Raw genomic sequence first — 461,373 nt, forward strand, 5'->3', positions numbered from 1 at the left:
CGCGTGGCCCTGGCGATCAACGTCGGCACCGCGCCCCTGGCGTTCCTGATCGGCGCCAACAGCCTCGGCAGCCTGATCTTCCCCGGCATCGCCTTGAACAACCAGCCGCAGCTGTTGCTCGGCGCGGCCTGCACCGCCCTGCTGGCGCTGCTGCTCGACGGCCTGGTGACACTGGCCAGCCGCCTCTGGCTGGAACGCGGTCTGCGACCGTCATAAGCCGGCTGGAAAAAGGAAATCGTTTATGAAGAAGTTGAGCTTGATACTGGGCTGTGTCCTGCTGTTCGCAGGGTTCGCCCAAGCCGCTGAAAAACCGCTGATCCGCCTCGGCGCCCGGGTATTCACCGAGCAGACACTGCTGGCGGAAATCACCGCGCAATACCTGCGCAGCAAAGGCTACGACGCGCAGATCACCGGCGGCCTGGGCAGCAACCTGGCCCGCAGCGCCCATGAAACCGGACAATTGGACCTGCTGTGGGAATACACCGGCGTGTCGCTGGTGGCCTACAACCACGTCACGGAAAAACTCGACAGCGCCCAGTCCTACGCCCGGGTGAAAGAACTCGACGCCAAAAAAGGCCTGGCCTGGCTGGCACCGTCGAAATTCAGCAACACCTACGCCTTGGCGCTGCCGGAAAAAGTCGCGCAGCAATATCCGCAAATCAATTCCATCAGCCAATTGAACACGGTGTTGCGGGCCGAAGCCGATGACAATCATCTGGTGGCCCTGGACACCGAGTTCGCCAACCGTTCCGACGGCCTGGCGGGCATGGTGGAGCAGTACGGCATGAACCTGACCCGCAAGAATATCCGGCAGATGGACGCGGGCCTGGTCTACACCGCCCTGCGCAACAGCCAGGTGTTCGCCGGTCTGGTGTACACCACCGACGGCCGGCTGAACGCGTTCAAGCTGAAGTTGCTGGAAGACGACAAGCATTACTTCCCCGACTACACCGCCGCGCCGGTGGTGCGCCAGGCGTTCCTCGACGCGCACCCGCAACTGGCCGCGCAACTCAAGCCCCTGGCCGAGTTGTTCGACGATGAAACCATGCGCCAGCTCAACGCCCGCGTGGACGTCAACCATGAAAGCCCCTCCGCCGTTGCCGCCGATTTCCTGCGCCAACATTCGCTGCTCTCAACCCAATGACCTGGAGGAAAAGCCATGGATTTTCTTGACGCCTTTTCCCATCTGGACTGGCCGCTGGTGCTGCACCTGACCTGGCAGCACATCACCCTGGTGGGCATCGCCGTGACCCTGGCGATTGTCGTCGGCGTGCCCCTGGGCATCTTCATGACCCGCTTCCCGGCGCTCGCCGGCCCCTTGCAGGCCAGCGCCACGGTGCTGCTGACGATTCCGTCGATCGCGCTGTTCGGCCTGTTGTTGCCGTTCTATTCCAAGTTCGGCCAGGGCCTGGGGCCGATGCCGGCGATCACCGCGGTGTTTCTCTATTCGTTGTTGCCGATCATGCGCAACACCTACCTGGCCTTGACCGGCGTCGAACCGGGCATCCGTGAAGCCGCCCGCGGCATCGGCATGACCTTCGCCCAGCGCCTGCGCATGGTCGAACTGCCCATCGCCGTGCCGGTGATCCTGGCCGGCGTGCGCACCGCCGTGGTCATGAACATCGGCGTCATGACCATCGCCGCCACCATCGGCGCCGGTGGCCTGGGCGTGCTCATCCTCGCTTCCATCAGCCGCAGCGACATGTCGATGCTGATCGTCGGCGCCGTGCTGGTCAGTCTCCTGGCCATCTTCGCCGACCTGCTTCTGCAATGGCTGCAACGCTCGCTGACCCCAAAAGGACTATTGAAATGATCGAACTTCAAAACCTCAGCAAAACCTTCAAGAGCAACGGCAAGGACGTCAAGGCCGTCGACTCGGTGAACCTGATCGTCAACGAAGGCGAGATCTGCGTGTTCCTCGGGCCGTCGGGCTGTGGCAAAAGCACCACGCTGAAGATGATCAATCGCCTGATCCCGCCCACCTCGGGCAAGGTATTGATCAACGGCGAAGACACCACCGACCTGGACGAAGTGACCTTGCGCCGCAACATCGGCTACGTGATCCAGCAGATCGGCCTGTTCCCGAACATGACCATCGAGGAAAACATCACCGTGGTCCCGCGCCTGCTGGGCTGGGACAAGCAGAAGTGCCACGACCGTGCCCGCGAACTGATGAGCATGATCAAGCTCGAGCCCAAGCAGTACCTGCATCGCTACCCTCGCGAGCTGTCGGGTGGCCAGCAGCAACGGATCGGCGTGATCCGGGCCCTGGCGGCCGATGCGCCACTGTTGCTGATGGACGAACCGTTCGGCGCGGTGGACCCGATCAACCGCGAGATGATCCAGAACGAGTTCTTCGAGATGCAACGGGCGTTGAACAAGACCGTGATCATGGTCAGCCACGACATCGACGAGGCGATCAAGCTGGGGGACAAGATTGCGATCTTCCGCGCCGGCAAGCTGGTCCAGTGCGATCACCCGGACACGTTGCTGGCGCATCCGGCCGACGAGTTCGTCAGCAGTTTCGTCGGCCAGGACAGCACGCTCAAGCGCCTGTTGCTGGTCAAGGCCGAAGACGCCGCCGACAACGCGCCGTCGGTCAGCCCGGAAACGCCGGTGAATGAGGCGCTGGAGCTGATGGACGAACATGACCGTCGCTACGTGGTGGTGACCTGTGCCGAGAACAAGGCCCTGGGCTATGTGCGACGGCGCGACCTGTACCGTCAGACCGGCACGTGCGGACAATACCTGCGGGAATTCAACGCCACCGCGGCCTACGACGAACACCTGCGGATCCTGCTGTCGCGCATGTACGAGTTCAACCGCTCGTGGCTGCCGGTGATGGACGCCGAGCGGGTGTTCCTCGGGGAAGTGACCCAGGAATCCATCGCCGAGTACCTGAGTTCCGGGAAATCCCGTGGGGGCAAGACCAGCATCGTTTCGCCGGCGGAGATTGCGCAGGCCTGATCGCCCCAACGAACCCTGTGGGAGCCGAGCTTGCTCGCGATAGCGGTGGGTCAGTTGGCGGTAGTGCTGGCTGTGCCGCCGCTATCGCGAGCAAGCTCGGCTCCCACAGTTTCCGGGGCGGTCACCAAAATGGTGTTTCTCCCCGAAACGCCCCGATTATCCATCCAGCGGGAACATCAATCTGTCACGCAGGTCGGTTACATCATGAGCTGTCGCGGGCCGCACGACGGATGTGTGCAAAAACGCGACATTTTTAGTTGATCTCAGGCCCCTCACGCCCTAAAGTTCGCGCCGAACGTCCATGCTGGAAACGATCCATCCGGCTCAAGTACTGACGACGAGACAGCAAGGCCAAGGGAATCATGTATCCCATGGCCTTTTTGCTTTCGGCGACATGCCTTGGGAAGTAGGCGAACCAAAGTGGGGATACGGAGGACGTTCACGAGGGCTGCTTGCCCTCACACCCATTGATCCTGATGTTTGCCAGTAGGAGTCCCAAGTATGTCGATCCAGGTCGAAGATTATTTCGCGCGCGAAACTTTCCAGAAAATGAAAGCGTTCGCCGACAAGCAGGAAACCCCGTTCGTGGTGATCGACACCGCGATGATCTCCCAGGCCTATGACGACCTGCGCGCCGGTTTCGAATTCGCCAAGGTCTACTACGCCGTCAAGGCCAACCCGGCGGTGGAAATCATCGACCTGCTCAAGGACAAAGGCTCGAACTTCGACATCGCCTCGATCTACGAGCTGGATAAAGTCATGAGCCGTGGCGTGGGCCCGGACCAGATCAGCTACGGCAACACCATCAAGAAATCCCGCGACATTCGCTACTTCTACGAGAAGGGCGTGCGCCTGTACGCCACCGACTCCGAAGCCGACCTGCGCAACATCGCCAAGGCCGCGCCGGGTTCGAAGGTTTATGTGCGGATCCTCACCGAAGGCTCGACCACCGCTGACTGGCCGTTGTCGCGCAAGTTCGGCTGCCAGACCGACATGGCCATGGACCTGCTGATCCTGGCCCGCGACCTGGGCCTGGTGCCGTACGGCATTTCGTTCCACGTCGGCTCGCAACAGCGCGACATCAGCGTCTGGGACGCGGCCATCGCCAAGGTCAAGGTGATCTTCGAGCGTCTGAAGGAAGAAGACGGCATCGTCTTGAAGCTGATCAACATGGGTGGCGGCTTCCCGGCCAACTACATCACCCGCACCAACAGCCTGGACACCTACGCCGAGGAAATCATCCGCTTCCTCAAGGAAGACTTCGGCGACGACCTGCCGGAAATCATCCTGGAGCCGGGCCGTTCGTTGATCGCCAACGCCGGTATCCTGGTCAGCGAAGTGGTGTTGGTGGCGCGTAAGTCCCGTACCGCTGTCGAGCGTTGGGTGTACACGGATGTGGGCAAGTTCTCTGGCCTGATCGAAACCATGGACGAAGCCATCAAGTTCCCGATCTGGACCGAGAAGAAAGGCGAGATGGAAGAAGTGGTCATCGCCGGGCCGACCTGCGACAGCGCCGACATCATGTATGAAAACTACAAGTACGGTCTGCCGTTGAACCTGGCCATTGGCGATCGCCTGTACTGGTTGTCGACCGGGGCCTATACCACCAGCTATAGCGCGGTGGAATTCAACGGCTTTCCGCCGCTGAAATCGTTTTACGTGTAATGCGTCCGGGCGCTTGAACGTCCATCGTTCCAGCCCTGTCGCGTAATAGAAAACGGCGTTTTTCCAGAAATGGAAAGCGCCGTTTTTTTGTTTTTGTTCTCGATGAAACCGCGTTTCCCCTGTGGGAGCGAGCTTGCTCGCGATAGCAGTGAATCAGCCGACAGTGATGTGGCTGACAGGCCGCTATCGCGAGCAAGCTCGCTCCCACAGGATTTTGTCGCTCACCTCATCACTGATCGGCACCTTTTAGGTGTGTTTATGAATGCTTCTCGATAACACACGGCATAATGCGCACCGTGATGAACAGTAATAGATGAACAAGGCGGGCGACGTGTTGAAGAAAACCCTGTTCCAGTTGCACTGGTTTTTCGGCATCAGTGCCGGGCTGGTCCTGGCGTTGATGGGCGTTACCGGGGCAGTGGTGTCGTTTCAGGATGAAATCCTGCGGGCCTTGAACCCGCAGGTGCTGACGGTCGAGAAGCAACCGGCCGGTGTGTTGCCGCCCGCCGAACTGGTGGAGCAGATCGAAGCCGCCTCCGGCAAGACCGTCGCCCTGCTCTGGGTCGAGACCGACAGCGGCAACGCCGCGCGGGTGATCTTCGCGGCGCCGCCCGGGGAAAAACGTGATGCCATGCGCTATTTCGACCCCTACACCGCACAGTTCATGGGTGAGGTGACCGGCCAGGATTTCTTTGGCCTGATGCTCAGGCTGCACCGCGTCTTGACCCTGGATGACGTGGGCCGGCAAATCACCGGGGCCTGCACGCTGATCCTGGTGTTCTTTTGTCTGTCCGGGCTGTACCTGCGTTGGCCGCGCCAATGGAAAAGCTGGCGCGCCTGGCTGACCCTCGACTGGGGGAAAAAAGGTCGCAGCTTCAATTGGGACCTGCACTCGGTGGCGGGTACCTGGTGCCTGGTGTTCTATCTGCTGGCGGCACTGACCGGCCTGACCTGGTCCTACGACTGGTACAACAAAGGCGTGACCCGCCTGCTTTCCGACGCGCCGGAAGAGGAACGGGTGCGCAATCGTGGCCCGGCACCCAGCGGCCCACTGCCCGTGGCCGATTACCGGGCCATGTGGAGCAGCATCTACAGCGCCGCAGGCCCCGGCCTGTCCGCCTACAACGTGCGCATGCCGCCCGTGGCCGGGCAGCCGGCGACCGTGTTCTACCTGCTGAAAAACTCACCTCACGACCGGGCGCTGAACCAGCTCATCCTCGACCCGGCCACCGGCGTCATCAGCCGGCATAGCCGCTACAGCGACAAGAGCCTCAAGGCGCAGTTGCTGACCAGTGTCTATGCCCTGCATATCGGCAGCTACTTCGGCCTGGTCGGGCGGATCCTGGTGACCGTCGCCGCGCTGACCATGCCGCTGTTCTTCATCACCGGCTGGTTGCTGTACCTGGACCGCCGCCGCAAGAAACGCCAGGCCAGAAACGCCCGTCAGGCCCTGAGCGCCAACCCGACCGATGCGCCGGCCTGGCTGATCGGTTTCGCCAGCCAAAGCGGTTTCGCCGAGCGACTGGCCTGGCAGACTGCCGGCCAACTCCAGGCCGCCGGCTTGCCGGTGAAGGTCCAGCCATTGGCCGGTGTTAGCGAGCAGGACCTGAACATCGCCACCCACGCGCTGTTTGTGGTCAGCACTTTTGGCGACGGCGAAGGACCGGACAGTGCCCGCGGCTTCGAACGCAAGGTGCTGGGCCAGGCCTTGAGCCTGGAGCGCTTGCAGTATTCGGTGCTCGGCCTGGGCGACCGGCAATATGAACACTTCTGCGGTTTCGCCCGGCGCCTGCACGCCTGGCTGGCGGAGCACGGCGGCAAGACCCTGTTCGCGCCGGTGGAAGTCGACAGCGGCGACCCTTACGCCCTGCGTCACTGGCAACAACAACTGGCCGAACTGACCGGACAGGCGCCTGCCGACACCTGGCAGGCCCCCAGTTTTGAAAACTGGACCCTCAGCCAACGCACCCTGCTCAACCCCGACAGTAGCGGCTCGGGCGTGTACCTGCTGGGCCTCACCGCCCCCGGGCCGAGCAGTTGGCTGGCCGGTGACCTGGTGGAAATCCTGCCGCGCAATGACCTCTGGGCCATCGAGCATTTCCTCGATGGTCTCGGCCTGTCCGGCCAGGCGCGCGTGCAAGTCGACGGCCTGTCCCAGAGCCTCAATCAGGCCCTGGCGACCCGCCAGTTGCCGGAAAACCGCGCCCACCTGGTCGGCCTGCATGCCCAGGCGCTGGTGGAGGCACTGGCACCGCTGGCGATGCGCGAATACTCCATCGCCTCGATCCCGGCCGACGGCGTGCTGGAGCTGATCGTGCGCCAGGAACGTCACATCGACGGCAGCCTCGGCGTCGGCTCCGGCTGGCTGACCGAACACGCACCACTGGGCAGCGCCATCAGCCTGCGGCTGCGCCGCAACAGCAGCTTCCATCTGCCGCCCCAGGGCGTGCCGATGATCCTGCTGGGCAACGGCACCGGCCTGGCGGGCCTGCGCAGCCTGCTCAAGGCACGCGTCACCGAGGGCATGCAGCGCAACTGGCTGCTGTTTGGCGAGCGCAACCGCGAACACGATTTCCACTGCCGCGATGAGTTGCAGGAATGGGTGACCTCCGGCGACCTGGAACGCCTGGACCTGGCCTTCTCCCGGGATCAGAAGCAGAAAATCTACGTCCAGGACCGTCTGCTGGAATCGGCCGCGCTGCTCAAGCAATGGGTGGCCGACGGCGCGGCGATCTATGTCTGCGGCAGCTTGCAGGGCATGGCATCCGGGGTGGATCACGTGCTCAACAACGTGCTGGGGCGCGAGGAAGTGGAGCGACTGATCGAGCAGGGGCGGTATCGGCGGGATGTCTACTGATCCTGACCGCAACATCAACCCTGTGGGAGCGAGCTTGCTCGCGATAGCGGATCTTCAGTCAACACTTCATTGACTGACACACTGCTATCGCGAGCAAGCTCGCTCCCACATTGGTTTTGTGGCGGACTTTAGATTCACACGGGCTGCAACTTCTTCTCGAACACCGCCACCCCTTCCAGATCCCGCAACACCACGCTCATCTCCCCGCTCGGCCCATCGATGTTCACCTCGCCAAAGAATTGATACCCGGCGAACGGCGAGGTGTTCTGGGCCGGGGGCGCTTTCTGGAACACCACCTCCGGGCCGAAGGTCTTGTCCAGGGCGTTGGGCCCGAAGCTGCCGGCGTTCAATGGCCCGGCGACGAACTCCCAGAACGGTTCGAAATCCTGGAACGCGGCGTATTCGGGGTGGTAGTGATGGGCGGCGCAATAGTGGACGTCGGCGGTGAGCCAGACGTAGTTGCGCACCTGATGCTTGCGCAGGTAACCCAACAGTTCGGCGATTTCCAGTTCACGCCCCTGGGCCGCGCCCGGGTCACCGTTGGCGACCGCTTCCCAACGCGGCACGCCGGGGCTGACCTCGCCATCCGGCACACCCAGGCCAATGGGCATGTCGGCGGCGATGACTTTCCACTGGGCGCGGGATTGCTTCAACTCGCGCTTGAGCCAATTCAATTGCTCACGCCCCAGGAACGGTTTGGCCGCGCCGAGGTTGGCGTCGTTGGCTTCGCGGTAACTGCGCATGTCCAGCACGAACACATCCAGCAGCGGCCCGTAACCGAGCTTGCGGTAGATCCGCCCGCCGCCGTCGGCCTTTTGCCGGCGCATCGGTGCGTATTCCAGCCAGGCCTGTCGCGCGCGCCCCACCAGGCTGTGGATATCCTTGGTCTGGTAACGCTCGTCCAGTTGCTTGCCCGGCGACCAGTTGTTGACCACCTCATGGTCGTCCCACTGCCAGATCTGTGGCACTTCGGCATTGAAGCGGCGTACGTTTTCGTCCATCAGGTTGTAGCGATAGTTGCCGCGATACTCATCCAGGGTTTCGGCGACCTTGCTCTTGGCGTCGGTGGTGAGATTACGCCAGATGCGCCCACCCTCGGCAGTGATTTGCGCCGGCACCGGGCCGTCGGCGTAGATGGTGTCGCCGCTGTGGATAAAGAAATCCGGCAGGCGCAGGCGCATGGCTTCGTAGATGCGCATGCCGCCGATGTCCGGGTTGATCCCGAAACCCTGGCCAACGGTGTCGCCACTCCAGACAAAACGGATGTTGCGCTTGAACTGCGGCACGCTGCGCAGGTGGCCGAGCCAGGGTTCGCTGGCAACCCCGCTTTGGGCGTCTTCGAAGTGCACACGGTAGAAAATCGCCTGGTCACGGGGCAGCCCGGTGAGTTCGACCCGGGCGGTGAAATCACTGCGGGCGTCGGCCATGGGCGAGACGAAGCGACGGGGATTGGCTAACTTGCTGCGGGTGTCCCACTCCACCACCATCCGCGCCGGACGGTCGCTGCGGCTCCAGATCATCGCCCGGTCGCCCTGCAAGTCGCCAGACTGCACACCGTCGGTGAGCACCGGACGATCCTTGACCGAAGCCATCACCGCCGGCGCCAGCCCCGGCAACAACAACCCCGCCCCCACGGCTTGCATCACCCGACGACGGCCCAGGTCGAATTCGCTCATGGTGTTCTCCCTTGAAATGGGAAAACTTAAGCATGGCTGTGTGAAGTGGGTGTGACAGGAATTTCATGCACGCCCAAAACCACTGTGGGAGCGAGCTTGCTCGCGATGGCGGAGTGTCAGGCAACCCAGTTGTCGACTGATACACCGCTATCGCGAGCAAGCTCGCTCCCACAGAGGGATTTCATTGCTTCAAAGAAGCGATCAGGCCTTGGCCGGCTCCAACGCCATCTCCACCACCTCAGGCCGCTTGAGCAGCGCGTACGCCACCGCCGTCAGCAGGCTCCCCGCCACGATCGCCAGCAAGTACAACAACGCATGGTTGATGGCGTTGGGGATCAGCATCACGAACAGGCCGCCGTGGGGGGCCATGAGCTTGCAGCCGAAGTACATCGACAGCGCACCGGTCAGCGCACCGCCGGCGATACTCGCCGGGATCACCCGCAGCGGATCCTTGGCCGCGAACGGGATCGCGCCTTCGGAGATGAAGCACAGTCCCAGCACCAGTGCCGCTTTACCGGCCTCGCGCTCGGTCTGGGCAAATTTGCGCCGGGCGATGAACGTGGCGATGCCCAGGCCAATGGGCGGCACCATGCCGGCAGCCATGGCCGCGGCCATCGGTGCATAACTCTGCGAAGCCAGCAGCCCCACCGAAAACGCATAGGCGGCCTTGTTGATCGGTCCGCCGAGGTCGACGCACATCATCGCCCCCAGCAGCACCCCCAACAGGATCGCGTTGGTGGTGCCCATGCTGTCGAGGAAGTGGGTCAAGGCTTCGAGCATGCCCGCCACCGGTTTGCCGACGATGTAGATCATCACCAGGCCGGTGAACAGGCTCGCCAGCAGCGGGATGATCAGGATCGGCTTGAGCGCTTCCAGGCTCTGGGGCAAACGCGCGTAGCGGCTGATCGCCTTGGCCGCGTAACCGGCCAGGAAACCGGCGATGATCCCGCCAATGAAACCGGCGCCCAGGGTACTCGCCAGCATCCCGCCGATCATGCCGGGCGCCAGGCCTGGCCGGTCGGCGATGGAATAGGCGATGTAGCCGGCCAGCAACGGCACCATCAACTTGAACGCGGTCTCGCCGCCGATCTGCATCAGCGCGGCCGCCAGGGTTCCAGGCTCCTTGAAGGCCTCGATGCCGAACACGAACGACAAGGCGATCATCAAACCACCGGCCACCACCATCGGCAGCATGAACGACACGCCCGTCAGCAGGTGCTTGTAGGCGCCGGTCTTCTCCGACTTGGCCGGGGCGCTCGCGCCGCTCGACGCACTTTCCTGGCGAGCTTCGACCAGCGCTTTGTTCAGCGTCGCTTCGGCCTGTTTCAAGGCGATGCCCGTGCCGCAACGGTAGATCTTCTTGCCGGCAAACCGCTCGGTGGCGACTTCAATGTCGGTCGCCAGCAGCACCACGTCCGCTTCGGCGATGGCCTCGGCGCTCAACGGGTTGCGCGCCCCCACCGAACCCTGGGTTTCCACTTGCAGGTCATAGCCAAGCTTCGTCGCCGCCTGCTGCAAGGCCTCGGCGGCCATGAAGGTATGGGCAACGCCTGTTGGGCATGCGGTGATGGCGACCAGCCGCGGGGCACGCTCGGCCGACGCCGCCGGCACTTGCGCGGACGCGTCTGCCTCGCCCAGAACCTCAGCCTCTACGGCGCCACGACGCAGCACCGCATCAACGTCCTGGAGGGCCAGGGCCGGTGTGCTGCGGAACACCCGCTTGCCGACGAACCGCGACAGGTCCACCGGGCCGCTGGCGACCAGCAACACCCACTCCGCCGCTTCAAGAGTCGCCGCCGACAACTGGCGTTCCGGATGGGCCGCGTCATGGACCTCGACGCTGGTGCTCCAACCCTGGCGCTGCGCCGCGGCGTCCAGCAGGCGGGCGCACAACACACTGGTAACCATGCCGTTCGGGCAGGCCGTCACAATGGCTAGTTTCATTCTTGCGAACCCTCTTATTGTTCTGTCAGGGGGCGCACGCGCACGCCCTGTTCAAGCGACGCCAGCAACGCGGTGTCGTGGATGCCAAAACCGATCTGCGTGACCGCCATGGCGGCGATGGCCGTGGCAGTGCGCAGTGTCTGTTCCGGGGTGTCGGCGCTGAGCAGGCCATGGAGCATGCCCGCCAGCAGCGAGTCCCCGGCCCCGACGGTGCTGGCGACGCTGACCTTGGGCGGCGAGGCATGCAGCGCCGCACCGACACTGAACCAGTTCACGCCATCGGCACCGTGGGAAATCACCACATGCTCGATACCCTGGGCATGCAGGCGCTGCGCCGCTTGCGCCTGAGCCGTTTCGCTCACCACCTCGCACCCCAGCGCATCGGCCAGTTCTTCGGTGTTCGGCTTGATCAGCCACGGCCCCGCCGCCAGGGCAACGCGCAAGGCTTCGCCACTGGTGTCGAGGGCCACGTTAAGACCGAGTGCCTTCATGCGTGCGATCAATGCCTGCAACCACTGCGGGCTGACGCCCCGGGGCAAGCTGCCCGCCACCACGACCACGTCGTGGCCGGGGGCGATCTGCTCCAATCGCGCCAGCAAGGCCTGCTGTGCGGCGGCATCGACCATCGGGCCCGGCCCGTTGAGGTCAGTGATGCGACCGTCCTGCTCGGCCAGCTTGATATTGCTGCGGGTCTCGCCGGGGACACGGATAAAGGCGTCGACAAAACCCCGTTGGGCGAACAGCGTCTCGAACACCTGGGCATTGTCTTCACCCAGAAAGCCACTGACCGTCAGCGTATGACCCAGATCGGCCAACACCTGGGCCACGTTCACGCCCTTGCCTGCGGCGTGGGCATGCATGGCGTCGCTGCGGTTGACCTGGCCCGGCTCCAGGCGCGCCAACTCTACCGTGAGGTCGAGCGCCGGGTTGAGGGTCAGGGTTAGAATCTTCGCCATTACAGCGCCTCCACTAATGCGCGCACGTCATCGGCGCTGCCCACGGCCAAGGCCGCTTGGGCCAGGGTTTGTACTTGCGCCAGGCTCAGTTCGCGAACCCGCGCCTTGACCTCGGCAATGCTACGGGCCGAGACACTCAGCTCGTCCACGCCCAGGCCCACCAGCACCGGCACCGCCAGCGGATCGGCCGCCAATTCGCCACACACACCGACCCATTTGCCATGGGCATGGGCGGCGCGCACGGTGATGTCGATCAGTTGCAGCACCGCCGGGTGCAAGCCATCGGCCTGGGCCGAAAGGGTCGGATGCCCCCGGTCGATGGCCAGGGTGTATTGCGTCAGGTCATTGGTGCCGACGCTGAAGAAGTCGACTTCCTTGGCCAGCACGGGCGCGAGCAACGCGGCGGACGGCACTTCGATCATGATCCCCAGTTGCAGGTCCGCCACCGGGATTTCCAGGCGCAGACGCTCGGTCATGGCCCGGGCCTGGCGCCACTCATCGACGCTGCCCACCATCGGGAACATGATCCGCAGTGGACGGCTGTCCGCCGAGCGCAGCAAGGCCCGCAATTGCGCTTCCATGACTTGCGGGCGCTGCAAAGTCAGGCGAATGCCCCGCACGCCGAGGAACGGGTTTTCTTCTTTCGCGATCGGCCAGTACGGCAGCGGCTTGTCGCCGCCCACATCGAGGGTACGCACCACCAGCGGCCGCCCGGCCAGGCCATCGAGCACCTTGCGGTATTCGGCTTCCTGGGTCGCTTCGTCCGGCGCCTGGCTGTGGGCCATGAAAATCAGTTCGGTGCGCAACAGGCCAATGCCTTCGGCGCCCTGCTCCACCGCGCTGGCGACGCCGGCGCTTTCACCAATATTGGCGAACACTTCCACGGCATGCCCGTCACGGGTCAGCGCCGGTTCGTGGCGCTGCTCGGCCGCGACCTTGAGACGCTGTTCGCGGGTATCGCGCTCTTCCTTGGCGCGCTGCAACGTAGCGGCGTCAGGGTCGACGTGCAGGCGACCGCGCTGGCCATCCAGCAGCAAGGACGTACCCGGCGCCAGCAACAATACCGCCGCACCAGCGCCCACCAGCGCCGGAATGCCCAGGGCGCGGGCGACGATGGCGCTGTGGGCGGTGGCGCCGCCACGGGCGGTGAGAATCCCCGCCACACGGGTCGGGTCCAGGCGGGCCACGTCGGACGGGCCGACTTCGTCCATCACCAGGATGTAGGGTTGATCGGGCTCGTTAGGGGTTTCGACGCCACACAGTTGCGCCAGCACCCGACGGCCGACGTCTCGCAGATCGGCGGCCCGTTCGGCCAGCAAGGCATCCTGCAAGGCTTCCTGCTCTTTGGCGGCGGCTTCGATCACCCCCATCCACGCCGCTTGCGCACTCTCGCCCAGCTTCAAGCGGGTATCGACTTCGTCGGTCAGTTCCGGGTCGTCGAGCATTTCCTGGTGGGTGATGAAGATTTCGCGGATGGCCTTGGCCTTGGCGCGTTCGATCAGGCCTTGGATATCACTGCGCACCTGGTTCAAGGCGTTCTGCAGGCGCTCGCGCTCGATGGCCGCCGATTCACCGCGCAGCGGATAGTCGATGGCCTGCAATACCTGGATGTGAGCCGGGCCGATGGCGATGCCCGGGGCGGCGGCGACGGCCTGGATCAGGCTGCCGGATTCGGGCGCCAGCATGACGGTCGCGACCTCGGCCATCACGGTTTCCCGTGGTGCACTCGGTGGCGGCAGCGGTTCGACCTCTTCGCCCAGGCCTTCTTCGATGGCGGCCAGCAGTGCCGGCAACGCGTCGTTGGCAATGCTCGGTTCGGCGATGAACTCCAAGACCTGGCCGCGACGGGCGCCCAGGCTCAGCAGTTTGCTCAAGCTCTTGGCCGACACGGCGCTGTCCTGGCCGTCGACAATGCGCACACGGATTTCGCCGTCGAAGCTTTTCGCCAACTGGGCGAGGATCTTCGCCGGGCGTGCATGCAGGCCATGGGCGTTGGCCAGGCCGATGCGCGCGCTGGGCCAGTCGGCGGGCAATTCGCCGCCGAGCACTTCCAACACCTTGCGGCTGCTGGTGGCGCGGCCCAATTCGTGGCCGCGGCCCTCGATCAGCAAGGCACAGAGCCTTTCCAGCAAGGCCTGGTGGGCCTCGCCGAGGCTGGCGAGGCAGAACAGTCCGCTCAGCGGTTGGCCCAGGTAACGGATGGGTTTGTCCGGGGTGACGAACGCCAGGCCCGGGCGCTTGACGGTCTGCTCGCTGTGCAACCACCACAAGCCATCGCCCAGGGGCAGCGCATCGACTTGCTGCAACACACCGGCAAAGCCGTTGCTCACGCAGTCGGCCTGGCGCAACAGGCGGGCGCCACGCCATACCAACTCTTCAAAATCGTCAGCCGACACACCGAGGCCGATCATCTGGGCATCCAGGGCCAGTTCCTGCGGCGCGCCTTGCAGCAGCTTCAGCAGCGCTTCGGCAGAACCGGCGCGGCGCAAGGCCTGGCCCAGGTCCGTCTCGCCGAGGGCGCGGGTCAGCAGTTGCAGCAGGCGCAGGTGTTCGTCGGACTTGGCGGCGATGCCGATGGCCAGGTAGACAATCTGACCATCGCCCCAGTCCACGCCTTCGGGGAATTGCAGCAGGCGCACGCCGGTGGAGTAGACCAGGTCGCGGGTCTGCGGGGTGCCGTGGGGGATGGCAATACCTTGGCCAAGAAAGGTCGAACCCTGGGCTTCACGGGCCTGCAAGCCAGCGAGGTAACCCTCGGCTACCAGGCCATCGGCCACCAGTTTGTCGGCGAGCAGTTGCAGTGCAGCGTCTTTATCCACAGCCGTCTGCGCCATGGATATCTGCTCTAGAGTGAGCTCGAGCATGCTTTCTCCTTTTTGGCGTCCGGTTGGCGCCAGGTATTGTTTTGAATGAATCAGCTTAGCGTTACAGGACGGCTTTTGGCGGTATCGCGGCAGCACCGCCAAAAATCCTGCTAGCCTTGAAAATACGCTTGCTGAAACGTTTAATCTAGAAAGATTGGCACGTTACTCGATAATCTCTCATCGTTGAAGTGCAACTTGTCGTAAGCGCTTGGGCGGTAACCGTCAGCTTGAATCGGGTAGGATGGCCCTTATCCTCGGGGCTAACTCGAAAAAACAAGGAAAACCGGGTTGAAACTCAGTGATATTGCTCAATTGGCCGGTGTGTCTGTAACCACCGCCAGCTATGTCATCAATGGCAAGGCCGAACAGCAACGCATCAGCAGCGCCACCGTCGAACGGGTGCGGGCGGTGGTCGAGGAACACGGCTTCACGCCCAACCCCCAGGCCGCCGGGCTGCGCAGCCGGCACACCCGCACCCTGGGCTTCATCCTGCCAGACCTGGAAAACCCCAGTTACGCACGCATCGCCAAGTTGCTGGAACAAGGCGCACGGGCACGGGGCTATCAGTTGCTGATCGCCAGCTCCGACGATGCACCCGACAGTGAGCGGCAACTGTTGCAACTGTTCCGCGCCCGGCGCTGCGATGCGCTGATCGTCGCCAGCTGCCTGCCGGCCGGCGACGACAGCTACCAGCAGTTGCAGGCCAAGGGCATACCGATCATCGCCATCGACCGGGTGATGGAACCGGCGCATTTCTGCTCGGTAATCAGCGACGACCGCCAGGCCAGCCTGCACCTGACGCGCAGCCTGCTGGAGACCCACCCTCGGCAAATCGCCTTGATCGGCGCCCGTCCCGAATTGAGCATCAGCCAGGAACGGGCCGCAGGTTTTCGCGAAGCCTTGGCCGGGTTCGAGGGCCAGGTGTTGATCGAGCATGGCGAGTCGTTCAGCCGTGAATGCGGCCGGCAGTTGATGGATGAAATGCTCGCGCGCCTGGGGCATCTGCCTGATGCATTGATCACGACGTCCTATGTGCTGCTGCAAGGGGTGTTCGACGCCCTGCATGATTTCCCGCTCAAGTCGCGGCCATTACGCCTGGGCACGTTTGGTGACACGCAGTTGCTGGATTTCCTGCCGCTGCCGGTCAATGCCATGTCCCAACAACATCAGTTGATCGCCGACAAGGCCCTGGAACTGGCCCTGGCGGCCATCGAAAACGATGACTACCAGCCTGGCGTGCAGGCCATCGCGCGGACGTTCAAGCAGCGGATCCACCAGGGCTGACGTTTTCTCAGGATTGATGCATGGAGTTGATCGACACCCACACCCACCTGGACTTCCCGGACTTTGACGCGGACCGCCCGGCGCTGCTGGCCGAAAGCCGCGCCTTGGGCGTGCGGCAAATGGTGGTGCTGGGCGTGTACCGGGACAACTGGCAGCGGGTCTGGGACCTGGTGCAAAGCGACCCGGACCTGCATGCCGCCCTGGGCCTGCACCCGGTGTACCTCGACCAGCATCGACCCGACGACGTGGCGTTGTTGCGCGACTGGCTGAGCCGCCTGGCCGGGCACCGGCAATTGTGTGCAGTGGGCGAGATCGGCCTGGACTATTACATCGAGACCCTGGACCGTGACCGCCAGCAAGCGCTGTTCGAAACGCAGTTGGAACTGGCCGTGGAGTTCGAACTGCCGGCACTGATCCACGTGCGCCGCAGCCATGCCGCCGTGATCGCGACCCTCAAGCGCATCAGCCCCACCCGGGCGGGGATCATCCATGCCTTCGCCGGCAGTTTTGAAGAGGCCCGCGAATACCTCAAGCTCGGCTTCAAACTCGGCCTCGGCGGTGCGGCGACCTGGCCTCAGGCCCTGCGCATGCACCGGGTGCTGGCGAAACTGCCGCTGGATGCGGTGGTGCTGGAAACCGACTCACCGGACATGGCCCCGGCGATGTTCCCGGGGCAGCGCAACAGCCCGGCGCACTTGCCGGCGATTTGCGAGGCACTGGCCGGGATCATGGCGGTGACGCCCGAGCGACTGGCCGAGGCCAGCACCGCCAACGCCCGCGATTTGTTCAACTGGTAAAAACCCTGTGGGAGCGAGCTTGCTCGCGATAGCGGTGTATCAGTCGAAAAACAGCTTGCCTGACACTCCGCTATCGCGAGCAAGCTCGCTCCCACAATGGTCTACACCCGAAACGCATTGATCAGTTGCTTGAGCTGCACCACCTGGGCAGACAGCTCACGGCTGGCGTTTTCGGTCTGGTGCGCGCCTTCGGCCGTGCGTTCGCCGGCGCGGTTGATCTCGACGATGTTCTGGTCGATGTCATGGGCCACGGCCGTCTGCTGCTCCACGGCGGCGGCGATCTGCTGGTTCTGGTCGACGATCATGCCGACCGCACCGAGGATATTTTCCAGGGCCTGTTGGACCTGTTCCGATTGACCGACCGTGCCGCTGGCCATCTCATGACTGGTGCCCATCGCCTTGACGGCGGCACCAACACCGCCGTGCAGGCGGGTGATCATCGCTTCGATTTCTTCGGTCGATTGCTGGGTCCGCTTGGCCAGGGTCCGCACTTCATCGGCCACCACCGCAAACCCCCGACCCTGTTCACCGGCACGGGCGGCTTCGATGGCGGCATTGAGGGCCAGCAGATTGGTCTGCTCGGCGATGCTCTTGATCACATCCAGCACGCGGCTGATGGCCTGGCTGTCGGTCGCCAGTTGGTTGATCACCTGCACCGACTGATCGATCTCACTGGCCAAGCGGGCGATGCTGCCCTGCTGCGACTCCACCAGCCCGCGCCCGCTGAGGGTCTCGTCGTTCACGCTGTGGGCACTGCTCACGGCAGCGGCGGCACTGCGAGCCACTTCCTGGGCCGTGGCCGACATCTGGTTCATCGCCGTGGCCACCAGTTCGATCTGGCTGCGCTGGCCGGCGACGGCCTGGTTGCTCTGGGCCGATACCGTTTCCACCTGCCCGGCCTGGCGTTCGACTTCCGCGACGGTGCGGCCGACCTGTTCGATCAGGTCATGGATCTTCGCCACCGTACCGTTGAACACTTCACCCAATTCGCCCAGTTCATCCTTGCTGCGCGCCACGAAATTGACCGTCATGTCCCCCGCCGCCACTTTGTCCATCATCTGGCCCAAGTGCTGGAGGGTGGTGCGGGTCGACGCGTAGAAGCCGGCGTACAGGTAAAAAATCAACAGGAACACCGCCACCAGCGCCACGGCTTGCAGCACCATATGGCTACGATTCTGCTCAAGCCGCTGCTGCAACTGCACACCGAGAAAACCCTGGGTCGCTTCGTTCAGCCGATACGTCTGCTCCATCAGGCCGCTGACCTGCTCGAAGAACGCCGGCCACGGTGCATCGAGGGTGTCGGCCATCACCACTTGCTCCTCGATCAGCTCCGACGCTTTCTTGAGGCTGCTCTTGCTACCGTCGGCCTGAGCGCCAAGGGTTTGCCCGGCGGCCACGCTGGAGCCGAGGGCGTCCTGCAGTTTCAGGTCGTACTCGCCCTGGAGCTTTTCGATCTGCGCCAGCAACTCGTCGAAGCGGGTGCTCGATGCCGAATTGAGAAACCCCAGCCCCAACGAGGACGCGCCCAGCGCCCGGCCATCGCCAAGGATCTGGGTGACCTTGGGGGTGGTACCGATGATCAGTTCGCTGAGTTGGCGGATGTCGCTCTGGTTGTCGCGGCTCAGCCCCGCCTGGCTGGCGATGATCTGGCTGAACATCTGGGCGCTGTTGAGCAACTTGCCGATCAGCGCACTTTTGCTCTGCAGGGAGTTTTCCGCCTGCTGGGCCTTGAAAGCAGCGATCATCTCATCGCGCTTGGCCTCGAAGGCACTGACCTGCTCGGGCTCGATGGCCATGGCGGTCATGCCTTGCAGGCGCGTGAGGACCTGTTGTTCCAGGCTGCCGATCTTCGCTTCGACATCACCAGCCTTGCCGGACTGGCCCAGGCTGGCGTTGATCTGCACCAGGTTGTTGAGGGTTTCCAGGTCCCGGCGCAGGGCCAGGCTGCTGCCCAGCAGGTCGAGGCTTTGCAGCTCCACTTGGGTGCCCTGGAATTCCCGATAGGAATCACGCACCAGAAAGAAGTTGGTCACCAGCATGGGTAGCAGGAACAGCACGCTGATCAGGCTGAACTTCATGCCGAAGCTCAGGCGGTTCATCAGCGCGACGGCGGGCCAGAGCAAACTCTTCACAAGGAAGCCTCCCGGTAGTGTTCTTATTGTTATGAGCTCGCGCACGGAGACAGCAGAAAGCCACTATTCGGGCGCTGTCCCTGTATAGCCTAAATCGGCGGGGAGATTTGTAACTTAAGGTTAACGAGAAGGCCTGACACGGTTCAGCTGTGGTGAGGGGATTTATCTGTAGGAGCAGGGCTTTGTGGGCAAGGCTTTGTGGGAGCAAGGCTTGCCCGCGATAAGCGATGCGGTCTTTCCGAAATCACGGCGCCCGCATCGCGGGCAAGCCTTGCTCCCACAGAATCCCTCGCCACAAGGAAATGTGTTGGTTGTTCTCAGGCCAACACCGTCCACAACGCAAACCCGGCATACCAGAGCACCGCCGCACGCAGCAGCAATTCCCACAGGCGATCCAAGCTATTGATGCCATCCGGCCCGGCGACGGGCCTGGGGATTTCTCCAGCCACCAGGCCGACCTTGTCGATGAGATCGGCGGCGCTGATGTTCCAGTTCAACAACTCATGCAGCATGACCCGGCTGACCGCGACAAAATTGCCCACCAGGGCGAAGCTTGCCGCCAGCAACCGCACCGGCACCCAGTCGAAGGCATGGCGCATTTGCGCGGCCCGCTCGGCCACGCCGGGGTTCTGGCTGTGCTCGGCGGCCAGCGCCAGCAGTCGATAGCTCAAGGCCGCGACCGGGCCCAACAGGAAGTACCAGAAAATCACCGCGAAAAAGCTCTGGTAGGCCTGCCACAACAAATGCCCCTGGACCCGCTCCAGCAATTGCTCACCGTCATCGGCCTCAATGTCCAGGTCGCGCTTGGCCACATGGGCTGCCGCTTGCAGGTCCTCACGACGCCAGGCGTCACGAAACGGCCCGAGGGCAGCCAGCAGATCGCCGCGCCCCAGGCTGTAAATCACCACCAGCAAATGCACCGGCAGCGCCAGCAGACCATAGGCCACTGGCTCCAGCACCCACAAAAGCAGCGCCAGCAGGGCCACCGGCAGCAGGACCATTACCGTCAGCACCAGCCAAGGTCGGTTGACCCACCGTGGGCTCGCCTCGAGCTTGTTCAGCTCGAGCAGCCAACCACCGTCGCGCTGGACCCGCTGGCGCAAGGCCGAGAATTTCTCGATCCAGACGGCCAGCAGCAACACCAGAAAACTCATTGTCCTTCCCCTTCTGTCAGGGCCGCGCGATAGCGCACCCAGTCGAATGCCGGTCCCGGATCGGTCTTGCGCCCCGGTGCGATGTCGCTGTGCCCGCAGATACGCTGCACAGTGATCGCCCTGAACGCCGCTTGCAACTGCCGGGTCAGGTCCACCAATGCGACATATTGCGCGTCGGTGAACGGCAGATCATCCGTGCCCTCAAGCTCGATGCCCAGGGAAAAATCGTTACAGGTCTCGCGCCCCTCGAAGCACGAGACGCCCGCATGCCACGCACGGTCCAGACAAGAGACAAATTGGGTCACGGCGCCGTCACGCTCGATCAGAAAATGCGCAGAAACCCGCAGGTCGGCGATACCGGCAAAGTAGGGATGTTCCGTGACATCCAGACGATTCTGGAAGAATTCCTGCACCTTGCCGGTGGCGAATTGTGCCGGGGGCAGACTGATGTTGTGGATCACCAGCAGGGAGATTTCGCCCTCGGGGCGCCCATTGAAGTTGGGCGATGGGCAATGACGCACCCCCTCGCACCAACCGCTCGCGGAGTCCAACTGCATACAGGTTCCTTCGGTGACGACGGTGAATGCCGTCAGTATGCCGTGATCGGACCGGACTGCGCGATCACTTGCCGCGATTGAGCTGGCGCAGATTGCCCAGCACCGACTCCAGCGCCCGGTCGAACAACAGGGTGTCGTCCAACAGCCGCGCCGCGCCGCGACGAAACTCCAGGGCCAGGCTGGTGCGGCTGTGCTCCAGCACCTTGAGGCCGGTGCGATTGACGAAAACGTATTTGCCGGTGGCCTCGATGATCGCCGCCAGCTTGCAACGCAGGGTATTGTCATCGTCCTCCTGGAACTCGACCCAGCTCCCCAGGTGCAACTGATCGACTTGCAGCAGGCCGACATCATCCGCCGGCAAATGCACCGCCACGCTCTCCACCGCCGTTTTTTGCGGAGGGCGCAGGACGATTTTTTCCAGCACCTCGACCATCGCCGGCGAATCGAACGGCGGGGCCTGTTCCGTTGCCTGGCCCGTGCGTTCGAGCGCCTGCACATGCAGGACTTCCAGCTCACTGAAAAACTCGCTGGTGGCGAACGGATCGAACGCCGAACGGCTCAGGCCGTCACGCAGGGCCTTGAGCAGCTCGGGCACCATTGCCAGCAAACGCAGGCCGGCGTCGGGCTCGTCGTGAGGCTGGACGCTCCAGATCAATTGCTCCAGGGTCAGGACGTCGGCCTGCCACTCGGCGGAATACTTGCCATGCTTGAAGCAGGTCAGCAGCAACACCTGGCTCCAGGCGTGTTGCACGAACTCCACCACCGCTTGCGGCAAGACTTTGCCCAGCATCACCTGGTTCAGCGCCCCTTCGACGCGCTGTCGCGCCAGTTCGGCCTTGGCCCGGCCCTCTTCGGCGTCACGGATACGCTGCTCAAGCAACTCGCTGCGGCGCCGCTCGTCACTGGTGAAGGCCAGGAAATCGGCCAGCAGCTCGGAGAAAATCGCCGGGTCATCGACGAAATCATTCAACAAGCGCTGCACGACTTGTTCGATGCGCAGATACAGGCTGTCGCGCTGATGGTCGTCGCAATCGCCCCAGCCCATGGCAGCGGCGGCGATTTCGTTCAGCAGCCGCCGGGCCGGATGATTGCCGCGGCTGAAGAAGCTCTTGTCCTGCACCGCGACCTTGAGCATCGGGATCTGCAGGCGACCGATCAGGGCCTTGAAGGAGTCCGGGAGGTTATGGTCGTCGAGGATGAATTCGAACATCATCGAGATCAGGTTGATCACGTCTTCATCGGCGCCTTCGACCACCCGGGACTTGCCACTCCTGACGCTGACCCGGGTCAACAGTTGTTCGAGCTGGCTACGCAGGTCGAATTCATCCTGCACGGCAGGCGCTGGGACGTACTGCTGCAAATGCGAGAGCAACCGCAGCAGGTCACGGGTCGAGATCGGCTGGGGCGACGCGCTGGCTTCCAGGGTCGGCGCCACACTGCCACGCACTTGCATCAACAGCTTCTGCAAGGCGGCGAACACTTCCTGCACGCTGTCATCGACCTCGGCATCGCTGGGCTTGGCAGCGATTTCGGCGCTGGGCCTGGGGTTATCCTCGGAACGATCCGACGCCCGGCGCGCCGGGGTCACCTTGAGCTCCGGCAAGATGCCCGTGGCGGCCAGCAACTGATTGGCCTCGGTATAGAGCTGGTCGCACTCGCTGAGCACATAACGCTCGAAGAGCTTGAGCAGGATCAGCTTGACCTTGATGCCCACGCCCAGGTTACGCCCGGCCTGCAGGAACTTCTCGCACAGCAGTGCCGGGCTCAGGGGGTTGTACTGGTTGGCCAGCGGTCGGTCCAACAGCACACCGAGCCGGGCCGTCAGTTGCTCCAGCGACACGCCATCGCGCCTGAGCACCCGAGTGACCATGGCCTCGACCGCCAGATGACGTTCCAGCTCATCGTGGGAGCGCTGGGTCTGGCCGTCCGGCGCCAGGGCGGGCGCCAAGCTGGCGTGGGTCAGGTCGTACTGGGCCAGGCTGACGAAGGTCTCGAAAAACTGCTCGATGAATTCCCGCTCGATGCTTTTGCGCTTCAGGCGCAGGTCCCGCATGGCCTCGAAGTACAGGTTCTGCTCGACGTCGTCGCGCGCCCGGTCGGCCATTTCAAACAAGGTGTCGTCGGCGTTATCGAACAGCCCCTGCAAGCCCAGGCGCAACTGTTGGGCGGCCTTGTCGCGAACCTGAAGCAGAATCACAGGCAGGCGGGCGAGCGGCGAGCGATTCGCCTGATCGGTAGGCACCTTGTGTAAAGGCACTACATTCCCGTCGTTGTGCATCCTGGCCTCCTGAAACGGTTTTCGGTTCGCAACGTCAAAGCTATGACGTCAATCGAAAGGCGGATTATCAGGTAAAACAACCCTGTCGTACCAGCAGACTCTGTGATCCAGCTCGAAATACGGCGCAATAAGTGACCGGGAAAATGAGGAAATGTTGCGAGGACGCGACCAAATGCAGGTTTCGACACCCTATAATCGGGCCACTTTGTTTGTGGAGCCCGTTATGCCGAATCTACGCCTCGCCGATCTGACCGCCGAAATCGAAGCCAACGTGCGCCGTGCGTTGCTTGAAGACATCGGCAGCGGCGACATCACCGCGCAACTGATCCCCGCCGAACGCCTGGCCAAGGCCACCATCATCACCCGCGACGCGGCGATCATCAGCGGCACGGCCTGGGTCGATGCCGTGTTCCGGCAACTGGATCCGCGTGTCGCGGTGCATTGGCAAGTGCACGACGGCGACCGGGTCAGCCCCGATCAGGCGCTGTTCCACCTGGAGGGCCCGGCCCGCTCGCTGCTGACCGGCGAACGCAGCGCCCTGAACTTCCTGCAAATGCTCTCGGGCGTCGCCACGCGGGCCCGTTACCTGGCCGACTTTGTCGCCGGGACCCAGGTCAAGCTGCTGGACACCCGCAAGACCCTGCCCGGCCTGCGCCTGGCCCAGAAGTACGCGGTCACCTGCGGTGGCTGCCATAACCACCGCATCGGCCTGTACGACGCTTTCCTGATCAAGGAAAACCACATCGCCGCCTGCGGCGGGATCGCCCAGGCCATCGCGGCCGCCCACAAGATCGCACCGGGCAAACCGGTGGAAATCGAAGTGGAAAGCCTGGCGGAGTTGAACGAAGCGCTGGCGGCCAACGCCGACATCATCATGCTCGACGAACTGAGCCTGGACGACATGCGTGAGGCTGTGCGCCTCAATGGCGGCAAGGCGAAGCTGGAAGCCAGCGGCGGGATCAACGAAAGCACGTTGCGCCCGATTGCCGAGACCGGGGTGGACTACATCTCGATCGGCGCGATGACCAAGGATGTGAAGGCAGTGGATCTGTCGATGCGCTTGAGCCTCTGACAACGAAAAACGCCAGCCTTGAAAGGCTGGCGTTTTTTTCAGACCACCAGATTGTTCATCTCGCAGTACTCATCCCATTCCACACCCAGCACCTCGGCCGCTTCCTTGTGCAACGCAAGGCGCTGCACCTCGAACTCCTCAGGCGTGCTGGTGTACTTGAGCGTCAACTCCCAGGGTTGCAGCCCCTGGGCTTCAGCCTCGTCCTCGAACGCCCATTGGATCTGGTCCTTTTGATCGTCGGCAGACAAGTCCTTGATCTCTTCCAGCAACTGGGGCGCATCCAGCACGTACTTCTTCAGCGCTTCTTCGTGCCTGGCTTCCTGGGTCAATTCTTTAACAGTCATGGCGTTCTCGTTGATCGGGGGAATGGAAGATGGATCTGGATCATCAAGGATCTCTCTGACGCAAAAAACCGTGTGAAGCCCGGTTTATCTGGCCTTCAGAACCATTCGGGGATCATCTGAAAACTGCTGGGCGATGCACATGCAGGCAACGAATATAGGATGTTTTGCCGACGATTTACACGGTTCTTTACATCTATCCCACAAAAAAACCATGCGCCCGAGAAACCAGGGGAGCTTGGGAACATCTGTCAAAATAACCAGTCATAGCCATGTGCCATGCCGGCATTTCACAAGGAACCCCAGTGATGCGCAGCTTTTCGAAACGCTCGTCGATCCAACTTGTCACCGCGACTTTGCTGCTTGGTAGCCTGACCTTGACTGACGTGACTCAAGCGGCGGTTGAAGTCTCCTCCGATGGGCCGTCTGACAACGATGCCATTCCCGCCCTTCACTATGACCAGTTCGATAAGTACAAGCTCGTCAAGACCGATGTCAGCGCCAGCGTCCTGGAAAGCCTGCCGAAAACCGTGAAAAGTAATGCTGACGAACTGGAAAACCAAAAGCGCACCCTCAGCGAGCAAGCCCGTCAGATCGAAGAACTCAAGCGCAACAGCGGCTCCAGCTCCACCTCCAGCAGCAAGGAGATTGACGAGCTCAAGCGCACCGTCAAGGAACAGGAACGCGACCTGAACGACCTTGGCAAGCAAGTGGAAGAACTCAAGCGCAATAGCGGCTCCAGTTCGAGTTCGAGCAACAGCGAGATTTCGTCCCTGAAACGGGAACTCAGCGATCAGGATCGAGAGATGGACCAGCTCAAACGCACGGTCGAGGAACTGAGCAGGAAGGTGAAATAACGAGGGGGAAATCTTGCCCGAGACAGGAATCGAACCTGCGACCTTCGCGTTACGAGTGCGCTGCTCTACCGACTGAGCTACACGGGCGGTGGCTAAAACTAGCACCGTCTCCCGTGGCCAGGCAACCTGCCTGGCAGGGATTTTCGTCACACAGCAAAACGCCCCGAACCAGTCGGGGCGTTTGCTTGTTCAGCGGTCAGGCGATGGGGCGATTAAACGCCCGATGCCTTGGCTGCTGCGACGTCCTTGATGGACAGCTTGATACGGCCGCGGTTGTCCACGTCCAGTACCAGCACTTCCACTTCCTGGCCTTCTTTCAGGATGTCGGTCACTTTCTCGACGCGAGCATCGCTCAGCATGGAGATGTGAACCAGGCCGTCCTTGCCCGGCAGGATGTTGACGAACGCGCCGAAGTCGACGATGCGTTCAACCTTGCCGACGTAGATCTTGCCGATCTCGGCTTCCGCGGTGATCCCCAGGACGCGCTGGCGTGCTGCTTCTGCCGCTTCCTTGGTTTCGCCGAAGATCTTGATCGAACCGTCGTCTTCGATGTCGATCGAAGCCTTGGTTTCTTCACAGATCGCACGGATGGTCGCGCCGCCTTTACCGATGACATCACGGATTTTGTCGGTGTCGATTTTCATCGCGATCATGGTCGGAGCATTTTCCGACAGCTCGGTACGGGACTGACCGATGATCTGGTTCATCTGGCCGAGGATGTTCAGGCGCGCTTCCAGGGCTTGGCCCAGGGCGATTTCCATGATCTCTTCGGTGATGCCCTTGATCTTGATGTCCATCTGCAGTGCGGTGACGCCCTTGGCGGTACCGGCCACTTTGAAGTCCATGTCGCCCAGGTGGTCTTCGTCACCCAGGATGTCGGTCAGGACGGCGAATTTCTCGCCTTCTTTCACCAGACCCATGGCGATACCGGCAACCGGTGCCTTCATCGGCACACCAGCGTCCATCAGGGCCAGGGAAGCGCCGCAGACCGAAGCCATGGAGCTCGAGCCGTTGGACTCGGTGATTTCCGATACCACACGAATGGTGTACGGGAACACGTCAGCGGCTGGCAGCATGGCCTGGACCGAACGACGGGCCAGACGGCCGTGACCGATTTCGCGGCGACCGGCGCCACCCATGCGACCACACTCGCCCACCGAGAACGGCGGGAAGTTGTAGTGCAGCATGAACGGGTCTTTCTTTTCGCCTTCCAGGGTGTCCAGCAGTTGCGCGTCACGGGCGGTGCCCAGCGTGGCAACGACCAGGGCCTGGGTTTCGCCACGGGTGAACAGTGCCGAACCGTGGGTCTTTGGCAGGACGCCGACTTCGATGTTCAGCGGACGTACGGTGCGGGTGTCGCGACCGTCGATACGCGGCTTGCCGTTAACGATGTTTTCGCGAACGGTGCGGTATTCGATTTCACCGAAAGCCGCTTTCACTTCAGCGGAAGACGGCTGGCCTTCTTCACCGGACAGCTTGGCAACGACCTGGTCTTTCAGCTCGCCCAGGCGTGCATAACGGTCGGCCTTGACGGTGATGGTGTAGGCCTGGGAGATCGCCTCGCCGAACTCGGCACGGATCGCGCCCAGCAGCTCGGTGGCTTCGGCTTGCGGAGCCCAGGTCCAGGTTGGCTTGGCGGCTTCGGCAGCCAGTTCCTTGACGGCGTTGATCACCACCTGGAACTCGTCGTGGGCGAACAGCACGGCGCCCAGCATCTGGTCTTCGGTCAGCTCTTTGGCTTCGGATTCAACCATCAGCACCGCTTCGGAAGTACCGGCCACGACCATGTCCAGGCTCGAAGCCTTCAACTGCTCGTAGGTCGGGTTCAGCAGGTAGCCGGTGCTTTCGTGGAACGCGACGCGGGCAGCGCCGATCGGGCCATCGAAAGGAATGCCGGAGATGGCCAGGGCAGCCGAGGTACCGATCATCGCAGCGATGTCCGGATCGGTTTTCTTGCTGGTGGACACGACGGTGCAGACAACCTGCACTTCGTTCATGAAGCCTTCTGGAAACAGCGGACGGATCGGACGGTCGATCAGTCGGGAAGTCAGGGTTTCTTTCTCGGAAGGACGGCCTTCGCGCTTGAAGAAACCGCCAGGGATCTTACCGGCAGCGTAAGTCTTTTCCTGGTAGTGGACAGACAGAGGGAAAAAGCCCTTGCCTGGATCGGCTTGCTTGGCACCGACAACGGTCACCAATACGCTGACGTCGTCGTCAACGGTGACCAGCACTGCGCCGGAGGCCTGACGGGCGATACGGCCAGTCTCGAGGGTAACGGTCGACTGACCGAACTGGAATTTTTTGATTACCGGGTTCACGGTGTCCTACCTTCTTTGTGGCTCTTGGGGAACTTGTCTTCTTGCGAAATTCTTGGGCAATGACGGGAATCGGCCCGACGCCTGTCCAGGGTAAAACGTGTATCCAGATAAAACTTGAGGCTGGGAGCCTGCCATGCGCCAGCGGGAAACCCACTGACGCACGACAGACCACCAACCTCTAGCGCAATCGCTTATTAGCGACGCAGACCCAGGCGAGCGATCAGAGCGCTGTAACGGCTCACGTCCTTGCCTTTCAGGTAGTCCAGCAGCTTACGACGCTGGTTTACCATGCGGATCAGACCACGACGGGAGTGGTGATCCTTACCGTTGGCCTTGAAGTGACCTTGCAGTTTGTTGATGTTGGCGGTCAGCAGTGCAACTTGCACTTCTGGCGAACCAGTGTCACCAACAGCTTGCTGGTAGTCAGCTACGATTTGAGCTTTTTCTTGAACGTCGAGAGCCATGAGGCAATCCTTTTAGTCAGGAAACTGTTCCGAGGAAACAGCTTCAACAGGCCAGGGACAAATCCCTGTATCTATAAATGAGTAGTGACCGTGCCTGTTAACAGCCACACTCGCCAACCTGCTGTTACGCAGGCTGGTTCCGGTCATTCCGACCGAATCAGTCGACGCGGCGCAATGCGCCCGTCTTCGCTCACTTCACCGATACCGATGAAACGACCGTTGTGATCCTGTACCCGGACCATGCCGAACTTCGGCGCATCCGGGGCGCGTACCGGCTGGCCGTTGAGCCAGTAGAACGCACTGTGTTCCGAGAACTGCAAGAGCGGCCAATCCAGCAACCCGCTGTCCGATGGCATCAGGAAACGGTCGACCGCTTCGTTGCCGCCTTCGGCATGCACCGCTTCGAGCTCTTCCAGCGTGACCGTCTGGGCCAACGTGAAAGGCCCGGCCTGGGTCCGTCGCAATTCTGCCACGTACGCGCCACAGCCGAGCTGCTCGCCGATATCCTCCACCAGGGTCCGGATATAGGTGCCCTTGCTGCAATCCACGGCCAGCCGCGCAGTATTACCGTCAAAGGCCAGCAATTCCAAGCGCGCAATAGTAACAGAACGCGGTTCGCGCTCCACTACTTCGCCTGCACGGGCCAGTTTATACAACGGCTGCCCATCACGCTTCAAAGCGGAGTACATCGGCGGTATCTGGCTGATTTGCCCGCGAAAACCCGGCAAGACCGCTTCGATATCCGCCTGACCAACGGTCACCGGGCGCTCCAGCAAAACCTCACCTTCGGCATCCGCCGTGGTGGTGGTCTTGCCCAGTTGCGCCAGGGTTTCATAACCCTTGTCGGAATCGAGCAGGTACTGGGAGAACTTGGTCGCCTCGCCAAAGCACAGCGGCAGCACGCCGGTGGCCAGCGGATCGAGGCTACCGGTGTGCCCGGCCTTTTCAGCATTGAGCAGCCAGCGAACCTTCTGCAACGCCGCGTTGGAGGTGAACCCCAGCGGCTTGTCGAGCAGGATGATACCGCTGACGTTACGACGGATACGTTTGACCTGAGCCACCGATTACTCCTTGGTGTCTTCGGGGTCAGCCGCAACCGGGTGCTGGCTGTCTTGCGCCACGGCGCGCTCGATCAGTGCCGACAGATGCGCACCCCGTGCGACGCTTTCGTCGTAGTGGAAGTGCAACTGTGGGACGCTGCGCAGCTTCATCTCCCGGGCCAGCTGCATACGCAGGAAGCCGGCGGCCGAGTTGAGCACCTTGATGCTCTGGGCGATTTCTTCGGCGCTGTCCTGCCCCATCACGGTGATGAAGATCTTGGCGTGACCGACGTCACGGCTGACTTCCACTGCGGTGATGGTGACCAGGCCGACGCGCGGGTCTTTGACTTCGCGACGGATCAGCTGGGCCAGCTCGCGCTGCATCTGATCGCCGATTCGTTGGGTACGGCTGTATTCTTTTGCCATGTCTTGTTACCTGTTACTGCCCCACGGTGAAACCCGCGAGGTCTGAAAGCGGCAAACGCCCGGCCTGGCAAAAGCCAGACCGGGCGTTGCGTTTAGAGTCCGCCAGCCAGGCAGTGCATGTTCATGCGGCTGCCCGGTGCGGCTCTTGAAGTGCGCGAGTTAGAGGCTGCGAGCAACCTGGACCTTCTCGAAGACTTCGATCTTGTCGCCGACCTTGACGTCGTTGTAGCTCTTGACGCCAATACCGCATTCCATGCCGGCACGTACTTCGGAAGCGTCATCCTTGAAGCGGCGCAGGGATTCCAGCTCGCCTTCGAAGATCACGATGTCTTCACGCAGTACACGGATCGGACGGTTACGGTGAACGACACCCTCGATCACCATGCAACCGGCGATGGCGCCAAACTTCGGCGAACGGAACACGTCGCGAACTTCGGCCACGCCCAGGATGTTCTCCCGCACGTCGCTGCCCAACATACCGGTCAACGCTTTCTTGACGTCTTCGATGATGTCGTAGATCACGTTGTAGTAACGCATATCCAGGCCTTCCTGCTCGACGATCTTGCGAGCGCCGGCATCGGCACGCACGTTGAAGCCGAACAGTACAGCGTTGGAAGCCAGTGCCAGGTTGGCGTCGGACTCGGTGATACCACCGACACCGCCGCCGACCACACGCACTTGCACTTCGTCGTTACCCAGGCCATTCAAGGCGCCGTTCAACGCTTCGAGCGAACCACGGACGTCGGATTTGAGGACGATGTTGAGCGTCTTCTTCTCTTCCTGGCCCATGTTCTCGAAGATGTTTTCCAGCTTGCCGGCGTGAGCACGAGCCAGTTTGACTTCGCGGAACTTGCCTTGACGGAACAGAGCCACTTCACGGGCTTTCTTCTCGTCAGCCACAACGCTCATCTCGTCGCCAGCATCCGGGGTGCCGTCCAGGCCGAGGATCTCGACCGGGATAGCCGGACCGGCTTCCTTGATGGACTTGCCGTTCTCGTCGAGCATGGCACGCACGCGGCCATAGTTCGAGCCGACCAGCACCATGTCGCCTTGACGCAAGGTACCGTCCTGGACCAGGACGGTCGCAACCGGGCCACGGCCCTTGTCGAGACGGGATTCAACAACCACACCACGGCCAGGAGCCGAAGGTGTAGCGGTGAGTTCCAGAACCTCGGCTTGCAACAGAACGGCTTCGAGCAGTTCGTCAACGCCGGTACCCATCTTCGCCGAGACCGGAACGAATGGAGTGTCGCCACCCCACTCTTCGGAGGTCACGCCGTGGACCGACAGTTCGCTGCGGATGCGATCGAGATCGGCGCCCGGCTTGTCGATCTTGTTCACTGCAACCACCAGCGGCACACCAGCTGCCTGGGCATGCTGAACGGCTTCGATGGTTTGCGGCATGACGCCGTCGTCCGCCGCAACCACCAGGATCACGATGTCGGTCGCCTTGGCACCACGGGCACGCATCGCGGTAAACGCGGCGTGACCCGGGGTGTCGAGGAACGTCACCATGCCGCGGTCGGTTTCAACGTGGTAGGCGCCGATGTGCTGGGTAATACCGCCAGCCTCACCTGCTGCTACCTTCGCACGACGGATATAGTCGAGCAGGGAGGTTTTACCGTGGTCAACGTGGCCCATTACGGTCACGACCGGTGCACGGGAAACCGCCTCACCTTCAAACTTCAGCGACTCGGCCAGGGAATCTTCCAGGGCGGTGTCGCTGACCAGGGTCACTTTGTGGCCCAGCTCTTCAGCAACCAGTTGGGCAGTTTCCTGGTCCAGTACCTGGTTGATGGTGGCTGGCGTACCCAGCTTGAACATGAACTTGATGATTTCAGCAGCCTTGACCGACATCTGCTGGGCCAGATCGCCCACAGTGATGGTCTCGCCGATCTTCACTTCACGCACGACTGGGCCGGTAGGGCTCTGGAAACCGTGGGCGTTGCGTTTCTTCAGCTTGGCCTTGCCGCGACCGCCGCGACGGAAGCCATCGCTTTCCTCGTCGGTGGTACGTGGCGCAACACGAGGTGCTGGTGCCTTTTCCTTGACCGACGCACGGTGAGGCGCGTTCTTGCGCTCGCCATCGCCACTGCCACGACGGTTGTCGTCGGCACGTGGTTTGTCCGGACGACGCTGTTCATCGCGCTTGCGAGTATCGGCTGGAGCCGGCGCCGGTGCCACGACTGGTGCGGCTTCGCGCACAGGTTCGGCGACCGGGGCAACAGCCTCGACGGCTTCTACCGGAGCGGTTTGCGCAGCAGCAGGCTGGCGGCGCGCTTCTTCTTCGGCGCGACGCTTGGCTTCTTCTTCAGCCTTCTGACGAGCAGCATTTTCTACTGCGCGACGTTCTTCCTGTTCGCGTTTGCGCTCGGCTTCGATTTCTTCCGGGCTGCGTTGTACGAAGACTTTCTTCTTGCGTACTTCAACGCTGATGCTTTTGCTACCGGCAACACGCAGGGTGCTGGTGGTTTTACGCTGCAGAGTGATCTTGCGCGGTTCTTCCACTTTAGCCTTGTGACTGCTCTTCAAGTGAGTCAGCAGGGACTGCTTCTCACTGTCGGTCACATGTTCCTCGGCGGCGGTGTGCGGCAGACCTGCCTCACGCATCTGCTGCAACAGGCGCTCTACCGGTGTTTTGACCTCATCGGCCAGTTGTTTCACCGTGACTTGCGTCATGCACTTCTCTCCTCAGGCCGCGCCTAATTACTCGAACCAGTGGGCTCGGGCGGCCATGATCAACTTGCCGGCACGATCATCGTCAATGCCGTCGATGTCGAGCAGATCGTCAATAGACTGCTCGGCCAGGTCTTCGCGGGTAATTACGCCGCGCACCGCCAGTTCCATCGCCAAATCCTTGTCCATGCCCTCAAGCGAGAGCAGGTCTTCGGCCGGATGGGCGTCTGCCAGCTTTTCCTCAGTAGCGATGGCTTTGGTCAACAAACGATCCTTGGCCCGAGCGCGAAGCTCGTTGACGATTTCCTCGTCAAAGCCGTCGATGTTGAGCATTTCCTCCACCGGTACGTAGGCAATCTCTTCCAGGCTGGTAAAGCCTTCATCCACCAGCACCTGCGCCAGCTCTTCATCGACTTCAAGCTCTTCGATGAAGTTGCGCAGGATGTCGCCGGTTTCAGCTTGCTGTTTAGCCTGGATGTCCGATTCGGTCATCACGTTCAGGGTCCAGCCAGTCAATTGGCTGGCCAGACGCACGTTCTGACCACCGCGACCGATGGCCTGAGCCAGATTGTCTGCGCCAACGGCGATGTCCATGGCGTGGGCATCTTCGTCGACGATAATTGCCGCCACTTCAGCAGGCGACATGGCATTGATCACGAACTGAGCCGGGTTGTCGTCCCACAGGACGATGTCCACGCGCTCGCCGCCCAACTCGCCGGATACGGCCTGGACACGCGAACCACGCATGCCGATGCAGGCACCTTGCGGGTCGATGCGCTTGTCCTTGGAGCGGACCGCGATCTTGGCACGCGAACCCGGATCACGGGAGGCGGCCATGACTTCGATCAGGCCTTCAGCAATTTCCGGCACTTCGATGCGGAACAACTCGATCAGCATTTCCGGCGCTGTACGCGACAGGATCAGCTGCGGGCCCCGGTTCTCGGTGCGGATTTCCTTGAGCAGCGCACGCAAACGCACGCCAACCCGGAAAGTTTCGCGAGAGATGATGTCTTCGCGAGCCAGCAACGCTTCGGCGTTGTTGCCCAGGTCGACGATCACGTTGTCGCGGGTCACTTTTTTCACGGTGCCGGAGATGATTTCCCCCAGGCGCTCGCGATAAGCGTCGACCACTTGCGCACGCTCGGCTTCGCGAACTTTCTGCACGATGACCTGCTTGGCAGTCTGTGCAGCGATGCGACCGAACTCAATGGATTCGATTTTTTCTTCGACGACATCACCAACCTTGGCGCCCGGGTGCGTTTCTGCAACCTTGCTTGGCCAGGTTTCGATAGCCGGATCGTCCAGGTCGGCTTCCTCGACGACCGTCCAGCGACGGAAAGTCTCGTAGGCACCCGTGTGGCGATTGATCTCCACACGCAAATCAACTTCGTCTTCGAACCGCTTCTTGGTAGCAGTGGCCAGAGCCAGCTCCAGCGCTTCAAAAATAACGTTAGCCGGTACGCCCTTTTCATTGGATACCGACTCAACAACCAGCAGTACTTCTTTGCTCATCGTACGCCTCGCCTTTCGCAAGCCATTGGATCCGCGGGATCCGCAGTATCTGGCACGTATCAGTCAAAACTGGGAATAATGTTGGCCTTGTCGATCATATCGATCGGCAACAGGAACTCATGGTCATCTACCTGCACCACGACGTCCTGCTCTTCTACACCGCGCAGAAGGCCTTGGAAGTTGCGTCGACCCTCGAAAGGCGAGCGCAGCTTGATCTTCACTTGTTCACCGGCAAACAAAGCGAACTGTTCAAGTGTGAACAGGGGGCGCTCCATGCCAGGCGAGGAAACTTCAAGGGTGTATTCGGAGGTGATTGGATCTTCGACATCCAGTACACCGCTGATCTGACGGCTGACGATGGCGCAATCATCCACCAACACGCCGCCTTCCTTATCGATATAAACGCGCAACAGTGAGTGGCGACCTTGAGCCGAAAACTCAATACCCCAGCATTCATAGCCAAGGGCCACGACCACCGGGGCCAACAAGGCCTGCAACTGTTCTAGCTTGCTCGACACCTGAACCCCCTCGTGCATGTTTGTGCATGCTGTGCAAATAAAAAAAAATGGGCGAATCGCCCATCCCTGAAACGCCGTCGAATAGCGGCGTTATAAAGTGTCCAGCTAACAAAAAGCCCCTTGGAAGGGGCCCCTGAAACTGGTTGCGGGAGCCGGATTTGAACCGACGACCTTCGGGTTATGAGCCCGACGAGCTACCAGACTGCTCCATCCCGCGACAAAGCTGGGGCGGAAGTATACGACCGATCCCTTACAGGGTCAATGTAACCCTTCCACCTACAAGAAAGCCCGCAATCGCGGGCTCTCCTGATAATTGGTACCGAGAAGGGGACTCGAACCCCTACACCCTATGGGCACAACCACCTCAAGGTTGCGTGTCTACCAATTCCACCACCTCGGCAATACAGCGTTTGAAACCTTCTTACTTCTGCTCTTGAGCTGGAGGCACGTCAGTCGCCGGGTTGGCCGACTTTTGCTCTTGAAGCACCGGGACATCATCAGAAGCCGGTTGTTGCTTAGGCGCTTCCAGTACCGCTGGGTTTGGCAAACCTACTTGAGTCAGCTCGTGAGCTTTCTCTTTAGCAAAGTAACCTAACCCTAAGCTGGTCATGAAGAAACCGGCGGCAAGTATAGCAGTAAACTTACTAAGAAAGGTAGAGGAACCTTGGCTTCCGAACACAGTATTTGAAGCACCTGCACCGAAAGACGCACCAGCATCCGCACCTTTACCCTGCTGCAGCAATACGAGAGCAACTACGCCCAGTGCACCCAGCAGATGAAAAACGACTACGACTGTTTCCAGCATTTTTTCAGTTTCCCGCGGCGCGACAGATCGCACCGAACTCATCTGCATTCAGGGACGCTCCACCAATGAGCCCCCCATCGATATCCGGCATGCCGAACAGTTCGGCCGCATTGGCCGCCTTCACGCTGCCGCCGTATAGAAGCCGCACACCTCGTGCCACTTCAGAATTCTCTTCCGCCAACTGCGCGCGGATGGCTGCGTGCACATCCTGCGCCTGTTGCGGCGAAGCCGTCAGCCCGGTACCAATGGCCCAGACCGGCTCGTAGGCAATGACTGCCTTTGCAAAAGCACCAACACCCAGGTCTTCGATGATGCTGCCGAGCTGACGCCCGACAACTTCAAGGGTCTTGCCGGCTTCACGCTGCGCGAGGGTTTCCCCTACGCACAACACCGGAATCAGACCACAGGCCTGGGCCGCAGCAAACTTGCGGATCAAGGTCTTGTCCTGCTCGCCCATGATCTGGCGACGCTCGGAATGTCCAACCAGGACCAGGGAGCAACCTGCATCCACCAACTGACTCGGTGCAATCTCACCGGTCAACGCACCTTGCATGGATTCCACCGCAGAGTTCTGCGCGCCGACCGAAATCGACTTGCCTTTCAAGCCATCAATCACTTGATTGATATACAAGCAAGGCGGGAATACCGCGACATCAACACCGCTTGGCAAGGCCAGATGACGAAGGCCATTGATCAGCTCAGCGACGCTGGCGCGGGTACCGTGCATCTTCCAGTTACCAGCTACCATAGGGCGACGCATGCTGTACCTCGTCGGTCAAAGTGGGCGCAGATGTTACCCAACCGATTCATGACTGGCAAGCCGAATTCAGGCAGAAACTTCAGTAACCAGTTTTGCCAGCTCTTCGGCATAACCGCGAACTTGCGCTTCGTCCTCGCCTTCGACCATGACACGCACCAAAGGCTCTGTACCGGACTTGCGCAACAACACGCGACCACGCCCCGCCATCGCCTCTGTCACACGCTCGCTGGCCTGCTTGACCTTCGCATGTTCGAGAGGGTTCACACCGCCACCAAAACGCACGTTGATCAACACTTGCGGGCATTTACGCAATGCCTGGCGAGACTGTGCAAGCCCTTCGTTGCGCGCCTTGAGCGCCATCAGCACCTGCAGGGCCGCAATGATCGCATCACCGGTGGTGGTATGGTCGAAGCACACGATGTGGCCGGAGTTCTCGCCCCCGATCACCCAGTTGCGCTCCAGCAACTCCGAGATCACGTAGCGGTCGCCCACGTTGGCACGCACGAACGGGATATCCAGGTCCGCCAGGGCCAGTTCAAGCCCGAGGTTGCTCATCAACGTGCCGACCACGCCGCCCTGCAGCTTGCCGCGCCCATGCAGGTCACGAGCGATGATGAACAGCAATTCGTCACCATCGACGACCGTACCGGTGTGATCGACCATCAGCACCCGATCACCGTCGCCATCGAAGGCGATGCCGAGATCGGCCTGCTCGGCCAGCACTGCAGCCTGCAACGCCTCGGTATGGGTGGAACCACAGTTGTGGTTGATGTTCAGGCCATTGGGCTGGGCGGAAAGCACCACCACGTCGGCACCCAACTCGCGAAAGACGCTCGGCGCGACTTTATAGGTGGCGCCGTGAGCACAATCGACAACAATTTTCAGGCCAGAAAAGCTCGTACCGGTCGGCACGCTGCCTTTGCAGAATTCGATGTAGCGACCCGATGCATCGTTGATCCGCGACACCTTGCCGATCTTGCTCGACTCGACCACGGTCATCGGCGTGTCCAGCAGCTCCTCGATCATCAGCTCGATATCATCCGGCAACTTGGTACCCTGGCCGGAGAAGAACTTGATGCCGTTGTCATCATGGGGGTTGTGCGAGGCACTGATCACGATGCCTGCCTGGGCCTGGAACGTACGGGTCAGGTAGGCAATGGCCGGCGTCGGCATCGGGCCCAGCAGCATCACATCGGCACCCGCCGACGTCAGGCCGGCCTCGAGCGCCGATTCGAACATGTAGCCGGAAATTCGCGTGTCCTTGCCGACCAGCACCTTGCAGGCGCCCATCTTGCGGAACGCCATGCCTGCCGCCCAGCCGAGCTTGAGCATGAAATCAGGGGTAATAGGGTATTCGCCGACCCGACCACGAATACCGTCGGTGCCAAAGTATTTCTTGCTCATAAGTGCTCCGTCATTCTTATTCGGCTGAATCCACAGCTGCGATCATCCGCACGACATCCATCGTTTCGGCTACATCGTGCACGCGCAATATGCGTGCACCTTTGGCAAGGGCCAAGGCCGCAAGGGCGAGACCACCATACAGGCGCTCTCCCACCGGCCGCCCCAGGGCATTGCCTATCATGCTCTTTCGCGAAACCCCAACCAACAGGGGCCGCCCCAGGGCGTGCAAGGCTTCCATATGTTTGAACAGGCTCAGGTTGTGCGCCAATGTCTTGGCAAAGCCGAACCCGGGATCAAGGATGATCCGCTCGGCGGGAATGCCCACGGCAGCACATTGGTCCAGACGCGCCACCAGGAACTCACCCACCTCCCTGGTCACATCATCATAGTGCGGGTCGTTCTGCATGGTCCCCGGCTCGCCGAGCATATGCATCAGGCATACTGGCAATCCGGTGGCCGCCGCGGCATCCAGGGCACCATCGCGTTGCAAGGACCGAACATCATTGATCAGGCCCGCCCCCAGTCGCGCAGTCTCGCGCATGACCGCAGGCGTGGACGTATCGACCGAGATAATGACATCGAGTTCGCGATGGATGCGCTCGACAATCGGCGCCACCCGCTCCAGCTCTTCGGTGGGCGAGACCGACCGCGCACCTGGCCGGGTCGATTCCCCCCCCACATCAATCAGCGTTGCGCCAGCGGCCACCATGGCCTCGGCATGCCGCAGCGCGGCATCGAGCTGGCTGAATCGACCACCATCGGAAAAGGAATCAGGCGTGACATTGAGAATACCCATGACATGTGCATGGGCCAAATCAAGAACCCGGTTGCCGCAAGGCAACCGGGTCGAGGACTGAACAGAAGTCATTTCAAGCCTTAGACATCAGCGGCCGGACCGCCAATCGGTGTTTCCGGACGCTCACCCTGTACCGCCGGAGGTGTACCGGAAGTACCGGTACCACCGCCCGACCAGTCACGAGGCTCGCGAGGTTCGCGACCTGCCATGATGTCGTCGATCTGCTCGGCATCGATGGTTTCGTACTTCATCAGGGCATCGGCCATGGCATCGAGCTTGTCACGGTTGTCCGTGAGGATCTGCCGGGCAGTGCCGTAGCACTGGTCGATGATGCTGCGCACCTCGGAATCGATCAGCTTGGCCGTCTCGCCGGAGAAGCTTGCATGCTGGCCACCGCCACCACGACCGAGGAACACTTCCCCTTCTTCTTCGGCATACATCAGCGGCCCCAGCTTCTCGGACAGGCCCCACTTGGTGACCATGTTCCGAGCGATCTGACTGGCACGCATGATGTCGTTGGATGCCCCAGTGGTCACACCGTCGAAGCCCAACGTCATCTCTTCAGCGATACGACCGCCGTACAACGAACAGATCTGACTGATCAATGCACGCTTGGACAGGCTGTAGCGATCCTCTTCCGGCAGGAACATGGTCACGCCCAGGGCACGACCGCGCGGGATGATCGAGACCTTGTAGACCGGATCATGCTCGGGCACGACACGACCAACGATCGCGTGACCCGCCTCGTGATACGCGGTGTTCTGCTTTTCTTTCTCCGACATGACCATGGATTTGCGCTCCGCGCCCATCATGATCTTGTCCTTGGCCAGCTCGAATTCCTTCATTTCCACGACGCGCTTGCCGGTACGAGCGGCGAACAACGACGCTTCGTTGACCAGGTTCGCCAGGTCGGCACCGGAAAAGCCCGGCGTGCCACGCGCGATGACGGCCGGAGCGACGTCGTCACCCATCGGCACCTTGCGCATATGGACCTTGAGGATCTGCTCGCGACCACGAATGTCCGGCAGCCCCACCACGACCTGGCGGTCGAAACGACCTGGACGCAACAGCGCAGGGTCGAGCACGTCAGGACGGTTGGTGGCGGCGATCACGATGATGCCGTCGTTCATTTCGAAACCGTCCATCTCGACCAGCAACTGGTTGAGGGTCTGTTCGCGCTCGTCGTGACCGCCACCCATGCCGGCGCCACGATGGCGACCAACGGCGTCGATTTCGTCGATGAAGATGATGCACGGCGCGTGTTTCTTGGCCTGTTCGAACATGTCGCGGACACGACTGGCGCCCACGCCGACGAACATTTCGACGAAGTCGGAACCGGAAATCGTGAAGAACGGCACCTTGGCTTCACCGGCAATCGCCTTGGCCAGCAAGGTTTTACCGGTACCTGGCGGGCCGACCATCAGCACGCCGCGTGGAATACGACCGCCCAGGCGCTGGAACTTGCCCGGATCGCGCAGGAACTCGACCAGTTCGCCCACTTCTTCCTTGGCTTCGTCGCAACCTGCGACGTCGGCCAGGGTGGTTTTCACCTGGTCCTCGGAAAGTAGCCGGGCCTTGCTCTTGCCAAAGCTCATCGGCCCGCCCTTGCCACCGCCGCCGCCCTGCATCTGGCGCATGAAGAACATGAACACGGCGATGATCACCAGGATCGGGAAGCTGGCCACCAGGAGCTGGGTCCAGATGCTTTGCTGCTCAGGCTGCTTGCCTTCGACCACGACGTGGTTGTCCACCAGGTCGCCAATCAGGCCATTGTCCTGGATTGCCGGACGAATGGTCTTGAAGCTGTCGCCGTCGGTGCGCTTGCCGGTAATCACATAGCCATCAACGGCTACGCGCTCGACCTTGCCATCCTTGACCTGCTGGATGAAGTCGGAATAGTTGAGGGTCTGCGGCTCGTTAGGACTGGAGAAGTTGTTCATCACGGTCACCAGGACAGCGGCGATGATCAACCACAGGATCAGATTCTTTGCCATATCGTTCAATTAACTACCCTCTGAAGCAAGCTCCGCTACTGGCGCGCGCTTCGCATGATATTCACCGGCCTAACTTACTACATTACCTACGACTCTGGCAGGCGCCGTCTGTAACCCTTTGTGAAACTTTGACCGCATAATTTTGGTTACGCGGCTTTTTCAATGCGAGACAAAAAAAACTATCGCCCTGCTCAAAGACGCTCATCACTGGCCGCGCCTTCAACACCGCGAAACCCCCGCGCCAGCAGATACTGCTCGCGAGAACGGTCACGGGACGACAATGGCTTGCGCATCTGCACCTTGTCGAACAGCTTGCGGATGCCCTTGTGGTATTCGTCGAAGCCTTCACCCTGGAAGACCTTGATCAGAAAATCACCGCCTGGACGCAGAACCCGCCCCGCAAGATCCAGGGCCAGCTCGCTGAGGAACATGGCACGAGGCATGTCGACAGCCGCTAATCCACTCATATTGGGGGCCATATCGGAAATCACAAGGTCAACTTGTGTATTTCCGACGGCTTCCAGGATTTTCGCCAGTACGGCGTCTTCCGTGAAATCGCCCTGGATAAAGGTCACATCAGGGATGCTGTCCATTTCCAGGATGTCGGAAGCGATCAAGCGGCCCTGACCACCAATCAGACGACTGGTAACCTGGGACCAGCCGCCCGGCGCCGCACCGAGGTCGATCACGGTCATGCCTGGACGGATCAGGCGATCCTTTTCCTGGATCTCCAGCAATTTATAGCTGGCACGAGAGCGATAGCCGTCTTTTTGCGCCATTTTGACGTACGGATCGTTGAAATGCTCTCTGAGCCAGTTCTGGCTAGTCTTGGAACGGGCCACGGGCCACCTCTAAAAATAAAACGGGTCGTGATTAAGTGGGCGGTCCCGGACTTGCTCGGGTAAACTGGCCGCCGCTTTTTACAAGATCAGACGCAGGGGTCAGATTATGCCGCTCACTCAAGAGCAGAAGAAACAATACAAATCCATTGGCCACCATCTGAAACCGGTTTTGACTGTGGCTGACAACGGTTTGACTGAAGGTGTACTCGCCGAACTGGAACGCGCCCTGGGCGATCACGAGCTGATCAAGATCAAGCTCAACATCCTCGATCGCGAAGCCCGCCTGGCTGCCGTTGCCGAGCTGTGCAAGACCGGCAAGGCAGACCTGGTGCAGGTCATCGGCAAGATGGCGCTGATTTATCGCAAGAACTTCAGCGTCAACAAGCAACTGTCGAACGTTCACCGCTTCAAGTGATGCCAAAGGGTCAAGGGTGTGCTTCGCACACCCTGCCGCTCCACCCCGGAACCGGCTGCAAGACCAGTACCAGACCGGAAAAACCCAGCACCAGGTAACTGAATACCTGCCACTGGCTCGCATCCGGCCAGCCGAAATGCACGGCAAAGAACATCCCGCACGCATACAACGACATGAGCAGCAATTGCCCACGAATGTCGCGCCATAGACTGGCAAGGCCTTCGGCCTGAACCAGCACCAAAGCCTGAAACATCACGCACGCCGCGGAAAAACCCACCAGCAGCGCCGTCAGCATGCCTGCGATTTCATCGATGAGCAGCGGTGCCAGGCCCACTCGACCCAGCACCGGCAGCAAACCGATGTGCAGCAACCAGACGCCGCCCACCCACAACATCTGGGTGAGCTGCCAGATCATGGCACCCGCTCGCAGCGGGCGCCTTCGTTCAGATGTGACGGACTTCGACAATCTCATACTCGATGACACCACCCGGTGTCTTCACCGCCACCACATCGCCCTCTTCCTTGGCAATCAAGGCACGAGCAATGGGTGAACCGACGGAAATCTTGCCGAGCTTGATGTCTGCCTCGTCCTCGCCAACGATCTGGTAAGTCACGCTTTCATCAGTCTCGACGTTGGCGATTTCCACCGTGGTGCCGAAAATCACTTTGCCGGTATGTGGAATCGTCGTGACATCGATGATCACCGCATTCTGCATGCGGCCTTCGATGTCACGGACACGCGCCTCGACCATCCCCTGCTCCTCTCGGGCAGCGTGGTATTCGGCGTTTTCCTTGAGATCGCCCAGCTCACGCGCTTCACCGATAGCCTGGCTCAAGCGCGGGCGCTCGACCTTGGTCAGGAAAGCGTGTTCTTCTTCCAGGGCCTTCGCGCCCTGAACAGTCATCGGGTACTTGGTTATGCTCATGCCTTCAATCCTGCATGTAGATCCTGCAAGCGACGTACGGTCTTCTCGGGACCGAACTTGAGCGCTTCGCAGATCGCTTCGCCTGCCGCAATGGTCGTGGTGCAGTAGATCTTGTGCTGCAGCGCATTGCGACGAATGGAGTAGGAATCGGCGATCGATTGACGACCTTCGGTGGTGTTGATGATCAGCGTGACTTCGTCATTCTTGATCATGTCGACCACGTGCGGACGCCCCTCGGTCACCTTGTTCACGCGGCGCACTTTCAGGCCAGCGGCTTCGATCAGCCTGGCCGTACCGGCAGTGGCGACCACTTCGAAGCCCAAGTTGATCAGATCACGGGCCACGCCTGCAACCAGTGGCTTGTCGTCATCACGCACGCTGATGAACGCCGTGCCGCCAGTCGGCAACACTTCGCTGGCGCCCATCTGGGCCTTGGCGAATGCCTCACCGAAGGTATCGCCCACGCCCATCACTTCACCGGTGGACTTCATTTCCGGGCCGAGGATCGGGTCCACGCCAGGGAACTTGGCGAACGGGAACACCGCCTCTTTCACGCTGTAGAAGTTCGGAATGATTTCTTTGGTGAAGTTCAGCTCTTTCAGGGTCTTGCCGGCCATGACTCGCGCCGCGATCATCGCCAGGGAAACGCCGATGCACTTGGAGACGAACGGCACGGTCCGGGAAGCGCGCGGGTTGACTTCGATGACGTAGATGTCTTCGCCCTGCAGGGCCAATTGCACGTTCATCAGGCCGATGACGCCCAGCTCCAGGGCCATTTTCTTGACCTGCTCGCGCATCTCGTCCTGGATGTGCGCCGGCAACGAGTAAGGCGGCAGCGAACAGGCGGAGTCACCGGAGTGAACACCGGCCTGCTCGATGTGCTGCATGATCGCGCCGATCACCACATCCTTGCCGTCGCTGACCGCATCCACGTCCATTTCGATGGCGCAGTTGAGGAAGTGATCCAGCAGCACCGGGCTGTCGTTGGACACCTGGACCGCTTCGCGCAGGTAGCGCTTGAGTTCGTCTTCCTGATAGACGATTTCCATCGCACGGCCGCCCAGAACATAGGACGGACGCACCACCAGCGGGTAACCGATCTTGGCGGCGGCACGAATCGCTTCGTCTTCGCTGCGCACGGTGGCGTTTGGCGGCTGACGCAGGTTCAGGCGCTCGACCATCTGCTGGAAGCGCTCACGGTCTTCAGCGCGGTCGATCGCATCCGGGCTGGTACCGATGATCGGCACGCCAGCGGCTTCCAGGGCACGGGCCAGTTTCAACGGGGTCTGGCCGCCGTACTGGACGATCACGCCTTTTGGCTTCTCGACGCGGACGATTTCCAGCACGTCTTCCAGGGTCACTGGCTCGAAGTACAGGCGATCGGAGGTGTCGTAGTCGGTGGACACGGTTTCCGGGTTGCAGTTGACCATGATGGTCTCGTAACCGTCGTCGCGCAGGGCCAGTGCCGCGTGTACGCAGCAGTAGTCGAACTCGATGCCCTGGCCGATCCGGTTAGGACCGCCGCCCAGGATCATGATCTTGTCCCGGGTCGATGGCGCGGCTTCGCACTCTTCTTCGTACGTGGAGTACAGGTAGGCGGTATCGGTGGCGAACTCGGCCGCGCAGGTGTCGACGCGCTTGTAGACCGGGAACACTTCCAGCTTGTGGCGGTGGGCGCGCAGGCTCTTCTCGGTCACACCCAGCAGCTTGGCCAGGCGCATGTCGGAGAAACCTTTGCGCTTGAGGCGGAACATCGTGTCGCGATCGATGCTGGACATGCCCAGCGTCTTGACCTTCTCTTCTTCCTTGATCAGATCTTCGATCTGTACCAGGAACCAAGGGTCGATCATGTTCATGCCGAAGATCTGCTCGACGGTCAGGCCGGCGCGGAAGGCATCGGCCACGTACCAGATGCGCTCGGCACCCGGCACGGTCAGCTCGCGCTTGAGCACGCTCATGCTTTCCGGGTCGTTCAGATCCAGCTTCGGATCGAGGCCACAGACGCCCACTTCCAGGCCGCGCAGGGCTTTCTGCAGGGACTCCTGGAAGGTGCGGCCGATGGCCATGACTTCACCGACCGACTTCATCTGGGTGGTCAGGCGGGCATCGGCCTTGGCGAACTTCTCGAAGGCGAAGCGTGGCAGCTTGGTCACGACGTAGTCGATGGACGGTTCGAAGGACGCCGGGGTCTTGCCGCCGGTGATGTCGTTCGACAGCTCGTCCAGGGTGTAGCCCACGGCCAGCTTGGCCGCGACCTTGGCAATCGGGAAACCGGTGGCCTTGGACGCCAGGGCCGACGAACGGGAGACCCGCGGGTTCATCTCGATGACCACCATGCGACCGGTGTTCGGGCAGATGCCGAACTGGACGTTGGAGCCGCCGGTTTCCACGCCGATCTCGCGCAGTACCGCCAGGGAGGCGTTACGCAGGATCTGGTATTCCTTGTCGGTCAGGGTCTGGGCCGGTGCGACGGTGATCGAGTCGCCGGTGTGCACGCCCATCGGGTCGAAGTTCTCGATGGAGCAGACGATGATGCAGTTGTCCTTTTTGTCGCGGACAACTTCCATTTCGTATTCTTTCCAGCCGATCAGGGATTCGTCGATCAGCAGTTCCTTGGTCGGCGACAAGTCGAGACCACGGGCGCAGATTTCTTCGAATTCTTCACGGTTGTAGGCGATGCCACCACCGGTGCCGCCCATGGTGAAGGACGGACGGATGATGCATGGGAAGCCGAGGCGTTCCAGGACGGCGTTGGCCTCTTCCATGCTGTGGGCGATGCCCGAGCGCGGGCAGTCCAGGCCGATGGATTTCATCGCCTTGTCGAAGCGCGAACGGTCTTCGGCCTTGTCGATGGTATCGGCGTTGGCGCCGATCATTTCCACACCGAACTTCTCCAGGACGCCTTCGCGTTCCAGGTCCAGGGCGCAGTTCAGCGCGGTCTGGCCGCCCATGGTCGGCAGCAGCGCGTCCGGGCGCTCCTTCTCGATGATCTTGGCAACGGTCTGCCACTTGATCGGCTCGATGTAGGTGGCGTCGGCCATGGCCGGGTCGGTCATGATGGTGGCCGGGTTGGAGTTCACCAGGATGACGCGGTAGCCCTCTTCGCGCAGGGCCTTACAGGCCTGGGCGCCGGAGTAGTCGAATTCGCAGGCCTGGCCGATCACGATCGGGCCAGCGCCGAGAATCAGGATGCTTTTTATGTCTGTACGTTTTGGCATGGGTTTGTCACTCAAATCCGCAGGTCAGTCGGCTAGGCCGTCGAACAATCTTTGAAGCGCCCGAAGGGGCCGCCGCATTCGGGGCCGCCCTCGGGCTTCACGCGGTCAGCGTCGCTTGGCCATCTCGTTGATGAAGCGATCGAACAGCGGCGCCACATCGTTCGGGCCCGGGCTCGCTTCAGGGTGGCCCTGGAAGCTGAACGCGCTCTTGTCGGTACGCTCGATACCTTGCAGCGTGCCGTCGAACAGCGACTTGTGAATCGCACGCACGTTGGCCGGCAGGGTCGCCTCATCCACCGCAAAACCGTGGTTCTGGCTGGTGATCATCACCACGCCGGTATCCAGGTCCTGCACCGGGTGGTTGGCACCGTGGTGGCCGTGGCCCATTTTCAAGGTCTTGGCGCCAGAAGCGAGGGCCAGCAACTGGTGACCGAGGCAGATACCGAACACCGGGATCTCGGTTTCCAGCACGTCCTTGATCGCCTGGATCGCGTAGTCGCAAGGCTCCGGGTCACCCGGGCCGTTGGACAGGAACACGCCATCAGGCTTGAGGGCCAGGACATCGGCGGCCGGGGTCTGGGCCGGTACCACGGTGACGCGGCAGCCACGCTCGACCAGCATGCGCAGGATGTTCAGCTTGACGCCGTAGTCGTACGCCACCACGTGGTAGGGCAGCTCGGAAGCCTCGATCGTCGCGTGACTGTCGGTCTTCAGGTCCCAGACCGTGGAGCGCCATTCGTACTGTTTCTGGGTGCTGACGACTTTCGCCAGGTCCATGCCCTTGAGGCCAGGGAAGCCCTGGGCCGCGGCAATGGCGGCTTCTTCGGAAATGTTATCGCCAGCCATGATGCAGCCGTTCTGCGCGCCTTTTTCCCGAAGGATGCGGGTCAGGCGGCGCGTGTCGATACCGGCGATCGCCACGACGTTGTTGGCTTTCAGGTAATCGGACAAGGACATCGTGTTACGCCAGTTGCTCGCTACCAGCGGCAAGTCACGGATGACCAGGCCGGCGGACCAGACACGATCGGACTCGGCGTCTTCCGGCGTGGTGCCGGTGTTGCCGATGTGCGGGTAAGTCAGGGTAACGATTTGCTGGGCGTAGGAAGGATCGGTAAGAATTTCCTGATAGCCGGTCATTGCGGTGTTAAACACCACCTCACCAACGGTCTGACCGTCGGCTCCAATGGCTTCGCCGCGAAAAATGCTGCCATCAGCAAGGGCGAGTATGGCTGGCTTAGTCAAGAAGACCTCCCGTAAATAAAGCCTGAAAGGGCGATCGCAGGTTGTAAAAAAGCGGAGTGACGTATGGACACGTCACCCCGCTTGTTCACTGAATTATTCTGCGCGCTTTTAGTGGACACACTAAAGCTGTAGCTTACAGAAAAAGGCTTTTTTGGTCCACCGCTAATGAGCCTTAAAGGCAGGGGAATGCGACAGGCCGTCGCGAAGCGGTGTAAAACGGGGCGCAGTATAACCTGAACCCCGCCTTCAATGGCATCAACGCAGGTCGAGAACGTCCTGCATGTCGTACAAGCCAGGCTCGCGGCCATCCAGCCACAGCGCGGCACGTACAGCGCCCTTGGCGAAGGTCATCCGGCTGGATGCCTTGTGGGTGATCTCCAGGCGCTCGCCTTCAGTGGCGAACAATACCGTGTGATCACCTACCACATCACCACCGCGCACAGTGGCGAAACCGATGGTGTCGCGCTCGCGAGCACCGGTATGCCCTTCACGCCCATATACGGCGACTTTCTGCAGATCACGCCCCAGCGCATCGGCAATCACTTCACCCATGCGCAAGGCCGTTCCCGAAGGTGCGTCGATCTTGTGCCGGTGATGCGCCTCGATGATTTCGATATCGGCATCATCACCCAAGACCCGGGCCGCCATGTCCAGCAGCTTCAGCGACAGGTTCACGCCCACGCTGAAGTTCGCCGCGAACACGATTGCGATGTCGTTGCCCGCCTCGGCCAGCAGTTGCTTTTGCGCAGCATCCAGCCCCGTGGTGCCAATCACCATGGCCTTGCCATGCTTGCGGCAGATCGCGAGGTTTTTCAACATCACGTCCGGCAGGGTGAAGTCGATCAGCACATCGAACTCGTCCAGCACCTTCTCCAGGCCGCCGGACATCGGCACACCGATACGCCCCAGCGAAGCCAGCTCGCCAGCATCGGCGCCCACCAGCGTACTGTCGGGCCGCACGATGGCCGCTGTCAGGCCGGAGAGCGGCGAGCGCTGCTGCACCGCCTCGACCAGTGCCTTGCCCATGCGCCCCGCAGCGCCCATCACAGCTATACGTCGCATGCGAACTCCTTACAGGTCGCCGAAGAAGCGCTTGACGCCTTCGAACCAACCGGTGGTTTTCGGCGAGTGACTGTTGTCATCCGCCAGCGTGCCGCGGAACTCTTCCAACAATTCACGCTGACGCCGACTCAGGTTGACCGGCGTCTCCACCGCCACACGGCACATCAGGTCACCCGCACCACCGCCGCGCACCGGCGCGACGCCTTTGCCACGAATCCGGAACTGCTTGCCGGTCTGCGTGCCCTCGGGAATTTTCAGCTTGACGCGACCGTCGAGGGTCGGGATCTCGAGCTCGCCACCCAAGGCCGCGTCGACGAAGCTGATCGGCACTTCGCAGAACAGGTGCTTGCCGTCGCGCTGGAAAATCGCATGCTCGCGCACGTTGATGACCACATACAGGTCGCCAGTCGGACCACCCTGGGCACCCGCCTCGCCTTCGCCGGACAGGCGAATGCGGTCACCGGTGTCGACACCGGCCGGCACTTTGACCGACAGCGTCTTGTACTCTTCGACACGCCCTTCGCCATGGCAGGAGTCGCACGGGTCGGAAATGATCTTGCCTTGGCCATGGCAACGCGGGCAGGTCTGCTGGACCGAGAAGAAGCCCTGCTGCATGCGAACCTGGCCGATGCCGCCGCAAGTCGGGCAGGTCACGGGCGAGGAGCCCTTCTTTGCACCCGAGCCATCGCACGGCTTGCAGTTGACCAATGTCGGCACACGGATATTGACGGTGGTACCGCGTACCGCTTCTTCCAGGTTCAGCTCCAAGGTGTAGCGCAAGTCGCTGCCGCGCTGGGCGCCACCACGGGCACCGCCACGTCCACCACCGAAGAAATCGCTGAACACGTCGCCGAAAATATCGGAGAAGTTCTGGCCGCCAAAACCGGCACCGCCGCCGCCCATGCTCGGGTCGACACCGGCATGCCCGTACTGGTCGTAGGCCGCGCGCTTGCTGGAATCGGACAGAACCTCGTAAGCCTCGTTGGCTTCCTTGAACATCTCTTCCGACGCTTTATCGCCGGGATTACGGTCCGGGTGGTGCTTCATCGCCAGGCGACGGTAGGCCTTTTTCAGCTCTGCCTCGCTGGCCCCCCGCTCGACACCCAATACTTCGTAAAAATCACGCTTCGCCATTAGTCTTTGCACTCTTATAGGACGTCCGGCAAACCTCTCCTGAACCTTGCCAAACTCGTTGAGCCCCAATACAGGCCCGGACCCAACTCACGTCAATTCAACGATCCTGGTCTTTAAATATTTCAGCCAGGGCCCCGGCCAAAACGCAGTGCTCATTGCCGGAAAGCAGGAGCATTCCCGAACGCACCGCCAACATCCGAACACTGTCGCATGCTGTAAAAATTCCCTAGCTCCAGACACGCCAACGCGGGAGCAAGCCCCCGCGCGGCGACATCCTACCAGCCACCGCACAAATGCAGTCAACCGGCCGACCAACAAGCAGTTACTTGTGGTCTTTCACTTCTTCGAACTCGGCGTCCACGACGTCGTCGGCTTTTTCGGCCGATTCGCCCTGGGCAGCCGCGCCTTCAGCGGGCTGAGCCTGCTCGGCGTACATCTTCTGAGCCACTGGCGCGGAGACCTTGGACAGCTCTTCGATCTTCGCCTCGATGGCCGCCTTGTCGTCGCCTTTTACAGCGGCTTCCAGGGCAACCACGGCCGCTTCGATGGCGGTTTTCTCTTCCGCGGTCACTTTCTCGCCAGCATCAGCGATCATCTTGCGGGTCGAGTGCACCAGGGCATCGCCCTGGTTACGGGCACTGGCCAGCTCTTCGAACTTGCGGTCTTCCTCGGCGTTGACTTCAGCATCGCGAACCATCTGCTGAATTTCTTCCTCGGACAGGCCGGAGTTGGCCTTGATCACGATCGACTGAGTCTTGCCAGTGGCCTTGTCTTTCGCGCCGACGTGCAGGATGCCGTTGGCGTCGATGTCGAAGGTCACTTCGATTTGTGGCACGCCACGTGGTGCTGGTGGAATCTCGGCCAAGTCGAACTTGCCCAGGGATTTGTTCTGGGCAGCCTGCTTGCGCTCACCCTGCAGCACGTGGATGGTCACGGCGCCCTGGTTGTCGTCAGCCGTCGAGAACACCTGGGATTTCTTGGTAGGAATCGTGGTGTTTTTCTCGATCAGCGCGGTCATCACGCCGCCCATGGTTTCGATACCCAGGGTCAGCGGGCTGACGTCGAGCAGCAGAACGTCCTTCACGTCACCGGCCAGAACAGCGCCCTGGATGGCAGCGCCCATGGCAACGGCTTCGTCCGGGTTCACGTCCTTGCGGGCTTCTTTGCCGAAGAAGTCGGTCACGAGCTTCTGAACCAGCGGCATACGGGTCTGGCCGCCCACCAGGATCACGTCGTTGATCGAACCAACGTCGATACCGGCGTCTTTCATGGCGATACGGCAAGGTTCGATGGTGCGCTGAACCAGGTCTTCCACCAGCGCTTCGAGCTTGGCGCGGGAGATTTTTACGTTCAGGTGCTTAGGACCGGTGGCGTCTGCGGTGATGTACGGCAGGTTCACGTCGGTCGACTGGCTCGAGGACAGTTCGATCTTGGCTTTTTCAGCGGCTTCTTTCAGGCGCTGCATGGCCAGCGGGTCACCCTTGAGGTTCATGCCGCTTTCTTTCTTGAACTCGTCGACGAGGTAGTCGATCAGGCGGATGTCGAAGTCTTCACCACCGAGGAACGTGTCACCGTTGGTGGCCAGTACTTCGAACTGGTGCTCGCCGTCGACTTCAGCGATCTCGATCACGGAGACGTCGAAGGTACCGCCACCCAGGTCGTAGACGATCACGGTGTGATCGCCCTTGGCCTTGTCCATACCGTAGGCCAGAGCGGCCGCGGTCGGTTCGTTGATGATACGTTTTACGTCCAGGCCCGCGATGCGGCCGGCGTCTTTGGTCGCCTGGCGCTGGCTGTCGTTGAAATAGGCTGGAACCGTGATGACCGCCTCGGTCACCGCTTCGCCGAGGTAGTCTTCGGCGGTTTTCTTCATTTTCTTGAGGATTTCAGCCGAGATCTGTGGCGGTGCCATTTTCTGGCCGTTCACTTCAACCCAGGCGTCGCCGTTGTCAGCCTTGGCGATTTTGTAAGGCACCATCTTGATGTCTTTCTGAACGACTTCTTCGTCGAACTTGCGACCGATCAGACGCTTCACCGCGTACAGGGTGTTATGCGGATTGGTCACTGCCTGACGCTTGGCCGACTGGCCAACCAGAATTTCGCCATCATTGGCGTACGCGATGATCGACGGCGTGGTACGCGCGCCTTCAGCGTTTTCAATAACCTTGGCCTTGCCGTTTTCCAGCACGGAGACGCACGAGTTGGTGGTCCCCAGGTCGATACCGATAATCTTGCCCATGTTAACTCTCCCGGAACTTGGATTTGGTTGCCGCAGCAGTGGTGGCTAACTGCGGTAGCACTTAAACGCTTGACTTATAGATGGGGCCGCTGCGCCCGATTTCAAGCCTGCTCATCAATAGAAGGCGAAACCGGTGCCGGCGCCTTGCTGACCACGACCATGGCCGGGCGCAGCAGACGGCCGTTAAGCAGATAGCCCTTCTGGAAAACCTTCAAGACACTGTTTGGCTCGACGTCGGCACTTTCCTGCATCGCCATGGCCTGGTGATGTTCGGCGTTGAAGGGCTCGCCATGAGGATCAAGGGCTTCGAGCTGATAACGCTTGAGGGTGTCCTGGAACATTTTCAGGGTCAGCTCGATGCCTTCACGCATCGGACGGATGTTTTCGTCGTCCGGGTTGGACAGCTCCAGGCCGCGCTCCAGGCTGTCGATGATCGGCAGCAGGTCGCCGGCAAAACGCTCCAGGGCGAATTTATGGGCCTTTTCTACATCTTGCTCGGCGCGACGGCGGACATTCTGCAGGTCGGCGGCTACACGCAACGCCTGATCCTGCGCACCGGCCAGTTGCTCCTCGAGCACTTGTACACGTGCCGCCAGGTCTTCACCGGAATCCTGGGAAGCCTGATTGGCGTCTAGATTTTGCGTGTCCTGCGTCTGTTCGTCAGCCATAGAGATTTCTCCTTTCAACTTCGTCCGCGAGCTCGACTCGCGCTTCTGCCCCGGTATATGGGGCCGGGTTTTCCAGCTTCAAGGGCCAACTGACGAATTAACCTTACAAAAAGCAGCTGCATAATCATTCCTCGCGGCGCTAAGAAAATCACTTTCCCAAGCAAATCGAGCTAAGCGCGGGCATTGTCAGGCCGAAACAAAACACTGTATAAATAACCAGACCTAAAGCCTGGGAGCGGCCTTATGCTGGTGCACCTGTCCGTACACAACTACGCCATCGTCGAACATCTCGACCTCGAACTCGATCGAGGCATGAGCGTGATCACCGGTGAAACCGGCGCGGGCAAGTCGATCATGCTCGACGCCCTGGGCCTGACGCTGGGTGACCGCGCCGACAGCGGCGTGGTGCGCCCCGGAGCGGACAAGGCCGACATCCTGGCGACGTTCGACCTGGTCGACATCCCCGAGGCCTGCGCCTGGCTGGCCGAACGCGACCTGGACACCGAAGGCCTGTGCATCCTGCGCCGGGTCATCACCGCCGAAGGCCGCTCCCGAGGCTACATCAACGGCACGCCCTGCCCCCTGGGCGATCTCAAGGCCCTCGGCGAACTGCTGATCGACATCCACAGCCAGCATGAACACCAATCCCTGCTCAAGACCGATACCCATCGTCGCCTGCTGGATGAATACGCCGGCGCCACCGACCTGGCCCGGCAAGTCCAACTGGCCGCCCAACGCTGGCGCCAGACTCGGCAGGAACTCGACCGCCTTTCCAACTCCGGCGACGAACAGCGTGCCCGTCACCAGCTATTGAGCTACCAGCTCGAAGAACTGGAGAACCTGTCCCTGGGCGAAAATGAACTGGAAGAACTGGAGCAGGAACACAAGAACCTGACCAACGCCGAAACCCTGCTGGGCATCTGCCGACAGGTGGTCGAACAATGCAGCGAGAGTGATTCGGGCAATGTGCTCAATGCCCTGACAGCGAGCCTGAACCGACTCTCCAGCGTGAACAATTCGGTGGGTTCCCTGAACGAAGCGACCAACCTGCTGACGAGCGCGCAGATCCAGGTCGAGGAAGCCGTTGGGGAACTGAACCGTTTCCTCGATCATTTCGATGCCGACCCGGCGCGCCTGCAGTACCTGGAAGAGCGCCTGGACACCATCTATACGCTGGCACGCAAGCACCGCATCCAGCCAACCGACGTTGCCGAACTCCAGCAGCGCCTGCTGGAAGAACTGGAAACCCTGAACGCCAACGATGAATCCATCGAGCGCCTGGGGGACGAACTGGCTTCTTATGCCCGTCATTACCAGGAAAAGGCCAAGGAGCTCAGTGAACTGCGGCGCCAGGCCGCGACAGGGCTGGCCAGTGCCGTGGAGCAGGAGATCCAGCGCCTGGGCATGCCGGGTGGACGCTTCACCATCGAGTTGCGCCCCAACGCCGGTGACGAGCTCCAACCCAATGGATTGGAACAGGTGGAACTGCTGGTCAGCGCCAACCCCGGGCAACCGCTCAAGGGCCTGGCCAAAGTCGCCTCCGGCGGTGAGTTGTCGCGAATCAGCCTGGCTATCCAGGTCATCACCGCGCAGACCTCTCGGGTGCCAACACTGGTATTCGACGAAGTGGACGTGGGCATCGGTGGTCCAACCGCGGAAATTGTCGGCCAGTTGCTGCGCCGACTGGGGGAACGCGGCCAGGTGCTGACCGTCACTCACCTGCCCCAGGTCGCCGCCCAGGGACACCAGCATTTATTCGTGCACAAAGTGCGTGGCGAGGACGCGACTCGCACCGCCGTGTCCAAACTCAACAAAAACGAGCGAGTGGAGGAGGTGGCGCGAATGCTCGGGGGTATCGACCTCACCAAGGAATCCCTGGCCCACGCGAAAAAAATGGTCGTTACCGCCAAAATCTGAGAGCGACAGAAAGCACGAAGGCGACCCTGGGGTCGCCTTCGTTCGTTTCGCGAACCTCAAGTCCGCGCGACATGCTTACTTTTTCTTGCGTACGTACAGCACAAGATTGTGATCAACCATCTCGAAACCATACTTGTCGACGATTGCTTTCTGCAGCCGCTCGATTTCTTCGTCGAAGAATTCGATGACTTCACTGGTCTCGACGTTGACCATATGGTCGTGATGCTTGCCATCGTCCAGTTCGAAGACCGCATGGCCTCCGTCGAAGTTGTGTCGCACCACAAGGCCAGCTGCCTCGAACTGGGTCAGAACACGGTAAACCGTGGCCAGACCGACGTCCTCGCCAGCCTCCATAAGCGCCTTGTAGACATCCTCGGCACTCATGTGGCGTTGCTCTGCGGAATCGAGCATTTGTAGAATCTTGACCCGTGGCAGGGTCACTTTGAGGCCGGCTTTGCGTAGTTCGCTATTTTCAACCATGGTCAGCTTTCTCGCGATGCTGCTTCGCAGCTTCTCTTAATGCGGGTATGATCGGCGTTTACGTTGTCCCAGCCAAGATAGTGGAAGTCGCCCACCGATGCAAAACACCAAGCTCTTGCTAACCAGTTTCACCTTTGTGGGACTGCTCGCACTCGCCGGTTGTTCATTCCCCGGGGTTTACAAAATCGACATCCAGCAGGGCAATGTCGTCACGCAGGACATGATAGACCAGTTACGCCCGGGAATGACCCGCCGGCAAGTACGGTTTATCATGGGTAACCCTCTGCTGACCGACACGTTCCATGCCGATCGCTGGGATTATCTGTACAGCTTGCAGCCTGGCGGCGGTGAGCGCCAACAGGAACGCATCAGCGTTATCTTCAGTCCTGACGACCAACTTGTCAGCTTGTCGGGCGATTTCATGCCTGGCGTGAGCCGCGACGAGGCCATCATGGGCAAGGACAGCGGCACCACCGTGACCGATCCGACCCAGAACGCCGAACAGCCGAAACCGGAAAAACCGGTCAAGCCAGGTTCGTTGCTGGACCAGATCCAGAAGGACGTGGACAAAGTCGAGACCGTACCGGTCCCGACACCAGAGCCGCTGGACACCTCGCCGCAATAAATTGCGACATGAAAAAACCCGGCATGCCGGGTTTTTTATTGCCTGCCATTCAAGCCAGGTTATTGCTCCGATTGTCGCGCCTGGGCAGCCTTGGCCGCGCGCAGGCGACGAATTTCCTTCGGATCAGCCAACAAAGGTCGATAAATCTCCAATCGATCCGCCGCTTGCACCACTTGATTAGCCGGATCGGCAACCACCTTGCCAAAAATCCCCACCGGGCACGTCGCCAGGTCCAGCTCCGGGAATGCATCGGCAATCCCCGAGCCCAGCAGTGCCGCGCGAACACTGGTGCCTTCCTGCACCATGCACGTGCGCAAGACCTGGCGGTCCACCGCGGCATACACCACTTCTATCTCAATCAACGCTTGAGCTCTGCATTCTGCTTGGCCCGCTGGCAGAACGCGTCAACCAGCGTATTGGCGGCCTGATTGAACAGCGGCCCCAACGTCGCTCGCACCAGCGGGCCGGCGTAGTCGAACGACAGGTCCAGGCTGATCTTGCAGGCCTTCTCACCCAACGGCTTGAACACCCAGACGCCGTGGAGCTGGTTGAAGGGCCCCTCTTCCAGGTTCATTTCGATGGACTGCCCCGGCACCAGCGTATTACGCGTGACGAAGCGCTGGCTCAAGCCACTCTTGGCAATGTTGAGGCTGGCGCGCATCTGGGTTTCGGAGCTTTCCAGCACCTCGGCGGATGAGCACCACGGCAAGAACTCCGGGTAGCTCGCCACGTCGTTGACCAGGTCATACAGCGCCTGCGCCGGGTAGGGCAGCAAGGCCGAGCGTTGAATATGTGTCGTCATGTAAGCGTCACTTCCACAGCTGGGCGGCAAACACTACGAGAATGCCGATGGGCGCCACATAGCGCATCAAGAACAGGCTCAAGGCAAACAATACCGGGCTGCGCAGCGACAGTTCATCACGCACCGCATCGCGCCCCATGACCCATCCTGCAAACACCACGAAACACAAACCACCCAATGGCAGCATGATCCGAGATGTGAAGAAATCAATCACGCCGAAGAAATCCAGCCCTCCGGTCGCCCCCCACTGATAGAGATGGAACAGCCCGCCTTCGTTCACGAAAAACTTCGCTTGCTTCCATATATTGAAGGAAAACACCGTACCCAGGCCGACAAACCAGCAAGTGAAAGCCAGCCAGAACGTCACCCAGGCGCGGCTGATGCGGGTCCGCTCGACCAAGTAAGCCACCATGGGTTCCAACAGGGAAATGGCCGAACTCCAGGCCGCGATGGCCACCAGCACAAAAAACACCACGCCCATCACTTGGCCGAAAGCCATGCTGCCGAAGGCGAAGGGCAGGCTGACAAACATCAACCCCGGCCCCTCACTGGGGTTCAGGCCTGCGGCGAACACAATCGGAAACAATGCCACACCCGCCAGCAGCGACACGAAAGTGTCCAGCAGCGCGACGCCAAAGACGGTTCGGGTCAGGGAGGCGTTCTTGGGCATGTAGGCGCCGTAGATCATGATCGAACCGACCCCGACGCTCAGGGAGAAAAACGCATGTCCCATGGCCGGCAGCAGGCCGTCCAGGACTTTCTCCGGCTGGAAGTCGAACATGAAATGCACGCCTTCCATGAAATGCCCGGTGGTCATGCTGTAGCCCAGCAGCACCAGGATCATCACGAACAGCAACGGCATCATGATCCGCAGGCTGCGCTCGAGTCCGGCCACCACGCCCCGGGCAATCACCACCGCCGAGAGGACCATGAAGATCGTGTGCCAAAGGGTCAGCCTCCAGGGATCGGCGATCACATTGCCGAAGTAGGCGCCCACCTGATCCGGCGTGGCCCCTTGGAAATCCCCACGCCCCATGTCGATGATGTAGTCCAGGGACCAGCCACCGACCACGCTATAGAAAGACAGGATCAACAGCGCCGTGATCATCCCGGCGAAGGCGCCCCACGACCACTTGGTCGAGTGTCCCGCCTCCACCGCCAGTACCTTCAGGGCATTGGCCGGGCTTTGCCGGGCCCGACGCCCGATCAGAGTCTCGGCCAGCATCACCGGTGCGCCGATCAGCGCGATGCACGCCAGGAACATCAATACGAAGGCGCCGCCACCGTAGACGCCGACCATGTACGGAAACTTCCAGATACTACCCAGCCCCACGGCAGAACCGGTCGCCGCGAGTATGAAGACCCAGCGGCTAGCCCAACTGCCGTGGACAGAAACCTTGTCTGTCGACATCGTGATCACGCCCAAGCGTTCAAAAAAGAGGCCGCATTGTCCGGGATTCACTCAACGTGCTCAAGCACGCAGGTTCACCGTAGCCGACACGCCCGCAACTGCCTATAATGCCGCCCCTATGGCTAAACAGAAGAAACACCCCACAGGGACCATCGCGCAAAATAAAAAGGCGCGACACGATTACTTCATCGAACAGCGTTTCGAGGCTGGCATGGTCCTGGCCGGCTGGGAAGTAAAGAGCTTGCGTGCCGGCAAGGCGCAACTGGTCGACAGCTACGTGCTGCTCAAGGACGGCGAGGCCTGGCTGCTGGGCAGTCATATCACGCCGCTGACCACCGCCAGCACCCACGTGATTGCCGACCCGGTGCGCTCGCGCAAGCTGCTGCTCAACAAGCGCGAGCTGGAAAAGCTCTTCGCCTCCGTGCAGCAGAAGGGCTACACCTGCGTCTGCACGTCGTTGTACTGGAGCAAGCACCTGATCAAGTGCGAAATTGCCCTGGGCAAGGGCAAGAAGGAGTACGACAAGCGCGATACCGAACGCGAACGCGACGCCGGCCGCGAGCTGCAGCGTGCGGTGCGCAACAAGGGCAAGGAAGACTGATTCTTTCGTCCTTGGGACCGCTATCGCGAGCAAGCTCGCTCCCACAGGATCACGGCGATACGCAAACCCTGCGTTCACCGAAGATCCAATTGTGGGAGCGAGCTTGCTCGCGATGGCGTCGACTCATTCAACATTGATGGGTCAGACCGACCGCTTTCGCGAGCAAGCTCGCTCCCACAGGATCGCGGCGATACGCAAACCCTGCGTTCACCAAAGATCCAATTGTGGGAGCGAGCTTGCTCGCGATGGCGTCGACTCATTCAACATTGATGGGTCAGACTGACCGCATTCGCGAGCAAGCTCGCTCCCACAGGCTTCGCAAGCACGCTCACATCCCCTTGCGCCGCTCCGCCCGCGCCACCCGCTGCACTTCCTGGCGCACCTCCTCCAAGACTTCCTGCACATACAAGATATGTCGGCTGGACACTTCCCGCGCCTGTTCGGCATGCCCTTCCATAATGGCCTGGTACAACTCCCGATGCTGGCTGATCAGCATGTCGCGGGTTTCACTGCGCTGCTTGTACATGCCGCCGATGTTGGTGACGACGTTGCGCTTGAGCAGGTCGAACAAGCCCCGAATGGTGTGCAGCAAGACTGCGTTATGACTGGCCTCGGCGATCGCCAGATGGAACCGGGCATCTGCCGCGCCCTCCTCCGCCCGGCTGACCTCGTCGTGGCGCGAGTAACAATCCTGCAGCTCGCCGAAGGCTGCCGTCAGCCGCTCGCGATCCACATCCGTGGCCCGTTGTGCCGCGTAGTACGCACAGGACGCCTCCAGGGTGTGACGGAACTCCAGCAAGTCACGTTGCGCTTCGGGATTGCTTTCCAGCAGTTGCAGCAGCGGATCGCTGAATGTCGAGCCCAGTGACTCGACGACATAGTTACCGCCGCCCTGGCGACTGACGAGCAAGCCCTTGGCGGCCAGTTTCTGGATCGCCTCGCGCAACGAAGGACGTGACACGCCGAACTGTTCGGCCAGGGTCCGTTCGGCCGGCAGGCGCTCGCCGGACTTCAGCGTGCCCTCAAGGATCATGCCTTCAAGCCGCTCGACAATATCGTCAGACAAACGGCGCTGACGAATCTGATCAAACCCCATAACTCAATTCTCCACGATCCCGACGGCTCGCCGGGCTCTCTATTCTGGCCCATCCGGGCCGTACCTACACCCACCAAAAGCCATTTGTTCGAACGGATCAGATGCCCTCTGCACCGCTTATTCGACGAAAGTTTCAGGGCGGCAAATTGACACACGACAACCAAGGCTTTTACCCTAGCCAACAGCGCTTGTAAATTGGTATTACCAATTAACCAAATCCGCTGATCAGTGCCTGACCAACAACAATTAGGGGCCCACCCATGATGCAAACCTGGCAACAGCTCTACAGCCCGCTCGGCAGCCTCGGCTTGTCCGCACTCGCGGCCGTTATTCCCATCGTATTTTTCTTCCTGGCCTTGGCGGTGTTTCGCCTCAAGGGCCATGTGGCCGGCAGCATCACCTTGGCCCTGGCGATTGCCGTGGCGATTTTCGCGTTCAACATGCCCGCCGACATGGCCTTCGCCGCCGCCGGCTATGGCTTTGCCTACGGCCTGTGGCCCATCGCCTGGATCATCGTCGCCGCGGTGTTTCTCTACAAACTGACCGTCAAGAGCGGCCAGTTCGAGGTGATTCGCAGCTCGGTGCTGTCGATTACCGATGACCAACGCCTGCAAGTGCTGTTGATCGGTTTCTGCTTCGGCGCATTCCTGGAAGGTGCCGCCGGCTTCGGCGCACCGGTGGCGATCACCGCCGCGCTGCTGGTCGGCCTGGGCTTCAACCCCCTGTACGCCGCGGGCCTGTGCCTGATCGCCAACACGGCCCCGGTGGCGTTCGGCGCCCTGGGCATTCCGATCATCGTGGCCGGCCAGGTCACCGGAATCGATGCCTTCAAGATCGGCGCCATGACCGGTCGCCAACTGCCCCTGTTGTCGCTGTTCGTACCGTTCTGGCTGGTGTTCATGATGGACGGCCTGCGCGGCGTGCGGGAAACCTGGCCAGCAGCGCTGGTGGCCGGCTTGAGTTTCGCCATCACCCAGTACTTCACCTCCAACTTCATCGGCCCGGAACTGCCGGACATCACCTCGGCCCTGGCCAGCCTGATTTCCCTGACCCTGTTCCTGAAAGTCTGGCAGCCCAAGCGCACCGCCGGCGCCCAGATTGCCGGGGCGACGTCCAGCGCAACGGTCACCGCCAGCGTCGGCGGTTTCGGCCAGCCGCGCAGCACCGTGGCTTCGCCCTACAGCCTGGGGGAAATCATCAAGGCCTGGTCGCCGTTCCTGATCCTGACCGTGCTGGTGACGATCTGGACCCTCAAGCCGTTCAAGGCCATGTTCGCCGCGGGCGGCTCGATGTACGGCTGGGTGTTCAACTTCGCCATCCCGCACCTGGACCAGATGGTGATCAAGGTCGCCCCCATCGTGATCAACCCCACCGCCATCCCGGCTGTGTTCAAGCTTGATCCGATTTCCGCCACCGGCACGGCGATTTTCTTCTCCGCACTGATCTCGATGCTGGTACTGAAGATCAACATCAAAACTGGTCTTACCACTTTTAAAGAGACGCTTTTCGAACTGCGCTGGCCGATCCTGTCCATCGGCATGGTGCTGGCCTTCGCCTTCGTCACCAACTACTCGGGCATGTCGTCGACCATGGCCCTGGTGTTGGCCGGCACGGGCGCAGCGTTCCCGTTCTTCTCGCCGTTCCTGGGTTGGCTGGGCGTGTTCCTGACCGGTTCCGATACCTCGTCCAACGCGCTGTTCAGCTCGTTGCAAGCCACCACCGCGCACCAGATCGGCGTCAACGACACCTTGCTGGTAGCGGCGAACACCAGCGGCGGCGTGACCGGCAAGATGATTTCGCCACAATCGATCGCGGTGGCCTGCGCGGCGACCGGGCTGGTGGGCAAGGAATCGGATCTGTTCCGTTTCACCCTCAAACACAGCCTATTCTTTGCAACGATTGTCGGCCTGATCACGTTGGCCCAGGCCTACTGGTTTACCGGCATGCTGGTTCATTAAGTCCTACACGCGATACTGGAAAAACCGACGCCGAACCGTGATTCGGCGTCTGCTATTCACAACCGGGTCTGCAAGGCTGCTGAAAGATTTCCTGGCTATATTCAGCAGCCTCAGCGGACGGATAACCGGGACCACCCGGAGACACGCCTGATGAGCGAGCTTTTTTACAACGCCGTACCGAACGCGACCCGTGTCGCCCCGCCCTTGCCCGAACCTCGGCAATACCCCAGCGAGAAGCCGCGTCGGGTCTACCTGTTCGGCACATGCGTGGTGGACCTGTTCTATCCCGAAGCCGGGATGGATGCGATTCATCTGCTGGAACGCGAAGGGATCCGGGTGGACTACCCGCAAGGGCAAAGTTGCTGCGGACAACCGGCCTACACCTCGGGGTACACCGAGCAGGCGCGGACGGTGGCACGGGCGCAACTGGCCCTGTTTGCCGAAGACTATCCGGTGGTGGTGCCCTCGGGTTCCTGCGCCGGCATGTTGCGCGAGCATTACGCCGACCTGTTCAAGGACGAGCCGGAGACCCTCAAACAGGTGCAGGCCCTGGCGGCCCGGACCTATGAACTGGCCGAGTTCCTGCTGTTGGTCTGCAAGGTGCAGTTGAACGACAGCGGCGAGCCGGTGAAGGTCGCGCTGCATACGTCTTGCTCGGCACGGCGTGAGATGAATACCCACTTGCACGGCCGCGCGTTGTTGGCGCAGTTGCGTAATGTGGAGCGAGTCGAACACAGCCACGAAAGCGAGTGCTGTGGGTTTGGTGGGACGTTCAGTGTTCGCATGCCGGATATTTCCGGCGCGATGGTGGCCGACAAGACCCGGGCGCTGAAGGAATCCGGCGCACATCAGGTCCTCAGCGCCGACTGCGGTTGCTTGATGAACATCAACGGCGCATTGGAAAAACAGCAGGAGGCGTTGCGCGGCAAGCACCTGGCAAGCTTCCTCTGGCAGCGTACCGGAGGTGCCGCATGAGCACGCCGACGCTGATCCCCACCGTTGAAGTACCGGTTGAGGCGCAGGAAGATTTTCGCGCCCGGGCCCACAAGGCCCTGGACGACACGCAACTGCGAAACAACTTTCGCAGCGCGATGGATTCACTGATGACCAAGCGGGCAGCGTCCTTCAGCGATGCCCACGAAAGAGAACACCTGCGGGTGCTGGGCAATGCCGTCCGCGCCCGTGCGCTATCCAAGCTGCCCGACCTGCTCGAGCAACTGGAAACCAACCTGACCCGCAACGGTGTGAACGTGCACTGGGCGGAGACGGTGGACGAAGCCAATGGCATCGTCCTCTCGATCATCCGCGCTCACGAGGCGCGGCAAGTGATCAAGGGCAAATCGATGGTCAGCGAAGAGATGGAGATGAACCATTTCCTCGAGGCTCGGGACATTGAATGTCTCGAATCCGACATGGGGGAATACATCGTCCAGCTCGACCACGAGAAGCCTTCACACATCATTATGCCGGCGATCCACAAGAATGCCGGTCAGGTCGCGTCCTTGTTCCACGACAAACTCGGCGTGGAGTACACCAAGGACGTCGACCAACTCATTCAGATCGGTCGCAAGGTATTGCGGCAGAAATTCTTCGAAGCCGACATCGGCGTCTCCGGCGTCAACTTCGCCGTCGCCGAAACCGGCACGCTGCTGCTGGTGGAAAACGAAGGCAATGGGCGGATGTCCACCACCGTGCCGCCGGTGCACATCGCCGTGACCGGTATTGAAAAGGTGGTGGAGAACCTGCGCGATGTCGTGCCACTGCTCTCGCTGCTGACCCGCTCGGCCCTCGGCCAGCCCATCACGACCTACGTCAACATGATCTCCGGGCCACGCAAGGCCGATGAGCTGGACGGTCCCCAGGAAGTCCACCTGGTCCTGCTCGATAACGGCCGCAGCCAGGCGTTTGCCGACAGCGAACTGCGCCAGACGCTGAACTGCATTCGCTGCGGCGCCTGTATGAATCATTGCCCGGTCTATACCCGAATCGGCGGCCATGCCTACGGCGAGGTGTACCCGGGGCCTATCGGAAAAATCATCACGCCGCACATGGTCGGCCTGGCCAAGGTGCCGGACCACCCGAGCGCCTCTTCGCTGTGCGGCGCCTGCGGTGAAGTGTGTCCGGTGAAGATTCCGATCCCCGCGCTGCTGCGGCGGCTGCGGGAAGAAAACGTCAAGGCGCCGGACAGCCCGAACCAGGTGATGCGCGGCCAGGGCAGCAAATACTCGCCCAAGGAGCGTTTCATCTGGAATGCCTGGGCCTGGCTCAACAGCTCGCCGCGGCTGTACCGACTGTTCGGGTTCCTCGCCACGCGCCTGCGCGCCCTGACACCGAAAAACCTCGGCCCATGGACCCAGAACCACAGCGCCCCCCAACCCGCCGCCCGCTCATTGCATGACCTGGCTCGCGAACACCTGAATCAGCAGGGAGGCCGCCGATGAGCGCCAAGAACAATATCCTCGCCAAGCTGCGTAAAAGCCTGACGGGCACCACGCCGGTTGCCGACAATTTCGATGTCGAACTGGTGACGCAAACCTATCGCTATGCGCCCGAGGAACGTATCCCGCAATTGCGCAAGCTGATGGAGGCGGTACACACGGAAATCCATCTGACTTCCGAGGAAGGCTGGCCGGCCCTGCTCGCGCAATTACTGCGCGACCGTCAATTGCCGAGCCTGCTCATCGCCCCGACCACCGCACACGGGAAAAAAATCGCACAGTTCTGGGTGAACAATCCGGACCTGCCAACTCTCAAGGCTTACGACCGACCGATAGAAGAATGGAAAGCCGAGTTGTTCAACGACACCCCGGCCAGCCTCACGGGAACCCTCGGCGCTATTGCCGCCACCGGCAGCCTGATTCTGTGGCCAACGCGGGAAGAGCCACGGCTGATGAGCCTGGTGCCACCGGTGCATTTCGCCCTGCTCAAGGCCAGCGAGATCCGCGACAACTTTTATGAAGTGCAACAGGAATTCGAGTGGGCCCAAGGCATGCCCACCAATGCCCTGCTGGTGTCCGGCCCGTCGAAAACCGCCGACATCGAACAAGTCCTGGCCTATGGCGCCCATGGTCCGAAGGATCTGGTGGTCTTGATTCTGGAGGACCAATGACCCTTCCGGCCCCTTTCCTGCGCGACGTCCAACAGCTGATCCCACAGAAGCGACGTTTCGACGATCCCTTGTCGACCTTGGCCTTCGGCACCGACGCCAGTTTCTATCGGCTGATTCCGAAACTGGTGGTACGCGTCGAGTCCGAAGATGAAGTGATTGCCCTGCTGAAACTGGCCCAACGGGACCAGGTCCCTGTCACGTTCCGCGCCGCCGGCACCAGCCTGTCCGGCCAAGCCATCAGCGACTCGGTACTGATTGTGCTGGGGGATAACTGGAACGGTCGCGAGATTCGCGAACAAGGCACGCAGATTCGTTTGCAGCCCGGCGTGATCGGCGCCCAGGCCAACGCCTGGCTGGCTCCGTTCGGGCGCAAGATCGGCCCTGATCCGGCGTCGATCAACGCCTGCAAGATCGGCGGCATCGTCGCCAATAACGCCAGCGGCATGTGCTGCGGCACCGCGCAGAACACCTATCACACCCTGGCCGGCATCCGCCTGGTACTGGCCGATGGCACACGCCTGGACACCGAAGACGACAACAGCGTGGCGGCTTTTCGTACAAGCCATGGCGAACTGTTGGAACGCCTAGCCACCCTCGGTCGCGAAACCCGCGCCAACACCGAATTGGCCGCTCGAATTCGCCACAAATACCGTCTGAAAAATACCACCGGCCTGTCACTCAATGCCCTGGTGGATTTCGACGAGCCTGTGGATATCTTGAGCCACCTGTTGGTGGGCTCCGAAGGCACCCTCGGCTTCATCAGTGCGGTGACCTACAACACCGTCATCGACCATCCGAACAAGGCTTCGGCGCTGATCGTATTCCCGGATGTGGAAACCTGCTGCAACGCCGTCACCGTGCTGAAAAGCCAGCCGGTATCGGCCGTGGAACTGCTGGACCGCCGCAGCCTGCGCTCGGTGCAGGACAAACCGGGCATGCCGGACTTCGTACAGCATCTGTCGATAAATGCCTGCGCCCTGCTGATCGAATCCCGCGCGGCTTCATCGTCGTTACTACAGGAACAGCTGGCCCGGATCATGACCTCCCTGGCCGGCTTCCCGGTGGAAAAACAGGTCGACTTTACCGAAGACCCACGGGAAAACGCCCGGCTCTGGGCGATCCGCAAAGACACCTTTCCAGCCGTGGGGGCGGTACGCAAAACCGGGACCACGGTGATCATCGAAGACGTGACCTTTCCGGTGGAGCAACTGGCCCTCGGCGTGAACCGCCTGATCGAGTTGTTCGACAAACATCACTACGACGAAGCGATCCTTTTCGGACACGCGCTGGAAGGCAATCTGCACTTCGTCTTCACCCAGGGCTTCAACAGCGCCGAAGAAGTCGCACGCTACCAGGCGTTCATGGATGACGTGGCGCACTTGGTGGCCGTGGAATTCGGCGGCTCGCTGAAAGCCGAACACGGCACCGGGCGCAACATGGCGCCGTTCGTCGAGCTGGAATGGGGCAGTGATGCCTACCAGTTGATGTGGCAGCTCAAACGACTGCTCGACCCCAATGGCATCCTCAACCCGGACGTGGTGCTCAGCGAAGATCCGCAGATCCACCTCAAGCACCTCAAACCGCTGCCGGCCGCCGATGAGATCGTGGACAAGTGCATCGAATGCGGCTTCTGCGAGCCGGTGTGCCCGTCCAAAGACCTGACCTTGAGCCCGCGCCAGCGCATCGTCATCTGGCGGGACATCCAGGCGAAAAAACGCGCCGGCACGGACACCACCGAACTGGAACGTGCCTACCAATACCAGGGCATCGACACCTGCGCCGCCACGGGCCTGTGTGCGCAACGTTGCCCGGTAGGCATCAATACCGGCGAGCTGGTGAAAAAACTGCGCAGCCGCGACGCGACGAAGACGAAAACCGCCAACTGGATTGAAGGAAATTTCGCCACCACGCTGCAAGGCGCACGCTTTGCCCTGCACGTCGCCAACGGTGCGCGCATGCTGCTGGGCGCCCCCCGCCTGGCGAAACTGTCGGCTTCGTTGACGCGACTGTCCAAAGGCCAGGTCCCACAGTGGACCAACGCCATGCCGCAGCCGGAAAAGGCCATCCGTTTCAGCCCCACCGTGTCGGACGAACGCCCGCGCGTGGTGTACCTGGCGGCTTGCGTGTCGCGGGTCATGGGCCCGACGGCGGCGGACAAGGAGCAGATGTCGCTGTACGACAAAACCCGCAGCCTGCTGGAAAAGGCCGGCTACCAGGTGGTCTTTCCAGACAATGTGGACAGCCTCTGCTGCGGCCAACCCTTTGCTTCCAAAGGCTACACAGAACAGGCCGAGCACAAGCGCCAGGAACTGATCGGTGCCTTGCTGCATGCCAGTCGCGGCGGGCTCGACCCCATCTACTGCGACACCAGCCCCTGCACGCTACGGTTGGTCCAGGACCTTGGTGACGTGCGCCTGGACCTGTACGACCCGGTGCGCTTCATCCGTACCCATTTGATGGAGCGTCTCGACTTCATCCCCCAGGAGGCGCCCATCGCCGTGCACGTCACCTGCAGCACGCAGCACCTCGGCGAAAGCCAGGCGCTGATCGACCTGGCGCGCAAATGCAGTAAAAACGTGGTCATCCCCGAAGGCATACATTGCTGCGGTTTCGCCGGCGACAAGGGCTTCACCACACCCGAGCTGAACGCCCACTCGCTGCGAACCCTCAAGGACGCGGTTCAATACTGCACCGAGGGCATTTCCACCAGCCGTACGTGTGAGATCGGTCTGACGCGTCATAGCGAAATCGACTACCACGGATTGGTGTATCTGGTGGACCGGGTGACACGCTCCAAAACCGCCACCATGGAAGGAGGGTCTCCGGTATCAGTTAAAAAATCGAATTCCTGCGATTCGTTGTAGTCACTTGAATAGGCCCGGTTCCGCTGGGCCATCTACCGACTCGGCCCGGCCGCGACTGTCCAGCGGCACCGAGACCATACGTTTAAGGAGATACACATGAAGCGCACCGCACTTGCTGGCTTGTTCATTTCCGCTGCGATGTTGGCCTCTCCGGTGTTTGCAGGGAGCCAGGATGACCTTTGCAAAATCAATCTGCAAAAGATCAGCGACGCCAAAGTCAGCACCGAGCAAATGAGCGAAGGTCTGAAGACCGACATCGACGCCACCGTTGGACAAGCCAAGGCTGAGCATGCCAAAGGCACCAAAGAAGGCACCGAAAATTGCATCTCGTTGACCAATCAGGCCATCCAGAAGCTACAGAACAACACCAAAGGCGGCCAGTGACACCGCAGTTGGCCAACCTTCGGGTTGGCCTCAGACGCGGATTGGCGTACACTGCACATGCCTGCCGCTCCAACAGCTTCATGGAGCGACAGGTTCGGGGCCGTTTAGGATTCGACGCCGGTTGCGAAACTTTAGGTGCATGCCGAGTTGGTAACAGAACTCGTAAATCCACTGTTGCAACTTCTATAGTTGCCAATGACGAAAACTACGGCCAGGAATTCGCTATCGCTGCGTAAGCAGCCTTAGATCCTGAGCTTCTGGTACCTTCGGGTCCAGCAATCATTAGGGGATGTCCGTAAACCCAAAGTGATTGTCATATAGAACGGAATCGCCGTGCAGTACGTTGTGGACGAAGCGGCTAAAACTTACACAACTCGCCCAAAGCACCCTGCCCGTCGGGTCGCTGAGGGTTAACTTAATAGACACGGCTACGCATGTAGTACCGACAGCAGAGTACTGGCGGACGGGGGTTCAAATCCCCCCGGCTCCACCACTTCAACATCTAAAGACGTCCACGGACGTCTTTTTTTGTGCCTGAAACCCAGTAAATACGGGGCTTTCAGCGCCATCGAGCTCCATAGCACTTCACGCAGATCCATTTTGACATGTATTCCAAGACGTACTTCCAGGCACTGAGATGAGTGACTGCAAAACTCTACTCTGCCAACCGCATCCGCAACCGGCTTCGATGAGATAAGCCTGCTTGCAAGGCAAATGCAACTATCACGGTAGATGGCGCGGAAAAGCTGCTCAGGCCGCCGCCGGAAAACATCAACGCAAGACCCAATGCGGTGGCGCCAAACCAGGCCGTCAAGCCCACCGGGTTAAACGCGGCCACCCGCTCGAGCGCTGCCACGTCACTGCGTCCGTAGACAATCTGCGCCAACGCCACACCCACCCAGGCCACCACGAAAATCCCCTGATAGGCCAATGCCTTGAGGATGTAGGCAAACACGTCCGCGAGCATCAAACCGTAGACGATCACCCCCACCGCCACTGCCCACATCAGGTATGAACCGCGAAGGCCAAATCGACCGAAGAACGCCTGCATGTTCAGGGTCGCCAAGTAATAGTTGGCGGTGTTGATCCGGGTTTGCGTGGCCCAGACAAACAGCAATCCCCACAGGCCCATCAACTGCAAAATCGCCATCACCACCGAGACTTCGTTCAGCGCGCCTTCGTGGGGGATGCTGCTGACCAGATAAATGCCCGCCGCGCCGTTGAGCAGAAACGTCACCGCGTAGAACGGCATGCCGAAGTTCCAGCGACCGTGGTACTCGGCGTCTTCAGGTTTGCCGAAGCGCGCATAGTCGAAGGTGAACAGCATCAACACCCAGACGCCCATGTAGGCGACAAAACAATCCCACCAGCCGAATGCACTAGGCGTTGCCGGGCCGAACTCCAGCCATTGCGGCTGGTAGCCATAACGGCTGATCGATAGGCCCACCGCCACCAGCAAACCACCGAGGTACACCGGCAGCAATACGCCGTTGAGCTTGTCCAGCCAGTGCTGCACGCTGCCCAGGATCATTGGCACGCTGTAGAGCACTACTGCCAATGCCGCCAGCGGATAGACCAGTTCCGGGTACAGGTGATTGAGCGCGACGGCGATCACCGAACCTTCGAACACCGCGTAATAGATCGCGGTCGAGAAGAAAATCAACGTCGCCAGGCTCGCTCCGGTGCTGCCGAACAACAGCCGTGAAAACAACGCCACCGACAAACCGCTGCGAACCGCAAAGCGGCTTAGCACGCTGTTGACCAGTCCATAACTGATCACCGACAGGACCATGCCGATCAGCGCATTGCGCGCACCGAACGACAACGCCAATGAAGCACCCACCACGATGTAAAACATTGCACTGCATACCGCCCACCAGGCCATGGTCAGGGACAGTCGACCCATGCGCGCTTCGGTGGGAACAGGATGATGCGCCGGGTCTTGCCCGGTTTGACTCGATTGCGATAAAGCAGCCATATGCGTGAACTCCAAAACCAATCAAAGGTTGAAGCGCGGGCAGCCGTCACCGCACCGAAGTGCGGCGTTGGCGTACCGTTTGGCATGGCCCGCGCTAGACGGCGGGCAGAATCAGGAAGGGAACAGCTTGCTCAGGCAGCTGAGCTTTTTCTTATAGGAACGTCGCGCTTGCAGCGCCTCTTCGAGGGTTACCGCGACAAAGCGGGCCTTCTGGTTGGGTTGCATCTGGCCGATCAAATCGAGGTCGGCGCTGATCACCGTGCCAATCATCGCGTAGCCGCCACCGGACACCGCATCACGGTGCAGCACGATGGGTTCGAGCCCGGCGGGCACCTGGATCGAGCCAATCGGGTAGCAACTGTCGACGATGTTCGACGGATCGGAACCGGCGCCAAACGGCTGCTCCCGGGGCTGAAAGCTCAGCGCGCTGCCGCCCTTGAAGCGATAGCCGATGCGGTCGGCCTCCGAGCCGACCGTCCACGGCTCGGCGAAAAAGCTCTTCGCCGCCGCTTCGGTCAAGCGGTGGTAGTACAAACCGGGCACCACCCGCAGGGTGATTTCGCCACCCAATGATTGCCGTAACGCCATGGGCAAACTGGCCCCGGCGCGGCTTTTGCCACTGGCGATGCCTATCGGCAATTCGTCGCCTGCAATCAGGCGTCGCCCCTGAAAGCCACCGAGCGCGCCGAGCGCATAGGTGGAGCGACTGCCGAGCACCACCGGCACATCAATGCCGCCGGCTACCGCCACATAAGCGCGGGCACCCGCCTTGGGAAAGTCAAAGCGCAGCACTTGTCCGGCCTTCACGGTGAACGCGGTGTCGTGGTGCATTTCCACGCCATCGACCCGTGGCGTCATGTGCGCGCCGCTGACCGCCACCAATGCATCCTCCTGAAACTCCAACTCAGGCCCGAGCAGCGTGCATTCCAGCGCCGCCAGACCTGCCGGGTTGCCGACCAATTGATTGGCCGCGCTCAAGGCGTATTGATCAAGCGCGCCGGACGGCGGAATGCCCAAGTGGTAATACCCTTCGCGGCCCAGGTCTTGTACCGAAGTGGCGAGGCCGGGTTTGAGGACCTTGATCATGCCAACACCTCCTGCAACGACTTGGGATAGCCAACGGGATCGGCGAGGAACGCGTCCAGCGAAAACTCCACCGGCCGAATCCGCAGATCAAAGCAACCGGCTTCCACGTCAGCCACCGCGTGGTCGTAGGCTTCACGGTCCATCGGTTTGAACTGCACGATGTCGCCTGGACGGAAAAACACCATGTGTTCTTTCAGGTACGCGAGGTTCTGTTGCGGGTCGTAGATCGGCGCGGGGGTGACGCCAAACATCTGATAACCGCCGGCGCCACGCACCGAGTAAATGCAACCAAAGCAACCGCCGTGACCAAGGGTCAATTTCGGTGTGTCGGTACGCGGGCGCAGGTACTTGGGCACCTGCAACTGGCGCTCGTGCTCGACCATCTGGAACATGAACGGCAGCCCGGCAACGAAGCCAACCATCGAGACAAACCACGGCGCGCCACTGTGGGCCGCGATGAATGCATCGACGTCGGCCAGACCGTTGATTCGTGCGGCGTATTCCAGGTCCGTGGCGCTCGGGTCTTGATGGCGATCGCGAAAACGCATCAGGGTTTCGTGGGTCCAGGGATCGTTGTAGAGCACCGGAATCTCGATAATCCGCGTCTGCAACGTGCGTTCGGCAACGGCCCCGGCCTCGGCGATTTTTACCGCTTCGAGCAAGGTATGAGGGGCGATGCGATCCGGGTCGAAACGAATCTGGAATGACGCGTTGGCCAGGCAGATATCGAGCACGCCATCCAGCGCCAGCTGTTCCACGGCGCGGGTGACGGCCAAGCCTTTGAAGAACGCGTCCAGGGACATGCTGTCGCTGACTTCGGCAAACAAGTGCTCATCGGCGCCAAAGCTGTAGCGGATGGGAGTACTCATGCTTCACCTCCGCTGCGGCGCTCGGCCAGCCAGGTTTCCAGAGTGCCGGTGTGAAAGTCGGCGCTGTGCAGCCACGGTTGCTCGAGCAATTCACCGTGCAACGCCAAGGTGTTGGCCATGCCGGTGAGCGTGGTGTGCGCCACCGCCATTCGCGCTCGGGCCAGGGCTTCGGCGCGATCCGCACCGTGAATAATCAGTTTGGCCAGCAGCGAGTCATAGTACGGTGGCACACGGTAGCCTTGATACAGATGCGTATCGACACGAATGCCCGCGCCGTTCGGCCAGATCAGTTCCTCGACCAGGCCTGGACTCGGGAAGAAATCTCGCGCCGGGTCCTCAGCGTTCAGGCGCATTTGCAGGGCGGCGCCGTTGAGTCGGATGTCACTTTGCTTGAAGCCCAGCGGCTCGCCGCCAGCGATGCGCAACATGGACTGGACCAGGTCGATGCCGGTGATCAGTTCGCTGACCGGATGCTCCACCTGAATCCGCGTGTTCATCTCGATAAAGAAGAACTCGCCAGTGGCGTCGTCATACAGGTATTCCAGCGTGCCGGCACCCTTGTAGCCCAACGATTCGGTCAGGCGCACGGCGCTTTCGCAGAGGGTTTTCCGTTGCTGCTGGCTGAGGACTGGCGACGGCGCTTCTTCGAAGATTTTCTGCCGGCGCCGTTGCAGCGAACACTCGCGCTCAAACAAATGCACCGCGTGCTGACCGTCGCCCAACACCTGCACTTCAATATGCCGAGCCCGGCTGATAAATCGCTCCAGGTACACAGCGCCATTGCCAAACGCCGCTTGGGCTTCGCGCTGGGACCGGGGAAATTCTTCGCTCAGTTGCTCAGCGTTTTCCGCCAGCCGAATACCGCGCCCGCCGCCACCGGCCGAAGCTTTGATCAACAACGGGAAGCCAACGGATTGAGCAGCCTGCAGCGCCGACTCGACGTCGAACAGTTCACCCGGCGAACCCGGCACCACCGGCACGCCAGCGGCTTGTGCGGTACGCCGTGCCTCGGCTTTATCACCCATGCGCCGGATCGTCTCCGCGCTCGGGCCGACGAATATGGCGCCGGCAGCCACCACCGCTTCGGCGAAATCGGCGTTCTCCGACAGAAAGCCGTAACCGGGATGCACCGCGTTGGCGCCCGTGGCTTTCAAGGCGCCGAGCAAGGCCTCGACGTTCAGGTAACTTTTGTCGGCACGGGCCGGGCCAAGAATGTGCACCTCATCGGCCATGCGCGCGGCCTGGGAATCGACGTCCGCCTCGCTGCACGCAGCAACGGTGGGAATGCCCAGTTCTTTGGCGGCGCGGATAATCCGCACGGCGATCTCGCCACGGTTGGCGACCAGCAGTTTATGAATGGCTTGGGTCATGATCGCCCCCTCACTCGGCGTCGAGTGTTGCGACGACTTGACCCGGCTCCACCGGATCACCGTCTTCCACCAAGAAGGCACTGAGGCGACCAGCCGTCCCGGCGGTCAGTTCGGAGAACTGCTTCATGACCTCGATCAGGCCAATGACCGTGTCGGCGCTGACCTGCGCGCCGACCTCGACGAAGTTCGCCGATTCCGGAGAGGCTTTACGGTAGAAGGTCCCCGGCAATGGGGTGATTACAGTGTGTTCAGCCATGTCTGTTCCTCTTGGAATAGTTATAGAAAGGCAGGCAAAAAGTGAATCGGTGGGCAAACCCTGGCGTCTGTGGGCCAGGTGTTTTCGTTCGGTCTCAGCGCGGTGCTCGGACCTCTATGCCCGCGCCACCCAGCGCATGACGGGTGGCTTCGACCAACGCCAGGGCGCCCGGCGTGTCGCTGTGCAAACAGATGGAATCGAATTCGATCGCCAGGTCTTCGCCCTCGACGGTGCGCACCACGCCTTGTTGGCAAGCACGCAGTACTCGCTCGGCGACGTGGGCCGGGTCGTAAGCCCGCACGTTACGGGTGAAGACGATGGAGCCGCTGAGGTCGTATTCGCGATCGGCGTAGAACTCGCGGATCACCGGTTGGCCGAGTTCCGTGGCGACCCGCCAGATCACCGATTCGGGCATGCAATACAACAGCAACTCCGGCTCCAGGCGCTGGAGGTTTTCCACCAGTAAACGGGCGGCCTCTTCGTCTCGGGCCAGGTGCATGTAGAGCGCGCCGTGGGGTTTGATGTGTTGCAGGGCCACGCCTTGAACCCGGGCGAGTTCACGCAGGGCGCCCAACTGATAGAGCATGTCGTCGACCAGTTCCTGGGCCGGCGCATTGATGTGCCGACGGCCAAAACCAACCAGGTCGCGAAACCCCGGATGCGCGCCGATAGCCACGCCCAGGCGCTTGGCCTGCTCGACGGTGCGGCGCATGGTGCCAGGGTCGCCGGCATGAAAACCGGTGGCGATGTTGGCCGAACTGATAAAGCCCATCAGCTCATTGTCGACGCCATCGCCGATGGTCCAGGGACCAAAGCCTTCGCCCATGTCCGAGTTGAAGTCTACTGCCTGCATGACGCTTGCTCCCGACGCTTGTGACTTCGTGAAGGCCAAGTTAGATTCCTCCCTACCCCCTTGGGAAGATCTATTATCAGATAGGCCATCTTCTGAAAAACAGATACAGCGTCGCCCGGAGTGCTCATGTCCTTGACCCTGCGCCAAGTCCGCTATTTCGTCGCCACCGCCGAGATCGGGCAAATCTCTCAAGCCGCGATTCATCTGAATATTTCCCAGTCGGCGGTGACCACGGCGATCAAGGAACTGGAAGGCATCCTTGGCACGCTGTTGTTCCAGCGCTCGGCCCAGGGCATGAGCCTGACTGACGCCGGGCGGCACTTTTTGAATCGGGCCTACGTGATTTTGCGCAGCGTCGATGACGCGTTGAACAGCCCGTTGCCGGACATCCGCGCCAGCGGCGTGTTGCGCCTGGCGGCGAGCTACACAGTGATCGGTTATTTCCTCCCGCACCATTTGCAGCGCCTGGAACACTGGCATCCGGACGTGGCCATTGAAGTCCATGAACAGGAACGGCAAGCCATTGAACAAGGCTTGTTGGAAGGTCGTTTCGATATGGCCGTGGTGCTCACCGCCAACCTCACGCACCCGGACATCGTTTCAGAGATTCTCTTCAACTCCGAACGGCGGTTATGGCTGCCCAGCCACCATCCGTTGTGCGAACGCTCGGCGGTCAGCCTCGCCGACGTCGCGAAAGAACCCTACATCCTGCTGACCGTCGACGAAGCCGAACAAAGCGCCATGCGCTATTGGGAACATGCGCATCAACAGCCAAACGTGCGGGTGCGTACCAGTTCAGTCGAAGCGGTGCGCAGCATGGTCGCCAATGGCAGCGGCGTGGCAATCCTCTCGGACTTGGTGCACCGCCCCTGGTCATTGGAAGGAAAGCGCATCGAAACCCTGACAGTCACCGATAAGGTGACGCCGATGAGTGTCGGACTGGCGTGGCATCGCGAGCGCGAATTCAGCCCGGCGATGCAGGCGTTTCGTAACTATTTCCACGATGCATTTTTGGCGCCGCAACAGCTGTCTGCGCGACGCTGAAAACAGCGAAAACCATGCCTTTTTTTATGGGGTTATGATGGGCGTTCAGGGCCATTTCCGGCCCGTTGTGACGGGAGGTTTTTGGTCGTTTTCTGCCCGTCACGAATGATCGGTGTGGGGGCATCAAAGCTTTTTACTTTGAAGCCAGTGATCAATGGCAACAACGAGTTCTGACTTGCACTCCACTGGCAGCCAATGCACGCCCGCCGACACGCATGATTGTTCACGATAGGTAAAGACGACCTGTTGAAAGGCACCGATCACCCGTGCTTTTTTATAGCTGGACAGTATCAACGCTGGCGCGCCCCACCACCGCTCCTAATGCGACGAAACATAAATGGACGGCCCGGCAGGCGCAGGCAAAGCATAAGTCGCCTTCATCCATTCAATCTCCGCCTGAGGCGTTCGCCCAAACAGGCGCTTGAACTCGCGGCTGAATTGCGAGGCGCTTTCGTAGCCGACGTTGAACGCCGCCGTCGAGGCGCTCATGGTATTGCGCAGCATCAGTAGTCGCGCCTGGTGCAGGCGCGTCGATTTCAAGTACTGCATGGGCGTGGAGTCCGTCACGCTGCGAAAGTGCAGGTGAAAGTTGGGGATGCTCATGTTGGCTTCGTGGGCGAGTGTTTCGACGTCCAGATGCTCGTGGTAGCAGCTGTGGATCTTGCGTATCGCCCGGGTGATCTTGCCAAAGTGCCCCTGGCGGCTGAGCGCGGCGCGCATCGAGCCGCCCTGCTCGCCGGTCAGGATCCGGTAGTAGATTTCCCGTATCAGCGAAGGTCCCAGGATCTGCCCTTCGCCCGGGCGACTCATGGCCTCCAGAAAACGCAGCGTCGAGGTGCGCAGCAAGTCGTCCATGGGCGAGGCGTACATGCCTTTGGGCTGTGCATCGCTGGGGCCCAGGGTTTCGTCCACTTGCAACATCAACTCGCTGGCCAGTTGCAGGTCCAGGCGCATGTAGACCGCCAGCATCGGTTCCGCGGCGCTGGCGTCGGTCTCCATGGTGAAGGGAACCGGGACAGACACCACCAGATAATGCTGGGCGTCATAGACATAAACGTCGTCGCCCAGATAGCCACGCTTGCGCCCCTGGCACAGGATCACGATGCCGGGCTCATACAACACCGGCGTGCGCGTCAGCGGTCGGTTCGAACGCAGAAAACGGATGTCTTCCAGCGCGCTGAGGTTGTAGCCCTCTACCGGTGCGAGCTTTTCCATCAACCGCACCATGCGCGCGGTGCAGGCATCAACCTGGGTCATTGACGTGCCTCTTGCTCGTCCTTCAATCGTCCGTCGAACGGCTCAGCGCTTCCCATTGATCGATCTCCCTGGCGACACGGCTCAGCTTGTCGCGCACCAGGCTGAGGGCATCACTGCCCAGCAGCAAGTGGGCCGGCGGTGTCGGGCTGTCGATCAGTTGCAACATCGCTTGGGCCGCCTTCTGTGGGTTACCCGGCTGCTTGCCGCTTTTTTCTTCCCGCGCCTTGCGTATCGGGTCGAAACTGGCGTCGTAGTCGGCAATGCTTCGCGGGGTGCGTTGCATCGAACGTCCCGCCCAGTCGGTGCGAAACGAGCCCGGTGCCACGGCGGTCACGAAGATGTTGAACGGCAGCAATTCCTTGCTCAGCGTATCGGAGATACCTTCCAGCGCAAACTTGCTCGCGCAGTAGAAGGAAATGCCCGGCATGGTGATGGTGCCGCCCATGGAGGTGATGTTGAGGATATGCCCGGCGCGGCGCTCGCGGAAATAGGGCACGAAGGCCTTGGTCACCGCCACCGCGCCGAACACGTTGACGTCGAACTGGCGACGCATCTCTTGCAACGGTGACTCTTCGAAGATGCCCTCATGGCCATAGCCGGCATTGTTGACCAGTACGTCGACCGGGCCGTGGCTGGCTTGTGTGGCGGCGACCACGCTGTCGATCCGCTCGAAGTCAGTGACATCCAGGAGCACGCCATGAGCCTGATCCGGGGACAGTGCCTCGAAGGCCTGCAACGCCGCGTCACTGCGCACGGTGCCGATCACCCGATGGCCCACCGCAAGCGCTTCCCGCGCCAGGGCATTGCCCAGGCCGCTGCTGACGCCGGTGATGAATAGGGTTTTTCTGCTGCTCATGGCGAGCCTCCAATAAGGTGGGAACGAGGCCATGCTATCGACGCAGAACCTCGGCACCTATGCCGGTTTGCCTTGCAGCATTGCCTATTCCTATCAGGACTCGTATACCAGGGCCCGTCTCGCGCATCGGCTCCCACACATTTGCACTGACGTCAGCCGCCTGAATATAATGCGATTCATTATCAATTATGTATGTTTCCGGGATGCTGATGCGCAGCAACGACACACTGGGCAATGCCGACCTCACCCTGCTCTATCGCAGCCACCATTCCTGGTTGCACAGTTGGCTGAGCCGGCGCATCGGCTGTCACGAAAGCGCGGCGGACCTGGCGCAGGACACGTTTGTCCGTCTGCTCAAATCGCGTCAATTGAGCCCCTTGCGCGAACCCCGGGCTTATCTGAGCAGCATCGCCCGTGGGCTGATGATCGATCGGTATCGCCGTCGCGAACTCGAACGCGCCTACTTCGAGAGCCTCGCGCTGCTCCCTCCACAAGCGGCCCCCTCTGAAGAAGAACGCTTGCTGATTCTTGATAGCCTCGAGCGCATAGACCGCCTGCTCGACCTGCTCAAACCGAGGGTTCGCGAGGCTTTTCTACTCGCCCAGCTCGACGGCCTGACCTGCCTGCAAATAGCCGAAAAATTGTGCGTTTCCCGCTCTACGGTTGAACGCGACCTGGCCAAGGCCCTGCAACACTGCTATCGCTTGCGTTATGCCGAACAGTGAAGCGCAAGCGCTGGATCCGGCGGTGGTCGACCAGGCGATCCACTGGCTGGTGCGTCTGCGCTTCAATCCTGCCGATGAGCAAACCCAGCGCAGTTTCGAGCACTGGCTGCAGCAGCGGGCGGAGCATCGGTTAGCGTGGCAGCGCGTGGAAGCGCTTGGCGATGACTTCGCGGGCGTTCCACCGGATTTGGCTCGGCACACCCTCAAGGGCGCCCGCTCAGGCATCCATCGGCGCCAAAGCCTCAAGCTACTGGGTGCATTGGCCACCTTGGGTGGCGCGGCCTGGCTGGGCCGCGACTACACGCCGCTGCCGGCCATGCTTGCCCAACAGCACAGCAAGACCGGCGAACAAAAGCGCTTCCAACTCGATGACGGCAGCCTTATCCAGCTCAACAGCGACAGTGCAGTCGACAGCTATTTCAACCCACAGCGACGCCTGATCGTTCTGCGGCGCGGCGAAATCATCGTCAATACCGGCCCGGACGCAGGCTCGGCTCAACCGCGCCCGTTCTGGGTACAAACCCGCGACGGCCTCATACGCACCCTGAATGCCCGGTTCCTGGCATACGAGCGGGACGACGGGACGCTCATCGCGGTGCAGGGCGGCGCCGTCACGGTGTTTCCTGGGTCCAGTCAAACCCTTGCGGTCAGCGACACCGTCCAGGCCGGCAACCAGCGGCTGTTCACCTCGGATGGCGTTCGTGAGTTCAAGGATAACGGCCTGGATGTATGGAGCTGGAGTGACGGGGTGATCAGCGCACGCAATATGCGCCTCGGTGATTTCATCGGGGCCTTGTCGCGCTATCGCCCGGGCCTGTTGCGCTGCGCCGAAGAGGTCTCGGGCCTGCGGGTTTCCGGCACCTTTCAGCTCGCCGACACCGATCAGGTGCTGGCATTGGTTGCGCAGTCACTGCACCTGCGGATCGATTATCGAACCCAATACTGGGTGACGTTGAACGCCGCCAGCTAACAGTTTTCCTCGCCATACATCAACCTCAAATAAAAATGAGGTGATTTCTCATTCTCGTTCGGCATGTAAGAAAAGGCCGACCTACAGGCCGATCTGCCGATCCCCTTTTACGGAGCGAGTTAATGAGTGCGTCCCCGTTTCCCCAGCGTCATCTACTGAGTCGTGCCATACACGGTGCGGTCTTCGGCGTCATCGTCAGCAGCTACGCGCTACCCACCCTGGCGCAGCCCTCGACTGTTGAGCAGACCCACCCGGTGCACCAGTGGAACATTCCCGCCGGGCCCCTGGCACCGGCGCTTGACCGCTTTGCCCGCGAAGCGGGTATCAGTCTTTCCTTCGACGCTTCAAGCGTAGCGAACCGCAATACCCGGGGCGTGAGCGGCACACTCGATACACCCGAAGCCCTGTCGTCGTTGTTGCAGGGGAGCGACATGGCGATACAGCAGCAAGGCCCGAACGCTTACTTGCTGACGCCGCAAACCAAAGCAGACAGCGAACTCGAGGACTATCGCCTCGCGCCCATCCTCGTCAACGCCAAGGCCAGGATCGATGGCACCGAAGACGCCAACTCGGTGGTCGCCCAGGAACTCTGGGTCGGCGGTAAGGTGGCCACCAGCATCCTCAATACGCCCGCCTCGGTTTCCGTGGTGACCGACAAGGAAATGAAGCAACGCAGCGTGAGCACGACCGAAGAACTGCTGCAATACACGCCGGGGGTCATTACCGACTATTACGGCACTGACGACCGCAACGATTACTTCCAGATCCGCGGCTTCCAGGCCACGACCTATCGGGACGGCCTGACCCTGGGTTCGATGCGCGGTGTGCGCGAAGAACCTTTCGCCTATGAGCGCGTCGAGGTGATACGCGGCGCCAACTCGACGCTGTTCGGCCCGGCCGACCCGGGCGGCTCGGTGAACTTTGTCAGCAAGAAGCCACGCTTCGACAAGTTCGGCCAGGGCTACGTCACCTACGGTTCTTTCGACCATGTCGAAACCGGCATCGATGTCGGGGACTCGTTGAACGAGGACAAAACCGTGGCCGGTCGCTTTACGGCAAAGATGCAAGACAGCGATCGCGAGTACGACCACTCACGGGATGACAACAAATTCCTGATGGGCGGCCTGACCTGGTCACCCACGGATTTCACCTCGGCCTCGGTGATCGTGGACTATCTGAAAACCCAGAGCTCGCCCAACAGCGGCGGTTACCCGCTGGACAAGGAATACGACCGTGACAAGTTCTACGGCGAGCCCAGCTACAATTTCCACGATGTCGAACGCACCAACATCAGCGGCACCTTCAGCCATGATTTCGACAATGGCTTCGTGTTGCGCAGCAACCTGCGCTACAGCGAACTGACCGATGATTTCGGCTATGTGTTCCTCAGCGACTCCCCTACCCGCACCGGCACCACGGTCCCGCGTTACATCTTTGGCACTGACAGCGACGCCGAGCAACTGAACGGCAACTTGATGCTGCAATACGATGCCCGCTTCGAAAACATCGACAGCAGTACGTTGGTAGGCGTGGAGTACGGCGATTCTTCGACCGAGGAACGCTCCGTGTATGCCACGACAGGCTCCATCGACCTGGCCAACCCCGTGTTCACGGGTGTACCCAGCGGCGTAGCGCCCTATAGCAACGACAAGCTCGACACGAAAACCAAGGCCGTGTTCCTGCAGCAGAACCTGTCCTTCTATGAGCGCTTTATCGTCACCGCCGGTGTGCGCAACGACTCGCTGGATCTGTCCAGTACCGACATCAACAACGTAAAAGCGTCGGATAACTTCTCCGAAACGTCCTATCGCGGCGCGCTGACCTATATCGTCAACGACGAAGTGTCCACCTACGTCAGCATGGTCGAGTCGGTCTCGCCACCCACCGTCGGCGTTGTCCCCAAGACCGGCAGGCAATATGAAGTGGGCGTGAAATATGCGCCCATCGGTATGGACGCGCTGTTCTCGGCGGCCGTCTACGACCTGACCCAGGAAAATGTCAGCATCGCCGTCGTACTGCCCAGCGGTGTCATCGAGCAGCAAACCGTTGGCGAATCACGGGTACGCGGCCTGGACCTGGAAGCCAAGGCTGAGCTGACCCCCAACCTGAGCCTGGTGGGTGGCTACTCCTACATGGAGTCCGAAGTGTTGCGCGGTACTTTGTACGACGGCAGTTCACTCAAAGGAAATGAGTTCGCCACCGCCCCCAAACACTCCGCGTCGCTGTGGAGCTATTACAACATCCCCGACACCGATGTCAGCGTTGGCCTGGGTGCACGTTATGTGGGCTCCTATTACTTCGACGCAGCCAACACCGGCACCAGCGATGGCACGACGCTCTTCGATGCGGCCTTCAACTACAAACTCTTCAAAGGCACTGACCTGGCGATTAACGTCAGTAACCTGCTGGATGAGCAGCACGTGGTGGGCTCGGGGACCGCGAACTACTACAACCCGGGCCGCGAAGTGACCGCGAAGTTAAGTTACAACTGGTGAAGAGCTAGTCGCTCACGATGGGGCTCGGCTTGATGCGAGTCAGTCATCGAACGGCGTAAACCCGTGGGAGCACAACTTGCTCCCACGGGTTTGAATCTACAGAGCAAGACTGCGGCGAGCATCAAATACCCGGGCCGCTGACGCGAGCCGGCAACCTGGCCAGCCGATCCCAACCCTCGGCACTGATCCCGGAACAGTTTAGCAACGCCAATGTGTGCAGCGGCAGTTGCTCCAACACCGGCACTGCGGCTGAGGTAATCCGCGATTCCCCGGGATCTGCCGAGATCGTCAGATCACTCAACGGTAGCCGAGCAAGGTGGGCCACTCCGGCGTCGGTGAGCCAAGGGCTGTCATACAAACCCAGGCGCTGCAACGGCAGATCGCGCAGGCAGGCCAGGTCGGCATCGCGCAGATCCAGGCCGCTTATTTCAAGTTGCTCCAACGGCAAGCCCAACTCGACGAGCTTGCGCAGAACCTTGCCATCCACGCCGCAACAGAAGCTGAGACTCAGCCGCTTCAGTGGCAGGCCAGCGAGTTGCTTCAACGCTTTCCAAGTGATGTCGTTCAATGAAAGGTCCAGGGACTCCAACTCCAAACCACGCAGATCACTCAACGTATCTGCATCGATGCCTTGCACATCGGAGAGCCCCAGACGCTTGAGTGGAAACCCGTGCAGCACATCGAGCCGCTCAATTGTTTGACGTGAAGATTTGAGATTCAGGTCAGCGAGTGGCATGCCTTCCAATATCTCAAGGTCGTCCTCGCAAACATACGAAGAGGGAAGCGAAAGCCGTTCGATGGGCAGACCCGCAAGGGCGTGCAGCGTGGCGTCTGTTGCGTAACATTGATCCAGGCTCAGGGAGCGCAATGCGCTCAGGCCGGAGAGCCATGCAGGGTCCTTCAGGATTGCGCTGCTCCAACCGAGGGACAATTGCTCAAGGGGGTGACTGCCTAAGTGCGCCATCCCACGGGACGTCAGCTCGCCGACGCGTTCCAGCGTGAGTGACCGCAACTTGAGGTTTGACAGCCCGAGAAGGCCATCATCGGTGACGTCATCGCAACGGTTCAACGACAACTCCTGCAGCGGACTATTGCCGAGGTGTTGAAGGAATTTGTCGTCGAAGTCTTCGCCGTAGGTGCTTAACGTCAGCCGGCGCAGCCGTTCGAGGGAAGGCAGGCTGGTGGCGTTATCGTCGCGGGAGAATCCGCTGATTTCCAGGTTCTCGAGAGCGAGGTCTGGGAAGCGTTGCCATACACTTTGATCGCAGCTGAAACGTGGGCTGTTGAGCACCAACGTGCGCAAGGGCAGCCCCGCCAGGGCATCGCACCACGCCGGCTCGGCGTTATCCAACTCCAGATGATCCACCGGCAGGTTGCGAAGCTGCGCCAGCAATGGTCCAGGGCGGTTGGCATGTGCCGTGGTGTTCAACTGAGCAATCACGACGTTAGCGGCCGGATCGCACAGGCCTGCGGCGAGGCGTACGCCGTCCAATGAAACCTCGGCGGTGTCGAGCAGATCGCGGTAAAGCGCGGCACGTGTGACGATGTCATCGGGGTGGGTGGCGAGCTGGGTGGTCAGCGCGTTGCGGGTGGGGTTGTGCACGGTTTGTGAGTCCGAAGTGGGCGAGCGCTGGGCAGGCTGCGAAAGAGAAAAGTGGCCATAAGGGAAGCACAAAAAAGAGCCTTGCTGAAGAGGATGTTGAGACGGAAAACGAGGTACCCCGGCCTTGTTCCGAATTACAGATTTCTAGCAGAAGATCAACGACGGCGCCCCTCAGGACAACTCACCCACCTAAAGGCTGTACAAATCCCCTGTGGCGAGGGAGCTTGCTCCCGCGGGGCTGCGCAGCAGCCCCCCTCTATGAACGCTCCGCCCCCAAACGGAAGCAAACACCTCGCCGCCGCCGACAGCCCAACCCCACGTAACGAATACCACCACAGACAGGCTAAACGTCCTACATCAAGCTCGGAAAGCGGCGTCTTGTAGCACCCGGACAAGGCGGCCTATATTCCGTCGTAGTCCTAATGGCGACTCGGGTTTGGCGACTCGATTAACGAGGTAGCTCCTTTCAATTGAATGAGGTACTACCGATGAAACGATACATGCCCATCACCGGCATCGATTGCATCCCCGCCACCCTGCTCATCGACACCGAAGCCCCGCTCGACGTCCTCTTCGAAACCGCCGACTACCACATCCGCACCGTGACTCAACTGCTGGAAAACATCGCGTTCCGTTCGGAAATCAGCTCCGACACGCTGGTGCTCTCCGACCTTTGCAAAATGCTGACGATATCGCTGCGCGATGGGTGTGATGTGATGGATGTGATTGGGAGGCGGTTGCGGGCGCAGGCGGCTGAGTAAATGAAAACGGGCGACCTTTGGGGTCGCCCGTTTCACGATCCGTTAGAGACACTGCCACTGCTGTCATCGATGATGTGGTGAAGGACTGGAAGCGCTGGGGAGTCAATCTGCTAGGTTGCTCGGTAACCCAATGCCACCCATTTAAGCGGGGTAGCATTGGTTTTATTTGTGGCCATAACGTAGTCCATCTGCTGCGATGAGCTGTGGCGCAGTTCGTCAAGAACTGCGCCAAAATCTCCTCAAACAGCGCCAACACAACCATGCCTTCGCCACGACCGGAATCGATCACGGTTCCCAAGACCTCGGCACCCCGATCAAAAAAAGGGGACACTCTGCATCTCATAAAATAAATCTGTCCCCTTTCCCTTCCTGCATATCGCTTTCGGTTCAAGAGAGCGGGATTTTTCCACTCACAAAAGAGACACGTCTCACAGGTCGTGTCGAAAAAAACAACAAAAACGACGTCTCAGATCCCTCAGGAACAGACCACGGTTCAAAGAAGGGCTGTCACTTCTTCGTGGAAAAACGTGGCCTATCCCTTGTCAGTTTTCAGCTTCTATCTAGGGTCGACGACATCCAGTGCCCGGTTTGCCAATAGCTGACTCAGCTCGATCAACTGTTGCAGCCCTAATGCAACATGCCGTCGAGAATCCTCCAGGTCGAACGCCAAATCGCCAGCCATGGCATTGGCGGAAGCCAAGGTTTCGCTGAGATTTGCCAACAAGCTTTCAGCATCGACGCCCTCCACGACTGTGAACAACTGGTCCGGAGGCAGCTTCTTGTCGGGCTGGGCGGGCTTGGGGTTCAGATAGGAATCGATGACACGTTCGGCGTTGGCGTCGGCGGCGATGTCCAGATGCAGTGGTGGAACGGGTGGGTCTGGGATGAGTTTGTCCATATGGACCTCCTAACGTCAGTCGGATCCGCCACTGTTCGCGACTAAACGAAGTGGGGTGGCGGCTGTGCGCAGGTTAGTCGACCGGGACGTTAGGAAACCGGCGCACCCGAAAGTGCCCTGCGCACAGCTACCATAAAATCAGCGACAACACTGTAGCCTGACTTCAAGGAGAACCTTGCGCCTAACGAATACCGAGCGACTAAACCCGACCGCTGGATTGGCAGCGGTGGACAAAGACTAGGCACCGAAATCAGCAGGCGCAAGGGACTGGAATTTTCTAGGAAATGTCCTGCAAGTCAATGGGGAATATTCGCTCCGTCGATTCCTACGACAAGCCCGTTTGACCATTCCACAGCGAAACAAATTGCGTATAGTCCCGCCCGCCGCCCTTACGGCAATCAGTTTTGGCAGCCCACAATCTCTGAAGGAGCATGAGTTTTGTACAAGAAATTTACAGCGATCGTTTTGCTGCTATTGAGCGGCTGTTCACTGCATCCGCATACCAAGGACGAGCTGCTGAACACTGGAAAAACCGGCCCCGAATACTGTCTGACGCAAGAGCGGGCAGTGGTGGAAGAACGGGTACAAGGCTACCTGAACCACTGCTTTCACCCGCAAGTGACCGAACTCACGACCGGTGGGACACTCGTCAATACCATCCAATTGAAAGTCGACAGCAATGCCGAAAGAAGCGACATGGTGCTATGGGCGCCGACAATCTACGGCAGCCAGTTCTATATGAACGTGATCGTCTCGGAAAAGAACCCCGCCTGCAAAACCACCATGACTGCCGTGGCTTCAGGCTGGGCCTTCGAGCGAAATTTTCCGAAGATCCTGGAAAGCGCGAATGGAGGAGACCCGTGGTGCCCGCTGTAAACTCTTAGTACGCGAACCCGGGACACCCAAGGCACGACAGGAAGAAAAAGAAGCGGACAGCAAAATAAACCTGCCCATGGCGAGCGATCACAGTCCGGCTTTTGTGGCGAGGGGATTTAGCGAAACGTCGCACCGCCCCGCTGGGCTGCGCAGCAGCCCTAGAGCAGTAAACTCAAATCTTCCTGACACACCGAGTTTGATCGTTCCCACGCCCTGCGTGGGAATGCATCCCGTGACGCTCTGCGTCACCTCCCAGAAGCGGAACGCGGAGCGTCCCTGGCGACATTCCCACGCAGGAGCGTGGGAACGATCGAATAAATCCCCCTTTTCGAAATCCCCTCGCCACAATGAAGTTATTGGACCGCCTGCCTGGCTGATTCGGAAGGCGTCGTTGTGACAGCCGGCTCTATAACTTTCGCGGAACGCCCTGTCTCGACATCGCGAACTTCGTAATACCACCACTTCATCGAAGAAACGCCATAAAGCCCATAGGTACGGCCACCAACCAAATCCACGGTCATTTCAATTGGACGTGTGTATTCGGTTCCAATGGCGCGCTTAACGGAAAGTTTATGCCTTCCTGCACCGAGTCGATACTCGGTTTGACGGGCTAGCCAATATAACGATGTATCGTCATCGATTTTGTCTATAGACAAACTCTTGTCGAACTGCCGAATTGTCGCGACCTCGTCCCAGGGCCTCCCTTCTGCGCTTTTATGCTCGTAATGAATGCATCCGGTCAGCGTGAAGCAAAACAACATCACTGCGATAAAACGTAAAACGATATCGTGACGCATCAATGGGCCTCCAAGGCGCGCTTTTATTTCGATCCAGCAAAACAATGGGAAAAGTGTACAGATTTATTTTATAAACCGAGCAAAACCAACAAATCTGCCCCTCTGCGTTTCACAAAATAAATCTGAGAATCATCTGCCCCCTCCACCAAGCAGTTCTTTCGTTTTTCTATCCATAACAATTCTAAAGAAACTCTTTAATGCAACAACACACTTATTTGCTCCGACAAACCAACCGATATAAATCCCCGTTCACCGTCATCAAACTCACCCACCTTCTTAAAAAGCAGACCTTGCTTTTCAGATAGCAAATAATGAAAACTCAAATCTTCCTCTACATCCCCCGACCATCCCCTATCAAGAGCAACTCGAACATCAAACCCCTTAGGGAGCGCTGCCACATATGAACAACGCTCTGTCTCAAGCACACTAGCGACGGTTTCAATAGACAGCTTCGACAGGCGCAACGCACCAAAAAACTTAATTTTTCCTTCCGCCTCGACAATGTACTCTTGCGAGTTACTGCCACCAACAACCTCATACCCCCTAAACTTCAATGCCCCCCACAATTTTCGATGGCGGACAATCCGTGTATCTGGCTGCCATGCCGAACTACCTAAAAAAAACCACAGATCGTAATCAGGAAATTTTTTCTCAATTAGATCATACAAATAACTTAATACTGAGGATACGGAATCGCTTGACGCCCCGGCAGTCAAAAAGCTTGCCACCGAGAGCTCCCCGCCCCCTCGCTTCCCCGCACAGCGAATGTTAAACACCTCATTATTTACTAACAAATCAGGCGCACTCGTAACTTTAATATCAGTAGTCATAATGATTTCCGATTTCATCATTAAAGTGGGAGCCGCGATTTTGAGGATTCCCAACACCAAAGTCATGACCTCCCGCATCATCTCGGACTCTTACCGTTTTGGTACCACAGCAAAAAAGGGGACTAGCAAAAAAGGGGACAGATTTATTTTAGAACACCGAGCAAGCCAATAAACCCACCCCCTCTGACCTCATAAAATAAATCTGTCCCCTTTTCGCACAGATCCGCTGCATCTTGCTGAGCCGGAGTGTTTTTTTCCGCCATACGTAGAACCTGCAATATGTACATCTCCCGGCCCCTCTACAGCAGTAGAGTTTTGGTAGAGGAAAAAAGGGGGATTTATTTTAGAAACCGAGCAAGCCAATGAATCGACTCTCTCTGTACCTTATAAAATAAATCCCCTTTTCGCGACACTGTGCATTTGAACATCAGTAATTAAACTTCGTTTTCACCTCACCCTCACGTCGATAGGATATTGAAAAAGAAAGCCATTCTTCACCTCGCGCCTTGCCCTCTGCCTTCAATTCCTTTATCAACCTATATAGTTTGGAGCTATTAAAATCAGTATCAGCATCGGTTACTTCAACACCATCCTTCTCAACAGTCAGCACCGACTCCATGTACCCTTCACCCACCTCAACCTCATAACAGAAAGAGTCATAACCCAAAACTATTCCAGAATCAATTAAAGAAAATATTTCCTTCACAATTTCTAAATCTTTAGTAACCATTACTCACCTCTGGAATTTTACCAGCTTCATTTTCAAAGGAGACCGTTCGAGTTTTACCATCGATAGTATAGGTCAACTCCATAGTATCCGGCCTTATCGAATCTGAATTTTCACGCTTAAATTTTATAGTCGTAGACCCTATAGTTCTCGACGGATCACTCAACGCCTCACGCATTCTATTCTCATAATAAACTTTATATGCCGAACTGTTAAAGTTTCTATCTTGAGGAAACAAATTATAACCATGGAAAAGGGGACGGATTTATTTATCAAACCAAGCCAGTAAGTCCACATTCTCTGCGCATCACAAAATAAATCCGTCCCCTTTTCGCCTCTTCGCCTCTTGATTTCTTCGACACTTTACCCTTCTACACTCTCAACATAAATCCCGTATGCACTTTTCATATAATGACAATATTCATCTCCAGCGCGAATTAAAACACCCTGCTCCCACCAATGCCCCCCTTCAAGCATAGAGACGCCTGACTGCAGTAAACACTTAAATTTTTCATCAAGGCGGAACACCTCCGAAAAAAGATGTGCTAATTCATCAGCATTGGAGATCCTTGGATCGCTCAGCAATTCCTCTATTAACCCCCTCACCCGAATCTCATTTCTATATTCAGAATAGTCCCAATCATATCCCTCCTGACATTCCTCAATAAAAAACTGCCATTTATTAACCAAAGACATCAAGGTTTCATTACCAAAACCAAGTTTGGTCAAAACTGCTGAGCAAAGCTCAAAAATATTTTCATTTTTCACAACTGATCCTTGAAGTATTTTAGCCGTGCGGCGGCGTCGCCATCAGGTCTAAAGAAAGTATTTATCTTTCCATTTCGCATAACACCAAAATATCCAGTTGATGGTTCAAATCTAAGAACAGAGCCATCTGCTCGAATGCCCTGATGAATGCCGGCCCGGGTAGATGGAGCCCAAAAAGACCGCGCAGCACTGACATACGAATCATACGAAATAAACTCAGGCATATCGGCACCATCTGGCTTCACCACAGCTTTTCCGTTTTTGCCCAATATTACACCTTGCGAATGTTTGGCATAATGTTCAAATGCTTTTCGACTATTTGCGAAATCAGGCAATAGCTGAAGTGCATTAGCCCCCTCATTTTGGATTGCTCCTCCACCTACTGCCGCAGGAGGTACAACTCGTTCTGTTTCTTTTACGCCGATGCTAGTACTGCCCCTTCCCAGGGAGCCGATCTTTGGAATCCCAAGGCTCGCAGCATTCATGGCTCCAACGACGATATTGCCGATGCCATTCCATGTATCACCGTCGTAGACTTGGCCCGCGCCGTGGCCTGCCTGGAGTACACCATTGGCCGCAGCGGCGACCCGAATCGTAGTGCCGAGATTACCGGTGAGAAAATAGAGAGCTGGTGACCCCACGTCACTCATCGCCTGCATTTCGCGATTGATGCGCAGGTAACCTTGAGCATCGCGATACAACATTTCGCTGGAGCTCTGGTCTCTGGACCAAAAGATATTGGCAACCGACACACCATCCTGAGCTCTCAAGCCATCGGCGTAAGCAATTCGCTCCTGTGTAGTACCACCTGCAAACGGGTAATCCCGATAAGGAACCGGTCCGTTCTTAAGCAAGTTGTCGATGCTGGTCTGAGCTGCCTCGTTCCCATACTTGAGGCTTTGCTCATAGCCGTACACCTGAAGGTAGGCGGCCAACTCGGTTTTTTCTGAGGACGACAGTGACTTGGGATCGGTGTGAAAACGCTCCAACAGCCCATCGCTACGTTGGTCTGCGCCTTGGAGCACCATCATTTTTTTGGCGGCATCCAGGCTCTTGGTTTCCTCATACTCCTTGAGAGCTCTGTCTCGCTCTGCTTGGGAGTGATTGCCCAAGAAGTTGTAACGCGTGCCATTTTCAGCCACTTGCGCCGCAACTTCGAGATCCCCATTCGAGGCTGCGGCGCCAAGTACGCCGACGACCTTCGAAAGTGCGACCAGATTCTCTTGAGCCCGAACGTATTCAGCTGTACCAGGTTCCAGATGCGAGGGCAGTAGCGTATCCCCCAGCAAGCCGATCAGAACCTCGTTTGCCCCGCCCGCTATTGCCCCTGTACGGAAGTCTCCTCCCATGACTTCAGCCATCAATCCGCCCAAGGCCGAATGAAGGAGAATTTTCTCCAGGCCACCTTCGGTTAGCGGTAGGTCACCTATTTTTCCTGCGCCGTATGCGCCCCCAATGCTTGCCGCCGTTCCGACCAATGAAGTTGCAAAATTATCTTTGAAGCTGCCCCCGTACACGGCTGTTTTAATCGCAGCATCCGCGGCCACTTTCGTAGCCACCGTCCTCACGCTCTCGGCGTTGAACCCAACCGTGCTAGCGTCATAACCAAGCCCTTGTGTAACCCCGGCCGTAGCCATCGAGACGGCATACCCTTTCAGGCTGTCCTTGGAAGTAACGTCCTTGGCAATCGCGCCGAGATTGCCCCGGTTATCGATGGTGCTGACCGTCGCCTTGGTCGCGACACTGATGGCTCCAGCCTGAAGCATGGTATTCATGCCAGCCATCATCGGCCCCATCACGGCCGCGAGGGCAATGGCAATGATCAACTGCGAAGCCGGCCCCAAGCCCGACGTGTTGTATTTGAAGGACTCGTGGATTTCCTTCACTTGCCGCCAGTCGACGTCACCGCGCCGCTCGGCTTCCTTGATCCAAGCCAGTTGCGGATCGGCTTTTACCATCGCGTCGATGGTCTGGCTAACCGTTTGCTGATCGACGTGCTTGATATCGATCTTCAGGCCTTCGACTGCCTTGATGGTGATATTGCCCGCCGCCACCATCTGCGTCTGACGCAAGGTTTCATCGGTATTACCCTTGCCCTTGGCGGAGTTCCAGAACGCATTGTTATTGGTCTTGGTATGGCTTTCGTCGTGCAGATCCTTTACGCCTTCGAAGACGATGGCGCCGCCACTGTCCAGTATCAGATCCTTTCCACTTTGCAGCTTGGCGACTTGGTAGCGCTGGTCATCGCCACTCTTGAGCACCAGGTTGCCTCCCGTCTGGATCTGGCTGCCGACATGGGTGATTTGTGTCACCTCATCGCGCCGCATCTTCAAACTGCCCCAACCGCCCTTCTTTTTCATGTCATACAGCGAGTAATCACGATTCTGCTCAGCCAGCAGACTCAACTGCTTACCCGCCACCAAGTAGGCTTCATTACCCGCCGCAATCTTGCTCGCAACCATCAACAGATCATTGCGTGCACCAACCCTTACATCACCTCCAGCCGTGAGCGTGGTCGCCTGCTGCGAGACATGGTCTTCTTCCTTGTTGATCTTCTTGCCGCTGCGCTTGTAGCGGTATTCGCTGGAGTCCTGGTTAGCCGCCGAGATCAGGGCGACATCGTTGCCGCTCAGGTTGATGTCGCCTTTGGCCCCGAGATGGCTGGCGACCACGGTCAGGTTGTTGCCAGCAGTGGCATTCAGGTCGCCGCCTGCCTGCACTTCACTGGCATGCTGTACGGTCTGGCTCTGCTCCCAGAAGTGACGTTTGTCCTTACGCATCGAGCCGCTTTCTTCGCGGGCCGCGGAGATGACGATGTCTTTTCCTGCGCGCAAATCAACGTCATTGCCCGCCGTAATGGCGCCGCCCACGTTCAATAGATCGCCGGCTGCCTGAACGCTGACGTTGTTGCCGGCCTCGATGCGCGCCGCATTGTCGACCACCGAGGTTTTCGAACTGAAACCGTTGCCACTGTTCTCGATCGTGGTAATGGTCCGGTCATTGCGGATGTCACCGGTCAACGTCGACAGCTCGACATCCTTGCCCTTGAGGATGCCGCCTTGCATGTTGACCAGGTCTTTGCCGGCGACCAGCTTGAGCCGCTCGCCCGCCTCGGCCAGGCGCGTGTTGAGCAGATTGTTCCCTGCCGCCGCCGAGAGATTCTCGCTGGCACGCAGCGTCCCGGCGTTCTTCAGGTCGGTGCCCGCAATCAGAGTGAGGTTCTTGCCCTGGATCAGCGCACCATCGGCCGTCAGCCGGTTGTTGGCCTGTGCCAGGTAGAGCACCGGCACCAAGACATGTTGACCATTGACGACCTGATCTTCCATCCAGACGATATCGTGGGTCAGTGCGGCGACTTGCTGCGAAGTCAGGGTCACGCCAACGGCCAGGTCCAGAACATCCTTGCTGGCGATGGCGTTGTTCATCAGGTACTTGAACATGCCTTCATCGCTGCTCTGTCCGGCAATGAAACGCTGCCCAGTGCGGGCCAGCACCGCTTGCTGAATCAGGCGTTGCTCGTACAAGCCATCGCCCAGGCGCTTCCAGCTGGTGTCGGGGTCATAACCCAGATTGCCCAACAGGTAGTCCGAGCTCATGAACTGCTTGAGGTCGGTCAGCGCAGGGTTGGTTTCAATCAGATATTTGGGGCCGGTGATAACCCGGCTTGCATCCGAGCCCTGCACAGTGGCCCGGCTCTGGTCGTGGCTGTCTTGCGCTGCGGCCGCGCTGTCGACGACACGGAACAAGCCATTTTCGCCCGTCGGCAGGGTGAACCCGGGCATGGTGGTCGGGTTGACTTGTTGTTGGGCCAGATCAGGCGGCAGCTGCGGGTTGAGCACCACAACCGCTGGCTGTGCGGCGTTGGCAACCTCGGTTGCCGCTGATTTTGCCGTACCCGCCAGGGGTGCCTGGAACTGCACGACACTGCTGTTCGCCAACTGCTGCGTAGCCTGGATGCTGATGTTGCCGCCCGACTGAACAACCGCCGGTGCCAGCGACTCCCCTGGCGTCACGATCGTGATATCACCGACCTGACGGAAGCTGTTGAGCGCGTCGACGGGGACTTGTTTCGGGTTGCCCTGGGCGTTGTAGGGGACGATGAACCTGCCCCGGAAACGCTCGTCGGTTCCGTCGGTGACCCTGCCGGTGTTCCAGGTCCGCGTTCTGACGCTGGTGCCGGAAGCGGCGCCAATGTTGGCAAAATTGTCTGCCGTGATCTGCAGGTCGGCAGCCGAGGCCATCACGCTGTATTGGTTGGTCACCGCAGAGCCATCAACGGTCAGCTTCGCCCCACTCATCAGGGTGGCACTGGCCGAGTCTTCAAGCACTACGCTCTGGTACGTTTCATTGGCTATGTAGTCGACGTTGTGATAATCGCCGCCGCAGTCATAGCATTTGACACTGATGGAGCCTGACACCAGCTCATCGGTGGTGGTAAAGACGTCCTTGCGATTGATCAGGGTGTCGCTGCGCAGCGACATGTCCTTTGCCGACTCCAGGGTGCCGGAGATGTTCTCCAGCAGCACGCTGCGAGCGACGCCATCTCGTGCCGCGACATTAAGTGCCCCCAGGCTGTAGACGTCCGCGCGATAGTTGGTGAAGCGGTTGAAACGCAGGGCCATGTCCGCGCCGCTGAAGATCAGGCCGCGATCGTTACGGGCCTCGTTGGCAACCAGTTCGACGGTGTCGGCGCCACCCAGCGTGCCTGTATTGACCAGGCTCGTGGCGGCGAGGGAGAACTTGCCGCCGCCGGTGATCCGTCCGGCATTGTTCAATGCACCGAGACTGGTGACGGTGGTAGCGCCACCGCCAGCCAGGCGCGAACCGCTGGATAGGTCGAGGCTGGCGGCGCTCAAATCGAATTTATTGACACCACTGACACGGCTGTTTTCGGTACCGACATAAGCGCCGGTCAGTTGCAGATCCAAATCAGCGTCGCTGCTGATGGTACCCGCGTTGTTCCAGGTACCGCCCGTGGCCAGCAAGCTTTGCACCGCGATCAACTTGCCGGTGCTGGTCTGATTGAGCTGGCCCACCTTCAGGTTCAGGACATTGGCTTGGATATCCGAGCTGTTGTCCCAACGCGCTGCGTCGACAGCCAGGGTGCCCGAGGTCATCAGGCTACCGCCGATGTTGCTGAACCTGGCGAGGTCCACAGCTAAAGTGCCGGTGCCCACATGACGAACGTTGCCGCCAGCATTCTTGAATGCTGCCATCTGCAAGGACAGGTCCTGGGTGGCCGCTTCAATGACGCCGCTCTGGTTGTCCAGCAGTTGCTCAACCGTGAGGGTCGCGGCACCCAACTTGCCTACAGAGCGCAACTTGCCGCCCTGGTTGTCAATCGACGCGGCGCCGATCAGCAGGCCATTGGCGCCCTCCACCAAGCCGTCCTGGTTGGTCAGTGCGCCGGTAAGACCGAAATCGATAGTGTCCGCCGCAATCCGTCCGCCGCTGTTATCCAAGTCATGGGCACGTACCGTCAGAGCCTGTTTGGCAAGCACTGCGCCGCTGCGGTTTTCGAGTGTGGCAGTAGTGATTTCAGCGGTCCCGGACAAGGCCGACACCTGCCCGCCATTGTTGAGCACTGCTTGCTCTGCACCGACTTTGACGGACTGCGCCTGGATCAATCCGGCATCGCCGCCTAAGGTGAGCGACTTGCCGTTGTTCAGGACCTTGTCGAGGGTGGTTTTCAGCCAGCCATCGACACTTGCCAAGACCCCACCACGGTTATCGAGGCTGCTCGCCTCGACATCCACATTCCCGGCCTGGGTGATGACACTGCCATCCTGGTTGACGAGATCGCCAGTGATATCGACTATCAGGTCTCCCTGGCTGAGCAGACTGCCATTGGCGTTATCGACAGCACCACCGCCGATCGTCAGTCCCTGCTCGGTGCTGATAATCGCCTTGCCGGTATTGAACAGCTGTTGGTGAGCCGTCAGGCTCATGGCCTTGACCGAGGCGATATAGCCATCGTCGCTGTTGCGGATGCTGTCTGCGGTCAGGGTCAATTGCCCCTGGCTAACCAACTTGCCGTTCTGTTGATTGAAGCTTTTCAGGGTCGCAACGAGATCACCCTGGCTGGTGATTTGACCTCCACTATTTTCAGCATTGCCGCCCCCAAGGGTTAGTGCAGCGTCGGACGCAATTTTGCCGCCGCTGTTATCCAAGGTTTTCGCTTCGAGCTTCAGGAGGTTGTTACTGCTGATGACGCCTGCGCTGTTTTTTAGCGTCCCGGCGACCAGGGTCTGCTCGCCGTCGCTGGCAATGATCCCTTTATCACGGTTATCCAACGTTCCAGTGGCCAGCGCTTGAATTTTGCCTTGGCTAACCAGCGTGCCGGCACGGTTGTCGATGGCCTTGCTGTCGAGCGTCAGGGTCTTGCCGGCGGAAAAAGTGCCGCCGCGATTGTCGAGGGTCTGCGTGGTCGCGGCTTTCAGGTCATGACTGGCGATGACGCTCTGCCCGCGGTTGTCGATATTCGCCGCAGTCAGCACCACGTCGCCAATCTGGTTGCGGGTGTTATCGACGTTGACACCCGCTTCGATGATGCCAAGGTTGTTGAGCTGGCCGTCAGTGGTCAGCGTTACATTCTCGCGCGCGGCGATGGCTTGTCGGTTGCTGAGGGTGCCCTGGGTCGTCGCCTGGACACGGCTACCGGCATAGATCGTCCCTTGGGCGTCCAGGCTCTGAGCCTTGATCTCGACGGCGCCTGCCGCCGTGGTCTGCGCCAAACTCAAATGCCCATTGGCATCCAGCTGAATATCCCCCCCACTGGCGACCATCTTGCCGTCCAGCTTCACCCCGACTCCGGCCTCGGTACCCACCAGCTTGATCGCCCCGGCGTACATACCACCCAAGGCCGAGGAATCGATGGCCAATTCGGGTTTGGCACTGCCGTCGTCGGCCCGGGCAGTGGCATTCAGGGTGCCTGCGTTGACGTCATTGCGCCCGGCCACGATGGTCAGGTTTTTTGCCTGAATCTCAGCGTTGATCCTGGCGCTGCGAGTGATGATTTCGAAGCGGTCGACGTTGTTCGCGTTCAGGCCTGCGCCTTCGATGGCGACGCTGCCCTGGTCCACCTGATAGCGACCCACTTGGCCGTTTTCGATGATCGGCTTGCCCGTGGTCAGGGTCGCCTTTGGGGTATTGATGAAACCGCAGCCATTACAGCTGATGCCGTAGGGGTTGGCGACGATGACGTGGGCCGACTGCCCTGCCACTTCGGTGTAGCCGCGCAATTGGCTGGGGTTGCCGCCGTTGACTTCGTTGAGGATGGTGGTGGCGGCCGTGCCCTGGAGGTTCGGGTTGCCGAGGATGATCCCGCCCAGTTGCGTGGCCTGGGCCGGGTTGGTGGCGTTGTTGAGGATCACGCCGTTGCTGCCGACGTTGTAGTCCTTGAACTGGTTGTGAGACAGCCCGCTGCCGTTGGGCTTGGCGATGTTGACCACCGGCACGCCGTTGCCGGCCTGGCCGAGGCTGGTGCCCGGGGCGCTGACCACGATGCCGTCGGCCTGGGCCCACATCGGTTGCCAGAACATGACGTTGGCCAGCAGGAACGCCAGGCCACGCTTGGGCATGCCCCAGAAGGCGTCGCGGGTTTTCAGGGCAGCAGAAGGCTGGCGGGCCAGGAAGGCGTGTTGGCGGTCGTCCATGATCAGGTCTCGTTACAGCAGCGTTAAATAGATACATCCAAGCGGAAGTAGATCGGCGCTTCGCGCTCGGTCAGGGCATCCGGACGTTCCAGGGAATGGGCGAAGGTGACGCTGGCGTTCAGGTGCTCACCGCGGGCGAACAGCTCCAGCGAGTTGCTCGACATGCGCCCGTGCTCGCTACCGTTGTAGCGATTACCGCGAATCACGCCCTGGTCATAGCCGAGGCTGGTGCCATATTCGGCAAACACCGGGCGCAGCCACTCCATGGTCACCGGGCGGCTCCAGCGCAGGTCGTTGCGCCAGTAGCCGCCGCTGTCCCCGGACAGCGTCTGGTCCTTGTAGCCGCGAACCGACGACAGGCCACCCAGGCTCATACGCTGGGGGCTGAACAGCACGTCCTCGCTGCGCTGGCCGGTCATCAGGCTGCTGAAGCTGAAGGACTCGCCCCCCAGCATGAAAGGCTGCAAATAGCTGAGGGTGGCGGTGTACTTGCGATAACGCGCATCCGGCAGCCCAGGCCCCGGCTCATGATCGCCCTGGGCATCGAGGGCGCCGATACCTTGTTGCAGGCCCAGGTCGAGGTTGACGAAGGCATTGCCGATCCGCCGGCCATGGTTGATGCCGAACTGCGCCTCGCTGATGCGGTTGCTGCTTTCGGCAAGCTTGCTGTCTTCGATGAAGTTGTTGGTGCGCAGGTACGAAAGGCCGGTGTTGAGTGAAGTCTTGCTCACGGCATCGCGATGGACCACTCGCTCCAGGCGCACCTGATGGTTCTGGCTGTCGCCACTCTGCTTGAAATTGAAGCCGTTGGCCTGGCCCAACGCCCGGTACTCGCTCTCGCTGTAGGTGTAGCTCAGGTTCCACCAGCCAAACGGCAGGTTGTAATAGAGCATGCCATTGCGTGAGGTTTTCTGATGGTCGCTGACGGCATCGTGGCCGCCGCGCAAGGCCAGTTGGTCAGCCAGGCCCAATGGGCTGTCCCAATCCAGGGAAGCGCCCCATTGCTGCTCGCCGGTGCTTTTCTGCCCATCGTTATGCCGTGACAGGCCGGCGCGCCAGGGTTTCTGCGGGGTGTTGTTGACCCGCACTTCGCTGCCACCGATGTTTTGCCCGGGGGTCAGCTCCATTTGCGCACGGTTGGACGGCAAACGGTTCAGTTGATCGACCATCTGCTCCATCTCCCGCAGGTTGAGCAGATCGCCGGTTTTGCCGGGAAACGCCATCGCCAACTCACGATCCGACAGCTGGCTGTTCTCGGCACCTTTCAGACCTTCCAGGCGGCCCTCGACGACCAGCACTTGCAGGTGACCACTGGACAGGTCCTGTTGCGGCAAATAGGCGCGACTGGTGACCAGGCCCTTCTCCAGGTAGTGGTCGGTAATGACCTTGAGCAACTGGTTAAGCTGCGGCACGCCCAGGCACTGGTTGAGGAAAGGTTTGAGCAGGCGTTGGCGCTCGCCCTCGGACAACGCATCGGCGCCCTTGAGCTCGATGGTCTTGATCGGGAAGCAACGGGTATCGGCAGGTGCGGTGGGCTGGGCCGGCTTCGCGTCCTTGCCGGGCAGGTCCTTGAGTTCTTCCAGGCGCCGACGCTGCTCTTCGAGCAGACGGTCCTGGCGCTCACGAATCAGGTCCGTGTCACCGGGGGTTGGCGCAGCATAAGCAAGTGTTAGCGGAGACAGGCACAGCAAAGCCAGGCACGACCTCGCCCACAGGGCGGGTGAGAACATGTTCGATCCCTCGATACAGAAATGACAGCAAGCTCGTGAGCGGACGAAGAGCCGAATGCCGGCTTACCCCCATGAAACACCCACGTTGCTGATGCGCAAAACCACGCGCACACCAGACCCTGCATATCGCTTTCGGTTCAAGAGAGCGGGAATTTTCCATTCAAAAAAGAGACGCGTCTCACAGGACGCGTCGAAAAACACAACACAAAACGACAGCTCGGATTGCGCAGACGCCTACAGACACTCATCCAGGAAACTCACCACGGTTCCCATGCAAGCCATCCGCTCCTCGATATGGGGCATATGGCTGGAGTGTTCGAACAACGCCCAGCGAATGTCGGGAACATGATCCACATAGGGTTTGACCACCAACGGCGTCGCTTCATCGTATCGGCCTGAAATCAGCAGGGTCGGCACGCTGATCCGAGGCAAGCGATCGGTGATGGACCAGTCCTTCATGCTGCCGATCACATGGAATTCGGTGGGGCCATTCATGGCGTGGTAAACGGTAGGATCGGCATCGATCTGGGCAAAGGTACGGGCGACTTCATCGGGCCAGGGCGTGACACGGCAGACATGACGGTCGTAGAAAACCCGAGCGGCCTCAAAATACTCGGTAGACGTCAAGGTTCCAGCCCGCTCGTGCTTGAGCAGTGTTTGCTGCACCTCAATGGGTAGAAGCTGGCGCAAGCGATTGACTTCCAGGAGCCACGTGGACATGTCCGCCGGGGAGTTGGCGATAATCAACGCGCGCAAGCCCGCGGGCTGGAGCACCGCATGTTCGCTGGCCAACATGCCGCCCCAGGATTGCCCCAACAGTGCGTAATTGTCGCGAATGCCCAGATGATCCAGCAGGTTCTCCAACTCATCGAGAAAGAGCGCCACGTTCCAGAACGAGGGGTCTTTTTCCGGAAGATGGGTGGAACGCCCATTGCCCAGTTGGTCGTAATGAATCACCGGATAGCCACTGTTGGCAACATCCTTGAAGGCATCGACATAATCGTGTGTACAGCCCGGGCCGCCATGCAGGATCAGCAGCGGCGTACGGCCACTGCTGAAGTCGCCAGTGATGCGATACCAGGTCTGATACGGACCAAAAGGCGCAAAGCCTTCGTGCGTTACGGGAAGATCCATTTCGTGCCGCTCCCTAGAAATACTGCGGAACACGATACCGGGGACTGGACGGCGGAATAACTAGAGAAACAGATAGGTTTTTACCCGATTTCAGCTATCGAGCAACCGATAGTGCACCGCCCTGACCACCGCCTGGACCCGATTCCTGGCGCCGAGCTTGTGCATTGCAGAAGTCAGGTGGAGGGTGATGGTGGCCAAGGAACGATTCAGTTGCCTGGCGATGTCCGCCGCCGTCAACCCTTCAGCGGCTAATCTCAAGCACTCACGCTCGCGTTTGGTCAGGCGAACCGGGCATGCGCGGGCTTCCTTGCCGAGCAGCGGAAAAGCCGCCTCTTGCAGGGCATGGGAAATCAGGCTGAAGTCGCCCAGCGTTTGCCGCACATCCTGCAGGGTGCTCCCCTTCGTATCGGTGCGCAGCCCGGTCAATGTCGCAAAGCCACCTTTGGGCAAATGCATCGGCACCGTCACGCCACAGGTCATGCGCGAATCCTGCAGGTAGCTCACGACCGGTGCATGACTCTGGCCGATGAACGGCTGCAGCACCGTGTCGGCCTCCGGTCGATAGGACCAGACAAAAGGAGATATGGCATTGATTGCCAGATGCTGGACGGGGTCGATCTGGTAATAACCTTCTTCACACCAGAGCGAGTGCCAATCACGGGGGGTATTGCGCAACTTCAGCACAGCCGGGGTAATCAGTGCCCCATCATGATCCAGCGGCACCGGACTGTAGTCGTACACCAAGGCATCAAAGCCTAGCGCCTGGACCATCCCCAGGGTGTTATCCATCTGTTCGTCCAGGCTCCTGCCAGACAAAAGACGGGTATTGAAGTCAGACAGCTTGGCCTGCATCCATTCAGCTCCCTTATTAATTTCAATCCTGAAATCGTGCAAGTAGAATGCCACGCCTGAGCGAGGGAATGCCAGAGATCAAACCTATAAGAATTGCTAGCTTATGGGCGCGTAGCTTCCTCGGTAAGGTTTAGCCAACGGGCGCACCTGAGCAGGAGAGCAATGATGTGGCGTGAGATCGAGCCAGACCAGCGGTACGACGTGGAAGTCGATGGTCATCGTCTGGTGGCCTATGGCTTTGGCGACGGCGACGACGTGCTGTTGTGCCTCAATGGCGGGCCGGGATTGCCTTGCGATTATCTGCGTGACAGCCATGGCTGGCTCAAGGAAAAGGGCTTGCGGGTCATCGCTTTCGATCAGTTGGGGACCGGCGCCTCGGCCAGGCCTACTGACGAATCCCTGTGGGACATCACCCGCTATGTGGCGGAGGTAGAGACCGTCCGCCAAGCCCTCGACCTGGGCAAAGTGCACCTGCTGGGGCACTCCTGGGGTGGCTGGCTGGCGATCGAGTACGCCATTCATCACCCTCAATCGCTGAAAACCCTGATCCTGGAAAATACCGCCGGCGATATTCCTCATCTGTCCCTGGAGCTGGGGCGTCTGCGGGCTGCCCTGGGCAGTGAGACCGTCGCGATGATGCAGCGCCATGAAGCCTTGGGCACCCTGGATCATCCGCAATACCAGGCGGCCATCACCCTGCTCAACTACCGCCATGTCTGCCGTCTGGACGAGTGGCCAGCACCGGTGACACGTTCCCTGGGCGACTGGAACATGGGGCCTTACATGACCATGCAGGGCCCCAACGAATTTCTCTATACCGGCAATCTCAAGGACTGGAATCGCATCGAGCAGATGGCCGGCTTCGAAATGCCTGTGCTGATCACCACCGGTCAACATGATGAACTGACGCCAGCCTGTGCGATGCGCATGAAAATGGCGCTCAAGGATGTACAACTGAATGTGTTCCCCAACAGCAGCCACATGCCGTTCTACGAAGAGCCCCAAGCCTACTTCCCAGTCCTGCTGGACTTTCTGCACCGCCATCGGAACTAGCCCATGAACCTGGCGCGCTACCGTTTCATACTGTCGCGCCCGCTACAGCTATTGCCGGTGCTGTTTGGCATCAGCATGATCACCTTTGTGCTCGTGCGCTCGATCCCCGGGGACCCCGCCAGGGCGCTGCTGGGCTCGCGCAGCACGCCGGAGGCGCTGATCAGGATTCGTGCCCAGTACGGTCTCGACCAGCCCTTGTGGATGCAGTACTTCTACTTTCTCAAGAACCTGCTCAAAGGCGATCTCGGCCAATCGCTGCTCTACAAAGTCGATGCCTTGCAACTGATCAGTACCCGCATTGAACCAACCCTGTTCCTGGTGCTCGGCAGCGTACTGCTGGCGCTGCTGATTGCCGTGCCACTGGCCACGGTAGCGGCACGCAACAAGAGCGGTTGGCAGGATCATCTGATTCGCCTGTTCACCACGGCAGGGCTCGGCATGCCGGCGTTCTGGCTCGGCATCATGTTGATCCTGCTGCTCAGTGTGCAGTTGGGACTGTTCCCGGTCTCAGGCTATGGACGTACAGGGTGGGACAAACTGCATCACATGGTTTTGCCGTGCCTGACCATTGCCTTGGCACTCTCCGCCGTTCTGGTGCGCAACCTGCGCGCGAGCATGCTCATGGAGCTACAAGCCGATCATGCCACCGCCGCACGGGCCCGGGGCTTGTCCGAGCGGGCGATATTTCGCCGGCATGTGCTGCCCAACTCCCTGGTACCGGCGGTCAACCTGCTGGCGGTAAATATCGGCTGGTTGATCAGCGGCACGGTGGTCATCGAAAGTCTGTTTGCCATTCCCGGCATCGGTCAATTGCTGGTACGCGGCATCTTTACCCGCGACTACATGGTGGTCCAAGGCGTGGCCATGGTGCTGGCCCTCGCCACCGTCACGGTCAATTTCCTCGCCGATGTGCTGACCGTGATGATTGATCCGCGGGTGAACATGCGATGAGCGGCCAGACCCTCAGTCCCACCTGGCGTCTTGCGCTGCGCTTCGGCTTGCGCAACGGTCGCCTGGCCACCGTGCTAGGCCTGGCGATCCTGTTTGGCTGGCTGTTGCTCGCCCTCTTGGCACCCTGGGTCGCGCCCTTCGATCCGATTGCCCAGAACACCGATATTCGCCTGCTGGGGCCGAGCCTGGCCCATCCGTTCGGCACGGACAATTTCGGTCGCGACGTTCTTTCCCGAGTGATCTGGGGTGCGCGCATCGACTTGCAGATTTCCGTGATCGGAGTGGTTTTCCCGTTCTTGATCGGCACTTGCGTCGGCGCCTTGGCCGGCTATATCGGTGGCCGCTTCGACACGATCTGCATGCGCCTGATCGATATTATCCTGGCCTTCCCCTTCCTGGTGCTGATGTTGGCAATCATGGCCATCCTCGGCCCCGGCCTGAGCAGCTTTTATATTGCGATGGCCCTGGTGGGCTGGGTGTCCTATGCACGGCTGATCCGTTCGCAGATCCTGGTGCTCAAGCAAAGCGATTTCGCCTTGGCGGCCAAAAGCCTGGGCTTCGGCCATGGACGCATTCTGTTTCGGCACCTGTTGCCCAATGCCATGTTCGGTTCGATCGTGTTTTCCATGTCCGACGCGGTGCTGGTACTGCTCAATGGGGCGGCGGTCAGCTATCTCGGCCTGGGGGTTCAGCCACCCACCGCCGAGTGGGGCACGATGGTCGCCGAAGGCCAGAGCTTTATCACCAACGCCTGGTGGATCTGCACCTTCCCGGGACTGGCGATCGTCACCTTGGCCATGGGCTTCAGTCTGCTGGCCGACGGTGTCGCCGAGCACCTCGGAGAACGCCCATGAGCACACCGGTGTTGCACGTCGAGGACCTCAGCGTGATCGCCGGCCACGGTGAGGACGAGGTCACGCTGGTGGATCGCGTGTCATTTGACTTGGCCGAAGGCGAAATCCTCGGTCTGGTGGGTGAAAGCGGCTCAGGCAAGACGATGGCCTGCCGGGCCTTGATGCGCTTGCTGCCCTCTGCAAACCTGCGGGTCCAAGGCAAGGCCGTGCGCCTTGCCGGCAAGGACCTGCTGACACTGGATGAAGCCGACATGCGGGGCATACGGGGTCGGCGGCTAGGGATGATTTTTCAGAATCCCGGCAGTCATCTTGACCCGTTGATGCGTATTGGCGAACAGATCGGCGAGGGCATACGCCTGCATCAGGGGGCGTCCAAGCGTGAAGCACGGGCGAAGGCCATTGATGTGTTACGCCAGGTGGGCATTCCCGATCCGCTAACGCGGGTCGACAGTTTTCCCCATGAGTTTTCCGGTGGCATGCGTCAACGCGCCATGATCGCCGTGGCATTGGGTTGCAACCCCCAGGTGCTGATCGCCGATGAGCCGACCACTGCCCTGGATGTCACGGTACAGGCACAGATCCTGCGCCTGCTCCTGGATTTGCGCGACCAACGTGGGCTGTCAATCATCATGATCACCCACGACCTGGGGATCGTCGCCCAGACCTGTGATTCCATCGCGGTGATGTACGCCGGTCGGCTCTGCGAACACGGCAACAAGCTTGATCTGCTGGCTCACCCACGACATCCCTATACGGCGGCCCTGATCGACTGCCAACCGGCTACCAGCGCCGGCCATGCCATGCTCAGAACCATCGCCGGCCAGCCGCCTCTGCTGGATGCGCTGCCCACCGGTTGCCGCTTCAATCCTCGCTGCCTTCAACAGGGCAGCCAGTGCACGCGGCTGTTGCCACAGATGCAAGTCACGACAGAGGCACACCGAGTTGCCTGCCATTACCCGCAGCCTGTGGAAGCTTCGTCATGACCCTGTTGCACGTGAAAGATCTGCAGGTGCGCTTTGCCGCCCCTGGCAGTGGTCCGTTCGGAATCAACAGGCAATGGGTGAAAGCCGTCAACGGAGTGTCGCTGAGTCTGGCCGCCGGAGAGGTGCTTGGGTTGGTGGGGGAGTCGGGCAGCGGCAAGAGCACCCTGGGTCGGGCCATCTTGCGCCTCACTGAGGTCAGCGCCGGACAAATCCTGTTCGATGGCGTGGATATGGCTCAAGGCAAGCGTATCGACATCGAGCGACTGCGCCACGAAACCGCGATGATTTTCCAGGATCCTTATACCGCCCTCAATCCACGGATGAGCATTGGCGACACTCTGGCTGAAGTGCTGCGCGTGCGCTGTGCGATCCCTGCATCGCTGATTCGCCAGCGGGTCGATGAACTGCTGAACCTGGTCGGCCTGCGACCGGAGCTGGCCCACCGCAAACCGGGTTCGTTGAGTGGCGGTCAATGCCAACGTGTGGGGATCGCTCGGGCACTGGCCATCGAGCCACGGTTGATCATCGCCGATGAATGCGTGGCCGCGCTGGACGTTTCCATCCAGGGACAGATCATCAACCTGCTGCTGGAGCTGCGACAGCGCATGAACCTGGCGATTCTGTTCATCGCTCACGACCTGGCGATCGTTCGGCGGCTCTGTGATCGGGTCGCCGTGATGTACCTCGGCGAGATCGTCGAGCAAGGGCCCACGGAGACCGTGTTCAGCAGCCCGCGGCATCCTTATACCGTCGCGTTGATCCAGTCCATTCCACACATCGACCCGACTCGACCGTTGCTGAGCGCCCCCCTGCCTGGCGAGCCACCCAGCCCCCTGAACCTTCCATCCGGCTGCGTTTTTCACCCGCGCTGCCGGTATGCACAACCCATCTGCGCGAAAACGCCGCCCCCCAGCCATGACATCAATGGACATCGTTATAGCTGTGTGCTCGGAGAGCCATTGCTCTAAAAAACATTCATCAATAGGGAGTTTGACCATGCGATCGAAACACTTGAAGTTGCTGACCGCCGCGACGTTGACCGTTTGCACACTGGCGGCCGGTGTCGCCCAGGCAGCAGGCGTGCTGACCATCGGTTGCCGTGAAGAAAGTACGACGTTCGACCCGATCAAAAGCGCGCAGAACCGTGATAACTGGGTGTTCTCCAATGTCTACGACGTATTGGTGCGCGTCGACAATACCGGCACCCAGCTGGTACCGGGGCTGGCCGAAAGCTGGCAGGTTTCCGACGATGGCATGACCTATACCTTCAAACTACGCTCGGCCAAGTTCTCCGACGGCTCAGCGATTACCGCCAGCGATGCAGCGTTCAGTCTGTTGCGAATCCGCGACAACAAAGGGTCGTTGTGGAGCGACTCCTACAAGATTATCGACAAGGCCCAGGCAACCGACCCGCAGACACTGGTGGTGACACTCACGAGCCCTTCAGTGCCCTTCCTCGCGCAGCTGGCGTTACCCAACGTCTCCATCCTGTCGCAAAAGGCCATGGAGAAAATGGGTGAGGAAGCCTATGCCCAGGACCCCGTCGCCTCTGGCGCCTTTATCGTCAAGGAGTGGCTACGCGGTGATCGCGTAGTGCTGGAAAAGAACCCCCACTTCTGGCAGGCCGACAAGGTGAGCCTGGATGGCGTGGAATGGATCTCCATCCCGGATGACAATACGCGAATGTTGAAGGTACAGGCCGGTGAACTGGATTCGGCGATCTTCGTGCCCTTCTCGCGCGTCGAAACCCTGAAGAAAGATCCCAACCTGGTCGTACACATGGATCCCTCCACCCGTGAGGATCATCTGCTGATCAACCATGAGCACGGCCTGCTGGGCAAGCCTGAAGTACGTCAGGCCCTGGACCTTGCGATCAACAAGAAATCCCTGGTCGATACCGTGACCTTCGGCCATGGCCAGGTGGCTTATTCCTACATTCCTAAAGGAGCGCTTTATCACAATGCCGATAATCTGCAGCGCCCGTACGACCCGGAAAAAGCCAAAAAAATGCTGGCCGATGCAGGCGCTTCAGGCCTGAAGCTCAACTATGTGGTCAATGCGGGCAATGAAGCCGACGAGCAGATCGCCGTGCTGGTCCAGCAACAGCTCGCAGCAGTCGGCGTGACAGCCACCTTGCAGAAAGTCGACCCAACCCAGAGTTGGCAAATGCTGATCGACGGCGACTACGATCTGTCCGTGATGTACTGGACCAACGACATCCTCGACCCGGACCAGAAGACCACCTTCGTGCTGGGACATGACACCAACATGAATTACATGACCCGCTACAAGAACGACAAGGTCAAGGATCTGGTCGCGGCCGCGCGGGTAGAAGTGGACCCGACCAAGCGCAAGCAGATGTATACCGACCTTCAGGCAATCGCCAAGCAGGACGTCAACTGGATCGATCTCTACTACAGCCCGTACATCAATATTTCGCGCAAGAACATCGAGCACTTCCAACAAAACCCACTGGGACGCTTCTCTCTTGAGGAAACAGTGAAGCGCTAGCGAGCAGTGGCAACGCCTTGATCACGAATCGAGGCTTGCCACTTGATGGCCGAGCAACATCGGCCGCTCCCCGGTCATCTCACACAGCAGCGCTGTGACGGCGTTCCCTTCAACCGTGCCATGCTCTTGCAGAAAGCCCGCCACGGCGCTGACCGCCGGCCAGTAACGGTGCACCAGGCAACTGCAACGAGCGATGGCCTGGGCTTGGGCGTCGAGCAGCTTGCGCGGTGGCAGCAGGCTGATCAGCTCGTGCCCCCGGTCCAGGTCACCCCGGCCGCTGCCCCTGAACAGCCGGTCGGACCTTCGGTGCCGGTAGACCGCTTCGGCCACAGGCCCGGCGAAGCAATGGAGCAGGTCACGCTCGATAGCATCGATCATCGAGGGCAGGTATTCAGCGATCCCCGGCGCGTCGAAGGCCGGGCGCGAAACAAGGTAGTCGGCTTCGACCAAGCCTTCTGCGTACTGCGGGTTGCCGCGCAGGTCGAACAGCGGCCCCGCCCAGGCTTCGACCTTGGTACGCACGGTGATGCGCTTTATCGGTAGGCCATTCCACCAAAAGGCCAGGGCATGACCGGCTTCGTGGAAGGCCGTGCTGCGCGGGCATTTGTTCATGATGGGGTCCGTCACGGCAGGCGCCGTTCATATCATCTGCCTCACCGCCGGGCGCCGATAAAAGATTATCCCTATCGACCGTTAATACTGCGCCTATTAGCTATCTGGCAAAGGAGGACTAGCCTGAATTCAGGCTGGTGTAATCCGGCCCGTGAAACCTGACAAGAGATACGAAGCGTTCAGAAACGTACTGGGCTTGCCGTGGGCCACCGTACTGGCAATTAGATGTTGCCGCGTAGCCAAACATGATCAGTTGAGCGAACTGTGAGCCCTGCGCCCTGTGTCATTTATTTCGCCTGTCGCTATTCGAAGCCCGCCGGGCTGGATAGCTGGATGAATACGACCAAAGGTAGCTTCTCATGGCAAACGAATCGAAATGCCCGTTCAATCACGCCGCTGGCGGTGGCACGACGAACCGCGACTGGTGGCCGAACCAACTGAATCTGAAGATCCTGCACCAGCACTCCTCGCTGTCCGACCCAATGGGCGAGGATTTCAACTATGCCGAAGCGTTCAAGCGCCTGGACTTCCAGGCCTTGAAACAAGACCTGAATGCGCTGATGACCGACTCGCAAGACTGGTGGCCGGCGGACTTCGGCCACTATGGGCCGCTCTTTGTCCGCATGGCTTGGCACAGTGCAGGCACCTACCGCACCGGTGATGGGCGCGGTGGGGCGGGTTCCGGCCAGCAGCGGTTTGCACCGCTCAACAGCTGGCCCGACAACGTCAGCCTCGACAAGGCGCGTCGGCTGCTGTGGCCGATCAAGCAGAAGTATGGTCGCAACATCTCCTGGGCCGACCTGATCGTCCTCACTGGCAACGTCGCGCTGGAGTCCATGGGCTTCAAGACCTTCGGCTTTTCCGGTGGTCGTGCCGATGTCTGGGAGCCGGATGAAGACGTCTACTGGGGTTCCGAAAACAAATGGCTGGGGGGCGATGTCCGCTATGGCAAGCCCGACAAAGCCGCCATGCAGGATCCCGGCGAGGGCCAATTGGTGGCCGAACCTGGCAACGAAGAAAGCCGAACTGACGAAGGACGCAACCTGGAGAACCCACTGGCCGCCGTGCAGATGGGGCTGATCTACGTCAACCCGGAAGGCCCCGAGGGCCAGCCGGACCCGGTCGCCGCCGGGCTGGATATTCGCGAAACCTTCGCCCGCATGGCGATGGACGACGAAGAAACCGTGGCACTGATTGCCGGCGGCCACGCCTTCGGCAAGACCCACGGCGCCGGGCCTGCGGACAATGTCGGTGCCGAGCCCGAAGCCGCTGGCCTGGAGCTGCAAGGCCTGGGCTGGAAGAGCACCTTCGGCACCGGCAAGGGGCCCGACACCATCACCAGTGGCCTGGAAGTCACCTGGACCACCACGCCCACCCGCTGGAGCAACAATTACCTGGAGAACCTGTTCGGCTTCGAATGGGAACTGACCAAGAGCCCGGCAGGCGCGCATCAATGGACACCGAAAAACGGCGCAGGCGCGGGCATCATCCCCGATGCCCACGACCCGGCCAAACGGCGTAACCCAACGATGCTGACCACCGACCTGGCCCTGCGCTTCGACCCGATCTACGAAAAAATCTCCCGGCGTTTCCTGGAAAACCCGGAGCAGTTGTCCGACGCCTTTGCCCGCGCCTGGTTCAAGCTGATCCACCGTGACATGGGCCCGCTCTCACGCTACCTCGGCCCGGAACTGCCCAACGAAGAACTGCTGTGGCAAGACCCTATCCCGGCGGTCGACCATCCGCTGGTCAACGACAGCGACATCGCTGCCCTCAAAGGCAAGCTGCTGGCCGCGGGCCTCACGGTTTCACAGCTGGTGTCCACGGCGTGGGCCGCGGCTTCCACCTTCCGTGGTTCCGACAAACGCGGCGGTGCCAACGGTGGCCGCCTGCGCCTGGCCCCGCAGAAGGATTGGCCAGCCAACCAGCCAGAACAACTGGCCCAAGTGCTGGCGACCCTGGAAAAGGTTCGGAGCGAGTTCAATACGGCCCAAGCCGACGGCAAGAAAATCTCCCTGGCGGACCTGATCGTGCTGGCCGGCAGCGCCGGTATTGAACAGGCCGCGAAAAATGCCGGGCTCAGCGTGACGGTACCCTTCACGCCAGGACGCATGGACGCGAGCCAGGAGCAGACGGACGTCGAGTCGTTCGGTTTTCTCGAGCCCATTGCCGATGGTTTTCGCAACTACCTCAAGGGCCGGTACCGCGTGTCCGCCGAGGCGCTGCTGATCGACAAGGCACAACTGCTGACCCTCAGTGCCCCGCAAATGACGGCACTGATTGGCGGCCTGCGGGTACTGGATACCAACGTCGGCCACACTGCGCACGGTGTCTTTACTCAACGGCCAGGAACGTTGACCAACGACTTTTTCGTCAACCTGCTCGACATGGGCGTGGAATGGAAAGCCCTTTCCGACACCCAGGAAACCTTCGAGGCCCGCGACCGCAAGACCGGCCAGGTCAAATGGACCGGCACGCGCGTCGATCTGGTCTTCGGCTCCAACGCGCAGCTGCGGGCCCTGGCCGAAGTCTATGCCAGCCCGGATGCCCAGGAGCAGTTCGTCAAGGACTTCATCGCGGCGTGGGTCAAGGTGATGAACCTGGATCGGTTCGATCTGCGGTGAGAAGCGTCCAAGCCCATGAGGTCGTGCAAGGACGCGGCCTCATGAACTTTTCTTCACACCACGCCTGCGTGTGATTGGGTAAAGTCCCCTCGCTCATTCAAGAAACTAAGGTTTTAGCCCGCGCTCCCAGCGGGCTTTTTTTTGCCTGGAATTCAGCGAAACCGCGATATCCGGAAAAAATCTTTCAGATCCAGCCCCCGCCGCCGATAAAGCCCTGCACACGTTTTTGCTGGCTCTTAACAACAACAATCTTCCAGCGTACTGACGATCAAGCAGCACAACGTTCCTGGAGGAATTTGATGAATAGCTGGTTTGGCAACATTAGCGTCAACATGAAATTGGGCCTGGGCTTCGGCCTGGTGCTGGTCCTGACCTGCCTGCTGGCCCTGACCAGTTGGACCAGCCTGGGCGGTCTGATCCAGCGCAGCAACTGGATGAGCGACATCACTCAGCTCAACGCCGGCCTGACCAAACTGCGCGTCACCCGCCTGCAATACATGCTGACCAATGGCGACGAAACCGCCGCACAAAATGTGCAGACCACCCTCGATGGTTTCGTGGCGCAACAGAACACTCTGCTCAGCAGCTTCAAGAGCCCGGAAAACGTCAAGCTGCTCAAGGAGCAGAGCGCGGTCATCAGTGCCTATCAGGTCTCCCTGAACAAAATGCGCAGCGCCTACCGCACCGGCAACAGCGCCCGCGACGCCATGGGCGCGAACGCCGAGGTCGCCTACAAGCTGATCGAGGCCATCGACGCCGACGTGCGGCACATGGCCCTCAGCGATGAACGTTTCGCCCAGTTCCAGGCCATCACCGAGGCCAAGCAGGCCTTCATGCTGGCCCGCTATGAAGTGCGCGGCTATACCGCCAACAGCAACGCCGACACCGAACGCAAGGCCATCGCTCAGCTGGACGCCGCCATCGCTTCGCTCAAGCCTTTGAATGAACATTTCTCCAGCAGCCGCCAGGATGAACTGCGGCAATTGGAAAACGCCCTGACCCAATACCGCAGCGCCGTGCAGGCCTTCAAGCTGGCCACCGCCGATGTGGTCCAGGCCCGCAAGGAAATGACCGACCAGGGCACGACCATCGTGACCTTGAGCGAGCAGCTGTACCAGATCCAACTCGACCGCCGCGACGCTGAAAGCGCCCAGGCCCGCACCCTGCAACTGGTCAGCACCTTGCTGGCGTTGCTGATGGGCGTCATTGCCGCCGTGATCATCACGCGCCAGATCACCGGCCCGCTGCGCGATACCCTGGCCGTGGTCGAACGCATTGCCAGTGGCGACCTGTCGCAGAACGTCATCGTCACCCGCCGTGACGAGCTGGGCGTGCTGCAACAAGGCATCGCACGCATGGGCGTGACCCTGCGCGACCTGATCAGCGGCATCCGCGATGGCGTGACCCAGATCGCCAGCGCCGCCGAAGAGTTGTCCGCCGTGACCGAGCAGACCAGCGCCGGGGTCAACAGCCAGAAAGTCGAGACCGACCAGGTCGCGACCGCCATGCACGAGATGACCGCCACGGTCCAGGAAGTCGCGCGCAACGCCGAAGAAGCCTCCCAGGCAGCCGCCGCCGCGGATGGCGAAGCCCGCGCCGGCGACAAGGTGGTCAGCGAAGCCATCGCCCAGATCGAACGCCTGGCCAGCGAAGTGGTGCGTTCCACCGACGCCATGACCGTGCTGCAACAGGAAAGCGACAAGATCGGCAGCGTCATGGACGTGATCAAGGCCGTGGCCGAGCAGACCAACCTGTTGGCGCTCAACGCCGCCATCGAAGCGGCCCGCGCCGGTGAAGCCGGGCGTGGTTTCGCCGTGGTGGCCGACGAAGTCCGCGGCCTGGCCCAGCGCACGCAGAAATCCACCGAGGAAATCGAAGGCCTGGTGGCCGGCCTGCAGAACGGTACCCAGCAAGTGGCCGCCGTGATGAACAACAGCCGCAGCCTCACCGACAGCAGCGTGGCCCTGACGCGCAAGGCTGGGGAATCCCTGGGAAACATCACCCGCACGGTGTCGAACATCCAGTCGATGAACCAGCAGATCGCCGCCGCTGCCGAGCAGCAAAGCGCCGTGGCCGAGGAGATCAGCCGCAGCATCATCAACGTGCGCGACGTGTCAGAACAGACCGCCGCCGCCAGCGAAGAAACCGCCGCTTCCAGCGTGGAACTGGCGCGGCTGGGCAATCAATTGCAGATGATGGTCAGCCACTTCAGGGTTTGATCATGGACAACGCCCGGTTCCGATGGAATACGGGCGTTATGTATGAAGCCCCCTTCAAGCGTTCCAGGGGTTGATGACGTCAACCCCTGGAAACTCGAAGTCCCTGGTATTGCGGGTTGCAATTAGCGCCCCGTGAGTACGGCAAATAGCGGCAATCTGTGCATCAGCCATGCCGGCCGTCCTCCCCTTCGCCTCGCATGACGCAACGAGGGTCGCGTACTCAACCGCCGCATGGGCATCGAAAGGCAGGATCCGGCCAGCAAAATCCTCTTCGAACATTGCCATTGCATGGGCTTCAAGCCTTTGCTTGCGCTTGCCGGAAGGCAGCCGGGCGACACCATGAAGAATTTCCGCCACGGTAACAGCGCAAATGACCAGTTCCATTGCAGGCTGCAAATCAACCCAGGCCAGGACACTGGCGTTCGGCTCTGCACGCATGAACTCTGAAATCACGTTGGTATCGAGCACTATCATTCAGATAAATCCGCCGCATTGGCCTTTTCGTCACGCGCAGGCAGATCCAGTTCCACACCGCCCAGGGCACTGAATCTGTTTCGAATGCGACTCCCCAATCCACCTTCAGGACTCACTCTTGCCAAGGCACGCCCTAAAATCAGCCGGGCCTCTTCCTCCATGGAGTGGCCGTTATGGGCTGCCGCGATACGCAGTTGTTCCTTTATCTGATCGTCCAGGTTTCGAATAGTGAGGCTGGCCATAAAACACCTGCAATCAATGAAATCATTGATTGCAAGCTAGTTTAAAGCGCTCAACTTGTCTAGCGGCCACTCACCCGTCAGCCCCCAGGGACCACCGGGAATCAAAAACCGCCCCACGCATCGCCCTTTCGTACACATCTTCCCCTGACGTCCTACCGTTTTTTTCTGCGTGCTCCTGTACGGTTTTCTCCCGAAACGCACATTCCGTTCGAACAGGAGATAGACCCCACATGGACGTTAGCAACGACTCGCTGTTGCACCGGCTCGTCGCCTTCCCTGCCGGCAAGAAAACTTCAGAAACCAAATTCAGAACAGCCCTACAGCACATGGGTGTGACGTCGGTGTTCGACATCGTGCGCATGGACAAAGCGCAGTTCGCCCTCGAACTCGCCAAGCACAGCGACGCGGATGCCGGGCGGGTGTATGACAGCGCTGTGAGCTATGCCGGACAAATCAGCCGCCTGTACCAGGAGCACCGCGTGTCACCCAGGAAGGACACCCAGCCAAGTTTCCGGTACAGCCTGGATTCGGATACAACGCCAGCGTCCGCCGGCTATCAGGCACTCTTCGAAGAAAACTGGGATCAGTTCTGCGACGAAGGCGACATCGCCGCCATCGACTCACCCGTGGCGTATCTGCGAGCCCTGTATCTGTTCGCCCGGCAATTGGAGCAGCTACCGGCCCCTGTACAAGCGGCCAGGATCACCTTGGAGGAACGGCGCCCGGACCTCGGCAAGCTGATGCTCGATCGACAGAGCGCCTTCGCCACGCGCCCGATGCTCGACATCGTCAACGACACCCTGCGCAGCAACATCGCGGTGCACCTGGCCAGTACCGACAGGGCCAAGACCGTCCAGCAGGTGCTGGCCAGCGAGCACTATCCCTTCTCGCTGCCCTATGACCTGCATCACCACCAATGCCTGCTTGGCTTGGGCGCAGGCAAACCCGTGCTGGGCGAGCTGAACTATCGGATCAGCCTGCAATTGCCATTTTCACGAGGCCCTTCGGCGTACGGTCGCGTCACGACGTCTCATGTCGATGCCCAAAAGCTGTTGTCCGGTCTCAGCCCGGAACAACAGAACCTGCTGCTCGCGCCAAGCGCTTCAAGCGCCAAGCCTGACGCGCTGAAGAAAAGCTATGGCACCCAGGACATCACACGCCTGGATCAGCTCGATTTTTTCCAGGAACGCACCGGGCTGACGACGGACCAGGTGGAACAATTCCTGGCGCAAGGCCGCTACAGCCCTCGCAGCTCGATCAACAACCCGGACGCCATGCAGAGCGTTTATGGCGCCAGCTACATCAACGGGTCGGAGCGGACGGACGCCCTGCGCATCAAAACCCAAGGGGCGTCGCGCGTCTTCCTGCACTATTCCGATGAACGTTTCGATCGTCTCCAGCGCATGATCCGCCTGCATCGCTGGACCGGTATCCCCGTGGCCGAACTGGACACACTGATCATCAATGCCCTGCGATCCGAGGGGAGCGACACACTCAGCGCCAACACGTTGCGCACCCTTGGCGTCTACCGGTACCTGAACCAACGTCATGGCATCGCGCCTGAAGAATTTGCTTCTTTGTTGCACGACATGCCGATTGGAGCCTGCGGGGAACGAGTCCCGTTGTTCGATCAGGTGTTCAATCGCACCCGCTTGCTTGAAAACCCCGTGTGGCAATACCCCAAGAAGCGCTTGGCCGTCACCGACCTGCAAACCTTCAGCTACTTGAGTGCCGGCCTCGGATTGCCCATGACTCAGGACGCGTTGCTATTGCTTGCGCAACAGAGCGAACAATACCTGCTGGGGTTGGAACACGACCTGCCTACGGTTTCATCCCTCTACCGCCAGGCCCGCATCGCCCGGATGCTGGGCCTATCGCCGCTGGCGTGCACCGAGCTGGCCCGGCTACTGGGAGGGGACGATTACGGCAAGGCGCTGGTGACCGGGCGACTGTCTCCCCCGGCATCCTCGGCACCCGACATTCTCGACGTGCTGATGGCCTTGGATTGGGCCGTCGACTGGCTCAGGCAAAACGGGCTCGATGTGCTGCAGTGGTGTCGTCTGTTCGCTGAACCAGAAGCGGGCTTGCCACTGAACCAGAACCAGGAACAACGCCTGGCGAGACTTCGAGAGGACACCGAGCACGTCCCTCAGCACCTGGTTGAAACCCTCCTGCATGACATGGCCGACCTTTCCAGCGAGCTCGTTCCCCACGTGATGCAAATGGCCGGTACCGATGCCGAGGCGCTTGTCGCGGCCATCAAGGCTGCCCCGGGCATCATGCCGCAGGCGCTGGCAAAGGTACTGCGCACCGCCGAGGCTTGCCAACACCTGCACCTGAGCAGCAGCACGCTGAACGCCTTGATGGAAAACCCGACTTGGCTGGCCCCGAACACTTCCAGAGCCCTCACCCCGCAAACGCTGTATCTGCTCGAGCGTTTCAGCCATTGCGCCCGTCACCAGGCGCAATCCGAACAAAACCTGCTGCACTATCTGCACGTCGCCAACCAGGACGGCCAACAGGCGGAAAAAGAAGCCAACAGCCTGCTGGCCAGCCTCCTGAACTGGAACAGCGAAGAAGTGCAACGCCTCACGGCGCAATTGGAACCGCGACGCGCAACGTCAATGGAAGCGCTGGACTGGGTCATCCGCTGCCAGGCGTGCTGCGTCAGCACAGGGCTGTCGGCAGAGCTGCTGCTCAAGGCAACCGCACTGAACCCCCAAAGCCCTGCTTCGGATTGGAAAACCGTCGGCGAAGCGCTGATCGCGGCCAGCCATTGACCACCCCACTTCAATATTCAAGGATCGAATATGACCGTTGCCCTAAACAAGCAGCTCGATGAAAGTCTGCGCGATGCCCTGCTGGCGCTTTACCTGAACAAGGTTGCACCCGAGCAGACCCCGACGAAAACCCGCCAGCTCAAGACAGCTCGTGACCTCTACGAATACTGGCTGCTCGATGTGCTGGTCAGCCAGGACGTACCCACCACGCCCGTGGCCTGCGCCATTGCCAGCCTGCAGCAGTACATCAACCGCATCCTGATGAACCTGGAGCCGGGTTACGACCCGGCCAGTATCGGCGCCGAGCGTTTGAAAACATGGCGCGATGAGATGCACCAGTACCCCACCTGGGCCGCCCATCAAAAATTGCTGTACTTCCCCGCGACTTATCTCGACCCCGCCCTGAGGGCTGATAAAAGCGAGAACTTCCGGCAACTGGAAAACGAGCTCAGCCAGAACCAGATTCAACCCGATGCCGTTCAAACGGCGGTCATGGCCTACCTGACCCGCTTCGAAGAAGTCGCCAACCTGAACATTCTCAACGGCTACATCGACGGCTCGGACTTTGCCAACAGTACCTATTACTTCATCGCCAAATCCCGCTCCGAAAACAGCTACTTCTGGCGCTCGTTGAACATGGCCCAGCGTCCGTTCGACGGCCCCCCTGCGCCACCACCGGCCATCGCACCCAAGCGGGACCAGCCGGATCCGTACGCTTGGTCGGACTGGGAAAAAGCCGACGTGCCGATTCCCGAGAATGCGGCCGAGCACTCGATTCGGCCGGTCTGGTTCAACAATCGGCTGTTCGTGACCTGGGCCGAATGCATCCACCAGGATCCCTCCGCCAACGCCCCTTCGCAGACCAATACCACGCCATCGGGCAAGACTCACCCGCTCTTGCGCTTGAGCTATTGCTTCAAGAAACAGGACGGCAACTGGAGCACTCCGCGGGTGGCCTTGCAAGGCTATTGCGAGGATGGGGCGCTTGGCAGCAAGGACGTGAACGCAATCAAGGCGTTGATACGCACCGTTGCGGTACGGCACAGCAACGGTTCGCAGGACGTCCTGTTTCTGGCCCTGTATGGTTATGAATCCCTGGTAGCGTCGGGCGTCACCACCGACAACAACCTCGTCTTCAACAGAACGACTTGCATCGACAAACACCTCAGCCTTGAATCGGTTCGCTCGGCGGACTCCGCCACCGAGAAAGCATTCCTGGACGCTGCCGTCCAGCGCATCCAAGCCAAAACCTCCACAGACCTCGAACTCGTGGAAGCCATCCCGCCCAGCGACATGCCCCCTACCATGTCGGATTTCGGACGCGCCCATCGCGATCGGATCAAACTCCGCTACACCAGGCACGGGACCAGGATCACGCTGCACATGACGGCAAACATCGGCACCATCAGCGTAGATTCCGGGCAATACCTGCAGCGCGACAGAATGCGCGTGAGGATGAACAACTCCTCCACTTATGAACCTCACCTCCAATTGAGTTTGATACTCCCTGGCAAAAGCCTGCCGCGAACCCCCTATATGAAGCTTCTTGGAGGTTCGAGCTTTTATCTCATCTCCCCCCCGGCCTCTCTCGACCGAAGCTTCACGCTGTCCTTCAGGCACACGCCTGACATACTGAGAGACAGTGAACACTCGCCCGCCATCACGCTATCCGGCCATACCAGCCTTGAAGGTAAATTCGTTTCCACGGATGCCGTAAGGCGAATGATCGAGGTGAGCCGACGCAGGAATGGAAGCTCCACCATCACCGGCTCGGAAACCATTACCCTGCAAGCGGAGCACGCCAAACCTTTTGACGTGGGGCTCCTCGCCGTTCTCTGCGATGAACCGCTGGACAGGCAATATGTCGTCTTCCGGCAACCACCCACCTTAGCGGACCGGCCCCTGACCTACGAAGACCTGACCGTCGTGGCCGAGTCCATACCCGCGGAGCACCTGGCGCAGTCCTTTGATTTCGAGTGGCCCGGTAACGATCCCGGTCACGACGGCACCACCCTCCTTCTCGGGGTGGCGTTCGTCCATCCCCTCGAACCGGCAACGAAGCTCTATTCCGTCCTCAAGGCTATTACGCTGAAGCTCCCTTTAAAGCGCCAGCAACCTCCGACTATTACCCACGTCACGACACCCGGCCTGGGAACCACCCAATTCATCGACTTCGCCAAGTCCGCTATCGAAACCAGTGACGCCTCCAGCCGACTTCGCCCACCCATCCGATTGAACACGGTATTCGCCACCGAACTGATCCGCCGTACCGAAAACAGTCTGGATGAACTGTTCGACTGGACGACGCAACACCTGCAGGAACCCGCGATGCCCGGTGACTTGGCCAACGGCATGGATTTCCATGGCGCCTATGGCCGTTACTTCACCGAGTTGTTCCTCTATCTACCCTGGCTGGTCGCCTATCGTTTGAATGCTGAACAGCACCAAGAGGAGGCCGAGCGCTGGCTGCGCTATACCTTCGACCCGGGTCGCGACAGGAAGGCCTTTTGGCGGAGCGTGCCGCTGATCGACAACAGCATGCCATCGTATTCGCATCAGGCGCCCCATGATCCGCACCAGATTGCCCTCAGTCATCCCGTGCACTTTCGCAAGGCCCTGTACTTCCTGTACCTCGATATCCTGATCAACCGAGGCGATGCCGCGTACCGCGAGATGACCCCTGACGGGCTCAGCGAGGCAAAGCTGTGGTACGTGCGCGTGCTGGACCTGCTGGGTCCACGCCCGGTCGTCCAACCGGCGGATCCCTGGACTGCCATCAGCTTGAAAGCGCTGAGCGACACCGCCGATGACAGCCTGCGCACCTTCGAATACGCCGTGACCGGCTTGACCGGTAATCACACACTGGCCCTTCGCGAAGGCAGCTCGCGGCCGACCCTGCCGGCGATCGACAGCCCGTATTTGCATTTGCCATTCAATCCGCAACTGCTCAAGTGCTGGGATCTCGCTGAAAGTCGCCTGTACAACCTGCGGCATAACCTCGACATGGCCGGCAAGCCGCTGCATTTGCCGATCATCGCGGCGCCGCTGGACCCGCGAGCGCTCTCCAGCGCCAACGCCCTGAGTCTCTCGGACAGCCCGTCGACAGGCCTGCCGAGCGTCACCATTCCCCACTATCGTTTCACCGTCATGCACAGCCACGCCCAGAACGCCGTGGAAAGCCTCAGCCAATTCGGCACCCTGCTGCTGTCGCTGATCGAGCGCAAGGAACAGGCCCAGTTGCAGGAGCTGCAACAACAGCAAGCCTGGGACCTGGCAAAAATCTCCGTCGACCTGCAACGCCAGGCCTTGATCATCGATCAGCGCAATCGCCAGGCCTTGCTGGCCAGCAAGGCGATTGTCCAGGGCCGGATCAATCACTACCAGCAATTGCTGGACAACGGTATCAGTGGCGCCGAAACCCTGGCCTGCCAGTTGTACTTGAACAGCGGTGCCTCCGAGCTCTCGGCATCGGACGCCCAGATCACGGCTGGCGGCCTGATGATGGCTCCGAACATCTTTGGTTTCAGCAATGGCGGCATTCGCTGGGAAGGTGCCATGCACGCGGCTACCGCACTCGCCCAAGGCGCCGCCATCGACGATCGTACGGCGGCGGCTCATCTCGATCGCACGGCACAGTTCGATCGTCGCGGGGAGGAATGGACCCTGATTCGTGACCAGGCACAACTGGAACTGGCCCAGATCGACGCACAACTGGCGCAATTCACCGAGCAGGAAACCGCCACTCGCCTGCAACTGCGGCTGGCCGAATCGACCCTGGGCCAAGCCAAGGTCCACTACGACTTCCTCAGCAAACGCTTTACCAAGGTACAACTGTATCAATGGCTGAACAGCCAGTTGGCCGCACTGTATCGCCAGGCCTACGACGCGACATTGAGCCTGTGCCTGGCCGCCGAAGCCTGTTGGCAGTATGAAATCGCCGACTTCGACACACGCTTCATTCAACCTGGCGCCTGGCATGCAACCTATCGCGGGCTTGGCGCTGGCGAGCGGCTGAAGATGAACCTGTTGAAGATGCACGCCGGGTACCTGCAACGTCACGAGCGGGAGCTGGAGATCCGCAAGACAATATCCTTGCGACAACTCAAGGGCAAAACCGCTGCCAGCTCTCTCAACAAGGAGTGGGCGCAGTTGCACGCCGACCTGAAACAGGGCGGATGCGAGTTCGAGCTGACCCATCAATTGTTCGAAGACGACTACAAGGGCCAGCGACATTACCTGCGGCGCATCAAAACCATCAGCGTGACCCTGCCCACCGTCGTCGGGCCCTATGAAAACATTCGAGCCACGCTGACCCAGACCGCCAGCACCGTGTTCCTGTCGCCGGGCGATCAAGGACGGGCCATGGAGAGCTGGCGCGCCAACCAGCAGATCGCCCTGTCGACGGGTGTCGACGACAACGGTCTGTTCACCCTGAACTTCAACGATGATCGCTACCTGCCGTTCGAATACACCGGCGCGATTTCCAAGTGGCAGTTGACCTTCCCGAACCCCGAGGCCCAAAAAGACCTGCTGGAGTCGCTGACCGACGTCATCGTGCACGTGAGCTATACCGCCAGGGTCGGTGGAGGTGTGCAATGAATGAACACGCCCCGCTGCCTGTCACCGCACCGTCCCTGCCCAAGGGGGGCGGTGCCATTCAAAGCATCGGCAAAGGATGGAGCCCCGTCGGCGCCCACGGTACGGCCTCCTATGGGATTGCCCTGCCCATTTCGCCAGGACGCGGCTTTGCGCCACCCTTGACCCTGAGCTATCTCAGCTCGCTCGGTAACGGTGTGTTCGGCATCGGCTGGGGATTGTCGTTACCCAGCGTGGCGCGACGCACCAGCAAGGGTGTACCGGCGTATACCGAAGATGACGAGTTCGTCGGCCCCAGCGAAGTGGCGTGGCTAGCCGAGCGCGATTCACAAGGTGTCATCGCCGCCACCTACATCGACCACTACAACGGTCTGGACCTGGGCACGCGCTATACCGTCACCCAATACTTTCCCAGGATCGAAAGCCACTTCGACCGAATCGAGCATTGGTCCTCGCAAGGCGATGAGGCCGGTTTCTGGCTGGTGCACGGTGCCGACGGCAGCCTCCACCTGTTTGGCAAGCACCCGTCAGCACGGCGCGCCGATCCCCAGGACACGAGCCGTATCGGCGAATGGCTGCTGGAGGAGAGCCTGAACGCTCACGGCGAGCACATCCTCTACCAGTACAAGACAGACACCACGGCCCAACGCTATTTGAGCCAGGTCAGCTATGGCAATTTCGAGGCCGATGCACACCTTTACGGGTGGACAGCGGATCGGCTCGCGAACGTGCAATGGCATTTCGAACTGGTGTTCGACTACGGCGAACGGACCACCGCCTACGCAGGAAAACCGTCTTACGAAGGCCAGCAGTGGCAAGCCCGTGGCGATGCATTTTCCAGCTTCGCCTACGGTTTTGAGTTGCGCACCGAACGGCTGTGTCGCCAGGTCCTGATGTTTCACCGCTTTCCCGAGGAGTTGGGCACCGCCCCCGTCCTGGTGCGGCGCCTGCTGCTGGATTATCACCAGACATCTCTGGGTTACCCGCTCCTTAGCGCCGCCCATGACCAGGCGTTCGGAGAAGGTGAAGCCGCCGAAAGCCGACCGCCCGTCGAATTCAGCTACAGCGCCTTCCAGCTTGCGCCTGAACCCCGTGCCTGGCGGCGTTTCCAGGACATGCCGGGGCTCAACGATGATCGTGCCTATCAACTGGTGGACCTGTACGGCGAGGGACTGCCGGGGGTGCTGCATCGAACCGACAACGGCTGGCATTACCGCGAGCCCGTGCGGGCCAATACCAAAGGCAACGACGTGACCTACGGGCCGTGGCGAACGCTGCCCCACATCCCGGCGACCGACACGGCCACACCAGTACACCAGGCCCTGAGCGACCTCACGGGAGATGGTCGTTTGGATTGGCTCGTCGCCCATCCGCAAGTGAGCGGCTTTTTCGCCCTCGATGCCGAACGAAGCTGGTCGGGCTTTGCCACGTTCAATGCACTTGCGCCAGAGTTTTTCAGCCCCCAAGGGCAGTTGGCCGACCTGATGGGCGCCGGGCTCGGCGATCTGGCGGTGATCGGCCCGCGCAGTGTTCGCCTGTACGCCAACCAGCGGGAACACGGCTTTTCGCCTCCCGTGGAAGTCCCTCGCGAGGAAAACGAAGACGCCCTGCCCCTATTCAGTGCCTCAGCCGGCGAACTGGTGGCTTTCAGCGATGTACTGGGCAGCGGCCAGCAGCATCTGGTGCGCATTCGTCACAACGAAGTGAAGTGCTGGCCCAACCTCGGCCGAGGGCGTTTCGGCAACGCCAGGGTGCTGGACTTCCCCGGGCTGGCCTACGACAGCTTCGACGCCGCGCGTATCCGCCTGGCGGACCTGGATGGCTCCGGCGCTGCGGACCTGATCTATCTGCAAGCGGACCAGGCGTTGATTTTCATGAACCGCAGCGGCCATGGTTTCAGCCCCGCGGTTGCCCTGCCCTGGCCGGAAGGCCTGCGCTACGATCCTCTGTGCCAGGTCAGCATCGCCGACCTGCAAGGGCTCGGTTGTTCCAGCCTGATCCTGAGCGCGCCGCACATGACGCCGCGGCATTGGCGCTACGACTTCGTCAGCGCCAAACCGTACCTGCTCACCGGCATCCACAACAACATGGGCGCCGACCAGCGCATCCGCTACCGCAGCTCGGCCCAGGAGTGGCTGGATGAAAAACTGCAGCGGATGACGGACGGCAAGCCCCTCACCTGTCGCTTGCCCTTGGCCCTGCACCTGGTTTGCGCCCAGACCCAAGTGGATGAAATAACCGGCAATCGACTGACCCAGGCATTCTCCTATCGCCAGGGTTACTACGACGGCATCGAACGTGAGTTTCGGGGCTTTGGCCTGTTACTGCAAACCGACACTGAAGCGAGCCCCGGCGACACAGACGTCCAGGCCTTCACCGCCACCTGCCTGAAAAAGACCTGGTTTCATACCGGGCGAAGGGTGAACCTGCCACGCAATGGCTACAGCCGGGCAGACAAGCAAGCCGTGCCGCTGGGCAAGGCCTTGCTGTGCCACTGTCCGCCCGAGTCTCTGCCGGATCGCATCATCGCCTCGCCAGATGCGGCGACCGAACTGGAAATGTCCCGCGCCCTGTGTGGCCGGGTACTGCGCAGCGAGGTCTTCGGCATCGACAGACAGCTGAAAACCACCCGCCTGTATTCGGTGGAGGAAAACCGTTATGGGCTACGCCTGCTGCAAGCACCCGACAGCGTTCGCCGGCAGGCCCGAATGTTGCCCCTGCTGCTGGAGTCCATCCGCTACCAGTACGAAGGCATTGTCGATGACCCGCAATGCCGGCACACCCTGAACCTGCAACACGACCGGTACGGCGCACTGACCCACAGCGTGGACATCCACTACGCCCGACGAAAAACCGCCAGCGACACACCACTGTTCAGCGACACCGACCCGCAACAGTGGTGGCGCGATGCGCATGACCCGGCGCAGCAGCTCTACTACCTGAACGAAACCCGTGCCGAATTCATCCACTTGCAGGCGCCCCAGCAATGGCGACTCGGCCTGCCTTATCGCCAGCGCACCCAGGCGTTGCAACGCCCCAAGCGCCCTGAAGACGAGGGGTTGAGCCCACGGGACCTGTCGTTCGAAACGCTCAGCGAACTCACGAAACAAACCGCCTGGAAAACCCAAGGCGTGCTGACCGGCCTGTCCGTGCAGCGCTACAGACACGCGTCGAGCGCAGCGACCCTGCCGGACGGCGTCGCCGATTTTCAGGCCCTGGTCGATCATCTGGAAAGCGCCGAGCTGGATGAAACGGCCTTGGGCGCCTTCCAATTACTGCCACAGGACAGCCGCCCCAAAGGAAAACTATTGGAGCGAATGGGTTATCACCGAATGAGCGATTTTCTTCTCGACACCGCGCCGGAGAAAAAACTCTGGTCCGTCAAAAGCGCTTTCACCACCTACGCGCCATTGGCGGGCTTCTACAAAACCAGGACCGTACAACCGAGCGAAAGCCAAGGCGTGTGCGAGATAGGCCATGACCCATACGCTTGTCTTGTCACCACCTTCAAACTGCCCGACGGCTGCACCACCCAGGCGTTCTACGATTACCGTTCACTCCAGCCCCTGCGCATCATCGACCCCAACGGTAACGTACAAGAAGGCCTGTTCGATGCGTTCGGCCAAGTATTGGCGACCTCTTTCCATGGTGACGAGCATCACAAACCCGTGGGTTTCAAGCCGCTCGCACAGTTCAAACGGCCACCGTTCAGCAGCCCCGCGGCCGCCATCAGCCAAAGCGGGGACGCCCTGCAAGACGCCGCCATGACCCTCTATTACGCGCCCTTCAGTTGGATGGGGCGTGTATCGAAGGTTGCCCGGGCGGACACCGACTGGCTGGCACGTTGCGTGGGTAACGGCGACCTGCTGTCCAGCGGCCATATCCGCGCATCGGCCCGAGCCCGCCTGGCGGAGCTTCAGACACCCTCCGCCGACGACCTCAAGCTGAAACACGAAATCGCAGCCGCGCCCCGTGAACCGATACACATCGCCACGCTGGTCGCCGACCGCTTCCCGGATGACCCCCGAAGACAAATCCGCATCGCCGTCAGTGGCTTCGATGGCTTCGGACGAACCCTGCAAAGCAAGCAACTCGTCGAACCGGGCCAGGCTTACGTCGTCGACGCCAAGGGCGACCTGACACTGACGGATGGAAAGCCCAAGGAGCAGATCGCAACCAGGCGCTGGCGTGTCAGTGAACGGGTGGAATACAACAGCAAGGGCCTGGCGGTGCGTATCTACCGTCCATATTTCGCCGACCGGCACAGCCACATCAACGATGCGTCCTTGCGCCAGTCCGGGCATTTCGACCAACACTTCTACGACCCACTCGGACGCCCCAGCTACGTGTTGCTCGCCAGGCAAAATGGCCTCGCCTATCTGCGCCGCCATACACGCCATCCCTGGTACACCGTGGACGAGGACGAGAATGACACGCTGCAGGAAGTCCTGTCCGAACACGCCGCCACGGCCGGAGGTGGCGCATGAACGCACGCCTTCATCACAAGACACCCACGATCAATGCCTTCGACGGTCGTGGCCTGCCCGTGCGGCAAATCGCTTACTACCGGCGCGACGCCCAGGCCCCCTCCCAGGCGCGCATTGCCCAGCAAGACTATGACGCGGCGGGACGAGCGGTGGCGCAGCGTGATCCTCGACTGTTTGCCATGGCGACCGGCGGGGCGAACCTGCGGACGGTCTTCAGTTTGTCCGGCAAGACGCTGTTGCTCGACAGTATCGATGCCGGCTGGCGCGTGTACCTGCCTGGCGATGCCGGGCAGCTATCGCACTGCTGGGATCAGCGGGGCTCCTATTGGCGAACCACCTACGACACGCAACTGCGCATGACGGCCGTCCATGAGCAAGCGGCAGGCGACGTGCCGCGCAGGGTCGAATGCCGGCACTACGGCGACAGTTCGCCGGAGTCCGCGGTGCATAACCGCTGCGGTGCGCTGATCCGTCACGATGACAGCGCCGGCACCCTGCTGATCCACGGCTATGGGCTTTGCGCCAAACCTCTCAGCCAGACCAGGCACCTGCTGGCCACCGCCGAACGCCTGGACTGGCCAGCGCAGGAGGTAGATCGCGATCGCTTGCTGGAACAGGGGAACGGCTACACCACGAACTGGCGCTACGACGCCCTCGCCGAGCTTATCCAGCAGACCGATGCCGCCCAGCACCAGCAGCGCTACTCGTTCGATGTCGCCGGTCAACTCAAGTCCGTGGGCCTGCAGATAAGCAACACGGCGACCGAAAAAGTCATCATGAGCGCTCTGGTCTATAACGCGTCCGGCCAGATCGAGTCCCAGACGGCTGGCAACGGGGTCGTCAGTCGCGCCGTGTACGATCCGGCCAACGGTAGACTGACCGCCCTGCGCACGTCACGGGCGGCCAGCACCTTGCAGGATCTGCGCTACACCTACGACCCGGTGGGCAACGTGACGCATCTCGAGGACAAGGCTCAACCGGTGCAGTTTGGCAGTAACCAGCGGGTCGAAGCCGCCAGCACATTCACCTACGACAGCCTTTACCAATTGATCAGCGCGACGGGCCGCGAGGCCGCCGGATTGACCAGGCCCCCGGACCTTCCAGCCCTCGGCAAAACACCCATCGACCCGAGTCAGCTGTTCAACTTCACCGAACATTACGAGTACGACGCCGGCGGCAATCTGATTGAGTTGCGCCATCGTCGCGACGGCAACCACTACACCCGGACCCTGAACGTGGCCGCCGCGAGCAATCGCCTGCGCGCCTGGAATAAAGGCCAATCGACGCCCGACGTGGCAGTGGACTTCGATGCCAACGGCAACCAGCAGGCGCTTTCCCCAGGCCAGGCGCTGACATGGAACCTGCGCAACCAGCTCGACGGCGTGGTGTTGGTGCGGCGTGAAAACGCTGCCGATGACATCGAGCGCTATCGCTACGACAGCGGCGGTCAACGAGTACGCAAGCTCCAGACAACCCTGGGCGCAACACGGGTTCACACTCGGGAAGTCCGTTATCTGCCGGGCCTCGAGATTCGCACGCGCGATAATGAACGCCTGGAAGTCATCACCCTGCAAGCCGGTCGCTACAACGTGCGCTACCTGCACTGGACCGAAGGCCGACCGTCCGGTATCGCCGCCAACCCGATACGCTATGGCCTTGGCGACCACCTGGGCTCCAGCTCACTGGAACTCGACGACCAGGGCGGCCTGATCAGCCAGGAAAGCTACCTGCCCTATGGAGGAACCGCTTGGCAGGCCTCCCGCTCGGCCGTGGAAGCCGACTACCGGACCCTTCGCTACTGCGGCAAGGAACGCGATGCCAGTGGCCTGTATTATTACGGGCAGCGGTACTACGCGCCGTGGTTGCAACGCTGGATCAGCCCCGACCCGGCAGGGGCGGTCGATGGCTTGAACCTGTATGCCATGGTGGGAAACAACCCCCTCAGGTTTGTCGACCGTCAAGGGTGGATGAAGGAGGATTTCATCCAATGGATGAAAGAGGATGGCCACGCCCGTTCCCTGAAAATGATGCAGCCGCCACCGACGAAACAAGCTAAAAAACGTGCCGGCACTCATCAGGAAGGCCCTCCAGACCCCGACGCCAGCCCCAGTTTCAGCAAAACCAAACGCAAGGAGCTGGTCGTTCACTCCCATGGCTTGGTCGATGGCTTGGGCGTGGGCCTCAACGAGTTCTACAACCTCACCGGGCCTAAATCCGGCCCGGAGGGATACCGCGGCGTAGACAAGGCGTATGACGTTACCGCCGAAAGCGAGAAGTTCTACCTGAACTTCGGAAGCTACAGGATCGGCAATACCCACGATTACCTGGCCGACTTGGCCGAACGATACAGCGCGACGAAAAACGATCCGATCCATAAAATCGAACTGGATCTTGACGAGTTAAAGAGCGAGCCGACGCTGAGCAGGACCGTCGAGGACGTCCATGAACTGCAGCAATACACCCAGAACCTCATTGCCAGGCACATTGAACAATCCAATAGCATCATCCCCATACGCACCGGGGGACCAGGGGCTCATGGAGAAGTCCGCCTGATCAACTCGGTCGTTGCGCTCTACCCGGGTCAAGCTGAAATGAAGCTGTCGAACACGCAACTGTTCACCCACAAAATAACCGGCGTGGACGAACCGAAACCTTTCATTGCCTGCTTCAATTGCAGCGGCATTATCCCGGAAAGCGTCAGTATCCAGACGGGGCGCCACGCTATGGACTATGGGAAATACAACGAGCATGTCTTGGCTATCAATCGTGCTCCGCGCCCTGGTCTCAGTTCCTGACTGCACCTGGCCAACTCAAACCCGCTCGGATCCTGCCAGGCCTGGGGGATCCGAGCGGGGGCGCCTCTCAGACAGTGATCGCATTGGTAAACACCAACCGATTCCCAAACGGATCGACCACCGTCATGTCCTGGCTCCCCCAGGGCATGGCCTGGATCTGGGGGTGGGCGTAGCGATACGCCTTGTCCTGCAATTGCTGTTGGAAGGCTTCCAGCTCATCGGTCTCGATCCGCAGGGCCGAGCCCGGCGTGCAATCGCCATGGTGCTCGCTCAGGTGCAACACGCAGTCGCCACGGGAGACCTGCAAGTACAACGGGAAGTTGTCACCGAAGCGATGTTGCCAGTCGACGGTAAAGCCCAGGAAGTCGACATAAAACGCCAACGCCTTGGTTTCATCGAAGATCCGCAGAATCGGGGTGGTTTTACCGAAGCTCATGGGTTGCTCCCTGGCTGAAAAGACCCAGTTTAGTGGGTTGACCCCAATGCTTCGGCCTTGGGTCCGGCTTCTTTAGTGTCGCAGTGCCATTATTGTGACGCCAATTTACACAATATCAGCCGCTTACACGCCATTCGCCGGACCAAACCCCTGGCGCAAGTCGCCCTCCCGCGCCAGGAATCGCCCTTCCCGGCGCCCGTTTGCCTGCCCATCGCGGTAGCTCAAGACACCATTGACCCACACGCCATCAATCCCTTCGGCAGCCCGTTGCGGCTGGTTGAAATCGGCCACGTCGCGAATGGTGTGTGGGTTGAACAGCACCAGGTCCGCCCAATGGCCTTCAGCGATTTCACCTCGGCCCTTCAAGCCGAAGCGTGCCGCCGACAGACCGGTCATCTTGTGCACGGCGGTGTGCAACGCAAACAGCCCGACGTCACGACTGAAATGGCCCAGCACTCGTGGGAATGCACCCCACAAGCGCGGATGAGGAAACGGGTCTTCGGGCAATCCGTCGGAGCCGACCATGGACAGCGGATGGGCGAGGATTCTACGGACGTCGCCTTCGTCCATGCCGTAGTACACCGCACCGGCCGGTTGCAGGCGCCGCGCCGCTTCCAACAGCGACACCTCCCATTCGCGGGCGATGTCGGTCAGATCACGCCCGCCCATTGACGGGTGCGGTGTCGACCAGGTGATGGTGATGCGATGGGCATCGGTCACTTGCTTGAGATCCAGGGTCGAGGAGCTGGCCGCGTAGGGATAGCAGTCGCAACCGACCGGATGGGTTTTCGCCGCGTGCTCCAACGCCGCGAGCACCTGCGGGCTTCGCCCCCAATTACCGGCCCCGGCACACTTGAGGTGGGAAATGATCACCGGGCTCTGCGCATGACGACCGATCTGGAACGCCTCGTCCATGGCCTCCAACACCGGCTCGAATTCGCTGCGCAGGTGGGTGGTGTAGACCGCGCCGAATGCACTCAACTCCTCGGTCAGTTGCATGACTTCGTCGGTGGACGCCGAAAATGCGTTGGCATAGGCCAGGCCGGTGGACAAACCCAGTGCACCGGCCTCCAGGCTTTCGCGCAATTGCCGACGCATGGCAGCGATTTCTCCCACCGAGGCAGTGCGCAACAAATCATCCATATGATTGCTGCGCAACGCCGTGTGCCCAACCAATGCGGCCACGTTGACCGCCGGTTTAGCCTCCTCTACCGCCCCCCGATAATCCCCGAAGCGTGGGTAGGCGAAGGCCTGGGCCGTGCCGAGCAGGTTCATCGGGTCCGGCGGATCGCCCCGCAGGCTCACCGGCGAAGCGCTGATGCCGCAGTTGCCGACGATCACTGTGGTCACGCCCTGGCTGAGCTTGGGCAGCATCTGCGGTTGGCGAATCACCACCGTGTCGTCGTGGGTGTGCACATCGATGAACCCCGGCGCCAGCACACGGCCGGCGGCGTCGATGTCTTCCAAGGCCCGGGCATCTCCCAGCTCGCCGATGCGTTCGATGCGACCGGCGCGAATGCCGACGTCGGCGTGGTAACCGGGGCTGTCGCTGCCGTCGATGACCAGCGCATTGCGAATAAGCGTGTCGTACAGCATGTCAGTCTCCCAGCGGCAAGTGATCGTCGCCGCCGCGGTAATCGTCCAGGGCGAGTTTGACCCGCCGCAGGCGCTCTTGATTGTCTTCAGGATGGGCCAGCGCCAGCTCGGTGGCGAGCACGTCGATGGCCAGCAGCATGCCGTAGCGCGCCGCCGTGGGTTTGTAGATGAACGAGGTTTCGGCACCTTGCAGAGGCAGCACGCAGTCGGCCAGTTGGGCCAGTGGCGAGTCGGCGCGGGTGACGGCCAGGATCGCCGCGCCGTAGCTGCGGGCCAACTCAACGGCACTCAACAGCTCCGGCGTGATACCGGTCAGTGAACAGGCGATGACCAGATGCTGGTCGCTCAGCGAAGTGGCGGTGATGCGCATCATCACCGGGTCGCGACAGGCGGCAATCGGGTAGCCGAAACGCACCAGCCGCACCTGCAATTCCTCGCCGCACAGTGCCGACCAGCCACCGAGGCCGAACGCATGGATCATCCGTGCCTTGCCGATCATCCGCACGGCATCGCCGAACCGTGACTCTTCGAATGCTGACAGATGCTGGCGCAGAGTCGCTTCGATATCGCCGACGATCTGTCCATAAAATGCCGATTGCTCCGACGCCCCGGGGGGGTCGAGGAAACGGCTGCCGACACCGCTGGCCTGGGCCAGTTGCAGGCGCAAGTCCCGCAGGTCGCGGCAACCGACGGTACGGGCGAAGCGCGACAGGGTAGCGCTGCTGACTTCCGCCCGTTGGGCCAGTTCATCGAGGCTGGCGGAGGCGGCAAAGCCGACGTCTTCGAGCATCAGCCGGGCGACTCTTCCTTCGCCGGCGCTGAAGGAGTCCTGGCGGGAACGGATCTGGTAGAGGATGTCCATGGCGGCTCCTGTTGGGGTGCGTTGCGCTCAAAGCAAGCGCGAAAGCCCGAGGGTCAAGGCGAACGCGACCACGGAAATCAGCGTTTCGAGCACCGTCCAGGTCTTGAAGGTTTGCGTGACGGTCATATTGAAGTATTCCTTGATCAGCCAGAAGCCGCCGTCGTTGACGTGGGAAAAGATAACCGACCCGGCGCCAGTCGCCAGCACCAGCAGTTCGGGGTGGGGATAACCCAGGCCAATCGCCACGGGCGCGACGATGCCCGAGGCCGTGGTCATCGCCACCGTGGCCGATCCGGTGGCAACCCGCATCAGTGCGGCGAACAGCCAACCCATCACCAGCGGCGATAACTGGAACTCCTGGGCCAGGCCGACGATCTGCTGCGTGACCCCGGCGTCCACCAGGATCCGGTTCAAACCACCGCCGGCGCCCACCAGCAAGGTGATGCTGGCGGTCGGTGCCAGGCATTCGTTGGTGAACTTGAGGATCGATTCGCGGTTGAAGCCCTGGGCCAGGCCGAGGGTCCAGAAGCTGAGAACGGTCGCCAGCAACAAGGCGATCACCGAGTTGCCGATGAACAGCAGGAACTGGTTGAAACCGCTGCCCGGGGTGGAGATCAGGTTGGCCCAGCCGCCGATCAACATCAGGATCACCGGCAGCAGAATGGTCCCCAGGGTCACGCCGAAACCCGGCAGCCTGGCACGCGGCTCGCGGTCGAGGAATTGTCGCTCCAGCGGGTTCTCGGCCGGTAGTTGGATGCGCGGCACGATGAATTTGGCGTACAACGGGCCGGCGATGATCGCGGTGGGAATGCCGATCAGGATCGCGTACAGCAAGGTCTGGCCCACCGAGGCCTGGAACGCCTGCACCGCCAGCATCGCCGCCGGATGGGGCGGCACCAGGGCATGGACCACCGAAAGCCCGGCGACCATCGGCAGCCCCACCATCAGGATCGACACACCCACACGCCGGGCGATGGTGAAGGCGATGGGCACCAGCAGCACAAAGCCGACTTCGAAGAACAACGGCAAGCCCACCAGGAAGGCAATGCACACCATTGCCCAGTGGGCGTTACGCTCGCCGAAGCGTTCGATCAGCGTCTGCGCCATCCGCTCCGCCCCACCGGACTCGGCCATCATCTTGCCGAGCATCGTGCCCAAGGCCACCACCAGCGCAATGTGCCCCAGCGTCTTGCCGACACCCGCTTCGTACGCCCCCACCACACTCGACGGCGGCATCCCGGCCAGCAACGCCAGGCCAATGGAGACCAGGGTAATCACGATGAACGGATTGAGCCGATAACGGGCGATCAGAACGATCAGCGCAATGATGGCGATGGCCGCGTAGACCAGTAGCCAATAACCGAAAGCAGGGGCCATGCGTTACTCCTCGAATGGGGTCACGTCGATGTGTTGTGAAACTCATAAATCATTTCGACGATGAATCTTCAAACCCACTGAAAGTAATTTTCGCCCACAGGAAAGAAATGTCGCTGACGGACATCGCGATGCAGCCGCTATGAAAATCCGGCGCCGGACTTTCATACAGAACCATTCTCTTGTGCTGAGGGGATTTATCCCCTCAGCACAGACGGCTGGCCGCCCCGCGCTCAATTCCGTACCATCCGCACCTGTTTTTGCACCACTCCCCGGCAGCCGACGCTCCACCGGCGCCCAGTCAGGTAAATCATGAAATCAGCCCGTCTTCGCGCCGACACCCTCGCCGGCCTCACCACCTCTTTCGCCTTGCTCCCCGAGTGCATCGCCTTCGCCCTGGTGGCCCACCTCAACCCGCTGATGGGGTTGTACGGTGCCTTCATCCTCTGCACCCTCACTGCCCTGTTCGGCGGACGGCCCGGGATGGTTTCGGGCGCGGCGGGGTCGATGGCCGTGGTGATCGTCGCGCTGGTGGTGCAACACGGCGTGCAGTACCTGTTGGCGACCGTGCTGCTGGGCGGGCTGATCATGATGGCGTTCGGGTTGTTGCGCCTGGGCAAGCTGGTGCGCATGGTGCCGCACCCGGTGATGCTCGGCTTCGTCAACGGCCTGGCGATCGTCATTGCCCTGGCCCAGCTGGAACACTTCAAGAATGGCGAGGCCTGGCTGAGCGGCCCGCCGCTGTACCTGATGGCCGGCCTGGTGGCGCTGACCATGGCCATCGTCTACCTGCTGCCGCGCCTGACCCGTAGCGTGCCGCCGGCGCTGGTGGCCATCCTCGGTGTTGGCCTGGCGGTCGACCTGCTCGGCCTGCCGACCCGAACGCTGGGCGATATGGCCCACATCGCCGGCGGCTTGCCGACCTTTGCCCTGCCGGACATTCCCTGGAACCTGGAGACCCTGCAGATCGTCGCACCCTATGCGGTCATCATGGCGATGGTCGGTTTGCTGGAAACCTTGCTGACCTTGAACCTGACCGATGAAATCACCGAGAGCCGCGGCTATCCGGACCGTGAGTGCGTGGCGTTGGGCGCGGCCAACATGGCCTCCGGCTTGCTCGGCGGCATGGGCGGTTGCGCCATGATCGGCCAGACGATGATCAACCTCAGCTCGGGCGGACGCGGACGGTTGTCGGGCGTGGTGGCCGGGGTGATGGTGTTGCTGTTCGTGTTGTTCCTGTCGCCGCTGATCGAGCGCATCCCGCTGGCGGCACTGGTGGGCGTGATGTTCGTGGTGTCCCAGCAGACATTCGCCTGGGCCTCGTTGCGGGTAGTCAACAAAGTGCCGGCCAACGATGTGCTGGTCATCATCGCGGTGACGGTGATCACGGTGTTCACCGACCTGGCCGTGGCCGTGCTCTGCGGGATTATCATCGCGGCGCTCAACTTCGCCTGGCAACAAGCCCGGGAACTGTACGCCGACACCCACGAGGAAGCGGACGGCAGCAAGCTTTATCGCTTGCACGGCACGTTGTTCTTCGCCTCGTCGACGCCGTTCCTCAACCAGTTCGACCCGGCCAACGACCCGGCCCTGGTGACCCTCGATTGCCGTCACTTGCGCTTCGTCGACTACTCGGCCGTCGCCGCACTCAAGACCCTGCGCGAGCGCTACAGCAAAGCGGGCAAGCACCTGCGGGTGTTTCACCTGTCCGAGCGTTGCAAACAAATGCTCAAGCGTGCGGGCGTGCAGCACGACTGAAGCAACACCCAACAAAAACCTGTGGGAGCGAGCTTGCTCGCGATAGCGGTGGGTCAGCCAACTTCAGTACTGACTGACCCGGCGCCATCGCGAGCAAGCTCGCTCCCACAAGGGGGCTTATTCTGCTGGCACTACCGATGTCACTCACACCATCTCATCGAGAATCCACTCCACCACCGACGTCCGCTTCGGCGTCCAGCCCAGCAGCTCACGGGCGTTCGTGCCTCGCACACGGCTGTTGGAGCCCAGGCCATAGTTGGCCATTTCGTAGCCCCATTCGGCCTCGGCTTCGGCCAGCGGCCAATCTTGCGGCTCGCCCAGCTTCAGCGCCCGGGCCATGGCTGTGGTCATGTCGATGAACGAGGCCTCGCCGCTTTCAACGAAATAGAACGTGCCGGGTACGTTACGGGTCAGGGCCAGTTTGTACAGCTCGACCACGTCTTCGATGTGCACGTTGGACCAGATGTTCTGCCCCGGCCCCACATGCCGCACCACCCCACTTTTACGCGCCTGCTTGAGCAGCCGTGGCAACTGCACACTGTCACGCTTGACCCCCAGGCTGTGGCCGTAGATCAAGGTGTTGCAGATCACCGCCGAGTTCACGCCTTGCTGGGCGGCGTCCAGGACAAGATTGTCGATGGCGACACGGGCCGCTTTGTCGACAGTGGGTGGCGGCAGATGGCCTTCCCGGTAGATGTCATCGCTGTGACGACCACCGGACGCATCGCCGACAATGCTCGAACCGCTGGTGTGCAGCAGCACTTTGTTCGAGCCTTCGAGCCCCTTGATCAGGGCTTCGACCGCACCCCGATGATCGCTGCTGGCGGCGTTGATCACGGCGTCGGCGGCACGGGCCTGCTCGGTGAGCAGCGCGCTGTCCTCGAGGGTGCCAATGACCGGCTCGATGCCCAGCGCAGTGAGTTCGCTCGCCTGTTCGGCACTGCGCACCAGACCGCGAACCTGATGCCCGGCGCGTACCAGGCCGGTGGCGATGGAACCGCCGATAAAACCGGCAGCACCGGTGATGAATACGTTCATGGATAACTCCTTGGCAACCTGAGTGATGGGACGAGTATCGAGGACTGGTCCTTGCCGAAACAGTCCACATTGCCCAAATCACTCTTGCCTTGAAGTCACGAATCAGCCCTTGAAATCCCGCGCGGCGTAGTCGGCGAGCTTGCCCTGGATGAAGTCCAGGAAGCACTGGATCCGCAGGGCCAATTGCGAGTTGCGGTAGTACACCGCATTGATCGGCTGGCGGTATCCGCTGTTGGCATCGGCCAGCAGCACCTTCAGCCGACCGGCCTGGATGTCTTCGCGGGTCATGAAGTCTGACAGGCAGGCGATGCCCTGCCCTTGCAGCGCCAGGTGCCGCACGGTCTCGCCGCTGGACGCGCTGATGGCGGGCTGGATCGGCCAGCGATCACCGTGCGGGTGGCGCAGCGGCCATTGATTGAGCCCCTCGTTCTGGGCAAAACCCAGCAACGCATGCTCCGCCAGTTCGGCGACGCTGGTGGGTGTGCCGTGCCGCTTCAAATAGGCCGGGCTGGCGAGGATGTGCAACGGGCTGCAGCCCAGGGCGCGGGCGTGGAGCGTCGAATCGGTGAGGGTGCCGATGCGGATGGCGATGTCGGTGCTTTGCTCCAGCAGGTCGATGATCAGGTCGTTGCTGTTGAGTTCGAGCTGGATATCCGGGTAAAGCCTGCGGAACTCTTCAATGTGCGGGACGATGGCGTGCAGCATGAACGGCGAGGCCGCATTGATCCGCAAGCGTCCCGCGGGATTTTTCTGGCGAGACGACAGGCGCTCTTCCAGTTCATCCATCTGGTCGAGGATGCCTTTGGCTTGTTCGAAGAAATACTTGCCTTCCTCGGTCAGGTCCATGCGCCGCGTGGTGCGGTTGATCAGCGTGGTGTCGAGCTTGGCCTCCAGCCGCGACAGCGTGCGGCTGACCGCCGATGGCGTCTGCCCGACCTGTTCGGCGGCGGCAGAAATCGATCCGCACTCAATCACGCAGACGAAAATCTGCAACTCGTCGGATCTGGCTTTCACGGGTGTCCTCTCATGACATGCAACTCAATGTGACAGGGCTTGCCACAGATGCATGATTGCCTGCAGGTAGGTCCCGATAGTAGCCGGATTACCGCGAAAGGCCGAACACCTCGATCAAATGCCGCTCATACCGCGCCACATCCTCTTCGATGTTCGGACGCTTCATCACGTCCACGCACAGGAAGGTCGGCAGGCCGGTCATGCCGAGGAACTGATTGGCTTTGTGGAACGGGAAGTACACCGCGTCCACGCCCTTGGCTTCGAAGAAGTCGGTCGGGTCGTCGAAGGCTTGCTGCGGGGCGTTCCAGGTCAGGGACAACATGTACTGCTTGCCTTGGATCAGGCCGCCGCTGCCATATTTCTGCGAGGCATCGGAACGGGTCCGACCGTCGCTGGCATAGAGGCTGCCGTGGCCTTCGGTGAAGACTTCGTCGATGTATTTCTTCACGGTCCACGGTGCGCCCATCCACCAGCCTGGCATCTGGTAAATGATCACGTCGGCCCAGAGGAACTTGGCGACTTCCTCCTGGACGTCGTAGCCGCCGTCGATAAAGGTGGTTTTCACATCGAAACCGCCATGGTCCAACACGCTGAGCGCCGTGTCATGGAGGGTGGCGTTGTAGCGACCGTCGGAATGGGCGAATTGTTTGCCGCCGTTGAGCAACAGGACTTTTTTCATGGGGAGCCTCATCGGGTTCCACGGCGTGGGCCGTTGGAGGGCCGCTGCATGGAAAGGTTGAAAATGATGGCGGCAGAGTACCGACGAGCTTCACGCGGAATAAGCACCACAACGGCAAAACTGATTTGACCTATACGCAAGAATGGAAGGCCGATTGTTGCCGTAAGCTCCGACACCTCTTTTACTTCAGGAGCCATCTCGATGAGCGAACTGCACGGTTTCATCCTGCATGCCAAGACCCGCCCGGAAAAAGCCGAAGCCTTCGAAGCGCTGTTTCGCGCCTACGTCGAGCCAAGCCGTGCCGAGCCCGGTTGCATCGAATACCACATGCTGCGGGACCAGCAGGATCCAACGCTGTTTATCTTCTATGAGATCTGGGCCTCCCAGGCGCATCTGGAGGTGCACTCGAACCTGCCGCACATGCGGCAATTCTTCGAGCAACGCATGGACTATCTGGAGCGCGACTTCGACATCCGCCGCGTCGACATGCTCAGCCCGTCCTCGGCTAGCCGCTGATCAGCAAATGGCCGCCGAGCACGCCGAGGCCGATGAAAAATGCCCGTTTGAACAACACGGCGCTGATCCGCTGGCGCAACCATTGCCCCAGCCACATCCCCAGCAGCGCCGGTGCCAGCGCCAGTAACGAAGCGCTCAATTCGCCGCCGCCCAGTTCGCCGCGCCACAACAGGCCGGCGGCCAGGGCCAGAGTAGAAACGGTGAATGACAGGCCCAGGGCTTGCACCAATTCATCCTTGCTCAAGCCCAGCGCTTGCAGATAGGGCACCGCCGGAATGACGAACACACCGGTGGCGGAGGTGATGAGGCCGGTCAGCAGCCCACAAAGCGGAGCGATCCACGATTCGGCACCGGGACCGACCCGCAGCGTCGGCAGCAACAGCCCGCTCAACGCATACAGCAACAACGCCCCGCCCAAGGCCCGCACCACCCAAGCCCCACCCGTCATACCGATCCACAGCGTACCGAGCCCGGTGCCCATGAAAATCGCCAGCAGCAGCGGCCACAGGCGCCGGATCAGGGCTTGCAGATGACCGCCAAACGCCAGTTGCCAGAGATTGGTCAGGGTCGCCGGGATAATCAGCAACGCCGCAGCCTGCGCCGGAGCCATAGCCAGCCCGAGCAAACCCATGGAGATGGTCGGCAGCCCCAGGCCGATCACACCCTTGATGGTGCCGGCCAGCAGGAAGGTGGCGATGACCAGCAGGGAAAGGGCCAGGCCGAGATTTTGATAGAAAGCGATGAGTGTGTTCATGGACGTATCGTGCACCCCGGGACTTGGCTTGAAAATCTGCCATATACTGAGGGTGCCTCTCTTGTGGCAAGAGGCTGTTCATTCGCTGATGCTGCCGACGCTATCGCGAGCAAGCTCGCTCCCACAGGGGGATTGCATTTCAAACTGTGGGAGCGAGCTTGCTCGCGACGGCGATGTACCAGACACCAGACAAACCCGGCACAGGATCACCCGCCCATGCACTTCGACCTCACCGACCTGCGCCTCTACCTGAACATCCTCGACACCGGCAACATCACCGCCGGTGCGGCCCGCAGCCATTTGTCCCTGGCCGCGGCCAGTGCGCGGGTCCGGGCCATGGAAGCCTCCCTGGGCATCGACCTGCTTGAGCGCGGACGGCGTGGCGTAACCCCAACGCCGGCTGGCAGGGCCCTGGCCGAGCACGCCCGAGTCCTGTTGCAACAGGCCGAACGCCTGCAACAGGACCTGGCCGAATACGCCAAGGGCGTCAAAGGCCGGGTGCGATTGTTGTGCAACACCAGCGCCATGACCGAGTACCTGCCCGAACTGCTGGCCGGTTTTCTCAAGACCCATCCCAACCTCGACATCGACCTGCAGGAATTACCCAGCTCACGGATCACCCATGCGCTGCGCCAGGGCGCGGCGGACCTGGGGATCGTTTCCGACGCGGTGGACACCCACGGCCTTCAGGCCTGGCCGTTTCGCGACGATCCACTGGTCTTGATCCTACCGACCGGGCACCCACTGGCTGACGGTCGAGCCGTGCGTTTCAGCGAGACCCTCAGCCACGACTATGTCGGCCTGAACGCCTCCAGTGCCCTGGCGATTCACCTGGAAGAACAGGCCCTGCACATCGGCTCGCGCATGCAAATCCGCATTCGCGCCGATGGTTTCGACGGCATGATTCGCATGGTGGCCCATGGTGCAGGCATTGCCATCGTGCCGAAGGCGGCCATCGACCGGCGCCCGCCCGAGCCTTCGTATCACTGCGTCCCGCTGCAAGAGGCCTGGACCCACCGGGCGCTGCTGCTGTGCGCCCGCCACTTCGACGGTTTGCCGGCCTACGCCACGGCCCTGGCTCGACATCTGGCCGATTGATGCGCGCTTCTGGATAGCTCGATGTCGACCACAGGCATCTATCCGCCCAGGCCACGCGTTAGGGTGCCTGTTCTCTTCCGCCCCTTTCGGAGTTCACATGACCGCCCCCATCACCGTCCTGCGCGACACCCATCCGCTGCCCGTACTCGATGCCTGCAAATGGGAAAAACTCGAAGGCGACCCGCACACCGTCAACCTCAACGCCTACACCAGCGAAGACGGCAGCAAGATCATGGGCACCTGGATCTGCACACCCGGCAAATGGTATGTGGAATACGTGAAGTGGGAGTACTGCCATTTCCAGGAAGGCTACTGCATCATCACCCCAGAGGGCCTGGAGCCGATCCATCTGCGCGCCGGTGACATCTTCGTCATCGAGCCAGGCATGAAAGGCACGTGGGAAGTGGTCGAGACCGTGCGCAAATACTTCGTCTTCGCCTGACGAACGCGCTTGACCGATACGCTGTGCTCAAAGGCGCGCCTGGAGCACAGCGCAGCATGACCGCCCGCTATGCCGTCACGTCGACGGTGCTGATTTTACCGCTGCGATACGCCTCGAATATCTGATGCAGGCTCGATCGGGCATCGCCTTTCGCAGTGAAAATGCCGCCACACCCCCGATTGGCCGCCGCATAACTTTCATCCTCCATCAATATCTGGTGCGCCTGCTTCAGGTTCCAGAACGGCACGCCGGCAAACAGGTGGTGCGTCAGATGATAGTTATCGCCATGCATACCGATAAACAACCGCTCGACCGGCGTGGGGAAACGATTGCGCGTCAACTGCACCTCATCCTGGTACACCCCGAACATGCCGAAGTGCTCGGAAATCTCGGAGAGCCAGCCAATCACCTGGAACACCGTGAAGTAAGGAACCAACCAGAACAGGACATAAGCCCACGGGCCGACAAAGTAATTGAAGAGCAACAACATGGCGCCATGAACCGCCAGAAGCTTCAAGCCCTGTAACGGATTGGCCAGGATGTCCCCCGCCCGGTTCTTGACCAGATAAAGGAAGTACTTGTAGGTGTTGACCAGCGTCACGCTCCTGAACAAATGACGGAACAGGAAGTCCAGACGGTCCTGAGCCTCGTACAAACCCGACTCGATGTAGAAACGATGATCGGGATCCTTCAGCTTGTCGCCCAGATGGTGGTGGTGCATCTGCACATGGGATCGACGATAGGCTTCATAGTCCTGGAAGATGGGGTAGGCCAACAAATACTCACCGACCCATTTGTTAAGCGCCTTGCTTTGAGCCAACGTCATATGCGCCGCTTCGTGCAAAAGCGAGGCAAGTGCCCGCTGCCGAGAGCCAATGAACAACAATGCCAGCGGATAAAGCGCGTTATAGCGATTGGCTAGAAATATCGCCGAGACAATGATCAGAAGATCCGCACCCAGGGCAACCAGCCAGTGCCAATTGTCTTTTTTGTACAAAGGCCGCAGACGCAGCCTGAGTGCAGCAGAAGGATTAAACCTGTTCACATCGTTCATCGGAATTCCCTTTCGTAACTCGAAGTGATGAATACAGGCGCGAAACGCCTGCGCAACCTTGATTACTTCCCCGGACAAAACAATTAATGCAGTACCACTGCCGCAGACGGTCACCTGCCAGGCACACGACGCACATTCCATTGCGACAAACCGCACGATATAGACTTTTTATTTACAGGCTATTGATTGCCTCATTGGTCATTTACAACTCGGTCAGTACCGCGATGAACTCATCCACGTCTTGAGCGTTGTTCCTCCCATTGATGGAAACGCGCACAAAACGCTCATGCCCCTGCGCCAACATGAAGTACGGCGTATGCGATGCATATCCCGGCCAAGCGTTGATACCTCGGGCCCGCAGATAACTGACGAGTTCTGTCGCCGAACGACGCTCATGGGTGAACGCGATGATGCCCTGATGGTGAGTGCCCGGAGCAATCAAGTTGACACCGGGGGTCTCTGCCAGACGCCGGAACAGCACTCGATAGAGCTCGGACTCCGCCCCGTAGGCGCTCGACAGGCGCTCTTTGATCGCCTGGTTCAAACCCACTACGGCCGCGTTGTTACGCTCGGCATATTCAAAACAGCGGGCATCTCCCACCCCTCGCGTGACGACGCCGCTGACATCGACCGTGGCCCGGCCCAGGTCAGTGAAACGAGGCTGCGCGGTGGCCAGGAAACGCTCGGACAGGTAGGCAAACCCTGTTCCCCTTGGCCCACACAGGAACTTTCTGCCGGCAGCCGTCAACACATCGCAGCCGGCGGCGCCCACGTCCAGCGCCAGCATGCCCGCCGATTGACAGGCATCGACAAAGTACCAGGCCGAGTAGTCGCGCAGGATATCGCCCACCGCCTCGATGTCATTCACGATGCCACAGCAAGAAGGGACATGGACGATCGAGACCAACTTGACCTCGGCGCTCATGTGCCGGGCCAGCCATTGCAGGTCGAGGTTGCCATCGGCCAGCAGCGGCATCACTTCAACCACTACCCCATGCAGGCGCTGCAATGTTGCAAGTGCGATCAGGTTGCCCGCGTATTCGTAGGGCGTGACCAGAACACGTGCGCCTTCAGACCAGGTCAATGCCTCCAGTGCGGTCACCCAAGCCTTGGTCGCCCCATCGAAAAGCGCCACGTTACGCGCATCGGTGCCCAGCAGCCGGGCAATGTTTTCATAGACCTCAACGTCCAGCACAGAGGCGTAATTCAATTCGGTTTCATAAGCCCCCGACTCGAACTCGTCCTGCAGATAACGTTGCATCAGCTTCAGCGTCTCGGCAGACATCAGCCCCGAACCCGCCGTATTGAAGTGAATCATCAATCACCTCTCGCGCCTTGAACCCAGGAAATAAAACAGACTGGCCACGACCACGCACATGGATAACAGGTAGAACACCGCCCAAGGTGCAAAGAGCGACAGGGCAACACCGCATAGCACCGGCCCCAGCGCGGCCCCCAGGTTGGACAGGTTTTGCGCACCGTAGTAAACGCCGCGCATATCCTCCGGGGCGATGTAATCGATGAACAGGTATTCCACCGGGATAATGATGATTTCACCCACGGTAAAAACGATCATGGCCAATACCCAGGCCAGCGGAGTCTGTGCGTAACAAAACCCCATCAGGCCCACCACGAAAAACAACATGCCCAGCATCAACATCCGGAACAGATTGTTCTGGTTGATCCTGGAGCCGACCAGGTATTGCAAACCGATCACCACACACGCATTGGTGGTGACCAGATAGTTGATGATCTTGTAGGTGTTCTCCGGCGTGCTGGTCACGATCAGGTATTGCGACAAATAGGCCGTGAACTGACCGAACACGACAGCACTGAGAACGCCTCCGATCGTAAAACACACCAGCTTGTAGTTACGCACCAAATGGACCAGCACGCGGGCAAAATCACGATTTGGCCGCTCTACGCCTTCTCCACGAGGAAGCCGTGCCCCCAGCCCGCTGTACAACACGACAAAAGCCACCCCGATCAAGGCCGAGACCGCAAACGGCAGGCCGGGACTGATTTTCGCGCACAGCACACCCAGGAAAGGGCCGATGGCATAACCGACGTTGGTCAGCGTGTACTTCATGGAAAACACGCTCGCCCGCTTGTCCACCGTCACCAGGAAACCTATGCCTGATTTCACCGCGATGTCGATCACCGCATAGGCGAGGTTGACCACCACGATAGCGATGATGAACGGCACCAGGCTGGCCACCTGATAAGCCACGGCAAACGCCAGGGCAAACAGCGTGGCGGCACCGAGCAGGATCCGGTAGTTGGAAAACCGGTCCACCAGAAAACCGCCGTAGACCCCCAGGATGGAGCTGACGATCAGCGCGCCGCCCACCACAAGACCGATATCGGTGACCCCCAGGCCAAAGGCCTGGGAGAAATAAACCACCAGATAAGGCAAGGCCAGGGCCCGGGCAACGGTCAGGATGAACGTCGCCGACAGCAGCAGAACCACGGGCCGGGTATACACCTTGAATCCACCCTGCACCGCCAGCTCTCCCGACACGTCTTTCATGACAACATTTCCCTGTACACGCCGGGTTCGTCCTCGCGCAGCAACTCGATGCTCTTCTGAATGGCTGCACGGTCACGGTCGAGAATGAACACGTGGCCCGGGCAGTTCTCCAGGGAAACGGTTTCCTTGAGCGCCCCTTCGTCCTGAATCTTGATGCTGTGTACGCCCGGGATCGCTTTCCACCGGGCGAGGTCCGGCGCACGCTTGATGGGCCCGGCCTGTCGAGCGATCAGGAACACGCAGCTGGAATGGAAATAAAGCTTGTTTCTCGGGCGCTGCCGGTAATCGAGAAAGGCCTGGGGGTTGATCAACGAATCGATCCACAGGCTCAACTGGTTATGCCCCAAGGCCCGGGTATAGGCCGACAGGTCGATGCCGCCCGGCATGCGTGCCGCGGTTTCAAGCAACACCGGTTCGTCGTCGACAATCATCAGTTCGCTGTGACCGACACCCTGCTGGATACCCAGTGCATCGAGCACGGAAAAAATGTATTGCGACAGGCGACGGTAGACGTCGACATTGTCCACCGGGCACATCAGCTGGTTGTAGTCGTGCACGGGCGAATCGCCAATCCGAGTGCGGTACACCCGGATGATTTCGCTGACATAGTGCTGGCCGTCGACACTCACGGTATTGACGCAGTATTCGATGTCCACGTCCGTGGATTTGCTCGCCGACAACTCCGAGTTGAAATCCGAATTGTCCAGATACTGCTGGACCAGGATTTCCTCGTTGCTTTCAAGGAACAGGTTCTGGCTCGACTTGATGACCTCGAAGGCCTGTTCGACTTCGCTTTCCTGCGTACAGATATGAATATTGTCGGATCCGGCACTTTTGATCGGCTTCAACACCACCGGCAGGATGCGTTGTTCTTTTACCCACTCCAGAATCGCTGCCAGCGAATCCGACTTGAAATGCTTGATCGAGCGCACACCCGCCCGCTGCAAGGCTTCATGCATTTCGAACTTGTCGCGCCAGCGAACAGCGTGCGCCGGATCATTGTGGCGAGGAACATCGAACAGGCCCGCCAGATGCGCAGCCAACTCAACGCCAAACTCGCAGCCGGCCAGCACGAACTGCACCGAGTAATCGGACAATGCCTGCTGCAGCTCGGCGTCAGAGTGATAGAGAACGTCCTGGATAAAGTCGGCCGGCCGGAGCCAGGACTTGTAGAAGGCGTTGACATTGGCGGTGGAACGCACGTGCACGCATTCGAATCCACGGGAAATAAAGGCGGGCGCGATGAGGCTGCCGATCGAATAGGCATCCACGATCAGCACAATGTTTTTCTTATAGATCACTTGATCGTCTCCGGGGCACGGCTGAGTTCGCGGACGGTAGCCTTGATAATCCCGGCGGCTTTATGAATATCGTCGCGGCTGATGTTGAGATGCGGCATGAAGCGCATTTCCCTGGCGTTATAAGGCAAGCCCCCCACCCCTTTCTGACGCAGAAGAGCGGCGAACTGCACCGGCGCGACACCCAGCGCGGAAATGTCCAGGGTGACCATGTTCGTGCCCTTGTAGCGCGCAGGCGCCTCGTCGATGTCATTGAGCAACTGGTGCAGCAACGCCGCGTGCTCATGGTCGTCGGCCAACCGCTCGACGTGGTTTTGCATCGCATAAAGCCCGGCCGCCGCCATCATGCCGGCCTGGTGCAAATCACCACCGAACCATTTGCGGTATTTTTTGGCACGCAGTATCAGTTCTTGCGACCCCACCATGATCGAACCGATCGGCGCCCCCAATCCCTTGGACAGGCACATGGACAGCAGATCAGCGTTGTCGGTGTATGAAGTCACATCGATGCCGGAGGCAATCGACGCATGGAGAATGCGTGCGCCATCGAGATAACGATAGGCACCGATATCCTTGGCGTAAGCAAAGACATCGTTCATTTGTTGCAGCGGAAAGATGTCCCCGCCTTTGCAGCCGAGGGTGTTTTCGATCACCACCACCCGCGGCAAGGCATAGTTCTGACTCCAGCGGCATTTGGAGGCGTGGAGTTTTTCCAGGTCAGCGACGTCGAACAGGCCGTTGTCGTGGTTGGACAGCGAAAAGTTGACCCCTGAAAAAGCCGACGTCGAGGCCGACTCATAGAAATTGATGTGGTACGAAGCGTCGAGGAATATCTCGTCGCCCGGGTTCGTCAGTGCCTTGATCGCCAACTGGTTGCTCAAGGTGCCGCCCGAGGTGAACAGCGCCGCTTCCTTCTGGAAGTAATTGGCGCAGTACTCCTCCAGTGCCCGCACCGTCGGGTCTTCACCGAAGCAGTCATCACCCACTTCAGCCTGATAAATCGCCTTGCGCATGCCTTCCGTTGGCTTGGTTACCGTGTCGCTTCTCAGATCGATAAACATAAATTGCTCCGTTAGTAACCTGCGCCAAAGACGATGCGAGAGGGATCGTAGAAGTCAGCGAGGGATTCCAGGACGTTTTCAGGCGACTCGGCGAGTCGATGCAGAAAATGCAGGTACCAGCTGTCGCCATAAACCGCCGCGATACGACAGGCCAGCCCGGCCTCCTTGGCTTTACGCAACGTCTCGGGTTGCACACCGTGGAGCATTTCCAGTTCCTGGATCTGCGAGTGGTAACCCTGCTCGAAAATGCGCTTGATCAGGTTGGGGTCCTGCGTCGCGCAACTGACCGCGATGTTGGCCTCGAGAAGTTCGGCGAGTAATGTCAAATAGCGCTCATCCAGTTCTGTACCACGGGGGAGGGCTATTTCACGCGCTTCGTTATATACACCTTTAACCAATCGAATCTTACGACCATACCCAATGATTGCGGGTAAATCATCAAGCGTTCTATGCAAGTGTGCCTGTACTGTTAGACCAATATTGGAATGATCGGGCGCCAGCTGGGAATACACTTCGAGGATCTTATCGACCGCCGAAGAATGCTCCATGCTAATCATCACGGAAATATTATGTTCTGCGGCAGCAGACAGGATAGTGGCGGCGTTGCGATAGGCCGTTTCCTGGGAAATGAGCATGCCCACGGCACTTAGATCAAACCCCAATTGCGGCGTTAGTCCGGCCTTGGCGAACGTCTGGATAGACTTCAGGTATTCATCGACGAAGGCCTGCACCACGCGCGGATCATGGTTCTCCTCGCCGACATACTCCACGCCGAGTCGATAGCCTTTGTCGTGGAGTAATTGGAGTTTTCCAGCGAGCTCTTCTCGATCGGAAGAGACGATATAGCGGTGGGCTGCTTGCTCGAATAATTTGAAGAACAACGAGTCTTTGCTGAAGGCGTCACGACATTCTTGATTGAGCGCCAACTTTTTAAGGGCAGCAGATATAAGTACGCACGTATCCTGCGAAGGCATGGGTATCGCTCCTTGATAATGATTGCTCGTCCTGAGCGCCGAGTATTGTGCAACGATTTTTTTCTGTCAAGGCTCCATAACTATAACAACTCGTTATCACTCACAACGTTTCATATATATGAAACCACAGACACTCAAGACAATTTCATACTAACTATCGTTTATTACAGCTTCACGGCAAATCTCGCCCAGCCAGCTTATTTCCCAGGCCAGCGAGGCGGGCGGCTTGAACAGGAGATTGTGTGGCGAGGGAGCTTGCTCCCTCGCCCATTGCACGCTTATTGCGGCTTGCGATAGCTGTTAACAATCGCCGAAAAATCCTTGCCGCCCTCGCCCCGCTGGCTCATCGCCTGGTACAACTGCTGCGCCACCGCCCCCAGCACCACCGGCTGATGGGCCTGCCGCGCGGCTTCGGTCGCCAGGCCAAGGTCCTTGAGCATCAGGTCGGCGCCAAAGCCACCCGTGTAGCCACGGGACGCCGGCGCCGTTTCGATCACGCCCGGCCACGGGTTGTAGGTGTCCGAACTCCAGCAACGCCCCGTCGAGCTGTTGATGATCCCGGCCAGCACTTGGGTGTCGATCCCCAAGGCATCGCCCAGCGCCATGGCCTCGCTGACGCCCACCATGGAAATGCCCAGCAGCAGGTTGTTGCAGATCTTGGCGATCTGCCCGGTGCCGACTTCGCCACAGTGCACGATGTTACGGCCCATTTGCGCCAACACCGGTTGCAAGGTGGCGAACAACTCAGCCGTGGCGCCGACCATGAAAGTCAACGTACCCGCTGCCGCACCGCCGGTGCCGCCCGAAACGGGCGCATCGGCCATCGCCACCCCTTGTTTCGCAGCGGCAGCCGCTACGTCGCGAGCGGTCTGTGGATCGATGGTGCTGCAATCCACCGCCGGCGTGCCAGCGGCGATACCGGCCAGCACACCGTCCTCACCCAGCCAGACGCTACGCACATGGGCGGCGGCCGGCAGCATGGTGATCACCAGCGCAGCGCCCTGGGCCGCGTCGCGAGGCGAGGCACTGACGGTGCCGCCCAATGCCGCCAGCTCGGCCAGCACCGTCTGGTTCAGGTCGAACAGGTTCAGCGAATGGCCGGCCTTGAGCAGGTTGCGCGCCATGGGGGCGCCCATGTTGCCCAGGCCGATAAATGCGATGTTCATGTCCGGCTCCTTAACGCAAATTGATGGTGGTGTTCACACCGTCATTGACGCTGTCATCATCGAACCAGCGCGCGGTCACGGTCTTGGTCTGAGTGTAGAACTGCACCACTTGTTTGCCGTACGGGCCGAGGTCGCCGAGTTTCGAACCACGGGAACCGGTGAAGCTGAAGAACGGCACCGGCACCGGGATCGGGATGTTGATGCCCACCTGGCCAACGTCGATTTCGCTCTGGAATTTGCGCGCCGCCGCACCGCTCTGGGTGAACAGGCCGGTGCCGTTGCCGAATGGGTTGGCGTTGACCAGGGCAATCGCCTGATCCAGGGTGTCGACTTCCAGCACCACCAGCACTGGGCCGAAGATTTCCTCGGTGTAGATGCGCATCTCGGTGGTCACGCCGGAAAACAGGGTCGGACCGACAAAATTGCCCTGCTCGAAGCCCGGCACGCTGATGCCACGGCCATCGAGCTCCAGCTTCGCGCCTTCCTTCACGCCGCTCTCGATCAACTCGAGAATCCGCGCCTTGGCCCGCTTGGAAATCACCGGACCAACGTCGGTGCCCGGCTCACTGCCGGCGTTGACCTTGAGCTTCTGCGCCAGGGCCTTGAGCTCCGGCAACCATTGTTTGGCCGCGCCCACCAGCACCACCACGGAGGTGGCCATGCAGCGCTGGCCAGCCGCGCCAAAACCGGCGCCGACCAGGGCGTTGAGAGTCTGCTCACGATTGGCATCGGGCAACACCACCGCGTGGTTCTTGGCCCCCATCATCGACTGCACGCGCTTGCCATGGCGACCCGCCAGGTCATACACGTGGGTGCCGACCGCCGTCGAACCGACGAAGGAAACCGCCTTGATGTCCTTGTGGGTGCAGAGCGCATCCACCACGTCCTTGCCGCCGTGCACCACGTTGAGCACACCCGCCGGCACGCCGGCCTCGATGGCCAGTTCCACCAGCAGCATGGTCGACAGCGGATCCTGTTCCGACGGCTTGAGCACAAAGGTGTTGCCGCAGGCGATGGCCATCGGGAACATCCACAGCGGAATCATCGCCGGGAAGTTGAACGGCGTAATGCCCGCGCACACCCCGATCGGTTGGCGCAGCGTGTAGGTGTCCACGCCACCGGCGACGTTCTCGGCAAACTCGCCCATCTGCAGGGTGCCGATGGAACAGGCGTGCTCGACCACTTCCAGGCCGCGGAAAATATCGCCCTCGGCGTCAGCGATGGTCTTGCCCTGTTCGGCGCTGAGCACCGCGGCGATGCGCTTGGAATGTTCGCGGATCAACGCCTGGAGCTTGAGCATGATGCGCATCCGCGCACCGATGGGCGTCAGTTTCCAGGTCTGGAACGCACGCTGGGCAGCGGCGATGGCGGCATCGACTTCCGACGCCGTCGCGAATGGAACCTTCGCCAACACCTGTTGGGTAGCCGGGTTGACGATGTCGTGCCATTCGCTGGATTGGGATTCAACCCATTCGCCATCGATCAACAGTCTGACGGTTTGCAGGGCGGTGTCGCTGGGCGTAAGGGAAACGTTCATGCTGGCCTCCGGGATTGTTCTTATAGAGAGCGCTGGTTCAGCAAAGACCAAGGTGCATGGGGCACGCATGGTGATGAGACGGTTTTTGGAGTATAGATGTGCAAACTTCTAATAAGAATGCACATAAAAGCCGGTCCATCATGCAAAAAAACATCACCTCCCTGGGGTCGCTGAATTGGGACGACCTCAAGTTTTTCCTCGAAGTGGCCCGCACCCGCAAGGCCAGCACGGCCGCCAAGCGCCTGGCCGTCGACTACACCACGGTGTCGCGACGCATCAGCTCGCTGGAAGCCTCGCTGGGCACGCTGCTGTTCGAGAAATCCCGGACCAACGGTTTTGTCCTGACAGCTGAAGGCCAGCGCCTGCTGGGGTACGCCGAATCGATCGAAAGCACCCTGCACATGGCCTGCGAACAGGTCTCAGGCTCTGGCGTGGCGCTGTCCGGTCATGTACGCATGGGCTGCACCGAAGGCTTCGGCAGCTTCTTCATCACCCCGCAACTGAGCCATTTCGTCGACGCCTACCCGGCCATTTCGGTGGACATCCTGCCGCTGCCGCACTTCATCAGTCTTTCCAAGCGCGAAGCCGACATCGTCATCGCCCTCGAACGCCCCGAACATGGCCCCTATGTGTGCTGCAAATTGTGCGACTACCGGCTGCAGCTCTATGCCACCCAGCCCTACCTGGACAATCACCCACCGATCCAGCGCCCGGCCGACCTGGGCAAGCATTCGTTCATCAGCTACGTGGATGACCTGGCGTTCAGTTCCGAATTGCTCTACCTGGCCAACGTCCTGCCCGGTGCCAACGCCCACCTGCGCAGCACCAGCGTGATCGCGCAATTCGTGGCCGCGCAGCAAGGGCGCTCGCTGGCGATCCTGCCCTGCTTCCTCGCCGCCCAGGACCCACGGCTATTGCCGGTGCTGCCGGAGGAAATCACCGTCACCCGGCAGTTCTGGATGTACTGCCGGGAAGACCTGCGCAAGCTCAAACGAATTACGTTGTTGTGGGATTACATCCGCGAGGTGACTGAACAGAATCAACCATTGTTGATGGGTGATAGCCGGGAGATGGTGTTCGCCGATTAACAACCCTTCAAGGAATCGGATAACAGCATCATAACTAGGTCAGACCTTTGCCAATGGTTTCTATCAGCGGTTGGTAGGCAACTTGTAACGTCGAGAGGCACTCACAGACACCGAAACGGACCAACTTTCAGAGGCTTGCGCGGGCGCGATAAGGATCCATGCGGACAAGGCGATAAGTTTCAGATACGAGGGCCTACGGGGGGGGCTACGCACGTATGCGTAAGTGTGAGGTGGTCATTTAGATTTTTTCTGCCAGATTCTCTAAGGCTCCCCGACGCCCTGCATAATTTCGACCATACTCAGACTTTTGTCGCTGAGGGTTCTAATCGTGAGCTGGGACGACGTATTCAGGTTGGTCACTGCCGCAGTTGCATCAGTCGGAACTGCTGGTATTCTTTTTATGGGTCTGTCGTCGTGGTTAGGGAAAATTTGGGCGAGTCGAATACTGGAGAACGAAAAGCACCGACTCGCTACGGCGCTTGAGGCGACCAAACGAGACCTCGACATTATCAAAGAGACCACGCTTCGTTTCCAGAACGACAAGATACTGATTTACCGGACAGTTATCGAAACAGTGGCGCGGCTCCTCGCAGCGCTTGACTCCCATGAAAGCGGAAGATTGGTAACTGCCGAAGCTGGGGCTCGCTACGATGAGTTTAACGAGCAACGGATAAGGATGTATGGGTATCTCGCCATGCTTGCGCCACAATCTGTTATGGACGCTCAAGATGACCTCATCGACCACCTGCTAAAAATCACCAATGGAAAGGCTGAATATGAGTGGGTCAAAATCCGTGAGAAAGCCCTTGTGATGCTCAATGCCGTCCGTGCGGATATTGGAATAAATGACACTCCAATAGCGTATCACGGTGACCTTTGACACTTCTCTGTGCACGGGTCAAGCCACTCTGCTCTTTGATTCAAGACCCGCTAGCATGACTATTGCGGCAGCCGTTAAGTGCAACCCATAAGCGACAATCTCTGGCTCGACAGTCCTAACCGTCTCCCCTTGTCCATGCCCCCCATTCTTATTCCGCAACGTAGGTATGCCGCTGGTGAGTACGTTGACCAAGGCTTGGAGTTGGGCTTCGTTGTACGCGGGCATGAGTTCAGCATCCCTACACGCCAAGATCAACTTCGAAGCAGTATCGCCAGCACCATAGGGTTTTCCGTTGGCGGTCAGTATGATCTTCATGGTGCTTTCAAAGGCCTTGAGCGCATCGACCAATGCCTCTTCGTAGTTGCCATGACGATAGTGCTCATATGCCCCCAGAAACTCATCGCGGGCACCTTCGAACCCCTCAGCATTGAGGAATCCAATGGCAGGCTTCACGACTTCTGAATGAAGAAGCTGTGCGTCTATACGAAGGATCTTTCCGTCGATTAACTCATACCCTAACCCTGCTTCTTTAAATCTTTCGTTCAACTCAGCTAAACATTCATCGACACGCTCATCGGAGTTATGGACCCCCATATAGTCTGGAGATCTCGCCATGCTATTCCCCAGTACACAAGACAATTCGATGGCATCAAGGCATCTTTCGACATCTAGCTCTTGAAGCAGAAAATCATGCAGTTCTGAGAAATAGTCTTGATGATGAATTTTACACAAGCCTCGCTGACCATACTCCCTCCTCAGGACCTTCACGATATCCTCGTATACCTCTCGTGGTCGATAACTCCGATGGTAGTCGTCCATATCGCCCAAAAGCTCTTGAATGATATAAGTCAGCTGAACTCGAAAGGTGCTGGGAAAGCTGTCATACGTGTAGACATCGCTCACCTCACCACGTAACCGCCTTTGACGTTTAGAGTACAAATCGATTACAGCCATAATTCACCCAAGTCGGTTCTGATTAAAATGACAATCATAGCCTCAGCACGATCACCCAGCACAGCCCAAGTAGAATGCAGACTAGCCCATTCACAAAATAGAATAGAAACTTCCAATAATAGGATCAGAGATCCATATCTAGATAACTCAAACCACGGAGACCATCAAGCGGCAGGCATACTTCTTCGGTCCCCATTGAGCGGCGAAAGTCTCAGACACTTCATACCATCTACCGGCAGGATGTCCTGATCCATGATGGGCCCCCATGCAAGAACACTCGCAATGCAATCCTTGGGCATTCCAGCAGGCTGGGGCACATATTTGATGCTCCCGATGGACCTGGATCACATAGACCTTTTTGAACCGACTTATCAGACGCCTCACAGAGTCCTCGAACCAAGCGGTGGGCACCTGCCAAGCTTTGAACTGCGTGCTCCACTCGGGCTTGTTTCGGTTGGTGTTTCGAAGCCAAGCAAAATTATCTAAGGCGTAAGGCATCTTGATAAGAAGCGGAAGCTTTTCCCGTTTCATGACAGTGGGGATCTCATTCTGACGCCATATATCAATGATTCTCGTGTCATTTTTTGTCATCAGATATGCCTGTAAAGAGCCGCCCATAAACTCGCTGGTGGATGCACCTGGGCAACTGGTACTACCTCAACACCTATAAACAGCGTGCCTCGCTCGGTTGACCCACGAGGATATCCAGCTCAATGCCCGTCAAAGGGATGCTACGACAAGCCATCCCTCTCGGACCATTTATGACCCGGTGTAACCATTACGCTGAGCATTCGCAACGCAATCAGTCCGATTCACATAGCCTTGCGACGAAGCCCCAACAATACGACCATTCGGAGCAGTGCGATTCCAACGCCATTCGCCGCTGTTGTCTTTGTAGATGTCCCACTTATCCATAAAACGACTACCTTTCAGGGATGGTTAGAAAGCGCCAACTTCTTCCACATAAGGAGAGACATCATGACCCGCAGCGAAGAGTTCGCTACGAACCCATAAGATGGGATCCAAACTGGTCTTTTTCAAGGGCGATTTGCCACTATCTCAATACCGCTCGTCGGGCTACCGCCCAACGTACAAGTCATCCGCTCTGCCTCCGGCGCAACGCCATATGGCCATACGTGAACGACGCAGACAAATGCCTAAGGTTAGCTCAGCGTTCTTTAAAGACTTAAGGGCCCAGCCGGAAACTCCAGAATCTGAACAGATCAACCATTGTTGATGGGTGATAGCCGGGAGATGGTGTTCGCCGACTAATCGGCGATGACCACGATGGCGACGCGGCGGTTTTCGGTGCGGCCGCTGGGTGTGTCGTTGGAGGCGACCGGGTTGCTGCTGCCCAGGCCGCGCAGCTGGACGTTTTCTTCGCGCATGCCAACGCTTGTCAGCACCTTGCTCACGCTGGCAGCCCGGCGCATCGACAGTTGTTCGTTGTAAGCCTGGGAGCCCGAGGCGTCGGTATGACCATCGACGCGTACGCGCTCGATGCCCGCGCCCAGCAACGCCTTGCCGATGCGCTCGACGATTTCGGTACTGGCCGGGTTGAGATTTTCCATATCGCTGCCGAACAACACCTTGCCCGACAAACCGAAGGCCCAGCCATCGTCGGTCAATTCGAAGCCTTGTTGCTTGAGTACGGCAATTTGCGCCGGGGTCAGGCCTTTCGGCGGTGCCGTCTGGCAACCACTCAGCGCCAGGATGGCAAGCAAGAACAGCGCCGCGAACCAGCGCAGGGAAAATTGAGGGTATGAACGCACGAGTCAGCTCCTGGTTTGAAAATCAGCGACGGAGTGATCCGACCCCGCCGTATGTTGACCGCCTCGAGCGAGGCGTTTGGCTTGGTACATTGCCGCGTCGGCGGCATGGAGCAAGGTGCCCGGTGTGTCACCATGATCCGGGTAGACGGCAATGCCGATACTGAGGGAGGTCAGTACGGAGGCGTTGCCGGGCAATTGAATCGGCATTTCCATGCTGGCGATGATTTTTTCAGCGATCCGCTCGGCATCCTCGGCCTTGTGCAGGGGCGCCAGCAGCACGGCGAATTCATCGCCCCCCAGGCGCGCGACCAAGTCATCCTCGCGCAACTGGGCCCGGACCCGGGTCGCCACGGCCGTCAGCACCGCATCACCGGCGGCGTGACCGAAGTTGTCATTGATGCCCTTGAACCGGTCGCTGTCCAGGTACAGCACGGCCACTTGCTCGTTGAGCTTGCCGGCATTGCGCAAGGCGCGAATCAGTCGGCCTTCGAAAAACGCCCGGTTCGGCAAACCGGTCAGGCTGTCGTGGCTGGCCTGGTGCGCCAGGGTTTCGTTTTCGCTTTGCAGGTGGGTCTGCCAGGACTCCAGTTCATCGAGCAATGCGTTGAAGTCATTGGCCAGGTTATCCAGTTCAGCAATGGCGGCCGGTGGCACGCGTCGGTCCAGGGCTCGCTCGCTGCGTGCCGCGTGGGCCACCTCGGCCAGGCTGCGCAGCGGCCCGATGATCGCACGCAACTGGCGCCGCGCCAGATAAAGCGCCACCCAGGCACTGACCGCCGTGCACAGGATGATCCCCGCCAGGCCGCTGAGCAAAAAGCGCAACAGGCTACCGCCATGCCCTGCCAACACGATACGGCCGATGTTCTGCCCTTGATGAACGATCGGCAGGCTGATGGGTTTTTCCAGGAAGGCCTTGGCAATGTGTACTTCCAGTTCCGACAACAGGCCGGTTTGCGGTCGCTGCCAGCGCGCCAACAGACGGCCATGTTCATTCAACACCTGGGCATCGGCGACTTCCTCGGTGGAGGCGATCAAGGCCAGTGCTTCGGTGGCCGCAGCCGAATCATCGAAGACCACGGCCGCTTCCACGGTGTAATTGATCGAACGGGCGATCAAATGCAGGTTGTGATCGGCGTAGACCCGCAATGCCAGCAGGCCGAGCAAGGTCAAGGAAGCACTGGCCATGGTGATGGCCACCAGCGCGACGATCAGATGGCCACGACCGATGACCGAGCCCAGGGTGGGACGGACCCTTGGTTTGCGCTGTTTCATGGCGTCGCCGGCCTGCGACGGGAAAGCTGCAGCACACTTGGATGGATGCGCACACCACTGCGCGCCACAGAGTCGAGGTTGACCTCGAAAGACACTTGTTCATCGCCGACTCGCAGACAGAACAGGCTCCCCACGGTGCACTGGTCGCCGCCTTCGCTGATGCTCAGCACTGGCTTGCCGATCAAGGACGCAAACAAACGGGTGTGCTCATCGTTGGTCAGCCTGCCGACGTAGACCGCGTTGCAGGCGGTGGCGATATCAGGATGATCGGCCAGCAGCCGCTGCACCGTCACCGGCCGCCCCGTGGCCTGGGTGGTGCCCTTGACCAGATCGTCGGTGTATTGGGTAGGCCCGACGATGCACAGCTGCAGTTGGGTAGGCTCCACGGGCCAACGGGCGTAGCTGAGAATGCCCAATACCACCTGGGTCACCGCTTCGGCCCGCTGCTCGGCCTGGGTCGGGGTGACTTGCTCCTGGGCCATCGCGACAGGCAGCAGCAGACACAAAAGGCCGGCCAGCAGAAAATGCCCCCGCCCCTTGCTGCGCACTGCCTCCCGTACAGGCACTTTCATGGAGAATCTCTTGATCCAGACGATAAGTGCCGGAACGATAGCACAGTGCCCAAAAGCCAGCGAGGCCGCGTGTTACGTAGACTTCGGAGCGAAACAGGCAAAATTGCCGTGGGGCATGAACCATTAAAAGCTGATGATTCAGTCAGCCGGCTCCAACTCCAGCATCAACCCGCTCAAGCGCTTGACCTTGCGCCGGACCGCCTCCTCGAAAATGCCCACTCGCGGTTCGATCAGACTGAACCATTGCTTGCCCCGGGTAATGGCGGTGTATACCAGTTCCTTGGTCAAGACCGGGTTGAGCGCATCCGGAAGGATCAACGCGGTATGGGTGAATTCCGAACCCTGGGATTTGTGCACCGTCATGGCATACACGGTTTCCACGTCATTGAGTCGGCTGGGCAGGACGAAACGCACACCGCCCTGGCCGTCATTACGCGGGAAAGCGACCCGCAGGACCTGTTTGCCGGCATCGGGCCCGTCACGCTCGGGCAGCTTGAGGGCAATGCCGATATCGCCATTCATCAACCCCAGCCCATAGTCATTACGGGTCATCAGTACCGGGCGTCCTTCGTACCACTGGTGATCGCTATCGATAAGGCGAGCCTTGAGCAATGCCGCGGTGATCCGTTGGTTCAACCCTTCAACGCCCCACGGGCCTTTACGCACCGCGCAAAGCAATTGGAATTCGTCGAAGGCCGCCAGTACCTCCCGAGCCCACTCGGCCCAACAACCGTCTTCCAAGGGACGAGAAATGGCCGGGCGACGCTGCCGCAACAGGCTCAGGTAATGCCGATACCCCTGGGGCCCTTCTGGCTTGCCGTCGAGCAGCAGCTTTTCCAGCTTGGTGTCGTGCTCACTCGCCAGTTTCAGGGAGGACAGATCGGCATATTGCCCTTGCTCCAGCAACTGACGGGCTTTTTCAGGCTGTTGCTGGTTGACCCAGCGAGCCAGTTGACCGATCCCACTGCCTTCGCCGAAGCGTCGGGAATGCCTGAGCATCACCACTTGCTGCGCCAGGGGATGAGTGCCGTCGAGGTCTTGCCGCAGGTCACTGGCCGCCAGGTTCTCACCACTGACCGACTCAAGCCAGGCTCGGGTCCGGGGGCTGTACCAACCGTCCTCGGCGTCTCGACACAAATCCCCCAGCACCGCACCGGCCTCTACAGAAGCCAGCTGGTCCTTGTCCCCTAGCAACACCAACCGTGCATGGGCCGGCAGTGCATCCAGCAGATTGGCCATCATCTCCAGGTCGATCATCGACGCCTCATCGACCACCAGCACATCCAGCGGCAAGCGATTGCCGGCATGGTGACGAAAATGCCGGGTGCCGGGACGGCTGCCCAGCAAACGATGGACTGTCGTGACGTCGCACGGAATGCGTTCGCGCACAGCCTCATCCACGTCCAGGGTCCGGACCTGCTGGCTGATGGACTCGGTCAGGCGCGCCGCCGCCTTGCCGGTGGGCGCAGCCAGGCGAATCCGCAGCGGCTTCCCGGCCTCGACAGCCGGAGCCTGCAACAACGCCAGCAGGCGCACAACGGTGGTGGTCTTGCCGGTCCCCGGGCCGCCGGTCACGATACTGAAGGCCCCGCGAGTCGCCAGCGCGCAGGCCAGCTTCTGCCAATCGATCGGGGCGTTGGCATCGGCCGGTCCGAACAGCCCGTCCAAACGCTCGCGCAGGTCACCAGGCGCCGCTTCATGGTCAATCAGCCGTTGGCGCAACGCCTCGTCGATCCGTCGTTCATAACCCCAGTAGCGGCGCAGATAAAGACGCTTGCCAGACAGCACCAACGGACGTTGCTGCGCCTCTTCGCTCTCATCCGCAGCCAGGGCCACCAGACGACTGGCCGCCAGGGCCTTGCACCAATGGGTGCCGTCCAGTGTCTGCAATATTTGCGAGGGCAACAGCATCACGCCTGGCTGAAGGTCGCCCTCGGGGGGCAGCGACAGGGCGAAGTCCGGCTCCTTGAGGGTCTCGAACACATCCAGGCAAACATGCCCGTGGCCCAGTTGGTGACTGGTCAGCGCAGCGGCGAGCAGGACCAAGGGATCATCGTCCGGCGCCAGTTCATGGAGGAACGCCACGAATGCCTTGTCCAGGGCGCGCAACCAGCCGCGCTCGACCCAGCGCGTCAGTAACAACAGCAGGTCCTGGGCACGGCTCAAGGGGGCCAGGTCAACCGGGCTCTCGTCGTCGGACGCCTTGGGCAGCAGGTCGGCAAAGGAACGACTCATAGCAGTTCTCCCTGTACCCACGCCGGCTCGGCCTTGGGTTCGGGCGCGCCCTGGAACAGCCGATCCAGTTGTTCGATCAAGGCCCGTGGCGGCTTGGTGAAATACACGCCCTGGCTGGTCGAGCGGGTGCCGCGAAGGAACAGGTAGAGCGCGCCGCCGACATGCCGGTCGTAGTCGTAATCGGGGAGCCGCGCCTTGAGCTGGCGATGCAGGGCCAACAGGTACAGCACGTATTGCAGGTCGTAGCGATGGTCCAGGATCGACTGTTCCATGGCCTGTACGGTGTAGGCCATGTCATCGACACCCAGCCAGTTGGATTTGTAATCGGCCACGTAATACCGACCGTCGTGCTCGAACGTCAAATCGATGAAGCCCTTGAACATGCCGTTGAGCAGCACCGGTTCCGCCGCGACACGGGCCACACCACCATGGGTGAACCGGCAAACCAGTTGATCAAGCTTTTGCACATCGACCTTGTGGCTGGCGAACCAGAACTCCATCTCGACCTGGAACCGGGTCAGTTGTTCGAGCACCACCGGCGCCTGGTCGTTGCCGACGGGCATGGGCATTTTGATCAGGTGCTGCAGCCAGTCGCTCAATGTGATGATCCAACCTTTCCAGCCTCGGCGATTGCAGCGTCGGGCAATGGCATCCTCGATATCCGTCGGCGCAGATGAAAAACCTTCCCCGGCGGCCCACTCCAAGAGGCCATGAAGGAAAGTGCCGGGACCTGGGCCACGGGGAAAACGGTGGATATCGCCACCGAGGGCGATGGTCTCCCTGGGAGCGTCCGGGTCCAGTCGCTCATCGTCGAACAACTTCTGGGCTTGCGGATTCTCTGGCGCGGTATCGCTGCCTTCGCTCAGGCTTTCGCCGATGCGCAAGGCGCTGTAAGACGCGATCCACCAATTTTCGCTGGCTTTTCGCAAGGGCACCAAGGGTTCGAGCAACACAGCGTCATTGCGCGGCGGCCGGTAGCGCTCGTCGGTGGCTTCGGGCACTGGCTGGCAACTCACCGCGACACTGCCTTGTTGCAGGTCTTCCAGCCAACGCCTCAGCTCCACCGACTCGGCCAACGGCACGCCGCCGCCCAACAGATAACCCAGCGCGGACACATGCAGGATCGAGCTGTTGTTGTTGCCCCGCTTGAGGTCCGCCACACCCAGCCAGCAGGCATGTTGTGCACGGGTCAGTGCCACGTAGAGCAGCCGCAGGTCCTCGGCCAGACGCTCGTCATCGGCCTTGGCGATCAGTTCGGCGGTGGGCTTGAGGCTGATCTGCGCCTTGTTGGCCTCATCGTGGTAATGCAACGGCAATCGACTGCCATCCACCGGTTTCGTCGAACAGATGAAGGGCAAGAAAACCAACGGATATTCAAGCCCCTTGGACTTGTGGATCGTGACCACCTTGACCAACTGCTCATCGCTTTCCAGGCGCAGGATCTGCTCTTCCCCCGCCTGTCCGGACAAAGCCAGGTGCTCGGACAAATGCCGGATCAAGGCTTGTTCGCCATCCAGTTCACCGGCGGCCTGCTGCAACAGTTCGCAAAGGTGCAGCAAGTTGGTCAGCACCCGCTCGCCATCGCTACGTGCCATCAAGGCCTGGGGCAGTTCGAAATCATGCAGCAGGCGGCGCAACATCGGCAGCACGCCCTGGCTGCGCCAGACCGAACGATAACCACGAAACTGCATGACCCGGGCTTCCCAAGCCAGCTCATCCTGATTGAGGCGCTCCAGCTCCGTCAGCGGCAGGTTCAACGTGATGCTGGCCAGCGCTGCCCGTAGCGGTCGCTCCACATCCGGCTCGGCGCAGGCCTTGAGCCAGGTCAGCAAATCCCGCGCCTCTTGCGATGCGAAGACCGAATCCTTATCGGACAGATAGACACTGCGCACGTCCCGCGCGGACAACTCGCCTCGCACGGCCTGCGCTTCTTTACCGTCGCGCACCAGGATGGCGATATCCGCCGGGCGCAACCCGCGCAGCGTTTCGCCATCGACCGTGAAACCGTCGCGTCCCGACTGGCCACCGTTGAGCAATGCCGTGATCTCACTGGCGCAGGCGGCCGCCATGGCTTGCCGGTACATCGCACCGGAAAGCGGCTGCTCCGACGGCAGGTGCCAGATATTCAGCGCCGCAACGGCCTGCCCTGCCACCTGCAAGGACTCCTTGCGCCCCTGGGACTCAACGGACAGGAACGGCACCGGGTTCTCACCCGAAGGTTCACGGAACAGAAAGGCACCGCGGCCCTTCGGACGGGACTCGGCCTTCTGGAAGACATGGTTTACCGCACCCACCATGGCATGGCTGGAACGGAAATTCGTGCCCAGCGTATGCAACCGGCCGGCGGTGGCCTGGCGAGCACGCAGGTAGGTGTAGATGTCGGCACCGCGAAAAGCGTAGATCGCCTGCTTAGGATCGCCGATCAGGAAAAGTCCGGTCTCAGTGTCGTTGTCTTCGATGCGGTAGATGCTTTCGAAGATCCGGTATTGAACCGGGTCGGTGTCCTGGAACTCATCGATCAGCGCCACCGGAAACTGCTCGCGGATCAGGCTCGCCAGACGCTCGCCACCGTCGGCCTGCAGCGCCGCGTCGAGACGCAGCAGCATGTCGTCGAAGCCCATTTCGGCGCGGCGACGTTTCTCGGCTTCGAAACGCGCCCCGACCCATTGCGCGGCATGCTGCAACACGGCGGCATCTGGCGTGGGCAACGCATCCAGGCTGGCCTTGAGACCGGCCATGGCGTCCAGCCCGGGATGGCTGGGCACTTCACCTTTCCAGGCTTCGGCCATGCCTTCGGGGGTCAGGCGCGTGAACCCGGTGCCGATGTCCAACAACTCAAGACTTTCGTCATCGACCCAGGCGGTGATTTTCTGAAACCACGGTTCGAAGTAACGCGCCTGCATCTTGCGCCCATCGACGGACTTGCTGGCGACGCCTTGCTGGCAGATCTCCAGCAGTTCCACGGCCCACTGTCGCCATGGCGCCTTGAGATCGAGCAAGGCAGCACTGCGCTCCTGCAGGGAGGCCGCGATGAGTTCGGCAGGCTCAAGCCCGTCACCGTCGTCACGCTCGCTGGAAAACAACCCCCTCACCCGTGGCAACAGCGCAGCCGGCCCTCCCCAATGGGTACGCACCCAATTCAGCGCCTCGCCTTGCATCGAATAGCAGAACAGCCGCCAGTAATCGCGCAAGACCTCGCCCAGCAATTCGCTGTGGTCAGTTTCCAGGGTCTGGGTAAACAGGCTGCCGCTGTCGAAGGCATGCTCACGCAACATGCGCTGGCACCAGCTATGGATGGTCGAGACGGCCGCTTCGTCCATCCACTGGGCGGCGATGTCCAGCCGGTTCGCGCAGCCAGGCCATTGCTCGGCACTGAATTCATCGCGCAATGCAGCGATCAGTGAATCCGGGGCTGGAATCTCGTCGCGAAAGAAGCGTGCGGCTTCGGCCAGACGGGTACGAATTCGTTCACGTAACTCCTTGGTGGCAGCGTCCGTAAAGGTCACCACCAGGATTTGCGGCGGAAGCAGTTCGCGGCCAAAACCGGACACCGAACCGCCATGCCCCAGCACCAGACGCAGGTACAGCGCCGAAATGGTGAAGGTCTTGCCGGTACCGGCGCTGGCCTCGATCAGTTGGCTGCCTCGTAGCGGAAAAGCCAGGGCCAAAGGTGTCTGCCGACTCATGAACGGGCCTCCTCGCCGGCCGATGAACGCCATGGGGCTTCGAGCAAGGGCCGATAAAGCGCATCGCACCAGTCGGGGAATGTTTCATCAGCCATCAAGGCCGTGAAATCCGGAAACTGTCGAGCCAAGGCCGGGTTCTCCCGCCGTTCGCCTTCAAACGTCTGTCCATCGCCCTCATAGGCTTTGCGCGCCGCGGCTTCGGCCTTGAGTGGATCACTCTGGCCCAGCCAGGCGAAAGCCGTCTTCACCGCGATCGGCAGCGGCTGGCGCATACCGGTCTGCCAAGCCTGCAGCATGTCGCCCAACAACCTTCGTGCGACAGGCTCTTCGAAAGGTGCCAACAGCAAGCTGTCATCACTGGCCACCAGCGCTGTCGTCAACGACAAGCCGTTAGCGCAGGCCACGAGATGGTTGACCCAGGGCCGTATCAGGCGATGCCACTTGCGGGTCTTGGTGGAGCCGATGTTATTGGGTATGGCCGTGATGGCGAGGACCGCACCATCGGCGCGCTGGTGCAGGCCACTGAGCCATCCTTCGACACTCACGCCCTGCAAGTGCAGGCTGACAGGCACGGCACTGGTCAGCGGTGTGGGCCATAACGCCAGAAGCTGTTGGTAACGCTGGAGCAGATCCGGCAAGGGCTCGATCAACTCACGCTGCATGCACTCTCCGAACCCGGCCATCGGTAACAGGCCGCTGTTCTGGAGTCTCTGGGCGTGGGCGGCCAGGGCCAGATCTGGCTGGTCCAGGCGTACCAGCGCAGCCTCGAGCAGGCTGTCACTCAGGGTGTAGCGTTGCAGCGCATCGAGCACGAAAGGTTCGTCATCGGCCAGAGGCGCCTCGATGGCTTCGAAGAATACTTTCAGCCGCTGGCTGAAAAAATGGCGGACGGGATTGCGCAGGAAGTCCTGCAACTGACCGAGGCCCAAGGGTTCTTCCTGGACGTAAGGTGCCAGCACCTGGATTTTGTCAGTGTGATCGGAGGTGTCGTGGAGCATTCGCCATTCGCTGGCGTAACTGAACAGCTCGTCACCCTGATGGAAATAACGCGCACTGAACGGTTGCAGCGGATGCTCCTGGGTCAGGGCATCGAGAAGACTCTTGCTGTCATCGGCCAACCGCCAGCCACTGGCGAGATGATCACGCAGTTGGCCGATCAATACCGATGCCGGTCGCTCACTGTTGTCGCGGATGCTGCGCCCCACCCAACTGACGTACAGCTTTTCCCGGGCCGAAAGCAGCGCTTCCAACAACAGGTAGCGGTCATCCTCACGGCGGGAACGATCGCCCGGACGATAATCGCCGCCCATCAGATCGAAGTCCAAGGGTGGCTGGGCTCGCGGGTAATCACCGTCATTCATTCCCAGCAGGCACACCAGCTTGAAGGGGATCGCGCGCATTGGCATCAAGGTACAGAAGTTGACGGCTCCGGCCAGGAAGCGTTGGGACAGTCGCCCCTGATCCAGCCCGGCCAGCCATGCTTCACGTACCACCGTCAGCGGCAATTCATCGTGTAGCCCCACCGACTCACAGGTTTCCAGCCAGGTTTCACGCAAGTCTTCGAGTTGGGCCAGCAAATAGTCGTCATGTTCGTTGCTCGCCTGGAAAAACAGCTGCATCAGGTCGTGCAGGCGCGAACCCCATTGCTGCGGCGATGCCGGCTGGGTGAGTTCCTGATGAGCGACTTCCAGGGCATCCAGCAACGCAACCAGCGGACCGATCAATGCCGCATCCAGGCCGCCGATCTCGTCATAGGGCTCGATGCCGTCATAGGCCTGCGAACTGCCGACAGCGTACCCCAGCAACATGCGACGCAAGCCGAAACGCCAGCTGTTCTGCTCAAGCTCCGCAGGCAGCCCCAGCCCGGCACGGTGTTCGGCGCTCATCCCCCAGCGGATCCCCGCCCCTTCGATCCAGCGGTGCAATGTCGGCAGGTCGGCCTCATCGATGCCAAACCGTTCGCGCAACGCCGGGACATCCAGCAGATCGAGGATTTCGCTGACCGGGAAACGACTGTCCGGCAGCTTGAGCAAATGCTCGACGGCAATCAGCAATGGATCACGTCCACGCTGGCCCTGGTCAGTCAGCGTGAATGGAATGAAACGAGGGTCGCTCCGGTCGAGCTGACCGAACACCGCGCGAATGTGCGGCGCATAACTGTCGATGTCCGGGACCATGACGATGATATCCCGTGGGCGCAGGGTCGGATCCGCACTGAAGTGGGCCAGCAACTGGTCATGGAGAATCTCGACTTCACGCTGGGCGCCGTGGGCCACATGAAAGCGGATCGAGCCATCTCGCTCCGTATCGACGACAGGCCAGTGCTCCCGGGTTTCGTTCAGGGGGCGTAGCTCCAGGATGTCATCCTGCAACTGACTGAGCAGGGTCGTAGGGGTCCCATCCGTAAACAGGTCGATTCGCCCATCGCGAAATACCGCGCGGTAGCTGTTGGGGTCGTCGTAGCTGTCGAGCAGGTTGATATAGTCGCGCCCCTGCTTGCCCCAGGCAGCCAATAACGGATGGGCATGTTGATGCAGGGTTTGCGGATCGAGGACGGCGGGCATGCCGGTCTTGCGAGCCTGACGCTTGTATTGGTGGCGCAGCAGATCCTTGTCGGCGACGATATCCGCCCAATGATGACGACACGGGTTATGCACGCAGAGCAGAACCTGGCTGAACCGGGAAAGACCGGCAAGCGCCTCGAGGACTTGGGCAGGCAACGAAGAAATACCGAATACGATGACCCGCGCCGGCAAGCCTTTCGGAGCGACTTCCAGGTTGTTGATACGCTCGATGTAGCGCTGGTGGACGCCGGCACGGCTTTGCGCCATGCCTTGTTCACCCACATCCAGCAACAAGGCACGCCACAGTTCCGCTTGCCAGCAATTCGCCGGCGAGAGCGGCTTGATTTCGCCTCGGACATTTCGTGTCTGGTGTCGACCTTCAGCCCAATCCTCGAGCCAGTCGGCCCGGTACACTTGGTACTGGTCGAACAGATCGGCAAGGCGCTCGGACAGTTGATAGCGCTTGCGCAGGTCGGTGTCGTGGGTAAGGAATCGTCGCAAAGGTTCGAAATGAGGCTGCTCGATCAACTGCGGCAACAGGCGCATCAGGCGCCAGGTCAGCGGAGCCTTGTCCAATAGGGACTTGGCCGGAATCTCGTCACGTCCCAGGACTGTTCGATACAGCTGCCACATGAAGCTGCCCGGCAATTGCACATCAATGGCCGCCGCAATACCGCAGCCGCCGGAATCATCATCTTCCGGGTCTTCAGCCAGTGCGAGCTTGAGCCATTGGGCAATGCCGTTGCTTTGTACCAGGGCGATTTCATTTTCAAGGGGAGCCAGCGGGTAGCGCCGCATCAAGCTGATCACCAGGCTGCGCAACTCATCAAGGCGATTCCCGTGAACCACCATGAAAGCTGGGCTAAGGGACGTTGCGTCCGGCATGAAAGGCATCCTTGAAAATGCAAAAGCTAGGGCAGAACCTTAGCACTGTCGGGGGGCTGTGACAGCCGGGAGCTGTCCGAGCGTGTCGTAAGAACTTTCCTGCGGGCAAAACAAAACCCCTACCTGCATCAGCAGATAGGGGTTTCGGAATTTAATCTTGACGATGACCTACTCTCACATGGGGAAACCCCACACTACCATCGGCGATGCATCGTTTCACTTCTGAGTTCGGGATGGGATCAGGTGGTTCCAATGCTCTATGGTCGTCAAGAAATTCGGTAGCCAGCGCGTGCCTTGCGGTCACGTTCCAGCGAATGGGTATGCGATAGTTTGTGTGTTGCAATCGAGCGTCGCGAACTTTCGGTTCGTTTCGTCTTCACACACCGCAATCTGGTTCTCGTTCGCCCTGGGGCTTGGAGTTTACAAATTGCTTGGGTGTTATATGGTCAAGCCTCACGGGCAATTAGTACAGGTTAGCTCAACGCCTCACAGCGCTTACACACCCTGCCTATCAACGTCGTAGTCTTCGACGGCCCTTCAGGGGACTCAAGGTCCCAGTGAGATCTCATCTTGAGGCAAGTTTCCCGCTTAGATGCTTTCAGCGGTTATCTTTTCCGAACATAGCTACCCGGCAATGCCACTGGCGTGACAACCGGAACACCAGAGGTTCGTCCACTCCGGTCCTCTCGTACTAGGAGCAGCCCCTCTCAAATCTCAAACGTCCACGGCAGATAGGGACCGAACTGTCTCACGACGTTCTAAACCCAGCTCGCGTACCACTTTAAATGGCGAACAGCCATACCCTTGGGACCGGCTTCAGCCCCAGGATGTGATGAGCCGACATCGAGGTGCCAAACACCGCCGTCGATATGAACTCTTGGGCGGTATCAGCCTGTTATCCCCGGAGTACCTTTTATCCGTTGAGCGATGGCCCTTCCATACAGAACCACCGGATCACTAAGACCTACTTTCGTACCTGCTCGACGTGTCTGTCTCGCAGTCAAGCGCGCTTTTGCCTTTATACTCTACGACCGATTTCCGACCGGTCTGAGCGCACCTTCGTACTCCTCCGTTACTCTTTAGGAGGAGACCGCCCCAGTCAAACTACCCACCATACACTGTCCTCGATCCGGATAACGGACCTGAGTTAGAACCTCAAAGTTGCCAGGGTGGTATTTCAAGGATGGCTCCACGCGAACTGGCGTCCACGCTTCAAAGCCTCCCACCTATCCTACACAAGCAAATTCAAAGTCCAGTGCAAAGCTATAGTAAAGGTTCACGGGGTCTTTCCGTCTAGCCGCGGATACACTGCATCTTCACAGCGATTTCAATTTCACTGAGTCTCGGGTGGAGACAGCGCCGCCATCGTTACGCCATTCGTGCAGGTCGGAACTTACCCGACAAGGAATTTCGCTACCTTAGGACCGTTATAGTTACGGCCGCCGTTTACCGGGGCTTCGATCAAGAGCTTCGCGTTAGCTAACCCCATCAATTAACCTTCCGGCACCGGGCAGGCGTCACACCCTATACGTCCACTTTCGTGTTTGCAGAGTGCTGTGTTTTTAATAAACAGTCGCAGCGGCCTGGTATCTTCGACCGGCGTGGGCTTACGCAGCAAGTGCTTCACCCTCACCGGCGCACCTTCTCCCGAAGTTACGGTGCCATTTTGCCTAGTTCCTTCACCCGAGTTCTCTCAAGCGCCTTGGTATTCTCTACCCAACCACCTGTGTCGGTTTGGGGTACGGTTCCTGGTTACCTGAAGCTTAGAAGCTTTTCTTGGAAGCATGGCATCAACCACTTCGTCACCCAAAGGGTAACTCGTCATCAGCTCTCGGCCTTAGAATCCCGGATTTACCTAAGATTCCAGCCTACCACCTTAAACTTGGACAACCAACGCCAAGCTGGCCTAGCCTTCTCCGTCCCTCCATCGCAATAACCAGAAGTACAGGAATATTAACCTGTTTTCCATCGACTACGCTTTTCAGCCTCGCCTTAGGGACCGACTAACCCTGCGTCGATTAACGTTGCGCAGGAAACCTTGGTCTTTCGGCGTGGGTGTTTTTCACACCCATTGTCGTTACTCATGTCAGCATTCGCACTTCTGATACCTCCAGCAAGCTTCTCAACTCACCTTCACAGGCTTACAGAACGCTCCTCTACCGCATCACTTACGTGATACCCGTAGCTTCGGTGTATGGTTTGAGCCCCGTTACATCTTCCGCGCAGGCCGACTCGACTAGTGAGCTATTACGCTTTCTTTAAAGGGTGGCTGCTTCTAAGCCAACCTCCTAGCTGTCTAAGCCTTCCCACATCGTTTCCCACTTAACCATAACTTTGGGACCTTAGCTGACGGTCTGGGTTGTTTCCCTTTTCACGACGGACGTTAGCACCCGCCGTGTGTCTCCCATGCTCGGCACTTGTAGGTATTCGGAGTTTGCATCGGTTTGGTAAGTCGGGATGACCCCCTAGCCGAAACAGTGCTCTACCCCCTACAGTGATACATGAGGCGCTACCTAAATAGCTTTCGAGGAGAACCAGCTATCTCCGAGCTTGATTAGCCTTTCACTCCGATCCACAGGTCATCCGCTAACTTTTCAACGGTAGTCGGTTCGGTCCTCCAGTCAGTGTTACCTAACCTTCAACCTGCCCATGGATAGATCGCCCGGTTTCGGGTCTATTCCCAGCGACTAGACGCCCTATTAAGACTCGCTTTCGCTACGCCTCCCCTATTCGGTTAAGCTCGCCACTGAAAATAAGTCGCTGACCCATTATACAAAAGGTACGCAGTCACCCAACAAAGTGGGCTCCCACTGCTTGTACGCATACGGTTTCAGGATCTATTTCACTCCCCTCTCCGGGGTTCTTTTCGCCTTTCCCTCACGGTACTAGTTCACTATCGGTCAGTCAGTAGTATTTAGCCTTGGAGGATGGTCCCCCCATATTCAGACAAAGTTTCTCGTGCTCCGTCCTACTCGATTTCACTTCTAAGATCCTTTCGCGTACAGGGCTATCACCCACTATGGCCGCACTTTCCAGAGCGTTCCGCTAAAATCAAAGAAGCTTAAGGGCTAGTCCCCGTTCGCTCGCCACTACTAAGGGAATCTCGGTTGATTTCTTTTCCTCAGGGTACTTAGATGTTTCAGTTCCCCTGGTTCGCCTCTTGCACCTATGTATTCAGTACAAGATAACCATCTTATGATGGCTGGGTTCCCCCATTCAGACATCTCCGGATCACAGTCTGTTTGCCGACTCCCCGAAGCTTTTCGCAGGCTACCACGTCTTTCATCGCCTCTGACTGCCAAGGCATCCACCGTATGCGCTTCTTCACTTGACCATATAACCCCAAGCAATCTGGTTATACTGTGAAGACGACATTCGCCGAAAATTCGATCTTGCTCAAAGAGCAACTCACAAATTTTACCTTAGCCTGATCCGTTACCAGTGAAAGTAACGTTCAGTCTATCTTTCTATCACATACCCAAATTTTTAAAGAACGATCTAATCAAAAGACTAGAAATCAACATTCACCATCACCTTGATGGAATGCTCATTTCTAAGCTTTCAGAAGCAGTTTATGGTGGAGCCAAGCGGGATCGAACCGCTGACCTCCTGCGTGCAAGGCAGGCGCTCTCCCAGCTGAGCTATGGCCCCATTACAAAATTGGTGGGTCTGGGCAGATTCGAACTGCCGACCTCACCCTTATCAGGGGTGCGCTCTAACCAACTGAGCTACAGACCCAATTTCGAGCTTGTAACTGTTAGCTGTGAGCTATCAGCTTGGAGCTTAAAGCTGCTTCTATCGTCTTCTTCAATGAATCAAGCAATTCGTGTGGGAGCTCATGGAGCAGCTGCGGTCGTCGATTAAGGAGGTGATCCAGCCGCAGGTTCCCCTACGGCTACCTTGTTACGACTTCACCCCAGTCATGAATCACACCGTGGTAACCGTCCCCCCGAAGGTTAGACTAGCTACTTCTGGTGCAACCCACTCCCATGGTGTGACGGGCGGTGTGTACAAGGCCCGGGAACGTATTCACCGCGACATTCTGATTCGCGATTACTAGCGATTCCGACTTCACGCAGTCGAGTTGCAGACTGCGATCCGGACTACGATCGGTTTTGTGGGATTAGCTCCACCTCGCGGCTTGGCAACCCTCTGTACCGACCATTGTAGCACGTGTGTAGCCCAGGCCGTAAGGGCCATGATGACTTGACGTCATCCCCACCTTCCTCCGGTTTGTCACCGGCAGTCTCCTTAGAGTGCCCACCATAACGTGCTGGTAACTAAGGACAAGGGTTGCGCTCGTTACGGGACTTAACCCAACATCTCACGACACGAGCTGACGACAGCCATGCAGCACCTGTCTCAATGTTCCCGAAGGCACCAATCCATCTCTGGAAAGTTCATTGGATGTCAAGGCCTGGTAAGGTTCTTCGCGTTGCTTCGAATTAAACCACATGCTCCACCGCTTGTGCGGGCCCCCGTCAATTCATTTGAGTTTTAACCTTGCGGCCGTACTCCCCAGGCGGTCAACTTAATGCGTTAGCTGCGCCACTAAGAGCTCAAGGCTCCCAACGGCTAGTTGACATCGTTTACGGCGTGGACTACCAGGGTATCTAATCCTGTTTGCTCCCCACGCTTTCGCACCTCAGTGTCAGTATCAGTCCAGGTGGTCGCCTTCGCCACTGGTGTTCCTTCCTATATCTACGCATTTCACCGCTACACAGGAAATTCCACCACCCTCTACCATACTCTAGCTCGACAGTTTTGAATGCAGTTCCCAGGTTGAGCCCGGGGCTTTCACATCCAACTTAACGAACCACCTACGCGCGCTTTACGCCCAGTAATTCCGATTAACGCTTGCACCCTCTGTATTACCGCGGCTGCTGGCACAGAGTTAGCCGGTGCTTATTCTGTCGGTAACGTCAAAACACTAACGTATTAGGTTAATGCCCTTCCTCCCAACTTAAAGTGCTTTACAATCCGAAGACCTTCTTCACACACGCGGCATGGCTGGATCAGGCTTTCGCCCATTGTCCAATATTCCCCACTGCTGCCTCCCGTAGGAGTCTGGACCGTGTCTCAGTTCCAGTGTGACTGATCATCCTCTCAGACCAGTTACGGATCGTCGCCTTGGTGAGCCATTACCTCACCAACTAGCTAATCCGACCTAGGCTCATCTGATAGCGCAAGGCCCGAAGGTCCCCTGCTTTCTCCCGTAGGACGTATGCGGTATTAGCGTCCGTTTCCGAGCGTTATCCCCCACTACCAGGCAGATTCCTAGGCATTACTCACCCGTCCGCCGCTCTCAAGAGGTGCAAGCACCTCTCTACCGCTCGACTTGCATGTGTTAGGCCTGCCGCCAGCGTTCAATCTGAGCCATGATCAAACTCTTCAGTTCAAACATCTTTGGGTTTTGAGAAAACCCTAAACTTGGCTCAGCAATCGTTGGTTACATCTTTGATTTCTCGCGGAGTAACTTGTGATGCTGATAATCTGTTGACTAGCAGTCTGACTCCACAAGCACCCACACGAATTGCTTGATTCAGTTGTTAAAGAGCGGTTGGCTGAGTCTTTCGTCTCAACCGAGGCGCGCATTCTACAGCGCCCCGTGTACCTGTCAAGCGGTTATTTTCAGAAGTTTTCAAAGTTTCCTTTTCAACTTCAACCACTTGCGCTTCCGATCTCTCGTTAGCGGGAGGCGAATTCTACAGCGTTACTCGCTGCTGTCAACACCTCTTTTTCACCGCTTTCGACCGAGAAGATCGAACCGCATATAGAGTCAAACAACACCACTCTATCTGCTCCTTCCGAGCCTCGATGAACTGAAGCCCCGCACTTTCGAAACCTACTTAACTCGTTGAATCTCAAGGAGTTTTCCGTTTCGACTGCGCCGGAAGTGGGGCGAATTATAGACTTCCAGAATCTGCCGTCAACACCTATTTTCACAATTCTGTCACATCAGTCAAAAAGCCCCGTAAATACAGAGGCCGGCGCCAAGGGCGCCGGCCTCTTCACTGACTGACTACAAGCTGGGGAACGCGAACTGTGAAGCCTCATGGCTAGCACGCTGCGGCCAGCGCTGGGTAATCGCCTTGCGACGGGTATAGAAACGTACGCCGTCCGGGCCATAGGCGTGCAGGTCGCCGAACAGCGAACGCTTCCAACCGCCAAAGCTGTGATAGGCCACAGGCACGGGCAATGGAACGTTGACGCCCACCATGCCGACTTCGATCTCGTCGCAGAACAACCGCGCCGCTTCGCCATCGCGGGTGAAGATGCAGGTACCGTTGCCATACTCGTGATCATTGATCAGTTGCATCGCCTCTTCCAGGCTGTTGACCCGGACGATACACAGCACCGGCCCAAAGATCTCTTCCTTATAGATGCGCATCTCGGGGGTCACACGATCGAACAGGCAGCCACCGAGGAAGAAGCCCTCCTCATGCCCAGCCACACTCAAGCCGCGACCATCGACAATCAGCGAGGCACCCGCCGTCACACCTTCTTCTATATAGCCACTGACCTTGTCCCGGTGCTGACCGGTCACCAACGGCCCCATGTCCAGCCCGCAAGACGTGCCGGCGCCGATCTTCAGCGCCTTGATCTGCGGCACCAGCTTGGACACCAGTGCATCCGCCACCTGGTCGCCGACACACACCGCCACCGAAATCGCCATGCAACGCTCGCCGCACGAACCGTACGCCGCGCCCATCAGCGCGCTGACGGCATTGTCCAAGTCGGCATCCGGCATCAGCACCGCATGGTTCTTCGCCCCGCCCAGTGCCTGGACGCGTTTGCCACGTCGAGTGCCCTCGGCATAGATGTATTCGGCAATCGGCGTCGAACCGACAAAACTCAGCGCCTTCACTTCCGGCGCTTCGATCAGCGCGTCCACCGCGGCCTTGTCGCCATGGACCACGCTCAAGACGCCCTTGGGCAAACCGGCTTCCAACAGCAACTGGGCGATCAGCAACGTCGAACTCGGGTCGCGCTCGGACGGTTTGAGAATGAAGCAGTTACCGCAGACGATCGCCAGCGGATACATCCACAACGGAACCATCGCCGGGAAGTTGAACGGTGTGATGCCCGCCACCACGCCCAAGGGTTGAAAGTCTGACCAGGCGTCGATGTTCGGTCCTACGTTACGGCTGTATTCGCCTTTCAGGATTTCTGGCGCTGCACAGGCAAACTCGACGTTCTCGATACCGCGCTTGAGTTCACCGGCCGCGTCTTCCAAGGTCTTGCCGTGTTCTTCGCTGATCAACTGGGCGATGCGCGCCTCGTTTTGCTCCAGCAATTGCTTGAAACGGAACATGACCTGCGCACGCTTGGCCGCCGGCGTATTGCGCCAGGCCGGGAAAGCCGCCTTGGCGGCGTCGATAGCCTGCTGGATGGTCGCGCGATCAGCCAACGGCACCTTATGGATGGCCTGGCCAGTGGACGGGTTGAACACATCGGCGGTGCGAGCACTGTCGCTCAGCCGTTCGCCATTGATCAAATGCGGGATGAGGCTCATGGGGGACTCCGGAATTATCCACAGGCGCCCGTGACCGGACGCCCGTTATCGAAAGCTATAGAGAGGGACGCATCAGTCGAGCTTGTTCAGCACTTCACCGACGGCGTCGAACAGGCGATCCAGGTCCTGCGGCTTGCTGTTGAACGTAGGCCCGAATTGCAGGGTGTCGCCGCCGAACCGCACATAGAACCCGGCTTTCCACAACGCCATGCCGGCCTCGAACGGACGCACGATGGCATCGCCATCGCGCCCGGCGATCTGGATCGCGCCGGCCAGGCCATAGTTGCGAATGTCGATGACGTTCTTCGCGCCCTTCAAACCGTGCAGCGCATTCTCGAAATGCGGGGCGATCTCGGCCACGCTCTGCACCAGGTTTTCCTTTTGCAGCAGGTCCAGCGCCGCCAGGCCAGCCGCGCAAGCCACCGGGTGCGCCGAATAGGTGTAGCCGTGGGGGAACTCCACCGCGTACTCAGGCGTCGGCTGGTTCATGAACGTCTGGTAGATCTCGCTGCTGGCAATCACCGCGCCCATGGGGATCGCGCCATTGGTGACTTGCTTGGCGATGCACATCAGGTCCGGGGTTACGCCAAAGCTGTCGGCACCGAACATCGAACCGGTGCGACCGAAACCGGTGATCACTTCGTCGAACACCAAGAGAATGCTGTGCTGGTCGCAGATTTCCCGCAGGCGCTTGAGGTACCCCTCAGGCGGCACCAGCACGCCGGCCGAGCCAGCCATGGGTTCGACGAACACTGCGGCAATGTTGGATGCATCGTGCAGTTCGATCAGTTTCAGCAGCTCATCGGCCAAGGCGATGCCACCCTCTTTCGGCATGCCACGGGAATAGGCGTTGCTGGCCAGCAAGGTGTGGGGCAAGTGATCGACATCCATCATCGCCTGGCCGAACAACTTGCGGTTGCCGCTGACGCCGCCGAGGCTGGTGCCGGCGATGTTCACCCCGTGATAGCCACGGGCACGGCCGATCATCTTGGTCTTGGTCGCCTGGCCCTTGAGACGCCAGTAGGCGCGGACCATCTTCACCGCGGTATCGGCGCACTCGGAGCCGGAATCGGTGAAGAACACGTGATTGAGATTGCCCGGGGTCAGGCTGGTGATTTTCTCCGCCAACTGGAACGACAGCGGATGACCGTACTGGAACCCCGGCGAGTAATCGAGGGTGCCCAGTTGCTTGGCGACCGCCTCCTGGATTTCCTTGCGGGTGTGCCCGGCGCCGCATGTCCACAGCCCCGACAGCGAGTCGTACACCTTGCGCCCCTTGTCATCCACCAACCAACTGCCTTCGGCGGCGACGATCAGGCGCGGATCGCGCTGGAAATTACGGTTGGCGGTGTAAGGCATCCAGTGGGCATCGAGCTTGAGCTGGCTGGCCAGGGAACCGGCAGCGTGTTCGGGCATGTTCATCGACAAAAACCTCGCAGGTCATAAGCGACAGGGAATCGAAAGCGTTCTTGCAGCTAAGTTGCCACGGCGATAAAGTCGATGAAATGCAACTTTTGTAACCTTCAGTCGGCGGATCACTAAACTATGAGCGCGCGTCGTCCCGATCCACTGGCCCAGGTCAGCGACTTTGATATTCGCCTGCTGCGCATTTTCCGCAGCGTCGTGGAATGTGGTGGGTTTTCCGCCGCGGAAACGGTGCTGGGCATCGGCCGCTCGGCCATCAGCCAGCAGATGAGCGATCTCGAACAACGCCTCGGTTTGCGTCTGTGCCAACGCGGGCGCGCAGGGTTTTCCCTGACCGAGGAAGGCCGCGAGGTGTATCAGTCGGCGTTGCAGCTATTGAGCGCACTGGAAAGTTTTCGCACTGAGGTCAACGGCCTGCACCAGCACTTGCGCGGCGAGTTGACCATTGGCCTGACCGACAATCTGGTCACCCTGCCCCACATGCGCATCACCCACGCCCTGGCGCAATTGAAAGAGCGCGGGCCCGACGTGCAGATCCAGATTCGCATGATCGCCCCCAACGAAGTCGAGCAAGGCGTGCTCGACGGGCGCTTGCATGTCGGCGTGGTCCCCCAGGCCAGTGCCCTGTCCGGGCTGGAATATCAACCGCTGTACAGCGAGCGGTCGCTGCTGTACTGCGCGGTCGGGCATCCGCTGTTTTATGTCGATGACCAACAGCTTGAAGACACTCGCCTCAACAGCCAGGACGCCATCGCCCCCACGTTCCGTCTGCCGGCCGAGATCCAGGCCCACTACCAGGCGCTCAATTGCACCGCGAGTGCATCGGACCGCGAAGGCATGGCGTTCCTGATTCTCACCGGGCGCTACATCGGTTACCTGCCTGATCACTACGCCAACCTCTGGGTCCAGCAAGGTCGGTTGCGGGCCTTGAAACCCGCGGCACGGTTCTATGACTTGAGCCTGGCGTCGGTGACGCGCAAAGGTCGCCGGCCTCATCTGGTGCTGGAGAGTTTCCTCGAGAGCCTGGCGGCAACCCGCTGATCCCATTTGCCCCTTGTGGGAGCGAGCTTGCTCGCGATAGCGATAGGTCATCCACATCACCATTGACTGACTAACCGCTATCGCGAGCAAGCTCGCTCCCACATTGGTCGAGGTTGGCCTGGTCATCGGCGGAGGTCTTTTTAGTGTGATGGCACTTGTCGGATTGATGCCGGTGCGCTATCAACGCATTTGCTTGCCCACAGACCAGCCCGGAAACGCCCATGACCTTTGAAGTCCCAGCCCACAGTGGCAAGCCCACCAGTCGCATTCGTCAAAAGAACGAAGAGACGATCCTCAAGGCTGCCGAAGATGAATTCGCTCGCCACGGGTTCAAAGGTACCAGCATGAATGCCATCGCCCTCAAGGCTGGGCTGCCCAAGGCGAACCTGCATTATTACTTCACCAATAAACTCGGCTTGTACGTGGCGGTGTTGAGCAACATCATCGAATTGTGGGATAGCACCTTCAATACCCTCACCGCCGAGGATGATCCGGCCGAAGCCTTGACCCGCTATATCCGCGCCAAAATGGAGTTCTCTCGTCGCCAGCCCCAGGCATCGCGGTTGTTTGCCATGGAAGTGATCAGCGGTGGCGAATGCCTGACCGAGTATTTCAACCAGGATTATCGCGCCTGGTTCAATGGTCGTGCGGCCGTGTTCCAAGCCTGGATCGACGCCGGCAAGATGGACCCGATCGATCCGGTGCACCTTATTTTCCTGTTGTGGGGCAGCACCCAGCATTACGCCGACTTCGCCACCCAGATCTGTCGCGTGACCGGTCGCAGCAAGTTGACCAAGCAGGACATGATCGACGCGGGTGACAACCTGATCCGCATCATTCTCAAGGGCTGCGGCCTGACACCCACTCTTTAAGATCGCCATGCCCTTTACCCTTGCCGGTTTTTGCGAGTACCGCGAAGAAATTCGCAAAAGCCGCTTCATCACCTTCGCCGCGCCCATCACCAGCCCCGCCGATGCCCAAGCGTTCATCGAGCAGCACAGCGACCTGGATGCCACGCACAATTGCTGGGCCTGGAAACTCGGCGACCAGTACCGCAGCAACGACGATGGCGAACCAGGTGGCACCGCCGGGCGGCCGATCCTGGCCGCGATCGAAGCCCAGGCCTGCGATCAAGTCGTGGTGCTGGTGATTCGCTGGTACGGCGGAATTCAACTGGGCACGGGTGGACTCGCCCGGGCTTACGGCGGCGGTGCGAACAAATGCCTGCAAAACGCCGAAAAAATCGAACTGATCAGCCGTGTGCCGCTGCACTGTAGCTGCGGGTTCGCCGAACTGCCCCTGGTGAAACTGCGCGTCGCCGAGTGCGGCGGGCTGGTGAATGAAGAACGCTTCACCGCCAATGGCGTAGACCTGCAATTGGCCGTGGGTGAAGCTCACATCGAAACCTTGCAAGCGCAACTGGCCGGCCTGAGCCGTGGCCGGATCCTGTTGGAGCGTTGAGTTCGCAGGCTTGCAACCTTCCAGGGCATCGCGCAATCGTTCAACTTGCCCACATCCACTGTGCACCCGACTGTGGATAACCTGAGCACATTCCTCTGTAACCCTTCTGTCATGCGGGTTTCAGAGGGTTGCTCATTTTTCGTCCAAAGTCCTGCCCAATCGACAAATCCATCTGCAAAACAAGTGCTTGCAGGGGGTTATCACCTTTAGAAGAAAGCCTCGCAGTGCTTATGCCCGACTGTCCAGCTTGCGCACAATAACTGTGGAGCAACCTGTGGATAACCCGTTCATGGCTCCTCCCGCCCCAAGAAGGTCACGGCTCGCGGTCGTTTGTTCAATTTTTAACCACCCATTTCAGGGCAAACCGATGCCTGCATAAAACGTGCGCGCTCCAACCCGGTGCAGAATTTTCCTGTTGCAGGTCTCCAGCCTTATGCAGAAGGCCTTGGTGACAGGGCCAAGGTATTTTCCTGACCTTATGGCCAGGAAATTGCTTTATCCACAGGCATTCCTGTCCATCGGCCCGAACCTGTCATGTCCAACCCCGACTCCATCGCGCGCCTGCAACTGCGCAAGATCAGCAAACGCTACCCCGGTTGCCTGGCCAACGACGCCATCGACCTGAGCATCCAGCCCGGCGAAATCCACGCCCTGCTCGGCGAAAACGGTGCGGGCAAAAGCACCCTGATGAAGATTATCTACGGTGTCACCCCTGCCGATTCGGGTGAAGTGATCTGGCAAGGCCAGCGCGTCAACCTGCGTAACCCGGCCCAGGCCCGCAGCCTGGGCATCGGCATGGTGTTCCAGCATTTCTCGCTGTTCGAAACCCTCACCGTTGCGCAGAACATTGCCCTGGCAATGGGCGCTACGGCCGGTTCGCCAGCACAGCTGGAACCCCGGATTCGCGAAGTGTCCCGACGCTACGGCATGGCGCTGGAACCGCAGCGGCTGGTTCACAGCCTGTCGATTGGCGAGCGCCAGCGGGTAGAGATCATTCGCTGCCTGATGCAGGACATTCGTTTGTTGATTCTTGATGAGCCGACCTCGGTGCTCACGCCCGTGGAAGCCGAAGAGTTGTTCGTGACCCTGCGTCGCCTGGCGAGCGAGGGCTGCAGCATTTTGTTTATCAGCCACAAGCTCGGAGAAGTGCGAGCCTTGTGCCACAGCGCCACGGTGCTGCGGGGCGGGCGGGTTTCGGGGCATTGCACCCCGGCGCACTGCTCGGACCGGGAGCTGGCACAACTGATGGTCGGCGAAGCGGCCGGGCTGATCACGGACTACCCCAAGGTCAGCGCAGACAAAGCCTTCCTGCAAATCAATAAGCTGTCCTGGCACAACCCGGACCCATTCGGCTGCTCGCTGAGGGACATTGATCTTGAAGTCTGCAGCGGCGAAATCGTCGGCATCGCCGGGGTGGCGGGCAACGGCCAGGACGAATGGCTGGCGTTGCTCAGCGGAGAAACGCAGCTGCCCCGCCAGCATGGCGAAACGATCCGATTCGCCGGGCAACCCGTCGCGCACCTGCGCCCCGATGCCCGTCGTCGACTCGGCCTGGCATTTGTCCCCGCCGAACGCTTGGGCCACGGCGCTGTGCCGCAATTGAGCCTGGCAGATAACGCCTTGCTCAGCGCTTTCCAACAGGGCCTGGTCAGTCATGGGCTGATTCGACGCCGCCAGGTCGAACACCTGGCCGAGGAAATCATCCGTCGCTTTGGCGTAAAGACACCTGACACCCGAACCCCGGCACGCAGCCTTTCGGGAGGCAATTTGCAGAAATTCATTCTTGGCCGGGAAATCCTCCAACAGCCAAAACTGCTGGTGGCCGCGCACCCGACCTGGGGCGTGGACGTCGGGGCCGCGGCGACCATCCATCGCGCCCTGATCGCCCTGCGCGATGCGGGCGCGGCCATTCTGGTGATCTCCGAAGACCTCGACGAACTGTTCCAGATCAGCGACCGCCTCGGCGCCTTGTGCGGCGGGCGCCTGTCAGCCTTGCGCCCCACAGGCGAGACCCGGCTCAGCGACGTCGGCGGCTGGATGGCCGGCCAGTTCGACGCCCCTCAATCCCCTGCCCCCGCACCGGTATAACGGAGTTCCACATGCTGCTTTCTCTCGAACCCCGCGGCCAGCAATCGCGCCCGATGCTCTGGTGCTCGCCGCTACTGGCCGCCGTGTTGACCCTGGGCTGCGGCTCGCTGCTGTTCATCACCCTGGGGCATGACCCGTTGCAAACGCTGTACACCCTGTTGATCGCCCCGATCAGCGACCTGTACGGCGTGTCCGAGTGGCTGGTCAAGACCTTGCCGATCCTGCTCTGCGCCCTCGGTCTGGCAGTGGCCTATCAGGCGCGGATCTGGAACATCGGCGCCGAAGGCCAACTGCTGCTGGGCGCCCTGGCCGGCAGTGCCTTGGCAGTGAACATCATCGGCGTGCAAAGCCGCTGGGCATTGGTGCTGATCCTGCTGACCGGCACCCTGGCAGGGGCGGCTTGGGCCGGACTCACGGCGTGGCTGCGCACGCGTTTCAATGCCAACGAAATCCTGACCAGCATCATGCTCAATTACATCGCCCTGAACCTGCTGCTGTTTTGCGTTCACGGGCCGTTGAAAGACCCGGCGGGTTTCAACTTCCCGGAGTCGGCGATGTTCGGCGAGGCCAGTCGCCTGCCATTGCTGCTGGAGGATGGCCGGGTCCATGCCGGGCTGTACTTCGCCCTGCTGGCCTTGGTGGCGGTGTGGGTCTTGCTGCAGAAAAGCTTCGTCGGTTTTCAGATCAAGGTGCTGGGCCTCGACGCCCGCGCCGCCGGTTTCGCCGGCTTTCGCCAGAAGCCGCTGGTGTGGCTGGCGCTGTTGATCAGCGGTGCGCTGGCCGGGCTGGCCGGCGTCTGCGAAGTGACCGGGCCGATCGGCCAACTGGTGCCGCAGGTGTCGCCGGGCTACGGCTATGCGGCGATTACCGTGGCATTCCTGGGACGGCTCAATCCCATCGGCATTCTGTTTGCCAGCCTGTTGATGGCGTTGCTGTACATCGGCGGCGAGAGCGCGCAGATGTCGTTGAACCTGCCCCAGGCGATTACCCAGTTGTTCCAGGGGATGATGCTGTTTTTCCTGTTGGCCTGCGACGTGCTGATCCTCTACCGGCCACGCCTGAACCTGCGCTGGACCCGGCGCGCCCGAAGCACTGCGGTACAGGCAGGAGCCCTGTGATGGATATCGACCTGTTGAGCAATATTTTCTACGCCATGGTCCGCTGCGGCACACCCCTGCTGCTGGTGGCCCTGGGTGAATTGGTCTGCGAAAAAAGCGGCGTCCTCAACCTGGGCCAGGAAGGCATGATGCTGTTCGGCGCGGTGATCGGTTTTATCGTCGCGTTCAACAGCGGCAACCTCTGGCTCGGCGTGCTGCTGGCGATGGCTGCCGGGATGCTGTTGTCGGCATTGTTCGCGCTGGTGGCACTGGTGTTCAACGCCAATCAGGTGGCCACCGGGCTGGCGCTGACGATTTTCGGGGTGGGCCTGTCGAGTTTTGTCGGCGCGGCCTGGGTCGGCAAACCGCTGGCGGGATTCGAGCCGCTGGCTATTCCCTACCTGAGTGACATCCCCTTGATAGGACGGATGCTGTTTGCCCAGGATCTCCTGGTTTACCTGTCCTTCGCACTGTTTGCGCTGGTGGCGTGGGTGCTCATGAAAAGCCGCACCGGATTGATCATCCAGGCCGTTGGCGAGAACCCCGATGCCGCCAGCGCCATGGGCCTGCCGGTGTTGCGGGTGCGGACCCTGGCGGTATTGTTTGGCGGTGCCATGGCCGGGTTGGCCGGCGCCTATCTGTCGTTGGCCTACACGCCGATGTGGGCCGAGAACATGAGCGCCGGCCGTGGCTGGATCGCCCTGGCCCTGGTGGTATTCGCCAGTTGGCGAGTGTGGCGCCTGCTGTTGGGTGCCTACCTGTTCGGCCTCGCCAGCATCCTGCACCTGGTGGCCCAGGGCTTGGGGCTGGCGATTCCATCGAGTCTGCTGGCGATGCTGCCCTACGCCGCGACCATCGTAGTGCTGGTGCTGCTGTCCCGGGATGCCGTGCGCACCCGGCTGTATGCGCCGGTGTCACTGGGGCAGCCTTGGCAGGCGGGGCATTGAGATAGACCGCGGCGCACCTATCGCGAGCAAGCTCGCTCCCACACTAGCCCAGGTGAACACTGAGCTCAGGTTTGACTCAGGCCCCCTGTGGGAGCGAGCTTGCTCGCGATGAGGCCCGAACAGGCAACACCTGAACCACGCCCCACACCACCTCCAGAAACAGGAAAACCCACAACACCGCACTGGCCCCATGAAGCAGCGCATACAACTGCCAGGCCGCAAACAGAAACCGCCCCGCCGCGTCATACCGTCCGTACAGCGGTTGCGGATCACGAATCCGCAGCACCGCCCACACGCAGACAATCGAGCCCAGCAAATTCACCATCAGCATATGTGCCGGCGCAAACGGCGGCAGTTCTCCAGGCAGGTCAAATAGCTGAGTCAGGCTCATCAACACACCATGCAACGCCGCAAAGCTCCACGGCGTGGCCAGCACGGCCGACACGATAAGGTCGTACCAGGCGCTGCCGCGCACCACCTGGCGATATTGCATCGAACTCCACATACACGTTGCTCCAGATAATTGGGGAGCGAAAAGGCTAAAGCCTGGGGTATGCTCCAAGGTCAAGCCCTCCGGAGTTGTCCATGCGTATCGGTGAATTAGCCCAAGCCTGCGCCGTCAGTCGAGACACGTTGCGCTTCTACGAACAGCGGGGCCTGATCGCGGCAACGCGCAGTGCCAATGGCTATCGCGACTACCCCGCCGACGTGGTCCAACTGGTGCTCTATATCAAGACCGCCCAGCGCCTGGGCTTTACCCTGGGCGAGATCGGCGCCAGCGTCGCCGCCCTGTGGAACGCCCCCGACCCCGACTGCGCGGTAACGCAATTGCTGCAAGACAAACTGAACCTGATCGAAACCCGCATGACCGAACTCGACGCGTTACGCCACGAGCTGAAACAACGGCTCGGGCAACGTTGTCCATTAAACCCGTGACCTTTTTCTTTCAAGGATGCCTCTCATGACTTCGGCAAGAAACGCATTGATCATCGGCGCCTCCCGGGGCCTGGGCCTCGGTCTGGTGAAGACGCTGCTCAGCGATGGCTGGAACGTGACCGCCACCGTGCGCAACCCGCAGAACGCAGAAGCTTTGAAGGCGCTGGGCCCGGTGCGCATTGAAAAACTCGACATGGACGACCAGCAAGCCGTCATCGCACTGAGCCAGCAGCTCAAGGGCGAGACCTTCGACCTGCTGTTCGTCAATGCCGGCGTCAAAGGCCCGGACAACCAGAACCCAGGCGGCGCGACGCTGGCGGAAGTCGGCCAGTTGTTCTTCACCAACGCCGTGGCGCCGATCAACCTGGCCCAGCGCTTCGTCGGCCAGATCCGCGACGGCAGCGGCGTGCTGGCGTTCATGAGTTCGGTGCTGGGCAGCGTGACCATGCCCGACGCGCCGGAACTGGCGCTGTACAAGGCCAGCAAGGCGGCGCTCAATTCCATGACCAACAGCTTCGTCAGCCAACTGGGCGAGCAGGCATTGACCGTGCTGTCGCTGCACCCGGGTTGGGTCAAGACGGACATGGGCGGTGAAGGGGCGGACATCGATGTCGAGACCAGTACCCGCGGGCTGATCGACCAGGTCAATGCCTTCGCCGGCAAGGGTGGGCATCACTTCGTCAACTACAAGGGCGAAACGATTCCCTGGTAACCCCATCTTTCCTCTGTGGGAGCGAGCTTGCTCGCGATGGTGGCCTTACATCCAACATGGATGTCGACTGATCTACCGCTATCGCGAGCAAGCTCGCTCCCACAGGGTTCTCGGCCTGACACTGGATCTGCGCCCGGCAACCTGAGTAAACTCCACCCTCGCCCACCCAACGGGCGACCCTGGATCAGCAGACAGGGCATCACTGAGCTGGCTAACCTGAACCCACTTTCAGAGGAGCCGGCCACCATGCCTGCGACCCGTACCTGGTTAAAAAATCCCCTCGCCATTTTCACCGCCAACGACCTCGATGCCCGTGGCGGTCTCGTCCTGCAGGACGATGTGATCGTCGAACTGCTGAGCGCCGGCCAACAACCCGCCCAGCCCTGCGACCACATCTTCGACGCGCGCGAGCATGTGATCCTGCCGGGGTTGATCAACACCCATCATCACTTCTACCAGACCCTGACCCGCGCCTGGGCGCCAGTGGTGAACCAGCCGTTGTTCCCGTGGCTGAAGACCCTCTATCCGGTGTGGGCGCGGCTGACCCCGGAAAAACTCGCCCTGGCGAGCAAAGTGGCCTTGGCCGAATTGCTGCTGTCGGGCTGCACCACGGCGGCCGACCACCATTACCTGTTCCCCCAAGGCCTGGAACAGGCCATCGACATGCAAGTGCAAAGTGTCCGTGAGCTGGGCATGCGCGCGATGCTGACCCGCGGTTCCATGAGCCTGGGCGAGGCCGACGGAGGCTTGCCGCCGCAGCAGACCGTGCAGCAGGGCGAGGTGATTCTCGCCGACAGCCAGCGCTTGATCGCCGAGTACCACGAGCGCGGTGACGGCGCCCGGATCCAGATTGCCCTGGCGCCCTGCTCACCGTTTTCGGTCACGCCCGAGATCATGCAAGCCAGCGCCGAGCTGGCGGAGCGACTCGATGTACGCCTGCACACGCACCTGGCCGAGACTCTCGATGAAGAGGCCTTCTGCCTGCAACGCTTCGGCCTGCGCACCGTGGATTACCTGGACAGCGTCGGCTGGCTCGGCCCGCGCACCTGGCTGGCCCACGGCATTCATTTCAACCCGGATGAAATCGCTCGTCTCGGTGCCGCTGGCACCGGCATTTGCCATTGCCCCAGTTCCAACATGCGCCTGGCCTCTGGCATCTGCCCGACCCTGGAGCTCACCGCCGCTGGCGCCCCCATAGGCCTGGGGGTAGACGGCTCGGCGTCCAACGATGCCTCGAACATGATCCTCGAAACCCGCCAGGCGTTGTACATCCAGCGTCTGCGCTATGGCGCGCAAGCGATCACGCCAGAACGCGTACTGGGCTGGGCGACCCGTGGCTCGGCGCAACTGCTCGGGCGCAGCGATATCGGCGAACTGGCCGTGGGCAAGCAGGCCGACCTGGCGCTGTTCAAGCTCGATGAACTGCGTTTCTCCGGCAGCCACGACCCGATCTCGGCCCTATTGCTGTGCGGTGCGGACCGGGCGGATCGGGTGATGATCGGTGGGCAATGGCGAGTGATCGACGGGCAGGTCGAGGGGTTGGATTTGAAGGGGCTGATTGCCGATCACAGCCAGGCGGCGCGGGAATTGATCGCCGGCGCCTGATCCAACCCAAATCCCCTGTGGGAGCGAGCTTGCTCGCGATAGCGCCAGATCAGTCAACATTGATGTTGAATGGCTGGCCGCCATCGCGAGCAAGCTCGCTCCCACAATGGATGCTGTATTGGGCCTAGAGGCCCAGCAGGGACAACATGATAAACGTCGCGAACAACACAAAGTGGGTCATGCCTTCGATGGCATTGGTTTCACCATCATTGAGGTTGATCGCGCTAACGATCAGGGTGATGAAGATCATCACCGTCTGCACCGGGGTCATGGCCATCTGGAAGGGCTGGCCGGTGTAGAGGGCCATGGCCTCCATCACCGGTACGGTGAGGATCACGGTGGACAGCGAAGCGCCCAATGCAATGTTCACCACCGACTGCATGCGGTTCGCCAGGGCGGCGCGCAGGGCGGTGAGGATTTCCGGTGCGGCGGAGATCGCGGCCACCAGGATCGCCGTGACCACCGGCGGTGCGCCCGAGCCTTCCAGGCCCAGGTCGAGGGCCTTGGACATGACTTCGGCGAGGGCGCCGATCACCACCACGCCAAACACCAGTGCGCCGATGGAAAGCGTCAGGCTGATGGGTTCCGGCTCGTTTTCCACCGGCTCTTTCTTGCGGCGTTTTTCCGGGTAGCTATAGCTGAAGAAATAACTGTGGGGCCCGACCTGCATGCGCAGGAACAGGGTGTACAGCACGATCATCGCGCCGATGGTGAAGGCCGAATACATTTTCCAGTTCTGCTGGGGAATGAACTCCGGCACCACCATCGACACGCCCATGGCCGTAAGAATCATCACGCTGTAGGTGCGCGCCGAATCGTCGTTGTAGGCCTGCTCGCCATGCTTGATCCCGCCCATCAGCGCCGCCAGCCCGAGGATGCCGTTGATGTCGAGCATCACCGCCGAGTAGATCGTGTCCCGCACCAGGGTCGACGACGCTTCGTTGCTCATCATGATCGCCAGGATCACCACTTCCACCAGCACCGCCGACAGGGTCAGGATCATCGTGCCGTAGGGATCACCGACCTTTTCCGCCAACAGCTCGGCGTGATGGGCCACGCGCATGGAGGCGGCGACAATGAAGCCGATCAGCACCAGGCCGCCGATCAATGCCACCCCTTGCCCGTTGCCCAGCAACCAGTGCTCTAGCGGATAGGCCATACAGGCGGCGACCAGCGCCAGCAACAGCAGTTTTTCTTGCTTGATCAGCGTGAGCATCGCGGGCCTGTCACTGTGAGCGGGGTCATGAGTTACTGACTGTAGGGGGCGGCGAACGTTTCGTTCGGTGTGATGCACCAGAGGGTGGCGTTTGCAGGCAGGGCGCACCTTTATTGTTCTCAAGGGCCTCATCGCGGGCAAGCCTTGCTCCCACAAGTGCGCCCGCGATACCTGTAGGAGCAAGCCTTGCTCCCACAAGTGCGCCGCGATACCTGTGGGAGCAAGGCTTGCCCGCGATGGCGGCATCAAGACGTCGAACATTTGTTGTCTTGTTGGTCAGCATTTTGCATTGATGCTGCACAGCCAACCTCACAACAAAATGGAGTTCGAGTTCATGCACAAACGCCCCTTGAAGCAGTTGCTTTGCGCCGTCGTCGCAGCCGTCGGCCTGGGCGCCGGCCTGAATGCCAGTGCCGCCGACCCGCTGAAGGTCGGCTTCGTCTACATCGGCCCGATCGGCGACCACGGCTGGACCTATCAGCATGAACAAGGACGCAAGGAGCTGGCGGCGAAATTCGGTGAGCGGATCACCACCAACTACGTGGAAAACGTGCCGGAGGGGGCCGACGCCGAGCGGGTGATCCGCAACATGGCCAAGGACCAATACGACCTGATCTTCACCACCTCCTTCGGCTACATGAACCCGACGCTGAAAGTCGCCAAGCAGTTCCCCAAGGTGATCTTCGAACACGCCACCGGCTACAAGCAGGACAAGAACTTGGGCACGTACCTGGCCCGCACCTACGAAGGCCGCTACGTCGGCGGTTTCCTCGCGGCCAAGATGACCAAGACCAAGAAGATCGGCTACGTCGCCTCCTTCCCGATCCCGGAAGTCATCCGCGACATCAACGCCATCCAACTGGCCCTGAACAAATACAACCCCGGTACCGAGATCAAGGTGGTGTGGGTCAACTCCTGGTTCGACCCGGGCAAGGAAGCCGACGCCGCCAACGCGCTGATCGACCAGGGCGTGGACGTGGTCTTCCAGCACACCGACAGCCCGGCGCCGATCCAGGCCGCCGAACGACGCGGCGTCTATGCGGTGGGCTACGCTTCGGACATGGCTCACTTCGGACCCAAGGCGGTGCTGACGTCCATCGTCAACGACTGGGGCCCGCATTACATCCAGGCGACCCAGAGCGTGCTCGACCACAACTGGAAATCCCAGGATTACTGGGGCGGCCTGAAGGAGGGCACGGTGAAGCTGCCAATCAGCGACCTGGTGCCGGCAGCGGTCAAGGGCGAAGCCGAGCAGATCATCGCCGACATCGAGAGCGGCGCCTTCCACCCGTTCACCGGCCCGATCAAGGACCAGGCCGGCGTCGAGAAAATCCCCGCGGGCGCGAGCGCCAGCAACGCGGAACTGGCGTCGATGAATTACTACGTCGAAGGCATGAAGGCCGAGATTCCCAAATAGCTCCCAAACCCACCTCAATACCTTTTGTGGGAGCGAGCTTGCTCGCGATTACGGACCGACATTCAATATCTGTATTGGCTGGCCCACCGCGATCGCGAGCAAGCTCGCTCCCACATGGGGCTCCTATTTCAAGTCAGGACAGCCGCATGAACAGCCTGCCCATCATCGACATCAGCCCGCTCTACGGCGATGAACCCGACGCCTGGCAAGCCGTCGCCGGGCAAATCGACCGCGCCTGCCGCCAGTGGGGCTTTTTCTACATCAAGGGCCACCCCATCAGCCCGGCGCGCATCGCCGAGGTGCTGGGCAATGCTCAACGCTTCTTCGCCCTGCCCGTCGAAGAAAAGCTCAAGATCGACATCACCCAGACCCGTCACCATCGCGGCTACGGCGCCGTCGCCACGGAACAACTGGACCCGACCAAGCCCAGCGACCTGAAGGAAACCTTCGACATGGGCCTGCATTTGCCGGCCGATCACCCCGAGGTGCTGGCGGAAAAACCCCTGCGCGGCCCCAACCGACACCCCGACCTGAGCGGTTGGGCAACCCTGATGGAGCAGCATTACCGTGACATGCAGGCGCTTGCGCAAACCCTGCTGCGGGCAATGACCCTGGCCCTGGGCATCGAACGGGACTTTTTCGATACGCGCTTCAACGAGCCGGTGAGCGTGCTGCGCCTGATCCATTACCCACCCCGCGATGCCGCCAGTTGCGCCGAACAGCAAGGTGCCGGCGCTCATACCGATTACGGTTGCATCACCCTGCTCTACCAGGACGCCGCCGGCGGCCTGCAAGTGCGCAACGTCAACGGCCTGTGGATCGACGCGCCGCCTATCGACGGTACCTTCGTGGTCAACCTCGGCGACATGATGGCGCGCTGGAGTAACGACCGTTACCTGTCCACGCCGCATCGGGTGATCAGCCCGCTGGGAGTGGACCGTTATTCGATGCCATTCTTTGCCGAGCCGCACCCCGATACGCTGATCCAATGCCTGCCCGGTTGCCAGGATGACGCCCACCCGCCAAAGTACCCGACCACCACCTGCGCCGAATTCCTGCTCTCGCGCTTCGCCGACACCTATGCTTACCGACGGGAGCCCCACGCCGTGTAGTGGATCAGCCGGTCAGGTTTTACCCGACAGGGCAGCCAGCCCCCTGTAGAATGCCCGCCATCGCTTCGCTGATGAGAAAAGACCATGTACGACTGGCTGAACGCCCTGCCCAAGGCTGAACTGCACCTGCACCTGGAAGGCTCCCTGGAACCCGAGCTGCTGTTCGCCCTGGCCGAACGCAACAAGATCGCTCTGCCATGGAACGACGTCGACACCCTGCGCAAGGCCTATGCCTTCAACAACCTCCAGGAATTCCTCGACCTGTATTACCAGGGTGCCGATGTGCTGCGCACCTCCCAGGATTTCTACGACCTGACCTGGGCCTACCTGTTGCGCTGCAAGGCGCAGAACGTGATCCACACCGAACCGTTCTTCGACCCGCAAACCCACACAGACCGTGGCATCCCGTTCGAAGTGGTGCTCAACGGCATCGCCGCCGCCCTCAAGGACGGTGAGCAGCAACTGGGCATCACCAGCGGCCTGATCCTGAGTTTCCTGCGCCACCTGAGTGAAGAACAAGCCGAGAAAACCCTCGACCAGGCGCTGCCGTTCCGCGAGGCCTTCGTAGCCGTGGGCCTGGACAGTTCGGAGATGGGCCATCCACCGAGCAAGTTCCAGCGAGTCTTCGACCGCGCGCGCAACGAAGGCTTCCTGACCGTCGCCCACGCCGGCGAAGAGGGCCCGCCCGAGTACATCTGGGAAGCCCTGGACCTGCTGAAGATCCAGCGTATCGACCATGGCGTGCGAGCCATCGAAGATGAGCGACTGATGCAGCGGATCATCGACGAGCAGATTCCATTGACCGTATGCCCACTGTCCAACACCAAGCTGTGCGTGTTCGACGACATGTCGCAGCACAACATCCTCGACATGCTCGAACGCGGAGTGAAGGTGACGGTGAACTCCGATGACCCGGCCTACTTCGGCGGCTACGTCACCGAAAACTTCCATGCCCTGCACACCCACCTGGGCATGACCCAGGACCAGGCCAAGCGCCTGGCACAGAACAGCCTGGATGCGCGGCTAGTAAAACCTTAGGCCAGACAATCAACCCTGTGGGAGCGAGCTTGCTCGCGATGGCGGTACATCAGTCGACATCAATGTTGAATGCCGGACCGCTATCGCGAGCAAGCTCGCTCCCACAGTTTTTTTATCGCCTGCAAATCCACGGTTGGACACAGATCCAATTGTGGGAGCGAGCTTGCTCGCGATGGCGGTGCATCAGTCGACATCGATGTTGCATGCCGGACCGCTATCGCGAGCAAGCTCGCTCCCACAAGGGGGATTGTGTTTAGTCGGCAGCGGTCGCTTCACTCAACTCCTCCAGCGTCTTGCCCCGGGTTTCCATCCCGAACACCCAGACCACCCCCGCCGCCACGGCGAAGCACAACGCACCCAGGGCGAATACGCCACCCTGGCCGGTGATGGGAAACACCAGCCCGGTCACCAGCGGGCCAAGCAGCGAACCGATACGACCCACCGCCGAAGCGAAGCCCGAACCCGTGGCCCGCGCCGAGGTGGGGTACAGCTCCGGCGTGTAGGTGTAGAGCACCGCCCACATACCAAACAGGAAAAACTGCATCAGCAACCCGGTGCCGATCAACAGGCCGACGTTGCCGCCAAACACCGCGCTCTGTCCATACAGAAACGCCATCACCCCGCCGCCCAGCAAGGTGATGATGCACACCGGCTTGCGCCCCCAACGCTCCACCAGCCAGGCCGCCATCAGGAAGCCGGGAATCCCGCCCAGGGAAATCAGCACGGTGTAATACACCGACTGGGTCACGGCGAACCCCGACTGCTGCAACAACGCGCTGAGCCAGGACGTCAGGCCATAAAAACCGAGCAAGGCAAAGAACCAGACGCTCCAGATCATCATCGTGCGCTGGCGATACAGCGGCGACCAGATCTGCGCCAGGGCCGAAAAGAAATTGCCCGGTGTGCTCTCGACCCTCGGCAGGCGGATCGGCTCCGGCAGCTCACGCCGTCCCAGTGAAGCCCGGACCTTGTCTTCGATTCGCTTGAGCACCGCGTCCGCTTCATCGCCCCGTCCGGCCTGCTCCAGCCAGCGCGGCGACTCGGGAATGAAGAAGCGAATCGCCAGGACAAACACCGCCGGCACCGCCAGCACCAGGAAGATGTCGCGCCAGCCGATCACCGGCAGCAGAAAATACGACAGCACCCCCGCCGCCACGAAACCCAGCGGCCAGAAGCCGTCCATCAAGGCGATGTAGCGCCCTCGACGCTTGGCCGGGATCAACTCCGAGAGCATCGACTGGGCAATCGGAAACTCCATGCCCATGCCGATCCCCAGCAGGATACGAAACAGCGTCAAGGTCTCGACGTCCTGGGCGGTGGAGCACAGGTAACTGGCGATGCCCCACAACACGATGCTCCACTGGAACACCGGCTTGCGCCCGAAACGATCGGCCAGCATGCCCGACAGCGACGCACCCAGCACCATGCCGAAAAAGCTGGAGCTGGCGAGCAGACCGGCCTGGGCAGTGCTCAGACCGAACTCGGCTTTGATCGAGCCCAGCAGGAACGTCATCATCGCCAGGTCCATGGAGTCGAAGAAAAACGCCAGGGCGATGATGATGAAAATCACCCGGTGATACCCGCTGATGGGCAACCGCTCCAGGCGTTCCGCCGCGCTGTAACCGTGAGTGTCCATGCTGCCGTCTCCCCAATCCGAAAAATTCCCCGGACCGAGTGTGCGCGAACCTTGCAGGCGGCTATTGCTGAATACGACCTGTCGACAGCCCTGAGCGACGCGCCAGGCGAGTTCCCTAGAGCGCCATCTCTACGGCATCCTGCCGGGCGAACCGGTGGATTTCCTGCTGGCCGAGCGTCGTCACCTGCAAGGCCCGCGAATCGTTGGGCAAAGTCAGCCAACCCGACTGCATGAACAGTTGCAGCACCGCTGCCCCCAGTGCGCCACCCAGATGCGGACGACGCTCGCTCCAGTCCGGGCAAGGGCAGGCGACACGGGCGTTGCGATGGGCCAGGGCCTGGATGAACAGGCCACGCTCGGCCAGTTGATTGGCGCCCTTGTGCGTGACGATCACCCGTTGTTCGAACTGCTCGATCCACCCTGCGTCGAGCAGGCGCTGGTAGAGATCGGCCGCCAGGGTTCCCCCCAAGTGATCGTCGCACAGCCTGGCCCGCATCAACGAAGCGGGGGCCGACGGGGCCTTGGTCGGCATGACCCGGCGCTTGAAGACATCCGGAATCTGCCGGGGCGTACTGACCAGGGTCGCGCTGGCCAGCGCTTCGACGGCCGCGCCGATTTCAGGCGCGGCCAGGCGGAAAAACCGCTTGCGACCCCGGGCTTCGACTTTCAACAGGCCGCCGGCGGACAAGCGCCCCAGATGCGCATTGGCCGAGGACGGCGACAACCCGGCGAGCAACGCCAACTCTTCGGCCTGGCGGGCCGTGCCGTCCATCAAGGCCCACATCATTGCGCTGCGCTTGGGGTCAGCCAGCAGCGTGGCGATCTGGCTGATGCAAGGTGCATGTTCCATGTATTCACTCCCTGTTGAATCATTCGTCTACTGCTCTGGCGCAGGCGGTCGTTAGTATAAGCGCGACAATCGAGCTTTCCTGTCCTCCGGAAACCTTTGGAGGCGATTGTTCATGAGGGAAAAGTCTCTATTTGCGCGCGACTAATGGCCGGCCCCCGTTGGGAGTGGAAATCGAGTCGTCAACTCACCGCAGCGAGCCTGGAGCATGTCCCGCAGAAGATTGATGGGTTTGCTCAATTGCGCCCGGTGGGCACACAGCAGATTGAGGGGCGCGCGTTCGCATTGCAGGTGCGGCAAGAGGATTTTCAAGCGCCCGGCCAGCACGTCGGTGGACACATCCAGCCACGATTTATAGGCGATCCCGGCCCCCGCCACCGCCCAGCGGCGCACCACGTCGGCGTCGTCACTGAAACGGTCGCCACTGACGGTGAGGCTCACCTCCCGCTTGCCGTCATGAAAAGCCCATCGGTCATGGACCCGGCTGCCCAGCATGTACAACAGGCAGTTGTGTTGGGCCAGTTGTTCCAGTTGATGAGGTTCGCCCTGGCGAGCCAGATAATCCGGTGACGCGCACAGCACTCGATGGTTGTCCGGGGCGACAGGCAAGGCCACCAGGCTCGAATCTTCCGGCTCGCCATAACGCAGGGCGATGTCCACCGGCTGCTTGAACAGGTCGGCGATGCGATCGCCCAGTAGCAGTCGCACCGTCAGCCCGGGATGCTCGCGCTGGAACGCATCCAGCCAGGGCAACAGCAGGTTGCGTCCCAGGTCCGACGGCGCGGACAACTGCAACACCCCGCTGACCTGGTCCTGGCCGCTGGTCAACAAGCGCCGGCCTTCGTCAAGGCTGCTCAGTGCGGCCCGGGCATATTCGAGAAAACCCTCGCCTTCGGCCGTCAGGCGCAAGCTGCGGGTAGAGCGGGCCAACAGCCGGGCGCCGAGGTGCTGCTCGATCCGTTTCAACGCGGCACTGGCCACCGCCGCCGACAGGTCCATGACCCTGGCCGCGGCCGAAAGACTGCCCAGGTCCGCTGCCCGGACAAACAATTGCAAGTCATCGAAGCGAAGCATCACGCGCCCATTATCAAAAAAGTATTGAAAGAGCCTGTTGTTTTAGCCGGTTTTATCTCGACTATAAATAGCTAAACATGGACTTCATCGAAACTCACCTCACGGAGCCGCTTCATGAAAGCCATTGCCTACTACCACTCGCTACCCATCACCGACCCACAATCGCTCCAGGACATCGAGCTGCCGGAACCCGTCGCCGGTCCCCGGGACCTGCTGGTGGAGGTCAAGGCCATTTCGGTCAACCCGGTGGACACCAAGGTCCGCCAGAACGTCCAGCCCGAAGATGGCGTCGCCAAGGTGCTGGGCTGGGACGTGGCCGGCGTGGTCAAGGCGGTGGGCAGCGAAGTCACGCTGTTCAAAACCGGGGACAAGGTGTTCTACGCCGGTTCCATCGCCCGGGCCGGTGGCAACAGCGAATTGCACGTAGTGGATGAACGCATTGTCGGCCACATGCCCAAGACCCTCGGTTTCGCCGACTCGGCAGCGCTGCCATTGACGGCCATCACCGCCTGGGAATTGTTGTTCGAGCGCCTGCACATCCAGGAAGGCCAGGACAACCAGGACCAGAGCCTGTTGATCGTCGGTGCCGCCGGCGGCGTGGGGTCGATCCTGACGCAACTGGCCAGCCAACTCACCGGACTGAAGGTGATTGGCACCGCGTCCCGCGCGCAAACCCAGGAATGGGTGCGCAACCTGGGTGCCGACCTGGTGATCGACCACAGCCGCCCCTTGAGCGAAGCATTGAAGGAAGCAGGCCAGCCCCAGGTGACTCACGTCGCCAGCTTGACCCAGACCGACCAGCACCTGGACCAACTGGTCGAAGCCCTCGCCCCCCAGGGCAAACTGGCACTGATCGACGATCCCAAGGCGCTGGACGTGACCAAGCTCAAGCGCAAGAGCCTGTCGTTGCATTGGGAATTCATGTACACCCGCTCGCTGTTCGAAACGGCCGACATGCTTGAACAACACAAACTGCTCAACCGCGTGGCCGCGCTGATCGACGCCGGCACACTGAAGACCACGGTGGGCGAGCATTTCGGCACCATCAACGCCGAGAACCTGCGCCGGGCCCACGCCTTGCTGGAAAGCGGCCAGTCCAAGGGCAAGATTGTGCTTGAAGGCTTCTGACCCAAGACAGACACGATGATGGCCTGGCGCTTGTGGGAGCACAGCTTGCTCGCGATGGAGGCGCCGCGGTTCTCTATAAAACCGCGTCACCCTTTCTCGCGAGCAAGCTTTGCTCCCACAAAACCCATGCCGTCAGTCCGAGAATTGACCGTTGTCACAACTCCGATCGTATTCGGGTCTACACTCGAGGCCTTTGCAACGTAATCTTTTCGTGAGGAGGTCAGCAATGAAGATCCTGATAAAAGAAGTGGCAAAAAACCAATGGCAAGTGCGTCTTGACCGGCACGTCGTCACCTTCCGTACCGAGGCCGAAGCCCAGGCTTTCGCCACAACCTTGCAGGCGCGGATCCTCGCGCCCCATCATTTCCCCGAACAGCAGCAGCGCGCGGCCGGCTGAGTCAGCCCTCGCGACTGGCCTGGGCCAATGCCCGGGCATTTTGCAGGCGACGAGTCAGCATCGCCGCGCTCACCACCAACAGCCCGCAAAGGCTGATGACCAGCGCCATTGGCACGGCGGTGCCGTTATGCAGCGCCGCCACCAACGCGGCTGCCCCGGCGGCGACGGAAAACTGCAGGCATCCCAACATCGCCGAAGCACTGCCGGCCCGGGCGCCCTGCCCGTTCATGGCGCAGGCCGAGGCATTGGGCAGGATGCAACCCAAGCTGGCGATGCAGATAAACAGTGGAACCAGCAGCGGCCACAACTGCGCAGGTTGCAATGAACTGACGGCCAGCAGGCTCAGCCCCGCGCCCAGGTAGACCCATACCGCGCGGCTCAGCAGGAACGCCGGGCCGCGCTTGGACAGCAGCCGGGCGTTGACCTGGGCGACCAGGATGAAGCCCGCCGCGTTGGTGCCGAACAGCCAACCGAAATGTTCAGCCGGTACACCATAGAGCTTGATGAAGACAAAAGGCGAACCGGCGATGTAGGCAAACATCCCGGCGATAGCGATGCCCCCCGTCAGCGCATGGCCGAGGTAGACGGAATCGGTCAATAACCGACCGTACTGGCGCAAGGCGCCCGACAAGGGTTGTCGAGGGACATGATCCGGCAGGCTTTCCGGCAGCCACAGGGCCACGGCCGTCGACGCCAGCGCACTGAACACGGTCAGGGCAATGAAGATCGATTGCCAGCCATGCAGGTTCACCAACAGCCCACCGAGCATCGGCGCGAGAATCGGCGCCAGGCCCATCACCAGCATCAGTTGCGAAAACACCTTGGCCGAACCCACCGCGTCGCATTTGTCGCTGACCACCGCCCGGGAAATCACCATCCCGGCGCATCCGCCCAAGGCCTGGACGAAGCGGGCACCGATCAGCCATTCGAGGTTCGGCGCATAGGCGCAGGCCAGGGACGCCAGGGTGAACAAGCCGACGCCCGTCAGCAGCGGGATGCGCCGCCCGAAGCGATCCGCCACCGGCCCATAGGCCAGTTGCCCGATGGACAAGCCGAGGAAATAGGCCGCCAGGGTCAACTGGATGTGTTTTTCGTCAGTACCGAAGGCGGTGGCCATCGCCGGAAAGGCGGGCAGGTAGAAGTCGATCGCCAAGGGACCGAAAGCGCTCAAGGCGCCAAGAATCAGAATGGTGCGAAAGTTCATCGGGCGTCCAGCTCAGGCGTCGTTCGACAGCCCGACAGTCTAGCCGTGCCGGGCGCTCTTGAACATTCCGATAGGTCGCTAACGATTAAAAAACTTCAGGCGGGGCTGACCTCATAGCCTTCTTCCTTGATGACCGCGAGCACGGCATCGGCCGCCAATGAGCTCTGGACCCGGACGGTCTTGGCACCCAGGTCGACTTGCACGTCCGCCGCCGGATCCTTGGCCTGGACAGCCTGGGTGATGGCCTTGACGCAGTGACCGCAGGACATGCCCTGAACATTGAATGTTTGCATGAGATGACTCCTTGGGATTGAGGTTGCCGCCAGTCTCAAGCTTGCCATCATGGCAAGGTCAAGTTCTGACAAAAACTGCCGGGCTGGCAATCGGCGTCGCCCTCAGCCAAGCTGCACACATCAAGGATTTCACACCGGAGGTTCAGCCATGCGCTGGTCAGCGTTCAGCCTGTTTTGCATGCTCGGTTTTTCAGCGATGGCGCCCCAGGCCTCGGCCGTCGGCGAAGACTATGGCGTGTTGATCATTTCCCGTGAGCGCCTGGAAGTGGCGACCAGTTGCGAAATCGGCATCTACATCCAGGATCAACTCTCGGCCAGGCTGTTCCAGGAGCAGAGCACCTCGTTCAACCTGCCGCCGGGCCAGTTTTCCTTGCGCCTGAAATTGCTGCCGGGACAGGCGCCGGGTTGCAACCCGGGCATGCTCGCGCCAGGGTCGCAGAACATCACCCTCAAGGCCGGTGACATCTTGAAGTTCCGCATCGCCATGAACGAACAAGGTATGTACCTCAAGCAGGCTGGGCTCGGTTACTGACACGCCACTTGCCCCGGTGGGCAAGCTTTGTGGGAGCAAAGCTTGCTCGCGATCCAGGCGCCGCGGTCACTCAAGAGACTGCAGTGCTTTCATCGCGGGCAAGCCTTGCTCCCACAGAGCCAGATCCCATATCAGGGAGCGGCAACCCTTTTTGGATTGGCGCTTGACCTTGCCAGCATGGCAAGGTTGATCCTGTAGTCATTCACTACAGGGAGCGTGACCGATGTCCGAATCCACCACATTCGATCTACCCATTGCCGGCATGACCTGCGCCAGCTGCGCCGGGCGGGTCGAGCGAGCCTTGAGCAAAGTCGCCGGTGCCAGCGCCGTCAGCGTCAACCTGGCGACGGAACTGGCGCGTGTCCAGGCCCCCGAAGGCAGCCTGCCGGCCTTGAAGCAGGCCGTCGAACAGGCAGGCTATAGCGTTCCCGTGCACACCCTGGAACTGAACATCGAAGGCATGACCTGCGCCTCCTGTGTCGGCCGGGTCGAACGGGCCTTGGGCAAGGTCGACGGTGTGAACAGCGTCAGTGTCAACCTGGCCAACGAGCGGGCTCACCTCGAACTGCTCGGCCAGGTGGATGCGCAAACCCTGATCGATGCGCTCAAGCGCGCCGGCTATGACGCCACGGTCTGGCAGGCCGAGCAGGTCGCCGACACGCAGAACAACCGTCTGAACCGTGAACGCCTGGCCCTGGTGCTGGCGATTCTGCTGTCGGTGCCGTTGGTACTGCCCATGGTGCTACAGCCATTCGGTGTGCATTGGATGCTCCCGGCCTGGGTGCAGTTCGCCCTGGCGACGCCGGTGCAGTTCATCTTCGGTGCGCGTTTCTACGTCGCCGCCTTCAAGGCCGTGCGGGCCGGTGCCGGGAACATGGACCTGCTGGTGGCCCTGGGCACCAGCGCTGGCTACGGCTTGAGCCTGTATGAATGGGCGATCGCCCGTCCCGGCAGCATGCCGCACTTGTATTTCGAGGCTTCGGCCGTCGTGATCGCCCTGGTGTTGCTCGGTAAATACCTGGAAAGCCGCGCCAAGCACCAGACCGCCAGCGCCATCCGCGCCCTCGAAGCCTTGCGCCCGGAACGGGCGATCCAGGTGATCGATGGCCAGGAGCGGGACGTTGCCATCAGCGCCCTGCGCTTGAATGACCTGGTGCTGGTCAAGCCCGGCGAACGCTTCCCGGTGGACGGCGAAGTGCTGGAAGGCCAGAGCCACGCCGACGAAGCGCTGATCAGCGGCGAAAGCCTGCCGGTGCCCAAGCAGCCCGGGGACAAGGTCACCGGCGGCGCCATCAATGGCGAAGGCCGGTTGCTGGTCCGCACGCAAGCCCTGGGCACCGAAACCGTCCTGGCGCGCATCATTCGCCTGGTGGAAGACGCCCAGGCCGCCAAGGCACCGATCCAGAAACTGGTGGATAAAGTCAGCCAGGTCTTCGTACCGGTGGTGCTGGTACTGGCCCTGGCGACGCTCATCGGTTGGTGGCTGTACGGTGCGCCACTGGAAACCGCGCTGATCAACGCCGTCGCCGTGCTGGTGATCGCCTGCCCCTGCGCCCTGGGCCTGGCGACGCCCACGGCGATCATGGCTGGCACCGGCGTGGCGGCGCGCCACGGGATTCTGATCAAGGATGCCGAAGCCCTGGAACGCGCCCATGAAGTCACGACCGTGGTGTTCGACAAGACCGGCACCCTGACCTCCGGCACCCCGCGTATCGCCCACTTGACCGCCCTGGACGGGGATGAAGACGCGCTGCTGAAAATGGCCGGCGCACTGCAGCGCGGCAGCGAACACCCGCTCGCCAAAGCCGTACTGGACGCCTGCACCGAGCGCGGCCTGGATGTGCCGGATGTCAGCGACAGCCAGTCCCTGGCCGGACGCGGCATTGCCGGCAGCCTCGCCGGGCAACGCCTGGCCCTGGGCAATCGCCGTCTGCTGGACGAACTGGGCCTGAACCCCGGAACGCTGGCCGAATCCGCACAGGCTTGGGAAGCCGAAGGCCGTACGTTGTCCTGGCTGCTCGAACAAGGCGCGACGCCGCGGGTGCTGGGCCTGTTCGCCTTCGGTGACACCCTCAAGCCCGGCGCTCTCGCCGCCGTACAGGCCTTGAATGAACAGCACATCGCCAGCCATCTGCTCACCGGCGACAACCAAGGCAGCGCCCGGGTGGTGGCCCAGGCGCTGGAGATTTCCAATGTCCATGCCGAGGTACTGCCAGCGGATAAATCCGCCATCGTCCAACAATTGAAGCGCCACTCGGTGGTGGCGATGGTCGGCGACGGCATCAACGACGCCCCGGCCCTGGCCGCCGCCGACATTGGCATCGCCATGGGCGGTGGCACCGACGTGGCGATGCATGCCGCGGGCATCACCCTCATGCGTGGCGATCCGCGACTGGTACCGGCGGCGCTGGACATCAGCCGCAAGACCTACGCCAAGATCCGCCAGAACCTGTTCTGGGCGTTCGTCTATAACTTGATCGGCATCCCCCTGGCGGCGTTCGGCTTGCTCAACCCGGTGCTGGCCGGCGCGGCCATGGCCCTGTCGAGCGTCAGCGTGGTGAGCAATGCGTTACTGTTGAAGTTCTGGACACCCAAGCAGTTGGAGGACAAGCGATGAACATCGGCCAAGCGGCCCGCCAGAGCGGCCTGAGCGCGAAGATGATCCGCTATTACGAATCCATCGGCCTGCTCAAGGCCGCCCATCGCACCGACAGCGGCTACCGGGTCTACGGCGCCGATGACCTGCACACCCTGGCGTTCATCAAGCGCTCCCGCGACTTGGGGTTTTCCCTGGAAGAGGTCGGCAAATTGCTCACTCTCTGGCAAGACCGCCAACGCGCCAGCGCCGACGTCAAGGCCCTCGCCCGGCAACACATCGATGAGCTGAACCAGAAAATCCGCGAACTGGCCGAACTGCGCGACACCTTGCAAGACCTGGTAGAGCACTGCCACGGCGACCACCGTCCGGATTGCCCGATCCTCAAGGAACTGGCGTCGGGGTGCTGCAAGAATTGATGCCCACAAAGACCGGCGGTGGACATCAATGCTGTAAACAGCCGAAGCAAAACGGTGGGAGCGAGCTTGCTCGCGATGACGGCGGCACATTCAACATCGATGCAAGCGGCCCCACCGCTATCGCGAGCAAGCTCGCTCCCACACAGGAGGCCTGCGGTGGATAGAGGATTTTGCAGTGCCCACAAAAAACCCGGCCATAGGCCGGGTTTCTGTTCAGCCGATCATTGCATCCACGGCGGTGGCGGTTCTTCGGTCTTGCCGGGTGGGGCATCGTCGGCGGCGCGAACGGCCTGACGGCGTTCTTCATCCAGGCGGGCGGCCTCGATTTCACGCATGATCCCGCCGACATCCGCCAGTTCTTCCGGTTCGTCGAACTCGCCGGTCAGCACGCTGGCCGGGTGCAGGGTGCCCGCTTCGTACAGCGCCCACATTTCCTTCGCGTACTTGGTGCGCTTGAGTTCCGGGGCAAACCGGCCGAAGTAGGACGCCATGTTGCCCACGTCCCGCTCCAGCATGCTGAAGGCATGGTTGTTACCCGCCGCATCCACGGCTTGCGGCAGGTCAATGATCACCGGCCCCGTCGGCGTCAGCAGCACGTTGAACTCCGACAGGTCACCGTGCACCAGGCCGGTACACAGCATCAACACGATCTGGGAAATCAGATAGGCGTGATACTCACGGGCCTGGTCCGGCTCCAGCACCACATCGTTCAGGCGCGGCGCCGCATCCCCGTACTCGTCGGCCACCAGCTCCATCAGCAGCACGCCTTCAAGGAAGTCGTACGGCTTGGGCACGCGCACACCCGCGCTTGCCAGGCGGAACAATGCCGCCACTTCGGCATTCTGCCAGGCGTCCTCGGTTTCCTTGCGCCCGAACTTCGAGCCCTTGGCCATGGCCCGGGCCTGACGGCTGTTGCGCACCTTGCGGCCTTCCTGATACTCGGCCGCCTGACGAAAACTTCGCTTGTTCGCCTCCTTGTAGACCTTCGCGCAACGTAGCTCGTTGCCGCAGCGCACCACATAAACAGCTGCTTCTTTACCACTCATGAGTGGGCGCAGCACCTCGTCGACCAGACCGTCCTCGATCAGGGGTTCAATGCGTTTTGGAGTCTTCATCAGCTTTTATTGTGGGTCCTTTATTACCAAACACGCGAATGACAGTCGTTATACGGCAATCCATCCTCCACGGGGAGGGGTTGCCGACCTATGAACCTGTGATGCACACAATGTGCCGGATCAATCGACGGCGTCGAATCATAGCCGAGACCGGCGCTGGCGTTGGCAACTCAATACCCAGGTATTTGCGACAAGAGCTGACAGTCATGTCCACCGCCAGCCGTAGGCAAGTGCGCCGGCTCAATGCTTGAACAACTCCCCCGGTGTATACCCGAACATCCCCTTGAACGCGGCAATGAATGCGGACGTTGAATCATACCCACACGACAACGCGGCGCTGGTGACGCTGTCCCCTTTCTCCAAGGAGCCCAGGGACGATAACAAGCGCATGCGCTGGCGCCAGGCACGAAAGCTCAGGCCGGTCTCACGCTGGAACAGACGCATCAGGGTTTTTTCCGACGTGCCCAGACGTTCAGACCAGGCTTGCAAGGTGACGTTCTGTTCAGGCTGTTCGATCAATTCGTTACACAGCGCCAGCAAGCGGGCATGTCGCGGCAGCGGCAGGGAAAATCCCACTTCCGGCAACGTCGCCAACTGGTCCAGCAACACCTGCACCAGCCGTTCTTCCTGGGTATCGCCTTGGGGATAATCGACCGGCAACTGACAGAATACCTTGATCAACTCACGGGCCAGTGGCGTGACTTCCAGCACCCGACAGCGCTCATCGGCCCAGGGGCAGGCGTGACGATGGACATACAGGCTGCGCATTTCCGCCCGGGTGGAGGTCACCACCTGATGTTCCAGGTCGGCCGGGATCCAGATGCCCCGTTGTGGTGGGGCGAAGAAACTGCCGGCGGCGGTGTGTACGCCGAGAACGCCGCTGATGGCGTAGGAAAATTGCACCCAGTCATGACGATGGGCTTGCGTCCAGGAACCGGCGTTCAAGCTTTCGACGCGGGCATACAGCGGCCTCGGCAATTGCGCCAGGTCGGGGATACGTCGTTCCAGCTGCTGGTGTCCGTTAGGCGGCATTGATTGGCCTTATGTCGCAAGACGACTGATGAGGACGACGTTAGGCTAAGTCGACTTTTCTTACAACATGCGGTGCCCTATGCATATCTTCAGACACCTCAAACGCATGATGACCGACTGGTTCCTGTGCGGCATGGTGCTCGCCACGCTGCTGGCGTACTTCTTTCCCACCTTCGGCGCCACGGGCGGTGCCATGCATGCCGAATGGGTGGTCAACATCGGCATCTTCGTGGTGTTCTTCCTGCACGGGGTCAACCTGTCCGGCGAGCAGATCCGCCACGGTCTGAAGAACATCCGGCTGCACGTGATGGTGCAGGCTTTCACCTTTGGCGTATTTCCGTTGCTCTGGCTGCTCAGCAACTGGCTGCTGGGCAGCCATGTGCCGGCGCTGCTGATGCTGGGGTTCTTCTACCTGTGCGCCCTGCCCTCGACGATTTCTTCCTCGGTGGCCCTGACTGGCAGTGCAAAAGGTAACGTGCCGGCGGCGATTCTCAACGCGAGCCTGTCCAGCGTGCTGGGCATTTTCCTGACACCGTTGCTGGTCAGTTTCGTGGTCGGCAGCGGCGCCGGTGGCATCGACCTGGGTTCAACCTTGCTTGACCTGTGCATGATGTTGCTGCTGCCGCTGGTGCTGGGGCAGTTCCTGCGACGTTGGCTGGCCGGCTTTTTCGGTCGGTACAAACGCTACACCAGCGTCATCGACAAGCTGGTGATCCTGCTGCTGGTCTACGCGGCCTTCTGCAACTCGATGGTGTCCGGCATCTGGCGCCAGCAAGGCAACGGCGTGTTGCTCAGCGCAGTGGTGGGCAGTGCCGTGCTGCTGGCAATCATCCTGTGGGCGACCACCCGCACCGCCCGCGCCCTGAAATTCAACAACGCCGATGAAGTCGCCGCGGTGTTCTGCGCCAGCAAGAAATCCCTCGCCGCCGGGGTGCCGATGGCGGCGTTGATTTTCGGCAACCATCCCGGCCTGGGGCTGATTCTGTTGCCGATCATGATCTACCACCCGCTGCAGTTGATCGTCTGCTCGATCCTGGCCGAGCACTACGCCAACCAGCACAAGGCACTGGCGTCCCGCCAGGAGGGCGCCGTCGTCAACGCTCGATAATCGCCGTCACACCCTGGCCGGCGGCGGCGCAGATGGAAATCAACCCGCGACCTCGCCCGGCGGCGTCCAGCAACTTGGCGAGGTTGGCGACAATGCGCCCGCCCGTGGCGGCAAACGGATGCCCGGCGGCCAGGGAACTGCCCTTCACGTTCAACCGACCGCGGTCAATGGACCCCAGCGGCGCGTCGAGGCCCAGGCGGGTCTTGCAATAGTCCGGGTCTTCCCAGGCCTTCAGCGTGCACAACACTTGGGCGGCGAACGCTTCGTGGATCTCGAAGTAATCGAAGTCCTGCAAGGTCAGGCCGTTGCGCGCCAGCAACCGCGGCACGGCGTAGACCGGGGCCATCAGCAACCCTTCGGCGCCATTGACGAAATCCACCGCTGCCGTTTCACCGTCGCGCAGGTATGCCAGGATCGGCAGGCCCCGGGCCTTGGCCCATTCTTCGCTGCCCAGCAGCACCAACGAGGCGCCGTCGGTCAGTGGCGTGGAGTTGCCCGCCGTCATCGTGCCCTTGGCACTTTTTTCGAAGGCCGGCTTGAGGGAGGCGAGTTTCTCCAGGGTCAGGTCCGGGCGCAGGTTGTTGTCCCGGGTCAGGCCGAGAAACGGGGTCATCAAGTCGTTCTGCCAACCTTCGGCGTAGGACGCGGCCATTTTCTGATGGCTTTCCAGGGCCAACTGGTCTTGGGCCTCCCGGGGGATCTGCCAGGTCTGGGCCATCAATTCACAGTGCTCGCCCATGCTCAGGCCGGTGCGCGGTTCGTTGATACGCGGCAAGTCCGGCATCAGGTGCTGGGGGCGCAATTGCAGGAATACTTTGATTTTCTCAGCGGTGGTCTTGGCGCGATTGGCTTGCAGCAAGATCCTGCGCAACCCTTCATTGACCGCGATTGGCGCATCCGACGTGGTGTCGACGCCGCCGGCAATGGCGCTGTCGATCTGGCCCAGGGCGATCTTGTTGGCCACCAGCAGCACCGTCTCCAGCCCGGTGCCACAGGCCTGCTGTACGTCATAGGCAGGCGTCATCGGTGACAGCCGCGAACCGAGCACGCATTCGCGGGTCAGGTTCGTATCCCGGGAGTGCTTGAGCACCGCCCCGGCAGCCACTTCGCCGATGTGCAAGCCATGCAGGTTGTAGCGTTCGATCAGCCCCTCGAGGGCGGCCGTCAACATCGCCTGGTTGCTGGCGGTGGCATAGGGCCCGTTGGAGCGGGCGAAGGGAATGCGGTTACCACCGATGATCGCGACGCGGCGTAGTTGTGTCATGAAGAACTCCCCTGTAGGTCTGATGCACTAAGAAAACTCAACCGCCCCCCTGTGGGAGCAAAGCTGAACTGGTCAACTAATTTTGGACACCAGTTACGGTTTCATGCTGCCAGTTTCTCCATAGCTACCGGCGACCGGTAGTCGTTGTAGCTATGGAGTCTGACGTTGTTGTAACGCATCACATAACGCTGCACATCCACGCGGGCTTCATGCTCCGAGCTGTAGCCATCTTCTGGCACCCACTCTGACTTCAGGCTCCCAAAGAAACGCTCCATCGGGGCGTTGTCCCAGCACTCACCTTTGCGACTCATGCTTTGCAGGAGTCCATGCTTGCGCATTTCATTCCTGAATTTGTGGCTGGTGTATTGGCAGCCTTGATCGGAATGAAACAGCACCTCTTTTGGGCAACCTCGCAATTGCACCGCCATTCGCAACGCTTCGCAGGTCAGCGAGGCATCGGAAATCATTGAAAACGACCAGCCCACGATCCGGCGAGCAAACAGATCCAGCACCGCCGCGAAATACATCCAGCGCTTGCCGACCTTGATGTACGTCACATCGCCACACCACACCTGGTTGATCGCCGTGACATCAAACTTGCGCTTGAGCACGTGCGGCGCCACCAACGCTTCCACGCCGGAAGATTTGTACTTGTGCCGCCGGCGCTGACGACTGGCAACACCGGCTTCGCGCATCAAGCTGCGAGCCATATGCCGCCCGACACGATGTCCCTTTGCTTGCAGCTCCTTGGAAAGGGTGCGAGACCCCGCGGATGCTCTGGACTCCTTGTGATGCTCGACCAGCACGGCTTTAAGTTTCTCCCGCTCGGGCTTCACTTTGCCTTGGCGCTGACGCCAGGCGTAAAAGCTGCTGCGGTTGACTCCAAACGCCCGACAGCAATTGTTAACGCCGTACTGCTCGTCCAGCTCATTGATCAACGAGAATGATCTTTGGAGTCCAAAAGCAGGAGAGCACTGGCCTTTTTTAGGATTTCAATGTCCAGGTCTTTTTGCCTGAGCAACGCTTTGAGCTGCTGAATTTCACGCTGATCAGCGGTAATCGCCTTGGCGCCCACCGGGGTCGAACCCAAGCGTTCCTTGCGAACCTGATCGACCCAGCGGCGAAGCGCCGTGGGCCCAATATCCAGGCTGGCGCAGACTTCGGGAACCGACTGTCCCTCGTCCAGCACCATGCTGGCCGCCTTGAGTTTGAACTCACTGGAGTAAGATTTACGCATAACCAAAACACCTCAGATTTGGGCGCCATCATAGCGCCCGATTGAAGTGTCCAAAATCATTAGGCCAGTTCAAGCTTGCTCGCGATGCAGACACCGCGTTTTTCAGGTAGGTCGCGTCATCGTTCATCGCGAGCAAGCTTTGCTCCCACAGGGGTTCGGTGCCCTGGACAACGCGCTCCCGCTCAAGCTTAGGCTTTATCTCGCCGATCGAACGACTGATTGCCAATCATGGTCCACACTTGGAACCTCATCAGCCGGAGTGTGTTCCATGTCTGACCGTTATATCGACTTCGCCAATTCGCCCATTGGCCGGCGCATGGTCGGGTCCCTCGGCCTGCCATCGCCGGTACGCCTGGAACGCTGGCAGGCCGGGCGGCTACGGCCGATCGAAGGCGCCCTGCTGCTGGGCGGCGGGCCGTTGACCGAACAGATCGGCACGTTCGCCAAGCGCCTGACCGACACCATTTTCATCTACGGCGGCGAACCAACCGTGGCCACCGAGTGGATCCCCGGCCATGGCCCGAAAATCAAGGCAGTGGTGTACGACGCCAGCCATTTGGTGCAGACCGACCAGCTCAAGCAGTTGCGGGAATTTTTCCAGCCGCTGATGAAGAACCTCGACCACAGCGCCCATGTCGTCATCCTCGGGCGCGCGCCGCAAAGCCTTGGCGATCCATTCGCCGCCAGTGCCCAGCGGGCGTTGGAAGGTTTCAGCCGCTCCCTGGCCAAAGAGCTGCGCCACGGCGGGACGCTGCAACTGCTGTATGTCGGCGACGGTGCCGAAACCCAGTTGGAAGGTGCGCTGCGGTTTTTCCTGTCGCCCAAGAGTGCCTTCATTTCCGGGCAGGTCATTCGCCTCGACGCCTGTGGCACCCAGGTCCATGACTGGACGCGACCGCTTACGGGGCTCAAGGCACTGGTCACTGGCGCGGCCCGCGGGATCGGCGCCTCCATCGCCGAAACCCTGGCCCGCGATGGCGCCGACGTGATCCTGCTCGACGTCCCCCAGGCCAAGACCGACCTCGACGCCCTGGCGGCGCGTTTGAGCGGGCGCAGCGTCACGCTGGATATCTGCGCCGAAGATGCCCCCGCCCAGCTGATCGAGCACCTGCCCGACGGCGTCGACATCGTGGTGCACAACGCCGGCATCACCCGGGACAAGACCCTCGCCAACATGACCCCGGAATTCTGGGACGCCGTGTTGGCCGTCAACCTCAACGCCCCGCAAGTGCTGACCAAGGCCCTGCTCGACAGCGGCACTCTGCGCGACAATGGCCGGGTCGTTCTGCTGGCCTCCATCAGCGGCATTGCCGGCAACCGTGGGCAGACCAACTATGCGGCGAGCAAGGCCGGGCTGATCGGCCTGGCCCAGGCCTGGGCGCCGCTGCTGCAATCTCGGGGCATCAGCATCAACGCCGTGGCGCCGGGGTTCATTGAAACCCGCATGACCGCCGAGATCCCCTTCGCCTTGCGCGAGGCCGGGCGGCGCATGAGTTCCCTCGGCCAGGGCGGCTTGCCTCAAGATGTCGCCGAAGCCGTGGCCTGGCTCGCGCAGCCGGGCACGGGCGCCGTGACCGGGCAGGCCCTGCGGGTATGCGGGCAAAGCCTTTTGGGAGCATGACCATGACGATCCAATGGCATGAGGTCAGCAGCCCGCCATCCATGTCCGGGCTCTATTCAAAAGCGGCGACGCGGCGCAAGGTCACCGGAACGACCTTGCCCGAGGAAGGCCTGCGCCAGGTGCTTCAGGTCGACCCGCAACGGCTGGCGGCCTATCGCAAAGTGTGCGGTTTCGTCGATAACGGACTGCTGCCGCCGACTTATCCCCACGTCCTGGCGTTTGCCCTGCAGATGCAATTGCTCACGGGGCGGGACTTTCCCTTTCCGCTATTGGGGCTGATCCACTTGAGCAACCGCATTCGCGTAATGCGGCCCATGGGCGGGGTCGGCCAGGTGCGGGCCAGCGTCCATGTCGAGAACCTGCAAGCCCACCCCAAAGGCGCGGCATTCGACCTGGTGACCGGCCTCGATGATCAGTTGGGGCCCTTGTGGGAGGCCCGGAGCCAGATGCTGTGCAAAGGCGTCCAGCTTGACGGCGCGCTCGTGGACGAATCCCCTCAGGCCAGCCTGCCATTGATTGAAGTCGCGCGCTGGACCGCACCGGCTGACATCGGCCGGCAATACGCCAAGGTTTCCGGCGACTACAACCCGATTCACCTGAGCGGTATCAGCGCCAGGCTGTTCGGCTTCCCCACCGCCATCGCCCATGGCTTGTGGAACAAGGCCAGGACCCTGGCGGCGCTGGATAGCCACCTGCCCGAGGCCAACATCGAGATCGAGGTGACCTTCAAGAAACCGGTGCGCCTGCCCAGCGAAGTGACCCTGCTGTCCAGTGCGGCGGGCTCCAGTGGGCAACTGCAACTGGTGGGGAGCGGGGCGCTGGAACATATGCTGGGAGAGTGGCGGCCGGTCACCTGAGCAGGTCGATGGCATTCACCGCCACCCCCTGTGGGAGCGAGCTTGCTCGCGATGGCGCTGGGTCAGCTTGCATCAAGGTTGAATGTGCCGCCGTCTTCGCGAGCAAGCTCGCTCCCACAGTTTGTTTCGGGGTGTTCATAGATACGATGTCCACCGCCAATCCCTGTGGGAGCGAGCTTGCTCGCGATGGTGGTGGCTCAGCCTCCACCCATCTTGAATTCGCCGTGGTCAGCGCGGCGGGTAGTTGGACAGAATCCGCCCCACCGTCTCGCGCACGGCGGTGTTGCGGTCGGCCGGGTTGGGGGAGTTGCTGAGCAGTTGTTCATCACTGCCACGCCACACCAGCTTGCCGTCCTTGCCGTCGAGCAGGTCGATCTGCACAGTGGCGACTTTGTAGCTGATGTTGCGGGTTTCGTTGTACATCGGCCCACCCCAGTAGCCATTCCACGGGCCACCCCAACCGCCGCCGTAGTGAGTGGTGACCTGCTGCTGGCGATCCTCGACGATCAAATAGGCCTGGACCAGCACATCGCCGCGCACGCCCGCCGCAGCCGGGCGCAAGCCGCGCTGATCGAGTTGATCGGCCACCGCCTGGCGGATCCGCTGCTCGGTCAGGTCGCTCTTGATGCGTGGATCATCGGGGCGATACTGCAGCGCCGGGTCTTTCCAGCTCCAACTGCGATACGCCGCAAAGTCACGGCTGGTGTCGAAGTCATGGTTGACCTGGTTAGAAGCACAAGCCCCCAGCAACAGGGTGAAGGCCAATAGAGCAAGACGGCGAAACATGGTTTTTCTCCGTTGCGTAATCAACTTGGGGGATACGCCGACATGGCTTTTTCCACCGCCTCGCGAATGGCATCGCTGCGTTCGCTCTGGCTGCCCCGCTGGCCCGTCTCGGCGCTGGCGCTCCACACCGGCTGACCGGTGCGGGCATCGAACAGGTCCACCCGGACCACCACGACTTGCTCCTGATACGTGCGCACCATCGGCATCGGATGGTACACGCCATAACCCGGACCGTAGCGGTCATAACGGTTATAGCCGCCGTAATAGCCGGCATCATAATCATCCCGGACCTGGCGCACGCGGGTCTCCAGGCGCAGGTCGGCGCTGACGAACAGGTCGGCGGGCCGGTTGTCATGCAGCGGCCGCAGGCCACGCTGGTCGAGGGCATTGCTCACCGCTTCGGCCACCTGGGCCGAATCCGCCCAGGCAGTGCCCGGCGGCAGGCGCCCGTCGCGCCAGGCCCAGCTGCGATAGCGCCCGTAATCACGGGGCGGCGCCGGGTAGGCGCTGCGGTCGAATACCGTGGCGGCCTCCGGTGGCGCCGGCGGCAACGGATTGGAGGTGGCGACATAGGGGTTGCTGCCCTGGCAGGCCACCAGCCCCAGGCACAGCACCAACAACCCTGAACGACCTTTCATTTCGCGCTCCAATTGCACTTGCGGATCAGAGGGGACGGCAGATCCAGTGCAGATAACGTCCCAACCCGGCAAACGCCGGATGGCGACGGTGGGCCAGTTCCATTTCCAGCAACTGCGCAAGTTCCACGCGGCCCTGGAACTCCACCGGCATGTAGTCATGAAAAACCCGCACGCCACTCTGGCTTTCGACCTGCCAGAGGCCTTCAAGTTGCGCCGCCAAATCTCGCGGATCAAGGGGTTGTTGCGGCGTCAGGCTCTGTTTTTCGCCGGCCATGTCATTTTTGCGCAACTTGCGGAAATGCCCCTTGAGCAGGTTGCGATAGACCAGCGCGTCGCGGTTGTAGAACGCCAGGGACAGCCAACCGCCAGGCGCCGTCAGTTGATGCAGCACCGGCAGGATCGCGTGGGGCTCGGCCAACCATTCCAGCACCGCGTGACACAGCACCAGGTCGTAAGGCTCGGTCAGTTGGCCGAGCAGGTCCTGCCACGGTGCCTGGATGAACGTGGCCTGCTGGCCGGCCTCGGCAAAACGCTGGCGAGCGCCTTCGAGCATGGGCTCGGCCGGCTCGGCCAGGGTCACCTGGTGACCGCGCTCGGCCAACCACAACGACATGTGGCCCAGGCCAGCGCCGATGTCCAGCACACGCAATGGACGCTGCGGCAAGGTTTCCAGCAGATCGGCCTGAAGCACCGCCAGGCGGATCGCCCCCTTGGCCCCGCCGTAGATTTTTTCCGCGAAGCGCGTGGCGAGCTGATCGAAATGACGGTCGCTCATTGGCCGAACCGCCGTTCGCTATCGGCCAGCTTGCTGCGCACCACGGCGTCCATGTCCAGGCCCAGCTCGCTGCAAAGCAGCAACAGGTACAACACGATGTCACCGACTTCCTGCCCGGCGTGGGCCAGTTTGTCCGCCGGCAACTGGCGCGACTGGTCCTCGGTCAGCCACTGGAAAATCTCCACCAGTTCGGCCATTTCCACACTGGCGGCCATGGCGAGGTTTTTCGGGCTGTGGAATTGCCGCCAATCGTTATGGTCACGAATGGCATGCAGGCGTGCGGTCAGTTCAACAAGGTTCATCGGGTTCTCCTGAATGCGCATAGCTTCAGGGGGATGACCGGGGAAGGCAAGAGTCTCGGTACGAAGCGACGGTTTGCCCCATAATCGAACCAACTCGGCCGCCACAGCTCCTACAATCAGGAGCCAACGGCTCAGTTCGGATTCCCTCCCATCAGGATGCACATATGCAGGTAGAAAGCTTTTTCGAATGGCTCGGCCAGGCGCTCGGTTCGGTAATCCGTTTCATCGTCGACCTGCTCAGCGGCCTCTTCAACATCCTGGCCAACGCCGGCGGCAACTTCGTCGATGGGCTGTCACGCACCTTGGGCATGGACACTTCGATCATCAGCATCATCGCGCTGATCCTCGGGCTGATGCTGCTGTACTCGGCCATCCGCGCCTTCATGCGGGCCTCGATCGTCATGGGCATCATCTGGCTGGTGCTGGGGTTGTGGTTGTTGAGTTGGATCATTCACTGACACTGGGACCGCTCCCCACCCTAGCGCTCACACCGGACACCACCCGTGGCGAGGGAGCTTGCTCCCGCTGGGTGGCGAAGCCGCCCCAAATGAGCTGAAGCAATGTTCCAGACAGACCACATCGGCTGGTCTTGCGACTGCTTCGCAGCCGAGCGGGAGCAAGCTCCCTCGCCACGATGAGCCCGAGGTCACTTTAGAGGTCTGCGTGCTCCCTCTCTGCACCGGGCACGATCAATCCAAGAACCCGCTACAATCGCGCTCCATCAAGGAGCCCGCATGTCCAACCTGATCACCGACTGGCGCGACCGCCTGACCCATCGCCGGGTCTGGGCACTGGCTGCGCCAATGATTCTCTCGAACATCTCCGTGCCGCTGGTGGCGTTGGTGGACAGCACCGTCATCGGCCATTTGCCCCATGCCCATCAGTTGGGCGCCGTGGCGGTCGGGGCGAGTTTGTATACGGTGTTGGCGTGGGCCATGGGTTTCCTGCGCATGGGCACCACCGGGTTCGCCGCCCAGGCCGCCGGGCGGGGTGACGGGGCGGCGTTGCGACAAGTGTTGTTGCAAGGACTGCTGTTGGCGATGGGGCTGGCGCTGCTGCTCGGTGCCGTCGGCGTACCGTTGAGCGACGTGGCGTTGCATTTCATGCAGCCATCCGCCGAGCTCAACCAGTTGACCCGCGACTTCTTCCACACCCGGCTCTTCGGCTTGCCGGCGGCGCTGGCCAGCTATGCGCTGGTGGGCTGGTTCCTCGGCGCCCAGAATGCCCGGGCGCCGTTGGCGATCCTGTTGGTGACCAACCTGGTCAACATCGCCCTGAATCTTTGGTTCGTGATCGGCCTGGACTGGGGCGTGACCGGTTCGGCCCGGGCGTCGGTGATTGCCGAGTGGACCGGAGCGCTGGTCGGCCTGGCCCTGGCTCGCAAGACACTGCGGGCCTGGCCCGGGCAGATGGCCTGGGCGGCCCTGGGCGTGTGGCAGAACTGGCGTCCGCTACTGGCGGTGAACCGGGACATCTTCATTCGCAGCCTGGCACTGCAAGCGGTGTTTTTCCTGATCACGGTGCAAGGCGCGCGCCTGGGGGACGCCACCGTGGCGGCCAATGCCTTGCTGCTCAACGGCCTGCTGCTGACCGCCCATGCCCTGGACGGCCTGGCCCACGCCGTGGAAGCCCTGTGCGGCCATGCCATTGGCGCCCGCGACCGCCTGGCCCTGCGTCGCTCGCTGGTGGTGGCCGGCGGTTGGTCACTGATTGCAAGCCTCGGCTTTGCCCTGCTGTTCCTGCTCGCCGGCCACTTGTTCATCGACATGCAAACCGATATCCCCGACGTACGCGCCACCGCTTACGACTACCTGCCCTACCTGGCGACCTTGCCGCTGATCGCGGTCTGGAGCTACTTGCTCGACGGCCTGTTCATCGGTGCCACCCGCGCCCGGGAAATGCGCAACGGCATGCTCTTGACCCTCCTGCTCGTGTCGCCGATCGCCTGGATGCTGCTGGGCTTGGGCAACCATGGACTGTGGATCACCTTCCTGCTGTTCATGGCCCTGCGCAGCCTGACCCTCGGTGCGTTTGCCTGGCACTTGCAGCGGCGCGACCGTTGGCTCGGCGCGCCGCCCCCATAACCTTCAATCCTGGCGACCCTGCCAGCGCCGCCGCAGGTGTTCGAGACGCTCACGCTGCGAACCACCCTCCGGCCCCGGGATGGGCCGGGCATCGGGGTATTGCAGGCGCAGCCACAGCCAGTCATCGAGCACCGTCCGCTCGGTGAATCCCAACGCCAGCCCCTGCTGCAAATCCTCCCAGAGCCGACGGTAATCACGCCCGGTGGAGCGGCACCATTGCCACGCGTGGCGCTCCAACAGGCATCGTTGCAGCTGGCCCTGTTGTCGGTCGCTGAGGCCGTGTTCTTTCTCCAACGCCGCCACCGGCAGTCCCGGGTTGGACAGTTGTTGCCAGCCCTGGCTGCCGATCGCCCGGTCGGCCCACGTGCCGCCGAACCAGCGCGCCAGGCTGATCGGCCCCAGCCAGCAACTGAGCTCATGGGAATCGCAACCGTCGAAGAAATAGCTGGCGGTGTGCGGGTTGTAGTAATTCAACAGGGCTTTGTGATGCAGGCCCAGTGTCACCGTCAGCATGCGCCGCAGATGCGTGAGCAATTGCCCGACGGGCTTTGGGCTGGCCAACAACAACCCTGGCCAGGCGCGCGGGTCCAGGTGACAAAGGCTGACCAGCGCGGGGGATTGGCGCAGCTCCACCAACAACGGGCCGTGCTCGCGAAGCCCATGCAACTCGGTGCCTTCGAACAGGGCAAAACGCCGGGCCTCGGCGAACTGCGCGTGCACCAGCCGCACCGCCTCAGGCGCACTCGGTACGTCCAGCAGCAACCATTGCGGCGTTGATCCAGGCACGACCGCGCTCATCGAACAACGCCCGCGCCGCGTCCCATGAGCATGCGGCAGGTGCACAGCGGTTGGCCGCAGGGGCTGAAAGGCCCGCCTTCGGGCAGCAGGCACAACAAGACCAGCGGCTCGGCCTCCCGCATCGCCGACAACAGCACCGGATCGACAACCGACCGCCCAAGTGTTTCGCCTGAAGATGACTCATCGGCAACCGCTGCCGAGGCAGGCTCGCCCAGAAATGCACTGATCAGCGGCCGATCCGGATCACCTTCGATAAAGCTCACCAGCACCTCGGTGCCGTCACACAGCGCGGCCGCCCCGCCGGCAGCCAGCTCCGGCGCCAAGGGCAGCCAGCAATGACTGGGGCTGGAACCTTCGCCCTGATAGACCCAGTCGAACTCCACCGCGACGCGCCCCGCTCCCAACTCCGACGGCTCGTCCACCGCCACGACCCAGCCGCGTTGCCGGCTCACCATGCGTGGTTTGGCCGGGACGCTGTCCGGCACGAACAGCACGCCCCGGGGAATGGCCTTGAAATGGTTGCCATACACACCCGCCTGGGCGCGATGCTCGACCTTCGTCAACAGCCAGCGCCGGTTCCAACCGGCAAACGGATGGTCCGTCAACGTCAGCACCTGGCCACCCCGCAGGTTCGTCAGTTCGCTGCGCCCCTGGGCGACCTGCTGCCCCGACACATCGGTGTGCACGCTGAAGGTCCGCACCGCGGCAACCGGCCCGTCGTCCACGTAGACCGCCTTACCGGCGGGGGGAAAACTGTGCGGGTTATCGGCGAACACCAGGCAATGCCCGTCCCGCGTGTGTTCGAAATGAAAGTGGATACCCGCCCGGGCGCACACGCGCTGGAGGAACTGCAGGTCCGACTCGCGATACTGGGTACAGAAATCCTGCGGTGGATAATCGCCGCTCAGGTCCAGGCACAGGCGGCGGCCGCTGATGCCATGGGCCTTGAGCACCTGGCGAATGATCTGCGGCACCGAGCGGGCACTGAACACCCGCTGGCTGAAGCGCTGCGCCAGACAGGCCAGCTTCGGCCCGATACGCACCCGGCAACCGGCGCCATGACGGTGTTGGACCAACTCATGGAGCTGCCCATGAATGCCCCGGCCTGGAGCCCCGAAACTCAACCAGACACTGCGATACAGCAGGCTCGCCAAGTCCAGGCTCGCATCGTGCAACAGGAGTTCCACTTCATAGACAAAGGGCTCGCTAATGGCTTCGCTACCCGTGAAGGCCACCACGTCAACAGGCTCGGGCAGACCGGCTATCTCCAGACGAAATGCTGGCTCGCAGGCTGGATCGGACATCGGCGTTTCTCTACAGGAGGGGCGGTCGGGGATTCTCGCCGACCGCCATGGCCGAGTAGAGGGGCCAAGTACAGGTTAGGAAAGGGACTACACGAAATAAGGACATCACCGATTAAATGCACCGGTGGGAAGAAATAGCCGTGACGTAAACAAAAATGCCCTCCGGGACTATCCGAAAAAACCCGCGATGTGCGGTGTGTTTTCTGACAGCCCCGGTGGGCATTGAGGAGACGGCTATTGGCGCGGTCTCTCCATCAGGAAGACAGGTACGACGAACGCGTCAGCCCCAGGCGCAGCGCATCGAGGAACTGGGTGCGCTCGGCGGCGCTGATGCGGGCGCTGGCGCACTTGTCACGGTAGTGAGTCATCAACTCCTCCGGCGACAAGTGCACGTAGCGCAGCATGTCTTCGATGGTGTCGTGGGTTTCGATACCGGCGTGGTACACGCTGCCATCGGCGTTCTGGTAGATGTTCACCGAGTCGGTGTCGCCGAACAGGTTGTGCATGTCACCGAGGATTTCCTGATAGGCACCCACCAGGAAGATCCCCAGCAGGTAGTCTTCACCCGGATTGAGAGCGTGAACCGGCAGGCTGGTCTCGATGCTCTGCTCGTCGACGTATTGCTTGATCTTGCCGTCGGAGTCGCAGGTCAGGTCTTGCAGCACGGCGCGGCGCAGCGGCTCTTCGTCCAGGCGATGCAGCGGCAGGATCGGCAGTACCTGGCCGATGGCCCAGGTGTCCGGCAGGCTCTGGAACACCGAGAAGTTGCAGATGTATTTGTCGGCCAGCTTGTCATTGAGCTCATCCAGCACCTGGCGGTGCGAGCGCTGGCGGGCCTTCAACGAGTTGTGCAAGCGACGGCACACGGCAAAGTAGCACTGCTCGGCCAAGGCTTTTTCCGCCAGGGTCAGCTTGCCGTCGGCATATTGGGTCGCCACGTCGCTCATGTAGTGCGTGGCACGCCAGTAGGTCTCGGTGACCATCTCGATATCGGTCGGGCCCAGCAGGTCAACCAGCCATTGCACGGTTTCCGGCAGTTCCTGCTTGTTGTCGATCACCGGCACGTCGTCGTTGTGCTTCTCGACGTCGGTCACCTGCACCACCAGCATCGCGTGGTGGGCGGTCAGCGAGCGGCCGCTTTCCGAGAAGATGTGCGGATGCGGCAGGCTCTGGGCATCGCAGAACTCCTTGAGCATGCCGACCACGACACCGGCGTAATCGTCCATGTCGTAGTTGATCGAACTGGCGTTGCGCGAGTGCGTGCCGTCGTAGTCCACGCCGAGGCCACCGCCGACGTCGATGTGATCCACCGGCAGGCCGAGATTGCGCAGCTCACCGTAGTAACGGATCGCTTCCTTGAAGCCGTGCTGGTAGTCCGCCAGGTTGGCGATCTGCGAGCCCATATGGAAGTGCAGCAGGCGAATGCCCTGGTCCAGGCCAGCGGCGCGGAAGCGCTCGACCACCGACAGCAGTTGCGCGGCCGACAGGCCGAACTTGGATTTCTCGCCACCGGTATCGGCCCACTTGCTCGACGCCAGGGACGACAGGCGCACGCGCAGGCCGACCTGTGGCTTGACCTTGAGCACTGCGGCCTCTTCGATCACCAGGCCGACTTCGGACTCTTTCTCGATGACGATAAAGACGTTGTGGCCCAGCTTCTGGCCCATCAGCGCCAGGCGGATGAATTCGCGGTCCTTGTAGCCGTTGCAGACAATGGTGCCGCCCTTCGGCGCGAGGGCCAGCACCGCCAGCAGCTCCGGCTTGGAACCGGCTTCCAGGCCGATGGAGACGTTCTGGGTGGCGATGATGTTCTCGATCACCGCTTCCTGCTGGTTGACCTTGATCGGGTAGAGCGCGGTGTACTTGCTCTGGTATTCCAGGCGCGCGATGTTGCTGTCGAACGCACCGGTCAGCTGGCGCACGCGGTCTTGCAGGATGTCGGGAAAGCGCACCAGCAAAGGCAGCGAGAGGCCGCTCTGGCGCAACTGGTCGACTTGCTCGAACAGGTCGATGGGCGAACTGCCGGGACCGTTCGGACGGACTTCGACGCGACCGGCTTCATTGATCGCGAAATACCCGGCCCCCCAATGGCGAATCCCGTAAACGCTGCGGCTGTCCGCAACGGTCCATTGGCTGCCATCGTCTTTGCGTGTGCGTCGTACGGACATCGAAGTCCCCTATAAAGAAGTCAAAATGCACCATCCGGTCGGAGGCTGGGGCAGTCTAGAGAGTGAAAATGACGAATTGCCTGTTAGCAAGGTAGACCCTGCTCCCAGCGATGAGTTTAGAAACCCGTTCAGAACAGGCTCTGTGAAAACCATGCGGGCGACCTCGAACGTCGGGTCCGGGTCAAGCCGAGGGTGGTTTTCACAGAAGCTGCTAGCCGCCGGATTTCTTTGCCTTGAAGCCGTGCTTGACCAGTTCCGCCAGCAGCAGCTCGACGTGATCGCCCTGGATCTCGATGATGCCGTCTTTCAACGCACCACCGGTGCCACAACGTTTCTTCAATGTGGTGGCCAGTTCCTTGAGCGCGTCTTCGGCCAACGGCACGCCGGTGATCGTGGTCACCGTCTTGCCGCCGCGACCTTTGCTTTCACGGCGCACACGGGCAATGCCGTCACCGGCAGGGATGGCGGTCTGTTTGCAGATGCAGGCATCCACCGGTTGACGGCAATCAGGGCAATGACGACCGGCGTCGGTAGAAAATACCAGGCCGCCCAGGGCGGCGAAGGATGCGGCTTTTTTGGCCACCGGCAATCCTCTTGGGAGGACAAAGACTGGTCGAGGGGGGAGAACGGGCCTCGACCGCGAAACCCCACTCAGGCAGGGGCAGCGCTACTGGACCGCAGACGCGGTTCAGCTTGAAAAGTCGCGCAGTGTAACGGCAAAAAGCCGACTTGCTAAGGGCCAATCAGCGCCAATTTATAGCTTCTTTGCGACGTCGCCACCCTGGGCACGCAAATAGCGTTCAAGCGCTGCCAGGGAGTCCGGGCAGTAAGGCATGCGCTGGATTTCATCGAGCACCTGTTCAAGCGGCAGGAAACGCGCTTCGAGGACTTCTTCGGGCTGCAGGACCAACGGACCGTCCCACACCGCCGAGAACGCCGAGCACCACAGGCGGCTGCCGGGGTCTTCGAAATAAAAATGGTCGTGGGCAGTCAGCTCAACACCGCTCACGCCCAGTTCTTCCGCCAGCTCACGGGCGGCCGACTCGGCGTAGGTCTCGTCGGCCTGGACCATGCCGCCCGCCGCCACGTCCCAGAAACCCGGGTAGATGGCCTTGCTCAGGGTGCGCCGGTGAACACACAGTTCACCGGCCGAATTGAACAGCATGATGTAGGTGCCACGCCCGATCAGGCCGCGCTCGCGCAACTGCGAACGCACCAGGCTGCCGAGCAGGTTGTCGTGCTCGTCGACCCACGCGATCAGCTCGGCATCCGAGGCCGCTCGGTGAGCGACCTCCCGGGGGCTTTCGCTCATGGATCAGCCCTGGTTCAGCAGTTGCCGCAAGTCGATGACTGCTGCGTTGGCCCTGGAAATATAGTTGGCCATGACCAGCGAGTGGTTCGCCAGGACACCGAAGCCGCTGCCGTTGAGAATCATCGGGCTCCAGACCGGTTCCTGGGACGCTTCCAGTTCACGAATGATCTGCCGCACGCTGACCGTGGCGTTCTTTTTCGCCAGCACATCGGCGAAGTCCACTTCGATGGCGCGCAGCAGGTGCGACAGTGCCCAAGCCTGGCCGCGGGCTTCATAGAACACGTTGTCGATCTGCAGCCATGGGGTCTCGACCACCTCTTCGTCCACCTGCGGCACTTGGCCCGGGGCCGTGACTTCGGTTTTCAGCGAGGTGTTGAGCTTGACCCGGCCAACGCTGGCCGACAGGCGCTGGGACAACGAACCCAGGCGCGTGCCGACGTCTCCCAGCCAGTTGTTCAGGTTGTCGGCGCGGGCGTAGAACAGCGCGCTTTTCTGGTTCGGATCGGACAGTCGGGCCTGGTAGCGGCTCAGGGAGTTGATGCCCTCCTGATATTCGGATTCGCTGGAAGGCAGCACCCAACTGCGGTTGTCGAAGTTGAAGCGCGGCTCGGCCTTGGCCAGGTCGGCGTCCTCGGCGGACTGGGACTGGGAACGGGCGAAGTCCTTGCGCAGGGCGCGGCTCAGGTCGCGAACCTGCACCAGCACGCCGTATTCCCAGCTCGGCATGTTGTCCATCCACAGGCCTGGCGGGAAACGGTCGTTGGAAATGTAGCCGCCTTGCTTGGTCAGCAGGGTCCCGGCCACGGTCTTGAGCGTCTCGACCGTGGTGTAGCCCACCACCATTTGCCGGCCATCCTTCTCGGCTGCGGCCTGGGCGTTCTGCTGCACGGGGAACAACGCAGGCTCCTGGCTCCAGTACCAGCCGAGGGCAATGGTCACCAGCAGGTAAAGGCCGATCAGCGTGGCCAGTGCGCGGCTGAAAAAAAGCCCACCCAGGTAGCTGCGGGTGTCCGATTTCGGCTCGGCGGCGCGTTCAGGCGCGCTGCCCGCGCGGTTTTTCCAGTCCAGCATGGCGATGTTCCTTCAATCACTTGAGTTCTCGGTTCGACCACAACCCTACGCCATCGTGCCTGATTTGAAACGCGATAATGCGGCGCCAATCATGCCGGGCGCGACAGGGCAATCGAACAGCACTATAAAGGAAGCGTTGCCATCGGCCTATTAGACTGTCCAGTCACAAACTGAATTGGGCGACAGGACAGAATATTGACGTATGACACTCATGCGGAGGAAAAGAGGTGCTAGCATAGAGCCACCAGTCGACCTCAGCATGCACCCTAACTAGTAGTCAGGATATGACCGAGCCAGAAGACCCCAGCCGTGAGCGCCTCAAGCACCACTTTGCCCAGCGGGTAATTCATCAGGCTCGCCAGATCCTGGAGATTTGGCAGCGCCTGCAACGCAGTGAGTGGTCAAGCACCGACCTGTCGGAGCTCAGCGAAGCCAATCTGCGCCTGCTGCGCTTTGCCGAGCGCTTCGAACAGCCCGAGCATTCCCTGCTGGCCCAAGGCATCAGCCAGTCGCTGCAAGCGGTGGACGCCAATCGCGGGCGCCTGAGCAGCCACCTGATCACCGAAATCAACCGTTTGATGCAGCGCTTGTCTCGCACCGGCCTGCGCCACGGCGACCAGCTCGAACAAACCTTCCTGCCGCCGCTGCGCAAACCCATCTACGTGATGCTGCAGGACCATGACCGCGCCGAACGCCTGGCCAAGCAATTGGAGTTCTTCGGCCTCAGCGCCCAGGCGCTGGACAGTGTCGCGGCGTTCCGGGCCTCGATGGTCGAGCGCCTGCCAGCGGCGATTGTCATGGACGTGGACTTCAGCGGCCCGGGCACCGGCCTGAAACTGGCCGCCGAAGCCCAGGAAGGCCTGGAACAACCGTTGCCGCTGCTGTTCTTCAGCTTGCTGGAAACCGACACCCCGACACGCCTGGCCGCGGTACGCGCCGGCGGGCAGGAATTCCTCACCGGCACCCTCGAAGCCTCGAGCCTGCTGGAAAAGATCGAAGTGCTGACCTGCGTCGCCCAGTACGACCCCTACAAAGTGCTGATCATCGATGACTCCCGCGCCCAGGCCTTGCACACCGAGCGCCTGCTCAACAGCGCCGGCATCATCACCCGCACGCTGATCGAGCCGATCCAGGCCATGGCCGAGCTGGCGGATTTCCAGCCCGACCTGATCATCCTCGATATGTACATGCCGGCCTGCACCGGCACGGAACTGGCCAAGGTCATCCGTCACAATGACCGCTATGTCAGCGTGCCGATCATCTACCTGTCCGCCGAAGACGACCTGGACAAGCAACTCGACGCCATGAGCGAAGGTGGCGACGACTTCCTGACCAAACCGATCAAGCCCCGGCACTTGATCACCACCGTGCGCAACCGTGCCGCCCGGGCGCGCAACCTCAAGGCGCGGATGGTGCGCGACAGCCTCACCGGTCTGTACAACCACACCCATATCCTGCAACTGCTCGAGGATTGCAGCTTCCGCGCTCGTCGCGAAGGCAAGCCCCTGAGCTTCGCCATGCTCGACATCGATCACTTCAAACGGGTCAATGACAGCCACGGCCACCCCATGGGCGACCGGGTGATCAAGAGCCTGGCGCTGTTTCTCAAGCAGCGCCTGCGCAAGACCGACTTCATCGGCCGTTACGGCGGCGAAGAGTTCGCCATCGTCATGCCCGACACCGACATCGACGCCGCCTGCAAAGTGCTGGATGAGATTCGCCAGCGCTTCGCCGAAATCCACTATCCGGCCCAGCCCCAGGACTTGTGGTGCACCTTCAGCGCTGGCGTGGTGGAGATGAGCGATGATTCCGACAGCCTGATGATGGCCAGCCAGGCGGACGAAGCGCTGTACCGTGCCAAGCACGCCGGACGCAACCGGGTACAGAGCGCCCGGCAATCAAAGCAAAGTGCCACCTTTTCATCGGAATCGACTGACTCGGTCATAAACCTGTAACGCAAACGCAATAACTTCAGGCACTTACGATTCTGCCCTCGGTAGACCCTTGATGCGCCTGAAGCTGCTGACCAATCTCAACACCGTTCTTTTAGTTGCCGTATGCCTGGGCCTCGGGGTCACCTTGTGGTGGTCGCAGATCGCCCTGGAACGGCCCTACTTGCTGATGGAGCGCTACCTGGGCCTGTCGCGGCAATTCCAGGGCGAAGTGGCGCGCAACATCGAGGACTACCTGGCCAGCGGCGACGCCTTGCGCCTGAGCGCGGCCACCCAGGCCTTGGAGACGCTGCAGAAAGACCTCGACCAGTTTCCCCCGGAGCTGGCCAAGACCCTGCGTCCGAGCCTGTCGAACCTCGACGGCTTCAGCAAGACCGATCTGTTGGCCGCCGGCAAACTGGCTGGCGATCCGCAGGCCTTGTTGTTGCAAGCCGAGCGTGAACTGAGCGCCAGCCTCGATCAACTGGCCCAATACGCCAATGGCGCCCCGACCTACTTGCCCCCGCTGTTTGCCGCTTCGCAGCATCTGGGTCGGTTGTCCCTCACGCGGGACAAACTGGTCAGCAGCGGCCGTAGTGAATTGGCCGCCGATGTCGAACGGGAACTGGCGAGCATCCGTGTCGAGGCCGAACGCCTCGACAGCCTGCCCCTGTTGGGCGTCACCGCCAGCAGCGAATCGGGCAGCGATGATTTCGCCGCGCTGATGGGCCTGGAGACCCAGGAAAAAACCGCCGCCGAAGATGCGGGCATCGCCCTCAAGCGCGAACTCAACAGCCTGCTCGGCCGTTACCCGGCGGAATTGACCCGCACCCGCGAACTGATCCAGAAACGCGCCGAGCTGAGCAATGCCACGCACCTGAAAATCGCCGACGTGCAAACGGCGATCGATACCCTGGAACCGGCGGTACGGGCGCAGCATGGGCAGATCCAGGGGGAGGTTCGCATGATCCAGGGGGTGATGATCGGCCTGATCCTGCTGATCGCGCTGCTCATCGACACCTTGCAGCGGCGCCTGGCCCGCACCTTGACGCACCTGGCTCCAGCCCTGTCGACCTGGGCCGAGGGGGACTTCAGCCGAGACATCCACGTGGGCGCCAGCAACCGCGAAATGCAGGACATCGAGGCTTCGCTCAATCGCCTGCGCGCTTACCTGGTGGACCTGGTGGGCACCATTCGGGTGAACGCTGAACAGGTCGCCGGCAGCAGCCGGGCCCTGGCCGAGCTGAGCGGCGAACTGCACAGTGGGGCGGAGGATCAGGCCGACGATACGGCGCTGATCCGTGATTCCCTCAGCGAGCTGGAAGCGACCATCCAGCAAGTGGCCGGCGATGCCAGCCAAGCCGCAGACGCCAGCCGCAGCGCCGGGCAAGCGGTGGAGCAAGGGCAGAAAGTCATCGGCCTGAGCCTCACGGGCTTGCATGCGTTGGTGGGGGAAGTGCAAGGCAACGCGCAGATGATCGAACAACTGGCCGAGGAATCGGCCACCATCGGCGGCGTGCTGACGGTGATTCGCTCGATTGCCGACCAGACCAACCTGCTGGCGCTCAACGCGGCCATCGAAGCGGCTCGCGCCGGGGAAATGGGCCGGGGCTTTGCGGTGGTGGCCGAGGAAGTCCGCTCCCTGGCCCAGCGCACGGCCGGCGCCACTGCCGAAATCCAGACACTGATCGCCCGCCTGCAACTGGCCGCGCGCCAATCGGTGGACGGCATGCGCGCCCAGGTCGAACACGCCGAAGCCACCGCCAACCAGGCGCAAGCGGCCGACGGTGCGCTGGATGAGATCGTCGGTGCCATCCAGACCATCTCCGACACGGCGGTGCGCATCGCCGACGTCACCGCCCAGCAAAGCGGCGCCGTCAGCGAAATCCGCGATCACAGCGAGCGGATTCACCAACTGGGCGCGGACAACCTGTTGCGCATCGGCGAGGGCCGGGAACAGGGCGACAATCTCCTGGTGCTGGGCGGACGCTTGCACACCGCCGTGCAGGCATTTCGGGTTTAGCGCCACAGACTGCATGAATCACTGTGGGAGCGAGCTTGCTCGCGATAGCGGTGGGTCAGCTTGCATCGATGCTGGATGTGCCGCCGTCATCGCGAGCAAGCTCGCTCCCACATTGATTCGGGAGGCCCGGGAATTGATGCTCACCGCAGATCCCCTGTGGGAGCGAGCTTGCTCGCGATAGCGGTGGGTCAGCTTGCATCGAGGTTGGATGTGCCGCCGTCATCGCGAGCAAGCTCGCTCCCACATTGATTCGGGAGGCCCGGGAATTGATGCTCACCGCAGATCCCCTGTGGGAGCGAGCCTGCTCGCGATAGCGGTGGGTCAGCTTGCATCGAGGTTGGATGTGCCACCGTCATCGCGAGCAGGCTCGCTCCCACATTGATTCGGCGGGGCCCCTCCCACAGCGGTGCGATTTGTGACCGCATGACCGGATCAGAGACCCGGGTCACAAATTTCGCGCAAACATCGGTCATCGTGCTGGCTATTGCCGAGAACTGGACAGTCATTAAGGCTTTGCGGCATAGTCGCCGGGTTCTGATAACTGCTCACAGATAACAAGGAACAGCAGATGGCGACCCTATTGGTCCTGCACGGACCCAACCTGAACCTGCTGGGCACCCGTGAACCGGGCGTCTACGGCGCCGTGACACTGGCCCAGATCAACCAGGACCTGGAGCAGCGGGCCCGCAACGCCGGCCACCATTTGCTCTATCTGCAAAGCAACGCCGAATATGAACTGATCGACCGCATCCATGCCGCGCGTGGCGAAGGCGTGGATTTCATTTTGATCAATCCAGCAGCTTTTACACATACAAGTGTCGCATTACGTGACGCGCTGCTGGCGGTGAGCATCCCATTCATCGAAGTGCACTTGTCCAACGTGCACAAACGCGAACCTTTCCGCCATCACTCCTACTTCTCCGATGTAGCAGTGGGAGTGATCTGCGGCCTTGGCGCCGGCGGTTACCGACTGGCCCTGGAGGCCGCCCTAGAGCAGCTTGAACAACAAGCTATACGCCCCTGACCGACCCTTGGGAGTTGATGATTCATGGATATCCGTAAAGTTAAGAAATTGATCGAATTGCTGGAAGAGTCCGGCATCGACGAGCTTGAGATCAAGGAAGGCGAAGAGTCCGTACGCATCAGCCGCCACAGCAAGACCCCGGCCCAGCAGTTCTATGCACCGGCCCCGATGCAGGCTCCGGCCGCCGCGCCTGCTCCAGCAGCCCCGGTTGCCGCCGCAGCGCCAGCCGCACCGGCGGCACCGACGCTGAACGGCACTGTCGCTCGTTCGCCAATGGTGGGCACGTTCTATCGCAAGTCTTCGCCATCCTCGCCGTCCTTCGTTGAAGTCGGCCAGACCGTGAAGAAAGGCGACACCCTGTGCATCGTCGAAGCCATGAAGATGATGAACCACATCGAAGCTGAAACCAGCGGTGTGATCGAATCCATCCTCGTCGAAGACGGCCAGCCGGTTGAGTACGACCAACCGCTGTTCACCATCGTTTGAACCGCGGAGAGCCTTTGATGACTGCGAAGTTGGAAAAAGTTCTGATCGCTAACCGCGGTGAGATCGCCCTGCGGATTCTGCGTGCCTGCAAAGAGATGGGCATCAAGACCGTCGCCGTTTACTCCAAGGCCGACAAAGAACTGATGCACCTGGGCCTGGCGGACGAATCCGTCTGCATCGGTCCGGCGTCGGCTGCGCACTCCTACCTGCACATCCCGGCGATCATCGCCGCTGCCGAAGTGACCGGCGCCACCGCCATTCACCCGGGCTACGGTTTCCTGGCGGAAAACGCCGACTTCGCCGAACAGGTGGAAAACTCCGGTTTTGCCTTCATTGGTCCGAAAGCCGACACCATCCGCCTGATGGGCGACAAGGTTTCGGCCAAGCACGCCATGATCGCGGCGGGTGTACCGACCGTTCCGGGTTCCGACGGCCCGCTGCCTGAAGACGAAGAAACCGCTTTGCGCATCGGTCGCGAAGTCGGTTATCCGGTGATCATCAAGGCCGCTGGCGGCGGCGGTGGTCGCGGCATGCGCGTGGTACACAAGGAAGAAGACCTGATTTCCTCGGCGAAACTGACCCGCTCCGAAGCGGGCGCGGCGTTCGGCAACCCGATGGTCTACCTGGAAAAATTCCTGACCAACCCGCGTCACGTCGAAGTCCAGGTGCTGTCCGACGGCCAGGGCCAGGCCATCCATCTGGGCGACCGCGACTGCTCGCTGCAACGTCGTCACCAGAAGGTCCTCGAAGAAGCGCCGGCACCGGGCATCGACGAGCAGGCTCGCCAGGAAGTCCTGGCGCGTTGCGTCAAGGCGTGTATCGACATCGGCTATCGCGGCGCCGGTACCTTCGAGTTCCTCTACGAGAACGGTCGTTTCTACTTCATCGAAATGAACACCCGTGTTCAGGTGGAGCACCCGGTTTCGGAAATGGTCACCGGTATCGACATCGTCAAGGAGATGCTCAGCATCGCCGCCGGCAACAAGCTGTCGTTCACCCAGGATGACGTGGTCATCCGCGGTCACGCGCTGGAATGCCGGATCAACGCCGAAGACCCGAAAACCTTCATGCCAAGCCCAGGCACGGTCAAGCATTTCCATGCCCCGGGCGGCAATGGCGTTCGCGTCGATTCGCACCTGTACAGCGGTTATGCCGTTCCGCCGAACTACGATTCGCTGATCGGCAAGCTGATCACCTACGGGGCGACCCGTGAAGAAGCCATGGCACGCATGCGCAATGCGCTGGACGAAATCGTGGTAGACGGGATCAAGACCAACATCCCGCTGCACCGCGATCTCGTACGTGACGAAGGCTTCTGCAAAGGCGGCGTCAACATCCATTACCTGGAGCACAAGCTGGGCAACCAGCACTGATGCTTCACGTGATGTAAAAAGACCCCGGTCCATTGGCCGGGGTCTTTTTTTGTGCGCGCCTCAAAAGAGCAAGTGACGGATCACTTCAACTCCACCATGGAGTACGCGTGTGATTCGACCTTCGCAGCATTCGCCCGCCTCCCCTGCTGGGTGAGCACGACGCCGTTGGCATTTTCGACCAGGATGTCGCTGCGCATGCGCGCCATGAATCCGCGAGCTCGCATGGACACCGGGTCAGTGTTGTTCTTCGCTCGCGCCAGGACGGGTATGTAAAAGCGTTCGACCTGGCTGCCGGACGTCTTGAATACCGACGTGACACCCGTGCGCAGATCCAGTGACACGCCATAGTTATTGCCCAGGCAGGAAGAATACGACCAGTGATCCCAGGTCGGTCGCAGCCCGTGCTTCCTCATCACCTGCCTGACCGGCTCGCCGATGTCAGCCCCCGTCAACCAGTCCCCGCCGACCAGGGTGGCACGGACATCCTTGGCCGATCCCCCCAGGCGCCGCATCACGTCCCGGACACTTCGCTCGATCAGCGCGCGGATGTTGTGATCGAAGTGAATGACCGCCCCGACCCGGGTGGTTGGGTTGTACAACGAAGCGATCACGCACGTCTGTGCATTGAGCGAGAACAGGTAGTTGTCCGCCGCCTCGCTGAACCTCGCCACCACGGCCTCGCCCTGCAACGCGCCCCTGGTCACGTCCGGGAAGACATGCCCGGGGAACGCCTCGCGCAAATCGCCTATGCGCCCCAGGTTGCGCACCTCATCATTGCCCCCGCTCAACCCGACTTTGTTATGGGTCCACTTGCCATTCGCCATCCTGCGGATGGGCAATTTGTAAATCGCGCCGGGACGCCGGGCATCCACCAGGCACAGGCCGCCAAAGTAAGGGTCCCTCTTCACCTGGTAGTACCTGCCCCCGCTCGCGATGTAGTAAGTGCTCCGCGGTTGCGAAGCACTGGGCGGGCTGCGATAGGTGCCGAAAAAAATCCCCTCCTCCGTCACCAACTGCAGATTCCCTGGTGTTTTGCCGACCGCCTGCTGCGGCTTGAGGCGAATGGCCGGGACCAGCGGCCCGGACTCTTTGGCGACCACCGATGGCGCACGTCTCAAACGTTGCGCAGACAATGACAAGGGCTTCACGGCGTGCTGCAAGTGCCTGGCCGCGCGCCCCAGTGCCGTGGCCATGCTGGCGGCGCCGAGCGTGGCGAACAGCCCCCCCCAGGTCGCGATCAGCCAGTGACCGAGCGCGCCCTCCGTGTCGCCTTCCACGTGTCTCTGGACGGCCTGCCTGGCGCTGACGGCAATCAGGCCGATGTCCAGCAACAAGGCAAAGGGCGGATAAACCATGCACACCGGAACGGCGGCGAAGACCAGGCCCTGGAATACCTGGTTGCGGATCATTTCGGCACGACTGGTGGTGATGTCCTCCACATCGGTGACAGCGCGCTCGATGCCGGCATCGAACTCGGCACGGATATCAATCAACCGATTGAGTTCACGCAATGTGTCGACACGAGTGGTCCCGGCCGCCAGCGCCATCAGTGTCCGCCCCACGGCGGCACGCGCCACGAGTGCGACCCGCTCCAGTACGTAATCGTGCAGTTGCGCGGCGATGCTCCCGGAAAACGCCAGGTACGGGCGAAACAGGATGCCGTCCGGCGCGTCGGGTGTGTACAACCAGTAAGAAGCCTTCGGATCGAAGTAGGTGAACACGTAGACGCCCAACACCACATGGCCGGCGACGGTCAGCTTGATCACGCCTTCACGCGTCACGGCGACACCGGGGTACGTAGCGCTGCTCGCAGGTCGCCCATCGCTCAATAACGTCACTTGCCGGGTGAGCCACTGGAACGCTTCGGTGCTCAACAGCGACTTGCCGTAGGCCACTCGCAGGTCGCGGTCCATCCTGGCCAACAGCATGTAGCAGTAAGCCTCGCGGCGCCTTGCATACGCGGGTGCCGTGGCGTCGAGGAATCCTGCACGGATGTGCCTGGCATATCGCTCACCCAAGTAGGCCACGCGAATATAGGACGCCAGATCGGCACTGCGAACCTGCGCCAAATCCTGCCCGACAGAAGAACGCACGCCCTTGGCAGGGTCGTCGATGTCCGCGTTGCGCTCGTATCCGTAGATGGCCAAGTGCAGCAGGCTGGCGGTTTTTTTCTCGGCGGCCAGCCCCGGACTGTAGTCGATGAAGACCGTGGCCGGATCGACCGCCTCAAGCACCCCCTTGCTGCGCATGTAGGGCGCGATCATGTCGGCGAAGGTACGCTTGGCGAAGTCCATGAACACTTCATAGCCTACGAACTGCTCATCGAATACTTGCTGCTGAACCAAAAACTCCTGGCTCAAACCGCTGATGTTGCGCCGGGACTCGAGCGGCAATGCCGAGTACCAGCGAGGCGACTCATTCAGCTCCACGTGTGCCAGGTTATTGGCCAGGCCGGTCGAAACAGCATTCTGCAGACAGGTCCTGAAACTTGCCTGCGTGTCCCTGAGGTCTTGTTCCAGATCCCAGGAAACCGGTTTTTCCATCACGCGGGCAAAGTACGCCCGGGCCTGTCCACGATCAGTCGGCGAGAGTTGCTGCAACAGGTATTCGCGACCGGCCTCGTGTTGGGTCCAGGCCCCGACTTCGCCGCTCAGGGCCCGCAGCGAGGGCAATTCGATCCATTCCTGGCCATCGGGTTTGCCGGGGGCAAACAGCAGCAGGCCACTGACAGCACCGCCCACGTCTTCACGATAAAACACCAGGAGATCGGCACACTTCAGGCCATTGGGAAGCATCAGGCTGGCGACACGCAACCCGCCGGCGACTGGCGTTGCAATGTCGCTTTCCCAGAGGGCTGCGAGGTGGTCATGGCTGGTCACCGACAACTGGCCGGCACAACGGGCGACAAACGCACTGTGCTGCAACCGCGCCACAAACCAATCGAGCATGGCGTCCTTCAGGTCCCCCCTCTCATACCGCTCGGCCAAGGCTGGCAAGTACCCGGCAGGCGCGTCGACGCTGGCCAACAACTGCGCAATGAAGGCCGGTGAAAGAGGCTGGTTACGGAGCATGCCGCCGTTCTCCACCAGGAACACCGACACCGCGTCCGGCCGGACCGGGCCTGCCGCCACCAGCTCACTCAGGCTGTAGGTGCGTACGGGCTGACCAACGACCGTTCGCCACTGCACCTGCACACGAATGCTGTCCGGCTCGACCTCCATGTCCAACTCGTGCCTAACATAGTCCCTGGCCAATTGCCGAGCGAAGGCCCGCAGCGAGCCCAGGCCATCGACCCGCTCATCCACCGCCGCCTGCGCCAGCGCGGCCTGGCTCTCGAAAGCCCGCAACAATTCACGATCTGGAGGGCTCAGCACCCGCAGCCAATGCGGCAATTGCAATCGCGCCAACGCGCCAAGGTCCCGGCGCTCGGCCGTGGTTGCCAAGGCGGTCAAGCGACTCGTCCGGCGCCAGGCGTCCTGGAGTGCTTCGATCTGCTCTCGCAACTCGTCGACACCCAGGCCAACCAGACGGTCAGGCCGAAACAGCTCGTCGACCGCGACCCTGTGCCCATCCAGTTTTTGCCTGACCACGTCTTCGAGGGAGGCATCGAGCGCCGTCATTCGCCAATGCCGTCGCAGATAGTCCTTGTAGTGATCGACAAACCTTGAGGCCGCGCCCTCCACCACCTGGACAACGAACGCCCGGCGCTCGGCCGCAAAACCCAAGTCTGGCCCGTCGGGCCAACGGTAGGGCGCGTCTTGCTCCTGGTCATACACCAACGGCGCCTGGTCGATCATGCGCTGCAGCACGGTATCGAGCAGGGTGCCCAGGAAGTGTGGATCGATGTTGCCTTGGTAATGGTAGGTGCGCAGCTCGACCAGCAAGTACTCTTCCAGCACCTCCAGCAGGCTCATCTGGGTGTGCAGTCGCGCCTCGATCGCCTCCTGCCAACGTGTCAGTTTCTCCAGGGTCGCCTGTGCGGTCGCCACCGGCGGGGAATCGACCGACCCCGTGCGCTCCATGTTGCCTTGCCGTCCGGCAATGATGTCCATGCACAATCCTCCCTGCTGTGTGGACCGGCACCTTATCCGCCCTGCGACATGCCCATGGCATACATATATATATCGAAACACCACCCGGACGGCGCGAGACTCGCTTATCCACTTTGGCGGCGACCTGGCGTACACTGCGCGCCTTTGCAGCCCTGCGCTGCCCCCCTGTGGATTTTTTCAAAGGTGCCCGCCATGCCTTGGCTGCAAGTACGCCTGGCCATCAGCCCGGAACAAGCCGAAACCTACGAAGACGCGTTTCTTGAAGTAGGCGCTGTATCGGTAACCTTCATGGACGCCGAAGACCAGCCGATCTTCGAGCCGGAGCTCAATACCACCCCGCTGTGGTCCCACACCCACCTGCTGGCCCTGTTCGAGGGCGGCACCGAGGCCGCCAGCGTGCTGGCCCATCTCGAGCTGCTGACCGGCAGCCCGCTGCCCGAGCATCACAGTGAAGTGATCGAGGATCAGGATTGGGAACGCAGCTGGATGGACAACTTCCAGCCGATGCGTTTCGGCCAGCGCCTGTGGATCGTCCCGAGCTGGCATGCCGCGCCAGAGCCGGACGCGGTCAACCTGCTGCTGGACCCGGGCCTGGCGTTCGGCACCGGCACCCACCCGACCACCGCGCTGTGCCTGGAATGGCTCGACGGCCAGGACCTGAAGGGCTGCAACGTACTCGACTTTGGCTGCGGCTCGGGAATCCTGGCGATTGCCGCGCTCCTGCTGGGCGCCCGGGAAGCGGTCGGCACCGACATCGACGTCCAGGCCCTGGAAGCCTCCCGCGACAATGCCGGGCGCAACAACATCGCCGAAGCCCTGTTCCCGCTGTATTTGCCCCAGGACTTGCCACAAGTCCAGGCCGATGTGCTGGTGGCCAACATCCTGGCCGGCCCGCTGGTATCCCTGGCGCCGCAACTGTCGAGCCTGGTCAAGCCGGGCGGACGCCTGGCGCTGTCGGGCATCCTCGCCGAACAAGGTGAAGAAGTCGCCGCCGCTTATGCCGCGGACTTTGACCTGGACCCGATCGCCAATCGCGATGGCTGGGTGCGCATCACCGGACGTCGGCGCTAGAATGAGCGCCTGTATCCACCGGATTGCCGCATGACTGACAGCTTCGTCACCCAGTGCCCGCATTGCCACACCCGTTTTCGCGTCAGCCATGCTCAATTGAGCGTGGCCCGCGGGGTGGTTCGTTGCGGCTCGTGCCTGCAGGTGTTCAATGCCGCACAACAGTTGCTGGAACAACGCACAGCCAAGCAAGCGGTGCCTGCCGTCGCGCCACCCGCCAAGCCGGCCGCCGAAGCCCCGCCCCGGGCGATCAGCCAGAAACAGTGGAGCGCCGCCGAGCTGGATCTGGATGACCTGGACAAGGAGCTGGCGCGCCTGGAGCGCCGCGACAATCGCGCCCCGGGCAATGCCGGCCGGCGCCGGGAAGACAACCTGAGCGCGCAACGCGATTCGCTCTCCAGCGAACAGCAAACCTGGCCCGACAGCCTGTACAGCGAAACCTCGAACGAGCGCGTCGAAACCGTCCTCGATACCCCCTTCGAACCGTTCGAACCCCACGAACCGGCGCGACCGCCGCGTACCGAGCCGTCCCTGTCCCTGGCCCTCGAACCGCTGGAACCGGACGACGAGCCGGCCGCCCCGCTCCACCTCGCACCGGACGACGAGCCCGACGAACACCTCGAGCGCCTCTCCGCCACCGATGATCACGACCACGACGATGAGCCCGAGCGACCGCTGCCACTGCGCAAGTCACGGGAACGCCAGGAGCCGGGGATACGCGCCGAGGCCCTCCACGACCTCGACGACGACCCGCTGCAACTGGACTGGCGCAAACGCCGTTCGCCCTGGGGCCGACGCCTGTTGTGGACCCTGCTGATCCTGCTCGCCGCCGCAGCCCTGGGTGGCCAGTACATCGCCTACCATTTCGAAGAACTGGCCCGCCAGGACCAGTACCGGCCGTGGTTCCTGCAAATCTGCCCGACCATCGGTTGCGACGTACCGTCCAAGGTCGACATCGCCAAGATCAAAAGCAGCAACCTGGTGGTGCGCAGCCATCCGGAGTTCAGCGGCGCCCTGGTGGTGGACGCGATCATCTACAACCGTGCGCCCTTCTCCCAACCTTTTCCGTTGCTGGAGCTGCGCTTTGCCGACCTCAACGGGCACCTGATCGCCAGCCGTCGCTTCAAGCCCGGGGAGTACCTGGGCGGCGATCTCGAGGGCCGCGGCGAAATGCCGCCGCAAACGCCCATCCACATCGCGCTGGATATCCTGGATCCGGGCCCCAAGGCGGTGAACTACAGTTTGAGCTTTCATTCCCCCGAATGAAACCGGCCAGGGTCGGCCAATTGACGGCAGCTTTCTGACTGACCCCACCCAGACCAAACCGCTGGCGATAACAAAATAGCTGTTCAGATTTTATCCAATTCGATCTTTATCCAGTCATCGAGAGCGGGTATCATGCCAACCCTTTTTCGAAGTCTCATGATCCGGCCCCACTTCAGGGAAGTCCTATGTCGGCGGTACGCATCGGCCCATATACATTGCAGAACGGCCTGGTTCTCGCCCCTATGGCGGGCGTCACCGACCAGCCCTTTCGTCAGTTGTGCAAACGCTTGGGCGCAGGACTGGTGGTATCGGAAATGGTCACCAGCGACATGAGTTTGTGGAACACCCGCAAATCGCGTCTGCGCATGATCCACGAAGGCGATCCCGAGCCCCGCTCGGTACAGATCGCCGGTGGCGACGCCCAGATGCTGGCGGAGGCGGCCCGGGCGAATGTCGAGCTGGGGGCGCAGATCATCGACATCAACATGGGTTGCCCGGCGAAAAAGGTCTGCAACAAGGCCGCAGGCTCGGCACTGTTGAAAGATGAAGCGCTGGTCACCGAGATCCTGCAGGCCGTAGTGGCCGCGGTCGATGTGCCGGTGACCCTGAAGATCCGCACCGGGTGGGACCGGGAGAACAAGAATGGCCTGGTGGTGGCGAAGATCGCCGAACAGGCGGGCATCACGGCGTTGGCGGTCCATGGCCGCACCCGGGCCGACCTGTACACCGGCGAAGCCGAGTACGACACCATCGCCGCGATCAAGCAGGCGGTGTCGATTCCGGTCTTTGCCAACGGCGACATCGATTCGCCCGAGAAGGCCCGGTACGTGCTGGACGCGACCGGTGCCGATGGCCTGTTGATCGGCCGGGCCGCCCAAGGGCGGCCATGGATTTTTCGTGAGATCGAACACTACCTGCGCACTGGCGAAAAGCTGGCGGCGCCGCAGTTGTCCGAGGTGGAACGTATTCTGCTAGAGCATCTGGCCGCGCTACATGCCTTCTACGGAGAAGTCATGGGCGTACGCATCGCTCGCAAGCATGTGGGCTGGTATCTCGCAACCCTGCCGGGCGCCAGGGAGTTTCGCGCCCGTTTCAATCGTTTGGATGGTACGCAAGCACAATGCGCCGACGTTCAGGCGTTCTTCGCTGAGCGTTACAAGAGCCTGACAGGGGACGAAGGGGTGGCCGCATGACGATGATGACCGAGACTTTAGTGAGTGGAACAGCACCCGTGAGCGACAACGTGAATTTGAAACAGCACCTCAATACGCCCAGCGAAGAAGGTCAGACCCTTCGCGGGAGTGTCGAGAAGGCGCTGCACAATTATTTCGCCCACCTTGAGGGCGCTGCCGTCACGGATGTGTACAACCTGGTGCTTTCCGAAGTCGAGGCACCGCTGCTCGAAAGCGTGATGAACTACGTCAAGGGCAACCAGACCAAGGCCAGTGAGCTGCTGGGCCTGAACCGCGGCACCCTGCGCAAGAAACTCAAGCAGTACGATCTGCTGTAAGCATTCAATCAAACCAGAAAGGCGCCCGCATAAAAAACGGTCGCCTTTTTTGCTGACTTCCCTTGCTTTTGATGGAAATTGAAATGACCGACCAGACCACCCGCCTGCCGATCCGCCGCGCCTTGATCAGCGTCTCCGACAAGACCGGGATCCTCGAATTCGCCCGCGAGCTGCAACAGCTGGGCGTCGAGATTCTCTCCACCGGCGGGACCTTCAAGCTGCTGCAGGACAATGGCGTCGCCGCAGTGGAAGTCGCGGACTACACCGGTTTTGCGGAAATGATGGACGGTCGGGTCAAGACCCTGCACCCGAAAATCCACGGCGGCATCCTGGGCCGTCGCGGCATCGACGACGCCATCATGAACGAACACGGCATCAAGCCGATCGACCTGGTGGCGGTCAACCTCTACCCGTTCGAAGCCACCATCAACAAGCCTGGCTGCGACCTGCCGACCGCCATCGAGAACATCGATATCGGCGGCCCGACCATGGTCCGCTCGGCGGCCAAGAACCATAAGGACGTGGCCATCGTGGTCAACGCCAGCGACTACGCCAGCGTGCTGGAGAACCTCAAGGCCGGTGGCCTGACCTACGCCCAGCGTTTCGACCTGATGCTCAAGGCCTTCGAACACACCGCCGCCTACGACGGCATGATCGCCAACTACATGGGCACCGTGAACCAGGCCGCCGAAACCCTGTCGACCGAAGGCCGCAGCGAATTCCCGCGCACCTTCAACACCCAGTTCGTCAAGGCCCAGGAAATGCGCTACGGCGAGAACCCGCACCAGAGCGCGGCGTTCTACGTGGAAGCCAAGCCTGCCGAAGTCGGCATTGCCACCGCCACCCAACTGCAAGGCAAGGAGCTGTCGTTCAACAACGTGGCCGACACCGATGCCGCGCTGGAATGCGTGAAGAGCTTCGTCAAGCCAGCCTGCGTGATCGTCAAGCACGCCAACCCGTGCGGCGTGGCCGTGAGCCCGGACGCCGAGGGCGGCATCCGCCAGGCCTACGAACTGGCCTACGCCACCGACACCGAGTCGGCCTTCGGCGGCATCATCGCCTTCAACCGTGAACTGGACGCCGAGACCGCCAAGGCCATCGTCGAGCGCCAGTTCGTCGAAGTGATCATCGCCCCTTCCGTCAGTGAAGAAGCCCGCGCCATTGTTGCCGCCAAGGCCAACGTACGCCTGCTGGCCTGCGGCCAATGGTCGGCCGATCGTGCGCCGGCCTGGGACTACAAGCGCGTCAATGGCGGCCTGCTGGTCCAGAGCCGTGACATCGGCATGATCGGCAGCGAAGACCTGAAAGTGGTGACCCGCCGCGCCCCGAGCGAGCAGGAAATCAACGACCTGATCTTCGCCTGGAAAGTCGCCAAGTACGTCAAGTCCAATGCCATCGTCTACGCCAAGAACCGCCAGACCATCGGTGTCGGCGCCGGCCAGATGAGCCGCGTGAACTCGGCCCGCATCGCCGCCATCAAGGCTGAACACGCTGGCTTGCAGGTACAGGGCGCGGTCATGGCCTCCGATGCGTTCTTCCCGTTCCGCGACGGCATCGACAACGCGGCCAAGGTCGGCATCACCGCCGTGATCCAGCCGGGTGGCTCGATGCGTGACGCTGAAGTGATCGCTGCGGCTGATGAAGCCGGCATCGCCATGGTATTCACCGGCATGCGCCACTTCCGTCACTGATACACCGATCAACTGTGGGAGCGAGCTTGCTCGCGATAGCGTCGGCTCAGCCAGCATTGAAGTCCGCTGACACACCGCCATCGCGAGCAAGCTCGCTCCCACAGAAAAGCATCTGCGATGCTCAACAGAATCAGCGTCATCCGAGGTTTTTGAAATGAATGTTTTGATCATTGGCAGCGGTGGCCGCGAACACGCCCTGGCCTGGAAAGTGGCCCAGGATCCCCGTGTGCAGAAGGTTTTCGTGGCCCCGGGCAATGCCGGCACCGCCATCGAAGCCAAGTGCGAAAACGTCGCCATCGACGTGCTGGCCCTGGAGCAACTGGCCGACTTCGCCGAGAAGAACGTCTCGCTGACCATCGTCGGCCCGGAAGTGCCGCTGGTCGCCGGCGTGGTCGACCTGTTCCGCGCCCGTGGCCTGGACTGCTTCGGCCCGACCGCTGGCGCCGCGCAGCTGGAAGGCTCGAAAGCGTTCACCAAGGATTTCCTGGCGCGCCACAAGATCCCGACCGCCGACTACCAGAACTTCACCGAAATAGAGCCGGCCCTGGCGTACCTGCGCGAGAAAGGCGCACCGATCGTGATCAAGGCCGACGGCCTGGCCGCCGGTAAAGGCGTGATCGTCGCCATGACCCTGGCCGAAGCCGAAGACGCCGTGCGCGACATGCTCGCTGGCAATGCCTTCGGTGACGCCGGTTCCCGCGTGGTGATCGAAGAGTTCCTCGACGGCGAGGAAGCCAGCTTCATCGTCATGGTCGATGGCAAGAACGTGCTGCCGATGGCCACCAGCCAGGACCACAAGCGTGTCGGCGATGGCGACAGCGGCCCGAATACCGGCGGCATGGGCGCCTACTCCCCAGCCCCGGTGGTGACCGCCCAGGTGCACCAGCGCGTCATGGATCAGGTGATCTGGCCGACCGTGCGCGGCATGGCCGATGAAGGCAACGTCTACACCGGCTTCCTCTACGCGGGCCTGATGATCGACAAGGCTGGTAACCCAAAAGTCATCGAATTCAACTGCCGTTTCGGCGATCCTGAGACCCAGCCGGTCATGCTGCGCCTGCAATCGAGCCTGGTCCTGCTGGTCGAGGCCGCGCTGGCCCAGGCCCTGGACAAGGTCGAAGCCCAATGGGACCCGCGCCCAAGCGTCGGTGTCGTATTGGCGGCCGGCGGTTACCCGGGCGACTACGCCAAAGGTAGCGCAATCCAGGGCCTGGACGCCGCGGCCCGGCTGGAAGGCAAAGTCTTCCACGCGGGCACTGCGTTGAAGGATGGGCAAGTGGTCACCGCCGGCGGTCGTGTGCTTTGCGCCACCGCCATGGGCGCCAGTGTGGACGACGCTCAGCAGCAGGCCTACAAGCTTGCCGCCGAGATCGACTGGGAAGGTTGTTTCTACCGCAAGGACATTGGCTACCGCGCCATTGCCCGTGAGCGTGGCGAAAATCTGGAATAACCCGGCCATTCAGCCAGGCAGGGGTCTGCGGCCCTTGCCTGACTGTTCCGGCGCCGCGCATAGTTATAATCTGGCATCAACCTACGAAGGGATTTCGCCGTGCGCTGGCTCAGGATTGCCATAGGCTTTACCGTCACCCTGCTGACGCTGCTCTGCATGCTCCCGGCCCAGGCCGCGCCAGGCAGTGGCTGGGCGGTATTGCTCGATGAACAGGGCGACCTGACGCTGAGCGACATCCGCTCCGCTCGCTACACCAATCAATTCAGCCCCATCGACCTGGACCGCCTCAGGGCCGCCGAGCCCGGCGGTGCATTGTGGCTGCGCTTTCGCCTGGCCCCGGACAGGCACGAACAAATCCTGCGCATCTTCGCCCCCGACCTGTCACGCCTGAACCTCTATGTGCTGGACGGCGACGCCCTGGTCGAGCAACAGGTCAGCGGCAATGCCACGCCGCATACGGAACCGGCGGTGCCCAGCAGCGACTTCATGTTGCCGCTGCCGCGCAGCGACAAATCATTGGACGTCTACCTGCGACTGGCCTCGCGCCACGAACTGCGCCCCTACGTCACGTTGCAATCGGCCGTCGTGGCGGCCGCCGATCAGAATCAGACGCTGATCTATGGGCTGCTGTTCGGCTGCATCGCCATGCTGATCCTGCACAACCTCACCCGCTACGCCTACACCCGTTCCCGCAGTTGCCTGTGGCTGGCCGCCTGTGAAGGGCTGCTGATGCTCAGCCTGGCGCTGTTGCTGAACCTGGCCGGGCCCTGGCTGCCCGATTGGCCGGCGGTGCAGACGCCCGGCGCTTACCTGGCGTTGCTGCTGACGGCGCCCTGCGGCCTGATGTTCGCCTACCGCTTCTTCGCGCCCCTGGGGCCGCACCCGTTGAACCGGTTGCTGCTGGGGGACATTGTGTTCGTCATGCTGTGCAGCCTGCTGCTGTTGTTCGTCAACACGCTGCCACTCAATATCATGACCTACGCCCTGGTGGCCCTGGCCGGCTTGAGCATGCTGTTCGTCAGCGCCTGGCACTGGCAAAAGGGCTATCGCCCGGCCCGGCTGTTCGTCGCGGCCATGGTGGTCTTCAACCTGGGCACGCTGATCATTCTTCCGGCGCTGCAAGGGCTCACGGAAGTCCCTCCCCAGGGCTTGATCATCACCCTGCTGATCTTCATCTGCATCAGCGGCCTGTTGATGAGTGTCGCCCTGGGCGAGCGCCAGCGCTCGATCAACGAAAGCCGCTTCAGCATCAGCCGCGACCTGGCGGCGAGCAATGCCGAGATCAATGCCAAGGCCGAGTTCCTGGCCAAGATCAGCCATGAGATCCGCACCCCGATGAACGGCGTGCTGGGCATGACCGAGCTGCTGCTGGGCACGCCACTGTCGGTCAAACAACGCGACTACGTGCAGACGATCCACAGCGCCGGCAACGAACTGCTGACCCTGATCAACGAGATCCTCGACATTTCCCGGCTCGAATCCGGGCAGATCGAACTGGACGATGTGCAGTTCGACCTCAATGCGCTGATCGAGGATTGCCTGAGCATCTTCCGCGCCAAGGCCGAACAGCAGAATGTCGAGCTGATCAGCTTCATCCAGCCCCAGGTGCCGCGGGTGATCAGCGGCGACCCGACGCGGCTGCGCCAGGCGTTGCTGAGCCTGCTGGAAAACGCCCTGAAGAAGACCGACGAGGGCGAAGTGCTGATCGTCGTCGCCCTCGACGAGCGCAGCCATCAACCGCGCCTGCGCATCGCCGTGCAGGACAGCGGGACGCCGATGGACGCTGAAGAGCGTGACACGCTGATGCACGCCGAGCTGCACAGCAAGAACTTCCTCTCGGCCACGCGCCTGGGGGGCAACCTGGGGCTGGTCATCGCCCGCCAGCTGATCATCCTGATGCACGGGGAATTCGGCATCAAAAGCGGCAGCAACCAGGGCAGTACCCTGTGGCTGACCTTGCCCCTGGACCCGGATCGCCTCGAACACCCGACATCCGACCTCGATGGCCCGCTGCAAGGGGCACGGGTATTGATCGTCGACGACAACGACACTTGCCGCAAGGTGCTGGTGCAGCAGTGCAGCGCCTGGGGCCTGAACGTCAGTGCGGTGCCCTCGGGCAAGGAAGCCCTGGCGCTGCTGCGCACCAAGGCGCACCTGCGGGATTATTTCGACGTGGTGCTGCTGGACCAGAACATGCCGGGCATGACCGGCATGCAACTGGCGGCCAAGATCAAGGAAGACCCGAGCCTGAACCACGACATCCTGTTGATCATGCTCACCGGTATCAGCAATGCGCCGAGCAAGATCGTGGCGCGCAACAGCGGGGTCAAGCGCATCCTCGCCAAACCGGTGGCCGGCTATACCCTCAAGACCACCCTGGCGGACGAGTTGAACCAGCGCAACCGGGGCCAGGCTACGAACGTGCAGGTGAACGCCGGTCCTCCCATTCCGGTGAAGGTGCCGAGCGATTTCCGCATCCTGGTGGCCGAGGACAACAGCATTTCCACCAAGGTCATCCGCGGCATGCTCGGCAAGCTCAACCTGCAACCCGACACCGCCAGCAACGGCGAGGAAGCCCTCAAGGCCATGAAGGAGCAGCGCTACGACCTGGTCCTGATGGACTGCGAAATGCCGATCCTCGACGGGTTTTCCGCCACCCAGCAGCTACGAGCCTGGGAAATGGGTAACCAGCGCACCCGCACGCCGGTGGTGGCGCTCACCGCGCACATCCTGGCCGAACACAAGGAGCGCGCCCGCCAGGCCGGGATGGACGGGCACATGGCCAAGCCGGTGGAACTGTCGCAACTGCGCGAGTTGATCGAGCACTGGGTGGCCCAGCGCGACCAGCAGAACAAGGCCGTGCACACGCCCTGAACCCGCGAAGAGCATTCGGCGACTCCCCGTAGCGTCGTTCAGATTTCCAGCTCATGCAGGTGACGAGTCGTTTCGGCGATCACCGCGGCCGCGACTTTTTGCCTGAACGTTGCGTAATGCAGCGTGCTGAATGTCACGACGGCCATTTCCTCCACGCTGTTTTCCACCACTTGCTCCATTGGCCAGAACAGAAATCCCGAGACCGTCCTGCGGGTGCGGAACTGCTTGTGATACAACGCGATTTCCACTTTCCCGCGAGATTTGGCCGCGCAGGGGATCACCTGGAAGAATCCCGTATTGCGCTGTAGACTCGTTCGTTCAAACAGCTCGAGCGCAGCAGGGCTTCGTCCAAGCGTTGCTATCGCCTGGCTGGCCTGCCGCGAATAGCCTGCGCCAAAGGAACGGGCGATCTGCTGCGAAACGCTATCGGCCATCAATCCTTGCCCGGCCTGCCCCGCACTGACAGGACGCGCCGAGTCCCACCCCAGGTACCTGAGCTTGTTCTTGTAATAGTCGAACCAGTTACCGACCAGACCGTCCTTGTACGCCGAACGGGTTGCCAACTGCGCGTACAAGTTGCTCAGGTAGATATCCTCGCGATCTTGGAGGGACAAACCCTCGTCGAAGGACACGATACTCCCGCCCACCACCGCTGCCCTCGATGCCTCATCCAGGCGCAACCGCTGCCCGTCGGCCGATCGAAACCCTTGATCCGTCATAACGCCCCCGCTTCCGGTTGCGCTTGCTCGACCGCATCGGAAATATCGATGATGTTCCTGGCGGCCTTATCCCCCAGCTTGTGGACAATCGCATCACGGAAGGGCGCATAGAGCGCCTGGGACAAATTCGCCTTGAAGCAACGCAATTGAATATTGCCCACCACGGGATCGGTGGAAAAAAGTTGTCCAAGAGGGTTGGACGTCACGTGCTCGGGCTCAAACTCCAGGCAGACGCTACTCAATACAGGCCCCTGTTGGGCCAGGATGACTTGCAGCCTGATTCTGTCGGGTGCTTTATGGGGCGCCTCGGACGAATCCGGGCTTTTCGGCCGATGGGCATGTTCACGCAGCAATTCAATAGCGGGCAACGTGCTGGACAACTGGGCGACGCGCTTCAATACATCAGTTACCTGCGTAATCAAAGTTCGCTCAACATATTCTCCCAGCCGCTCTTCGACACATCCCATCAGGTTGGTTTTCGATGAGGCAGCGAGTGTAAAGCTGTCCCAACTCACGGCCTTTTGCATCCAGCCATTATTCAGTACTTCCCGGTACGCTGAGTACCAGTCACTGGACCGGGCAAGAGCGGGGTATCTTTTACTGGCTACCAGCTGGGCAAACAATATCGAATTCAATATATCGAGCCGGTCCTGCCCAATCAGGTCAGTGGGCAGCAGGACAACAGCACCGGCATCAATAAAAACCGAACAATGATCTTTCATGACAATTACCTTATTCCATTAACGGATGGCGACTACCTCGGTAGTCGCCAGGAGATCAATCAATCAGATCTCGTACTCGTCGATTTTTTGTTTCGCGCGTTCACCCAGCTTTGCAACAATCATCTCTCGAGTTGCACTGATAATTGTCGGCACCATGGTCATATGACATTCACCGCGATACAGGTCTACCGAACTGCTATCCCAATCCACGAACAGGACCTTGGTCTGGTTCGTCCGCTTGATGAAGCGCACGGCGCCTAATGCCATGAGGATTTCACCGTGCGCGGTTTCGTGACAGGACGCCACACCAAAGCCCCCGGTGCCGGACTCCTGGATATTCTGGTCAAAGAGCCGCAGCGACTTGTCATTGGTTTGCAATGCGGCGATCGCATCACCGGCCACTTTAAGCATCAGCAATGAGGTTGGGCCAGGAACGGCAGCCGCCGCCACCGCCGAACCGAGGATTTTCAACACCAGTTGATCCATCTTGAAACTCTTGCCGGACGCGGCAACCTTATCGTGGTAATGCCGCAGAATGGTCCAGCCACAACTCTGCATGACATCAAGGAAGGTTTTATACCATTCCTCGCCTTCGTCATCCCGCGGATACTTCTTATTGGCAACCAGCGATGCAAACAGATAGGAATGCTGGATATCCGCTTGATTTTGCGCCGTCATACCTGAAACGAACGACATGATAGCGTCTCCGACAATCGAAGCGCGGTCCGGCTTTTCGATTTCGTTGTCAAACCCTGCCGTTTTATATCTGGCAATCCGAGGGGAAACAATTACATCGTCCGGCGATATATCGTAGGCATTCAGGCGTTCCAGTCGGTCCGCCAAGGTGATAACCGAATCAAATTTAGTATCCATTGAATATGTCCCTTATTTAATTAAAGCCCTCCATGGGCCCGAGCGCCATACTTACCTATCCACCTTAAGGGTAACAAGCACAGAACTGTAACCGCACTTAATCCCAGGACAACAACCAACAACTAACAGAAAAAACAAACCAAGATTTCACTACATTAAAACCCTCAAAGACACCCCGGCGCCTGATAGACTCCACGTCAATTGTCATTCGTTGCGAGTTCCGACCATGCTCCACGTGCTGTTCAGCGTTTACCTGAAGATGCTGGTGCTCTACAGCCCTTTCTTCGTCCTGTCCTGCTTCATCGGCCTGACGCGCGGCTATTCGCGCAAGGAACAACGCCGCCTGGCCTGGAAAGTCGCGACGGCGACGCTGATCTCCAGCGTGTTGCTGTATTTGTTCGGGCGAGTGATTTTCAGCGTGTTCGGCATCACTGTGGATGCGTTCCGGATCGGTGCCGGCAGCGTGCTGTTCATTTCGGCCCTGGGCATGGCCCAGGGCAAGTCGGCCGTGCAGACCGACAACGTGCAGCAGGACGTGACCATCGTCCCGCTGACCATTCCGTTGACCGTCGGCCCCGGCACCATCGGCGCCCTGCTGGTAATGGGCGTGAGCCAGCCGCACTGGGACGACAAACTCATGGCCATCATCAGCATCGCCCTGGCAAGCTTCACCGTCGGCGTCGTGCTCTACCTGTCCAGCCGCATCGAACGGATCCTTGGCGACCAGGGCCTGCAGATCGTCAGCCGCTTGATGGGGCTGTTTGTCTGCGCCTTGGCGGCGCAGATCATTTTTACCGGGGTGAAGGGCTACCTGGTGCCGTAAAAGAAAGACGGCTTATTCTGCGACCGGCGCTGTCGCCAGCAGCGCCTTCAGGGTTGCACTGCCAGTCGCCCCCAGGTCCCTTAACCGCGCCACGAACGTCGACACCTGGCGAGATTGCGCGGCGTTGAAGCCCAGGCATATTTCACCGCGCAAGGCCGGATCGGCGGAACACACATCACGCAAGATCAGGCAGCGTTCACTGTCCGGATCGACAATGACCAGGTGCGCCTGGACGATCTCGAACACGAGTTTTCCAGGCTCATCGAATGCCCAGATCAACGTGCTCGCCGTGACGGGTGTTTCATCCAAGGCATGGCGACAGTCGACAATGACCGACTCCAGCTTCAGCCATACCGGTTTCGTCAAATGGCAAGTCACCGCGCCCTGGCCCATACGCAGGACCAACCGGTTGACCTCATCGGGAATCAGCGGCAACAGATCGCGACCGACCTTCTCCCCTTCGACCACCAGCACCTGGGCGTTGCGCTGGACGTAATCGAACGGCCCGATACTGCGCTTGTCCGGATAGATCAGCACCCGCCCATCCTGGTGCGCGTGCAGCAGCACGTTCAGCGGTGCTTGAGTGCCCAGCAGGGTGAAGTCCCTGGGCAGGTTCTTGCCAGTGACCCGCAACAGCCGGGCACTTTGCACGTCATACCATTGCAGGCTTCCAGGCTCGGACTCCACCGAGACGAATTCGGCATGTTGCGCCGCGTCCAGCAATCGCTGCAGGGCTGCGACCAGGTGCTCGTCCTGGGCCCTCACCCAGGCGTGGTTGACCCCGGTGATGGTCGCCGCCTCCTGATGACGCAGCGCCAGCGACACACCTTCCACGCTGGTCCCGCGCAATCCGCTGCCTTCGGGCGTGACGTCGGCGAACCGCCAGCCCGTCCACTCGCGTCGATAAGCCGGCAGGCTGGCGCCCGGCAACAGTTGCGAGCCGGCGCCGAATGCTTGATCGAGCTGCTGCGGGTCGAAGAATGCCTGGCTCACGACTTCACCGCTCGACCTGTCGAACAGCCAGGCCGACTGATTGTCCGGCGTCACGCCGAGCAAGCGCACTTCTTTGTCGAGTCCCGGATCGCACAACAACAATCGGTGCGTCACGTACCAGGCACACAGGTTGCCGTCACCAGCGGCATTGCGCAGGCCGGCAATGGCGAAATCCTTGTCCGGGTAGCGCTTGGCCAATGGCTCCAGCGCCTGCCACCAGCGGGTACGGCCCTTGAGCCAGTGCTCACTCACACCGGCAAACTGCAGCGCGCCTTGCGCGGTCAGGTTGAAAAACAGCCCATTGTCATCGAGCGCCACGTAGCCCCTTTCGACAGCCAGGACCTGCTTGAGTCCGTCGGGCTGCACCCAGCGGTGCGTCCATTGCGCCTTGCCGTCCTTCACACTGCGTTGCAGCCGGCAGAGCGTTTGGTTGGGGGTGACTCGCTGGTAGATGAAGAACACATCGCTGTCATCGGCCATCGGCAAGAGCATCAGGCCGTCCAGGTGCTTGATCGAATCGTCCCAGCCACGGGCGTGATGCTTGGCCGGTTGTGCAAGGATCAGCTGTCGATCACTGCCGCGTACCCACGCCATGTCTCGGACGTCGGGGGCAATCGCCCAGCAGATCGAAACATACGGCGCCGGCTGCCAATCGACGGTGACAAGCCCATTGCTCGAAGGCCCGGAGGCCAGCCGCAGGAAGTTGCCGAGCAAGGACGACCATTCGGCCAGGGTATCGTTGGCCAACAGCAGCGCTTGCAGCTGCGGCACCGTGTCGTAGGTGACGGAACTCAACAGCAGTTGCCCGTCATGAATCAGGTAGCGGTACTGCCGGACGGTTTTCTTATCAACGACGTATTCCTGCACCACATGAATCACGCCCTGGGCATCCGCCGCAACGCTGCGAATGGTGCTTTGACCGTCCTGGATAAGTAGCAGGTAACAGCGCTTGAGCAGGCCCGTGGCGCAATCCGTTTGCCAGATCTGCAATTGCTCGGGGTCATGGAAATACGCGGAGCCCTCCAGGACCACCGACAACTGCGGCTCGCCGAGCACTTCCAGGTCGTCGCGGATGTAGAGGAAACGGTCTTCGTGGGCGTCATACCAGGCGGTGGTGTAGCGCGGTTGCCGGGGATCCTCGAACGGGATCAGGAAACGCTGGACCGGCGTATACGGCAGTGCCAATCGGTGCTCCCGCGCCAGGCCCTTGTAGTGGTCAAGCAGCGCCTGCTCGTCGAGCCCCTCGGGCGCCGTCTGCTCGACCAGGTCCAGTTGCTGTTTACCCTGGGTGACGCTGAACAACTGATCGGCCGTGCGGATCAGCACTTCCTGGCGACCGACCCGGGTCACATGGACGGTGCCGATGTACAGGTCGCCGGAAGGCTCGACCCGGATGTCACTGTCCTTGGCCCAGTTCGCCTGCAATACCCAGCGGCAATACGTCTGGTTCGGTGCGACCAGCCTGATGTCGGCCCCGGGGTTGAGCATCACCGTACAGCGCCCGCCCGCGCCCCGGAGCCAATAGGCCAACTTTCCTTGCCAGGCATCCGGCAGGACGGGAACCACCAGTGTCCGCTCCAGCGCATCCAGGTTCACCCGGATAACCGTTTCGCCATACACCGGGTTCAGGCGATTGAGGATGTAGTCGGAAGGAAACGAATAGAACGAGAACAGAAACAGCCAGGTGCCGTCCGCTTGCTTTTTTTCCAGGCGCCGGGCCGTGTCGAAGCCGCGGTCATGACGCCAACGAGCGAAGGGCAGCGCCTTGTATTCATAACCGTACGTGGTGTGTGGCGTGCAGGGCAGCACGATGGGTTGGCCGGCGGGCGGCGCGAACCCGACTTGCCCGGGTAGCCCCAGCTCCCGGCGAATGTCGATGGCTCGCGCGTTATCGGGATCGAAGCCCGGCACACCAAAATGATCACGCAGCGGATACAGCTTCGGGCTGTCGAGCAGCACCGTTCCCTCGTTCAGATCGATGCTTTTGACCAGCAGCGAAGGCCGTGCCACCCACGCGGCCAGCGTGTGATCGTAGTGGTAGCCGTCGCCCCGGTAGGCCTGCTCCAGGTCGTCGAAAAACTGACCGACTTGCCGCGCCTCGCGGGCGATGGTGGCAAACCCCTGGGCCAGGGCGGCGACGCCGACGGCCAATCCACCGAGAATCACCCCCGCACCGCCAAGTACCGCCGCCGCGGTCGATGCCCCGGCCAAACCCGCCCCGACACCGCCCGCCGTCAAGGCCAGGCTGGCAGAGTCGAAGGTCAGTTGGGTGCCGAATTGCGCGGTCTCGACGCCGGTTTGCGCGGTCTTCAACTGATAGATATCGAAGCCGACATTGGCCAGCCCCAGCACCGCGCCGACGCCCTCGTTGGCCGCATGCCCCAGCGCCTGGCCGACAATCGGCGCGCACGTGCGGGCGATGAGCCGTTCCTCCGACAGCGCGGTGCGAGCCAACTGCACCAGGCCCGCCACGTCCACGACATTGCCGTGCACCAGTTGCGCGTAGTTGACGTACGCGTGCAGGCGCACGGCGGTGGTCAACGTTCGGTCATCCCCTTCCCGACCGCGCAAGGCATTCATCAAGGCCTGGATGGTGAAACCGGCGTTGAGGGTATGGACACTGGCGGCCTCGGTCGGGTCCAGGACGTTCCCTGTCTGCGCGGGTCTGCGCGCCAGGGTCGAAAACTGTTCCGACAACCAGTTCTTGATCCGCAACAGGCGCTGATCGTCGCTGAGCACCTGAACCGGCTGTTGCGGTTGTGCGGGATCGATCAGGCTCACCCGGTACTTGCCTTCGGGGGTGATTTCCAGCGTTTCGAACAAGGGCACCAGCGGCGTGGCCGAGTCATGCAAATCCTGCAAACCGACCGTTGCCTGGGCGATCTGCTGGCCCCACCAATGACTGTCCAGTTCCAGCAAACTGCTGCCCAGGTGCGAGTTGTCCACCAGGGATCTGCCGTGAGCATTGTTCAGGCGCTGGCGAATCGCAAGCGCCGGTTTTCCAGGCAACGGATCGGCCTTGAGCAGGTGCTCCACAGTGAAGCCGTCAGCCAGTTCCAGGGCGGCGATTTTTTTGCTGTGCAGGTCGATCAGATCGAATTCCGGTCGCGCGTCAGGACCATAAGCGGCGTAATAGCGGGCCATGCCCTCTGTTCGGAAAAACGTCTCCAGTGCCTGTTGCAGCGCTTCCGGCTGGTCGAACTTGCACAGGCCGAAGTTGGGGTCGAAAAAATGGTAGACGGCGCGTTCTCCACTGACGGTCTTGGCCACCAGCATCGAATGGTTGTCAGAATTGAGCATCAGCGTACGGGGGCCGATGTGCTTCTCGAGCCGGGCCCTGACCTGATCCAGGTTCGCCTGTCCCAGACGCGTCCCGACCTCCGTCATCGGTACGTCCCGCAGCGCTTCCAGGGTTTGCACAAAGGCCTGGGAATCGGCTTGCCCGGGTTCGAGCACCGCCAGGAAGAAACGCTCGCGCAAGTGCCCGGAGGACGCATCGCCCTGGGCAAGCGCTGCACTCATCACCAACGCCAAGGGATAGCAGCGCCCGCCAATCGCCTCGCCATCGCCGTTGAGCAGCAAATCCTGAGGGACCATTTGCACACCGTTGCGGCCGAATCCGTCCAGCACCTGCGCGGAGCGTTCGACGACCTGGAGACGGTGCTCCAGGGTCGCCACCTTCTGGATCCGCGCGACATGGCGGCCCCACTGGAACAGCGTCCGCGCCTGTTTCAAGGCGGTTTTCTTCAGCTCCAGCGCGCTGTCGGACGGCAGCGGCGCATCCGCCGGATCGCTCACCAGGCCGTTCATGAACCCTGCCGCCCTGCGCTTGAACAGTTGCCGCTCGATGACCGCGTAACGGCCGGCCACCGCCTGTTCGGCGACGCTGTTGGCCAGGTTCTCAAGTTCACTGGTGGCGGCGTTGAAGCGCGGGTTATCCAAGCTGTCCAAACCGAGCAACACGCCCAGTGACAGCCTTTGCACCGGGCTGACCTCAATGACCCGCCGGGCACCGCTGGCGATCTCGCCCAGCACGTCGTCGATCCCCAGGCTTTGCATCTTTGCATCGCTCAGGAACACCGGAACCAGCGTATCGGGCGCCTGGCGCCGGATACGCTGGCGATCATCGAAACTCAGCGGCAGCGGCTTCTCGAAACGGATTTCACCGTCATGCCCCTGGCTCATCGCCTCGATGAACGGCTCGCCAAGCCCCTCGACCAAGCGCTCCAGGACATCGGTCAGCAGCACGACTCGGCCTTCGATCAGCGGCCAGCCCTGTTGGAATTCAACGGTCGAATGCTTGAGCAACTGGGCGATGTCACCGCTGTAGCGCGTGCGGTACTCGCCTTTACGCCAGCGTGCCTGCTCGTTGGCCAGCCATTTTTCCGGTTGGTTGCCATGCTCTTTCCAGGAGTGATCCTGCTCCTCTTCGGTGGCGCCGTTAACCGTCAGGTGGGGAGCAATGCCCGCCTCCTCGCGCAAGGTCTTGGCAGCTGCCGCACTCAAGTGCGCGTTCGCGTAGTCGGCCATGCCGTCGCGCATGGCGCCAGGGCCCGTCAGATGGACGGTGCCTTCACTCTCGAAGCGGATGCCGTCGCCAAAGTGGGTGGCTACGCCCGATATCCGCGCGATCGCCCTGAGCACCTCGCCCATCGGCAGGCGGCTCAGCGATCCATGTCTTTTTTCGAAGACTTCCTCCACCAGCACCAACATACCGGCGACGTCACTCAATGCAACGCCGCGCTGGGCGGCCAGTTGAACCGATGCTTCAATCAACTCGTAGTTGGAGCGCAGGCGGTCGATCACGCTCTTGAGAATCTCGGCACCCGGATGAGCCATCAGAAAAGCATTGGTTAACGACAGCTCCATGCTCAAGGCCCGCAGCGCGAAAGGTCGGGCCAGCCGCTCCGCCGGCAGTTCGAAGACCTCGCTCAAGCTTGGCCCGCTCCGCGCGAACGCTTCCAGTGCCGACAGATGCTCGGCAGGAATATGCATACGATAACGGGAGGAGGCCTGGCGACCCGGCAGCCATTCGGGGTTCTCGTTCAGCAGCAATTGCAGGGTGCCCAGACGGGCATCATGATCAAAACCGCTGATGTCGACGCCGCCCAGGGTGGCCGATAACGGCGGAAGGTGGTCGATATCGGCATACCTGCCGCCTTCGGCGAACAGGACTTCCGCGCGCACCACATCCGAGGCCGCCGCCATATTGCCGAGCAAGCGCATCTCCCGGTCATAGACCTCCTGCAACTGCAGCGAAACCGCACCAGCGGCAAGATCGCGCAACTTGAAGCCGTCCATGTCCAGGACACTGCGCCGGTTGCGTTCCAACTGTTGGCGCAGCACCTGCGCATCCTGACCGTAGGCACGGGTCAGTAAATCGATCCGGGCCTCATCGGCTGATCCGCCATTCACCACAGCGGCATTGATATGGGCCTGCATCTGTTGTTTCAGAACAAGGGCATGTTCGTTGTACAGGGCCCCCAACTCGACTTCGGTAATACGCTCATCTACGCCGTGTAAAAAAACATTGGCCTTGGCCGCCTCGACAATAAACCTATTGGTTTGCCAGGCCAGTAGTGCATCGCTGTCATACCAGAGATTCAGGGTATAACCCTGCCGGGCCAACACCTGCCGCCATACATTGAGATAATCGCGCTGAATGTCGCCAAGGCCGCCGCCGAGCCAGACGAAGTGCAACATCCTGGGCACTTCCGTGGGCAACTTTTTCATCTGCTCGGCACTGAACTGGAGGCGCGCTTCGTGCTGTTCTACTTTGTCGTATATCTGCGGCAGGTCAATCCCGGCGCCGGCAGGGCTGGAGATATGCGTATCCTGGCTGCGCTTGACCCTGCGCTTGCCCAGCAGCTTGGCGAGCGTCTGTTTCAAGAGCCCCAAGGGCTCGAGCAACCGATGGGAATCCGGCATGCCGATACAGGCAAAGTAATAACGGATGACCGCGTCGTAGTGCTCATTGTTCTTGTGAGGCAACAGTGCCCGTTCGAGATCGGCCAGTTTGAAAAGGCTGATGAAGGCGAGCGCACTGTCGCCCGTCTTGATGTTCGCTTCCTGCATAAAAAAGACACTCCTTGGCCTGTCTGGTTAAAAAACAGGCCTATGACAACGCCGCCGCCAGCACGTGTTCTGGCGACCTATTTATTCAATTTAATATCTTGCAACTTGGCGACACCTGAAACGTCTGCCAAACACTGACAAGCGCACACCGACAACTTATCAGGCAGGCAAACTAACGCTTAGAAACCAACAACTCAAACGGGAAGGCTTTCAATGCATTTCAACGAAGGGTCAAGACTGTAACTTGCGCTTTTATTTATATGAGAAACAAATACAGCGAAAGAATCGAATCCACGGTCCTGAAGGCGATGTTTCTCTTCTGTGGCGAGGGAGCAAGCTCCCTCGCCACAGTTTCAAGTGCCATCCATGAATGAACGGTGTCGCGGTTCAGGCAGGTTTGGCCCCATACCAGCGAGGCGTGTACACCCAGTTTCCGCCGGACGCCCGCGGGAACACGCAGGTGGTGGAGGAACCGATCAGGACCATGGTGCGCATGTCCACCTGCTCGGCCGTGAGCTGCCCCAACGTGGTGACACGCAGGGTCTGGCCCGGACGGCCGATGTCACGCCCCAACACCACCGGCGTCTCCGGCGTGCGGTGCCTGGCGACGATCTCCAGCGCACGCCCCAATTGCCACGGTCGCGCACGGGAAATCGGATTGTAGAAGGCCAGCGCCAGATCGGCTTCGGCAGCCAGGTCCAGACGCTTTTCGATGATCGACCAGGGCTTGAGATTGTCCGACAGCGACATCACGCAGAAGTCATGCCCCAACGGCGCACCGGCCTGGGCGGCGGTCGCGAGGGAGGCGGACACCCCGGGCAGGATCTCCAGGTCCACCTGATGCCAGGCTGGGTCGCTGGATTCGTGCAACGCTTCGAGCACCGCCGCCGCCATGGCGAAGACACCCGGGTCACCGGACGACACCACGATCACCGAACGACCCAGGGCAGCCAGTTCAAAGGCGTGACGAGCGCGCTGCATTTCTTCGCGGTTGTCGGTGCAGTGCAGCACTTGATCGTCGCGAAACGGGCCGGCCATGCGCACATAGGTTTCGTAACCGAGCACATCGGTGGCCCGCGCCAGTTCGGCTTTCACCGCCGGCACCATCAACTCGGCCGCGCCCGGCCCCAGGCCGATCACCGCCAGGCGGCCGCGCGGACGACCGATTCGGCCCACATCCAAGGGCTGCGCGGCGACGGCGATGACCAAGTTGTCCGTTGCCGAAACGAGGGTCTCCGCCGGCATCGAGTTGCGGGCCAAGGTGGCGGCATCGCCTGTCGCCGCCACAAAGCGCAGCGCCACCCCGAGTTCCAGCGCGGCTTCACGCAAGGCCGTGCTGGCCATCAGCGTATCCGCCGCCACCAGGCACGCCAGGCTCGCAATCGCCACGTTGGCTTGCTGCAAAGCTGCACGAACGGCGCTTGGCAGATCAGCCACCTCGGCGCTCACCACCACCGCGACACTGCGCGGATAAATCAACAGCTCATGGGCACTGGCCTCACGCTCGGCATGGCTAACGTGGATCGTGCGCCGGGCTTGCGGGTCTTGGGGCAACTGCGCCTGATCCAGCCACGGTGCTGCACCTTCGATGCGCACCGGTTCGCCGGCCAACAGATCGGAGACGAAGCGCTTGCCTTGCTCCAGGTCGCCGAGGCTGTAGCCGCTGGGTGGATTGAGCAGGCACGTGCCGAAACGCAATTCACCGCTGGTGGTGATCGCCGGCGCGACCTGCAGCATTGCCGCGATGTCCCGGGCCATGCCATTCACCCCGCCCAGGCCGCCCAGCAGCGGCACCACGGCGCTGCCATCCTCGGCCACTGCCAGCACCGGCGGTTCGGCGCCTTTTTCCAGCAACAGCGGCGCCAGGGTACGGATGACAATGCCCGCCGCGCACAGGGCGATGACCGGCGTGTCCTGTTGATAAAGTTCGCGCAACGTCGCGCCGAACTCGAGGTATTGCCGATCACCCTCGACCCGCCCGGCCAGGCCGTAAATCAGGGCGTCCGGGTAACACTGCTGGATCCGTCGGGCTGTTGCCAGGCTGCCGGGGCCGAGGATGACGATGGCCGGGGTCTTGGCGGCCATCAACCCTGCCACCGTTCGCCCGGCACGATGATCAGCGAGAAGTACGGCGAAGACATCGGCTCGACTTCATCCAACGGCACGATTTTCTGGTTGGCCATGGTCGCTCGCTCGACGTACAGCGCCCGCCCGTCCATGCCCAGTTCCTGGAGCACCTGGCGAACCTTGGGGAAATTGCGTCCCAGCTTCATGATCACCGCCGCATCGGCATCGGCCAGGCGACGTTTGAGATCGTCGTGGGGCAAGACACCGGAGAGCACCGACAGGCTCTGGTTGCGATAGACCAGCGGCGCGCCGAGCACCGAGGCGCCGCCCAGCATCGAGCAGACGCCGGGAATGACTTGGGCCTCGTAACGCTCGGCCAGGCGATCGTGCAGGTACATGTAGGAGCCGTAGAAGAACGGGTCGCCCTCACAGATCACCGCCACGTCGCGACCGGCATCCAGGTGCACGGCCAACTGCTCGGCGGCGGTGTCGTAGAAGTCGGCGATCACCTGTTCATAGGAGAGCGGCGCAGGCAGCACCTCGGTGGTGACCGGGTAGACCAATGGCAGCAACGTCTGCGCGTCCTGCAAATGGGCCTCGATGATGCCGAAGGCGTTGCCCTTCTTGCCCTTGGCGACGAAATACGCCACCACGGGCGATTCGCGCAGCAGGCGCAGGGCCTTGACCGTAATCAGTTCCGGGTCACCGGGGCCCACGCCGAGGCCGATCAGACGTCCAGGCTGCTGCATCATTCAATCTCCGTGGCGAGGGCGTTGACGGCGGCGGCGGCCATGGCGCTGCCGCCCAGCCGGCCTTGCATGATCACGAATGGCACGCCACGGCTGTTGGCCGCCAGCATCGCCTTGGACTCGGCGGCGCCGACGAAGCCCACCGGAAAACCGAGGATCAATGCTGGTTTCGGCGCGCCGGCATCGAGCATTTCCAGCAGGTAGAACAGCGCGGTCGGTGCGTTGCCGATGACCACGACACTGCCTTCCAGGTGCGGGCGCCACAACTCCAGCGCTGCCGCCGAACGGGTGTTGCCCAGTTCCTGGGCCAATGCCGGTACGCGCTCGTCGCGCAAGGTGCAGATCACCGGATTGTTGGCTGGCAGGCGAGCCCGGGTCACGCCTTCGGAGACCATCCGCGCATCGCACAGGATCGGCGCACCGGCGGCCAGCGCCTGGCGCCCGGCCGTGCCCGCGCCCTCGGAAAACTGCAGGCCATCGATGGCCTCGACCATGCCGCAGGCGTGGATCACCCGCACGGCGAGTTTCTCCAGGTCGGCCGGAATGCGCGCCAGGTTGGCTTCGGCGCGGATGATCGCGAAGGAGTTGCGATAGATCTCCTGACCGTCGCGGATGTAATCAAGCATCAAGGGGGCTCCGGGGGCGAGCGTCGAGCCAGTGGCCGAGCGCTTCAATAGTCAGATTGTGTGCCTGCAACGCGCCGAAACCCGGCAACGTGGCATCGCGAAAATACAGGTCGTAACGACCGGGGGCGACCGCCAGCAAGGTGGCAGGCGCGACGTGGGCCGCCGCGCAGGAACGCGGGCAGCCGGACAGATGAACCTTCAGGGTTTGGCCCTGGCGTTGCAGTAGCTCGGCCAGTTGGCGGGCGTCGGCCTTGGTGTCGGCCAAGGCTTTGCCGCAGCCACTGGAGCCAGTGCAGGCGATGAGTTGCGCCAGGGGTTGCTCGCTCGAACCTAACAGCCCCAACCCCTCAAGCCGCGCCAGCACTTCGTCGGCATCCGCGCGGCGCACGTTGGGCAGCAGCAGGCTTTGCCAAGGGCTGAAACGCAGGCTCGCGTCGCCCTTCTCCCGCGCCAGTTGCGCGGCCCCCCGCAGCATGACCGCATCGAGCCGGCCCAGGGGCGCCGCCGCGCCGACGTAGACACGGTCGTCGTGCTGGGGATGGACGCCGAGGTGCAGTCCATCGATGGCCCCATCCCGCTGCCAATCCAGGCACGCTTGCACGGGCACGCGGCGGGCCAGCCGGGTCATGAATTCATCCACAGAGACGTCAGCCAGCAAGTGGCGCATGCGGATCTGGTCCGGGCGGGCCAAGTCGAGGAACAACTCCAGCACCGCCACCACCAAGGCATGCCCCTGGGCCAGGGGCACCCTGCCCGCCGGTTTATCCCGCGGGGTGCCGGCCAAGCCGAAGGCCAGCCAGGGCTCGCCGTTACGGACAAGGGCCGAAAGCCACAAGTCGTGGTGATGTTCGAGCATCGCCAACGCTTCTCCGCCGTCCAGTTGCACGGCGAACTTGGCCGACAGTTCATGGAAGCGTTCATGGGTTTGCAGGGTGACGAGGATCTGCTCGGCCAACGGACGGGTGTCGAACAGCATCTGCCGGTCGATCCCGGCCGCGGGGCTGAGCATCAGGTTGCGCACGTCATCACCCGCCGGCTTGCGCGGGCCAAGCCCGGCGGCCAGCAACGGCTCGATCAGCGCGTCATGCCCGGGGCCGATCCCGCGGATTTGCAGGTTGGCCCGGTTGGTCGCCTCGATCACCCCACCGGCGAACCGCTCGGCCACCGCCGCCACGGCCTCGGCCTGATCCGCCTGGATGGCACCGCCATCGAGCTTGATCCGGCAGATCCCCCCGTCCAGCGCCTGGACGACACGCAGCAACCCCGGGCAACCCGAGGGGCGGATGACGTTGGCGGATGGACGTTCGTTCAAGGGCAAACCGGCAGATAAGACACGCCATGACGGCGAAGGACCGCCATTATGCCTGCTTTGCCGGGGGGCATGAAAAGCTTGCTGGTCGGATTGGGGGTGGCGAGATGACAAATATATCCGTCACGGGGTCATTGTGAAGAACATGGGGGCGTAGGTTTTCTGGAGCTTTCCTGTAGGCTTTTTTACCTTTTAAAACAGCTACATACCTTGAAACCAACGCGCATTTGAACAATCCGGCAAACACCGCTTTATTCAAAGAGCAAGCATTCACCTCAACCTCATTCTCGATAAGGAAATCCGGAATGTCACACACACAGAGCTACACCTACACCCCGGCACAGGTCACCGCCGCGTACGATGAAATCATTGCCACGCTGTTGGACGGCGTCACCACCGAGACGATCCCCAAGATGTTGATTACCGCCGGATCGCAAGGCTCGGGCAAGACCTATCTGCTGGAAAAAAGTCTGCTGCCCTCCAAGCGCTACGACAACTACGTACGCCTGTATCTGCCCGAGTACCGGGAAAAACATCCGCAATACGCGCAGATGAGCAAGCACGGCGTGCTGCACGCCTATGAACATACGGAAGCATTTGTCCGGGAAGTCGGCTCGAAAATCTTCGAGAAGGCGTTCAATGACAAGTACAACATCATCATGGAATGTGCGTTCGACAGCTTGGATTTTGCCGCATTTCCACCGACGGCGACGGCCGCCGGGTATCAGTTCGAGACCCACATCATTGCCTGCAAAAAAGAGTTCGCGCATCTGTCGAGTATCAAGCGGGCACTCAAAAGCCTGGAAAACCAGGAAATGGAAAGGTTTGTCTCACTGGCAGCGCTGAATACGAGCTTGAGTAACGCCCAGGCAACCATCCTCGCTTTCGAGACGGCGGCCAAAGCGGTCAGCGGCTCGCAGATTTTCCTGTATGAGCGGGGGTTCGGTCAGTTGAAAGAACGGGTCCTGCGCGCTCAAAGCACCTATACCCTGGATGCGAATGGTACTTCGATCATCACTGGCCCCAAGGTGGTGTATGCCAGTGCTTTCGAGAACATCGTCAATAATCGCCTGCACCTTATTGGCGACCGTGAAGAAATGGTGAAGGCATGTCACCTGGCATTGCATAAAGTCCAGGCTAATGCTGAACATGTGCCGGACTCTGTCGTCAGCGATTTGTATGCGTATATTCTTAAGTATGTTTATCGGTAGGCGTGGTATCGACTGCATGTGGCGGCCTGAGAGCCGGGCTGGGTCTTTTGTACATATCCATTGCTGCGGTAACGGCTACTCAGGGTTCCGCTCTTACAGCGGGTCACTTTTGAAAGGGCGCCTAAAGTAACCAAAAGCGCCTTGCCCCACCACTGGGCACCTCGCTTAGGCTCGATGTGCCCAAGATCAAAATCAAAAGCGAGGCGACCTGACAGCCGGCCTGATGCTCCCGGCTGTACTCCTATCCAATTGTGGGAGCGGGCTTGCTCGCGAAGGCGCCCTGGCAGCCAACCTGTCTGTTCTGGCTTCACCCGATCCAACTGTGGGAGCGAGCCTGCTCGCGATGGCGGTCTGCCCTGCACAGCTGATCTGGATCGGACGCAGCCTTAACCAAACACTCACGGTATGATGACCGCCCGGTTCGCGGGCGTCAGCCTGCTTATCAAACAGATCGAGTCGAGGAACACAGATGACGCCCTGGTTGACCGTAGTGGGCATCGGCGAAGACGGCTTCAAGGGCCTGGGCCGCACCGCCCGACATGCTTTGCTGCGGGCGTCGCGCATTGTTGGCAGCGCTCGGCAGTTGGCGCTGTTGCCACCGTGTATTGGCGGCGAACGGGAGCTGTGGCCCAGTCCGTTTTCCCTGGAGCCGCTGCTGGCCCGTCGGGGCGAGGCGGTGTGCGTGTTGGCGAGCGGCGATCCAATGTTCTACGGCGTCGGCGCCAGTCTCGCTAAACAGATTCCGGGCGGCCAGATGCTGGTTATCCCGGCGCCATCGTCCTGTTCGCTGGCAGCAGCGCGCATGGGTTGGCCGTTGCAGGATGTGATGACCCTGTCGCTGGTGGCGCGCCCCTTGGCCGTACTCAATGCCCACTTATCCACCGGCGTCAGGCTGTTGCTGCTGAGCAATGACCGCCACGGCCCTGCCGCCGTGGCGACGTTGCTGCGCGAGCGGGGGTTCGGCCCAAGCGCCATGACCGTGCTGGAACATCTGGGAGGTGCGGCGGAACGACGGATCGACGGTAGCGCCGCGCAATGGTCCGATGGCACCGTCGCCGACCTGAACCTGATCGCCGTCGAATGCCGGGCCGAACCGTCGACGCCGCGCCTGTCACGCCTGGCCGGTTTGCCGGACAGCGCGTTCGAGCATGACGGCCAGTTGACCAAACGCGACGTGCGCGCCATCACCCTCGCCCGCCTCGCCCCGACCCCCGGCGAGTTGCTCTGGGATGTCGGCGCCGGTAGCGGCTCCATCGGCATCGAATGGATGCGCACACACCCCAGTTGCCGAGCCCTGGCTATCGAAGCCGACGCAGGCCGGCAAGGCTTGATCGAACGCAACCGCGACACCCTCGGCGTGCCCGGCCTGCAACTGATTCGCGGCAGTGCCCCACAGGCGCTGGACAACCTGGAGCGTCCGGACGCAGTGTTCATCGGTGGCGGCGTCACCCGCGAAGGCGTGCTCGACGCCTGCTGGGCCCAACTCAAGCCCGGCGGTCGACTGGTCGCCAACGCCGTGACCCTGCAAAGCGAAATGACCCTGATGCACTGGCGCGAACGTCATGGCGGTGAACTAACCCGCATCCACATCGCCCAGGCCCAGCCGTTGGGCGAATTCGACACCTGGCGCCAGGCCTTGCCGATTACCTTGCTGGACCTGACGAAACCTCTCGATGCGTGACGAAACCGCCGAACAACCCGCCCCCCTGCGCAGCGGCCTGACTACCGGCAGTTGCGCCACGGCCACCAGCCTGGCGGCGGCCCGTTTGCTGCTGCGCGGCACCGAAGCCGACGCCGTGGAAATCGTACTGCCCAAGGGCAAGCAGGTGCAGATGCGTCTGGAGTTCTGTCGCCTGACCGAACAAGGCGCCGAGGCCGGGACGATCAAGGACGCAGGCGATGACCCGGACGTGACCCACGGTGCCCTGCTGTTTTCCCAGGTGCGCCTGATCGCCGAACCCGGCGTGCGTTTCGTCGCCGGTCGCGGCGTAGGCACAGTGACACGACCGGGGTTGGTGCTGGGTGTCGGTGAGCCGGCGATCAACCCGGTGCCACGTAAAATGATCAACGATCACCTGGGCCGCCTGGCCGAGGAAAGCGGTTATGCCGGTGGTTTCGAAGTCACGGTCAATGTCGAGGACGGCGAAGCCCTGGCGCTGAAAACCATGAACCCGCGACTGGGCATCCTCGGCGGCCTGTCGATCCTCGGCACCAGCGGCATCGTCCGGCCATTCTCCTGCGCGGCCTACATCGCCTCGATCCACCAGGGCATCGACGTGGCGAAGACCAACGGTTACCTGCACATCGCCGCGTGCACCGGCAATGCCAGCGAAGACACCATGCGCCGGGTCTACGACCTGCCGGAAATCGCCCTGATCGAAATGGGCGACTTCGTCGGCGCCGTGCTCAAACATGTGCGCAAGGTGCCGGTGGAAAAACTCAGCCTCTGCGGCGGCTTCGGCAAGATCAGCAAACTCGCCGCCGGCCACATGGACCTGCACAGCCGTCACTCGAGCATCGACCTGCCGCAACTGGCCGAATGGGCGGCCGCCATCGGGGCCGATGAGGTTTTGCAGCAGGGCATCCGAGACGCCAACACCAGCCAACAGGCCCTGGCGATGGCCAGCGCCGCCGGCGTCGCCCTCGGCGATGCGGTGTGCGAGCACGCGCTGGCCTTCGCTCGCAGCGTGGTACCGGCCCAGGTCCAGGTCGAAGTCTTCGCCATCGACCGCCAGGGTGGGATCGTCGGTCACGCCGGAGGCTTCCAATGAAACGCATCCTGCTGCTCGGTGGCGTCACCGAAGCCCTGGCCATCGCCCGCACCCTGGGACCCAATCACATCTACAGCCTGGCTGGCATCGGTCGCGTCCCCACCGACCTGACCTGCCAGGTCCGCGTCGGCGGCTACGGCGGCGCCGAAGGCCTGGCGCAATTCATTCGTGACCAAGGCATCGACCTGCTGCTGGACGCCACCCACCCCTACGCCGCGCAAATCAGCCACAACGCCGCCCACGCCGCCCGCGCCTGCGGCATTCCCTGCTGGGCCCTGCGCCGTCCGGCCTGGCAGCCCCAGGCCGGGGATGACTGGCGCGAAGTGGCCGATTGGGCCGAACTGATCCAGGCCCTGCAACCCTTCCGCCGCCCGCTGTTCACCCTCGGCCGCGAACCGCTGCAACACCTGCACGAAATCCCACCGGAGCAATTCTGGACCCTGCGCGCCCTGGACGTTTACCCCGGCAATGAACGCTGCGAAGTCATCGGCGCCCGTGGGCCGTTTCACCTCGAAGACGAGCGCGAACTGTTCGAACGCCGGAAGATCGATGTGCTGATCAGCAAGAACAGCGGGAGCACGGCCACTGAGCCGAAGCTGGAGGTGGCGCGGGAGCGGGGGGTGCCGGTGTTGGTTTTGCGGCGGCCGGTGTTGGCGGGGGTGGATCGGGAGTTTGGAGAGATCAATGAAATGCTGGACGCTTTATTCGTACAAAACGGGTTCTGAATTCAGCGCATTCGCGCGACATTTCTGACAAGTTTTCAAGACGAAGCCGGCTGTTTCGTCCAAGACGTTCAATTCTATAGTTCCGCTCCTTAATACCCACCGCAGCACCTGGCAGTCATTCAGCATGAGCGACCCGTCTCATGCCGAGGAAAGTGCTGCTTGCCAATATGTATCCCAAGGAATACGATCCAAATGATCGAATTTGAACAGTCCCGAGTATTCTCAACCTGGCTTGACGGGTTGAAGGACATTGCTGGGAAAGCTCGCATCATTGCCAGGCTCCGATCGGCAGAGCATGGGAATTTTGGTGATTGCGAGCCGGTGGGTAACGCAGTGTATGAGATGCGTATTCACTCGGGTCCTGGCTACAGAGTGTACTTCTCCCGTCAAGGCTCCGTGCTTTATTTGCTGCTTGTGGGAGGTGACAAATCGACTCAGAAACGGGATATCGCACGCGCTGTTCAAATGGCGCAAACCATGGGTAATGAGGAGTGAATCATGACTGAAGAATTCACACGTTTCGATGCAGCCACCTACCTCAAGACGCCTGAGGAAATGGCCGCTTATCTGGATGCCTGTTTTGAAGAGGATGCGGGTGACGGCGTACTGGTTCGGGCAGCTCTTAACGATATTGCCAGGGCAAAGGGCATGACGCAGATTGCTCGTGATGCAGGCCTGGGACGAGAGAGTCTTTACAAAGCACTGGGAAGTACGGGCAATCCGGAGTTCACAACTATCATGAAAGTCATGAAAGCTTTGGGCTTGAGGTTACATGCGACGGCCATTTGACAGAGGTTCCCTTCCCTCCTGTATTGGAGTGATTGAATACCGATTGATCAAAAACACGCGACGAGGGAACTTGCTCCCTCGCCACAAAAGCACTCACTTGAAGATCTGTTGATACTGTTAACACCAGCCCTGCGACCCTATACCGCACACGCCTTTTTTACTTCTCAACCCCGATCAGGCTAAATACCGCCACCTGATCGCCCAACCGAGCGGATTGCCCCATGTCCCGACAACGGCTTGCATTTGCCTGGATCGCCTGCTTCGCAGTGCTGTTCAACATGCTTGCCATGCCGCTTTCCAACAGCGGTGGCGCGACTGCCAATTCGCCAGCCGAGCAACTGCTGTGGGGCAGTTTCTGCTCGTCCAGCGGCACGAAAATGGTCGCGATTTCCCTGGGCAAGCTCGAACAGGGCGCGCCACAGAAAGACAATCACTCGACGATGCAGCATTGCTGGTGCTGCGCCGGCACCGCGTCGCTGGTGGCACTCACCGGCCATGCCCCGCAACTGTACCTGGATGCCCGGCTCGATCATCGCGGCATCGTCCAATCGAAACTCGATAACCCCACGCCCCGCCAACAATGGCCAAGCCTCAATCCCCGCGCCTCGCCCCTGGTCTGATTCTTTCCGCATACACCTGCGCCCTGAATCGTTCCGGAGAATCGCCATGTTGAACAGACTTATCCTGCTGGCTGCCCTATTGCTTCCCATCGGCTTTGCCCAAGCTCACCAGTACAAGGCAGGCGATCTTGAAATCGCCCACCCGTGGTCTCAAGAGTTGCCGCCCAATGCGCCGACCGTGGCCGCGTATTTCGTCATCCACAACGGCGGCACCAGCGACGACAAGCTGCTCAGCGTCGACTCACCCATCGCCGGCAAGGCCGAGCTCCATGAGCATGTGATGCAAAACGACCTGATGAAAATGCAACCGGTATCCGACGTCGATATCGCCCCGGGTGCGACTGTCACCTTCGCGCCGATGGCGTATCACGTGATGCTGCTGGATTTGAAGGACCGCAGCCTGCTCAGCGACGGCAAGCGCTTCCCCATGACCCTGCATTTCGAAAAAGCCGGCGATGTCACGGTCGAGGTTGCGGTGCAGAAAAAAGCGCCCGACGGCACCAAGACACACATGCACGCCCAGTAGACGTAGCCGCCCGTGCACGCCCTTCGCGCCAGGCCATCCATGCCCCGCCGTCAGCCCATGAGCCAGACACGCGGCAGCTGGATCAGCCTGTTCGCCATGCTGATGATCTTTATCGGTCCGCTGATTTCCCAGTCGATGCCGATGGATCAGCGCATGCCTGCGAGCATGAACATGAGCATGTCGATGGACATGAGCATGGACATGCCGGCGGGAGTCCACGCCGAACATGAGGCCTCAACCGACGAACACTGCCCGCCCCAGCGCGAGCACCACGCACTGTGGGAAAAGTGTGGCTATTGCAGCCTGCTGTTCAACTGTCCGGCGCTGACTGGCGGCCAGGGCTTCGCCACCTTTGAAACACCACTGGCCAACACCTACACCGCCCCCTCCCCGCGCCTGGGCCATGCCCGCACCGCATTCTTCCCGGGTGCCCGCACCCGCGCACCGCCCCTCGACGCGTAAGCCGACACTCCACTCACCCGGTCGTACAAGACAGCCCCAGGCTGCCCGACCGTGTCGTCTACGTTTGTTCGATGGAATCATCATGTCCAGGTTTTCTGCTGGCATCGCGTTGGGCTCTGCCCAGGTTCGCTGCCCCCTGAACGAGCCACGGGTTCGTTTGCGCCAAACCATCGCCGCCCTGTGCGGCCTGCTGCTCACGCCTCTCGCGCTGGCCGACGAGCACGAGCATCACGACCATCAGGTCGACGAACTGAGCCCGACGGTCATCACCGCCATCGCCCCCAGCTCGCCGCTGACCGTCGTCACCAACCCCAAGGACCCGCGCCAACCGGTGCCGGCCAGTGATGGCGGCGACTACCTCAAGACCATTCCGGGCTTTGCCCTGGTGCGCAACGGCGGCACCAATGGCGACCCGGTGCTGCGTGGCATGTTCGGCTCACGGCTGAACATCCTCACCAACGGCAGCATGCTGTTGGGTGCTTGCCCAGGCCGGATGGACGCCCCGACCTCCTATATCTCGCCAGAAACCTACGACAAGCTCACCGTCATCAAAGGCCCGCAAACCGTGCTCTGGGGCCCCGGCGCCTCGGCCGGGACCGTGCTGTTCGAGCGAGAGCCGGAACAGTTCGGCGAGTTGGGCACCCGGGTCAACGCCAGTGTGCTGGCCGGCTCCAATGGCCGTTTCGACAAAGTGGTGGATGCCGCCGCCGGTGGCCCGCTGGGCTATGTACGGGTGATCGGCAACACCGCCCATTCGGACGACTACCGCGACGGCAATAACGACACCGTGCCGTCGCGCTATGACAAGTGGAATGGCGACGTCACCCTTGGCTGGACGCCGGACGCCGACACCTTGCTGGAATTGACGGCCGGCAAGGGCGACGGTGAAGCGCGCTACGCCGGACGCGGCATGGACGGCTCACAGTTCAAGCGCGAAAGCCTCGGGCTGCGTTTCGAGCGCTCGAACATCGGCCAGGTGCTGGACAAGGTCGAGGCCCAGGTCTACTACAACTACGCCGACCACGTGATGGACAACTACACGCTGCGCACGCCGTCCGGCACCGGGATGATGGCCGGGCCCATGGCTTCCAACGTCGACCGCCGCACCCTCGGCGCGCGCATCAAGGCCACCTGGCGCTGGGCCGATGTGCAATTGATCAGCGGCCTGGACGCCCAGACCAACGAGCATCGCCAACGCAGCAGCATGGGCGTCGACACCTACAAGGACCTGCCGTACACCAAGGACGCTGACTTCCACAACTACGGGGTGTTCGGCGAACTGACCTGGTACGCCGCCGACCGCGACCGGGTGATCACCGGTGCCCGGCTCGACCGCGCCGCGGCCAAGGATTACCGCCAGAGCATCGGTTCCGGCATGTCGGCCCGCCCCAACCCCACCGCCGACGACACTCGCGCCGACACGCTGCCCAGCGGTTTTGTCCGCTACGAGCACGACCTGGACGACAGCCCCACCACCCTCTACGCAGGCGTCGGTCACGCCCAGCGCTTCCCGGACTACTGGGAGTTGTTCTCGCCGAACGTCGGCCCCAGCGGTTCGTTGAATGCCTTCGACGCGATCAAGCCGGAGAAAACCACCCAGCTCGACTTCGGCCTGCAGTACAAGACCGAAACCCTCGAAGCCTGGGCGTCGGGTTATGTCGGCCAGGTGCGCGACTACATCCTCTTCGACTACACCCCCGGGATGATGGGCACCACCTCCCGGGCCGAGAACATCGATGCGCGGATCATGGGCGGTGAATTGGGTGCGGCCTACAAGCTGAGCGAGCGCTGGAAAGCCGACGCCACCCTGGCCTACGCCTGGGGCAAGAACAGCAGCGACGGCAGCGCCCTGGCGCAAATGCCGCCGCTGGACGCACGCCTGGGCCTGACCTACAGCGAAGACCGCTGGAGCGCCGGTGCCCTGTGGCGGGTGGTGGCGGCGCAACACCGTGTCGATGAAAACAAGGGCAACGTGGTGGGCAAGGACTACGGCAAAAGCTCGGGCTTCGGCGTGTTCTCGCTCAACGGTGCCTATCGCATCAATCAACACTGGAAGGTCAGCAGCGGCGTCGACAACCTGTTCGGCAAAGCCTACGCCGAACACTTGAACCTGGCCGGCAACGCCGGGTTCGGCTACCCGGCGAGCGACCCGCAGGCTATCAACGAACCGGGGCGCACGCTCTGGACCAAGGTGGACATGAGTTTCTAACCGGCACCGGAGATCTGTCAACAAGGACACAAACTGTGGGAGCGAGCTTGCTCGCGATGGCGAAGGCACATTCAACATCGATGCAAGCTGAACCATTGTTATCGCGAGCAAGCTCGCTCCCACAGGGTTCGATTCCACCTTGAATGACGGCACAACATAACAACCCAATTTGCCCTGCGGAGCGCTTTCTGATGAGCCAACCGAAACCGAATTTCTACAACCTGGCCTGGCGCTGGCATTTTTATGCCGGGCTGTTCGTGGCGCCGTTCATGGTGATGCTGGCCCTGACCGGCATCATCTACCTGTTCAAGCCACAACTCGATCCACTGATGTACGGCAGCCTGTTGAACGTGCCGGCCGGGCATCACACCCTGGCGGCGGACGACCTGCTCAATAAGGTCCGCCAGGCCTACCCCGAAGGCCAGGTCAAACAGTACCTGCCACCGGTCAATGCCGAGCGCAGCGCGCAGTTCGTGGTGATCGACCAGGGCCGGGAACTGAACGTGTTCATCGACCCGTACCACGGCGACGTCCTCGGCGAACAGGATGCGAAGAGCAACCTGCAAGCCATGGCCCGGGCGATTCACGGCGAGTTGCTGATCGGCACCGTCGGTGACCGGCTGGTGGAAATGGCCGCCGGCTGGGGCGTGGTGCTGGTGGTCTCCGGCCTGTACCTGTGGTGGCCGCGCGGGCAATCATCGGCCGGTGTGCTGTGGCCGCGCTGGAGCGCCCGCGGGCGGTTGTTCTGGCGTGACCTGCACGTCGTCGTCGGTTTCTGGGGCGCGGCATTCCTGCTGGTGATGCTGCTCAGCGGCATGACCTGGACCGGCTTCTGGGGCAAGCAATACGCAGACCTCTGGAACCGCTTCCCGGCGGCGATGTGGAATGACGTGCCCAAGTCCGACGTCGAGGCCGGCAGCCTCAACAACGCCCACCGCCAGACCGTGCCCTGGGCAGTAGAAAATACGCCGATGCCGATGTCCGGCGACCATGCCGAGCACATGGGCCACGGTGGCATGCACGAAGGCCCCGCCGCCCCGACCGTCAGCCTGCAAGCGGTGCAGGATATCACCACCGCGCGCCAGGTCACGCCCGGCTACAGCATCACGTTGCCCACCACGGCCAGCGGCGTGTTCACCGTCGCCGTGTTCGCCGATGACCCGCGCAACGACGCCACCCTGCACGTGGACCAGTACACCGGCAAGGTCCTGGCCGATGTGCGCTGGGAGCACTACAGCATCGTCGCCCGCGCCACCGAAACCGGGGTGATGCTGCACGAAGGCAAGATGTTCGGCCCGGTGAACCAGATCCTCGTGCTGCTGGTTTGCCTGATGATCCTGCTCAGCGCCGTGAGTGGCCTGGTGATCTGGTGGAAGCGCCGGCCCCAGGGCAAGTTCGGCGTGCCGCCCCTGCGCCACGACCTGCCGACCTGGAAGACCGGAGTGTTCATCATGCTGGCCCTGGCGCTGGTGTTCCCGTTGGTAGGGGCTTCGCTGGTGGTGGTGTGGCTGTTGGACCGGCTGGTTACCCGGTTCAATCGCCAGCCTGAGGCGGCTTCATCTTCAAGCTGAAGGCCATGCGTTAACGGAAGGCGGCGCGAAACCTCCACAATCGCACCCGCTTTCCAAACGATGAACACAGTCCGGAATGTGGGAGCGAGCTTGCTCGCGATAGCGGTAGATCAGTCAGATCGGAGATGACTGACCCATCGCTATCGCGAGCAAGCTCGCTCCCACAAGGGGACTCGCACCCTTGCGCACTAATGTGGCGCACCTCCTCGCACCAGCCCCCGCAATGCGTTCACTCATGGTGCGCTCGCTCCCTTGTGCCCCACGCCAACCCCGCGTTTCAAAGCCTTTCTCCGACCGGGCACACCCCTTGCAAAAGCGCTTTCAGCGTTTGCATCTGCCCTCAAAAAAACTCATAAGTCCATGGAGATCGCACAATGAAGCGTCGTAGCTTGATCAAGGCTTTTACACTCTCGGCAAGCATTGCCGCGATGGGCATGGCCTGGACCGTCCAGGCCGCCGAGACCATCAAGGTCGGTATCTTGCATTCGCTGTCCGGCACCATGGCGATCTCCGAGACGTCCCTCAAGGACATGGCGCTGATGACCATTGACGAGATCAACGCCAAGGGTGGTGTGAACGGCAAGAAGCTTGAAGCGGTGGTCGTGGACCCGGCGTCGAACTGGCCGCTGTTCGCCGAAAAGGGCCGGCAGTTGCTGACCCAGGACAAGGTCGCCGTGGTGTTCGGCTGCTGGACATCGGTGTCACGTAAATCCGTGTTGCCAGTGTTCGAAGAACTCAACGGCCTGCTGTTCTACCCGGTGCAGTATGAAGGCGAAGAGATGTCGCCGAACGTGTTCTACACCGGTGCCGCGCCGAACCAACAGGCGATTCCGGCGGTGGAGTACCTGATGAGCGAAGAAGGCGGCAGCGCCAAGCGCTACTTCCTGCTGGGCACCGACTACGTCTATCCGCGCACCACCAACAAGATCCTGCGTTCGTTCCTGCACTCCAAAGGGGTGGCGGACAAAGACATCGAAGAGGTCTACACCCCGTTCGGCCACAGCGATTACCAGACCATCGTGGCCAACATCAAGAAGTTCTCGGCCGGTGGCAAGACCGCGGTCATCTCCACGGTCAATGGCGACTCCAACGTGCCGTTCTATAAAGAACTGGCCAACCAGGGCCTGAAGGCCACCGACGTACCGGTCGTGGCGTTCTCGGTGGGCGAAGAGGAACTGCGCGGCATCGACACCAAGCCGCTGGTGGGCAACCTGGCGGCGTGGAACTACTTCGAATCCGTGGATAACCCGGCGAACAAGAAATTCGTCGATTCCTGGAAAGCCTACGCCAAGGCCAAGAACCTGCCAGGCGCCGACAAAGCGGTGACCAACGACCCGATGGAAGCCACCTACGTCGGCATCCACATGTGGGCGCAAGCGGTCGAGAAAGCCAAGTCCACCGACGTCGACAAAGTCCGCGAAGCCCTGGCCGGCCAGACCTTCGCCGCACCGTCGGGCTACACCCTGACCATGGACAAGACCAACCACCACCTGCACAAGCCGGTGATGATCGGCGAGATCCAGGCCGACGGTCAGTTCAACGTGGTCTGGCAGACCGAAGGCCCGATCCGCGCGCAACCGTGGAGCCCGTTCATCGCCGGCAACGACAAGAAGCCTGACTATGCGGTGAAGAGCAACTGAGCCCGTGGGTGTCGGCCCCAATCCCCGGGCCGACACACAACCCCTGTGGGAGCGAGCTTGCTCGCGATAGCGATGGATCAGCCAGAAGAACAGTGACTGACACACCGCTATCGCGAGCAAGCTCGCTCCCACAAAAAGCACTGCGCAAGGCCTAGCATATGCCCACCGCCCTTTACCGCCTTATCCTCGCCCTGGTGCTGCTGTTGCCACTGGAGGCCCACGCCGGTGACGCCGAAGACTTCGTCGCCGCCAACCCGACCCAGCAGGCCAAACTCCTGGAAACCTGGGCCGCGCAGCCGGAGCCTGCACGTGTCGAACTGATCAACGCCCTGCAACAAGGCCAGTTGATCGTCGACGGTCAGCCAAAAACCCTGCGCCTGAACAACCGCTTGCGCGGGCTGATCGAAACCGCCCTCGCCAGCCATCAACTGCTCGCCGTCGATGCCCGCGTACGCCTGGCCGCCGCGCAGCAACTGCAAAAAACTGCCCGCCCGGCGCAACTGGCGTTTCTCGACCGGCAATTGGCCGGTGAGCAGGACGAAGACGTACACGCCGCCCTGAGCCTGGCCCTGGCGAACCTGCAACTGGTGGACACCAACCCGAACGTGCGCCTGGCCGCCGTCCGTCTGTTGGGGGAAACCGGCGATCCACTGGCCCGTACCCGCCTGGAAGGCCTGCTCGAACCCGGCGTCGAAACCGATGCCGCCGTGCGCACCGCCGCTGAAACCAGCCTGGGCCAGGTCAAGCGCAAACTCCTGGTGGGCGAGTTGCTGGGCCAGGCCTTCAGCGGTATGTCCCTGGGCTCGATCCTGCTGCTCGCCGCCCTCGGCCTGGCGATTACCTTCGGCCTGCTGGGGGTGATCAACATGGCCCACGGCGAGATGCTCATGCTGGGCGCCTATTCCACTTATGTGGTGCAGTTGCTGTTCCAGCGCTTTGCCCCGAACGCCATCGAGTTCTATCCGCTGATCGCCTTGCCGGTGGCATTTTTCATCACCGCGGCCATCGGCATGGCCCTGGAGCGTACGGTGATTCGCCATCTCTACGGGCGGCCGCTGGAAACCCTGCTCGCCACCTGGGGCATCAGCCTGATGCTGATCCAACTGGTGCGCCTGGTGTTCGGTGCGCAGAACGTCGAAGTCGCCAACCCGGCCTGGCTCTCGGGCGGGATCCAGGTGTTGCCGAACCTGGTGCTGCCGTACAACCGCATCGTGATCATCGCCTTTGCCTTGTTCGTGGTGGTGCTGACCTGGCTGCTGCTGAACAAGACGCGCCTGGGCCTGAACGTGCGCGCGGTGACCCAGAACCGCAACATGGCCGCCTGCTGCGGCGTGCCCACCGGCCGGGTCGACATGCTCGCCTTCGGCCTCGGCTCGGGCATCGCCGGGCTCGGAGGCGTGGCCCTGAGCCAGATCGGCAACGTCGGCCCGGACCTGGGCCAGAGCTACATCATCGACTCGTTCCTGGTGGTGGTGCTCGGTGGTGTCGGCCAGTTGGCCGGCAGTGTGTTCGCCGCGTTCGGCCTGGGTATCGCCAACAAGATCCTCGAACCGCAGATCGGCGCCGTGCTGGGCAAGATCCTGATCCTCGCGCTGATCATTCTGTTCATCCAGAAGCGTCCGCAAGGCCTCTTCGCGCTCAAAGGACGGGTAATCGACTGATGAACCAGCCCCTGATGCTCACGGCCACGCAAAAGGCCGGTCCCAAACTCACCCTCGCCGTCGGCGCGCTGATCCTGGCCGTGCTGCTGAGCCTGCCGTTGCTGTCGCTGCTGGCGGCGGACAATCCGCTGCACGTGTCAGCCTACACCCTGACCCTGGTGGGCAAGATTCTCTGCTACGCCATCGTCGCCCTGGCACTGGACCTGGTCTGGGGCTACGCCGGCTTGCTCTCCCTGGGCCACGGCCTGTTCTTCGCCCTGGGCGGCTACGCCATGGGCATGTACTTGATGCGCCAGGCCGCCGGGGATGGCTTGCCGGCGTTCATGACCTTCCTGTCGTGGACCGAGTTGCCTTGGTACTGGGCCGGCACCGACAGTTTCCTCTGGGCGATGTGCCTGGTGGTGCTGGCGCCGGGGTTGCTGGCCCTGGCGTTCGGCTTCTTCGCCTTCCGTTCGCGGATCAAGGGCGTGTATTTCTCGATCATGACCCAGGCCCTGACCTTCGCCGGGATGCTCCTGTTTTTCCGCAACGAAACCGGATTTGGCGGCAACAACGGCTTCACCAATTTCCGCTCGATCCTGGGCTTCGGCATCACCGAGCCAGGCACCCGGGCGGTGCTGTTTTTCGCCACGGTGTTGCTGCTGGTGGCGAGCCTGTTCATCGGCTGGCGCCTGGCCCGCAGCAAGTTCGGCCGGGTACTGACCGCCCTGCGGGACGCGGAAAACCGCCTGATGTTCTGCGGCTACGATCCCCGTGGTTTCAAGCTGTTCGTCTGGGTATTGAGCGCGGTGCTGTGCGGCCTGGCCGGGGCGTTGTACGTGCCGCAGGTGGGCATCATCAACCCCAGCGAAATGTCGCCGACCAACTCCATCGAGGCCGCCGTTTGGGTCGCCCTTGGCGGGCGCGGCACGTTGATCGGGCCGTTGCTGGGCGCCGGGGTCGTGAACGGCATGAAGAGCTGGTTCACCGTGGCGTTTCCTGAATATTGGCTGTTCTTCCTCGGCGCCCTGTTCATCGTCGTGACCCTGTATCTGCCCAAGGGTGTGATCGGGTTGCTGAAGAAAAGGAGCGAATGATGCGAATCACACCTACGGCGGATTTCATGCTCGAACCCATCCTGGAGCCCAACAAGGACCAAGGCAGCAGTCGCGACGCCATCGGCCTCGGCCAGGCAGCCGGCGTGGGCCTGAACACCCGCCACGGCACCATCCTGACCCTGGAAGACATCAGCGTCAGCTTCGATGGCTTCAAGGCCTTGAACGATTTGAACCTGTACATCGGCGTCGGCGAGTTGCGCTGCATCATCGGCCCCAACGGCGCCGGCAAGACCACGCTGATGGACGTGATCACCGGCAAGACCCGCCCCAGCCACGGCAAGGCCTGGTTCGGCGAGACCCTGGACCTGACGAGCATGAGCGAGGTGCAGATCGCCCAGGCCGGCATCGGGCGCAAGTTCCAGAAGCCCACGGTGTTCGAAGCCCTGAGCGTGTTCGAGAACCTGGAGCTGGCGCTCAAGACCGACAAATCGGTGTGGGCCAGCCTGCGGGCAAGACTCACCGGCGAGCAGCACGACCGTATCGACGAAGTGCTCGAGACCATCCGCCTTACTACGTCGGTCAACCGCGCCGCAGGGTTGCTGTCCCACGGGCAGAAGCAGTTCCTGGAAATCGGCATGCTGCTGGTGCAAGACCCGCAATTGCTGTTGCTCGACGAACCGGTGGCGGGCATGACCGACGCCGAGACCGAGTTCACCGCCGAGCTGTTCAAGTCCCTGGCGGGCAAGCATTCGCTGATGGTGGTGGAACACGACATGGGCTTCGTCGGCGCGATCGCCGACCACGTCACCGTGCTGCACCAGGGCAGCGTGCTGGCCGAAGGGTCGCTGGAACAGGTGCAGGACAATGAGCGGGTGATCGAGGTGTATCTCGGTCGCTAGACCTGCAAACACTTTCCCCCTGTGGGAGCGGGCCTGTGGGAGCAAGGCTTGCCCGCGATGGGGCCGTCGCAATGTTGCCCTGGACCGCGTCATCGTTCATCGCGAGCAAGCTTTGCTCCCACAAGGTTTGTTCTCACAGGGTTTGCTCCCACAGGGGATTAAGGAGAATTCAAGACATGCTGCAAGTCGACAAGCTGCACCAGTACTACGGCGGTAGCCACATCCTGCGCGGCCTGTCGTTCGACGTGAAGGTCGGCGAAGTGACGTGCCTGCTGGGGCGCAACGGCGTGGGCAAGACCACCCTGCTCAAATGCCTGATGGGCCTGTTGCCGGCCAAGGAAGGCGCGGTGAGCTGGGAAGGCAAGGCCATCACCGCGTTCAAGCCGCACCAACGGGTGCATGCCGGCATTGCCTACGTGCCCCAGGGCCGGGAAATTTTCGGACGGCTGACGGTGGAAGAAAACCTGCTGATGGGCCTGTCGCGCTTTCCCGGCGCCGAAGCCAAGGAAGTGCCGGCATTCATCTACGAATTGTTCCCGGTGCTGCTGCAGATGAAACAACGCCGTGGCGGTGACCTGTCCGGCGGCCAGCAACAGCAGCTCGCCATTGGCCGGGCCCTGGCCAGTCGCCCGCGACTGCTGATTCTCGACGAGCCCACCGAAGGCATCCAGCCCTCGGTGATCAAGGAGATCGGTGTGGTGATCAAGAAGCTGGCGGCCCGGGGCGACATGGCGATTTTGCTGGTGGAGCAGTTCTACGACTTCGCCGCCGAGCTGGCCGATCAGTACCTGGTGATGTCCCGGGGCGAGATCGTGCAGCAGGGGCGCGGAGAAAATATGGAAGCCGAGGGTGTGCGCGGGCTGGTTACGATCTAGTCTGTAGCGTCCTGACGATAATCAGAAATCATGAATCTACCTGTCTGTTCATTGGCGCCTTCGGCCCTGTTCACCCCCAGCTGGCACGCCGAGCTGGAATTGGGCTATGCCCGTTTCGGCGAGTGCACACGCCCGGTACAGCGCCGCCACAAAGGCCCGCTGCGGGTGCAGAAGCACTTGTACGCCGAAGGTCCCGAGGTGTGCCAGCACATCATCGTCCACCCTCCCGGCGGGATTGCCGGCGGTGACCGGCTGGACATCTCGGCCCACGTCGGCCCTGGCGCCTGGGCGCAACTGACCAGCCCCGGCGCGGCCAAGTGGTACCGCGCAGCCGGCCCGGCGTACCAACAGTTGAGCCTGAGCGTGGCCCCCGGCGCGACCCTGGAATGGCTGCCCCAGGAAACCATCGTCTTCAGCGCGGCCCAGGCCGAACTCGGCACGAGTATCGACCTGCAGGGCGACGCACGCCTGTTCTACTGGGACATGGTCGCCCTCGGCCGACCGGCCAGCGGCGAACGGTTCGACCTGGGGCACTTTCAATCGCGACTGGACATTCGCCGCGACGGCCAGTTGCTGTGGCATGAGCGCCAGCGCATTGTGGGCGGTGATGGGCTGCTGGACTCGCCCATCGGGCTGGACGGCAATCCGGTGTTTGCCACGTTGCTGGTGACTGGCGAGATCGACAGCGAACAGCTGGAACACTGCCGATCCCTGGGCCATGCCGTGCGCGGCGACCTGACCCAATTGCCCGGCCTGGTCGTGGCGCGGTGCCTGGCGAGCGAGGCGTTGCTGGCGCGGGGGTGGTTGATTGAATTGTGGCGACTTCTGCGCCCGGCGCTGCTCGGTCGGGAGGCCATGCCCCCGAGAATCTGGAGTACATGAATTTGCTTTTCTGTGGGAGCGGGCTTGCTCGCGAAGGCGGTGTGTCAGCCAACTCAACTGTTGAATGTGAGCCCGCATTCGCGAGCAAGCCCGCTCCCACAGAGGTACATGTTTTTAGCCCGATTTTTTTATCTGCCCTTATGGATTGCACATGGACCTGACCCCACGCGAAAAAGACAAGCTGCTGATCTTCACCGCCGGCCTCGTCGCCGAACGACGGTTGGCCCGGGGCCTGAAGCTCAACTACCCGGAGGCCATGGCCTACATTTCCGCCGCGCTGCTGGAAGGCGCCCGTGACGGCCAGACCGTCGCCGAGCTGATGCACTACGGCACCACGCTGTTGAGCCGCGAGCAGGTGATGGAAGGCATCCCGGAAATGATCCCGGAGATCCAGGTCGAAGCGACGTTTCCCGACGGTACCAAACTGGTCACCGTCCACCAACCCATCGCCTGAGGCCACGTCATGACTGCCCAAGTTCGTGACGCCCGTGCCGCAGACCTGCCGGCGATCCGCGAGATCTACAACGACGCCGTCCTCAACACCACGGCGATCTGGAACGAACAAGCCGTGGACCTGGGCAATCGCCAGGCCTGGTTCAGCGCCCGGCAGACCCAGGGCTACCCGGTGCTGGTGGCCGTCGACGCCGAAGACAACGTGCTCGGCTACGCTTCGTTCGGCGACTGGCGGCCGTTCGATGGTTTTCGCCACACCGTGGAGCATTCGGTGTACGTGCGCAGCGATCAACGCGGCAATGGCCTTGGCCCGCTGCTGATGGGCGCGCTGATCGAACGTGCCAGGGCCTGCGATAAACACGTCATGGTCGCGGCCATCGAAAGTGGCAACGCGGCCTCGATTCGCCTGCACGAGCGGGCCGGTTTCGTGATCACCGGGCAGATGCCCGAGGTGGGGACCAAGTTCGGCCGCTGGCTGGACCTGACCTTCATGCAGTTGAACCTCAACCCCGGGGCGCTACCGCCTGCCATCAACAAGGAGTGAAAAGCCAATGAACGCCGCCCAGTTGCGTCGAGTCCACGCCGAGAGCTTTGCGCATTATCGCCAGGGCCTGATCGATCTGTTGCTCGACGCCGTCGGCTACGGGGCCAGCGTGGGGTTCATGGCCGATCTCGATGCCGTCCAGGCCCGCGCCTACTTCGACGAGGTCCAGGCCAGCCTCAACCAGGGCCACCTGCTGCTGTGGGTGGTGGTCAAGGATGAACAGGTACAGGCCAGCGTCCAGCTTGCCCTGTGCCAGAAGCCCAACGGCCTCAACCGTGCCGAAGTGCAGAAGCTGCTGGTCCGCGGTGAGGCTCGCCGCCGCGGGCTGGGCCAGCAATTGATGAGCGCCCTGGAACTTGGCGCCCGCCAGCACAAGCGTGGCCTGTTGTACCTCGACACCGAGGCCGGTTCCGAGGCCGAGGCGTTCTACCGCGCCATGGGCTACACCCGCGTCGGTGAACTGCCCGACTACTGCCAGAGCCCGGACGGGACCTACACCCCGACCGCCATTTACTACAAGATTTTGGGGCAACCGCAATGATTCCAGGGCAATACCAGGTCCAGCCCGGCGACATCGAACTCAACGTCGGTCGCCGCACCCTCACGCTGAACGTCGCCAACAGCGGCGACCGACCGATCCAGGTCGGCTCGCACTATCACTTTTTCGAGACCAACGACGCCTTGACCTTCGACCGCGCCGCCAGCCGTGGCATGCGCCTGAACATCCCGGCCGGCACCGCAGTGCGTTTCGAACCGGGCCAGAGCCGCGAGGTGGAGCTGGTGGACCTGGCCGGGCATCGCCGGGTGTTCGGGTTTGCCGGGCGGGTCATGGGCGACCTGTAAGTCATAGGGTGCCTGCACTGGCCTCATCGCGAACAAGCTCGCTCCCACAGGTTACCTCGATCAAATGTGGGAGCGAGCTTGCTCGCGATGAGTGAGCGCAGCGAACGGTTTCAACATTCAATTGAATTCCAAGGCAAGCACATGAAGATTTCGAGACAAGCCTACGCCGACATGTTCGGCCCCACCGTCGGCGACAAGGTCCGCCTGGCCGACACCGAGTTGTGGATCGAAGTGGAAAAAGACTTCACCACCTATGGCGAAGAAGTGAAATTCGGCGGCGGCAAAGTGATTCGCGACGGCATGGGCCAGAGCCAACTGTTGGCCGCCGAGGTCGTCGACACCTTGATCACCAACGCGCTGATCATCGACCACTGGGGCATCGTCAAGGCCGATGTCGGCCTCAAGGACGGGCGCATCGCCGCCATCGGCAAGGCCGGCAACCCGGACATCCAGCCCGACGTGACCATCGCCATCGGCGCCAGCACCGAAGTGATCGCCGGCGAAGGCATGATCCTTACCGCTGGCGGTATCGACACCCACATCCACTTCATCTGCCCCCAGCAGATCGAAGAAGCGCTGATGAGCGGCGTCACCACCATGATCGGCGGCGGCACGGGCCCGGCCACCGGGACCAACGCCACCACGTGCACCTCCGGGCCGTGGCACCTGGCGCGCATGCTCCAGGCCGCCGATGCCTTCCCGATGAACATCGGCTTCACCGGCAAGGGCAACGCCAGCCTGCCGGAACCGTTGATCGAGCAGGTCAAGGCCGGGGCCATCGGCCTGAAGCTGCACGAAGACTGGGGCACCACGCCGGCGGCCATCGACAACTGCCTGAGCGTGGCCGACCAGTACGATGTGCAGGTGGCGATCCACACCGACACCCTCAACGAGTCGGGCTTCGTGGAAACCACCCTCGCCGCCTTCAAGGGCCGCACCATCCACACCTACCACACCGAAGGTGCCGGTGGCGGCCATGCGCCGGACATCATCAAGGCCTGCGGTTTCCCCAACGTATTGCCCAGTTCCACCAACCCGACCCGGCCGTTCACCCGCAATACCATCGACGAGCACCTGGACATGTTGATGGTCTGCCATCACCTGGACCCGAGCATTGCCGAAGACGTGGCCTTCGCCGAAAGCCGCATCCGCCGCGAGACCATCGCCGCCGAAGACATTCTCCACGACCTCGGTGCGTTCTCGATGATCAGCTCCGACAGCCAGGCCATGGGCCGTGTCGGCGAAGTCATCACGCGCACCTGGCAGACCGCCGACAAGATGAAAAAACAACGCGGCGCCCTGCCCGGCGACGGCGAAGGCAACGACAATTTCCGCATCAAGCGCTACATCGCCAAGTACACCATCAACCCGGCGATCACCCACGGCATCAGTCATGAAGTGGGCTCCATCGAAGTGGGCAAGTGGGCCGACCTGGTGCTGTGGCGCCCGGCGTTCTTCGGCGTCAAGCCAACGCTGATCCTCAAGGGCGGAGCGATTGCCGCCAGCCTGATGGGCGACGCCAACGCCTCGATCCCGACACCACAACCGGTGCACTACCGACCGATGTTCGCCAGCTACGGCGGCTCACGGCATGCCACCAGCCTGACCTTCATCAGCCAGGCCGCCGCCGAGGCCGGGTTACCGGAACAACTGGGGCTGAAGAAAAGAATCGCCGTGGTCAAAGGCTGCCGCGACGTGCAGAAGACCGACCTGATCCACAACGACTACCTGCCGAGCATCGACGTCGATCCGCAGACTTACCAGGTCAAGGCCGACGGCGTGTTGCTGTGGTGCGAACCGGCCGAAGTGCTGCCGATGGCGCAGCGTTATTTCCTGTTTTGAACCGGCGCAGTTCCTGTGGCGAGGGAGCAAGCTCCTTCGCCACAGGTTTTCATTGCCTGAAATGACCGGGCCGGGTCAGCCTACAGGTCGGTACTGCCCGGCAACTGCTCCAGCTCGGTTCGCGTCAACGACTGGACCAGCTCCGCTTCCTTGATCTTGTGTTGCAGGCCCAACGCCTCGGACTGGCTGATGTAGTCGGCTTCCTCCAGGGTCCCGGCGGCCTTCGCTTCATCCAGCTCGATCTGGTTGGCGATAAGGGTGTCGTTCAGCGCCTGGAAGGAGGCCCCATGCGCCTGCTTCAAATAATCGATCCAGAAATCCCGGCCCACCAGCGACTGAAACTGCTGGGGGGAATCGTCCAGCGCCAGCACCTCATTGGCAGCGGCATCGAGCATTCCAGGGGTGACATCTCCCAGCCTGAGAAAAACCCCGCCCGCGGGTTGCCCCGGTAGCCCCAGTCGATCCTTGAGCCCCGCACGGTAAGCCAGACGGACCTCGACTTCTTCTATCAGCGCCAGGTTTTCGCGCGTTTCATCGTTGGTCAGGTCGGTGCGGGCATTGATCGCATCGCGGCGCCGCTGGATATCCTGCAGGGCAATACGCTCTACCTCATCGAGGCGAAACAGCCCCTTGGCCAGATGGACCAGTGTTGCCGCCTCATCCTTTGCAACCGCCAAGGCCCTGGCGTTGTGGATCATCAAGCGGATTTCCAGGTAGCTGAAGGACAAGGCGGCGCGATCTTCACAGGCCGGTCGGCCGGCCAGGTCGAACAGTTCATGACGCAAGTCGGTGGCGTTGCCCATCGCCTCGAGCATCTGCCAGACGCGGGCCTGGAGGTCCGGATAATCTTCCAGCCCCTGATAGGAGGCGGCCAACCGATGCAACAACTCAAAAAACTCTCCCGAGTGCTGCTCATCCGCCAGGCTTTGCCACAAGGCGCTTTTTTCCGCCAGTTGGCCCGCAGGCAGGTCGCGCAGCCATTGCTGCATATTCGCCGGCCCGACCGGCGCTGAAAACCCAAACGCCTCGGGCAAACGCAGGACCGCCCATTCAGGACGCGTCTGCAAGACCGTCGCCCAATAATCACGCATGCGCTGCTGGACCCCCTCGCTCAACGGGTTGCCCTGCAGCAACGTCACGCGATTGAGGCGTGCGGTAGCATGGGCACGATCGGCGGGCGGGTCGAGCAGGTGATCCGGCACCTGGGTCAAGCCGTTGTCGCGCAAGTCGATCAGCTCCAGCGGTTGGTCGCGCAGGCCGGTGGGCCAGGCCGTGATCCCGGTGTTCTTCAGGTGCAATCGTTCCAGGTCAGGTAGCCTGCTGAAGTCCGGCAGGCGCTCCAGCAAGTTATTATCCAGGTCGAGATTTTTCAGCCGGGTAAGGCCTTGCAGGATTTCAATGCTATGAGGTATCAGGCCGATCTGGTTATTTCCCAGGTGAAGCGTCTCCAGACTCCTCATCCCCTCCAGGGCTTCGGGAATATCCCTAAGCCTGTTCCTCGGCATTTCCAAGCGCTTGAGGGAGGAGAACCCGTCGAGGAAGCTGTCGCAGTAGTGCAGCGTCAGGCCCATGTCAGACATCTTGAGCACACCCACATGGCTGAAGTCGGCCGTCAGCTCCGGCAACGCGCCGATGTTCAATCCGCTCAAATCAAGCTCATACCCGAGCCGGCGGCCATCGGCCCCTGCAACGACCCGGGTCTGACGCCTCCAGCAGCGCTCGATTTGTTCGGCCACCGCCTGCCTGATCCCTGCCGGTACTTGCTGATAGCTATTACCCACGTGACGCCATCCGAGGGTAGCGACCCAGCGGTCCAGATCCCGACGCAGCATTTTCAACTCGACTTTACGTCGCTTGAGTTCCCTCACCGCGCCATTGCCCAGTGATCGCAACAGCGCCTCGGTCTGCTCCGCCGTGTAGCTCGGGTACAACTCCTGCACCCGGCTCTCCGGCGACCGGCCCAGGCGCAACCAATCCCGCAGTCCACCCAGGGGGTAGCCGACTTTGCCCGAAGCCAGGCGCATCGGTGATTGGAAGGCGGGCTTGAGCGCGGGCATCTTCAAGCGGCTCGCCAGCACATCCCGGTCCACTGGCGAAGCGCCGATGGCCTCTCTCAACTGATCGCCGTGATGGATCGAGGGCCGAGCCATGGCCCGGCGTTCGGCATCCGGCAGGGCATGCTGCAAGGCATCGAAGACACTGCCCCAATGGCTCAACTCATTGCCGCTGTCGTCAAAGGCCTGGTAGAGATCATCGTCCTTGACCACGACCTTGGTCTGCGGCGCATTTTGCGGCCCGATGCTGTCGATCAAGGCGCCGGACACATCGGCCTCACGCAATTCGATGCGCACCGTGTCGCTCCAGCCAGGCAAGGTTTCCAGGGTCGCCAACACCAATCGAGGCGTGTCCGCCGTGGCCAAGGCGTCCTGATACAGGCCCTCGTAGGCTCGGTTCAAACGCACCACGCGCTGATAATGGCGCAGCTCTTCGGCGATGCGCAGCGGGATGGGTTTGGTCTGGCTGGCCTCGTCGAAATCCCAGGCGGCCATTTGCTGCAACTCTTCGCTACCGGCCAGGGTGATGATCTGCTCGATCGCCTTTGCCGGAACCGAGGGGAACCGGGACTTGATCAGCGTGACATGGGGGTCACCTCTCGTCTCGCCCATGGCGTAGTAGTCGTTGAGCAACTGCACCTTTTCATTTACTGCCGCTTCGGCGAGTGCCTGGCGCAGGTGCCGGAAGCGAGCATCCATGTTGGTTTTCGCAATCGGCGGGCTCGCCGTGGCCAACAGGTCGGCGCCTGCCGCATCCACCGCTTCGATCAGGTTTTTCAACAGCGAAGGCGTGCGGACCTTGGCCTCGGTAAGACTGGCCTCGCGAACCGGGGTCTCGCCTTCCGAGGGGCGGACGTACTCCCAGCGTGTCCAGCCGGCGCCGTCGACGATCTTCAGCTTCAGCCCTCTTGGCCACGGGCCGTATTGGGTCAGCAGGTGCAACATCGGCTCGGCCAGGTCATGGCGCAGCGGCTCCTCGCTTTGCAGTTGCCCGATGAACGTGTCGAGTTGTCGGCAGAGGTCGAAGCGATCGAGGGTGTCGGCCAGCAACGCCGGCACCGGCTCGCCCTCGACATGCACCCGTCGCAGCACGTCGTGCGAGGTCGCGCTGGCGAGGCGGATCTGCTCCAGTTCAGCATCGCTGAAGCCCTTGACGCCATGGCCCAGGCGTCTCATCAGTGTCGGGCCTTCCCAGGTACGCGGTTGTTCCAGTTCGTGGTGCCAGGCACCGTTGCCGTTGTCCGTCAGCTCGGGCTGGTAGGCCTGCGGACGAGAAGGATGACGAATGCGATAGCGAAGGGTCTGCGGGTCCCGTTGCACTTCATAATGTTGGTCACCCAGCGGCAGAACCTGCCGGTCGCCGACCCGATACAGGCCCTGGGTATCCGGACTCGACGCCGGGGGTGGCGCCAGCTCACTCTGGTAAACCCTCAGGTCGGGGCGCCACAGACGCGATTCGCCGTTGGCCAATTGAACCGGCTCCAACTGATCCACCGCGCCCGACCATCGAATGTGCGGCAGCACCGCCGCACCGGTGGCGACGAAGGCGGTGTTGAGGGCCACACTGGAAAAATGCGCCCACATTTCCCGGGTCTCCCCCCGTTCGAACGCTTCGATGCCTTCAAAGGCCTCGTTGAACATCTGCACGGCCCCGACCGTCAACATCAGCGGCCCCAATCCTGGCACGACGAACGCCGCCAGGTTGAACACGTCGACCACCGCGTCCAGGTAACTGTCCAGGCGCGCCAGGCGGGCTTTCTGGTCTTCATCACCGGTAGGCACCGCCACCGCGCGTGCGTCAGCCTGGATCTTCTCGATCTGCCGCAGGCGTAGCGAGCCCCACAGGTCGCCGGGAATCGGCGTCGCGCCCATGGGCAGGTTGCGCAACGACGATTTGAGTGGGTAATCGGCCTGGTCATCGGCCGTCGGGGAGGTTTGATAGAAGTGCTTGAACTGCCGGAAAAACACCCCTTGCTGACGCAGCGGCACGAAACGGCTGAAGAAGCGGCGGTAGGCGCTACCGTGCAGGCGTCGCCGCAGTTCGACCATGAAGTCGGCGCTGGAGGCATAGGCTTTCAGGGGATGCTCGGGATCACCCGGAAGGTAGGCCACGACCGGCACCACCCGGCGACTGTTTTCAAGGTCGGGGCCGATCAACAGCGGGCCGACCAGTTCGATGTCGAACACTTTCAGGGAGGTGAAGGTCACGGCCTGGCCATCGAGGGTGACGTCGCTGGCGCCGTCGATCACCTGCTGCAACATCGCGTAGACCGCCGGGCTGACGTCGGCCTTGGCCCGGGCGATCTCGATGTTCAGCGCCAGGCCCTGCCGGTGATGCTCCTCCAGTGAATGATCCAGCGGGTTGTATGTCTTGCTGTCGTCGAGCCGCAGGACAGCGTTGATGTGTTCCTGATACTGGCGCCCCAGGTCCAGGGTGCGACATAACTGGGCGAAAGCTTCTGGGGCAATCGGCAACGCCCCTGCGCGAACGGCGTCGATGGAAGGCACCACTGCGCCGCCCTGGAACGGACGCACCGTAGTCACGAGGTTGCAATCGGCACAGGCGGGCTTGCGCGCTTCCTCTGGCGCGAAATTGGCCAGCGCCGCCTCCAGCAATGACGTGCCACGATATTCGTAGCGATCGAAGTAGCCGCCCTCGTTGTCCAGGACCAGCGCCCCAAAAAGATCATCGCGGGTCTTGCGCCCGTACTTGCGGACGAAATACACCTCGTTGACGTTCAGCGTGAGGTTGAACTCATCCAGGAGCGCCTGCTCGAGCAAGGGTTCGGCAAAGGCGCGGATGTCCTGGATATTGCCCAGCCGGTTGTCGACCTGGTTCAGGCGCTCGCGGTAGCGGGAATGACTGTCCTTGAGGCTGTTCCAGAGGTCGGTAGAGGCTTTCGCATACCAGTCCGGAAGCGTCAGTTCATGGTCGCTCAGTTCCTGCTGGCGTTGCACGATAGCCCCGCTGTACCAGCCGGGAATACGGGCTTTGAGCAGGTCGAAATGCTCGCCCTGGGGAGTGGCGAGACGAGGGGTGAAGCCTGGCATATCGGGTCATCCTTGACGATGGAAAACCCGAGCCTAACCAGTGTGCCACCGAAGCGTGCGGTAACTATTTATCGCTTTTTCGACGAGACATGACGGATACGAACCGCCACGTCAGTCCACCCAACGGCCCAATTGCTGGCGCAGCCGACGATTCTCGGCACGCAGCTCCTGGACTTCCTCCAGCAGGTCCAGCGCCAGGGCGACGCCTTCCCACTCCAGGTCCAGGTCGTGCCGCAGCTTCGCGGCACGCTTGGCCAGGGCCAGCTCGTAATCGGTAAAACGCCAATCCGTCGGGGCCGCGCCGTGGGGTTCGAGGATGCCGTGGGCGACGATCTCGATCACATGGACATCCGCCAACGCGGCAGCCTCGCAGAATTCCGTCAGGGTCAGTTCAATGATCGGGTTGTTCATGGTCTGCTTCTCCCAATGCTTTAACTGTGTAGGGGTGCATGAACGTAGGAGCTGACGAGTGAAACGAGGCTGCGATCTTTCCACCCCACATTGAGTCTAGAGCGAAAGATCAAGAGATCGCAGCCTCGTTTCACTCGTCAGCTCCTACGCTCCTACCAACAGAGACCGGCCGCTGTCAGAAATTCTCCCGCGGATCGAACGCCGCTTTCTTCGCCAGTTCCGCCCACAACGCCTTGACCGCTTCGTCGCTGGCCTTGGGCATCACCGCCTTGAGCTGCACGAACAGGTAGCCGCGCTCGCCGGCCTTGTTGCGCAGGCCGTGGCCCTTGGCGCGCATGCGCTGGCCGTTCTGGCTGCCGGCCGGGACCTTGAGGTTGATCTTGCCGGTGAGGGTCGGCACCGCCACTTCGGTGCCCAGCGCCAACTCCCACGGCGCCAGTGGCAAGGTGATGATCAGGTCCTGGCCTTCGACGTCGAACTTGGGGTGTGGAGCGAAACGAATGGTCAGGTACAAGTCGCCATTGGCGCCGCCACCGACACCCGGCGCGCCCTGGCCCTTGAGGCGGATGCGTTCGCCATCGGTCACGCCCAGCGGGATCTTCACGTTCAGGCTCTTGCTGGTGTTGCTCACGTGTTGGCCGGCCGCGTTGTATTGCGGCACCTGGAACGTGACCTTCTTCGACTCGCTCGACAGGGTTTCTTCCAGGAAAATCGGTAATTCCATTTCCACGTCTTGCCCCCGACGGCCGGCGCTGCGACCTGACTGTCCGCCACCGAAACCCGACCCACGGTTACCGAAGATCGAACTGAAGAAATCCGAGAAGTCGCCGGCGTCCTGGCCACCGCCAAAACCGCCACGGCTCTGCCAACCCGGCGGGCCCTGGAACGGCTGGCCGTGCTGGCCGTAGCGGCGCAGGTCGTCGTACTCGGCGCGCTTGTCGGCGCTTTTCAGCGCTTCATAGGCTTCGGAGACGTCCTTGAACTTGGTCTCGGCGTCCTTTTCCTTGCTCACATCCGGGTGATACTTGCGCGCCAGCTTGCGGTAGGCAGCCTTGATCGTGCTGTCGTCCGCCGTGGGCTCAACACCCAGGATCTTGTAATAGTCTTTGAAGTCCATCTAGGCATCACCATCCGTTATCGATGTCGCACCGCCACGCACAGCATGCCCGGATAACCGGACAGCGGGTTGACCGACCTCAAGATTGGGACCGGGCGGCACGTCAGAAGTTTATCGGCAGCTGGCGGCGGTTCTTGTACCCGCCTTGCGCTACCTGGCTCATGCCAGCAAGTTTGGGGGTATAAGAGAGTCTTTCAAGGCCCGCGGTCGAGAATTAGCAGATAACCGGCCTTCGAATCCGCGCCGCACTGACATACACTGCGCGGCCGTTTTTTCAACTGGAACCCGAAAGACATGAAAAACGCATCCCCGGCCCGTGCCTGCGGCATCGACTTTGGCACGTCCAACTCCACCGTCGGCTGGCTGCGCCCCGGCATGGAAACGTTGATCGCGCTGGAGGACGACAAGATCACCCTGCCTTCGGTGGTCTTTTTCAATCTCGAGGAACGCCGCCCGGTGTATGGCCGCCTGGCCCTGCACGAATACCTGGAAGGCTACGAAGGCCGGCTGATGCGCTCGCTCAAGAGCCTGCTGGGCTCCAAGCTGATCAAGCACGACACCAGCGTGTTGGGCACGGCGATGCCCTTCAAGGATCTGCTGGGGTTGTTCATCGGCCAGTTGAAGAAACGCGCCGAAGCCACCGCCGGTCGGGAATTCGAAGAAGTGGTACTGGGGCGCCCGGTGTTTTTCGTCGACGACGATGAAATGGCCGACCAGGAAGCGGAAAACACCCTGGTGGACGTCGCCCGCGCCATCGGTTTCAAGGAAGTTTCGTTCCAGTACGAGCCCATCGCGGCGGCCTTCGACTATGAATCGACCATCGAGAAAGAAGAGCTGGTGCTGATCGTCGACATCGGCGGCGGTACTTCGGACTTCTCCCTGGTGCGCCTCTCCCCCGAGCGCCGTACCCACGACAACCGCCACGCCGACATCCTCGCCACCGGTGGCGTGCACATCGGCGGGACCGATTTCGACAAGCAACTCTCCCTGGCCGGCCTGATGCCGCTGTTCGGCTACGGCAGCCGCATGAAAAGCGGCGCCTACATGCCCACCAGCCACCACATGAACCTGGCGACCTGGCACACCATCAACGCGGTGTACTCGCAAAAGTCCACCCTGGCCCTGGGCAGCATGCGCTACGACATCGAAGACACCGGCGGCATCGACCGGCTGTTCAAGCTGATCGAACAGCGCGCCGGGCATTGGCTGGCGATGGAAGTGGAAGAAACCAAGATCGAGCTGACCCACACCGACCAGCGGCATTTGCTCCTGGACCGGATCGAGCCGGGCCTGAGCGTGGAACTGAGTCGGGCGCTGTTCGAGTCGGCCATCGACGGCTTGCTGGAGCGGGTGCGCGGCAGCGTCACGCAGTTGCTGGGCGATGCCGACGTGCGGGTCGATCAGGTCGACACGGTGTTCTTCACCGGCGGTTCCAGCGGCATCCCGGCGCTGCGCAACAGCGTCTCGGCGATGCTGCCCCAGGCGCGGCATGTGGAAGGCAATATCTTCGGCAGTATTGGCAGCGGGCTGGCGATCGAGGCGATGAAGCGCTACGGCACGCAGGGCTGATCCAGGACCGAGGCGCCTGAATCGCGAGCAAGCTCGCTCCCACAGGGATCGCATAGATCTTCTGTGGGAGCGAGCTTGCTCGCGATGGCGCCAGATCAGGCGCCATCGCTACCGGATCAAACCATCCCCACCTGCTTCAGCTCACTCTTGAGATACGCATAATAAATCGGCCCCGCCACCACCCCCGGCAGGCCGAATGCGGCCTCGAACACCAGCATCGCCATGAGCAACTCCCAGGACTTGGCGCTGATCTGCCCGCCGACGATGCGGGCGTTGAGGAAGTATTCGAGCTTGTGGATCACGATCAGGTAACCCAGCGCCGCCACGGCGACCCAGATCGACAGCGACAGGCCGACAATGGTGATCAGCGTGTTGGACATCAGGTTGCCAATGACCGGCAGCAGCCCCAGCAGGAAGGTCATCACGATCAGGGTCTTGGTCAGCGGCAGCTTTATCCCGAACAGCGGCAGCACCACCGCCAGGAAAATCCCGGTGAAGAAGGTGTTGAGCAGGGAAATCTTGATCTGGGCGAAGACGATGTTGCGAAACGCCTTGACCAGCAGGTTCAGGCGATCGAACAGCGCCGCGGCCAGGGGCTTGCGCTTGGTCAGGTCGGGAATGCGCTGCAGGGCAACGATAGCCCCCAGCACCATGCCGATCAGCAACGTCACGAACATGTGGGCCGCGTCCTTGCCCACCAGTTGCAGGTCGCTCAGGTGCTTGCTCACCCAGTCACCGATCGCCACCCGGAACTCGGCGGCGCTGGCCGGCAGGTAGGCGTCGATGAACGGCGGCAATTGCCCACGGGCGCGGTCGACCACCGTCATGAACTTGTCCAGGGAGGCCCCGGGGTTTTCCGCCTCATGGAGCAGGAAACTGAAGGCTCCGGCGAAGATCAGCGTCAGCACACTGACCACCAGCGTGCCCAGCAACGCCACCGCCAGCCAGCGGGCCCGGCGACCCTCGATCAGGCGCTGCAACTGCGGGGTGAGCATGTTGACCAGCTCGAACACCAACAACCCGGCCAGCAGGCTCGGCAACAGGCGCAGTGGCAGCACCAGCAACAACCCACCAAAAATGATCACCCAACTGATCACCAACAATACATGACGCTGAGAAAACGTTGGCATACAGCCTCAGGACAAAACGGCGTGAAAGGATCGGCAGTCTGCCAGCGATCCACCAACAGCACTAGACATTGTATCGGCCGATCCTGGACAGGGTTCAGCTGTTTTTTTGCAGTGTTGTGCCGCCCCCATCGCGAGCAAGCACGCTCCCACCACGAACCGGGCAACACAAATCCACTGTGGGAGCGAGCTTGCTCGCGATAGGGCATCAAAGGTTGAAGAAAAACCGGCCGTTATTTTTTCTTCAGGCACTCACTCATGAACGCCTTGCGGGCATCACCCTTCAGGGCCTGGGTGGTGGCCGTGGCGTTGCAGGTCTTCATACGTTCCTGCGGGGTGCTCGGTGTAGCCTTGAGGCAGGTGCTCATGAACGCCTTGCGCTCGTCGCCCTTGAGCGCCTTGGCGGTGGCGTCGGCGTTGCAGGTGGTCATCTTGGTCTGCTGCGCCGTCGCGGCGAAACCCTGGGAACACAGCAGCAAACCGATCATCAACAAAGGCACACGCAGCATCTTCATGGTGTTTCTCCTGGCTGCCGCACGAGGGTACGGCGATGAGGTGCAGTGTAGACAAAGCCTGTTACACCTTCATCTGTTGGATCTCCTGTGCCGGGTCTATCGCCATCGCGAGCAAGCTCGCTCCCACAGGGGGTTGCAGCGCTAGGCCCATTGTGGGAGCGAGCTTGCTCGCGATGGCGGACAACTCGATCCGAAACCCTACACCCCGGCCGCCTTCAACCGCTGCGCATGCTCGACAAACAACCGGACTGGCTCGGCCCCTTTGCCCACCAGTCCCAGCGACTGGTTGACGATGTCGAAGTGGTCCAGCGGATAGTCATCGCCGATGACCGTGCCCAGGTGTGAGCTGTAGCGGCCGACCAAACCGTCGCACTGTCCCGCTTCCCTGACAAAGGTGCGGGCAAATAAACGGCAAGTGCGGTTGGTGCCGTCGAACAGATTGCGCCCTTTATCGGTCTTGCCCGGCTGCAAGGTGCCGGACCATGAGTAATAGCGCACGCCATTGACCTCTTCCGGCCCATGCCCGCCCCAGGTAACCGGCAGGCCCTGTGGATAACCTTGATTGAACAGCGCCACCCCGGCGGTGGTCAGGGAGGCGTGGGAAGCATGGATGTCCACTGGCAGCTTCGGCCCGCGATAGCCGGTGTCCAGCAGGCTCATGAGGGCGTTGATCAGGCTCAGCACGGCACTGAGCACACGCCCCTTGGCACTGTCGGCCGGGTAGTGGGCCTGCAGGTAATCGGCCAGTTCGGAGCCATGGTTGGGGCCGGCCACCGACGTGACCGACGCCACCAGGTCCGGGCGTTTGGCGGCGGCATAACGGGCGGTGAGACTGCCCTGGCTGTGGCCGATCAGGTTGACCTTCTGCGCACCGGTTTGCCGCAGGATGTCGTCGATCAATGCCAGCAACTGCTCGCCGCGCACCTCGGACGAATGCAACGGCGAAACCTTCACCGCCACCACCACGGCCCCACCGCGACGCAACGCCGAGACGATCCCATACCAGTACGGGTACAGCACCAGGCGTATGAACCCGAACATGCCGGGGACCAGTACCAGCGGATAACGAGTGGCGCAGCGTTGCGACATGGCGACATCCTTGTGATCAAGAAGGGATCAGCATCAGTACCGATGATGACCAGTCTATGACACCCAGATGAATCCGTGGCGAGGGAGCTTGCTCCCGCTGGGCTGCGCCGCAGCCCCCTCTCAGAAAGATCGCGCCAAGGCCAGCAAGCGCTCCTCGGCCTCGGCACAAGACAACGCGAAGCTGCGCTCGGCCGACTCTTCGCCTTCGGCCGCCACCACCGTCACATCGGTGATGCCGAATGGGAATTGCACTGACACATTTCATTAAACTTTTTGCCTCGTTCCTCACTCCACCTAAGAAGTGATCGCGCCAGCAGAGCGTGACGCTCCAACCGGATCAGCCTCCAGGAGAACGAGATGAGCGACATGCACTTATCCGATGTAACCACCCTGCGCGAACGTGCGCGGCAGAACGTGCAGAACGGCGCAGTGACCGAAGGCTATGGCGCCGACCGGCAGGAAGTCATCCGCCTGCTCAACGAAGCGCTGGCCACCGAACTGGTCTGCGTACTGCGCTACAAGCGTCACTACTTCATGGCCTCCGGCCTCAAGGCCAGCGTGGCGGCCAGTGAGTTCCTCGAACACGCGAACCAGGAAGCCGAACACGCCGACAAACTCGCCGAGCGCATCGTGCAGTTGGGCGGCGAGCCGGAGTTCAACCCCGACCTGTTGACCCGCAACTCCCACGCCCAGTACGTCGCGGGCAATACCCTCAAGGAAATGGTGTACGAAGACCTGGTGGCCGAACGAATCGCCATCGACAGCTACCGGGAAATCATCCAGTACATCGGCGAAAAAGACCCGACCACCCGGCGCATCTTCGAAGACATCCTGGCCCAGGAAGAAGAGCATGCCGATGACATGGCCGATATCCTGGCCGATCTGTAATAGCCTTCAGGGCCCCAATCGCGAGCAAGCTCGCTCCCACATTTTGACCGCATTCTTTCAGACGGAATGCGGTCCCCTGTGGGAGCGAGCTTGCTCGCGATGAGGCCAGCCACCTCACCGCACAACCGGGCTACCGGCTAGGCTTGACCGTCACCGGCGCCTTGCCCGCCTTCATCTGCTCCAGCAGCGGCGCGCACTGGTTCGGCTCCCCCCCACTGGGCGCCACCAGCGCCAGCAACCCGGCCGCCGGCGCGGCGATCACGCCCAACGCCACCATCCCGGCACCGCGCAGCATCAGGGGCACGGCCTTGACGCCAGCGGCGGGCTTGGCGAACGGGCCGCGCACGTACAACGGCGAGCGCAGGGAGATCAGACGCCAGCCCTTGGACTCGGGGGTGATGGTCAGGTCCAGTTGTTCGCTCGCCATGTTCGCCGTGCCGTCGATGTAGATGATCGCGTTCTCCGTGTCGAACACGAACAGCCGCGTGGTCGCCAGGCCCGTTTTGATATCGAAGTCCGCCGCCGCACAATTGATCTTCACTTCTTTGTCGCCAAAGATTTTTCCCACCACGTAGTTGCCGACGTTCAGTCCCGCCAACTCCATCAATTCCCGACTGATGGCGCCATCGTTGATGAGCATTTTCAGCGTGCCATTGGCCGTGCCCAGCAGTGCCGCCACCGAATTGCCGCGCCCGGCGATGTCGGCATCGCCGTTCAATTCGCCGAAACTGGTTTTCATCGGTTCAAAACCCGGGAACAGTTGCTTGAGCTTGAACCCCCGCGCCGTCAGCTTCGCCTGGCCTTCAAGGGGCTGGGTGTGCCCGTTGAGGCGGATCTGCGCATCGAGGCGGCCACCGGCCACGCCGAAGCGCAGGGGTTCCAGGCTCAACTGCCCATCATTGAGCACCAGGTGGGTATAAAGATCGCTGAACGGCAACTGCTCGCTGTGAACGATGCGTTTGCCGGTGAACTCCACATCGGCGTCCATCACGCTCCAGCGCTCGGTGCGGAACTCTTCCACGGGCAAGACCTTGTCGGTCGGCTGTTTGCTGGCGCCGCCCCGGGCCTTTTGCTCGGCATTGGAGTCCGCACCGATCAGCGGCGCCAGGTCGCTGAACAGCAGTTGATTGGAGACCAGCGCACCACTGAGTTTCGGCCGCGGCTGGCTGGCGACATAGGCCAGGTCGCCATGGATATCGCTGTCGCCGATCTTGCCGTTGAACGCCTCGTAGCGGAACAGCGCCCCACCCGGCTCATGCAGCTTGGCAATCAAGCGGCCATCGGTGGTGTAAGGCGGCGAATCCGGCAAGGTCACGCCGCTCAGCGGGTAAAGATGAGCGAGGCTTTTGCCGGCCAGCTTCAGGCGCAAGTCCAGGGCCCCGAGGTTCAGCGGGTCGGTGAGGGTGCCAGCCAGTTCGATGCGAGTGTCGCCGATCTTCGCCTGGGCCTGGAGCGGAAAGGGTTGTGACGCATCCTGCAACGCCAGCAAGCCACCGACCTTGCCGGAGCCGGTCAGGTTTTGCCCGTGATACTGCCCGTTGACCTTGAAGGCGAACGCATAGTCCTGCGGCGTCGCGCCTTGGTCCTGGGCTTTTTTGGCGGCCTTGTCGCCAACAATGTCGCTGAACGGAATGGGTTTGCCCAACGGATCGATCAACAGGTCGAGCCGGGTCTTGAGCATCTGGTCGTCGAGGGTGACGTGGCCCTTGTCGAAGCCGATGGCGCCGATGTCCACCACCCAGTTGGACGGCTCGGCGTCCGGGTCCTTCGGGTCGAACTGGAAGCTCCAGTTGGCGCGACCGTCCGCCAGGCGTTGCAGGTTGGCGTTGGGCTCCGTCAGGTCGATGCGCGGAATCGCCACTCTCCGGGCCAGCAAGGCCAAGGGCGAAACGCGTAGCTCGACACGCTTGAGCGTGACCATTTGCGGGGTTTTCGACCAATCCGGGTTACCCAGGCTCAAGTCTTCGGCCACCACATGGGGCCACGGCAACCAGGCGCGCCAGCCACCTTCCCCCGGTTCGCGCTGCCAGACCACCGCCAGGTTGCCGTTGATGGCGAAGGGGCGATGCAACTCCTCGGAAACCTTGGCATTGAGCGGGGGCTTGATGCGGTTCCAGTCGAAGAACGCGATGACCAGGACCAGCACCGCCAGCAGGACAACAAGGCTGGCAAAGCTCCAGACGAGGATTTTCGAGGTGCGCGTCATGCACAAAACTCCTGATGACAAGTCAGCGTCCGCTACCGCGACGCCTTGGGAAACACGAACCTGTAGACGGTTCGCCATGAAGCGTTGGACTGGTAGAACCGCCAACAGGTGCCGATGAACGGCACAAAAAATCCCAGGATCCTGACCGAACAGCCAAAAAACTGTTACCGCAGCCGCCCATTTGCGAGGCAGTGATGGGTACAAAATACCCACTGCGGTGCAAAACAACACCTCGGAAAGGCCCGTTCTAGAGCCTTCGCCCCGAACAATCAATTCTGTTGATTATTACCATTGCGTTTATGAACTTTTATATCGACTTATCGAGAGTAGCATTGCCCTCGTACCCACTTTATCGCCCTCCCAAGGAGCAACGATCATGAAACGCCAATTACTGATGAGCCTGTCCCTTTCACTGCTGGCCTCCACTGCCTTCGCACTGCCAGCCTCCGAACAAGCTACCCCACAGGTCAAGGACAGCCATTCTGTCTACAGCCAGACGGTTGCCGAAGGTGGCCGTGATCGTCTGGAAGAAAAAGGTCTGGCCGAGGACGGTTATGACCGCACCAAGCAAAGCGATACCGTTGCAGCTGATGGCTCCGACCGCACCCCAGGCCAAACCTTGGCAGCCGACGGTTCCGACCGCACCCCAGGCCAAACCTTGGCAGCCGACGGTTCCGACCGCACCCCAGGCCAAACCTTGGCAGCTGACGGCTCCGACCGCACTCCAGGCCAAACCTTGGCAGCCGACGGTTCCGACCGCACCCCAGGCCAGACCCTCGCCGAAGACGGTTCTTCTCGCACTAAAATGGGCGATACCGTGGCCGAAGGCGGTGGTGACCGCGTGATCGAACGCAACGGCACAGTGAGCTGAGCCCATGGTGGCCCAGAAAAAAGCCCGATTCCTGCAATCGGGCTTTTGACTTTTCAAACCCCTCGTTTTCCCCGCCCGATCCCTCTCTACCGTTCGACGTCGGCAAAGCCGATTTGCTAGAGTGCGTCGCTCCCGTGAATCAGAAGTCAGCCTTGCGATGCTGCCCCGCGCCGAACAGAAACAACAGACCCGAATTGCCCTGATGGACGCAGCCCGCCATTTGATGGAGTGCGGCCGGGGCTTCGGCAGCCTGAGCCTGCGGGAGGTCGCCAGGACGGCAGGCATCGTGCCCACCGGGTTCTACCGGCACTTCGAAGACATGGACCAACTGGGCCTGGCATTGGTCAGCGAAGTCGGCCAGACCTTCCGCGAGACCATCCGCCTGGTACGTCACAACGAATTCGTCATGGGCGGCATTATCGATGCGTCGGTGCGGATCTTTCTCGATGTGGTGCAAGCCAACCGATCCCAATTCCTGTTCCTGGCCCGCGAGCAATACGGCGGCTCCCTGCCGGTGCGCCAGGCCATCGCCCAATTGCGCGAAGGCATCAGCTCTGACCTGGCCGCCGACCTGGCCTTGATGCCCAAGCTGCAGCACCTGGACCTGGCCGCCCTGGGCGTGATGGCTGACCTCATCGTCAAGAGCGTGTTCGCCACCCTGCCGGACATCATCGACCCACCGGCCCAAGCCCTCCCCGAACACCTCACGCCCCAAGCGAAGATTACCCAGCAACTGCGGTTCATCTTCATTGGCCTCAAACATTGGCAAGGGTTGGGCAGTACCGAATAACCCCCGAATGTACCCACTGTGGGAGCGAGCTTGCTCGCGATTGCGGTCTGTCAGCGGCATCAATGCTGACTGACCCACCGCTATCGCGAGCAAGCTCGCTCCCACAGCTTTTTGTGCAAGCCGCAAAATGGTGCGCAACACCCCGGAGCGCACCAATATGGCACGCAATCCGCCCCATCCTGAAACGCCATCCCAGCTATTTCCTACACCTTCTTCGATTGGCAAGCCCCTTGCTCTAAACACAGCACTGTTCATTGCTGGAAGCACTCCGATGCTGGTGATCCACCGCAGAATCGACACTCAACCGCGCTGGGACGCCGAGCTGCACCTGACCTTCGACGCCCGTAGCAAAAGCCGCCTGCGCTGTTTCAGTGCCGAAGGTGAAGACGTGGGATTGTTCCTGGAACGAGGCCAGCCGCCGCTGTACGACGGCGAATGCCTGCAGGCCGAAGACGGGCGCATCGTGCGCGTCTGCGCCCGCGCCGAACAATTGCTGCACGTCACCTGCGCCAACGCCTTCGAACTGACCCGCGCCGCCTATCATCTGGGCAATCGCCACGTGGCCCTGCAAGTGGGCGATGGCTGGCTGCGCCTGCTGGACGACTACGTGCTCAAGGCAATGCTCGAGCAACTGGGCGCCAGCGTCGAATCCATCGAAGCCCCGTTCCAGCCAGAACACGGTGCCTATGGCGGCGGCCATCATCATTCCCGGCACGGCGACGAAGACTTCAACTACGCGCCGCGCCTGCATCAGTTTGGCGTGCGCACATGAACCCGGCCTGGGCGCTGCTGCGTCTGGCCAGCCCGCAGCTGCCGATTGGCGGCTACAGCTATTCCCAGGGGCTGGAGATGGCGGTGGACAATGGCCAGGTGAAAAACCCCGACGACGCCCGGCGCTGGATCAGCGATCAATTGCTGCTGAACCTGGCACGCTTCGAAGCGCCCTTGCTGCTGGCGCACTGCACCGCAGCCGCCGCTGACGATTGGGACGCGCTGCTGCAACATTGCGAAGAGCACCGCGCCAGCCGGGAAACCCGCGAGCTGTATCAGGAGAGCCGGCAGATGGGCTACTCGTTGCAGCAATTGCTCGCAGGCCTGCCGGAACTCGACCACGCCGCGCGAGGCTTTCTCGAACAGCGCAGCGAGCCGCATCTGGCGCTGGGCTGGGCCCTGGCCGCCCGCGCCTGGCAGATCGCCCCCCAGGACGCCCTCGCCGCCTGGCTGTGGAGTTGGCTGGAAAACCAACTGGCGGTGCTGATGAAAACCCTGCCCCTGGGCCAGCAAGCGGCCCAGCGCCTGACCAGTGAACTGCTGCCGCTGTTGCAACAGGCCCAGCACAACGCCTCGAACATCGACCCCGATCATTACGGCAGCGCCGCGTTTGGCCTGTCCCTGGCGTGCATGGCCCATGAGCGCCAGTACAGCCGCCTGTTCCGTTCCTAGGAGACACACATGAATACACAACCTCTGCGCGTCGGTATCGGCGGCCCGGTGGGCTCCGGCAAGACCGCCCTGACCCTGGCCCTGTGCCTGGCTCTACGTGAACGCTACAACCTGGCGGTGGTCACCAATGACATCTACACCCGCGAAGACGCCGACTTCCTGGTGCGCAACGAGGCCCTGGCGCCGGAGCGGATCATCGGCGTGGAAACCGGCGGCTGCCCGCACACGGCGATTCGCGAAGATGCCTCGATCAACCTTGAAGCGGTGGACCAGTTGAACCGGCGCTTCCCGGGCCTGGACCTGATCCTGGTGGAGTCGGGCGGCGACAACCTGTCGGCGACCTTCAGCCCGGAGCTGTCGGACCTGACGATCTATGTGATCGACGTCTCGGCCGGCGACAAGCTGCCGCGCAAGGGCGGGCCGGGCATTTGCAAATCCGACCTGCTGGTCATCAACAAAATCGACCTGGCCCCCCTGGTGGGCGCGTCCCTGGAGATGATGGACAGCGACACCCGGCGGATGCGCAACGGCAAGCCTTTCGTGTTCAGCAACCAGAAGACCGGCCAAGGCCTGGACGACATCATCGCCTTCATCGAGCGCCAGGGCCTGCTGAGCGCCGCCTGATTTTTCGACTGACAACAAGGAAGCTTATCCATGACGTTCAAACGCATTCTCGGCGCCCTCGCCCTGCTGCTGACCCCGGCCCTGGCCTTCGCTCACCCCGGCCACGGCGACAACGGCCTGATCGCCGGCCTCGGCCACCCCATCGGCGGGCTCGACCATTTGCTGGCGATGCTGGCGGTCGGTTTGTGGGCTGCGCAACAACAAGGCGCCGCGCGCTGGGCACTGCCATGCACCTTCGTCGGTACGATGCTGCTTGGCGGCCTGCTGGGCTTTGAAGGCCTGGACCTGCCAGCGCTGGAAAGCGGCATCGCCGCCTCGGTACTCGCCCTGGGCCTGGCGGTGGCACTGGCGGTGCGTCCGCCGTTGAGCCTGGCGGTCGGTGCAACCGCCCTGTTTGCGCTGTTCCATGGCGTGGCCCATGGCTTGGAACTGCCGGACATGTCGAGCCCGTGGGCCTATGCGGCAGGCTTCGTCGCGGCCACGGCGGCGCTGCATGGCGCAGGTTTTGCGCTGGTGCGGGTGTTGCCGCAAGCGGCGGCGCCATTGGTCAGGTTGGCCGGGGCGGCTTCGGCGGGGGCTGGGGTTTGGTTGTTGGCGAGCTGATTCTTTAGCGCCTGCCTGGCCGCCATCGCGAGCAAGCTCGCTCCCACAGTTTGTTCGGGCTTCCACACTTTGATCGGTGGCCCTTGTGGGAGCGAGCTTGCTCGCGATGACGGACTTACAAGCGCCATCTCTCTGGAGTCGGTCACTCTGCTACCATGTCGCGCAATCGCCTCCCCCAGCCGTGACGACTTCCGCCGATGCCTGATGCTTCCCGCCCCGCCCCCCAGCCTGAATTGATCGCCCTGTTCGCAACAGTGCATCAGCATTTTCACGACGTGATCGTGCCGATGTGGCAAGGCCCGGGTTGGAATGCCGAACTGGCGCTGCCCTATGAGTCCCTGGATGCCGGACATACGCCGCTGCCGCCCCAGCGCTACCGCGCCATGGCCTGTGCGCGGCAGTTGTATGTGTTCGCCAGCCTGATTGGCGAAGTCCCCCAGGCCGAGGAGCGGGCCAGCGCCCTGTTCCGCTCGCTGCAACGGCATTTCCACGATGCCGAACACGGCGGCTGGTTCTACAGCATCGACCCCCAAGGCGCGCCGCTGGACACCGGCAAAGACCTCTACACCCATGCCTTCATCCTGTTCGCCTGCGCCCATTACTGGGACAAGGTCCGCGAACCGCTGGTGGAGTCGGTGCTCAACGCCAGCCTGGAAGTCATCGCCCAACGTTTTGCCAGCGCAGACGGGCTCTACGAAGCCAGCCTCAAGCGCGATTGGTCAACGACCGGCTCCGGCCCGTTGCAAAACCCCTTGATGCACCTGGCCGAAGCTTTCCTGGCCACGCTCTCGGTCCGCGAAGACGCCAACGTCCGTCAAGCATTGCTGAGCTTGTGCGACGCAATGGCCAAGCATTTCATCGAGCCGCAGCAACGGGTCATGATGGAAAAACCGCTCAAGGCTGTGGATAACTGGTTCGAGCCGGGACACCAGTTCGAATGGTATTACTTGCTGGCCTCATCGCCGCTGTTGCGCAACGGCAAGCTGCACACCGCCCTGGAGCGCAGCTTCGACCATACCGAACAACGCGGCGTCGATCCGGAATCCGGCGCGGTGTGCGCGATGCTGGACCAGGAACCACAAGCAAGCCCGCGCGATGCCACCCAACGCATCTGGGCTCAGGCCGAGTACCTGCGGGCACTGACACTGCGCCCTGGCAACCAGGGAGTGTTACTGCGTCAATTGCAGGCTTTGCAGCAACACTTCCTGCATGCCAAGGGCTGGAACGAATGCCTGGACGCCAACGGCATCGTCAGCCGCCGGGACATGCCGTCCACCACCCCGTACCACCTGCTGACCTGCTATCGCGGGCTGGCCGATTATCTAGGCTGATTGGCAAACCGCTATCGCGGGCAAGCCTTGCTCCCACAGGGATTTGAGCAGCCCTACTTCCCAGGAATGAATCAAGCCTGTGGGAGCAAGGCTTGCCCGCGATGAACGATAACGCAGTCTTATGTTTTGTTGCGCTCGATGGCAAACCCGGCCCAGGTCTGGCTCACCGGCATCAGCTCCAGGCTGTTGATGTTGATGTGTGCCGGGGCGTTGAGCACCCAGAAAATCGTATCGGCGATGTCCTGTGGCTGGATCGGCTCGGCGCCGGCATACGTCGCGTTGTAGCGCTCCTGGTCGCCACCGAAGCGCACCAGGGAGAACTCGCTCTCGCACAGGCCCGGCTCGATGTTGCTCACCCGCACGCCCGTGCCTTGCAGGTCGCAACGCAGGTTCAGGGAGAACTGTTTGACGAACGCCTTGCTCGCGCCATACACGTGGCTGCCCGGATACGGGTAGTTGCCGGCGATGGAGCCCAGGTTGACGATCCCGGCGCCACGGCCGTGGGCGATCAGGCGCGGCAACAGCAGGCGCGTGCTGTAGATCAGCCCTTTGACATTGGTGTCGACCATGGTGTCCCAATCATCGAGGTCGCACTTGGGGGCCGGGTCGACGCCCAGGGCCAGGCCGGCATTGTTGATCAGCCCGCGCAGCTTGGCGAAGGATGGCGGCAGGTTGGCGATGGCTTCTTCCATGGCCTTGCGATCACGCACATCCAGGACCAGGCCATGGACTTCCGTCTGCTTCGACAACTCGGCACACAGGGCATTGAGGCGCTCTTCACGACGACCGGTCAGCACCAGTTTCCAACCGGCCTCGGCAAACCGACGGGCACAGGCTTCACCAAAACCGGACGTCGCGCCGGTGATAAACAGGGTGTCAGACATCGTGTTCTCCTTGTTTGAACTCAAAAGCCATTGAATGGAAATCGGCCCACAGCATGCCCGGCCTGGCACGCCAGGGGCAAGGCTTGCGCATGAGCTTTTGGCCCACGACTGTTCATAAAACAACCAATCCACGCCAGGCCTCGCCCAACAAGGCCCGCAGCCGGTTGCTCGCACCTTATCCACAGGCACGTCCACAGTAATCGGGGGCAAGTGCAAATCCCGCAGGCCGCTGTGCACAAGGCTTTTCGGGGTATTTGGAATTTTTTTTTCGCTTGACCCTGCAAGTGAGGTTGTGCAGCGCAAGTTATCTGCTATAAGCCACTGCGAAATGGGCGATGGCTCCAAGCCAGTAACGACGGCGCTCAGCGCGGTCTTTCCAGAGTTTAGTCACAGACTTATCCACAGGCTTGCCCACTGTCTTTGGCGTCCATTCCGGCGCTCATAAAAGTGTTGACAACAGCCGCTCCCGCTTGACCAAAAACGCCTGATCAAAAAACGATCACAGCCCTGCAAGCCACGGATTATAAGGCTTGCAGCCAGCTACTCCCACGTTACCCACAGCCAGCTCCACAGCAAACGGGGACAAGTCAAAACCGTGACAAAACAACTGTTTGCGGCGACTTTATGTCGCGGTTTCGCAGGGGCTCAGGATTGTTGTCCACAATTGCCTGCATACCCAAATTCCTGTGGGAGCGAGCTTGCTCGCGATAGCGGTGGATCAGTCGATGAACATGTTGAATGTGACGCCCTCATCGCGAGCAAGCTCGCTCCCACAAGGGTGGGTGGTGGTTTGAAGAGATAAAAAAAACCGGCGATCTCTCGCCGGTTTTTCCATTACAGCAGCCGCCTCAATGCCCGCCCAGGTACGCGTTGCGCACCTCCTCGTTGGCGAGCAGTTCCTTGCCAGTGCCGGTCAGGCGGATTTCACCGTTGACCATCACATAGGCCCGGTCCGACAACCTGAGGGCGTGGTTGGCGTTCTGTTCCACCAGGAAGATGGTCATCCCGGTGGACGCCAGTTCACGCAGGGTGGCGAAGATCTGTTTCACCACGATCGGCGCCAGCCCCAGGCTCGGCTCATCGAGCAGCAACAACTTGGGCCGGCTCATCAATGCCCGGGCGATGGCGAGCATTTGCTGCTCGCCACCGGACATGGTCATGGCCCGCTGGTTGCGGCGCTCCTTGAGCCGTGGAAACAGCTCGAACATGCGCTGCATGTCTTCGCTGGCGTATTTGTCACCGATGGGAATGGTGCCCATCAGCAGGTTTTCCTCGACGGTCATGTCCGGGAATACCCGTCGCCCTTCCGGCGACTGCGCGATGCCGTTGGAGGCAATGTAGTGCGACGACTTGTGGGTGATGTCCACGCCCTGGTAGATGATCTGTCCGCCCGCCGCACGGGGCTGGCCGAAGATGGACATCAGCAGCGTGGACTTGCCGGCACCGTTGGAGCCGATCAGGCTCACGGTTTCACCTTCGCCAATGTGCATCGAGACCTTTTTCAGGGCCTGGATCGGCCCGTAGAACACGTCCAATTCCTTGAGTTCGAGGATAGGTCCACTCATACCAGTTCCTCTTCGTCGGCACCCAGGTAGGCCGCGATCACCTTCGGATCGTTGCGAATCGCCTCGGGACCGCCCTCGGCGATCACGTTGCCGTGGTCCAGCACCACGATGTGATCGGAAATGCTCATTACCATGCCCATGTCGTGTTCGATCAGCACCACGGTCAGATCATGCTCATCGCGCAGCAGCCGGATCATCGCGCTCAGCGCTTCGGTTTCCTGAGGGTTGAGGCCCGCGGCCGGTTCGTCGAGGCAGATGATCTGCGGGCGGGTGCACATGGCCCGGGCGATTTCCAGGCGCCGTTGCTGGCCGTAGGAAAGCTCCCCGGCCAGACGGTTGGCGCAATCCACCAGGTCCACCACTTCCAGCCAATAGAACGCATGGTCCAGCGCATCGCTTTCGGCCTTGCGGTAGCCCTTGGTGTTGAGGATGCCCGCCACCATGCTGCGGTTGACCCACATGTGCTGGGCCACCAGCAGGTTTTCCAGCACCGACATTTCCTTGAACAGGCGAATGTTCTGGAAAGTACGGGCCAAACCGGCGCGGTTCACCAAGTGAGTGCCGCCGAACATCTTGTAGTACAGCCGGCTGGCGAAGGACTTCGGCGAGACGAAGTCCGTCGGGCGAAACGCTTCGCCCAACAGCTTGATGACGTTGGTTTGCTCGCCACGCACGTTGAGCTCGATCTTGCCGCCCGTGGCCTTGTAGAAACCGGTCAGGCAGTTGAACACCGTGGTCTTGCCCGCGCCGTTGGGGCCGATCAGGGCAAAGATCGAGTTGCGCTTGACCTGCAGGCTGACATCGCTGAGGGCCTTGATGCCACCGAACTGCATCATCAGGTTTTCGACTTTGAGTACGACTTCGCTCATGGCGCTACCCCCTTGCGCGGCGTCACGCCGGTACGGCTGATACGGATCAGGCCACGCGGGCGCCAGATCATCATCAACACCATCAGTACGCCGAACAGCAGCACCCGGTATTCGGAGAAGCTGCGCAGCAGCTCCGGTGCCACGGTGAGTACGAATGCCGCGATCACCACACCGACCGTCGAGCCCATGCCGCCGAGCACGACGATCGCCAGGATCAGCGCCGATTCGAAGAAGGTGAACGACGAGGGGTTGACGAAGCCTTGGTAACTGGCGAAGAACACCCCGGCCAGGCCAGCCGTGGACGCACCAATGGTGAACGCCGAGAGCTTGACCAGTACATGGTTCAGGCCCATGGAGCGGCAGGCGATTTCATCCTCGCGCAGGGCTTCCCAGGCACGACCGACCGGCATGCGGGTCAGGCGATGCTTGACGTAGAGCACCAGCAGCACAGTGATGAACAACACGATGTAGATGAACAGGAATTTGATGTTGGGGTTGTAGTCGATGCCGAAGAACTCATGGAACGGCACCCCGCCATCCTTCGCCCGCCTGCCGAATTCCAGCCCCAGGAAAGTCGGTGAAGGAACCGGCATGCCATTCGGCCCACCGGTGAACGACAGCCAGTTGTTGAGCACCAGGCGAATGATCTCGCCAAAGCCCAGGGTCACGATGGCCAGGTAGTCACCGTGCATTCGCAACACCGGGAATCCCAATATGCACCCCGCCATCGCCGCCGCGATGGCCGCCAGCGGCAGCACCGTCCAGAAACCCAGCCCCAGGTACTGGTAGCCCAGCGCCAGGCCATAGGCGCCGATGGCATAGAACGCCACGTAACCCAGGTCGAGCAACCCGGCCAGGCCGACCACGATGTTCAGGCCCAGGCCCAACAGCACATAGATCAGCCCGAGAATGACCACCGTGAGCACGTATTTGTTGGCGAAGAACGGAAACACGATGGCAATCACGATCAGTGCCGGGATGATCCAGCGCAGCCGCGATTTGTAGTCCGGCGGCAGCACGTGCACGCCAGAGCCGGTGCTTTCGAAACCCTGGAGAATCTTCAGTCCCTTGGGGGTTTGCAGGAACAGGCTCAAGGCGAAGCGCCCGATCATCACGATCGCCACCAGCCAGCCGACGCGGGCCGGTTGCAGGTTGAAGCTGTAGCCGTCGAGCACCACGCCGACAATGGGCCCGAACACGATCAGCGAGATCAAGCCAGCCAGGATCGCGTCGATGACGCTTTGTTTGATATCAAGCGGTTTATTGGCAGCAGACATACTTATACCTTCGCCACGAGTGGGCGACCCAACAGGCCTTGGGGACGGAAAATCAGAATCAGCACCAGCAGCGAGAAACTGAACACGTCTTTGTAGTCGGAGTTGATCAGACCGGAGAACAGCGACTCGGAAATCCCGAGGATGATCCCGCCGAGCATGGCCCCAGGCAGGGAACCGATGCCGCCGAGTACTGCCGCGGTGAACGCCTTGATGCCGATGATGAAGCCGGCATAGAAGTCGAATGTGCCGTAGTTCATGGTGATCAGCACGCCGGCCAGGGCCGCCATGGCCGCGCCGATGATGAATACGTAGGAAATCACCCGGTCGGTGTTGATCCCCAGGATCGAGGCCATCTTGCGGTCTTGCTGGGTGGCGCGGCACATGCGTCCGAGCTTGGTGTACTTGATGATGTAGGTCAGCACGCCCATCCCCGCGAATGCGGCGATCAGGATGAAGATCTTGGTGTAGGTGAGCTGGACGAAACCGCTGCCGAAATCGAAGCGCATGGCGCCTTCGAGCAATGTCGGCACGCCCTGTTGGCGAGCACCCTGGCTGATCTGCGCATAGTTCTGCAGGATCAGGGAGATACCGATGGCGCTGATCAGCGGTGCCAGCCGGGTCGAGTTGCGCAGGGGTTTATAGGCGACGCGTTCGATGACCCAGCCGTACACCCCGGTGACCACGATCGTGAACACGAGGGTGCCAAGGATCATGAGCGGAAAGGATTCGATACCGAAATAAGCCAGCAGAGCCAGACTGATTGCCGCGAGGTAAGCGGAAATCATGTAAACCTCGCCGTGGGCGAAGTTGATCATGCCGATGATGCCGTAGACCATTGTGTAGCCGATGGCGATCAGACCATAGACCGACCCGAGGGTCAGGCCATTGATCAGTTGCTGCAGGAAAATACCATCCATAACGCAATCTCACGCAGTGAGAACCTGCACACCTTCGGGTGCGCGGTTCTTCTAAGGAAAATACAGATTAACGTCGGAGCAATGCCAGGCACGACCTGCACGCGCCCTTTGGAAACCGGGGTTTGCCCGGTTCCCAAAGGCGGCGTTGACGGTCGCGTCAGCCCTTACTTCTGTTTTTCCAGCTGGTGGTATTTGCCATCCTTGTCCCACTGGTAGACCACGTAGTCGGAGACTTTCAAGTCGCCCTTGGTGTCCCATTCCTTCTTGCCCATCACGGTCTGGACGGGGTTGGCCTTGAGCCACTTGGCCGCGTCTTCGCCTTTATTGGACTTGGCGCCATTGAAACCGGCGGCCAGGGCCTGGACCGAAGCGTAGGCGTACAGGGTGTAGCCTTCAGGCTCGGTGCCATTCTTGCGGAACTCTTCAACCACGGCCTTGCTGTCTGGCAGCAGGCGTGGGTCGGCGCCGAAGGTCATGTACACACCATCGACGTATTGCGCGCCGCCGGCGGTGGTGACCAGTTCGTCGGTCACGATGCCGTCGTCGGACATGAACTTCACGTCCTTGAGACCTTGCTCACGCAACTGGCGAACCAGCGGGCCGGCTTCCGGGTGCAGGCCACCGAAATAGACCACGTCGGCACCGACCGAACGGATCTTGGTGACCACGGCGCTGAAGTCTTTCTCGCCGCGGGTCAGGCCTTCATACAGCACTTCCTTCACGCCACGCTTGGCCAGTTGTGCCTTGGTGGCATCCGCCAGGCCTTGGCCGTAGGTGTCCTTGTCGTGCAGCACAGCCACTTTCTTACCCTTGAGCACGTCGACGATGTAGTCACCTGCCACGATGCCCTGCTGGTCGTCACGACCGCACATGCGGAACATTGCGCTCAGGCCGCGCTCGGTGACCTGTGGGTTGGTGGAGCCCGGGGTGATGGCGATGATGCCGGCTTCGTCGTAGACCTCGGAGGCCGGGATGGTATTGGACGAGCAGAAGTGCCCGACCACGCCGATCACCTTGTCCTGGTCGACCAGGCGGTTGGCCACGGCCACGGCCTGCTTGGGTTCGCAGGCGTCGTCACCCGCGACCAGTACGATTTTCTCGCCGTTGACGCCGCCGGCCTTGTTGATGGCATCGGCTGCCGCCTGGGCACCCTTCATGTACTGCTCGCCGAATGCGGCGTTGGCGCCGGTCATCGGCCCCGCCACACCGAATTTCACATCAGCCTGGGCAAACGCAGAAACACCCAGCGCAGCTGCCACTGCGAGGGCCAGGAAACCTTTCTTGTAAAACGTCTGGGACATGAGGTGGTGCTCCAAGGTTTTTTTTAGTTGGCACTGCGACTTCACTTCACTGAAAAGCTCAGAGCAAGGGCCGTGCCATCGGTTTTTTATTCTGAAAAAAGTCGCTGCTTTATTGTTATTTCGACTGTTTCGGGCCCTTTTTCATGGGGCGTGCAACCGTCTAAACCGCACAAGGTGCAACCTTTTATACAAACGGGTAAAACCCTCCATGAGCCATCATTGCAACCATCGCGCGAAACGGCGTGCAACCACTGTGTAACAACCCACGTCACCGAACTGCACACTGTCGGTGCGCGACTGCTACAACCCGCACCATAACAGGCTAGACGCTACGCCGGAAAACGCGGCTTCCAGCAACAACTTTCAACACTCAAATGACGATCCGCAGGCACTGGCCCGCGTGATACAGCGAAAAGCCCGCCTCATACAGGCAACTGCGCAGCCCCACCCCGGCCAGTGGCTGCATGGGGGCGAACGGGATCGGCAGGGCCTGGGTATTGCCGTGACACAGGTAATCGGCGAACGCCTTGCCGACCACCGTACCGGTGGTCACGCCTCGGCCGTTGTAGCCGGTCACGGCTACCAGCCCGGGAGCGGGTTCGAACAGGCGCATCAAGTGATCGGGAGTGAAGGCGATGCAACCGGTCCAGGTGCACTCCCACTCCACCGGCTTGAGATAAGGGAAGTAGTGTTGCTGCACCCGGTCGGCCCAGGCCTTGAGGAACCAGGTCGGCTTGCGGTTGCCGTTGCCCAGGCTGCCCAGCAGCAAACGACCGTCCTTGTCCCGGCGGATGCTGCTCAGCACCTGGCGGGTATCCCACGAGCCCTGCCCGCCCGGCAGAATGCGTTGGGCGGCCTCGTCGGTCAGCGGGACGGACGCGACCTGATAGTAATACCCCGGGAAGAAATTGCGCCGCAGCTCGGTCCAGTCACCCTCGGTATAGGCATTGGAGGCAATCACCACCTGCTCGGCCAATACCGAACCCTGGGCGGTCTGCACCGACCAGCGCTGGCCTTGACGTTCCAGGCGCGTCACCGGCGAATGGTCGAACAACTGGCCACCCAGGTCCGTGGCGGCCTTGGCCAGCCCGCTGGTGTAGGCCATCGGATTGAGCGTGCCGGCGCGGCGGTCGAGCAAGGCCGCGGCGATTTTCGAGGTGCCGGTGGCCTCGGCACAGGCCTGGCCGGTGAGCAATTCCACCGGGGCGCCACGACGCTTCCATTGAGCTTCGCGACTGCGCAGGTCGGCTTCGCCCCGGGCGTTGTGGGCCATGTGCAAGGTGCCTTCGCGGCGCAACTGGCAATCGATGTTGTATTTATCGATGAGGCTGAACACCAGGGCCGGCGCGCCCCCCAGCATGCGGTTGAGCTGGCTGCCCACCGCCTCGCCGAATCCGGCCTCAATGTCATCCGGCGGGATCCATAGCCCGGCGTTCACCAGGCCGACGTTGCGCCCCGATCCGCCATGCCCGGCCCGATGGGCTTCCAGCACGGCCACGCGCTTGCCTTGTTCGAGCAAGTGCACCGCCGCCGACAGCCCGGTGAACCCTGCGCCGATCACACAGACATCCACCGTGATTTCGCCGGTGAGGGCAGTGTTTTCAGGCCTTTGCGGCGTCAGTTTTTCCCACAGACATTCTTCGCGTAACGGCATTGCCAGACTCCGAAAAAGAAACCCAACCATCACACTGTTCAGTGTGGGAGCGAGCTTGCTCGCCATAGCGGCGGCACATTCAATGACTGTGCGACTGACAGACTGCCATCGCGAGCAAGCTCGCTCCCACAAAGGATCTCCACGAATTGAAGATCCGGCCTCAGTCGAAGGTAATCCCCTGGGCCAACGGCAACTCCAGCGAGTAGTTCACGGTGTTGGTCTGGCGACGCATGTAGCCGCGCCAGGCATCGGAGCCGGATTCGCGACCGCCGCCGGTTTCTTTTTCGCCACCGAATGCACCGCCGATTTCCGCGCCGCTCGGGCCGATGTTGACGTTGGCGATGCCGCAGTCGCTGCCCACGGCCGACATGAACTGCTCGGCTTCACGCACGTCGGTGGTGAAGATGCAGGACGACAGGCCCTGGGGCACGGCATTGTTCAGGTGCAGGGCCTCGGCGAAGTCCTTGTAGCCGACCACGTACAGGATCGGTGCGAAGGTCTCGTGGCGCACCACATCACTCTGCTCGGGCATCTCGACGATGGCCGGCGAGACGTAATAGGCATTCGGGAACTGGTCTTCGAGCTGGCGCTTGCCACCAAACACGCGCCCGCCTTCGCTCAGGGCCTGCTCCAGCGCGTCCTGCATGCCGTCGAAGCTGTGCTTGTCGATCAGTGGCCCGACCAGGTTGCCTTCCAGCGGATGGCCGATGCGCACTTTCGAATAGGCGGCCTTGAGGCGGGTGACGATTTCTTCCTTCACCGACTCGTGGGCGATCAGCCGGCGCAGGGTGGTGCAACGCTGGCCGGCGGTGCCGACGGCGCTGAACAGGATGGCGCGCACGGCCATGTCCAGGTCAGCGCTCGGCGCCAGGATCATGGCGTTGTTACCGCCCAGTTCGAGGATGCTGCGGGCGAAACGCGCGGCGACTTTCGGCGCCACCTCACGGCCCATGCGGGTGCTGCCGGTGGCGCTGATCAAGGCCACGCGCGGGTCGTCCACCAGGGCTTCACCGGCATCGCGACCGCCGATGATCACCTGGCTCAGGTACGGTGGTGCGTCGTTGAAGTTCTTCAGCACGCGTTCGAACAGCGCCTGGCACGCCAGGGCGGTGAGCGGGGTCTTTTCCGAGGGTTTCCAGATCACCGAGTTGCCACAGACCAGGGCCAGCGTGGTGTTCCAGGCCCAGACCGCGACGGGGAAGTTGAAGGCACTGATCACCCCGACCACACCCAGTGGATGCCAGGATTCACGCATGTGGTGGCCCGGACGCTCGGAGGCGATGGTCAGGCCGTACAGCTGGCGGGACAGGCCGACGGCGAAGTCGCAGATGTCGATCATCTCTTGCACTTCACCCAGGCCTTCCTGAGTGATCTTGCCGGCTTCCCACGACACCAGCTCGCCGAGGTCGGCCTTGTATTCGCGCAACAGGTCGCCGAATTGACGCACCAGCTCGCCGCGACGCGGGGCCGGCACCTGGCGCCACAGGTCGAAGGCGTGTTCGGCACGGCTGACCTGCTGCTCGACTTCAGCGGCGCCTTCCCAGTTCACGGCGCCGATGCGGCTGCCATCGATAGGCGAATGCACCGGCTGTGTGCCGCCCTGGTACAAGGCCGGATTGACGCCCAGACGATCAAGCAATGCAGCAACCATGGGGTAACTCCTCTAAACGAGCGATAAAAGATTGGCGGACGGACCATCGCCGTCCGCTCAGGCCTCTAGTTTTAGCTGGCCCGAGTCTTGCCAACAAACGACCATTAAGCGAGATATCATTCCGTTTATTCATGCTGCCCCTGACTCGATTTATAGAGCAACAAGAAAAAGGCCCTCGTCATGCTCAACAAGCGCTATTTACCGTCGATTACCGCACTCCAGTGCTTCGAAGCCGTGACTCGCCACCTGAGCTTTACCCGTGCCGCCGAAGAACTCCATCTGACCCAGAGCGCCGTCAGCAAACAGGTCGCCCAGCTCGAGGAACTGTTGCAGCACCTGCTGTTTCGGCGTGTGCGCCGCCGCTTGCAACTGACACCGGCCGGGGAGTTGTACTTGGGGGAAGTGCGAAAAATCCTTACCCAGGTGGAGATGTCCACCCACTACCTGCGCTCCTACGGTGGCGATACCGAAGTGCTGCGTGTTTCCACGCCTCCGACCTTCGGTGCCCGCTGGCTGGTGCCCCGCCTGAAGGGCTGGCGGTTGCGTCATCCGAAAATTCATCTGGACCTGCGCAGCGAGCAGGAAGCCGACGACTTGCAGCAGGGGCGCAGCGACCTGGCGTTCTACTTCGGCCAGGGTTCACGCCCTGGCACCGAATCCCGGAGACTGTTCGACGAAGAGCTGGTGCCGGTCTGCGCGCCCGGCAGCCTGCCTGAGCAGGCCTTCACCGACCCGACCCAACTGGCCGAGCTGGTGCTGCTGCAAAACGCCTCGCGGCCCCAGGCCTGGCATGACTGGTTCGACAGCCAGGGCTACCACACCGAACACAGCTACCACGGGCCGCGTTTCGAAACCTTCTACATGTGCATCCGGGCCGCCCAGGTCGGCTGCGGCGTCGCCCTGCTGCCGCGGTTTCTGGTGGAAGAAGAACTGGCCGACGGCAAACTGGTCATCCCCTGGCAGCATGCGATGCCGAGCACCGATGCTTACTACCTGGCCTACCCGGAACATTCGGCGGAAGTGCCCAAGGTGCGGCTTTTCGTGGAATGGATGCTGGAACAGCTCGATAGCCCGGGTACGCCGCAATAACAGCAACCACCACCAAACCCTGTGGCGAGGGAGCTTGCTCCCGCTGGGGCGCGAAGCGGCCCTTTTCCATGCGGGCGCTGCGCACCCGAGCGGGAGCAAGCTCCCTCGCCACAGAAAGATACCTTGCCAGAGAAGAGTCGGTGACCAAAAATCACTGGCAATCCCCACCCAGGTTATGCGCCACTAACCCCCTCACCCCAAACCGCCGCACCCCGCTGCCCGCCGCAGCGGCCTGTCAGGAGAACCCTATGAGCGAGAGCGTATTTGCCGATCGTATCGTGCAGAACCTGCTCGACACCGACTTCTACAAACTGACGATGATGCAGGCGGTGCTGCACAACTACCCCAACGTCGAAGTCGAGTGGGAGTTTCGTTGCCGCAACAGCGAAGATCTGCGTCCGTACCTGGCGGAGATCCGCTTCCAGATCGAGCGCCTGGCGGAGCTGAGCCTGAGTGCCGACCAGTTGGGTTTCCTGGAACGTATCAGCTTTCTCAAGCCGGACTTCCTGCGGTTCCTGGGCCTGTTTCGCTTCAACCTGCGCTACGTCCACACCGGCATCGACAATGGCGAACTGTTCATCCGCCTGCGCGGGCCCTGGTTGCACGTGATTCTGTTCGAAGTGCCGCTGCTGGCCATTGTCAGCGAAGTGCGCAATCGCTATCGCTACCGTGAAATCGTCCTGGAGCAGGCCCGCGAGCAGCTGTATCGCAAGTTCGACTGGCTGAGCGCCAACGCCAGCGCCGAGGAGCTGTCCGAACTGCAGGTCGCGGATTTCGGCACCCGGCGGCGGTTTTCCTTCCGCGTCCAGGAAGAAGTGGTCAACGTGCTCAAGCATGATTTCCCCGGGCGTTTCGTCGGCACCAGTAACGTGCACCTGTCCCGGGAGCTGGACATGAAACCCCTGGGCACCATGGCCCATGAGTGGATCATGGCCCACCAGCAATTGGGTCCGCGACTGATCGACAGCCAGATCGCCGCCCTCGATTGCTGGGTGCGCGAGTACCGGGGCCTGCTGGGGATCGCCCTGACCGACTGCATCACCATGGATGCGTTCCTCAAGGATTTCGATCTGTTCTTCGCCAAGCTGTTCGACGGTTTGCGCCATGACTCCGGCGACCCGGTGATCTGGGCCGAAAAAGCCATTGCCCACTACCACAAGCTCGGCATCGACCCGATGAGCAAGACCCTGGTGTTCTCCGATAGCCTAACACTGCCCAAATGCCTGGAGATTTTTCGGGCATTGCGTGGTCGCATCAATGTCAGCTTCGGTATTGGCACCAACCTGACCTGCGACATTCCGGGTGTCGAGCCCATGAGCATCGTGCTTAAAATGATCAGCTGTGACGGGCAACCCGTGGCCAAGATTTCAGACGAGCCCGGCAAGACCCACTGCAAGGACCCGAATTTCGTCGCCTACATGCGACACGTTTTCCAAGTACCTGCCGCCCTTTGATACATCAAGCAAGGAGTGAATTCATGCAAGCCGTACAGCGTGAGATTGCTGAACAGCTCAAGGTCCAGCCACCGTTCGCCCATGACGCCGACCTCAAGGCCGAAATCGCCCGGCGAGTGAGCTTTATCCAGGATTGCCTGGTCAATTCCGGGCTCAAGTCCCTCGTGCTGGGCATCAGCGGTGGCGTCGACTCGTTGACCGCCGGGCTGCTGGCCCAACGTGCCATGCGCGAACTGCGGGAGAAAACCGGCAACGCGGCCTATAAGTTCATCGCCGTGCGCCTGCCCTACGAAACCCAGTTCGACGAGCATGAAGCACAGGCCTGTGTGGACTTCATCGATCCCGACGAGCGCCATACCGTCAATATTGGCCCGGCGGTCAAGGCCTTGGCTGAGCAAGTCGCCGCGTTCGAAGGCAAGGCGGCGGTCTCGCGGGACTTCGTGCTGGGCAACACCAAGGCGCGGATGCGCATGGTGGCGCAATACACCATCGCCGGGGCCGAGCAGGGCCTGGTGATCGGCACTGACCATGCGGCCGAAGCGGTCATGGGGTTCTTCACCAAGTTCGGTGACGGTGCCTGCGACCTGGCGCCGTTGAGCGGCCTGGTGAAAAACCAGGTCCGGGCCATCGCCCGTGACTTTGGCGCGCCGGAATCGCTGGTGGAAAAAGTCCCCACCGCCGATCTTGAAGACCTGTCGCCCGGCAAGCCGGATGAAGCCTCCCACGGCGTGACCTACGCCGAGATCGATGCGTTCCTGCACGGCCAGCCGATTCGCGAAGAGGCGGCCAGGATCATTTGCGACACCTACCGCAAGACCGAGCACAAGCGGGTGATGCCCTACGCCCCGTGACCGGCAATCTCTGTGGGCTCTGTGGGAGCGAGCTTGCTCGCGATAGCGGTGGGTCAGTTTGCATTGATGTTGGATGTGCTGCCGTCATCGCGAGCGAGCTCGCTCCCACAAGGAGCGGTTGCCTGGCATAAAAAAGCGCCCTGCATGGGGCGCTTTTTTTGTACCTGAAATTGATCACTTCAGCGTAACGGTGCCCTTCATCATCGAGATATGGCCCGGGAACGAGCAGAAGAAACCGTATTTTTCAGCGGCATCGAGTTTCGACACGTCGAAGGTTACCGAGTCGGTTTCCTTGGCCCCGATGAGTTTGGTGTGGGCGATGATGCGGGCATCACCTTCCTTGAGGTAGTTCTTGTCGATACCGGCAGCGAGGCCATCGGTGGCGATCGGCTGCATGTCGGCCTCTTTGCTCAGCACCCAGTTATGGCCCATGACGTTTTTCGGCAAGCTGCCCGAGTGGGTCAGCTCAACGGTGAATGTCTTGCAGCTCTTGTCGATCTCGATGGCCTTGGTGTTGAAGGACATCTGGTCGGTCGAGTCGATGGTGGTCTTGCACTCCGCTGCCATCAGTTGGCTGCTGGCCAGCGTCAACAGGGATACTGCAACAAGTTTGGCAAACATCGTGAATCTCCAAGGCATGGTTAACAAAAATCCGTCAAAGGGAAAGACTGCCTGATTTTCCGGCAAGTTCCTATGACCTGAGTCAAAGATTGTATACAACTTAAGGCTATCAGCCTGATGGACATAATCAACCAGCCATCAGTATGACGCGCCTCTATGATCAGCCCCATCAACCTCTGGAGCGATCGCCATGAACTTCAATAGCCTGTTATGCAGCTTGCTCGCCGCCTACGCCTGTGGCGCCAGTGGCACCTATGAAAAACCCCAGCGCGAGGTTTAAGTCCTTTGCGCAGCATAGGCCAGGCTTTACTCTGGTGCGGTGACTGACCACGGAGTAAAGCATGTCCATCGCGTCTGTTTGTGTATTTTGCGGCGCCAGCACTGGCACCAATCCAGCGTATCGTGAAGCGGCGCAGGCCCTCGGGCGGGCGTTGGCGGAACGAAAATTGACCCTGGTCTACGGCGGCGGGGCCGTCGGCCTGATGGGTGTCGTCGCCGACGCGGCCCTGGCGGCTGGCGGCGAAGTCATCGGCATCATCCCGCAAAGCCTGAAGGACAAGGAAATCGGCCACGGCGGCCTGACCCGCCTGGAAGTGGTGGACGGCATGCATGCCCGCAAGGCGCGCATGGCTGAACTCAGCGATGCCTTCATCGCCCTGCCCGGCGGCCTCGGCACGCTGGAGGAGTTGTTCGAAGTCTGGACCTGGGGCCAGCTCGGCTACCACGGCAAACCGCTGGGGCTGTTGGAAGTGAACGGTTTCTACAGCAAGCTCACCGCTTTTCTCGATCATATCGTCGGCGAAGGCTTCGTCCGCGCGCCCCATCGTGACATGCTGCAAGTGAGCGAATCCGCGCAGAACCTGCTCGATGCCCTGGACGAATGGCAACCGTCCGTACAGCCAAAATGGGCCGAACAAAAACCCAGCTAACGGCTCGGCCCCGATACAGGGCAGAATATGCGCCGCTCAACCTCACCTTCGACCCCAGAGGATCGCCCATGGCCAAACCCAATTATTCCTTCGCCAAACGTCAGAGAGACTTGGCCAAGGAGCAGAAGAAAGAGGAAAAGCTGCAGCGCAAGAAAGCCACAGCTGAAGAAGAAGCCGCACTGAGCCCGGATACCGAAGGCGAAGTAGCAGCAGAAGACGATGTCGATGCACCGAAAGATCAGGCTCCCGACGCCTGATTCCCCCAGGGCCCGATGATCCGATCCGGCCCCCCGGTTCTGTATCCAGGGCCGGCAGCCCCGCTGCCGCCCCTTACAATCCCAGCGCCTTGATAATCGACTGGCGATACCCCCCAGGCAGGTTCACCGGCAGTTGGTCCGGCGCGAACAGCCCGATCTCCTTGTGCTCATGACTGATGGTCGGCACGAAACCGCCCAGCAACTGGCAGCGGTACGTGGAGATGAAGACATGCTTGCCGGGAATGACCTCGAACAGGTACGAATCCAACGGCGCCCCCACGCTCACCTCAACCGCCAGCTCCTCGGCGATTTCCCGCGCCAGGCATTGCGGCGCCGTTTCGCCCAACTCGATCCGACCGCCAGGCAGCTCCCATTCATCGCGCTCGTTGAGCATCAGCACAACCAGGCCTTCGGGGGATTGCAGCACACCTTTGATGGACACCGGGAACATGAAGAAGCCTCGCAGTTAATGATTTATCTGTGGCGAGGGAGCTTGCTCCCGCTGGGTCGCGCAGCGACCCCATTTTTATGGGCGCTTCGCACCCAAGCGGGAGCAAGCTCCCTCGCCACAAGTATTTCACCGGAAAGCGGGGTCATGACTCCAACGGCATCACCGTCACCCGCACTTCAGGATCATGGGCACCGCCCCCCAGGATCACCCCCCGCAACGGTGACACATCGGAAAAATCCCGGCCCCAGGCCAGGGTGATGTGTTCCAGGGCCGGTTGGACGTTGTTGGTCGGGTCGAAGTCCACCCACCCCAACACCGGGCAATACACCGAGACCCAGGCATGGGACGCATCGGCGCCAATCAGCCGGGGCTGGCCGGGCGGCGGCTGGGTCAGCAGGTAGCCGCTGACGTAACGCGCCGCCAGGCCGCGAGAACGCACGCAAGCCAGCATCAGGTGGGCGAAGTCCTGGCATACGCCCCGCCGCCGTTCCAGCACCTCCACCAGCGGCGTCGCCACTTGGGTCGCCTCGGCATCGAAGGTGAATTCCTCGAAAATCTTCTCCATCAGCGCTCGAACGCCGACCATCAACGGTCGTCCCGGCGGGAAGCAGCTTTCGGAAAACTCGACGAAGCTGCGCTTGAGGTGCACATACGGTGACTCGAAACGATAGCGGCACGCTTCCAGCAACGGCGCAGCCAGTGGCCGGCCACTGTAGGTCAGCGCGTTGCGGGTCGACTCCCAGGCCGGGGACAGGTTGAAATCCAGCTCGGGACGGGCCAGCACCTCGACGCTCAGGCGGGCATTGACCAGCAGCTCGTCATGGGGCCGTTCAAAGGCCAGCCGGGTCAGCGGGTTGCCAAACACATCCTGTTCATCGCGCCGGGTCGTCGGTTCCGGGCTGATCAACAGTTGCTGTTCGGTGCAACGCTGCCAGTCACAGGCCCGTGGCCACAGATGAGCGAGCTGCTGGGCCAGGGACACCGGGCTGTCGTAGTGGTAATGGGTATCGTGGAGGATCTGGTAACGAGCGCTCATCAGACGGACACCGTGCGTTGGCTGACGTCATCGACATGGGCGAAATGACGCAAGGCCAGGCGATCGGACACCTGGCCGCTGGCATCGGCCACTTCCTGCAACAGGTCGGCCAGCCCATCGAGTGCGGCGCGCAGGCTGGCTTCACCGAACAACGGGTTTTCCAGGCAACGCAGGTCAAAGCGTGACAGGCGTGCGACCAGGTCCGGCAAGGCGGTTTCCCTGGGCGCGGCAAAATCATCGTTCAAGCGCTTGAGCGTGCGGGTCACCAGCTTCAACTGGAAGAGCACCGCGTGGGGGTTCTGTTCGTCCAGCAGCAGCAGGTCCAGCACAGGGATCAACTGGGCCACCGCCAAGTAACGCGAGCGGTAGGTGATGCTGCTGTTGCCCAGTTCCAGCAGCCACTCAAGCCCGGCCTGATCGAATACCGCATCGCTGCGCAGGAACGCCGCCAGGCTGCTGCTGAGAAACTGCAGGCGCTCCAGGCGCCGGCCGATCATCAGGAAGCGCCAGCCTTCGTCACGGGTCATGTCGTCCAGGGCGAACCCGGACAACGCCGCGAGGGACATCACCAGCCGATTGAGGAAATCCAGCAACTCGCCGAAGTCCGCTTCCTCGGTTTCCAGTTCCATGGCTTCGCGCTGCAGCTCCACCAGCGCCTGCCAGTTCTCCCGGGACAGCTTGCCGCGCACCTGCGAGGCGGCCCATTGCAAGCGCTGCAGGTTGGAGCGCAGGCTGAACGACCAGTCGTCCCCCAGCAGTGCCGCCAACAAACGCTCGGGCAGCTCGCCCTCTTCGGGCAGTAGCATCAGGCTTTCGCCCAGCGCCACCGCCGATTGCAAGGCCTGCGGATCGTCGCCATCGACATAACGCGCCAGCATGATCCGCAACAACCGCGCGCTGCCATCGCAACGCTCGCAGTAGCGGCCAAACCAGAACAGGTTTTCCACCACCCGCGAAGGCAGGTACGGATCCCGTCGAACCAGGTCATGGACCCCCACGGTTCGCTGGGCCTTCCATTGTTCACCGCCGGGCGCCTGCTCTCCCAAGACCCAAGTGTCCTTGCTGGCGCCACCGCGCTGCATCGACACCACTTCGGCATCGGCCTCGGCGGCCACCCGGGTCAGGCCACCCGGCAGCACCCGATAATCATCCTTGCCGGACACGGCATACATGCGCATGCCGATCGCCCGGGGCTGGATTTGCCCATCTTCGGCCTGCCAGACCGGTGCCTGGGACAGTTGCGCCAGTTCCTGGGCGACATAGGCATAAGGCCGTGCCTGCATGCGCGCCGCCAGTTGGCCGCGCTGCGCCTCGCTCAGGTCGCGACCGAACACCGGGCTGAAACTCTGGGAAGGAAATGCCGGCTTGATCAACAGTTGCGGCAATTTTTCCAGGGCCTGGGCCAGCACCGGCGGCTCACCGCACCACCAGGTGGCGATGGACGGCAGCAGCAGTTCTTCGCCGAACAGGTACTGGTTGATCTTCGGCAGAAAGCCCAGGAGACCCGGCGACTCCAGCACGCCACTGCCCAAGGCATTAGCCACCAGCACCCGGCCCTGGCGCACGGCTTCCAGCAACCCCGGCACGCCGAGGGCCGAATCGGTGCGCAATTCCAGGGGGTCGCAGAAGTCGTCGTCGAGCCGACGCATGATGGCGTGGACCCGGCGCAGGCCACTGAGGGTCTTGAGGTAGACCGTAGCATCGCGAACCGTCAGGTCGCCGCCCTCCACCAGCGGATAGCCCAGCTGGCGCGCCAGGTACAGGTGTTCGAAATAGCTTTCGTTGAACCGCCCCGGCGTCAACAGCACCACCAGCGGCGACTCGCCGTCGCTGGGTGCCTGTCGCGCCAGGGTTTCCTGCAAGGTGCGGAAAAATCCGGACAGGTGCCGCACCTTCAAGTCGCGATACAAGTCGGGAAAGGCGCGGGAAACGATCATGCGATTTTCCAGCGCGTACCCGGCCCCCGAAGGCGCCTGGGTCCGGTCCGCCGTGACCCACCAGCGGCCGTCGGGCGTGCGCGCCAGATCCACCGCATACAAGTGCAGGAAACTGCCGTCCGGCGGCGCGATGCCCTGGCAGGGCCAGAGGAAATTGTTGTGCCCGAACACCAGCTCTGCCGGCAACAGCCCTTCGCTGATCAGCCGCTGCGGCCCGTACAGATCGGCCAGCACCGCATTGAGCAATCGCGCACGCTGGGCGATTCCGGCGGACAGATGCTTCCATTCCTGCGGGTCGATCACATGGGGCAGCAGGTCCAGCTCCCACGGCCGGTCGGCGCCTTTCGGATCGGCGTAGACGTTGTAGGTCACGCCGTTTTCCTGGATCTGTCGGGCCAGCAGGGCCTGGCGCTGGAGCAACTGGGCCGGCGTGCTGCGCTGCAACTGGTCGAACAGCCGCCGCCAGTGCGTACGTACCGCACCGCTGTCGTCCATTAATTCGTGATAGGTGCCCGTCGTCAGCGGGTAACGGTCAAGCAGGTCAGGCATGGAAAGCTCGGCAGACGGCAATGAAAGGTGAGACTAGCGCAAGCGCATGACGCCCGGATAGGTGTGTTTTATGTTGGATCCGGCCTGGCTTTCGGACTGCAATCATCGTGGCGAGGGAGCTTGCTCCCGCTGGGCTGCGCAGCAGCCCGAGAATTTTACGGTCGCTGCGCAACCGAGCGGGAGCAAGCTCCCTCGCCACGGGGTTCACTTAGACCTTGGGTGCCCCTTGAAAACGCCGCAGATCGAGCGTGAGTGGAAACTCGTCATCCACTGCCAGGCTGGGTATCGGCAGTTTCCCCGGCGTGTGCCCGAGACGGAAGAAGCGCGCCATGCGCCGGCTCTCGGCCTCGTTGGCATTCACCGGCAGGCTGTCATAGTTGCGCCCGCCCGGATGGGCCACATGATACTGGCAACCGCCCACGGAACGTTGCATCCAGGTGTCGAGCAAGTCGAAAACCAGCGGCGCATGCACCGGGATGGTCGGTTGCAGGCAGTTGGCCGGTTGCCACGCTCGGAAACGCACCCCAGCGACAAATTCGCCGACCCGACCAGTCGGTTGCAACGGCACCGGCACGCCATTGCAGGTCAGCAAGTAGCGTTGCGGCGCCAGGCCGCTGAGCTTGACCTGCAAACGCTCCAGGGAGGAATCCACGTAACGCACGGTGCCGCCCACCGCGCCCTCCTCCCCCAGCACATGCCAAGGCTCGAGGGCTTGGCGCAATTGCAGCTCGATACCGCTGACCGCGTAATCGCCCACCTTGGGGAAGCGGAACTCCAGGTGCGCGGCGAACCACTCGGCCCGCAGCGGGTAGCCGGCGGCGTTCAGCTCATGGATGACGTCGGCAAAATCCTGCTCGATAAAGTGCGGCAGCAGGAAACGGTCATGCAGCTCGGTACCCCAGCGCGCCAGTTTCGCTGGCGCATAAGGCTCGCGCCAGAACCGCGCCACCAGCGCCCGCAGCAGTAATTGCTGGGCCAGGCTCATGCGGGCGTGGGGCGGCATCTCGAACGCACGCAACTCCAACAGGCCGAGACGCCCAGTGGCGCCGTCCGGTGAATAGAGCTTGTCGACGCAGAATTCGGCGCGGTGCGTATTGCCGGTCACGTCGATCAACAGGTTGCGCAGCAAGCGATCGACCAACCACGGCGGACACGCTTCGCCGGGCTGTGGCATTTGCGCAAACGCGATTTCCAGCTCGTACAAGGCGTCGTTGCGCGCCTCGTCCACGCGGGGCGCCTGGGAGGTCGGGCCGATGAACAACCCGGAAAACAGGTAGGACAACGACGGGTGGTTATGCCAGTAACTGATCAGGCTGCGCAGCAGGTCGGGACGTCGCAGGAAAGGCGAGTCGGCCGGTGTCGCGCCACCCAGTACGAAATGGTTGCCGCCGCCCGTGCCGGTGTGCCGGCCATCGATCATGAATTTCTCGGTGGTCAGTCGGGTCTGTCGCGCTTCTTCGTACAAAAACTCAGTGCGCTCGACCAACTCATCCCAGGTCGCCGAAGGTTGTACGTTGACCTCGATCACACCGGGGTCGGGGGTGATGCGGAAATTGCTCAGGCGCGGGTCGCTCGGCGGCTCGTAGCCTTCCAACAGCACCGGGCACCGCAGCTCCTCAGCCGTCGCCTCGATGGCGCTGACCAGTTCCAGGTAATCCTCGACCCGCTCCAGGGGCGGCATGAACAGATAGAGCCGGCCTTCGCGGGCCTCGGCACAGAAGGCGGTGCGGGTCAGCCAGTCAGCGGACTTGTCGATCTCCGGGACACGCTCCTGCTCGGTCGCCGCCTCGCCGTGACGCGCCAGTTGCTCGGTGCCGGGCAGTTCGGGCAAGTCCTGGTTCGGGTCGGTGGGGTGGATGAACGGGTACTCGGCCGCCGTCACCCAAGGCTGGGACGCCAACGGCAAGCGATACCCCAGGGGCGAATCCCCCGGCACCAGGCGGCAGTGGTTGTCCCGCAGGTACCAGCGACCGCTTTGCCATTGATCCCCCTTGGCGGTGCGAGCCAACGGCAGTACCTGGCCGATGACCTTGTCCAGCCCCTGGCTGAAGACCTTGCGCAACCGTGCACGCTCCAAAGCGTCCTCCAGGCGTGGGTCCTCGGCCGTGACGTTCGAAGGCAGTGCGCCTTCGCGCCAGAGGTAATAGAAGTTGTCTTCGTAGGCCGGGAAGACGAACCGCGCAGGAATCTTCAAACGCTCGGCGACGCTCGCCAGGAAGCGTCCGGCCAGTTCGCCATCGGCGCCGTAATCCTCCTGCTCGTCGGCGATCAACGCGCTGTTGTGCCAGATCGGCACCCCGTCGCGCCGCCAATAGCAATTGAGCGACCAGCGCGGCAGTTGCTCGCCGGGGTACCACTTGCCCTGGCCGAAATGCACCAGCCCCTTGGGCGCATAGTGATTGCGCATGCGCTGGAACAGCTCGGCGGAGAGCCGGCGCTTGTCCGGCCCGAGTGCCGCGGTGTTCCACTCGGCGCCGTCCGGGTCATCGATGGAGACAAAGGTCGGTTCGCCGCCCATGGTCAGGCGCACATCGCCCTCCAGCAGATCGGCATCGATCTGCCGCCCCAGGGCCTGGATCGCCAGCCATTGCGCGTCGGTGTAAGGCTTGGTCACCCGCGGCGCTTCCCAGACCCGCTCGACGGACATTTCGTGGCTGAACTCACACTCGCAGGGCTCCACCAGGCCACTGATCGGTGCCGCCGAGGACGGATCGGGACTGCAGGCCAGCGGGATGTGGCCTTCACCGGCAAACAGCCCGGACGTCGCATCCAGGCCGATCCAGCCGGCACCGGGCAGGTAGACCTCGCACCAGGCATGCAAGTCGGTGAAGTCGACGTCGGTGCCGGACGGGCCATCGAGGCTCTTCACGTCGGCGGTCAGCTGGATCAGGTAACCGGAGACAAACCGCGCGGCCAGGCCAAGGTTACGCAACAGCTGCACCAACAACCAGGCCGAGTCGCGGCACGAGCCGGACGCGTGCTCAAGGGTATGCTCCGGGGTCTGGACGCCGGGTTCCATGCGGATCAGGTAATTGATGTCTTCGCTCAGGCGCTGGTTGAGCGCCACCAGGAAATCCACCGCCGGCAACGGCGTACGGTCGATGCCGTCCAGGTAGGCCTGGAACCTCGGCGTCAGCGGCAGGGTTTCCAGGTAAGGCGCCAGCTCCTTGCGTTCGTCAGCCGCGTAGGCAAACGGAATTTTCTCGGCGTAGGGCTCAAGAAAGAAATCGAACGGATTGAACACCGCCATTTCCGCCAGCAGATCGACTTCGATCCGCAGCTCCCGGGTTTTCTCGGGAAATACCAGCCGCGCCAGGTAATTGCCCTGGGGGTCTTGCTGCCAGTTGATGAAATGCTGCTCGGGCGAAACCTTCAGCGCATAGGAAAGAATCCGCGTGCGGCTGTGGGCTGCCGGGCGCAGGCGAACGATCTGCGGGCCGAGTTCGACGGCGCGGTCGTAGCGGTAATGCGTGACGTGATGCAATGCGACATGGATCGACACGACGTGCCTCCTGCGAGCCTGGGCGGTATCGAAAGCGGCGCAAGACTTATGCCATGCAGGCAGGCCCGACACTTTCTTTGTCTACTCAAGGCAGTAGAGCACTAAAAACGCGCGATGCCCGTATTCATCTGTAAAGGAATGCACATAAATGCGGCGCGAATCGACTCAGCGACGCGGGCGTGAGGCCTTGGCGGCCTGAATGATCAGCGCGCGTTGGCGGCGGATATCGACGAGTTTGCTGCGCATTTCCCGATGACGCTTGCTGTTGAGCAGTAACAGCCCCAGCAGTGGCAACAGCACAGCGAACAGGTATACGCCCTGATGCGCTCCATAAGCGAACGTCGGCAGCACCGCCGCCAGACAGGCCAGGAAATACCCCGCCACCCACCAGACCGCCCAGGCGCGCCCGCGAGCGATCAAGAGGTTGCCCAGGACCAGGACGAGCACCAGGGCCAAGGTGCCGAGCCCGACATAGTCGGTCCTGGCTGACGGCTCCAGGACACGCCAATACGTGGCCCCGGCCAACACAAGCAGCGTGGACCCGGAAAAGCAGCCCAGCAGGATCGTCCCCATGAACACCGGAAAATAACGGGCGAGGAATGACTTCAGCGATCCGCCCCCGATCATTCCGTGAACTCCTCGTACAGGCCGACGGCAACCGTCTTCACGGCGCCATCGCCGGTATAACTGCCAATGACCCCCAGCGCGCCTCCGAGGGAGTCCTTTATCTGCGTCAGTGTCGCGTGCCTGATCTCGGCAGACGAATAACGTTTGGGCAGGGCGCCCGCGCGCTGCTGCAGCTTGAGCAGCTTCGCGGTCAGGCTCGGGTCCCTCAGCGTCAACAGCTCCTTGGTCAGTTTGCTGCGCTCTTGCCGATTCAGCCCTTTGAGCAACTGATACCAACTCTTTCCGGTGGCGGCCGCCTTGTTGGCCTTGAGCAGCCGGACAGTCGTCAGGGCCGAGCCACCGACCCCCACCAGGGAAACCCCGTCAAGGATCGGCGACACGATGTTGTACCAGTCGGCGTCGTTCATCTCATCGTTGCCGGTCGGATTGCTCAGCTCATTGGCCACCCGCATCCCGCCAATGACGCATTGCGCGGTACTGGCCGTCGCGGCAGCGGCGCCCAGGGCAACGACAAAGGCACTTGCCCCCGCCGTAAAGGGCACCGCGACGCTGCCACTGAACACCACCACCCAACCGATCACCGCGGCGACACAGGACAAGCCGGCATTGGTCGCTTCAAGCCCGAGCTTGGACTCGCGGGGGCTGCTTTTGACCTGATCGATGAACTGCTGCGGCGCGATGTATTTTTTCGCCTCGCGCAAAATGATGCGCTTGGGTGCGATGCTGCAAATCGGCTTGAATTCGCGCAGGGTCACGACGTTGTATTCGGAATCGACATACACCACACCCGCCCCGGCGATGCCAGGATCGGCGTCAATGGCAGCAAACAGGCGCGGCAGGTTGATCTGGCTTTCGATGCGTTTGCGGGCCATGAACTGGGAGAAGCTCAGGTCCATGCCGATGCCCGTTGTAGCGCTGCTCATATGAATCGTCCTTGAGAATCGGAAGTGAGTCTTTATCCACACACAATACTGTGGCGAGGGAGCTTGCTCCCGCTGGGCTGCGAAGCGGCCCCAAACAATCCCATCCCATGCTCCCAGACAGACCGTGCCGGCCGGTTTACGACGGCTTCGCCGCCGAGCGGGAGCAAGCTCCCTCGCCACAAGAGCTGCGCTCGGCTTTATTGCATTGGCTAGGCTGGCACCGGCGGCGGCCAAGATAGCAAATGGGCAGCACCGTCGCTAGAAAGCAAAACGCCAGCACTGAGGCTGGCGTTTTACATCGTAGATTGACCCGTTAGCGCGGCACCACAGGCTTGCGTGCCGGCTTCGGCCCCTTGCCCTTGGCCGCATCCTTGCGTTCCTTGGCGGCCTGCTGGTTACGGGCGAAAGCCGCGGCCTTGGCCTGCTCGCGCTTGTCCCACGGGTTACCGCCATCGCTGGCCCGCGGCGGCAGGCCGGTGTGCTGGGTCAGGATCTTGGTGGTTTCCTTGGCCACCTTGTGGCTGCCGGCTGGCGTCGAGTTCTTGCGACGGGCGCTCTGGTAGCTGTCGGTGGCCGGCTGGTGCAGCGGGATCAATTGGTTCTTGCCCGGCCCGATCAAGTCGGCGCGCCCCATGCGGGTCAACGCTTCACGCAGCATCGGCCAGCCCTTGGGGTCGTGATACCGCAGGAAGGCCTTGTGCAGGCGGCGCTGTTCCTCGCTCTTGACGATGGTCACCGCATCGCTCTTGTAGGTGACCTTGCGCAGCGGGTTCTTGCCCGAGTGGTACATGGCGGTGGCCGTGGCCATCGGCGACGGATAGAACGCCTGTACCTGGTCGGCCCGGAAACCGTTGCCCTTGAGCCACAGCGCCAGGTTCATCATGTCTTCGTCGGTGGTGCCCGGGTGGGCAGCGATGAAGTAGGGAATCAGGTACTGCTCTTTCCCGGCTTCCTTGGTGTACTTCTCGAACATCCGCTTGAATTTGTCATAGCTGCCGATGCCCGGCTTCATCATCTGGTTGAGCGGGCCTTCCTCGGTGTGCTCCGGAGCGATCTTCAGGTAACCGCCAACGTGGTGGGTCACCAGCTCCTTGACGTATTCCGGCGACTCGACCGCCAGGTCGTAACGCAGGCCGGAGGCAATCAAAATCTTCTTCACCCCAGGCAAGGCCCGGGCGCTGCGGTACAGCTGGATCAGCGAAGAATGGTCGGTGTTCAGGTTCGGGCAGATGCCCGGGAACACGCAGGACGGCTTGCGGCACGCGGATTCGATTTCCGGGCTCTTGCAGGCAATGCGATACATGTTCGCGGTCGGGCCGCCGAGGTCGGAAATGACCCCGGTGAAGCCCGGGACCTTGTCGCGGATCTCTTCGATCTCGCGGATGATCGACTCTTCGGAGCGGTTCTGGATGATCCGGCCTTCATGCTCGGTGATTGAGCAGAAGGTGCAGCCACCAAAGCAGCCACGCATGATGTTCACCGAGAAACGGATCATCTCGTAGGCCGGGATTTTCTCCTTGCCGTACGCCGGATGGGGAACACGCGCGTAAGGCATGCCAAACACGTAGTCCATTTCTTCGGTGGTCATCGGAATGGGCGGCGGGTTGAACCAGACGTCGACTTCGCCGTGCTTCTGCACCAAGGCGCGAGCGTTACCCGGGTTGGTTTCCAGGTGAAGCACACGGTTGGCGTGGGCGTAGAGCACCGCGTCGCCACGGACCTTTTCCACCGATGGCAGGCGAATCACGGTCTTGTCGCGGGTCATTTTCGGGCTCGCCAGGATCTGCACGACCTTGGCTTCGCTCGGGTCTTCAACCGGCCCCTTCTCCTGCTCGATGGCGCAGGCTTGAGTGTCCTGGGTGTTCACGTAGGGATTGATGATCTTGTCGATCTTGCCCGGGCGATCGATGCGCGTGGAATCGACTTCGTACCAGCCTTGCGGCGTATCGCGACGGATGAATGCGGTGCCGCGCACGTCGGTGATGTCTTCGATCTTGTGGCCATAGGACAGGCGCTGGGCAACTTCGACAATCGCCCGCTCGGCGTTGCCGTAGAGCAGGATGTCGGCGCAGGCGTCGATCAGGATCGAGTTACGGACCCGGTCCTGCCAGTAGTCGTAATGGGCGATGCGGCGCAGCGACGCTTCGATACCACCCAGCACGATCGGCACGTTTTTGTAGGCTTCCTTGCAGCGCTGGCTGTAGACCAGGCTCGCGCGATCCGGCCGTTTGCCCGCCAGGCCACCTGGGGTGTAGGCGTCATCGGAGCGGATTTTCTTGTCGGCGGTGTAGCGGTTGATCATCGAGTCCATGTTGCCGGCCGCGACACCGAAAAACAGGTTGGGCTCGCCAAGCTTCATGAAGTCGTCTTTGGACTGCCAGTTCGGCTGGGCAATGATCCCCACGCGAAAGCCCTGGGCTTCCAGCAAACGGCCAATGATCGCCATGCCGAACGATGGGTGATCGACGTAGGCATCACCGGTCACGATGATGATGTCGCACGAATCCCAGCCGAGCTGATCCATCTCCTCCCTGCTCATGGGCAGGAACGGCGCCGGGCCGAAACATTCGGCCCAGTACTTGGGATAGTCAAATAACGGCTTGGCTGCTTGCATGTCGATGACCGGTATAAAGGATGAAAAATCGCGGGCGCGGAATATAGCACAAATTTTGACCAATTCCGACGGCTATGGTCGGAAATCGGCGGCGCACCTATCGCGAGCAAGCTCGCTCCCACCTTGGAATGCATTCCTCTGTGGGAGCGAGCTTGCTCGCGATGAGGCCGGATCAGACGACGAAGAACTTACTCATCGTCATCGAAATTGTAGCTACCCGGCGCCAGGTTTTCGAAGCGCGTGTATTTGCCGATGAACGCCAGGCGGATGAAGCCGATCGGACCGTTCCGCTGCTTGCCGATGATGATTTCGGCGATGCCCTTGTGCTCCGTCTCGGGGTGATACACCTCGTCGCGGTAGACGAACATGATGACGTCGGCGTCCTGCTCGATCGCTCCGGATTCCCGCAAGTCGGAGTTCACCGGGCGCTTGTTCGGGCGCTGTTCCAGGGAACGGTTCAGCTGGGAGAGCGCCACCACCGGGCAGTTGAACTCCTTGGCCAGGGCCTTGAGGGAACGGGAGATTTCGGAAATCTCGTTGGTCCGGTTGTCGCCGCTGGAACCGGGGATCTGCATCAGCTGCAGGTAGTCGATCATGATCAGCGCGATATCGCCGTGCTCACGCACCAGGCGCCGGGTCCGGGCGCGCATTTCCGACGGGCTGATACCGGCCGTATCGTCGATGAACAGCTTGCGGTCATTGAGCAGGTTGACCGCCGAGGTGAGGCGCGGCCAGTCGTCGTCTTCCAGTTGGCCGGAACGGACCTTGGTCTGGTCGATGCGCCCCAGGGACGAGAGCATACGCATGATCAGCGATTCGCCTGGCATCTCGAGGGAGTACACCAGCACCGCCTTGTCGCTGCGCAGCACGGCGTTTTCCACCAGGTTCATCGCAAAGGTGGTCTTACCCATGGACGGACGGCCGGCGACGATGATCAGGTCGGACGGTTGCAGGCCGCTGGTCTTCTCGTCGAGGTCGGTGTAGCCGGTGGACAGGCCGGTGATGGCGTTGTCGGTATTGAACAAGGTGTCGATGCGGTCGATGGCCTTGGTCAACAGGTCGTTGACGCTCACCGGTCCGCCGGTTTTCGGCCGAGCCTCGGCAATCTGGAAGATCTGCCGTTCGGCTTCGTCGAGGATCTCGGCGGCGGTGCGACCTTCCGGGTTGAAAGCGCTGTCGGCGATCTCGGTGCTGATGCCGATCAACTGACGCAAGGTCGCCCGCTCGCGGACGATCTGCGCATAGGCCTTGATGTTGGCGACCGACGGCGTGTTTTTCGCCAGTTCGCCCAGGTAACCGAGGCCGCCAACCTGGGACGTCTGCCCTTCCTTGTCCAATTGCTCGGCCAGGGTAACGACGTCGATCGGCATGTTCTGATCGGCCAGACGGGCGATCGCACGGAAAATCAGGCGGTGGTCATGCCGGTAGAAATCGCCATCGGAGACTTGATCGAGCACGCGTTCCCAGGCGTTGTTGTCCAGCATCAGCCCACCGAGCACGGCCTGTTCGGCCTCGATGGAATGCGGAGGCACCTTCAGGGCGGCGGTTTGCAGATCGTATTGCTCGGGAGCGGTGATTTCGTTCATGGCCACGTCTGGTTATGAAATTCAGCAATTGCAGAAAGACAAAGGGCACGACCTGTAAACAGGATCGTGCCCGATGTTACCGGCTAGCACCCGAGGGTGCCAACCGACAGGTGTTGCTTAGGCTGCTACCACGACAACGCGTACGGTGGCTTCAACTTCGGCGTGCAGGTGCACGGCTACGTCGAATTCGCCTACGTTGCGGATGGTGCCGTTCGGCAGACGAACTTCGCTTTTCGCCACTTCAACGCCGGAGGCGGTCAGTGCGTCAGCGATGTCGTGAGTACCGATAGAACCGAACAGCTTGCCTTCGTCGCCAGCGGTGGCAGTGATGGTCACTTCCAGCTCGGCCAGTTGGGCAGCACGGCTTTCAGCCGATGCCTTACGGTCTGCGGCGGCTTTTTCCAGCTCGGCACGACGCTCTTCGAACGCAGCCAGGTTGGCAGCGGTCGCAGCGGTGGCTTTGCCGAAAGGCAGCAGGTAGTTACGACCGTAGCCGGCCTTAACGTTTACTTTGTCGCCCAGGTTGCCCAGGTTGGCGATTTTTTCCAGAAGGATCAGTTGCATGTGAAAATCCTCTAACTTTTAACCTTCACCGTTCGCGTTGTCGGCGTCTTTCGGCGCCATACGACCGCGAAAATCAATCAGGCTGTCAACGATGGCCAAGACCACGAGCAACGGACCGAGCAAGTGCATGAAAGGCAACAACGTCACGTATATCCCCACCAGCCAGAACGTGGCCAGTCGCTTCTGCGCCACCAGCCCGTGAATCAGGGCCAGGCCGGCGAAGACCAGCGCAACACTGCACAACGGCAACAGGATCAGTGCATGCAGCCCGAAAAACGGAGCGACACACATGACGGCCAGCAGTGACAGCGCCACGCTCTTGGGGAATCGGATGGCGCGAAACTCGCGACCGAAACCACCGGGGTTATACAACGACGCCTGCCAATAGCGCCCAAGAATCAGGCACAGCACGCTAAAGATCTGCAGCGAAGACGCTATCGAAATGATCATCAGCGGAGCGCTCAGGGCGGTGAGAAACGCCTTCTGGTCTGCCGAGAATGTCTCGTAGACCTCACCCATCGCCAGCGGCAGGACGTGTTCGAACGTCTGCGCCAGTGACTCGATGAAGGAACTGAATACAGTTCCCAGGCTCACCGCACACAACAACCCCACGGCCACGCTGCACAGCAGCACGCGATTCCAGGTATGGCCGGCGCGCAAAACCAACGCCAGGCCACCAGCCCCGAGCAACACCAAAAGTGTTGTCGGGTCCTTCAGGAAGTACCAGCTCACCAACGCTGACAGCAACCCGATACCCAGGACGCTCAAGGCGTCCGAACCGCGCCGCAGGAGCACAAGGCACCCAGCGGCGGCACTCAACCAGAACAACAGCGGCAATGCCGCGGATCCGGCCACAACCAACGTGGCCTGCACACGTCCCCGCATGATGAAGTCAGCTAAGGCGCGCATGCATTCAATCCCTTACTACTCGTCGACTGCCCGGTCTCAGCGGCCGTGGCTGTCGGTGTAGGCCAGCAGGGCCAGGAAGCGGGCGCGCTTGATAGCGGTGGCCAGCTGACGCTGATAACGAGCTTTGGTACCGGTGATACGGCTTGGAACGATTTTGCCGGTCTCGGATACGTAGGCTTTCAGAGTGTTGAGATCTTTGTAATCGATCTCTTTCACGTCTTCAGCGGTGAAGCGGCAGAATTTACGACGACGGAAGAAACGTGCCATGTGATTGGCTCCTTAAAAGGTCCGTGGATTACTCGTCAGCGTTATCGCTGTTGTCGCTGTCGCTATCGCTGTCATCGCCATCGGCGCTGTCAGAGTGCTCAGGACGGTCGCGACGCTCACGGCGCTCACTGCGGTTTTCTTCAGCCTTGAGCATCTCGGATTGGCCGGTGACGGCTTCTTCGCGACGGATGACCAGGTTACGGATCACTGCATCGTTGTAGCGGAAGTTGTCTTCCAGCTCGGCCAGGGCCTTGCCAGTGCACTCAACGTTCAGCATCACGTAGTGAGCCTTGTGAACATTGTTGATTGCGTAGGCCAGTTGACGACGGCCCCAATCTTCCAGACGGTGGATTTTGCCGCCGTCTTCTTCGATCAGCTTGGTGTAACGCTCAACCATGCCGCCGACTTGCTCGCTTTGATCCGGGTGGACCAAAAAGATGATTTCGTAATGACGCATGAATGCTCCTTACGGGTTGTAGCCTGCCGCTCAAAAACGGTCAGACAAGGAGTGAATGACACTTATGGACTTGTGGACGCTAGACACATAAGTGCCTGCCATCACAGCAAGGGGCGCAATTGTAGAGAAGGGCCGAGGGCGGCGCAAGGCAATTGGCGATTATTTGAACAGCCGCCGATCCTCACCTTGCACAAAACACTGTGGGAGCGAGCTTGCTCGCGATAGCGGCGTGCCAGTCGACTTTTACGTCACGGCGGCACCGTCATCGCGAGCAAGCTCGCTCCCACATTTGATACGCGTCTGGATCAGGGCTTTTTGGCGACAGCCTTGACGCTCCGCTGGCGTAGCGCCTCGAACAGGCACACGCCGGTGGCCACCGAGACGTTGAGGCTGCTGACGCTGCCAGCCATCGGCAGCTTGACCAGGTAGTCGCAATGCTCGCGGGTCAGGCGACGCATGCCCTTGCCTTCAGCGCCCATGATCAGGATCGTCGGGCCCGTCAGGTCCTGGTCATAGATACTGACCTCGGCCTCGCCCGCCGTGCCGACCACCCAGAGGCCGCGCTGCTGGAGTTTTTCCAGGGTGCGCGCCAGGTTGGTCACCGCCACCAACGGGATCACTTCCGCCGCGCCGCAGGCCACCTTGCGCACCACGGGCGTCAGGGTTGCCGACTTGTCCTTGGGCACGATCACCGCCAACGCACCGGCGGCATCCGCCGAACGCAGGCAGGCGCCGAGGTTATGCGGATCGGTCACGCCATCCAGCACCAGCAGCAGAGGGGCGCCTTCGGTGCGATCGAGCAGTTCGTCGAGCATCGCCTCGCCCCAGACCTGGCTCGGGCTGACGTCCGCCACCACACCCTGGTGAACGCCTTCGACCCACGCGTCCATTTCACGACGCTCGGCCTGGCCGATGGCAACCTTGTTCTGGGTGGCCAGTTCGACCAACGCTTGCACACGCGGCTCGCTGCGCCCCTCCGCCAACCACACTTGCTTGACACGTTTGGGGTGGTGACGCAGCAGTGCTTCTACGGCGTGCACGCCGTAGATTTTTTCCAGACTCATGACTTGGCCTTAGGTTTGCGCGACCCGCCGCTTTTCGCGGGGGCCGACCCCGCTTTTGGCGGGCCTTTACGGTGTTTACTCGGCTTGCTCGACGGCTTTTCCGCCCCGTGGGACTTTCCCCCAGACGCCGCTTTACCACCGCTTTTGGCTTCGTTGAGCAACTGCTGCTTCAACTCGCGGCTCTTGCGCAGTTCGGCGTTTTTCGCCGCTGCGTCGCTGGGGCGGTAGGCTTCGGGAGCCTTGTCCTTGACGGACGAACGGCGACCGGCCTTGGCTGGCTCAGGCTCCGCGGCTTTTGCAGGAGCCCCCTTACCTTTACCTTTGGTCGCAGGCGCTGCGGTCTCGCTGCCACGTTTTTTACGGCCAGTCGGTGCCTCGGCGGGCTTGTCAGACATGCCGAAGTCGATCTTGCGCTCATCGAGGTCGACGCGCATGACCTGCACTTCCACGGTGTCGCCCAGGCGGAAGCTGCGACCGGTGCGCTCGCCCGCCAGGCGGTGGTGCACAGGATCGAAGTGGTAGTAATCACCCGGCAAGGCGGTGACGTGCACCAAGCCCTCGACGTAGATGTCGGTCAGTTCGACAAACAAACCAAAGCCGGTCACGGCAGTGATCACGCCTGGGAACGACTCGCCCACGCGGTCTTTCATGAACTCGCACTTGAGCCAGTTCACCACGTCGCGAGTGGCTTCGTCGGCGCGGCGTTCGCTCATGGAGCACTGCTCGCCCAACTGTTCCAGGGCCGCTTCGTCGTACGGATAGATCCGCGCCTTCGGAATGGTCATGGCACCGGCGCGCTTGACGTGCGGGGTGTTCTGCTTGGAATGGATCACGCTGCGGATCGCACGATGCGTGAGCAGGTCCGGGTAACGGCGGATCGGCGAGGTGAAGTGGGTGTACGCCTCGTAATTCAGACCAAAGTGGCCCTGATTGTCAGCGCTGTACACCGCCTGGCTCAGGGAGCGCAGCATCACTGTCTGGATCACATGGTAGTCCGGACGGTCCTTGATGCTGGCCAGCAGTGCCTGGTAGTCCTTCGGCGTCGGGCCGTCCTTGCCTTTGTGCAGGGACAGGCCGAGCTCGCCGAGGAAGGCGCGCAGTTTTTCCAGACGCTCCGGCGGCGGGCCGTCGTGCACGCGGTACAACGCAGGAATCTCGTGCTTCTTGAGGAATTCGGCGGTGGCCACGTTGGCCGCCAGCATGCACTCTTCGATCAGCTTGTGCGCATCGTTACGGGTCGTCGGGGTGATCGCGGCGATCTTGCGCTCGGAACCGAAGACAATCCGGGTTTCCTGGGTCTCGAAATCGATCGCGCCACGCACGTGACGGGCACCCAGCAACACCTTGTACAGCGAGTACAGCTGCTTGAGGTGCGGCACCACGCCAGCGTATTCGGTACGCAACGCCTTGGCTTCACTGGTCTTCGGCGTTTCCAGGATGGTGCTGACCTTGTTGTAGGTCAGGCGCGCCTGGGAGTGGATCACCGCTTCGTAGAACTGGTAGTCGGTCATTTCGCCGGTCTTGGAGATGGTCATCTCGCACACCATGGCCAAACGGTCGACTTTCGGGTTCAGCGAGCACAGCCCGTTGGACAGCTGCTCAGGCAGCATCGGAATCACGCGCTCAGGGAAATACACGGAGTTGCCGCGCACCTGGGCTTCGTTATCCAGGGCCGAACCGATCTTCACGTAGCTGGACACGTCGGCAATCGCGACGAACAACTTCCAGCCGCCGGAGAACAGGCGCAGCTTGCCGGGCTTGGCTTCGCAGTAGACCGCATCGTCGAAGTCGCGGGCATCTTCGCCGTCGATGGTGACGAACGGCAGATGGCGCAGGTCGATGCGTTTTTCTTTATCTTTCTCTTCGACTTCCGGCTTGAGCTTGGCGGCTTCCTTGAGCACAGCCTCGGGCCAGACGTGAGGAATGTCGTAGGTGCGCAGCGCAACGTCGATTTCCATGCCCGGCGCCATGTAGTTGCCGACCACTTCAACGATATCGCCCTGTGGCTGGAAGCGCGCAGTTGGCCAATGGGTGATTTTCACCTCGACGAACTGACCTACCTTGGCGGCGCCATTACGGCCCGGGGTAATCAGCACTTCCTGCTGAACCTTCGGGTTATCCGGCACGACAAAACCGATACCGCCCTCTTCGAAGTAACGGCCAACGATGCTTTCATGGGCACGGGACACCACTTCGACGATCACGCCTTCACGGCGACCGCGACGATCCAGGCCGGACACGCGGGCCAGGGCCCGGTCACCGTCGAACACCAGGCGCATTTGCGCCGGGCTCATGAACAGGTCGTCGCTGCCGTCGTCCGGGATCAGGAAACCGAAGCCGTCACGGTGACCGGCGATGCGGCCCAGGATCAGGTCGAGCTTGTCCACCGGTGCATAGGTGCCGCGCCGGGTGTAGATCAGTTGAGCGTCGCGCTCCATGGCGCGCAGACGGCGGCGCAGGGCTTCGAGTTGGTCCTCGGTGGTCAGACCGAACTCTTCGACCAACTGCTCGCGGCTAGCAGGCGAACCCCGATCGGCGAGATGCGCCAGGATCAGTTCACGGCTAGGAATAGGGTTTTCATATTTTTCCGCTTCACGAGCGGCCTCGGGATCGAGGGACTGCCAATCGGCCATTAGAGAGTTTTCACCTTGTCTATATGCGGGTTAGTTTGGCATAGGCTTAATGAAACGGGAAATTTCAAGCATCCGATAGCGTTTCCAGGATCATTTGACCTGCCTTCGAAGCCCCCGGAACGCACCGCTCGTGAAATTTAGCGGTTTTTTTCTCCGCAGGGGTTTACAGTTAAAAACACGCTCCGTATAGTGCGCGCCATCGACGACGTACACACGTAGCCGATACTGCCCAGATGGTGAAATTGGTAGACACGCCAGCTTCAGGTGCTGGTGACCGCAAGGTCGTGGAAGTTCGAGTCTTCTTCTGGGCACCAATTTCGAGCAGCAGGTCAATGACCTGGCAGCTCAACAAAAACCCGCGAAAGCGGGTTTTTGCATTTCCGCCCCCTGGAATTGCACCGGGCAATTACTAAAACAAAAACAGGGGTTTACAGATCAAAACGCGCTCCGTATAGTGCGCCACATCAACAGCGGCAACGCTGAAGATGCTGCCCAGATGGTGAAATTGGTAGACACGCCAGCTTCAGGTGCTGGTGACCGCAAGGTCGTGGAAGTTCGAGTCTTCTTCTGGGCACCAATTCAAGCTTCAAGGTCACGGCCTTGAACCTCACAGAAACCCGCGAAAGCGGGTTTTTGCGTTTCTGGGTATTGGAAATGTATCTGAACCTCTGAAATCGCTATCGCGAGCAAGCTCGCTCCCACAAGGATCGCAGTGAACAGAGATCCACTGTGGGAGCGAGCTTGCTCGCGATGGGTCCAGCCCGGCCACCCGATCAGGCCCTGAACTGCCCCAGACTTGCCTTCAGTTGCGCCGCCAGGTTGTCCAGCACCTTGCCGCTGGCGGTGGTCTCAACCACGGCCTGGGCCGCTTTCTCAGCCTGGGCATGGATGGTTTCCACCCGCCCACGCACCGCTTGCGCGCCCTGGGCCTGATGAGCCGCCGCCTGGGTCGCCAGGCCGATGGCCGCGTGCACCTGCTCGACGGACGCCTGCACCGACTGCTGCAACCGCGCGCTGTCACGCAGCACCAACAAACCTTCGCTGGCCTGGCGCCCGGCCTGGCCGATGGCAGCCACCGCCTCGCGAGCCCCCTGCTGCAAGGCCACGATATGCGCCTGGATATCGCCCGTGGAGCTCTGGGTCTTGCTCGCCAACGCCCGCACCTCATCCGCTACCACCGCAAAGCCGCGCCCGGTTTCCCCGGCCCGCGCCGCCTCGATGGCCGCGTTCAAGGCCAGCAAGTTGGTCTGCTCGGCGATGCCGTGAATCACGGTCAGCACCACCTCAATCTGTTCGCTCTGCTGCGCCAACCGCTCGATCACTGCCGCCCCGGTATCAACCTGGCCGGCCAGGGCCTCGATCAAGCCGCTGACCTTGGCCGAAGTGCGCGTGTTTTCATCGGTGGCCTGGCGGATCTCCACCACTTGCTGCAGGGCCGCCTGCATTGCCTGGCTTTCCGATTGAGCCTCGTCCGCCATTTGCGACAGCGCACGCAGGCTCTCGGCCACTTCATCACGCTGCATCCCGGCCGCCGCATCGGCGCCGGAGTTGCGCAAGGTCATCGCACCGATTTCCACACCGGTGCGCTGGGCCACATCGCCCGCCTCGCGAACGATGGGCTGCAACTTATCCACAAAGCGATTGACCGCCGCGGCCATGTCGCCGATTTCGTCCTTGCTGTTGATTTGCACTCGCTTGGTCAGGTCACCCTCGCCCGCCGCCAGGTCGTTCATGGCCGCGATCAGCAGTTTCAAGCGATTGACCACCCGACGCCCCAGCACCACGGCCAGCAACACCAGCACGCCGAAACCCACCAGCGCCAGGCCCAGGCCGATGCGCCAGCGCAAGGTGCCCGCAGCGTCCTGCACGGTGCTGGCGGTGTTGGTCTGCATCTGCGTGGCCGTGGTTTGGGCCGACTCCAGGCGACCGCGCATGGCGGTGGCACTGTCAGCCGCCGCGCCCTTGAGGCTGTCGCCGACCAATTGATCGCTGCTGGCGATCAAGGCCGAGAAGCGCTGGTCCAGCGCCTTCAGGTCGGTTTCAACGGCCGCCGTGGAAACCCCCATCAAGACTTTGCCGATCTCGACGCCGTTGGGGTTGATCGAGGCTTCGAGGTAATACACCGACGGATCGTTCTTCGCCGCGTCCAGCACCTTGTCCAACGCCCGCTCGCCCTTGCCTTTTTCCAGCAGCGCTTTGTTGATCGGGTTTTCCCGGTTCAGGTAGCGCGTCAGGTGCTCACCGGCGGCGTCGTCATAGATGACGAACAGCACGTTGGGGTTGCGCTGGGCCCGACGGGCGAATTCAGAGAGGGTGGGCACGTCGTTATCCCACATGGCACGCGGCGCAACAGAAGCCAGGAGCTGCGCCATATCATTGGCGGAATCCCTCAAGTCCTTCTCCAAGGTCCCACGCAACTGCGCCTGCTCGTCCTTCAGGCGAGCCGACAAGCCGGCATTGAGCCGCTGGCGGGTATTGGCGGACAGGCTGTCCAGGCTCGACGTGACCTCTCGCCCGGCCTGCTCCAGCTCGGCGGAAAGCTTCTGGCTGTCCGCCCCCAACCGCGCGCCCAGGTCGGCTTCCAGCGCCGTGACGGTGCTTCGGGTCAGCGCAACGGCCACTAGCACCTGCACCAAAAGGGCGATACCCAGGGTAACGAACACTGGCCGTAGCAAACGGCTTTGTAACAGTGAGAGAACGGCCGACACGTGAAATCCCTCTACCAAACGCCATTAATTTGATGGCACTCAGGAAAACGGTGCCTTAATGGAGTTGCATAGCAAGTGTCGTGCCGCCCGGCAGGCAGAAACGACAAAGGGCCCCAACGAGGGCCCTTTGTTTTTTACATCAAAGGCTTATCAGCCGAACGGATGACGCAGAACGATGGTTTCGTTGCGGTCCGGCCCCGTCGAAATAATGTCAATCGGCGCACCGACCAACTCTTCGACGCGCTTGATGTAGTTGCGCGCTGCCACAGGCAGTTCTTCCAGGGTCTTGGCGCCGACGGTCGACTCGGTCCAGCCTGGCATCTGCTCGTACACCGGCTCCAGGCCGATGTAGCTGTCGGCGTCGGTCGGTGCGTCGATGACAGCGCCGTCCTGGTTCTTGTAGCCCACGCAGATGTTGATGGTTTCCAGGCCGTCCAGCACGTCCAGCTTGGTCAGGCACAGGCCCGAGATGCTGTTGACGTCGATGGCGCGACGCAGGATGACGGCATCGAACCAGCCGCAACGACGGGCACGGCCGGTGGTGGCGCCGAACTCGTGGCCGCGCTTGGCCAGGAAGGCACCGACGTCGTCGAACAGCTCAGTCGGGAACGGGCCCGAACCGACGCGAGTGGTGTAGGCCTTGGTGATGCCCAGGATGTAGTCCAGGTACATCGGACCGAAGCCCGAACCGGTGGCGATGCCGCCGGCAGTGGTGTTGGAGCTGGTGACGTACGGGTAGGTACCGTGGTCGATGTCCAGCAGCGAACCCTGGGCACCTTCGAACATGATGTCCTTGCCGGCGCGGCGCAGCTCGTGCAGCTCGGCGGTGACGTCGAGCATCATCGGCTTGAGCAGCTCGGCGTATTCCATGCACTCGTCCAGGGTCTTCTGGAAGTCGATGGCCGGTTCTTTGTAGTAATTGACCAGGACGAAGTTGTGGTAGTCCAGCAACTCGCCCAGCTTGGCGGCGAAACGCTCACGGTGGAACAGGTCACCGATGCGCAGCCCACGACGGGCCACCTTGTCTTCGTAGGCCGGGCCGATGCCACGACCGGTGGTGCCGATCTTCAGCTCGCCACGGGCCTTTTCACGGGCCTGGTCCAGCGCCACGTGGTAGGACAGGATCAGCGGGCAGGACGGGCTGATACGCAGGCGCTCGCGCACCGGTACGCCTTTCTCTTCCAGCTTGATGATTTCCCGCAGCAAGGCATCGGGCGCAACCACCACACCGTTGCCGATCAGGCACTGGACGCCTTCGCGCAGCACGCCCGACGGAATCAGGTGCAGGACGGTTTTTTCACCGTCGATCACCAAGGTGTGGCCTGCGTTGTGGCCACCCTGGTAGCGCACTACGGCGGCAGCATGTTCGGTCAGCAGATCAACGATCTTGCCTTTGCCCTCATCACCCCACTGGGTGCCCAGGACTACGACATTCTTACCCATAACACTTGTCCTCATTCGCGCAAACTTGGTGCCGGCCGCGGCCGGCGGGAAAACTCAAGAAGCCAGCGGCAATACTTGCCAAAGCCCGTTCTGCTGAATCAATTGCCGGTCGCAGTCCGCTTCACGGGCGGCGGCCAAAGGCTGCCCAGGCAACGCCTGAACGACACGCTGACCCTCACTGCGCAACTGACAGACTGCCTGCCAGAGTGCTGCATCCGTACTGTCAGGCATCCAGATACCGCCAGACGGTAGCTCGACTTCAGCACGCCCCAGGGTCACCAGGGTTTTCAAATCGGTAGAGAAACCGGTCGCCGGACGGGCGCGACCGAAGTCGGCACCGATGTCGTCATAACGGCCGCCCTGGGCGATGGACTGGCCCACGCCCGGTACAAACACGGCGAACACGACGCCGGTGTGATAGTGATAACCGCGCAACTCGCCCAGGTCGAAATACAGCGGCAACTCGGGGAAGCGCACCGACAGTCGCTCGGCAATCGCCAGCAAATCGTCCAGCGCTGCCAACACCGGCGCCGGCGCATGGGCCAGGCGCTCACGGGCAGCGGCCAATACTTCACGCCCGCCGCACAGGTCCACCAGCGCCCGCAGCATGCTCGACAGATCGGCCGGCAGGCCCTCGGTCAGGCTGATGACTTCGTCGATGGCCTTGCGTTGCAGGGCATCGAACAGCTGTTGTTCCACTTCGCCGGACAAACCGGCCGCACGGGCCAGGCCGCGATAGATGCCGACATGCCCCAGGTCCATGTGGACATCAGGCACGTCAGCCAGTTGCAGCATGGCCAACATCAGGCTGATGACTTCTACGTCGCTGCTCGGGCTGGCATCGCCATACAACTCGGCGCCCAGCTGGATCGGGCTGCGCGAAGATGACAAGGCACGCGGCTGGGCATGCAGCACGCTGCCGGCGTAGCACAGGCGGCTCGGGCCCTCACGGCGCAGGGTATGGGCGTCGATGCGCGCCACTTGCGGCGTGATGTCGGCACGAAAGCCCATCTGCCGGCCCGACTGCGGGTCAATCACCTTGAAGGTGCGCAGATCCAGGTCCTGGCCCGCGCCGGTGAGCAGGGATTCCAGGTACTCGATATGCGGGGTGACGACGAACTCGTAACCCCAGCTCTGGAACAGATCCAACACCTGCCGACGCGCTACTTCGATACGCGCAGCTTCCGGTGGCAGTACTTCTTCGATGCCATCTGGCAGCAGCCAGCGGTCTACCGTTGCCATTACGCCATTCCCCTATGGTCCGGGCGGCCAGCCCTCGGGCAAGCCTTGAGTGAAGCAGAAAATACTTGGCCCACGCGCAAAACACGCGCATGAGCGACGTGACGAATGGCCAGCAATCGGCCTCGCCCAGCACTTTCCTCGAAAAACCTGTCGAGTCGTTCAACCCGACGCCTGCAACCAAAACCACAATCAAACGTGCAGACGCAAAAAAGCCGGGAATTTCCCGGCTGCCGCATCATACACACGTTTTCCCAAAGGATCACCCCGCCCGACGCTTTAGCCGCCGGGCGGAGTGCTTCAGGTCAACGCCGTATCAAGGCTTGGACTTTTCCAGGTAGTGGAAGAAGTCGCTGCTTGGGTCCAGGACCATGACGTCGGATTTGTTCGCGAAGCTTTCACGGTAGGCACGCAGGCTACGGTAGAACGCGTAGAACTCCTGATCCTGACCATAAGCCTTGGAGTAGATCGCAGCGGCCTGGGCATCACCATCACCCCGGACCTCTTCCGATTCACGATAGGCTTCGGCCAGCAGCACCCGGCGTTGGCGATCGGCGTCGGCACGGATGCCTTCGGCCAGCTCGTTACCCTTGGCGCGGTGCTCGCGGGCTTCACGCTCACGCTCGGTGCTCATCCGCTCGAACACGCTGCGGTTCACTTCCTTCGGCAGGTCGATGGCCTTGACCCGGACATCGACCACTTCGATGCCCAGCTCTTTTTCCGCCATCGTATTCAGCGAACGGGTGATGTCGGCCATGAGCGCATCACGCTCACCGGACACCACTTCATGCAACGTGCGCTTACCGAACTGGTCACGCAGGCCCGATTCCAGACGACGGGACAGACGCTCGTCGGCGATCTGCTTCAGGCCCGAGGTCGCGGTGTAGAAGCGCTCGGCATCCTTCACGCGCCACTTGGCATAGGCGTCCACCATCACAGCTTTCTTTTCCAGCGTCAGGAAGCGTTGCGTCGGCGCATCCAGCGTCATCAGGCGAGCATCGAACTTGCGCACCTTGTTGACGTAGGGCACCTTCACATGCAGCCCCGGCTGGACATCAGCCTGGACCACGCGACCGAATTGCAGCAACACCGCGCGCTCGGTCTGAGCCACGATGTAGAAGCAGTTCCAGGCAGCGATCGCCACGACGACACCGACAATAAGGGCGATCAGCGATTTATTGCTCATCAGCGACTCTCCCTGGTACGTGCTTGCTGTTGTTGCAGGTCCGCCGCTGCGCGGGTGCCGGCCTCATTGCTGGCCGCCGCCGAACTGGCCGGTGGCGTGCTGGTGTTGCGACCGCTCTCGACCATCTTGTCCAGCGGCAAGTACAGCAGATTGCTCTGGCCGTTCTTGTTGCCGGTCACGAGGACCTTGCTGGTGTTGCTGAAGACTTCCTGCATGGTGTCCAGGTACAGACGCTGGCGGGTCACTTCAGGGGCCTTGCGATACTCGGCCACCAGCTTGGTGAAGCGATCGGCCTCACCCTTGGCACGGGAGACCACTTCATCGCGGTAACCGTTGGCATCCTCGATGATGCGCTGGGCCTGGCCACGAGCTTCCGGCACGACGCCGTTGGCATAGGTTTCAGCCTGGTTGCGCGAACGCTGCTCGTCTTCACGGGCACGGATCACGTCGTCGAAGGCTTCCTGGACCTCACGCGGTGCCGCTGCGCTCTGGACGTTGACCTGGGTGACGGTGATACCGGTGCGATAGGTATCGAGGAACCGTTGCAGGCGCTCCTTGATTTCGCTGGCCATCAGTTCACGACCTTCGGTCAGCACCTGGTCCATGGCGGTGGAACCCACCACATGGCGCAGGGCACTTTCGGTCGCGTGCTGCAGGCTGGTTTCCGGCTGATCGACGTTCAGCACGAAGTCCTGCAGGTTGGTGATCTTGTATTGCACGGTCAGCGGCACCTCGACGATGTTCTCGTCTTCGGTCAGCATCTGGCCCTGCTTGGTGTACGCCCGCTCACGCGTGACGTTCTCCATGAACTTCTGGTCGATCGGCGGGAAATAGATGTTCAGGCCCGGACCAACCGTCTCGTAGTACTTGCCGAAGCGCAGCACCACGGCTTGCTCCTGCTCGTCCACGACATAGACCGCGCTGTACAGCCAGACAGCCGCCAGCACGACGAGACCGATGCCGAGCAGGCCGAAACCGCCGCCCTTGCCGGAACGACCGCCGCCCTCGTCACCGCGTTTCTTACCACCACCGAACAAACCGTTCAGGCTTTCCTGCAGCTTTCGGAAGGCCTCGTCGAGATCCGGCGGCCCCTTGCGGTCGCCGTTGTTACGACGCTTGCCACCCCAAGGATCCTGATTATTCGAGTTGCCACCCGGCTCATTCCAAGCCATAGCGCTCTCCATCTGATAAAGCAAAGACGCACCCACGGCGCGCCGACCAATGCTACAGAATGCCTGACACCGCTTTCTCAGGCTTTTATTGCAAAGTGTGTTGCTCGATGAATTCCATCGGTTGCAGCCCTTCGCGACTGACCAGTCGGTTGAGCTCCGCCCGAGGCAGGCGAACAGCCAGCAGGCAGACACCTTCTTCGTCGTGTTCTTCTTTTTGCACAGCCCCCAGCTCGAAAAACTGTGCACGCAGCCGGGCGAAACGTTGTGGCAATTTCAGGGTGCCGACAAACAGATCGCTGCCCAACAGCTCGGCCACGGCCTGCTTGAGCAGGTCCAGGCCGGTGCCATCGCGGGCCGACAGCCAGACCCGTTGCGGCTTGCCATCGGCATCGCGCTGGATCTGCGGCTCCACGCCTTCGAGCAAATCGAGTTTGTTGTATACCTCGAGGATCGGCAAGTCCTGGGCTCCGATCTCGCCCAGCACCACCATCACCTGCTCGATCTGCAGCATCCGGTCCGGCTCGGCGGCATCGATCACGTGCAGCAGCAGGTCGGAGTTGCTCGACTCTTCGAGCGTAGCCCGGAAAGCCTCGACCAGTTTATGCGGCAGGTGACGGATAAAGCCCACGGTGTCGGCCAGCACGATCGGCCCGAGGTCGTCCAGGTCGAGCCGGCGCAGGGTCGGGTCGAGTGTGGCGAACAACTGGTCGGCGGCGTAGACGTCGGATTGGGTGACATTGTTGAACAGGGTCGATTTGCCGGCGTTGGTATAGCCCACCAGTGAAACCGTCGGGATATCCGCGCGCTTGCGACCACGTCGCGACTGCTCGCGCTGGCTGCGGACCTTTTCCAGCCGCCCCTTGATCTGGCGCAGGCGAACCCGCAACAGGCGTCGGTCGGTTTCCAGCTGGGTTTCCCCCGGGCCGCGCAGGCCGATACCGCCTTTCTGCCGCTCAAGGTGAGTCCAGCCGCGGACCAGCCGCGTACTCATGTGCTCAAGCTGGGCCAATTCGACCTGGAGCTTGCCTTCATGGGTGCGGGCGCGCTGGGCGAAGATATCGAGGATCAGCCCCGTGCGGTCGATCACGCGACACTCAAAGACACGTTCGAGGTTACGTTCCTGACTGGGCGTGAGGATGTGATTGAAAATCACCAGATCGACCTGCTCGGCATGGACCAGGTCGCGCAACTCCTCGACCTTGCCACTGCCGATCAGGAACTTGGCGGTTGGCCGATGACGCGGCACGTTGAAAAACGCGACGGTCTCGGCGCCGGCCGAAAGTGCCAATTCCTGAAACTCCTGCGGATCTTCGCGCGCCTCAGGGTCCTGTCCATCCAAGTGAACGAGAATGGCCCGTTCACCACCACCGTGGCGCTCAAAGAACAAAGGAGGCTCCTATCAGGCGTTACCCGGTTCAGCGTCACCGCCTTCGGATTCGGTTGCGCTAGGCAGACGAATTGGACGAACTGGCACCACTGTCGAGATCGCGTGCTTGTAGACCATCTGGCTGACGGTGTTTTTCAGAAGGATGACGAACTGGTCGAAAGACTCGATCGTGCCTTGCAGTTTGATCCCGTTGACCAGATAGATGGACACCCCAACTTTCTCTTTACGTAAAGTGTTCAAGTAAGGGTCTTGTAGCGAATGCCCTTTTGACATGTGCCGCACTCCTTTAAGGATCAATAATAAAAATCGGAATCAGATGGCTTGGGCCGTCACACCCCCAAGGATAGACGGCAATTGCAAGGACTCAGCTCAATATGGAGATGGTCCCGAGGTATTTCAAGGCGCGTGGCAGATTGTCGCAATCGAGACTGTCGAGCCAATGCAAATCAGTCCAGCTGCGCAGCCAGGTGAACTGGCGTTTCGCCAATTGGCGCGTGGCAATGATCCCACGCTCCTGCATCTCGGCTGACGTCAGCTTGCCGTCCAGATAATCCCAGACTTGCCGATAACCTACCGCACGTATAGACGGCAACCCGGCATGCAGGTCACTTCGCTCACGCAGGGCTACGACCTCGTCTATGAACCCCTGTTCCAACATTAATGTGAATCTTTGTTCAATTCGCCGATGCAGCACTTGCCGGTTCGCCGGAGCGATGGCCAGATTCGCGACAGTATAGGGCAATTGTTGCAGTCCCGAAGCGGCTGCTTCAGTACTTTGCGCAGATTGTCGCTGGCGCAGGGCAGTCATGCTCTGGCCACTGACCCGATAAACCTCCAGCGCCCGACTGAGCCGCTGCGGGTCATTGGGGTGAATACGCGCCGCCGACTCCGGATCGATGACCGCCAATTGCTCGTGCAGGGCCTGCCAGCCCAGGCGCGCGGCTTCTTCTTCGATCTGCGCGCGCACCTCGGGATCGGCCGCCGGCATGTCCGCCAGCCCGTCGACCAAGGCCTTGTAGTACAGCATCGTACCGCCCACCAGCAGCGGGATCTTGCCCCGCGCGGTGATTTCGGCCATGGCCTGGAGGGCGTCACGCCGGAAATCGGCCGCCGAATAAGCCTCGGCCGGGTCCAGGATGTCGATCAGGCGGTGGGGAAATTCAGCCAGCAGTTCTTTTGACGGCTTGGCGGTACCGATGTCCATGCCCCGATAGACCAGGGCCGAATCGACACTGATCAACTCGCAGGGCAGGACTTTGGTCAATTCGATGGCCAGGTCGGTCTTGCCGGCGGCGGTCGGCCCCATCAGGAAAATCGCGGGTGGCAACGGGCTCATCAACGACCGCGCAGGAACAGTTTGTCCAGGTCGTCCAGGCCCAGTTGGGTCCAGGTCGGCCGGCCATGGTTGCATTGACCGCTGCGCTCGGTGTTTTCCATGTCCCGCAGCAGACCGTTCATTTCCGGCAGGGCCAGGCGCCGGTTGGCACGGATCGCGCCGTGGCAGGCCATGGTGCCGAGCAGTTCGTTCAGGTGCGCCTGGATCCGGTCGCTGGTGCCGTACTCCATCAGGTCCGCCAACACGTCGCTGACCAGGCGATTGGCCTCGGCCTGCTTCAACAAGGCCGGGATCTGGCGGATCGCCAGGGTTTCCGGGCCCAGGCGCTGCAATTCGAAGCCCAGGCGCTGGAACCAGGCCACATGTTCTTCGGCGCAATCGGCTTCGCGCTGGCTGACGGCCAGGGACTCGGGCACCAACAGCGGCTGGCCGCTCAGGCCTTCGCTGGCCATGGCGATTTTCAGCCGCTCGTACATGATCCGCTCATGGGCTGCGTGCATGTCCACCAGCACCAGGCCTTGGGCATTTTCCGAGAGGATATAGATGCCTTTGAGTTGCGCCAGGGCATAGCCCAGCGGCGGAATGTCACCCTGGCCCTCGGGCATCGCCGCCGCGCCGGCTTCCGGCAGGGGCTTGAAGAATTCACGATAGGCCGCCTGGGCCTCGGCTGCCGGCACGTTGGATTGCGGGCGCGGGGTGTATTGATACTGATAGCCGCTGCCAGCACCGCTGCCGGCGGTGTTGTAGCTGGGCTGAGGCTGGGGCTGCTCCAGCAGGGCATTGGCCGCCAGGCGCATCTCGCCCTGTGGCCCGAATTCGCCAGCTTCCAGGCCCGTGGGCCGGACCATGCCAGCCATAGCCGCCGGAGCCGCCAGTTGGTCTTCAGGCCGCACATCGCCCAGGGCACGGTGCAGGGTGCCATAGAGGAAATCGTGGACCATGCGCCCGTCACGGAAGCGTACTTCGTGCTTGGTCGGGTGCACGTTGACGTCCACCACCGCCGGATCAACCTCGAAAAACAGCACGAAGGTCGGATGCCGGCCATTGAACAGCACATCGCGATAGGCCTGGCGCACCGCGTGGGCCACCAACTTGTCGCGCACCGCCCGGCCGTTCACGTAGAAATATTGCAAGTCCGCCTGGCTGCGGGAGAACGTTGGCAAGCCGACCCACCCCCACAGGTGCAGGCCGTTGCGCTCCACCTCGATGGGCAAGGCCTGTTCCAGGAACCCCGCACCGCACACCGCGCCCACACGCCGGGCGCGGGCCGCATCGTCGCGGGCCTCGTGCAGGCTGAGGATGGTCTTGCCGTTGTGGCGCAAATGGAACGCCACGTCAAAACGCGCCAGGGCCAGGCGCTTGATGACTTCTTGCAGGTGATCGAATTCAGTCTTCTCGGCCTTGAGAAACTTGCGCCGGGCCGGGGTGTTGAAGAACAAGTCGCGCACTTCCACCGAGGTGCCCACCGGATGCGCCGCGGGCTGGACGCGAGACGCCATGTCGCGGCCTTCGGTCTCGACCTGCCAGGCCTGCTCGGCATCACGGGTGCGGGAGGTGAGGGTCAGGCGCGACACCGAACTGATCGACGCCAGCGCCTCGCCCCGGAAGCCCAGGCTCATGACCCGCTCGAGGTCTTCCAGGTCGCGGATCTTGCTGGTGGCATGACGCGCCAGGGCCAGCGGCAGGTCGTCAGAGGGAATCCCACCACCGTCATCGCGCACCCGCAACAGCTTGACGCCGCCCTGCTCGACATCCACATCGATGCGCCGAGCCCCGGAATCGAGGCTGTTTTCCAGCAGCTCCTTGATGACCGACGCCGGACGCTCGACCACTTCACCGGCGGCGATCTGGTTCGCCAGCCGAGGGCTGAGCAGTTCGATACGGGCGGTGTTGCCGATCACTTCGTCACTCATTGCTTGGCCGCCACTTCATTGCTCGGAATGGTCAGGGTCTGGCCAATCTTGAGCTCATCGCTCTTGAGATTGTTGGCGCTGCGCAAGGTGGCGGGCGACACCTGGTAGCGCACGGCAATCATCGCCAGGGTTTCGCCCGGGTTGACGCGGTGATCCCGTGGCCCCTGGGCGATCTTGCCGGAGTCCCGCAGCCAGGCGATGTAGGTGCCCGGCGGCGGGTTCTGCTGGAAGAACTGCCGTACGCCGCTGCTGATGGAGCGGGCCAGGGCCTGCTGATGGCTCGACGTCGACAGTTTCGAGGCTTCGTTGGCGTTGGAAATGAACCCGGTTTCCACCAGGATCGACGGGATGTCCGGCGACTTGAGCACCATGAACCCGGCCTGTTCGACGCGCTGCTTGTGCAGCGGCGTGACGCGACCGATGTTGCTCAAGACCTTCTGGCCGACGTTCAGGCTGGAGGTCAACGAGGCGGTCATCGACAAGTCGAGCAGGACACCGGCGAGCATCCGGTCCTTGTCGTCGAGGCTGACGTTGCCGGCACCGCCGATCAGGTCGGAACGGTTTTCAGTGTCGGCCAGCCAACGGGCGGTCTCGGAAGTCGCGCCACGGTCGGACAGGGCAAACACCGAGGCCCCGAACGCTGCCGCCGAAGGTGCGGCGTCGGCGTGAATGGAGACGAACAGGTCAGCGCCTTTCTTGCGGGCGATTTCGGTGCGGCCGCGCAAGGGAATGAAATAGTCGCCGGTGCGGGTCAGTTCGGCGCGGAAGCCTTTCATGCCGTTGACCTGGCGCTGCAATTCACGGGCGATGGACAGCACCACGTCTTTTTCACGTTGCCCGCGCGAGCCCGAGGCGCCCGGGTCTTCGCCACCGTGACCGGCGTCGATCACGACGATGATGTCGCGCTTGCCCGCCGGGGCCGGTGGCAGTTTGAGCGCAGGCTCGGTCGGGGTCACCGGCACCGCTGGCACCGTGGCCACATTGGTCGGCGGCGGTGGCGGTGGCTCGGCATCGGCCGGGTTGTCGAACAGGTCCACCACCAGCCGGTTGCCGTACTGGGCGTTGGGGGCCAGGGTGAAGCTCTTCGGGGTCACGGCTTTTTTCAGGTCGATGACCACCCGCAGGTCGGTCGGCGTACGCTGGGCCGAGCGCATCGCGGTGATCGGCGTGTTGGCGGTAGCGACATTCAGCGGCGCCCCCAGGGTGGCGCCGTTGATGTCGATCACCAGGCGATCCGGGGCGGTCAGGGTGAATACGCTGTGCTGCACCGGCCCCGTCAGGTCAAACACCAGCCGTGTGTTGTCCGGCGCCCGCCAGAGGCGAACGCTGTTGACCTTTGTCTCGGCCACAGCATCGACGGCCAGTGCCGTAAGCAACAGTCCTACGACAGCAACCACCGCGCGAAAGCGCATACCAAACCCCATCATCAATTAGTTTTCCAATGCCAAAGCGGCACACCACGACTCACCACGGGAGCCTTGCGGCGTCAGTTTCAGCGAACGCCCGCCGTTCTGCGCGCCAATGGTAATGGTCAGGTCGGGCTTTGGCAAAAAGCCTGCACCCTTCTGGGGCCATTCGATCAGGCACAAGGCGTCATCTTCGAAATAATCGCGGATACCGAGGAATTCCAGCTCCTCGGGATCCACCAGTCGATACAGGTCGAAATGGAAGGCGCGAATGTCGCCGATCTCATAGGGCTCGACCAGGGTGAACGTCGGGCTCTTGACTGAACCGACGTGCCCGAGGCCGCGAATGATGCCACGGGACAAGGTGGTTTTCCCCGCGCCGAGGTCGCCTTCGAGAAAAATCAGGCCGTGGCCGGCGGTGATCTGCGCGATGCGGGCGCCAAATTGTGTCATGGCTTGTTCGTCCGCCACGTACAGGGTTACTTCAGACACGGTGAATGCTCCTCCAACAACTGACGAATGGCCGGGATCAGATCGGTCGCCGCCAATCCCCGGCCCGACCGACCGACCTGGGCACCGGCACTGGCGTGCAGCCAGACCGCCAGGCACGCGGCCTCGAAGCCTTCCATGCCCTGGGCCAGCAAGGCCCCGACCACACCGGCCAGCACATCCCCCAGACCGGCGGTGGCCATGGCCGGATGGCCCTGGCTGCAAACCGCCAGGCGACCGTCCGGGCTGGCGATCAGGCTGCCGGCACCCTTGAGGATCACCGTGGCGCTGTATTTCTGGCTCAAGGCATGAGCCGCCGCCGGGCGGTCGGCCTGCACCTGGGCGACGGACATCTCCAACAGCCGCGCCGCCTCCCCCGGGTGCGGGGTGATGACGCACTGCTCAGGCAAACGGACATCGCCCCTGCTCAGCAGGTTCAGTGCATCGGCATCCCACACTTGCGGCAGTGGCGCATTGGCCGCCGCCGACAACAGGCTGCGTCCCCAGGCAGCCTGGCCCAGGCCCGGCCCGACCACCAGCACGCTGGCCTGCTGGAGCAAGCCCATCAATTGGTTCGCCGAATGGGTGCCCTGCACCATCACTTCCGGTAAACGCATCAGCGCGGCGGATACATGCTCACTGCGGGTCGCCAGCGAAACCATGCCAGCACCGCAGCGCAGGGCGCTTTCGGCGCTCATCTGGATGGCGCCGCCGAAGCCCCGGTCGCCACCGATCAACAGCACATGACCGAACTTGCCTTTGTGGGAAGTGGCGGCACGAGTTGTCAGACGAGGCAGATTGTGGGGCAGGAGCAGTCTGGCACTGGCCGGTGCCGTTTCAACAATATCCGGATCGGCGTGCAGGTCATTGAACACCAGCTCACCGACCCGGTCCGCCGCCTCGCCGGTGAACAACCCCAGTTTCAAGCCAATGAAAGTCACGGTCAGGTCGGCCGCCACCGCCGTGCCCAGCACCCGGCCGGTGTCGGCGCACAACCCCGAAGGGATATCCACCGCCGCGACCGGCAGGCCGCTGACGTTGATCGTATCGATGGCCTGCACATAAGGTTCGCGCACATCGCCATTCAGGCCGGTGCCGAGCAGCGCGTCCAATAGCACGCCGCGCAACTCGGCCTCATCCGACCACGGCCCCATCGGCACGCCCACCGCCACGGCCTCGGCATGGGCATTGGCGGCGTCCCCCTGCAATCGCCGGGGCTCGCCCACCGTCAGCACCCGCACCGACCAGCCGGCGCGCCGGGCCAGGGTCGCGACCAGGTAGCCATCGCCGGCATTGTTGCCATGGCCGGCCAGCACGGTCAGCTCGCGGGCCTCAGGCCAGCGTCGGACGATCGCTCGCCAGGTGGCGCGGGCAGCGCGCTGCATCAATTCGAAACCGGCGGTGCCTGCCGCGATCAGTTGAGCATCGAGGGCCCGGACCTGCGCGGCGCTGTACAGCGCGTCGGGAAAATCATCTTTAGTGTGCGGCATGCGTCTTCGGGCTCCGATGTCTGGCAGAATTATACGCATCTCAGCTCCGGTTTCTCTCGCCTCATGCCTGCCATTCCCACAGACCTCCCCGCCCTCGCCCAATCCATCAAGGAATGGGGCCGCGAGCTGGGTTTCCAGCAGGTCGGCATCAGCGGCCTGGACCTGGCCGAGCATGAACAACACCTGCAACGCTGGCTCGAGGCCGGCTACCACGGCGAAATGGACTATATGGGCGCCCATGGCAGCAAACGCTCGCACCCCGAGGAACTGGTGCCGGGCACGCTGCGGGTGGTTTCCCTGCGCATGGATTACTTGCCGGGCGATACGCAAATGGCGCAATTGCTCGGCCAACCGGAAAAAGCCTACGTCTCGCGTTATGCATTGGGCCGCGATTACCACAAATTGATCCGTAAACGCGTGCAGCAATTGGCGGAAAAAATTCAGGCGGTCATCGGCCCCTTTGGCTACCGTGCCTTTGTCGACAGCGCACCGGTGCTGGAAAAAGCCATCGCCGAACAGGCCGGCCTGGGCTGGATCGGTAAAAACACCCTGGTGTTGAACCGCAAGGCCGGCAGCTATTTTTTCCTGAGCGAGCTGTTTGTCGACCTGCCGCTGCCCATCGATCCACCCCACGGCACCGAGCATTGCGGAAAATGCACCGCATGCCTGGACATCTGTCCTACGAATGCCTTCGTCGGCCCCTACGTGCTCGATGCTCGCCGTTGTATTTCCTACCTGACCATCGAGCTGAAAAGCGCCATTCCTGAAGAGCTGCGGCCACTGATCGGCAACCGGGTGTTCGGCTGTGACGACTGCCAGATCGTCTGCCCGTGGAACCGCTTTGCCCGACCGTCCGGGGAAAGCGACTTCAAGCCGCGGCACAACCTGGACAATGCCGGGTTGGCCGAGCTGTTCATGTGGGACGAAGAGAAATTCCTCAGCAGCACCGAGGGTTCACCGTTGCGCCGTGCCGGTTACGAACGCTGGCTGCGCAACCTGGCGGTGGGCCTGGGTAATGCGCCGTCAACCATTCCCGTGCTGCAAGCGCTGGAGGCGCGGCGCGACTATCCGTCGGAACTGGTGCGCGAGCACGTGGCGTGGGCATTGCGCCAACATGCCGAGCGTCAAACCTCGTCGTTGTAGACGAACTTCGGCATTTCCCAGTGAAAGCGAATCGCCAGGAGCCGCAGCAGGAAACCGCCGAACAAGGTAATGAGGATTGCCTGCTCGTTCGGCAGTTGCAGGAAGACACACAGCAGATAACACCACGCCGCGGCAAACGAGACGCTGGCGTAGAGTTCGCGACGGAAGATCAGCGGAATATCGTTGCAGAAGATGTCCCGCAGGATGCCACCGAACACCCCGGTGATCACCCCACTGACCGACGCCACCAGCATGCCATGCCCCATTTCCAGGGCCGTCATGCAGCCGATCAGGGTGAACGCCACCAGGCCCACGGCGTCGAGCACCAGGAACAGCGAGCGCAAATGACGCATCCAGCGCGCCAGGAACACCGTCAGCATCGCCGCCGCGGTGGTCAGCACCAGATACTCCGGGTGCTTGACCCAGGTGAGTGGGTAATGACCGAGCAGCACGTCGCGCACCGAGCCGCCACCCAGCGCCGTGACACAGGCGATCAGCACCACGCCGAACCAGTCCATGCCCCGCCGCCCGGCAGACAAGGCGCCGGTCATGGCTTCGGCGGTGATGGCGATCAGATAAAGCATCAGCAACATGATGGCGGTCCTTGCAGGAAGGCGCGCAGTCTAGCCAGTTTGGGCAGGCACCAAAAGAGGGCAGCCATCGACCATGTCAAACAAGGAGTTTGTGGCCAGGATATCTGTGGGAGCAAGGCTTGCCCGCGATGAAGGCAATGCGGACTTTCAAAGACCGAGGCGCCTGTTTCGCGAGCAAGCTTTGCTCCCACAGCCCCATCACCACAAGAACGCGCTGCGCATCAGAACTTGATGAAATGCTTGCGGTAATGCTGCAACTCGGCGATGGACTCACGGATGTCGTCCAGGGCCAGGTGGGTGCTGCCCTTCTGGAAACTGTCGCGCACTTCTGGCGCCCAGCGGGCGGCCAGCTCCTTGAGGGTGGAGACGTCCAGGTTGCGGTAGTGGAAGTAGCTTTCCAGGGATTTCATGTGGGTATAAAGGAAGCGGCGGTCCTGGCAGATGCTGTTGCCACAGATCGGCGACTTGCCCTTGGGCACCCACTGTTCCAGGAAGGCGAGGGTCTGGGCCTCGGCCTCGGCCATGCTGATCTTGCTCTCGCGTACCCGCTGGGTCAGGCCCGAGCCGCCGTGCTGGCGGGTGTTCCACTCGTCCATGCCGGCCAGGACTTCGTCGCTGTGGTGGATCGCGATCACCGGGCCTTCGGCCAGGGTGTTGAGGTCACTGTCGGTGACGATGGTGGCCATTTCGATGATGACGTCGGTGTCAGGGTTCAGACCGGTCATTTCCAGGTCGATCCAGATCAGGTTCTGCGGGTTTTGCATAGGGAAGCTCCTCGGCGTAGCCACGCAGTTTAGCTTAGGCAGGCCCTTGGGCGTGCTAAACTCGCCGCCGTTTTACCCTATTCGCTGCATTTCTTCATACGGAACACCCATGGCCAAACGCCAACTCAATCGTCGTCAGAACTGGCGCATCGAAAAGATCCAGGGCGAGCGCGCCGCCCGCGCCGCCAAACGCGAATCCAGTGCTGTCGAAGCCCTGGAGGGTGGCGACCTGGGCCCTGAACAGACCGGCCTGGTGATCGCCCACTTCGGCGTGCAGGTCGAGGTCGAGGCCCAGGAAGGCGAACTGGCCGGCCAGGTGTTCCGCTGCCACTTGCGCGCCAACCTGCCGGCGCTGGTGACGGGCGACCAGGTGGTCTGGCGGGCCGGTAACCAGGGTATCGGCGTGATCGTCGCGCAGTTGCCGCGCCACACCGAGCTGTGCCGGCCGGACAGCCGAGGCCAGCTCAAGCCCGTGGCCGCCAACGTCGACATGATCGTCATCGTGTTCGCCCCGTTGCCCGAGCCCCACGCCAACCTGATCGACCGTTACCTGGTGGCTGCCGAACACGCGGGTATCCGTCCGTTGCTGCTGCTCAACAAGTTCGACCTGATCGACGAACACAACGCCCCGGCGCTGAACGCCCTGCTGTCGGTCTATCGGGATTTGGGTTACCCGGTGCTGGAGGTCTCGGCCCATCACGGCAACGGCATGGAGCAGTTGCAACAGCAACTGGACGGGCGCATCAGTGTGTTCGTCGGCCAGTCTGGCGTGGGCAAGTCTTCGCTGGTCAACAGCCTGCTGCCGGAAGTCGAGACGCGCGTCGGGCCGCTGTCCGAGCTGTCCGGCCAGGGCACCCACACCACCACCACCGCGCGGCTGTTCCATTTCCCTGGCGGCGGTGAATTGATCGACTCGCCGGGTATCCGCGAATTCGGCCTGGGCCACGTCAGCCGGGCCGATGTCGAAGCCGGGTTCATCGAGTTCAACGAGTTGATCGGCACCTGCCGCTTCCGCGACTGCAAGCACGACCGCGAGCCCGGTTGCGCCCTGCTCAAGGCCCTGGAAGAAGGTCGCGTGCATCAGCAACGGATGAACAGCTACCGCTCGATCATCGCCAGCCTGCCGGAAAGCGGTTACTGAGCTGAAAGGAAGGGAAGCCGGACACAATTGTGGCGAGGGAGCTTGCTCCCTCGCCACAGGTCCATCGACAAACCTTCAGATCACTGCGCCGGCGCTCCGGGCGGCTTGGGCGCGGCATCGTCGAACAGGTTCAGCCGCTCGCGCAGCTCATGGGCCGGCACGGGCTGCTGGTCTGCCGGCAACGCGTTCGGATCGACCGTCGCACCTGGTGTGGCGGACGGAGCAGGCGCTTCACCCGGCGCCCCCTCGCCCGGGACCGGATCGGGCGCCGGATCGTCGGTTTGCGAGCCCTCGATGGCTTTCTGCGCCTTCTTGGTCAACACCACGATATCGATACGCCGGTTGACCGGGTTGAACGGGTCCTTGCGGTCGAACAGCGCCGAAGACGCATAACCGACCACCCGCGCCACCTGCTCGTCCGGATAGCTGCCGGCCACCAGGGCGCGACGGGCCGCGTTGGCACGGTTGGCGGACAGCTCCCAGTTACCGTAGTCACCCTTGCCGATGTAGGGTTTGGCATCGGTATGACCACTGATGCTGATCTTGTTCGGCACCGCCTTGATGGTGTCGGCCATGGCCAGCAGGATGTCCTCGAAATACGGCTTCAGGCGCGCGCTGCCGGAATCGAACATCGGCCGGTTCTCGGCGTCCATGATCTGGATGCGCAAGCCGTTCGGGGTGATTTCGAACAGGATCTGGTCCTTGAATTTCTGCAGTTGCGGATTCTCTTCGACCTTGTTCTGCAATTCCTGCAACAGCAGTTCCAGGCGCTCGCGCTCGACCTGTTCGGCCATGCCTTCGACCTGCTCGGAATCCACCGTCACCTTGTCGGGCTGGGGCTGGGACTTGACCTCGGGGTTGAGGGTGTTTTCCGGGGCCAGGGTCGGTGAGCCGCCCAGGTCGATGATGTAGGGCGTGCCGCTTTCGGAAAAGCCGACCGGGTCCTTGAAGTAGCCGGCGATGGCGATCTTCTGCTCTGGCGTCGCCGTGGACAACAACCACAGCACCAAGAAGAACGCCATCATCGCCGTCGCGAAGTCGGCGAAGGCGATTTTCCAGGCGCCCCCGTGATGCCCAGCGGCTATGCGCTTGACGCGCTTGATGATGATCGGCTGGTTATTTTCCATGACTTAGCGACCGCGAACCGCTTGTTCCAGCTCGGCGAAGCTTGGACGGTGCGCCGGGTACAGGACCTTGCGCCCGAACTCCACCGCCAACGATGGCGGCATGCCCGAGGCCGAGGCCACCAGGGAAGCCTTGATGGCTTCGTAGATATTGAGCTCTTCCTTGGCGTCATGGGCCAGGGAGGTGGCCAGCGGCCCGAAGAAACCATACGCCGCCAAGATACCGAAGAACGTACCCACCAGGGCCGCACCCACGTGCAGGCCGATGGACTTCTGGTCACCGTCGCCCAGGGAGGCCATGGTCACCACGATCCCCAGTACCGCCGCGACGATACCGAAGCCTGGCATCGCGTCGGCGATCCCGGTGACCGCGTGGGAGGGATGCTCCAGGTCTTCCTTGAGGCTGTACAGCTCCATGTCGAACAGGCCTTCGAGCTCGTGGGGGGCCATGTTGCCGGACGACATGATGCGCAGGTAATCACAGATGAACGCCGTCATGCGGGCGTCCTTGAGCACGGCCGGGTACTTGGCGAAAATCGGGCTGGCGGCGGCGTCTTCGATGTCGCCTTCGATCGCCATCATGCCTTCGCGGCGGCTCTTGTTGAGGATCTCGTAGATCAGCCCCAGCACCTCGAGGTAGAAGGTGTGGCTAAAGCGCGAACTGAACATGCCCAGGGATTTCTTGAGCACGTGCATCGTCATATAGCCGGGGTTGGCCTGCAGAAATGCACCGAGGGCCGCGCCACCGATGATCATGACCTCGAAAGGTTGGATCAGGGCGGCAATCTTGCCATGGGAGAGCACGTATCCGCCGAGCACGCTCGCGAACACGACAATGATGCCGATAATTTTAGCCATAGATAGAAAGTACTTATTTAAGTCGGGTTCAAGGTCATATTCGGAAGCTGAAAAATCTCTTCTTCTACTTATCGGCAAAACTGCGCCAGACTATAGGCTGTTCTGGCGAAAAGCCAATTTGCCCCGTTCCGGGCGTAGAGAATTCATACGATGATCACGTCCAGCCATGACTAACGAAACCAAGGTTCCAACGCCCCGACCGACCACCCTCGAAGGTTGGGTGACGCTGCTCAAAGGCGTGCATCTGCCGGTACCCCAGGCCAGCCACGACCTGGTCTGCAAGGCCCTCGCCGACAGCCGCCGCTCCTTGCGCGACATCGCCGACCTGATGCAGGGCAGCCCAGCCCTGGCCCTGAGCGTCATCCGCGAAGCCAACCATCACACCCATGGCAGCCTTGCAGAACCTGCGGAAAACCTCGAAGTGGCCATCAACCGCCTCGGCCTCAAGCGTACCGAGGAACTGCTCGCCCGCCTGCCGTCGTTGCCGGAGCATGAAATACCCATCGCCTTGCGCCAGTTGCAATTGATCAGCCAGCACGCCACGCAACAGGCCAATGGTTTTTTTGCCAGCCGCCTGGCGCGGCTGTGGCAAGACATACACTGGGGCAGCCTGTTATTCCTGTCACCGCTCTGGCCCCTGGCCCTGACCCATCCACGATTGCTCGGGGAATGGGAATTGCGGGTCGTCCATAAAGGCGAGCCCGCGCCCAAGGTAGAGCGCGAACTGTTCGGCGTCAGCCTGCTGGAAATCTGCCTGGCGCTGGTGGAAACCTGGCGCTTGCCCGTCTGGGTGGCGCAAGGTTATCGCCTGCTACTCAATGAACGCCGCGAGCTGGTGAAAGTCCTGCGCATCGCCCGGGACAGCGAACACCCCCTGCGCCAGCAGAATCGCCTGGACGACGACCCGATCCTGCGACGCTGGCTCAACCAGCCGGCCAACACCGTATTGCTGGCCAACGGCCTGGCACTGGCCGCACAACAGGCCTGGGACAGCCCCGCGCTCACCCGCTGGCAGTACCTCACCAGTTTGTATCTGCAGATGTCGATGGATGAGGTCCAGCAGCAACTGCACCAACAAGCGGTCAATAGCGCCCATCATCACGCCATGCCAGACCTCTGGCACCCGGCCGTGGCGCTGATATGGCCCTCGGGCAGCCGCCGCATCCACCCCGGCTTGCTGCCCGCCGCCCCGCCCAGCGCCCAAGACCTGAGCCAGTGGCGCAAGCAATGCTCCGCCATGCTGGTGGAGCCGAGCCCCTTCCGCAATGCCATGCACCTGACCACCTCGGCACGGGATGTCCTGGTGGCCTGTGGCATGCGCCGGGTGATGATCCTGATGGCCGACCGCAGCCAGGCCAGCGTGCGCGTACACCAGACCGCCGGCCTGCCCAAGGAAGCCGCGGCCATGAGCTTTACCATCAGCCAGAGCAAAATATTGCAGCGGTTGCTGGCTCAGCAGGCCCAGGTTCGCCTGAACCCGGACAACAACGCGCAGTTTTCGGCACTACTGCCGCCGGGCCTGCGCAGCCTGTTCCGGGGTGAGCACCTGCTGTTGCGCTCACTGACCTGCAATGGCCGGGTGATTATGCTGGTGGCGGTGGACCAGGGCGGCGGGCCGTTCTCGGATATCACCGTACAAGCCTTCGGCAAAACCGTGCAATGTATCGAAAGGGCCCTGCATACCTTTACCAACCGCGGTCGCTGAACTTGCTACAATCCTTTCCCTTTGCGCCCCTGGAGACCTCACATGCCTGACTTCTCTGGCTTGCCGCTGGTGATCGAGCCGAGCGAACTGCTGCCGCGCCTCGACGCCCGCGAACTGATTCTGGTGGACCTGACCAGCGCCGCGCGCTACAGCACCGGGCACATCCCCGGCGCACGTTTCGTCGACCCCAAGCGCACCCAGCTCGGCCAGCCGCCGGCACCGGGCCTGTTGCCGGCCAAGGCCGACCTGGAAACCCTGTTCGGCGAGCTTGGGCATCACCCGGACGCGGTCTACGTGGTCTACGACGACGAAGGCGGCGGCTGGGCCGGACGCTTTATCTGGCTGCTGGACGTGATCGGCCACTCGAACTATCACTACCTCGACGGCGGCCTGCTGTCCTGGCTGGACGAAGGCCTGCCGGTGTCCGTCGATGTTCCGGCACCGGTTGCCGGCCCGGAGCCCCTGACGTTGCACGATGCCCCTACCGCCACCCGCGAATACCTGCAAAGCCGCCTCGGTGCCGCCGACCTGGCCATCTGGGATGCGCGCGGCCCGCTGGAATACTCCGGCGAGAAAGTCGTCGCAGCCCGGGGCGGGCACATTCCCGGCGCGGTCAATTTCGAATGGACCGCCGGCATGGACCCGGCGCGCAACCTGCGCATTCGCAAGGACATGCCGCAAATCCTCGAACGATTGGGCATCACGCCCGACAAAGAAATCATCACCCACTGCCAGACTCACCACCGCTCTGGCTTCACCTACCTGGTGGCCAAGGCGCTCGGTTATCCACGAGTCAAAGGCTATGCCGGTTCCTGGAGCGAATGGGGCAACCACCCCGACACGCCCATCGAGCTTTGAAGGTTCTTAAGGACAGTTAATGAAAAACCGTTTGTTCATCCTCACTCAATACCTGCTGCCCCACCACCTGTTGTCGCGGTTGGCCGGTTGCATTGCCGAATGCCGCGTGCGTTGGTTCAAGAATGCCTTCACCGCGTGGTTCGCCAAGCGCTACCAAGTGGACATGTCCCAGGCCCTGGTGGAAGACCTGACCGCGTATGAGCACTTCAACGCCTTCTTCACCCGCGCCCTGAAAGACGGCGCGCGGCCGCTGGACGAAACCCCGGGCGCGATCCTCAGCCCCGCCGACGGCGCCGTCAGCCAGCTCGGCCCGATCGAGCACGGCCGGGTGTTCCAGGCCAAGGGCCACAGCTTCAGCGTGCTGGAGCTGCTGGGCGGTGACGCGGCCAACGCAGCGCCGTTCATGGGCGGCGATTTCGCCACCATCTACCTGTCCCCCAAGGACTACCACCGCGTGCACATGCCATTGGCCGGCACCCTGCGGGAGATGGTCTACATTCCCGGGCGGATTTTCTCGGTCAACCAGACCACCGCCGAAAACGTTCCGGAGCTGTTCGCCCGCAACGAGCGCGTCGCGTGCATTTTCGACACCGAGCGCGGGCCGATGGCCGTGGTGCTGGTGGGCGCGATGATCGTGGCCTCCATCGAAACCGTCTGGGCCGGGCTGGTGACGCCACCCAAGCGCGAACTCAAAACCTTCCGTTACGACGAAGCCGCCCGCGCGCCGATCCATCTGGAAAAAGGCGCCGAACTGGGACGCTTCAAGCTGGGTTCGACCGCCATCGTGCTGTTCGGTCCAGGCCAGGTGAAATGGGCCGAAGACCTGGTGGCCGGGTCGCCAGTGCAGATGGGCCAGGGCCTGGCGCTGCCCAAAGGCTGAGTCACACCCGCCCTTGAAGCAGGTCTGTGGGAGCAAGGCTTGCCCGCGATGAACGATAACGCGGTCTAAAAAACGCGGCGCCTGCATCGCGAGCAAGCTTTGCTCCCACAGCACTTTCAGGGCAACACGCCTGCCTGTCAGCTGCTAGAGTTGGAAACATCACGTTTATTTCCCGCCGGAGCCCGTACACGGCATGAATGAGACCAGCCCTCTCCAGCTATTGCGCGTCCTGACCCCGACACAACCACGCCTGTCGTTCTGCGATGCTACGCCACGGGACCTCAAGCGCTGGATCGCCAACCTGCCCAAAGCCAACATCGGCGAAACGGCTCGCCTGTTGTACCAGGCCCTGGGTGAACTCAACCAACTGCTCACGCCCAGCGACAATCGCCTGCAACTGCTCGAACTGCTGCGGCCCGAGGTGTATTACGTCTGCAAGCACCTGGAGCGGCACTTCCTGCAACAGGCCATCGTGCTGGATGATCGCTCGCGCAAGATCGTCAACCTGTGCCAGGCCCTGCAAACCCAACTGGCGATGGGCTACAAACAGATCGTGGCGCGTATCGCGTCGAAATACACCAAGGACCGGGCCCGCCTGCTGAGCACCGCGCTGCAACGAGCGATGCATGCCCTCAACGGCCCGCTGCTGCGTGCCAGCCAGCTGTACAGCCCAGTGCCCGAGGGGTTGTGGCTGGACTTGCATCAGTTGTACCGGATCGCCTGCCTGCACCGCTTGCAACACCTGAGCGTGAGTGACGAACTGGCCAGCCAGGTTCATCAATTGAACGCCGAGCAGACCTATGTCGTCGCCCTGCTGCTGGGCGCGTCACGCAGCAATCAATTGCGCCAGAGCCAGATCGGGCGACTGACCGAAGTGCTCGAATCCTGGAGCCAGTGGGTCAAGCTGGACCCTGCCACCGCTGCCAGCAGCCTGTTCGCCGTCGCTCCAGAGCTGGATGTCGGGCCACGCTACCGCTCCAAGTTCCGGGCCGAACAGCAGCCGACCTTGCAGGGCTTCGATCCCCAGCCACTGGTGCGTGCAATCGCCACTCACCTGGAACACCCTGCCGATAATACGTTGCCAGTCCCTGGGGGCATGAGCGCCGACACGCTGCATCACCTGCAAGCCGCCTGGGGCGAAGCGGCTGAACGCAGTTTCCAGCGCACCGAGGGCAACGGCACGCTGACCCTGTGCGTGGGCATGAGTGCGCTGCACTACTACCTGGGCGGCGAGCGCTCGTTCAACGAAATCCTGAAAAGCCCCGCCACCCGCAAGGCCCGCTTCGAAGCCTCGCAGAGCAAGACAAACGACACCTGGAAGCAAGCGTTCGACGCCGCCCCCGCCGGCGACAGCGACCTGCTGCCCTATGAAGAAATCGAGTACCCGGTCAACCCGGCCGATGACGATGGCACCAGCTCCGACAACCAGCATCACTTCCCCACCTACGACCTGCCGATCATCAACCACAGCCCTGGCGGCTATTGCCTCGGTTGGCCCAAGGAGGTGCCGGAACAATTGCAAGCCGGGGAAATGATCGGCATCCGCGACAGCAGCGACCAGGCCTGGAGCGTTGCCGTGGTGCGCTGGATCCGCCAAGTGCGCAACGGCGCCATGCAAATGGGCATCGAACTGGTCGCACCCCATGCCCAGCCTTGCGGGCTGCAACTGGTCCGGGAAGAAAATGAGCACGGTCACTACCTGCGCGGCCTGTTACTCCCCGAGATCAGCGCCATTGACCTGCCCCCGACCATGATCGCCCCACGCCTGCCCTTCCAGGAAGGCCAGCGGGTGTTGATCAACACCAACGGCCAGGAGCGCCGCGCCGGCCTGGACCGCCGGGTGACCAGCACCCACAGTTTCAACCAGTTTTCCTATCACCCGGAAGACTCAAGCGAAACCGGGGATGGCGGCGACCAGGAAGGGAATTTTGATTCGTTGTGGAAATCGCTTTGAACCGCACGCAACCCGTTGTGGCGAGGGAGCTTGCTCCCGCTGGCCTGCGCAGCAGGCCCCTGCGGTCGATCCGACACACTCAGGCCCCAGGTTTCAGGGCCGCTTCGCGCCCCAGCGGGAGCAAGCGCCCTCGCCACAAGTGCACTTGCTCCAAAATCAGTGCGTCAGTCAAAGCTGCCCGTCACGATCCCTGAAGCCCAGCAGATACAACACCCCATCCAGCCCCAGGGTGGAAATCGCTTGCCTGGCCGACTGCTTGACCAGCGGCTTGGCGCGGAATGCCACGCCCAGGCCCGCGATTGCCAGCATCGGCAGGTCGTTGGCACCGTCGCCCACGGCGATGGTCTGCTCCAGGCGCAGGCCTTCTTTTGCAGCCAGTTCACGCAGCAGGTCCGCCTTGCGCTGGGCATCGACGATCGGCTCGACGGCCACGCCGGTCACCTTGCCGTCCACCACTTCCAGCTCGTTGGCGAATACATAGTCGATACCGAGCTTGGCCTGCAACTGCTTGGCGAAGTAGGTGAAGCCGCCGGACAGGATGGCGGTCTTGTAGCCCAGGCGCTTGAGTTCGGCGAACAGGGTTTCGGCGCCTTCGGTCAGGCGCAGGGAAGCGCCAATGGAATCCAGCACGCTGACATCCAGACCTTTAAGCAAGGCCAGGCGCTCCTTGAAGCTGGCACGGAAATCCAGCTCGCCGGCCATGGCTCGCTCGGTGATGGCCGAGACCTTGTCGCCCACGCCGGCCGCCTTGGCCAATTCGTCGATGACCTCGGCCTCGATCAGCGTCGAGTCCATGTCGAACACCGCCAGGCGGCGGTTGCGGCGGAACAGCGAATCTTCCTGGAAGGCGATGTCGACGTTCAGTTCCTGGGCCACGCTGAGGAACTCGGCACGCAACGCCTGGGGATCGGCCGGCTCGCCGCGCACCGAAAACTCGATGCAGCCCTTGCCCTTGTCGGCCGGGGTGTCCAGCGGCATGCGCCCGGACAGGCGGTCGATGTGGTCGATGTTCAGGCCATACTGGGCGGTGATCGAACTGACGCGCTGCAATTGCTCGGCGGTGACCTTACGGGTCAACAGGGTCACGATATGGCGCTTCTTGCCCTGGCCGGCCACCCAATGCTGGTAATCCTCCTCGGACACCGGGGTGAAACGCACCTGCTGGTCGAGCTTGTAGGCGGTGAACAGGATGTCCTTGAGCACGGACTTGCTTTGTTCGGCGTCCGGGATTTCAACCAGGATGCCGAACGACAGCGTGTCATGGATCACCGCCTGACCGATGTCGAGAATGTTCACACCACCCTGGGCCAGAACGCCGGTAATGGCCGCAGTCAGACCCGGACGGTCGCTGCCAGTGATGTTTATCAGGACGATTTCGCGCAAGGCGCACCCCCGCAGGTGGAAAAAAACCGCATTCTACCCACATTCAGTGACCATCGGGCACCGCCAGTGCTTTGCCGGTCATGGGGCTCTCGCTATACTGCGCGTCAATTTCACGGACAAAGAGCCGAGCTCAGTGAACCGGCCCACGCCAGTCAAAACCGACAACTTCTTCCTGCTGATCTTCCGTGCGCTGCGTCACCGTCGTGTGCCGATCGCATTGCGCATTGCCAGCCATAACGTCATCCTGGTCGCCCTGGCCCTGGTCATCTATGCCTGCGTGATGGGTTTGCAGTTCAAGCAGGCCATGCACGAGCAGGCCGATGCCCTGGGTGAAAGCCTGACCACCCAGACCGCCACGTCCGCCACCGAGCTGCTGGTGTCCAACGACATCCTCAGCCTCAATGTGCTGCTCAACAACCTGACCAAGAACAAGCTGGTGGCCCATGCCGCCATCTACAGCGTGGACAACCGCATCCTCGCCGAGGCCGGCCAGCGGCCCAAGCCTGGCCTGCTGGGCGAGTCCGGCGGCATGTACCAGAGCAAGATCACCTTCCAGGACGTGACCGCCGGGCAACTGCGCATCAGCCTGGACATGGACCAGTTCCAGCAACCGATGACCATCAGCCTGCAAAGCATGGGCATCCTCAGCGCGATCCTGCTGGCCCTGGCATTGGCCCTGAGCCTGCGCCTGGGGCGGCACATCTCCACGCCGCTGCTGCAATTGCGCGTCTGGCTGCGGGACATCGACGAACACACGCCGGCCACCCAGCGCCAGGACGAGATCGGCGACCTGGCCCGGCAACTGCACGCCAGCTTCGCCCCGGAACCCGAGCCCCTGCCGGAACCTGAAGACCTCGACTACGCGGACGACGACGATGCCGAGCCAGGCTTCGAAGTGCGTAACCTGCGCGACCCGGGCTTCGACGAAAGCCAGCCGATGCCAACCTCCAAACCGGCGCCACGCCATGTGGTGCGGGCGGTAGAGGACGAGGAAGACGACGAAGCCTTCGCCGACCTGCGTGACGAGTCGGTCAATGGGGCACCTCAACCGGTCGCCAAGCCTGTGGCCTCGAACCTGCCCCAGCACAGCGCCGTACTGGCCGTGCAACTGGGCGCCCAGGATCAACTGCGTCGCCTGCCCCAGGCGCGCTTGAAAGAGCTGCTCGAACGCTACCGCGACTGCCTCGACCAGGCCGCATCGCTCTACCAGGGTGAATTGCACACCTTGAACGACGGCAGCACGCTGATGCTGTTCCACACCGAAGACAGCGGCGACGACTACCTGACCAATGCCATTTGCTGCGGTGAGTTGCTCCGCGCCTTGGGTCACCAGTTGCAGATCGAAGTCGCCGACAGCGGCATCACCCTGCAACTGCAATTGGGCCTGACCTTGGGCGATGGCTTGTTCGGTTTGAGCCAGATCGACCTGCTGCTGACCGAAACCGCCCAGGACGCCCTGGCGCTGTCGCAACACAGCCGCAACCTGCTGCTGGTGGAGCGCAAGATCAACGACGACGCCCTGATCCGCCAGCGCGCGCGCATCCGCCCCATCGCCAGCCCCGAAGGCGCGTGTTGCGTGGAGCGCTTGATGGAGCCTTATCCGTCGATGCTGGAGCGGCAATTGGCGCGGATGCATGAGCGCCAGGCCTGAGTTTCAGGACATGAAGTAACGAAGCCCGCAGATGAGTGATTGTCTGCGGGCTTTTTGTTGCCTTCAGCGCCGCCATCGCGAGCAAGCTCGCTCCCACAGGGGATGTCTGCAAGCCTCAGACCTGCTGTGGGGGATGAGTGATTGTCTGCGGGCTTTTTGTTGCCTTCAGCGTCGCCATCGCGAGCAAGCTCGCTCCCACAGGGGATGTCTGCAGGCCTCAGACCTGCTGTGGGAGATGAGTGATTGTCTGCGGGCTTTTTTGTTGCCTTCAGCGCCGCTATCGCGAGCAAGCTCGCTCCCACAGGGGATGTCTGCAGGCCTCAGACCTGCTGTGGGAGATGAGTGATTGTCTGCGGGCTTTTTTGTTGCCTTCAGCGCCGCTATCGCGAGCAAGCTCGCTCCCACAGGGGATGTCTGCAAGCCTCAGACCCAGTGTGGGAGCGAGCTTGCTCGCGATAGGGCCGGCCCAGGCACAAGAGATCCAACCGGCAGAAACAACAAAGCCCGCATCAACGCGGGCTTTGTCGTGTATACGGTCCACTGTTCAGAACCTGAACACTTCCATGTCCGTACGAATCGGCAAGGCCATGGGAATCTTGTCCTTTTCCTTCTCGACCGGTTTGGCCGGGGCAGGCGCGGCCTTGCGGGGCACTTCGGCGACAGGCGGCTGGTTGGCCAGGGGCTTGAGCGACACCGACAACTGTTCGGCCAGGCGTTGCAGGAGCACGCCCTGGGCCTGGACCTGTGCCGCCGTGGTGCCGGCATGTTGCTCTTGCAGATGAACGATGCGGTTCTCACGCACCTTGCCACGACGGTCAATCAACCGCCATTGGGCATCGAGCACTGCCGGCTGGGCTTTACCCGAGTCCAGGCGGGTAATCGACAGCAGTACCTGCACATCCGGGGTGAACCCCTGGGTCGCCGGTGCCAGCACCACGCGCTGGCTGTCCAGGTGCCCGGCGACCTGGCGCAACAGCAACTGATCGATGTCGGAGGACAGGCTGCCGGCCCAACGACCGTCAGTGGCGGCTTGCAGGCTGCCGTCCGGTTGGCGTTGCAACAAGGTTTCACGCTGCAGGTAGTCAGCGATCAGAACCGGGCCGAGCAATACGGCCATGCCTGTGCTTTGCGCAGGCTGGGCCGGGGTTCCGCTGTCCAGTTGGTACAGCGACACCGGCTGGTTCATGCTGCAGCCCGCCAGGCCAAGCAGGCCGGCGAGCCACAAAATAGGGAGGCGCAGAGCAGTCATCGTTCCGTCCAGGTGGCAGCCACAAGGCTTGCCACAGTGAAAAAATACTCGGTCAATGTGAAGAACGCTCGGCTACGCCGGCGCTTGAAAGGGCCTATCATCCGTGAATATGCGCGCCGACTCCAGCGCGAAAGCATCGATCTGCGGCATTTAATCGCAGACCGAGCCCTCTACTACGCCTAATTGAGGTTTTCGACGAGCAGCGCATCGACCCGCTGAAAGCCCCTCGGAAGCTTGTTGCCCCGCCGACCACGTTCACCCTTGTAGTGCTCAAGATCGTCCGCCTTCAACGAAAGCGTACGCTTTCCTGCCTGTAGCACAAGCGTGGCGCCTTCCGGCAACACTGCAATATCCGTGACATATTCCTCACGGCTGGCGACCCGTTCGCCGGAAATACCGATAATCTTGTTGCCCTTGCCTTTACCCAGCTGTGGCAGGTCGCTGATCTTGAACACCAGCAACCGGCCTTCGGTGGTCACCGACGCCAGCCAGTTGCTCTCCCGATCGGCCACCGGGCGCGGCGCAATCACCTTGGCGTTGTTCGGCAGGCTCAACAGCGCCTTGCCCGCCTTGTTCTTGGCTTGCAGGTCCTCACCCTTGACCACGAACCCGTAACCCGCGTCCGATGCAATGACGTACAGCCCATCATCATCAGGCATCAGCACGCATTCAAAAGTTGCACCCGGCGGTGGCGTTAAACGACCGGTCAGCGGTTCACCCTGGCCGCGAGCCGATGGCAAGGTATGCGCCGGCACGGAGTAACTGCGCCCAGTGGAGTCGACGAACACCGCGAATTGGTTGGAACGCCCGGCCGCCAAGGCCTTGAAGCCGTCCCCGGCCTTGTAGGAAAGCCCCGTCGCGTCAATATCATGACCCTTGGCGGAACGTACCCAACCTTTTTCCGACAGCACGACGGTGACTTTCTCGTTCGGCAGCAGATCGTGCTCAGTCAGGGCCTTGGCTTCGGCACGTTCGACGATCGGCGAGCGACGGTCGTCGCCATAGGTTTCGGCGTCCTTGAGCAGCTCGGTGCGTACCAGCTTCTTGAGCTTGGCTTCGCTGCCCAGCAGGGCTTGCAGCTTGGCCTGCTCCTTGAGCAATTCATCCTGCTCGGCGCGCAGCTTCATTTCTTCCAAGCGCGCCAACTGCCGCAGGCGGGTGTCGAGGATGTAGTCGGCCTGGATTTCGCTCAGGTCAAAGCGGGCGATCAGGCTGGCCTTGGGGTGCTCCTCGGTGCGGATGATGTGGATCACTTCATCCAGGTTGAGGTAGGCAATCAGCAAACCGTCCAACAGGTGCAGGCGGCGCTCGACCTTGTCCAGGCGGAACTGCAGGCGCCGGCGCACGGTCTTGACCCGGAACTCCAGCCATTCCACCAGCAATGCCCGCAGGTTTTTCAGTTGCGGCTTGCCGTCCAGGCCGATGATGTTGATGTTGACCCGGTAGCTGGACTCCAGATCGGTGCTGGCGAACAGGTGCTGCATCAGCGCGTCGTGATCGACCCGGCTGTTGACCGGGATGATCACGATGCGGCAGGGGTTTTCGTGGTCAGACTCGTCGCGCAGGTCCGCCACTTGCGGAGCTTTCGACGGTTTTGCCTGCATCATCGCGGCAATCTGTTCCAGGACCTTGGCCCCGGAGACCTGATGCGGCAGCGCCGTGACAATGATGTCGCCGTCTTCGATGTGGTACACGGCGCGCATGCGCACCGAACCGCGACCGGTCTCGTAGATTTTCAGCAGGTCGGCGCGCGGAGTGATGATTTCGGCTTCGGTCGGATAGTCCGGCCCCTGGATGTGCTCGCAGAGCTGTTCCACCGTGGCTTTCGGCTCGTCCAGCAGACGCACGCACGCCGTGGCCACTTCCCGCAGGTTGTGGGGCGGCACGTCGGTGGCCATGCCCACGGCGATGCCGGTGGTGCCATTGAGAAGGATATTCGGCAAACGTGCTGGCAGAACCAGGGGTTCGTCGAGGGTGCCGTCGAAGTTCGGCCCCCAGTCCGCGGTGCCCTGGCCCAGTTCGCTGAGCAGCACCTCGGAATAGCGCGACAGCCGCGCCTCGGTGTAACGCATGGCCGCGAAGGACTTGGGATCGTCCGGCGCACCCCAGTTACCCTGGCCGTCCACCAACGTGTAGCGATAGCTGAACGGCTGGGCCATCAGCACCATGGCTTCATAGCAGGCCGAGTCGCCGTGGGGGTGGAACTTGCCGAGCACGTCACCGACGGTACGCGCCGATTTCTTGTGCTTGGAATCCGCATCCAGCCCCAGCTCACTCATGGCATAGATGATCCGCCGTTGAACCGGCTTCAAACCGTCGCCGATGTGCGGCAAGGCACGGTCCATGATCACGTACATGGAGTAATTGAGGTAGGCATTTTCGGTGAAGTCAGCCAGCGATCGGCGTTCTACGCCGTCTAAGCTGTCTGCAAGAATGTCGCTCATGCGGGCCTCATCAGTTCGTTGTCTGGCGCAGCAGCATGGTGCCGTCGCGCTGGGTAAATTCAAGTTTGTTCAGGGCACTCATGCCCAGCAGCACTTGCGTGCCACCCAGGCCGGGCGCCACCAGGGCACGGACATCGCGCAAGACGATGTCACCCAATTGCAGCCGGTCGACGCGGGTACGGTAGCCCTCGCTCACACCGTTGGCGGTACTCAAGGTCACGCCGAATCCTTTTTCCAGCTTGAGGCGCTCGGCCAGCTCCATCGGAATCGCCACGTCAGTGGCACCGGTGTCGAGCATGAAGTCCACCGGCTGGCCGTTGATCTGGCCGCTGGCGACGAAATGCCCCTGTTGATTGCCGACCAACTTCACCTCGATAAAACCTTCACCTTTTTGCGAGTACACCTGGGTATTGGGGTTTTGCTGGCGCTGCTCCCATTGGGCAAAAAACCGCGTCGCCAGAAACAGCGCGGCGCACCAGGCCAGGATCATCAACACCCGACCGGCGCGCTTGCCCGGCAACGGCTGGCTCACGGCGAGGCACTCCAGCCACCCTCAGGCGCAGCGAAGCGCCAGACGATTGGCCGCTGCTCACCATCGGCCCGCTTGCCATCGTTGTTGTCCAGGCCGATCCAGGCCCCCTCGGCATCCACCACCAGCGCTTCGGCCAGCCCGTAGGCCTGGGGATAACGGCGATTATCCTGCAACGCCTCGGCGGCGAACGACCAGCAACGCTCGACCTGGGCGGTCTGCGGGTCGCGCCGGCAGACCTGATAGGCGTTGCGTTCCAGGGTAAACAGCTTGCCATTGAACAATGACAGGTCCGCGAAATCCCGCGAAACCGCCTTGGCCTTGGGGAACTGCGCCGGCTGCATCTCCAGCCCCGCTTCGCTCAGCAACACGCAATTGCCATCGCAGTCCCACACCGTCTGCTGACGCTTGATCAGCAACAGGCCGCGACGTTCGCGCTCGGCCGCCAACCACAGCTGGTCACCGGCCGGGTTGATCGCCAAGCCTTCGAACAACGCATTGAAATGCAGCAACATACCGCTGGCGCGGGCCTGGCGGATCAGGGTGGGGGCAATTTTCAGCCAGGACGCGGGCCCCGACGGTGGCACCTGCAACACCGCGGCATGGGACTCACTGACTACATAACGGTTGCCGGCGCTGTCACAGCTGATGCCTTCGAAATCCAGCTCGCCACCGCACAGGAACGACGCCGCCCAGGTCCGCGAGCTCAAGCCCCAGGGCAAACCGCTGTCCGGCACCTTCGGCACCTCGATTTCAACCTCCTCGGCCTGCCAGACCGCCGCCTCGGAGGGTGCGAGGCGATAGATCCGGTCATCGTCGCGATCGGACACCGTCCACATCTCGCCGCCGCACAGCGCCAGCCCGGACAGGTTGCCACCGCGCATGCCATCGACGGCGTGCTCGGACAGCAGCTTCAGTTCCGGCGCAGGTCCTGCGACTACCAACCCCGCCCACAGCCACAACGCCAGGGCGAACCCGTTGCGCATCAGGCCAGCACCTCGGCCAGGTCCCCTTTGGATTCGAGCCAGGACTTGCGGTCGCCGGCGCGCTTCTTCGCCAGCAACATGTCCATCATTTCCGAGGTCGCTTCGAAATCATCCAGGGTCAACTGCACCAGGCGGCGAGTGTTCGGATCCATGGTGGTTTCGCGCAACTGCGGCGGGTTCATCTCGCCCAGGCCCTTGAATCGGGTGACCTGCGGCTTGCCGCGTTTCTTCTCGGCCACCAGACGGTCGAGGATGCCATCGCGCTCGGCTTCGTCCAGGGCGTAGTAGATCTCCTTGCCCAAGTCGATCCGGTACAACGGGGGCATCGCCACGTAGACGTGACCGGCATCCACCAACGGGCGGAAATGCTGGACGAACAAGGCGCAGAGCAATGTGGCAATGTGCAGGCCGTCGGAGTCGGCGTCGGCGAGGATGCAGATCTTGCCGTAGCGCAGCTGGCTCATGTCCTCGGCGCCCGGGTCGACACCGATGGCCACGGCGATGTTATGCACTTCCTGGCTGGCCAGCACTTCGCTGCCGTCCACTTCCCAGGTGTTGAGGATCTTGCCCCGCAGCGGCAGGATGGCCTGGAACTCTTTGTCCCGCGCCTGCTTGGCCGAGCCGCCGGCGGAGTCACCTTCCACCAGGAACAGCTCGGAACGCATCGGGTCCTGCCCGGCGCAATCGGCGAGCTTGCCCGGCAAGGCCGGCCCTTGGGTGATGCGCTTGCGCTCGACCTTCTTGCTGGCCTTGAGACGACGGCCGGCGTTGTTGATCGCCAGCTCCGCCAGGGCCAGGCCGGTTTCCGGGTTGGCGTTGAGCCACAGGCTGAACGCGTCCTTGACCACACCGGAAACAAACGCCGCCGCCTCACGGGACGACAGGCGTTCCTTGGTCTGGCCGGAGAATTGCGGTTCCTGCATCTTCATCGACAGCACAAAGGCGATGCGTTCCCAGACGTCTTCCGGCGCCAGCTTCACGCCACGGGGCAGCAGGTTACGGAACTCGCAGAACTCGCGCATGGCATCGAGCAGGCCCTGGCGCAAGCCGTTGACATGGGTGCCGCCCTGGGCCGTAGGAATCAGGTTGACGTAGCTTTCCTGAACGCTTTCGCCACCTTCGGGCAGCCACAACAGCGCCCAGTCCACCGCTTCCTTATTGCCGGCCAGGCTGCCGCAGAACGGCTCGTCGGGCAGGCGTTCGAAACCGCTGACCGCGTCCACCAGGTAAGAGCGCAGACCGTCTTCGTAATGCCATTCGACTTTCTCGCCGGTGGCCTTGTCCTCGAAACTGACCAGCAGCCCCGGGCACAACACGGCCTTGGCCTTGAGCACGTGCTTGAGGCGGCTGACGGAAAACTTCGGTGAATCGAAATACTTCGGGTCCGGGGCGAAATACACGCTGGTCCCGGTGTTGCGCTTGCCGACCGTGCCCACCACTTCCAGCTCGGTGGCCTTGTAGCCATCGGCGAAAGTCATCTGGTATTCGTTGCCGTCACGCTTGACCCGCACCCGCACCTGGGTCGACAAGGCGTTGACCACGGAAATACCCACCCCGTGCAAACCGCCGGAGAACTGGTAGTTCTTGTTGGAAAACTTGCCACCGGCGTGGAGCTTGGTGAGGATCAGCTCGACGCCCGACACACCCTCTTCAGGGTGTATGTCCACCGGCATGCCGCGGCCGTCATCGCTGACTTCCAGCGAGTGATCGGCGTGCAGGATGACCTGCACCGACTTCGCATGCCCGGCCAAGGCTTCGTCGACACTGTTGTCGATGACTTCCTGGGCGAGGTGGTTCGGCCGACTGGTGTCGGTGTACATGCCGGGGCGCTTGCGCACCGGGTCGAGGCCCGAGAGGACTTCGATGGCGTCTGCGTTATAAGAGCTAGCGCTGGGAGTGGCCATGGGGTCTCGTCGTCAGTGTTCAATGAAAAAGGGGCGATGGCTCACAACGAGGTGAAGTCGATCGCCTGGTACAAATCGGCGCCAATGCCGGCAAAACTCAACAGCGCCGGCAACTGCTGGGCAAACCCTTGGAAACTGTGGTCGCCGCCGGCCTGGATGCGCAAGGCACAGGCGCGGTAATACTGCTGGGCGTGGCGATAATCCAGCGTTTCGTCACCGGTTTGCAACCATACCTGATACCGCTGCGGATCCCGGGGCGCCGGCACTTCCAGCTCGGCCAGGGCCGTCACGTGGTCGTGGGTCAATTCCCAGGTTTCGTCGGTGTACAAATTCTTCTGTGTGCCCAGGTAACCGTCGAACATCCGATGCGGGCTGACGGCCGGGTTGACCAACAGGGCCTTGAGGCCGTGGCGCTCGGCCAAGTGAGTCGCATAGTAGCCGCCGAGCGAGCTGCCGACCAGCAGCGGCCGCCCCAGTTGTGCAATCGCCTGTTCCAGCTGACCGATGGCTTGGCGGGGGTAGTGGTGCAGGGCTGGGACTTGTAGGTGGTCGCTCAGGCCCAATTGCGCCATTACGTCGATCAACTGAGTGGCCTTGGTCGACGCTGGGGCGCTGTTGAAGCCGTGGATATAAAGAATAGAACCCGACATTGCCGACTCCCTGGGTGCTGGGCAAAGGCCGGAGTTTACAGGGAGTCCGGGGAGGTCTGGGGCGTTTTGAACAACATTTCGTCTTCGTGGCGAGGGAGCTTGCTCCCGCTGGCTACGCAGTAGCCATGCACTCTGAGCGCTCTCCTTCTACGCCGCCGACGTGGCTGAATACTCCACTGCCTGACAACCATTTCAATGCGATGTTTTTGCGTCACTGCGTACGGCCCGTGCCGCTCTGTGGGTGGACAGGAAGAATGAAAGACCGTTCGTCACGACTGTTATTCCTTACAGTTTAATTCTAGGCGACACCAGAGCCATATGTACGACGGTTGCGTTCACAACCATAAACAATCTCTCAAAAAAAGGAGAATCGCCATGAGCAACAGCACACTCGGCTCTTGGAATATAAAAGCCTTTATTGATAATCGGCAATTCACCCCACCAGATCATGCTAAATCCCGTTACGAGGAAGCCTTCTTCAGGATGGACATCGGGAGCACTTTAGATATAGATGGAAAGGATTACTATGAGGTTACTGACATAACTGCCACATGGCGAATCAGCCATAACTTTGACTACGAAATTTACTTTAAGCAGGTTCAACCTCCCACGACTGCTTCAAGTTCTGGATCACGCCTACCGCCCCCCAAAGAAAACAATCAAGACATTCAACCCATCGAAATAGATCGCGACACCGTCGAATTCATGTTTTTCCGCGACGCAACCTTTATCGAGTCAAACCTGTCAAAAGGCGACACACTTATTATCAGCGCTATAGAGTACAAAATATTACATACCCGCTTTCAATTTGACAACGAAACCGCTAACTACTGGATATATCAGGTCTGTCTTAGACCGTGATTTGTCATCCCACTAAACAGGCCAAGCAGGGGTTCAGAGCAATTCAAGGCAATATTTACTGAAATTTCAACTAACCATAGATTGTCTGGCTGTACTCTGACCATTGTGGGAGCGAGCCTGCTCGCGATGGCGGCCTAGCGGATTGTATGTTTTGACCGTGTACATATCCATTTCTTCGGTAACGGCCACTTAGGGTTCCGCCCTGACGGCGGGTCACTTTCGAAAAGCGCGAAAGTAACCAAAGCGCTTTTGCCCCACCACTTGGTGCCTCGCCTAGGCTCGGCATGCCCGAACGCAGGCATTGCTCCGTGGGCCGCCGCGAAGGGCCATCCATGGCCCAGCGCGGCTACCTCGGCATCCATGCCGAGGTGCCCACTGCGCAATGCCTGCGTTCGGCCAGCGTGGTTAACGGGGCGCCGAGATCAACGTCCTCCGCGAGGCGGCCTGATAGCCGGCCTGGTTTAGGGTGATCGCGTTTCCCCTGTGGGAGCGAGCTTGCTCGCGATGGCGGTGGAACAGCTTGCATGAGCGTTGGATGTGCCGCCGTCTTCGCGAGCAAGCTCGCTCCCACAGTTGGATTCCGGCTAGAAGTACAGCCGCCAGAGACAGGTCGGCTATAAGCTTGCCTTTTCGTTCCAACATTAGGTTTGTGGCAACCGGCAGTTTTTGGGGGTGCTTCGCAACCCAAGGAGATGAGTGCCCCACACATTGCTTCCGCTCGGTGTTAGCGCGGATCGACGATGTCCAACGCCCGGTTCGCCAATAGCTCACTGAGCTCGATCATCTGCTGGATCCCCAGGGCGAAATGCCGACGCGAGCCTTCCAGGTCAAAGGTTAGGTCGCCAAGCATGGCGCTGGCGGAGGCCAGGGTTTCGCTGAGGTTGGCTAGGAGGGTCTCGGTGTCTGCGCTCTCCGCGACAAAGAACAGCTGGCTTGAGGGTTTTGTCTTTTTGGCTTGAGGCTTGGGGTCTAGATAATAATCGAGGGCGCGCTTGGCGGCTTCATCGTGCTTTTGGGAATCGGTTTCGGGGGGATTGGGTGTGGCTTTGAACATGATGCAGCTCCTGTTGTGTAGTGGAACCGCCATTTCCCGTTTCCAGGCGAGAAGGTGGCAGCTATGCGCGGGCTGGAAAACCGGAAGGAGCAAACCCGGCAGACTCGAAAGTCTCCCGCGCACAGCCGCCATAACGCAGAACTGCACACGCAAAAAAAGCGATGCAGTATCTCATGTGGCGCGCTGTTGCATGCTCACTTATCGGGTTTCCAGGCCCGACCGCTGAATTTTCAGCGACGGAAAAAGGTTACCGACAGCCCTTCCCACCCGGCAACCGCCAGGGCTCGTCGGAAAAATCTACTTGAATCAGAAAGTGTGTCCGACCATTCCCACAAAGCTTGGTCGGCTGTCAGACCGCCATCGCGAGCAAGCTCGCTCCCACACAGGTTTTTGGTCGTTTATAAGATCAGTGTCCACCGCCGATCCCGGTGGGAGCCGAGCTTGCTCGCGATAGCGGTGGGTCTGCTTGTGCATCAATGCTGAATGTACCGCCGCCTTCGCGAGCAGGCTCGCTCCCACAATTGGACTGAGTACACCTGCAAGAGCAGGTCGGCTATCAGGCCGCCTCGCGAGCAAGCTTTGCTCCCACAGGTCCAGCTCAAACAAGTCTGATAGGTGTACACCCCCGCAAGAGCCAGGCCGGCTATAAGGCCGCCTCGCGGTGGACGTTGATTTCGGCGCCCCGTTAACCACGCTGGCCGAACGCAGGTATTGTGGAGTGGGCATCCCGGCATGGATGCCGGGATAGCCGCGCTGGGCCATGGATGGCCCTTCGCGGCGGGCCCACGGAGCAATGCCTTCGTTCGGGCATGCCGAGCCTAGGCGAGGCACCGAGTGGTGGGGCATAAAGCGTTTTGCTTACTTTTGCGCTTCTCAAAAGTGAGCCGCTGTAAGAGCGGAACCGTCAGCAGCCGTTACCGCAGCAATGGATATGTACTCAATCAGACCGCCATCGCGAGCAAGCTCGCTCCCACACAGGTTTTTGGTCGTTTATAAGGTCAGTGTCCACCGCCGATCCCGGTGGAGCCGAGCTTGCTCGCGATGGCGGTGGGTCTGCTTGCATCAATGCTGAATGTACCGCCGCCTTCGCGAGCAGGCTCGCTCCCACAATTGGACTGAGTACACCTGCAAGAGCAGGCCGGCTATCAGGCCGCCTCGCGAGCAAGCTTTGCTCCCACAGGTCCAGCTCAAACAAGTCTGATGGGTGTACACCCCCCGCAAGAGCCAGGCCGGCTATGAGGCCGCCTCGGCGGGCGTTTGATCTGGGGGCCCCGTTGACCACGCTGGCCGAACGCAGGTATTGCGCAGTGGGCACCTCGGCATGGATGCCGAGGTAGCCGCGCTGGGCCATGGATGGCCCTTCGCGGCGGCCCACGGAGTAATGCCGGAGTGAGGGCACACCGAGCCTAGGCGAGGTGCCGAGTGGTGGGGCAAAGACCTTTTGGTTACTTTTGGGGCGTTTGCCAAAAGTGACCCGCTGTAAGAGCGGAACCGTCAGCAGCCGTTACCGCAGAAATGGATATGTACTCAATCAGACCGCCATCGCGAGCAAGCTCGCTCCCACAGTTGGGCCGAACTCAGTACCCGTTGGACTCATAGTCAGGGGTAAACGCAAACCCAACCACCCGCTCAACCCCCGTCTCCAACCGCCCATCCGGCCAAAGCCGCAACCACCGATACCCCGGCGCCTGCGCGCCCACCGCAAAATCCTCACTCCCCGGCTCAAACTGAATACAAGTCGAAGGCGAAGCCAACAAACGAACCCCCTCGCGCACCCGATCGACCTCCTGATGCACATGCCCCCAGAGCACCGCCCGCACCTGTGGAAACCGATCCAACACCGCAAACAAAGCCTCCGGATTACGCAACCCAATCGGCTCCATCCACGCACACCCAATCGAAACAGGATGATGGTGCAGACACACCAGATGATGCCGCTCCGGCGCCTCGCTCAGCGCATTGGCCAACAGAATCAACTGCTCCTCGGCCAAAAAACCCGGCACCGAACCCGGCACGGCCGAGTCCAGCATCGTCACCCGCCAATTGCCGATGTCCACCACCGGATCGAGCAACGCACTCTTGACCGCCGCCTCGAGCATCACCCGCGGCTCATCATGGTTACCGGGAATCCACCGCGCTGGCGCATCGATTCGTGCAGTCAACTGGCGAAACGCCGCGTAGGACTCCAGCGTGCCGTCCTGGGACAGATCCCCCGTGGCGAGCATCAGGTCAATGTCCGGCTGCTGCTTGAGCACCAGATCGATGACCGCCCGCAAACTGTCACGGGTATTCATGCCCAGCAACGAGGCATCGGCCTCGGCGAACAAATGGCTATCGGACAGTTGGACCAACAACGCCGTATCGGCAGTGGTCAAGCTGGATACGCTCGGCAAATCGCTCTCTCCCAGGCGCAATCACGCCGTTGCATGAAGCCGCAATTATGCTGGGGGACGATCGAAAGGGGAAACCCGCGAACCGGAACCGGTTCACAACTACCGAACGACTTCGAACTCGTGGCCCAGCGCCAGGCAATGACTCAGCCACTCGCCCAGGAACAGGTTCAACTGGGCCTTTTCATCCGGCTGGTGCATCGAGGCATTGGGATAAGGATAGATGCCACGAAAGCGTCGTGCATGCTCGGCGCTGACGACTTCGGCCATGCGTGCATCGTGATAGACCTGAACCTCCAGCTGTGGCACCGGCAACCAGGGCAAGCTGTGTTCCTGGCGCACCTGCAAGGTGGTGGTGTAGGGACAGGTCTGCAGCACTTCCAGGGCCAGCACGCCGAGCATCTGGTCGCCGTGGGTCACGGCGATGCGGCGCGGCAACGGGTCGTTGCGCATGTCCGGCAACAAGCGCATCAGGCGGGCGTAGTTGGCTTCGCAGGCGGCCTGCAACCCCACCAGATCGACGCGATAGCGGTCGCGCAGCTTGTTCAGGACCATAGCCCCCTCACTTCATCGCGATTCAAGGCCAGCCATTGCAAGGCAATGATGCTGGCCGCGTTGCAGATACGCCCGTCGCGCACGGCTTGCAAGGCATCTTCGTAGGCCCAGACCTTCACCCGAATGTCTTCGGCTTCTTCCAGAAGGCCATGCAGGCCGCCTGCCCCCGTGCTGTCGCAACGCCCCAAGAACAAATGTACGAATTCATTGCTGCCGCCTGGCGATGGAAAATACTGAGTCATCGGCCAAAGCGCAGCGAAGACAAGCCCAGCTTCCTCCTGCGCTTCGCGATGAGCAACTTCTTCCGGTTGTTCATCCTTGTCGATCAGGCCGGCCACCAGTTCCACCAGCCAGGGGTTGGTGGTCTTGCCAATGGCCCCCACGCGAAACTGCTCGATCAACACCACTTCATCGCGCTGCGGATCGTAGGGCAGCACGCACACCGCGTCATGACGCACGAACAGTTCACGGCTGATCTCACGGCTCATGCCACCGGCAAACAACTCGTGGCGCAAGACGAGGCGGTCGAGCTTATAGAAACCCTTGAAGCAGGTTTCACGCTTGACGATGTCCACGGTGTTCGGTGCGGCGTTGGCGAAGTCGGTCATGACAATCCTCGTGTGCAATGGATCAATACGAGGTTCCAACCTCGGCTTCGCGCCATCCTAACGCGCCCGTACCCTTTGATGCAGCCCCTTTCCGGTGATCGGGATGGACGGCTGCGCTGAAAATCACTCTAATGAGCTTAGTGGCGAACTGATTGCCTTGCCGACAGTCGAAGCGGGTAACTTTTTGCCTTTCCGTGTTTCATGAAGGACGCCCATGTCGCTTTTCAAAACCGCCTCCGTGGCTGCCATTGCCCTGACCCTGGGCGCTTGCCAAAGCCTGTTCCAACCCAACTATCGCGCACCGCTGGAGACCACCCGCGACGCTTCGGAACAATTGCAGCCTGGCTGCGCCAGCGCCGACTGCCCATTGGTGAACATCGATACCCTGCACTTTCCCACCGAGCCTGCCTTGGACGGCATCGTCGAAAAACGCCTGCTGCAAATGACCCGCACTCCGGACGCCCCGGTGGCACCGACGCTGGCGGCCTACCGCGAACAGTTCTTGCGCAACGCCGCACCGCGCAACAGCAGCTATTTGCAGGCCAAGGTACGCGAGCAACATGACGGCCTGGTGATCATCGAATTGTCCAGCTACCTGGACACCGGCGGTGCCCATGGCACGCCAGGGCGCGGCTTCATCAACTATTCGCGCCAGCAGCACAAGGTGCTGACCCTGTCGGACATGCTGCTGCCAGGCCAGGAAGAAGCCTTCTGGAAAGCCGCGCAAGTCGCCCACAACAGTTGGCTGATCAGCACCAAGCTGGATCAGGAACCCGAGTTCCTGAAACAGTGGTCCTTCCAGAAAACCCCGCACGTGGCGCTGACCTACGGCGGGGTGATCCTCAAGTACGAAGTGAGCACCATCGCGCCGTACGCCCTGGGCCACATCGAACTGAAGATCGCCTATCCGCGCCTCAATGGCATCCTCAAGCCCGAGCTGTTCCCCGGCCGTAGCTGAAAGCCCGACCCAACAGCAGTTGCAGCAACCCTGCCAGAATCAGCGACGGCAGGGTTGCACCGACATCCGGATAGAGGTTGGCCAGCAAGTGATAAGTGCTCACCCCACCCAGCCAGGCCAACAGGGCCGGCCAGCGCAACGCGGCTGACACCACTTGGCTGCTGCGTTTGCGCAGGATGAAGTGGTCCACCAGCACCACGCCGAACAGCGGCGCGAACACCGAGCCGATCAGCAACAGGAAGTTCTGGTATTGCGCCAACGGTGCAAAGCAGGCGATCAAGGTGCAGATGACGCCAATCGCCAAGGCCAGGTGCTCGACCTTCAACCCCGACAGCATGCCGCTGGACACTGCCGCCGAGTGGATGTCGGCGAAGGCGTTTTCCGACTCGTCCAGCAGAATCAGCAGTAACGGAATGCCCAGCCCGGCACCGGCCAGGGCCAGCAGCAACGCGTTGACTTCACCGCTCGGCGCGAAGGCCAGGGTGTAGGCCACGCCCAGGCTCATCAGCCAGAAGTTACCGATGAAGAAACCCACGGCCGTGCCGCCGAAGACGTTCTTGGCGCGTTGGCCGAAGCGTGAGTAGTCGGCGATCAGCGGCAACCACGACAGCGGCATGGCAATAGCGATGTCGAACCCCACCGCCAGCGGCATTGAACCATCGCCCGCCTGGGCCCACAACGCGGCCAGGTCAGCCTTGGCGAACAGGTTCCAGGTCAACCAGATGCAGGCCGCCAGCAGTAACCAGATGCCCCACTTGCGCAGGACCTTGCGCACGAAGGTCAACGGCCCACTCACCGCGAGCAGGGTCGCCAGGGCGCCGAAGAACAGCGTCCACAGCAGCGGGTTCGAACCCAGGCTGCCTTCGCTGAAGGCCCGCGCGCCGAGCAAACTGGCGGCGTCACGCATGACGATGATTTCGAACGAGCCCCAGCCGATCAATTGCAGCAAGTTCAACACCGCCGGCACGCTCGCGCCCTTGCCGCCCAGGCTGAGCTTGAGGGCGGCCATGGCCGACAGGCCAGTGTCACTGCCGATCACCCCGACCGCCGCCAGCAGCAGGACGCCCACCAGCGTGCCGAGGAAGATGGCCAGCAACGAACCGCTCAGGCCCAGGCCCGGCGCGAGCAAGGCGCCGACTTGCAGGACCATCAGGCCGATGCCGAGGGAGAACCACAGGGAAAACAGATCGCGGGCGCCGAAGACGCGCTTGTCCAGGGGGACCGCGGCGTCAGGGGAGTAGGTGCTGGGTTGGATGTTCAAGGGTTGTTATCTCAGAGGAATATTTGTTGTTTTTTTGGCCGCTATCGCGAGCAAGCTCGCTCCCACAAGGGATCACAGGTGCACACAGTTTTTTGTGTCCACAGTAGACCCCCTGTGGGAGCGAGCTTGCTCGCGATGAGGGCAGTGAAAACACCGCCCCCTCGGCTCACATCACACTTTCTTGTAAAGCTGACTACCTTCCTGCTTGAACCGCTCCGCCTGCTCCGCCAAGCCTTGGGCAACGTCGACATCCACCGCTTCAATGCGCTGGTTGGCCGCGTACTCGCGCACTTCCTGGGTGATTTTCATCGAGCAGAATTTCGGCCCGCACATCGAACAGAAATGCGCCACCTTGGCCGAGTCCTTCGGCAGGGTTTCGTCGTGGTACGAACGGGCAGTGTCCGGGTCCAGGCCGAGGTTGAACTGGTCTTCCCAGCGGAACTCGAAACGCGCCTTGCTCAAGGCGTTGTCACGGATCTGCGCGCCCGGGTGGCCCTTGGCAAGGTCGGCCGCGTGGGCGGCGATCTTGTAGGTGATGATCCCGGTCTTCACGTCATCCTTGTTCGGCAAGCCGAGGTGTTCCTTCGGTGTGACGTAGCAGAGCATGGCGCAACCGAACCAGCCGATCATCGCCGCACCGATACCGGAGGTGATGTGGTCGTAGCCCGGCGCGATGTCGGTGGTCAGTGGGCCGAGGGTGTAGAACGGCGCCTCGTCGCAGCACTCGAGCTGCTTGTCCATGTTCTCCTTGATCAACTGCATCGGCACGTGGCCAGGGCCTTCGATCATGCATTGCACATCGTGCTTCCAGGCGATCTTGGTCAGCTCGCCGAGGGTTTCCAGCTCGCCGAACTGCGCTTCGTCGTTGGCGTCGGCAATCGAGCCCGGACGCAGGCCATCGCCCAGCGAGAAGCTGACGTCGTAGGCCTTCATGATTTCGCAGATGTCTTCGAAGTGGGTGTAGAGGAAGTTTTCTTTATGGTGCGCCAGGCACCACTTGGCCATGATCGAACCGCCACGGCTGACGATCCCGGTGACGCGCTTGGCGGTCATCGGCACATAGCGCAGTAACACGCCGGCGTGGATGGTGAAGTAGTCGACGCCCTGCTCGGCCTGCTCGATCAGCGTGTCGCGGAACAGCTCCCAGGTCAGGTCTTCGGCCACGCCGCCGACTTTTTCCAGGGCCTGGTAGATCGGCACGGTCCCGATCGGCACCGGCGAGTTGCGGATGATCCACTCGCGGGTTTCATGGATGTGCTTGCCGGTGGACAGGTCCATGACCGTGTCCGAACCCCAGCGGATGCCCCAGGTCAGCTTCGCCACTTCTTCTTCGATGGACGAACCCAGCGCGCTGTTGCCGATGTTGCCGTTGATCTTCACCAGGAAGTTACGGCCGATGATCATCGGTTCCAGTTCGGTGTGGTTGATGTTGGCCGGGATGATCGCGCGGCCACGGGCGATTTCATCGCGCACGAACTCCGGGGTGATGACTTTCGGCACGCTGGCGCCGAAGCTGTGGCCGGCGTGTTGCTGGTCCAGCAGGCCGGCGGCGCGGGCGACTTCCAGCTTCATGTTTTCGCGGATGGCGACGTATTCCATCTCGGCGGTGATGATGCCTTTGCGCGCATAGTGCATCTGGCTGACGTTGGCGCCGGGCTTGGCCCGACGCGGGTTGTTCACGTGGGCGAAGCGCAGCTTGGTCAGCTCGGGGTCGGCCAGGCGTTCCTGGCCGAAGTTGGAACTCAGGCCCGCCAGGCGCTCGGTGTCGCCACGGGCTTCGATCCACGAAGAACGCACGTCGGCCAGGCCTTTGCGCACGTCGATGATCACGTTCGGGTCGGTGTACGGGCCCGAGGTGTCGTACACCACCACTGGCGCGTTGATCTCGCCGCCGAAGTCGGTGGGGGTCACGTCGAGGCTGATTTCGCGCATGGGTACGCGGATATCCGGGCGGCTGCCCTGGACATAGGTTTTTTGCGAGCGGGTAAAGGGCTGGACCGATTGCTCATCGACCTTGGCCGAATCGCTGAGGTTGGTCGCGTTTTTTGCTTTTGTCGTCATCACGGGCTCTCCAGACACACATCCAGGCAGTGGATTTTTGTCGGAGCGAACCTGTAGCGAATGGACACGTCCCTGCACGAAAGTGCGGACGCTGTGCTTGCTGTTCGAGGATGCTCGAAGATCGAAAGTCGATGGTCGAACAACATCCCGGACGAAGCACAAGAGGACTCGCCGGGTGACGAGAAATCTTGTTCCCTACGCAGGCGTTAACCTGATCAGGTTCAACGGGATCCGAAATTATTCGATCTCAGCCTCATAGCAAGGCACCCCGACAAGAACCCGGCCAGTCTAGACACAACCACCACAGAACGCCATCACTCGGGTAAAAGCCGTGATGAATGGCGCATATACAGGATTGTTGCCGTGCCTGCGCGCAACTACACTCGCTACGCCGCGCCTCTTGTGCGCAAACATTCGAGAAGTAGGGATCGCCTCATGCTGCGCAAACTTTCACTGGCCCTCGCCGTGTCTTGTGCGTCCAACGGAATGGCCTGGGCTGCCGAAGCGCCCCTGACCACCAAAACCGATCTGGTGAGCGTGTATCAGGAAGCGGTGGACAACAACGCCGACCTGGCCGCCGCCCGTGCCCAATACGGCGTCCAGAAGGAAGTGGTGCCCCAGGCGCGTGCCGGGTTGTTGCCCAACCTTTCGGCCGGCGCCGACCTGAACAACACCCGTACCGAGCTCGACCAGCCGGCAATGACCGCTACCCGCAGCTCCACGGTCTACCAGGCCACGCTGTCCCAACCGATTTTCCGTGCCGACCGCTGGTTCCAACTGCAGGCGGCCAAGTCCGTCAACGAACAAGCCTCGCTGCAACTGTCGGCCACCGAACAGAACATGATCCTGCAAAGCGCCGAGAGCTACTTCAATGTACTGCGCAGCCAGGACAACCTGGCCTCGACCAAGGCTGAGGAAGCGGCGTTCAAGCGCCAGCTCGACCAGTCCAACGAGCGCTTCGACGTGGGCCTGTCGGACAAGACCGACGTGCTGCAATCCCAGGCCAGCTACGATACGGCGCGGGCCAACCGGATCCTTGCCCAGCGTCAGGTCGACGACGCCTTCGAAGCCTTGATCACCCTGACCAACCGCCAGTACAACTCGCTCCAGGGCATCGTCCACACCCTGCCGATCCTGCCGCCGGCACCGAACGATGCCAAGGCCTGGGTCGACACGGCGGCCAAGCAGAACCTGAACCTGCTGGCCAGCAACTACGCCGTTGATGCCGCCGAAGACACCCTGCGCCAACGCAAGGCCGGTCATGCGCCGACCCTCGATGCGATCGCCCAGTACAAGAAAGGCGACAACGACGGCCTCGGCTTCACCAACCCGAGCCCGACCGGGCAGCGCTATGGCGGTGATGCCGAGCAACGCACCATCGGTTTGCAATTGAGTATCCCGATCTACAGCGGCGGGCTGACCAGTTCCCAAGTGCGCGAGTCGTACTCGCAGCTCACCCAGACCGAACAGCAACGCGAAGGCCTGCGCCGGCAGGTGGTGGAAAACACCCGTAACCTGCACCGTGCGGTCAACACGGACGTGGAGCAGGTCCAGGCCCGGCGCCAGTCGATCATCTCCAACCAGAGCGCAGTGGAAGCCACGGAAATCGGCTACCAGGTGGGCACACGCAACATCGTCGATGTGCTCGATGCCCAGCGGCAGCTGTACACCTCGGTGCGAAACTACAACAACGCCCGCTACGACTACATCCTCGACAACCTGCGCCTGAAGCAAGCGGCCGGGACGCTGAGCCCGGCGGACCTGCAGGACCTGTCGCGCTACCTCAAGCCCGACTACAACCCCGACCGCGACTTCCTGCCGCCGGACCTGGCCCAGGCAGCGGCACAGCAGTTGCGCTCGCGGCCGGCGCAGTGAAAAACCTGTAGGAGCATGGCTGTAGGGTCAGGCCTTTTGAAGTAGAACTGTGGGAAGCAAGGCCTGTGGAAGCAAAGCTTGCTCGCGATGCAGGCACTGCGGTTTAAGCAAAGACCGGGTTGCATCCATCGCGGGCAAGCCTTGCTCCCACAGACTTTGCACCCACAGGCCTTGCCCCACCACTCAGCCGAGCAACCGCCCCAACCCCTCCAGCAACCGCTGCAACGCGCCCTGGTTGGTGCGCATCACCTTCAGCCCTGCCTCGGCCATGCGCTGGGCGTCGCGGGGCAGTTCGAACAGACGCTGCACCGCCAGGGCCAGGCTCTCGGCATCTTCCACTTCCGCCAGCGCTCCGGCAGCACGCAGTTGCGCGGCGATTTCGAGGAAGTTGAACAGGTGCGGCCCACTGAGCACCGGTTTCGCCAGGGCCGCCGGTTCGAGCAGGTTGTGCCCACCGTTGGGCACCAGGCTGCCACCGACAAACGCGCTGTCGGCCAACGCGTAGAGAAACAGCAGTTCGCCCATGGTGTCGCCGAGCAGCACCGAAGCCTGGGCGGTAACCGGCTGGCCGCTGGAGCGCCGCACCGTGACCAGGCCTTCGTTTTCACACAACTGGTGCACTGAGTCGAAGCGCTCGGGATGACGCGGCACCAGGATCAGCAACGCATCGGGATAACTGTCGAGCAGCCGACGGTGAGCAGCGAGTACCACTTCGTCTTCACCTTCATGGGTGCTGGCGGCGATCCACACCGGGCGCTCGGTTGCCTGCCACTGGCGGCGCAAGGCGCTGGCGTCTTCGAGCAGTTGCGGGTCGATGGTCAGGTCGAACTTGATGGAGCCGGTGACCTCGACGGTTTCCACCCGGGCGCCCAACTGGCGAAAACGCTCGGCTTCGGCTTCGGTCTGTACGGCGAACAGGCTCATCTCGGCGAGCATGGGCCGGGTGAGCTTGGGAAAGCGTGCATAACCCCGGGCCGAACGCTCCGACAACCGCGCGTTGGCCAGGGCCACCGGAATGCCGCGCCTGGCGCATTGGTGAATGTGATTGGGCCACAGCTCGGTTTCCATGATCACCGCCAGGACCGGGCGGACCCGGTCGAGAAAACGCTTGGCGGCACAAGGCAAGTCGTAAGGCAGATAACAGTGCTGGATGCGCGGCTCGTTGGCGAACATCGCCTGGATCCGTTCCGACCCGGTGGGCGTCATGCAGGTGACGGTGATGGGCAACTGTGGATAACGTTGCAGCAAGGCGCGGATCATCGGCGCGGCGGCAATGCTCTCGCCCACCGACACCGAGTGGACCCAGATCCCCCCAGGCACCAGGGTCGGCAGCCCCCAGGAAAAGCGCTCGCCGATGCGCCGGGCATAAGCCGGCGCCTTGCGTGCCCGCAGCCACAGCCGAATCGCTACCAGTGGCAGCCCCAGATAAAACAACGCGCTATAGAGAGTTCTGTTCATGGCGGCGGAGTTTATCGGTTTTTCAGCCGATCGCCTGCAACTGCACGGCAAAACGTTCCGCCAGCCAACGGGCCGCCGGCCCCAGGGGTTCGTCGCGGCGCCAGACCAGTTCCACCACCAGGGCCGGCGGGGTCCATTCGCTGCTGAGTTCGACCATGTCCCCCAGGTACGCCGGGTACTGCACCACGTGCCGTGGCAGCCAGGCCCAGCCCAGGCCACTCCTCAGCCACTCGGCCAACACATAGAAACTGTCGGCCCGCCAGACCTGCGGGCTGGCCTGCTCGCTGCCGGGATAGACGCTGGACTGGGTCGCCATCAACAACTGGCGGTGCCGGGCCATTTCCCGGCAGGTCACATAACCATGGTTCGCCAGGGGATGGTCCCGGCCGCACACCGTGACCATTTCGACGCTGCCCAGTACCCGGCGCTCCAACGCCTCAGGGATCTGGTCGTGATAGAACAGCAAGCCGAGGTCGGCGCGCCGCTCCACCAGTTTGCGCGCCACGTCGCCCTGGGCGGCGCTGGCCAGTTGTACTTCGAGGGTGGGAAATTGCTCGGCCAGGGCCGCCAGACTGTCGATGACCGGTTGATAGGGCATGGCTTCATCCTGGGCCAGGCGCAGCGACGCTTCCTGCCCGCGCATCAAGGCCAGGGCCCGACCGTTGAGGCGCTCGCACTGGCGCAGTACCTCCCTCGCCTCTTCGAGCAGGGCTTCCCCCGCGTCGGTGAGCCTGGGCTGGCGGCCGCTGCTGCGCTCGAACAGGCTCACCCCCAAGTCGTCTTCCAGCAAGGCGATCGCGCTGCTGATGGCCGATTGCGCCTTGCGCTGGTCCCGGGCCACGGCGGAAAACGAACGTTTCTCGGCGACCCCGACAAACAGCCGCAATTGCTCCAGGTTCCACTGTACGTTCATGGCTCAACCTATCTCCATTACAGATAGGTAATGACTTTACCGCATCTGGGCGATCTCTAGAATGGCCCCATCGAAAGACGCAACCGTCAAAGAGGAACTGCCCATGAACGCCTACTACTACCTGGCCATCGCCATCTGCGCCGAAGTGATCGCCACTGTTTCGATGAAAGCGATCAAGGGCCTGAGCACACCCCTGCCCTTACTGCTGGTCGTCGTCGGCTACGGCACCGCGTTCTGGATGCTGACGCTGGTGGTGCGCACCGTACCGGTGGGCGTGGCCTATGCGGTCTGGGCCGGACTGGGGATCGTCATGGTCAGCGTGGCGGCGCTGTTCATCTACGGACAGAAACTGGACGTGCCAGCGATGCTGGGGATGGCGCTGATTGTGTTGGGGGTGGTGGTGATCCAGCTGTTTTCCAAGACCGCCGGGCACTGAAAACATACTGATCATCAATTGGAATACTTTTGTGGCGAGGGAGCTTGCTCCCGCTGGATCGCGAAGCGGTCCCATTTCTAGTGGGCGCTTCGCACCCAAGCGGGAGCAAGCTCCCTCGCCACAGGTTTATCGCCATCGCGATTGATCACCAACAAAATCCCATCCCTATCGAGTCTGTATACTGCGCCCTTGTCTTGAACACTGAGGTCGCTGCATGCCATCCGTTATTTCCACCGACATCCTGATTGTCGGCGCCGGAGTCGCCGGCCTCTGGCTGAACGCGCGCTTGCGCCGCCTGGGGTTTTCAACCGTGCTGGTGGAAAGCGCCAGCCTCGGTGGCGGGCAGAGTGTCAAATCCCAGGGCATCATCCATGGCGGCGCCAAGTATGCCTTGCATGGCGCCCTGACCGGGGCCTCGGAAGCCATCGCCGACATGCCGCGCCGCTGGCGCGAAGCCCTGAAAGGTGACGGTGAACTGGACCTGTCCGGCGTGCGCATGCTGTCCGATGCCCATTACCTCTGGTCCCCCGGCACCCTGGCCGGCAACCTCACCAGTTTCTTTGCCAGCAAGGCCGTGCGCGGACGGGTCGACCAGGTCAAGGGCGACCAATTGCCGCCGGCCCTGCAAGACAAGCGCTTCAAGGGCAAGGTCTATCGCCTGGCCGAGCTGGTGGTGGATGTTCCCAGCCTGATCGAGCGCCTGGCGGAACTGGCTGGCGACAGCCTGCTGGCCGGGCAGCGCATCGAGCCACTGCGCGAAGCCGGTGAATGGGTCGGACTGAGGGTCGACGACCGTGAGATTCGGGCCCAGCGCATTGTCTTCAGCGCGGGCGCGGGCACCGCTGACCTGCTCAAAGCCCTGGGCCTGGACAAACCGGCCATGCAGACCCGGCCGTTGCACATGGTCCTGGCCAAGGGGCCGAGCCTCAAGCCGCTTTACGCCCATTGCCTGGGCGGCGGGCCGAAGCCACGCGTCACCGTGACCACCCACCCGGCCGCCAATGGCCAATGGGTCTGGTACCTGGGGGGCGACCTCGCCGAAGGCGATGCCATCGCCCGAGCCCCCGCCGAGCAGATCGCCGTCGCGCAGAAAGAACTGGGCCAATTGCTGCCCTGGATCGACCTCAGCACCGCGCAATGGGCCACGTTGCGGGTTGACCGCGCCGAGCCATTGCAGTCGGGCCTGACCCGCCCGGACAACGCCTTCCTCGCCGAGCAGGATCGCCTGCTGGTGGGCTGGCCGACCAAACTGGCCCTGGCGCCGGACTTCGCCGATCGGGTGGTCAACGCGCTGCAACGCGATGGCATCCAGCCCAGTCACCCGGCTCCGCTGCCGGACCTGCCGAAGCCGCCCATGGGCGTGCCTGCCTGGGAGCAACTGCTGCCATGAGCCAAGCAACCCTGCATGACCTCTATCGCCCTCTGGGCCATGACGGCCCGCGGGTTTCCCCCCTGGGCCTGGGCACCGTCAAGCTGGGCCGCGACCAGGGCGTCAAATACCCCAACGGCTTTCAGATTCCCGATGACGACGAAGCGCGCATGTTGCTCAAACTCGCGCGCGACCTGGGGATCAATCTGATCGACACCGCACCGGCCTATGGTCGCAGCGAAGAACGCCTCGGCCCGCTGTTGCGCGGCCAACGTCACGACTGGGTGATTGTCAGCAAGGTCGGCGAAGAATTCAGTGACGGCCAGTCACGCCACGACTTCAGTGCCGCCCATACCCGATTCTCGGTGGAACGCAGCCTCAAGCGCCTGGAAACCGACTACATCGACCTGGTCCTGGTGCACTCCGACGGCAACGACCTGGCGATCCTCAACGACAGCGAGGTCTACCCGACCTTGGCGGCGCTCAAGCGTGAAGGCAAGATCGGCGGCTTCGGTTTTTCCGGCAAGACCGTCGACGGCGGCTTGAAGGCCCTGGAGCAAGGCGATTGCGCGATGGTCACCTACAATCTGAACGAACGAGGCGAAAAGACGGTCATTGACTACGCCAACGAACACGGCAAAGCGATCCTGGTGAAAAAGGCCCTGGCCAGCGGCCACGCCTGCCTGAGCCCCGGGGTAGACCCGGTTCGTGCCAGTTTCGAACTGTTGTTTGAGCATCCTGGGGTCGCCAGTGCTATTGTCGGCACCATCAATCCGCTGCACCTCGCCCATAACGTCGCGACCGTAGCCACGGTCCTGCGTAAACGCTGACGCCGCCCTACGCGGCCTGAAGGAAGGAGCCGACATGCCGCGTACGCTCATCAGAAAGAACCCCAGCAACTTCAAGACCCTGCCCCTGTTCGTCGAAGCGACCCCCGAAGGCCTGACTTACCAGAGCGTCGGGATGCCGCTGAATTTTGCCCAGACCTTGCAGCGCCGCCGCCCTGTCGCAGTGGCCGATGCCGAGCGTTTTTCCCTGGAGCTGGCGAACCTGGGCGTCTCGGTGCGCCTGACCCTGCATTGGCAGAACCGCGACTATTGGGTGCTGGTACGCCAGCGTCGGCAGGATCGCGGCGACGTGGTGCTCAAGCTGATTTCCGGCTACGTCCCGGCCCATGAACTGAACCTGCCGCTGCTCACCGCCATCAGCGAGATCGCCGAAGAATGCCTGCTGGAAACCCCTGAAGGCTGGCTGGGCGGGCGCTTCAACGACACCTGGCTGCCAGCCCCCTACGCCACGGCCTTGCACTACCGCGAGGCCTTGCCGTTTCGCCTGACGCCCCTGTCGGGCTCGGCCCGCCCGGTGCGCAGCGCCAACCTGCAACTGATCGAACGGCCACGGGCCTACGTGCACCTGCCGACGGCATCCCTGCAATTGATCTATGACTTGCGCCTGGACGTGCCCAAGGAAGCCAAGTCCCTGAGCCTGTTTCACGTCGATGAGCGCCTGGAAGGCGATCAGTTGGTGGCACGCCTGGACCGCAAGCGACCGGACCTGTACCTGATGCCGCTGCAGGATGGGCAGCCCTTGCCCGAGCTGTATACCTTGAAAAAGGATCAACTGTACCCGGCCAGCACCCGGGGGCTGTACCTGGCGGAAAGTTTCGCCCGGCAGGACGGCTGGCTGGTGCGTGACGAGCGGATTCGCTGGAAGGACTGGCTGCGCCAGCAAGGGCTGACGCCACCGGGCAAGGAGTCGAGCCTGACCCGGCTCAAGGGCAAGGCCCGGCAGTTGCTCAAGAAGATCGTGCCGCGCAAGGTGGCTCGTTAGGCCTGATGCCCATTTTCTGGCTGGACAATGGGCCCTGTGGGAGCGTGCTTGCTCGCGATGGCGTTGGATCATTCAGCCTCGATTTGGCTGACACACCGCTATCGCGAGCAAGCTCGCTCCCACAGGTTCTGCGCTTTGCCTGACGCATCAGTTGTTGCGGATCTTCTCCACAATCGCCGTCGTCGAGCTGTTTTCCACCAGCCCCAACACCTTCACGGTACCGCCGTAGGCCGCGACGATGTCCGCGCCGACGACCTGGTCGATCCCGTAGTCACCGCCCTTGACCAGCACATCCGGCTTCACCTGGCGCAGCAGGTTTTCCGGCGTGCCCTCGCTGAAGCTGATCACCCAGTCCACTGCGCCCAGGCCGGCCAGGACCGCCATGCGCCGGTCGACGCTGTTGATCGGGCGCCCCGGCCCTTTGAGACGGCTCACGGAGGCATCGTCATTGACCGCGACGATCAGGCGATCCCCCTGGGCCCTGGCCTGCTCGAGGTAGGTCACATGGCCGGCGTGCAGGATGTCGAAGCAACCGTTGGTGAAGACGATGCTCTCGTTGTGGGCACGGGCGTCATCAACGGCCAGCAGCAGTTGCTCCAGGCCCAGCACGCCGCGCTCGGAGCCTTCCTCGCGCTGGATGGCGCGGCGCAGCTCGGGGGCGCTGATGGCTGCCGTGCCGAGCTTGCCGACGACAATGCCCGCCGCCAGGTTAGCCAGGGCGACCGCATGGGGCAGTTCCTCGCCGGCAGCGATCGCCGCGGCCAGCGTGGAAATCACGGTGTCGCCGGCACCCGTCACGTCGAACACTTCACGGGCACGGGCCGGCAGGTGCAACGCAGGGTGACCGGGGCGCAGCAAGGTCATGCCGTGCTCGCCACGGGTCACCAGCAGGGCGCCGAGGTCGAGGTCTTGCATCAGTTGCGCGCCTTTGCTCACCAGTTCGTGCTCATCGACGCAACCGCCGACGATGGTTTCGAATTCGCTGAGGTTCGGCGTGATCAGGCTGGCGCCACGGTAGATGGAAAAATCCTTGCCCTTGGGGTCGGCCAGGACCGGAATGCCACGGGCACGGGCGGCCTGGATCAGCGCCTGGTGATTCTTCAACGCGCCTTTGCCGTAGTCCGACAGCACCAGGACCTTGACGCCTTCGAGCAAGTTGTCGACCTCGGCACCGAGGGCCAGGGGGTCGGTGGCGAAAGGTTCTTCGAAATCGATGCGCAGCAGTTGCTGGTGACGGCTCATGACCCGCAGCTTGACGATGGTCGGCTGGTGCGCAACGCGCTGGAATATCGCACGTACGCCTGCGCCCTTGAGGCTGTTGGCCAGGCTGTCGGCAGCCTCGTCGTCGCCGGTCACGCCCACCAGGGAGGCCGGTGCGCCGAGGGCAGCGATGTTCAGGGCAACGTTGGCGGCACCGCCGGGGCGATCCTCGATGTGCTCGACCTTGACCACCGGTACCGGCGCCTCAGGGGAAATCCGTGAGGTACCGCCATGCCAGTAGCGGTCGAGCATGACATCGCCGACCACCAATACAGGGGCTTGATCGAATCGCGGCATGGACAACTTCATGGAGCATCCCACATACAAAATGAACAGGGCCGCGATATTAGCACAGGGTTGGCGAAGGCTTGTCCATGGCTGCAACGCGAAGCCAGGACGTTCGCTCCATCAGATTTGCAGCAACGCCGAGAGCCGCGCACAGGCCTGGGCCAGCTCCACCTCGCTGGTATCGATCGCGCAGTCTGGCGCAAGGGGGGCCTCGTAGGGGCTGTCGAGCCCGGTGAAGTTCTTGATCCGCCCGGCACAGGCCTCGCGGTACAACCCCTTGGGGTCACGCCGGGCGCAGACGTCAAAAGGTGTACTCACATAAACCTCCACGAAGGTGCCCTCGGGAAACAACTGCCTGGCAGCTTCCCGGTCGGCCCGAAACGGTGAGATGGCCGCAACGATGACGATCAGGCCGGCATCGACCATCAGGCGCGCGACCTCGGCGATACGGCGGATATTTTCCTTGCGGGACTCGGCATCCATGCCCAGGCCCCGGCACAACCCCTGGCGCAGGTTGTCGCCATCGAGCAGGGAGGTGTGCAAGCCCTGCTGGTTGAGCTGCACTTCCAAGGCATTGGCCAGGGTCGACTTGCCCGCCCCCGATAATCCTGTCAGCCAGATGCAGCGCGGCCGCTGGGCCTTGATGGCCGCCCGATCCGCCGGCGTGAGCGCCTGTGCATAAGGACGAATCTGCGCCTGCTGCATCGATACGTTTGACGTTTCATTCATAACCAAGCATCTCGTAATCACGTTGGTACACCCGCCGCACCAGTCGACGGGTCCGCACTGAGCAAATGTCCCTGACCGGCACCGTGGCGCGCTGCCAGCTATGGTTCACATGGGGCAACCTCGCGACCACTCCCAGGTGTTCGCACACTCGCTGATAGTCCCGGTCCAGATATTCCTGGTAGCCGATGAAGTCCATCGCCAGGTGGCCGAGGGAATCGATGAGAAAATCCGTCTGAGCGGCGAAATGCAATTGCCGGGTGATGTTCTCCGGGTGCAGCCATCGCGCGACGAAATCATCGAAGTCGCGGTATTGGCCCACCATCTTCTGCGCCGCCTGATCGCGTGCGCCCAACGTATTGCCCCGCAGGAAAGCATAGGCTGAATACGCACGCTCCAGCGGATCGCGAACAAAGGCAAATTTGAAACTGGCGGCGTACTGCTGCGCAAACTGCTCTTCGTACCAATACAGCGGCAAGTGGCCCGGGCTGTAGCCATCGAAAAGCCCCACGCAAACACTGCTGCCGGCGCATTTGGGCACATGGATGAACAGGCAGGCGCGCTGGGCAAACGCCTCGGGAAAACGGCAATTGGCCGACATCGACTTGTTCACGACCTGTCGGTCGACAACCGACAGGCGCCCCAACAGAAAGGAGCGCTGCGACTTGGGCAGCAGCTTCCAGAGATAGCGTTGCAGCATTCAAACACCCGCGCGGGAGGGATGCCCCCCCTCGATGACTGGAGTTGGTTCAGGAAAGTCCTGGAGCCAAACCTTAGCAGTCACGAATCGCGGATTTATTGTGGATTGGTCAACGCAGGTAAAGTTTTCGATACAAACTCAGTGGGAGCGAGCGGGCTCGCGATGGCATCGACACATTCAATACCATCGGCGCAGACACACCGCCTTCGCGAGCAAGCTCGCTCCCACATTGGTTCTGAGGTGCATGCAACATGTGTGTCCAACACCGGACTTGTGGGAGCGAAGCCGGCCGAGAGAAACAGGCCGGCTCATAGCCTGGGGCCTGGAACTCAGGCGATATTCTGGGCGGGAGCGTCCAGCCCCATGGCATGAAGGCGCGCGTAGTAGCCGTTCTGCGCCAAGAGCTCGCCATGGGTCCCTCGTTCGACGATCCGGCCCTGGTCCATCACCAGGATCAGGTCGGCCTTTTCGATGGTCGACAAACGGTGGGCGATGACCAGGGTCGTACGGCCTTTCATCACCTGGTCCAGCGCAGCCTGGATATGCCGCTCGGATTCGGTGTCCAGCGCCGAGGTGGCCTCGTCGAGGATCAGCAGCGGCGCGTTCTTCAACAATGCCCTGGCAATGGCCAGGCGCTGGCGTTGGCCGCCGGACAACAGCACGCCGTTTTCGCCCACCTCGGTGTCCAGGCCATTGGGCAACTGCTCGATGAAGTCCATCGCATAGGCATCCCGGGCCGCCTTCTCAATGTCGGCCCGTGGCGCACCGGCCAGGTCGCCGTAGGCGATATTGTTGGCCACCGTGTCGTTGAACAGGGTGACATGCTGGGTCACCTGGGCGACATGACGACGCAGGTTACGCAGGCGGTAGTCTTCGATTTCCACGTCATCGAGCAGGATCTGGCCGACCTCGTGGTGATAGAAGCGCGGGATAAGGCTCGCCAGGGTCGACTTGCCGCTGCCCGAACGCCCCACCAGCGCGATCATCTGCCCGGGTGCCGCGCTGAAGCTGATGTCCTTGAGCACCTCGCGGTCAGCACCGGGGTAGGTGAAGCTCAGGTTGCGCACGTCGAGACGACCGCTGACCCGTTCCTGCTCGACCGTCCCCCCGTCGACCTCCGGCTCGACGTCCAGTTGCTCGAAGATGCTCTCGGCACCGGCCACGCCTTTCTGGATGGTGGAGCTGACTTCCGAGAGTTGGCGAATCGGCTTGGGCAGCAAGCCGGCAGCCGTGATGTAGGCCACCAGGTCACCGGCCGTCGCGTCACCGCGCAGGAACAGCACCAGGAACATCAGGGCCGCCATGGCGGTGTAGATCACCAGTTGCAGCATCGGCGTATAGACCGCGCCGGTACGCGTCATGCGCAATTGCTTGTCGGTGTTGCCCTGGCTGGCGCTGGTAAAGCGCTGCTCTTCATAGGCCTCGCCGCCGAAGCTGCGCACCACGCGGTAGCCCTGGATGGTCTCGGAGGCAACGTGAGTCACGTCGCCCATGGCCACCTGGATCTTTTTGCTCTGCTTGCGGAATTTCTTGCTGGTACTGCTGACCATGACCGCGATCAGCGGCAGGATCGCCAACATCACCAGGGTCAGCTTCCAGTTCATCCACACCAGGTAGGCGAAGAGGAACACCACGGTGAGACCTTCGCGGATCACCACCTTGATGGCATCGGTGGCCGCACCGGTGACCATGGTCACGTTGAAGGTGATTCGGGAGATCAGGTGGCCGGAGTTGTGGGTGTCGAAGTAGCGATTGGGCAGCACCAGCAACTTCTTGAACAATTCGACCCGCAGGTCATGCACCAGCCCCAGGGAAACCCTGGCCAGGTAATAGTTGCCCAGGAACGACCCCAGGCCCTGCCAGGCAGCGATCAGAATGATCAGCAGCGGCACCGCCATCAGCAGTTTCAAGTCCTTGAGGTACGGCACGTTGGGAAAGAGCACCGCATCGGGGTTGCTCAAGCCGTCGACGAAATATTTGAGAATCCCGGCCAGCATGGGCTGGGTCGAAGCAAATATCACGAAACCCAGGATACTCAGCAGAAAAATGCCCGCGTAGGGTTTGACGTATCCCAGCAACCGAAAATAGATCTTCAGGCTGGAATCCTGTTCCGCTTTGGGCGGTGCGTCACTCATCGTCGGGCTCACTGGTTAGGAAGAACGCGGAATTTTATCACAGCCACCGGCATTGGCCTGCGCCCAGGTCAAAACGCTGGCCAGGCCAATTGGCAGCCAGGTAATGAACCATTCGGCGCGAGGGGTTCCGGTCAGGCTCGCGGCATCGAACTGCATTGCCAGGAACGAAAACACCCACATGCCGAGCACGCCCCGACCCAGCAGGCTTTCCCGGGCACGCCAGGCTTCGCGCAACACCCCGAACCAGACAATGCACCACAGCAGCAGCCCCGGCAGCCCGAGTTGAATGGCGACATGGCTGAACAGATTGTGGGCGTGATCGAACTTGAGGCCGTGGCTGATAACCCGATAGTCGGCCGCCACGCCAAGACCACCCCATGGGCGTTCGGCAATCATGTGCAGGCTCGACATGAAAATCTCGGGCCGATAGGAAGCACCGCGCGCCATGACCAGCGGCTCGAGCAACCAGAAGGTCAGCATGGCCAGCACCAGGGTCGTGGCGGCGATAATCCGGACCCGCTGGTCCCGACAATAGAGCGGCATGGCCAACACGCTGAGCAGCAAGGCCAGCGCAGCGCCGCGACTCTGGCTCGCCACCACGAATATCCCCAACAGCCCCAAGGCCACGACCCAAAGCACTTGCAGCCCCATATGACGCGGCATCCAATGCAACATCCAGATCGCCGCTAACCCGATCACATAGCCGCCGAGGATGGGATGGGACAACTCCCCCAGCCCTTGCAGGCGCGCATTCCAAGGATGGTTCGTATACCCGTAGAAATAGATGATGGCCATCAAGGCCGTCAGCGCAAGCCCCAGGCCACCCCATTGCATGACGCGAATCACGCGTTCGGGTTGGCCGTTGGCAAAAATCGGGAAAAACAACAGGAACGCCAGGATGTAGATCAATCGCTTGGCTTCGCGGGCAGGCTCTGCCACTTCGGCCCAGGCCAGTGTCACCAGGGCCCAGGCCATCAGCGCCAGCAACGCCGTGTAGATCACGCGCTGGGCACGCCATAACTCTGCCAGCCGATGACGGGCCGGCCAGGCAAAGACGATCACCGGCAGCCAGACAAATGCAACCAACCCTTGTTGATAAATCTTGTTGGTCGGTGCCAGGGCTATCGCCAGCAAAAACCATAACAAGCCAAAGGCCATCCAGCCCTGTGCCCAACGTGTTGCCTGCATCTAACGCTCCTAAACGGTCTACCAGCCAAACCGGCATGGTGAAAACAAAAACTTTTGGGCATCATGGCCCGCCACGGCACCGGTTCTTTCAACAAGGTTTCCCTACGATGCAATCCTCACGGCTTCCCCAAGCCGCTTTGAATCAATTGATTGAAGGCGCCAGCATTCTGGAGGCCGACAGCTACGGCCCAAAAGTCTATCTGCTGCAGGATGGGAATATCCTCAAGCTGTTTCGCCGCAAGCGGCTGTTTTCTTCGGCCCTGCTAAGGCCTTATTCAACGCGATTCATCAATAATGCGGCCCGCCTGCAGAAGCTCGGCGTACCGACCCTCCAAGTGCTGGCCCTCTACAAACTGCAAAAACCCGGCATGACCGCCGTACTGTATCGACCGCTTCCCGGTAAAACCCTGCGTCAATTATCGAATCAGGAAAATTTCAGCTGGCAGCATACCCTTCCAGCACTTGTCGAGTTGATCCGCAGCCTGCATGCCAGCGGTATTTATTTTCGCTCGCTGCACCTGGGCAACATCGTAGTCACGCCTGAAAACCAACTGGGGCTGATCGATGTGGCCGACATGCGCTTCCTGCGTTCGCCGCTGCCACGCTACCTGGCACGTCGCAACTTGCAGCATTTCGCTCGTTATATTGCCCGAGAGAACCTGAACGAGAGCTTTCCGATGCAAGCATTGGAGAACGCCCTACTGGCTGCCTGAGATCAACTGCCGCGCGACCTGGCTGAAGCTCGACCAGGCCTCGTCAGGGGCCAGTGCCCGGTACTGGGCCGCGGCGACCGTATCGGCCGAAGCCTGCGCCGCTCGTTCGATCGCCTCGCTCCAGCCGCTTTCGTCGTTGGGCATCGCATACCAGCCGGTGTCGCCCAACTGCTCACGAAAGACCGCAAGTTCGCTGGCCAGCACCGGGACACGAGCCAGGACAGCCTCCTGGAGGGTCAGCCCAAGGCCCTCGTCCAGGGACGGGATCAACACCCAGTCAAATGCCCGATAGAGCGTCGCCACATCCTCCAGATGCCCGACCAGCAAGATCTTGCCGACCAGGTCCGGCCGGGCGATCCGCGCTTGCAGCGCTTCGCGCCTCGGCCCCTCGCCGACAATCACCAGGCGCCAATCGGGATGGTGGGCCGCTACCCGGCCAAAGGCCTCCAACAGACAGGCGAACCCCTTGCTGTCCACCAGCCGTCCCACCGCGCCAAATATGCGCATCTGCGGGCCAGGCAAACCCAGTCGGGCACGTGCCGCTTCGCGAGGCAACAGCGCGGCCTGGAATTGCGCCGGATCGAACGCGCTACGCAGCGCAGCGACCTGCATGCCCAACTCGTCCTGGAGCGATGTCGCCAGGGTCTGGGATACCGCTGCCAGGGTCAGGCGGGAGGCAGGGAAGCCGCGCAACAGTTCGCGACCCGAAGGATTGAGGCGTGTCGCACCATGGAAAATCACCACCACGCGGATCTGCGGCATAGCCTTGAGGACCGGCAACAAGGTACGGGCCACGCCGATGCCATCGAGCAATACCACCCGCGCATCGCTGTCGAGCAACGCCTGACGGAAACGACTGCGCATCAGGGGTTTGAGCAGGCGCCAGACGTGTCGGCCCTTGAGCCGGGCCGATGTCATATTCCACTCAAGCGTCGCCCCGACATCGATCTGGCAGGCAGCCGCCGTCCCCTGCAAGAGCCATGTCTTGACAGGCATCGCTGGTTCCATCCGCGAGAGAATCTGATTATGGACCTTGTGTACCGAAGCGAACGGTGCACCGCCCGCCCACATGACATTGATAATGCTCATCGAGCAGCAAACCTTTTATCGCGGACCAGGATTCATGCTTCGCGGCATTCAGTAGTTGATAAGCCAGCCAATACAGACTCCGAGCAAGAGAACCAAGGACAACTTGATCTGCTCGCGGCGCTTGCGGCGGGCCTTGCGCTGGCGCTCCACGGGCACTTCCACATGGACCCCGAATCCGGTATGCAAAACAGCATCCCCTTCGAGCGTGACCGCCGTCAAGTTCAGTTGGGCATAACGAAGCGACAAGGCTTTTTCACCGCCGAAACCGGCGAAAGGGGCACAAAGCCGATACTCCTTCAACCGCCGCAGGCCAGGATTGAGCGAGAAGCTTTGCCATTCGGCCTTGTCTGAAATCAATGGATAACAGGGCACGCCGCCAATGACTTCACGCTCGCCCAGGCGGATGTAGGGACTGTGTACGCACAAATCGTAGACATAGTTGCGCAACCACACCTGAAGAACATCCGGTCGCTGCTCCAGGATCGTGCGCGAATCTTCCACGAACGCCGGACGATAGAACGCCCAGTCATCCTCACAATGAAAGATGTAAGCCGTCTTGACATGCTCGTACGCCAGGTCGATCGAAGCCAGTTGCCCCAGCTTCGGTCGATTGACGAAGGCCGTCGTGCGGTCCTTCCAGTGAGCGGGAATGACGGCATGCACGCCTTCGTCGCCGGCATCTTCGGTAATGAAGACCTCACGGATCGGCGCGGTATTGAAACGGTCGAAGCTCTCCAGGGTCTGCTTGAGCAGATCGAGCCGGCCGCAACTGGTTACCACCAGGGTAATGTCACTATCGTCGGAAAACTGCACTGAAATACCATTTAGTCAAACGCCATCTGAACACCGGATGGCTCAACGGTTCGTATCAAACGCCCAGCTTCAGGCGCAATGTCTCCAGCAGACTCAACGGGGCACGAGGCCGCAGCGGCGGCGCCAATGCTTCAACGATTTTCTGCCCGATGCGCGCGAAACTGAACTGTTCCAGCGCCAGCTTCTGGCCGTTGTGCGCCACATTGCGCGCCAGCTCGGGGTCGGCGCGCAGCCGGGAAAGCTTTTCCTGGAGTTGCGGGATGTCACGGTACAACACCACGTTATGCATGTCCTGCAACCCCAGCGCCCGCGCCTCTTCGATGCCCTGATCGAACGCCAGCAGCACACAGCCGCAGGCCATGGCTTCGAAATTCTTGATCATGAATTCGCCCATGCCCACGTCGGCACTGACGAAAAAGCGGATACGGTTGAGGGTCTCGCAATACTCTTCGCCGGACTTGGTCCGGGTCACGACCAGAGGCTCAACCTGGCCAAGCTCATCCAGCAGCGCCTTGCGCCCACTATAGGCCACACTGTTGGTGCTGCCGACGAAGGCCAACTCGATATCCCGTTCACGCCCCTGATCCTGCAACAACGACTGATCGTAGCCCTTGGGCACGAATACCGCATCGAAACCTTCGCCACGCAGACGTTCGGTCACCACGAAGCCGGAACTGATCACCCGTACCCACGGCAGGCGACGGTAATGCGCGCTGAATTTTCCGGTGTATTTGCACGGAATGTAATTCTGGTAGGCATCGTGCTCGAGGATCACCAGGTTGGGGATCGTGCGGATGAAGCCGGCCTGACGAATTTCCTGCTTGAAACGCAGGAAAAATATGATCCGGTCATAGCGCGATACGTCCACATGCTGGCGGAAATACCCCCGCAGGTTGCGTTGTTCCTTGCTGTCGAGCCAGCGCAGGTCGCACTCGCAATGAGCGGCCACGCCTTCGTAGAGTCGGTCCAGGATGGCCCGCTGTTCTTTCTGCACCAGAAACAGAACTTTCATCGTTTTCCTTGCGGCACCGAACGACTTGATAAATAACCGGAGGCCGGTTTGCGCCGTAGCGCAAAGATGCCCCGCCTTGGGCCTCTACAGCCGCCAGAACAGTTCATGGCGACGCACAGCCTTGCGAAAAAATTCGTTCTCGCCATACACCGAGCCCGAGCGCCCCGCCAGCAGACGCTGGATGCCACGGCGCAGACGGCGCTTGAACGGCGCGCGCGGTTGCAGGTCATGCATCATGCCCAGCGCCATGGCCTTGTCGCGTTGCCCAGGCAAGGCCAGCGGCAGGCTGACGGGCTGCATCGGCAGGGCCGGCTCGAAATACGGCGGCAACGCAATGCCCGCACCCGCATCACCCATGGGCCAGCGGTCATTGTCGTGCAGGTGATTGGCATAGCCCAACAGCGTGGTCGGTTGCCACTCCAGGCCTTCGAGGGCTTGCAGGACGGCATGATGGGCGCAGAGATGATCGGGGTGCGGATCAAGGGTCGGGTGTGGCAATACAATGACTTCGGGGCGCGCCTTGAGCAGCAGCACGCGCAGGTCCGCCAGCAGGTTGTTCCAGGTTGGCGCGCCGTCGTCATCGCCGGGCAGGGCGAACGGGTTCAACTGGCGGAATAGCCGGGTATCGCTCAGCCCCGCCTCGCGAGAGCCCTGGGGCTGGCTCGGCGCGGCCTGCATCGCCGCCAGTTGCAGGCAGAAGTAACCCAACTGCACACAGTGCGCTTGAGGCACGCCGGCCCAGCGGGGTACGGCAATGCTGTCCCAGGCTCGCAAACGGCCCTTGAGTCGCGCGGCTTCGACGCTGTCCAGGCCCATCTTCCGATAATGCCCGGCCTCGATTTCACCCGCTGTCAGCGTCACGATCCAGGCCTCGTCAGCCTGGCTGTACAAACCGTAGGCGGCCAGCTCAGCATCATCGGCGTGGGGAGCGATGACCATCACCCGCTGATGTTGCACTGGTGGCGGCGTGAAGGACCACAGCGTCGGCTCGCCCAGCAAACGGCAATGACGCCCGCGCAGGCGCAGCTCGCCCCGGGACAACGCCGGGCCCTGCTCGCTGAGGTTGAGATAGCGCAGGCCATTGACCCCGCGCTCGAAGGTTTGCAGGTCCCTTTCACCCCCCGACAACTCGACGAGCGGGTCGATGAAACGTCCCAGCCAGGTGCTCTTGATCCGCAGTGCGAGGATCAGCGTCGCGCCATCATCCAGAATCACGCCTTCGTCCAACCGAAGCCGCCCGGCATTCAAATGCACCTTGGGTTGCTGGGTGAACGGCGGGAAGCTGTATTGGTAATCGTCCCGGGGCGAATAGAACAGGTGATCGGCGAACCACGCTTCGTGGGCGATCCAGCCCAGCACCGCCAGTACCAGGGGCAGCCACCAGGCCACCCCGACGCCCAGCGACACCAACACCACAAGGGCAAGTAACAACCCCACGCGCTTGTTGCGACGGTGGCGCTTGAGTAACTGTTGCTTGCGACTCATGGGTGGGTTCATACGGTAAACACCGGCACGGGGTTGCACCAACGGTCCTTGTATTCCCGGTCCGCCCGACCGAATGAAAAACGCAACGGCTTGCCGGCGGCACGGGCGTGTTCCCAGGCGCTTTGGGTGTTGAGGAAGCTCAACACGCTGCCGGGGCTGAATTCGCGGGTCTGCGGGTCGACACCACCGTTGATGTACTCGACGCTGATCCACTCGGGCGCTTCGACGCGATACACCAGTTGGATTGCAATCGGCGCATCGTTGAGAAAGATCACCGAGCCGATCAGCCATTCGCGCAGCAGCTCGATCACCTCGCCCATGCGCTCGGCACCGGTGGCCGCAAAGCCCCAGCGACGCAGGAACAGGTCGCAGTAGATCGAGGCCAGCTCGGCGCTGGAAAACTCGCCGACCGGCCGCACCACCCCGCCCGCCTCTTCCAGCAAACGCAGTTCACGGCGCTGGTTGTAGCGAAACTTCTTGGACAGCTCTTCCGGCGTGCGGGCCATGGCCAGTTGTTCCTGCTGCAACTTCAAGCCGCTGAAGCGCCCCTCGTTGAGGGCCGACAGGTAACGTCCACGATGACGCAACGGCGCTTGCGCGTCGGGCGCCGCCGGCAGGATCAGCTCGGCATTGCCCAGGTCGAACAAGCCCTTCTTGCCGCTGCGCTTGAGCACATCTTTGGACAGCGCCAGGTCGCGGCCCCAGGTCGGTATGGCCGCCTTGAGCTCACCGCCCTGCTCGAACGCCAGGTAACGCACGGGAATCCCGGCCAGGGCCGCCAGGCGCTCGACCACCAGGGGATGAGTGGCCACGCTGCCGCCAAAACGCTGCCAGGCCTGGGCATAAATCGACGCATCGACGGCGGTCCAGCCGCGCTCGCGCCAGCCTTGGAATCGGTTGAACATCAGGCCCTCGGCGCCAGTTCGGTGACTTGGGGCAAACGCCAGAATGCCTCGCGTACGGCGCGATCCGAAAAACGTTCGCGCAAGCGATCGAGCATCAGCTCGGCGCATTGGCGACGCTGCAGATCGTCCATGGCCGCCAGGTGCTGCAGCCCCTGGGCCATGTGCTCGGCGTCGCCCAGCGGAAACAGGATGCCAACGCCTTCGACCACCTCCTTGGCACCACCGCAGGCCGTGGCCAGCAACGGTACGCCGGCGGCCATGGCCTCGAGCAGCACCATGCCGAACGGTTCATGGTCGGAGCTCAGGGCGAACACATCAAAAGCACGGAAATAACGGCGCGCTTCGGGCACCTGGCCGAGGAACAGCACACGATCAGCAATGCCCAGCTCTCGGGCCAGTGCCTTGAGGTCCTGCTCCAGACGGCCCTTGCCGAGAATTGCCAACTGGCTGTTGACCGGCAGATGCCCCAGCGCTGCGGCAAAGCCGCGCAACAGTGTGGCCTGGTCCTTGTCCGGGTGCAGACGGCCGACATTGCCGACAATCCAGGTGTCCGTATCCAGCCCCAGCGTATGCCGCGCCTCCTCCCGGGAGACCAGGCTGGCCTGGACGGCATCAAGGTCGATGCGGTTGTAGAGGGTCTGGATCCGGGCAGCCGGCCATTTCGGCAGGCAGCGGCGCATGTCGTCACGCACCGCATCGGAAACCCCGAGCAGGCTCAGGCGCTTGCGGTAAACGTGGGCGAACAACCGGCGAGTGCGCCGCTGGTAGTCCCCGAAGGCATGGTGCACGCCAATCACCGGCAAGCGAGTACCCAGCAGGGCGATGTAGATCGGCTTGAAGCGATGGGCAATGCAGAAACTGAAATTGCGCGAGGCGGCGATCTTGCGCAGATCGCCGATGGCGCCCAGCTTCAGGCCACGAATGGCGCTGGAGCTGTATTCCATGAACAGCACCTCGTCCGAGGCACAGGCGGCAGCGACTTCGGCATCGGCCGCCCCGGTGAGGAACACTGTGGTCACGCGATAGCCGGTGCCTGCGAACAAGCTGGCGTACTGACGGGCGCAGTCCAGGAACGGCCCGTCATAACCGTGGCAGAACTGCAGCACATGTCGCTCAGCCGAGCGTGTCATAAGCGTCCACGCCGTCTTTGACCACCAGGATGTCTTCCATGATCAGGTACTGCAGGTCGGAACCGAAGAACATGTTCAGCGCGTCGGTCGGCGAGCAGATCATCGGTTCGCCACGACGGTTGAGCGAGGTGTTCAGCGACACGCCGTTGCCGGTCAACACTTCCAGGGCCTTCATCATGTCGTAGTAGCGCGGGTTGTATTCGCGCTTGAGCACCTGGGCCCGGGAGGTGCCGTCTTCATGGACGACTTCCGGCACGCGGGTTTTCCATTCTTCGGCCACTTCGAAGGTGAAGGTCATGAACGGTGCCGGGTGATCGACCTTGATCATCTGCGGCGCAACGGTGTCGAGCATCGACGGGCAGAAAGGCCTCCAGCGCTCGCGGAACTTGATCTGTTCGTTGATCCGATCAGCCACGCCGCTGGCGCTTGGGCACCCGATGATCGAGCGACCGCCCAAGGCACGCGGGCCAAACTCCATGCGGCCCTGGAACCAGGCCACCGGGTTACCGTCGACCATGATCTTGGCAATGCGCTCGGGGGTGTTGTCGATCTTGCGCCAGGCAGGCTTGCTCGGATGACGGGCGCACGCGGCGATCACGTCTTCGTTGCTGTAGGCCGGGCCGAGGTAGACGTGTTCCATCTTCTCCACCGGCACGCCACGGGCGTGGGACACATACGCCGCCGCACCCACCGCCGTACCGGCGTCACCGGAAGCCGGTTGCACGAACAGCTCCTTGACGTCGTCACGGGCGATGATCTTCTGGTTCAGCTTGACGTTCAACGCACAACCACCGGCGAAGGCCAGCTTGCCGGTTTCCTTGAGCACGTCGCCCAGGTAGTGGTCGATCATTTGCAGCGCGAGCTTCTCGAACAGCGCCTGCATGCTCGCCGCGTAGTGGATGTACGGCTCGTCGGCGATGTCGCCTTCGCGTTTCGGGCCGAGCCATTCGATCAGCTTCGGCGAGAAATAGAAGCCCTTGCCCTTCTCTTTATAGCGGCGCAGGCCAATCACGTTGGCGTAGTCGGTATTGATCACCAGCTCGCCGTTTTCGAACGAGGCCAGGCGCGAGAAATCGTACTTGGTGGCATCGCCGTAGGGCGCCATGCCCATGACCTTGAATTCGCCATCGAGCATTTCAAAACCGAGGAACTCGGTGATCGCGCCGTACAGGCCGCCCAGGGAGTCCGGGTCGAAGAATTCCTTGATCTTGTGGATCTTGCCGTTTTCGCCGTAGCCGAAGAAGGTCGTGGCGTACTCGCCCTTGCCGTCGATGCCCAGGATCGCGGTTTTTTCCTGGAAGCCCGAGCAGTGGTAGGCACTGGAGGCGTGGGCCAGGTGGTGCTCGACCGGCTCGATCTTGATTTTCTTCGGATCGAAGCCCAGTTGCTCCAGGCACCAGACGATCTTGCGGCGATAGCGCTTGTAGCGACGGTTGCCCATCAGGATCGCATCGAGAGCCCGATCCGGGGCGTACCAGTAACGTTTGGCGTAGTGCCAGCGCGCTTCGCCGAACAGGCTGATCGGGGCGAACGGAATCGCCACCACATCGACGTCGGAAGGCTTGATGCCGGCTTGTTCCAGGCAGAACTTTGCCGACTCGTAGGGCATGCGGTTCTTTGCATGTTTATCGCGTACGAAGCGCTCTTCCTCGGCCGCCGCGATCAGCTTGCCGTCTATGTACAGCGCTGCGGAAGGATCATGGCTAAGGGCGCCGGACAGGCCAAGAATCGTCAATGCCACAGGGTCTAGCCTCTTATGTCTGCATACGGGCGACAAGCGCCTCGAAAAAGTTGATGTGCCGCTCGCCAGGGCGCGGGGCAGCCAAAGGGGGGCGATTATAACTTAAAAGCCGCCTCAAACCTCTAGCGGTGAGACGCGAGCTTCGTGGCGACTTACGACATATGTACATTGACAGCTGCGGACCACCAACATGATCCCTGCAAGCGGAGTGCTGGCCTGGGATTTGCGGTCGACGTCCTGGCCTCGGTGAGCCTCATTCGAGTTCCATGTTTAAAGAATAAAAAACAACCCGGCACTCAATCGTGCTCCTTTCGCCCTCCGAAACTGTGGGGTTTGCGCTCGAACATTTATACCTTTTCCTATACCGAACCCTTGCCCATCATTCGCTGCGAAACGCTATCGTCCGGTGCGCCGAACAATGAGGCGTCTCGTAACATACCAAGCGAGCGCTCATGGCGCGTTAAAGAGTCAATAGCCAAATAGAATACCGGCAAAAGCCAGTCATTATAAAAATCAAATAACCGCCTATCGCCACTGTAAAGAATGACAGTTGAGCAGGCTCAGGAAACAGTGAAAATCGGGAGTGCGATACTTCAAACACCACAGGAAACCCACCATGACCACATACGCGATAACAATTGGCGGTAATGGAACCGAGTCCCGCGCCTATGAACCCGGCCATGCGGCCCAGCAACTCAGGCTGGAGCCCTCAGCCGACGGTTCTCATCACCTCATAAACCCGGACGGCTTTGTACTGACTACCGTAGGCGACGGGAGCATAATGACGTCAAAGAGCGCTACCGACGGCAGCGGATCGATAAGTTTTGAAGTTCAACAGCAGGGGGACGGGACCGTAAGAATAAAAGCAGGCTACTACAATCTCTGGGTACAACTTACTGGCTATGACGTAAAAACTGTTCAGTGGGATCCCAATAGCCCCTATCAGAAATTGACTCAACGAGATGAAGGCAATGGCTACTATGCCTTTACAGTAGATCTTTAAACCCTGCAACTCGCTGATTTGTTCGATAATCAAACCTATATACCGGCGCATATCGGCATGGACATCAGGTCTTGCCGCCCGAATAAATCAGCGCTTGCGGAGCCAGTCAATCCTGGAGCAGATACATGCGTTCAATCTTCCTGCCCCCTTTCTCAAGTTTCACCCATCGAGCCTCTGTGGCAGCCGCTGATCGATCACTCGATACAACGCGCTGCCCTCAGGCCAGTTGCGCATGAACCGTGCCCGATCCCGCGCATACGCCGGGGCGAAGCTGGACTGGGTGCGGTGTTGGCACATCGAATCGAGGTCGATCAGCGCCCAGCGGTCGTGCTGCCAGAACAGGTTGTGGCCCTTGAAGTCGCCATGGCTGATGCGCTCGCGGATCAGGTCGGCGAACAAGCGATCCAGCGCCAGCAACTCGGCTTCGGGGGCTTCACCGCTCTGCACGTAAGGGCCGAAGCGCTCGATGATGTCCGGCCCCGCCAGGTGTTCGGTGACCAGATAGGCGCCGCGGCGCAGCCACAAAAAACGTTTTTCCAGCAAGGCCAGTGGCTTGGGCGTGGCAATGCCGAGGAAGGCCAGGCGATGGCCTTCGCGCCAGGAATGCCAGGCGCGGCTCGGGCGCCAGAAGCGCTTGAGCCAGTGGGCGAAGTTCTTGATGTTGTAGCGCTTGATCACCAAGGTGCGACCGTTCGCCTCGACTTTGCCGACACTGGCTGCGCCGCCGGTCTTGTACAGATGGCCATGATCGAGCAGCGCATCAGCCTGCTCCAGCACCGGCGTCATGGCCGCTTCTTCATCCCGCCGGATCGCCCGCAAGCCGAACGCCCCGCGCTGCACGCTGAAAAGGCTGCACTCGCGCCCGACTTTCTCGAGGAAGTCCTTCAGGCGCCAGGCCTGCACCTTGTCGATCTGCTTTTGCAGCGCTTCCATGGGCAGCGCGTGTTCGGCGTTGCCCAACAGGTAATACACCAACAGCTCTTCATTGAACGGCTGGAGAGCTTTGGGAAGCTGGGCGAAAAACACCCCCAGGTTTTCCAGGACTTTCTGCCGCGACAACGGTTGCCCCGGGGTTTCGGCGCGGATGCCGGCACCGTCGATCAAGTAGAGCTTGCCGTCGTGGCGCAGCAGATTGTCCAGGTGCAGGTCTTCCTGCCACAGGCCTTTGCCGTGCAGTTGCGCAATGGCGCCCAGGGCTTCGGCCAGCACCGCCGTCTGTTCGTCGGCCAGCAAGGGCAGGTGTTCGACCCGTTGCCAGGCCTCCCCCAGGCTCTCGGCGCCTTCGAGCAATTCGAACAACAACCAGCCGCCTTCAGCCTCGTTCAAGCCATCGGCGAGCAACAGCGGCGTCGTCAGCCCTTGCTCCGCCAGCAAGCGCACGCCTTGCAGTTCCCGCTGGAAGTGCCGGGCGGCCTTGTTGCCCACCAACAATTTGGCCAGCACCGGCCGACCACGCCAGATGCCCGCCCCGACATAGCGCTGCCCCGGCAACACCCGCAACAGAGAAAGCAGCTGCAATCGCGCCGGGCCGGCGGCGTCGGCCAGTTCCAGGCTCAATGGCAGGCTGGGGCTGCGGCCGGCGTTCTTCAATTCGGACAAATGCATCAACGGGCTCCCTTGTGGCTGCGCCGGGCGCTCAGGCGCTCCATCCAGCTGTCGACCAGCCCGGCATCGAGCGGTTGGGCCAGGTAGGCAGACAACAGCTGGCGTACATCGGCATCACTCCAGATGGAGGCGCGCCGCAACAGCGGCTCCAGGTCCTTGACCCGGTCACGCTGACCAAACAGCAGCGGCCGAGTCTTCTCCAAGTCGATCAATTGCGCTTGATAACCGTCGGCGGTGGTTTGCAGGAAGATGTGCTTGGGATAGAAGCAACCGTGCACCTGATGCATGCCATGCAGGCGCCGCGCCAACAGCCCACAGGCGTTGAGCACGGTGGTGCGCTGCGTCGCCGTCAGGCTCGGCCAGCGTTGCAACAGCGAGTCCAGGTCGTCCCAGCCGTCCAGGGCCCGGGTCAGCAGGATCGCCCGCACCTCGCCCTCCACCTTGCGCTGTCCATAGAACACCGCTTGCAGGGCCGGAATCCCCAACTGCCGATAACGACTGATGTTGCGAAACTCCCGGGAAAAACTCGGCTCGCCAAAAGGGTGGGACCAGGTCCGGGTCAGGTAATTGCTTTGGCGCTTGAGGTAATAGCCCTGCCCGTCCAGCTCCAGCCGGAATACGCTGCTCCAGCCATCACCCGAGGTATTGGGTTCGTCCACCGCATCCAGTTGCCGCGCCCACAAGGCCTCGAAGCTGTCCAGGCCATGGCGTTGCAACAACGCTTGGTCTTCAGCGGCCAGAAAGTCAGTCATTCACGCCCCTCGAAAAATCTCACCACGTGACGGATGCGTTTCTTGTCACACGCATCGAGCCGGTCGCGCTGGCGGTATTGCAGGTAAAAGCGCAGGCGCTGCGTGGCCGACAAATGGTATTTGGCCACTTTGTCCAGGCATGCCAAATCCTTGGTGATGCGGTACTTGAGCCAGAAGCCACGCCAGAAATCCCCGTTCGGGCAGTCGATCAGAAACAGCTGCGAGCGGTCGTCGATCAGCAGGTTGCGCCACTTCAGATCGTTATGGGTGAAGCGGTGGTCGTGCATGGTCCGCGTATAGCCGGCCAGTTGCCGACTGACATGATCGACCCAGGCACGGTCCGCCAGCCGCGAATCGTGACGCTCGGCGAGCGCCGAGAGGTCTTCGGTGTGGGGCAGTTCGCGGGTGATCAGCGCGCCACGGGCGTAGCTCGCACCGTTTCGCTCCAAGCCCCAGCCCACGACTTCGGCGGTGGGAATGCCCCATTTGGCGAAGCGCTTGAGGTTCTGCCATTCGGACTTGACCCGTGGCTTGCCCAGGTAGCGTCGCAAGCCTTTGCCGGCACCGACGTAGCGCTTGACGTAATAGTTCACGCCGTTGCGCTGCACCCGGATCACCTCCGACAACGGGTCTCGGGTCAAACGCTCCCCTTGCAACGCGAACACCGCTTCCAGGCTGCCAAAATCCTCCGCCAGCTCGACGTACTCCGGTTCCAGATTCCAACCCGACATCAGAGCGCGTCCCCGTACCGCAGCTTTCGGGCATACAGCTTGCTGGCCTTGCCTTCGAGCCAGGCCAGCAACGACGCCTCTTCGGCGAGGATCCGCCGCAGCGGCTGCTGGAAATAGCCCTTGAGAAAACGCAGCTTGTCGCGGCGGGTCAGGCCGATGTCCAGCGCCGAGAAATACAGCGCCGCCAGGTCCTTGTTGCGCCAGCGAGTGGTGATGGCAGGACGGGTCTGGGCGCGGTGCAGGTCGATCACCGAGAGTTTGAAATCCCCAGGGGTCACCGGCTTGTCGGTGTGCAGCAGAAAGTGGCAGATATAGCAGTCGCGATGATTGACGCCGGCGCGGTGCATCATGCCGGTCATGCGTGCCACTTCGGCGATCAGCGCACGCTTGAGCGTCGGTTGTGGCGGCTGCTTGACCCAGTCGATGCTGAAATCTTCGAGGCTGACGGTCGGCGCCAGCTCTTCGGTGATGATGAACGAGTGCTGGTCCGCCGGGTTGCTGCCCTTCTCGCCGTAGGCGACAGCGGTCATGGTCGGCACGCCGGCTTCCTGCAAACGCTGGATAGCCTTCCACTCCTGCCCTGCGCCGAGGACCGGCAGCTTGGCGGTGAACAGGTTCTTGAAGATTTCGCCCCAACCGATGCCACGGTGGATCTTCACGAAAAAGCCGCGACCGTCCACCTCCGTGCGCAAGGTGCGCCGGGCTTCCAGTTCACGATAGACCTCGCCCTTGAGCGCTTCGACTTCGGTGAACGCATCGCGTCCGGCCCAAAGGCTCTTGAACGGTTCGGCCAGCATCAACTTCATTGTGCGTGCTCCGCCAATATCACATCGGCCGCGTGCTGCGGCATGCTGTAGAGGTCGGCCGTCTCGGCGAAGGCCAGACCATTGCGGCTCCAGGCCGCCCGGGCATCGGCATCGTTCAACATGCGGCCCAGGTATTCGTTGAGCTGGGCTTGTTCGAACGGCTCATCCAACACCAGGCCACTGTCGGCCTCGGCGATGTAATGGGCGTACCCACACACCGCGCTGACCAGTACCGGCAACCCGGCCACCAGTGCTTCGAGCAGTACGGTGCCGGTGTTCTCGTTGTACGCCGGATGGATCAACAGATCGGCGCCCAGCAGGAAACGCGGGATGTCGCTGCGGCCCTTGAGGAACCGCACGTTGTCGCCCAGACCCAGCGCGGCGCTCTGCAGTTGGAATACCTTGGGGTCGTCCTGGCCAATTACAAATAGCCGGGTGCGTTTTCGCAGCTCGGCTGGCAACGCGGCCAGGGCCTTGAGGCTGCGATCCACGCCCTTGGTCTTGAACCCCGAGCCGATCTGTACCAGCAGCAGGTCGTCGTCGGCCAGCTCGAATTCGGCCCGGAACGCGGCGCGGATCTGATCGGCATCGACGGGCCGCCGGCGGTCCTGGGCGATGCCCGGTGGCAGCAGGTGAAAGCGTTCCAGCGGTGTGCCGTAGTGCTTGATGAACAGCGGCTGCTGGACTTCGGAAATCATCAGTACGTCGGTTTTTGCATCCTTGGCGAACACGGCACGCTCGTACTCGGCGAAATGCCGGTAGCGGCCCCAGCGCCGGTACAGCGAGTTGCGCAGGTTCTGCGCCTTGTCTTCGAAACAGCCGTCGGCCGCGTAGTACACGTCCAGGCCGGGCATTTTATTGAAGCCGATCAAACGGTCCACCGGGCGCTTGGCCAGGTCGGCCTCCATCCACGCGCTGAGTTTCTCGTTGCGGCGATGATTGAACAGCGCCTTGACCGGCGCCACCAGCACCTCGAAGCCGGGCGGCACGTCACCTTCCCAAATCAGCGTGTAGACACGGATCTGGTGACCGCGTCGCTGGCATTCCAGGGCGATGCGCATGAAGTCACGCTGCAGGCCACCGAAGGGGAAGTACTTGTAAAGGACAAAAGCCAATTGCATCAGCGCGGCTCCTCAGCCAATAACGTGCTCAGGTGGCTGGCAACACGCTCGGGGTTCAGACGCGTGAAGCACAGGGGCTGCTCGCGTTTCAGGTCAAACCGCCGGGCATCTTCGGCGGTCGGCGGGTAAGTGCAGTGTTTCTGCATGCACGGCGCGCAGGGGAAATCACTGGCGAGGTGAATCTGGCCCTTGCCATAGGCACCGGTCAGCACCGGATTGGTCGGGCCGAGCAGCGAAATGGTCGGCACGTCCAGGGCCGCGGCCAGATGCCCGAGGCCGGTGTCCACAGCCACGCAGGCCTGGGCGCCGGCAAGTACCTTGCCCATGCCGCCAAGGTTCAGCTTCGGCAGTACCAAGGCGTTGCGCAGCCCGCTGGCGATGCGTTCGGCCCGGGCCTTTTCGGCCGGGTTGCCCCACGGCAGTTTGACGACCACGCCGAACTGCCCCATGCGCTCAGTGAGCTGGCGCCAGTAAAGTTCGGGCCAATGCTTGGACTCCCAGGTGGTGCCGTGCAGGAACACCACGTAGGGGTATGGGCGTGGCAACTCCACCAGCCGGTCGACATCGAGGCCGTAGTTACCCAGCGTCTGCGGCAAGTCATACCCCAGCGCCACGGCGAATAGCTGGCGCACGCGCTCCACCGCGTGCTGACCACGGGCCACCGCCAGGCGCCGGGAATAAAAGCGCGCCGCCAGGGGCTCACGCGCCGAGTTTTTATCCAACCCGGCCACTGGCGCCTTGACGTAACGGGTCAGCCAGGCGCTTTTCAGCAGGCCCTGGGCGTCGATTACCAAGTCATATTTTTCGGCGCGCACGCTCTGCTTGAAGCGTCGCCATTCGCCGCTCTTGATGGTTTGCCAGAGGTTCTTGCGCCAGCGCCGGATCGCCACCGGGATGACCTTGCCCACGGCCGGGTGCCAGGTGGGGATTTCGGCGAAGCCTTCTTCCACCACCCAATCGAACTTGATGCCCGGAATCGCCCGCGCCGCATCGGTCAGCGCCGGCAGGGTGTGGACCACATCCCCCAGCGAAGAGGTCTTGATCAGCAATACCCGCAAGTTACCGAACCTCCACGGGTGTGCCCTGCAAACGCTCCAGGGCCTCGTTCACCGACGGTGGCATGAGCTGGCGCAGGCAATTGTAATGGCCGAAACGGCAGGTGCGGTCGAAACACGGGCTGCATTCGATGCCCAGGCGCACGACTTCGACCTGGTCGGCCAGCGGCGGCGTGAAGCCTGGCGAGGTGGAACCGTAGACCGCCACCAAGGGACGGTTAAGGGCTGCGGCCACGTGCATCAGGCCCGAGTCGTTGGACACCACCGAATCGGCGCAGGACAGCAGGTCGATGGCCTCGGCCAGGGACGTGTCGCCACTGAGGTTCACCGACTCTTCCCGAAGGCCCGGGATCAACCGCGAGCGGATGTCCTCGCCCACGGGGTGATCTTTTTTCGAGCCGAACAGCCAGACTTGCCAGCCGTCGCGAATCTTCGCCTCGGCCACCTGGGCGTAATGCTCCGCCGGCCAGCGCTTGGACTCACCGAACTCGGCCCCAGGACACAGGGCCAGCACCGGACGGTCCAGGCTCAGGCCGAACTTGGCCAGCGCCGCGTCACGGGTCACCGGGTCGATCCGCAGGCTCGGCCGCGGGTACGGCTTGGGCAACTCGGCTCCCGGCGCGTAGGCCAGGGCCATGAAACGCTCGATCATCAGCGGGTAACGGTCTTTATCCAGGGCGCGCACGTCGTTGAGCAGGCCGTAGCGAAACTCGCCACGCCAACCGGTGCGCTTGGGGATACCGGCGAAGAACGGCACCAGCGCCGATTTCAAGGAATTGGGCAACAGGATCGCCTGGTCGTACTGACCGGCCAGGGATTTGCCGATGCGTCGACGGGTCGCCAGCTCCAGCACGCCGTGGCCGAGCGGGAAGCTCAAGGCCTTGCGCACTTCGGGCATGCGCTCCAGGATCGGCCGGCTCCACTCGGGGGCCAGGACATCGATTTCGCACTGCGGGTGACGCTGCTTCAGGCACTGGAACAGTGTCTGCGCCATTACCATGTCACCGACCCAACTGGGCCCAACGATCAGAATATTCATGTGCTTTCCAAAAACGATACGGGGAGGCCTACGCCTCCCCGCCTCGAGAATCACTGTGGCTTAGGTCGTTGCCTGTTGCCCTAATCTACAACTGTGGGAGCAAGCTTGCTCGGGATAGGGCCATAACATTCAACATCCATGTCGCCTGACACTCCGCTATCGCGAGCAAGCTCGCTCCCACAAGGGGCCTGCATAGGTTTCAATACCGTGCAGCACCCCAAATCCACTGTGGGAGCGAGCTTGCTCGCGATCAGGCCATCACATCCGACATCAATGTCGCCTGACACTCCGCTATCGCGAGCAAGCTCGCTCCCACAAGGGGCCTGCATAGGTTTCAATACCGTGCAGCACCCCAAATCCACTGTGGGAGCGAGCTTGCTCGCGAAGAGGCCATCACATCCAACATCAATGTCGTCTGACATTCCGCTATCGCGAGCAAGCTCGCTCCCACAAGGGGCCTGCATAGGCTTCAAGTACCGTGCAGCACCCCAAATCCACTGTGGGAGCGAGCTTGCTCGCGATCAGGCCATCACATCCGACATCAATGTCGCCTGACACTCCGCTATCGCGAGCAAGCTCGCTCCCACAAGGGGCCTGCATAGGTTTCAATACCGTGCAGCACCCCAAATCCACTGTGGGAGCGAGCTTGCTCGCGAAGAGGCCATCACATCCGACATCAATGTCGCCTGACACTCCGCTATCGCGAGCAAGCTCGCTCCCACAAGGGGCCTGCATAGGTTTCAATACCGTGCAGCACCCCAAATCCACTGTGGGAGCGAGCTTGCTCGCGAAGAGGCCATCACATCCAACATCAATGTCGCCTGACACTCCGCTATCGCGAGCAAGCTCGCTCCCACAAGGGGCCTGCATAGGTTTCAATACCGTGCAGCACCCCAAATCCACTGTGGGAGCGAGCTTGCTCGCGATCAGGCCATCACATCCGACATCAATGTCGCCTGACACTCCGCTATCGCGAGCAAGCTCGCTCCCACATTTAAAGCTTCAGCTCAGCCCCAGCTCCCGCCAGATCCGCAATACCTGCCGACGCTCATCCACGAACTGGTCGCCTGCGATCACCCCGGCATCTTTCTGCAAGGCCTGGCGGTGGGCGGCGGAGCGGTAGGCTTTGTAGGCTTCGCGCAACAGCGTGGCATCTTCGGCCGGCATCAACCCGAGCTCTTGCAACCCGTCCAGGATGCGGATGTTATCGGTGTAGCGCACCAGCGATGGATGCTCTTGGGACCACGCCAGGGCCGCGTATTGCACCATAAATTCAATATCGACGATACCTCCGGCGTCCTGCTTGAGGTCGAAGGGCGCCGTGGCCTCGAAGGCATTCGCCGCGGTCCCGGCGGCGGTGGCCTTGCTGCCAAGGTTGTCGCGCATCTTGGCACGCATCTCGCTGACTTCCTGGCGCAGCGTCGGCAAGTCACGCTTGCGTCCCAGTATCTGGACGCGGACCTTCTCGAACGCTTGGCCCACATCCTGGCTGCCCACCAGCACACGGGCTCGCACCAGCGCCTGATGCTCCCAGGTCCAGGCTTCGTTTTCCTGGTAACGGGCAAACGCCCCGAGGGAGCTGACCAGCAGCCCCGACGCCCCGGAAGGCCGCAGGCGCATGTCCACTTCATACAGCTGCCCGGAGTTGGTCTGGGCCGTCAGCAGGTGAATGATCCGCTGACCGAGCCGGGTAAAGAACTGCGCGCCGTCGATGGGTTTCGGGCCGTCGGTTTCCGCCTGCGGGTCGCCATCGTGGATGAACACCAGGTCCAGGTCGGAACCATGCCCCAATTCCAGGCCGCCGACTTTCCCATAACCGACAATAATGAAGCCCGGATCACACAGGCTGCCGTCGGTGCGCAATGGCACGCCGTGCTTGGCGGCCGTCTGGCGCCAGGCCAGGGCCAGCACTTGCTCGAGAATCGCCTCGGCCAGCCAGGTCAGGTAATCGCTGACCTTCATCAGCGGCAGGCTGCCGGCGATTTCCGAAGCCGCCACCCGCAAGCGGTGCGCCAGCTTGAAATGCCGCAACGCCTCCATTTGCTGCTCCAGGTCATCCTCGGGAATGCGCGTCAGGCGCTCACGCAACTCCGCGGCCAACTCCGGCGCCAGGGGCGGCTTGAACAGCCGCCCCTCGTTGAGCAACTCATCGAGCAGCAACGGGAAACGGGTGATTTGCTCAGCAATCCACGGGCTCGCCGCGCACAGCGTCAGCAAGCGCCGCAGGGCGCCGGGGTTTTCCGTCAACAACACCAGGTAGGCCGAACGGCGGGCCACGGCCTCCACCAAGGGCAGTACCCGCTCCAGCACCAGGTCCGGATCGGCATGCTCCACGGCCTGGGCCAGCAGGCGTGGAATGAACGCATCCAGGCGCTCGCGCCCCAAGCGTTGCATGGCGCGCAATTGCGGGCTGGCGCGCAGGGCGGCCAGGGTCTTGAGGGCTTTGGGCGCATCGCTGAAGCCGCCCTCCTCCAACTGACGGCACGCCGCCCCTTCATCCTGGCTGTCTTCCCACAATGGCAACCATTCGCCGCCCACCACCACTTCGCTTTCACCGCCCTCTTCTTCATCCGGGTCGGCAATGACCTGGCCGAAATGCCAGGCCACGCGCCCGCGCCAGTACATCAACTGCTCGTGAAAGGCCGACCAGTCGGCGAACCCCAGCATGAATGCAATGCGTGCCTGATCCTGCGGGCTGTCCGGGAGCATCTGGGTCTGGCGGTCGGCGATGGCCTGGATCGCATGCTCGGTATAGCGCAGGAACTCATAGCCCTGGCGCAGCTCGTCGATCACCGTGGCCGGCAGGTACCCCTGGCCCTCCAGGGTGCTCAACACTTTGAGCAGCGGGCGCTGCTGCAAGCTCAAGTCCCGACCGCCATGGATCAGTTGGAACGCCTGGGCAATGAACTCCACCTCGCGAATGCCGCCCGAGCCCAGCTTGATGTTGTCGGCCATGCCCTTGCGCCGCACCTCCTGCTGGATCAGTTGCTTCATGGTGCGCAGCGCTTCGATGGCGGAAAAATCCAGGTAACGCCGATAGACGAACGGGCGCAGCATGTCGAGCAATTGCGCGCCGGCCACCTGGTCGCCCGCCACCACCCGCGCCTTGATCATGGCGTAGCGCTCCCAGTCGCGGCCCTGGTCCTGGTAATACTGCTCCAGGGCATTGAAGCTCAACACCAGCGCACCGGCCGAGCCGTAGGGGCGCAGGCGCATGTCGACGCGGAACACGAAGCCGTCGACGGTCATCGGGTCCAGGGCCTTGATCAGGCGCTGGCCGACACGGATGAAAAATTCCTGGTTATCCAGCGGCCGCTTGACGCCCACGGTTTCGCCGCCCTCGGGGTAGGCGAAGATCAGGTCGATGTCCGACGACAGGTTCAGCTCCACGGCACCCAGCTTGCCCATGCCCAGGATGACCATCTGCTGCGGCTCGCCGCTGCGCCGTCCGGTGGGCGTACCGAATTGCTGGCTGAGGCGCTGGTACAACCAGTGGTAAGCCTGGTCGATGCAGGTGTCGGCCATGTCCGAAAGATCGCGACAGGTCTGGACCAGATCGGCCTGACGGTTCAGGTCGCGCCAGATGATCCGTACCTGCTGGCGGGTACGCTGGCGGCGCAGGACGCGACCCAGTTCGTCTTCGGTTTCGGCGGCCTGCACGGCGGCGGCAATCTGCGCGCGCATTTCACCGGGCGCCAGGCTGCGGTCCAGCTCGCCGCTGCGTACCAGCTCCAGCAGCATCGCCGGGTCACGGACACTCTGCTCGATGACAAAGTCGCTGGCGGCGGCAATACGGCTGAACGCTTCCCAGCGTTGCGGGGTCCAGGCCGACAGCCCGCGATCGTCGTCGAGGGAGGCGACCGCCGCACGGAACGACTGCTCGGCACGGTTGACCAATGACTGGAGAATGGCCGGTACCATTTCCGGTATTGGGGCAAGCGAAGGCAGGCTCATGGTCTATCCTTGATCGGCGCGGGAGAGGCTGGATGTAGTGTTTTTTCAGAAGACACTACCTGATCGACTGTCGAACAAAGATGATAAATAGCTGAAAATCTGATTTTATTGGCAGCCGGCATCAAGTTTTTACCTGTTCGAGTTGGCTAAAGACCAACAGTAACGATTATTCTCACAACGAAATGAGGGGCCATACGCCGCTCATGTGTAGTTTTACTACTCGTCTATACATTCGAAAGGCTGAAACGGCCGACGATTTGTAGTAAAACTACACGCCGCCGAAACAACCTTCGGCAATCCAAGAATTTATATCGTCTGCCCACAAGGCCAGTCGCAAACTCAGGCAACCGATTCTGGTAGCCTTTCCGCCCTGGAGCAAGCCATGCAAGACCTCGATCCCGTCGAAACCCAGGAATGGCTGGACGCCCTGGAATCGGTTCTCGACAAAGAAGGCGAAGACCGTGCTCATTATCTGATGACCCGTATGGGCGAACTCGCGACCCGCAGCGGCTCGCAACTGCCCTACGCCATCACCACGCCGTACCGCAACACGATCCCCGTTACCCACGAAGCACGCATGCCTGGCGACCTGTTCATGGAACGCCGCATTCGCTCGCTGGTACGCTGGAACGCGTTGGCCATGGTCATGCGTACCAACCTGAAAGATTCTGACCTGGGCGGTCACATCTCCAGCTTCGCCTCCAGCGCGACGCTGTATGACATCGGCTTCAACTACTTCTTCCAGGCCCCGACCGACGAACACGGCGGCGACCTGATCTACTTCCAGGGTCACGCATCGCCAGGCGTCTACGCCCGTGCGTTCATGGAAGGCCGCATCACCGAAGACCAGATGAACAACTTCCGCCAGGAAGTGGACGGCAACGGCCTGTCCTCGTACCCGCACCCTTGGCTGATGCCGGACTTCTGGCAGTTCCCGACCGTGTCCATGGGCCTGGGCCCGATCCAGGCGATCTACCAGGCGCGCTTCATGAAGTACCTGGAAGCCCGCGGTTTCATCCAGCCAGGCAAGCAGAAAGTCTGGTGCTTCATGGGCGACGGCGAGTGCGACGAGCCGGAATCCCTGGGCGCGATCTCCCTGGCCGGCCGCGAGAAGCTGGACAACCTGATCTTCGTCATCAACTGCAACCTGCAGCGCCTCGACGGCCCGGTTCGCGGCAACGCCAAGATCATCCAGGAACTCGAAGGCGTGTTCCGTGGTGCCCAGTGGAACGTCAACAAAGTCATCTGGGGCCGCTTCTGGGACCCACTGCTGGCCAAGGACGTCGACGGCATCCTGCAACGCCGCATGGACGAAGTCATCGACGGCGAGTACCAGAACTACAAGGCCAAGGACGGCGCGTTCGTCCGCGAGCACTTCTTCAACTCGCCTGAACTCAAGGCCATGGTTGCCGATCTGTCCGACGACGAGATCTGGAAACTCAACCGTGGCGGCCACGACCCGTACAAGGTCTACGCGGCGTATCACCAGGCGGTCAATCACAAAGAACAGCCGACCGTCATCCTGGCCAAGACCATCAAGGGTTATGGCACCGGTGCCGGCGAAGCGAAGAACACTGCGCACAACACCAAGAAAGTCGATGTCGACAGCCTGAAGTTGTTCCGCGACCGCTTCGACATTCCGGTCAAGGACAGCGAGCTGGAAAACCTGCCGTTCTTCAAGCCCGAAGAAGGCAGCGCCGAAGCCCGTTACCTGGCCGAGCGCCGTGCCGCACTGGGCGGTTTCGTGCCCCAGCGCCGCGCCAAGAGCTTCAGCGTCCCGACCCCGCCACTGGAGACCCTCAAGGCGATCCTGGACGGTTCGGGCGACCGTGAAATCTCCACCACCATGGCCTTCGTGCGGATCCTCGCGCAATTGGTCAAGGACAAGGAAATCGGCCAGCGCATCGTCCCGATCATCCCGGACGAAGCCCGTACCTTCGGTATGGAAGGCATGTTCCGTCAGTTGGGCATCTACTCGTCCGTCGGCCAGCTCTACGAGCCAGTCGATAAAGACCAGGTGATGTTCTACCGCGAAGACAAGAAGGGCCAGATCCTCGAAGAAGGCATCAACGAAGCGGGCGCCATGAGCTCCTTCATTGCCGCCGGTACTTCGTACTCCAGCCACAACCAGCCGATGCTGCCGTTCTACATCTTCTACTCGATGTTCGGCTTCCAGCGTATTGGCGACCTGGCCTGGGCCGCTGGCGACAGCCGTACCCGTGGTTTCCTGATCGGCGGCACCGCCGGCCGCACCACGCTGAACGGCGAAGGCCTGCAGCACGAAGACGGCCACAGCCACATGCTGGCCGGGACCATCCCGAACTGCCGCACCTATGATCCGACCTACGGCTACGAGCTGGCGGTGATCATCCAGGACGGCATGAAGAAGATGACCGAAGAGCAACAGGACGTCTTCTACTACATCACCGTGATGAACGAGTCCTACCAGCAGCCAGCCATGCCGGCCGGTGTCGAGGCAGGCATCGTCAAGGGCATGTACCTGCTCGAGGAAGACACCCGCGAAGCGGCGCACCACGTCCAGTTGATGGGCTCGGGCACCATCCTGCGCGAAGTGCGCGAGGCAGCGAAGATCCTGCGTGAAGAGTTCAACGTCGGCGCCGACGTCTGGAGCGTCACCAGCTTCAACGAACTGCGTCGCGACGGCCTGGCCGTAGAGCGCAGCAACCGCCTGCACCCTGGCCAGAAGCCAAAGCTGAGCTACGTCGAAGAGTGCCTGAACGGCCGCAAAGGTCCGGTCATCGCCTCTACCGACTACATGAAGCTGTTCGCCGAGCAGATCCGCCAGTGGGTTCCTTCCAAGGAATTCAAAGTGCTGGGCACCGACGGTTTCGGCCGTAGCGACAGTCGCAAGAAGCTGCGTCACTTCTTCGAAGTCGACCGTAAGTTCGTTGTGTTGGCAGCCCTGGAAGCCCTGGCTGACCGTGGCGATATCGAACCTAAAGTGGTGGCCGAAGCCATCGCCAAGTTCGGCATCGATCCGGAAAAACGCAACCCACTGGACTGCTGAGGAGAATTTTCGTGAGCGAACTCATTCGCGTACCTGACATCGGCAGCGGTGAAGGTGAAGTAATTGAACTGTTTGTGAAGGTCGGCGACCGTATCGAAGCCGACCAGAGCATCCTGACGCTTGAATCGGACAAGGCCAGCATGGAAGTGCCTGCGCCGAAGGCCGGTGTCATCAAGAGCCTGAAAGTGAAGCTGGGCGACCGCCTGAAAGAAGGCGACGAACTGCTGGAACTGGAAGTCGAGGGCGCCGCTGCGGCGCCTGAAGCGGCCGCTCCCGCTGCTGCCCCGGCCGCGGCTGAAAAGCCTGCCGCCGCACCAGCTGCCGAAGCGGCTCCCGCTCCGGCAGCCGCCCCTGCCGCGGCCACGGTCCAGGACATTCACGTCCCGGACATCGGTTCGTCGGGCAAGGCCAAGATCATCGAAGTGCTGGTCAAGGTCGGCGACACCGTCGAAGCCGACCAGTCGCTGATCACCCTGGAATCCGACAAGGCCAGCATGGAAATCCCGTCGCCGGCCGCCGGTGTGGTGGAAAGCGTCGAGATCAAGCTGGAAGACGAAGTCGGCACCGGCGACCTGATCCTGAAGCTCAAAGTGGCGGGTGCCTCGGCACCAGCCGCGCCAGCCCCGGCCGCTGCACCTGCCGCCAAGGCTGAAGCAGCTCCAGCGCCTGCCGCCGCGCCTGCCGCCAAGGCCGAAGCAGCGCCTGCTCCTGTCGCCGCGGCGCCTGCGCCAAGCGGTGCCAAGGTGCACGCCGGCCCGGCGGTGCGTCAGCTGGCCCGGGAATTCGGTGTCGAGCTGTCGGCCGTTGGCCCAAGCGGCCCGCACGGTCGTGTGCTCAAGGAAGACGTGCAAGCCTACGTCAAGGCCATGATGCAGAAGGCCAAGAACGCACCGGCCGAAGGCGCCACTGGCGGCGCGGGCATCCCGCCGATCCCGGCAGTGGACTTCAGCCGCTTCGGTGAAACCGAAGAAGTGGCCATGACTCGCCTGATGCAGATCGGCGCGTCGAGCCTGCACCGTAGCTGGTTGAACATTCCGCACGTGACTCAGTTCGACCAGGCCGACATCACCGAGCTGGAAGCTTTCCGCGTCGCGCAGAAAGCCGTGGCGGAAAAGGCCGGCGTGAAGCTGACCGTGCTGCCACTGTTGCTCAAGGCTTGTGCGCACCTGCTCAAGGAACTGCCGGACTTCAACAGCTCCCTGGCCCCAAGCGGCAAGGCTGTGATCCGCAAGAAATACGTGCACATCGGCTTTGCCGTCGACACCCCGGAAGGCCTGCTGGTACCGGTCATCCGCAACGTCGACCAGAAGAGCTTGCTGCAACTGGCTGGCGAAGCCGCTGCCCTGGCCGAAAAAGCCCGGAACAAGAAGCTCACCGCCGACGACATGCAGGGCGCTTGCTTCACCATCTCCAGCCTCGGCCACATTGGCGGCACCGGCTTCACGCCGATCGTCAACGCGCCGGAAGTGGCGATCCTGGGTGTTTCCAAGGCCACCATCCAGCCAGTCTGGGACGGTAAGGCCTTCCAGCCGAAGCTGATGCTGCCACTGTCGCTGTCCTACGATCACCGTGTGATCAACGGCGCCGCCGCTGCACGCTTCACCAAGCGCTTGAGCGACTTGCTGGGCGACATCCGCACCATCCTGCTGTAACACCGGGCGGCCCTCCCTTGGGGAGGGCCATTCGGAACACCGTTTTCCGAGCGCCACGCTCGTACCTCAACCCCGTCCGTTTGGCGGGGCTTTTTTTTGCCTGGCATTCAAGCCATGTGCATGGATGTGGCGGCCTCATCGCGAGCAAGCTCGCTCCCACAGTGGATTTGCGGTGTTCCTGTGGGAGCGAGCTTGCTCGCGATAGCGGTATTTCCTACCCAGCAAGTTTTAAATGACTACACCACCTGTTGGTCATTACCCACAACTTGCGCCCCCTTCCCCGTCGATATTTATGGCGCGCCGGGCTTTAGCATCAACACCGCCAAGGCCACTTGATGCTGGCACCCACCGTCTAAAACTTCGAATGGATTCGAATATGTTCAAACCTACCGTCGGCCCCATTGTCGGGCACACGACCACTGACCACGCCCGGATATTCCTGCGGGGCGATCACGGCAACAACCGGGTATTCGCCGGTATCCGACACCGGCGCCGAGGGGACACGCGCTGGTCAAAAGGGCACTTTGTCCAATTGAAGGCCTACCGCGACATGTCCGATGTCATCGTGCTGAAAGACCTTCAACCCGACACCGCCTACGAATACCAGGCCGGCTGGCTCAGCCCCTTGAGCCCGACCCATACCGTGGAAACCATCCAGGAACTGCCACTGCAATGGCCTCGGAACACCTATTGCTTGCACACGCCGGCCGACAAACCCGATACGCCACGGGCTTATATCGTGGGCTCATGTCGCTACTTGCGGATCGCCGCCAGCACCCCGTTACTTCCCAGCCTGGGGGATCGCACCTTTGCCGGCATCAATCGCATCGTCGAACAGGCCGACCCGCCGATCAGCGCGGTGTTGATGACCGGAGACCAGGTTTATCTCGATGACTTGAATATCATCGGCCCGGACCGAAGCTATAAACACATTCTCTTCAGATACCGAACGGTATTTACCCAGCCGCACATCAGCAAGCTGATGTCTGGCACGCCGACCTACATGATCCTCGACGACCATGAAATCGAAGACAACTGGCCCGCCAGGAAAACCGGCCACGACGACGTCCTGTATGCCAATGCCATGAGCGCTTATGGGCTTTACCAGGCCAGCCATGGGCCCGCCCATGAACTGTCGAGCGACGGAACATTGAACAAGCCGCTGACCCGCTACTGGTACACCTTTGCCCATGGCGATATCCACTGGTTCGTCACCGACAGCCGGACGCAACGCAACCTGTCGGCGGACGATCGGCGCATCCTCGACGCGGAACAGGAACAATCCCTGCTCGAATGGCTCGTCAACAGCCCCGCCCGGGTCAAGCTCGTCGTCACCAGCGTGATGTTTTTCCCTGACCGCCAGCGCAATGACGGCGATGCCTGGCAGGCCTTCCCGGAACAACGCCTGCGCCTGTTGGAAACCATCCGCCGCCATCGGATCAAAAACGTGGTGTTCATCTCGGGCGACGTCCACGGTTCCATGACCAGCCGCCTGCGTCACACGCAGGATCCTGATTTCGAGGTCAACACCGTCGTTTCCTCGCCGTTCTACAACAGCAAATTGCTGCCTTTTGCAAAAGCCGCGGATTTTATTTTCCACAAGCCCATGGCCCGCACGGACAGCGGTGAGTACCGCTATGAACTGACCAGCGAAGTGGTGAGCCAGGACAACTTCGCCCGCCTGCAGGTCACGGCGCAGAGCCTTCACGTCACCTTCCACGACCGTGACGGCGAGCCCTTGCAGACGATCGATATTGCGCTGCGATGAACTTCCATGCCCTCTGATCGGCTGGCGACTGGAGAAATCCCTTTGTCGGCCGATAAAAGGTTTATAGCACTTGGCCTTCATCTCTCTTGTCAGCCAGTGCCGCAATGATGCAACCTTGCGCCAATCCGTAATAACGAGGGCGTCAGCCCGGCGCGATCAGCATTTTCGAAGCGAGTTTCCCCATGAAAAGCCAACCCGATGCCGCCAGCCGTATGGCGGCCGAGGTAGTGACGCAGTTACCGGTGCCCGCGCGGCTCGGTATGCTGCGTTTCGAACGGCTGAATGAAGCTAGCTGGGCGCTGTTGTTTCTCGATCCCAACTGCGAGCGACACTTCGGCCTGCCGGCGGTAGAACTGTGCTCGCTGGTCAGCTCGCCCTACGCCAGCCTGATGGAACCCGAAGCGCGCTATCAATTGCACGACGCCATCCAGCAGCAACTGGCCCAGGCCGCGCATTACCAGATTCGCTACACGCTCCATACCGCCAAGGGCCCGATGAATGTGCTGGAGACGGGCGAAGCCTACAGACAGCACAATCGTCATCTGCTGCGCGGTTACCTGCTGGTGGTGGACAATTTGCTGCAAAGCGAACCCTCCCTGCCGGCCCTGGACCTGGAAACCCAGAACTCGCGCCTGCAGATCGCCCTGGAACTGAACCAGCGCGCCCAGCAAGAGCAGCTCCAGCACCTGGACCGGGTACGCGCCCAACAAGACCTCATCCTGCTATTGACCCGCCAACGCTACAGCGCCAACAACTCCCTGCTCGAAGCGGCCGAACTCATCACCCGCAGCGCCTGCGACATCTACCAGATCGACTGCGCCAGTATCTGGAACCTGGACGACGGCAAACTGGTGCCGATTTCCGCCTACAACCGCGCCTCCCAGGAATACTTCCTGCCGGCGGTCATCGACGCCAGCGAGTTTCCCGACTACATGGAGGCGCTGCAGACCTGTCGCGCCATCGACGCCCACAATGCGATGCGCGACCCGCGCACCCGGGAAATGGCCGAGAGCCTGCGCGCCCGCGACGTCAACGCCATCCTCGACGCCAGCGTGCGCATCGACGGCCAAGTGGTGGGCGTGCTGTGCCTGGAACAAGTGGGGGCCACCCGCGCCTGGCAGTCGGATGAGATCGCCTTTGCCGGCGAACTGGCGGACCAATTCGCCCAGGTCATCAACAACCACAACCGCCGCACCGCCACCAGTGCCCTGCACCTGTTCCAGCGCGCCGTGGAGCAAAGCGCCAACGCGTTCCTGCTGGTCAATTGCGACGGTGTGGTGGAGTACGTCAACCCAAGCTTCACCGCGATCACCCAGTACACCACCGAGGAAGTCCACGGCCAACGCCTCTCGGAACTGCCGGCCCTGGAGAACCTCAGCGAGCTGCTGTTCGACGCGCCCTCGGCGCTGGCCCAGAGCAACAGTTGGCAGGGCGAGTTCAAGAGCCGGCGCAAGAACCTGGAGCCCTACTGGGGCCAGTTGTCGATCTCCAAGGTCTACGGCGACAACCGCGAGCTGACCCACTACATCGGCATCTACGAAGACATCACCCAGACTAAACTGGCCCAGCAGCGCATCGAGCGCCTGGCCTACACCGACAACCTGACCAACCTGGGCAACCGCCCGGCGTTCATTCGCAACCTCGATGAGCGCTTTGCCCGGGACAGCGACTCGCCCATCAGCCTGCTGCTGGTGGACATCGACAACTTCAAGCGCATCAACGACAGCCTCGGCCACCAGACCGGTGACAAGCTGCTGATCAGCCTGGCCCGGCGCCTGCGCAACAGCCTGAGCCCCAGCGGCAGCCTGGCGCGCTTCGCCAGTAACGAGTTCGCCGTGCTGCTGGACGACACGAGCCTGGAGGCCGGGCAGCAGATTGCCAGCCAATTGCTGATGACCCTCGACAAACCGATGTTCGTCGACAACCAGTTGATCAGCGTGACCGGCTCCGTGGGCCTGGCCTGCGCGCCGCTGCACGGCCGTGATCCGCAGACCCTGATGCGCAACGCCGGTCTCGCCCTGCACAAGGCCAAGGCCAACGGCAAGCATCAGGTCCAGGTGTTCACCGAGGCGCTGAATGCCGAGGCCAGCTACAAGCTGTTCGTCGAAAACAACCTGCGTCGCGCCTTGACCCAGAACGAATTGGACGTGTTCTACCAGCCCAAGCTGTGCCTGCGCAGCGGCCGTCTGCTGGGCATGGAGGCACTGCTGCGCTGGAACCATCCGGAAAAGGGCATGATCCGCCCGGACCAGTTCATCAGCGTGGCCGAAGAAACCGGCCTGATCATCCCCATCGGCAAATGGATCGCCCGCCAGGCCTGCCGGATGAGCAAACAGCTGACCGCGGCCGGCCTGGGCAACCTGCAAGTGGCGATCAACCTGTCGCCCAAGCAGTTCTCCGACCCGGACCTGGTGGCCTCCATCGCCAGCATCCTCAAGGAGGAACAACTGCCGGCCCGCCTGCTGGAACTGGAGTTGACCGAAGGCCTGCTGCTGGAAGCCACCGAAGACACCCACTTGCAGCTCGACCAGCTCAAGCGCCTGGGGCTGACCCTGGCCATGGACGACTTCGGCACCGGGTACTCATCCCTGAGCTACCTGAAAAAATTCCCGATCGACATCATCAAGATCGATCGCAGCTTCATCCATGAGATCCCGGACAACCAGGACGACATGGAAATCACCTCGGCGGTGATCGCCATGGCTCACAACCTGAAACTCAAGGTCGTGGCCGAAGGCATCGAAACCGCCCAGCAACTGACGTTCCTGCGGCGTCACCGCTGCGACGTCGGCCAGGGCTACCTGTTCGACCGTCCCATCCCCGGCGCGGAGCTGATCGAAAAGCTCAAGCGCTACCCGCGCGGGCCTCTGGTCTGACAGCTGCGTATAGCTTGCGGCGGCTTTTCTGAGGCACACTGACGGTCTACTTCGCTCAATTCAATCTGACTGAGAGGACTGATAATGGTCTTGCGCTCGGAAATCCTGGTGAATAAAAACGTGCTTCCTACTCAAGAACAAGCCCTGCCTGGCCGTGAAACCCCGATGACCGTGCCGGACAAACACTTCGTCCTCGACGCGCCCCTGCTGGGCCCGTTTGCCATGGACGTGGATTTCGCGATCTTCGGCCTCGGCTGCTTCTGGGGCGCGGAACGCAAGTTCTGGCAGCGCGAAGGCGTGGTCAGTACCGCGGTGGGTTACGCCGGTGGTTTCACCCCGAACCCGACGTACGAAGAAGTCTGCTCGGGCCTTACCGGCCACAGCGAAGTGGTGCTGGTGGTCTACGAGCCTGCGAAAGTCAGCTACGAACAGCTTCTGAAGATGTTCTGGGAACTGCACAACCCGACCCAGGGCATGCGCCAGGGGAACGACATCGGCACCCAGTACCGTTCGGTGATCTATGCCACCAACCCGGACCAACTGGCGGCGGCCAAACACAGCGAGCAAGTCTTCCAGGCTGAGTTGACCAAGGCCGGCAAAGGCACCATCACCACCGAAATCGAAGAAGCACCGACGTTCTATTTCGCCGAGACCTATCACCAGCAGTACCTGGCGAAAAACCCGGAAGGCTATTGCGGGATTGGCGGGACCGGCGTGACCTGCCCGATCTGACCTTTACACCCCAGAGCCGGTGTGGGAGCTGAGCTTGTGGGAGCAAGGCTTGCCCGCGATGCAAACACCTCGGTGCATCTGATAGGCCAAGGCGATACCATCGCGAGCAAGCTCAGCTCCCACAGTGATTTTTGTCAGTTGCAGTTCTGTGAACAAAATGGGAGCGAGCCTGCTCGCGATAGCGCCCTTCCAGGCGCACCACAACTCAGCTCTCAGCGATCAACCAATCCATCTGCCACCCGCCCTGGGTCTGCCCCAGCTTTTTCGACAGCCACGGCAGCAGCTCACGCAACTCCTCTTCCAGCCCCCACGGCGGATTGGCAATCGCCAGGCCGGAGCCGTTCAGGCTGTTGGGCGTCGCCAGTGGGTGCACCAGCAGCTCCACGCGCAACAGCTTCGGCGCTCCCGTGCCGGCCAGGTCCTGGTAGAAGCGGCGCAACATCCGCTGGTCCTTCACCGGGTACCAGATGGCCGCCACCGTCTGGCGCATCCGGCCAATGGCCTCCTTGAGCGAGGCGGCGCAGCGCTGCATCTCGTCAAGCTGCTCGAAGGGCGGATCGATCAGCATCAAGGCACGCTTTTCGGCCACCGGCAGCAACGCCCGCGGCACATGCCAGCCTTCACCCAGGTGCACCGCCACGCGACGGTCGCCTTTCATGTTGTCCTTGAGCAACACACCGTCTTCAGGGTGTTTTTCGTTGAGCAGCACACGGTCCTGGGGCCGAGTCAGGCGCCGCGCCAGTTCCGGCGAGCCCGGGTAGTAGCGCAGTTGCCCGTCCGGGTTCATCTCATGCAGCACCTTCATGTAATCGGCAGTCAATGGCGGCAGGTCGCCCTCGCCCCACAACCGCGCAATGCCTTCCAGATACTCACCGGTACGGTTGGCCTGGTCACCCTGCAAGTCGTACAGCCCGATGCCCGCGTGGGTGTCGAGGTAGGCGAAGGGCTGTTCCTTGCGCGACATCAGCGCGATGAGGCGGGTCAAGGTCAGGTGTTTGAACACGTCGGCGTGATTGCCGGCGTGGAAGGCGTGGCGATAATTCATGGCGGCTCCTGCGAAGGGCGACGAGTTTACCTTGAAGCGCGCCGAACGTCAGGGGTTGGCAGCCCGGCGGACACGCCACGATCAGCCCAGCTCCCGCAGCAAGTACGCCTGCAAGGGCGCCTTTGGCGCGACAACCGGCTTCGATCGCTCAAGAAAGTGAGCAATCTTGCGCCGCAGGATGCGGTGGTCAACGCGCTCGTACAGAGACGGATGCTCCTGGCCAAGCCAGGTGAGCAAGTTATCCACCAGACAATTCGTCGGGACCTCGGTCATGGCGTCCAACAGCGCCACCGGCACTTCCCACCAAGGAAAAGTCCGCGCCGGCCGCTGGACGTTTCCGACTAACTCAACGGATTGACCGTTGATCAGGCAACGATTGACGACCGGCAGGAGCTCCCCGCCATCCACCGCCGTCGATTGCAGGAGCGGTCCCATGAAGCGCCCATCCCAAAAACGCAGGAAAACCGGCTTGCCACCCGGCAACAGCACCTGCGTCACCCCACGCAAATGCTCGGCAAGGGTTTCCTGGCTGGCACACGACACCGCCAGCCAGCCCCAATCGAGCGAGTCGGCGGTCGCTATCCAATCAAGAAACCCACAGTCCGCGCGAACAAGCCCTACATAGGGCATGACCGCTTCCCACTCGGCGTACGGCGTGTCGGCCCAGATCGCCGTGGGTGTCGCGGCCATCGAACGGCGCCAGGCCGCCAACGCCCCAGCGCTGCTGGCATTGCTGAAAATGGCGAACAGTTGCTCGGACGCCTGCAACGGATGGTGCTCAAGCCAGGCGCGGGGCGTTTGGCCGCTGTTCATGGGCGCTCCTGTGTGTCGACAGTTTTGTGAAAGACCGATAGCCCTGCGCAGACGCCGCTTCTGCACCGCTCGCACTCCTCGCAGAACGGCGCCGAGCCTTGGAAGCTGAGGATTTGCGCCAGGGAAAGCCGAGGGGCCGGCGCAGCGACCTGCTGCCCGGAGCTGACCGGCGAACCCGCCTCCGCCCCCATGACCGCCATCGGCGCCCCACCGACCTCGATCGGCACGCTGCTGAAAATCCCGTCGGCACCAATGTTGATCCAATGACCGCCAGCCTGGAGGGTCACACTGGCGCCAGCCTCCAGGACCACTTGCTGGCCGGCACTGACATGAAACTGCCGGCTGGCGTTCAGGACCTGGCCGGTCACGCGAACATGCCGCTCGCCGCCCACCAGCAGATGATCGTCCTGGCGGACTTCAGCCTGGCGCCGGCCATGGGTAACGCGCTGCTCATCGGCCTTGAGTTCGTGCCGTGCCGTACCGGTGACGACGATGCTGCGCTCGTGATCGACCTGCACCCGCTGGTCGTGCAGCACGTGCTGGGTCCAGTTGCGCTGGGCCCGCAGGTAGATTTCCTCGGCGCCCTTGCGGTCCTCGATACGCAACTCGTTATAGCCTGCCCCACCGGGACTGCTCTGGCTGCGCCAAATACTGCGGGTCTTGTCCGCCGGCAGGTCCAACGGCACCGGGTTGGCGCCATTGGGCAGGCAACCCACCACCAATGGTTTGTCCACGTCGCCATCGATGAACCCCACCAAAACTTCCATGCCGACCCGGGGAATCAGCACTGCACCATAGTGATCATGGGCCCAACCCGAGGCCACTCGCAGCCAGCAACTGGAATGTTCGTCGCGCTGGCCGTCGCGATCCCAGGCCAGTTGCACCTTGACCCGCCCGAACTCATCGCAATGGATCTCGCTGTCCACCGGCCCGGTCACCACCGCTGACTGATAACCGTCGGCACGGGGCTTTTCAGGGTGCAGGGGCGGCCGAAAAAACACCTCCCATGGCGTGGCGAGAAAAGTGTTTCTGTAGCCCTGGAATTCATCCGGGCCGGCGGCGGCTGTTTCTTCCAGCACCTGGGGTTGGCGGCCATGATGGTCGATATGCGTCAGGAGCCAGAGATCGTTCCACTGCTCCCGGGGGTGGCCCTCGATACGCATGAAATGCCCGCTGACGAAAGCGCTGTCATCGCTGTTGCCCTGCGCCACGCGATGATCGGCGCCGTGACGCTCAAGGGCACGCCGGGCCAGGTGCTTGCCATCGCCCCGGTCGCAGAACCCACCGGGGTAGCGATAGTCCTCGAGCGCTGGCAACTGCCGACTGTCGAGGTGGGTTTGCAACAACAGGCCGGGCTTGCGGAAGTCGTAATCGCGCAACGTTACGGCCGTGGCGCGGGTCTGGAGCCGCACCGCCAAACGCTTGATGGCCGGCGCGTCGGCAGCCATGCCACTGTCCGCCAGGTACAACGTCGATTCGGCCAGGCGGGGGAACCCGGTCTGATCGTCACCGAACACCAGCAGATGGCCGTCAGGGCGGTGCCGAAAGTGATAGTGGATACCGACTTCGGCACAGATCCGCTCGATGAACGCCAGGTCGCTTTCGGCGTACTGCACACAGTATTCACGCTCGGGATAGTGCCCTGCGAGAATGAACTGGAAGGCCCCCTCCAGGACCCCGTGCTCCTTCAGCACCCGGGCGACGATATCAGGCACGCTCAGATGCTGGAAAATCCGCTGGTTGGTGCGGTGGCGCAAGTAGGCCAGGCGCGGTACCAGGCTGACCTGGTAACGGGTCAGGCGTCTGCCCGAATCGCCTTGGGCTACGCTATAGACCTGACCGTGCACGCCCCCTCCCCGGCCATCGAACCGCAGGAATGCCTGGCGATGCAGAAGTTCTTCCAGTACCAGGTCGCAGCGCTCGCTGACCAGTTCCACGTCAAAGCGATAGGGCTGGCTGATGGTTTCCTTGCCCTTGAACTCAAGCACCCTGAGTTCATTCGGCCCGCTGTCGAAGGTCAGCGTGAAACGCGGTGGATTGGCAGGCGGGAACATCCGATGTGCCTCTGCTGAATGGAGGCGGGCGATTCTGCACGAGCAGTAGGGGACGTGTATGGGAGGTCAAGAAAAACAGATTTGCCCTACATCCAAGAAGCTAAAAGCTGCAAAGCGTGATGCATTTTCCGATAGACATTCGAAGCATCGCGGCCACCCACAGCCTTCCTACACGTGAATCAGCCGTTTCTTGCAATGTGCTCGATCTCTGGTCGGGAGTGGGCGTGATAACGTGCTCCTGGTCGCAAAAAAGCAAAGGACGCATGGCATGACGACACGCTACGCAAAAATCGCAATGATCCTGGCACTCGCCGCATTCGCTTTCCTGACCGTATTCAACAACGTCACGGACTACCGCTCCAACTTCAACTTCGTCCAGCACGTGCTGAGTATGGACACCACCTTTCCCGACAATGCCTCCCGGTATCGCGCCATCGATCAACCCTGGATGTGGCATGGCGCGTATTGGCTGATCATCTTCGGCGAAGCGCTGACGTCGGGGCTTTTGGGCTACGGCGCAGTGAAACTGTGGCAGGCACGCCGAGCCGAGGCCGGGGCGTTCGCCCGCGCCAAACGATGGTCCGTGGCCGGTTTGACGGTCGGTTTCTTCGTCTGGTTCTTTGGCTTCATGGTCGTTGGTGGCGAATGGTTTCTGATGTGGCAATCAGAAATCTGGAATGGCCAGGACGCCGCGTTCAGGTTCTATATGGCGATCCTGGGCGTGTTGATCTTTCTCAACCAGCCTGACGCCGAGATGAAGGGATAGAGGGCAGTGGCGAGGGAGCTTGCTCCCTCGCCACAATGGATCACCCGCAGGCTCGAAGCCGCACTGAAGACCTTACTGGTTCAGACGAAAATCTTTTTCCGCCGCGTCGAAGCGCTGCAGCATACCCGCGGTAGGCGAGCCCATCTTGCTGACCAGGTAGATGGCCAGGCTGGCGAAGATGAAGCCCGGGATGATTTCGTACAGGCCCAGCAGCGCGAAATGCTTCCAGACGATCACGGTGATTGCACCCACCAGAATGCCGGCGAGCGCGCCATTGCGGGTCATGTTCTTCCAGATGACGGAGATCAGGACAACCGGGCCGAAGGCAGCACCGAAACCGGCCCAGGCGTAACTCACCAGACCCAGTACGCGGTTTTCCGGGTTAGCGGCCAGGGCAATGGCGACCAAGGCCACCAGCAGCACCATGGCGCGACCGACCCAGACCAGTTCCAGCTGGGAAGCGCTCTTGCGCAGGAAGGTCTTGTAGAAGTCTTCGGTCAGGGCGCTGGAGCACACCAGCAACTGGCAGCTCAGGGTACTCATCACCGCCGCCAGGATGGCCGACAGCAGTACACCGGCAATCCATGGGTTGAACAGCAGTTTTGCCAGCTCGATGAACACGCGCTCTGGGTTCTCGGTCACGGGACCGGCCACATCGGGGTGCGCCGAGAAGTAAGCGATACCGAAGAAGCCCACCGCCACGGTGCCGCCCAGGCACAGGATCATCCAGGTCATGGAGATGCGACGGGCATTGGCGATCGACTTGACCGAATCCGCCGCCATGAAGCGCGCCAGGATGTGCGGTTGGCCGAAATAACCCAGGCCCCAGCCCATCAGCGAGATGATGCCGATGAAGGTGGTGTTTTTCAGCATGTCGAAGGACGAAGGATCTTTCGCTTCGATGGCCAGGAACGTGGTGTCCACGCCACCGGTCGCCAGCAGCACGATGATCGGCGTCAGGATCAGCGCGAAGATCATCAGGGTCGCTTGCACGGTGTCGGTCCAGCTCACGGCCAGGAAACCGCCAACGAAGGTGTAGGCGATGGTCGCGGCAGCACCGGCCCACAGCGCTGTCTCGTAGGACATGCCGAAGGTGCTTTCGAACAGACGGGCACCGGCCACGATGCCGGAAGCACAGTAGATGGTGAAGAACACCAGGATCACCACCGCGGAGATGATCCGCAGCAGGCCGCTCTTGTCTTCGAAACGGCTGGAGAAGTAATCCGGCAGGGTCAGGGCGTCACCGTTGTGCTCGGTCTGTACCCGCAGGCGACCGGCCACGAACAGCCAGTTCAAGTAGGCGCCGACGATCAGGCCGATGGCGATCCAGCTTTCCGACAGGCCAGACATATAGATGGCACCCGGCAAACCCATCAACAACCAACCGCTCATGTCGGAAGCACCGGCGGACAAGGCCGTGACCACGCTGCCCAGGCTGCGACCGCCCAGGATGTAGTCGGAAAGGTTATTGGTGGAGCGGTAAGCCATCAGGCCGATCAGGACCATGGCTGCGATGTAGATCACGAAAGTGATCAAGGTGGGATTACTAACACTCATGAGTTACGCCCTGGCTTTGTTTTTATGGTGCGGTGGCAGTTGGAAGCGCCGACAACGCAGACGTTGTAGCGACGATTTGCAGTTCCGCGAATTTATGACTGATGTTTCCCCAGGAAAGCCATCAGCCGATGCCCCTCGGCTTGGAGCCGGTTGCACCTTGGCCGCGAATGCTATTCAACAAATCAAATAAGGTGCAACCAGTTTCGCTCGAATAAGTTGCACCTGATCGGTTTTATCGCAAAAACGCCGTTTTTTGCTCCCTTTTAGTGCAGTCCGTAGCGCATCACTAGAAGTCAAAGCACTAAGCCGGTGCAGGATTGACGGGGTCGCCCTGGCTTCCGGATGAGCTGCCTGTCATTTCAAGAAAAAAAGGGTTGCACCCGGTTGCACCTCATTCATCCCACAGCTAATCTTGCCGCCAGCTGATGCCACGCCATACGTGGTAAACATGAGGATAAAAATATGGCTACCACCACCCTTGGGGTCAAACTCGATGACCCGACCCGCGAACGCCTCAAGGCGGCCGCAACCTCGATCGATCGCACGCCGCACTGGCTGATCAAGCAGGCAATTTTCAATTACCTGGAAAAACTCGAGGGTGGTGCAACCCTGACCGAGCTGAACGGTTCACCCCGCGCCGACAGCGATGATGCCGGCGACGTACAGGTCGACCATGCTCACCAATGCTTCCTCGAATTTGCCGAGAGCATCCTGCCGCAATCGGTCCTGCGCGCCTCCATTACCGCCGCTTACCGTCGCCCTGAGCCGGAAGTGGTGCCGATGCTGATCGAGCAGGCCCGCCTGCCGCTGGAAATGGCCGAAGCCACCAACAAGCTGGCGGCTTCGATTGCGGAAAAACTGCGTAACCAGAAAAGTGCCGGCGGCCGTGCCGGTATCGTTCAGGGCTTACTGCAGGAATTTTCCCTGTCGTCCCAGGAAGGCGTGGCCCTGATGTGCCTGGCCGAGGCACTGCTGCGCATCCCGGACAAAGGCACTCGTGATGCACTGATCCGCGACAAGATCAGCACCGGCAACTGGCAGCCGCACCTCGGCAACAGCCCGTCGCTGTTCGTCAATGCCGCCACTTGGGGCCTGTTGCTGACCGGCAAGCTGGTCGCCACCCATAACGAAACGGGCCTGACCTCCTCCCTGAGCCGCATCATCGGCAAGAGCGGCGAGCCGATGATCCGCAAGGGCGTCGACATGGCCATGCGCCTGATGGGCGAACAGTTCGTCACCGGCGAAACCATCGCCGAGGCCCTGGCCAACGCCAGCAAGTTCGAAGCCAAAGGTTTCCGCTATTCCTACGACATGCTGGGTGAAGCCGCACTCACCGAACATGACGCCCAGAAGTACCTGGCCTCGTACGAACAAGCCATTCACTCGATCGGCAAAGCGTCCCACGGTCGTGGGATTTATGAAGGCCCGGGCATTTCCATCAAGCTCTCGGCCCTGCACCCGCGCTACAGCCGCGCCCAGTACGAGCGCGTCATGGACGAGCTGTACCCGCGCCTGCTGTCGCTGACCCTGCTGGCCAAGCAATACGACATCGGCCTGAACATCGACGCCGAGGAAGCCGACCGCCTCGAACTGTCCCTGGACCTGCTGGAGCGCCTGTGCTTCGAGCCGCAGTTGACCGGCTGGAACGGCATCGGCTTCGTGATCCAGGCCTACCAGAAGCGTTGCCCGTATGTGATCGACTACGTCATCGACCTGGCCCGGCGCAGCCGCCACCGCCTGATGATTCGCCTGGTAAAAGGCGCGTACTGGGACAGCGAGATCAAGCGCGCCCAGGTCGAAGGCCTGGAAGGCTATCCGGTCTACACCCGCAAGGTGTACACCGACGTGTCCTACATCGCTTGCGCGCGCAAGCTGCTGTCGGTGCCGGAAGTCATCTACCCGCAATTCGCCACGCACAACGCCCATACCCTGTCGGCCATTTATCACATCGCCGGTCAGAACTATTACCCGGGCCAGTACGAATTCCAGTGCCTGCACGGCATGGGTGAACCGCTGTACGAACAAGTTGTAGGCAAGGTCTCCGAAGGCAAGCTGAACCGTCCGTGCCGTGTGTACGCCCCGGTCGGCACCCACGAAACACTGCTGGCCTACCTCGTACGCCGCTTGCTGGAAAACGGCGCGAACACCTCGTTCGTCAACCGCATCGCCGACCAGTCGATTTCCATTCAGGAGCTGGTGGCCGATCCAGTGGCCAGCATCGAGCAGATGGCAACCCTGGAAGGCGGTTTCGGCTTGCCGCACCCACGTATTCCGCTGCCGCGCGACTTGTACGGTAGCGACCGCGCCAACTCCAGCGGCATCGACCTGGCCAACGAGCATCGCCTGGCGTCGCTGTCCTGCGCTCTGCTGGCCACTGCCCACAACGACTGGAAAGCCGCGCCGATGCTCGGTTGCGCTGCCAGCGAAGAAACCCCGGCAGCGGTGCTGAACCCGTCCGATCACCGCGATGTGGTCGGCCATGTGCAGGAAGCCACGGTTGCCGACGTCGACAACGCCATCCAGTGCGCCCTCAACGCCGCACCGATCTGGCAGGCCACGCCGCCAGCCGAACGTGCCGCGATCCTCGAGCGTGCCGCCGACCTGATGGAAGGCGAGATCCAGCCGCTGATGGGCCTGCTGGCCCGCGAAGCCGGCAAGACCTTCGCCAACGCCATCGCCGAAGTGCGTGAAGCCGTGGATTTCCTGCGGTACTACGCGGTGCAGGCGCGCAACGATTTCACCAACGACGCCCACCGCCCTCTGGGCCCGGTGGTCTGCATCAGCCCGTGGAACTTCCCGCTGGCGATTTTCAGCGGCCAGGTTGCCGCCGCACTGGCCGCCGGCAACCCGGTTCTGGCCAAGCCCGCCGAGCAGACGCCGCTGGTGGCTGCCCAGGCGGTGCGCCTGATGCTCGAAGCCGGCATTCCGGAAGGCGTCCTGCAACTGCTGCCGGGCCGTGGCGAAACCGTTGGCGCCCGCCTGGTCGGCGACGATCGGGTCAAAGGCGTGATGTTCACCGGCTCCACCGAAGTCGCCCGGCTGCTGCAACGCAACATCGCCGGACGCCTGGACAACCAGGGCCGACCGATCCCGCTGATCGCCGAGACCGGCGGCCAGAACGCCATGATCGTCGACTCCTCGGCCCTGACCGAACAAGTGGTCATCGACGTCGTGTCCTCGGCCTTCGACAGTGCCGGCCAGCGTTGCTCGGCCCTGCGCGTCCTGTGCCTGCAGGAAGATTCCGCCGACCGCGTCATCGAAATGCTCAAGGGCGCCATGGCTGAAGCACGTCTCGGCAACCCTGAGCGTCTGTCGGTAGACATCGGCCCGGTGATCGATGCCGAAGCCAAGGCTGGCATCGAGAAACACATCCAGGCCATGCGCGACAAGGGGCGCTCCGTGTACCAGATGGCAATCGCCGACAGCGACGAGTGCAAGCGCGGCACCTTCGTGATGCCGACCCTGATCGAGCTGGAAAGCTTCGACGAGCTGCAGCGGGAGATCTTCGGTCCGGTGCTGCACGTGGTGCGCTACAAGCGCAAGGAACTGGGTCAGTTGATCGACCAGATCAACGCCTCCGGCTACGGCCTGACCCTGGGCGTGCACACACGCATCGACGAGACCATCGCCAAGGTGATCGACAACGTCCATGCCGGTAACGTCTACGTCAACCGCAACATTGTCGGCGCCGTGGTCGGTGTGCAGCCGTTTGGTGGCGAAGGCCTGTCGGGCACCGGCCCCAAGGCCGGTGGTCCGCTGTACCTGTACCGCCTGCTGTCGACTCGTCCTACCGATGCGATCCAGCAGTCCTTCGTCCGTGGCGATGCCTTGGTTGCGCCGGACCTGCGCTTGCGCGATGCCATGAGCAAACCGCTGACCGCCCTGCAAGCCTGGGCCGACAGCCAGAAGCTCGCCGAACTGAGCGCCCTGTGCGTGCAGTTCGCGGCCCAATCGCAAAGCGGCATCACCCGCCAGTTGACCGGCCCGACCGGCGAACGCAACAGTTATGCCATCCTGCCGCGCGAGCACGTGCTGTGCCTGGCCGACGTGGAAGGCGACCTGCTGACGCAACTGGCGGCCGTACTGGCCGTGGGCGGCTCGGCCGTATGGCCGGAAACCGACACCAGCAAGGCCTTGTTCGCCCGCTTGCCGAAAGAGATTCAGGCACGCATTCAGCGGGTTGCCGACTGGACCAAGGACGATGTGCTGTTCGACGCGGTCCTGCACCACGGCGATTCGGACCAACTGCGCGACGTTTGCCAGCAGGTGGCCAAGCGTGCCGGCGCCATCGTCGGGGTGCATGGTTTGTCCCAGGGCGAGACCAACATTGCGTTGGAGCGTTTGGTGATCGAGCGGGCCTTGAGCGTCAATACCGCCGCGGCGGGGGGTAACGCCAGCCTGATGACCATCGGCTAAACCCGCTGTAGACCAGGCACCTGCAATGGGTGCCTGATTAACGAAATCCCTGTGGGCATGAACGCTGTGGGAGCAAAGCTTGCTCCCACATTTTGATTAGCGTCACCCTCGCTCCTCCATCACTCAAATCAATCATCCTGTTCAGCCTCCATTGCCACGCCTAGACTCGGCCCATTCCAAAAAAAGGTAGGCCGCCATGTCCGAGACGTTGCTCAGTTCCCGTAATCTGGCTTTCGAGCTGTACGAAGTCCTCGATGCCGAGGGCCTGACCCAGCGCGAGCGGTTTGCCGAACACAATCGCGAAACCTTCGACGCAGCCCTCGGCACGGCCCGCAGCATCGCCGAGAAATTCTTCGCGCCCCACAACCGCAAGAACGATGAAAACGAACCGCGCTACGAGAACGGCCAGGCGATCCTGATTCCCGAGGTGAAGCCAGCGGTGGATGCCTTTCTGGAGGCCGGTTTTCTCAATGCCGCGCGCAGCTTCGACGCCGGAGGCATGCAGTTGCCGACACTGCTGTCCCAGGCCTGCTTCGCACACTTCCAGTCGGCCAATGCCGCATCGACCTCCTACCCGTTCCTGACCATGGGCGCGGCGAACCTGATCGAAAGCTTCGGCAGCGAGGAGCAGAAGCAACGCTTCCTGCAACCGATGATCGACGGCCGCTTCTTTGGCACCATGGCCCTGACCGAACCCCATGCAGGTTCTTCGCTGTCGGATATTCGTACACGGGCAGAGCCTGCGTCCGATGGCACCTATCGACTCAAGGGCAACAAGATCTTCATCTCCGGCGGCGATCATCCGCTGTCGGAAAACATCGTGCACATGGTCCTGGCGAAATTGCCGGACGCGCCGCCGGGCGTGAAGGGCATTTCGCTGTTTATCGTGCCCAAGTTCCTGGTCAACGACGATGGCAGCCTCGGCCCGCGTAACGACGTGCTGCTGGCCGGGCTGTTCCACAAGATGGGCTGGCGCGGCACCACGTCGACCGCGTTGAACTTCGGCGACAACGGCGAATGCGTCGGTTACCTCGTGGGCAAGCCGCACCACGGCCTGAGCTACATGTTCCAGATGATGAACGAGGCGCGCATCGGCGTCGGCATGGGTGCGGTGATGCTGGGTTACGCCGGCTACCTGTATTCCCTTGAATACGCCCGCGAACGTCCGCAAGGCCGGGTGCCCGACAGCAAGGATCCGACCACCGCCCCGGTGGCGATCATCCAGCACGCCGACGTGCGCCGCATGCTGCTGACCCAAAAAGCCTACGTCGAGGGCTCGTTTGACCTGGGCTTGTACGCAGCGCGGCTGTTCGACGACACCACCACCCTGGACAGCGAAGCCGAGCGTCGGCGCGCCCATGAACTGCTGGACCTGCTGACCCCCATCGTCAAATCCTGGCCCTCGGAGTTCTGCCTGAAAGCCAACGAACTGGCGATCCAGATCCTGGGCGGTCACGGCTACACCCGCGAATACCCGGTGGAGCAGTATTATCGCGACAACCGCCTGAACCCGATCCATGAAGGCACCCATGGCATCCAGTCCCTGGACCTGCTGGGGCGAAAGCTGGCGCAGAACGGCGGCGCCGGGCTCAAGCAGTTGATCCGCCTGGTGGCCGACACCATTGAACGGGCCCAGGCGCACCCATCGTTGACGCCATTACACCAGCCACTGGAAGCGTTGGTGGCGCGCCTGCAAACCGTCACCCTGGGCCTGCTGACAGACCTGGCCCAGGGCAAGGTCAACAGCAGCCTCGCCAACTCGGCGCTGTACCTGAAAGTGTTTGGGCACATGGTGATCGGCTGGCGCTGGCTGGAACAGGCGATTCGTGCCGAGGAAGGCCTGGCCAGGGGCAATGCCGCGGACAGCGACTTCTATAAAGGCAAGCTGCAAGCGGCGCGCTACTTCCTGACCTGGGAAGTGCCGGGGTGTCACCATGAGCTGGCGATTCTCGAGGCGCGGGATGATACGTGCCTGGGGATGCGGGATGAGTGGTTCTGAGGCAAGACTCGTGGCGCGGCTGAAATCCAATCGCGAGCAGGCTCGCTCCCACAGGGGTTCCAAGTGAACACGACATCTGCGTTCACCACCGATCCACTGTGGGAGCGAGCTTGCTCGCGATAGCGGTGTTTCAGCCAACACACAGGCAGCTGTGCTGACGCCATCGCGAGCAAGCTCGCTCCCACACAAGCCCCACAGTCAACATTCGTTAACGGTTTCAGGCCTGCTGGATCGTCTTGGCAATCACCTCGACCGTGGCGCTGACTTGCTCTTGGTAACGGTCGAGTTCCGCCTGATGGCTCTTCTGCATTTCGATCTGTTGCGAACACAGGTTCATGGCCGCCAATACCAGCAGGCGATCGCCGATCAGCGTCGGGTATTTCCTTTTCGTGTCGGCCAGGGCGGCCTTGAGCATCGAAGCGGCGTCCAGCAGGGCCTGTTCCTGCCCGGCCGGCGCTTTGATTGAATAGTCTTCTCCCAGGATCGAGATGACCGTCACCCCATCGGCGCCGTGCTTCATGCGCTGACAGGACCGGCGCTGGCGCGCTCGATCAGGGCCTGGATGCGGGCGGCGGTGGCGCCGTGCAGCTCTTCCTGTTCCATCAGGCTCAGTTGCAGGCTTTCGTTTTCATCCTTGGCCTGGGCAAGTTCGGCGCTCAGGGTTTCGTTCAGGCCGGTGAGGTGCAGGTTCTGTTGCACCAGGTCGTTGACCAGTTGCTCCAGTTGGCTGAGGGATGTTTCCAACATATTGATTTCCAGGCTTTTCCAAGGGGCGCGTACGATAAAGAAAAGTCACCGCCGATGCCACGCTTTACCAGCGGCGGTGCTTCGCTGGCGAGTGGTAAAGACTGTGAAGGGGCAGTCTGGTTCCTACCCTTCGTCGCATTCCAGGGTGGTTCTGCGGCAAAAGCAAGGATCCCGTTCAAGACTTCAGTCGTATGACCGATAAGTCAGTTAACACCAGCCACAGTCCCGCACGGACGCGCCCCTCTCGGTACTTTCCATGTCCCTACGTAATATGAACATCGCGCCGCGGGCGTTCCTGGGGTTTGCCCTGATCGGCGCCCTGATGCTGGCCCTTGGGGTGTTTGCCCTGTCCCAGATGAGCAAAATCCGCACGTCCGGCGAAAGCATCGCCCAGAACAGCGTACCCAGCATCAAGGCCCTGAATGAGTTCACCCAGCTCACCCTGCGCCTGCGCGTCTTGTCCTATCGCTTGCTGGTCAACCGCGAGCCGGACATCCAACAGAAAACCTACGATCTGCTCGAACAACGCAGCCAGCAGATCCGCGCGGCCCAGACCACCTACGAAAAGCTCATCAGCGCTTCGGACGAACGGGCCGCCTACGATCAGTATGTGCAACTGCTCGGGCAGTACCGTCAGCTCGAAGAGCGCATGAAAACCCTGTCGCGAAATAATCAGGTCGATGAACTGCGGGCGCTGCTCAACACTGAACTGCTGAGCAACTCAGATGCCATCAATGCCGCAATCGACCACTTGGTGGAGATCAACAACCTGCAAGCCGAGGCGCTCAATAAGGGCGCGGCGCAACAATATTCAAGCGCTTTCAACTGGGTGGTCGCCCTGCTGGTCATCGCTACCGGCCTGACCCTGCTGTTCGCCTGGCTGCTGACCAACAGCATCACCAAGCCGATCGCCAACGCGCTGGATGCCGCCGAAGAAATCGCCAAGGGCAACCTGACCCGACCGATCACCGTTGACGGCAGCGACGAAGCCGGTCGCCTGCTGCGGGCGATGTCGACCATGCAGGAAAAACTGCGCGATACCTTGCAACGGATCTCCGGTTCCGCCACACAGCTTGCGTCGGCGGCCGAAGAGCTTAACGCCGTCACTGACGAAAGCGCCCGGGGCCTGACCCAGCAGAACAACGAAATCGAGCAGGCCGCGACAGCGGTCAACGAGATGACCAGCGCCGTAGAAGAGGTCGCTCGCAATGCGGTCAGCACGTCGGAAGCGTCGAAACACGCCACCACATCCGCAGGCGACGGCCGCGACCTGGTGCAGGAAACCGTCGGTGCCATCGAACGCATGAGTGCCGACGTACAAAGCACCGCCACGCTGATCGGTAACCTGGCCAATGAGTCCCGCGATATCGGCAAAGTGCTGGACGTGATCCGCGGCCTGGCCGACCAGACCAACCTGCTGGCTCTGAATGCCGCCATCGAAGCCGCCCGTGCCGGTGAGGCCGGCCGTGGTTTTGCCGTGGTGGCCGACGAAGTCCGCGCCCTGGCTCATCGTACCCAGCAGTCGACCAGCGAGATCGAACGCATGATCGGCAGCATCCAGAGCGGCACCGAACACGCCGTGGACTCGATGCGCAACAGCACCGAGCGCGCCGAGTCGACCCTGAACATCGCCCGTGGCGCCGGCCTGTCCCTGGACACCATCAACACGGCCATCGTCGAGATCAACGAACGCAACCTGGTGATCGCCAGCGCCGCCGAAGAACAGGCCCAGGTGGCCCGTGAAGTGGACCGCAACCTGGTGAACATCCGCGACCTGTCGGTGCAATCGGCCACCGGCGCCAACCAGACCACCGCCGCCAGCGCCGAACTGTCGCGCCTGGCCGTGGACTTGAACAGCATGGTTGGGCGGTTCAGCCTTTAATCCGCGTAACGGTTGATCGTCCACAGACCGTGAGCGATCAACCCTCAAGCTTTGGTGGCGAGGGAGCTTGCTCCCTCGCCACGGTATTGCTGCCTTGTACCCCCAATCCCAAACCTTTTTTGACAGCATCACATTTCAACAGGTTAGAATCGCTGGCACGCAGACTGCATGGTCAGTCTGTGCCCGCCCCTCAGTTTTCCCGGAGTAACGCCTTTGACTGCAGCGACCATCAACAGCCTGTTCTTGATCGGCGCGTTGCTGGTAGGTGCGAGCATCCTGGTCAGTTCTCTTTCGTCCCGCCTGGGCATCCCGATCCTGGTGATCATCCTGGCCGTGGGCATGGTGGCCGGTGTCGACGGCGCCGGTATTCTTTTCGATAACTACGCCACGGCTTATCTGGTCGGCAACCTCGCCTTGGCCGTCATCCTGCTGGACGGCGGCTTGCGCACGCGGGTCTCGAGCTTTCGCGTGGCGCTGTGGCCGGCGTTGTCCCTGGCCACGGTCGGTGTGTTGATCACCACCGGGCTGACCGGATTGGCCGCGGCCTGGCTGTTCAATCTGAACCTGATCCAGGGCCTGCTGATCGGCGCCATCGTCGGCTCGACCGATGCCGCGGCGGTGTTCTCGCTACTGGGCGGCAAGGGCCTGAACGAGCGGGTCAGCGCCACCCTCGAGATCGAGTCCGGCAGCAACGACCCCATGGCGGTGTTCCTCACCGTCACCCTGATCGGCATGCTTGCCAGTGGTGAAACCGGCTTGCACTGGAGCCTGCTCGGGCACCTGTTGCGTGAGTTCGGCATCGGCTCGGTACTCGGCCTGGGCGGTGGCTGGCTGATGCTGCAGCTGGTCAATCGCATCAATCTGGCCAACGGCCTCTACCCGATCCTCGTCATCAGCGGCGGCCTGGCCGTGTTCGCCCTGACCAACGCCCTGCACGGCAGCGGTTTCCTGGCGGTGTACCTGTGCGGCCTGGTGATCGGCAACCGTCCGGTGCGCAGCCGCCACGGCATCCTGCACATGCTTGATGGCATGGCCTGGCTGGCCCAGATCGGCATGTTCCTGGTGCTGGGGCTGCTGGTCACGCCCCACGACCTGCTGCCGATCGCCCTGCCGGCCCTGGGCCTGGCATTGTGGATGATCCTGTTTGCCCGTCCGTTGTCGGTCATAGTGGGCCTGCTGCCGTTCAAGGCGTTCCATGGTCGCGAGAAAGCCTTCATTTCCTGGGTCGGCCTGCGCGGCGCGGTGCCGATCATCCTGGCCGTGTTCCCGTTGATGGCCGGCCTGCCCCACGCCCAGCTCTACTTCAACCTGGCGTTCTTTATCGTGCTGGTCTCGCTGCTGGTGCAGGGCACGAGCCTGCCATGGGTCGCCAAGTTGCTGCACGTGACCGTCCCGCCCGAGCCGCTGCCGATTTCCCGGGCCGCGCTGGAAGTGCACGTCACCAGCGAGTGGGAGCTGTTCATCTATCGCCTGGGTGCGGAAAAATGGTGCATCGGCTCGCCCCTGCGGGACCTGAAAATGCCCGAAGGCACCCGCATCGCCGCCCTGTTTCGTGGCCAGCAACTGCTCCATCCGTCGGGTAGTACGGTGTTGGAAGTCGATGATTTGCTGTGTGTTATCGGCCATGAACACGACTTGCCGGCCCTTGGAAAACTGTTCAGCCAGGCGCCGCAACGGGGCCTGGATCTGCGCTTCTTCGGCGACTTCGTACTCGAAGGAGACGCCCAGCTGGCCGCGGTTGCCGCGCTGTACGGGTTGAAGCTGGACGGCATCGATCCGGACATGTCCCTGGGCCGCTTCATCGCCCAGAAAGTGGGCGGCGCCCCAGTGGTCGGCGACCAGGTGGATTGGAACAACACCCTGTGGACCGTCGCGGCCATGGACGGGAACAAGATCGGCAAAGTGGGCGTCAGATTCCCCGAAGGAAGTCGCCCGGGTCCCGGCTTGTTCCTCTAAACTGCTCCCACTCTCATTTGCTTGACCGGTCTCTATGCCTATCCTGCGCTCCTTTTTCGCCACCGCCCTGCTGGGCCTGAGTCTCTCCGTCTGCACGCTGCAAGCCGCTGATCTTCCCGCCAGCGCTTCGGTGCAGGCCAGCCTGGACAAGATCGCCGACCGCAAACTGCCGGAAGCCGACCAGAAAGCCCTGCAGGCCGTCTTGCAGAGCACGTTGACCCAGCTCAACAACAAGGCCGACTACGAGCAGAAGCTGCAGGCGCTCAAGCAGCAACTGGCCACTGCCCCCAAGCAGAACATCGAGAACCAGCGCGAACTGGCGCGACTCAAGGGCACCACGGTGGTGCCGGTGGCGCAGCGCTACGCCAACCTGCCGATTCCCCAGCTCGAGCAAATGCTCACGGATCGCTCCACCCAGCAGGGTGATCTGCAAAAAGCCCTGGCCGATGCCAACAGCCTGATCATCACCGCCCAGACCCGTCCCGAGCGGGCCCAGGCGGAAATTTCCAGCAGCCAGACCCGTATCCAGCAGATCAATACCATCCTCAAGGCCGGCCGGGACGCCGGCAAGACCCTGAGCGGCGAGCAACGCGACCAGCTCAACGCCGAGTTGGCGGCGCTCAATGCACTGATCCCGCTGCGCCGCCAGGAACTGGCCGGCAACAGCCAACTGCAGGACCTGGGCAACGGCCAGCACGATCTGCTGATGGAAAAAATCGCCCGCATGGAGCAGGAAATCCAGGACCTGCAGAACCTGATCAACCAGAAGCGCCTGGCCCAATCCCAGGAGACGGTGACCCAGCAATCCATCGAAGCCCAGAAGGCCGGTGGCAGCAGCTTGCTGGCGACCGAAAGCGCGGCCAACCTGAAGCTCTCCGACTACCTGCTCAAAAGCACCGACCGCCTCAACGAAGTCACCCAGCAGAACCTGCAGACCAAGCAACTGCTGGACAGCGTGACCCAGACCGACGCAGCCCTGGACGAGCAGATCAGTGTGCTCAAGGGCAGCCTGCTGCTCTCCAAGATTCTCTACAAGCAGCGCCAGACCTTGCCGCGCCTCAAACTCGACCAGAACCTGGCCGACCAGATCGCCGACATCCGCCTGTACCAGTTCGAAGTCAGCCAGCAACGTGAACTGCTGAACAACCCCAGCGCCTACGTCGACAGCCTGCTGGCCTCCCAGCCCTCGGAACAAGTCACCCCGCAACTGCGCAAGACCTTGCTGGAACTGGCCCTGACCCGCGTCGACCTGCTGGAACGGCTGAACCGCGAATTGAGCGCGGTGCTCAACGAATCCATCACCTTGCAGCTCAACCAGAAACAACTGCTCAGCACCGCCCAGAACCTGCGGGCGACCCTCGAAGAGCAGATGTTCTGGATTCCCAGCAATAAACCGCTGGATTTCGAATGGATGCGTGCCGTACCGACGCGCCTGGAAAAACAGATCGACTCGTTGCCCTGGGCCTCCAGCCTCAGCGAGCTGGCCGATGGCCTGACCCAGCGGCCGCTGCTGTTCCTGCCCCTGGCGCTGCTGATCGGTGCGCTGCTGTGGCGGCGCAAGCATCTCTATGCCCGCCTGAACAAGGTTCACCAAGACGTCGGCCACTTCAAGCGCGACAGCCAGTGGCACACCCCCCAGGCGATCCTGATCAATATCCTGCTGGCCATGCCGGTGGCCCTGGCGCTGACCCTCTGCGGCTATGCCTTGCAGATCGACGCCCGCGGCCAGAACGCCAACCTCGGCGCGGCGCTGCTGCAGATCGGCCAGGCCTGGCTGGTGTTCTACACCGCCTATCGAGTGTTGTCGCCGGGCGGCGTGGCCGAATTGCATTTCCGCTGGGAGAAACCCCAGGTCGAATTCCTCCAGGGCTGGATCCGCCGCCTCGGGCTGGTGGTGCTGGCGTTGGTGGCTGTGGTGGCCGTGGCCGAGTTGCAACCCGCGACCCTGGCCGATGACGTGCTCGGCATGCCGGTGGTGCTGACCTGCTACGCACTGATGGCGTGGTTGCTCAGCCGCCTGTTGCTCAGCAGCCCGACGCACAGGAACACCTCGCTGTTCCGCAAGGCCGTCGGGGTGCTGTTCACCGCGCTGCCAATCGCGCTGTTCGTGGCGGTGTGCTTTGGCTACTACTACACCGCGCTGAAACTCAGCGACCGCTTGATCAATACCCTGTACCTGCTGATGTTCTGGCTGGTGATCGAGGCGACCTTCGTCCGCGGCCTGTCGGTGGCGGCGCGGCGCCTGGCCTACCAGCGTGCCCTGGCCAAGCGCCAGGCGGCCAAGGAAGCCGGCGATGGCGAAGCGGTGGTCGAGGAGCCGACCCTGGACATCGAGAAGGTCAACGAACAGTCCCTGCGCCTGATCCGCCTGGCCCTGCTGGGCGGTTTCATCGCCGCGCTGTATTGGGTCTGGTCGGACCTGATCAGCGTGTTCTCGTACCTGGACAACATCACCCTCTACGAATACACCAGCGGCACCGGCGCCAACATGAGCATGGTACCCATCAGCATCGGCGACATGCTCGGGGCGCTGATCATCATCGGCATCACCTTCGCCCTGGCGCGCAACCTGCCGGGGCTGTTGGAAGTGTTCGTGCTGTCGAAGCTGAACCTGGCCCAGGGCAGTGCCTACGCCACCACCACGCTGCTGTCCTATGTGATCGCCGGCGTCGGTTTCGTCACCACCCTGTCCACCCTGGGCGTGAGCTGGGACAAACTGCAATGGCTGGTTGCCGCGCTGTCGGTGGGCCTGGGCTTCGGCATGCAGGAGATCTTCGCCAACTTCATCTCCGGGATCATGATCCTGTTCGAGCGCCCGGTGCGCATCGGCGACACCATCACCATCGGCAACCTGTCGGGCACGGTGAGCAAGATCCGCATTCGTGCCACCACCATCACCGACTTCGACCGCAAGGACATCATCGTCCCGAACAAGACGTTCATCACCGGGCAACTGATCAACTGGTCGCTGACCGACACCGTCACCCGGGTAACCCTGAAACTGGGCGTGGACTATGGCTCGGACCTGGACCTGGTGCGTGAGTTGCTGCTCAAGGCCGCCCGCGAGAACCCACGGGTGCTGAAGGAGCCGGAGCCGATCGTGTACTTCCTGAACTTCGGTGAAAGCACCCTCGACCATGAGCTGCGCATGCACGTACGCGACCTCGGTGACCGCAACCCGGTGCTGGACGAAATCAACCGTTTCATCAATCGGGAATTCAAGAAGGAGCACATCAACATCTCCTTCCGGCAGATGGAAATCTATCTGAAGAACATGCAAGGCCAGGAATACAAACTGGTGCCTGCCGAGCCCGACAAAAAGACCATCACGCCCGTGCCATCGGCTGTCGCCAGCATCAAGCCGGTGCCTGAGCCACCGCAAGGCAAACTCGACTGATCGCGGGTTGCCTGCGGGCGTCCCGCCGGAGACGGCCATGAAAACCCTGGAAACCCTGACCTTCGATAACCGTTTCGCCCGCCTGGGCGACGGTTTCTCGGCCCACGTGCTGCCCGAGCCCATCGACAATCCGCGACTGGTGGTCGCCAGCCCGGCGGCCATGGCGTTGCTGAACCTGGATCCGGCAGAGGCCCAGGCACCGCTGTTCGCCGAGATTTTTGGCGGCCACAAGCTCTGGGCCGAAACCGAGCCACGGGCGATGGTGTATTCCGGGCATCAGTTCGGTCACTACAACCCACAACTGGGCGATGGCCGCGGGCTGCTGCTGGGCGAGGTGTACAACGAGGCGGGCGAGCACTGGGACCTGCACCTCAAGGGTGCCGGCCAGACGCCGTTTTCACGGATGGGCGACGGGCGCGCGGTGCTGCGCTCCTCGATCCGCGAATTCCTCGCCTCCGAAGCCCTGCACGCCCTCGGCATTCCCACCACCCGGGCCTTGTGCGTGATCGGCTCGGACACCCCGGTGTGGCGGGAAAAACAGGAGCGCGCCGCCATGGTGCTGCGCCTGGCCCCCAGCCATGTGCGCTTCGGGCATTTCGAATACTTCTACTACACCAAGAAACCCGAACTGCAGGCGGCCCTGGCCGAGCACGTGTTGAACCTGCATTTTGCCGAGTGCCGCGAGCAGCCGGAGCCGTACCTGGCGATGTTCCGCGAAATCGTCGAGCGCAATGCCGAGCTGATTGCCAAATGGCAGGCCTACGGTTTCTGCCATGGCGTGATGAACACCGACAACATGTCGATCCTGGGCATCACCTTCGACTTCGGACCGTTCGCCTTCCTCGACGACTTCGATGCCAACTTCATCTGCAACCACTCCGATGATCAGGGGCGCTACTCCTTCAGCAACCAGGTGCCCATCGGTCAGTGGAACCTCAGCGCCCTGGCCCAGGCCCTGACGCCCTTCATCAGCGTCGACGCCCTGCGTGAGACCCTGGGGTTGTACTTGCCGCTGTACCAGGCCCATTACCTGGACCTGATGCGCCGCCGCCTCGGCCTGACCTGCGCCGAAGAAGACGACCAGAAACTGCTGGAGCGCTTGCTGCAATTGATGCAGAACAGCGGCGTCGACTACAGCCTGTTCTTCCGCCGACTGGGCGATCAAGCCCCCGAGCAAGCCGTGAGCGCCCTGCGCGATGACTTCGTCGACCTCAAGGGCTTCGACGCCTGGGGCGAATTGTATGTTGCCCGCGTCAACCGCGAAGGCCCCGTCAATCAAGACCAACGCCGCGCGCGCATGCACGCCGTCAACCCGCTGTACGTGCTACGCAACTACCTGGCGCAAAAAGCCATCGACGCCGCCGAGTCAGGCGACTACGACGAAGTGCGCCGCCTGCACGCCGTGCTGAGCAAGCCGTTCGAGGAACAACCGGGTATGGACAGCTACGCGCAACGTCCGCCGGAGTGGGGCAAGCATCTGGAGATCAGTTGCTCGTCGTAACGCGGCGCCACGGCTGAAATCACCTTCCCGCCCAACACATAACTGTTCGGGGGCATGGCTAACCCTGTGGCGAGGGAGCTTGCTCCCGCTGGGCTGCGCAGCCGCCCCAAGATGGACCGACGCGGTCTGCCAGGTAGACCGCGTCAACCGGTTTTACGACGGCTACGCCGCCGAGCGGGAGCAAGCTCCCTCGCCACGATGAGCGTGCCTAGCCATCAAATGAAGGTTTCCACCGATACGCCGAAGTGCTCGGCCAACCAGCGGATCTGCCTCAAATTGAGCTGACGCTTACCGCTCAATACCTCCGATACCACCGACTGGGTACCAACGCCCGGCAAGTCGCTCTGGCTCATGCCATGTTCACGCATCAGGTAACGCAGCGCCTCGACACCGCTCGCCTTGGGCATTGGCCGGTGCTGCTGGTCCCATGCCTCGATCCATTCGCCGATAATATCCACCAGGCTCATGAGAGGATGGGTTTCGTCTTCACCCACCAACGCCAACAGCTCATCAAGAGCACTCGACAATCGGTCATAATCCTCTTCGCTCCTGGGTTTTCGCAGCAGGGGCGACACAAACTCCCAATGGGCGGCGACTTGTTCGATCAGTGCACTCATCCCTTTTCCTCCTTCCACTTGCCTCTGTCGTATTCCCGATGGTCAAGCACGCACTTGATATACAGACGCTGTGCTCGGTATCGAATCACCGCAATCAGCCGCAACTTGTTTCCACCGATGTCAAACACATGCAGCGGACCGACCTTATCGGTTGCCGGAAATATGGATTTCATCGCCGTGAAATCAGCCGGGCTATTGGGCTTGATCAGCCGATACCATTGATCCAACGCATTCGCTGAATGTGGCCATTTCTCCTTGGCCTCCCAAATGCGTTTCTCAGTGATCACATGCATGCAACGTCCTTATCGCATTTTGCTATGGGGAAGTTAAACACAAATCTGGCGCATCGCAAATTGCGATAGCGCCAGTTAGACAAATGGTTAGCTCTTGCTGGTTTCCAGCCTAGTCGCCAAAAGATTTAGGTCTCGGTAAGAAATGTGAGCAGATATGAGTCCTGCTCACCCAACCTTATCGTTCCCCTGCTCAGGCGTCTCGATCCCCGGCTCCGCCTCTTCAACCCCCTTCTCCTTGGGTTTGGCCGCTGGTTTTTCCTCGGGATAACCGGGCATGCCGCGGGCGTCTTCGGGGGTCAGTTCATCCCGGTCGTGGCGGCGGTCGATGGCGTAGGCCGGGGCGGCGTTGGGGTCTTCGTCGCGGCCGGCGGTGCCGAGGACGAAGCCGTCGTCGTTGGGGTTGTCCACGGCCTGTGGGGTGTCTGGGTCTTGAGGATTGCTCATGGGACCTCCGGGTTGCGAACAGGTACGTTGTGATTTTTTTGAGGGCCTGGCGGGCGTTGAGTGCAACGCACCTGATGAATGGCAGCCTGGGTGGCTAATGCCGGTCAGTTAAGGATCAAACGACACAAAACCTGTGGGAGCGAAGCTTGCTCGCGATGGCGGCAGCCCCGTCAATGGCGTAGTCGACTGCTCACCCCAATCGCGAGCAAGCTTTGCTCCCACGGGCTTGAGGTTTAACTGACTCGCATAAATCAACGGGCCCGGCCCTACGCCATGTCGCTGTGACTGAATTCCTCAGCCAGAAAATCGATCAGCGTACGCACCGACGGCAGCAACCCGCGTCGTGAGGCAAAGATCGCGTGGACGATCCCGCACTTGGGCGTCCAGCCCGGCACCAGTTCCACCAGTCGACCGGCCGCTATGTCTTCGCGTACCACCACGGTGGGCAGGTGAGCGATGCCGATGCCGGCCAGCACCGCTTGACGCAGGGCCAGCAGGTCGTCGGTGACCATGCGCGGTTCATGGCGGATCAATGCGCGGCTGCCGTCCGGGCCGAACAATTCCCACTGATATTCCCGCTGCGCCCCACCCCAATGCACGCTCGGCAGGCCGTTGAGGTCCGCCGGCGAAGCGGGTGAAGACAAGCGCTCAAGGTAAGCCGGGCCGCCCACCAGGCATTGGGTGCTATTGCTCAGCACTTTCATGACCATGTCGGTGTTTTCCAGCGGCGGAAAGCGCACCCGCAAGGCGATGTCGAACCCTTCATGAATCAGGTCGACCCGGCGGTTGGTGCTCTCGATGAACAACTCCACCCGGGGATACTTGAGCATGTAGCGGGTCAGCATCGGCCCGACCCAACTATTGAGCAGCGCCGTCGGGCAACTGATGCGCACCAGCCCCTGGGGTTCGGAACGGTTGCGCTCGATCACTTCCGCCGCGCTCTCGGCCTCGACCCGCATCGCCAGGCAGCGCTGGTAATAGGCCTGGCCGATCTCCGTCAGCGTGCAATGACGACTGGTGCGGTGGAGCAGCCGCACCCCGAGTCGCTCTTCCAGCTGGGCGATACGCCGGCTGAGCTTGGACTTGGGCATGTCCAGTGCCCGGCCGGCGGCGGCGAACCCACGGTGTTCCACGACCTGGGTGAAGTAGTACAGCGTGTTGAGGTCTTCGATGATCGTTCTCCAAATAGAACGCTAAGGCGGATTTTTGCAGTCTAGCGCATCAAAGGTGCCAGTTTTAATCTACACCCATCGAAACGCAACACGGATTGAAGCCGGAGCGCTTCGACCGGATGAGTCACCGATCAATCGCAACACCGATATTAAAAACCTTAACCACGCCGAAACCTTCGGCAACCAAAACTTAATGAGGGCTACGCCATGACCACTTCCTACAACCGTCTCGACAAAGATAACGCCGCCGTTCTGCTGGTCGATCACCAAGCCGGCCTGCTGTCCCTGGTCCGCGATATCGACCCGGACCGTTTCAAGAACAACGTGCTGGCCCTGGCCGACCTGGCGAAGTACTTCCAACTGCCGACCATCCTCACCACCAGCTTCGAAACCGGCCCCAACGGCCCGTTGATGCCAGAACTCAAGACGCTGTTCCCGGACGCGCCGTACATCGCTCGCCCTGGCCAGATCAACGCCTGGGACAACGAAGACTTCGTCAAGGCGATCAAGGCCACCGGCAAGAAGCAACTGATCATCGCCGGCGTGGTCACCGAAGTCTGCGTAGCCTTCCCGGCACTGTCGGCCCTGGCCGAAGGTTTCGACGTGTTCGTGGTCACCGATGCATCCGGCACGTTCAACGAACTGACCCGTCAATCGGCCTGGGACCGCATGTCGTCCTCCGGTGCGCAACTGATGACCTGGTTCGGCCTGGCCTGTGAACTGCACCGCGACTGGCGCAACGACGTGGAAGGTCTGGCGACCTTGTTCTCCAACCACATCCCGGACTACCGCAACCTGATGACCAGCTACAACACGCTGACCAACGCCAAGTAACAGCGACGTAGTACAAAATGTGGGAGCGAGCTTGCTCGCGATAGCGGTCTGACAGTCGATGCAGTATTGACTGATACACCGCCATCGCGAGCAAGCTCGCTCCCACAGGTTTTTGTGCTGGTTTCTATATAGTGTTCAATCTGTGCCAATGATTTTTCCGGGAGACTGACCTGATGCTGATCCCCTGCCCCCATTGCAACGGGCTCAACCGCATACCTGCCGAACGCCTCGGCGACCAGCCCAAGTGCGGACGCTGCAAGGCCCAGGTGTTATTGAGCAAACCGTTCGAACTCAAGCAAGGCGACTACGCCAGCCAGATCAAGGGTGACCTGCCGTTGCTGGTGGATGTGTGGGCCGATTGGTGTGGGCCGTGCAAGTCCTTCGCCCCGGTGTTCGAACAGGCCGCCGCGCAGTTGGCGGGCAAATGCCGCTTGGCCAAGCTCGACAGCGAGGCCAACCAGCAACTGTCGGCGCAGTTGGGGATCCGCTCGATTCCCAGCCTGATTCTGTTCAAGGAAGGCCGGGAAGTGGCGCGTCAGAGCGGTGCGTTTCCGTTGCCGCAATTGATGAGCTGGTTGCGCAGCCAGGGGATTTGATGCTCAGCGGCCTTTGTTGGCCGCACGCAGAAAATCCCCCCAACGGCGCACCAGGTAGTTGTGCTCGTCCATCACCGAGTTCCACACGGCGATATGGCCCATGCGTTGCTCATACGAACCGCCGTCACGCATTTCGCCGATGTCGATCAGCGGTTCGCCATCGCTGCCTGGCAACACTTCACGGGCCGGTTTGCCGGCGTACCAATAGTCCCATTCGGCATCGCTCAAATGATCACGGCTGCGGGGCGGGTTGCTGATGTAATACCCCTGGCGCGCCATGACCGCTCCAGGCCATCCCGAGAGCCACCAGTTAAGGAACGCATAGGCGGCATCCAGCACCGCTCCCCGGGCATGGCGTGACACGGACAAACCGCCGAACCAGGCGCGATAACCTTCACGGGGCACGGCAAGGCGGTACTTGATCCCGGCCCGATGCAGGCGCATGAGGGTCGGAGACCAAAGGCTCTCGATGTCGATGGTCGGGCTGAGCATCAGTTGCGCCGCCTGTTCGTCATCCGACCAGAACGCCGCGAAATGACCTTCGCGCTGTTTGCGCACCAACACGTCGGCCAGGCTGTCGATCTCTTCGATGCTGAGATTGCCGATGTCCTTGAACGACGCCAAACCCATGCCCTGTATCGCCAGCGCCGCGTCGATGGCACCAATCGCCGCGTCGCTTTGCAGCGCGGTACGCCCGCTCCAGGCCGGATCGAGCAGCCAGCCCCAACTCTCGTTGTCACGGGAAAAACCCGTGGGCAAGCGTTCCGGGCGATAGGCAAAACTGTCGGCGTTGTGGGTCAACGGCAACATGCTGATGTAGTCGCTGACGGTGCTGCCCAGGCTGCCGTCGTGTTGCACGTACAAGCGCTCATTGGGCACGCTGCCGCTGACCGGGCGATCCGCGGCGGACAACCGGCCGCGCTTGGGCAGGTCGTTGATCTCGTGCCACAGGGCGATGCGCCGGGTGTCGATGGGCTGGATCGCGCGTGCCGGCCAGACGAAATCAACGTTGTGAAACCACTGGTCGTACAGGTCGTAGCTGTCCGGTTGCATCACCGCGATGCGCTGGGCCTGCTCGACACTGTGGACCTGATAGACCAGGCGAATGCCCAGGTCCTGTTCGGCGCGAACCCGCAGGGATTCGAGCAAGGTGACGGAGGTGCCAAGCACCCGCAACGTGATGGGTGAGCCGCTGTGCATCAGGCGCTCACCTCAACCGCCGGGGCGAAGCAACGGGCGAAGACATCGAACGAATGCCGCAACCGCTCCGGGTCCAGGCCCCTGACAATAAATACCAACCGCGATTGGCGCTCGGCACAGGGCCAGTGGGGCAAATGTACCGGCGCGTGCAGGCAATGCTGCACGCCATGGATGACGACTGGGGCCTGGAGGCTGTTCACGTTGAGCAATCCCTTGACGCGAAGAATGCGTTCGCCGTGGCATCTTAGCAGCATCGACAACCAGACTCCGAAGCCGATCCAGTCCAGCGGCTGATCGAAGGTCAGGCAGCACACCTGGGCCTCGCCGTGCGACGTAACCTGGCCTTGCGGACGATGCAATTGCCAACGGGCCACCTCGACTTCAGGCGCGGCGCCGCGCAGGCCTTCGCCCAACAATAATTGATCGCCACTGAGCACATCGTGGGTGTCGAGCAGCGGCACCCCCGGGTTCAATGCTTGCAGCCGCTGACGCAACGCGCTGACAGCCGACGCAGCGGCCTGATCGGTCTTGCTCAGCAGCAGGCGGTCCGCGGCGGCCACCTGGGCCAGCCACTCCGGATGGATGCGCGCCTGCAACTCGGCGTGACAGGCGTCGACCAGCGTCACCACCAAGCCGACATGGAAGCGTCCGCGCAATTGCACGTCGTTGTTGAGTGTCGCCAGGATCGGCGCCGGATCGGCCAGCCCGGTCGTCTCCAGGATCACCCGGCGAAAGGGCGGGATCTCGCCCCGGTCACGCCGCGCCAGCAGATCGAGCAACGCGTCTTTCAACTCGCCGCGAATGGAGCAGCAGACGCATCCACTGGGCAACAACACCGTGTCCGGCGCCACCTCCTGGACCAACAAGTGATCGATGCCGATATCGCCGAATTCATTGATCAGCAGCGCTGTGTCACCGAGGCTTTCGTCTTGCAGCAGACGGTTGAGCAAGGTGGTCTTGCCACTGCCGAGAAACCCGGTCACGACGTTCAGGGCGATGCTCATGAGGCCGGCTCCAACGACTGGAGCAGGACCGGGTCGAGGGGATCCGCCGCGCGGCCCGTCATCGACTCTGCCAGGCTCCACAGCTGGTCGAGCCCACTGGCCAGTTCCTGCCGCCCGGTGGCGCCCAGCAGCAGATATGCCGAGCCCTGGAAATCCTCGACCTTGAGCCGTAACGGCGCCAACACGCGATTGATCGCTGAAATCCGGCGCAATCGCTCGCGACGCCGGGGCAGCCCATCACCCAGCGGATCGCTCCAATGCACATCTTCGCCCAATAGACCGCACAAGCCACACATGCTTCAGCACTCCTTCATGGCATGACGTCGCCGGCATTTGGTCCCAGGGTTTGCCCCACGAACAGGTTGCCTCCCGGGTCACTGGCCAGCAACACGGCAGTGGGCGCCACTTCCGTGGCCAGGCCGAAGCGTCGCAAAGGCAGTTCGGCGGACTTGGCCTGTTTCCAGCTTTCACTGATGCCGGCCACCAGCGGTGTTTCGATCGGCCCGGGGGCGATGGCATTGACCAACACGTTGTCGGCGGCCACTTCCAGGGCCAGTGACTTGGTAAAACCGATCACCCCGGCCTTGGCCGCCGCGTAGTGGCTGAGTTCGGCCCCACCTTTGATGCCCAATTGCGAGGCGACGTTGATGATCCGTCCCCAGCGCTGCGCCAGCATATGCGGCAAGGCTCGCTGGCTGGCGATGAATACGCTGGTCAAGTCGACCCGGAGCATGTCGTTCCACATCTCGATGCTCAGCTCGGTGCAACGCGCCTGGGTCAGCATGCCAGCGTTGTTGACCAGGATATCGATACCGCCGAACTGCTCGACGCACGCATCGACCCCAGCCTGGGCCCCTTCGACCGAGCCGACATCGGCCACGCACTCGTACACCTCGACCGACAGTGCGCGACAGTCGTTTGCGGTGGCGGACAAACGCTCGGCATCGCGATCGGTCAGCACCAGGCGCGCACCTTGCGCGGCATAAGCCCGCGCGATGGCGGCACCGATACCGCTGCCGGCGCCGGTGATCACGGCGCGGCGGTTGAACAGTTGTTGCATGGGACAATCCTCCAGATCCAGGGCAAACAGGGGTGGCCATCACTGAAAACAAAACCCGTGACGCCCGGCTTCAATCCGGCCAACGCACGGTTAGGCCGCCGTCAATGATGATGCTCTGGCCCGTCAGGTAGCTGGACTCGTCGCTGGTCAGGAACCGCACCAGCGACGCCACCTCATCGGCCCGACCGACTCGCCCCAGCGGAATCGCCCGGGCCGCCTTGGCCAAGCCTTCGGGCCCGAGGGAATTTTTACTGTCCAAGGACTGCGGCGTCTCGATCAGGCCCGGGATCACCGCATTGCAGCGAATGCCCTGCCCAGCCAACTCCACCGCCAGCGAACGGCATAGCCCTGGCACACCGGCCTTGGCCGCGGCGTAATGAGAATGGTCCGGCCAGCCATACACGCCACCGGCGATTGAAGAAATCGCCACCAACGCACCGCCCTCGCTCATGTAGCGAACGCTGGCGCGGAAGGTGCGCATCACCCCGGTCAGATCGACATCGAGCATGGCGTTCCAGGCCTCGTCGCTCATTTCCAACAGAGGCGCACGGCGCAGCAGGCCGGCGTTGGCCACCGCGTAATCAAGACGCCCGAAGGTGCTGAATGCCTGCTCGGCCAGGTTATCCACCGAACGACTGTCGGTGACGTCCAGTGGCAGCATCAGGCATTCGCCACCCAACGCCTCGATCTGCTGGCGGGTGTCTTGCGGGTCGTGGGGGTCCGCCGGCAAGTAGCCGGCGGCCACGGCTACACCGTGGCGGGCATACGCCACGGCAAGGGCCTGGCCGATGCCGCTGGCGGCACCGGTAATCAATGCAACTCTACGAGTCATAAGCCGCCTCCTTACTTCACGGTTTCTGGACGGACATGGCGTGCCGCGAACATCAGCGCGCCAGAGAGGAAACAAGGCAGCGCGCCGAAGTACAGCGCCGAGGTCTGCCAGTTGCCGCCCGCCGCCAGCACCTGGGTGGCACCGAACCCCGCCACTACCGCGCCGATCGGCCCCATGGCATGGATAATCGCGCCGCCCGTGGCGCGGATACTGGTGGGGAAACTCTCGCCGATGAAGAACAGCGCCGCCGAATAGGGCCCGATCAGGAAGAACAGGCCCAGGCTGTAGAGACCGACCACCATCGGCAGGTTGCTCGGACCGTAGAGCATGCCGGCAAACGACAGCCCGCCCAGCATCCAGCCCAACGCAATGACATTGCGCCGGCCGATCTTGTCGCCCATCCAGCCATGGCTCAGGTAACCGCAGTAGCCCACCAGGTTGGAGAGCACCAGGATGATCAACGAATTTTCGAAGGAAATATGGTGCACGCTGACGATCACCGTCGTGCCGAGCACGCTGAACACCTGGATCGCCGCCCAATTGAGCAGGATCGCCGCGCCGATCACCAGTGTCGCGCGCCGCGACGTGCCGCGAAAGGCCGACGCCAGGCCGGCCTTGCTGTGTTCCTCATAGTCGACGCCATAGGTGGACGCCACTGCCTGGGCATCGGCGACCGCGCCGCTTTTGCGCAACTGGCCGATACGCTGGTGGATCTGGAACTGCGGGCTTTCCTTGAGCTTGCGCGCCATGATCGCAATGACGATGGCCGGGATCGCCGCAAAGATAAAACAGCCCTGCCAGCCGATGGTCGGCAGCAACACGGCGGTCAATCCGGCGGCGGTCAGCGCGCCCACCGGCCAGCCACCCTGCACCAGGCTGTAGATGAAGCCACGGCGCTTGGCCAGCCTCGGGTCATCGGAGGCGGCGTAGAGCTCGCTCAGATAGGTGGCATTGACGGTTTCTTCCGCGTAACCCAACCCGCCGAGAGAACGGATCAGGATCAACGGGGACTTGCCCCAGGCACCGCCGATGGCCGTCAGGGCCGAACAGATCGCCGCGCCGCTGACGGTGAAGATGATCCCCATGCGCCGGCCCAAGCGGTCCACCAGCGGGCCGATGGCCAACGCCACCACCGCCGTGCCGACCGCCACCCAGGTGGCGATTTCGGCTTGCTCGACTTCGCTCCAATTGAAGTGCCGGCCGATTTCCGGCAACAACGTGCCGAACAGAATGAAGTCGTAGACCGCAAATACCCAGGCAAAAAAAGCGATCCAGGTGGCAAAGCGCACCTGGGCCGGCGTCAATTGCTCGGGTTTCCAACCAGTCAGGTCGAGTTTGTTGTAGATGGACATGAGAACACGCCTCGAATAAATGCCGGATCAGCGGCTGCGGGGGTTGCGGCGAATGAAGTCGTCGGCAATTTCATCGAACGTGACAAAGCGCACGCCGGCATGGCCCTGGATGTGTTCGATCAGGCGCTCCAACATCAGCAGCACCTGCGGACGCCCGGAGACGTCGGGGTGGATCGTCATGGTGAACACGGCATGCTCGTGTTCGCGATAGACCCAGTCGAACTGGTCGCGCCACATCTCTTCGAGATGCCGCGGGTTGACGAAACCGTGGCTGTTGGGCGATTTCTTGATGAACATCATCGGCGGCAGGTCGTCGAGGTACCAATTCGCTGGGATCTCCACCAGATCGGTTTCCTGGCCACGCACCAGCGGTTTCATCCAGGTGTCCGGGTGCTGGCTGTAGTCGATCTTGGTCCAGCTGTCGCCGACGCGAACGTAGTAGGGATGGAAGTCGTTGTGCATCAGGCTGTGGTCGTACTTGATGCCTTTCTTGAGCAGCAGCTCGTTGGTCACTTTGCTGAACTCCCACCAGGGCGCGACATAGCCGGTAGGCCGCTTGCCGGTCACCTGGGTAATCAACTCGATGGATTTATCGAGCACCGCCTCTTCCTGCTGTGGGGTCATCGCGATGGGGTTTTCGTGGCTATAGCCGTGCACGCCGATCTCGTGGCCCGCATCCGCCACGGCTTTCATCTGCTCGGGGAAGGTCTCCAGGGAATGCCCGGGAATAAACCAGGTGGTGCGCAGGCCGTAACGCTCGAACAACTTGAGCAACCGCGGCGAGCCGACTTCACCGGCAAACAGGCCGCGGGAAATATCGTCGGGTGAGTCTTCACCGCCGTAGGAGCCGAGCCAGCCCGCCACGGCGTCGACATCGACCCCAAATGCACAAAGAATATCTTTAGCCATGATCGGCCTCCGGTTGTGGTGGTTGTTCAAACATCAATCAGGAATTGGCGAGCATCGCTTCGACCGAGCGCGCGACTCGCAGGAGCCGGGCATCCTCGCCTTGAGGCACGCTGAGCAGCAGGCCTGTGGGCAGCCCCTGGCTGTCCCGGCCGCTGGGCAGGTTGACGCCGGGCATGTCGAGCAAACTGCCGGGCATCGTCAGGCTCAGGGTCGCGAGATTGGTACGGGCAAACAGTTCGTCGTCGGCCTCCAAAGGCGCCAGCGGCGGGGCGACATGGGCCACGGTCGGCGTGATCAGCACCGCGCCGTCGAGTTCCTCGACGAGTTGGCGTTGCAAGGTCGATCGCGCGTCGTAAAGCTTGAGCACCTGGCTGGCGGTCATGGGCCGCGCCGCTTCGAGACGCCGGCGTACCCGCGGGTCGAGTCGTTCGGCATCGGCGCTGTCGAGCAAGGCCTCATGCAAGGCGAACGCCTCGGCGGCCCCCAGCCAGCCGTGGTCGCGGATCAGCGCAAGGCTGGCCTGGAAAGCCGGCAATGGCCGAATCTCCACCAGCGCCCCAGCGGTGCGCAGCGCCTGGACACCGGCCAGCACATTGGCCCGCACCGCGGCCTCGACACGGGCATCCTCCAGCACCGCTTGCTCGACCCAGAAACGCTGCCCGGCCAGGCTGCGCACCGGTGGCGCTTGTCGTGGGTCGCGCCCCTGAAGCAGTTCGTCGATCATCCAGGCGTCACGCACGCTGCGAGTCAACGGGCCGATGCTGTCGATGCTGTGGGCCAGGGGAAATACCCCATCGCGATTGTGACGACGGGAACTGGCGCGAAACCCCACCAGAGCGTTGAAAGCCGCCGGGACGCGGATCGAACCGGCGGTATCGGTGCCCATGGCGATCGGCACGATGCCCGCCGCGACCGCGACCGCCGAACCGCTGGAGGAGCCGCCGGGGATCCGCGGTTGTGCATCGCTGAACGGGTTGACCGGCGTGCCGAAGTGCGGGTTGAGGCCGAGCCCTGAATAGGCGAACTCGCTGAGGTTGGTCTTGCCCAGGCAGACCATGCCGGCCCGGCTGAGCAGGCTGACACTGGCGGCATCCAACAGCGCGGGCGGTGCGTTCCGGCGCACCGCCGCTGCCGCGGTGGTGACACTGCCGGCCACGTCGAACAAATCCTTCCAGGCCATCGGCACACCGTCGAAGCCGCTCAACGGTTGCCCGGCACGCCAGCGCGCCGCCGAGGCCTGCGCTTCACGCCGGGCCCGGGCCTCGGTCAACGACACGAACACGTGTTCGGCGCGAGCGGCTTGCTCCAGCGCTTGTTCCAGCACCTGGACCGGATCGGTGCGCCCTGACGCGAAGGCTTCGGCGAGTGCAATGGCATCCAGCGAGGAAAATGGGCTCATGGGCTGCGGCATCAAAAATGTATCTATTATTAAAATGTACATTTTATCTGGAGCAGATTTCGTGCCAGCTACGCTTGCGCAGTCCATAGCCGCTGAGCGCCAAAGTCTCCCGAGGGGCTGTAACCATCAGCTTAGAGCCGCGCGAATGACTTGGATGAGCAGGGCCCTGGCCAACATCCGGATGGTAGGCTTATCTAATGTATATTTTTATAAAAGATACATTTAGGTGCATAAAAGTAACGTTTTGATGGAGCGAGCCCCACGAAAGGGCGCGCCAATGTGACCCTCAGTGACACTGGACACTGTGAGAGAATCCCTCCATCGCCGTCATGCCCAGAGGAATCGATGAAAGCAGCGCCAGCCCAAGACCCGCGCACCGCGTCTCGCTACGCGATGATTCATCAGGTATTGCGTGATGCAATCACCGAGGGCACCGCACTGCAGGGCTTGGTGTTACTGGAAGCACCGCTGGCGGAGCTGTTCGGCACCAGCCGTGTTCCGGTGCGCAAGGCGCTGGACTTGTTGCACGAAGAGCGGTTGATCAGCCGTTTTGACGGGCGTGGGTACTTGATCAATCCCCTGGGCTTGGATATCGAGCCGCTGCGCCTGCCCTTGAGCCATGTTCACCTTGGCCTGGCGCGTGGCGAAGAACGGGTGGACACGCGACCACTGGGCGAGCGGATCCACGAAGAAATCGGCAGCGCGTTGCTGACCTGCATTACCTTCGGCCACTACCGCCTCGATGAACAAGCCGCCGCCGAGCATTACGGCGTGAGCAGGGCCGTGGTGCGAGAAGCCTTGATGCGCCTGAGGGACCGGGGCTTGCTGGAAAAAGAGCCCTACTCACAGTGGCTGGCCGGCCCGCTCACTGCCCGGGAAGTCACCGAAGATTATGAGCTGCGCGCCTGCCTGGAGCCTGAGGCGCTACGTCAAAGTGCGCCAGGGCTGAGCCGCGAGCAACTGCAAGCCATGCTGGAACGGGTAACCCAAGCGCAACAGGCTGAGCATTGCCCGGAAGAGACGATCCAGCGCATCGAGGAAGACCTGCACCAGCACTGCCTCAGCGGCCTGCAAAATCGAAAAATGGCAGCACTGATTCGCCAGGCCCAAAGCCCGATGATCATCAGCCGGATTTTTTCCCGGCTGCTGGGAATCGGCGCGGACCCCGCCATGCTGGCCGAGCACCGCCTGATCCTGGAACTGTTGCTACACGGTGCCTTCGACGCCGCCGCGCTGAACCTCAAGGAGCATTTGCAACGCGCCCGGCAACGGATGCTGCAACGCCTCAAGGTGCTATCGGTCGTGCCGGAGCAGGACTTGCCACCTTACCTGAGCAAAATCAGCTGATCGCCCACGGTCGGCGGCCAGCCCTCAGCTTTCCAGCAACCCATGCAGGTCCACGAACTGCTGGGTCAGCTTGTGCCGCGGGTCCAGGTGAATCAGCGGCAGGCTGGCCTGGTGGGACTCGCGCATGCGCACCGAACTGCTCAGGTACACCGGCAATACCGGCAGGCCTTCGGCGATCAGTTCGTCGAGAATCTGCTGCGGCAGGCTGGCGCGGGCCTGGAACTGGTTGACCACGATGCCTTCGACTTCCAGGCCTTCGTTATGGTCATCCTTGAGCTCTTCAATTTCCGCCAGCAGGCCGTACAAGGCCTGACGGGAGAAGCTGTCGCAGTCGAACGGGATCAGCACCCGATCAGCGGCGATCAACGCTGAAACCGCATAGAAATTCAGCGCTGGCGGGGTGTCCAGGTAAATCCGGTCGTAATCCTCCTCCAGCTCTTCGAGCAATTTGCGCAGCTTGTTGATCTTGTGCTTCGCCTCGAGCTTGGGCTGCAGGTCCGTCAGCTCCGCCGTGGCGGTGATCACGTGCAGGTTGTCGAACGGCGTCTCGTAGATATCCACCTTGTTCTTTTTCGAGAAAGGCCCGGACGACAGGGTCTGCTTGAAGAAGTCGGCAATGCCCATGGGGATATCGTCGCCGGTCAGGCCAGTCAGGTATTGAGTGGAGTTGGCCTGGGCATCCAGGTCCACCAACAGCGTGCGATAGCCCTCGCTGGCGCTGACGGCCGCCAGATTGCAGGCGATGCTGGACTTGCCCACGCCACCTTTCTGATTGAACACCACACGCCGCATGTCAAAACCTCCGTGTATCAAAGATTCCCGAGTGTAGTAGGCCGCGACACTGCTTAGCTACCTTCTGCGTAGAAGGACTACAGCAACAGTGGCTTTTCCAACGATTCAGACGTCAATCGTGCCCGGATAAAGACAGAAACAACCGACAGACAAGCCCGTGACGATCGCGATAATGGTCCAAGCCAGGCATCGAGCGGACCGACTCGTACATTTTGCTGGGCAAAATGTAACCAGTATTTGCTACAAGCCAACCGCACCGGGATAATGCGCGCCACTTGGGTCGCAAGGCCATGCAGGGTTGGACGCGGGTCAAACCACTGAACCGTGACAATAAAAGCCCGCAGGGGTGGGATGAGTTTTGATCAATTTCAATATCGCCCAATGGCGCGCGTGGGCCCCTGGGCTCGAAAGCGTGGACGACTGGCAGGCCTGGAGCCGACAGCCGGTTGTGTTGCCGGCCAGTGATGCCGCCCCTGACGTATCGTTCCTGCCTGCCATGCAGCGTCGTCGCCTCAGCCGCCTGGCGCGGATGGCCTTCAGTGTCGGCTGGCCACTGGCGGAGGGCCAGCCGGACCTACCGTTGGTCTTTATTTCCCGCCACGGCGAAACCCCGCGCACTTTTGAGATTCTCAAGGACCTGGCGGCCGACCAGCCCTTGTCGCCAACTCAGTTCAGCCTGTCGGTGCACAATGCGGTGATCGGCCTGTGGTCGATCATGCGCGGCGAAACCAGCGAAATGACCGCCCTGGCCGCCACCGGCGACGGCTTGGAACACGGTGTGCTGGAGGCCGCCGCTTTGTTGAACGAAGGCTCGCCAGCGGTGTTGCTGGTGATCACCGAAGAACAGCCGCCGCAGGTCTACGCACCGTGGGTCGATGACGTGCCCTTCCCCTATGCCATGGGCCTGCTGCTGACGCCGGGCGACGACTGGCAACTGGACCTGTCCGCGCAGGCCGACCAACGATCCGGCAGCGACTGGCCCCATGCCCTGGACCTGTTGCGTACCCTGCTGAACAACGAAACCACCTGCCAACATGCCTGGAAGAATCGTGTATGGACCTGGCAACGCAACCGGTGACCGGTAAACATCGCGACGCCTATTACTGGCGCCTGGTCGCGACCGCCGCAAGCTTCGCCCTGTTCGGGCTGGGCGGGCTGTGCCTGCGCTTGCTGGTTTTTCCGTTGCTGGCCTGGCTGCCCGGCGATGCCCAGGCCCACCGACAAAGGGCCCGCCGCACCGTCGGGCGGTTGTTCTGGTTCTTTATCCGGTTCATGGCCCGTACCGGCGTGCTCACCTACCAGATCGATGGCGCCGAACGGCTCGGGCGCCCCGGGCAGATGATCATTGCCAATCACCCCTCGCTGATCGACGTGGTGTTCCTGATCGGGCTGGTGCCCAACGCCAACTGCGTGGTCAAGCAAAGCCTGTGGGACAATCCCTTTACCCGTGGACCATTGCGTTCAACCCAGTACATCAGCAACGACGGCAGCATGGACATGCTCGATGCCGCCAGCGATACCCTGCAAGATGGCCAGACACTGATCGTGTTTCCCGAAGGGACGCGCACCCAGCCAGGCCAGGTGCCGGCCTTTCATCGGGGGGCCGCGGCCATCGCCCTGCGGGGTGCGAAAATCCTCACGCCCGTCACGATCAAGGTCAACCCCACGACCCTGACCAAGGCCGAACCCTGGTATCGCATCCCCCGGCGCCGCGTGCACTTCAGTTTTCACGTCGGGGCCGATATAGATCCACAGGCGTTCGCCGCGCTCGGCCCGCCGCCCCAGGCTTCGCGCAGGCTCAACGATTTCTTGCATCACTATTTCATCAAGGAGCTCGCCGAAGATGAGCGATCTGCACCGTGACATCAAACAGCTGATCATCGACGCCCTCGGCCTGGAGGATATTGGAGTCGACGACATCGGCGACCACCAGACCCTGTTCGGCGAAGGCCTGGGCCTGGACTCGGTGGATGCCCTGGAGCTAGGCCTGGCGATCCAGAAGGAGTACGGCATCAAGATCGACGCCGACGCCAAGGACACTCGTAACCATTTCAGCAATGTGGCAAGCCTTGCGGCCTTCGTCACTGCAAAACGCCCCTGAGACCGGACCATGCAAACTCGTGACGACATTTTCAACACCCTGCGTGACGCCCTGGTCGAGCTCTTCGAGCTGGACCCAGAGCGCGTGACGCTGGAATCGAACCTGTACCAGGACCTGGAAATCGACAGCATCGATGCGGTTGACCTGATCGACCACATCAAGCGCCAGACCGGCAAGAAAATCGCCGCCGAGGAATTCAAGTCGGTGCGCACCGTCAATGACGTGGTCGAGGCGGTCTATCGACTGGTTCAACCGGCCGCATGACCCGGCTGATTGGCCTCGGCCTGCTGCTGGCAGGCCTGCTGTACCCCTTTGCGGTGTATTTCGGCATGGAGCATTTCGCCCCGTGGCAGTTCGGGCTGCTGCTGGGTAGCCTGTGGCTGGCCCGGGCGTTGCTAGGCAAGGGCGGCGCCGGTAGCCGCTGGATGGCGACCACGGCGATCGTGTTTTGCGTGTTGCTCGCGCTGTTCGACAGCCCGCTCCTGCTGCGTTGGTACCCGGTGCTGATCAGCGGGTTCATGCTCGGGCTGTTTGCCCTGAGCCTGAAATACGGCCCGCCAATGATCGAACGCCTGGCCCGCCTGCGCGAACCGCAGCTGCCGGCCAAGGCGGTGGTCTATACGCGTCAGGTCACGGTGGCCTGGAGTGTGTTTTTCCTGTGTAACGGTTTGCTCGCCGCCGCCCTGACCCTCTGGGCGCCGCTGAGCTGGTGGATGTTGTACACCGGCCTGATTTCCTACGGATTGATGGGGCTGCTGTTTGCCATTGAATGGCTCATACGACAACGGGTAAGAGGCCGCCCATGAATTGGATAACACTTGAGCGGATGTTGCTCAGGGCTCAGCCGGAACGCACCGTCGCGGTCACTCCGGCGCTGGATCATTCGCAACTGCGGGACGCGGCGTTGCGCCTGGCGGCCGGCCTGCAAGCCCGGGGCGTACGCCAGGTGGCGGTGCACCTGGAAGATGCAGCCGACCTGGCCATCACCCTGCTCGGTGCCTGGCACGCCGGCACACGCGTCCTGCTTCCCGCCGACCTGCAAGCGCAGACGCGCCAGCGCTGGGCGTCGGAGGTGGACCTGTGGCTGACCGACCAGCCCGGCGACACCCATCCCGACGACTTGCAACACGCGCCGATGGACGCCGTCGAACTGGACCTCGATCACTGCTGGCTGAGCCTGTGTACCTCCGGCTCCAGCGGCGAGCCCAAGCGCATCGAGAAAGCCCTGCGGCAGTTGAGTAACGAAGTCCAGGCCCTGGAACAGCTGTGGGGCGCCGACCTGGGCCCGGCCTGCATGATCGGCAGCGTTGCCACCCAACATATCTACGGGCTGCTGTTCCGAGTGCTGTGGCCGCTGTGCGCCGGGCGTCCGTTCGGGCGCAGGCAATTGGCGTTCCCCGAAGACCTGCAACGCGCCAGCCGCGAGCAGCCGGTGTTCGCCTGGGTCGCCAGCCCGGCGTTGCTCAAGCGCATGGGCGATAACCTCGATTGGCCGGCCCTGAGCAGCGTGCGCCGGGTGTTCTCCTCCGGCGGCGCCTTGCCGGCCGAGGCCGCGCAAAGCTTGCAGCGACGGCTGGGGCAATGGCCGACGGAAATTTTCGGCAGCTCGGAAACCGGCGGTATCGCCTGGCGCCAGGGTGACCCATGGTGGCAGCCCTTTGCCGACGTCGAGCTGCGCCAGGACAGCGACGGCGCCTTGCTGATCGCTTCGCCCTATCTGCCCGCCGGGCATGTGGAACACACCGCCGACGCGGCGCGAATCGCCGAAGATGGGCGCTTCGAGCTGCTCGGGCGACTGGACCGTATCGTCAAGCTCGAAGAGAAGCGCATCTCCCTGCCCATGCTCGAACAGGCGCTGGTGGCCCACGACTGGGTCAGCGAAGCGCGGCTGGGCGTGGTGCAGGAGAACCGCGCCTCCCTCGGCGCGCTGCTGGTGCTGAGCGACGCTGGCCTGCGGGCCTTGCGCAACCAGGGTCGGCGGGCCGTGACCGAGGGCCTGCGCCGGCACCTGAGCGAACATTGCGAAACCCTCGCCCTGCCACGGCGCTGGCGCTGGCTACGGCAGTTGCCGCTCAACGCCCAGGGCAAGCTGCCCCAGGCCGAGGTCGAGGCGCTGCTGATGGCGCCACGCCCCAAAGCCCCCGAGGTGTTGGAGCAGGTTGAAACCGACGGCGAGTGGAGCCTGCGCCTGGTCGTGCCGCCTGACCTCGCGTACTTCAGCGGCCACTTCCCCACCGCGCCGGTACTGCCCGGCGTGGTGCAGGTCGACTGGGCCTTGAGCCTGGGCCGCCAACTGCTGGACCTGCCGCCGCGGTTCGTCGGCATGGAGGTGCTGAAATTCCAGCAACTGGTTCGCCCCGGTGACGACATCCAACTGCACCTGCGCTTCGACCG

General features: G+C 61.6%; 364 protein-coding genes, 7 tRNA genes, 3 rRNA genes, 1 other RNA gene, 6 pseudogenes and 1 riboswitch (2 of these 382 only partly in view). Of the genes and pseudogenes, 156 read left to right on the forward strand and 225 right to left on the reverse strand.

All coding sequences use genetic code 11. The features are described 5' to 3' along the window. The 6 genes from AO356_RS07300 to AO356_RS07325 form a co-directional block, all read left to right on the forward strand. Positions 1 to 216 carry the final stretch of an ABC transporter permease gene (locus AO356_RS07300; RefSeq protein WP_060739196.1) on the forward strand. The gene continues 501 nt to the left of window position 1, outside the view, so only the last 216 of its 717 coding nucleotides appear in the window; its start codon lies beyond the left edge, outside the window; its stop codon occupies positions 214 to 216. Between the two features lie 25 nt (positions 217 to 241). Further along, positions 242 to 1,144, forward strand: coding sequence for a glycine betaine ABC transporter substrate-binding protein (locus AO356_RS07305; RefSeq protein WP_060739197.1), 903 nt, complete (start codon positions 242 to 244; stop codon positions 1,142 to 1,144). A gap of 15 nt (positions 1,145 to 1,159) precedes the next feature. Beyond that, positions 1,160 to 1,813, forward strand: a complete 654-nt coding sequence (locus AO356_RS07310; RefSeq protein WP_060739198.1) for an ABC transporter permease — start codon at positions 1,160 to 1,162, stop codon at positions 1,811 to 1,813. Then, positions 1,810 to 2,967: a betaine/proline/choline family ABC transporter ATP-binding protein gene (locus AO356_RS07315; RefSeq protein WP_060739199.1), complete on the forward strand. Its 1,158-nt coding sequence runs from the start codon at positions 1,810 to 1,812 to the stop codon at positions 2,965 to 2,967. Before AO356_RS07310 ends, AO356_RS07315 begins: the two co-directional genes overlap by 4 nt. Positions 2,968 to 3,468: 501 nt before the next feature. After that, complete coding sequence (locus AO356_RS07320) at positions 3,469 to 4,632, forward strand: type III PLP-dependent enzyme (protein ID WP_060739200.1); 1,164 nt, start codon at positions 3,469 to 3,471, stop codon at positions 4,630 to 4,632. A 331-nt stretch (positions 4,633 to 4,963) separates the two neighbouring features. Next, a complete protein-coding gene (locus tag AO356_RS07325) occupies positions 4,964 to 7,489 on the forward strand; it encodes a PepSY domain-containing protein (protein ID WP_203225787.1) in 2,526 nt (841 codons plus the stop codon). A 134-nt stretch (positions 7,490 to 7,623) separates the two neighbouring features. On the opposite strand, the gene AO356_RS07330 is transcribed toward AO356_RS07325, so the two are convergent. The 4 genes from AO356_RS07330 to ptsP form a co-directional block, all read right to left on the reverse strand. After that, entirely contained in the window at positions 7,624 to 9,165 is a 1,542-nt protein-coding gene (locus tag AO356_RS07330) for an alkaline phosphatase D family protein (protein ID WP_060739202.1), read from the reverse strand. Positions 9,166 to 9,366: 201 nt separating this feature from the next. Then, positions 9,367 to 11,109: a PTS fructose-like transporter subunit IIB gene (locus tag AO356_RS07335; protein ID WP_060739203.1), complete on the reverse strand. Its 1,743-nt coding sequence runs from the start codon at positions 11,107 to 11,109 to the stop codon at positions 9,367 to 9,369. Between the two features lie 14 nt (positions 11,110 to 11,123). Continuing rightward, a complete protein-coding gene (pfkB, locus tag AO356_RS07340) occupies positions 11,124 to 12,065 on the reverse strand; it encodes a 1-phosphofructokinase (RefSeq protein ID WP_060739204.1) in 942 nt (313 codons plus the stop codon). Further along, complete coding sequence (gene ptsP, locus AO356_RS07345; RefSeq protein ID WP_060739205.1) at positions 12,065 to 14,929, reverse strand: phosphoenolpyruvate--protein phosphotransferase; 2,865 nt, start codon at positions 14,927 to 14,929, stop codon at positions 12,065 to 12,067. Before ptsP ends, pfkB begins: the two co-directional genes overlap by 1 nt. A gap of 288 nt (positions 14,930 to 15,217) precedes the next feature. On the opposite strand from ptsP, the gene cra reads away from it, so the two are divergent. Continuing rightward, positions 15,218 to 16,213, forward strand: coding sequence for a catabolite repressor/activator (gene cra, locus AO356_RS07350; RefSeq protein WP_060739206.1), 996 nt, complete (start codon positions 15,218 to 15,220; stop codon positions 16,211 to 16,213). 20 nt (positions 16,214 to 16,233) lie between these two features. Further along, positions 16,234 to 17,010 (forward strand): TatD family hydrolase, encoded by a 777-nt coding sequence (locus tag AO356_RS07355; RefSeq protein ID WP_060739207.1) that lies wholly within the window; start codon positions 16,234 to 16,236, stop codon positions 17,008 to 17,010. Positions 17,011 to 17,111: 101 nt separating this feature from the next. Here the strand turns inward: AO356_RS07355 and AO356_RS33330 are convergent, their stop codons facing one another. The 5 genes and pseudogenes from AO356_RS33330 to AO356_RS07375 form a co-directional block, all read right to left on the reverse strand. Next, on the reverse strand, positions 17,112 to 18,041 hold the full coding sequence (locus tag AO356_RS33330; protein ID WP_420480618.1) for a methyl-accepting chemotaxis protein: 930 nt from the start codon (positions 18,039 to 18,041) through the stop codon (positions 17,112 to 17,114). Beyond that, a pseudogene (locus AO356_RS33335) lies at positions 18,018 to 19,109 on the reverse strand (methyl-accepting chemotaxis protein); the annotation flags it as partial. The gene AO356_RS33330 and the pseudogene AO356_RS33335, both read right to left, overlap by 24 nt. 350 nt (positions 19,110 to 19,459) lie before the next feature. Then, complete coding sequence (gene ampE, locus AO356_RS07365; protein ID WP_060739209.1) at positions 19,460 to 20,296, reverse strand: regulatory signaling modulator protein AmpE; 837 nt, start codon at positions 20,294 to 20,296, stop codon at positions 19,460 to 19,462. After that, positions 20,293 to 20,853 (reverse strand): 1,6-anhydro-N-acetylmuramyl-L-alanine amidase AmpD, encoded by a 561-nt coding sequence (ampD, locus tag AO356_RS07370; protein ID WP_060739210.1) that lies wholly within the window; start codon positions 20,851 to 20,853, stop codon positions 20,293 to 20,295. Before ampD ends, ampE begins: the two co-directional genes overlap by 4 nt. A 64-nt stretch (positions 20,854 to 20,917) precedes the next feature. After that, positions 20,918 to 23,131 (reverse strand): DUF1631 domain-containing protein, encoded by a 2,214-nt coding sequence (locus AO356_RS07375; RefSeq protein WP_060739211.1) that lies wholly within the window; start codon positions 23,129 to 23,131, stop codon positions 20,918 to 20,920. Between the two features lie 223 nt (positions 23,132 to 23,354). Between AO356_RS07375 and nadC the strand changes: the two genes are divergently transcribed. Next, positions 23,355 to 24,203, forward strand: coding sequence for a carboxylating nicotinate-nucleotide diphosphorylase (nadC, locus tag AO356_RS07380; protein WP_060739212.1), 849 nt, complete (start codon positions 23,355 to 23,357; stop codon positions 24,201 to 24,203). Between the two features lie 38 nt (positions 24,204 to 24,241). Here nadC and AO356_RS07385 read toward each other — a convergent pair whose 3' ends face one another. Next, entirely contained in the window at positions 24,242 to 24,547 is a 306-nt protein-coding gene (locus AO356_RS07385) for a DUF6388 family protein (protein ID WP_060739213.1), read from the reverse strand. Between the two features lie 305 nt (positions 24,548 to 24,852). On the opposite strand from AO356_RS07385, the gene AO356_RS07390 reads away from it, so the two are divergent. Continuing rightward, a complete protein-coding gene (locus tag AO356_RS07390) occupies positions 24,853 to 25,401 on the forward strand; it encodes a hypothetical protein (RefSeq protein WP_060739214.1) in 549 nt (182 codons plus the stop codon). Positions 25,402 to 25,415: 14 nt separating this feature from the next. Here the strand turns inward: AO356_RS07390 and AO356_RS07395 are convergent. The 16 genes from AO356_RS07395 to rlmE all read right to left on the reverse strand — a co-directional run bounded on the left by AO356_RS07395 (position 25,416) and on the right by rlmE (position 40,956). Then, a tRNA-Thr gene (locus AO356_RS07395) sits at positions 25,416 to 25,488 on the reverse strand. A 125-nt stretch (positions 25,489 to 25,613) separates the two neighbouring features. Beyond that, positions 25,614 to 27,719, reverse strand: a complete 2,106-nt coding sequence (pnp, locus tag AO356_RS07400; RefSeq protein ID WP_060739215.1) for a polyribonucleotide nucleotidyltransferase — start codon at positions 27,717 to 27,719, stop codon at positions 25,614 to 25,616. 194 nt (positions 27,720 to 27,913) lie between these two features. After that, positions 27,914 to 28,183, reverse strand: a complete 270-nt coding sequence (rpsO, locus tag AO356_RS07405) for a 30S ribosomal protein S15 (RefSeq protein WP_011332409.1) — start codon at positions 28,181 to 28,183, stop codon at positions 27,914 to 27,916. A 143-nt stretch (positions 28,184 to 28,326) separates the two neighbouring features. Beyond that, complete coding sequence (truB, locus tag AO356_RS07410; protein WP_060739216.1) at positions 28,327 to 29,244, reverse strand: tRNA pseudouridine(55) synthase TruB; 918 nt, start codon at positions 29,242 to 29,244, stop codon at positions 28,327 to 28,329. 3 nt (positions 29,245 to 29,247) lie between these two features. Continuing rightward, positions 29,248 to 29,649 (reverse strand): 30S ribosome-binding factor RbfA, encoded by a 402-nt coding sequence (rbfA, locus tag AO356_RS07415; RefSeq protein WP_060739217.1) that lies wholly within the window; start codon positions 29,647 to 29,649, stop codon positions 29,248 to 29,250. Positions 29,650 to 29,808: 159 nt separating this feature from the next. Further along, the gene (gene infB / locus AO356_RS07420) at positions 29,809 to 32,328 is read right to left on the reverse strand and encodes a translation initiation factor IF-2 (protein WP_060739218.1); all 2,520 of its coding nucleotides are present in this window, start codon (positions 32,326 to 32,328) and stop codon (positions 29,809 to 29,811) included. Between the two features lie 27 nt (positions 32,329 to 32,355). Then, the gene (gene nusA / locus AO356_RS07425) at positions 32,356 to 33,837 is read right to left on the reverse strand and encodes a transcription termination factor NusA (RefSeq protein WP_003177868.1); all 1,482 of its coding nucleotides are present in this window, start codon (positions 33,835 to 33,837) and stop codon (positions 32,356 to 32,358) included. 59 nt (positions 33,838 to 33,896) lie between these two features. After that, on the reverse strand, positions 33,897 to 34,355 hold the full coding sequence (gene rimP / locus AO356_RS07430; protein WP_053118762.1) for a ribosome maturation factor RimP: 459 nt from the start codon (positions 34,353 to 34,355) through the stop codon (positions 33,897 to 33,899). 140 nt (positions 34,356 to 34,495) lie between these two features. Then, a tRNA-Met gene (locus AO356_RS07435) sits at positions 34,496 to 34,572 on the reverse strand. A 97-nt stretch (positions 34,573 to 34,669) separates the two neighbouring features. Then, positions 34,670 to 34,755: transfer RNA gene (locus AO356_RS07440), tRNA-Leu, on the reverse strand. Positions 34,756 to 34,776: 21 nt separating this feature from the next. Beyond that, positions 34,777 to 35,160, reverse strand: a complete 384-nt coding sequence (secG, locus tag AO356_RS07445) for a preprotein translocase subunit SecG (protein ID WP_003197714.1) — start codon at positions 35,158 to 35,160, stop codon at positions 34,777 to 34,779. 4 nt (positions 35,161 to 35,164) lie between these two features. Then, on the reverse strand, positions 35,165 to 35,920 hold the full coding sequence (gene tpiA, locus AO356_RS07450; RefSeq protein ID WP_060739219.1) for a triose-phosphate isomerase: 756 nt from the start codon (positions 35,918 to 35,920) through the stop codon (positions 35,165 to 35,167). A gap of 66 nt (positions 35,921 to 35,986) precedes the next feature. Then, positions 35,987 to 37,324: a phosphoglucosamine mutase gene (gene glmM / locus AO356_RS07455; protein ID WP_060739220.1), complete on the reverse strand. Its 1,338-nt coding sequence runs from the start codon at positions 37,322 to 37,324 to the stop codon at positions 35,987 to 35,989. Between the two features lie 16 nt (positions 37,325 to 37,340). Then, positions 37,341 to 38,192, reverse strand: a complete 852-nt coding sequence (gene folP / locus AO356_RS07460; RefSeq protein ID WP_060739221.1) for a dihydropteroate synthase — start codon at positions 38,190 to 38,192, stop codon at positions 37,341 to 37,343. A gap of 8 nt (positions 38,193 to 38,200) precedes the next feature. Further along, positions 38,201 to 40,114, reverse strand: coding sequence for an ATP-dependent zinc metalloprotease FtsH (gene ftsH, locus AO356_RS07465; RefSeq protein WP_053118351.1), 1,914 nt, complete (start codon positions 40,112 to 40,114; stop codon positions 38,201 to 38,203). 191 nt (positions 40,115 to 40,305) lie between these two features. Beyond that, entirely contained in the window at positions 40,306 to 40,956 is a 651-nt protein-coding gene (gene rlmE / locus AO356_RS07470; protein WP_060739222.1) for a 23S rRNA (uridine(2552)-2'-O)-methyltransferase RlmE, read from the reverse strand. Between the two features lie 106 nt (positions 40,957 to 41,062). Here rlmE and AO356_RS07475 point away from each other — a divergent pair, with 106 nt between their 5' ends. Next, on the forward strand, positions 41,063 to 41,371 hold the full coding sequence (locus tag AO356_RS07475) for a YhbY family RNA-binding protein (protein WP_003177852.1): 309 nt from the start codon (positions 41,063 to 41,065) through the stop codon (positions 41,369 to 41,371). Between the two features lie 10 nt (positions 41,372 to 41,381). Here AO356_RS07475 and AO356_RS07480 read toward each other — a convergent pair whose 3' ends face one another. The 8 genes from AO356_RS07480 to grpE form a co-directional block, all read right to left on the reverse strand. Further along, a complete protein-coding gene (locus tag AO356_RS07480) occupies positions 41,382 to 41,786 on the reverse strand; it encodes a hypothetical protein (RefSeq protein ID WP_060739223.1) in 405 nt (134 codons plus the stop codon). Between the two features lie 28 nt (positions 41,787 to 41,814). After that, positions 41,815 to 42,291 (reverse strand): transcription elongation factor GreA, encoded by a 477-nt coding sequence (gene greA / locus AO356_RS07485; protein WP_030139783.1) that lies wholly within the window; start codon positions 42,289 to 42,291, stop codon positions 41,815 to 41,817. A gap of 2 nt (positions 42,292 to 42,293) precedes the next feature. After that, positions 42,294 to 45,515, reverse strand: coding sequence for a carbamoyl-phosphate synthase large subunit (gene carB, locus AO356_RS07490; protein ID WP_060739224.1), 3,222 nt, complete (start codon positions 45,513 to 45,515; stop codon positions 42,294 to 42,296). A 105-nt stretch (positions 45,516 to 45,620) separates the two neighbouring features. Next, entirely contained in the window at positions 45,621 to 46,757 is a 1,137-nt protein-coding gene (gene carA, locus AO356_RS07495; RefSeq protein ID WP_053118343.1) for a glutamine-hydrolyzing carbamoyl-phosphate synthase small subunit, read from the reverse strand. 255 nt (positions 46,758 to 47,012) lie between these two features. Next, complete coding sequence (dapB, locus tag AO356_RS07500) at positions 47,013 to 47,819, reverse strand: 4-hydroxy-tetrahydrodipicolinate reductase (protein WP_060739225.1); 807 nt, start codon at positions 47,817 to 47,819, stop codon at positions 47,013 to 47,015. A 9-nt stretch (positions 47,820 to 47,828) separates the two neighbouring features. Beyond that, positions 47,829 to 48,953, reverse strand: a complete 1,125-nt coding sequence (dnaJ, locus tag AO356_RS07505; RefSeq protein ID WP_060739226.1) for a molecular chaperone DnaJ — start codon at positions 48,951 to 48,953, stop codon at positions 47,829 to 47,831. Positions 48,954 to 49,275: 322 nt separating this feature from the next. Then, positions 49,276 to 51,192: a molecular chaperone DnaK gene (dnaK, locus tag AO356_RS07510; protein ID WP_014336568.1), complete on the reverse strand. Its 1,917-nt coding sequence runs from the start codon at positions 51,190 to 51,192 to the stop codon at positions 49,276 to 49,278. Positions 51,193 to 51,293: 101 nt separating this feature from the next. Then, the gene (gene grpE / locus AO356_RS07515; RefSeq protein WP_060739227.1) at positions 51,294 to 51,860 is read right to left on the reverse strand and encodes a nucleotide exchange factor GrpE; all 567 of its coding nucleotides are present in this window, start codon (positions 51,858 to 51,860) and stop codon (positions 51,294 to 51,296) included. Positions 51,861 to 52,103: 243 nt separating this feature from the next. On the opposite strand from grpE, the gene recN reads away from it, so the two are divergent. Next, positions 52,104 to 53,777, forward strand: a complete 1,674-nt coding sequence (recN, locus tag AO356_RS07520) for a DNA repair protein RecN (RefSeq protein ID WP_060739228.1) — start codon at positions 52,104 to 52,106, stop codon at positions 53,775 to 53,777. Positions 53,778 to 53,852: 75 nt separating this feature from the next. Here recN and fur read toward each other — a convergent pair whose 3' ends face one another. After that, positions 53,853 to 54,257 (reverse strand): ferric iron uptake transcriptional regulator, encoded by a 405-nt coding sequence (gene fur, locus AO356_RS07525; protein WP_003197684.1) that lies wholly within the window; start codon positions 54,255 to 54,257, stop codon positions 53,853 to 53,855. A gap of 97 nt (positions 54,258 to 54,354) precedes the next feature. Between fur and AO356_RS07530 the strand changes: the two genes are divergently transcribed. Further along, positions 54,355 to 54,882: an outer membrane protein assembly factor BamE gene (locus AO356_RS07530; RefSeq protein ID WP_060739229.1), complete on the forward strand. Its 528-nt coding sequence runs from the start codon at positions 54,355 to 54,357 to the stop codon at positions 54,880 to 54,882. Between the two features lie 59 nt (positions 54,883 to 54,941). Here AO356_RS07530 and AO356_RS07535 read toward each other — a convergent pair whose 3' ends face one another. From AO356_RS07535 to AO356_RS07545, 3 genes are read right to left on the reverse strand one after another with little or no spacing between them, the layout of a single operon-like run. Continuing rightward, entirely contained in the window at positions 54,942 to 55,244 is a 303-nt protein-coding gene (locus tag AO356_RS07535; RefSeq protein WP_060739230.1) for an RnfH family protein, read from the reverse strand. Then, entirely contained in the window at positions 55,241 to 55,684 is a 444-nt protein-coding gene (locus tag AO356_RS07540) for a type II toxin-antitoxin system RatA family toxin (RefSeq protein ID WP_060739231.1), read from the reverse strand. The genes AO356_RS07535 and AO356_RS07540 overlap by 4 nt, the downstream gene beginning before the upstream one ends. Before the next feature lie 7 nt (positions 55,685 to 55,691). Further along, positions 55,692 to 57,095, reverse strand: a complete 1,404-nt coding sequence (locus tag AO356_RS07545; protein ID WP_060743081.1) for a sodium-dependent transporter — start codon at positions 57,093 to 57,095, stop codon at positions 55,692 to 55,694. Between the two features lie 118 nt (positions 57,096 to 57,213). Here AO356_RS07545 and smpB point away from each other — a divergent pair, with 118 nt between their 5' ends. Then, positions 57,214 to 57,696 (forward strand): SsrA-binding protein SmpB, encoded by a 483-nt coding sequence (smpB, locus tag AO356_RS07550; RefSeq protein ID WP_042730880.1) that lies wholly within the window; start codon positions 57,214 to 57,216, stop codon positions 57,694 to 57,696. Between the two features lie 328 nt (positions 57,697 to 58,024). On the opposite strand, the gene AO356_RS07555 is transcribed toward smpB, so the two are convergent. After that, positions 58,025 to 58,792, reverse strand: a complete 768-nt coding sequence (locus tag AO356_RS07555; protein WP_060739232.1) for an FCD domain-containing protein — start codon at positions 58,790 to 58,792, stop codon at positions 58,025 to 58,027. 263 nt (positions 58,793 to 59,055) lie between these two features. Here AO356_RS07555 and AO356_RS07560 point away from each other — a divergent pair, with 263 nt between their 5' ends. From AO356_RS07560 to ssrA, 7 genes are all read left to right on the forward strand, one after another. Continuing rightward, positions 59,056 to 60,750 (forward strand): lactate permease LctP family transporter, encoded by a 1,695-nt coding sequence (locus AO356_RS07560; protein ID WP_060743082.1) that lies wholly within the window; start codon positions 59,056 to 59,058, stop codon positions 60,748 to 60,750. Positions 60,751 to 60,900: 150 nt separating this feature from the next. Continuing rightward, entirely contained in the window at positions 60,901 to 61,725 is an 825-nt protein-coding gene (locus AO356_RS07565; RefSeq protein WP_060739233.1) for a (Fe-S)-binding protein, read from the forward strand. Next, positions 61,722 to 63,191, forward strand: coding sequence for a LutB/LldF family L-lactate oxidation iron-sulfur protein (locus tag AO356_RS07570; RefSeq protein ID WP_060739234.1), 1,470 nt, complete (start codon positions 61,722 to 61,724; stop codon positions 63,189 to 63,191). Before AO356_RS07565 ends, AO356_RS07570 begins: the two co-directional genes overlap by 4 nt. Then, on the forward strand, positions 63,188 to 63,859 hold the full coding sequence (locus tag AO356_RS07575; RefSeq protein ID WP_060739235.1) for a LutC/YkgG family protein: 672 nt from the start codon (positions 63,188 to 63,190) through the stop codon (positions 63,857 to 63,859). The genes AO356_RS07570 and AO356_RS07575 overlap by 4 nt, the downstream gene beginning before the upstream one ends. Beyond that, positions 63,856 to 66,723, forward strand: coding sequence for an FAD-binding and (Fe-S)-binding domain-containing protein (locus AO356_RS07580; protein WP_060739236.1), 2,868 nt, complete (start codon positions 63,856 to 63,858; stop codon positions 66,721 to 66,723). The genes AO356_RS07575 and AO356_RS07580 overlap by 4 nt, the downstream gene beginning before the upstream one ends. A 96-nt stretch (positions 66,724 to 66,819) precedes the next feature. Beyond that, positions 66,820 to 67,107 carry a hypothetical protein gene (locus AO356_RS07585; RefSeq protein ID WP_060739237.1) on the forward strand — a complete coding sequence of 96 codons (288 nt, stop codon included), beginning with the start codon at positions 66,820 to 66,822 and terminating at the stop codon, positions 67,105 to 67,107. Positions 67,108 to 67,203: 96 nt separating this feature from the next. Beyond that, positions 67,204 to 67,600: a transfer-messenger RNA gene (gene ssrA, locus AO356_RS07590) on the forward strand. A gap of 162 nt (positions 67,601 to 67,762) precedes the next feature. Here ssrA and AO356_RS07595 read toward each other — a convergent pair. The 6 genes from AO356_RS07595 to AO356_RS07620 form a co-directional block, all read right to left on the reverse strand. Next, positions 67,763 to 69,085, reverse strand: coding sequence for a purine-cytosine permease family protein (locus AO356_RS07595; RefSeq protein ID WP_060739238.1), 1,323 nt, complete (start codon positions 69,083 to 69,085; stop codon positions 67,763 to 67,765). Between the two features lie 111 nt (positions 69,086 to 69,196). After that, complete coding sequence (locus AO356_RS07600) at positions 69,197 to 70,171, reverse strand: biotin-dependent carboxyltransferase family protein (RefSeq protein WP_060739239.1); 975 nt, start codon at positions 70,169 to 70,171, stop codon at positions 69,197 to 69,199. After that, on the reverse strand, positions 70,168 to 71,040 hold the full coding sequence (locus AO356_RS07605; protein ID WP_060739240.1) for a 5-oxoprolinase subunit B family protein: 873 nt from the start codon (positions 71,038 to 71,040) through the stop codon (positions 70,168 to 70,170). The genes AO356_RS07600 and AO356_RS07605 overlap by 4 nt, the downstream gene beginning before the upstream one ends. Beyond that, on the reverse strand, positions 71,037 to 72,410 hold the full coding sequence (locus AO356_RS07610; RefSeq protein ID WP_060739241.1) for an acetyl-CoA carboxylase biotin carboxylase subunit: 1,374 nt from the start codon (positions 72,408 to 72,410) through the stop codon (positions 71,037 to 71,039). The genes AO356_RS07605 and AO356_RS07610 overlap by 4 nt, the downstream gene beginning before the upstream one ends. A 10-nt stretch (positions 72,411 to 72,420) precedes the next feature. Continuing rightward, on the reverse strand, positions 72,421 to 72,666 hold the full coding sequence (locus tag AO356_RS07615; protein ID WP_060739242.1) for an acetyl-CoA carboxylase: 246 nt from the start codon (positions 72,664 to 72,666) through the stop codon (positions 72,421 to 72,423). Between the two features lie 94 nt (positions 72,667 to 72,760). After that, positions 72,761 to 73,519 (reverse strand): 5-oxoprolinase subunit PxpA, encoded by a 759-nt coding sequence (locus AO356_RS07620; protein WP_060739243.1) that lies wholly within the window; start codon positions 73,517 to 73,519, stop codon positions 72,761 to 72,763. A gap of 126 nt (positions 73,520 to 73,645) precedes the next feature. Here AO356_RS07620 and AO356_RS07625 point away from each other — a divergent pair, with 126 nt between their 5' ends. Then, positions 73,646 to 74,563: a LysR family transcriptional regulator gene (locus AO356_RS07625; protein ID WP_047882404.1), complete on the forward strand. Its 918-nt coding sequence runs from the start codon at positions 73,646 to 73,648 to the stop codon at positions 74,561 to 74,563. Positions 74,564 to 74,881: 318 nt separating this feature from the next. Here AO356_RS07625 and AO356_RS07630 read toward each other — a convergent pair whose 3' ends face one another. Continuing rightward, positions 74,882 to 75,820: an AraC family transcriptional regulator gene (locus AO356_RS07630; RefSeq protein ID WP_060739244.1), complete on the reverse strand. Its 939-nt coding sequence runs from the start codon at positions 75,818 to 75,820 to the stop codon at positions 74,882 to 74,884. A 22-nt stretch (positions 75,821 to 75,842) separates the two neighbouring features. After that, positions 75,843 to 76,676 carry an oxidoreductase gene (locus AO356_RS07635; RefSeq protein ID WP_060739245.1) on the reverse strand — a complete coding sequence of 278 codons (834 nt, stop codon included), beginning with the start codon at positions 76,674 to 76,676 and terminating at the stop codon, positions 75,843 to 75,845. 209 nt (positions 76,677 to 76,885) lie between these two features. Between AO356_RS07635 and AO356_RS07640 the strand changes: the two genes are divergently transcribed. From AO356_RS07640 to AO356_RS07650, 3 genes are all read left to right on the forward strand, one after another. Further along, positions 76,886 to 77,401, forward strand: a complete 516-nt coding sequence (locus AO356_RS07640) for a sigma-70 family RNA polymerase sigma factor (protein ID WP_060743083.1) — start codon at positions 76,886 to 76,888, stop codon at positions 77,399 to 77,401. Beyond that, positions 77,388 to 78,371 carry a DUF4880 domain-containing protein gene (locus AO356_RS07645; protein ID WP_060739246.1) on the forward strand — a complete coding sequence of 328 codons (984 nt, stop codon included), beginning with the start codon at positions 77,388 to 77,390 and terminating at the stop codon, positions 78,369 to 78,371. The genes AO356_RS07640 and AO356_RS07645 overlap by 14 nt, the downstream gene beginning before the upstream one ends. Positions 78,372 to 78,493: 122 nt before the next feature. Continuing rightward, positions 78,494 to 80,866: a TonB-dependent siderophore receptor gene (locus AO356_RS07650; RefSeq protein WP_060739247.1), complete on the forward strand. Its 2,373-nt coding sequence runs from the start codon at positions 78,494 to 78,496 to the stop codon at positions 80,864 to 80,866. A 121-nt stretch (positions 80,867 to 80,987) separates the two neighbouring features. Here the strand turns inward: AO356_RS07650 and AO356_RS07655 are convergent, their stop codons facing one another. Continuing rightward, complete coding sequence (locus tag AO356_RS07655) at positions 80,988 to 82,469, reverse strand: hypothetical protein (protein ID WP_060739248.1); 1,482 nt, start codon at positions 82,467 to 82,469, stop codon at positions 80,988 to 80,990. A gap of 488 nt (positions 82,470 to 82,957) precedes the next feature. On the opposite strand from AO356_RS07655, the gene AO356_RS07660 reads away from it, so the two are divergent. Continuing rightward, a complete protein-coding gene (locus tag AO356_RS07660; protein WP_060739249.1) occupies positions 82,958 to 83,230 on the forward strand; it encodes a hypothetical protein in 273 nt (90 codons plus the stop codon). Positions 83,231 to 83,786: 556 nt separating this feature from the next. On the opposite strand, the gene AO356_RS07665 is transcribed toward AO356_RS07660, so the two are convergent. Further along, on the reverse strand, positions 83,787 to 84,128 hold the full coding sequence (locus tag AO356_RS07665; RefSeq protein ID WP_060739250.1) for a DUF6124 family protein: 342 nt from the start codon (positions 84,126 to 84,128) through the stop codon (positions 83,787 to 83,789). A 438-nt stretch (positions 84,129 to 84,566) separates the two neighbouring features. Here AO356_RS07665 and AO356_RS07670 point away from each other — a divergent pair, with 438 nt between their 5' ends. Further along, complete coding sequence (locus AO356_RS07670; protein WP_060739251.1) at positions 84,567 to 85,004, forward strand: hypothetical protein; 438 nt, start codon at positions 84,567 to 84,569, stop codon at positions 85,002 to 85,004. Positions 85,005 to 85,357: 353 nt separating this feature from the next. On the opposite strand, the gene AO356_RS07675 is transcribed toward AO356_RS07670, so the two are convergent. The 8 genes and pseudogenes from AO356_RS07675 to AO356_RS07710 form a co-directional block, all read right to left on the reverse strand. Further along, positions 85,358 to 85,801, reverse strand: a complete 444-nt coding sequence (locus AO356_RS07675; protein WP_060739252.1) for a hypothetical protein — start codon at positions 85,799 to 85,801, stop codon at positions 85,358 to 85,360. Between the two features lie 819 nt (positions 85,802 to 86,620). After that, positions 86,621 to 86,680 (reverse strand): annotated as a pseudogene (locus AO356_RS33340) (hypothetical protein); the annotation flags it as partial. Between the two features lie 378 nt (positions 86,681 to 87,058). Further along, positions 87,059 to 87,361 (reverse strand): DUF600 family protein, encoded by a 303-nt coding sequence (locus tag AO356_RS07685; RefSeq protein ID WP_025211724.1) that lies wholly within the window; start codon positions 87,359 to 87,361, stop codon positions 87,059 to 87,061. 360 nt (positions 87,362 to 87,721) lie between these two features. Continuing rightward, entirely contained in the window at positions 87,722 to 88,126 is a 405-nt protein-coding gene (locus AO356_RS07690) for a hypothetical protein (RefSeq protein ID WP_060739254.1), read from the reverse strand. Further along, on the reverse strand, positions 88,123 to 95,781 hold the full coding sequence (locus AO356_RS07695; protein WP_060739255.1) for a DUF637 domain-containing protein: 7,659 nt from the start codon (positions 95,779 to 95,781) through the stop codon (positions 88,123 to 88,125). Before AO356_RS07695 ends, AO356_RS07690 begins: the two co-directional genes overlap by 4 nt. A gap of 23 nt (positions 95,782 to 95,804) precedes the next feature. Further along, complete coding sequence (locus tag AO356_RS07700) at positions 95,805 to 97,511, reverse strand: ShlB/FhaC/HecB family hemolysin secretion/activation protein (RefSeq protein WP_060739256.1); 1,707 nt, start codon at positions 97,509 to 97,511, stop codon at positions 95,805 to 95,807. Between the two features lie 234 nt (positions 97,512 to 97,745). Next, on the reverse strand, positions 97,746 to 98,645 hold the full coding sequence (locus AO356_RS07705; protein WP_060739257.1) for a proline iminopeptidase-family hydrolase: 900 nt from the start codon (positions 98,643 to 98,645) through the stop codon (positions 97,746 to 97,748). 90 nt (positions 98,646 to 98,735) lie between these two features. Beyond that, the gene (locus AO356_RS07710) at positions 98,736 to 99,497 is read right to left on the reverse strand and encodes a LuxR family transcriptional regulator (RefSeq protein WP_060739258.1); all 762 of its coding nucleotides are present in this window, start codon (positions 99,495 to 99,497) and stop codon (positions 98,736 to 98,738) included. Between the two features lie 165 nt (positions 99,498 to 99,662). On the opposite strand from AO356_RS07710, the gene AO356_RS07715 reads away from it, so the two are divergent. From AO356_RS07715 to AO356_RS07740, 6 genes are read left to right on the forward strand one after another with little or no spacing between them, the layout of a single operon-like run. Next, a complete protein-coding gene (locus AO356_RS07715) occupies positions 99,663 to 100,550 on the forward strand; it encodes a proline iminopeptidase-family hydrolase (RefSeq protein WP_060739259.1) in 888 nt (295 codons plus the stop codon). Between the two features lie 3 nt (positions 100,551 to 100,553). Further along, complete coding sequence (locus AO356_RS07720; RefSeq protein WP_060739260.1) at positions 100,554 to 101,501, forward strand: ABC transporter permease; 948 nt, start codon at positions 100,554 to 100,556, stop codon at positions 101,499 to 101,501. After that, positions 101,498 to 102,355 carry an ABC transporter permease gene (locus tag AO356_RS07725; protein ID WP_060739261.1) on the forward strand — a complete coding sequence of 286 codons (858 nt, stop codon included), beginning with the start codon at positions 101,498 to 101,500 and terminating at the stop codon, positions 102,353 to 102,355. Before AO356_RS07720 ends, AO356_RS07725 begins: the two co-directional genes overlap by 4 nt. Continuing rightward, positions 102,352 to 103,338, forward strand: a complete 987-nt coding sequence (locus AO356_RS07730; protein WP_060739262.1) for an ABC transporter ATP-binding protein — start codon at positions 102,352 to 102,354, stop codon at positions 103,336 to 103,338. Before AO356_RS07725 ends, AO356_RS07730 begins: the two co-directional genes overlap by 4 nt. Further along, positions 103,335 to 104,306, forward strand: a complete 972-nt coding sequence (locus tag AO356_RS07735) for an ABC transporter ATP-binding protein (protein WP_060739263.1) — start codon at positions 103,335 to 103,337, stop codon at positions 104,304 to 104,306. Before AO356_RS07730 ends, AO356_RS07735 begins: the two co-directional genes overlap by 4 nt. Positions 104,307 to 104,334: 28 nt before the next feature. After that, positions 104,335 to 105,849, forward strand: a complete 1,515-nt coding sequence (locus AO356_RS07740; protein ID WP_060739264.1) for an ABC transporter substrate-binding protein — start codon at positions 104,335 to 104,337, stop codon at positions 105,847 to 105,849. A gap of 21 nt (positions 105,850 to 105,870) precedes the next feature. On the opposite strand, the gene AO356_RS07745 is transcribed toward AO356_RS07740, so the two are convergent. Then, positions 105,871 to 106,461, reverse strand: a complete 591-nt coding sequence (locus AO356_RS07745) for a hypothetical protein (protein ID WP_060739265.1) — start codon at positions 106,459 to 106,461, stop codon at positions 105,871 to 105,873. A 359-nt stretch (positions 106,462 to 106,820) separates the two neighbouring features. Here AO356_RS07745 and katG point away from each other — a divergent pair, with 359 nt between their 5' ends. The 3 genes and pseudogenes from katG to AO356_RS33350 all read left to right on the forward strand — a co-directional run bounded on the left by katG (position 106,821) and on the right by AO356_RS33350 (position 111,304). Beyond that, a complete protein-coding gene (gene katG / locus AO356_RS07750) occupies positions 106,821 to 109,085 on the forward strand; it encodes a catalase/peroxidase HPI (RefSeq protein ID WP_060739266.1) in 2,265 nt (754 codons plus the stop codon). Positions 109,086 to 109,519: 434 nt separating this feature from the next. Beyond that, positions 109,520 to 110,398: pseudogene (locus AO356_RS33345) on the forward strand (methyl-accepting chemotaxis protein); the annotation flags it as partial. Positions 110,399 to 110,599: 201 nt separating this feature from the next. Then, positions 110,600 to 111,304, forward strand: a complete 705-nt coding sequence (locus AO356_RS33350; protein ID WP_371919212.1) for a methyl-accepting chemotaxis protein — start codon at positions 110,600 to 110,602, stop codon at positions 111,302 to 111,304. A 54-nt stretch (positions 111,305 to 111,358) separates the two neighbouring features. Here AO356_RS33350 and AO356_RS07760 read toward each other — a convergent pair whose 3' ends face one another. Beyond that, positions 111,359 to 111,778 carry a type II toxin-antitoxin system VapC family toxin gene (locus AO356_RS07760; RefSeq protein ID WP_060739268.1) on the reverse strand — a complete coding sequence of 140 codons (420 nt, stop codon included), beginning with the start codon at positions 111,776 to 111,778 and terminating at the stop codon, positions 111,359 to 111,361. Beyond that, positions 111,775 to 112,020 (reverse strand): FitA-like ribbon-helix-helix domain-containing protein, encoded by a 246-nt coding sequence (locus AO356_RS07765; protein WP_060739269.1) that lies wholly within the window; start codon positions 112,018 to 112,020, stop codon positions 111,775 to 111,777. The genes AO356_RS07760 and AO356_RS07765 overlap by 4 nt, the downstream gene beginning before the upstream one ends. Before the next feature lie 230 nt (positions 112,021 to 112,250). Here AO356_RS07765 and AO356_RS07770 point away from each other — a divergent pair, with 230 nt between their 5' ends. From AO356_RS07770 to AO356_RS07785, 4 genes are read left to right on the forward strand one after another with little or no spacing between them, the layout of a single operon-like run. Beyond that, on the forward strand, positions 112,251 to 114,800 hold the full coding sequence (locus tag AO356_RS07770; protein WP_060739270.1) for a Tc toxin subunit A: 2,550 nt from the start codon (positions 112,251 to 112,253) through the stop codon (positions 114,798 to 114,800). Positions 114,801 to 114,830: 30 nt separating this feature from the next. Beyond that, positions 114,831 to 119,399: a neuraminidase-like domain-containing protein gene (locus AO356_RS07775; protein ID WP_060739271.1), complete on the forward strand. Its 4,569-nt coding sequence runs from the start codon at positions 114,831 to 114,833 to the stop codon at positions 119,397 to 119,399. Next, entirely contained in the window at positions 119,396 to 123,883 is a 4,488-nt protein-coding gene (locus AO356_RS07780) for a SpvB/TcaC N-terminal domain-containing protein (RefSeq protein ID WP_060739272.1), read from the forward strand. The genes AO356_RS07775 and AO356_RS07780 overlap by 4 nt, the downstream gene beginning before the upstream one ends. Then, positions 123,880 to 126,678, forward strand: a complete 2,799-nt coding sequence (locus AO356_RS07785) for an RHS repeat-associated core domain-containing protein (protein WP_060739273.1) — start codon at positions 123,880 to 123,882, stop codon at positions 126,676 to 126,678. The genes AO356_RS07780 and AO356_RS07785 overlap by 4 nt, the downstream gene beginning before the upstream one ends. 67 nt (positions 126,679 to 126,745) lie before the next feature. Here AO356_RS07785 and AO356_RS07790 read toward each other — a convergent pair whose 3' ends face one another. The 4 genes from AO356_RS07790 to AO356_RS07805 all read right to left on the reverse strand — a co-directional run bounded on the left by AO356_RS07790 (position 126,746) and on the right by AO356_RS07805 (position 130,949). Then, positions 126,746 to 127,114 (reverse strand): glyoxalase superfamily protein, encoded by a 369-nt coding sequence (locus tag AO356_RS07790; RefSeq protein WP_060739274.1) that lies wholly within the window; start codon positions 127,112 to 127,114, stop codon positions 126,746 to 126,748. Between the two features lie 123 nt (positions 127,115 to 127,237). Then, positions 127,238 to 128,710 (reverse strand): N-acyl-D-amino-acid deacylase family protein, encoded by a 1,473-nt coding sequence (locus AO356_RS07795; RefSeq protein WP_060739275.1) that lies wholly within the window; start codon positions 128,708 to 128,710, stop codon positions 127,238 to 127,240. Position 128,711: 1 nt separating this feature from the next. Further along, positions 128,712 to 129,572, reverse strand: a complete 861-nt coding sequence (locus AO356_RS07800) for a MurR/RpiR family transcriptional regulator (RefSeq protein ID WP_060739276.1) — start codon at positions 129,570 to 129,572, stop codon at positions 128,712 to 128,714. Between the two features lie 27 nt (positions 129,573 to 129,599). Next, positions 129,600 to 130,949, reverse strand: a complete 1,350-nt coding sequence (locus AO356_RS07805; RefSeq protein ID WP_060739277.1) for a gluconate:H+ symporter — start codon at positions 130,947 to 130,949, stop codon at positions 129,600 to 129,602. Positions 130,950 to 131,258: 309 nt separating this feature from the next. On the opposite strand from AO356_RS07805, the gene AO356_RS07810 reads away from it, so the two are divergent. Beyond that, positions 131,259 to 132,704, forward strand: a complete 1,446-nt coding sequence (locus AO356_RS07810; RefSeq protein WP_060739278.1) for a SulP family inorganic anion transporter — start codon at positions 131,259 to 131,261, stop codon at positions 132,702 to 132,704. Between the two features lie 144 nt (positions 132,705 to 132,848). On the opposite strand, the gene AO356_RS07815 is transcribed toward AO356_RS07810, so the two are convergent. From AO356_RS07815 to AO356_RS07825, 3 genes are all read right to left on the reverse strand, one after another. Continuing rightward, positions 132,849 to 133,742 carry an NAD-dependent epimerase/dehydratase family protein gene (locus tag AO356_RS07815; protein WP_060739279.1) on the reverse strand — a complete coding sequence of 298 codons (894 nt, stop codon included), beginning with the start codon at positions 133,740 to 133,742 and terminating at the stop codon, positions 132,849 to 132,851. Between the two features lie 102 nt (positions 133,743 to 133,844). Further along, positions 133,845 to 134,756, reverse strand: coding sequence for a LysR family transcriptional regulator (locus AO356_RS07820; protein ID WP_060739280.1), 912 nt, complete (start codon positions 134,754 to 134,756; stop codon positions 133,845 to 133,847). Positions 134,757 to 134,844: 88 nt separating this feature from the next. After that, positions 134,845 to 135,435 carry an NAD(P)H-dependent oxidoreductase gene (locus AO356_RS07825; protein WP_060739281.1) on the reverse strand — a complete coding sequence of 197 codons (591 nt, stop codon included), beginning with the start codon at positions 135,433 to 135,435 and terminating at the stop codon, positions 134,845 to 134,847. A gap of 201 nt (positions 135,436 to 135,636) precedes the next feature. Between AO356_RS07825 and AO356_RS07830 the strand changes: the two genes are divergently transcribed. After that, complete coding sequence (locus tag AO356_RS07830) at positions 135,637 to 135,951, forward strand: putative quinol monooxygenase (protein WP_060739282.1); 315 nt, start codon at positions 135,637 to 135,639, stop codon at positions 135,949 to 135,951. Here the strand turns inward: AO356_RS07830 and AO356_RS07835 are convergent. Next, the gene (locus AO356_RS07835) at positions 135,941 to 136,705 is read right to left on the reverse strand and encodes a sulfite exporter TauE/SafE family protein (RefSeq protein ID WP_060739283.1); all 765 of its coding nucleotides are present in this window, start codon (positions 136,703 to 136,705) and stop codon (positions 135,941 to 135,943) included. The genes AO356_RS07830 and AO356_RS07835 overlap by 11 nt on opposite strands. Before the next feature lie 216 nt (positions 136,706 to 136,921). Between AO356_RS07835 and AO356_RS07840 the strand changes: the two genes are divergently transcribed. Next, positions 136,922 to 137,803, forward strand: a complete 882-nt coding sequence (locus AO356_RS07840) for a LysR substrate-binding domain-containing protein (protein WP_060739284.1) — start codon at positions 136,922 to 136,924, stop codon at positions 137,801 to 137,803. 97 nt (positions 137,804 to 137,900) lie between these two features. Further along, entirely contained in the window at positions 137,901 to 138,245 is a 345-nt protein-coding gene (locus AO356_RS07845) for a cupin domain-containing protein (RefSeq protein WP_060739285.1), read from the forward strand. A gap of 67 nt (positions 138,246 to 138,312) precedes the next feature. Here the strand turns inward: AO356_RS07845 and gntB are convergent, their stop codons facing one another. From gntB to AO356_RS07885, 8 genes are all read right to left on the reverse strand, one after another. After that, the gene (gene gntB, locus AO356_RS07850; protein ID WP_060739286.1) at positions 138,313 to 139,299 is read right to left on the reverse strand and encodes a guanitoxin biosynthesis L-arginine gamma (S) hydroxylase; all 987 of its coding nucleotides are present in this window, start codon (positions 139,297 to 139,299) and stop codon (positions 138,313 to 138,315) included. A 202-nt stretch (positions 139,300 to 139,501) separates the two neighbouring features. Further along, complete coding sequence (locus AO356_RS07855) at positions 139,502 to 140,617, reverse strand: aminotransferase class V-fold PLP-dependent enzyme (RefSeq protein ID WP_060739287.1); 1,116 nt, start codon at positions 140,615 to 140,617, stop codon at positions 139,502 to 139,504. 3 nt (positions 140,618 to 140,620) lie between these two features. Beyond that, positions 140,621 to 141,802: an MFS transporter gene (locus tag AO356_RS07860; RefSeq protein WP_404942925.1), complete on the reverse strand. Its 1,182-nt coding sequence runs from the start codon at positions 141,800 to 141,802 to the stop codon at positions 140,621 to 140,623. Positions 141,803 to 141,825: 23 nt separating this feature from the next. Beyond that, a complete protein-coding gene (locus tag AO356_RS07865) occupies positions 141,826 to 143,130 on the reverse strand; it encodes a hypothetical protein (RefSeq protein ID WP_060739289.1) in 1,305 nt (434 codons plus the stop codon). Then, entirely contained in the window at positions 143,127 to 144,188 is a 1,062-nt protein-coding gene (locus AO356_RS07870) for a threonine aldolase family protein (protein WP_060739290.1), read from the reverse strand. Before AO356_RS07870 ends, AO356_RS07865 begins: the two co-directional genes overlap by 4 nt. A gap of 11 nt (positions 144,189 to 144,199) precedes the next feature. Then, positions 144,200 to 145,162: a proline dehydrogenase family protein gene (locus AO356_RS07875; RefSeq protein ID WP_060739291.1), complete on the reverse strand. Its 963-nt coding sequence runs from the start codon at positions 145,160 to 145,162 to the stop codon at positions 144,200 to 144,202. 278 nt (positions 145,163 to 145,440) lie between these two features. Then, a complete protein-coding gene (gene mmsB / locus AO356_RS07880) occupies positions 145,441 to 146,328 on the reverse strand; it encodes a 3-hydroxyisobutyrate dehydrogenase (protein WP_060739292.1) in 888 nt (295 codons plus the stop codon). A 10-nt stretch (positions 146,329 to 146,338) separates the two neighbouring features. Further along, positions 146,339 to 147,865, reverse strand: coding sequence for a CoA-acylating methylmalonate-semialdehyde dehydrogenase (locus AO356_RS07885; protein WP_060739293.1), 1,527 nt, complete (start codon positions 147,863 to 147,865; stop codon positions 146,339 to 146,341). A gap of 140 nt (positions 147,866 to 148,005) precedes the next feature. Here AO356_RS07885 and AO356_RS07890 point away from each other — a divergent pair, with 140 nt between their 5' ends. Further along, complete coding sequence (locus AO356_RS07890) at positions 148,006 to 148,953, forward strand: LysR family transcriptional regulator (protein WP_060739294.1); 948 nt, start codon at positions 148,006 to 148,008, stop codon at positions 148,951 to 148,953. A 328-nt stretch (positions 148,954 to 149,281) separates the two neighbouring features. Continuing rightward, on the forward strand, positions 149,282 to 149,833 hold the full coding sequence (locus AO356_RS07895) for a hypothetical protein (RefSeq protein WP_060739295.1): 552 nt from the start codon (positions 149,282 to 149,284) through the stop codon (positions 149,831 to 149,833). Positions 149,834 to 149,851: 18 nt separating this feature from the next. Here AO356_RS07895 and AO356_RS07900 read toward each other — a convergent pair whose 3' ends face one another. The 15 genes from AO356_RS07900 to AO356_RS07970 all read right to left on the reverse strand — a co-directional run bounded on the left by AO356_RS07900 (position 149,852) and on the right by AO356_RS07970 (position 172,711). After that, a complete protein-coding gene (locus AO356_RS07900) occupies positions 149,852 to 150,787 on the reverse strand; it encodes an STM4504/CBY_0614 family protein (protein ID WP_060739296.1) in 936 nt (311 codons plus the stop codon). Positions 150,788 to 151,546: 759 nt separating this feature from the next. Then, on the reverse strand, positions 151,547 to 151,702 hold the full coding sequence (locus AO356_RS30715) for a YegP family protein (RefSeq protein WP_081015331.1): 156 nt from the start codon (positions 151,700 to 151,702) through the stop codon (positions 151,547 to 151,549). A gap of 353 nt (positions 151,703 to 152,055) precedes the next feature. Then, the gene (locus tag AO356_RS07910) at positions 152,056 to 152,559 is read right to left on the reverse strand and encodes an OmpA family protein (RefSeq protein WP_060739298.1); all 504 of its coding nucleotides are present in this window, start codon (positions 152,557 to 152,559) and stop codon (positions 152,056 to 152,058) included. A 3-nt stretch (positions 152,560 to 152,562) separates the two neighbouring features. After that, the gene (locus AO356_RS07915) at positions 152,563 to 153,831 is read right to left on the reverse strand and encodes a diguanylate cyclase domain-containing protein (RefSeq protein ID WP_060739299.1); all 1,269 of its coding nucleotides are present in this window, start codon (positions 153,829 to 153,831) and stop codon (positions 152,563 to 152,565) included. After that, on the reverse strand, positions 153,828 to 154,403 hold the full coding sequence (locus AO356_RS07920; RefSeq protein ID WP_060739300.1) for a YfiR family protein: 576 nt from the start codon (positions 154,401 to 154,403) through the stop codon (positions 153,828 to 153,830). The genes AO356_RS07915 and AO356_RS07920 overlap by 4 nt, the downstream gene beginning before the upstream one ends. Before the next feature lie 138 nt (positions 154,404 to 154,541). Continuing rightward, positions 154,542 to 156,638, reverse strand: a complete 2,097-nt coding sequence (recD, locus tag AO356_RS07925; RefSeq protein WP_060739301.1) for an exodeoxyribonuclease V subunit alpha — start codon at positions 156,636 to 156,638, stop codon at positions 154,542 to 154,544. After that, positions 156,635 to 160,324, reverse strand: coding sequence for an exodeoxyribonuclease V subunit beta (gene recB / locus AO356_RS07930; protein ID WP_060739302.1), 3,690 nt, complete (start codon positions 160,322 to 160,324; stop codon positions 156,635 to 156,637). The genes recD and recB overlap by 4 nt, the downstream gene beginning before the upstream one ends. Next, positions 160,321 to 163,773 carry an exodeoxyribonuclease V subunit gamma gene (recC, locus tag AO356_RS07935; protein WP_060739303.1) on the reverse strand — a complete coding sequence of 1,151 codons (3,453 nt, stop codon included), beginning with the start codon at positions 163,771 to 163,773 and terminating at the stop codon, positions 160,321 to 160,323. Before recC ends, recB begins: the two co-directional genes overlap by 4 nt. Positions 163,774 to 163,928: 155 nt before the next feature. After that, positions 163,929 to 164,044, reverse strand: a 5S ribosomal RNA gene (gene rrf, locus AO356_RS07940). A gap of 171 nt (positions 164,045 to 164,215) precedes the next feature. Continuing rightward, positions 164,216 to 167,107 (reverse strand): 23S ribosomal RNA (locus AO356_RS07945). 241 nt (positions 167,108 to 167,348) lie between these two features. Then, positions 167,349 to 167,424: transfer RNA gene (locus AO356_RS07950), tRNA-Ala, on the reverse strand. Positions 167,425 to 167,434: 10 nt separating this feature from the next. Beyond that, positions 167,435 to 167,511, reverse strand: a tRNA-Ile gene (locus tag AO356_RS07955). A gap of 123 nt (positions 167,512 to 167,634) precedes the next feature. Then, positions 167,635 to 169,171: ribosomal RNA gene (locus AO356_RS07960) — 16S ribosomal RNA — on the reverse strand. The 16S, 23S and 5S rRNA genes sit together here with 2 tRNA genes alongside, the layout of an rRNA operon. 624 nt (positions 169,172 to 169,795) lie before the next feature. Next, positions 169,796 to 171,289, reverse strand: a complete 1,494-nt coding sequence (locus AO356_RS07965) for a CoA-acylating methylmalonate-semialdehyde dehydrogenase (protein ID WP_060739304.1) — start codon at positions 171,287 to 171,289, stop codon at positions 169,796 to 169,798. A gap of 72 nt (positions 171,290 to 171,361) precedes the next feature. After that, positions 171,362 to 172,711, reverse strand: coding sequence for an aspartate aminotransferase family protein (locus tag AO356_RS07970; RefSeq protein ID WP_060739305.1), 1,350 nt, complete (start codon positions 172,709 to 172,711; stop codon positions 171,362 to 171,364). Between the two features lie 123 nt (positions 172,712 to 172,834). Here AO356_RS07970 and AO356_RS07975 point away from each other — a divergent pair, with 123 nt between their 5' ends. From AO356_RS07975 to AO356_RS08000, 6 genes are all read left to right on the forward strand, one after another. Then, the gene (locus AO356_RS07975; protein WP_060739306.1) at positions 172,835 to 173,755 is read left to right on the forward strand and encodes a LysR family transcriptional regulator; all 921 of its coding nucleotides are present in this window, start codon (positions 172,835 to 172,837) and stop codon (positions 173,753 to 173,755) included. Positions 173,756 to 173,976: 221 nt separating this feature from the next. Beyond that, the gene (locus AO356_RS07980) at positions 173,977 to 174,627 is read left to right on the forward strand and encodes a TetR/AcrR family transcriptional regulator (RefSeq protein ID WP_060739307.1); all 651 of its coding nucleotides are present in this window, start codon (positions 173,977 to 173,979) and stop codon (positions 174,625 to 174,627) included. Positions 174,628 to 174,634: 7 nt separating this feature from the next. Continuing rightward, positions 174,635 to 175,216 carry an IMPACT family protein gene (locus AO356_RS07985; RefSeq protein ID WP_060739308.1) on the forward strand — a complete coding sequence of 194 codons (582 nt, stop codon included), beginning with the start codon at positions 174,635 to 174,637 and terminating at the stop codon, positions 175,214 to 175,216. A 534-nt stretch (positions 175,217 to 175,750) separates the two neighbouring features. Next, complete coding sequence (locus AO356_RS07990) at positions 175,751 to 177,304, forward strand: ABC transporter ATP-binding protein (protein ID WP_060739309.1); 1,554 nt, start codon at positions 175,751 to 175,753, stop codon at positions 177,302 to 177,304. Between the two features lie 11 nt (positions 177,305 to 177,315). After that, positions 177,316 to 178,422 (forward strand): ABC transporter permease, encoded by a 1,107-nt coding sequence (locus AO356_RS07995; RefSeq protein ID WP_060739310.1) that lies wholly within the window; start codon positions 177,316 to 177,318, stop codon positions 178,420 to 178,422. After that, a complete protein-coding gene (locus AO356_RS08000) occupies positions 178,422 to 179,348 on the forward strand; it encodes an ABC transporter permease (RefSeq protein ID WP_060739311.1) in 927 nt (308 codons plus the stop codon). Before AO356_RS07995 ends, AO356_RS08000 begins: the two co-directional genes overlap by 1 nt. Positions 179,349 to 179,424: 76 nt before the next feature. Here the strand turns inward: AO356_RS08000 and AO356_RS08005 are convergent, their stop codons facing one another. Continuing rightward, positions 179,425 to 179,853, reverse strand: coding sequence for a hypothetical protein (locus AO356_RS08005; RefSeq protein WP_060739312.1), 429 nt, complete (start codon positions 179,851 to 179,853; stop codon positions 179,425 to 179,427). Positions 179,854 to 179,933: 80 nt separating this feature from the next. Here AO356_RS08005 and AO356_RS08010 point away from each other — a divergent pair, with 80 nt between their 5' ends. From AO356_RS08010 to AO356_RS08020, 3 genes are all read left to right on the forward strand, one after another. Continuing rightward, positions 179,934 to 180,284, forward strand: coding sequence for a MerR family transcriptional regulator (locus tag AO356_RS08010; RefSeq protein ID WP_053118143.1), 351 nt, complete (start codon positions 179,934 to 179,936; stop codon positions 180,282 to 180,284). Between the two features lie 25 nt (positions 180,285 to 180,309). Further along, entirely contained in the window at positions 180,310 to 180,996 is a 687-nt protein-coding gene (locus AO356_RS08015) for an SDR family oxidoreductase (RefSeq protein WP_060739313.1), read from the forward strand. 246 nt (positions 180,997 to 181,242) lie between these two features. Next, entirely contained in the window at positions 181,243 to 182,601 is a 1,359-nt protein-coding gene (locus AO356_RS08020; protein WP_060739314.1) for an 8-oxoguanine deaminase, read from the forward strand. 124 nt (positions 182,602 to 182,725) lie between these two features. Here the strand turns inward: AO356_RS08020 and AO356_RS08025 are convergent, their stop codons facing one another. Continuing rightward, positions 182,726 to 183,817: a calcium:proton antiporter gene (locus AO356_RS08025; protein WP_060739315.1), complete on the reverse strand. Its 1,092-nt coding sequence runs from the start codon at positions 183,815 to 183,817 to the stop codon at positions 182,726 to 182,728. Between the two features lie 334 nt (positions 183,818 to 184,151). Between AO356_RS08025 and AO356_RS08030 the strand changes: the two genes are divergently transcribed. The 3 genes from AO356_RS08030 (at position 184,152) to AO356_RS08040 (ending at position 187,384) form a co-directional block, all read left to right on the forward strand. Next, positions 184,152 to 185,234, forward strand: coding sequence for a BMP family ABC transporter substrate-binding protein (locus tag AO356_RS08030; protein ID WP_060743084.1), 1,083 nt, complete (start codon positions 184,152 to 184,154; stop codon positions 185,232 to 185,234). A gap of 146 nt (positions 185,235 to 185,380) precedes the next feature. After that, entirely contained in the window at positions 185,381 to 186,346 is a 966-nt protein-coding gene (locus AO356_RS08035) for a 2-oxoglutarate and iron-dependent oxygenase domain-containing protein (protein ID WP_060739316.1), read from the forward strand. An 84-nt stretch (positions 186,347 to 186,430) separates the two neighbouring features. Beyond that, the gene (locus AO356_RS08040) at positions 186,431 to 187,384 is read left to right on the forward strand and encodes an adenosine deaminase (RefSeq protein WP_060739317.1); all 954 of its coding nucleotides are present in this window, start codon (positions 186,431 to 186,433) and stop codon (positions 187,382 to 187,384) included. A 253-nt stretch (positions 187,385 to 187,637) separates the two neighbouring features. On the opposite strand, the gene AO356_RS08045 is transcribed toward AO356_RS08040, so the two are convergent. The 3 genes from AO356_RS08045 to AO356_RS08055 all read right to left on the reverse strand — a co-directional run bounded on the left by AO356_RS08045 (position 187,638) and on the right by AO356_RS08055 (position 190,941). Beyond that, positions 187,638 to 189,020, reverse strand: coding sequence for an MFS transporter (locus AO356_RS08045; protein ID WP_060739318.1), 1,383 nt, complete (start codon positions 189,018 to 189,020; stop codon positions 187,638 to 187,640). 115 nt (positions 189,021 to 189,135) lie between these two features. Continuing rightward, positions 189,136 to 189,870, reverse strand: a complete 735-nt coding sequence (locus AO356_RS08050) for an ArsR/SmtB family transcription factor (RefSeq protein WP_060739319.1) — start codon at positions 189,868 to 189,870, stop codon at positions 189,136 to 189,138. A 141-nt stretch (positions 189,871 to 190,011) separates the two neighbouring features. After that, positions 190,012 to 190,941, reverse strand: a complete 930-nt coding sequence (locus AO356_RS08055) for a LysR family transcriptional regulator (RefSeq protein WP_060739320.1) — start codon at positions 190,939 to 190,941, stop codon at positions 190,012 to 190,014. A 114-nt stretch (positions 190,942 to 191,055) separates the two neighbouring features. Between AO356_RS08055 and AO356_RS08060 the strand changes: the two genes are divergently transcribed. Beyond that, positions 191,056 to 192,069 carry a zinc-binding alcohol dehydrogenase family protein gene (locus AO356_RS08060; RefSeq protein ID WP_060739321.1) on the forward strand — a complete coding sequence of 338 codons (1,014 nt, stop codon included), beginning with the start codon at positions 191,056 to 191,058 and terminating at the stop codon, positions 192,067 to 192,069. A 226-nt stretch (positions 192,070 to 192,295) separates the two neighbouring features. Next, on the forward strand, positions 192,296 to 192,466 hold the full coding sequence (locus AO356_RS32810) for a hypothetical protein (protein ID WP_170842341.1): 171 nt from the start codon (positions 192,296 to 192,298) through the stop codon (positions 192,464 to 192,466). 1 nt (position 192,467) lies between these two features. Here the strand turns inward: AO356_RS32810 and AO356_RS08065 are convergent, their stop codons facing one another. Both AO356_RS08065 and AO356_RS08070 read right to left on the reverse strand, forming a co-directional pair. After that, a complete protein-coding gene (locus tag AO356_RS08065; protein WP_060739322.1) occupies positions 192,468 to 193,670 on the reverse strand; it encodes a multidrug effflux MFS transporter in 1,203 nt (400 codons plus the stop codon). 95 nt (positions 193,671 to 193,765) lie between these two features. Then, entirely contained in the window at positions 193,766 to 193,963 is a 198-nt protein-coding gene (locus tag AO356_RS08070) for a heavy-metal-associated domain-containing protein (protein ID WP_060739323.1), read from the reverse strand. Positions 193,964 to 194,111: 148 nt separating this feature from the next. Here AO356_RS08070 and AO356_RS08075 point away from each other — a divergent pair, with 148 nt between their 5' ends. The 3 genes from AO356_RS08075 to cueR all read left to right on the forward strand — a co-directional run bounded on the left by AO356_RS08075 (position 194,112) and on the right by cueR (position 197,510). Next, entirely contained in the window at positions 194,112 to 194,495 is a 384-nt protein-coding gene (locus AO356_RS08075; protein WP_060739324.1) for a hypothetical protein, read from the forward strand. A 223-nt stretch (positions 194,496 to 194,718) separates the two neighbouring features. Beyond that, positions 194,719 to 197,112: a heavy metal translocating P-type ATPase gene (locus AO356_RS08080; protein ID WP_060739325.1), complete on the forward strand. Its 2,394-nt coding sequence runs from the start codon at positions 194,719 to 194,721 to the stop codon at positions 197,110 to 197,112. After that, positions 197,109 to 197,510 carry a Cu(I)-responsive transcriptional regulator gene (gene cueR / locus AO356_RS08085; protein ID WP_060739326.1) on the forward strand — a complete coding sequence of 134 codons (402 nt, stop codon included), beginning with the start codon at positions 197,109 to 197,111 and terminating at the stop codon, positions 197,508 to 197,510. The genes AO356_RS08080 and cueR overlap by 4 nt, the downstream gene beginning before the upstream one ends. A 221-nt stretch (positions 197,511 to 197,731) precedes the next feature. On the opposite strand, the gene AO356_RS08090 is transcribed toward cueR, so the two are convergent. Together AO356_RS08090 and AO356_RS08095 are read right to left on the reverse strand one after the other, a co-directional pair. Next, complete coding sequence (locus AO356_RS08090) at positions 197,732 to 198,625, reverse strand: PA4780 family RIO1-like protein kinase (RefSeq protein WP_014336406.1); 894 nt, start codon at positions 198,623 to 198,625, stop codon at positions 197,732 to 197,734. A gap of 240 nt (positions 198,626 to 198,865) precedes the next feature. Continuing rightward, complete coding sequence (locus AO356_RS08095) at positions 198,866 to 199,657, reverse strand: AraC family transcriptional regulator (RefSeq protein ID WP_060739327.1); 792 nt, start codon at positions 199,655 to 199,657, stop codon at positions 198,866 to 198,868. 79 nt (positions 199,658 to 199,736) lie between these two features. On the opposite strand from AO356_RS08095, the gene AO356_RS08100 reads away from it, so the two are divergent. Then, complete coding sequence (locus AO356_RS08100) at positions 199,737 to 200,765, forward strand: bile acid:sodium symporter family protein (protein WP_060739328.1); 1,029 nt, start codon at positions 199,737 to 199,739, stop codon at positions 200,763 to 200,765. On the opposite strand, the gene AO356_RS08105 is transcribed toward AO356_RS08100, so the two are convergent. From AO356_RS08105 to AO356_RS33000, 3 genes are all read right to left on the reverse strand, one after another. Next, entirely contained in the window at positions 200,752 to 202,029 is a 1,278-nt protein-coding gene (locus tag AO356_RS08105; protein WP_060739329.1) for an acetyl-CoA C-acetyltransferase, read from the reverse strand. The genes AO356_RS08100 and AO356_RS08105 overlap by 14 nt on opposite strands. Positions 202,030 to 202,130: 101 nt before the next feature. Next, positions 202,131 to 202,967, reverse strand: a complete 837-nt coding sequence (locus AO356_RS08110) for an IS3 family transposase (protein ID WP_060739330.1) — start codon at positions 202,965 to 202,967, stop codon at positions 202,131 to 202,133. Then, positions 202,964 to 203,221 carry a transposase gene (locus AO356_RS33000; protein WP_237140769.1) on the reverse strand — a complete coding sequence of 86 codons (258 nt, stop codon included), beginning with the start codon at positions 203,219 to 203,221 and terminating at the stop codon, positions 202,964 to 202,966. Before AO356_RS33000 ends, AO356_RS08110 begins: the two co-directional genes overlap by 4 nt. 313 nt (positions 203,222 to 203,534) lie before the next feature. On the opposite strand from AO356_RS33000, the gene AO356_RS08120 reads away from it, so the two are divergent. Continuing rightward, on the forward strand, positions 203,535 to 204,887 hold the full coding sequence (locus AO356_RS08120; protein ID WP_060739332.1) for a 3-oxoacyl-ACP reductase: 1,353 nt from the start codon (positions 203,535 to 203,537) through the stop codon (positions 204,885 to 204,887). Positions 204,888 to 204,889: 2 nt separating this feature from the next. Next, positions 204,890 to 205,744, forward strand: a complete 855-nt coding sequence (locus tag AO356_RS08125) for a MaoC family dehydratase (RefSeq protein WP_060739333.1) — start codon at positions 204,890 to 204,892, stop codon at positions 205,742 to 205,744. Positions 205,745 to 205,972: 228 nt separating this feature from the next. Here the strand turns inward: AO356_RS08125 and AO356_RS08130 are convergent, their stop codons facing one another. Genes AO356_RS08130 through AO356_RS08145 form a run of 4 tightly spaced genes read right to left on the reverse strand, consistent with a single transcriptional unit; the run spans position 205,973 to position 208,245 of the window. Beyond that, on the reverse strand, positions 205,973 to 206,530 hold the full coding sequence (locus tag AO356_RS08130; RefSeq protein WP_060739334.1) for a DUF4136 domain-containing protein: 558 nt from the start codon (positions 206,528 to 206,530) through the stop codon (positions 205,973 to 205,975). 20 nt (positions 206,531 to 206,550) lie between these two features. Continuing rightward, complete coding sequence (locus tag AO356_RS08135; protein WP_060739335.1) at positions 206,551 to 207,168, reverse strand: DUF4136 domain-containing protein; 618 nt, start codon at positions 207,166 to 207,168, stop codon at positions 206,551 to 206,553. Between the two features lie 25 nt (positions 207,169 to 207,193). Then, a complete protein-coding gene (locus tag AO356_RS08140; RefSeq protein ID WP_060739336.1) occupies positions 207,194 to 207,943 on the reverse strand; it encodes a methyltransferase in 750 nt (249 codons plus the stop codon). Beyond that, positions 207,940 to 208,245 carry a MazG-like family protein gene (locus AO356_RS08145; protein WP_060739337.1) on the reverse strand — a complete coding sequence of 102 codons (306 nt, stop codon included), beginning with the start codon at positions 208,243 to 208,245 and terminating at the stop codon, positions 207,940 to 207,942. The genes AO356_RS08140 and AO356_RS08145 overlap by 4 nt, the downstream gene beginning before the upstream one ends. A 164-nt stretch (positions 208,246 to 208,409) precedes the next feature. On the opposite strand from AO356_RS08145, the gene AO356_RS08150 reads away from it, so the two are divergent. Together AO356_RS08150 and AO356_RS08155 are read left to right on the forward strand one after the other, a co-directional pair. Then, positions 208,410 to 208,703, forward strand: a complete 294-nt coding sequence (locus AO356_RS08150) for a hypothetical protein (protein WP_060739338.1) — start codon at positions 208,410 to 208,412, stop codon at positions 208,701 to 208,703. 276 nt (positions 208,704 to 208,979) lie between these two features. Further along, a complete protein-coding gene (locus AO356_RS08155) occupies positions 208,980 to 210,329 on the forward strand; it encodes an MATE family efflux transporter (RefSeq protein ID WP_060739339.1) in 1,350 nt (449 codons plus the stop codon). 3 nt (positions 210,330 to 210,332) lie between these two features. Here the strand turns inward: AO356_RS08155 and AO356_RS08160 are convergent, their stop codons facing one another. The 6 genes from AO356_RS08160 to AO356_RS08185 all read right to left on the reverse strand — a co-directional run bounded on the left by AO356_RS08160 (position 210,333) and on the right by AO356_RS08185 (position 216,982). Then, positions 210,333 to 211,127: a DUF4123 domain-containing protein gene (locus AO356_RS08160; protein ID WP_060739340.1), complete on the reverse strand. Its 795-nt coding sequence runs from the start codon at positions 211,125 to 211,127 to the stop codon at positions 210,333 to 210,335. Then, complete coding sequence (locus tag AO356_RS08165) at positions 211,124 to 212,431, reverse strand: type VI secretion system Vgr family protein (protein ID WP_060739341.1); 1,308 nt, start codon at positions 212,429 to 212,431, stop codon at positions 211,124 to 211,126. Before AO356_RS08165 ends, AO356_RS08160 begins: the two co-directional genes overlap by 4 nt. A gap of 254 nt (positions 212,432 to 212,685) precedes the next feature. Then, positions 212,686 to 214,599: an arginine decarboxylase gene (speA, locus tag AO356_RS08170; RefSeq protein WP_060739342.1), complete on the reverse strand. Its 1,914-nt coding sequence runs from the start codon at positions 214,597 to 214,599 to the stop codon at positions 212,686 to 212,688. Between the two features lie 211 nt (positions 214,600 to 214,810). After that, positions 214,811 to 215,182: a translation initiation factor Sui1 gene (locus tag AO356_RS08175; protein WP_003197435.1), complete on the reverse strand. Its 372-nt coding sequence runs from the start codon at positions 215,180 to 215,182 to the stop codon at positions 214,811 to 214,813. 171 nt (positions 215,183 to 215,353) lie between these two features. Further along, on the reverse strand, positions 215,354 to 215,911 hold the full coding sequence (locus AO356_RS08180; protein ID WP_060739343.1) for an NUDIX hydrolase: 558 nt from the start codon (positions 215,909 to 215,911) through the stop codon (positions 215,354 to 215,356). Between the two features lie 3 nt (positions 215,912 to 215,914). Next, positions 215,915 to 216,982 carry a DUF2333 family protein gene (locus AO356_RS08185; RefSeq protein WP_060739344.1) on the reverse strand — a complete coding sequence of 356 codons (1,068 nt, stop codon included), beginning with the start codon at positions 216,980 to 216,982 and terminating at the stop codon, positions 215,915 to 215,917. A 284-nt stretch (positions 216,983 to 217,266) separates the two neighbouring features. Here AO356_RS08185 and gcbA point away from each other — a divergent pair, with 284 nt between their 5' ends. From gcbA to accC, 5 genes are all read left to right on the forward strand, one after another. Next, complete coding sequence (gene gcbA, locus AO356_RS08190; RefSeq protein WP_060739345.1) at positions 217,267 to 218,937, forward strand: diguanylate cyclase GcbA; 1,671 nt, start codon at positions 217,267 to 217,269, stop codon at positions 218,935 to 218,937. Positions 218,938 to 220,042: 1,105 nt separating this feature from the next. After that, positions 220,043 to 220,936 carry a methyl-accepting chemotaxis protein gene (locus AO356_RS33355; protein ID WP_420480619.1) on the forward strand — a complete coding sequence of 298 codons (894 nt, stop codon included), beginning with the start codon at positions 220,043 to 220,045 and terminating at the stop codon, positions 220,934 to 220,936. A 568-nt stretch (positions 220,937 to 221,504) separates the two neighbouring features. Continuing rightward, positions 221,505 to 221,960 carry a type II 3-dehydroquinate dehydratase gene (aroQ, locus tag AO356_RS08200; RefSeq protein ID WP_060739347.1) on the forward strand — a complete coding sequence of 152 codons (456 nt, stop codon included), beginning with the start codon at positions 221,505 to 221,507 and terminating at the stop codon, positions 221,958 to 221,960. Positions 221,961 to 221,984: 24 nt separating this feature from the next. Next, positions 221,985 to 222,446 carry an acetyl-CoA carboxylase biotin carboxyl carrier protein gene (accB, locus tag AO356_RS08205; RefSeq protein ID WP_060739348.1) on the forward strand — a complete coding sequence of 154 codons (462 nt, stop codon included), beginning with the start codon at positions 221,985 to 221,987 and terminating at the stop codon, positions 222,444 to 222,446. A gap of 17 nt (positions 222,447 to 222,463) precedes the next feature. Beyond that, positions 222,464 to 223,819: an acetyl-CoA carboxylase biotin carboxylase subunit gene (accC, locus tag AO356_RS08210; protein ID WP_060739349.1), complete on the forward strand. Its 1,356-nt coding sequence runs from the start codon at positions 222,464 to 222,466 to the stop codon at positions 223,817 to 223,819. Between the two features lie 80 nt (positions 223,820 to 223,899). Here accC and AO356_RS08215 read toward each other — a convergent pair whose 3' ends face one another. Continuing rightward, positions 223,900 to 227,871 (reverse strand): dermonecrotic toxin domain-containing protein, encoded by a 3,972-nt coding sequence (locus AO356_RS08215; protein WP_060739350.1) that lies wholly within the window; start codon positions 227,869 to 227,871, stop codon positions 223,900 to 223,902. 192 nt (positions 227,872 to 228,063) lie between these two features. On the opposite strand from AO356_RS08215, the gene prmA reads away from it, so the two are divergent. The 7 genes from prmA to AO356_RS08250 all read left to right on the forward strand — a co-directional run bounded on the left by prmA (position 228,064) and on the right by AO356_RS08250 (position 237,730). Then, positions 228,064 to 228,942, forward strand: a complete 879-nt coding sequence (gene prmA, locus AO356_RS08220; protein ID WP_013692161.1) for a 50S ribosomal protein L11 methyltransferase — start codon at positions 228,064 to 228,066, stop codon at positions 228,940 to 228,942. 30 nt (positions 228,943 to 228,972) lie between these two features. Further along, complete coding sequence (locus AO356_RS08225; protein ID WP_060739351.1) at positions 228,973 to 230,205, forward strand: DUF3426 domain-containing protein; 1,233 nt, start codon at positions 228,973 to 228,975, stop codon at positions 230,203 to 230,205. A gap of 185 nt (positions 230,206 to 230,390) precedes the next feature. Continuing rightward, entirely contained in the window at positions 230,391 to 231,398 is a 1,008-nt protein-coding gene (dusB, locus tag AO356_RS08230) for a tRNA dihydrouridine synthase DusB (RefSeq protein ID WP_053181619.1), read from the forward strand. After that, positions 231,395 to 231,715, forward strand: a complete 321-nt coding sequence (fis, locus tag AO356_RS08235) for a DNA-binding transcriptional regulator Fis (RefSeq protein WP_007921650.1) — start codon at positions 231,395 to 231,397, stop codon at positions 231,713 to 231,715. The genes dusB and fis overlap by 4 nt, the downstream gene beginning before the upstream one ends. A gap of 83 nt (positions 231,716 to 231,798) precedes the next feature. Further along, positions 231,799 to 233,406 carry a bifunctional phosphoribosylaminoimidazolecarboxamide formyltransferase/IMP cyclohydrolase gene (gene purH, locus AO356_RS08240; protein ID WP_060739352.1) on the forward strand — a complete coding sequence of 536 codons (1,608 nt, stop codon included), beginning with the start codon at positions 231,799 to 231,801 and terminating at the stop codon, positions 233,404 to 233,406. Positions 233,407 to 233,560: 154 nt separating this feature from the next. Next, positions 233,561 to 234,856, forward strand: coding sequence for a phosphoribosylamine--glycine ligase (purD, locus tag AO356_RS08245; protein ID WP_060739353.1), 1,296 nt, complete (start codon positions 233,561 to 233,563; stop codon positions 234,854 to 234,856). Positions 234,857 to 234,955: 99 nt separating this feature from the next. Further along, entirely contained in the window at positions 234,956 to 237,730 is a 2,775-nt protein-coding gene (locus tag AO356_RS08250; protein ID WP_060739354.1) for a hybrid sensor histidine kinase/response regulator, read from the forward strand. A 38-nt stretch (positions 237,731 to 237,768) separates the two neighbouring features. Here AO356_RS08250 and AO356_RS08255 read toward each other — a convergent pair whose 3' ends face one another. The 3 genes from AO356_RS08255 to AO356_RS08265 form a co-directional block, all read right to left on the reverse strand. Then, positions 237,769 to 238,449 carry a hypothetical protein gene (locus tag AO356_RS08255; protein ID WP_060739355.1) on the reverse strand — a complete coding sequence of 227 codons (681 nt, stop codon included), beginning with the start codon at positions 238,447 to 238,449 and terminating at the stop codon, positions 237,769 to 237,771. Further along, positions 238,446 to 239,171 carry a hypothetical protein gene (locus AO356_RS08260; RefSeq protein ID WP_060739356.1) on the reverse strand — a complete coding sequence of 242 codons (726 nt, stop codon included), beginning with the start codon at positions 239,169 to 239,171 and terminating at the stop codon, positions 238,446 to 238,448. Before AO356_RS08260 ends, AO356_RS08255 begins: the two co-directional genes overlap by 4 nt. A 63-nt stretch (positions 239,172 to 239,234) precedes the next feature. Continuing rightward, on the reverse strand, positions 239,235 to 240,044 hold the full coding sequence (locus AO356_RS08265; RefSeq protein ID WP_060739357.1) for a hypothetical protein: 810 nt from the start codon (positions 240,042 to 240,044) through the stop codon (positions 239,235 to 239,237). Between the two features lie 226 nt (positions 240,045 to 240,270). Between AO356_RS08265 and AO356_RS08270 the strand changes: the two genes are divergently transcribed. After that, complete coding sequence (locus tag AO356_RS08270) at positions 240,271 to 240,867, forward strand: MarC family protein (protein ID WP_060739358.1); 597 nt, start codon at positions 240,271 to 240,273, stop codon at positions 240,865 to 240,867. Positions 240,868 to 240,879: 12 nt separating this feature from the next. Here AO356_RS08270 and AO356_RS08275 read toward each other — a convergent pair whose 3' ends face one another. The 5 genes from AO356_RS08275 to cobG all read right to left on the reverse strand — a co-directional run bounded on the left by AO356_RS08275 (position 240,880) and on the right by cobG (position 252,689). After that, positions 240,880 to 247,935, reverse strand: a complete 7,056-nt coding sequence (locus tag AO356_RS08275; protein ID WP_060739359.1) for a TcdA/TcdB pore-forming domain-containing protein — start codon at positions 247,933 to 247,935, stop codon at positions 240,880 to 240,882. A 387-nt stretch (positions 247,936 to 248,322) separates the two neighbouring features. After that, the gene (gene cobJ / locus AO356_RS08280; protein ID WP_060739360.1) at positions 248,323 to 250,020 is read right to left on the reverse strand and encodes a precorrin-3B C(17)-methyltransferase; all 1,698 of its coding nucleotides are present in this window, start codon (positions 250,018 to 250,020) and stop codon (positions 248,323 to 248,325) included. Continuing rightward, positions 250,020 to 250,751 carry a precorrin-2 C(20)-methyltransferase gene (locus AO356_RS08285; protein ID WP_060739361.1) on the reverse strand — a complete coding sequence of 244 codons (732 nt, stop codon included), beginning with the start codon at positions 250,749 to 250,751 and terminating at the stop codon, positions 250,020 to 250,022. Before AO356_RS08285 ends, cobJ begins: the two co-directional genes overlap by 1 nt. Further along, a complete protein-coding gene (locus tag AO356_RS08290; RefSeq protein WP_060739362.1) occupies positions 250,751 to 251,377 on the reverse strand; it encodes a precorrin-8X methylmutase in 627 nt (208 codons plus the stop codon). Before AO356_RS08290 ends, AO356_RS08285 begins: the two co-directional genes overlap by 1 nt. Continuing rightward, on the reverse strand, positions 251,370 to 252,689 hold the full coding sequence (cobG, locus tag AO356_RS08295) for a precorrin-3B synthase (protein WP_060739363.1): 1,320 nt from the start codon (positions 252,687 to 252,689) through the stop codon (positions 251,370 to 251,372). Before cobG ends, AO356_RS08290 begins: the two co-directional genes overlap by 8 nt. A gap of 302 nt (positions 252,690 to 252,991) precedes the next feature. On the opposite strand from cobG, the gene AO356_RS08300 reads away from it, so the two are divergent. The 22 genes from AO356_RS08300 to ureC all read left to right on the forward strand — a co-directional run bounded on the left by AO356_RS08300 (position 252,992) and on the right by ureC (position 274,246). Continuing rightward, positions 252,992 to 253,897: a zeta toxin family protein gene (locus tag AO356_RS08300; protein WP_060739364.1), complete on the forward strand. Its 906-nt coding sequence runs from the start codon at positions 252,992 to 252,994 to the stop codon at positions 253,895 to 253,897. Positions 253,898 to 254,366: 469 nt separating this feature from the next. Next, complete coding sequence (locus AO356_RS08305) at positions 254,367 to 255,578, forward strand: bifunctional cobalt-precorrin-7 (C(5))-methyltransferase/cobalt-precorrin-6B (C(15))-methyltransferase (protein WP_060739365.1); 1,212 nt, start codon at positions 254,367 to 254,369, stop codon at positions 255,576 to 255,578. Then, the gene (locus tag AO356_RS08310; protein ID WP_060739366.1) at positions 255,571 to 256,668 is read left to right on the forward strand and encodes a cobalt-precorrin-5B (C(1))-methyltransferase; all 1,098 of its coding nucleotides are present in this window, start codon (positions 255,571 to 255,573) and stop codon (positions 256,666 to 256,668) included. The genes AO356_RS08305 and AO356_RS08310 overlap by 8 nt, the downstream gene beginning before the upstream one ends. Next, on the forward strand, positions 256,665 to 257,393 hold the full coding sequence (locus tag AO356_RS08315) for a cobalt-precorrin-6A reductase (protein ID WP_060739367.1): 729 nt from the start codon (positions 256,665 to 256,667) through the stop codon (positions 257,391 to 257,393). The genes AO356_RS08310 and AO356_RS08315 overlap by 4 nt, the downstream gene beginning before the upstream one ends. Positions 257,394 to 257,585: 192 nt before the next feature. Beyond that, the gene (locus AO356_RS08320) at positions 257,586 to 257,888 is read left to right on the forward strand and encodes a type II toxin-antitoxin system RelE/ParE family toxin (protein ID WP_060739368.1); all 303 of its coding nucleotides are present in this window, start codon (positions 257,586 to 257,588) and stop codon (positions 257,886 to 257,888) included. Between the two features lie 3 nt (positions 257,889 to 257,891). Further along, a complete protein-coding gene (locus tag AO356_RS08325) occupies positions 257,892 to 258,182 on the forward strand; it encodes an addiction module antidote protein (RefSeq protein WP_024617344.1) in 291 nt (96 codons plus the stop codon). Positions 258,183 to 258,403: 221 nt separating this feature from the next. Continuing rightward, positions 258,404 to 258,802 carry a DUF2946 domain-containing protein gene (locus tag AO356_RS08330; protein WP_060739369.1) on the forward strand — a complete coding sequence of 133 codons (399 nt, stop codon included), beginning with the start codon at positions 258,404 to 258,406 and terminating at the stop codon, positions 258,800 to 258,802. Between the two features lie 46 nt (positions 258,803 to 258,848). Beyond that, complete coding sequence (locus AO356_RS08335) at positions 258,849 to 259,328, forward strand: copper chaperone PCu(A)C (protein WP_060739370.1); 480 nt, start codon at positions 258,849 to 258,851, stop codon at positions 259,326 to 259,328. A 57-nt stretch (positions 259,329 to 259,385) separates the two neighbouring features. Further along, positions 259,386 to 259,790, forward strand: coding sequence for a DUF2946 domain-containing protein (locus AO356_RS08340; protein WP_060739371.1), 405 nt, complete (start codon positions 259,386 to 259,388; stop codon positions 259,788 to 259,790). Positions 259,791 to 259,872: 82 nt separating this feature from the next. Beyond that, a complete protein-coding gene (locus tag AO356_RS08345) occupies positions 259,873 to 261,999 on the forward strand; it encodes a TonB-dependent copper receptor (protein WP_060739372.1) in 2,127 nt (708 codons plus the stop codon). A gap of 191 nt (positions 262,000 to 262,190) precedes the next feature. Beyond that, complete coding sequence (locus AO356_RS08350; protein WP_060739373.1) at positions 262,191 to 263,570, forward strand: PepSY-associated TM helix domain-containing protein; 1,380 nt, start codon at positions 262,191 to 262,193, stop codon at positions 263,568 to 263,570. Positions 263,571 to 263,944: 374 nt separating this feature from the next. Continuing rightward, positions 263,945 to 265,210: an urea ABC transporter substrate-binding protein gene (urtA, locus tag AO356_RS08355; protein WP_025211599.1), complete on the forward strand. Its 1,266-nt coding sequence runs from the start codon at positions 263,945 to 263,947 to the stop codon at positions 265,208 to 265,210. A 158-nt stretch (positions 265,211 to 265,368) separates the two neighbouring features. Next, the gene (gene urtB / locus AO356_RS08360; RefSeq protein WP_060739374.1) at positions 265,369 to 266,871 is read left to right on the forward strand and encodes an urea ABC transporter permease subunit UrtB; all 1,503 of its coding nucleotides are present in this window, start codon (positions 265,369 to 265,371) and stop codon (positions 266,869 to 266,871) included. Further along, positions 266,871 to 267,947 (forward strand): urea ABC transporter permease subunit UrtC, encoded by a 1,077-nt coding sequence (urtC, locus tag AO356_RS08365; protein WP_060739375.1) that lies wholly within the window; start codon positions 266,871 to 266,873, stop codon positions 267,945 to 267,947. The genes urtB and urtC overlap by 1 nt, the downstream gene beginning before the upstream one ends. Then, positions 267,947 to 268,807, forward strand: coding sequence for an urea ABC transporter ATP-binding protein UrtD (gene urtD, locus AO356_RS08370; protein WP_060739376.1), 861 nt, complete (start codon positions 267,947 to 267,949; stop codon positions 268,805 to 268,807). Before urtC ends, urtD begins: the two co-directional genes overlap by 1 nt. 176 nt (positions 268,808 to 268,983) lie before the next feature. Continuing rightward, positions 268,984 to 269,682, forward strand: coding sequence for an urea ABC transporter ATP-binding subunit UrtE (gene urtE / locus AO356_RS08375; protein WP_060739377.1), 699 nt, complete (start codon positions 268,984 to 268,986; stop codon positions 269,680 to 269,682). Between the two features lie 30 nt (positions 269,683 to 269,712). Further along, positions 269,713 to 270,564, forward strand: coding sequence for an urease accessory protein UreD (locus AO356_RS08380; RefSeq protein WP_060739378.1), 852 nt, complete (start codon positions 269,713 to 269,715; stop codon positions 270,562 to 270,564). Between the two features lie 151 nt (positions 270,565 to 270,715). Continuing rightward, the gene (ureA, locus tag AO356_RS08385; RefSeq protein ID WP_003197350.1) at positions 270,716 to 271,018 is read left to right on the forward strand and encodes an urease subunit gamma; all 303 of its coding nucleotides are present in this window, start codon (positions 270,716 to 270,718) and stop codon (positions 271,016 to 271,018) included. 9 nt (positions 271,019 to 271,027) lie between these two features. After that, positions 271,028 to 271,561, forward strand: coding sequence for a GNAT family N-acetyltransferase (locus tag AO356_RS08390; protein ID WP_060739379.1), 534 nt, complete (start codon positions 271,028 to 271,030; stop codon positions 271,559 to 271,561). A gap of 7 nt (positions 271,562 to 271,568) precedes the next feature. Beyond that, the gene (locus AO356_RS08395; protein ID WP_060739380.1) at positions 271,569 to 272,102 is read left to right on the forward strand and encodes a GNAT family N-acetyltransferase; all 534 of its coding nucleotides are present in this window, start codon (positions 271,569 to 271,571) and stop codon (positions 272,100 to 272,102) included. Continuing rightward, entirely contained in the window at positions 272,099 to 272,404 is a 306-nt protein-coding gene (locus tag AO356_RS08400; protein WP_014336352.1) for an urease subunit beta, read from the forward strand. The genes AO356_RS08395 and AO356_RS08400 overlap by 4 nt, the downstream gene beginning before the upstream one ends. Positions 272,405 to 272,545: 141 nt before the next feature. Then, entirely contained in the window at positions 272,546 to 274,246 is a 1,701-nt protein-coding gene (gene ureC, locus AO356_RS08405) for an urease subunit alpha (protein ID WP_060743085.1), read from the forward strand. 80 nt (positions 274,247 to 274,326) lie between these two features. On the opposite strand, the gene AO356_RS08410 is transcribed toward ureC, so the two are convergent. The 3 genes from AO356_RS08410 to AO356_RS08420 form a co-directional block, all read right to left on the reverse strand. Next, complete coding sequence (locus tag AO356_RS08410; RefSeq protein WP_060739381.1) at positions 274,327 to 279,351, reverse strand: NEL-type E3 ubiquitin ligase domain-containing protein; 5,025 nt, start codon at positions 279,349 to 279,351, stop codon at positions 274,327 to 274,329. Positions 279,352 to 279,462: 111 nt separating this feature from the next. Continuing rightward, positions 279,463 to 279,762, reverse strand: a complete 300-nt coding sequence (locus AO356_RS08415; RefSeq protein WP_060739382.1) for a chaperone modulator CbpM — start codon at positions 279,760 to 279,762, stop codon at positions 279,463 to 279,465. A gap of 175 nt (positions 279,763 to 279,937) precedes the next feature. After that, complete coding sequence (locus AO356_RS08420; protein WP_060739383.1) at positions 279,938 to 280,879, reverse strand: DnaJ C-terminal domain-containing protein; 942 nt, start codon at positions 280,877 to 280,879, stop codon at positions 279,938 to 279,940. A gap of 294 nt (positions 280,880 to 281,173) precedes the next feature. Here AO356_RS08420 and AO356_RS08425 point away from each other — a divergent pair, with 294 nt between their 5' ends. Continuing rightward, a complete protein-coding gene (locus AO356_RS08425; RefSeq protein ID WP_060739384.1) occupies positions 281,174 to 282,448 on the forward strand; it encodes an Hsp70 family protein in 1,275 nt (424 codons plus the stop codon). A gap of 116 nt (positions 282,449 to 282,564) precedes the next feature. Here AO356_RS08425 and AO356_RS08430 read toward each other — a convergent pair whose 3' ends face one another. The 4 genes and pseudogenes from AO356_RS08430 to AO356_RS33005 all read right to left on the reverse strand — a co-directional run. Then, positions 282,565 to 283,578 carry an AI-2E family transporter gene (locus AO356_RS08430; protein ID WP_003197331.1) on the reverse strand — a complete coding sequence of 338 codons (1,014 nt, stop codon included), beginning with the start codon at positions 283,576 to 283,578 and terminating at the stop codon, positions 282,565 to 282,567. Positions 283,579 to 283,808: 230 nt separating this feature from the next. Further along, complete coding sequence (locus AO356_RS08435) at positions 283,809 to 284,090, reverse strand: PsiF family protein (protein ID WP_060739385.1); 282 nt, start codon at positions 284,088 to 284,090, stop codon at positions 283,809 to 283,811. Between the two features lie 198 nt (positions 284,091 to 284,288). After that, positions 284,289 to 285,179: an esterase/lipase family protein gene (locus tag AO356_RS08440; protein ID WP_060739386.1), complete on the reverse strand. Its 891-nt coding sequence runs from the start codon at positions 285,177 to 285,179 to the stop codon at positions 284,289 to 284,291. Positions 285,180 to 285,299: 120 nt separating this feature from the next. Continuing rightward, positions 285,300 to 285,416: pseudogene (locus tag AO356_RS33005) on the reverse strand (FMN-dependent NADH-azoreductase); the annotation flags it as partial. 120 nt (positions 285,417 to 285,536) lie between these two features. On the opposite strand from AO356_RS33005, the gene AO356_RS08445 reads away from it, so the two are divergent. Then, positions 285,537 to 286,067 (forward strand): ferritin-like domain-containing protein, encoded by a 531-nt coding sequence (locus AO356_RS08445; RefSeq protein WP_060739387.1) that lies wholly within the window; start codon positions 285,537 to 285,539, stop codon positions 286,065 to 286,067. A 130-nt stretch (positions 286,068 to 286,197) separates the two neighbouring features. Here the strand turns inward: AO356_RS08445 and AO356_RS08450 are convergent, their stop codons facing one another. Further along, complete coding sequence (locus tag AO356_RS08450) at positions 286,198 to 288,273, reverse strand: AsmA family protein (protein WP_060739388.1); 2,076 nt, start codon at positions 288,271 to 288,273, stop codon at positions 286,198 to 286,200. A gap of 376 nt (positions 288,274 to 288,649) precedes the next feature. Between AO356_RS08450 and AO356_RS08455 the strand changes: the two genes are divergently transcribed. From AO356_RS08455 to AO356_RS08485, 7 genes are all read left to right on the forward strand, one after another. After that, positions 288,650 to 289,144, forward strand: coding sequence for a hypothetical protein (locus tag AO356_RS08455; RefSeq protein ID WP_060739389.1), 495 nt, complete (start codon positions 288,650 to 288,652; stop codon positions 289,142 to 289,144). A gap of 157 nt (positions 289,145 to 289,301) precedes the next feature. After that, on the forward strand, positions 289,302 to 289,934 hold the full coding sequence (locus AO356_RS08460) for a TetR family transcriptional regulator (protein WP_060739390.1): 633 nt from the start codon (positions 289,302 to 289,304) through the stop codon (positions 289,932 to 289,934). A gap of 271 nt (positions 289,935 to 290,205) precedes the next feature. Next, a complete protein-coding gene (ureE, locus tag AO356_RS08465; protein WP_060739391.1) occupies positions 290,206 to 290,706 on the forward strand; it encodes an urease accessory protein UreE in 501 nt (166 codons plus the stop codon). Then, positions 290,703 to 291,377 (forward strand): urease accessory protein UreF, encoded by a 675-nt coding sequence (locus tag AO356_RS08470; protein WP_060739392.1) that lies wholly within the window; start codon positions 290,703 to 290,705, stop codon positions 291,375 to 291,377. The genes ureE and AO356_RS08470 overlap by 4 nt, the downstream gene beginning before the upstream one ends. A 9-nt stretch (positions 291,378 to 291,386) precedes the next feature. Continuing rightward, positions 291,387 to 292,001 carry an urease accessory protein UreG gene (gene ureG, locus AO356_RS08475; protein ID WP_060739393.1) on the forward strand — a complete coding sequence of 205 codons (615 nt, stop codon included), beginning with the start codon at positions 291,387 to 291,389 and terminating at the stop codon, positions 291,999 to 292,001. Between the two features lie 30 nt (positions 292,002 to 292,031). After that, entirely contained in the window at positions 292,032 to 292,604 is a 573-nt protein-coding gene (locus tag AO356_RS08480; protein WP_060739394.1) for a HupE/UreJ family protein, read from the forward strand. Between the two features lie 197 nt (positions 292,605 to 292,801). Next, positions 292,802 to 293,935, forward strand: a complete 1,134-nt coding sequence (locus tag AO356_RS08485; RefSeq protein ID WP_060739395.1) for an AGE family epimerase/isomerase — start codon at positions 292,802 to 292,804, stop codon at positions 293,933 to 293,935. Between the two features lie 119 nt (positions 293,936 to 294,054). Here the strand turns inward: AO356_RS08485 and AO356_RS08490 are convergent, their stop codons facing one another. From AO356_RS08490 to AO356_RS08525, 8 genes are all read right to left on the reverse strand, one after another. Beyond that, a complete protein-coding gene (locus AO356_RS08490; RefSeq protein ID WP_003197302.1) occupies positions 294,055 to 294,819 on the reverse strand; it encodes an SDR family oxidoreductase in 765 nt (254 codons plus the stop codon). A gap of 848 nt (positions 294,820 to 295,667) precedes the next feature. Then, complete coding sequence (locus AO356_RS08495; protein WP_018606262.1) at positions 295,668 to 296,384, reverse strand: ABC transporter ATP-binding protein; 717 nt, start codon at positions 296,382 to 296,384, stop codon at positions 295,668 to 295,670. Then, positions 296,381 to 297,253, reverse strand: a complete 873-nt coding sequence (locus tag AO356_RS08500) for an ABC transporter ATP-binding protein (protein ID WP_060739396.1) — start codon at positions 297,251 to 297,253, stop codon at positions 296,381 to 296,383. Before AO356_RS08500 ends, AO356_RS08495 begins: the two co-directional genes overlap by 4 nt. Then, on the reverse strand, positions 297,250 to 298,530 hold the full coding sequence (gene livM / locus AO356_RS08505) for a high-affinity branched-chain amino acid ABC transporter permease LivM (RefSeq protein WP_060739397.1): 1,281 nt from the start codon (positions 298,528 to 298,530) through the stop codon (positions 297,250 to 297,252). Before livM ends, AO356_RS08500 begins: the two co-directional genes overlap by 4 nt. Before the next feature lie 2 nt (positions 298,531 to 298,532). After that, complete coding sequence (locus tag AO356_RS08510; protein ID WP_060739398.1) at positions 298,533 to 299,447, reverse strand: ABC transporter permease subunit; 915 nt, start codon at positions 299,445 to 299,447, stop codon at positions 298,533 to 298,535. Between the two features lie 164 nt (positions 299,448 to 299,611). Continuing rightward, on the reverse strand, positions 299,612 to 300,748 hold the full coding sequence (locus AO356_RS08515; protein WP_060739399.1) for a branched-chain amino acid ABC transporter substrate-binding protein: 1,137 nt from the start codon (positions 300,746 to 300,748) through the stop codon (positions 299,612 to 299,614). Positions 300,749 to 301,118: 370 nt separating this feature from the next. Next, entirely contained in the window at positions 301,119 to 302,402 is a 1,284-nt protein-coding gene (locus AO356_RS08520; protein ID WP_060739400.1) for an NAD(P)/FAD-dependent oxidoreductase, read from the reverse strand. Between the two features lie 160 nt (positions 302,403 to 302,562). Beyond that, the gene (locus AO356_RS08525; RefSeq protein ID WP_060739401.1) at positions 302,563 to 304,053 is read right to left on the reverse strand and encodes an aldehyde dehydrogenase family protein; all 1,491 of its coding nucleotides are present in this window, start codon (positions 304,051 to 304,053) and stop codon (positions 302,563 to 302,565) included. A gap of 180 nt (positions 304,054 to 304,233) precedes the next feature. Between AO356_RS08525 and AO356_RS08530 the strand changes: the two genes are divergently transcribed. The 3 genes from AO356_RS08530 to nadE all read left to right on the forward strand — a co-directional run bounded on the left by AO356_RS08530 (position 304,234) and on the right by nadE (position 307,447). Then, positions 304,234 to 305,142 (forward strand): LysR family transcriptional regulator, encoded by a 909-nt coding sequence (locus AO356_RS08530; protein WP_060739402.1) that lies wholly within the window; start codon positions 304,234 to 304,236, stop codon positions 305,140 to 305,142. Between the two features lie 248 nt (positions 305,143 to 305,390). Beyond that, complete coding sequence (gene pncB, locus AO356_RS08535) at positions 305,391 to 306,596, forward strand: nicotinate phosphoribosyltransferase (RefSeq protein WP_060739403.1); 1,206 nt, start codon at positions 305,391 to 305,393, stop codon at positions 306,594 to 306,596. Positions 306,597 to 306,619: 23 nt separating this feature from the next. After that, entirely contained in the window at positions 306,620 to 307,447 is an 828-nt protein-coding gene (gene nadE, locus AO356_RS08540) for an ammonia-dependent NAD(+) synthetase (RefSeq protein ID WP_060739404.1), read from the forward strand. 174 nt (positions 307,448 to 307,621) lie between these two features. Here the strand turns inward: nadE and azu are convergent, their stop codons facing one another. Further along, a complete protein-coding gene (azu, locus tag AO356_RS08545; protein WP_060739405.1) occupies positions 307,622 to 308,068 on the reverse strand; it encodes an azurin in 447 nt (148 codons plus the stop codon). Positions 308,069 to 308,409: 341 nt separating this feature from the next. Here azu and AO356_RS08550 point away from each other — a divergent pair, with 341 nt between their 5' ends. Continuing rightward, positions 308,410 to 308,997, forward strand: a complete 588-nt coding sequence (locus AO356_RS08550; protein ID WP_060739406.1) for a TIGR00730 family Rossman fold protein — start codon at positions 308,410 to 308,412, stop codon at positions 308,995 to 308,997. Between the two features lie 68 nt (positions 308,998 to 309,065). Continuing rightward, positions 309,066 to 309,254, forward strand: a complete 189-nt coding sequence (locus tag AO356_RS08555; protein ID WP_060739407.1) for a hypothetical protein — start codon at positions 309,066 to 309,068, stop codon at positions 309,252 to 309,254. Between the two features lie 73 nt (positions 309,255 to 309,327). Here the strand turns inward: AO356_RS08555 and AO356_RS08560 are convergent, their stop codons facing one another. From AO356_RS08560 to rnr, 14 genes are all read right to left on the reverse strand, one after another. Beyond that, entirely contained in the window at positions 309,328 to 309,705 is a 378-nt protein-coding gene (locus AO356_RS08560; protein ID WP_060739408.1) for an NUDIX hydrolase, read from the reverse strand. A gap of 142 nt (positions 309,706 to 309,847) precedes the next feature. Then, a complete protein-coding gene (locus tag AO356_RS08565; RefSeq protein ID WP_060739409.1) occupies positions 309,848 to 310,741 on the reverse strand; it encodes a transglutaminase family protein in 894 nt (297 codons plus the stop codon). After that, positions 310,741 to 313,227 (reverse strand): circularly permuted type 2 ATP-grasp protein, encoded by a 2,487-nt coding sequence (locus tag AO356_RS08570; protein ID WP_060739410.1) that lies wholly within the window; start codon positions 313,225 to 313,227, stop codon positions 310,741 to 310,743. Before AO356_RS08570 ends, AO356_RS08565 begins: the two co-directional genes overlap by 1 nt. Before the next feature lie 208 nt (positions 313,228 to 313,435). Continuing rightward, positions 313,436 to 316,729, reverse strand: a complete 3,294-nt coding sequence (locus AO356_RS08575; RefSeq protein WP_060739411.1) for a DUF2126 domain-containing protein — start codon at positions 316,727 to 316,729, stop codon at positions 313,436 to 313,438. Positions 316,730 to 316,894: 165 nt separating this feature from the next. Next, on the reverse strand, positions 316,895 to 317,356 hold the full coding sequence (locus tag AO356_RS08580) for a hypothetical protein (protein WP_060739412.1): 462 nt from the start codon (positions 317,354 to 317,356) through the stop codon (positions 316,895 to 316,897). Further along, entirely contained in the window at positions 317,353 to 318,279 is a 927-nt protein-coding gene (locus AO356_RS08585; RefSeq protein WP_060739413.1) for a hypothetical protein, read from the reverse strand. The genes AO356_RS08580 and AO356_RS08585 overlap by 4 nt, the downstream gene beginning before the upstream one ends. Positions 318,280 to 318,592: 313 nt before the next feature. After that, the gene (locus tag AO356_RS08590; RefSeq protein WP_060739414.1) at positions 318,593 to 320,893 is read right to left on the reverse strand and encodes a YgiQ family radical SAM protein; all 2,301 of its coding nucleotides are present in this window, start codon (positions 320,891 to 320,893) and stop codon (positions 318,593 to 318,595) included. A 188-nt stretch (positions 320,894 to 321,081) separates the two neighbouring features. Continuing rightward, entirely contained in the window at positions 321,082 to 322,479 is a 1,398-nt protein-coding gene (gene dnaB / locus AO356_RS08595) for a replicative DNA helicase (RefSeq protein WP_027911801.1), read from the reverse strand. A 117-nt stretch (positions 322,480 to 322,596) separates the two neighbouring features. Further along, a complete protein-coding gene (gene rplI, locus AO356_RS08600; RefSeq protein WP_003186385.1) occupies positions 322,597 to 323,043 on the reverse strand; it encodes a 50S ribosomal protein L9 in 447 nt (148 codons plus the stop codon). 18 nt (positions 323,044 to 323,061) lie between these two features. Continuing rightward, positions 323,062 to 323,952, reverse strand: a complete 891-nt coding sequence (locus AO356_RS08605) for a hypothetical protein (protein ID WP_060739415.1) — start codon at positions 323,950 to 323,952, stop codon at positions 323,062 to 323,064. 36 nt (positions 323,953 to 323,988) lie between these two features. Continuing rightward, positions 323,989 to 324,219, reverse strand: a complete 231-nt coding sequence (rpsR, locus tag AO356_RS08610; protein ID WP_002551829.1) for a 30S ribosomal protein S18 — start codon at positions 324,217 to 324,219, stop codon at positions 323,989 to 323,991. A 28-nt stretch (positions 324,220 to 324,247) separates the two neighbouring features. After that, complete coding sequence (gene rpsF / locus AO356_RS08615; RefSeq protein WP_003186395.1) at positions 324,248 to 324,676, reverse strand: 30S ribosomal protein S6; 429 nt, start codon at positions 324,674 to 324,676, stop codon at positions 324,248 to 324,250. A gap of 305 nt (positions 324,677 to 324,981) precedes the next feature. Next, the gene (rlmB, locus tag AO356_RS08620; RefSeq protein WP_060739416.1) at positions 324,982 to 325,740 is read right to left on the reverse strand and encodes a 23S rRNA (guanosine(2251)-2'-O)-methyltransferase RlmB; all 759 of its coding nucleotides are present in this window, start codon (positions 325,738 to 325,740) and stop codon (positions 324,982 to 324,984) included. Beyond that, positions 325,737 to 328,373, reverse strand: a complete 2,637-nt coding sequence (rnr, locus tag AO356_RS08625; RefSeq protein WP_060739417.1) for a ribonuclease R — start codon at positions 328,371 to 328,373, stop codon at positions 325,737 to 325,739. Before rnr ends, rlmB begins: the two co-directional genes overlap by 4 nt. Positions 328,374 to 328,600: 227 nt before the next feature. Here rnr and AO356_RS08630 point away from each other — a divergent pair. Next, positions 328,601 to 328,687, forward strand: a tRNA-Leu gene (locus AO356_RS08630). A 176-nt stretch (positions 328,688 to 328,863) separates the two neighbouring features. Then, positions 328,864 to 328,950: transfer RNA gene (locus AO356_RS08635), tRNA-Leu, on the forward strand. Positions 328,951 to 329,146: 196 nt separating this feature from the next. On the opposite strand, the gene AO356_RS33360 is transcribed toward AO356_RS08635, so the two are convergent. The 13 genes and pseudogenes from AO356_RS33360 to AO356_RS08695 all read right to left on the reverse strand — a co-directional run bounded on the left by AO356_RS33360 (position 329,147) and on the right by AO356_RS08695 (position 344,142). Then, positions 329,147 to 330,031 (reverse strand): methyl-accepting chemotaxis protein, encoded by an 885-nt coding sequence (locus AO356_RS33360; RefSeq protein ID WP_409077845.1) that lies wholly within the window; start codon positions 330,029 to 330,031, stop codon positions 329,147 to 329,149. Between the two features lie 21 nt (positions 330,032 to 330,052). After that, a pseudogene (locus AO356_RS33365) lies at positions 330,053 to 330,745 on the reverse strand (methyl-accepting chemotaxis protein); the annotation flags it as partial. Positions 330,746 to 331,231: 486 nt separating this feature from the next. Then, the gene (locus AO356_RS08645) at positions 331,232 to 332,524 is read right to left on the reverse strand and encodes an adenylosuccinate synthase (protein ID WP_039592540.1); all 1,293 of its coding nucleotides are present in this window, start codon (positions 332,522 to 332,524) and stop codon (positions 331,232 to 331,234) included. Positions 332,525 to 332,578: 54 nt separating this feature from the next. Next, a complete protein-coding gene (locus AO356_RS08650) occupies positions 332,579 to 333,766 on the reverse strand; it encodes an ATP phosphoribosyltransferase regulatory subunit (RefSeq protein ID WP_060739419.1) in 1,188 nt (395 codons plus the stop codon). A gap of 313 nt (positions 333,767 to 334,079) precedes the next feature. Further along, entirely contained in the window at positions 334,080 to 334,949 is an 870-nt protein-coding gene (hflC, locus tag AO356_RS08655) for a protease modulator HflC (RefSeq protein WP_060739420.1), read from the reverse strand. Next, positions 334,949 to 336,121: an FtsH protease activity modulator HflK gene (hflK, locus tag AO356_RS08660; protein ID WP_060739421.1), complete on the reverse strand. Its 1,173-nt coding sequence runs from the start codon at positions 336,119 to 336,121 to the stop codon at positions 334,949 to 334,951. The genes hflC and hflK overlap by 1 nt, the downstream gene beginning before the upstream one ends. A gap of 85 nt (positions 336,122 to 336,206) precedes the next feature. Then, positions 336,207 to 337,508, reverse strand: coding sequence for a ribosome rescue GTPase HflX (gene hflX / locus AO356_RS08665; RefSeq protein WP_060739422.1), 1,302 nt, complete (start codon positions 337,506 to 337,508; stop codon positions 336,207 to 336,209). Positions 337,509 to 337,520: 12 nt separating this feature from the next. After that, complete coding sequence (gene hfq, locus AO356_RS08670) at positions 337,521 to 337,781, reverse strand: RNA chaperone Hfq (protein ID WP_003186419.1); 261 nt, start codon at positions 337,779 to 337,781, stop codon at positions 337,521 to 337,523. A gap of 91 nt (positions 337,782 to 337,872) precedes the next feature. After that, positions 337,873 to 338,844: a tRNA (adenosine(37)-N6)-dimethylallyltransferase MiaA gene (gene miaA / locus AO356_RS08675; protein WP_060739423.1), complete on the reverse strand. Its 972-nt coding sequence runs from the start codon at positions 338,842 to 338,844 to the stop codon at positions 337,873 to 337,875. Continuing rightward, positions 338,844 to 340,757, reverse strand: a complete 1,914-nt coding sequence (mutL, locus tag AO356_RS08680; RefSeq protein ID WP_060739424.1) for a DNA mismatch repair endonuclease MutL — start codon at positions 340,755 to 340,757, stop codon at positions 338,844 to 338,846. Before mutL ends, miaA begins: the two co-directional genes overlap by 1 nt. Then, a complete protein-coding gene (locus AO356_RS08685; protein WP_060739425.1) occupies positions 340,754 to 342,184 on the reverse strand; it encodes an N-acetylmuramoyl-L-alanine amidase in 1,431 nt (476 codons plus the stop codon). The genes mutL and AO356_RS08685 overlap by 4 nt, the downstream gene beginning before the upstream one ends. Before the next feature lie 3 nt (positions 342,185 to 342,187). Then, complete coding sequence (tsaE, locus tag AO356_RS08690; protein WP_003197219.1) at positions 342,188 to 342,655, reverse strand: tRNA (adenosine(37)-N6)-threonylcarbamoyltransferase complex ATPase subunit type 1 TsaE; 468 nt, start codon at positions 342,653 to 342,655, stop codon at positions 342,188 to 342,190. Further along, complete coding sequence (locus AO356_RS08695; protein ID WP_060739426.1) at positions 342,643 to 344,142, reverse strand: bifunctional ADP-dependent NAD(P)H-hydrate dehydratase/NAD(P)H-hydrate epimerase; 1,500 nt, start codon at positions 344,140 to 344,142, stop codon at positions 342,643 to 342,645. Before AO356_RS08695 ends, tsaE begins: the two co-directional genes overlap by 13 nt. A 63-nt stretch (positions 344,143 to 344,205) precedes the next feature. On the opposite strand from AO356_RS08695, the gene queG reads away from it, so the two are divergent. Beyond that, the gene (queG, locus tag AO356_RS08700; RefSeq protein ID WP_060739427.1) at positions 344,206 to 345,285 is read left to right on the forward strand and encodes a tRNA epoxyqueuosine(34) reductase QueG; all 1,080 of its coding nucleotides are present in this window, start codon (positions 344,206 to 344,208) and stop codon (positions 345,283 to 345,285) included. On the opposite strand, the gene AO356_RS08705 is transcribed toward queG, so the two are convergent. Further along, positions 345,267 to 345,881 (reverse strand): trimeric intracellular cation channel family protein, encoded by a 615-nt coding sequence (locus AO356_RS08705; protein WP_170866829.1) that lies wholly within the window; start codon positions 345,879 to 345,881, stop codon positions 345,267 to 345,269. The two genes, queG and AO356_RS08705, sit on opposite strands and share 19 nt — an antisense overlap. Before the next feature lie 218 nt (positions 345,882 to 346,099). Next, on the reverse strand, positions 346,100 to 346,642 hold the full coding sequence (gene orn / locus AO356_RS08710; protein WP_060739428.1) for an oligoribonuclease: 543 nt from the start codon (positions 346,640 to 346,642) through the stop codon (positions 346,100 to 346,102). A gap of 109 nt (positions 346,643 to 346,751) precedes the next feature. Between orn and rsgA the strand changes: the two genes are divergently transcribed. Beyond that, positions 346,752 to 347,783 carry a small ribosomal subunit biogenesis GTPase RsgA gene (gene rsgA, locus AO356_RS08715; RefSeq protein ID WP_060739429.1) on the forward strand — a complete coding sequence of 344 codons (1,032 nt, stop codon included), beginning with the start codon at positions 346,752 to 346,754 and terminating at the stop codon, positions 347,781 to 347,783. Positions 347,784 to 347,863: 80 nt separating this feature from the next. Here the strand turns inward: rsgA and motB are convergent, their stop codons facing one another. Further along, complete coding sequence (gene motB / locus AO356_RS08720; RefSeq protein ID WP_060739430.1) at positions 347,864 to 348,910, reverse strand: flagellar motor protein MotB; 1,047 nt, start codon at positions 348,908 to 348,910, stop codon at positions 347,864 to 347,866. A 3-nt stretch (positions 348,911 to 348,913) separates the two neighbouring features. Continuing rightward, positions 348,914 to 349,765 carry a flagellar motor stator protein MotA gene (gene motA, locus AO356_RS08725; protein ID WP_060739431.1) on the reverse strand — a complete coding sequence of 284 codons (852 nt, stop codon included), beginning with the start codon at positions 349,763 to 349,765 and terminating at the stop codon, positions 348,914 to 348,916. 166 nt (positions 349,766 to 349,931) lie between these two features. On the opposite strand from motA, the gene AO356_RS08730 reads away from it, so the two are divergent. The 4 genes from AO356_RS08730 (at position 349,932) to AO356_RS08745 (ending at position 355,162) form a co-directional block, all read left to right on the forward strand. Next, entirely contained in the window at positions 349,932 to 351,470 is a 1,539-nt protein-coding gene (locus AO356_RS08730; RefSeq protein ID WP_060739432.1) for an HDOD domain-containing protein, read from the forward strand. Between the two features lie 42 nt (positions 351,471 to 351,512). Continuing rightward, positions 351,513 to 352,328: a thiosulfate sulfurtransferase gene (rhdA, locus tag AO356_RS08735; protein WP_060739433.1), complete on the forward strand. Its 816-nt coding sequence runs from the start codon at positions 351,513 to 351,515 to the stop codon at positions 352,326 to 352,328. A 19-nt stretch (positions 352,329 to 352,347) separates the two neighbouring features. Further along, positions 352,348 to 353,208 (forward strand): archaetidylserine decarboxylase, encoded by an 861-nt coding sequence (gene asd, locus AO356_RS08740; RefSeq protein ID WP_060739434.1) that lies wholly within the window; start codon positions 352,348 to 352,350, stop codon positions 353,206 to 353,208. Between the two features lie 193 nt (positions 353,209 to 353,401). After that, on the forward strand, positions 353,402 to 355,162 hold the full coding sequence (locus AO356_RS08745) for a hypothetical protein (RefSeq protein ID WP_060739435.1): 1,761 nt from the start codon (positions 353,402 to 353,404) through the stop codon (positions 355,160 to 355,162). 168 nt (positions 355,163 to 355,330) lie between these two features. Here the strand turns inward: AO356_RS08745 and serB are convergent, their stop codons facing one another. Continuing rightward, complete coding sequence (gene serB / locus AO356_RS08750; RefSeq protein WP_060739436.1) at positions 355,331 to 356,545, reverse strand: phosphoserine phosphatase SerB; 1,215 nt, start codon at positions 356,543 to 356,545, stop codon at positions 355,331 to 355,333. Positions 356,546 to 356,678: 133 nt separating this feature from the next. Between serB and AO356_RS08755 the strand changes: the two genes are divergently transcribed. Then, positions 356,679 to 358,196 (forward strand): AhpA/YtjB family protein, encoded by a 1,518-nt coding sequence (locus AO356_RS08755; protein ID WP_060739437.1) that lies wholly within the window; start codon positions 356,679 to 356,681, stop codon positions 358,194 to 358,196. A 544-nt stretch (positions 358,197 to 358,740) separates the two neighbouring features. Here the strand turns inward: AO356_RS08755 and AO356_RS08760 are convergent. From AO356_RS08760 to AO356_RS08785, 6 genes are all read right to left on the reverse strand, one after another. Further along, entirely contained in the window at positions 358,741 to 359,445 is a 705-nt protein-coding gene (locus AO356_RS08760; RefSeq protein WP_060739438.1) for a PqiC family protein, read from the reverse strand. A 179-nt stretch (positions 359,446 to 359,624) separates the two neighbouring features. Further along, positions 359,625 to 361,889: a DNA topoisomerase IV subunit A gene (gene parC, locus AO356_RS08765; RefSeq protein WP_060739439.1), complete on the reverse strand. Its 2,265-nt coding sequence runs from the start codon at positions 361,887 to 361,889 to the stop codon at positions 359,625 to 359,627. A 10-nt stretch (positions 361,890 to 361,899) separates the two neighbouring features. Further along, positions 361,900 to 362,421 (reverse strand): retropepsin-like aspartic protease family protein, encoded by a 522-nt coding sequence (locus tag AO356_RS08770; protein ID WP_060739440.1) that lies wholly within the window; start codon positions 362,419 to 362,421, stop codon positions 361,900 to 361,902. Continuing rightward, on the reverse strand, positions 362,418 to 363,404 hold the full coding sequence (locus AO356_RS08775) for an esterase-like activity of phytase family protein (protein ID WP_060739441.1): 987 nt from the start codon (positions 363,402 to 363,404) through the stop codon (positions 362,418 to 362,420). Before AO356_RS08775 ends, AO356_RS08770 begins: the two co-directional genes overlap by 4 nt. Further along, a complete protein-coding gene (gene parE / locus AO356_RS08780; RefSeq protein ID WP_053181455.1) occupies positions 363,404 to 365,308 on the reverse strand; it encodes a DNA topoisomerase IV subunit B in 1,905 nt (634 codons plus the stop codon). The genes AO356_RS08775 and parE overlap by 1 nt, the downstream gene beginning before the upstream one ends. 41 nt (positions 365,309 to 365,349) lie before the next feature. Beyond that, on the reverse strand, positions 365,350 to 365,958 hold the full coding sequence (locus AO356_RS08785) for a YqiA/YcfP family alpha/beta fold hydrolase (protein WP_060739442.1): 609 nt from the start codon (positions 365,956 to 365,958) through the stop codon (positions 365,350 to 365,352). A 375-nt stretch (positions 365,959 to 366,333) separates the two neighbouring features. On the opposite strand from AO356_RS08785, the gene AO356_RS08790 reads away from it, so the two are divergent. Continuing rightward, positions 366,334 to 366,819: a hypothetical protein gene (locus AO356_RS08790; RefSeq protein ID WP_060739443.1), complete on the forward strand. Its 486-nt coding sequence runs from the start codon at positions 366,334 to 366,336 to the stop codon at positions 366,817 to 366,819. Between the two features lie 724 nt (positions 366,820 to 367,543). On the opposite strand, the gene AO356_RS08795 is transcribed toward AO356_RS08790, so the two are convergent. The 5 genes and pseudogenes from AO356_RS08795 to AO356_RS08810 form a co-directional block, all read right to left on the reverse strand. After that, positions 367,544 to 367,873, reverse strand: a complete 330-nt coding sequence (locus AO356_RS08795) for a DUF6124 family protein (RefSeq protein ID WP_060739444.1) — start codon at positions 367,871 to 367,873, stop codon at positions 367,544 to 367,546. A 1,246-nt stretch (positions 367,874 to 369,119) separates the two neighbouring features. Next, a pseudogene (locus tag AO356_RS33010) lies at positions 369,120 to 369,224 on the reverse strand (nucleoid-structuring protein H-NS); the annotation flags it as partial. A gap of 226 nt (positions 369,225 to 369,450) precedes the next feature. Next, positions 369,451 to 370,266 carry a 3',5'-cyclic-AMP phosphodiesterase gene (gene cpdA / locus AO356_RS08800; protein ID WP_060743086.1) on the reverse strand — a complete coding sequence of 272 codons (816 nt, stop codon included), beginning with the start codon at positions 370,264 to 370,266 and terminating at the stop codon, positions 369,451 to 369,453. 99 nt (positions 370,267 to 370,365) lie between these two features. After that, positions 370,366 to 370,818 (reverse strand): DUF1249 domain-containing protein, encoded by a 453-nt coding sequence (locus AO356_RS08805; RefSeq protein WP_024618006.1) that lies wholly within the window; start codon positions 370,816 to 370,818, stop codon positions 370,366 to 370,368. Continuing rightward, positions 370,809 to 371,426, reverse strand: a complete 618-nt coding sequence (locus AO356_RS08810) for an NUDIX domain-containing protein (RefSeq protein WP_060739445.1) — start codon at positions 371,424 to 371,426, stop codon at positions 370,809 to 370,811. Before AO356_RS08810 ends, AO356_RS08805 begins: the two co-directional genes overlap by 10 nt. Positions 371,427 to 371,640: 214 nt before the next feature. Between AO356_RS08810 and AO356_RS08815 the strand changes: the two genes are divergently transcribed. Then, positions 371,641 to 372,384, forward strand: coding sequence for a DUF3298 domain-containing protein (locus AO356_RS08815; protein WP_060739446.1), 744 nt, complete (start codon positions 371,641 to 371,643; stop codon positions 372,382 to 372,384). Here AO356_RS08815 and cytX read toward each other — a convergent pair. Both cytX and thiC read right to left on the reverse strand, forming a co-directional pair. Beyond that, positions 372,353 to 373,645: a putative hydroxymethylpyrimidine transporter CytX gene (gene cytX, locus AO356_RS08820; RefSeq protein WP_060739447.1), complete on the reverse strand. Its 1,293-nt coding sequence runs from the start codon at positions 373,643 to 373,645 to the stop codon at positions 372,353 to 372,355. The genes AO356_RS08815 and cytX overlap by 32 nt on opposite strands. Before the next feature lie 171 nt (positions 373,646 to 373,816). After that, positions 373,817 to 375,706: a phosphomethylpyrimidine synthase ThiC gene (gene thiC / locus AO356_RS08825; RefSeq protein WP_060739448.1), complete on the reverse strand. Its 1,890-nt coding sequence runs from the start codon at positions 375,704 to 375,706 to the stop codon at positions 373,817 to 373,819. A gap of 175 nt (positions 375,707 to 375,881) precedes the next feature. After that, positions 375,882 to 375,987, reverse strand: a riboswitch (TPP riboswitch). Positions 375,988 to 376,141: 154 nt separating this feature from the next. On the opposite strand from thiC, the gene AO356_RS08830 reads away from it, so the two are divergent. Then, complete coding sequence (locus AO356_RS08830) at positions 376,142 to 377,581, forward strand: TolC family outer membrane protein (protein ID WP_060739449.1); 1,440 nt, start codon at positions 376,142 to 376,144, stop codon at positions 377,579 to 377,581. 183 nt (positions 377,582 to 377,764) lie between these two features. Here AO356_RS08830 and waaA read toward each other — a convergent pair whose 3' ends face one another. Together waaA and AO356_RS08840 are read right to left on the reverse strand one after the other, a co-directional pair. Beyond that, positions 377,765 to 379,039 (reverse strand): lipid IV(A) 3-deoxy-D-manno-octulosonic acid transferase, encoded by a 1,275-nt coding sequence (gene waaA, locus AO356_RS08835; RefSeq protein WP_060739450.1) that lies wholly within the window; start codon positions 379,037 to 379,039, stop codon positions 377,765 to 377,767. A 22-nt stretch (positions 379,040 to 379,061) separates the two neighbouring features. Further along, on the reverse strand, positions 379,062 to 379,952 hold the full coding sequence (locus AO356_RS08840) for a LysR family transcriptional regulator (RefSeq protein ID WP_060739451.1): 891 nt from the start codon (positions 379,950 to 379,952) through the stop codon (positions 379,062 to 379,064). Between the two features lie 103 nt (positions 379,953 to 380,055). On the opposite strand from AO356_RS08840, the gene AO356_RS08845 reads away from it, so the two are divergent. The 4 genes from AO356_RS08845 (at position 380,056) to AO356_RS08860 (ending at position 383,587) form a co-directional block, all read left to right on the forward strand. Beyond that, complete coding sequence (locus tag AO356_RS08845; RefSeq protein WP_014336267.1) at positions 380,056 to 380,388, forward strand: DMT family transporter; 333 nt, start codon at positions 380,056 to 380,058, stop codon at positions 380,386 to 380,388. Positions 380,389 to 380,602: 214 nt separating this feature from the next. Next, positions 380,603 to 381,778, forward strand: coding sequence for an NAD(P)/FAD-dependent oxidoreductase (locus AO356_RS08850; protein ID WP_060739452.1), 1,176 nt, complete (start codon positions 380,603 to 380,605; stop codon positions 381,776 to 381,778). Further along, positions 381,775 to 382,587: an aldo/keto reductase gene (locus tag AO356_RS08855; protein WP_060739453.1), complete on the forward strand. Its 813-nt coding sequence runs from the start codon at positions 381,775 to 381,777 to the stop codon at positions 382,585 to 382,587. Before AO356_RS08850 ends, AO356_RS08855 begins: the two co-directional genes overlap by 4 nt. 34 nt (positions 382,588 to 382,621) lie before the next feature. Then, positions 382,622 to 383,587: a hypothetical protein gene (locus AO356_RS08860; RefSeq protein ID WP_060739454.1), complete on the forward strand. Its 966-nt coding sequence runs from the start codon at positions 382,622 to 382,624 to the stop codon at positions 383,585 to 383,587. A 147-nt stretch (positions 383,588 to 383,734) separates the two neighbouring features. On the opposite strand, the gene hldE is transcribed toward AO356_RS08860, so the two are convergent. The 5 genes from hldE to AO356_RS08885 form a co-directional block, all read right to left on the reverse strand. Continuing rightward, complete coding sequence (gene hldE, locus AO356_RS08865) at positions 383,735 to 385,156, reverse strand: bifunctional D-glycero-beta-D-manno-heptose-7-phosphate kinase/D-glycero-beta-D-manno-heptose 1-phosphate adenylyltransferase HldE (RefSeq protein WP_060739455.1); 1,422 nt, start codon at positions 385,154 to 385,156, stop codon at positions 383,735 to 383,737. A gap of 99 nt (positions 385,157 to 385,255) precedes the next feature. Continuing rightward, positions 385,256 to 385,864, reverse strand: coding sequence for an adenylyl-sulfate kinase (gene cysC, locus AO356_RS08870; RefSeq protein ID WP_060739456.1), 609 nt, complete (start codon positions 385,862 to 385,864; stop codon positions 385,256 to 385,258). Then, complete coding sequence (locus AO356_RS08875; RefSeq protein WP_060739457.1) at positions 385,857 to 386,561, reverse strand: sulfotransferase family 2 domain-containing protein; 705 nt, start codon at positions 386,559 to 386,561, stop codon at positions 385,857 to 385,859. The genes cysC and AO356_RS08875 overlap by 8 nt, the downstream gene beginning before the upstream one ends. 329 nt (positions 386,562 to 386,890) lie before the next feature. Beyond that, the gene (gene msbA, locus AO356_RS08880) at positions 386,891 to 388,696 is read right to left on the reverse strand and encodes a lipid A export permease/ATP-binding protein MsbA (RefSeq protein WP_060739458.1); all 1,806 of its coding nucleotides are present in this window, start codon (positions 388,694 to 388,696) and stop codon (positions 386,891 to 386,893) included. Between the two features lie 15 nt (positions 388,697 to 388,711). Further along, complete coding sequence (locus AO356_RS08885) at positions 388,712 to 389,884, reverse strand: O-antigen ligase family protein (protein ID WP_060739459.1); 1,173 nt, start codon at positions 389,882 to 389,884, stop codon at positions 388,712 to 388,714. A 107-nt stretch (positions 389,885 to 389,991) separates the two neighbouring features. Between AO356_RS08885 and AO356_RS08890 the strand changes: the two genes are divergently transcribed. Next, entirely contained in the window at positions 389,992 to 390,597 is a 606-nt protein-coding gene (locus AO356_RS08890) for a toluene tolerance protein (RefSeq protein ID WP_060739460.1), read from the forward strand. Here AO356_RS08890 and AO356_RS08895 read toward each other — a convergent pair. The 7 genes from AO356_RS08895 to AO356_RS08925 all read right to left on the reverse strand — a co-directional run bounded on the left by AO356_RS08895 (position 390,583) and on the right by AO356_RS08925 (position 398,772). Further along, entirely contained in the window at positions 390,583 to 391,686 is a 1,104-nt protein-coding gene (locus AO356_RS08895) for a glycosyltransferase family 4 protein (protein WP_060739461.1), read from the reverse strand. The genes AO356_RS08890 and AO356_RS08895 overlap by 15 nt on opposite strands. A 48-nt stretch (positions 391,687 to 391,734) precedes the next feature. Further along, the gene (locus AO356_RS08900) at positions 391,735 to 392,499 is read right to left on the reverse strand and encodes a hypothetical protein (RefSeq protein ID WP_060739462.1); all 765 of its coding nucleotides are present in this window, start codon (positions 392,497 to 392,499) and stop codon (positions 391,735 to 391,737) included. Positions 392,500 to 392,554: 55 nt separating this feature from the next. Next, entirely contained in the window at positions 392,555 to 393,511 is a 957-nt protein-coding gene (locus tag AO356_RS08905; protein WP_060739463.1) for a glycosyltransferase family protein, read from the reverse strand. Positions 393,512 to 393,595: 84 nt separating this feature from the next. Beyond that, positions 393,596 to 394,996, reverse strand: coding sequence for a PIG-L deacetylase family protein (locus AO356_RS08910; RefSeq protein ID WP_060739464.1), 1,401 nt, complete (start codon positions 394,994 to 394,996; stop codon positions 393,596 to 393,598). Positions 394,997 to 395,004: 8 nt separating this feature from the next. Then, the gene (locus AO356_RS08915; protein ID WP_060739465.1) at positions 395,005 to 395,901 is read right to left on the reverse strand and encodes an antimicrobial resistance protein Mig-14; all 897 of its coding nucleotides are present in this window, start codon (positions 395,899 to 395,901) and stop codon (positions 395,005 to 395,007) included. Further along, complete coding sequence (locus AO356_RS08920; RefSeq protein ID WP_060739466.1) at positions 395,901 to 397,031, reverse strand: glycosyltransferase; 1,131 nt, start codon at positions 397,029 to 397,031, stop codon at positions 395,901 to 395,903. Before AO356_RS08920 ends, AO356_RS08915 begins: the two co-directional genes overlap by 1 nt. After that, on the reverse strand, positions 397,015 to 398,772 hold the full coding sequence (locus AO356_RS08925; RefSeq protein ID WP_003197115.1) for a carbamoyltransferase: 1,758 nt from the start codon (positions 398,770 to 398,772) through the stop codon (positions 397,015 to 397,017). The genes AO356_RS08920 and AO356_RS08925 overlap by 17 nt, the downstream gene beginning before the upstream one ends. Before the next feature lie 616 nt (positions 398,773 to 399,388). Here AO356_RS08925 and AO356_RS08930 point away from each other — a divergent pair. Continuing rightward, positions 399,389 to 399,775, forward strand: a complete 387-nt coding sequence (locus AO356_RS08930; RefSeq protein ID WP_060739467.1) for a hypothetical protein — start codon at positions 399,389 to 399,391, stop codon at positions 399,773 to 399,775. Between the two features lie 159 nt (positions 399,776 to 399,934). Here AO356_RS08930 and AO356_RS08935 read toward each other — a convergent pair whose 3' ends face one another. The 8 genes from AO356_RS08935 to glnE form a co-directional block, all read right to left on the reverse strand. After that, positions 399,935 to 401,380, reverse strand: coding sequence for a lipopolysaccharide kinase InaA family protein (locus AO356_RS08935; RefSeq protein ID WP_060739468.1), 1,446 nt, complete (start codon positions 401,378 to 401,380; stop codon positions 399,935 to 399,937). After that, a complete protein-coding gene (locus AO356_RS08940; protein WP_060739469.1) occupies positions 401,380 to 402,132 on the reverse strand; it encodes a lipopolysaccharide kinase InaA family protein in 753 nt (250 codons plus the stop codon). Before AO356_RS08940 ends, AO356_RS08935 begins: the two co-directional genes overlap by 1 nt. Next, a complete protein-coding gene (locus AO356_RS08945; RefSeq protein WP_060739470.1) occupies positions 402,129 to 402,863 on the reverse strand; it encodes a lipopolysaccharide kinase InaA family protein in 735 nt (244 codons plus the stop codon). Before AO356_RS08945 ends, AO356_RS08940 begins: the two co-directional genes overlap by 4 nt. Further along, complete coding sequence (rfaP, locus tag AO356_RS08950; protein ID WP_060739471.1) at positions 402,863 to 403,669, reverse strand: lipopolysaccharide core heptose(I) kinase RfaP; 807 nt, start codon at positions 403,667 to 403,669, stop codon at positions 402,863 to 402,865. Before rfaP ends, AO356_RS08945 begins: the two co-directional genes overlap by 1 nt. Then, the gene (locus tag AO356_RS08955; RefSeq protein WP_060739472.1) at positions 403,666 to 404,790 is read right to left on the reverse strand and encodes a glycosyltransferase family 4 protein; all 1,125 of its coding nucleotides are present in this window, start codon (positions 404,788 to 404,790) and stop codon (positions 403,666 to 403,668) included. The genes rfaP and AO356_RS08955 overlap by 4 nt, the downstream gene beginning before the upstream one ends. Continuing rightward, on the reverse strand, positions 404,790 to 405,848 hold the full coding sequence (gene waaC / locus AO356_RS08960; RefSeq protein WP_060739473.1) for a lipopolysaccharide heptosyltransferase I: 1,059 nt from the start codon (positions 405,846 to 405,848) through the stop codon (positions 404,790 to 404,792). Before waaC ends, AO356_RS08955 begins: the two co-directional genes overlap by 1 nt. A 1-nt stretch (position 405,849) precedes the next feature. Beyond that, positions 405,850 to 406,884: a lipopolysaccharide heptosyltransferase II gene (gene waaF, locus AO356_RS08965; protein ID WP_060739474.1), complete on the reverse strand. Its 1,035-nt coding sequence runs from the start codon at positions 406,882 to 406,884 to the stop codon at positions 405,850 to 405,852. A gap of 1,002 nt (positions 406,885 to 407,886) precedes the next feature. Next, complete coding sequence (glnE, locus tag AO356_RS08970; RefSeq protein WP_060739475.1) at positions 407,887 to 410,838, reverse strand: bifunctional [glutamate--ammonia ligase]-adenylyl-L-tyrosine phosphorylase/[glutamate--ammonia-ligase] adenylyltransferase; 2,952 nt, start codon at positions 410,836 to 410,838, stop codon at positions 407,887 to 407,889. 382 nt (positions 410,839 to 411,220) lie between these two features. On the opposite strand from glnE, the gene aceE reads away from it, so the two are divergent. The 5 genes from aceE (at position 411,221) to msrA (ending at position 420,894) form a co-directional block, all read left to right on the forward strand. Further along, the gene (gene aceE, locus AO356_RS08975) at positions 411,221 to 413,866 is read left to right on the forward strand and encodes a pyruvate dehydrogenase (acetyl-transferring), homodimeric type (protein WP_060739476.1); all 2,646 of its coding nucleotides are present in this window, start codon (positions 411,221 to 411,223) and stop codon (positions 413,864 to 413,866) included. 11 nt (positions 413,867 to 413,877) lie between these two features. After that, positions 413,878 to 415,518, forward strand: coding sequence for a dihydrolipoyllysine-residue acetyltransferase (gene aceF / locus AO356_RS08980; RefSeq protein WP_060739477.1), 1,641 nt, complete (start codon positions 413,878 to 413,880; stop codon positions 415,516 to 415,518). A gap of 376 nt (positions 415,519 to 415,894) precedes the next feature. Further along, positions 415,895 to 417,286, forward strand: coding sequence for an alkaline phosphatase D family protein (locus tag AO356_RS08985; protein WP_060739478.1), 1,392 nt, complete (start codon positions 415,895 to 415,897; stop codon positions 417,284 to 417,286). A 182-nt stretch (positions 417,287 to 417,468) separates the two neighbouring features. After that, positions 417,469 to 420,162 (forward strand): putative bifunctional diguanylate cyclase/phosphodiesterase, encoded by a 2,694-nt coding sequence (locus tag AO356_RS08990; protein ID WP_060739479.1) that lies wholly within the window; start codon positions 417,469 to 417,471, stop codon positions 420,160 to 420,162. Between the two features lie 84 nt (positions 420,163 to 420,246). Then, positions 420,247 to 420,894, forward strand: coding sequence for a peptide-methionine (S)-S-oxide reductase MsrA (msrA, locus tag AO356_RS08995; protein ID WP_060739480.1), 648 nt, complete (start codon positions 420,247 to 420,249; stop codon positions 420,892 to 420,894). A 205-nt stretch (positions 420,895 to 421,099) separates the two neighbouring features. Here msrA and AO356_RS09005 read toward each other — a convergent pair whose 3' ends face one another. The 3 genes from AO356_RS09005 to AO356_RS09015 all read right to left on the reverse strand — a co-directional run bounded on the left by AO356_RS09005 (position 421,100) and on the right by AO356_RS09015 (position 424,806). Then, positions 421,100 to 421,939 (reverse strand): 23S rRNA (adenine(2030)-N(6))-methyltransferase RlmJ, encoded by an 840-nt coding sequence (locus tag AO356_RS09005; protein WP_060739482.1) that lies wholly within the window; start codon positions 421,937 to 421,939, stop codon positions 421,100 to 421,102. A gap of 81 nt (positions 421,940 to 422,020) precedes the next feature. Then, positions 422,021 to 422,752 (reverse strand): DUF4123 domain-containing protein, encoded by a 732-nt coding sequence (locus tag AO356_RS09010; protein ID WP_060739483.1) that lies wholly within the window; start codon positions 422,750 to 422,752, stop codon positions 422,021 to 422,023. Beyond that, positions 422,749 to 424,806: a type VI secretion system tip protein VgrG gene (locus AO356_RS09015; RefSeq protein ID WP_060739484.1), complete on the reverse strand. Its 2,058-nt coding sequence runs from the start codon at positions 424,804 to 424,806 to the stop codon at positions 422,749 to 422,751. The genes AO356_RS09010 and AO356_RS09015 overlap by 4 nt, the downstream gene beginning before the upstream one ends. Before the next feature lie 268 nt (positions 424,807 to 425,074). On the opposite strand from AO356_RS09015, the gene AO356_RS09020 reads away from it, so the two are divergent. After that, complete coding sequence (locus AO356_RS09020; RefSeq protein ID WP_060739485.1) at positions 425,075 to 425,572, forward strand: DUF2165 family protein; 498 nt, start codon at positions 425,075 to 425,077, stop codon at positions 425,570 to 425,572. Between the two features lie 72 nt (positions 425,573 to 425,644). Here AO356_RS09020 and putP read toward each other — a convergent pair whose 3' ends face one another. Further along, the gene (gene putP / locus AO356_RS09025) at positions 425,645 to 427,129 is read right to left on the reverse strand and encodes a sodium/proline symporter PutP (protein ID WP_060739486.1); all 1,485 of its coding nucleotides are present in this window, start codon (positions 427,127 to 427,129) and stop codon (positions 425,645 to 425,647) included. A gap of 462 nt (positions 427,130 to 427,591) precedes the next feature. Here putP and putA point away from each other — a divergent pair, with 462 nt between their 5' ends. Then, complete coding sequence (gene putA, locus AO356_RS09030; RefSeq protein WP_060739487.1) at positions 427,592 to 431,545, forward strand: trifunctional transcriptional regulator/proline dehydrogenase/L-glutamate gamma-semialdehyde dehydrogenase; 3,954 nt, start codon at positions 427,592 to 427,594, stop codon at positions 431,543 to 431,545. 196 nt (positions 431,546 to 431,741) lie between these two features. After that, positions 431,742 to 433,544, forward strand: a complete 1,803-nt coding sequence (locus AO356_RS09035; RefSeq protein ID WP_060739488.1) for an acyl-CoA dehydrogenase — start codon at positions 431,742 to 431,744, stop codon at positions 433,542 to 433,544. A gap of 217 nt (positions 433,545 to 433,761) precedes the next feature. Here AO356_RS09035 and AO356_RS09040 read toward each other — a convergent pair whose 3' ends face one another. Both AO356_RS09040 and AO356_RS09045 read right to left on the reverse strand, forming a co-directional pair. After that, the gene (locus tag AO356_RS09040; RefSeq protein WP_060739489.1) at positions 433,762 to 434,064 is read right to left on the reverse strand and encodes a cell division protein ZapA; all 303 of its coding nucleotides are present in this window, start codon (positions 434,062 to 434,064) and stop codon (positions 433,762 to 433,764) included. Next, positions 434,061 to 434,291, reverse strand: a complete 231-nt coding sequence (locus AO356_RS09045; RefSeq protein ID WP_060739490.1) for a hypothetical protein — start codon at positions 434,289 to 434,291, stop codon at positions 434,061 to 434,063. Before AO356_RS09045 ends, AO356_RS09040 begins: the two co-directional genes overlap by 4 nt. 256 nt (positions 434,292 to 434,547) lie before the next feature. Between AO356_RS09045 and AO356_RS09050 the strand changes: the two genes are divergently transcribed. From AO356_RS09050 to selO, 4 genes are all read left to right on the forward strand, one after another. Beyond that, entirely contained in the window at positions 434,548 to 436,173 is a 1,626-nt protein-coding gene (locus AO356_RS09050) for a methyl-accepting chemotaxis protein (protein WP_060739491.1), read from the forward strand. A gap of 213 nt (positions 436,174 to 436,386) precedes the next feature. Beyond that, positions 436,387 to 438,129, forward strand: a complete 1,743-nt coding sequence (locus AO356_RS09055; RefSeq protein WP_060739492.1) for a potassium/proton antiporter — start codon at positions 436,387 to 436,389, stop codon at positions 438,127 to 438,129. 34 nt (positions 438,130 to 438,163) lie between these two features. Beyond that, a complete protein-coding gene (mscK, locus tag AO356_RS09060) occupies positions 438,164 to 441,526 on the forward strand; it encodes a mechanosensitive channel MscK (protein ID WP_060739493.1) in 3,363 nt (1,120 codons plus the stop codon). A gap of 37 nt (positions 441,527 to 441,563) precedes the next feature. Continuing rightward, the gene (gene selO / locus AO356_RS09065) at positions 441,564 to 443,027 is read left to right on the forward strand and encodes a protein adenylyltransferase SelO (protein ID WP_060739494.1); all 1,464 of its coding nucleotides are present in this window, start codon (positions 441,564 to 441,566) and stop codon (positions 443,025 to 443,027) included. Between the two features lie 215 nt (positions 443,028 to 443,242). On the opposite strand, the gene AO356_RS09070 is transcribed toward selO, so the two are convergent. From AO356_RS09070 to AO356_RS09085, 4 genes are all read right to left on the reverse strand, one after another. Beyond that, entirely contained in the window at positions 443,243 to 443,644 is a 402-nt protein-coding gene (locus AO356_RS09070; RefSeq protein WP_060739495.1) for a helix-turn-helix domain-containing protein, read from the reverse strand. Further along, a complete protein-coding gene (locus AO356_RS09075; RefSeq protein ID WP_060739496.1) occupies positions 443,641 to 443,937 on the reverse strand; it encodes a type II toxin-antitoxin system HigB family toxin in 297 nt (98 codons plus the stop codon). The genes AO356_RS09070 and AO356_RS09075 overlap by 4 nt, the downstream gene beginning before the upstream one ends. Positions 443,938 to 444,102: 165 nt before the next feature. Further along, complete coding sequence (locus AO356_RS09080) at positions 444,103 to 444,381, reverse strand: hypothetical protein (protein ID WP_060739497.1); 279 nt, start codon at positions 444,379 to 444,381, stop codon at positions 444,103 to 444,105. Positions 444,382 to 444,647: 266 nt separating this feature from the next. Beyond that, complete coding sequence (locus tag AO356_RS09085; RefSeq protein ID WP_060739498.1) at positions 444,648 to 445,556, reverse strand: LysR family transcriptional regulator; 909 nt, start codon at positions 445,554 to 445,556, stop codon at positions 444,648 to 444,650. 204 nt (positions 445,557 to 445,760) lie between these two features. On the opposite strand from AO356_RS09085, the gene ycaC reads away from it, so the two are divergent. Both ycaC and trxC read left to right on the forward strand, forming a co-directional pair. Beyond that, entirely contained in the window at positions 445,761 to 446,387 is a 627-nt protein-coding gene (gene ycaC, locus AO356_RS09090; protein ID WP_025211469.1) for an isochorismate family cysteine hydrolase YcaC, read from the forward strand. Between the two features lie 173 nt (positions 446,388 to 446,560). Next, a complete protein-coding gene (trxC, locus tag AO356_RS09095; protein WP_060739499.1) occupies positions 446,561 to 446,983 on the forward strand; it encodes a thioredoxin TrxC in 423 nt (140 codons plus the stop codon). Between the two features lie 3 nt (positions 446,984 to 446,986). On the opposite strand, the gene AO356_RS09100 is transcribed toward trxC, so the two are convergent. The 8 genes from AO356_RS09100 to AO356_RS09135 form a co-directional block, all read right to left on the reverse strand. Further along, positions 446,987 to 448,183 carry an ABC transporter substrate-binding protein gene (locus tag AO356_RS09100; RefSeq protein ID WP_060739500.1) on the reverse strand — a complete coding sequence of 399 codons (1,197 nt, stop codon included), beginning with the start codon at positions 448,181 to 448,183 and terminating at the stop codon, positions 446,987 to 446,989. Continuing rightward, positions 448,183 to 449,187, reverse strand: a complete 1,005-nt coding sequence (locus tag AO356_RS09105) for a CobW family GTP-binding protein (RefSeq protein ID WP_060739501.1) — start codon at positions 449,185 to 449,187, stop codon at positions 448,183 to 448,185. The genes AO356_RS09100 and AO356_RS09105 overlap by 1 nt, the downstream gene beginning before the upstream one ends. Further along, positions 449,184 to 449,483, reverse strand: a complete 300-nt coding sequence (locus AO356_RS09110) for a hypothetical protein (protein WP_060739502.1) — start codon at positions 449,481 to 449,483, stop codon at positions 449,184 to 449,186. Before AO356_RS09110 ends, AO356_RS09105 begins: the two co-directional genes overlap by 4 nt. 14 nt (positions 449,484 to 449,497) lie before the next feature. Further along, positions 449,498 to 450,247, reverse strand: coding sequence for an SDR family NAD(P)-dependent oxidoreductase (locus tag AO356_RS09115; protein WP_060739503.1), 750 nt, complete (start codon positions 450,245 to 450,247; stop codon positions 449,498 to 449,500). Positions 450,248 to 450,317: 70 nt separating this feature from the next. Continuing rightward, positions 450,318 to 451,079 (reverse strand): SDR family NAD(P)-dependent oxidoreductase, encoded by a 762-nt coding sequence (locus AO356_RS09120; RefSeq protein ID WP_060739504.1) that lies wholly within the window; start codon positions 451,077 to 451,079, stop codon positions 450,318 to 450,320. Positions 451,080 to 451,090: 11 nt separating this feature from the next. Further along, a complete protein-coding gene (locus AO356_RS09125; protein ID WP_060739505.1) occupies positions 451,091 to 452,431 on the reverse strand; it encodes an MFS transporter in 1,341 nt (446 codons plus the stop codon). Between the two features lie 27 nt (positions 452,432 to 452,458). Further along, positions 452,459 to 453,340: a polysaccharide deacetylase family protein gene (locus AO356_RS09130; RefSeq protein ID WP_060739506.1), complete on the reverse strand. Its 882-nt coding sequence runs from the start codon at positions 453,338 to 453,340 to the stop codon at positions 452,459 to 452,461. 37 nt (positions 453,341 to 453,377) lie between these two features. Further along, positions 453,378 to 454,739 (reverse strand): amidase, encoded by a 1,362-nt coding sequence (locus tag AO356_RS09135; protein ID WP_060743087.1) that lies wholly within the window; start codon positions 454,737 to 454,739, stop codon positions 453,378 to 453,380. 345 nt (positions 454,740 to 455,084) lie between these two features. Here AO356_RS09135 and AO356_RS09140 point away from each other — a divergent pair, with 345 nt between their 5' ends. Further along, a complete protein-coding gene (locus tag AO356_RS09140) occupies positions 455,085 to 456,086 on the forward strand; it encodes a GntR family transcriptional regulator (RefSeq protein ID WP_060739507.1) in 1,002 nt (333 codons plus the stop codon). 24 nt (positions 456,087 to 456,110) lie between these two features. On the opposite strand, the gene AO356_RS09145 is transcribed toward AO356_RS09140, so the two are convergent. Next, positions 456,111 to 456,878 (reverse strand): ParA family protein, encoded by a 768-nt coding sequence (locus tag AO356_RS09145; protein ID WP_060739508.1) that lies wholly within the window; start codon positions 456,876 to 456,878, stop codon positions 456,111 to 456,113. Between the two features lie 358 nt (positions 456,879 to 457,236). Between AO356_RS09145 and AO356_RS09150 the strand changes: the two genes are divergently transcribed. The 6 genes in view from AO356_RS09150 to AO356_RS09175 are tightly spaced (at most 9 nt apart) and all read left to right on the forward strand, a layout consistent with a single transcriptional unit that may run on beyond the window. Next, a complete protein-coding gene (locus AO356_RS09150) occupies positions 457,237 to 457,956 on the forward strand; it encodes a beta-ketoacyl synthase chain length factor (protein WP_060739509.1) in 720 nt (239 codons plus the stop codon). Beyond that, a complete protein-coding gene (locus tag AO356_RS09155; protein ID WP_060739510.1) occupies positions 457,932 to 458,741 on the forward strand; it encodes a lysophospholipid acyltransferase family protein in 810 nt (269 codons plus the stop codon). Before AO356_RS09150 ends, AO356_RS09155 begins: the two co-directional genes overlap by 25 nt. Beyond that, the gene (locus tag AO356_RS09160) at positions 458,722 to 458,979 is read left to right on the forward strand and encodes a phosphopantetheine-binding protein (protein WP_060739511.1); all 258 of its coding nucleotides are present in this window, start codon (positions 458,722 to 458,724) and stop codon (positions 458,977 to 458,979) included. The genes AO356_RS09155 and AO356_RS09160 overlap by 20 nt, the downstream gene beginning before the upstream one ends. Before the next feature lie 9 nt (positions 458,980 to 458,988). Beyond that, positions 458,989 to 459,243, forward strand: coding sequence for an acyl carrier protein (locus AO356_RS09165; protein ID WP_030140951.1), 255 nt, complete (start codon positions 458,989 to 458,991; stop codon positions 459,241 to 459,243). Further along, on the forward strand, positions 459,240 to 459,785 hold the full coding sequence (locus AO356_RS09170; RefSeq protein WP_060739512.1) for a hypothetical protein: 546 nt from the start codon (positions 459,240 to 459,242) through the stop codon (positions 459,783 to 459,785). Before AO356_RS09165 ends, AO356_RS09170 begins: the two co-directional genes overlap by 4 nt. Then, positions 459,782 to 461,373, forward strand: the 5' portion of a protein-coding gene (locus AO356_RS09175; protein WP_060739513.1) for an AMP-binding protein. 88 nt of this gene lie beyond the right edge of the window; 1,592 of the gene's 1,680 nt are visible here — the first part of the coding sequence; its start codon is at positions 459,782 to 459,784; the stop codon falls past the right edge of the window. Before AO356_RS09170 ends, AO356_RS09175 begins: the two co-directional genes overlap by 4 nt.

This window comes from Pseudomonas fluorescens (assembly GCF_001307275.1).
Classification (GTDB): Bacteria; Pseudomonadota; Gammaproteobacteria; order Pseudomonadales; family Pseudomonadaceae; genus Aquipseudomonas; species Aquipseudomonas fluorescens_AA.

Coding starts and splice junctions, on each gene's coding strand:
- AO356_RS08530 (WP_060739402.1), top strand. CDS start 304,234: ATGCTCAACAAGCGCTATTTACCGTCGATTACCGCACTCCAGTGCTTC.
- AO356_RS08020 (WP_060739314.1), top strand. CDS start 181,243: ATGCCTGCGACCCGTACCTGGTTAAAAAATCCCCTCGCCATTTTCACC.
- AO356_RS07580 (WP_060739236.1), top strand. CDS start 63,856: ATGACCCTTCCGGCCCCTTTCCTGCGCGACGTCCAACAGCTGATCCCA.
- cueR (WP_060739326.1), top strand. CDS start 197,109: ATGAACATCGGCCAAGCGGCCCGCCAGAGCGGCCTGAGCGCGAAGATG.
- parE (WP_053181455.1), bottom strand. CDS start 365,308: ATGGCCACTCCCAGCGCTAGCTCTTATAACGCAGACGCCATCGAAGTC.
- ampE (WP_060739209.1), bottom strand. CDS start 20,296: ATGAGTTTTCTGGTGTTGCTGCTGGCCGTCTGGATCGAGAAATTCTCG.
- AO356_RS08495 (WP_018606262.1), bottom strand. CDS start 296,384: ATGAGTGGACCTATCCTCGAACTCAAGGAATTGGACGTGTTCTACGGG.
- AO356_RS09135 (WP_060743087.1), bottom strand. CDS start 454,739: ATGAGCCCATTTTCCTCGCTGGATGCCATTGCACTCGCCGAAGCCTTC.
- AO356_RS08440 (WP_060739386.1), bottom strand. CDS start 285,179: ATGTCGCAACGCTGCGCCACTCGTTATCCGCTGGTACTGGTCCCCGGC.
- ampD (WP_060739210.1), bottom strand. CDS start 20,853: ATGCAGTTGGACTCCGCGAGCGGTTGGTGCGAGGGGGTGCGTCATTGC.
- ptsP (WP_060739205.1), bottom strand. CDS start 14,929: ATGCTCGAGCTCACTCTAGAGCAGATATCCATGGCGCAGACGGCTGTG.
- trxC (WP_060739499.1), top strand. CDS start 446,561: ATGCTGATCCCCTGCCCCCATTGCAACGGGCTCAACCGCATACCTGCC.
- mmsB (WP_060739292.1), bottom strand. CDS start 146,328: ATGAACATCGCATTTATCGGCCTGGGCAACATGGGCGCCCCCATGGCG.
- AO356_RS07840 (WP_060739284.1), top strand. CDS start 136,922: ATGCACTTCGACCTCACCGACCTGCGCCTCTACCTGAACATCCTCGAC.
- AO356_RS09115 (WP_060739503.1), bottom strand. CDS start 450,247: ATGCAACAACTGTTCAACCGCCGCGCCGTGATCACCGGCGCCGGCAGC.
- AO356_RS07575 (WP_060739235.1), top strand. CDS start 63,188: ATGAGCGCCAAGAACAATATCCTCGCCAAGCTGCGTAAAAGCCTGACG.
- AO356_RS07595 (WP_060739238.1), bottom strand. CDS start 69,085: ATGGCTGCTTTATCGCAATCGAGTCAAACCGGGCAAGACCCGGCGCAT.
- ureC (WP_060743085.1), top strand. CDS start 272,546: ATGAAGATTTCGAGACAAGCCTACGCCGACATGTTCGGCCCCACCGTC.
- AO356_RS08330 (WP_060739369.1), top strand. CDS start 258,404: ATGTCCCGACAACGGCTTGCATTTGCCTGGATCGCCTGCTTCGCAGTG.
- rbfA (WP_060739217.1), bottom strand. CDS start 29,649: ATGGCAAAAGAATACAGCCGTACCCAACGAATCGGCGATCAGATGCAG.
- AO356_RS07330 (WP_060739202.1), bottom strand. CDS start 9,165: ATGAGCGAATTCGACCTGGGCCGTCGTCGGGTGATGCAAGCCGTGGGG.
- hfq (WP_003186419.1), bottom strand. CDS start 337,781: ATGTCAAAAGGGCATTCGCTACAAGACCCTTACTTGAACACTTTACGT.
- AO356_RS08345 (WP_060739372.1), top strand. CDS start 259,873: ATGTCCAGGTTTTCTGCTGGCATCGCGTTGGGCTCTGCCCAGGTTCGC.
- katG (WP_060739266.1), top strand. CDS start 106,821: ATGGCAAACGAATCGAAATGCCCGTTCAATCACGCCGCTGGCGGTGGC.
- AO356_RS08000 (WP_060739311.1), top strand. CDS start 178,422: ATGGATATCGACCTGTTGAGCAATATTTTCTACGCCATGGTCCGCTGC.
- AO356_RS08745 (WP_060739435.1), top strand. CDS start 353,402: ATGAATGAGACCAGCCCTCTCCAGCTATTGCGCGTCCTGACCCCGACA.
- AO356_RS07800 (WP_060739276.1), bottom strand. CDS start 129,572: ATGGACATCCTCTACCAGATCCGTTCCCGCCAGGACTCCTTCAGCGCC.
- AO356_RS09070 (WP_060739495.1), bottom strand. CDS start 443,644: ATGAGTGCACTGATCGAACAAGTCGCCGCCCATTGGGAGTTTGTGTCG.
- AO356_RS08845 (WP_014336267.1), top strand. CDS start 380,056: ATGAACGCCTACTACTACCTGGCCATCGCCATCTGCGCCGAAGTGATC.
- dusB (WP_053181619.1), top strand. CDS start 230,391: ATGTCGGCGGTACGCATCGGCCCATATACATTGCAGAACGGCCTGGTT.
- AO356_RS07675 (WP_060739252.1), bottom strand. CDS start 85,801: ATGCGTCACGATATCGTTTTACGTTTTATCGCAGTGATGTTGTTTTGC.
- rhdA (WP_060739433.1), top strand. CDS start 351,513: ATGCCTGACTTCTCTGGCTTGCCGCTGGTGATCGAGCCGAGCGAACTG.
- AO356_RS08795 (WP_060739444.1), bottom strand. CDS start 367,873: ATGTTCAAAGCCACACCCAATCCCCCCGAAACCGATTCCCAAAAGCAC.
- aroQ (WP_060739347.1), top strand. CDS start 221,505: ATGGCGACCCTATTGGTCCTGCACGGACCCAACCTGAACCTGCTGGGC.
- AO356_RS07780 (WP_060739272.1), top strand. CDS start 119,396: ATGAATGAACACGCCCCGCTGCCTGTCACCGCACCGTCCCTGCCCAAG.
- glmM (WP_060739220.1), bottom strand. CDS start 37,324: ATGAGCAAGAAATACTTTGGCACCGACGGTATTCGTGGTCGGGTCGGC.
- orn (WP_060739428.1), bottom strand. CDS start 346,642: ATGCAAAACCCGCAGAACCTGATCTGGATCGACCTGGAAATGACCGGT.
- AO356_RS07900 (WP_060739296.1), bottom strand. CDS start 150,787: ATGGCTGTAATCGATTTGTACTCTAAACGTCAAAGGCGGTTACGTGGT.
- AO356_RS08225 (WP_060739351.1), top strand. CDS start 228,973: ATGACTGACAGCTTCGTCACCCAGTGCCCGCATTGCCACACCCGTTTT.
- AO356_RS07695 (WP_060739255.1), bottom strand. CDS start 95,781: ATGGACGACCGCCAACACGCCTTCCTGGCCCGCCAGCCTTCTGCTGCC.
- ureA (WP_003197350.1), top strand. CDS start 270,716: ATGGACCTGACCCCACGCGAAAAAGACAAGCTGCTGATCTTCACCGCC.
- azu (WP_060739405.1), bottom strand. CDS start 308,068: ATGTTTGCCAAACTTGTTGCAGTATCCCTGTTGACGCTGGCCAGCAGC.
- AO356_RS08145 (WP_060739337.1), bottom strand. CDS start 208,245: ATGAACCTTGTTGAACTGACCGCACGCCTGCATGCCATTCGTGACCAT.
- AO356_RS08030 (WP_060743084.1), top strand. CDS start 184,152: ATGCACAAACGCCCCTTGAAGCAGTTGCTTTGCGCCGTCGTCGCAGCC.
- AO356_RS07815 (WP_060739279.1), bottom strand. CDS start 133,742: ATGAACGTATTCATCACCGGTGCTGCCGGTTTTATCGGCGGTTCCATC.
- AO356_RS07565 (WP_060739233.1), top strand. CDS start 60,901: ATGAGCGAGCTTTTTTACAACGCCGTACCGAACGCGACCCGTGTCGCC.
- AO356_RS08380 (WP_060739378.1), top strand. CDS start 269,713: ATGAATCTACCTGTCTGTTCATTGGCGCCTTCGGCCCTGTTCACCCCC.
- AO356_RS08415 (WP_060739382.1), bottom strand. CDS start 279,762: ATGAACAACCCGATCATTGAACTGACCCTGACGGAATTCTGCGAGGCT.
- AO356_RS08905 (WP_060739463.1), bottom strand. CDS start 393,511: ATGAAAGTTCTGTTTCTGGTGCAGAAAGAACAGCGGGCCATCCTGGAC.
- carB (WP_060739224.1), bottom strand. CDS start 45,515: ATGCCAAAACGTACAGACATAAAAAGCATCCTGATTCTCGGCGCTGGC.
- AO356_RS08815 (WP_060739446.1), top strand. CDS start 371,641: ATGTCGCTTTTCAAAACCGCCTCCGTGGCTGCCATTGCCCTGACCCTG.
- hflC (WP_060739420.1), bottom strand. CDS start 334,949: ATGAGCAATAAATCGCTGATCGCCCTTATTGTCGGTGTCGTCGTGGCG.
- AO356_RS08160 (WP_060739340.1), bottom strand. CDS start 211,127: ATGAGCGCGGTCGTGCCTGGATCAACGCCGCAATGGTTGCTGCTGGAC.
- AO356_RS07385 (WP_060739213.1), bottom strand. CDS start 24,547: ATGACTGTTAAAGAATTGACCCAGGAAGCCAGGCACGAAGAAGCGCTG.
- urtA (WP_025211599.1), top strand. CDS start 263,945: ATGAAGCGTCGTAGCTTGATCAAGGCTTTTACACTCTCGGCAAGCATT.
- AO356_RS09170 (WP_060739512.1), top strand. CDS start 459,240: ATGACCCGGCTGATTGGCCTCGGCCTGCTGCTGGCAGGCCTGCTGTAC.
- AO356_RS08480 (WP_060739394.1), top strand. CDS start 292,032: ATGACGTTCAAACGCATTCTCGGCGCCCTCGCCCTGCTGCTGACCCCG.
- AO356_RS07885 (WP_060739293.1), bottom strand. CDS start 147,865: ATGAACGTTTCCCTTACGCCCAGCGACACCGCCCTGCAAACCGTCAGA.
- AO356_RS08120 (WP_060739332.1), top strand. CDS start 203,535: ATGTCTGACCGTTATATCGACTTCGCCAATTCGCCCATTGGCCGGCGC.
- dnaB (WP_027911801.1), bottom strand. CDS start 322,479: ATGAACGAAATCACCGCTCCCGAGCAATACGATCTGCAAACCGCCGCC.
- fis (WP_007921650.1), top strand. CDS start 231,395: ATGACGATGATGACCGAGACTTTAGTGAGTGGAACAGCACCCGTGAGC.
- dnaJ (WP_060739226.1), bottom strand. CDS start 48,953: ATGGCGAAGCGTGATTTTTACGAAGTATTGGGTGTCGAGCGGGGGGCC.
- hflK (WP_060739421.1), bottom strand. CDS start 336,121: ATGGCTTGGAATGAGCCGGGTGGCAACTCGAATAATCAGGATCCTTGG.
- AO356_RS08460 (WP_060739390.1), top strand. CDS start 289,302: ATGCTGCCCCGCGCCGAACAGAAACAACAGACCCGAATTGCCCTGATG.
- livM (WP_060739397.1), bottom strand. CDS start 298,530: ATGTCTGCTGCCAATAAACCGCTTGATATCAAACAAAGCGTCATCGAC.
- AO356_RS08285 (WP_060739361.1), bottom strand. CDS start 250,751: ATGCAGCAGCCTGGACGTCTGATCGGCCTCGGCGTGGGCCCCGGTGAC.
- AO356_RS08485 (WP_060739395.1), top strand. CDS start 292,802: ATGCCTGATGCTTCCCGCCCCGCCCCCCAGCCTGAATTGATCGCCCTG.
- AO356_RS07760 (WP_060739268.1), bottom strand. CDS start 111,778: ATGATAGTGCTCGATACCAACGTGATTTCAGAGTTCATGCGTGCAGAG.
- msbA (WP_060739458.1), bottom strand. CDS start 388,696: ATGAGTGACGCACCGCCCAAAGCGGAACAGGATTCCAGCCTGAAGATC.
- prmA (WP_013692161.1), top strand. CDS start 228,064: ATGCCTTGGCTGCAAGTACGCCTGGCCATCAGCCCGGAACAAGCCGAA.
- grpE (WP_060739227.1), bottom strand. CDS start 51,860: ATGGCTGACGAACAGACGCAGGACACGCAAAATCTAGACGCCAATCAG.
- mscK (WP_060739493.1), top strand. CDS start 438,164: ATGCCTATCCTGCGCTCCTTTTTCGCCACCGCCCTGCTGGGCCTGAGT.
- urtC (WP_060739375.1), top strand. CDS start 266,871: ATGAACCAGCCCCTGATGCTCACGGCCACGCAAAAGGCCGGTCCCAAA.
- AO356_RS09075 (WP_060739496.1), bottom strand. CDS start 443,937: ATGCATGTGATCACTGAGAAACGCATTTGGGAGGCCAAGGAGAAATGG.
- recN (WP_060739228.1), top strand. CDS start 52,104: ATGCTGGTGCACCTGTCCGTACACAACTACGCCATCGTCGAACATCTC.
- hldE (WP_060739455.1), bottom strand. CDS start 385,156: ATGAAGTTGTCCATGCCGCGATTCGATCAAGCCCCTGTATTGGTGGTC.
- AO356_RS09145 (WP_060739508.1), bottom strand. CDS start 456,878: ATGCGGCGTGTGGTGTTCAATCAGAAAGGTGGCGTGGGCAAGTCCAGC.
- folP (WP_060739221.1), bottom strand. CDS start 38,192: ATGACTTCTGTTCAGTCCTCGACCCGGTTGCCTTGCGGCAACCGGGTT.
- rlmB (WP_060739416.1), bottom strand. CDS start 325,740: ATGAGTCTGGAAAAAATCTACGGCGTGCACGCCGTAGAAGCACTGCTG.
- AO356_RS07310 (WP_060739198.1), top strand. CDS start 1,160: ATGGATTTTCTTGACGCCTTTTCCCATCTGGACTGGCCGCTGGTGCTG.
- AO356_RS07985 (WP_060739308.1), top strand. CDS start 174,635: ATGCCCTTTACCCTTGCCGGTTTTTGCGAGTACCGCGAAGAAATTCGC.
- AO356_RS07320 (WP_060739200.1), top strand. CDS start 3,469: ATGTCGATCCAGGTCGAAGATTATTTCGCGCGCGAAACTTTCCAGAAA.
- AO356_RS07810 (WP_060739278.1), top strand. CDS start 131,259: ATGAAATCAGCCCGTCTTCGCGCCGACACCCTCGCCGGCCTCACCACC.
- AO356_RS07785 (WP_060739273.1), top strand. CDS start 123,880: ATGAACGCACGCCTTCATCACAAGACACCCACGATCAATGCCTTCGAC.
- AO356_RS08305 (WP_060739365.1), top strand. CDS start 254,367: ATGACGCCCTGGTTGACCGTAGTGGGCATCGGCGAAGACGGCTTCAAG.
- AO356_RS08150 (WP_060739338.1), top strand. CDS start 208,410: ATGCAGGTAGAAAGCTTTTTCGAATGGCTCGGCCAGGCGCTCGGTTCG.
- AO356_RS08955 (WP_060739472.1), bottom strand. CDS start 404,790: ATGCAATTGGCTTTTGTCCTTTACAAGTACTTCCCCTTCGGTGGCCTG.
- AO356_RS08760 (WP_060739438.1), bottom strand. CDS start 359,445: ATGACTGCTCTGCGCCTCCCTATTTTGTGGCTCGCCGGCCTGCTTGGC.
- AO356_RS07980 (WP_060739307.1), top strand. CDS start 173,977: ATGACCTTTGAAGTCCCAGCCCACAGTGGCAAGCCCACCAGTCGCATT.
- AO356_RS07730 (WP_060739262.1), top strand. CDS start 102,352: ATGAGCACACCGGTGTTGCACGTCGAGGACCTCAGCGTGATCGCCGGC.
- AO356_RS07545 (WP_060743081.1), bottom strand. CDS start 57,095: ATGTCGACAGACAAGGTTTCTGTCCACGGCAGTTGGGCTAGCCGCTGG.
- AO356_RS07305 (WP_060739197.1), top strand. CDS start 242: ATGAAGAAGTTGAGCTTGATACTGGGCTGTGTCCTGCTGTTCGCAGGG.
- purD (WP_060739353.1), top strand. CDS start 233,561: ATGAATGTTTTGATCATTGGCAGCGGTGGCCGCGAACACGCCCTGGCC.
- AO356_RS07790 (WP_060739274.1), bottom strand. CDS start 127,114: ATGAGCTTCGGTAAAACCACCCCGATTCTGCGGATCTTCGATGAAACC.
- AO356_RS07475 (WP_003177852.1), top strand. CDS start 41,063: ATGCCGCTCACTCAAGAGCAGAAGAAACAATACAAATCCATTGGCCAC.
- AO356_RS08805 (WP_024618006.1), bottom strand. CDS start 370,818: ATGGTCCTGAACAAGCTGCGCGACCGCTATCGCGTCGATCTGGTGGGG.
- AO356_RS33330 (WP_420480618.1), bottom strand. CDS start 18,041: ATGACGGTCAATTTCGTGGCGCGCAGCAAGGATGAACTGGGCGAATTG.
- ycaC (WP_025211469.1), top strand. CDS start 445,761: ATGACCACTTCCTACAACCGTCTCGACAAAGATAACGCCGCCGTTCTG.
- AO356_RS08445 (WP_060739387.1), top strand. CDS start 285,537: ATGAGCGACATGCACTTATCCGATGTAACCACCCTGCGCGAACGTGCG.
- AO356_RS09045 (WP_060739490.1), bottom strand. CDS start 434,291: ATGTTGGAAACATCCCTCAGCCAACTGGAGCAACTGGTCAACGACCTG.
- AO356_RS08140 (WP_060739336.1), bottom strand. CDS start 207,943: ATGAGCGACCGTCATTTCGATCAGCTCGCCACGCGCTTCGCGGAAAAA.
- AO356_RS08525 (WP_060739401.1), bottom strand. CDS start 304,053: ATGGTTGCTGCATTGCTTGATCGTCTGGGCGTCAATCCGGCCTTGTAC.
- AO356_RS08430 (WP_003197331.1), bottom strand. CDS start 283,578: ATGCCAACGTTTTCTCAGCGTCATGTATTGTTGGTGATCAGTTGGGTG.
- AO356_RS08910 (WP_060739464.1), bottom strand. CDS start 394,996: ATGAGTCGCAAGCAACAGTTACTCAAGCGCCACCGTCGCAACAAGCGC.
- AO356_RS08105 (WP_060739329.1), bottom strand. CDS start 202,029: ATGACACAACTACGCCGCGTCGCGATCATCGGTGGTAACCGCATTCCC.
- AO356_RS07560 (WP_060743082.1), top strand. CDS start 59,056: ATGCAAACCTGGCAACAGCTCTACAGCCCGCTCGGCAGCCTCGGCTTG.
- putA (WP_060739487.1), top strand. CDS start 427,592: ATGGCTACCACCACCCTTGGGGTCAAACTCGATGACCCGACCCGCGAA.
- AO356_RS09160 (WP_060739511.1), top strand. CDS start 458,722: ATGAGCGATCTGCACCGTGACATCAAACAGCTGATCATCGACGCCCTC.
- AO356_RS07805 (WP_060739277.1), bottom strand. CDS start 130,949: ATGGCCCCTGCTTTCGGTTATTGGCTACTGGTCTACGCGGCCATCGCC.
- AO356_RS08515 (WP_060739399.1), bottom strand. CDS start 300,748: ATGTCCCAGACGTTTTACAAGAAAGGTTTCCTGGCCCTCGCAGTGGCA.
- AO356_RS08790 (WP_060739443.1), top strand. CDS start 366,334: ATGAGCAACAGCACACTCGGCTCTTGGAATATAAAAGCCTTTATTGAT.
- AO356_RS32810 (WP_170842341.1), top strand. CDS start 192,296: ATGAAGATCCTGATAAAAGAAGTGGCAAAAAACCAATGGCAAGTGCGT.
- nusA (WP_003177868.1), bottom strand. CDS start 33,837: ATGAGCAAAGAAGTACTGCTGGTTGTTGAGTCGGTATCCAATGAAAAG.
- AO356_RS08300 (WP_060739364.1), top strand. CDS start 252,992: ATGTCACACACACAGAGCTACACCTACACCCCGGCACAGGTCACCGCC.
- AO356_RS09130 (WP_060739506.1), bottom strand. CDS start 453,340: ATGGCTAAAGATATTCTTTGTGCATTTGGGGTCGATGTCGACGCCGTG.
- AO356_RS08320 (WP_060739368.1), top strand. CDS start 257,586: ATGATCGAATTTGAACAGTCCCGAGTATTCTCAACCTGGCTTGACGGG.
- nadC (WP_060739212.1), top strand. CDS start 23,355: ATGCCGAATCTACGCCTCGCCGATCTGACCGCCGAAATCGAAGCCAAC.
- AO356_RS09050 (WP_060739491.1), top strand. CDS start 434,548: ATGTCCCTACGTAATATGAACATCGCGCCGCGGGCGTTCCTGGGGTTT.
- AO356_RS07720 (WP_060739260.1), top strand. CDS start 100,554: ATGAACCTGGCGCGCTACCGTTTCATACTGTCGCGCCCGCTACAGCTA.
- AO356_RS08850 (WP_060739452.1), top strand. CDS start 380,603: ATGCCATCCGTTATTTCCACCGACATCCTGATTGTCGGCGCCGGAGTC.
- AO356_RS08040 (WP_060739317.1), top strand. CDS start 186,431: ATGTACGACTGGCTGAACGCCCTGCCCAAGGCTGAACTGCACCTGCAC.
- gntB (WP_060739286.1), bottom strand. CDS start 139,299: ATGAACGATGTGAACAGGTTTAATCCTTCTGCTGCACTCAGGCTGCGT.
- AO356_RS07975 (WP_060739306.1), top strand. CDS start 172,835: ATGAGCGCGCGTCGTCCCGATCCACTGGCCCAGGTCAGCGACTTTGAT.
- AO356_RS07585 (WP_060739237.1), top strand. CDS start 66,820: ATGAAGCGCACCGCACTTGCTGGCTTGTTCATTTCCGCTGCGATGTTG.
- AO356_RS07315 (WP_060739199.1), top strand. CDS start 1,810: ATGATCGAACTTCAAAACCTCAGCAAAACCTTCAAGAGCAACGGCAAG.
- AO356_RS07605 (WP_060739240.1), bottom strand. CDS start 71,040: ATGAGTACTCCCATCCGCTACAGCTTTGGCGCCGATGAGCACTTGTTT.
- AO356_RS07570 (WP_060739234.1), top strand. CDS start 61,722: ATGAGCACGCCGACGCTGATCCCCACCGTTGAAGTACCGGTTGAGGCG.
- AO356_RS07770 (WP_060739270.1), top strand. CDS start 112,251: ATGGACGTTAGCAACGACTCGCTGTTGCACCGGCTCGTCGCCTTCCCT.
- recC (WP_060739303.1), bottom strand. CDS start 163,773: ATGCCGGACGCAACGTCCCTTAGCCCAGCTTTCATGGTGGTTCACGGG.
- AO356_RS08010 (WP_053118143.1), top strand. CDS start 179,934: ATGCGTATCGGTGAATTAGCCCAAGCCTGCGCCGTCAGTCGAGACACG.
- AO356_RS07375 (WP_060739211.1), bottom strand. CDS start 23,131: ATGCACAACGACGGGAATGTAGTGCCTTTACACAAGGTGCCTACCGAT.
- AO356_RS08685 (WP_060739425.1), bottom strand. CDS start 342,184: ATGATGGGGTTTGGTATGCGCTTTCGCGCGGTGGTTGCTGTCGTAGGA.
- AO356_RS08550 (WP_060739406.1), top strand. CDS start 308,410: ATGTCCATCGCGTCTGTTTGTGTATTTTGCGGCGCCAGCACTGGCACC.
- AO356_RS08510 (WP_060739398.1), bottom strand. CDS start 299,447: ATGGATGGTATTTTCCTGCAGCAACTGATCAATGGCCTGACCCTCGGG.
- mutL (WP_060739424.1), bottom strand. CDS start 340,757: ATGAGTGACGAAGTGATCGGCAACACCGCCCGTATCGAACTGCTCAGC.
- miaA (WP_060739423.1), bottom strand. CDS start 338,844: ATGAGCCCGTTGCCACCCGCGATTTTCCTGATGGGGCCGACCGCCGCC.
- AO356_RS08580 (WP_060739412.1), bottom strand. CDS start 317,356: ATGATCGGGGGCGGATCGCTGAAGTCATTCCTCGCCCGTTATTTTCCG.
- AO356_RS08855 (WP_060739453.1), top strand. CDS start 381,775: ATGAGCCAAGCAACCCTGCATGACCTCTATCGCCCTCTGGGCCATGAC.
- gcbA (WP_060739345.1), top strand. CDS start 217,267: ATGACCGAGCCAGAAGACCCCAGCCGTGAGCGCCTCAAGCACCACTTT.
- AO356_RS08915 (WP_060739465.1), bottom strand. CDS start 395,901: ATGTTCAACCGATTCCAAGGCTGGCGCGAGCGCGGCTGGACCGCCGTC.
- rpsR (WP_002551829.1), bottom strand. CDS start 324,219: ATGGCACGTTTCTTCCGTCGTCGTAAATTCTGCCGCTTCACCGCTGAA.
- AO356_RS08785 (WP_060739442.1), bottom strand. CDS start 365,958: ATGTCGGGTTCTATTCTTTATATCCACGGCTTCAACAGCGCCCCAGCG.
- AO356_RS09005 (WP_060739482.1), bottom strand. CDS start 421,939: ATGAATTATCGCCACGCCTTCCACGCCGGCAATCACGCCGACGTGTTC.
- recB (WP_060739302.1), bottom strand. CDS start 160,324: ATGAGTCGGCAGACACCTTTGGCCCTGGCTTTTCCGCTACGAGGCAGC.
- AO356_RS08555 (WP_060739407.1), top strand. CDS start 309,066: ATGGCCAAACCCAATTATTCCTTCGCCAAACGTCAGAGAGACTTGGCC.
- AO356_RS08810 (WP_060739445.1), bottom strand. CDS start 371,426: ATGACCGACTTCGCCAACGCCGCACCGAACACCGTGGACATCGTCAAG.
- motB (WP_060739430.1), bottom strand. CDS start 348,910: ATGGAAAATAACCAGCCGATCATCATCAAGCGCGTCAAGCGCATAGCC.
- urtD (WP_060739376.1), top strand. CDS start 267,947: ATGCGAATCACACCTACGGCGGATTTCATGCTCGAACCCATCCTGGAG.
- rpsF (WP_003186395.1), bottom strand. CDS start 324,676: ATGCGTCATTACGAAATCATCTTTTTGGTCCACCCGGATCAAAGCGAG.
- AO356_RS08025 (WP_060739315.1), bottom strand. CDS start 183,817: ATGCTCACGCTGATCAAGCAAGAAAAACTGCTGTTGCTGGCGCTGGTC.
- AO356_RS08410 (WP_060739381.1), bottom strand. CDS start 279,351: ATGCCAGGCTTCACCCCTCGTCTCGCCACTCCCCAGGGCGAGCATTTC.
- AO356_RS07705 (WP_060739257.1), bottom strand. CDS start 98,645: ATGGATCTTCCCGTAACGCACGAAGGCTTTGCGCCTTTTGGTCCGTAT.
- AO356_RS08565 (WP_060739409.1), bottom strand. CDS start 310,741: ATGAGCGCTCGTTACCAGATCCTCCACGATACCCATTACCACTACGAC.
- AO356_RS07965 (WP_060739304.1), bottom strand. CDS start 171,289: ATGAGCCTCATCCCGCATTTGATCAATGGCGAACGGCTGAGCGACAGT.
- AO356_RS08830 (WP_060739449.1), top strand. CDS start 376,142: ATGCTGCGCAAACTTTCACTGGCCCTCGCCGTGTCTTGTGCGTCCAAC.
- AO356_RS09110 (WP_060739502.1), bottom strand. CDS start 449,483: ATGTGTGGCTTGTGCGGTCTATTGGGCGAAGATGTGCATTGGAGCGAT.
- AO356_RS07735 (WP_060739263.1), top strand. CDS start 103,335: ATGACCCTGTTGCACGTGAAAGATCTGCAGGTGCGCTTTGCCGCCCCT.
- AO356_RS07640 (WP_060743083.1), top strand. CDS start 76,886: ATGCGCAGCAACGACACACTGGGCAATGCCGACCTCACCCTGCTCTAT.
- AO356_RS08895 (WP_060739461.1), bottom strand. CDS start 391,686: ATGAGCATTATCAATGTCATGTGGGCGGGCGGTGCACCGTTCGCTTCG.
- AO356_RS07920 (WP_060739300.1), bottom strand. CDS start 154,403: ATGAAAGTGCCTGTACGGGAGGCAGTGCGCAGCAAGGGGCGGGGGCAT.
- AO356_RS09035 (WP_060739488.1), top strand. CDS start 431,742: ATGTCCGAGACGTTGCTCAGTTCCCGTAATCTGGCTTTCGAGCTGTAC.
- AO356_RS07725 (WP_060739261.1), top strand. CDS start 101,498: ATGAGCGGCCAGACCCTCAGTCCCACCTGGCGTCTTGCGCTGCGCTTC.
- AO356_RS09020 (WP_060739485.1), top strand. CDS start 425,075: ATGACGACACGCTACGCAAAAATCGCAATGATCCTGGCACTCGCCGCA.
- AO356_RS08065 (WP_060739322.1), bottom strand. CDS start 193,670: ATGAACTTTCGCACCATTCTGATTCTTGGCGCCTTGAGCGCTTTCGGT.
- AO356_RS08455 (WP_060739389.1), top strand. CDS start 288,650: ATGAAACGCCAATTACTGATGAGCCTGTCCCTTTCACTGCTGGCCTCC.
- AO356_RS07775 (WP_060739271.1), top strand. CDS start 114,831: ATGACCGTTGCCCTAAACAAGCAGCTCGATGAAAGTCTGCGCGATGCC.
- AO356_RS07645 (WP_060739246.1), top strand. CDS start 77,388: ATGCCGAACAGTGAAGCGCAAGCGCTGGATCCGGCGGTGGTCGACCAG.
- AO356_RS33355 (WP_420480619.1), top strand. CDS start 220,043: ATGCAGGACATCGAGGCTTCGCTCAATCGCCTGCGCGCTTACCTGGTG.
- AO356_RS08840 (WP_060739451.1), bottom strand. CDS start 379,952: ATGAACGTACAGTGGAACCTGGAGCAATTGCGGCTGTTTGTCGGGGTC.
- AO356_RS07830 (WP_060739282.1), top strand. CDS start 135,637: ATGAGCGAACTGCACGGTTTCATCCTGCATGCCAAGACCCGCCCGGAA.
- AO356_RS33360 (WP_409077845.1), bottom strand. CDS start 330,031: ATGGCCGCGGCGGTCAATCGCTTTGTGGATAAGTTGCAGCCCATCGTT.
- AO356_RS08335 (WP_060739370.1), top strand. CDS start 258,849: ATGTTGAACAGACTTATCCTGCTGGCTGCCCTATTGCTTCCCATCGGC.
- AO356_RS07660 (WP_060739249.1), top strand. CDS start 82,958: ATGAAACGATACATGCCCATCACCGGCATCGATTGCATCCCCGCCACC.
- AO356_RS07480 (WP_060739223.1), bottom strand. CDS start 41,786: ATGATCTGGCAGCTCACCCAGATGTTGTGGGTGGGCGGCGTCTGGTTG.
- AO356_RS07630 (WP_060739244.1), bottom strand. CDS start 75,820: ATGACCCAGGTTGATGCCTGCACCGCGCGCATGGTGCGGTTGATGGAA.
- AO356_RS08490 (WP_003197302.1), bottom strand. CDS start 294,819: ATGTCTGACACCCTGTTTATCACCGGCGCGACGTCCGGTTTTGGTGAA.
- nadE (WP_060739404.1), top strand. CDS start 306,620: ATGCAAGCCGTACAGCGTGAGATTGCTGAACAGCTCAAGGTCCAGCCA.
- aceE (WP_060739476.1), top strand. CDS start 411,221: ATGCAAGACCTCGATCCCGTCGAAACCCAGGAATGGCTGGACGCCCTG.
- AO356_RS08990 (WP_060739479.1), top strand. CDS start 417,469: ATGAAAAGCCAACCCGATGCCGCCAGCCGTATGGCGGCCGAGGTAGTG.
- AO356_RS08325 (WP_024617344.1), top strand. CDS start 257,892: ATGACTGAAGAATTCACACGTTTCGATGCAGCCACCTACCTCAAGACG.
- AO356_RS07685 (WP_025211724.1), bottom strand. CDS start 87,361: ATGGTTACTAAAGATTTAGAAATTGTGAAGGAAATATTTTCTTTAATT.
- AO356_RS07635 (WP_060739245.1), bottom strand. CDS start 76,676: ATGAGCAGCAGAAAAACCCTATTCATCACCGGCGTCAGCAGCGGCCTG.
- AO356_RS08650 (WP_060739419.1), bottom strand. CDS start 333,766: ATGGCAACGGTAGACCGCTGGCTGCTGCCAGATGGCATCGAAGAAGTA.
- AO356_RS08400 (WP_014336352.1), top strand. CDS start 272,099: ATGATTCCAGGGCAATACCAGGTCCAGCCCGGCGACATCGAACTCAAC.
- AO356_RS08060 (WP_060739321.1), top strand. CDS start 191,056: ATGAAAGCCATTGCCTACTACCACTCGCTACCCATCACCGACCCACAA.
- AO356_RS08940 (WP_060739469.1), bottom strand. CDS start 402,132: ATGACTGACTTTCTGGCCGCTGAAGACCAAGCGTTGTTGCAACGCCAT.
- AO356_RS08005 (WP_060739312.1), bottom strand. CDS start 179,853: ATGTGGAGTTCGATGCAATATCGCCAGGTGGTGCGCGGCAGCGCCTGG.
- secG (WP_003197714.1), bottom strand. CDS start 35,160: ATGCTGGAAACAGTCGTAGTCGTTTTTCATCTGCTGGGTGCACTGGGC.
- AO356_RS07710 (WP_060739258.1), bottom strand. CDS start 99,497: ATGCAGGCCAAGCTGTCTGACTTCAATACCCGTCTTTTGTCTGGCAGG.
- AO356_RS08180 (WP_060739343.1), bottom strand. CDS start 215,911: ATGAGCGAAAGCCCCCGGGAGGTCGCTCACCGAGCGGCCTCGGATGCC.
- AO356_RS09100 (WP_060739500.1), bottom strand. CDS start 448,183: ATGCACAGCGGCTCACCCATCACGTTGCGGGTGCTTGGCACCTCCGTC.
- AO356_RS07970 (WP_060739305.1), bottom strand. CDS start 172,711: ATGAACATGCCCGAACACGCTGCCGGTTCCCTGGCCAGCCAGCTCAAG.
- AO356_RS07390 (WP_060739214.1), top strand. CDS start 24,853: ATGCGCAGCTTTTCGAAACGCTCGTCGATCCAACTTGTCACCGCGACT.
- AO356_RS08125 (WP_060739333.1), top strand. CDS start 204,890: ATGACGATCCAATGGCATGAGGTCAGCAGCCCGCCATCCATGTCCGGG.
- AO356_RS08570 (WP_060739410.1), bottom strand. CDS start 313,227: ATGCCTGACCTGCTTGACCGTTACCCGCTGACGACGGGCACCTATCAC.
- AO356_RS08395 (WP_060739380.1), top strand. CDS start 271,569: ATGAACGCCGCCCAGTTGCGTCGAGTCCACGCCGAGAGCTTTGCGCAT.
- AO356_RS08130 (WP_060739334.1), bottom strand. CDS start 206,530: ATGTTTCGCCGTCTTGCTCTATTGGCCTTCACCCTGTTGCTGGGGGCT.
- parC (WP_060739439.1), bottom strand. CDS start 361,889: ATGAGCGACATTCTTGCAGACAGCTTAGACGGCGTAGAACGCCGATCG.
- AO356_RS08035 (WP_060739316.1), top strand. CDS start 185,381: ATGAACAGCCTGCCCATCATCGACATCAGCCCGCTCTACGGCGATGAA.
- AO356_RS09125 (WP_060739505.1), bottom strand. CDS start 452,431: ATGTCCATCTACAACAAACTCGACCTGACTGGTTGGAAACCCGAGCAA.
- urtE (WP_060739377.1), top strand. CDS start 268,984: ATGCTGCAAGTCGACAAGCTGCACCAGTACTACGGCGGTAGCCACATC.
- AO356_RS07825 (WP_060739281.1), bottom strand. CDS start 135,435: ATGAAAAAAGTCCTGTTGCTCAACGGCGGCAAACAATTCGCCCATTCC.
- AO356_RS08920 (WP_060739466.1), bottom strand. CDS start 397,031: ATGACACGCTCGGCTGAGCGACATGTGCTGCAGTTCTGCCACGGTTAT.
- smpB (WP_042730880.1), top strand. CDS start 57,214: ATGGCTAAACAGAAGAAACACCCCACAGGGACCATCGCGCAAAATAAA.
- AO356_RS33350 (WP_371919212.1), top strand. CDS start 110,600: ATGACCGCCACGGTCCAGGAAGTCGCGCGCAACGCCGAAGAAGCCTCC.
- AO356_RS33000 (WP_237140769.1), bottom strand. CDS start 203,221: ATGGTGCTGGACGAGGGACAGTCGGTTCCCGAAGTCTGCGCCAGCCTG.
- AO356_RS08165 (WP_060739341.1), bottom strand. CDS start 212,431: ATGTCCGATCCAGCCTGCGAGCCAGCATTTCGTCTGGAGATAGCCGGT.
- AO356_RS08560 (WP_060739408.1), bottom strand. CDS start 309,705: ATGTTCCCGGTGTCCATCAAAGGTGTGCTGCAATCCCCCGAAGGCCTG.
- AO356_RS08435 (WP_060739385.1), bottom strand. CDS start 284,090: ATGAAGATGCTGCGTGTGCCTTTGTTGATGATCGGTTTGCTGCTGTGT.
- AO356_RS08260 (WP_060739356.1), bottom strand. CDS start 239,171: ATGAAAGATCATTGTTCGGTTTTTATTGATGCCGGTGCTGTTGTCCTG.
- AO356_RS07870 (WP_060739290.1), bottom strand. CDS start 144,188: ATGTTTATCGATCTGAGAAGCGACACGGTAACCAAGCCAACGGAAGGC.
- AO356_RS07990 (WP_060739309.1), top strand. CDS start 175,751: ATGTCCAACCCCGACTCCATCGCGCGCCTGCAACTGCGCAAGATCAGC.
- AO356_RS08080 (WP_060739325.1), top strand. CDS start 194,719: ATGTCCGAATCCACCACATTCGATCTACCCATTGCCGGCATGACCTGC.
- AO356_RS08315 (WP_060739367.1), top strand. CDS start 256,665: ATGAAACGCATCCTGCTGCTCGGTGGCGTCACCGAAGCCCTGGCCATC.
- AO356_RS09140 (WP_060739507.1), top strand. CDS start 455,085: ATGAAAGCAGCGCCAGCCCAAGACCCGCGCACCGCGTCTCGCTACGCG.
- AO356_RS07740 (WP_060739264.1), top strand. CDS start 104,335: ATGCGATCGAAACACTTGAAGTTGCTGACCGCCGCGACGTTGACCGTT.
- AO356_RS07875 (WP_060739291.1), bottom strand. CDS start 145,162: ATGCCTTCGCAGGATACGTGCGTACTTATATCTGCTGCCCTTAAAAAG.
- speA (WP_060739342.1), bottom strand. CDS start 214,599: ATGTCCGTACGACGCACACGCAAAGACGATGGCAGCCAATGGACCGTT.
- AO356_RS07620 (WP_060739243.1), bottom strand. CDS start 73,519: ATGCAGGCAGTAGACTTCAACTCGGACATGGGCGAAGGCTTTGGTCCC.
- AO356_RS07615 (WP_060739242.1), bottom strand. CDS start 72,666: ATGGCTGAACACACTGTAATCACCCCATTGCCGGGGACCTTCTACCGT.
- AO356_RS07625 (WP_047882404.1), top strand. CDS start 73,646: ATGTCCTTGACCCTGCGCCAAGTCCGCTATTTCGTCGCCACCGCCGAG.
- AO356_RS09010 (WP_060739483.1), bottom strand. CDS start 422,752: ATGAACAGCGGCCAAACGCCCCGCGCCTGGCTTGAGCACCATCCGTTG.
- glnE (WP_060739475.1), bottom strand. CDS start 410,838: ATGAGCCTGCCTTCGCTTGCCCCAATACCGGAAATGGTACCGGCCATT.
- AO356_RS07795 (WP_060739275.1), bottom strand. CDS start 128,710: ATGCTGTACGACACGCTTATTCGCAATGCGCTGGTCATCGACGGCAGC.
- AO356_RS08215 (WP_060739350.1), bottom strand. CDS start 227,871: ATGGACATCATTGCCGGACGGCAAGGCAACATGGAGCGCACGGGGTCG.
- AO356_RS07715 (WP_060739259.1), top strand. CDS start 99,663: ATGTGGCGTGAGATCGAGCCAGACCAGCGGTACGACGTGGAAGTCGAT.
- urtB (WP_060739374.1), top strand. CDS start 265,369: ATGCCCACCGCCCTTTACCGCCTTATCCTCGCCCTGGTGCTGCTGTTG.
- ftsH (WP_053118351.1), bottom strand. CDS start 40,114: ATGGCAAAGAATCTGATCCTGTGGTTGATCATCGCCGCTGTCCTGGTG.
- AO356_RS08890 (WP_060739460.1), top strand. CDS start 389,992: ATGCAATCCTCACGGCTTCCCCAAGCCGCTTTGAATCAATTGATTGAA.
- accB (WP_060739348.1), top strand. CDS start 221,985: ATGGATATCCGTAAAGTTAAGAAATTGATCGAATTGCTGGAAGAGTCC.
- AO356_RS07650 (WP_060739247.1), top strand. CDS start 78,494: ATGAGTGCGTCCCCGTTTCCCCAGCGTCATCTACTGAGTCGTGCCATA.
- AO356_RS08605 (WP_060739415.1), bottom strand. CDS start 323,952: ATGCGCGCCTTAGCTGACTTCATCATGCGGGGACGTGTGCAGGCCACG.
- AO356_RS07555 (WP_060739232.1), bottom strand. CDS start 58,792: ATGGGGTTTGATCAGATTCGTCAGCGCCGTTTGTCTGACGATATTGTC.
- AO356_RS08045 (WP_060739318.1), bottom strand. CDS start 189,020: ATGGACACTCACGGTTACAGCGCGGCGGAACGCCTGGAGCGGTTGCCC.
- AO356_RS07540 (WP_060739231.1), bottom strand. CDS start 55,684: ATGACGACACATATTCAACGCTCGGCCTTGCTGCCCTACCCGGCGCAG.
- AO356_RS08885 (WP_060739459.1), bottom strand. CDS start 389,884: ATGCAGGCAACACGTTGGGCACAGGGCTGGATGGCCTTTGGCTTGTTA.
- AO356_RS08050 (WP_060739319.1), bottom strand. CDS start 189,870: ATGGAACATGCACCTTGCATCAGCCAGATCGCCACGCTGCTGGCTGAC.
- rpsO (WP_011332409.1), bottom strand. CDS start 28,183: ATGGCTCTCGACGTTCAAGAAAAAGCTCAAATCGTAGCTGACTACCAG.
- cysC (WP_060739456.1), bottom strand. CDS start 385,864: ATGAATGAAACGTCAAACGTATCGATGCAGCAGGCGCAGATTCGTCCT.
- AO356_RS08350 (WP_060739373.1), top strand. CDS start 262,191: ATGAGCCAACCGAAACCGAATTTCTACAACCTGGCCTGGCGCTGGCAT.
- dnaK (WP_014336568.1), bottom strand. CDS start 51,192: ATGGGCAAGATTATCGGTATCGACCTGGGGACCACCAACTCGTGCGTC.
- AO356_RS07765 (WP_060739269.1), bottom strand. CDS start 112,020: ATGGCCAGCCTCACTATTCGAAACCTGGACGATCAGATAAAGGAACAA.
- cobJ (WP_060739360.1), bottom strand. CDS start 250,020: ATGGCCGCCAAGACCCCGGCCATCGTCATCCTCGGCCCCGGCAGCCTG.
- AO356_RS08585 (WP_060739413.1), bottom strand. CDS start 318,279: ATGAGCAGCGCTACAACGGGCATCGGCATGGACCTGAGCTTCTCCCAG.
- purH (WP_060739352.1), top strand. CDS start 231,799: ATGACCGACCAGACCACCCGCCTGCCGATCCGCCGCGCCTTGATCAGC.
- selO (WP_060739494.1), top strand. CDS start 441,564: ATGAAAACCCTGGAAACCCTGACCTTCGATAACCGTTTCGCCCGCCTG.
- AO356_RS08155 (WP_060739339.1), top strand. CDS start 208,980: ATGTCCAACCTGATCACCGACTGGCGCGACCGCCTGACCCATCGCCGG.
- waaA (WP_060739450.1), bottom strand. CDS start 379,039: ATGAACAGAACTCTCTATAGCGCGTTGTTTTATCTGGGGCTGCCACTG.
- AO356_RS08275 (WP_060739359.1), bottom strand. CDS start 247,935: ATGCAGGAAGCGAACATCAAGACGGGCGACAGTGCGCTCGCCTTCATC.
- AO356_RS07530 (WP_060739229.1), top strand. CDS start 54,355: ATGCAAAACACCAAGCTCTTGCTAACCAGTTTCACCTTTGTGGGACTG.
- AO356_RS30715 (WP_081015331.1), bottom strand. CDS start 151,702: ATGGATAAGTGGGACATCTACAAAGACAACAGCGGCGAATGGCGTTGG.
- AO356_RS08075 (WP_060739324.1), top strand. CDS start 194,112: ATGCGCTGGTCAGCGTTCAGCCTGTTTTGCATGCTCGGTTTTTCAGCG.
- AO356_RS08935 (WP_060739468.1), bottom strand. CDS start 401,380: ATGCATTTGTCCGAATTGAAGAACGCCGGCCGCAGCCCCAGCCTGCCA.
- AO356_RS08070 (WP_060739323.1), bottom strand. CDS start 193,963: ATGCAAACATTCAATGTTCAGGGCATGTCCTGCGGTCACTGCGTCAAG.
- AO356_RS08055 (WP_060739320.1), bottom strand. CDS start 190,941: ATGCTTCGCTTCGATGACTTGCAATTGTTTGTCCGGGCAGCGGACCTG.
- AO356_RS07610 (WP_060739241.1), bottom strand. CDS start 72,410: ATGACCCAAGCCATTCATAAACTGCTGGTCGCCAACCGTGGCGAGATC.
- AO356_RS09105 (WP_060739501.1), bottom strand. CDS start 449,187: ATGAGCATCGCCCTGAACGTCGTGACCGGGTTTCTCGGCAGTGGCAAG.
- AO356_RS08185 (WP_060739344.1), bottom strand. CDS start 216,982: ATGCTGGACTGGAAAAACCGCGCGGGCAGCGCGCCTGAACGCGCCGCC.
- AO356_RS09120 (WP_060739504.1), bottom strand. CDS start 451,079: ATGACTCGTAGAGTTGCATTGATTACCGGTGCCGCCAGCGGCATCGGC.
- dapB (WP_060739225.1), bottom strand. CDS start 47,819: ATGCGACGTATAGCTGTGATGGGCGCTGCGGGGCGCATGGGCAAGGCA.
- AO356_RS08425 (WP_060739384.1), top strand. CDS start 281,174: ATGAAAAACGCATCCCCGGCCCGTGCCTGCGGCATCGACTTTGGCACG.
- motA (WP_060739431.1), bottom strand. CDS start 349,765: ATGGCTAAAATTATCGGCATCATTGTCGTGTTCGCGAGCGTGCTCGGC.
- AO356_RS07355 (WP_060739207.1), top strand. CDS start 16,234: ATGGAGTTGATCGACACCCACACCCACCTGGACTTCCCGGACTTTGAC.
- waaF (WP_060739474.1), bottom strand. CDS start 406,884: ATGAATATTCTGATCGTTGGGCCCAGTTGGGTCGGTGACATGGTAATG.
- pfkB (WP_060739204.1), bottom strand. CDS start 12,065: ATGGCGAAGATTCTAACCCTGACCCTCAACCCGGCGCTCGACCTCACG.
- AO356_RS08090 (WP_014336406.1), bottom strand. CDS start 198,625: ATGAAGACTCCAAAACGCATTGAACCCCTGATCGAGGACGGTCTGGTC.
- pncB (WP_060739403.1), top strand. CDS start 305,391: ATGAGCGAGAGCGTATTTGCCGATCGTATCGTGCAGAACCTGCTCGAC.
- recD (WP_060739301.1), bottom strand. CDS start 156,638: ATGAGTCGTTCCTTTGCCGACCTGCTGCCCAAGGCGTCCGACGACGAG.
- AO356_RS07995 (WP_060739310.1), top strand. CDS start 177,316: ATGCTGCTTTCTCTCGAACCCCGCGGCCAGCAATCGCGCCCGATGCTC.
- AO356_RS09155 (WP_060739510.1), top strand. CDS start 457,932: ATGGACCTGGCAACGCAACCGGTGACCGGTAAACATCGCGACGCCTAT.
- AO356_RS07665 (WP_060739250.1), bottom strand. CDS start 84,128: ATGGACAAACTCATCCCAGACCCACCCGTTCCACCACTGCATCTGGAC.
- AO356_RS08590 (WP_060739414.1), bottom strand. CDS start 320,893: ATGCAAGCAGCCAAGCCGTTATTTGACTATCCCAAGTACTGGGCCGAA.
- queG (WP_060739427.1), top strand. CDS start 344,206: ATGCCTGCCATTCCCACAGACCTCCCCGCCCTCGCCCAATCCATCAAG.
- AO356_RS08255 (WP_060739355.1), bottom strand. CDS start 238,449: ATGACGGATCAAGGGTTTCGATCGGCCGACGGGCAGCGGTTGCGCCTG.
- AO356_RS09165 (WP_030140951.1), top strand. CDS start 458,989: ATGCAAACTCGTGACGACATTTTCAACACCCTGCGTGACGCCCTGGTC.
- putP (WP_060739486.1), bottom strand. CDS start 427,129: ATGAGTGTTAGTAATCCCACCTTGATCACTTTCGTGATCTACATCGCA.
- rsgA (WP_060739429.1), top strand. CDS start 346,752: ATGGCCAAACGCCAACTCAATCGTCGTCAGAACTGGCGCATCGAAAAG.
- AO356_RS08730 (WP_060739432.1), top strand. CDS start 349,932: ATGACTAACGAAACCAAGGTTCCAACGCCCCGACCGACCACCCTCGAA.
- AO356_RS08875 (WP_060739457.1), bottom strand. CDS start 386,561: ATGCTGCAACGCTATCTCTGGAAGCTGCTGCCCAAGTCGCAGCGCTCC.
- AO356_RS08985 (WP_060739478.1), top strand. CDS start 415,895: ATGTTCAAACCTACCGTCGGCCCCATTGTCGGGCACACGACCACTGAC.
- AO356_RS08100 (WP_060739328.1), top strand. CDS start 199,737: ATGCATATCTTCAGACACCTCAAACGCATGATGACCGACTGGTTCCTG.
- AO356_RS09040 (WP_060739489.1), bottom strand. CDS start 434,064: ATGAAGCACGGCGCCGATGGGGTGACGGTCATCTCGATCCTGGGAGAA.
- fur (WP_003197684.1), bottom strand. CDS start 54,257: ATGGTTGAAAATAGCGAACTACGCAAAGCCGGCCTCAAAGTGACCCTG.
- AO356_RS07600 (WP_060739239.1), bottom strand. CDS start 70,171: ATGATCAAGGTCCTCAAACCCGGCCTCGCCACTTCGGTACAAGACCTG.
- AO356_RS08420 (WP_060739383.1), bottom strand. CDS start 280,879: ATGGACTTCAAAGACTATTACAAGATCCTGGGTGTTGAGCCCACGGCG.
- AO356_RS08500 (WP_060739396.1), bottom strand. CDS start 297,253: ATGAGCGAAGTCGTACTCAAAGTCGAAAACCTGATGATGCAGTTCGGT.
- AO356_RS07890 (WP_060739294.1), top strand. CDS start 148,006: ATGCAAAAAAACATCACCTCCCTGGGGTCGCTGAATTGGGACGACCTC.
- AO356_RS08290 (WP_060739362.1), bottom strand. CDS start 251,377: ATGCTTGATTACATCCGCGACGGTCAGGAGATCTATCGCAACTCCTTC.
- rfaP (WP_060739471.1), bottom strand. CDS start 403,669: ATGAAGTTGATGCTGGCCGAACCGTTCAAGAGCCTTTGGGCCGGACGC.
- AO356_RS08860 (WP_060739454.1), top strand. CDS start 382,622: ATGCCGCGTACGCTCATCAGAAAGAACCCCAGCAACTTCAAGACCCTG.
- ureE (WP_060739391.1), top strand. CDS start 290,206: ATGCTGGTGATCCACCGCAGAATCGACACTCAACCGCGCTGGGACGCC.
- rnr (WP_060739417.1), bottom strand. CDS start 328,373: ATGGCCGATTGGCAGTCCCTCGATCCCGAGGCCGCTCGTGAAGCGGAA.
- AO356_RS08265 (WP_060739357.1), bottom strand. CDS start 240,044: ATGGATACTAAATTTGATTCGGTTATCACCTTGGCGGACCGACTGGAA.
- AO356_RS08135 (WP_060739335.1), bottom strand. CDS start 207,168: ATGAAAGGTCGTTCAGGGTTGTTGGTGCTGTGCCTGGGGCTGGTGGCC.
- AO356_RS08775 (WP_060739441.1), bottom strand. CDS start 363,404: ATGCGCAACGGGTTCGCCCTGGCGTTGTGGCTGTGGGCGGGGTTGGTA.
- rplI (WP_003186385.1), bottom strand. CDS start 323,043: ATGCAACTGATCCTTCTGGAAAAAATCGCCAACCTGGGCAACCTGGGC.
- accC (WP_060739349.1), top strand. CDS start 222,464: ATGACTGCGAAGTTGGAAAAAGTTCTGATCGCTAACCGCGGTGAGATC.
- AO356_RS08095 (WP_060739327.1), bottom strand. CDS start 199,657: ATGCCGCCTAACGGACACCAGCAGCTGGAACGACGTATCCCCGACCTG.
- AO356_RS07915 (WP_060739299.1), bottom strand. CDS start 153,831: ATGAAACAGCGCAAACCAAGGGTCCGTCCCACCCTGGGCTCGGTCATC.
- AO356_RS07845 (WP_060739285.1), top strand. CDS start 137,901: ATGACCGCCCCCATCACCGTCCTGCGCGACACCCATCCGCTGCCCGTA.
- AO356_RS08695 (WP_060739426.1), bottom strand. CDS start 344,142: ATGCCGCACACTAAAGATGATTTTCCCGACGCGCTGTACAGCGCCGCG.
- AO356_RS08270 (WP_060739358.1), top strand. CDS start 240,271: ATGCTCCACGTGCTGTTCAGCGTTTACCTGAAGATGCTGGTGCTCTAC.
- AO356_RS08310 (WP_060739366.1), top strand. CDS start 255,571: ATGCGTGACGAAACCGCCGAACAACCCGCCCCCCTGCGCAGCGGCCTG.
- AO356_RS07835 (WP_060739283.1), bottom strand. CDS start 136,705: ATGAACACACTCATCGCTTTCTATCAAAATCTCGGCCTGGCCCTTTCC.
- AO356_RS08945 (WP_060739470.1), bottom strand. CDS start 402,863: ATGTCGGGTTGGAATCTGGAACCGGAGTACGTCGAGCTGGCGGAGGAT.
- AO356_RS08520 (WP_060739400.1), bottom strand. CDS start 302,402: ATGCCGTTACGCGAAGAATGTCTGTGGGAAAAACTGACGCCGCAAAGG.
- AO356_RS08390 (WP_060739379.1), top strand. CDS start 271,028: ATGACTGCCCAAGTTCGTGACGCCCGTGCCGCAGACCTGCCGGCGATC.
- AO356_RS08015 (WP_060739313.1), top strand. CDS start 180,310: ATGACTTCGGCAAGAAACGCATTGATCATCGGCGCCTCCCGGGGCCTG.
- infB (WP_060739218.1), bottom strand. CDS start 32,328: ATGACGCAAGTCACGGTGAAACAACTGGCCGATGAGGTCAAAACACCG.
- AO356_RS07745 (WP_060739265.1), bottom strand. CDS start 106,461: ATGAACAAATGCCCGCGCAGCACGGCCTTCCACGAAGCCGGTCATGCC.
- AO356_RS07700 (WP_060739256.1), bottom strand. CDS start 97,511: ATGTTCTCACCCGCCCTGTGGGCGAGGTCGTGCCTGGCTTTGCTGTGC.
- AO356_RS08645 (WP_039592540.1), bottom strand. CDS start 332,524: ATGGGTAAGAATGTCGTAGTCCTGGGCACCCAGTGGGGTGATGAGGGC.
- AO356_RS09015 (WP_060739484.1), bottom strand. CDS start 424,806: ATGTTCCCGCCTGCCAATCCACCGCGTTTCACGCTGACCTTCGACAGC.
- AO356_RS08450 (WP_060739388.1), bottom strand. CDS start 288,273: ATGACGCGCACCTCGAAAATCCTCGTCTGGAGCTTTGCCAGCCTTGTT.
- msrA (WP_060739480.1), top strand. CDS start 420,247: ATGGTCTTGCGCTCGGAAATCCTGGTGAATAAAAACGTGCTTCCTACT.
- thiC (WP_060739448.1), bottom strand. CDS start 375,706: ATGACGACAAAAGCAAAAAACGCGACCAACCTCAGCGATTCGGCCAAG.
- AO356_RS07855 (WP_060739287.1), bottom strand. CDS start 140,617: ATGATTCACTTCAATACGGCGGGTTCGGGGCTGATGTCTGCCGAGACG.
- AO356_RS08340 (WP_060739371.1), top strand. CDS start 259,386: ATGAGCCAGACACGCGGCAGCTGGATCAGCCTGTTCGCCATGCTGATG.
- AO356_RS07335 (WP_060739203.1), bottom strand. CDS start 11,109: ATGAAACTAGCCATTGTGACGGCCTGCCCGAACGGCATGGTTACCAGT.
- AO356_RS08470 (WP_060739392.1), top strand. CDS start 290,703: ATGAACCCGGCCTGGGCGCTGCTGCGTCTGGCCAGCCCGCAGCTGCCG.
- tpiA (WP_060739219.1), bottom strand. CDS start 35,920: ATGCGTCGCCCTATGGTAGCTGGTAACTGGAAGATGCACGGTACCCGC.
- asd (WP_060739434.1), top strand. CDS start 352,348: ATGAAAAACCGTTTGTTCATCCTCACTCAATACCTGCTGCCCCACCAC.
- ureG (WP_060739393.1), top strand. CDS start 291,387: ATGAATACACAACCTCTGCGCGTCGGTATCGGCGGCCCGGTGGGCTCC.
- AO356_RS09080 (WP_060739497.1), bottom strand. CDS start 444,381: ATGAGCAATCCTCAAGACCCAGACACCCCACAGGCCGTGGACAACCCC.
- AO356_RS08930 (WP_060739467.1), top strand. CDS start 399,389: ATGACCACATACGCGATAACAATTGGCGGTAATGGAACCGAGTCCCGC.